This window comes from Streptomyces sp. NBC_00252 (genome assembly GCF_036187565.1).
Lineage (GTDB): Bacteria > Actinomycetota > Actinomycetes > Streptomycetales > Streptomycetaceae > Streptomyces.
Genome location: NZ_CP108087.1, coordinates 7,835,299 through 8,296,671, shown reverse-complemented (window position 1 = coordinate 8,296,671; position 461,373 = coordinate 7,835,299). Strand labels below are relative to the sequence as shown.

Annotated in this window: 395 protein-coding genes, 8 tRNA genes, 6 pseudogenes and 1 riboswitch (1 of these 410 only partly in view); of the genes and pseudogenes, 160 read left to right on the top strand and 249 right to left on the bottom strand. The window is 70.7% G+C overall.

Annotated features, from left to right (window positions below; genetic code table 11):
• Window positions 1-1,375: the 5' portion of an amidohydrolase gene (locus OHT77_RS36880; protein ID WP_328832690.1), read on the bottom strand. The gene continues 227 nt to the left of window position 1, outside the view; the window shows 1,375 of its 1,602 coding nt (coding positions 1-1,375); it begins with the start codon at window positions 1,373-1,375; the stop codon falls past the left edge of the window.
• 47 nt (window positions 1,376-1,422) lie between these two features.
• Window positions 1,423-1,863, bottom strand: a complete 441-nt coding sequence (locus OHT77_RS36875; protein ID WP_266766881.1) for an Lrp/AsnC family transcriptional regulator — start codon at window positions 1,861-1,863, stop codon at window positions 1,423-1,425.
• Between the two features lie 269 nt (window positions 1,864-2,132).
• Between OHT77_RS36875 and OHT77_RS36870 the strand changes: the two genes are divergently transcribed.
• Window positions 2,133-2,567 carry a hypothetical protein gene (locus tag OHT77_RS36870; protein WP_266766882.1) on the top strand — a complete coding sequence of 145 codons (435 nt, stop codon included), beginning with the start codon at window positions 2,133-2,135 and terminating at the stop codon, window positions 2,565-2,567.
• A 10-nt stretch (window positions 2,568-2,577) separates the two neighbouring features.
• Here OHT77_RS36870 and OHT77_RS36865 read toward each other — a convergent pair whose 3' ends face one another.
• Window positions 2,578-3,672, bottom strand: coding sequence for a phosphotransferase family protein (locus tag OHT77_RS36865; RefSeq protein WP_328832689.1), 1,095 nt, complete (start codon window positions 3,670-3,672; stop codon window positions 2,578-2,580).
• A gap of 470 nt (window positions 3,673-4,142) precedes the next feature.
• Window positions 4,143-5,252 carry a hypothetical protein gene (locus tag OHT77_RS36860; protein ID WP_328832688.1) on the bottom strand — a complete coding sequence of 370 codons (1,110 nt, stop codon included), beginning with the start codon at window positions 5,250-5,252 and terminating at the stop codon, window positions 4,143-4,145.
• Window positions 5,253-5,393: 141 nt separating this feature from the next.
• Between OHT77_RS36860 and OHT77_RS36855 the strand changes: the two genes are divergently transcribed.
• Entirely contained in the window at window positions 5,394-5,636 is a 243-nt protein-coding gene (locus OHT77_RS36855) for a hypothetical protein (protein ID WP_328832687.1), read from the top strand.
• Window positions 5,637-5,686: 50 nt separating this feature from the next.
• Here OHT77_RS36855 and OHT77_RS36850 read toward each other — a convergent pair whose 3' ends face one another.
• The 4 genes from OHT77_RS36850 to OHT77_RS36835 form a co-directional block, all read right to left on the bottom strand.
• Window positions 5,687-6,868 (bottom strand): acyl-CoA dehydrogenase family protein, encoded by a 1,182-nt coding sequence (locus tag OHT77_RS36850; RefSeq protein ID WP_328832686.1) that lies wholly within the window; start codon window positions 6,866-6,868, stop codon window positions 5,687-5,689.
• 229 nt (window positions 6,869-7,097) lie between these two features.
• Complete coding sequence (locus OHT77_RS36845; RefSeq protein ID WP_328832685.1) at window positions 7,098-7,757, bottom strand: TetR/AcrR family transcriptional regulator; 660 nt, start codon at window positions 7,755-7,757, stop codon at window positions 7,098-7,100.
• A gap of 65 nt (window positions 7,758-7,822) precedes the next feature.
• Complete coding sequence (locus OHT77_RS36840; RefSeq protein WP_328832684.1) at window positions 7,823-7,969, bottom strand: SCO1431 family membrane protein; 147 nt, start codon at window positions 7,967-7,969, stop codon at window positions 7,823-7,825.
• A gap of 116 nt (window positions 7,970-8,085) precedes the next feature.
• Window positions 8,086-9,453: a peptidase C39 family protein gene (locus tag OHT77_RS36835; RefSeq protein WP_328832683.1), complete on the bottom strand. Its 1,368-nt coding sequence runs from the start codon at window positions 9,451-9,453 to the stop codon at window positions 8,086-8,088.
• A gap of 236 nt (window positions 9,454-9,689) precedes the next feature.
• Here OHT77_RS36835 and OHT77_RS36830 point away from each other — a divergent pair, with 236 nt between their 5' ends.
• Together OHT77_RS36830 and OHT77_RS36825 are read left to right on the top strand one after the other, a co-directional pair.
• Window positions 9,690-10,310, top strand: coding sequence for a uridine kinase family protein (locus tag OHT77_RS36830; protein WP_328832682.1), 621 nt, complete (start codon window positions 9,690-9,692; stop codon window positions 10,308-10,310).
• 433 nt (window positions 10,311-10,743) lie between these two features.
• Window positions 10,744-12,609: an AAA family ATPase gene (locus OHT77_RS36825; protein ID WP_328832681.1), complete on the top strand. Its 1,866-nt coding sequence runs from the start codon at window positions 10,744-10,746 to the stop codon at window positions 12,607-12,609.
• 117 nt (window positions 12,610-12,726) lie between these two features.
• Here OHT77_RS36825 and OHT77_RS36820 read toward each other — a convergent pair whose 3' ends face one another.
• The 10 genes from OHT77_RS36820 to OHT77_RS36775 form a co-directional block, all read right to left on the bottom strand.
• Window positions 12,727-13,797, bottom strand: a complete 1,071-nt coding sequence (locus OHT77_RS36820) for a hemolysin family protein (protein ID WP_328832680.1) — start codon at window positions 13,795-13,797, stop codon at window positions 12,727-12,729.
• Window positions 13,794-15,128 carry a hemolysin family protein gene (locus OHT77_RS36815; RefSeq protein WP_328832679.1) on the bottom strand — a complete coding sequence of 445 codons (1,335 nt, stop codon included), beginning with the start codon at window positions 15,126-15,128 and terminating at the stop codon, window positions 13,794-13,796. The genes OHT77_RS36820 and OHT77_RS36815 overlap by 4 nt, the downstream gene beginning before the upstream one ends.
• A 175-nt stretch (window positions 15,129-15,303) precedes the next feature.
• The gene (locus tag OHT77_RS36810) at window positions 15,304-15,747 is read right to left on the bottom strand and encodes a PH domain-containing protein (protein WP_328832678.1); all 444 of its coding nucleotides are present in this window, start codon (window positions 15,745-15,747) and stop codon (window positions 15,304-15,306) included.
• Window positions 15,748-15,773: 26 nt separating this feature from the next.
• Window positions 15,774-16,631, bottom strand: coding sequence for an ATP phosphoribosyltransferase (gene hisG / locus OHT77_RS36805; protein WP_328832677.1), 858 nt, complete (start codon window positions 16,629-16,631; stop codon window positions 15,774-15,776).
• A gap of 59 nt (window positions 16,632-16,690) precedes the next feature.
• Window positions 16,691-16,963, bottom strand: a complete 273-nt coding sequence (locus OHT77_RS36800) for a phosphoribosyl-ATP diphosphatase (RefSeq protein WP_018534786.1) — start codon at window positions 16,961-16,963, stop codon at window positions 16,691-16,693.
• 34 nt (window positions 16,964-16,997) lie between these two features.
• Entirely contained in the window at window positions 16,998-17,483 is a 486-nt protein-coding gene (gene ribH / locus OHT77_RS36795) for a 6,7-dimethyl-8-ribityllumazine synthase (protein WP_266766896.1), read from the bottom strand.
• Between the two features lie 50 nt (window positions 17,484-17,533).
• Window positions 17,534-18,877, bottom strand: a complete 1,344-nt coding sequence (locus OHT77_RS36790; RefSeq protein ID WP_328832676.1) for a bifunctional 3,4-dihydroxy-2-butanone-4-phosphate synthase/GTP cyclohydrolase II — start codon at window positions 18,875-18,877, stop codon at window positions 17,534-17,536.
• A complete protein-coding gene (locus OHT77_RS36785; RefSeq protein ID WP_328832675.1) occupies window positions 18,874-19,518 on the bottom strand; it encodes a nicotinamide mononucleotide transporter family protein in 645 nt (214 codons plus the stop codon). The genes OHT77_RS36790 and OHT77_RS36785 overlap by 4 nt, the downstream gene beginning before the upstream one ends.
• Window positions 19,515-20,117 (bottom strand): riboflavin synthase, encoded by a 603-nt coding sequence (locus OHT77_RS36780; protein ID WP_266766899.1) that lies wholly within the window; start codon window positions 20,115-20,117, stop codon window positions 19,515-19,517. The genes OHT77_RS36785 and OHT77_RS36780 overlap by 4 nt, the downstream gene beginning before the upstream one ends.
• Before the next feature lie 149 nt (window positions 20,118-20,266).
• A riboswitch (FMN riboswitch) is annotated at window positions 20,267-20,397 on the bottom strand.
• Window positions 20,398-20,940: 543 nt separating this feature from the next.
• On the bottom strand, window positions 20,941-22,245 hold the full coding sequence (locus tag OHT77_RS36775) for an ROK family transcriptional regulator (protein ID WP_328832674.1): 1,305 nt from the start codon (window positions 22,243-22,245) through the stop codon (window positions 20,941-20,943).
• 142 nt (window positions 22,246-22,387) lie between these two features.
• Between OHT77_RS36775 and OHT77_RS36770 the strand changes: the two genes are divergently transcribed.
• Entirely contained in the window at window positions 22,388-23,599 is a 1,212-nt protein-coding gene (locus OHT77_RS36770; RefSeq protein ID WP_328832673.1) for an MFS transporter, read from the top strand.
• Here the strand turns inward: OHT77_RS36770 and OHT77_RS36765 are convergent.
• Both OHT77_RS36765 and OHT77_RS36760 read right to left on the bottom strand, forming a co-directional pair.
• A complete protein-coding gene (locus OHT77_RS36765; protein ID WP_266766902.1) occupies window positions 23,559-24,017 on the bottom strand; it encodes an acyl-CoA thioesterase in 459 nt (152 codons plus the stop codon). The two genes, OHT77_RS36770 and OHT77_RS36765, sit on opposite strands and share 41 nt — an antisense overlap.
• Window positions 24,018-24,187: 170 nt before the next feature.
• Window positions 24,188-25,453: an alginate lyase family protein gene (locus OHT77_RS36760; protein ID WP_328832672.1), complete on the bottom strand. Its 1,266-nt coding sequence runs from the start codon at window positions 25,451-25,453 to the stop codon at window positions 24,188-24,190.
• 150 nt (window positions 25,454-25,603) lie between these two features.
• Here OHT77_RS36760 and OHT77_RS36755 point away from each other — a divergent pair, with 150 nt between their 5' ends.
• The 3 genes from OHT77_RS36755 (at window position 25,604) to OHT77_RS36745 (ending at window position 28,810) form a co-directional block, all read left to right on the top strand.
• Window positions 25,604-27,004, top strand: coding sequence for a uracil-xanthine permease family protein (locus tag OHT77_RS36755; protein WP_328832671.1), 1,401 nt, complete (start codon window positions 25,604-25,606; stop codon window positions 27,002-27,004).
• Between the two features lie 102 nt (window positions 27,005-27,106).
• Entirely contained in the window at window positions 27,107-27,793 is a 687-nt protein-coding gene (locus tag OHT77_RS36750; RefSeq protein WP_328832670.1) for a DUF5995 family protein, read from the top strand.
• Between the two features lie 87 nt (window positions 27,794-27,880).
• Window positions 27,881-28,810: an LLM class F420-dependent oxidoreductase gene (locus tag OHT77_RS36745; RefSeq protein ID WP_328832669.1), complete on the top strand. Its 930-nt coding sequence runs from the start codon at window positions 27,881-27,883 to the stop codon at window positions 28,808-28,810.
• A 7-nt stretch (window positions 28,811-28,817) separates the two neighbouring features.
• Here OHT77_RS36745 and OHT77_RS36740 read toward each other — a convergent pair whose 3' ends face one another.
• The 7 genes from OHT77_RS36740 to OHT77_RS36710 all read right to left on the bottom strand — a co-directional run bounded on the left by OHT77_RS36740 (window position 28,818) and on the right by OHT77_RS36710 (window position 37,106).
• Complete coding sequence (locus OHT77_RS36740; RefSeq protein ID WP_328832668.1) at window positions 28,818-30,530, bottom strand: flavin monoamine oxidase family protein; 1,713 nt, start codon at window positions 30,528-30,530, stop codon at window positions 28,818-28,820.
• A 59-nt stretch (window positions 30,531-30,589) separates the two neighbouring features.
• Complete coding sequence (locus OHT77_RS36735; RefSeq protein WP_328832667.1) at window positions 30,590-31,378, bottom strand: carbon-nitrogen hydrolase family protein; 789 nt, start codon at window positions 31,376-31,378, stop codon at window positions 30,590-30,592.
• Between the two features lie 281 nt (window positions 31,379-31,659).
• Entirely contained in the window at window positions 31,660-33,135 is a 1,476-nt protein-coding gene (locus tag OHT77_RS36730; RefSeq protein ID WP_328832666.1) for an HAD-IA family hydrolase, read from the bottom strand.
• Between the two features lie 31 nt (window positions 33,136-33,166).
• Window positions 33,167-34,246 carry an ABC transporter ATP-binding protein gene (locus OHT77_RS36725; RefSeq protein WP_328832665.1) on the bottom strand — a complete coding sequence of 360 codons (1,080 nt, stop codon included), beginning with the start codon at window positions 34,244-34,246 and terminating at the stop codon, window positions 33,167-33,169.
• 3 nt (window positions 34,247-34,249) lie between these two features.
• A complete protein-coding gene (locus OHT77_RS36720) occupies window positions 34,250-35,068 on the bottom strand; it encodes an ABC transporter permease (protein WP_328832664.1) in 819 nt (272 codons plus the stop codon).
• Window positions 35,053-35,952, bottom strand: coding sequence for an ABC transporter permease (locus tag OHT77_RS36715; protein ID WP_328832663.1), 900 nt, complete (start codon window positions 35,950-35,952; stop codon window positions 35,053-35,055). The genes OHT77_RS36720 and OHT77_RS36715 overlap by 16 nt, the downstream gene beginning before the upstream one ends.
• The gene (locus tag OHT77_RS36710; RefSeq protein WP_328832662.1) at window positions 35,949-37,106 is read right to left on the bottom strand and encodes an ABC transporter substrate-binding protein; all 1,158 of its coding nucleotides are present in this window, start codon (window positions 37,104-37,106) and stop codon (window positions 35,949-35,951) included. The genes OHT77_RS36715 and OHT77_RS36710 overlap by 4 nt, the downstream gene beginning before the upstream one ends.
• Window positions 37,107-37,342: 236 nt before the next feature.
• On the opposite strand from OHT77_RS36710, the gene OHT77_RS36705 reads away from it, so the two are divergent.
• Window positions 37,343-38,083, top strand: coding sequence for a GntR family transcriptional regulator (locus OHT77_RS36705; protein ID WP_266766915.1), 741 nt, complete (start codon window positions 37,343-37,345; stop codon window positions 38,081-38,083).
• Between the two features lie 95 nt (window positions 38,084-38,178).
• On the opposite strand, the gene OHT77_RS36700 is transcribed toward OHT77_RS36705, so the two are convergent.
• The 5 genes from OHT77_RS36700 to OHT77_RS36680 form a co-directional block, all read right to left on the bottom strand.
• A complete protein-coding gene (locus tag OHT77_RS36700; RefSeq protein WP_019059706.1) occupies window positions 38,179-38,631 on the bottom strand; it encodes an Lrp/AsnC family transcriptional regulator in 453 nt (150 codons plus the stop codon).
• A 10-nt stretch (window positions 38,632-38,641) separates the two neighbouring features.
• Window positions 38,642-40,117, bottom strand: coding sequence for an amino acid permease (locus OHT77_RS36695; protein ID WP_328832661.1), 1,476 nt, complete (start codon window positions 40,115-40,117; stop codon window positions 38,642-38,644).
• A gap of 224 nt (window positions 40,118-40,341) precedes the next feature.
• The gene (locus tag OHT77_RS36690; RefSeq protein ID WP_328832660.1) at window positions 40,342-40,737 is read right to left on the bottom strand and encodes a hypothetical protein; all 396 of its coding nucleotides are present in this window, start codon (window positions 40,735-40,737) and stop codon (window positions 40,342-40,344) included.
• A 15-nt stretch (window positions 40,738-40,752) separates the two neighbouring features.
• A complete protein-coding gene (locus tag OHT77_RS36685; protein WP_328832659.1) occupies window positions 40,753-41,277 on the bottom strand; it encodes a GNAT family N-acetyltransferase in 525 nt (174 codons plus the stop codon).
• A gap of 188 nt (window positions 41,278-41,465) precedes the next feature.
• Entirely contained in the window at window positions 41,466-42,908 is a 1,443-nt protein-coding gene (locus tag OHT77_RS36680; protein WP_328834445.1) for a GuaB1 family IMP dehydrogenase-related protein, read from the bottom strand.
• A gap of 205 nt (window positions 42,909-43,113) precedes the next feature.
• On the opposite strand from OHT77_RS36680, the gene OHT77_RS36675 reads away from it, so the two are divergent.
• A complete protein-coding gene (locus OHT77_RS36675; RefSeq protein WP_328832658.1) occupies window positions 43,114-44,742 on the top strand; it encodes an LPXTG cell wall anchor domain-containing protein in 1,629 nt (542 codons plus the stop codon).
• A 12-nt stretch (window positions 44,743-44,754) separates the two neighbouring features.
• Here OHT77_RS36675 and OHT77_RS36670 read toward each other — a convergent pair whose 3' ends face one another.
• From OHT77_RS36670 to rpe, 5 genes are all read right to left on the bottom strand, one after another.
• Window positions 44,755-45,369: a hypothetical protein gene (locus OHT77_RS36670; protein ID WP_328832657.1), complete on the bottom strand. Its 615-nt coding sequence runs from the start codon at window positions 45,367-45,369 to the stop codon at window positions 44,755-44,757.
• 35 nt (window positions 45,370-45,404) lie between these two features.
• The gene (locus OHT77_RS36665) at window positions 45,405-45,722 is read right to left on the bottom strand and encodes a barstar family protein (protein WP_328832656.1); all 318 of its coding nucleotides are present in this window, start codon (window positions 45,720-45,722) and stop codon (window positions 45,405-45,407) included.
• Entirely contained in the window at window positions 45,719-46,108 is a 390-nt protein-coding gene (locus OHT77_RS36660) for a ribonuclease domain-containing protein (RefSeq protein WP_328832655.1), read from the bottom strand. The genes OHT77_RS36665 and OHT77_RS36660 overlap by 4 nt, the downstream gene beginning before the upstream one ends.
• Before the next feature lie 50 nt (window positions 46,109-46,158).
• Entirely contained in the window at window positions 46,159-47,205 is a 1,047-nt protein-coding gene (locus OHT77_RS36655; RefSeq protein ID WP_328832654.1) for a sugar-binding transcriptional regulator, read from the bottom strand.
• Window positions 47,206-47,283: 78 nt separating this feature from the next.
• The gene (rpe, locus tag OHT77_RS36650; protein ID WP_328832653.1) at window positions 47,284-47,970 is read right to left on the bottom strand and encodes a ribulose-phosphate 3-epimerase; all 687 of its coding nucleotides are present in this window, start codon (window positions 47,968-47,970) and stop codon (window positions 47,284-47,286) included.
• A 292-nt stretch (window positions 47,971-48,262) separates the two neighbouring features.
• On the opposite strand from rpe, the gene OHT77_RS36645 reads away from it, so the two are divergent.
• From OHT77_RS36645 to OHT77_RS36620, 6 genes are all read left to right on the top strand, one after another.
• On the top strand, window positions 48,263-49,483 hold the full coding sequence (locus tag OHT77_RS36645; protein WP_405881759.1) for an aspartate aminotransferase family protein: 1,221 nt from the start codon (window positions 48,263-48,265) through the stop codon (window positions 49,481-49,483).
• A gap of 147 nt (window positions 49,484-49,630) precedes the next feature.
• The gene (locus tag OHT77_RS36640) at window positions 49,631-50,728 is read left to right on the top strand and encodes an SDR family oxidoreductase (protein ID WP_328832651.1); all 1,098 of its coding nucleotides are present in this window, start codon (window positions 49,631-49,633) and stop codon (window positions 50,726-50,728) included.
• Window positions 50,729-50,773: 45 nt separating this feature from the next.
• On the top strand, window positions 50,774-51,904 hold the full coding sequence (locus tag OHT77_RS36635; RefSeq protein ID WP_328832650.1) for an acyl-CoA dehydrogenase family protein: 1,131 nt from the start codon (window positions 50,774-50,776) through the stop codon (window positions 51,902-51,904).
• Between the two features lie 66 nt (window positions 51,905-51,970).
• Window positions 51,971-52,450, top strand: a complete 480-nt coding sequence (locus tag OHT77_RS36630) for a type II toxin-antitoxin system RatA family toxin (protein WP_328832649.1) — start codon at window positions 51,971-51,973, stop codon at window positions 52,448-52,450.
• A gap of 120 nt (window positions 52,451-52,570) precedes the next feature.
• Window positions 52,571-53,812 carry a cytochrome P450 family protein gene (locus tag OHT77_RS36625; RefSeq protein ID WP_328832648.1) on the top strand — a complete coding sequence of 414 codons (1,242 nt, stop codon included), beginning with the start codon at window positions 52,571-52,573 and terminating at the stop codon, window positions 53,810-53,812.
• Between the two features lie 74 nt (window positions 53,813-53,886).
• The gene (locus OHT77_RS36620) at window positions 53,887-55,059 is read left to right on the top strand and encodes an alpha-hydroxy-acid oxidizing protein (RefSeq protein WP_328832647.1); all 1,173 of its coding nucleotides are present in this window, start codon (window positions 53,887-53,889) and stop codon (window positions 55,057-55,059) included.
• Between the two features lie 8 nt (window positions 55,060-55,067).
• Here OHT77_RS36620 and OHT77_RS36615 read toward each other — a convergent pair whose 3' ends face one another.
• Together OHT77_RS36615 and fmt are read right to left on the bottom strand one after the other, a co-directional pair.
• Window positions 55,068-56,486, bottom strand: a complete 1,419-nt coding sequence (locus tag OHT77_RS36615) for an RsmB/NOP family class I SAM-dependent RNA methyltransferase (protein ID WP_328832646.1) — start codon at window positions 56,484-56,486, stop codon at window positions 55,068-55,070.
• 400 nt (window positions 56,487-56,886) lie between these two features.
• A complete protein-coding gene (gene fmt / locus OHT77_RS36610; RefSeq protein ID WP_328832645.1) occupies window positions 56,887-57,831 on the bottom strand; it encodes a methionyl-tRNA formyltransferase in 945 nt (314 codons plus the stop codon).
• A 265-nt stretch (window positions 57,832-58,096) separates the two neighbouring features.
• Between fmt and OHT77_RS36605 the strand changes: the two genes are divergently transcribed.
• The gene (locus OHT77_RS36605) at window positions 58,097-58,666 is read left to right on the top strand and encodes a hypothetical protein (protein WP_266766933.1); all 570 of its coding nucleotides are present in this window, start codon (window positions 58,097-58,099) and stop codon (window positions 58,664-58,666) included.
• Between the two features lie 312 nt (window positions 58,667-58,978).
• Here OHT77_RS36605 and OHT77_RS36600 read toward each other — a convergent pair whose 3' ends face one another.
• Together OHT77_RS36600 and OHT77_RS36595 are read right to left on the bottom strand one after the other, a co-directional pair.
• Window positions 58,979-61,123: a primosomal protein N' gene (locus OHT77_RS36600; RefSeq protein ID WP_328832644.1), complete on the bottom strand. Its 2,145-nt coding sequence runs from the start codon at window positions 61,121-61,123 to the stop codon at window positions 58,979-58,981.
• A gap of 61 nt (window positions 61,124-61,184) precedes the next feature.
• A complete protein-coding gene (locus OHT77_RS36595) occupies window positions 61,185-61,685 on the bottom strand; it encodes a TetR/AcrR family transcriptional regulator (protein WP_328832643.1) in 501 nt (166 codons plus the stop codon).
• A 98-nt stretch (window positions 61,686-61,783) separates the two neighbouring features.
• Here OHT77_RS36595 and OHT77_RS36590 point away from each other — a divergent pair, with 98 nt between their 5' ends.
• Together OHT77_RS36590 and OHT77_RS36585 are read left to right on the top strand one after the other, a co-directional pair.
• Window positions 61,784-62,680 carry an ABC transporter ATP-binding protein gene (locus tag OHT77_RS36590; RefSeq protein ID WP_328832642.1) on the top strand — a complete coding sequence of 299 codons (897 nt, stop codon included), beginning with the start codon at window positions 61,784-61,786 and terminating at the stop codon, window positions 62,678-62,680.
• Complete coding sequence (locus OHT77_RS36585; protein ID WP_328832641.1) at window positions 62,670-63,431, top strand: ABC transporter permease; 762 nt, start codon at window positions 62,670-62,672, stop codon at window positions 63,429-63,431. Before OHT77_RS36590 ends, OHT77_RS36585 begins: the two co-directional genes overlap by 11 nt.
• 165 nt (window positions 63,432-63,596) lie before the next feature.
• Here the strand turns inward: OHT77_RS36585 and metK are convergent, their stop codons facing one another.
• From metK to rpoZ, 3 genes are all read right to left on the bottom strand, one after another.
• Entirely contained in the window at window positions 63,597-64,805 is a 1,209-nt protein-coding gene (metK, locus tag OHT77_RS36580; RefSeq protein ID WP_328832640.1) for a methionine adenosyltransferase, read from the bottom strand.
• Between the two features lie 239 nt (window positions 64,806-65,044).
• Window positions 65,045-66,247 (bottom strand): bifunctional phosphopantothenoylcysteine decarboxylase/phosphopantothenate--cysteine ligase CoaBC, encoded by a 1,203-nt coding sequence (gene coaBC / locus OHT77_RS36575; protein WP_328832639.1) that lies wholly within the window; start codon window positions 66,245-66,247, stop codon window positions 65,045-65,047.
• 150 nt (window positions 66,248-66,397) lie between these two features.
• Window positions 66,398-66,670, bottom strand: coding sequence for a DNA-directed RNA polymerase subunit omega (gene rpoZ, locus OHT77_RS36570; protein WP_019059732.1), 273 nt, complete (start codon window positions 66,668-66,670; stop codon window positions 66,398-66,400).
• Window positions 66,671-66,896: 226 nt separating this feature from the next.
• On the opposite strand from rpoZ, the gene OHT77_RS36565 reads away from it, so the two are divergent.
• Genes OHT77_RS36565 through OHT77_RS36555 form a run of 3 tightly spaced genes read left to right on the top strand, consistent with a single transcriptional unit; the run spans window position 66,897 to window position 69,327 of the window.
• Window positions 66,897-67,859: a radical SAM protein gene (locus OHT77_RS36565; RefSeq protein WP_328832638.1), complete on the top strand. Its 963-nt coding sequence runs from the start codon at window positions 66,897-66,899 to the stop codon at window positions 67,857-67,859.
• Between the two features lies 1 nt (window position 67,860).
• Complete coding sequence (locus OHT77_RS36560) at window positions 67,861-68,955, top strand: pentapeptide repeat-containing protein (RefSeq protein WP_328832637.1); 1,095 nt, start codon at window positions 67,861-67,863, stop codon at window positions 68,953-68,955.
• Between the two features lie 45 nt (window positions 68,956-69,000).
• A complete protein-coding gene (locus OHT77_RS36555; protein WP_328832636.1) occupies window positions 69,001-69,327 on the top strand; it encodes a nucleotide pyrophosphohydrolase in 327 nt (108 codons plus the stop codon).
• 11 nt (window positions 69,328-69,338) lie between these two features.
• On the opposite strand, the gene OHT77_RS36550 is transcribed toward OHT77_RS36555, so the two are convergent.
• The 10 genes from OHT77_RS36550 to pyrR all read right to left on the bottom strand — a co-directional run bounded on the left by OHT77_RS36550 (window position 69,339) and on the right by pyrR (window position 80,755).
• Window positions 69,339-69,974 (bottom strand): guanylate kinase, encoded by a 636-nt coding sequence (locus tag OHT77_RS36550; RefSeq protein ID WP_328832635.1) that lies wholly within the window; start codon window positions 69,972-69,974, stop codon window positions 69,339-69,341.
• 209 nt (window positions 69,975-70,183) lie between these two features.
• Window positions 70,184-70,507 (bottom strand): integration host factor, encoded by a 324-nt coding sequence (locus OHT77_RS36545; RefSeq protein WP_019059734.1) that lies wholly within the window; start codon window positions 70,505-70,507, stop codon window positions 70,184-70,186.
• Between the two features lie 288 nt (window positions 70,508-70,795).
• Window positions 70,796-71,641 (bottom strand): orotidine-5'-phosphate decarboxylase, encoded by an 846-nt coding sequence (gene pyrF, locus OHT77_RS36540; RefSeq protein WP_328832634.1) that lies wholly within the window; start codon window positions 71,639-71,641, stop codon window positions 70,796-70,798.
• A complete protein-coding gene (locus OHT77_RS36535; protein WP_328832633.1) occupies window positions 71,638-72,744 on the bottom strand; it encodes a quinone-dependent dihydroorotate dehydrogenase in 1,107 nt (368 codons plus the stop codon). The genes pyrF and OHT77_RS36535 overlap by 4 nt, the downstream gene beginning before the upstream one ends.
• Window positions 72,745-72,797: 53 nt before the next feature.
• Window positions 72,798-76,106, bottom strand: coding sequence for a carbamoyl-phosphate synthase large subunit (carB, locus tag OHT77_RS36530; protein WP_328832632.1), 3,309 nt, complete (start codon window positions 76,104-76,106; stop codon window positions 72,798-72,800).
• Window positions 76,099-77,241: a glutamine-hydrolyzing carbamoyl-phosphate synthase small subunit gene (carA, locus tag OHT77_RS36525; protein WP_328832631.1), complete on the bottom strand. Its 1,143-nt coding sequence runs from the start codon at window positions 77,239-77,241 to the stop codon at window positions 76,099-76,101. Before carA ends, carB begins: the two co-directional genes overlap by 8 nt.
• Window positions 77,238-77,822: a PH-like domain-containing protein gene (locus tag OHT77_RS36520; RefSeq protein WP_328832630.1), complete on the bottom strand. Its 585-nt coding sequence runs from the start codon at window positions 77,820-77,822 to the stop codon at window positions 77,238-77,240. The genes carA and OHT77_RS36520 overlap by 4 nt, the downstream gene beginning before the upstream one ends.
• Window positions 77,819-79,105 (bottom strand): dihydroorotase, encoded by a 1,287-nt coding sequence (locus OHT77_RS36515; protein WP_328832629.1) that lies wholly within the window; start codon window positions 79,103-79,105, stop codon window positions 77,819-77,821. Before OHT77_RS36515 ends, OHT77_RS36520 begins: the two co-directional genes overlap by 4 nt.
• A 5-nt stretch (window positions 79,106-79,110) precedes the next feature.
• On the bottom strand, window positions 79,111-80,088 hold the full coding sequence (locus OHT77_RS36510) for an aspartate carbamoyltransferase catalytic subunit (protein WP_328832628.1): 978 nt from the start codon (window positions 80,086-80,088) through the stop codon (window positions 79,111-79,113).
• A gap of 88 nt (window positions 80,089-80,176) precedes the next feature.
• Window positions 80,177-80,755, bottom strand: a complete 579-nt coding sequence (gene pyrR / locus OHT77_RS36505; protein ID WP_266766948.1) for a bifunctional pyr operon transcriptional regulator/uracil phosphoribosyltransferase PyrR — start codon at window positions 80,753-80,755, stop codon at window positions 80,177-80,179.
• 252 nt (window positions 80,756-81,007) lie between these two features.
• On the opposite strand from pyrR, the gene bldD reads away from it, so the two are divergent.
• Entirely contained in the window at window positions 81,008-81,508 is a 501-nt protein-coding gene (gene bldD, locus OHT77_RS36500) for a transcriptional regulator BldD (RefSeq protein ID WP_328832627.1), read from the top strand.
• A 177-nt stretch (window positions 81,509-81,685) separates the two neighbouring features.
• Here bldD and nusB read toward each other — a convergent pair whose 3' ends face one another.
• From nusB to OHT77_RS36435, 13 genes are all read right to left on the bottom strand, one after another.
• On the bottom strand, window positions 81,686-82,120 hold the full coding sequence (gene nusB, locus OHT77_RS36495; protein WP_019066395.1) for a transcription antitermination factor NusB: 435 nt from the start codon (window positions 82,118-82,120) through the stop codon (window positions 81,686-81,688).
• A 2-nt stretch (window positions 82,121-82,122) separates the two neighbouring features.
• Window positions 82,123-82,689 (bottom strand): elongation factor P, encoded by a 567-nt coding sequence (gene efp / locus OHT77_RS36490; RefSeq protein WP_266766950.1) that lies wholly within the window; start codon window positions 82,687-82,689, stop codon window positions 82,123-82,125.
• Between the two features lie 61 nt (window positions 82,690-82,750).
• On the bottom strand, window positions 82,751-83,857 hold the full coding sequence (locus OHT77_RS36485) for a M24 family metallopeptidase (RefSeq protein ID WP_328832626.1): 1,107 nt from the start codon (window positions 83,855-83,857) through the stop codon (window positions 82,751-82,753).
• 358 nt (window positions 83,858-84,215) lie between these two features.
• The gene (locus OHT77_RS36480) at window positions 84,216-85,052 is read right to left on the bottom strand and encodes a Pro-rich N-terminal domain-containing protein (RefSeq protein WP_328832625.1); all 837 of its coding nucleotides are present in this window, start codon (window positions 85,050-85,052) and stop codon (window positions 84,216-84,218) included.
• Between the two features lie 216 nt (window positions 85,053-85,268).
• The gene (gene aroB, locus OHT77_RS36475; protein WP_328832624.1) at window positions 85,269-86,360 is read right to left on the bottom strand and encodes a 3-dehydroquinate synthase; all 1,092 of its coding nucleotides are present in this window, start codon (window positions 86,358-86,360) and stop codon (window positions 85,269-85,271) included.
• Entirely contained in the window at window positions 86,357-86,875 is a 519-nt protein-coding gene (locus OHT77_RS36470; RefSeq protein WP_328832623.1) for a shikimate kinase, read from the bottom strand. Before OHT77_RS36470 ends, aroB begins: the two co-directional genes overlap by 4 nt.
• Window positions 86,872-88,056: a chorismate synthase gene (gene aroC, locus OHT77_RS36465; RefSeq protein ID WP_328832622.1), complete on the bottom strand. Its 1,185-nt coding sequence runs from the start codon at window positions 88,054-88,056 to the stop codon at window positions 86,872-86,874. Before aroC ends, OHT77_RS36470 begins: the two co-directional genes overlap by 4 nt.
• 222 nt (window positions 88,057-88,278) lie before the next feature.
• Entirely contained in the window at window positions 88,279-89,118 is an 840-nt protein-coding gene (locus OHT77_RS36460) for a shikimate dehydrogenase (protein ID WP_328832621.1), read from the bottom strand.
• Window positions 89,099-90,844: an endolytic transglycosylase MltG gene (gene mltG / locus OHT77_RS36455; RefSeq protein WP_328834444.1), complete on the bottom strand. Its 1,746-nt coding sequence runs from the start codon at window positions 90,842-90,844 to the stop codon at window positions 89,099-89,101. Before mltG ends, OHT77_RS36460 begins: the two co-directional genes overlap by 20 nt.
• Window positions 90,845-90,966: 122 nt before the next feature.
• Complete coding sequence (gene ruvX / locus OHT77_RS36450; RefSeq protein WP_019059754.1) at window positions 90,967-91,431, bottom strand: Holliday junction resolvase RuvX; 465 nt, start codon at window positions 91,429-91,431, stop codon at window positions 90,967-90,969.
• 15 nt (window positions 91,432-91,446) lie between these two features.
• Complete coding sequence (alaS, locus tag OHT77_RS36445; RefSeq protein ID WP_328832620.1) at window positions 91,447-94,119, bottom strand: alanine--tRNA ligase; 2,673 nt, start codon at window positions 94,117-94,119, stop codon at window positions 91,447-91,449.
• Complete coding sequence (locus OHT77_RS36440) at window positions 94,119-94,469, bottom strand: hypothetical protein (RefSeq protein WP_266766958.1); 351 nt, start codon at window positions 94,467-94,469, stop codon at window positions 94,119-94,121. Before OHT77_RS36440 ends, alaS begins: the two co-directional genes overlap by 1 nt.
• Before the next feature lie 7 nt (window positions 94,470-94,476).
• On the bottom strand, window positions 94,477-94,923 hold the full coding sequence (locus tag OHT77_RS36435) for a DUF948 domain-containing protein (RefSeq protein ID WP_266766959.1): 447 nt from the start codon (window positions 94,921-94,923) through the stop codon (window positions 94,477-94,479).
• A 206-nt stretch (window positions 94,924-95,129) separates the two neighbouring features.
• Here OHT77_RS36435 and OHT77_RS36430 point away from each other — a divergent pair, with 206 nt between their 5' ends.
• Complete coding sequence (locus OHT77_RS36430; RefSeq protein WP_328832619.1) at window positions 95,130-97,298, top strand: ATP-binding protein; 2,169 nt, start codon at window positions 95,130-95,132, stop codon at window positions 97,296-97,298.
• Window positions 97,299-97,328: 30 nt separating this feature from the next.
• On the opposite strand, the gene rpsD is transcribed toward OHT77_RS36430, so the two are convergent.
• From rpsD to OHT77_RS36415, 3 genes are all read right to left on the bottom strand, one after another.
• Complete coding sequence (gene rpsD, locus OHT77_RS36425; RefSeq protein WP_019066381.1) at window positions 97,329-97,943, bottom strand: 30S ribosomal protein S4; 615 nt, start codon at window positions 97,941-97,943, stop codon at window positions 97,329-97,331.
• Window positions 97,944-98,259: 316 nt separating this feature from the next.
• Window positions 98,260-99,615 (bottom strand): replication-associated recombination protein A, encoded by a 1,356-nt coding sequence (locus tag OHT77_RS36420; protein ID WP_266766961.1) that lies wholly within the window; start codon window positions 99,613-99,615, stop codon window positions 98,260-98,262.
• A gap of 47 nt (window positions 99,616-99,662) precedes the next feature.
• Window positions 99,663-100,319: a vitamin K epoxide reductase family protein gene (locus tag OHT77_RS36415; protein ID WP_328832618.1), complete on the bottom strand. Its 657-nt coding sequence runs from the start codon at window positions 100,317-100,319 to the stop codon at window positions 99,663-99,665.
• A gap of 142 nt (window positions 100,320-100,461) precedes the next feature.
• Between OHT77_RS36415 and OHT77_RS36410 the strand changes: the two genes are divergently transcribed.
• The 4 genes from OHT77_RS36410 to OHT77_RS36395 are packed head-to-tail and all read left to right on the top strand — an operon-like array spanning window position 100,462 to window position 104,064.
• Window positions 100,462-101,328 (top strand): ABC transporter ATP-binding protein, encoded by an 867-nt coding sequence (locus OHT77_RS36410; protein ID WP_328832617.1) that lies wholly within the window; start codon window positions 100,462-100,464, stop codon window positions 101,326-101,328.
• Window positions 101,325-102,176, top strand: a complete 852-nt coding sequence (locus tag OHT77_RS36405; RefSeq protein ID WP_328832616.1) for an ABC transporter permease — start codon at window positions 101,325-101,327, stop codon at window positions 102,174-102,176. The genes OHT77_RS36410 and OHT77_RS36405 overlap by 4 nt, the downstream gene beginning before the upstream one ends.
• Window positions 102,173-103,444: a sensor histidine kinase gene (locus OHT77_RS36400; RefSeq protein WP_328832615.1), complete on the top strand. Its 1,272-nt coding sequence runs from the start codon at window positions 102,173-102,175 to the stop codon at window positions 103,442-103,444. Before OHT77_RS36405 ends, OHT77_RS36400 begins: the two co-directional genes overlap by 4 nt.
• Entirely contained in the window at window positions 103,441-104,064 is a 624-nt protein-coding gene (locus OHT77_RS36395; RefSeq protein ID WP_328832614.1) for a response regulator transcription factor, read from the top strand. Before OHT77_RS36400 ends, OHT77_RS36395 begins: the two co-directional genes overlap by 4 nt.
• Before the next feature lie 213 nt (window positions 104,065-104,277).
• Here the strand turns inward: OHT77_RS36395 and hisS are convergent, their stop codons facing one another.
• Together hisS and OHT77_RS36385 are read right to left on the bottom strand one after the other, a co-directional pair.
• Window positions 104,278-105,540 (bottom strand): histidine--tRNA ligase, encoded by a 1,263-nt coding sequence (gene hisS, locus OHT77_RS36390; RefSeq protein WP_328832613.1) that lies wholly within the window; start codon window positions 105,538-105,540, stop codon window positions 104,278-104,280.
• Window positions 105,541-105,550: 10 nt separating this feature from the next.
• Window positions 105,551-106,270: an MBL fold metallo-hydrolase gene (locus tag OHT77_RS36385; RefSeq protein WP_328832612.1), complete on the bottom strand. Its 720-nt coding sequence runs from the start codon at window positions 106,268-106,270 to the stop codon at window positions 105,551-105,553.
• A gap of 179 nt (window positions 106,271-106,449) precedes the next feature.
• Here OHT77_RS36385 and OHT77_RS36380 point away from each other — a divergent pair, with 179 nt between their 5' ends.
• Complete coding sequence (locus tag OHT77_RS36380; protein WP_328832611.1) at window positions 106,450-107,277, top strand: peptidylprolyl isomerase; 828 nt, start codon at window positions 106,450-106,452, stop codon at window positions 107,275-107,277.
• Between the two features lie 135 nt (window positions 107,278-107,412).
• Entirely contained in the window at window positions 107,413-108,642 is a 1,230-nt protein-coding gene (locus OHT77_RS36375) for a DUF349 domain-containing protein (RefSeq protein ID WP_328832610.1), read from the top strand.
• An 86-nt stretch (window positions 108,643-108,728) separates the two neighbouring features.
• On the opposite strand, the gene OHT77_RS36370 is transcribed toward OHT77_RS36375, so the two are convergent.
• The 15 genes from OHT77_RS36370 to pgsA all read right to left on the bottom strand — a co-directional run bounded on the left by OHT77_RS36370 (window position 108,729) and on the right by pgsA (window position 124,211).
• Window positions 108,729-111,269, bottom strand: a complete 2,541-nt coding sequence (locus OHT77_RS36370) for a RelA/SpoT family protein (RefSeq protein WP_328832609.1) — start codon at window positions 111,267-111,269, stop codon at window positions 108,729-108,731.
• Between the two features lie 243 nt (window positions 111,270-111,512).
• Entirely contained in the window at window positions 111,513-112,052 is a 540-nt protein-coding gene (locus OHT77_RS36365) for an adenine phosphoribosyltransferase (protein ID WP_266766971.1), read from the bottom strand.
• Window positions 112,049-113,173 (bottom strand): protein translocase subunit SecF, encoded by a 1,125-nt coding sequence (gene secF / locus OHT77_RS36360; RefSeq protein WP_328832608.1) that lies wholly within the window; start codon window positions 113,171-113,173, stop codon window positions 112,049-112,051. The genes OHT77_RS36365 and secF overlap by 4 nt, the downstream gene beginning before the upstream one ends.
• A 1-nt stretch (window position 113,174) precedes the next feature.
• A complete protein-coding gene (secD, locus tag OHT77_RS36355) occupies window positions 113,175-114,923 on the bottom strand; it encodes a protein translocase subunit SecD (RefSeq protein WP_328832607.1) in 1,749 nt (582 codons plus the stop codon).
• A 141-nt stretch (window positions 114,924-115,064) separates the two neighbouring features.
• Complete coding sequence (gene yajC / locus OHT77_RS36350; protein WP_328832606.1) at window positions 115,065-115,571, bottom strand: preprotein translocase subunit YajC; 507 nt, start codon at window positions 115,569-115,571, stop codon at window positions 115,065-115,067.
• A 165-nt stretch (window positions 115,572-115,736) separates the two neighbouring features.
• Window positions 115,737-116,807: a Holliday junction branch migration DNA helicase RuvB gene (ruvB, locus tag OHT77_RS36345; protein WP_266766975.1), complete on the bottom strand. Its 1,071-nt coding sequence runs from the start codon at window positions 116,805-116,807 to the stop codon at window positions 115,737-115,739.
• A 10-nt stretch (window positions 116,808-116,817) separates the two neighbouring features.
• The gene (ruvA, locus tag OHT77_RS36340; protein ID WP_328832605.1) at window positions 116,818-117,423 is read right to left on the bottom strand and encodes a Holliday junction branch migration protein RuvA; all 606 of its coding nucleotides are present in this window, start codon (window positions 117,421-117,423) and stop codon (window positions 116,818-116,820) included.
• A complete protein-coding gene (gene ruvC, locus OHT77_RS36335; RefSeq protein WP_328832604.1) occupies window positions 117,420-118,022 on the bottom strand; it encodes a crossover junction endodeoxyribonuclease RuvC in 603 nt (200 codons plus the stop codon). Before ruvC ends, ruvA begins: the two co-directional genes overlap by 4 nt.
• Window positions 118,023-118,130: 108 nt before the next feature.
• Window positions 118,131-118,883, bottom strand: coding sequence for a YebC/PmpR family DNA-binding transcriptional regulator (locus OHT77_RS36330; protein ID WP_033282259.1), 753 nt, complete (start codon window positions 118,881-118,883; stop codon window positions 118,131-118,133).
• A 51-nt stretch (window positions 118,884-118,934) separates the two neighbouring features.
• On the bottom strand, window positions 118,935-119,549 hold the full coding sequence (pdxT, locus tag OHT77_RS36325) for a pyridoxal 5'-phosphate synthase glutaminase subunit PdxT (protein WP_266766978.1): 615 nt from the start codon (window positions 119,547-119,549) through the stop codon (window positions 118,935-118,937).
• Between the two features lie 6 nt (window positions 119,550-119,555).
• The gene (gene pdxS / locus OHT77_RS36320) at window positions 119,556-120,467 is read right to left on the bottom strand and encodes a pyridoxal 5'-phosphate synthase lyase subunit PdxS (protein ID WP_200686525.1); all 912 of its coding nucleotides are present in this window, start codon (window positions 120,465-120,467) and stop codon (window positions 119,556-119,558) included.
• 203 nt (window positions 120,468-120,670) lie between these two features.
• A complete protein-coding gene (locus OHT77_RS36315) occupies window positions 120,671-121,213 on the bottom strand; it encodes a hypothetical protein (RefSeq protein ID WP_328832603.1) in 543 nt (180 codons plus the stop codon).
• Between the two features lie 198 nt (window positions 121,214-121,411).
• On the bottom strand, window positions 121,412-122,572 hold the full coding sequence (locus OHT77_RS36310; protein ID WP_328832602.1) for a glycosyltransferase family 4 protein: 1,161 nt from the start codon (window positions 122,570-122,572) through the stop codon (window positions 121,412-121,414).
• Window positions 122,569-123,480, bottom strand: coding sequence for a phosphatidylinositol mannoside acyltransferase (locus OHT77_RS36305; RefSeq protein WP_328832600.1), 912 nt, complete (start codon window positions 123,478-123,480; stop codon window positions 122,569-122,571). The genes OHT77_RS36310 and OHT77_RS36305 overlap by 4 nt, the downstream gene beginning before the upstream one ends.
• On the bottom strand, window positions 123,477-124,211 hold the full coding sequence (gene pgsA / locus OHT77_RS36300) for a phosphatidylinositol phosphate synthase (protein WP_328834443.1): 735 nt from the start codon (window positions 124,209-124,211) through the stop codon (window positions 123,477-123,479). Before pgsA ends, OHT77_RS36305 begins: the two co-directional genes overlap by 4 nt.
• Before the next feature lie 234 nt (window positions 124,212-124,445).
• On the opposite strand from pgsA, the gene OHT77_RS36295 reads away from it, so the two are divergent.
• Together OHT77_RS36295 and OHT77_RS36290 are read left to right on the top strand one after the other, a co-directional pair.
• Window positions 124,446-126,644, top strand: a complete 2,199-nt coding sequence (locus tag OHT77_RS36295) for an elongation factor G-like protein EF-G2 (protein ID WP_328832599.1) — start codon at window positions 124,446-124,448, stop codon at window positions 126,642-126,644.
• A gap of 162 nt (window positions 126,645-126,806) precedes the next feature.
• Window positions 126,807-128,474 carry a hypothetical protein gene (locus OHT77_RS36290; protein ID WP_328832598.1) on the top strand — a complete coding sequence of 556 codons (1,668 nt, stop codon included), beginning with the start codon at window positions 126,807-126,809 and terminating at the stop codon, window positions 128,472-128,474.
• A 97-nt stretch (window positions 128,475-128,571) separates the two neighbouring features.
• Here OHT77_RS36290 and OHT77_RS36285 read toward each other — a convergent pair whose 3' ends face one another.
• The gene (locus OHT77_RS36285) at window positions 128,572-129,150 is read right to left on the bottom strand and encodes an HIT family protein (RefSeq protein WP_328832597.1); all 579 of its coding nucleotides are present in this window, start codon (window positions 129,148-129,150) and stop codon (window positions 128,572-128,574) included.
• A gap of 67 nt (window positions 129,151-129,217) precedes the next feature.
• On the opposite strand from OHT77_RS36285, the gene OHT77_RS36280 reads away from it, so the two are divergent.
• Window positions 129,218-129,874 carry a potassium channel family protein gene (locus OHT77_RS36280; protein WP_328832596.1) on the top strand — a complete coding sequence of 219 codons (657 nt, stop codon included), beginning with the start codon at window positions 129,218-129,220 and terminating at the stop codon, window positions 129,872-129,874.
• 30 nt (window positions 129,875-129,904) lie between these two features.
• On the opposite strand, the gene thrS is transcribed toward OHT77_RS36280, so the two are convergent.
• The 3 genes from thrS to OHT77_RS36265 form a co-directional block, all read right to left on the bottom strand.
• A complete protein-coding gene (gene thrS / locus OHT77_RS36275; RefSeq protein ID WP_266766986.1) occupies window positions 129,905-131,881 on the bottom strand; it encodes a threonine--tRNA ligase in 1,977 nt (658 codons plus the stop codon).
• A 114-nt stretch (window positions 131,882-131,995) separates the two neighbouring features.
• On the bottom strand, window positions 131,996-133,219 hold the full coding sequence (locus OHT77_RS36270) for a hypothetical protein (protein WP_328832595.1): 1,224 nt from the start codon (window positions 133,217-133,219) through the stop codon (window positions 131,996-131,998).
• On the bottom strand, window positions 133,216-133,782 hold the full coding sequence (locus OHT77_RS36265; RefSeq protein WP_019059792.1) for a DUF4365 domain-containing protein: 567 nt from the start codon (window positions 133,780-133,782) through the stop codon (window positions 133,216-133,218). The genes OHT77_RS36270 and OHT77_RS36265 overlap by 4 nt, the downstream gene beginning before the upstream one ends.
• 182 nt (window positions 133,783-133,964) lie before the next feature.
• On the opposite strand from OHT77_RS36265, the gene OHT77_RS36260 reads away from it, so the two are divergent.
• Window positions 133,965-134,693: a 3'-5' exonuclease gene (locus tag OHT77_RS36260; protein ID WP_328832594.1), complete on the top strand. Its 729-nt coding sequence runs from the start codon at window positions 133,965-133,967 to the stop codon at window positions 134,691-134,693.
• Window positions 134,694-134,745: 52 nt separating this feature from the next.
• On the opposite strand, the gene OHT77_RS36255 is transcribed toward OHT77_RS36260, so the two are convergent.
• Together OHT77_RS36255 and OHT77_RS36250 are read right to left on the bottom strand one after the other, a co-directional pair.
• Window positions 134,746-134,817 (bottom strand) — tRNA-Val (locus OHT77_RS36255).
• Between the two features lie 53 nt (window positions 134,818-134,870).
• Complete coding sequence (locus OHT77_RS36250; RefSeq protein WP_328832593.1) at window positions 134,871-135,317, bottom strand: SRPBCC family protein; 447 nt, start codon at window positions 135,315-135,317, stop codon at window positions 134,871-134,873.
• Window positions 135,318-135,383: 66 nt separating this feature from the next.
• Here OHT77_RS36250 and OHT77_RS36245 point away from each other — a divergent pair, with 66 nt between their 5' ends.
• Window positions 135,384-137,789, top strand: coding sequence for an SCO7613 C-terminal domain-containing membrane protein (locus tag OHT77_RS36245; RefSeq protein WP_328832592.1), 2,406 nt, complete (start codon window positions 135,384-135,386; stop codon window positions 137,787-137,789).
• Between the two features lie 7 nt (window positions 137,790-137,796).
• Here OHT77_RS36245 and OHT77_RS36240 read toward each other — a convergent pair whose 3' ends face one another.
• The 7 genes from OHT77_RS36240 to OHT77_RS36210 form a co-directional block, all read right to left on the bottom strand.
• Window positions 137,797-140,532, bottom strand: a complete 2,736-nt coding sequence (locus OHT77_RS36240; protein ID WP_328832590.1) for an exo-rhamnogalacturonan lyase family protein — start codon at window positions 140,530-140,532, stop codon at window positions 137,797-137,799.
• 100 nt (window positions 140,533-140,632) lie between these two features.
• Complete coding sequence (locus tag OHT77_RS36235; RefSeq protein ID WP_328832589.1) at window positions 140,633-141,223, bottom strand: hypothetical protein; 591 nt, start codon at window positions 141,221-141,223, stop codon at window positions 140,633-140,635.
• 4 nt (window positions 141,224-141,227) lie between these two features.
• On the bottom strand, window positions 141,228-142,103 hold the full coding sequence (locus OHT77_RS36230; RefSeq protein ID WP_328832588.1) for a carbohydrate ABC transporter permease: 876 nt from the start codon (window positions 142,101-142,103) through the stop codon (window positions 141,228-141,230).
• The gene (locus tag OHT77_RS36225; protein ID WP_328832587.1) at window positions 142,100-143,068 is read right to left on the bottom strand and encodes a carbohydrate ABC transporter permease; all 969 of its coding nucleotides are present in this window, start codon (window positions 143,066-143,068) and stop codon (window positions 142,100-142,102) included. The genes OHT77_RS36230 and OHT77_RS36225 overlap by 4 nt, the downstream gene beginning before the upstream one ends.
• Window positions 143,068-144,354: an ABC transporter substrate-binding protein gene (locus tag OHT77_RS36220; RefSeq protein WP_328832586.1), complete on the bottom strand. Its 1,287-nt coding sequence runs from the start codon at window positions 144,352-144,354 to the stop codon at window positions 143,068-143,070. Before OHT77_RS36220 ends, OHT77_RS36225 begins: the two co-directional genes overlap by 1 nt.
• 345 nt (window positions 144,355-144,699) lie before the next feature.
• Window positions 144,700-144,771 (bottom strand) — tRNA-Val (locus tag OHT77_RS36215).
• Window positions 144,772-144,848: 77 nt separating this feature from the next.
• Window positions 144,849-145,313, bottom strand: a complete 465-nt coding sequence (locus OHT77_RS36210; protein WP_328832585.1) for a TIGR02611 family protein — start codon at window positions 145,311-145,313, stop codon at window positions 144,849-144,851.
• A gap of 191 nt (window positions 145,314-145,504) precedes the next feature.
• Between OHT77_RS36210 and OHT77_RS36205 the strand changes: the two genes are divergently transcribed.
• The gene (locus OHT77_RS36205; RefSeq protein WP_004002642.1) at window positions 145,505-145,918 is read left to right on the top strand and encodes an SsgA family sporulation/cell division regulator; all 414 of its coding nucleotides are present in this window, start codon (window positions 145,505-145,507) and stop codon (window positions 145,916-145,918) included.
• A gap of 275 nt (window positions 145,919-146,193) precedes the next feature.
• Window positions 146,194-146,754, top strand: a complete 561-nt coding sequence (locus OHT77_RS36200) for a CGNR zinc finger domain-containing protein (protein WP_328832584.1) — start codon at window positions 146,194-146,196, stop codon at window positions 146,752-146,754.
• 123 nt (window positions 146,755-146,877) lie between these two features.
• On the opposite strand, the gene OHT77_RS36195 is transcribed toward OHT77_RS36200, so the two are convergent.
• Together OHT77_RS36195 and OHT77_RS36190 are read right to left on the bottom strand one after the other, a co-directional pair.
• The gene (locus OHT77_RS36195) at window positions 146,878-147,030 is read right to left on the bottom strand and encodes a hypothetical protein (RefSeq protein WP_019059824.1); all 153 of its coding nucleotides are present in this window, start codon (window positions 147,028-147,030) and stop codon (window positions 146,878-146,880) included.
• A 169-nt stretch (window positions 147,031-147,199) separates the two neighbouring features.
• The gene (locus tag OHT77_RS36190) at window positions 147,200-147,643 is read right to left on the bottom strand and encodes a hypothetical protein (protein ID WP_328832583.1); all 444 of its coding nucleotides are present in this window, start codon (window positions 147,641-147,643) and stop codon (window positions 147,200-147,202) included.
• Between the two features lie 1,224 nt (window positions 147,644-148,867).
• Here OHT77_RS36190 and OHT77_RS36185 point away from each other — a divergent pair.
• Window positions 148,868-149,389: a DsbA family protein gene (locus OHT77_RS36185; protein WP_328832582.1), complete on the top strand. Its 522-nt coding sequence runs from the start codon at window positions 148,868-148,870 to the stop codon at window positions 149,387-149,389.
• Between the two features lie 31 nt (window positions 149,390-149,420).
• On the opposite strand, the gene OHT77_RS36180 is transcribed toward OHT77_RS36185, so the two are convergent.
• The 3 genes from OHT77_RS36180 to OHT77_RS36170 are packed head-to-tail and all read right to left on the bottom strand — an operon-like array spanning window position 149,421 to window position 152,157.
• A complete protein-coding gene (locus OHT77_RS36180; protein WP_328832581.1) occupies window positions 149,421-150,245 on the bottom strand; it encodes a GNAT family N-acetyltransferase in 825 nt (274 codons plus the stop codon).
• A 50-nt stretch (window positions 150,246-150,295) separates the two neighbouring features.
• Entirely contained in the window at window positions 150,296-151,117 is an 822-nt protein-coding gene (locus OHT77_RS36175) for an aminotransferase class IV (protein WP_328832580.1), read from the bottom strand.
• Window positions 151,114-152,157 (bottom strand): chorismate-binding protein, encoded by a 1,044-nt coding sequence (locus tag OHT77_RS36170; protein WP_328832579.1) that lies wholly within the window; start codon window positions 152,155-152,157, stop codon window positions 151,114-151,116. Before OHT77_RS36170 ends, OHT77_RS36175 begins: the two co-directional genes overlap by 4 nt.
• A 179-nt stretch (window positions 152,158-152,336) precedes the next feature.
• On the opposite strand from OHT77_RS36170, the gene OHT77_RS36165 reads away from it, so the two are divergent.
• The 5 genes from OHT77_RS36165 to OHT77_RS36145 all read left to right on the top strand — a co-directional run bounded on the left by OHT77_RS36165 (window position 152,337) and on the right by OHT77_RS36145 (window position 152,808).
• Window positions 152,337-152,409: transfer RNA gene (locus tag OHT77_RS36165), tRNA-Gly, on the top strand.
• Between the two features lie 40 nt (window positions 152,410-152,449).
• Window positions 152,450-152,523: transfer RNA gene (locus tag OHT77_RS36160), tRNA-Cys, on the top strand.
• A gap of 1 nt (window position 152,524) precedes the next feature.
• Window positions 152,525-152,596, top strand: a tRNA-Val gene (locus OHT77_RS36155).
• Between the two features lie 34 nt (window positions 152,597-152,630).
• Window positions 152,631-152,702: transfer RNA gene (locus tag OHT77_RS36150), tRNA-Val, on the top strand.
• 34 nt (window positions 152,703-152,736) lie between these two features.
• Window positions 152,737-152,808, top strand: a tRNA-Val gene (locus tag OHT77_RS36145).
• 52 nt (window positions 152,809-152,860) lie between these two features.
• Here the strand turns inward: OHT77_RS36145 and OHT77_RS36140 are convergent.
• From OHT77_RS36140 to OHT77_RS36125, 4 genes are all read right to left on the bottom strand, one after another.
• Window positions 152,861-153,160: a TFIIB-type zinc ribbon-containing protein gene (locus OHT77_RS36140; protein ID WP_266767004.1), complete on the bottom strand. Its 300-nt coding sequence runs from the start codon at window positions 153,158-153,160 to the stop codon at window positions 152,861-152,863.
• A gap of 80 nt (window positions 153,161-153,240) precedes the next feature.
• Window positions 153,241-154,179 (bottom strand): phosphotransferase family protein, encoded by a 939-nt coding sequence (locus OHT77_RS36135; RefSeq protein ID WP_328832578.1) that lies wholly within the window; start codon window positions 154,177-154,179, stop codon window positions 153,241-153,243.
• A 348-nt stretch (window positions 154,180-154,527) separates the two neighbouring features.
• Window positions 154,528-154,737, bottom strand: a complete 210-nt coding sequence (locus OHT77_RS36130; RefSeq protein WP_033282229.1) for a hypothetical protein — start codon at window positions 154,735-154,737, stop codon at window positions 154,528-154,530.
• A 217-nt stretch (window positions 154,738-154,954) separates the two neighbouring features.
• Window positions 154,955-155,230: a hypothetical protein gene (locus tag OHT77_RS36125; RefSeq protein ID WP_033282228.1), complete on the bottom strand. Its 276-nt coding sequence runs from the start codon at window positions 155,228-155,230 to the stop codon at window positions 154,955-154,957.
• Between the two features lie 196 nt (window positions 155,231-155,426).
• On the opposite strand from OHT77_RS36125, the gene OHT77_RS36120 reads away from it, so the two are divergent.
• Window positions 155,427-156,773 carry a serine/threonine-protein kinase gene (locus OHT77_RS36120; protein ID WP_328832577.1) on the top strand — a complete coding sequence of 449 codons (1,347 nt, stop codon included), beginning with the start codon at window positions 155,427-155,429 and terminating at the stop codon, window positions 156,771-156,773.
• Between the two features lie 227 nt (window positions 156,774-157,000).
• On the opposite strand, the gene OHT77_RS36115 is transcribed toward OHT77_RS36120, so the two are convergent.
• The 11 genes from OHT77_RS36115 to OHT77_RS36065 form a co-directional block, all read right to left on the bottom strand.
• Entirely contained in the window at window positions 157,001-157,396 is a 396-nt protein-coding gene (locus OHT77_RS36115; protein WP_328832575.1) for an NUDIX hydrolase, read from the bottom strand.
• Between the two features lie 8 nt (window positions 157,397-157,404).
• Window positions 157,405-158,223 (bottom strand): TrmH family RNA methyltransferase, encoded by an 819-nt coding sequence (locus OHT77_RS36110; protein WP_266767008.1) that lies wholly within the window; start codon window positions 158,221-158,223, stop codon window positions 157,405-157,407.
• Between the two features lie 64 nt (window positions 158,224-158,287).
• Window positions 158,288-159,520 carry a uroporphyrinogen-III C-methyltransferase gene (gene cobA, locus OHT77_RS36105; protein ID WP_328832574.1) on the bottom strand — a complete coding sequence of 411 codons (1,233 nt, stop codon included), beginning with the start codon at window positions 159,518-159,520 and terminating at the stop codon, window positions 158,288-158,290.
• Between the two features lie 143 nt (window positions 159,521-159,663).
• Window positions 159,664-163,512: a nicotinate-nucleotide--dimethylbenzimidazole phosphoribosyltransferase gene (gene cobT, locus OHT77_RS36100; protein ID WP_328832573.1), complete on the bottom strand. Its 3,849-nt coding sequence runs from the start codon at window positions 163,510-163,512 to the stop codon at window positions 159,664-159,666.
• A gap of 384 nt (window positions 163,513-163,896) precedes the next feature.
• Window positions 163,897-165,120 carry a precorrin-6y C5,15-methyltransferase (decarboxylating) subunit CbiE gene (gene cbiE / locus OHT77_RS36095; RefSeq protein ID WP_328832572.1) on the bottom strand — a complete coding sequence of 408 codons (1,224 nt, stop codon included), beginning with the start codon at window positions 165,118-165,120 and terminating at the stop codon, window positions 163,897-163,899.
• Between the two features lie 117 nt (window positions 165,121-165,237).
• Window positions 165,238-165,876 (bottom strand): GNAT family N-acetyltransferase, encoded by a 639-nt coding sequence (locus OHT77_RS36090; RefSeq protein WP_328832571.1) that lies wholly within the window; start codon window positions 165,874-165,876, stop codon window positions 165,238-165,240.
• A gap of 142 nt (window positions 165,877-166,018) precedes the next feature.
• Window positions 166,019-166,849, bottom strand: a complete 831-nt coding sequence (locus OHT77_RS36085) for a MetQ/NlpA family ABC transporter substrate-binding protein (protein WP_328832570.1) — start codon at window positions 166,847-166,849, stop codon at window positions 166,019-166,021.
• Window positions 166,850-166,869: 20 nt separating this feature from the next.
• The gene (locus OHT77_RS36080; RefSeq protein ID WP_328832569.1) at window positions 166,870-167,703 is read right to left on the bottom strand and encodes a MetQ/NlpA family ABC transporter substrate-binding protein; all 834 of its coding nucleotides are present in this window, start codon (window positions 167,701-167,703) and stop codon (window positions 166,870-166,872) included.
• Between the two features lie 85 nt (window positions 167,704-167,788).
• Window positions 167,789-168,493 (bottom strand): methionine ABC transporter permease, encoded by a 705-nt coding sequence (locus tag OHT77_RS36075; protein WP_328832568.1) that lies wholly within the window; start codon window positions 168,491-168,493, stop codon window positions 167,789-167,791.
• Window positions 168,490-169,524 carry a methionine ABC transporter ATP-binding protein gene (locus tag OHT77_RS36070; RefSeq protein WP_328832567.1) on the bottom strand — a complete coding sequence of 345 codons (1,035 nt, stop codon included), beginning with the start codon at window positions 169,522-169,524 and terminating at the stop codon, window positions 168,490-168,492. Before OHT77_RS36070 ends, OHT77_RS36075 begins: the two co-directional genes overlap by 4 nt.
• Before the next feature lie 325 nt (window positions 169,525-169,849).
• Window positions 169,850-170,500 (bottom strand): HAD family hydrolase, encoded by a 651-nt coding sequence (locus OHT77_RS36065; RefSeq protein WP_328832566.1) that lies wholly within the window; start codon window positions 170,498-170,500, stop codon window positions 169,850-169,852.
• 50 nt (window positions 170,501-170,550) lie between these two features.
• Between OHT77_RS36065 and OHT77_RS36060 the strand changes: the two genes are divergently transcribed.
• A complete protein-coding gene (locus OHT77_RS36060) occupies window positions 170,551-170,910 on the top strand; it encodes a hypothetical protein (protein ID WP_328832565.1) in 360 nt (119 codons plus the stop codon).
• 73 nt (window positions 170,911-170,983) lie between these two features.
• The gene (locus tag OHT77_RS36055; RefSeq protein WP_328834442.1) at window positions 170,984-171,370 is read left to right on the top strand and encodes a hypothetical protein; all 387 of its coding nucleotides are present in this window, start codon (window positions 170,984-170,986) and stop codon (window positions 171,368-171,370) included.
• Here the strand turns inward: OHT77_RS36055 and OHT77_RS36050 are convergent.
• The 3 genes from OHT77_RS36050 to OHT77_RS36040 all read right to left on the bottom strand — a co-directional run bounded on the left by OHT77_RS36050 (window position 171,360) and on the right by OHT77_RS36040 (window position 173,668).
• Complete coding sequence (locus OHT77_RS36050) at window positions 171,360-171,857, bottom strand: GNAT family N-acetyltransferase (RefSeq protein ID WP_328832564.1); 498 nt, start codon at window positions 171,855-171,857, stop codon at window positions 171,360-171,362. The genes OHT77_RS36055 and OHT77_RS36050 overlap by 11 nt on opposite strands.
• A gap of 46 nt (window positions 171,858-171,903) precedes the next feature.
• Window positions 171,904-172,410 (bottom strand): sigma-70 family RNA polymerase sigma factor, encoded by a 507-nt coding sequence (locus tag OHT77_RS36045; protein ID WP_266767020.1) that lies wholly within the window; start codon window positions 172,408-172,410, stop codon window positions 171,904-171,906.
• Between the two features lie 73 nt (window positions 172,411-172,483).
• A complete protein-coding gene (locus OHT77_RS36040) occupies window positions 172,484-173,668 on the bottom strand; it encodes a glycerophosphodiester phosphodiesterase (RefSeq protein WP_328832563.1) in 1,185 nt (394 codons plus the stop codon).
• A 320-nt stretch (window positions 173,669-173,988) separates the two neighbouring features.
• On the opposite strand from OHT77_RS36040, the gene OHT77_RS36035 reads away from it, so the two are divergent.
• Window positions 173,989-174,660: a lysophospholipid acyltransferase family protein gene (locus OHT77_RS36035; protein ID WP_328832562.1), complete on the top strand. Its 672-nt coding sequence runs from the start codon at window positions 173,989-173,991 to the stop codon at window positions 174,658-174,660.
• 69 nt (window positions 174,661-174,729) lie between these two features.
• On the opposite strand, the gene OHT77_RS36030 is transcribed toward OHT77_RS36035, so the two are convergent.
• The 4 genes from OHT77_RS36030 to argH form a co-directional block, all read right to left on the bottom strand.
• Window positions 174,730-176,253 carry an MFS transporter gene (locus OHT77_RS36030; RefSeq protein ID WP_328832561.1) on the bottom strand — a complete coding sequence of 508 codons (1,524 nt, stop codon included), beginning with the start codon at window positions 176,251-176,253 and terminating at the stop codon, window positions 174,730-174,732.
• Entirely contained in the window at window positions 176,250-176,816 is a 567-nt protein-coding gene (locus OHT77_RS36025) for a TetR/AcrR family transcriptional regulator (protein WP_328832560.1), read from the bottom strand. The genes OHT77_RS36030 and OHT77_RS36025 overlap by 4 nt, the downstream gene beginning before the upstream one ends.
• Window positions 176,817-176,897: 81 nt before the next feature.
• Complete coding sequence (locus OHT77_RS36020; protein ID WP_328832559.1) at window positions 176,898-177,869, bottom strand: aldo/keto reductase; 972 nt, start codon at window positions 177,867-177,869, stop codon at window positions 176,898-176,900.
• A 150-nt stretch (window positions 177,870-178,019) separates the two neighbouring features.
• Window positions 178,020-179,447 carry an argininosuccinate lyase gene (argH, locus tag OHT77_RS36015; RefSeq protein ID WP_328832558.1) on the bottom strand — a complete coding sequence of 476 codons (1,428 nt, stop codon included), beginning with the start codon at window positions 179,445-179,447 and terminating at the stop codon, window positions 178,020-178,022.
• A 247-nt stretch (window positions 179,448-179,694) separates the two neighbouring features.
• On the opposite strand from argH, the gene OHT77_RS36010 reads away from it, so the two are divergent.
• Window positions 179,695-180,561, top strand: a complete 867-nt coding sequence (locus OHT77_RS36010; RefSeq protein ID WP_328832557.1) for a hypothetical protein — start codon at window positions 179,695-179,697, stop codon at window positions 180,559-180,561.
• Window positions 180,562-180,692: 131 nt separating this feature from the next.
• Entirely contained in the window at window positions 180,693-181,397 is a 705-nt protein-coding gene (locus tag OHT77_RS36005) for a L,D-transpeptidase family protein (RefSeq protein WP_328832556.1), read from the top strand.
• A 90-nt stretch (window positions 181,398-181,487) separates the two neighbouring features.
• On the opposite strand, the gene OHT77_RS36000 is transcribed toward OHT77_RS36005, so the two are convergent.
• Together OHT77_RS36000 and OHT77_RS35995 are read right to left on the bottom strand one after the other, a co-directional pair.
• On the bottom strand, window positions 181,488-182,987 hold the full coding sequence (locus OHT77_RS36000) for a sensor histidine kinase (RefSeq protein ID WP_328832555.1): 1,500 nt from the start codon (window positions 182,985-182,987) through the stop codon (window positions 181,488-181,490).
• A complete protein-coding gene (locus OHT77_RS35995; RefSeq protein ID WP_266776240.1) occupies window positions 182,987-183,724 on the bottom strand; it encodes a response regulator transcription factor in 738 nt (245 codons plus the stop codon). Before OHT77_RS35995 ends, OHT77_RS36000 begins: the two co-directional genes overlap by 1 nt.
• A 151-nt stretch (window positions 183,725-183,875) precedes the next feature.
• Between OHT77_RS35995 and OHT77_RS35990 the strand changes: the two genes are divergently transcribed.
• The 5 genes from OHT77_RS35990 (at window position 183,876) to OHT77_RS35970 (ending at window position 188,762) form a co-directional block, all read left to right on the top strand.
• Window positions 183,876-185,228, top strand: coding sequence for a ferredoxin reductase family protein (locus OHT77_RS35990; RefSeq protein ID WP_328832554.1), 1,353 nt, complete (start codon window positions 183,876-183,878; stop codon window positions 185,226-185,228).
• 7 nt (window positions 185,229-185,235) lie between these two features.
• Window positions 185,236-185,706, top strand: coding sequence for an FMN-binding protein (locus OHT77_RS35985; RefSeq protein ID WP_328832553.1), 471 nt, complete (start codon window positions 185,236-185,238; stop codon window positions 185,704-185,706).
• 75 nt (window positions 185,707-185,781) lie between these two features.
• Window positions 185,782-187,164 carry a ferredoxin reductase family protein gene (locus tag OHT77_RS35980; protein WP_328832552.1) on the top strand — a complete coding sequence of 461 codons (1,383 nt, stop codon included), beginning with the start codon at window positions 185,782-185,784 and terminating at the stop codon, window positions 187,162-187,164.
• A 19-nt stretch (window positions 187,165-187,183) separates the two neighbouring features.
• Window positions 187,184-187,969, top strand: coding sequence for an FMN-binding protein (locus tag OHT77_RS35975; RefSeq protein ID WP_328832551.1), 786 nt, complete (start codon window positions 187,184-187,186; stop codon window positions 187,967-187,969).
• On the top strand, window positions 187,962-188,762 hold the full coding sequence (locus tag OHT77_RS35970) for an FAD:protein FMN transferase (protein WP_401327290.1): 801 nt from the start codon (window positions 187,962-187,964) through the stop codon (window positions 188,760-188,762). Before OHT77_RS35975 ends, OHT77_RS35970 begins: the two co-directional genes overlap by 8 nt.
• 73 nt (window positions 188,763-188,835) lie before the next feature.
• Here OHT77_RS35970 and OHT77_RS35965 read toward each other — a convergent pair whose 3' ends face one another.
• The 5 genes from OHT77_RS35965 to argC are packed head-to-tail and all read right to left on the bottom strand — an operon-like array spanning window position 188,836 to window position 193,714.
• Window positions 188,836-189,375 (bottom strand): arginine repressor, encoded by a 540-nt coding sequence (locus tag OHT77_RS35965; protein WP_328832550.1) that lies wholly within the window; start codon window positions 189,373-189,375, stop codon window positions 188,836-188,838.
• A gap of 19 nt (window positions 189,376-189,394) precedes the next feature.
• The gene (locus OHT77_RS35960) at window positions 189,395-190,582 is read right to left on the bottom strand and encodes an acetylornithine transaminase (protein WP_328832549.1); all 1,188 of its coding nucleotides are present in this window, start codon (window positions 190,580-190,582) and stop codon (window positions 189,395-189,397) included.
• Window positions 190,579-191,538 (bottom strand): acetylglutamate kinase, encoded by a 960-nt coding sequence (gene argB / locus OHT77_RS35955; protein ID WP_328832548.1) that lies wholly within the window; start codon window positions 191,536-191,538, stop codon window positions 190,579-190,581. Before argB ends, OHT77_RS35960 begins: the two co-directional genes overlap by 4 nt.
• Window positions 191,535-192,689, bottom strand: coding sequence for a bifunctional glutamate N-acetyltransferase/amino-acid acetyltransferase ArgJ (gene argJ / locus OHT77_RS35950; RefSeq protein ID WP_328832547.1), 1,155 nt, complete (start codon window positions 192,687-192,689; stop codon window positions 191,535-191,537). Before argJ ends, argB begins: the two co-directional genes overlap by 4 nt.
• Window positions 192,686-193,714: an N-acetyl-gamma-glutamyl-phosphate reductase gene (gene argC / locus OHT77_RS35945; RefSeq protein WP_328832546.1), complete on the bottom strand. Its 1,029-nt coding sequence runs from the start codon at window positions 193,712-193,714 to the stop codon at window positions 192,686-192,688. The genes argJ and argC overlap by 4 nt, the downstream gene beginning before the upstream one ends.
• A 353-nt stretch (window positions 193,715-194,067) precedes the next feature.
• On the opposite strand from argC, the gene OHT77_RS35940 reads away from it, so the two are divergent.
• From OHT77_RS35940 to OHT77_RS35925, 4 genes are all read left to right on the top strand, one after another.
• Window positions 194,068-194,745 (top strand): TnsA-like heteromeric transposase endonuclease subunit, encoded by a 678-nt coding sequence (locus OHT77_RS35940; RefSeq protein WP_257016903.1) that lies wholly within the window; start codon window positions 194,068-194,070, stop codon window positions 194,743-194,745.
• The gene (locus OHT77_RS35935; protein ID WP_443048169.1) at window positions 194,745-197,030 is read left to right on the top strand and encodes a transposase; all 2,286 of its coding nucleotides are present in this window, start codon (window positions 194,745-194,747) and stop codon (window positions 197,028-197,030) included. The genes OHT77_RS35940 and OHT77_RS35935 overlap by 1 nt, the downstream gene beginning before the upstream one ends.
• A gap of 173 nt (window positions 197,031-197,203) precedes the next feature.
• Window positions 197,204-198,310, top strand: a complete 1,107-nt coding sequence (locus OHT77_RS35930) for a TniB family NTP-binding protein (RefSeq protein ID WP_328832544.1) — start codon at window positions 197,204-197,206, stop codon at window positions 198,308-198,310.
• A gap of 14 nt (window positions 198,311-198,324) precedes the next feature.
• Window positions 198,325-200,154 carry a TniQ family protein gene (locus OHT77_RS35925; RefSeq protein WP_328832543.1) on the top strand — a complete coding sequence of 610 codons (1,830 nt, stop codon included), beginning with the start codon at window positions 198,325-198,327 and terminating at the stop codon, window positions 200,152-200,154.
• A gap of 60 nt (window positions 200,155-200,214) precedes the next feature.
• Here the strand turns inward: OHT77_RS35925 and OHT77_RS35920 are convergent.
• From OHT77_RS35920 to OHT77_RS35910, 3 genes and pseudogenes are all read right to left on the bottom strand, one after another.
• Window positions 200,215-200,484: pseudogene (locus tag OHT77_RS35920) on the bottom strand (transposase); the annotation flags it as partial.
• 20 nt (window positions 200,485-200,504) lie between these two features.
• The gene (locus tag OHT77_RS35915; protein WP_328832542.1) at window positions 200,505-205,199 is read right to left on the bottom strand and encodes a DEAD/DEAH box helicase; all 4,695 of its coding nucleotides are present in this window, start codon (window positions 205,197-205,199) and stop codon (window positions 200,505-200,507) included.
• A gap of 82 nt (window positions 205,200-205,281) precedes the next feature.
• A complete protein-coding gene (locus OHT77_RS35910; protein WP_328832541.1) occupies window positions 205,282-208,275 on the bottom strand; it encodes a hypothetical protein in 2,994 nt (997 codons plus the stop codon).
• Between the two features lie 206 nt (window positions 208,276-208,481).
• Between OHT77_RS35910 and OHT77_RS35905 the strand changes: the two genes are divergently transcribed.
• Together OHT77_RS35905 and OHT77_RS35900 are read left to right on the top strand one after the other, a co-directional pair.
• Window positions 208,482-209,048, top strand: coding sequence for a hypothetical protein (locus OHT77_RS35905; protein ID WP_328832540.1), 567 nt, complete (start codon window positions 208,482-208,484; stop codon window positions 209,046-209,048).
• Entirely contained in the window at window positions 209,033-210,280 is a 1,248-nt protein-coding gene (locus OHT77_RS35900) for a sigma-70 family RNA polymerase sigma factor (protein WP_328832539.1), read from the top strand. The genes OHT77_RS35905 and OHT77_RS35900 overlap by 16 nt, the downstream gene beginning before the upstream one ends.
• A 10-nt stretch (window positions 210,281-210,290) precedes the next feature.
• Here OHT77_RS35900 and OHT77_RS35895 read toward each other — a convergent pair whose 3' ends face one another.
• The gene (locus tag OHT77_RS35895; protein ID WP_328832538.1) at window positions 210,291-212,465 is read right to left on the bottom strand and encodes a UvrD-helicase domain-containing protein; all 2,175 of its coding nucleotides are present in this window, start codon (window positions 212,463-212,465) and stop codon (window positions 210,291-210,293) included.
• 128 nt (window positions 212,466-212,593) lie between these two features.
• Here OHT77_RS35895 and OHT77_RS35890 point away from each other — a divergent pair, with 128 nt between their 5' ends.
• Window positions 212,594-213,292, top strand: a complete 699-nt coding sequence (locus tag OHT77_RS35890) for a hypothetical protein (RefSeq protein ID WP_328832537.1) — start codon at window positions 212,594-212,596, stop codon at window positions 213,290-213,292.
• A 79-nt stretch (window positions 213,293-213,371) separates the two neighbouring features.
• The gene (locus tag OHT77_RS35885; RefSeq protein WP_328832536.1) at window positions 213,372-215,969 is read left to right on the top strand and encodes a GmrSD restriction endonuclease domain-containing protein; all 2,598 of its coding nucleotides are present in this window, start codon (window positions 213,372-213,374) and stop codon (window positions 215,967-215,969) included.
• Between the two features lie 101 nt (window positions 215,970-216,070).
• Here the strand turns inward: OHT77_RS35885 and OHT77_RS35880 are convergent, their stop codons facing one another.
• From OHT77_RS35880 to OHT77_RS35865, 4 genes are all read right to left on the bottom strand, one after another.
• A complete protein-coding gene (locus OHT77_RS35880; protein WP_328832535.1) occupies window positions 216,071-216,244 on the bottom strand; it encodes a hypothetical protein in 174 nt (57 codons plus the stop codon).
• A 1-nt stretch (window position 216,245) separates the two neighbouring features.
• Window positions 216,246-216,794: a hypothetical protein gene (locus OHT77_RS35875; protein WP_328832534.1), complete on the bottom strand. Its 549-nt coding sequence runs from the start codon at window positions 216,792-216,794 to the stop codon at window positions 216,246-216,248.
• The gene (locus tag OHT77_RS35870) at window positions 216,791-217,861 is read right to left on the bottom strand and encodes a ParA family protein (RefSeq protein WP_328832533.1); all 1,071 of its coding nucleotides are present in this window, start codon (window positions 217,859-217,861) and stop codon (window positions 216,791-216,793) included. Before OHT77_RS35870 ends, OHT77_RS35875 begins: the two co-directional genes overlap by 4 nt.
• 102 nt (window positions 217,862-217,963) lie before the next feature.
• Window positions 217,964-218,401, bottom strand: a complete 438-nt coding sequence (locus OHT77_RS35865) for an ATP-binding protein (protein ID WP_328832532.1) — start codon at window positions 218,399-218,401, stop codon at window positions 217,964-217,966.
• Window positions 218,402-218,592: 191 nt separating this feature from the next.
• Here OHT77_RS35865 and OHT77_RS35860 point away from each other — a divergent pair.
• Together OHT77_RS35860 and OHT77_RS35855 are read left to right on the top strand one after the other, a co-directional pair.
• A pseudogene (locus tag OHT77_RS35860) lies at window positions 218,593-219,467 on the top strand (helix-turn-helix domain-containing protein).
• Window positions 219,464-219,667: a DUF397 domain-containing protein gene (locus OHT77_RS35855; protein ID WP_328832531.1), complete on the top strand. Its 204-nt coding sequence runs from the start codon at window positions 219,464-219,466 to the stop codon at window positions 219,665-219,667. Before OHT77_RS35860 ends, OHT77_RS35855 begins: the two are co-directional and overlap by 4 nt.
• A gap of 24 nt (window positions 219,668-219,691) precedes the next feature.
• Here OHT77_RS35855 and OHT77_RS35850 read toward each other — a convergent pair whose 3' ends face one another.
• The 3 genes from OHT77_RS35850 to OHT77_RS35840 form a co-directional block, all read right to left on the bottom strand.
• Window positions 219,692-223,855: an Eco57I restriction-modification methylase domain-containing protein gene (locus OHT77_RS35850; RefSeq protein ID WP_328832530.1), complete on the bottom strand. Its 4,164-nt coding sequence runs from the start codon at window positions 223,853-223,855 to the stop codon at window positions 219,692-219,694.
• A complete protein-coding gene (locus OHT77_RS35845) occupies window positions 223,852-226,818 on the bottom strand; it encodes a helicase-related protein (protein WP_328832529.1) in 2,967 nt (988 codons plus the stop codon). Before OHT77_RS35845 ends, OHT77_RS35850 begins: the two co-directional genes overlap by 4 nt.
• 140 nt (window positions 226,819-226,958) lie before the next feature.
• On the bottom strand, window positions 226,959-232,238 hold the full coding sequence (locus OHT77_RS35840) for a DEAD/DEAH box helicase (RefSeq protein ID WP_328832528.1): 5,280 nt from the start codon (window positions 232,236-232,238) through the stop codon (window positions 226,959-226,961).
• A gap of 223 nt (window positions 232,239-232,461) precedes the next feature.
• Between OHT77_RS35840 and OHT77_RS35835 the strand changes: the two genes are divergently transcribed.
• Both OHT77_RS35835 and OHT77_RS35830 read left to right on the top strand, forming a co-directional pair.
• Window positions 232,462-233,475, top strand: a complete 1,014-nt coding sequence (locus OHT77_RS35835) for a serine/threonine-protein kinase (RefSeq protein ID WP_328832527.1) — start codon at window positions 232,462-232,464, stop codon at window positions 233,473-233,475.
• A 179-nt stretch (window positions 233,476-233,654) separates the two neighbouring features.
• A complete protein-coding gene (locus tag OHT77_RS35830; protein ID WP_328832526.1) occupies window positions 233,655-235,706 on the top strand; it encodes an N-6 DNA methylase in 2,052 nt (683 codons plus the stop codon).
• A 30-nt stretch (window positions 235,707-235,736) separates the two neighbouring features.
• On the opposite strand, the gene OHT77_RS35825 is transcribed toward OHT77_RS35830, so the two are convergent.
• Window positions 235,737-237,218, bottom strand: coding sequence for a serine/threonine-protein kinase (locus OHT77_RS35825; RefSeq protein ID WP_328832525.1), 1,482 nt, complete (start codon window positions 237,216-237,218; stop codon window positions 235,737-235,739).
• Window positions 237,219-237,400: 182 nt separating this feature from the next.
• Between OHT77_RS35825 and OHT77_RS35820 the strand changes: the two genes are divergently transcribed.
• The 4 genes from OHT77_RS35820 (at window position 237,401) to OHT77_RS35805 (ending at window position 247,294) form a co-directional block, all read left to right on the top strand.
• Entirely contained in the window at window positions 237,401-239,146 is a 1,746-nt protein-coding gene (locus OHT77_RS35820) for a PD-(D/E)XK nuclease family protein (RefSeq protein ID WP_328832524.1), read from the top strand.
• Window positions 239,139-240,407, top strand: coding sequence for a restriction endonuclease-related protein (locus OHT77_RS35815; protein ID WP_328832523.1), 1,269 nt, complete (start codon window positions 239,139-239,141; stop codon window positions 240,405-240,407). Before OHT77_RS35820 ends, OHT77_RS35815 begins: the two co-directional genes overlap by 8 nt.
• A complete protein-coding gene (locus tag OHT77_RS35810) occupies window positions 240,400-244,164 on the top strand; it encodes a hypothetical protein (RefSeq protein ID WP_328832522.1) in 3,765 nt (1,254 codons plus the stop codon). The genes OHT77_RS35815 and OHT77_RS35810 overlap by 8 nt, the downstream gene beginning before the upstream one ends.
• An 82-nt stretch (window positions 244,165-244,246) precedes the next feature.
• Window positions 244,247-247,294 (top strand): pPIWI_RE module domain-containing protein, encoded by a 3,048-nt coding sequence (locus OHT77_RS35805; RefSeq protein WP_328832521.1) that lies wholly within the window; start codon window positions 244,247-244,249, stop codon window positions 247,292-247,294.
• Between the two features lie 346 nt (window positions 247,295-247,640).
• Here the strand turns inward: OHT77_RS35805 and OHT77_RS35800 are convergent, their stop codons facing one another.
• Window positions 247,641-248,201, bottom strand: a complete 561-nt coding sequence (locus tag OHT77_RS35800) for a hypothetical protein (protein WP_328832520.1) — start codon at window positions 248,199-248,201, stop codon at window positions 247,641-247,643.
• Window positions 248,202-248,818: 617 nt separating this feature from the next.
• Between OHT77_RS35800 and OHT77_RS35795 the strand changes: the two genes are divergently transcribed.
• The 9 genes from OHT77_RS35795 (at window position 248,819) to OHT77_RS35755 (ending at window position 255,050) form a co-directional block, all read left to right on the top strand.
• Window positions 248,819-249,082 (top strand): helix-turn-helix transcriptional regulator, encoded by a 264-nt coding sequence (locus OHT77_RS35795; protein ID WP_328832519.1) that lies wholly within the window; start codon window positions 248,819-248,821, stop codon window positions 249,080-249,082.
• Window positions 249,083-249,244: 162 nt separating this feature from the next.
• Window positions 249,245-250,126: a DUF6083 domain-containing protein gene (locus OHT77_RS35790; protein WP_328832518.1), complete on the top strand. Its 882-nt coding sequence runs from the start codon at window positions 249,245-249,247 to the stop codon at window positions 250,124-250,126.
• Window positions 250,123-250,596, top strand: coding sequence for a hypothetical protein (locus OHT77_RS35785; protein ID WP_328832517.1), 474 nt, complete (start codon window positions 250,123-250,125; stop codon window positions 250,594-250,596). Before OHT77_RS35790 ends, OHT77_RS35785 begins: the two co-directional genes overlap by 4 nt.
• Before the next feature lie 78 nt (window positions 250,597-250,674).
• The gene (locus OHT77_RS35780) at window positions 250,675-252,138 is read left to right on the top strand and encodes a UvrD-helicase domain-containing protein (protein ID WP_328832516.1); all 1,464 of its coding nucleotides are present in this window, start codon (window positions 250,675-250,677) and stop codon (window positions 252,136-252,138) included.
• A gap of 377 nt (window positions 252,139-252,515) precedes the next feature.
• Complete coding sequence (locus OHT77_RS35775) at window positions 252,516-253,160, top strand: TMEM175 family protein (RefSeq protein WP_328832515.1); 645 nt, start codon at window positions 252,516-252,518, stop codon at window positions 253,158-253,160.
• A 124-nt stretch (window positions 253,161-253,284) separates the two neighbouring features.
• A complete protein-coding gene (locus OHT77_RS35770) occupies window positions 253,285-253,776 on the top strand; it encodes a MerR family transcriptional regulator (protein ID WP_328832514.1) in 492 nt (163 codons plus the stop codon).
• Window positions 253,773-254,219, top strand: coding sequence for a carboxymuconolactone decarboxylase family protein (locus tag OHT77_RS35765; RefSeq protein ID WP_328832513.1), 447 nt, complete (start codon window positions 253,773-253,775; stop codon window positions 254,217-254,219). The genes OHT77_RS35770 and OHT77_RS35765 overlap by 4 nt, the downstream gene beginning before the upstream one ends.
• Window positions 254,220-254,348: 129 nt before the next feature.
• Window positions 254,349-254,540 (top strand): hypothetical protein, encoded by a 192-nt coding sequence (locus tag OHT77_RS35760; RefSeq protein ID WP_328832512.1) that lies wholly within the window; start codon window positions 254,349-254,351, stop codon window positions 254,538-254,540.
• Window positions 254,541-254,606: 66 nt separating this feature from the next.
• Window positions 254,607-255,050, top strand: a complete 444-nt coding sequence (locus OHT77_RS35755; RefSeq protein ID WP_328832511.1) for a DUF6314 family protein — start codon at window positions 254,607-254,609, stop codon at window positions 255,048-255,050.
• A 27-nt stretch (window positions 255,051-255,077) separates the two neighbouring features.
• On the opposite strand, the gene OHT77_RS35750 is transcribed toward OHT77_RS35755, so the two are convergent.
• The 3 genes from OHT77_RS35750 to OHT77_RS35740 all read right to left on the bottom strand — a co-directional run bounded on the left by OHT77_RS35750 (window position 255,078) and on the right by OHT77_RS35740 (window position 257,757).
• Window positions 255,078-255,671 carry a histidine phosphatase family protein gene (locus OHT77_RS35750; RefSeq protein ID WP_266767045.1) on the bottom strand — a complete coding sequence of 198 codons (594 nt, stop codon included), beginning with the start codon at window positions 255,669-255,671 and terminating at the stop codon, window positions 255,078-255,080.
• A 103-nt stretch (window positions 255,672-255,774) separates the two neighbouring features.
• On the bottom strand, window positions 255,775-256,212 hold the full coding sequence (locus OHT77_RS35745) for a GNAT family N-acetyltransferase (protein WP_266767046.1): 438 nt from the start codon (window positions 256,210-256,212) through the stop codon (window positions 255,775-255,777).
• Window positions 256,213-256,293: 81 nt separating this feature from the next.
• A complete protein-coding gene (locus tag OHT77_RS35740; protein WP_328832510.1) occupies window positions 256,294-257,757 on the bottom strand; it encodes an aminotransferase-like domain-containing protein in 1,464 nt (487 codons plus the stop codon).
• Here OHT77_RS35740 and OHT77_RS35735 point away from each other — a divergent pair.
• On the top strand, window positions 257,756-258,697 hold the full coding sequence (locus OHT77_RS35735) for a DMT family transporter (protein WP_328832509.1): 942 nt from the start codon (window positions 257,756-257,758) through the stop codon (window positions 258,695-258,697). The genes OHT77_RS35740 and OHT77_RS35735 overlap by 2 nt on opposite strands.
• Window positions 258,698-258,740: 43 nt before the next feature.
• Here the strand turns inward: OHT77_RS35735 and OHT77_RS35730 are convergent, their stop codons facing one another.
• The gene (locus OHT77_RS35730; RefSeq protein WP_328832508.1) at window positions 258,741-259,985 is read right to left on the bottom strand and encodes a glycoside hydrolase family 10 protein; all 1,245 of its coding nucleotides are present in this window, start codon (window positions 259,983-259,985) and stop codon (window positions 258,741-258,743) included.
• 171 nt (window positions 259,986-260,156) lie between these two features.
• On the opposite strand from OHT77_RS35730, the gene OHT77_RS35725 reads away from it, so the two are divergent.
• Window positions 260,157-261,032 (top strand): 3-hydroxybutyryl-CoA dehydrogenase, encoded by an 876-nt coding sequence (locus OHT77_RS35725; RefSeq protein ID WP_328832507.1) that lies wholly within the window; start codon window positions 260,157-260,159, stop codon window positions 261,030-261,032.
• A 220-nt stretch (window positions 261,033-261,252) separates the two neighbouring features.
• Window positions 261,253-261,510: a hypothetical protein gene (locus OHT77_RS35720; RefSeq protein WP_266767051.1), complete on the top strand. Its 258-nt coding sequence runs from the start codon at window positions 261,253-261,255 to the stop codon at window positions 261,508-261,510.
• 83 nt (window positions 261,511-261,593) lie between these two features.
• Here OHT77_RS35720 and OHT77_RS35715 read toward each other — a convergent pair.
• The 10 genes and pseudogenes from OHT77_RS35715 to infC all read right to left on the bottom strand — a co-directional run.
• A pseudogene (locus OHT77_RS35715) lies at window positions 261,594-262,136 on the bottom strand (NUDIX hydrolase); the annotation flags it as partial.
• A 70-nt stretch (window positions 262,137-262,206) separates the two neighbouring features.
• Window positions 262,207-263,547 carry a transcriptional regulator gene (locus OHT77_RS35710; RefSeq protein ID WP_328832506.1) on the bottom strand — a complete coding sequence of 447 codons (1,341 nt, stop codon included), beginning with the start codon at window positions 263,545-263,547 and terminating at the stop codon, window positions 262,207-262,209.
• Window positions 263,548-263,746: 199 nt separating this feature from the next.
• Window positions 263,747-264,900 (bottom strand): annotated as a pseudogene (locus OHT77_RS35705) (PP2C family protein-serine/threonine phosphatase).
• Between the two features lie 269 nt (window positions 264,901-265,169).
• Entirely contained in the window at window positions 265,170-267,674 is a 2,505-nt protein-coding gene (pheT, locus tag OHT77_RS35700) for a phenylalanine--tRNA ligase subunit beta (RefSeq protein WP_328832505.1), read from the bottom strand.
• Window positions 267,674-268,801 (bottom strand): phenylalanine--tRNA ligase subunit alpha, encoded by a 1,128-nt coding sequence (gene pheS / locus OHT77_RS35695; protein ID WP_266767055.1) that lies wholly within the window; start codon window positions 268,799-268,801, stop codon window positions 267,674-267,676. The genes pheT and pheS overlap by 1 nt, the downstream gene beginning before the upstream one ends.
• A 166-nt stretch (window positions 268,802-268,967) precedes the next feature.
• Window positions 268,968-270,095, bottom strand: a complete 1,128-nt coding sequence (locus OHT77_RS35690) for a sensor histidine kinase (protein WP_266767056.1) — start codon at window positions 270,093-270,095, stop codon at window positions 268,968-268,970.
• A gap of 56 nt (window positions 270,096-270,151) precedes the next feature.
• Window positions 270,152-271,000, bottom strand: a complete 849-nt coding sequence (locus OHT77_RS35685; RefSeq protein WP_328832504.1) for a TrmH family RNA methyltransferase — start codon at window positions 270,998-271,000, stop codon at window positions 270,152-270,154.
• A 176-nt stretch (window positions 271,001-271,176) separates the two neighbouring features.
• Entirely contained in the window at window positions 271,177-271,560 is a 384-nt protein-coding gene (gene rplT / locus OHT77_RS35680) for a 50S ribosomal protein L20 (RefSeq protein WP_019066261.1), read from the bottom strand.
• A 102-nt stretch (window positions 271,561-271,662) separates the two neighbouring features.
• Window positions 271,663-271,857 carry a 50S ribosomal protein L35 gene (gene rpmI / locus OHT77_RS35675; protein WP_019065473.1) on the bottom strand — a complete coding sequence of 65 codons (195 nt, stop codon included), beginning with the start codon at window positions 271,855-271,857 and terminating at the stop codon, window positions 271,663-271,665.
• A gap of 107 nt (window positions 271,858-271,964) precedes the next feature.
• Window positions 271,965-272,660: a translation initiation factor IF-3 gene (infC, locus tag OHT77_RS35670; protein WP_328834440.1), complete on the bottom strand. Its 696-nt coding sequence runs from the start codon at window positions 272,658-272,660 to the stop codon at window positions 271,965-271,967.
• A gap of 364 nt (window positions 272,661-273,024) precedes the next feature.
• Between infC and OHT77_RS35665 the strand changes: the two genes are divergently transcribed.
• Window positions 273,025-273,396 carry a DUF1844 domain-containing protein gene (locus tag OHT77_RS35665; protein ID WP_328832503.1) on the top strand — a complete coding sequence of 124 codons (372 nt, stop codon included), beginning with the start codon at window positions 273,025-273,027 and terminating at the stop codon, window positions 273,394-273,396.
• A 35-nt stretch (window positions 273,397-273,431) separates the two neighbouring features.
• Here OHT77_RS35665 and OHT77_RS35660 read toward each other — a convergent pair whose 3' ends face one another.
• Window positions 273,432-274,166, bottom strand: a complete 735-nt coding sequence (locus tag OHT77_RS35660) for an SseB family protein (RefSeq protein ID WP_328832502.1) — start codon at window positions 274,164-274,166, stop codon at window positions 273,432-273,434.
• A gap of 150 nt (window positions 274,167-274,316) precedes the next feature.
• Between OHT77_RS35660 and OHT77_RS35655 the strand changes: the two genes are divergently transcribed.
• Window positions 274,317-275,318 (top strand): serine hydrolase, encoded by a 1,002-nt coding sequence (locus tag OHT77_RS35655; RefSeq protein WP_328832501.1) that lies wholly within the window; start codon window positions 274,317-274,319, stop codon window positions 275,316-275,318.
• A gap of 18 nt (window positions 275,319-275,336) precedes the next feature.
• Here the strand turns inward: OHT77_RS35655 and mycP are convergent, their stop codons facing one another.
• Together mycP and OHT77_RS35645 are read right to left on the bottom strand one after the other, a co-directional pair.
• Window positions 275,337-276,512 (bottom strand): type VII secretion-associated serine protease mycosin, encoded by a 1,176-nt coding sequence (gene mycP / locus OHT77_RS35650; protein ID WP_328832500.1) that lies wholly within the window; start codon window positions 276,510-276,512, stop codon window positions 275,337-275,339.
• Window positions 276,509-277,348: a hypothetical protein gene (locus OHT77_RS35645; protein ID WP_328832499.1), complete on the bottom strand. Its 840-nt coding sequence runs from the start codon at window positions 277,346-277,348 to the stop codon at window positions 276,509-276,511. Before OHT77_RS35645 ends, mycP begins: the two co-directional genes overlap by 4 nt.
• A gap of 3,945 nt (window positions 277,349-281,293) precedes the next feature.
• On the opposite strand from OHT77_RS35645, the gene OHT77_RS35640 reads away from it, so the two are divergent.
• On the top strand, window positions 281,294-282,496 hold the full coding sequence (locus OHT77_RS35640) for an amino acid deaminase/aldolase (protein ID WP_328832498.1): 1,203 nt from the start codon (window positions 281,294-281,296) through the stop codon (window positions 282,494-282,496).
• 31 nt (window positions 282,497-282,527) lie between these two features.
• Here OHT77_RS35640 and OHT77_RS35635 read toward each other — a convergent pair whose 3' ends face one another.
• From OHT77_RS35635 to OHT77_RS35620, 4 genes are read right to left on the bottom strand one after another with little or no spacing between them, the layout of a single operon-like run.
• A complete protein-coding gene (locus OHT77_RS35635; protein WP_328832497.1) occupies window positions 282,528-283,760 on the bottom strand; it encodes a haloacid dehalogenase-like hydrolase in 1,233 nt (410 codons plus the stop codon).
• Window positions 283,761-283,786: 26 nt separating this feature from the next.
• Window positions 283,787-284,572 (bottom strand): 3-oxoacyl-ACP reductase, encoded by a 786-nt coding sequence (locus OHT77_RS35630; protein WP_328832496.1) that lies wholly within the window; start codon window positions 284,570-284,572, stop codon window positions 283,787-283,789.
• Window positions 284,569-285,948 (bottom strand): aldehyde dehydrogenase family protein, encoded by a 1,380-nt coding sequence (locus OHT77_RS35625; protein ID WP_328832495.1) that lies wholly within the window; start codon window positions 285,946-285,948, stop codon window positions 284,569-284,571. Before OHT77_RS35625 ends, OHT77_RS35630 begins: the two co-directional genes overlap by 4 nt.
• Before the next feature lie 40 nt (window positions 285,949-285,988).
• Window positions 285,989-287,353, bottom strand: coding sequence for a glutamine synthetase family protein (locus OHT77_RS35620; protein ID WP_328832494.1), 1,365 nt, complete (start codon window positions 287,351-287,353; stop codon window positions 285,989-285,991).
• A gap of 85 nt (window positions 287,354-287,438) precedes the next feature.
• Between OHT77_RS35620 and OHT77_RS35615 the strand changes: the two genes are divergently transcribed.
• Together OHT77_RS35615 and OHT77_RS35610 are read left to right on the top strand one after the other, a co-directional pair.
• Complete coding sequence (locus tag OHT77_RS35615) at window positions 287,439-288,173, top strand: FadR/GntR family transcriptional regulator (protein WP_328832493.1); 735 nt, start codon at window positions 287,439-287,441, stop codon at window positions 288,171-288,173.
• 71 nt (window positions 288,174-288,244) lie between these two features.
• Complete coding sequence (locus OHT77_RS35610) at window positions 288,245-288,937, top strand: gamma-glutamyl-gamma-aminobutyrate hydrolase family protein (RefSeq protein WP_328832492.1); 693 nt, start codon at window positions 288,245-288,247, stop codon at window positions 288,935-288,937.
• Here OHT77_RS35610 and OHT77_RS35605 read toward each other — a convergent pair.
• Window positions 288,934-289,857: a LysR family transcriptional regulator gene (locus OHT77_RS35605; RefSeq protein ID WP_328832491.1), complete on the bottom strand. Its 924-nt coding sequence runs from the start codon at window positions 289,855-289,857 to the stop codon at window positions 288,934-288,936. The two genes, OHT77_RS35610 and OHT77_RS35605, sit on opposite strands and share 4 nt — an antisense overlap.
• Before the next feature lie 70 nt (window positions 289,858-289,927).
• Between OHT77_RS35605 and OHT77_RS35600 the strand changes: the two genes are divergently transcribed.
• Complete coding sequence (locus tag OHT77_RS35600) at window positions 289,928-291,037, top strand: TDT family transporter (RefSeq protein ID WP_328832490.1); 1,110 nt, start codon at window positions 289,928-289,930, stop codon at window positions 291,035-291,037.
• Here the strand turns inward: OHT77_RS35600 and OHT77_RS35595 are convergent.
• The 4 genes from OHT77_RS35595 to OHT77_RS35580 form a co-directional block, all read right to left on the bottom strand.
• The gene (locus tag OHT77_RS35595; RefSeq protein ID WP_328832489.1) at window positions 290,964-291,683 is read right to left on the bottom strand and encodes a helical backbone metal receptor; all 720 of its coding nucleotides are present in this window, start codon (window positions 291,681-291,683) and stop codon (window positions 290,964-290,966) included. The genes OHT77_RS35600 and OHT77_RS35595 overlap by 74 nt on opposite strands.
• A complete protein-coding gene (locus OHT77_RS35590; protein WP_266767073.1) occupies window positions 291,683-292,246 on the bottom strand; it encodes a helix-turn-helix domain-containing protein in 564 nt (187 codons plus the stop codon). Before OHT77_RS35590 ends, OHT77_RS35595 begins: the two co-directional genes overlap by 1 nt.
• Window positions 292,247-292,656: 410 nt before the next feature.
• On the bottom strand, window positions 292,657-294,468 hold the full coding sequence (locus OHT77_RS35585) for an ABC transporter permease/substrate binding protein (RefSeq protein WP_328832488.1): 1,812 nt from the start codon (window positions 294,466-294,468) through the stop codon (window positions 292,657-292,659).
• Entirely contained in the window at window positions 294,461-295,510 is a 1,050-nt protein-coding gene (locus tag OHT77_RS35580) for a quaternary amine ABC transporter ATP-binding protein (protein WP_328832487.1), read from the bottom strand. Before OHT77_RS35580 ends, OHT77_RS35585 begins: the two co-directional genes overlap by 8 nt.
• Window positions 295,511-295,744: 234 nt before the next feature.
• On the opposite strand from OHT77_RS35580, the gene OHT77_RS35575 reads away from it, so the two are divergent.
• The 4 genes from OHT77_RS35575 (at window position 295,745) to OHT77_RS35560 (ending at window position 300,817) form a co-directional block, all read left to right on the top strand.
• Entirely contained in the window at window positions 295,745-296,674 is a 930-nt protein-coding gene (locus OHT77_RS35575) for a 5'-3' exonuclease (RefSeq protein WP_328834439.1), read from the top strand.
• A gap of 89 nt (window positions 296,675-296,763) precedes the next feature.
• The gene (locus OHT77_RS35570; RefSeq protein ID WP_328832486.1) at window positions 296,764-297,609 is read left to right on the top strand and encodes a siderophore-interacting protein; all 846 of its coding nucleotides are present in this window, start codon (window positions 296,764-296,766) and stop codon (window positions 297,607-297,609) included.
• Window positions 297,610-298,292: 683 nt separating this feature from the next.
• On the top strand, window positions 298,293-299,843 hold the full coding sequence (locus OHT77_RS35565; RefSeq protein WP_328832485.1) for an amino acid permease: 1,551 nt from the start codon (window positions 298,293-298,295) through the stop codon (window positions 299,841-299,843).
• Window positions 299,844-299,866: 23 nt separating this feature from the next.
• Entirely contained in the window at window positions 299,867-300,817 is a 951-nt protein-coding gene (locus OHT77_RS35560) for a pseudouridine synthase (protein ID WP_328832484.1), read from the top strand.
• Window positions 300,818-300,853: 36 nt separating this feature from the next.
• On the opposite strand, the gene OHT77_RS35555 is transcribed toward OHT77_RS35560, so the two are convergent.
• The 6 genes from OHT77_RS35555 to OHT77_RS35530 all read right to left on the bottom strand — a co-directional run bounded on the left by OHT77_RS35555 (window position 300,854) and on the right by OHT77_RS35530 (window position 306,318).
• The gene (locus tag OHT77_RS35555) at window positions 300,854-302,341 is read right to left on the bottom strand and encodes a cytochrome P450 (RefSeq protein ID WP_328834438.1); all 1,488 of its coding nucleotides are present in this window, start codon (window positions 302,339-302,341) and stop codon (window positions 300,854-300,856) included.
• Window positions 302,342-302,394: 53 nt separating this feature from the next.
• Window positions 302,395-303,015 (bottom strand): GTP-binding protein, encoded by a 621-nt coding sequence (locus tag OHT77_RS35550; protein WP_266767079.1) that lies wholly within the window; start codon window positions 303,013-303,015, stop codon window positions 302,395-302,397.
• The gene (locus tag OHT77_RS35545; protein ID WP_266767080.1) at window positions 302,996-303,400 is read right to left on the bottom strand and encodes a DUF742 domain-containing protein; all 405 of its coding nucleotides are present in this window, start codon (window positions 303,398-303,400) and stop codon (window positions 302,996-302,998) included. The genes OHT77_RS35550 and OHT77_RS35545 overlap by 20 nt, the downstream gene beginning before the upstream one ends.
• Complete coding sequence (locus tag OHT77_RS35540; RefSeq protein ID WP_019066134.1) at window positions 303,397-303,804, bottom strand: roadblock/LC7 domain-containing protein; 408 nt, start codon at window positions 303,802-303,804, stop codon at window positions 303,397-303,399. The genes OHT77_RS35545 and OHT77_RS35540 overlap by 4 nt, the downstream gene beginning before the upstream one ends.
• Entirely contained in the window at window positions 303,801-305,387 is a 1,587-nt protein-coding gene (locus OHT77_RS35535) for a sensor histidine kinase (protein WP_328832483.1), read from the bottom strand. The genes OHT77_RS35540 and OHT77_RS35535 overlap by 4 nt, the downstream gene beginning before the upstream one ends.
• A 295-nt stretch (window positions 305,388-305,682) precedes the next feature.
• Window positions 305,683-306,318, bottom strand: a complete 636-nt coding sequence (locus OHT77_RS35530; protein ID WP_328832482.1) for a TetR/AcrR family transcriptional regulator — start codon at window positions 306,316-306,318, stop codon at window positions 305,683-305,685.
• Window positions 306,319-306,504: 186 nt separating this feature from the next.
• Here OHT77_RS35530 and OHT77_RS35525 point away from each other — a divergent pair, with 186 nt between their 5' ends.
• The 4 genes from OHT77_RS35525 to atzF all read left to right on the top strand — a co-directional run bounded on the left by OHT77_RS35525 (window position 306,505) and on the right by atzF (window position 313,215).
• Complete coding sequence (locus OHT77_RS35525) at window positions 306,505-307,329, top strand: urea amidolyase associated protein UAAP1 (protein ID WP_328832481.1); 825 nt, start codon at window positions 306,505-306,507, stop codon at window positions 307,327-307,329.
• Complete coding sequence (locus OHT77_RS35520) at window positions 307,326-307,943, top strand: urea amidolyase associated protein UAAP2 (protein WP_328832480.1); 618 nt, start codon at window positions 307,326-307,328, stop codon at window positions 307,941-307,943. Before OHT77_RS35525 ends, OHT77_RS35520 begins: the two co-directional genes overlap by 4 nt.
• The gene (locus OHT77_RS35515) at window positions 307,940-311,449 is read left to right on the top strand and encodes a 5-oxoprolinase/urea amidolyase family protein (protein ID WP_328832479.1); all 3,510 of its coding nucleotides are present in this window, start codon (window positions 307,940-307,942) and stop codon (window positions 311,447-311,449) included. The genes OHT77_RS35520 and OHT77_RS35515 overlap by 4 nt, the downstream gene beginning before the upstream one ends.
• Window positions 311,450-311,562: 113 nt before the next feature.
• Window positions 311,563-313,215 (top strand): allophanate hydrolase, encoded by a 1,653-nt coding sequence (gene atzF, locus OHT77_RS35510; protein ID WP_328832478.1) that lies wholly within the window; start codon window positions 311,563-311,565, stop codon window positions 313,213-313,215.
• Between the two features lie 97 nt (window positions 313,216-313,312).
• On the opposite strand, the gene OHT77_RS35505 is transcribed toward atzF, so the two are convergent.
• The 11 genes from OHT77_RS35505 to OHT77_RS35455 form a co-directional block, all read right to left on the bottom strand.
• Window positions 313,313-316,177, bottom strand: coding sequence for a DEAD/DEAH box helicase (locus tag OHT77_RS35505; protein ID WP_328832477.1), 2,865 nt, complete (start codon window positions 316,175-316,177; stop codon window positions 313,313-313,315).
• A gap of 141 nt (window positions 316,178-316,318) precedes the next feature.
• A complete protein-coding gene (gene tatC, locus OHT77_RS35500) occupies window positions 316,319-317,281 on the bottom strand; it encodes a twin-arginine translocase subunit TatC (protein ID WP_328832476.1) in 963 nt (320 codons plus the stop codon).
• A gap of 48 nt (window positions 317,282-317,329) precedes the next feature.
• Window positions 317,330-317,611, bottom strand: coding sequence for a Sec-independent protein translocase subunit TatA (tatA, locus tag OHT77_RS35495; RefSeq protein ID WP_328832475.1), 282 nt, complete (start codon window positions 317,609-317,611; stop codon window positions 317,330-317,332).
• A gap of 259 nt (window positions 317,612-317,870) precedes the next feature.
• Window positions 317,871-318,065, bottom strand: coding sequence for a hypothetical protein (locus OHT77_RS35490; protein ID WP_328832474.1), 195 nt, complete (start codon window positions 318,063-318,065; stop codon window positions 317,871-317,873).
• Between the two features lie 19 nt (window positions 318,066-318,084).
• On the bottom strand, window positions 318,085-318,399 hold the full coding sequence (locus OHT77_RS35485; RefSeq protein WP_328834437.1) for a hypothetical protein: 315 nt from the start codon (window positions 318,397-318,399) through the stop codon (window positions 318,085-318,087).
• 144 nt (window positions 318,400-318,543) lie between these two features.
• Window positions 318,544-319,560, bottom strand: a complete 1,017-nt coding sequence (locus tag OHT77_RS35480) for a helix-turn-helix transcriptional regulator (protein ID WP_328832473.1) — start codon at window positions 319,558-319,560, stop codon at window positions 318,544-318,546.
• 19 nt (window positions 319,561-319,579) lie between these two features.
• Window positions 319,580-320,533 (bottom strand): helix-turn-helix transcriptional regulator, encoded by a 954-nt coding sequence (locus OHT77_RS35475; protein WP_328832472.1) that lies wholly within the window; start codon window positions 320,531-320,533, stop codon window positions 319,580-319,582.
• 131 nt (window positions 320,534-320,664) lie between these two features.
• Window positions 320,665-321,036, bottom strand: coding sequence for an FKBP-type peptidyl-prolyl cis-trans isomerase (locus OHT77_RS35470; RefSeq protein ID WP_266767093.1), 372 nt, complete (start codon window positions 321,034-321,036; stop codon window positions 320,665-320,667).
• Window positions 321,037-321,130: 94 nt separating this feature from the next.
• Window positions 321,131-322,144 (bottom strand): FKBP-type peptidyl-prolyl cis-trans isomerase, encoded by a 1,014-nt coding sequence (locus OHT77_RS35465; RefSeq protein ID WP_328832470.1) that lies wholly within the window; start codon window positions 322,142-322,144, stop codon window positions 321,131-321,133.
• 142 nt (window positions 322,145-322,286) lie between these two features.
• Window positions 322,287-323,648 (bottom strand): Pup--protein ligase, encoded by a 1,362-nt coding sequence (gene pafA / locus OHT77_RS35460; RefSeq protein WP_171143128.1) that lies wholly within the window; start codon window positions 323,646-323,648, stop codon window positions 322,287-322,289.
• Window positions 323,649-323,657: 9 nt separating this feature from the next.
• Window positions 323,658-324,911 carry an MFS transporter gene (locus OHT77_RS35455; RefSeq protein ID WP_328832469.1) on the bottom strand — a complete coding sequence of 418 codons (1,254 nt, stop codon included), beginning with the start codon at window positions 324,909-324,911 and terminating at the stop codon, window positions 323,658-323,660.
• A gap of 124 nt (window positions 324,912-325,035) precedes the next feature.
• On the opposite strand from OHT77_RS35455, the gene OHT77_RS35450 reads away from it, so the two are divergent.
• Window positions 325,036-326,052 (top strand): LacI family DNA-binding transcriptional regulator, encoded by a 1,017-nt coding sequence (locus tag OHT77_RS35450; RefSeq protein ID WP_328832468.1) that lies wholly within the window; start codon window positions 325,036-325,038, stop codon window positions 326,050-326,052.
• A 79-nt stretch (window positions 326,053-326,131) separates the two neighbouring features.
• Here OHT77_RS35450 and prcA read toward each other — a convergent pair whose 3' ends face one another.
• The 6 genes and pseudogenes from prcA to arc form a co-directional block, all read right to left on the bottom strand.
• Window positions 326,132-326,878 (bottom strand): proteasome subunit alpha, encoded by a 747-nt coding sequence (gene prcA, locus OHT77_RS35445; protein WP_328832467.1) that lies wholly within the window; start codon window positions 326,876-326,878, stop codon window positions 326,132-326,134.
• A 69-nt stretch (window positions 326,879-326,947) separates the two neighbouring features.
• A complete protein-coding gene (gene prcB, locus OHT77_RS35440) occupies window positions 326,948-327,793 on the bottom strand; it encodes a proteasome subunit beta (RefSeq protein ID WP_328832466.1) in 846 nt (281 codons plus the stop codon).
• A pseudogene (locus tag OHT77_RS35435) lies at window positions 327,745-327,936 on the bottom strand (endonuclease VII domain-containing protein); the annotation flags it as partial. The gene prcB and the pseudogene OHT77_RS35435, both read right to left, overlap by 49 nt.
• A gap of 173 nt (window positions 327,937-328,109) precedes the next feature.
• Window positions 328,110-328,328, bottom strand: a complete 219-nt coding sequence (locus OHT77_RS35430; RefSeq protein WP_200680184.1) for a ubiquitin-like protein Pup — start codon at window positions 328,326-328,328, stop codon at window positions 328,110-328,112.
• 155 nt (window positions 328,329-328,483) lie between these two features.
• Complete coding sequence (gene dop, locus OHT77_RS35425) at window positions 328,484-329,995, bottom strand: depupylase/deamidase Dop (protein WP_352112369.1); 1,512 nt, start codon at window positions 329,993-329,995, stop codon at window positions 328,484-328,486.
• 244 nt (window positions 329,996-330,239) lie between these two features.
• Window positions 330,240-332,006 (bottom strand): proteasome ATPase, encoded by a 1,767-nt coding sequence (gene arc / locus OHT77_RS35420; protein ID WP_328832465.1) that lies wholly within the window; start codon window positions 332,004-332,006, stop codon window positions 330,240-330,242.
• 387 nt (window positions 332,007-332,393) lie between these two features.
• Here arc and OHT77_RS35415 point away from each other — a divergent pair, with 387 nt between their 5' ends.
• Window positions 332,394-332,699, top strand: a complete 306-nt coding sequence (locus tag OHT77_RS35415; protein WP_033283728.1) for a ferredoxin — start codon at window positions 332,394-332,396, stop codon at window positions 332,697-332,699.
• Between the two features lie 13 nt (window positions 332,700-332,712).
• Here the strand turns inward: OHT77_RS35415 and OHT77_RS35410 are convergent, their stop codons facing one another.
• The 3 genes from OHT77_RS35410 to OHT77_RS35400 all read right to left on the bottom strand — a co-directional run bounded on the left by OHT77_RS35410 (window position 332,713) and on the right by OHT77_RS35400 (window position 336,133).
• The gene (locus tag OHT77_RS35410; RefSeq protein ID WP_328832464.1) at window positions 332,713-333,297 is read right to left on the bottom strand and encodes a hypothetical protein; all 585 of its coding nucleotides are present in this window, start codon (window positions 333,295-333,297) and stop codon (window positions 332,713-332,715) included.
• A gap of 230 nt (window positions 333,298-333,527) precedes the next feature.
• Window positions 333,528-334,433, bottom strand: coding sequence for a tRNA (adenine-N1)-methyltransferase (locus tag OHT77_RS35405; protein ID WP_266767102.1), 906 nt, complete (start codon window positions 334,431-334,433; stop codon window positions 333,528-333,530).
• A 50-nt stretch (window positions 334,434-334,483) separates the two neighbouring features.
• Window positions 334,484-336,133, bottom strand: coding sequence for a site-2 protease family protein (locus OHT77_RS35400; protein ID WP_328832463.1), 1,650 nt, complete (start codon window positions 336,131-336,133; stop codon window positions 334,484-334,486).
• A 175-nt stretch (window positions 336,134-336,308) separates the two neighbouring features.
• Here OHT77_RS35400 and OHT77_RS35395 point away from each other — a divergent pair, with 175 nt between their 5' ends.
• Together OHT77_RS35395 and OHT77_RS35390 are read left to right on the top strand one after the other, a co-directional pair.
• On the top strand, window positions 336,309-337,439 hold the full coding sequence (locus tag OHT77_RS35395; RefSeq protein ID WP_328832462.1) for a RecB family exonuclease: 1,131 nt from the start codon (window positions 336,309-336,311) through the stop codon (window positions 337,437-337,439).
• A gap of 581 nt (window positions 337,440-338,020) precedes the next feature.
• Entirely contained in the window at window positions 338,021-338,692 is a 672-nt protein-coding gene (locus OHT77_RS35390) for a response regulator (protein ID WP_261702934.1), read from the top strand.
• A 219-nt stretch (window positions 338,693-338,911) separates the two neighbouring features.
• Here OHT77_RS35390 and OHT77_RS35385 read toward each other — a convergent pair whose 3' ends face one another.
• From OHT77_RS35385 to metH, 3 genes are all read right to left on the bottom strand, one after another.
• Complete coding sequence (locus OHT77_RS35385) at window positions 338,912-340,516, bottom strand: ABC transporter substrate-binding protein (RefSeq protein WP_328832460.1); 1,605 nt, start codon at window positions 340,514-340,516, stop codon at window positions 338,912-338,914.
• Between the two features lie 427 nt (window positions 340,517-340,943).
• Window positions 340,944-341,639, bottom strand: coding sequence for an HAD family hydrolase (locus OHT77_RS35380; RefSeq protein ID WP_328832459.1), 696 nt, complete (start codon window positions 341,637-341,639; stop codon window positions 340,944-340,946).
• A gap of 166 nt (window positions 341,640-341,805) precedes the next feature.
• Entirely contained in the window at window positions 341,806-345,321 is a 3,516-nt protein-coding gene (gene metH / locus OHT77_RS35375) for a methionine synthase (protein ID WP_328832458.1), read from the bottom strand.
• A 360-nt stretch (window positions 345,322-345,681) separates the two neighbouring features.
• On the opposite strand from metH, the gene OHT77_RS35370 reads away from it, so the two are divergent.
• The 10 genes from OHT77_RS35370 (at window position 345,682) to OHT77_RS35325 (ending at window position 355,909) form a co-directional block, all read left to right on the top strand.
• Window positions 345,682-346,446, top strand: coding sequence for an IclR family transcriptional regulator (locus OHT77_RS35370; RefSeq protein WP_266767108.1), 765 nt, complete (start codon window positions 345,682-345,684; stop codon window positions 346,444-346,446).
• Between the two features lie 379 nt (window positions 346,447-346,825).
• The gene (locus OHT77_RS35365) at window positions 346,826-347,605 is read left to right on the top strand and encodes an MIP/aquaporin family protein (protein ID WP_328832457.1); all 780 of its coding nucleotides are present in this window, start codon (window positions 346,826-346,828) and stop codon (window positions 347,603-347,605) included.
• A gap of 83 nt (window positions 347,606-347,688) precedes the next feature.
• Window positions 347,689-349,227, top strand: a complete 1,539-nt coding sequence (gene glpK, locus OHT77_RS35360) for a glycerol kinase GlpK (protein ID WP_328832456.1) — start codon at window positions 347,689-347,691, stop codon at window positions 349,225-349,227.
• A 9-nt stretch (window positions 349,228-349,236) separates the two neighbouring features.
• Window positions 349,237-350,853: a glycerol-3-phosphate dehydrogenase/oxidase gene (locus tag OHT77_RS35355; RefSeq protein ID WP_328832454.1), complete on the top strand. Its 1,617-nt coding sequence runs from the start codon at window positions 349,237-349,239 to the stop codon at window positions 350,851-350,853.
• A gap of 127 nt (window positions 350,854-350,980) precedes the next feature.
• Entirely contained in the window at window positions 350,981-351,541 is a 561-nt protein-coding gene (locus OHT77_RS35350; RefSeq protein ID WP_328832453.1) for an SMI1/KNR4 family protein, read from the top strand.
• A 154-nt stretch (window positions 351,542-351,695) separates the two neighbouring features.
• Window positions 351,696-351,914 (top strand): hypothetical protein, encoded by a 219-nt coding sequence (locus tag OHT77_RS45095; protein WP_443048168.1) that lies wholly within the window; start codon window positions 351,696-351,698, stop codon window positions 351,912-351,914.
• Window positions 351,911-352,663, top strand: coding sequence for a phosphorylase family protein (locus OHT77_RS35340; RefSeq protein WP_328832452.1), 753 nt, complete (start codon window positions 351,911-351,913; stop codon window positions 352,661-352,663). Before OHT77_RS45095 ends, OHT77_RS35340 begins: the two co-directional genes overlap by 4 nt.
• Complete coding sequence (locus tag OHT77_RS35335) at window positions 352,660-353,955, top strand: amidohydrolase (RefSeq protein ID WP_328832451.1); 1,296 nt, start codon at window positions 352,660-352,662, stop codon at window positions 353,953-353,955. The genes OHT77_RS35340 and OHT77_RS35335 overlap by 4 nt, the downstream gene beginning before the upstream one ends.
• 85 nt (window positions 353,956-354,040) lie before the next feature.
• Window positions 354,041-354,712 (top strand): FadR/GntR family transcriptional regulator, encoded by a 672-nt coding sequence (locus OHT77_RS35330; protein WP_266767124.1) that lies wholly within the window; start codon window positions 354,041-354,043, stop codon window positions 354,710-354,712.
• 198 nt (window positions 354,713-354,910) lie between these two features.
• Window positions 354,911-355,909, top strand: coding sequence for a PAC2 family protein (locus OHT77_RS35325; RefSeq protein ID WP_328832450.1), 999 nt, complete (start codon window positions 354,911-354,913; stop codon window positions 355,907-355,909).
• 78 nt (window positions 355,910-355,987) lie between these two features.
• Here the strand turns inward: OHT77_RS35325 and mshC are convergent, their stop codons facing one another.
• The 4 genes from mshC to OHT77_RS35305 all read right to left on the bottom strand — a co-directional run bounded on the left by mshC (window position 355,988) and on the right by OHT77_RS35305 (window position 359,447).
• On the bottom strand, window positions 355,988-357,217 hold the full coding sequence (mshC, locus tag OHT77_RS35320; protein WP_328832449.1) for a cysteine--1-D-myo-inosityl 2-amino-2-deoxy-alpha-D-glucopyranoside ligase: 1,230 nt from the start codon (window positions 357,215-357,217) through the stop codon (window positions 355,988-355,990).
• A gap of 95 nt (window positions 357,218-357,312) precedes the next feature.
• Window positions 357,313-358,131: an SCO1664 family protein gene (locus OHT77_RS35315; RefSeq protein ID WP_328832448.1), complete on the bottom strand. Its 819-nt coding sequence runs from the start codon at window positions 358,129-358,131 to the stop codon at window positions 357,313-357,315.
• Window positions 358,095-358,685 (bottom strand): DUF3090 domain-containing protein, encoded by a 591-nt coding sequence (locus tag OHT77_RS35310; RefSeq protein WP_033283700.1) that lies wholly within the window; start codon window positions 358,683-358,685, stop codon window positions 358,095-358,097. The genes OHT77_RS35315 and OHT77_RS35310 overlap by 37 nt, the downstream gene beginning before the upstream one ends.
• Before the next feature lie 75 nt (window positions 358,686-358,760).
• Entirely contained in the window at window positions 358,761-359,447 is a 687-nt protein-coding gene (locus OHT77_RS35305) for a histidine phosphatase family protein (protein ID WP_328832447.1), read from the bottom strand.
• Between the two features lie 62 nt (window positions 359,448-359,509).
• Between OHT77_RS35305 and corA the strand changes: the two genes are divergently transcribed.
• Window positions 359,510-360,508, top strand: a complete 999-nt coding sequence (corA, locus tag OHT77_RS35300) for a magnesium/cobalt transporter CorA (protein ID WP_328832446.1) — start codon at window positions 359,510-359,512, stop codon at window positions 360,506-360,508.
• Between the two features lie 13 nt (window positions 360,509-360,521).
• Here the strand turns inward: corA and OHT77_RS35295 are convergent, their stop codons facing one another.
• Together OHT77_RS35295 and OHT77_RS35290 are read right to left on the bottom strand one after the other, a co-directional pair.
• The gene (locus OHT77_RS35295) at window positions 360,522-361,310 is read right to left on the bottom strand and encodes a ferritin-like domain-containing protein (RefSeq protein WP_328832445.1); all 789 of its coding nucleotides are present in this window, start codon (window positions 361,308-361,310) and stop codon (window positions 360,522-360,524) included.
• A 236-nt stretch (window positions 361,311-361,546) separates the two neighbouring features.
• Entirely contained in the window at window positions 361,547-362,602 is a 1,056-nt protein-coding gene (locus tag OHT77_RS35290) for an LLM class F420-dependent oxidoreductase (RefSeq protein WP_328832443.1), read from the bottom strand.
• A 186-nt stretch (window positions 362,603-362,788) separates the two neighbouring features.
• On the opposite strand from OHT77_RS35290, the gene OHT77_RS35285 reads away from it, so the two are divergent.
• Window positions 362,789-363,772, top strand: coding sequence for an aldo/keto reductase (locus OHT77_RS35285; RefSeq protein WP_266767132.1), 984 nt, complete (start codon window positions 362,789-362,791; stop codon window positions 363,770-363,772).
• A complete protein-coding gene (locus OHT77_RS35280) occupies window positions 363,769-366,144 on the top strand; it encodes a helix-hairpin-helix domain-containing protein (protein ID WP_328832442.1) in 2,376 nt (791 codons plus the stop codon). The genes OHT77_RS35285 and OHT77_RS35280 overlap by 4 nt, the downstream gene beginning before the upstream one ends.
• A gap of 92 nt (window positions 366,145-366,236) precedes the next feature.
• Here the strand turns inward: OHT77_RS35280 and OHT77_RS35275 are convergent, their stop codons facing one another.
• The gene (locus OHT77_RS35275) at window positions 366,237-366,962 is read right to left on the bottom strand and encodes a hypothetical protein (RefSeq protein ID WP_266767134.1); all 726 of its coding nucleotides are present in this window, start codon (window positions 366,960-366,962) and stop codon (window positions 366,237-366,239) included.
• 47 nt (window positions 366,963-367,009) lie between these two features.
• Here OHT77_RS35275 and OHT77_RS35270 point away from each other — a divergent pair, with 47 nt between their 5' ends.
• Window positions 367,010-367,198, top strand: a complete 189-nt coding sequence (locus OHT77_RS35270) for a DUF5703 family protein (protein ID WP_005485166.1) — start codon at window positions 367,010-367,012, stop codon at window positions 367,196-367,198.
• Window positions 367,199-367,273: 75 nt separating this feature from the next.
• Here OHT77_RS35270 and OHT77_RS35265 read toward each other — a convergent pair whose 3' ends face one another.
• The 3 genes from OHT77_RS35265 to OHT77_RS35255 all read right to left on the bottom strand — a co-directional run bounded on the left by OHT77_RS35265 (window position 367,274) and on the right by OHT77_RS35255 (window position 370,170).
• The gene (locus tag OHT77_RS35265; RefSeq protein ID WP_328832441.1) at window positions 367,274-368,320 is read right to left on the bottom strand and encodes a chaplin; all 1,047 of its coding nucleotides are present in this window, start codon (window positions 368,318-368,320) and stop codon (window positions 367,274-367,276) included.
• A gap of 131 nt (window positions 368,321-368,451) precedes the next feature.
• Window positions 368,452-368,685 carry a chaplin ChpH gene (gene chpH / locus OHT77_RS35260; RefSeq protein WP_266767135.1) on the bottom strand — a complete coding sequence of 78 codons (234 nt, stop codon included), beginning with the start codon at window positions 368,683-368,685 and terminating at the stop codon, window positions 368,452-368,454.
• A gap of 159 nt (window positions 368,686-368,844) precedes the next feature.
• Window positions 368,845-370,170 carry a M20/M25/M40 family metallo-hydrolase gene (locus OHT77_RS35255; RefSeq protein ID WP_328832439.1) on the bottom strand — a complete coding sequence of 442 codons (1,326 nt, stop codon included), beginning with the start codon at window positions 370,168-370,170 and terminating at the stop codon, window positions 368,845-368,847.
• Between the two features lie 209 nt (window positions 370,171-370,379).
• On the opposite strand from OHT77_RS35255, the gene OHT77_RS35250 reads away from it, so the two are divergent.
• The 4 genes from OHT77_RS35250 to OHT77_RS35235 all read left to right on the top strand — a co-directional run bounded on the left by OHT77_RS35250 (window position 370,380) and on the right by OHT77_RS35235 (window position 376,473).
• Window positions 370,380-370,464, top strand: a tRNA-Leu gene (locus tag OHT77_RS35250).
• A 279-nt stretch (window positions 370,465-370,743) separates the two neighbouring features.
• The gene (locus OHT77_RS35245) at window positions 370,744-374,607 is read left to right on the top strand and encodes a Pls/PosA family non-ribosomal peptide synthetase (RefSeq protein ID WP_328832438.1); all 3,864 of its coding nucleotides are present in this window, start codon (window positions 370,744-370,746) and stop codon (window positions 374,605-374,607) included.
• A gap of 80 nt (window positions 374,608-374,687) precedes the next feature.
• Entirely contained in the window at window positions 374,688-376,031 is a 1,344-nt protein-coding gene (locus OHT77_RS35240; RefSeq protein ID WP_328832437.1) for a M1 family metallopeptidase, read from the top strand.
• 61 nt (window positions 376,032-376,092) lie between these two features.
• Entirely contained in the window at window positions 376,093-376,473 is a 381-nt protein-coding gene (locus OHT77_RS35235) for a YchJ family protein (RefSeq protein ID WP_328832436.1), read from the top strand.
• Window positions 376,474-376,496: 23 nt separating this feature from the next.
• Here the strand turns inward: OHT77_RS35235 and OHT77_RS35230 are convergent, their stop codons facing one another.
• Entirely contained in the window at window positions 376,497-377,198 is a 702-nt protein-coding gene (locus tag OHT77_RS35230; protein WP_266767140.1) for a FadR/GntR family transcriptional regulator, read from the bottom strand.
• 130 nt (window positions 377,199-377,328) lie between these two features.
• On the opposite strand from OHT77_RS35230, the gene OHT77_RS35225 reads away from it, so the two are divergent.
• Genes OHT77_RS35225 through OHT77_RS35210 form a run of 4 tightly spaced genes read left to right on the top strand, consistent with a single transcriptional unit; the run spans window position 377,329 to window position 381,101 of the window.
• Entirely contained in the window at window positions 377,329-377,847 is a 519-nt protein-coding gene (locus tag OHT77_RS35225; protein WP_328832435.1) for a gluconokinase, read from the top strand.
• Window positions 377,848-377,891: 44 nt separating this feature from the next.
• The gene (locus tag OHT77_RS35220; RefSeq protein WP_328832434.1) at window positions 377,892-379,289 is read left to right on the top strand and encodes a GntT/GntP/DsdX family permease; all 1,398 of its coding nucleotides are present in this window, start codon (window positions 377,892-377,894) and stop codon (window positions 379,287-379,289) included.
• A 10-nt stretch (window positions 379,290-379,299) separates the two neighbouring features.
• Window positions 379,300-380,058: an SDR family oxidoreductase gene (locus OHT77_RS35215; RefSeq protein WP_266767143.1), complete on the top strand. Its 759-nt coding sequence runs from the start codon at window positions 379,300-379,302 to the stop codon at window positions 380,056-380,058.
• A 17-nt stretch (window positions 380,059-380,075) separates the two neighbouring features.
• Window positions 380,076-381,101, top strand: a complete 1,026-nt coding sequence (locus OHT77_RS35210; protein WP_328832433.1) for an L-idonate 5-dehydrogenase — start codon at window positions 380,076-380,078, stop codon at window positions 381,099-381,101.
• Window positions 381,102-381,135: 34 nt separating this feature from the next.
• On the opposite strand, the gene OHT77_RS35205 is transcribed toward OHT77_RS35210, so the two are convergent.
• The 4 genes from OHT77_RS35205 to OHT77_RS35190 all read right to left on the bottom strand — a co-directional run bounded on the left by OHT77_RS35205 (window position 381,136) and on the right by OHT77_RS35190 (window position 385,211).
• A complete protein-coding gene (locus OHT77_RS35205) occupies window positions 381,136-381,771 on the bottom strand; it encodes a cytochrome b/b6 domain-containing protein (RefSeq protein ID WP_266767145.1) in 636 nt (211 codons plus the stop codon).
• Window positions 381,755-382,504, bottom strand: coding sequence for a molybdopterin-dependent oxidoreductase (locus OHT77_RS35200; RefSeq protein ID WP_328832431.1), 750 nt, complete (start codon window positions 382,502-382,504; stop codon window positions 381,755-381,757). The genes OHT77_RS35205 and OHT77_RS35200 overlap by 17 nt, the downstream gene beginning before the upstream one ends.
• A gap of 114 nt (window positions 382,505-382,618) precedes the next feature.
• Complete coding sequence (locus tag OHT77_RS35195; RefSeq protein WP_328832430.1) at window positions 382,619-384,166, bottom strand: APC family permease; 1,548 nt, start codon at window positions 384,164-384,166, stop codon at window positions 382,619-382,621.
• A 100-nt stretch (window positions 384,167-384,266) separates the two neighbouring features.
• Window positions 384,267-385,211 (bottom strand): hypothetical protein, encoded by a 945-nt coding sequence (locus OHT77_RS35190; RefSeq protein ID WP_328832429.1) that lies wholly within the window; start codon window positions 385,209-385,211, stop codon window positions 384,267-384,269.
• Window positions 385,212-385,621: 410 nt separating this feature from the next.
• On the opposite strand from OHT77_RS35190, the gene OHT77_RS35185 reads away from it, so the two are divergent.
• The 7 genes from OHT77_RS35185 (at window position 385,622) to OHT77_RS35155 (ending at window position 390,930) form a co-directional block, all read left to right on the top strand.
• Window positions 385,622-386,515: a DMT family transporter gene (locus tag OHT77_RS35185; protein ID WP_328832428.1), complete on the top strand. Its 894-nt coding sequence runs from the start codon at window positions 385,622-385,624 to the stop codon at window positions 386,513-386,515.
• A 44-nt stretch (window positions 386,516-386,559) separates the two neighbouring features.
• The gene (locus OHT77_RS35180) at window positions 386,560-387,081 is read left to right on the top strand and encodes an NUDIX hydrolase (protein WP_328832427.1); all 522 of its coding nucleotides are present in this window, start codon (window positions 386,560-386,562) and stop codon (window positions 387,079-387,081) included.
• A gap of 10 nt (window positions 387,082-387,091) precedes the next feature.
• The gene (locus OHT77_RS35175; protein ID WP_328832426.1) at window positions 387,092-387,484 is read left to right on the top strand and encodes a YidH family protein; all 393 of its coding nucleotides are present in this window, start codon (window positions 387,092-387,094) and stop codon (window positions 387,482-387,484) included.
• Window positions 387,481-387,804 carry a DUF202 domain-containing protein gene (locus OHT77_RS35170; RefSeq protein ID WP_328832425.1) on the top strand — a complete coding sequence of 108 codons (324 nt, stop codon included), beginning with the start codon at window positions 387,481-387,483 and terminating at the stop codon, window positions 387,802-387,804. Before OHT77_RS35175 ends, OHT77_RS35170 begins: the two co-directional genes overlap by 4 nt.
• A 400-nt stretch (window positions 387,805-388,204) precedes the next feature.
• Window positions 388,205-388,501, top strand: a complete 297-nt coding sequence (locus OHT77_RS35165) for a hypothetical protein (RefSeq protein ID WP_328832424.1) — start codon at window positions 388,205-388,207, stop codon at window positions 388,499-388,501.
• A gap of 185 nt (window positions 388,502-388,686) precedes the next feature.
• Window positions 388,687-389,709, top strand: coding sequence for a phosphotransferase family protein (locus OHT77_RS35160; protein WP_328832423.1), 1,023 nt, complete (start codon window positions 388,687-388,689; stop codon window positions 389,707-389,709).
• Between the two features lie 6 nt (window positions 389,710-389,715).
• Window positions 389,716-390,930, top strand: coding sequence for an acyl-CoA dehydrogenase family protein (locus tag OHT77_RS35155; RefSeq protein ID WP_328832422.1), 1,215 nt, complete (start codon window positions 389,716-389,718; stop codon window positions 390,928-390,930).
• A gap of 121 nt (window positions 390,931-391,051) precedes the next feature.
• On the opposite strand, the gene OHT77_RS35150 is transcribed toward OHT77_RS35155, so the two are convergent.
• Genes OHT77_RS35150 through OHT77_RS35140 form a run of 3 tightly spaced genes read right to left on the bottom strand, consistent with a single transcriptional unit; the run spans window position 391,052 to window position 394,100 of the window.
• Complete coding sequence (locus OHT77_RS35150) at window positions 391,052-391,645, bottom strand: TetR/AcrR family transcriptional regulator (protein ID WP_266767156.1); 594 nt, start codon at window positions 391,643-391,645, stop codon at window positions 391,052-391,054.
• 26 nt (window positions 391,646-391,671) lie between these two features.
• The gene (locus tag OHT77_RS35145; protein ID WP_328832421.1) at window positions 391,672-393,339 is read right to left on the bottom strand and encodes a class I adenylate-forming enzyme family protein; all 1,668 of its coding nucleotides are present in this window, start codon (window positions 393,337-393,339) and stop codon (window positions 391,672-391,674) included.
• On the bottom strand, window positions 393,336-394,100 hold the full coding sequence (locus OHT77_RS35140) for an SDR family oxidoreductase (RefSeq protein ID WP_328832420.1): 765 nt from the start codon (window positions 394,098-394,100) through the stop codon (window positions 393,336-393,338). The genes OHT77_RS35145 and OHT77_RS35140 overlap by 4 nt, the downstream gene beginning before the upstream one ends.
• Before the next feature lie 156 nt (window positions 394,101-394,256).
• Between OHT77_RS35140 and OHT77_RS35135 the strand changes: the two genes are divergently transcribed.
• Together OHT77_RS35135 and OHT77_RS35130 are read left to right on the top strand one after the other, a co-directional pair.
• Window positions 394,257-395,477, top strand: coding sequence for an exo-beta-N-acetylmuramidase NamZ family protein (locus OHT77_RS35135; protein WP_328832419.1), 1,221 nt, complete (start codon window positions 394,257-394,259; stop codon window positions 395,475-395,477).
• Window positions 395,478-395,558: 81 nt separating this feature from the next.
• Window positions 395,559-396,923: a serine-threonine protein kinase gene (locus OHT77_RS35130; RefSeq protein ID WP_328832418.1), complete on the top strand. Its 1,365-nt coding sequence runs from the start codon at window positions 395,559-395,561 to the stop codon at window positions 396,921-396,923.
• On the opposite strand, the gene OHT77_RS35125 is transcribed toward OHT77_RS35130, so the two are convergent.
• Window positions 396,912-399,710 (bottom strand): penicillin acylase family protein, encoded by a 2,799-nt coding sequence (locus tag OHT77_RS35125; protein ID WP_328832416.1) that lies wholly within the window; start codon window positions 399,708-399,710, stop codon window positions 396,912-396,914. The two genes, OHT77_RS35130 and OHT77_RS35125, sit on opposite strands and share 12 nt — an antisense overlap.
• A 244-nt stretch (window positions 399,711-399,954) precedes the next feature.
• Here OHT77_RS35125 and OHT77_RS35120 point away from each other — a divergent pair, with 244 nt between their 5' ends.
• Entirely contained in the window at window positions 399,955-400,557 is a 603-nt protein-coding gene (locus OHT77_RS35120) for a hypothetical protein (protein WP_266767162.1), read from the top strand.
• A gap of 168 nt (window positions 400,558-400,725) precedes the next feature.
• Here the strand turns inward: OHT77_RS35120 and OHT77_RS35115 are convergent, their stop codons facing one another.
• Entirely contained in the window at window positions 400,726-401,529 is an 804-nt protein-coding gene (locus tag OHT77_RS35115) for a G1 family glutamic endopeptidase (RefSeq protein WP_328832415.1), read from the bottom strand.
• 359 nt (window positions 401,530-401,888) lie between these two features.
• Here OHT77_RS35115 and OHT77_RS35110 point away from each other — a divergent pair, with 359 nt between their 5' ends.
• Both OHT77_RS35110 and OHT77_RS35105 read left to right on the top strand, forming a co-directional pair.
• Window positions 401,889-402,830 (top strand): hypothetical protein, encoded by a 942-nt coding sequence (locus OHT77_RS35110; RefSeq protein ID WP_328832414.1) that lies wholly within the window; start codon window positions 401,889-401,891, stop codon window positions 402,828-402,830.
• Between the two features lie 50 nt (window positions 402,831-402,880).
• Window positions 402,881-403,609, top strand: coding sequence for a 3-keto-5-aminohexanoate cleavage protein (locus OHT77_RS35105; RefSeq protein WP_328832413.1), 729 nt, complete (start codon window positions 402,881-402,883; stop codon window positions 403,607-403,609).
• Here the strand turns inward: OHT77_RS35105 and OHT77_RS35100 are convergent.
• The gene (locus tag OHT77_RS35100; protein ID WP_328832411.1) at window positions 403,579-404,292 is read right to left on the bottom strand and encodes a hypothetical protein; all 714 of its coding nucleotides are present in this window, start codon (window positions 404,290-404,292) and stop codon (window positions 403,579-403,581) included. The two genes, OHT77_RS35105 and OHT77_RS35100, sit on opposite strands and share 31 nt — an antisense overlap.
• Window positions 404,293-404,392: 100 nt before the next feature.
• On the opposite strand from OHT77_RS35100, the gene OHT77_RS35095 reads away from it, so the two are divergent.
• The gene (locus OHT77_RS35095; RefSeq protein ID WP_328832410.1) at window positions 404,393-405,478 is read left to right on the top strand and encodes an RNA ligase (ATP); all 1,086 of its coding nucleotides are present in this window, start codon (window positions 404,393-404,395) and stop codon (window positions 405,476-405,478) included.
• Window positions 405,479-405,530: 52 nt separating this feature from the next.
• On the opposite strand, the gene soxR is transcribed toward OHT77_RS35095, so the two are convergent.
• On the bottom strand, window positions 405,531-406,043 hold the full coding sequence (soxR, locus tag OHT77_RS35090) for a redox-sensitive transcriptional activator SoxR (RefSeq protein WP_328832409.1): 513 nt from the start codon (window positions 406,041-406,043) through the stop codon (window positions 405,531-405,533).
• 125 nt (window positions 406,044-406,168) lie between these two features.
• On the opposite strand from soxR, the gene OHT77_RS35085 reads away from it, so the two are divergent.
• A complete protein-coding gene (locus tag OHT77_RS35085; RefSeq protein ID WP_328832408.1) occupies window positions 406,169-406,630 on the top strand; it encodes a MaoC family dehydratase in 462 nt (153 codons plus the stop codon).
• A 27-nt stretch (window positions 406,631-406,657) separates the two neighbouring features.
• On the opposite strand, the gene OHT77_RS35080 is transcribed toward OHT77_RS35085, so the two are convergent.
• The 3 genes from OHT77_RS35080 to OHT77_RS35070 all read right to left on the bottom strand — a co-directional run bounded on the left by OHT77_RS35080 (window position 406,658) and on the right by OHT77_RS35070 (window position 408,851).
• Window positions 406,658-407,281: a TetR/AcrR family transcriptional regulator gene (locus OHT77_RS35080; protein ID WP_043681459.1), complete on the bottom strand. Its 624-nt coding sequence runs from the start codon at window positions 407,279-407,281 to the stop codon at window positions 406,658-406,660.
• 73 nt (window positions 407,282-407,354) lie between these two features.
• Complete coding sequence (locus tag OHT77_RS35075) at window positions 407,355-407,600, bottom strand: YiaA/YiaB family inner membrane protein (protein ID WP_266767169.1); 246 nt, start codon at window positions 407,598-407,600, stop codon at window positions 407,355-407,357.
• 99 nt (window positions 407,601-407,699) lie between these two features.
• Window positions 407,700-408,851: an acyl-CoA dehydrogenase family protein gene (locus OHT77_RS35070; protein ID WP_328832407.1), complete on the bottom strand. Its 1,152-nt coding sequence runs from the start codon at window positions 408,849-408,851 to the stop codon at window positions 407,700-407,702.
• 93 nt (window positions 408,852-408,944) lie between these two features.
• Here OHT77_RS35070 and OHT77_RS35065 point away from each other — a divergent pair, with 93 nt between their 5' ends.
• Both OHT77_RS35065 and OHT77_RS35060 read left to right on the top strand, forming a co-directional pair.
• Window positions 408,945-409,586, top strand: a complete 642-nt coding sequence (locus OHT77_RS35065; RefSeq protein WP_266767171.1) for a TetR/AcrR family transcriptional regulator — start codon at window positions 408,945-408,947, stop codon at window positions 409,584-409,586.
• Window positions 409,587-409,813: 227 nt separating this feature from the next.
• The gene (locus tag OHT77_RS35060; protein WP_328832406.1) at window positions 409,814-410,782 is read left to right on the top strand and encodes a DMT family transporter; all 969 of its coding nucleotides are present in this window, start codon (window positions 409,814-409,816) and stop codon (window positions 410,780-410,782) included.
• 33 nt (window positions 410,783-410,815) lie between these two features.
• On the opposite strand, the gene OHT77_RS35055 is transcribed toward OHT77_RS35060, so the two are convergent.
• The 9 genes from OHT77_RS35055 to OHT77_RS35015 form a co-directional block, all read right to left on the bottom strand.
• Entirely contained in the window at window positions 410,816-411,898 is a 1,083-nt protein-coding gene (locus OHT77_RS35055; RefSeq protein WP_328832405.1) for a Zn-dependent alcohol dehydrogenase, read from the bottom strand.
• A 19-nt stretch (window positions 411,899-411,917) separates the two neighbouring features.
• Window positions 411,918-413,306: an aldehyde dehydrogenase family protein gene (locus OHT77_RS35050; protein ID WP_328832404.1), complete on the bottom strand. Its 1,389-nt coding sequence runs from the start codon at window positions 413,304-413,306 to the stop codon at window positions 411,918-411,920.
• Between the two features lie 111 nt (window positions 413,307-413,417).
• On the bottom strand, window positions 413,418-413,870 hold the full coding sequence (locus tag OHT77_RS35045) for a DUF3574 domain-containing protein (protein WP_328832403.1): 453 nt from the start codon (window positions 413,868-413,870) through the stop codon (window positions 413,418-413,420).
• Between the two features lie 20 nt (window positions 413,871-413,890).
• Window positions 413,891-415,225 (bottom strand): ABC transporter ATP-binding protein, encoded by a 1,335-nt coding sequence (locus OHT77_RS35040; protein ID WP_328832402.1) that lies wholly within the window; start codon window positions 415,223-415,225, stop codon window positions 413,891-413,893.
• Between the two features lie 191 nt (window positions 415,226-415,416).
• Entirely contained in the window at window positions 415,417-416,640 is a 1,224-nt protein-coding gene (locus OHT77_RS35035) for an MFS transporter (RefSeq protein ID WP_328832401.1), read from the bottom strand.
• Between the two features lie 23 nt (window positions 416,641-416,663).
• Entirely contained in the window at window positions 416,664-418,100 is a 1,437-nt protein-coding gene (locus OHT77_RS35030) for a CitMHS family transporter (RefSeq protein WP_328832400.1), read from the bottom strand.
• Between the two features lie 122 nt (window positions 418,101-418,222).
• Window positions 418,223-420,463 carry a molybdopterin oxidoreductase family protein gene (locus OHT77_RS35025; protein ID WP_328832399.1) on the bottom strand — a complete coding sequence of 747 codons (2,241 nt, stop codon included), beginning with the start codon at window positions 420,461-420,463 and terminating at the stop codon, window positions 418,223-418,225.
• Between the two features lie 118 nt (window positions 420,464-420,581).
• Window positions 420,582-421,199 (bottom strand): TetR/AcrR family transcriptional regulator, encoded by a 618-nt coding sequence (locus OHT77_RS35020; RefSeq protein WP_266767180.1) that lies wholly within the window; start codon window positions 421,197-421,199, stop codon window positions 420,582-420,584.
• Window positions 421,200-421,263: 64 nt separating this feature from the next.
• Window positions 421,264-421,827, bottom strand: coding sequence for a hypothetical protein (locus tag OHT77_RS35015; RefSeq protein WP_328832398.1), 564 nt, complete (start codon window positions 421,825-421,827; stop codon window positions 421,264-421,266).
• Between the two features lie 161 nt (window positions 421,828-421,988).
• On the opposite strand from OHT77_RS35015, the gene hmgA reads away from it, so the two are divergent.
• The 4 genes from hmgA to OHT77_RS34995 all read left to right on the top strand — a co-directional run bounded on the left by hmgA (window position 421,989) and on the right by OHT77_RS34995 (window position 426,577).
• Window positions 421,989-423,305, top strand: coding sequence for a homogentisate 1,2-dioxygenase (gene hmgA / locus OHT77_RS35010; RefSeq protein ID WP_328832397.1), 1,317 nt, complete (start codon window positions 421,989-421,991; stop codon window positions 423,303-423,305).
• Between the two features lie 26 nt (window positions 423,306-423,331).
• Entirely contained in the window at window positions 423,332-424,078 is a 747-nt protein-coding gene (locus OHT77_RS35005) for a GntR family transcriptional regulator (protein ID WP_266767183.1), read from the top strand.
• Between the two features lie 115 nt (window positions 424,079-424,193).
• Window positions 424,194-425,360, top strand: a complete 1,167-nt coding sequence (locus tag OHT77_RS35000; protein ID WP_328832396.1) for a type ISP restriction/modification enzyme — start codon at window positions 424,194-424,196, stop codon at window positions 425,358-425,360.
• A gap of 20 nt (window positions 425,361-425,380) precedes the next feature.
• A complete protein-coding gene (locus OHT77_RS34995) occupies window positions 425,381-426,577 on the top strand; it encodes a CaiB/BaiF CoA transferase family protein (protein WP_328832395.1) in 1,197 nt (398 codons plus the stop codon).
• Between the two features lie 42 nt (window positions 426,578-426,619).
• Here OHT77_RS34995 and OHT77_RS34990 read toward each other — a convergent pair whose 3' ends face one another.
• From OHT77_RS34990 to OHT77_RS34980, 3 genes are all read right to left on the bottom strand, one after another.
• Complete coding sequence (locus OHT77_RS34990; RefSeq protein WP_033286328.1) at window positions 426,620-426,886, bottom strand: hypothetical protein; 267 nt, start codon at window positions 426,884-426,886, stop codon at window positions 426,620-426,622.
• A 126-nt stretch (window positions 426,887-427,012) separates the two neighbouring features.
• Entirely contained in the window at window positions 427,013-427,852 is an 840-nt protein-coding gene (locus OHT77_RS34985; RefSeq protein WP_328832394.1) for an anti-sigma factor, read from the bottom strand.
• A complete protein-coding gene (locus tag OHT77_RS34980; protein ID WP_328832393.1) occupies window positions 427,849-428,391 on the bottom strand; it encodes a sigma-70 family RNA polymerase sigma factor in 543 nt (180 codons plus the stop codon). Before OHT77_RS34980 ends, OHT77_RS34985 begins: the two co-directional genes overlap by 4 nt.
• Before the next feature lie 229 nt (window positions 428,392-428,620).
• Here OHT77_RS34980 and OHT77_RS34975 point away from each other — a divergent pair, with 229 nt between their 5' ends.
• From OHT77_RS34975 to OHT77_RS34960, 4 genes are all read left to right on the top strand, one after another.
• A complete protein-coding gene (locus tag OHT77_RS34975; protein ID WP_328832392.1) occupies window positions 428,621-430,162 on the top strand; it encodes a DUF4331 domain-containing protein in 1,542 nt (513 codons plus the stop codon).
• A gap of 122 nt (window positions 430,163-430,284) precedes the next feature.
• Window positions 430,285-432,000, top strand: a complete 1,716-nt coding sequence (locus OHT77_RS34970; RefSeq protein WP_328832391.1) for a tetratricopeptide repeat protein — start codon at window positions 430,285-430,287, stop codon at window positions 431,998-432,000.
• A complete protein-coding gene (locus OHT77_RS34965; protein WP_328832390.1) occupies window positions 431,997-433,694 on the top strand; it encodes an urease accessory protein UreH domain-containing protein in 1,698 nt (565 codons plus the stop codon). Before OHT77_RS34970 ends, OHT77_RS34965 begins: the two co-directional genes overlap by 4 nt.
• Before the next feature lie 45 nt (window positions 433,695-433,739).
• A complete protein-coding gene (locus OHT77_RS34960; RefSeq protein WP_328832389.1) occupies window positions 433,740-435,350 on the top strand; it encodes a serine/threonine-protein kinase in 1,611 nt (536 codons plus the stop codon).
• A 22-nt stretch (window positions 435,351-435,372) separates the two neighbouring features.
• Here OHT77_RS34960 and OHT77_RS34955 read toward each other — a convergent pair whose 3' ends face one another.
• On the bottom strand, window positions 435,373-436,179 hold the full coding sequence (locus OHT77_RS34955) for an SGNH/GDSL hydrolase family protein (RefSeq protein WP_328832388.1): 807 nt from the start codon (window positions 436,177-436,179) through the stop codon (window positions 435,373-435,375).
• Between the two features lie 139 nt (window positions 436,180-436,318).
• On the opposite strand from OHT77_RS34955, the gene OHT77_RS34950 reads away from it, so the two are divergent.
• The 5 genes from OHT77_RS34950 to OHT77_RS34930 all read left to right on the top strand — a co-directional run bounded on the left by OHT77_RS34950 (window position 436,319) and on the right by OHT77_RS34930 (window position 443,655).
• On the top strand, window positions 436,319-436,813 hold the full coding sequence (locus OHT77_RS34950; protein WP_328832387.1) for a hypothetical protein: 495 nt from the start codon (window positions 436,319-436,321) through the stop codon (window positions 436,811-436,813).
• A gap of 369 nt (window positions 436,814-437,182) precedes the next feature.
• Window positions 437,183-438,001, top strand: coding sequence for a glycosyltransferase family 2 protein (locus tag OHT77_RS34945; RefSeq protein WP_328832386.1), 819 nt, complete (start codon window positions 437,183-437,185; stop codon window positions 437,999-438,001).
• Complete coding sequence (locus OHT77_RS34940) at window positions 437,998-439,047, top strand: glycosyltransferase family 2 protein (RefSeq protein ID WP_328832385.1); 1,050 nt, start codon at window positions 437,998-438,000, stop codon at window positions 439,045-439,047. The genes OHT77_RS34945 and OHT77_RS34940 overlap by 4 nt, the downstream gene beginning before the upstream one ends.
• Window positions 439,044-439,844, top strand: coding sequence for a polysaccharide deacetylase family protein (locus tag OHT77_RS34935; RefSeq protein ID WP_328832384.1), 801 nt, complete (start codon window positions 439,044-439,046; stop codon window positions 439,842-439,844). Before OHT77_RS34940 ends, OHT77_RS34935 begins: the two co-directional genes overlap by 4 nt.
• Window positions 439,837-443,655, top strand: coding sequence for a lipopolysaccharide biosynthesis protein (locus tag OHT77_RS34930; RefSeq protein ID WP_328832383.1), 3,819 nt, complete (start codon window positions 439,837-439,839; stop codon window positions 443,653-443,655). Before OHT77_RS34935 ends, OHT77_RS34930 begins: the two co-directional genes overlap by 8 nt.
• A gap of 44 nt (window positions 443,656-443,699) precedes the next feature.
• Here the strand turns inward: OHT77_RS34930 and OHT77_RS34925 are convergent, their stop codons facing one another.
• On the bottom strand, window positions 443,700-445,115 hold the full coding sequence (locus tag OHT77_RS34925) for a GH39 family glycosyl hydrolase (RefSeq protein ID WP_328832382.1): 1,416 nt from the start codon (window positions 445,113-445,115) through the stop codon (window positions 443,700-443,702).
• A 238-nt stretch (window positions 445,116-445,353) separates the two neighbouring features.
• Here OHT77_RS34925 and OHT77_RS34920 point away from each other — a divergent pair, with 238 nt between their 5' ends.
• Window positions 445,354-446,448, top strand: a complete 1,095-nt coding sequence (locus OHT77_RS34920; protein ID WP_328832381.1) for a DUF5925 domain-containing protein — start codon at window positions 445,354-445,356, stop codon at window positions 446,446-446,448.
• Window positions 446,449-446,499: 51 nt separating this feature from the next.
• On the opposite strand, the gene OHT77_RS34915 is transcribed toward OHT77_RS34920, so the two are convergent.
• On the bottom strand, window positions 446,500-446,871 hold the full coding sequence (locus OHT77_RS34915) for a GntR family transcriptional regulator (RefSeq protein WP_328832380.1): 372 nt from the start codon (window positions 446,869-446,871) through the stop codon (window positions 446,500-446,502).
• Window positions 446,872-446,976: 105 nt separating this feature from the next.
• Between OHT77_RS34915 and OHT77_RS34910 the strand changes: the two genes are divergently transcribed.
• Both OHT77_RS34910 and OHT77_RS34905 read left to right on the top strand, forming a co-directional pair.
• On the top strand, window positions 446,977-447,906 hold the full coding sequence (locus tag OHT77_RS34910; RefSeq protein ID WP_328832379.1) for a GNAT family N-acetyltransferase: 930 nt from the start codon (window positions 446,977-446,979) through the stop codon (window positions 447,904-447,906).
• Window positions 447,887-448,387, top strand: coding sequence for a DUF402 domain-containing protein (locus OHT77_RS34905; RefSeq protein WP_328832378.1), 501 nt, complete (start codon window positions 447,887-447,889; stop codon window positions 448,385-448,387). The genes OHT77_RS34910 and OHT77_RS34905 overlap by 20 nt, the downstream gene beginning before the upstream one ends.
• A 7-nt stretch (window positions 448,388-448,394) precedes the next feature.
• Here the strand turns inward: OHT77_RS34905 and OHT77_RS34900 are convergent, their stop codons facing one another.
• Window positions 448,395-449,003: a class I SAM-dependent methyltransferase gene (locus OHT77_RS34900; protein ID WP_328832377.1), complete on the bottom strand. Its 609-nt coding sequence runs from the start codon at window positions 449,001-449,003 to the stop codon at window positions 448,395-448,397.
• 135 nt (window positions 449,004-449,138) lie between these two features.
• Here OHT77_RS34900 and OHT77_RS34895 point away from each other — a divergent pair, with 135 nt between their 5' ends.
• Window positions 449,139-449,273 (top strand): hypothetical protein, encoded by a 135-nt coding sequence (locus OHT77_RS34895; protein WP_266767203.1) that lies wholly within the window; start codon window positions 449,139-449,141, stop codon window positions 449,271-449,273.
• Between the two features lie 11 nt (window positions 449,274-449,284).
• On the opposite strand, the pseudogene OHT77_RS34890 reads toward OHT77_RS34895, so the two are convergent.
• Window positions 449,285-449,569: pseudogene (locus OHT77_RS34890) on the bottom strand (GNAT family N-acetyltransferase); the annotation flags it as partial.
• A gap of 189 nt (window positions 449,570-449,758) precedes the next feature.
• Between OHT77_RS34890 and OHT77_RS34885 the strand changes: the two are divergent.
• On the top strand, window positions 449,759-450,796 hold the full coding sequence (locus OHT77_RS34885) for a lytic polysaccharide monooxygenase auxiliary activity family 9 protein (RefSeq protein WP_328832376.1): 1,038 nt from the start codon (window positions 449,759-449,761) through the stop codon (window positions 450,794-450,796).
• Between the two features lie 67 nt (window positions 450,797-450,863).
• Here the strand turns inward: OHT77_RS34885 and OHT77_RS34880 are convergent, their stop codons facing one another.
• Together OHT77_RS34880 and OHT77_RS34875 are read right to left on the bottom strand one after the other, a co-directional pair.
• Entirely contained in the window at window positions 450,864-451,724 is an 861-nt protein-coding gene (locus OHT77_RS34880; protein WP_328832375.1) for an esterase/lipase family protein, read from the bottom strand.
• Window positions 451,725-451,870: 146 nt separating this feature from the next.
• Window positions 451,871-452,314, bottom strand: coding sequence for a MarR family winged helix-turn-helix transcriptional regulator (locus OHT77_RS34875; RefSeq protein ID WP_328832374.1), 444 nt, complete (start codon window positions 452,312-452,314; stop codon window positions 451,871-451,873).
• Between the two features lie 95 nt (window positions 452,315-452,409).
• Between OHT77_RS34875 and OHT77_RS34870 the strand changes: the two genes are divergently transcribed.
• Both OHT77_RS34870 and OHT77_RS34865 read left to right on the top strand, forming a co-directional pair.
• A complete protein-coding gene (locus tag OHT77_RS34870) occupies window positions 452,410-452,784 on the top strand; it encodes a cupin domain-containing protein (RefSeq protein ID WP_328834435.1) in 375 nt (124 codons plus the stop codon).
• Window positions 452,785-452,971: 187 nt separating this feature from the next.
• The gene (locus OHT77_RS34865; RefSeq protein WP_328832373.1) at window positions 452,972-453,175 is read left to right on the top strand and encodes a hypothetical protein; all 204 of its coding nucleotides are present in this window, start codon (window positions 452,972-452,974) and stop codon (window positions 453,173-453,175) included.
• A gap of 28 nt (window positions 453,176-453,203) precedes the next feature.
• Here OHT77_RS34865 and OHT77_RS34860 read toward each other — a convergent pair whose 3' ends face one another.
• Window positions 453,204-454,184 (bottom strand): DNA polymerase Y family protein, encoded by a 981-nt coding sequence (locus tag OHT77_RS34860; protein WP_328832372.1) that lies wholly within the window; start codon window positions 454,182-454,184, stop codon window positions 453,204-453,206.
• Window positions 454,181-457,633: a DNA polymerase III subunit alpha gene (locus tag OHT77_RS34855; RefSeq protein ID WP_328832371.1), complete on the bottom strand. Its 3,453-nt coding sequence runs from the start codon at window positions 457,631-457,633 to the stop codon at window positions 454,181-454,183. Before OHT77_RS34855 ends, OHT77_RS34860 begins: the two co-directional genes overlap by 4 nt.
• Before the next feature lie 278 nt (window positions 457,634-457,911).
• Here OHT77_RS34855 and OHT77_RS34850 point away from each other — a divergent pair, with 278 nt between their 5' ends.
• Window positions 457,912-458,994 carry a DUF3533 domain-containing protein gene (locus OHT77_RS34850; RefSeq protein ID WP_328832370.1) on the top strand — a complete coding sequence of 361 codons (1,083 nt, stop codon included), beginning with the start codon at window positions 457,912-457,914 and terminating at the stop codon, window positions 458,992-458,994.
• Window positions 458,991-460,190: an AAA family ATPase gene (locus OHT77_RS34845; RefSeq protein ID WP_328832369.1), complete on the top strand. Its 1,200-nt coding sequence runs from the start codon at window positions 458,991-458,993 to the stop codon at window positions 460,188-460,190. The genes OHT77_RS34850 and OHT77_RS34845 overlap by 4 nt, the downstream gene beginning before the upstream one ends.
• 78 nt (window positions 460,191-460,268) lie before the next feature.
• Here the strand turns inward: OHT77_RS34845 and OHT77_RS34840 are convergent, their stop codons facing one another.
• On the bottom strand, window positions 460,269-461,351 hold the full coding sequence (locus OHT77_RS34840) for a S1 family peptidase (protein WP_328832368.1): 1,083 nt from the start codon (window positions 461,349-461,351) through the stop codon (window positions 460,269-460,271).
• Window positions 461,352-461,373: the final 22 nt, after the last annotated feature.

Genomic DNA, 461,373 nt, shown 5'->3' with positions numbered 1-461,373 from the left:
CTACGGCTCGCCAGCCGCCCCGCGTATGCGCGGTGAACGCGGCCCGGACCGAGACGCGATGTTCAGCCGTCCGGTGGAACGCGGCGGCGCGGACCGTGCCCCACGGGTCGATCGGGGTGACCGGGCTGTCGGAGCCGAAGGCGAGCGGCACCCCGGCCCGCAGCAGGGCCGCGAAGGGGTTCAGGGCACGCGCCCGCTCCACGCCGAGCCGCTGGGCGTACATGCCGTCCTCGCCGCCCCACAGCGCGTCGAAGGCGGGCTGCACGGAAGCCGTCAGCCCCAGCTCGGCGAAGGCGGCGATCGTCTCCGGGGTGAGCATCTCGGCATGTTCCACGCGATGACGGGCGGCGCGGACGCGGGGCAGGCCGACCTTCTCGGCGGCGGCCCGGATGCCCTCGACCACGGCGGTCACCGCGGCGTCCCCGATGGCGTGGAAGCCCGCCTGGAGCCCCGCCTCGGTACAGGCGACGACATGCGCGGCGACGGCGTCCACGTCGAGGTAGGCGATGCCCCCGTGCCCGGCGTCGGCGTACGGCTGCTCCAGACACGCGGTGTGCGACCCGAGCGCCCCGTCCACGAAGAGGTCCCCCGCCGCTCCTACGGCGCCCAGCTCCCGCGCCTTCTCGACGTCCTGCTCGGCCCAGTAGCCGACGACGCGCGGGCCCAACTCCTCGGCGGCGAGCTTCAGCAGGCCGGTGAAGTCGTCCTCGGAGGAGATGTCCGGGCCCGCGCACTCGTGGACCGAGCCGACGCCCAGGGAGGCCGCGCGGGCGAGGGCGGTGCGCTGGGCCTCGATGCGCTGTGCCGGCGTGATGGCGGCGAGCGCGGTGGAGCGGACGGCGTGGTGGGCGTCGGCGGTGAGGGGGCCGTCGGGTGCGTCGAGGCCGGGGACGAGGTCGAGCAGGGCGGAGGTGACGACCGCGGAGTGGACGTCGATGCGGGAGAGGTAGAGCGGGCGTCCGCCGGTCGCCGTGTCGAGTTCGGCGCGGGTCGGCGGCCGGCCACCGGGCCAGCGGGCGGCGTCCCAGCCGTGGCCGAGCAGGACGCGGTCGGCCGGGCGGGCGGCGGCGAAGTCCCGGACCAGGGACAGGGCCGCCTCCAGGGACGGCGCGTCGGACAGGTCGAGGCCGGTGAGCGCGAGGCCGGTGGCCGTGGTGTGGACGTGTGCGTCGGTGAACGCCGGGGTGACAAGACCGCCGTCCAGGTCGACCACCTCGTCGACGCCGTCGGCGAACGCGTCGGCGGCGCCCTCGGAGCCGACCCAGGCGACCTGGCCGCGCTCCACGACCATCGCGGTCGCGAAGGGATCGGCGGGACTGTGGACTTCGCCGCGGCGGAGCAGGACGGTCGACGGCTCGGGGGTGCGCTCACTCATGGGGAACAGTCTCGCGCCTCACCGGCACCGCCCCGAACCCAGGTCGGTCAGATGCGGGGCGGACGCGCCTCGTACGGCGTCGACAGCACCACCGTGGTCCGCGTCGAGACGCCCGCCAGGCCGCGCAGCCTGGCCAGCAGTTCCTCCAGTTCGTGCGGGGTGGCGACCCGCACCTTGAGGATGTAGTTCTCGTCGCCCGCGACGCTGTGGCAGGCCTCGATCTCGGGGACGTCGGAGAGCCGGTCCGCGATGTCGTCGGGGGCGCTGGGGTCGAACGGTTTCACCGAGATGAAGGCGGTCATGGGCAGCCCCACCGCCTCCGGGTCGACGACCGCCGCGTATCCGCGGATGACGCCCCGCTGCTCCAGCCGCCGCACCCGCTGGTGCACGGCCGACGTGGACAGGCCCGTGGCCTTGCCCAGGTCTGTGTAGCTCATCCGCCCGTCCTTGACGAGCAGCTGCACGATTTGTCGGTCCAGCTCCTCCATGACGCAAGAACCTACAGTGCGTCTGATCTCCACCGATACCTCAGCGGCGCAGGTCATACCCGGTTCGTGATGTGACCGGGAGGGGCCGGTGAGACGGCTGGGGACAAAACCGCCGCACCGGGCACCTGCGGGCGGCATGTGACGAACGCCACAGGTCTTGAGCGGTCTCCGTGATGGTCTCGTGATTACCGCGGAGACGGGACGGGAAGTGCTTGCTGTGGTCGAGGCCGCAGCGCCTTCACGGCCCAGCCCAGTAGGGGGAGAAACCCATGCAGAGTCTCAAGCGCCCTGGACGCACCGCGCCCAAGCGGCCGCAACTCGTTGTCGAGCCCGAGCCGGAGGGCGTCGAAGCGGACGGCTTCGACTCCGACGACCTCGATGTGTACGACACCTTCGAGATGTACCGGGTGATCTGCCCGGACTGCGTGCAGCCCATCGCGCTCCTCGCCGACGAGGAGGTCCTGCCGGAGCACGCGCTGTGTGCCTCGCCGTGGAACCCGTTCGGGCTGACGGTCTGCGCCGGTACGGGCCGTGAGGCGGCCGACGCCCGCTCCGCCGACGAGTCCGCTGAGCCCCAGGAGCAGGACACCGCACTGCTGTTGACGCTCCCTCAGGGCCTCGACTGGCGGACGCAGCCCTTCTCGCACGTCGGCGGTCCCAGCTCGCGCCCGATGCGCGTGCCGGAGCTGCGCCGCGCCGCCTGAGCGCGCTCGCTCAACCCCAGTAGCTGCCCTGCACCATGGCTCGCAGGCTGTCGTGGTGCAGGATCAGTGTGTCCGGGTCCGCCGGGACGGCCGCCTCGCCGAAGTGCACCTGCCGGTAGGCGATACGGAGCATCACGATCGCGTGCCGCAGGGCCGCGTACAGGGTGTAGAACTCCATGTCGCGCGGGGTGTGACCGGTGAGTTCGGCGTACCGCGCCTCCACCCGGTCCCGGCGGAAGAACTCCGGCAGCCCCGGCTGGCCGAAGGCGACCGTCAGGTCCTGGAAGAAGCGGTGCAGGTACACGGTCCAGCCGAGGTCCACCTCGCGCGGGGCCAGGGCCGCCATCTCCCAGTCGAGGACGGCGACGGGGTCGAACCCGTCGTAGACGACGTTCCCGATGCGGGCGTCGCCCCAGTTGAGGACCGGTTCGGCGGGGTCGGCCGGCCAGAGGTCGGTGAGCCGGTCGAAGGCGCTCTCCATGAGGGGTGAGCGGGCGAGGCCGTCAACCACCCATGCGTAGTACGCCCGTTGGGATGCGACGTGACGCGTCAGGGCGTCGCCATCACCCGGAAGAGTGAGGAACTCGGCCTCGGTCACCGGGACTTGATCGTGCAGGCGAGCGATGAGCGCGACGGAAGCTGCCTCCAGGTGTTCCCGCTCCGCGCCGGTCGCCGCGTGCAGCCAATTGCCCTCGTACGTATAGGGCATGACGTCCGGCGGCACCCGCCCCTCGGCACGCTCCATGACGAAGAACGGCGCGCCCAGCGGTCCCGGGTCCTCCTCCAGCCACCGCACGCCCGGCACCGGCAGCTCGGTCCGCTCGGCGACCAGCCGCATGGTCCGGAACTGGCGCGGGATGTCGTAGACCGGGAACACGGTGTACGCCGCCGGGTCGGCAGCGAGCCTCAACGCGCAGGCACGGAGCGGGGGTTCAGGATGCTCGATGTCGAACAACAGGGTCTCACTGGACATACCGTTCGACCCGGGAATCCTGACGTCGACAGCCTTGGCACCGGGCAGCCGCGCACCGAGCCAGACGGTGAGCCGATGGGCGAGCTCCTCGGGGTCGCGGGTGGTGGTGCGGGGGCGAGGTGCTGTCGCCATGTCCTCTCAACTCCCTTGCGTCGCAGCCGAAATGCCGCTTCGGCTCCCATGCGTTCCTGCCGGACATGCAGCCCGGGCTCATTGCACTGCCGCCGGATACGCAGCCCTGACTCCCTCGTGCTGCCCCCCGGGAAAGAGTCCTGGCTCCCTTGCATTGCTGCCGCGATGCCATCTCGACCCCGCTCCGACGCTGCCTCGTTGCCACCTCGGCCCCCTTCCGGCACCCCCGAGAAGCCGCCCCGACCCCCTCGCGCTGGCGCCGGAGACGCAGCCCCGACTCCCCGGCGCTGCCGCCGAGACAGATCCCTCATCCCCTTTGCCTTGCCGCCGCGACGCCACCTCTCCCCCTCCCGGCGCTCCCTCCTTGCCACCCCGGCTCACTTCCGGCACCCCCGAGATGCCGCCTCGGCTCCCTCCCACGCCGCCGAGGTACCACCCCGGAACCCGTGCCGCGCCGCCGTGAAGCCCCCTCAACTTCCCTGCGGCGCAACCGAGTCGAAGCCGGTGAAGCCGCTCGGGTCGTGGCGGCCGAAGGTGCCGTGTTCGAAGATGCCGTGGCCCGGGCGGCCGTCGAGGCGGAAGCGGGCGGCGTGGTCGGTGACCCCGTAGGCGGCCAGGGGCGTGGGCCGGGTGAGGTCGTAGGTACGGGTGTCGGACCAGGCGCGGCCGCGCCACGTGCCGTGCTGCCAGTCGTCCGCGGGTGGGTAGCCGGCGCCGATCGCCAACGGTGAAGAGGTCAGGATCTCGACCTCGAGTTCCTGGGGTTTGCGGGTGTCGCCGAGGTGGATGACGGCGCGCTCGGGGTGACGGGTGCCGGGGCGGTAGGTGATCTCGGCCTGGGGCCAGCCCAGTTGGCGGTCGCGGTGGCCCGGGCGGACGACGGTCGCGTCGTTCAGGGTGCGGTAGCCGTCGGCGTCCTCCTGGACGACGACCATGAGGAACCGGTCCTCGAAGCGGACCGGGCACCAGATCCAGTGGAAGCCCTCGGTCGGGTGGTCCTCAGCGAGCCGGCCGCCCTCCTCCCCGGGGATCGGCCGCACCCCCCAACTCCGGTCCCGCGTACCGGTCCAGCCGCCCGGGGAGACCCGGAACTCCTCGTCACCGGCGCGGATCACGCCCTCGACCCCGCCCGCCTGCACGAACCGGCGCCCTTCGAGGGTGAGCCGGTCGCCCCGGTACTGGACATGGTGGGGTTCCCAGAGCGCGGGGAACTCGGCGGTCCAAGTGAGGTCGTACGAGAGGGAGTTGTCCTCGCAGCGCAGGCGGAGGCGGCGCAGGGGTTCCTCGACCTCGATGCGCAGGGGACCGACCGCGAGGTGCATGCGGTCGTCGCCGAGGGCGTCGGAGGCGCGGACCGCGTGGAGGGTGTCGCCGGTGCGGAGGGTGGCGTAGGCGTCGATCACCCCGACGTTGGGGTAGACGCCGAGGCCGAGGATGAGCAGGGCGCGGCCCTCGTGGTCGAGGACGTGGAAGATGCAGCGGTCGTAGGCGTTCCGGTCGCCGGTCGCTACATGCTTCATCGACAGGGGCACCTGATGCACGGGGTACTCGTCGAGAGGCACGGGACGGTCGTCTGCCACGGCTAACCTCCCCTGGGGACAGTGGAGGTGACGGTACGTCAGGTTTCGTGCGGTAGCCAGACCCGGGAGCCGTACGCCGGTGAACGCACGCTCGATTACAGGCACCGGTGACCTGTCAACGCGCCTTTACGTTGCCTTGGTATGACCGTCACCTATGCGCCGACCGGACATCAGCGCCGTAGCTACGTCCCCGTACCGGCAGAATCGGTTCCGCCCGCGCCGCCGCAGCCCCAGGACCCGCCCATCTACCGTGATCTGATGCGCAGTTGGGCCGACCGGGGCCGCACCCTGCCGGGGCGCCACGACCCGGAGTGGGCGCGGCTGGCGGCGGCGCCGACGGGGTCCGCCCGGTGGATCAGGGCGGAGGGGATCAACGGCGCGTGAGCGGCGGCGGGCCCCTCCCCCGCGTAGGCCTGATGTCGCGGCCTCGGGCGTCAGCCGACCCGGTGGGCCTCCGGACCGGCCAAGTGGCGGGCGATGACCATCCGTTGGATCTGGTTGGTGCCCTCGACGATCTGCAGGACCTTGGCCTCGCGCATGAAGCGCTCGACCGGGAAGTCAGCGGTGTAGCCGTAGCCGCCGAGGACCTGGACGGCGTCGATGGTGGCCTTCATCGCGGTGTCGGTGCAGTGGAGTTTGGCCATGGCCGCCTGCTTGGCGAACGGGCGGCCCGCGTCGCGCAGCCGGGCCGCCGCGAGGTAGAGCGCGCGGCCCGCCTCGATCTGGGTGGCCATGTCGGCGAGCATGAAGCGCAGGCCCTGGAAGTCGGAGATCGGGCGGCCGAACTGCTGCCGGCCGGTCGCGTAGGCCAGCGCCTCGTCGAGTGCCGCCTGGGCCAGGCCGATGGCGCAGGCCGCGATGCCGAGGCGGCCGGAGTCCAGTGCGGACAGGGCGATCGCGAAGCCCTGCCCCTCCTCGCCGATGCGGCGCTCGTCGGGGACGCGGACGCCGTCGAAGTGGACCTGGGCGGTGGGCGAGCCCTTCATGCCCATCTTCTTCTCCGGGGCCGCGCCACTGAGGTCGGCCGCGTCGCCGGGCACCAGGAAGGCGCTGATCCCGTGGGGGCCGTCCTCGCCGGTGCGGGCCATGACCGTGTAGAAGTCGGCGATGCCGCCGTGCGTGATCCAGGCCTTGGTGCCGTCGATCACCCACTCGTCGCCATCCCGCACCGCCTTCGTACGCAGGGAGGCCGCGTCGGATCCGGAGGACGGTTCGGAGAGGCAGTAGGCGCCGAGCAGGCCGCCGCCGAGCATCGCGGGCAGGTGCTCGACCTGCTGCTGCTTGGTGCCGTAGTTGGCCAGCGCGTGGCAGGAGAGCGAGTGCACGCTGACGCCGAGGCCGACGGTGAGCCGGGCCGCGGCGAGCTCTTCGAGGACCTGGAGGTAGACCTCGTACGGCTGGTCGCCACCGCCGTATTCGGAGTCGTACGGGAGGCCGAGCAGTCCCGACCGGGAGAGCAGGGTGAAGATCTCGCGCGGGAAGTGTCCGGCGTCCTCTTCCTCGGCCGCCCTCGGGGCGATCTCTCGCTGCGCGATGTCGCGGGCCAGCGAGATCAGATCCCGGGCCTCGTCCGTGGGCAGTTGCCGGTCCACCGGCTGCGGGGCGCGGTCGGGCATGGCGACGCTCTCCTCCCTGTCGGGCACGGCGGCGGGCGTCGCCTTGGGTCGAGGCGGCTCCGCCGGGTATCGCGCGGGTACGGCCGCTGCTCCCGCTTCCGGGTCTCGGAAGCGGCTGACCAGCGGCTCTGCGCTGTGAGTATGCCCGATCGGAGGTCTCGCGTCACCAGTTAACGACCGCTCACTTCAAGAATAACCCGGTCGTCCGGAACACCGCAGGAGCGCCGTTTCAGCCGTCCCGGCGGGCGGGCTTCGGCGTCGGGTACGCGGGGTCCAGTTCCTCGATGGCGCGCAGGGTGCCGCCCAGGGTCTTCACGAGGAGTTCGCGCATCGTCTCGCGGGAGAGGTCGGAGGTGCTGATCCATTCCAGGGTCGCGCCCTCGACGCTGCACACCCAGCCGAAGAGGGCCATGCGGGCGATCCGGGAGATGTCGGTGCGGCCGTAGGCGCCGTCGGCGATGGTCGCGACGATCGCCGCGCGCACCCCGTCGCGGATGGCGTGCACCTCGGTGTCGAAACCGACGCCGCCGCTCACGATGGTGCGGTACGCGGCCTGGTTGTGCTCGGCCCAGCGCAGATAGCTGTCCATCGTCCGCTGTACGCGGTCGAGTTGGGGCAGTTCGAGACCGCTCGCCGCGAAGGTCACCAGGTCGGCGACGGAGTCGTTGATGATCGCCAGGTAGTAGCCGCGCTTGGACTGGAAGTAGTAGTAGATCAGCCCTTTGGCGACATGGGCCTGCCGTGCGATGTCGTCCATGGACAGCGCGTCGTAGGACGTGTCGGCGAACAACTTCCGGCCGATGGTGATGAGTTCGGCGCGGCGCGCCAGGGAGCGCTCGGTACCGCGCGCCCGAGGACGTCCGACGTCACGCTGCTCGCTGATTTCCAATTTCGACTCTGGCTCTCCAACTGGGCTTGGTCAACCGCAGTATGGCAGGTCGCGTATGGATCAGGTCACAGCAGGCCGATTTGGGTCACGAGCATCGCGATCACCACGACGAGGGTCCAGCCCATGACGTGCTCGGCGATCTTCGGGCCGTCGCTCCTGGGGCCGCCGGTGCGGGTACGGGTGCGGGCGGCGCTGGCTGAGTGTGCGGTCATGGTGGCTCGCAGAGGTCGGATGTGCGATGGACTCCCCCGTTTCGTCCACCTTGCCATCCCTGTCGGCTTTTGCGCCGGAGACCTTGGTCACAGGGACCTCGGTCTCCGGCGCGGGGTCAGCGGACGCCCACCGCCGCGAGGGCCTTGCGCTGGCGGGGGGTCGGCTCCGCCGGGAAGTACAGGTAGCAGACGCCGCCGGTGCCGGAGGAGAGGTTGCCGGATGCGTTGTACCGCTTGGTACGCAGCCAGATGTTCTCCCACTCGCGCCGGTTGTAGACGCGGCGGACGGAGGGATCGGTGGGCGAGTTGGGGTCGTTGGCGATCACGTCCCCGTCCGCCGTGAACCCGATCACGGTCATCAGGTGGCCGGAGGTGCCGTAGCCCGCGCCGGTCAGTTCCGTGGCCAGGAACGACTGGGACGTTATGGCCGGGATGCCCGCCGCGATCAGCGTCTCCAGGTCACCGAGCGAGCCGAGCCGGGTGACCACGCCCTGGAGGCCCTTGTACGTCGCGGCGTAGGCGGCGTTGAACGGCCAGTTGCCGCAGCCCTCGTACTGGTAGTCGTAGGTGAAGCGGGCCGCGTTGCAGACCTGCGGGTCGGCGAACGACGGGTCCACCCAGGCGAGTTGCTCCGGGGTGAGGCGGCCGCCCCAGTACTCGATGATCATCTGCGAGGAGGTGGGGCTGCACCAGGCCTCGCCGCCGTTGTCGTACTCGGGGTACTGGCCGACGTGAAGCTCCTGCGAGTAGCGCGGGACGATCAACTCCTGCGCCAGGCCCGGAGTCGAGGCCGGGACGGTGAAGCGGTCCGGGATGTCCGAGCCCATCGCCCCGAGCCGCCACACCACCGGGGTGAGCTTGGTGCCGGGCTTGCGGTAGAGGGTCAGGCGGAGCTGGTACGACGCGAGGCGCAGGCCCGTCGTCGCGTCGTCGATCGAGAAGGTGTCCGTCCAGATCGTGGACTTGCCGTCCGTCTGGTCGTCGACCGAGGTCCGCTTGATGTCGTCGTCGCCGGCCGCCCAGCGGCCCATCACGTACCAGGGCGTGTCCGTGCCGTCCGAGTACGTGCCGTGCAGCTCGACCTGGATCCAGGTGCCGGCCGGGGTGTGCGCGTTCCAGGACGCGATGGTCTCCGTCGCCGGGACGGAGAGCTTGTGGACGGGGGACGTCCAGGTCGCGTACTCCCAGGCCGCCGTCTTCTGGGTGTGCGGGTCCGTGTAGTCGACGCTGCCGAGGGCGGCGGCGATGGCGAGCCCCGGGCGGGAGCCCGCGACGGCGCGGGTGCCCCGGGCGGTGCCGCCGCGCCAGTCGGTGTACGAGGTCCAGGCGTGGTTGTCGACCAGGCGCGACGGCGCGCCGTCGGAGTCGGCGGCGTCGGTGACGCGCGCGGTCGCGGCGGCCGCCGGGCCCGTGCCGCTCACCACGGCGGCGGCGACCGCGGCGGCCAGGACGGTTCTGCGGGACGGCTGTTCGGCTCTGCTCATGGGCGGAAGACCCCCGGGTGTTCCGAGTCGGGACTGATCCATTCGGGACAGTTCCAATGGACGACTGTGCGCCCACTATGGACACACAGGGCACCCCGCTGCCAGCACTTCGAACCTCGCCACACCAACCAATATTGGTATCGACCAGTGGTATGACCTGGGGTGGGAGTCACCCCTCCCTAGACTGGCCCGGCGACCTGCGGCATCACCCGCCCCACGACCTCCCGGGACCAGCCATGCACGACCTCGCCCAACGCCTGGGCCTCCTGCTCCCGTCCTGCGGCCCGGTCCGGCTCGTCGGCGTCGACGGACACGCGGGGTCCGGGAAGTCCACCTTCGCCGGACGCCTCGCCGAGGCCCTGGGCGGCGCCCCCGTCCTGCACCTGGACGACCTCGCCAGCCACGACGAACTGTTCGGCTGGACCGACCGCCTGCTGAGCCAGGTGATCACCCCGCTCGGCCGCGGCGAGACCGCGCACTACGCCCCCTACGACTGGCACGCCCGCCGCTTCACGACGCCCCGCGCGCTGCCGCCCGCGCCGGTGGTCCTCGTCGAGGGCGTCGGCGCCGGGCGCCGCGCGGTGCGCCCGTTCCTCGCGGGGCTGCTGTGGATGGAGCTGCCCCGTGAGGAGGCCTGGACGCGGGGGCGGGTGAGGGACGGGGCGGAGCAGCGGGACTTCTGGGACGGGTGGGTCGAGGCGGAGCGAGAACACTTCGCCAAAGACCCTTCGCGCCCCCATGCGGACTTCCTGGTACGGCAGTTGAGCATGGGGTACGAGGTGCTCAGCGGGCCTTCCGGGACGGTTGGACCGGACCGCGAGGTGACCCACGGTGACGGACCGCCCGCAGTGTGCTGAACTTGTGAAGACCCTTCCGGTCGAACTTGCTTGAGTGCCTCAACTCGGCTTGACCCAGGGGCCGTACAGGTCTTACGTTCTGAATGTGCGGCCGTTCGGAGCCGCCCAGAGTCGCGAAGCCCCCGGTTGTTCCCCCGTGATCGGGGGCTTCGTTCTGCTCCCAGCCCGTTTTCCGGCCGCTACGAGCCGTGATTTGCTCACCCTGGGTCACCGTCCTGAGTGCGCCCCATCTGCTCCCACCTCGTCAAACGGCCTGTGCGGCACCCTTAGATGGGCGACTGCCCCGCAGGTACGATGCCCAGGGTGCGACCATCGGACGGCTGTTTCGCGCACCACGGCAACTCCCGTCCGCGGCACAGCGGTTCGACCCAGAATGCCGACGGGCGCCGGCCCGGCGGCGAACCAACGGGGGCACGGTTTGTGGGGGGACGTGATGGACTTCGGCACGCAGGGCCCCGAGGCCCCGGCCGACCTCGCGTGGCTGCGAGGCGTGGACGCCTACACCATGGGCGCTTATCCGCAGGCGGAGGAGGAGTTCCGCACCGCGGTACGGATGGATCCCGGGATGGCCGACGGCTGGCTCGGACTGCACGCGCTGCGCGTCGACACGACGACCGCGCTGCTGCGGATGTACCGGCACCGGGAACGCTTCGGGGAACAGCGCACCAGGCACCGCCGTACGCTCAACTCCTGGTACTGGCTCGGCTGGTGGGTCCAGCCCGTGCTGGAAAGCCCGCGTGATCTGCTGCTCGCGCACGCCTCGCACTGGCTGGACGGCCGTCATGTGCCGGAGCTGGACCGGGCGTTGGCCGGACTGCCGCCCGTGGACACCGACCACCAGGTCCGCTTCCTGCACGCGTGCCGTGCCTATCTGGTCAAGGACTGGGAGCAGCTGGTCCGGCACACCGACCCGCTGATCAACGACCAACTCCTGGGCATCGAGGCCGGGTTGTTCGGCGGGATGGCCCGGGTCCGGCTGGAGATGTACGGCCAGGCCGAACCGCTCCTTTCCTCCGCGCTGATGCGCTGCCGCAGCGAACAGCCCCAGCGCAAGGAGCTGCGGTACTGGCTGGCGCGGGCCCACGAGGGAACCGGGCGCAGCGCCGCCGCGCTCCCCCTGTACCGGGCGGTGCACCGCGTCGACCCGGCGTTCATGGACACCTCGGCGCGGCTCGCCGCGATCACCGACTCCGACGGGTACGACGGCTCCGAGGACATGACCGACCTCGCCGCGATCACGCTGTCCGGTGGGCAGGACGCGCTGGAGGGTCCCGACGGGCTCGATCCGCTGTTCGGCGCGGAGGGGCGGGACCTGAAACTGTCGGAGCCCGGGCTGCCGCCGACCGGGCCGCTGCCCTCCGCGGGCGACTCGGTGCGCGAGAAGACCTCGGTGCCGGTGCCGCCGCTGCCGACCGGGCCCACCGATCCCGTCCTGCTGGAGGAGGCGCTCAACGAACTGGAGCGCATGGTGGGGCTGGAGCCGGTGAAGCGCCAAGTCAAGGCGCTGTCCGCCCAGTTGAACATGGCGCGACTGCGGGCGGGGCAGGGGCTGCCGGTTCAGCCGCCGAAACGGCACTTCGTCTTCTCGGGGCCGTCGGGTACCGGCAAGACCACCGTGGCGCGCATTCTCGGGCGGGTCTTCTACGCCCTCGGGCTGCTCGGCGGGGACCATCTCGTCGAGGCGCAGCGGGCCGACCTGGTGGGTGAGTACCTCGGTCAAACGGCCGTGAAGGCCAACGAGTTGATCGATTCCGCGATCGGTGGCGTCCTCTTCGTCGACGAGGCCTACTCGCTCTCCAACTCCGGGTACGGCAAGGGTGACGCGTACGGCGACGAGGCCTTGCAGGTGCTGTTGAAGCGGGCCGAGGACAATCGCGATCACCTCGTGGTGATCCTTGCCGGGTATCCCGAGGGGATGGACCGGCTGCTCGCCGCGAACCCCGGGTTGTCGTCCCGGTTCACGACCCGCGTCGACTTTCCCTCGTACCGGCCGCTTGAACTCACGTCCATCGGTGAGGTGTTGGCGGCGGAGAACGGGGACATCTGGGACGAGGAGGCGCTCGACGAGTTGCGGTCGATCGCCGGGCATGTCGTTGACCAGGGGTGGATCGACGAGCTCGGGAACGGGCGGTTCCTGCGGACGCTGTACGAGAAGAGCTGTGCGTATCGGGATCTGCGGCTGTCGGTGTATCCCGGGATGTTGTCTCGGGATGATCTGTCGACGTTGCGGTTGCCGGATTTGATGCAGGCGTATGGCGAGGTGTTGTCGGGGCGGGGGCCGGGGGCTGCGGGGATGTGAACCGCGGTGCGCCAGAGCTCGGTTGGGTCTCGTCGGTGCGCGGCTGCGGGCGCGTCGTGGCTTGTCGCGCAGTTCCCCGCGCCCCTGGAAAAGCAGCCGGGGTGCGGGGAACCTGTGCTAACTCGCCAGCGCTTGTTTTACTTCCGTCGTTCTTGGCTGGGCCGGTATGTCTCGGTGGGCCGGGTCGTTGACCTCGCCCACCAGGAGTTCGAGGACGTCCTCCATGGCCACCAGGCCCAGTACCTTGCCGGAGGCGTCGGCGACCTGGGCGAGGTGGGTGGCTGCTCGGCGCATGACCGTGAGGGCGTCGTCCAGGGGGAGTTCGGCCCGCAGGGTCGTCATGGGGCGCCAGATCTGCTGCGGCACCGCCCGCTCGGAGTCCTCCAGGTCCAGGACGTCCTTGACGTGGAGGTAGCCCATGAAGGCGCCGGTCTCCGTGGCGACGGGGAAGCGGGAGTAGCCGGTGCGGGCGGTGAGGGCGACGATCTCGCCGGGGGTGACCGACGGGCTGACCGTGACCAGGCCCTCGCGGCGCAGGAGGACGTCCGTGACCGGGCGTGAGCCCAACTCCAGGGCGTCTTCCAGGCGTTCCTGCTCCTCGGGGTCGAGGAGGCCGGCCTGACCCGAGTCCTCCACCAGGCGGTTGAGCTGTTCGCTGGTGAAGACGGCCTCGACCTCGTCCTTGGGCTCGACGTGGAAGAGCCGCAGGATGCCCTGGGCGACGGCGCCGAGGGCCACGGTGATCGGCTTGCAGACACGGGCGAAGGCGACCAGGCCCGGGCTGAGCCACATCGCGGCCTTCTCCGGCGCGGCCATCGCGAGGTTCTTCGGGACCATCTCGCCGATGACGAGGTGGAAGAAGACCACGGCCGCCAGGGCGAGGATGTAGCCGAGGGGGTGGATCATGCCCTCGGGCAGGTGCATCCACTCGAAGACCGGCTCCAGGACGTGCGCGACCGTCGGCTCGGCGACCGCGCCGAGCGTCAACGAGCAGACGGTGATGCCGAACTGGGCCGCCGCCATCATCTGCGGCAGCCGCTCCAGGCCGTAGAGGACCTGGCGGGCGCGGGCCGTGCCGAGGGGTTCGATCTGGCTGCGGCGGACGGAGACGAGGGCGAACTCGGCGCCGACGAAGAAGCCGTTGGCGAGCACCAGCAGGACCGCGAAGAGGAGTTGGAGGACGGTCATCGGGCGGCCTCCATGACGTTGACCGCGGGCACCGTGCGGACCAGGCGGACGCGCTCGGCGCGATAGTGGCCCACCTGGCGGACCGAGAGGCGCCAGCCGGGGAGTTCGGCCTTGTCGCCGGGGGCCGGGATGCGGCCGAGGAGGTCGGCGACCAGACCGGCCACCGTCTCGTACGGGCCCTCGGGCACGTCGAGGCCTATGCGCTGGAGGATGTCGACCCGGCAGCTGCCGTCGGCGTCCCAGGCGGGCTTGCCGTCCTCGGGCGGGGCGGCGGCGAGTTCGGGGACGTCCAGGCCGTCGTGCTCGTCGCGGACCTCGCCGACGAGTTCCTCGACGATGTCCTCCAGGGTGACCACCCCGGCCGTACCGCCGTACTCGTCGACGACGACGGCGATCGGCTGTTCCCTGCGCAGCCGGCCCAGCAGGGGCTGGACGGGCAGGGTCTCGGGGACCAGCAGCGGGGACTTGGCGATGGTGGTGACCGAGGTGCGCAGCCGGTCGTGCGCGGGCACGGCCAGCGCGTCCTTGAGGTGGACCATGCCCACGATCTCGTCGATCTTCTCGCGGTAGACGGGGAAGCGGGACAGACCGGTGGCGCGGGTGAGGTTGACCACGTCCTCGGCCGTCGCCGACGACTGCAGCGCGCTGACCTTCACGCGCGGGGTCATGACGTGCTGCGCGGTCAACTCGCCCAGCGACAGGGTCCGTACGAAGAGATCGGCGGTGTCCTGCTCCAGCGTGCCGGCCTGCGCCGAGTGCCGGGCCAGGGAGACGAGTTCGCCGGGGGTGCGGGCCGAGGCCAGCTCCTCGGCGGGCTCGACGCCGAGCGCGCGGACCAGCTTGTTGGCGACGGTGTTCAGGGCGGAGATCACCGGGCGGAACAGCTTCGCGAAGGCGTGCTGCGGGGCGGCGACGAAGCGCGCGACCTGGAGCGGCCGGGACACCGCCCAGTTCTTGGGCACGAGTTCGCCGATCACCATCTGCACGGCGGAGGCCAGCAGCATGCCGACGACCACGGCGACGCCGGAGACGGCGCCCTCGGGGATGCCGATCGCGCTGAACGGGCCGTGCAGCAGCTCCGCGAGGGCCGGTTCGGCGAGCATGCCGACGACCAGGGAGGTGATGGTGATGCCGAGCTGGGTGCCGGAGAGCTGGAAGGACAGCTCCTTGAGCGACTCGACGACCGTGGCGGCCCGTCGGTCGCCCTCGGCGGCGGCCTTCTCGGCCTCGGGACGCTCCACGGTGACGAGCCCGAACTCGGCGGCCACGAAGAAGCCGTTGGCGAGAATCAGCAGGATCGCCGCTCCGAGGAGCAACAAGGGGATGGTCATGCCGCCGCCTCGATATGTCGGGAGGGGGCGGCGCAGGTACTACAGGACGATCCGTCCATCGCTGGAGGGAGTCACTCCTCGGGTAGCAGGGGGCCTCGGGGAAACAGGGGGGAATGCCGGTGGCGGAGGCACGAGGAAAACGCCACCGACAACAGATTAATCAAGACATGGCCATCTACGGCAGATCCCCCAGCGACCGGTCCTCGGCGAGGGCCCGCAGAGTGCGCGCGTCGGCGATGGCCCGCGCCTTGGCGATACCGGGCTGAATGCCGAGGACGGGCAGGCTGGTGCCGTCGCTGAGGTTGAGGAACACCCAGGGATCGCCGGGGCGCAGATTCACCTGGAGGATCTCGGCCCAGGCGAGCCGGCGCCTGCTGACGATGTTCACGACGGTGACACCGGTCTCGTCGGCGACGACCTTCACCCGGGCGAGCAGGGCCAGCACGGCGAAGAGAAGGGCACCGGTGAGGACGAAGCTGAGCTTCTCCCCCGGGGTGAGCTGCTCCAGGAGCATCGCGACGGTCGTGATGACGACGAAGATCGCGAGGCCGGCGGTGAGCAGCACGGCACGGGTGCGGCCCGGCCGGAACGTGACCGGCAGGACGGGGAGTTCGGACATGGTCGGCGTGATCCTCGGCGTGTTCCTCAGAGACGGCAGGCGTGGATGGCCGTCGTCAGGATGGCCCGGGCGCCGATGTCGTACAGGTCGTCCATGATCCGCTGCGCCTCCTTGGCGGGGACCATCGCGCGGACGGCGACCCAGCCCTCGTTGTGCAGCGGGGAGACGGTCGGGGACTCCAGGCCGGGGGTGAGCGCGACGGCCTTCTCCAGCTGCTCGACCCGGCAGTCGTAGTCCATCATCACGTACGTCCGGGCGACCAGGACGCCCTGGAGGCGGCGCAGGAACTGCTGGACCTTGGGCTCGGTGGTGTCGTCGGTCGGGGCGTCCTTGCGGCGGATGACGACCGCCTCGGACTTCATGATGGGGTCGCCGAAGACCTCCAGGCCCGCGTTGCGCAGGCTGGTGCCGGTCTCGACGACGTCCGCGATGACCTCGGCGACGCCCAGTTCGATGGCGGTCTCCACGGCTCCGTCGAGGTGGACGACGGAGGCGTCGATGCCGCTGTCCGCGAGGTGTTTGGCGACGATGCCCTCGTACGAGGTGGCGACCGTCTTGCCCGTGAGGTCCGCCATGCTGCTCGCGGCGCCGGGCTTGGAGGCGAAGCGGAAGGTGGAGCGGGCGAAGCCGAGCGGGAGGATCTCCTCGGCGCTCGCGGCGGAGTCGATCAGCAGGTCGCGGCCGGTGATGCCGATGTCGAGGCGGCCGGAGGAGACGTAGATCGCGATGTCGCGGGGGCGGAGGTAGAAGAACTCCACCTCGTTGACCGGGTCGACGATCCGCAGTTCCTTGGACTCCCGGCGCTGCTGGTAGCCGGCCTCATGCAGCATGTCCGCCGCAGGTCCTGACAGGGAACCCTTGTTGGGGACGGCGATGCGCAGCATGAGGTCGGCTTCCTTCGCGTGAAAAGGGGTGAACTGCCCGAAACGGTTCTAAGAGGGTTTTACAGGTGGGCGTAGACGTCGTCCAGCGAGATTCCGCGGGCGACCATCATCACCTGGACGTGGTAGAGCAGCTGCGAGATCTCCTCGGCGGCCGCCTCCTTGCCCTCGTACTCTGCGGCCATCCAGACCTCTGCGGCCTCTTCGACGACCTTCTTGCCGATGGCATGGACGCCCTTGCCGACCAGCTCTGCGGTGCGGGAAGTGGCGGGGTCGCCGGTGGCGGCCTTCTGCTGGAGCTCGGTGAAGAGCTCCTCGAACGTCTTATTGGACATGGTGCTGCCCACCCTATTGCAAACAATCGTGGGCTTAACGCCACGGTTCAGATACTGAGCGGAGCGTGGCCGCCGTCGCCACCGCGGCCGTCACCGCCTCGTGCCCCTTGTCCTCATTCGAGCCCTCCAGTCCGGCCCGGTCCAGGGCCTGCGCCTCGGTGTCGCAGGTCAGCACGCCCATGCCGACCGGGACGCCGGTCTCCACCGAGACCTGGGTGAGGCCCTGGACGACGCCCTGGCACACGTACTCGAAGTGCGGGGTGCCGCCGCGGATCACGACGCCGAGGGCGACGATCGCGTCGTAGCCCCGGCCCGCCAGCACCTTTGCCACGACCGGGAGTTCCCAGCTGCCGGGGACCCTGAGGAGGGTCGGCTCGTCGATCCCCAGGTCGTGCAGGGCGCGCAGGGCGCCGTCCACGAGACCGTCCATCACCTTTTCGTGCCACTGCGCCGCGATGACGGCGACCCGCAGGTCTCCGACGTTGCGTACGGACAGTTCGGGTGCGCCCTTGCCGCTCACGTTCTCTTGTCTCCTAGAAGTGCGTCACGCGTGGAAGTGCGATTGCGCGGTTACTGGTTGCCGCAGGTGGACACGGGGGCCGCGTCCAGCCAGGGGAGGTCGTGCCCCATCCGGTCCCGCTTGGTGCGCAGGTAGCGGAGGTTGTGCTCGCCCGCCTGTACGGGCATCGGCTCCCGGCCGGTGACCTTGAGGCCGTGCCGGACGAGCGCGTCGGTCTTGTCGGGGTTGTTGGTCATCAGGCGCAGGCTGCGGACCCCGAGGTCCTCCAGGATCTGCGCGCCGGCGCCGTAGTCCCGGGCGTCGGCGGGCAGGCCGAGTTCCAGGTTGGCGTCGAGGGTGTCGCGGCCGCGCTCCTGGAGCTCGTAGGCCCGGAGCTTGGACAGGAGGCCGATGCCGCGTCCCTCGTGGCCGCGGAGGTAGACCACCACTCCCCTGCCCTCCTCCTGGATGCGCTCAAGGGAGGCCTCCAGCTGGGGGCCGCAGTCGCAGCGCAGGGAGTGGAAGACGTCACCGGTGAGGCACTCGGAGTGGACGCGGACGAGGACGTCCTCGCCGTCGCCGATCTCGCCGTGGACCAAGGCGACGTGCTCGACTCCGTCGACGGTCGATCGGTAGCCGTACGCCGTGAACTCGCCGTGGCGGGTGGGGAGTTGGACCTCGGCCTCGCGGCGGACGGTGGGTTCGGCGGTCTGCCGGTAGGCGATCAGGTCCTCGATGGAGATGATCGTGAGGCCGTGCTTGCGGGCGAAGGGGATCAGTTCGGGGAGGCGGAGCATACGGCCGTCCTCGCCCGCGATCTCGACGATCGCGCCGGCCGGGCGCAGGCCCGCGAGGCGGGCGAGGTCGACGGCGGCCTCGGTGTGGCCGTTGCGGACCAGCACGCCGCCGGTACGGGCGCGCAGCGGGAAGATGTGGCCGGGGCGGACGAGGTCGTCGGCCTGGGCGCTGCCGCTCGCGAGGACCTGAAGGGTGGTCGCGCGGTCGGAGGCCGAGATGCCGGTGGTCACACCGTGAACAGGCGAGGCGTCCACGGAGACTGTGAACGCGGTTTTCATCGACTCGGTGTTGTCCTCGACCATCTGCGGGAGCCGGAGCCTGTCCAGCTCGTCGCCCTCCATGGGCGCGCAGATCAGACCCCGGCACTCGCTCATCATGAACGCGATGATCTCGGGGGTCGCCTTCTCGGCGGCGATGACGAGGTCGCCCTCGTTCTCGCGGTCCTCGTCGTCCACGACCACGACCGGGCGGCCCGCCGCGATGTCGGCGATGGCCTGTTCAACGGGGTCGAGCGAAAAGTCTTCGAAACCGTCGGTGCTGTACAGGATCGGCGGGATCGAGGGGGGGACGCGAAGCGTCTCGTTCAGGGCGGTGGTGGGTGACGGGCGGGCTGTCATGCCGGCGCTCCTTCCAGGACGGGCTGCGGGGCCTTGCGGGAGCGCAGCCACCAGTCGCGCATGCCCCACAGGACGAGTGCGCCGTAGATGACGTAGACGAAGCCGGAGAACGCGAAGCCGTTGGCGAAGTTGAGGGGGACGCCGACGAGGTCGACGAGGAGCCAGGCGAACCAGAACTCGACCATGCCGCGGGCCTGCGCGTACATCGCGACGACGGTGCCGACGAAGATGTAGGCGTCGGGCCACGGGTCCCAGGAGAGGGACGGGTACGCCTTGAAGAGGGCGGCCACGGCCACGGTCCCGACGGCGGCGGAGCCGGCCAGGATCGCGCGCTCGCGCCAGGTGGCGAAGCGGGGGGTGATGTGGCCGTCGGCGGAGCCGTCCTTGCCGCGGTTCCACTGCCACCAGCCGTAGCCGGCGACGACCATGACGACGATCTGCTTGCCCGCGCTGCCGGAGAGGTGCGCGGTGGCGAACGCGGCGAAGAGGATCAGGCCGGAGACGAACTGCGTGGGCCAGCTCCAGATCGACCGCCGCCAGCCGAAGGCGAGGCCTATCAGACCGATGACGTTGCCGATCATGTCCGACCACTTGATGTGCTGGCCGAACAGGACGAAGGCCTCGGAGTTGAGCCAGTTCACGGGGTCACCTCGCGTGAACCCATCAGCCGCTCCACGTACTTGGCGATGACGTCGACCTCGAGGTTGACCGGGTCGCCGGGCTGCTTGTGGCCCAGCGTGGTCAGGCCGAGGGTGGTCGGGATGAGGCTGACGGTGAAGTAGTCCGGGCCCGCGTCGACGACGGTGAGGCTGATGCCGTCGACGGTGATGGAGCCCTTCTCGACGACATAGCGCGTGAGGTCGGCCGGGAGCGAGATCTTGACGATCTCCCAGTTCTCGGACGGCTTGCGCTCGATGATCTCGCCGGTGCCGTCGACGTGCCCCTGCACGATGTGGCCGCCGAGGCGGGCGCCGAGGGCCATGGGGCGTTCGAGGTTGACACGGGAGCCGACGGCGAGGACGCCGAGGCTGGAGCGGTTCAGGGTCTCGGCCATGACGTCGGCGGTGAACTCGTCACCCTCGAACTCCACGACGGTGAGACAGACGCCGTTCACGGCGATGGAGTCGCCGTGCTTCGCGCCCTCGGTGACGATGGGGCCGCGCAGACGAAAGCGGGAGGCGTCGTCGAGATTCTCGACGGCGGTGACCTCACCCAGCTCTTCGACGATTCCGGTGAACACTTCCCGGGTCCTCCTGCCTCATAGGGCACGGACTCCGGGGCCTGTCGAAGACGACAGAATGAAACGGACGAGAACACCGGGAACGACGCCGGACAGAACCCGTCCACGCAGGACGAGCCAATACGGCGGCGCGCACGAATGCCCGCCCGCCGCGCACTGCCTCCCATCCGGACTTTAACCGTCGGTCCAGGAATTCCACCTGGTCAACCGGCCGCTGGAAGCGGACGGGTCGCGGACTGTAACCGCCGGCTCGGACTTTCACCGACCCCGGAGTGCGCTGCTTCTGGTACACGGCCAGTGTGCCACGCCTGACAAGGGTCCATACAGGTGAAGGGTGTGGGCTGGCTCACAGACGGTGCCGCTGGACTTCTCAACCGGCCCCTACCTGCTGGATCATATGGTCTAGTCCTTTTCGGATCTCCGAGGGGACACCCCTGGACCGGTCCGGCGGTGGTGACGACGGCCCTTGCCCACCGCCGGGCCACTCAGCGCGCGTGCCGTCCGGCGGTCAAGGGATCAGTGACGGCTCCGGACGCGCGAGCAGATGGTCGGTATGTGGCTGTCAGAGCCCGAGTGCGCGTGAGTTCGTGGCTGGGCGCGCAGTTCCCCGCGCCCCTGGGTCGGGCACCTTGCCAGGGTGGGCACGTTGCGGGCCAGGACGCAGGCCGGGCGCGGGGTTGAGGGTTCGATTCGGGTGACCGCCAAAGGGCCGAGCGGGCACGGAATTTGAAGGGCGGGCGAGCAACTCCCCCTGGGGTCGTCCCGTACGGCCGCCCAGCGCGGGTGACCGCCCGCCGCCTTGCAGGGCACGACCCCCGGCGGGTTACCCGAACAGTTCGTCCTGGGCTCCGTCCTGGGCGGTCAGCTGGGCGCCGCGCAGGACTGCGGCGCCGCCCAGGACGCTGGGGCGGACCTCCGCGGGGAGCGGGGACATGCGGGTGATGCGTTCGGCCACGCGTACGGCGAGTTCGTCGCCGCCGGCCTGGCCGACCTCGCCGCCGAGGACCACGCATCCGGGGTCCAGCAGCGCGACGACGGAGGCGACGCCGAGGGCGAGCCGGTCGGCGAGGGCGTCGAGGAAGCGGGCAGCCAGGTCACCTCCGTCACCAGCCCCAGCCCCAGCATCGACTCCGACGTCACCCGCGTCACCGGCCCCAGCATCGACTCCGACGTCACCCGCGTCACCGGCCCCAGCACCGACGCCGACGTCACCCCCAGCCCCGCCACCGCTCACCTCCCCCACAGCCCACCGCACCACCCCGGCCGCCCCAGCCCCCTCGCCCGCGCGGCCCAACACCCCGCATTCCCGGGCGAGTTCGAGCACAGCCGCCGCCCCGGCCAGGGAGTGGAAACCCCCCTCGCAGTCCGTCGCCGAAGGGAATCCCCTCGTCCCAGGCACCGGCAGGAAGCCGATCTCGCCCGCACCCCCTGACGCGCCCCGGCGCAACGCCCCGTCCAGGACCACCGCCGCGCCGATGCCCATCCCGAGCCAGAACAGCACGAACGTGTCGCGGTCGCGGGCCGCGCCGTCGCGTTGCTCGGCGAGGGCCGCGAGGTTGGTCTCGTTCTCCACGACGATGTGGGTGCCCGGAAGGCGTTCGTGGAGGGCGGCGACGAGGCGGCGGTGCCAGGCGGGCAGGCCGGTGGTGTCGCGGAGTTCGCCCGTGGCCGGGTCGATGAGGCCGGGGGCGCCGACGCCGACGGTGTGGAGGTGTTCCGCGCCCGCCTCCTTCGCGGCCCGCTCGACCAGCGCGACGGCCTGCTCGACCGCGGGACCGGTGCCCGACGCCCCGTCGATCGGCACGGACGCCTCCGCGAGCACCCGCCCGACCAGGTCGGAGACGACGACGGAGACGCCCTCGAGGCGGACATCCAGCGCGGCGAGGTACGCGCGGTCGGCGACGATGCCGTACAACCGGGCGTTGGGACCGCGCCGTTGCTCGCCGGACTCGCCGACCATCTGGATCAGCCCGGAGGCGGTGAGGCGTTCGACGAGGTCGGCGACGGTGGGCCGGGACAGTCCGGTCAGCTGCTTCAACTGCCCCGCCGTCAGCGGGCCTTCCTGCTGCAGCAGCCGCAGGGCGAGCCGGTCGTTGATGGCCCGGGCGGTGCTCGGGGATGCGGGCATGCCGGGAATCCTCCCAGATCGAGGCGGTGCGACGGGCGTCCGGTAATTCTCTATCTATCAGGCAGGGTTCCTGATAGTTTACGCGGCGCATGTGGGGATCAGAACAGTCGAGCGGGACACGACCAGCTGGAGGGGCCGGACGATGAGCGAAGTGGTCTACGACCGACACGAGGTGAAGCGTGCCCGGTACGCCGTTGCCGCCGTCTTCGCCGTGCACGGCGCGGTCACCGGCTCGTTCGCGACCCGGGTGCCGTGGATCCAGGACCACGCGCACGTCGCCGCGGGCTGGCTCGGATTCGCCCTCGCCTTCGGCGCGTTCGGCGCGTCCTGCTCGATGCCGCTGGCCGGCTGGATCACCCACCGCTTCGGCAGCCGTGCGGCGGTGCGCGGGCTGATCGCCATGTGGACCATGTCCCTGGTCCTGCCGTCGCTGGCGCCGAACCTGGTCACCCTGTGCCTGGCGATGTTCACGTACGGCGCGAGCGCGGGCATGGCCGACGTCGCCATGAACGCGCTCGGTGTCGAGATCGAGCGCCTCCTCGACAAGTCGATCATGTCGAGTCTGCACGGCATGTGGAGCGCGGGCGCCCTGATCGGTTCGGCGGGCGGCACGCTCGCCGCGCATCTCGGCTCGGACGCGCGCGTGCACCACTTCGTCGCGGCCCTGATCCTCACCGCGCTCGGCGTCGGCGCCTGCCACTGGGTGCTCGACATCCCCCCGGGTGTCGCCGAGGAGGCCCCGCCCCGGTTCACGCTGCCGCCGAAGTCCGCGCTGCTCATCGGCGCGGTTGGCTTCTGCGCGGTGTTCGCGGAGGGGGCGAGCCTGGACTGGTCGGCGGTGTTCCTGCATGACCAGTTGGGCACGTCGGCCGGTCTCGCGGCGGCCTCGACGACGGGCTTCATGCTGACGATGGCGGTGGCCCGGCTGGTGGGCGACGCGGTGGTGAACCGCTTCGGGTCGGTGCGTACGGTCCGTGCGGGCGGGCTGCTGGCCGTGGGCGGCGGGCTGCTGATCGTCCTCGCGGACAACCCGGCGCTGGCCATGGGCGGCTTCGCGCTGCTCGGCCTCGGCATCGCCGTGGTCGTCCCGCTGTGCTTCGCGGCGGCGGGCCGCAGCGGCCCGAACCCGAGCCAGGCCATCGCGGGCGTCGCGACGATCACCTACACCTCGGGGCTGATCGCGCCGAGCCTGATCGGCGGGGTGGCGCAGGCCACGGGCCTGGTCGTGTCGTTCTGCCTGGTCACGGTGTTGGCGGGTGGCCTCGCGGTCTTCGCGGGCGTGCTGCGCGCCGGCGACCGGGACCGCCCGAAGGTCAGTCCGCCGAGCGCAGCAGTGTCCGGCCCACGGTCCTGAACGCCTCGCTCCAGGGCGCGGGGCGCAGCGTCCCCGCGTCCAGCCGGACCAGCACCCGGGTCCCGGTGGCGTACGTCGTCGTCCCGTCCGCCGAGCAGAACCGGAAGCCGTACGTCAGCCCGGTGGTGCCGAGCCGGTCCAGCCAGAGGTGCACGGCGTACGGGCCCGACCTGGTGACCGGCGCGTCGTAGCTGATCAGCAGTTCCTTCACCACGTTGCAGGCGTCCCCGGCGGTCGCCCAGTCGCCGTCGAAGCGGATCCCGTGCTCCTGCCACAGCTCGGTCCAGGCGCGCTCGACGAGCAGCGGGTAGCGGGCGTTGTGCAGCATGCCGAGCGCGTCGAGGTCGTCGAAGTGGACGGCGACCGGGACGAGCCGGCCGTGGGACACGGCGGTGGCGGGCGGGCTTTCGACGGTCACGGCGGGACTCCCGAGCGGTGCTGGTGGGGCGGTGGAGACTGTGGGGACCGCCCCATTCTAAGCGACCGCTCAGGAGCCCCTGTCAGGAAGGCCCTGGTCAGACGGGCCCACGGGGTGGGTCTACGAGGTGGATCTACGGGGTGTGCCCGCGGGTGGCCTACGGCGGCGGGTCAACCGGCGATCGAGTCCAGCTGCTCGGCCGCCGGGCGCAGCGCCCACAGGTCACCCCCGGGCGGCGCCTCCAGCTTCGGTACGGCCGCCTTCGCCCGGGCGTCGCCCGCGTCGGCCGCCGCGTGGACGACGTCGCTCGCCGCGTACCGGTAGAACTCCAGCTCCGGGTGCGGCCACGCGGCGGCCCCGGTCGCGGCGGGCAGCAGATAGTCGACCGCCTTCAACAGGCCCTGTCCGTCAGGGCCTTGATAGGTCCACAGGTTCACGCCGACATGCCGTCCGATGGCGGCGAGCCGGGTGTACGCGACCAGGTCGAAGGTCGAGTAGTGCCAACTCCGGGTCCGCGCCAGCTCCTGCGGCTGACTGCCGTCGCCCGCGATCTGCGGGTCGATGCGCTTGGCGCGCGCGTCCAGCACGGTCCGCCGGGCCAGTGCCGTGTCACCGGTCGCGTAGGCGAGGGCGGCCAACTCCATGTCGTAGAAGGTGCCGTGGTTGTTGGCGGCGGCGCCCTCCTCCTTGCCGAAGGCGCTGTTCTTGAGCCAGCCGAGGAAGGCGGAGTTCCAACCGGCCATCGCCGTACGGTCGTTCCGCGTCCAGCCGGGGGCGCCGGTGCCGAGGATCGCGATGGCGTCGACGACGCTGGTGTACGACTGGGAGAAGTCGATGATGCCGATGGCGCGGCCGTCGTACTTGCAGGGGATGAACTGGGCGTGGTCCAGGTTGGGGTTCATCTTCGTGGCCGGGTCGAGGAACCAGGTGCGCAGGACCTGGTCGGCCTTGTGGGCGTAGCGCCTGTCGCCGGTGTAGTACCAGGCGAGCGCGAGGTCGTAGGTCGAGTCGAAGACCTTCTCCACGTCCTGGCGGTCGGTCCCGGTGTCGACCTCGGGGTTGCGCTGTCCGTCGCGCTGGACGTACGGGCAGCCCCAGGGGTTGTCGGCGGTCGGGGTGGTCGTGGGCCACCAGTACGGGGCCTGGCTCAGGTAGTCGTGAACATCCCCTCCGGGGGCGGGCTTCGGCTTGTCCACGACCGTCCAGGGGCCCTGGTCCAGCCAGTTGTCGGCGCGGGCAGTCAACTGCTTGAGCGCGCGCCGGAGTTGGGGATCGCCCCGGTCCAGGCGGAGCTTGGTCTGCTGGAGGCGGGTGCCGTCGAGGACGGCGGTCCTCGGGGCGGCCGGCGCCGTGTGCGCGGAGGCGGAGGGGGCGAACAGGGCTGTCAGTGTCGCCGCGGCCACCAGCAGAACACTCAGTCGGGGTCTTCTACTCACCGATCAACTCCGATCAGATATGTGAATGCAGTTCATGAGTGGAACCGTGCGAGCGTAGAACCCCGAGGTACCCGTGACAATGGTCCGGACCGTCTTCAGATAGACAGAATTCAGCTGGCGAATTCCGCTACAGAGAAAGCGAACCCCACCATGGACCTCGGCGTGCGCTGGAAGCTGCACGGTGACGGGCGGACGCCCGCGCCCGGAGCGGTTGTCCGCCCGGACGAACGGCTGTCCTGGCCGCGCACGATCGGGCTCGGCGCCCAGCACGTGGTGGCGATGTTCGGCGCGTCCTTCGTGGCCCCGGTCCTCATGGGTCTCGACCCCAACCTCGCGATCATGATGTCCGGCGTCGCGACCGTGATCTTCCTGCTCGCGACCCGGGGCCGGGTGCCCAGCTACCTCGGCTGTTCCCTCTCCTTCGTGGGCGTGGCCGCCGTGATCCGCGCGCAGGGCGGCACCAGCGCGACCGTCACCGGCGCGGTGTTCGTCGTCGGCGTCGTGCTGTTCCTGGTCGGGGTCGCCGTGCAGCGGTTCGGGGCGCGCATCATCCACGCCGCGATGCCGCCGATCGTCACCGGCGCGGTGGTCATGCTGATCGGCTTCAACCTCGCCCCGGTCACCGCCGCCACGTACTGGCCGCAGGACCAGTGGACGGCGCTGCTGGTCATGGCGTTCACCGGTCTGGCCGTCGTCTGTCTGCGTGGTTTCTGGTCCCGCGTCGCGATCTTCCTCGGCCTGGTCTTCGGCTACGGCATCTCCTGGGCCTTCGACCGGATCTTCGGCCGCATCCACTCGATGAGCGCGAGCGGCGAGGTCACCGACCACTGGCGCCTCGACCTCTCCGCCGTCGGCAAGGCCGACTGGGTCGGGCTGCCGTCCTTCCACGGACCGACGTTCCAGTGGTCGGCGATCCTGGTCGCGCTGCCGGTGGTGATCGCGCTGGTCGCCGAGAACGCCGGACACGTCAAGGCGGTCGGCGAGATGACCGGCGACCCGCTGGACGACAAGCTCGGCACCGCGATCTCCGCGGACGGTGTCGCGTCGATGCTCTCGACCGCCGTCGGCGGCCCGCCCAACACCACCTACTCCGAGAACATCGGCGTGATGGCCGCGACCCGCGTCTACTCCACCGCCGCCTACTGGGCCGCCGCCTGCTTCGCCCTCCTCTTCGGCCTCTGCCCCAAGTTCGGCGCGATCGTCGCCGCGATCCCGGGCGGCGTCCTCGGCGGGATCACCGTCATCCTCTACGGCATGATCGGCCTGCTCGGCGCGCAGATCTGGCTCAACTCCGGTGTGGATCTGCGCAATCCGCTGAACCTGGTGCCTGCCGCGGCGGGCATCATCATCGGAGTCGGCGGTGTCTCGATCAAGTTCAGCGACAACTTCACCCTCAGCGGCATCGCGCTCGGCACGCTCGTCGTCATCACCGGCTACCACGCCCTGCGCTACCTCGCGCCCGCCCATCTCAAGTCGGATCAACCACTGTTGGACGAGGGAACGTCGTCGTACGACTCCCCCGACGGCCCGGGTCGACGCGCCCAGTCGTAGGCGCACCGGCCGCACCCCGGAACCACTCCCCCGTTCCCCCGTTCTGGGGAAGTGTCGGGCCCGGCGGCATCCGGGCCGTCCCGGGACTGGGACGCTGCCCTCATGGGGCAATTGGCACACATCACCACACCCGTGGACATCGTCGTCTCCCGGCTCCGCGCGCTCGACGAGGAACTGCCCGCGCGGGACGGGGTCGCGGTGTTCAACCGCGTCTACCTCGCCGTCACGCAGGCGGTCGACCGGAGCGTCGAGGCCGGACGGTTCGCCGACGCGCGGGCCGCGGTCGCGCTGGACGTACGGTTCGCGGAGCGGTACCTCGCGGCCGTGGACGCGGCGGCCAACGGGCGCCGCCCGCCCGCCTGTTGGCGCCCGCTCTTCCAGCTCCGCCGCCATCCGGGCGTACGGCCGCTGCAGTTCGCCCTGTCCGGGATCAACGCGCACATCGGCCACGATCTCGCCCTCGCCGTCGTGGACGCCTGTCGCACGCTGGACTGCGAACCGGCGGAGCTGGAGGACGAGTTCGACCGGGTGGGCGATCTCCTCGTGTCGCTGGAGGAGCGCATCCGCGAGGAGCTGATGCCGGGGCCCGACCTGTTCCAGATCGCCGATCCGCTCACGCATCTGCTCGGCTCGTGGAGCCTGGAGCGCGCCCGGGAGGCGACCTGGACGGCGGCGCGTGCCCTGTGGGCGCTGCGCGGACTCCCCGACGTGGCCGAGGAGTTCACCGAACGGCTGGACGCGGCGGTGGGACTCGCGGGACGCATGCTGCTCACGCCACTGCGGGACTGATCCGGACAGCTTCCGCCGTGGACGGTCAACTCCCGTGTGAACGTTGTACGTTCATATACCACTGACCTCGGCGAAGGAGCACAGGGCATGACGACACCCCTCGGGCTCGGCCTCCCCCAGCTGCACTGGTACGACATCGGCAAGGACGTGCCCGACGTGGCCCGTGCCGCCGAAGAGATCGGTTACGAGAGCCTGTGGGTGTTCGAGCGCGCCCTGTTCCCCGAGCCCGCCACTCAGGGCCTTTACGGCATGGAGGGCGTCCCCTGGCCCGACCACTACCGCGGTGTGGCCGAGCCGCTGGTCACGCTCACGCTCGCCGCCACCGCCACCGAGCGGGCCCGCCTCGGCACCAGCGTGCTGGTGGCGCCGCTGCACGTGCCGTTCCAACTGGCCAAGGCCCTCGCCACGTTGGACGCGGCGAGCGGCGGCCGGGTGGTCGCGGGCCTCGGCACGGGCTGGTCGGTCGACGAGTACGCGGCCGCGTCGGCACGGCCGTTCGCGGAGCGCGGTCAGGCCCTGGACGAGCTGATCGAGGTGTGCCGCGCCGTGTGGGGCCCCGACCCGGTGTCGTACGACGGCCGGCTGACGAAGATCGCGTCGGCCGTGGTCGGCCCCAAGCCCGCCCGGCCCATCCCCGTCCTGCTCGCGGCGATGGGCAAGAAGGCCCGGCGCCGGCTGGTCGACCACGCCGACGGCTGGATTCCGGTCGGCATGGGCACCGAGGCGCTCGCCGCGCAGTGGCGTGAGCTGAGGGAGCTGGCCGCCGAGCGCGGACGCACGGCACCGATCCGGACGGTCCTGCGCACCAATCTGACCTACACCGCCAAGCCCTTCGAGGGCCCTGGCCGCAGGCCCTTCCAGGGCAGCGTCGACCAGATGGTCGAGGACCTCGCCACACACGCCGAGGTCGGCCTCGACGAGATCCTCGTGGACCTCCAGACCGGGACCCGGGACGCCCGGGAACTCAAGGACGTCGCCGCGGAGCTGTACGAGAAGGCACGCGCGGCCGGGATCTGAACTCCCCTCAGTCCTCGGGGAGTTCGACCGGCGCGATCTCGTCGTAGACGTCCCCGGGGCCCGGGTTCGTCGGGTCGGTCGTGCCGCCCAGCTGGTGCATGACGCCCCAGACCGCGTTCAGCGCGGTCTGGACGGCGCCCTCGGCCCAGCCGGCCGTCCAGGAGATGTCGTCGCCCGCGAGGAAGACGCCCCGCTTGTCCGCGGGCAGCCGGTCCTGCATGAAGTGGGTGAACAGGCGCCGCTGGTAGCGGTAGTGGCCGGGCAGGTTGGCCTTGAACGCGCCCATGAAATAAGGCTCGTTCTCCCAGGAGACGGTCACCGGGCTGCCGATGACGTGCTTCCTGATGTCGACCTTCGGGTAGATCTCGCCGAGCGACTTCAGCATGACCTCCATCCGCTCGTTGGCGGACAGCGGCAGCCACTTGAGGCTGTCGTCGCACCACGTGTACGAGAGGCAGATGACGGCGGGCTTGTCCGGGCCGTCGTCGAGGAGGTAGGTCCCGCGCGTCATACGGTCGGTGAGGGTCATCGACATGACGTCCCGGCCGGTCGGATTTCCCCTGTCGTCGACGGCCTTGTCGAGCCAGAACGGCCGGTCGACCGGCACGAAGAGCTTGCTGGACTCCATGTAGTGGGTGCGCTCGATGGCGGTCCAGTGGTCGATCGGGAAGAGCGAGTCGTCGCAGGCGATCTTCGAGAGCAGCATCCAGGACTGGGCGGTGAAGATCGCCGCCTGGTAGGTGCGGATGTCGCCGCTCGCGTCCGTCACGGTGATGCCGTTGCCCGCGGTGCGGTGCAGCCGGGTCACGGCCGGGCGGGGTTCGCCGTTCACGTGCAGGGACGCGAGCGAGGTGCCGTAGGGCCAGTGGACGATCTTCTGCGGCTCGCGGTCCCAGAGGCGGAGCGGGAGTTGCTGGGAGCCGCCGACGATGCCGCGGTGGTGGTCGTCGGCCTCGGTGTAGACGACGCGCAGGATCTCCAGGATGGAGTTCGGGAAGTCGGTGTCCCAGCCGCCCGTGCCGAAGCCGACCTGGCCGAAGATCTCACGGTGCCGGAAGGACTTGAAGGACTCGGAGTCGCAGAGGAAGCCGTAGAAGGTCTGGTTGTCGAGCTTCTCGACGAGCTTCGACCAGATCTCACGGATGCGCGGGACGTCGCGTTCGCGCATGGCGCGGTTCATGTCGGAGAAGTCGGCGCCCTCTTCGAGGCAGGCGTTCCAGGCGTGCATCACGTCGCGGTAGACCTGCGGGAGGTCGTCGACGGTGGTCGCGTAGTGGGACTCGCCCTTGAGGTCGACGACGGTCGAAGGGGTCGCCTCCGCAAGGGGGTTGGGGAACGGCCGGGTCTCGAGTCCCACCAGGTCGATGTAGTGCTGGAGGGCGGTCGAGGAGGGCGGGAAGCGCATCGCGCCCATCTCGGCGGTGAGGGAGGGGTCGCACCCGTCGAAGCCGACGGTGCGCAGCCGGCCGCCGATCTGGTCGGCCTCGTAGACGACGGGCTTGAGGCCCATCTTCATCAGCTCGTAGGCGGCCACGATGCCGGACAACCCGCCGCCGATCACGGCGACTTCGGTGCCGTGCTCGGTCGCGGGTATCTGGCCGAGGCCCGCCGGGTGGGCGAGGAAGTCGTCGTACGCGTACGGGAAGTCCGGCCCGAACATGGTGATCGGCGGCTGTCGCTCGTCGGCGTGCTGGACGGCGTTGGGCACCGTGGACGTCATGGGGTACGGACTCCTAGCGGAACAGGAACAAGTACAAGTGCAGGGAAGGCAGGGGGGCTTCAGGACAGGGAGCCGTAGAGGCCGGGGCGACGGTCCGTCAGGTACGGGTTCGCCGCACGGGATTCGGCGAGGAACCCGGGGTCCAGGTCGGCGAGGAGGAGTTCCTCGCCGCGGCCCGCGCGGGTGCGGGCGACTCCGTCGGGTCCGGCCAGCGTGGAGAGGCCGAAGAACTCGAACTCCCCTTCCTGGCCGATGCGGTTGACGTACGCCACGTACAGCTGGTTCTCCCAGGCCCGCACGGGGACCAGGGACTCGGCGACGAACTCGAACGGGTGCATGTTCGCCGTCGGGACGAGGAGCAGGTCGGTGCCTGCGAGGGCGTGGGCGCGGACGGGCTCCGGGAACTCGACGTCGTAGCAGATCATCAGGCCGACGGTCAGACCGTCCAACTCGGCCTGGACGACCGGCTGTTCGCCCGGGGTGAAGTGGGCGCGCTCGAAGTCGCCGAAGAGGTGGGTCTTGCGGTAGTTGGCGAGACGGGTGCCGTCGGCGGAGATGAGCTGGGCCGAGTTGTACACGGACTCGCCGTCGCGCTCGGGGTAGCCGTAGGCGATGGCGATGCCGTGGCGGCCGGCGATCTCCGCGACGGTGTCGGCGGAGTCGCCGTCGGCGGGCTCGGCGAGGCGGTCGACGTCGTCGCCGATCGCGTACCCGGTGAGGAACATCTCCGGCGCGGCGAGCAGCCCGGCACCGTCAGCCGCGGCGCGGCCCGCCGCCTCGTCGAGGACCTTGAGGTTCTCGACGACGGAGCCGGGGCGGCCGGAGCTCTGGAGCAGGGCGGTGCGCATGTGTGTCCCTCACCGGTACGAAAAGGTCGAAGAGCCACCTATCGGGGCCCACCTAGACGGTACGGCCGGGGGCTGGGCCGGACAAGAAGGAGCCGTTGCGCGCCGGTGAGCGGTTTGTTGCGTGCGGGTGGGGTGGAGCGGCGATTCGTTGCGTGCCTGGTGAGCACGGCCGCCCCCGGAGTGGGCTCCGCCTTGGAGGTCAGTGCCCCGAAGGGGCGCGGGGAACTGCGCGCCCAGCCCCCACGGACCCGCACCCGAAGCACGCCCCTCCCGCCCCGCACTCAGCGAACGGGCACCGCGAACACCGTAAGAACAGCCGCGTGGTCGGAAGGCCAGCAGTTGCCCGCCACATCCGGCCATGCGCTGGGCGCCCCCACCACGAACGTCCGGGAGTCCAGCACACTCAGCCCCCGATGCAGGACGTAGTCGATCCGATCCTGCGGCTCAAGCCGCCCGCTCCCGTCCTCGTGCACAGGATGAATCGGCGACCAGGTGTACCCGGGCTCCGCAACGGGGTCCGGATGCACCTCCCGGTACGAGTCGCGAAACCCCGCCTCCGCCGCGGCCTTCGTCACCGGCCACTCCACATCCGCCCAGTCCAGATGCGAAGGGCAGTTGAAATCACCCACCAGCACGACAGGCACCGCGACGTCGCCCACCTCTGCGATCCGCCCGAGGGCATCCCGCATCTGGGCGAGCCGAACCCCCTCGTGGGCGATCAGATCCGCGGCCGGAAGCCCGTCGAAGGCCGACTCGTACGGCCCGTAGGGCGTGTAGTCGAGGTGACAGGTCCACACGTCGACCTCACGCGCCTCCCCCACGGCGATCCGCACCCCTGCCGCGCCGTAGAACCCGACGTCCGGGTCACCGAAACGGGCTGTGATCGGGTGGCGGCTGATGACGCCCAGGTTCTCGCCCGCCCGGTGGTGGTACCAGCCCAGCGCCTCGGCGAGTTCCTCCACCGCCGTACCACCGGTCTCCTGGAGGCCGACGACATCCGCGCCGGTCTCCGCGATGGCCTTCAGCTGCTTGGCGCGGTGATCGTCGACCTTGCTGCCGCCGAGCCACAGATTCCAGCTCAACACGCGTAGTTCGTCCGGCTGTTGGTCCGTCACCATCGCGCGCAGGGCGGCCGGGGTGACCCCGACGAGACTGTCGCGTACGGTCCGGCCGGGCGCCGCGTCGATCGGGGCGAGGGACGGCACCGCGAGGACCGCACAGCCGGCCGCCTCGGCGGAACTGACGCCGGTCTGGGTGTCCTCGACGGCCACGCAGGCCGCCGGGTCGACACCGAGGGCGCGGCAGGCGGCGAGGTAGGGGTCGGGCGCGGGCTTGGTGGGCCCGGTGTCGTCGGCGGTGACGGAGACCGCGAAGCGGCTCGCGCCGAGGGCGTCGAGGACGGTGTCGGCGACCGCGCGGGGGGAGGCGGTGACGAGCGCCGTGGGGACGCCGTCGCGGGCGAGGGCGTCGAGCAGGTCGAGCGCGCCGGGGCGGGGCACGATGCCGGTGCGGACGCGGGTGGCGAACTCCCGGTGCAGCGCGGCCGCGAGGTCCGCCGCCGGGACGCCGGTGGCCCGGGCGAGCCAGTCGGCGGTGTGCTCGACCGGGCGGCCGAGCACCTCCGGCTGGTCCGCGTCCGTCAGGGTCCTGCCCGCGACCTGCTCCACCGCCTCCCACCACAGCCGCTCGGTGTCGACGAGCGTTCCGTCCATGTCGAACAGGACGGCCTGGAGCGGGAGTTGGGTGTGGGGGGTCACGTTTCTCTCTTTCACTACGGGCGCTTGGGCCCTACGGGTTGATGCGGTCCGCCACGAGGACCGGCCGTTCCGGCAGCGACACGCGTACGGCGACTCCGGCACCCAGGGTGGTCGCCTCGTGCGTGGGCAGGTCGGCCTTGACCTCGGTGTCGTCGCCGAGCCGTACGGTGACGCGAACGACCGCGCCCAGGAAGGCGGTTGCCACGACGCGTGCGTCACCGGTCTCGTCCGCGCGCACGTCGATCGCCTCGGGGCGTACGAGCACGTCCACGTCGGGTCCCGCCGGTGCCTCGCCGTCGACCGGGAGCCGCTGGCCGAGGACCTCGACCGCGCCGTCGGTGAGCCGGCCCGGAAGGCGGCTCATGGTGCCGACGAACTCGGCGACGAACGGGGTCGCGGGACGGCCGTACAACTCGGCCGGGGCGGCGCACTGTTCGAGCCGTCCGGCGCGCATGACGGCGACCCGGTCGGCTATGGACAGGGCCTCTTCCTGATCGTGTGTCACGAAGAGCGTGGTGATGCCGAGTTCCTGCTGGAGGCGGCGGATCTCCTCGCGCAGGGACAGCCGGACCTTGGCGTCGAGGGCCGACAGCGGCTCGTCCAGGAGCAGCACGCGCGGGCGCAGGGCGAGCGCGCGGGCCAGCGCGACGCGCTGCTGCTGGCCGCCGGAGAGCTGGTGCGGGAAGCGCTCACCCTTGTCGCCGAGCCCGACGAGGTCGAGCAACTCGGCCGCGCGGGAACGCCGTTCGGCCGCACGGACCTTGCGCATGCGCAGGCCGAAGGCGACGTTGTCGAGCGCGTTGAGATGCGGGAAGAGGCTGTACGACTGGAAGACCATCCCGGCGTCGCGACGGTGCGCGGGCACGTCGGTGACGTCCTTGCCGTCGACCAACACCTCACCGGAGGTGGGGTGTTCGAAGCCGGCGAGCATGCGCAGGGCGGTGGTCTTGCCGCAGCCGGAGGGGCCGAGCAGGGCCAGGAACTCGCCGGGGCGGACGGTCAGGTCGAGTCCGTCGAGGGCGACCGTGGCGCCGAACTCCCGGCGCAGGCCCCGGAATTCGACGGTGGCGGCCTGGTCCGTGGTGGTCTTCTCAAGCGTGGTGGCGGTCATGGTTCATCCCCGGGACGAAGCGGTTTTGTCGCGCCCGCCGACACCGGCGAGCGTGAGGAGGAGTGCCCAGGTGACGACCAGGCTGAGCACGGAGACGGCGACGGAGAGCTGGGCGTTGGACCCGCCGACGCTGTAGATCCACACGGCGAAGGGCTGGAAGCCCAGGAGCTGGGCCACGGTGAACTCGCCGAGGACCAGGGCCAGCGTGAGGAAGGAGGCGTTGAGCAACGCGCCGCGCAGATTGGGCAGTACGGTCCGCACGAGGGCCTGCGGCCAGTTCGCGCCGCAGCTGCGGGCGGCCTCGACGAGGGTCTTCACGTCGATGGCGCGCAGCCCGGAGTCCAGCGCCCGGTACACGAACGGCAGCGCCATCACGACGTAGGCGAGGACGAGGACGAACGGGAAGCTCGGGTTCTGGATCGCGACGAAGGTCTCGAACAGCGGGGTGCGCGAGAGGTAGTCGGGGCCCCACTTGAGGACCGTCGCGATCCCGGCGACGAACGCGATCGGCGGCACCACCAGCGGCAGCGAGCAGATCACCTCGACGACCGGGCGCAGCCGGGGCGCTCCGAGCCGTAGCGCGACCATGGCCGGGACCATCAGGAGCAGCACGACGGCGATGGTGGCGGCGGCGAGTTCCAGCGAGAGGACCAGGCTGGAGGTGAAGCCGGCGGTGGAGACGATCTGGGTGTAGGCGTCGAAGGTGACGCCCTCGCCGGGCACGTCGATGGTGAAGACCACGGACGCGGCGAGCGGGACCAGGAAGTACAGGGCGGCGAGGCCGAGGACGACCCACCGCCAGAGGTTCAGGCGTCCAGCCATCGCGCGCTCCGTCGTTGCAGGGGCAGGTACACGGCCATGACCACGCCCGCGACCAGGACCATGTCGAGGCTGAGGGCGAGGGCCACGTTCTCCTGGCCGACCAGCACATTGCCGGAGATGGCGTCGGCGATCTGCAGGGTGACCAGCGGGATCGAACTGCCCACCATGGCCGCGGCGGTGGCGTACGCGGCGAACGCGCTGCCGAAGAGGAGGACGAACCCGCCGAGCAGCGAGGGCAGCAGCACCGGCAGGGCGACGTGCCGCCAGTACTGCACGCCGGTGGCGCCATTGTTCTGGGCGGCCTCGCGCCACTGGGTGCGCAGGCCCTCCAGGGCGGGGGTGATGGTGAGGACCATCAGCGGGATGAGGAAGTACAGGTAGACGAGGACCAGGCCGGAGAAGCTGTAGAGGTCCCAGCCCTTGTCCTTGAGGCCCAAGTGGGTCGTCAGCACACCGGCGTTGCCGAGGGTGGCGACGAACGCGAAGGCCAGCGGGACCCCGCCGAAGTTGGCGAGGACGCCGGAGGCGGTGAGGACGGCCTCGCGCAGCGCGCGGAAGCGGGAGGTGACGACGACCTGCGCGAGCGGCAGCCCGAGCAGGGTGCCGAGGGCGGCCGAGAGCGCGGACAGCTTGACGCTGCCGATGAGCGCGGTGAGGTAGGCGCCCTTCAGGGACTCGGTGAGGTTGGCGGTGCTGTACGAAGTGGCGCCCGTCGCCTGGTTCTTGACGGTGAAGGCGCCGTTCAGCATCGCGACGGCGGGCACGCCGAAGGCGACCGCGACGAACACGAGCAGCGGGACCACGGCGATCCAGCCGGGAACGCGGCGCCGCCGCTTCACGGAAGCGGCGGCGCCCACGTCGGCCCGCGTGAGCGTGGCCGTCATCCGGAGACGGCCTTCGCCCAGCCCTGCGCGATGACCGTCTTGGCCTTGCTCTGCTGGTCCTCGGTCGGGAAGGACGGCGTGCCGGTGACCTGCGGGAGCTTGGCGGCGGCGGTCTTGTCGAGCGTGCCGGCCGACTCCATGGAGGTCATCAGCGCCGGACGCGCGTATCCCTTGAGCCACAGGTTCTGGCCCTCGGCGCTGTACAGGTACTCCTGCCACAGGCGGGCGGCCGCCGGGTGCGGGGCGTCCTTGTTGATGGCCTGGGAGTAGTACTGCGCGTACTGGCCGTCGCTCGGGATGGAGACCTTCCAGTCGACGCCCTTGGACTTGAACTCGTCGGCGTAACCGGCGTTGAGGTAGTCCCAGTCGATGGAGATGGGCGTCTCGCCCTTCTCGACGGTGGCCGGGGTGGACTCGACGGGCGTGTAGTTGCCGTTCTTCTTCAGCTTGCCGAAGAAGTCGAGGCCGGGCTGGATGTCGTCGAAGGAGCCCTTGTTGGCGAGCGCCGCCGCGTACACGCCGCCGAAGGCCGAACCCGACTTGGTGGGGTTGCCGTTGAGGGCGACCTGTCCCTTGTACTGCGGCTTCAGCAGGTCCGCGAAGGTGGTCGGGCAGGTCTTGACGCGCTTGGCGTCGCAGCCGATGGAGATGTAGCCACCGTAGTCGTTGAACCACTGGCCCTTCGGGTCCTTCTGGCCCTCGGGGATCTGGTCGAACGAGGCGACCTTGTACGGCGCGAGCAGGCCCTGCTGGGCGGCGCTCAGCGCGAAGGAGGAGCCAAGGTCGAGGACGTCGGGCGCACGGTCCTGGCCCTTGCGGGAGGTGACGGCGTTGATCTCGTCCTGGCTGGAGCCGTCCGGGTTCTCGTCCGTGATCTTGATGCCGTACTTCTTGGTGAAACCGTCGATGAGGGCACCGTAGTTGGCCCAGTCGCGGGGCAGCGCGATGGCGTGCAGCGTGCCCTCCTTCTTGGCCGCCTTCACCAGGGCGTCCATGCCGCCGAAGTCGGCGACGGAGGTGGCGGTGGCGGCGTTCTTGCCGTCGGCGGTCGACGACGCGTTGTCGGGAGCGGCGCCGCAGGCACTCAGGGCCAGCGCGGCGACGACGGCGAGGGAACCACCCAGGACGGCGTTTCTCGGCGGGGACACGGTCACGGTCTCTCCAGGGGTGCGCACGAGGGTTTTGAGCAGAACGGAGAAAAGCAGAGAACTTGTCGGCAGAACTTGTCTGAACAAGTTGGCCTCAGTACGCCCGGTGATGGTGTCTTGTTCGTAAACATTGGCGAAACCGTGACCCCCCATTCCCTGCACACTCCTGGCTGACACGGATTACCAGGAGAACTCGACTACGCTGCTCACGCTGTGCACAGCTGCCGACTCAGAGGGGAAGCATGACGGCGCGACACGAGGAGATCGCCGACGAGCTGCGGAAGGCCATCGACCGCGAGGAGTACACAGTCGGCAGCCTGCTGCCCGCGGAGACGGACCTCGCCGCGCAGTACGGCGTCTCGCGCGGCACGGTGCGCCAGGCCGTCGCGGCCCTCACCGCCGAGGGTCTGATCGGCTCCCGGCAGGGTGCCCGCCGGGTGGTCCTGGCCAGCCGGCGCAGCCAGAGCTTCGCGGAACTGCGCAGCTTCGCCGAGTGGGCCCGCGCGATGGAGCGCGAGGCGACCGGGCACGTGGTCGCGCAGGAGTACCGTCCGGCCACCGCCGAGGACGCCGTACGCCTCCAACTCGCCGCGGGCACACCGGTGTTGCACGTCCTCCGCGTCCGCGGTCTGGACGGCGAGCCGGTCCTCCTGGAGCGGACGGTGTACGCCGACTGGATCTCCCCGGCCGTCGAGGCGATCGAGCCGGAGTGCCCGTCGGTGACCCAACGCCTGTACGACGACACGGGGTTGGTCTTCGCCTACGGCGAGCACGTCATCGACGCGGTCGCGGCGGGGGCGCAGGACGCGGAGTTGCTGGGCATCCGCCGGACCAGCCCGCTGCTCCGGGTCCGTCGGGTGACAACCACCCGCGAGGGACGTCCGGTCGAGTGGTCCGACGACCGCTATCGGTCGGACGCGGTGAGCTTCAGTGTGCACAACTCGATAGGGAACAACGCGCTGGCGCGGAAGACGGCGGAGTGAGCGCGGGGGTGGAGTGAGTCAGGGGTCGGGGTGATCCCTGAGCCTCAACCGGCCCCCACGCAGAACTCGTTGCCCTCGGGGCCCGCCCCGAATGCCTACGTCGGTGAGCCCGACGAGAAGCGGCGGAGCAGCGGGGAGAGGACCAGGACCGACTTGGTGCGCTCCACGAAGGGCTCCCCGGCGATGCGCTCCAGGACCCGTTCGAAGTGGCGCATGTCGGCGGCGAAGACCTGGACGACCGCGTCCGCGTCGCCGGTGACGGTGGACGCGGCGACGACCTCCTGGTAGCGCTCCAGACCGCGCCGGATGGTGTCCGGGGAGGTGTTGTGGCGGCAGTAGATCTCGACGAACCCCTCGGTCTCCCAGCCGAGCGCCGACGGGTCCACCCGTACGGTGAAGCCGGTGATGGCGCCGGTGGCCCGCAGCCGGTCCACGCGCCGCTTCACGGCGGGCGCGGACAGGCCGACGAGCTGCCCGATGTCCGCGAAGGAGCGGCGGGCGTCCTCGGCGAGGGCGTGCACGATGCGTTCGTCGAGTTCGTTCAGCACGGTGGATCGATCACTTCTCGGGCGGTGCGGGTGTTGCCAGTCGGGAACGGCGGTGGCCGTACACGAAGTAGAACACGAGCCCGACGGCCATCCAGACCCCGAAGACCACCCAGGTGACGGACGAGAGGCTGCCCATCATCCACACGCACAGCGCGAAGCCCACGGCGGGCAGGAGCGGGGACAGCGGTACGCGGAAGGTGCGGGACATGTCCGGGCGGGTCCGGCGCAGCACCACGACGGCGACGTTGACCAGTGCGAACGCGAAGAGCGTGCCGATGCTGGTCGCGTCCGCGAGCTGGCCGAGCGGGATCGCCGCCGCGAGGACGCCGCAGAACAGGGACACGATGACGGTGTTCGCGCGGGGCGCCCCCGTCTTCGGGTGGACCTTGCCGAACACCCTGGGCACGAGGCCGTCCCGGGACATCGCGAAGAGGATGCGGGTCTGGCCGTAGAGCACGGTCAGGACGACGCTCGCGATGGCGATGACCGCGCAGGCGGCGAGGAGGGTGCCCCAGAAGGACTGGCCGGTGACGTCGCGCATGATCTGGGCGAGGGCGGCCTCGGAGTCGTTGAAACGGCGCCAGGGCTTCGCGCCGACGGCGACGGCCGCGACGAGGACGTACAGCGCGGTCACGATGACGAGGGACAGCATGATCGCGCGGGGCAGGTCGCGCTGCGCGTTCTTCGCCTCCTCGCCGGCCGTGGAGGCGGCGTCGAAGCCGATGTACGAGAAGAAGAGCGTCGCCCCGGCCGCGCTGACACCGGCCATGCCGAGCGGCATGAAGTGGTCGTAGTTGCCGGACTTGAAGCCCTGGATGCCGATCGCGCAGAACAGCACCAGCGCGGCGATCTTCACGCACACCATGACCGTGTTGGCGCGCGCGGACTCCTTGGCGCCGCCGAGCAGGAAGGCCATCGCGAGGAGTACGACGATCAGCGCCGGGAGGTTGAAGACGCCGCCGTCGCCGGGCGGGGCGGACAGCGCGTCGGGGATGGTGACCCCGATCGTGCCGTCGAGGAGTTCGTTCAGGTACTCGCCCCAGCCGACGGCGACGGCGGCGACCGAGACGCCGTACTCCAGGATCAGACACCAGCCGCAGATCCAGGCGATCAGCTCGCCGAGCGTGGCGTAGGCGTACGAGTACGAGGAACCGGCGACCGGGATGGTGCCCGCGAGCTCGGCGTACGAGAGGGCCGAGAACAGGGCGGTGAGGCCGGCGATCACGAAGGAGAGGGTGACGGCGGGGCCGGCCTTGGGGACGGCTTCGCCGAGGACGACGAAGATGCCGGTGCCGAGGGTGGCGCCGATGCTGATCATCGTCAGCTGCCAGAGCCCGAGGGAGCGGCGGAGGGAGCCGCCCTCACCCTGGCCGCCCTCGGCGACCAGGCGTTCCACGGGCTTGCGGCGCATCAGACGCGCGCCGAGCCCCGGGGACGGCTCGGCGGTCCGACTGCGGTCGTGCGGGGGTGCGCCTTGGTCGAGCACGCGGATGGCTCCTTGTCGCTGCCGGTCACGGCGACAGGGACCGACGGCACGGAGAGGCCGCCGAGCGGAGGTCCTGCCGCGCGCTGGGTACAGCGCTCGACCTTACGAGGCCACGCGTCCTGACCGTAATGCGGCATCCTTGCGCGCCGCCGCAAGATCGTTGCGTTCGTGGGGCGGGGGTGCGGATTCGTTGCGCGGTGGGGGTGGAGCGTTCCGGGGCGGGGTCAGCTCTCGTCCGGCTCCCCCGCCAGCGCGCGTGCCGCCGCCAGGTCGTCCTCGTCGAAGCCGATGCGTCCCGGCCGGCCGAAGACCTCCGCCTGGGCGTCGATCCAGCGGGTGTGCGCCTCCCAGGCGGCCTGCTTGGTCATGCCGAGGGCGGCGCCGATCTGGGTCCAGGAGGCGCCGGCCTCGCGGGCCGCGCGGACGGTGAGCTGACGGCCGTAGGCGGCCTTGCGGGCGACGACCTCGCTCAGGGCGAGCAGTTCGAGCGTCTCGGTGCGGTCGAGGGCCTCGGTGTCGCTGCCGAAGCCGGCGAGGGACTCGCGGGTGCGGAGGGCGTCGAGGCGGGCGACCGCGGTGAGGAGGGTGTGCTCGGGTTCGATGCTCTGCGGTGTCGTCATGGGGGCAGCGTCGCGTCAGGACGGCTTGACGTCAAGATGGCCTGACGGCAGCTCCTTGGTGAGGAAGGTGCAGGGGTCGACGCACTCGCGGGTGACTCCGTCGTGGTCCACGTACGACCACCGGTCCACGTAGTCCGTCAGGGGCCGGTAGCCCAGCCGGGCGTACAGGTGGGCGGCCCGCGGGTTGTCGGCCGCGACGCCCAGACCGAGCGCCGTACGGCCATGCTCGCGGGCCAGTTCCTCGGCGCGGCGGATCAGCGCGCCGCCGATCCCGCGCGAGCGCAGCTCTGGGGGCCACACGCCGAGACCGTTCAGCTCCGGGCAGCCGGGCAGCGCGGCCCGCACCTCCGGGTCCGCGCAGCCGCCCCAGATCACCTCCCCGTGCCCCACGGGCCGACCGTCCAGCCAGGCGACGAGATACACGCCCCCGCCCGCCTCCTGACGCGCGAAACGCCGGGCATGCGACGAGTCGACCCCCGGCGAGCCGACGCACTCGTCGAGCAGCGCAACGTCGGCGGCCCGGCACACGGCGATCTCCATGCGGCCGACGGTAGCTTCCGGGGCACGCCGACGGCCCCTGAATTCCCGGGCGCCGGGGCAACAGGGGCCGCAGGAGGGCGAGTTAGGCAACTCCCGCCCAGGCAAGGCGACTTGGCCCACAACTGCTGACCGCCGCAGCGGACATCCCGTCCGCCAGGACAACAGGGGCCGTGGCAAAGCCAGTCGGGTCAGCTCCAGCTTGCGTGCAGGGGCTTGCCCTCCGCGTAGCCGGCCGCGCTCTGGATGCCGACGATCGCGCGTTCGGCGAACTCCTCGAGGGAGCCCGCGCCGGCGTAGGTGCAGGAGGAGCGGACGCCCGCGATGATCGAGTCGATCAGGTCCTCGACGCCCGGGCGGGCCGGGTCGAGGTACATGCGGGAGGTGGAGATGCCCTCCTCGAACAGCGCCTTGCGGGCGCGGTCGTAGGCCGACTCGTCCGACGTGCGGTTGCGGACGGCGCGGGCGGACGCCATGCCGAACGACTCCTTGTAGAGGCGGCCGTTGGCGTCCTGCTGGAGGTCGCCCGGCGACTCGTACGTGCCCGCGAACCACGAGCCGATCATCACGTTCGACGCACCGGCGGCGAGCGCCATCGCGACATCGCGCGGGTGGCGGACACCCCCGTCGGCCCACACGTGCTTGCCGTACTTCTTCGCCTCGGCGGCACACTCCATGACGGCCGAGAACTGCGGCCGGCCGACGCCGGTCATCATGCGGGTGGTGCACATCGCGCCGGGGCCCACGCCGACCTTGATGATGTCGGCGCCCGCCTCGATGAGGTCCTTGACGCCCTCGGCGGCGACGATGTTGCCGGCCACGATCGGCACCTGCGGGTCGAGGGCGCGGACCTGCCGGATCGCGCTGATCATCGACTCCTGGTGACCGTGCGCGGTGTCGATGACGAGCGTGTCCACGCCCGCGTCGAGCAGCTGCTTGGCCTTCTGCACGAAGTCGCCGTTGATGCCGACGGCCGCCGCGATGCGCAGCTTGCCGTCCGCGTCGACGGCCGGCGCGTACAGCGTGGCGCGCAGGGCGCCCTTGCGGGTGAGGATGCCGGCGAGCTTGCCGTCCTTGTCGACGGCGGGCGCGTAACGCCGGTTGGCGCCGTCCAGCTTGTTGAACGCCTCGCGCGGGTCGATGTCCGCGTCGAGCAGCAGCAGGTCGCGGGACATGACCTCGCCGAGCTGCGTGAAGCGGTCCACACCGGTGAGGTCGGCGTCGGTGACGACACCGACCGGGCGCTGGGCCCCGTCCACGACGACCCCGGCGTTGTGCGCGCGCTTGGGCAGCAGGGCCAGCGCGTCGGCGACGGTCTGGTGCGGGGCGAGCCGGATCGGGGTGTCCAGGACGAGGTGGCGGCTCTTCACCCAGGACACGACGTCGGTGACGACCTCGATCGGGATGTCCTGCGGGATGACCACGATCCCGCCGCGCCGGGCCACGGTCTCGGCCATGCGGCGCCCGGCGATGGCGGTCATGTTGGCGACGACCAGCGGGATGGTGGTGCCCGTGCCGTCCGGGGAGCTGAGGTCCACGCCCTGACGCGATCCGACCGCGCTGCGGCGCGGCACCATGAAGACGTCGTCGTACGTCAGGTCGTACGGGGGCTGGATGTCGTTGAGGAAACGCACGTGCTGCACATCCCAGTCGATCAGAGGTGGTCCCCGGACAGGTCAGCCAGGGGGAAGAGCACGTACTTCATTGTCCCATGTCGGGCGGAATGCCATGCCTCGGATCATCGTCCAGGCAGGTCGAGGGCGCCTCTGGAGGAAGGTCCAAACGAACCTGTGATTCATGTGTGGGCAACCTTCGGGACACCTCGCGCATCGAACGGGCATGACTTCCCTCCGCACGGTGCTCGGGGCGGCGCTCACCGCCGTGGTGCTCGCCCTCGCGCCCGGATCCGCCGCCCTGGCCGCCAGTCCCTCCCCCTCGCCGACGCAGGCCCACGCCGTGATCGAGGCGGATGCACAGCTCAACGTGGGGACGGCCGCGCAGCCGGTCCACGTGGGCTGGCAGTTCTACGACGGCGGCGCGAACGTTCCCGTGCCCACGCACCAGACGCTGGTCATCGACGCCCGCGGCCTGGCGGGCGTCGCGGCCGTCACCGCGGACGACCCGAGGTGCACGGCCGCGGGGCAGGTGGTCACCTGCGTCGACGAGGACGAGTCCCAGCCGCCGTACGTCGACTTCTCCGTGCGGGCGGACCCGGGCGCCGCCCTCGGTGCCACCGGCACCCTGAAGTACACCGTCTCCGCCGAGCACGGCACCGGCGCCACCGCGCAGGCGAAGGTGGTCGTCGGCGTCCCGGAGCTGACCGTCGGCAAGGTGCCGGACGTGACGCACGCCAGGATCGGGTCCCGGATCGAGCTTCCGCTCCGGCTGCGCAACACCGGCAACCTCGCCACCGACCGGCGCATCATGCTGCGCTGGGAGGAGGTGGGCGGGCTGGCCTTCGACCGGAAGTTCTCCAACTGCACCTACGGCGACGGCGACGACCCCGTCGAACCCGGCAGCCAGGCATCCGTGACCTGCGTCTTCACCGCCCCGGTGGCCGCCGGCGCCACCGTCGAACTGAGCAGCCCGCTGACCGCCACGGTCGGCACCCACGTCCTCACCGCCGTGACCGACTACTCGGCCGAACTGCTGAAGCCCGGTGTGGACCCGGGTGGCGGCGCCGACCGGGGCACCGGTCCTGAGCTGACCCTGGTGCCCGCGTCCGGGTCGGGGGACGGTTTCGAGAGCGGTGCCACGGGCCGGTTCCGGGTCTCGGCCGACAGCTCGGCGGATCTCGCGGCCACCGCCGCGGTGACGCCCCGCCGTACGGGCGGCGAGTGGACGCTGACCCTCAACGCCGTGAACCACGGCCCGGCCTCCGCGTACGGCGTCGGCAACAAGGCCGTCGCCCTCGTCGACGTCGTCCTGCCCAAGGGCACGGTCGCGACCGGCAACGCCTTCGAGGAGGGGGAGGACACGCCCTACGGCGAGTGCTTCCTCTGGGCGGGCAACGGCAGGACGGCACCCTTCGCGGCGGGACACCGGCACTACGTGTGCCCGGTGCCGCGCGGTGTCGCCGCCGGGCACAGCCAGCTGTTCGTGCTGTGGGTGAAGGCCGCCAAGGACTACACCGGCGCCAAGGGCACGGCGACCGTGCTCCCCGGCCCGGCCGGCATCCCGCTGCACGACCCGGACTCCGCCAACGACAGCGCCACCTTCGCCTTCACCGCGTCGACCGCGTCACCGACGCCGAGCCCGTCCGCGTCCTCGCCCACGTCGGGCACGTCCCCCACCCCGGGAGCGGCGGGCGGTACGTCGGTCACACCGACCGCGACGACCGTGCCCGGCGGGGCGCTGCCGCACACGGGCTCGGGCCCGATGGCACTCGTCGCCACCGCGGCGGCCGGAGCCGTGGCGCTGGGCTCGGCGGCCCTGCTCGTCGCCCGCCGCAGGCGCAACTCCCGTTGACGCGAAGGCAGTTCAGTACAGGAAACGATGCAGGGGGGCCGACTCGGTCAGCAGCATCGTGAGCCGGTGGGCGAGGCGCTGCCACGCCTCGTCCTGTCCGTAGCTGAGTCTCACGTCCTCGCCGCCGCCCGCCTCGATCGCCGCGAAGAGCGTGGCGGTGTCGGCGTCGGGCGTGAGGTCCACCAGGGACAGCACCCGCGCCAGCGCGCCGACCAGGCCGACGGCGGTCTTCTCGGGGGTCAGGACGGTGGTGCGGACGGTGGCGACGACGCCTGAGGGGTCGGGCAGGTCCGGCGGCGCCACGAGGAGTCCGGACAGCTCGCGCAGCAGCGCGTACAACAAGTCCGTGTCCCCGGTGGGCAGTTCGACGAGGCGCAGGCCTTCGTGCTCCCAACGGCCGTTCGGCGTCCATACCTTGGGACCCCGGGCCACCGCCTCGGCGAGCGTCTCCCGCACCCGCCGGAAGGCCACGAGCCCGTCCGCGAAGAGCGCGTGGTCACCGCCCGCTCCGCCCACGGACTCGGCCAGGGGCGCCAGCAAGTGCTCTTCCACCCGGTCGCACTGCGCTTCGAGGTCCGGGTCCACGACCACGAGCCGGACCGACGTGCGCTGCTCCTGTTGCTCCATACCGAACACTCTGCCAGCCGCCTCGGACAATCGGGCTAGCGCCCGCCCCCGCCCAGCGCGAGCACGACGGACAGCGCCGGTGTCGCGTCGACCGCTCCCCCGAAGACGTCGACGGCGGTCGCCCACTCGTCGGGCCGTGTGGCGGCGTACGACTGCCAGTTCCTTACGACGACCAGGAGGCCCCGCTCGACGGCCGCCTCGGGCCACACGGTGTGGTCGCCGAGGCTGTCCGCGAGGGCGTCCCAGTTCCGGCCGAACCAGTCGGGCAGCTGGAGTGCCTGTACGCAGCGGTCCATCAGGCCGGCCTTGTCCGTGACCCCGTCGAGGTCCAGCGTGACCGCGAACTCCGTCATCTCAGTACCGTCCTGAACGACTTGTAGTGATCATCGGTGTAGTAGATCTTGCCGTCCTGCCCGGTGACAATGCGCCGGGCCCCGCGGTCCCGCGAGCCCGGCGTCCTGACGGTGTACTCGTGGTAGAAACCGCGCTTCTGCCGGGGCAGCAGCTTCTCGTAGTTCCCGAAGACGACCCCGTCCTTGGCGTACGGGAACGGCCCGCCCCGGTCGATGAGGGCGACGGTCCGCCGTGCCTCGGCGGGGAGTTGGGAGAGTTTGACGGTGCCGGTGCCGGTGCCGGTGGCGGTGGTGCCGGCACCGGTGGTGGCCGTGGAGGAACAGCCGACCGGCAACAGGACGGCCAGAAGGACGAGAAGCACCCGGGAGACGAACCGCAGCAGCATGCGCCCGATGCTGCCACGGCCGTCCCGGTACGACGTGGTGTCGCGGCCCGTCAGATCCCGTCGGGGTCCGTCCGGCTGAGCGCCGACTTCGGCGGCGACCCGGCCGTCATCAGGTAGTCCGCCGCGGCCGTGTCCGTCACCAGGCTGGTGACGAGCCCGGACCGCAGCACAGCGTCGATCGCCGCGGCCTTCCGCTGCCCGCCCGCGATCGCGACGACCTCGGGGATACGGCGCAGCTGGTCCGCCTTGACGGTGATGCAGCGCTCGCCCAGGTCCCGGCCGACCCGGCGGCCCTCGGTGTCGAAGAGGTGCGCGGACGTCTCGGCGGCTACACCGAGGGACGAGTAGTGCGCCCGCTCCTCGTCGCTGAGCATGTCGTAGACCGTCGAGATGCCCGGCTCCCAGGAGCCGATGGAGACGCAGGCGACCGTGACCTTGTCGAAGTACTCGAAGGCCCGGGCGATCCCCGTCTGGTGGCGCAGCGCCTCGGCGGTGGCCGCGTCCGGCAGCAGCATCGGGGCGTAGATGGGGTGGGCGTCGCCGCCCGACACCTGCGCGGCCCGCCGTACCGCCTCGACCGAGCCGCGCTCGGCGGTCCCGGCGTCGTACACGCCCGTCAGCTGGACCACCGTGCAGGGCGGCAGCCGGTCGAGGGCCGCCGCCATGTGGATGGTGGACCGGCCCCAGGCCAGGCCGAGCACATCGCCCTCGGTGACCAGCTCGCCGAGCAGGTCGGCCGCGACCTCCCCGAGGTTCTCGGGGTCGGGCGACTCCTCGCTGACCTCGGCCGGGGACTCGACCACGACGGCGTGCCTCAGGCCGTACCGGGCACGCAGCGCGTCCGAGCGCTCCGCGTCCAGTTCGGCCGGTACTCGGATCTCGATGCGTACGAGATCCCGTTCGAGAGCGGTCTCCAGGACCCGGGCCACCTTGAAGCGGCTGACGCCGAACTCCTCCGCGATCTGGATCTTGGACTTGCCCTCGAGGTAGAAGCGGCGGGCCATGGCCGCCGCCTGCACCAGCTCTGCGGGTCCCATCCGCATGGCTGACCGGCCCGCCGACATACCCGACACGGCGATCTCCTCACTGCTGTTCACACTCTGGATTCGCCGTTCATCCTTGCAGATCCGGCGCACTTGATCAGCCTTGATGGCCGCCGTTCACATACCTGCCGCTCAGTGGTCGCACGCCCAGGATGCCTTGCCGATGGCCCCCTCCGCCTGCGTGCGCAATGCACGTACCGCCGCGGCCGGGTCGGATGCCCCGTAGACCGCCGAACCGGCCACGAACACATCGGCGCCCGCGTCCGCGCAGCGCTCGATCGTCGAGGCCGAAACTCCTCCGTCGACCTGCAGCCACAGCTCGAGTCCGTGCTTCTTGATCAGCTCACGGGTGCGGCGGATCTTCGGCAGCATGATGTCGAGGAACGACTGGCCACCGAAGCCCGGCTCCACGGTCATGATCAGCAGCATGTCGAGTTCGGGCAGCAGATCCTCGTACGGCTCGATCGGCGTCGCGGGCTTCAGCGCCATGGACGCGCGCGCTCCCTTGGCGCGAATCTCACGGGCCAGCCGGACCGGCGCGGCGGCCGCCTCGACGTGGAAGGTGACGGAGGAGGCACCCGCCTCGACGTACTGCGGGGCCCAGCGATCGGCGTCCTCGATCATCAGATGGCAGTCCAGCGGGGTGTCCGTCGCCCGCGCCAGTGACTCTACGACCGGTACGCCGAGGGTCAGGTTCGGGACGAAGTGGTTGTCCATGACGTCGACGTGGAGCCAGTCCGCGCCGGACACTGCGTCGGCTTCGTCGGCTAGGCGGGCGAAGTCTGCGGACAGGATGCTGGGGTTGATCTGGACGGCCATGCCCCAAGCCTGCCATGCCCTCCGGGGGTTGGCCGCATCGGTCCGTTGTGGGTGGGGTTCCTTTTCGAGTGCGGGTCCGCTGTGGATGGGTGGCCTTTCGGGTGCGGGTCCACTGTGGCTGGGCGCGCAGTTCCCCGCGCCCCTTTCGGGGCGCTGTTCGTGGGCGGGGTGGGAACTGTGGCGTTCCGGTCAGTGGACCGGGGCGTGACCCGGGGTTCGGGGGGAGTCCATGCTCGGCGGCACGTCACGCGTCGTCACGGGGGAATGCGCAGTGGGTCGGACAGAGACAGAGTTGGTCGCGTTGCATGCCCGGCATCTCAGCAGCGGGCGTGGGCGGCTGGCGGCGATGTTCGGGGGTGTCGTCGAGGGGGCGGCGGAGGGCGCGGAGATCACCTCCACCGAGGGGAGGACGTATCTCAACTGCGGGGGCTACGGCGTCTTCTTCGTCGGGGCCGGGCATCCCCGGGTCGTCGCGGCGGTACGGCGGCAGGCAGGGCGGCTGGCGTTGTCCAGCCGGCTGTTCCTGGACCCCGTGTCCGGGCACGCTGCCGAGGCGCTGGCCGGGGTCGCGCCGGACGGGCTCGACCGGGTGCACTTCTCCGGCTCGGGGACCGAGGCCGTGGAGGCCGCCGTGAAACTGGCCCGTGCGCACGGCAGGCGGCGGCTGATCTCGATGCGGGACGGCTATCACGGCAAGACGCTGGGCGCGCTCTCCCTCACCGCGAACCCGCTCTACCAGGATCCGTTCCGGCCGCTGCTGCCGGACGTGCGGCACGTGCCGTTCGGTGACACCGACGCGCTGGCCGCCGCGCTGAGCGACGGTGACGCGGACGCCTGTGTGGTGGTGGAGCCGGTGCAGAGCGAGGCCGGGGTGATCGTGCCCCGGCCCGGGTATCTGGCGGCGGTGGCCGCGCTGTGCCGGGCACATCGGGCCTTCCTGGTGGTGGACGAGGTGATGACCGGACTGGGGCGGCTCGGCTCCTGGTGGGGCTGTGCCGCCGAGGGCGTACGGCCCGATGTCCTCGTGACCGGCAAGGCGCTGTCCGGCGGGGTGATGCCGGTGGCCGCCACGCTCGCCACCCAGGAGGTGTTCGAGCCCTTCGACACCGACCCCTTCCTGCACACCTCCACCTACTCCGGCGCACCGATCACGATGGCCGCCGTCAGCGCGACCGTCGAGGTGATCCGGGACGAGGGCCTGGTGGAACGCGCCGCCGCCATCGGCGCCCGGCTGCTGCCCGCGCTCCGGGCCGTCGCCGCCGCACACGCACCCGGGCTGGTCCGCGAGGTGCGCGGTGCCGGGCTGCTGATCGGGATCGAGCTGGCGGACGCGGGGGCGGCCGGGGAGTTCCTGCTGGAGATGGTCGACCGGGGTGTGGTCGTCAACCACTCCCTCAACGCCCACCCGGTCGTCCGCCTGACCCCGCCCGCCGTGCTCTCCCCCGCGCAGGAGACCCGGCTGCTGGAGGCCGTCGAGGGCGCGCTGTCCGCGATGGCGAAGTCCCTTTCCTGAATGCGACGTCCGCGAGGGCGAAGCCCCTTTCCTGACATGCGACGTCCGTGAAGCGAAGTCCCGTGCCCGACAAGCGACTTGGGACCTACGACGACCCGCCCTCCGTGATCCGACCCGCCCGCGAACGCTTCCGAAAGGCTGCCCACCATGCCGACGCACCCCGTCGACCCGACTCGCTCCACGCACCCGGCGCACCCGCCCCACCCGCGCCCGAAGACCGTCCTGCTCACCGGCGCCGGCGGCGTCCTGGGTACCGCCCTGCTGCCGTATCTGCGGCACCATCGGGTCGTAGCGTTGACGCACCGCAGGAATCCCTCCCCCGTCGACGAGGTCCTGCCCGGTGACATCACGCGGCCCCGGCTGGGGCTGGACGTCCCCGCGTACCGGCGGCTGCTCGCGCGGACCGACGTGGTGGTGCACGCCGCCGGGATGGTCGCCTTCGGTTCCGGCCGGGCCTCGATGCACACGGTGAACGTCGAGGGGGCCGGACGCGTGGCCCGGTTCGCGGCCGAGGCCGGGGCCCCGCTGATCCACGTCAGCACCGCGTACGTGGCCCGCCACCGGGAGATCATCGCCGCCGGGGGCAACCGCGCCGAGCGCGCGGGCAACAGTCCCGCGGACTACGTCACCTCCAAGATGGCCGGCGAGGAGGCCGTCGCCGCGGCGGGCGGCAGCGTGACGGTCGTCCGCCCGTCGATCATCATCGGCGACTCCGTCACCGGGGAGATCGCCGAACCCCAGGGCCTGCACACCTTCGCCCAGCAGGTGCTCCGCAACCGCCTGCCCTTCGTGCCGAGCGACCCCGCGAGCTACGTCGACTTCGTGCCGCAGGACGTGGTGGCGCGGGCGATCGTGGCGCTGCTGGACGCGGGTGCGCGGCCCGCCGAGTACTGGCTCAGCGGCGGGGCGCACGCGCTGACCTGCGACCGGTTGGTCCAGGTGATCGTCGAGGAGGCGGCGGACGCGGGGCTGACGGTCCGGCCGCTGCGGGTGCTGGCGCCCGATGTCGTGGAACGGCTGGTCCGCCCGGCGTTCTTCGACGTGGTGCCCGAGTGGGCGCAGACCCGGCTGGACCGACTGCTGGACATGTCGTCGGTGCTCTTCAACGAGAAGCCGCTGCCCAGCTCCCTCGCCGACCTCCCGGGTCTGGAGGCGGCGGCGGACACCCCGGCCAACGAGGACGCCTGGCGAGCCTCCGTACGGCGCCTGATCACCGACCGGCTCGGCGCCCGGGCGTCGGCGTGAACGCCCGGGACGACAGCGGTTCCGCACATCGAGAAGGAGACGGCGATGAACTTTCTTGAACCCGAGCGCGCGGTGCTGGACCGGTTCCTGCCCGGCCTCGACAAGCGGCTCGCCGCACTGCCGCAGCCGGAACGGGAGCGTCCGGGCGGTCCCGCGCTGCCCCTCTTCAAGGCCGCGGGCGGCCCCGCGCTGCTGGTCCCGGCGGAACACCAGGGGCTCGGGATCAGCGCCGAGGACGCGGTGTCCTTGCAGCGTGCGGTCGGCGCGCGGAGCCCCTCGCTCGCCGTGGCGACCACCATGCACCATCTGTCGGTGGCCGGGCTGGTCCAGGCGTACGAGGTCGCGCAGGGCATGGAGTGGATGCTGCTGGAGGCCGTGGCGGACCAACGGCTGCTGGTCGCCTCGGGGTTCGCCGAGGGCCGGCCGGGACAGTCGATCCTCGACTCCTCCATCAAGGCCCACCGGGACGGCGACGACGTGGTCCTCAACGGCGCCAAGAAGCCGTGCAGCCTGTCGGCGTCGATGGACCTGCTGAGCGTGTCGGTCGCGCTCGACGACGGCAAGGGCCCGGAGCTCGCCGTGGCCGTGGTGCCCGCCGCCACCCCCGGCATCTCCGTGCACCCGTTCTGGGGCAGCTTCGTCCTGGCCGGCGCGGAGAGCGACGAGGTCCGGCTGCGGGACGTGCGCGTACCGCCGGACCTGGTGATCCGCACCGGGCTCGGTGAGGACCGTACGTTGGACCCGATCCAGACGGTCGGCTTCGTGTGGTTCGAACTGCTCATGTCCGCCGCGTACTTGGGGATGGCCAGCGCACTCGCCGAGCGCGTGCTGCTCGCGCGGCGGGCGAGCGCCGCCGAACGGGCCGCGATCCTGGTCGAGTTGGAGTCCGCCATGGGCGGCATCCGGGGCGCCGCCGCCGTGGTGGACACGGGCCGGACGCTCGGCCAGGACGACCTGCTGCGCGCCCTGGTCTGCCGCTTCTCGACGCAGGACACCATCGACCGCGTGGTCCCGCGCTGCCTGGAGGCGTTGGGCGGCATGGAGTACGTCTCCACCGACGACACCGCGTATCTCGCCGCGTGCTCGGCCGCGCTCAAGTTCCATCCGCCGTCGCGCAGATGGGCCGCGGAGGGCATGTGCGCCGCGTTCGCGGGCGGCCCGCTGGTCCTGGGCTGAGCACGGCGCCCGGACCGTCAGAACCGACACCAGGACGTCAGAACCGACACCTGAGGGGAAACCCGCATGACCTGCCACGTACGCATCGAGGCGATCGTCCCGGACGGCGACGCCACCCATGTCTTCGACCGCGTCCAGGACTACGAGCGCTACACCGAGCACACCGCCACGGTCCGCTCAGTCACCGTGACGCCCGACGGTCCCGACACCGTCCAGTCCGCCTGGGAGGTGCACTTCCGCAGCGGCCTGCTCCGCTGGACCGAACGCGACGTCATGGACCCCGTCGCCCGCCGCATCACCTTCGACCAACTCACCGGCGACTTCGCGAGTTTCGCGGGCACCTGGGACATCACCCAGACCGGCACCGACGTCAGCGTCCTGTTCACCTGCGAGTTCGACCTCGGCATCCCGAGCCTGGAGCCGATCATCAACCCGGTCGCGATGCGCGCCCTGGACGAGAGCATGGGGCTGATCCTGCGGGGCCTGCTGGGCGAGGGGATACGACTCACCGGAAGCCGACGCGATACGGCCGCGGCGATGCCGTGACGGCAGGCGGGTTCCGGAGTCCGCTACTGACCCACCCCGCCCTCAACTGCCGTACAGCCACGCCTTTTTGACGGCACCGCACGAAACCACACCACCCACCCCACGCACCGAGGAGCCCTCGTGCCCAAGCGCCGAACCGTCGTGCTCGACCCCTACGGCCGCGCCGTCCCCGAGGAGGCCGCACGGCTGCGCGCCCTCGGACCCCTCGTCCCGGTGGAACTCCCCGGCGGTGTCCCCGCCTGGGCCGTCACCCGGTACGAGTTGCTGAAGTCGCTGATGCTGGACCCGCGCGTCAGCCGGGACGCCCGCCGCCACTGGGCCCTGTACGACAAGGCCGTGGGCGAACCGGGGTGGGCCTGGCTCTACAGCTGGACCAGCATCGTCAACATGCTCAGCACCTACGGCGAGGACCACACCCGGTTACGCAAACTCGTCGCCCCGAGCTTCACCCGGCACCGTACGGAGGCGATGCTCCCCCGGGTGCGGGAGATCACCGCGGGTCTGCTCGACGCGATGGCGGAGGTCCCGGCGGGCCAAGTCGTCGATCTGCGGGCGGAGTTCGCGCATCCGCTGCCGATGCGGATGATCTCCGATCTGTTCGGTGTGCCGGAGCGGATGCGGGCCGCCGTCGCGGGGCTCATCGAGGGAATCATGGACACGACCGGTACTCCTGAGCACGCGGCGGAGGTCTTCGAGCAGATCGTGACGGTGCTCCCGGCGCTGATCGCGGAGAAGAGCGAGCACCCCGGCGACGACCTGACGACCGAGCTGATCACGGTCCGGGACGAGGGCGACCGGCTCTCCGAGGAGGAGTTGATCCACACGCTGCTCCTGGTCATCGGCGCGGGGTTCGAGACGACGGTCAATCTGATCGGCAACGCCGTGCACGCCCTGCTCCGCCACCCCGACCAGCTGAAGCAGGTGCTCGCCGGACAGGTGACCTGGGACCAGGTGATCCAGGAAACGCTGCGCTGGGCCCCGTCGATCGCCAACGTGCCGCTGCGGTACGCCGTTTCCGACATCACGACGGCCGACGGTACGACGATCCGCGCCGGGGAGGCCATCCTGACGACCATCGCCGCGGCGGGGCACGACCCGGAGCGCTTCGGCCCCGACGCCCATCTGTTCGACGCGGCCAGGAACGCGGACGGCCATCTCGCCCTGGGCATCGGCGTGCACCGCTGCATCGGTGCCCCGCTGGCCCGGATGGAGACGCTCACCGCGCTGCCCGCCCTCTTCGCGCGCTTCCCGGGGATCGCCCTCGCGGTGGAGGACGACGAGCTGGAGCAGGTCCCGTCGTTCATCGCGCAGGGCTGGCGCGAGCTGCCCGTGCGACTCACCCCCGCAACACCCTCCGGCTGACCCGGGGTGCGAGAATCCTGCAGTTCACCGGCTTCGGCAGCGGGCAGGACACCTCAGCGGAGAGGGAGATGGCAATGGGCACGGGACAGCCGTTCGGCTCCTACCAGAACGAGATCTACCTGAACGGGCTCGGCGGCATCGTGCCGTCCTACCCCATGGCCTTCGAGGAGTTGGAGGACCGGGCGAGCTCCGCGCTGCCGCCCTCCGTGTGGTCGTACGTCGCGGGCGGGGCCGGTGACGAACGCACCCAGCGGGCCAACGTCACCGCCTTCGACCGCTGGGGCCTGGTCCCCCGCATGTTCGTCGGCGCGGCCGAACGCGACCTGTCCGTCGACCTGTTCGGGATGCGGCTGCCCTCCCCGGTGTTCATGGCCCCGATCGGCGTCATCGGCCTGTGCGCCCAGGACGGCCACGGCGACCTGGCGACCGCGAGGGCCGCCGCGCGCACCGGAGTTCCGATGGTCGCCTCCACGCTGACGGTCGACCCGCTGGAGGAGGTGGCCGGCGAGTTCGGGGACACCCCGGGCCTCTTCCAGCTCTACACCCCCACCGACAGGGACCTCGCCGCGAGCCTCGTCCACCGCGCGGAACAGGCGGGCTACAAGGGCATCGTGGTCACCCTGGACACCTGGGTCACCGGCTGGCGCCCGCGCGACCTCTCCACCGCCAACTTCCCCCAGCTGCGCGGCCATTGCCTCGCCAACTACACCAGTGACCCGGTCTTCCGCGCCCGCCTGGCCCGCACCCCGGAGGAGGACCCGCAGTCCGCGGTCCTGCTCTGGACCCAGCTCTTCGGCAACCCCCTCACCTGGGACGACCTCCCCTGGCTACGGTCCCTCACCGACCTCCCGCTGATCGTGAAGGGCATCTGCCACCCGGAGGACGTCCGCCGCGCGAAGGACGGAGGCGTGGACGGCGTCTACTGCTCCACCCACGGCGGCCGCCAGGCCAACGGCGGCCTCCCCGCCCTGGACGCGCTCCCGGCCGTGGTCGACGCGGCCGACGGTCTGCCAGTCCTGTTCGACTCGGGCGTCCGCAGCGGCGCCGACATCGTCAAGGCGATCGCCCTGGGCGCCACCGCCGTAGGAATCGGCCGCCCGTACGCCTACGGCCTCGCCCTCGGCGGCACGGACGGCATCGTCCACGTACTCCGCTCACTCCTCGCGGAGACCGACCTGATCATGGCCGTGGACGGCTACCCGACCCTGGCCGACCTCACGAGGGAAGCGCTCAGCCGCGTCGCCTGACCCGTGGGTCACCCGGTCCGGCGGATGAGCGCGAGGTACATCGCGTCGGTCCCGTGGAGGTGCGGCCACAGCTGTACGTCGGGACCCTCGCCGAGCGCCGGGACATCGGGCAACAGCGGGCGGGCGTCGATCAGTTCGGTCTGCGGGAACTGCTTGAGGACGTCCTCCACGACGGCGCGGGTCTCGGCGAGATGGGGCGAGCAGGTCGCGTAGCCGACGACCCCGCCGACCCGCACGGACTCGAGCGCGGTACGCAGCAGATCACGCTGCAGCGGCGCGAACCCTTCCAGATCCTGCGGCCGACGACGCCAACGGGCCTCGGGGCGACGGCGCAGCGCGCCGAGTCCGGTGCAGGGCACGTCCATCAGCACCCGGTCGAAGGTGCCGGGCCGCCACGGCGGCCGGGTCCCGTCGGCGGCGATGACCTGGTACGGCCCCGGGTTCCCGGCGAGCGCCTTGGCCACCAGCCCCGCCCGGTGCGGCTGCTTCTCGGAGGCGAGCAGCACGGCACCGCGCTCGGCGGCAAGGGCAGCGAGCAGCGCGGCCTTGCCGCCGGGGCCGGCACACCCGTCGAGCCAGTACCCGTCGCTTCCCTCCAACGGCGCGTTGGCCAGCGCGAGGGCGACCAGCTGACTGCCCTCGTCCTGCACCCCCGCCCGCCCCTCCTTCACGGCGGCGACGGCTCCGGGCTCGCCGCCCTCGCTGAGTCGCACGGCGTACGGGGACCAGCGCCCCGGCACCGCGGCCTCCTCCTGGAGCAGTTCCTCGGTGGTGGACCGGCCGGGCCGGGCGACCAGGGTCACCTCGGGCCGTTCGTTGTCGGCCTCCAACAAGTCCTCGATACCGGCACGCCCGCCGCCGAGCGAGTCCCACAGCGCGGAGACGACCCAGCGCGGGTGCGAGTGCACGATGGCGAGGTTGTCCTCGGGGTCGTCGTCGTAGGGCGGCGCGACCTTCTCGATCCAGGTGTCGAGGTCGTCGTGGGCGACCTTCCGCAGCACGGCGTTGACGAACTTGGCCCGCCCGTCCCCGAGCACGACCCGGGCGAGCTCGACGGACGCGGACACGGCAGCGTGCGTCGGGATCCGCGTCCCGAGCAACTGGTGCACCCCGAGGCTCAGTACGTCCAGCACCGGCGGGTCGACCTCGCGGAGCGGCCGGTCGACACACGCGGCGATGATCGCGTCGTACGTCCCCTGCCGCCGCAGCGTCCCATAGACCAGCTCGGTGGCCAGCGCCGCGTCCCGCGCGTCGAAGTCCCCCTTCTCCCGCGCCTTCCGCAACAGCGGCGGCAACACGAGATTCGCGTACGCGTCCCGCTCGTCCACGGCCCGCAACGCCTCAAAGGCGAGAAACCGCACAGGATCCTTCTGCGGCCGACGGTAGGGCCTGCCGGTCTTACGGGGTCGCGGGGACTGCTCACTCACGAAAAAGGTGCTCCGGATTTCTGCCGAGATGTGGGTTCAGGGTACGTCGGGGTGAGGAATTCTTCGGGTCCCGGGGTGCCGCAGCTCCAGGCTTGCCGAGGTCCCAGGACGCCGGAGACACCATGGATCGCGAGGTTCCTGAGGCGCCCTGGATCCGAAGGCGCCGTGCATCCGAGGACTGCCTCAGCTCCCGGTTCGCCGGGAACGGGGACTACCGGGGAACCGGGGCCGCCCCGGGTCCCGGAGTGCCAGGGCCCGCCGCCCCGGACGTACCCGCGTGCCCGGCATCCTGGGGAACCAAAGGCCCCGAGCAACCCGGAAGGCACCAGGCGTCCCACGGGCCCCCGAATTCCCGCAAGCCCCACAACCACCCAGGCCCCCGGCAACCCCAGGCGAACCCCTAAGCCGCCCCGCCCGCCCCCACGCTCTCCCCCGCCCCGATCCGCGCCCCCCGCGCCCAGTCCGCCGCGCGCATCGGCTTCTTGCCCTGAGCCTGGACCCACAGGAGCTCGACGGCGTACGAACCGGTGCCCACGTAGACGTTGTTCTTGCCGACGGCCAGCTCACCGGGCGCGAGGTCGGTCCGGTCGGGCACAGGCACGGCCTGGATGAGCTTGAGGCGTTCGCCACGGAACACGGTCCAGGCGCCGGGGGCGGGCGTGCAGCCGCGCACCACCCGGTCCACCCGGAGGGCAGGTGCCGTCCAATCCACCTGCGCGTCCTCGACGTTGATCTTGGGCGCGAGGGTGATGCCGTCGTTCGGCTGCGGTACGGCCTTGAGGGTGCCGTCCTCGATGCCGTCCATCGTCGCGGCGAGCAGGCCCGAGCCGGCGAACGCGAGCCGGGTGAGCAGGTCGCCGCTGGTGTCGGTGGGGCGGATCTCCTCGGTGACGGTGCCGTAGACCGGCCCGGAGTCGAGGCCTTCCTCGATGAGGAAGGTGGAGGCTCCGGTGATCTCGTCGCCGGACATGATGGAGTGCTGCACAGGCGCGGCACCCCGCCAGGCGGGCAGCAGCGAGAAGTGCAGGTTGACCCAGCCATGGGTGGGGATGTCGAGGGCGACCCGGGGCAGCAGGGCACCGTAGGCGACGACGGGACAGCAGTCGGGGGCGATCTCCCGCAGCCGCTCCAGGAACTCCGGATCGCGCGGCCTGCCGGGCTTCAGCACCTCGATGCCCGCCTCCTCGGCCCGCTCGGCGACGGGACTCGCGACCAGCCTGCGCCCACGCCCGGCCGGCGCGTCGGGCCGCGTGACGACGGCGGCCACCTCGTGCCGCCCGGAGGCGATCAGGGCGTCCAGGGCGGGAACGGCGACCTCGGGGGTACCGGCGAAGACGAGCTTCATGGGAGGGTTCGGGCCTCTCGGGCGGAGGTGGGCGGGCAGCGCACCAGTCTATGGCGCGCCCCGGCACCGGCGCCCGGCGGCTCACATCCGTCAACTCGCCGACACCCGCAGCGCACACCGGTCCGGCGGGGGCGTACGCATATGCCCCTACGCCCCCTTCGCGTGACCAGCGGAGCGCACAGGCGTTGGTCAAGAAAGAGTTGACCTCCTTGGGCCGCATTCGCGCGGCCCGATCCTTTTCAACGCCGGTTCGAGAGGCTTGTTCATGGCCGACCACGCAACCCACGACGCCCAGGCTCGGGCCAGCCTGCACTTGCTGGTGCGGGACATCGAGCGGGTCCGCCGGCAGGTGGACGCACTGCGCACGCTCACCGCCCAGCTGGGCAACGTCTACCGTCCGCGCCGCTCGGGCCCCTCCACGGGCTTCGTCGTCTACGGACGCGCTCCCGCCCCGACGGTCCGTCTCGCGCAGGAGTTGCGGGACAGTGTCGAGACCCTGGTCACGGCCGCCGTGGACTTCGACCGCTCACTCGGCTTCTCGTGGGACGCGGTGGGCTCGGCCCTCGGGGTCACCAAGCAGGCCGTGCACCGCCGCTACGGCGCCCGCCGCGCCGCGACCCAGGCCGCGGCCGACGCCGAGCGCACGACGGAGGCGGCGACGACCCGCCCGGTGGGCGTCAACACGGGCCTCCCCACCATGCCCGCGCTGCCGACCATGCCGACCCTCCCCACGGTCCCGGCGGCCCGCTCCATGCCGACCCAGCCCACGGCAGGCAGCCCCACCCTCCGCGACGAGGCCAGGCCCACAGCCTTCCCGGGCCCCCGAAACGGCTGACCCCACCCACCCCACCCTTCACCAACTCCCCCTGCCTCCCGGCCAAAACCCGGGAGGCAGCGCCATGCGCCCCCGAGGCACGGGTTGCGTTAACCGGCGAAAGCCCATCTTCGACAACCAGCGAGCCCCACACCCACCGGCGAACAGCCGACCGCCAACGCCGAGAACCCCCTACGCCGAGGCCCTCTCACCCACCAGCGAACGCCCGGCCGCCGACGGCGAGAACCCCGACGGCAAACGCCCACCTCTCAACAAACGCTGAACGGGCGGTGCGTGGGTGGGAGACCCCCCGAGGCCGAAGGCCGAGATCCCTCACCCGATATCCGGCGGATCAACCCGCACCCGCACCACATCCCCCCCACCCCGAGCCATGCGAGCAGCCTGCGCCGCCTTCAACGCCGCAGCCAACGCCCCCCCACTCCCCGGCCGCACCCGAATCAACGCCCGCTCCCACCGCTCCCCCACCGGAGGCCCCCCCACCCGCCGAGCCCCACCCCCCGCAACCGGCACCGAAACAGGCCCCAACACCTCAGCATCAGCAGGCAGTTCGACAGCGGCGAGAAACTCCGCCACAGCCTCCGCACCCCCCGCCACCGCAGCCATCCGGGACACCGGCGGAAACCCCAACTCCCCCCGCTCGGCAAGCTCCCGCACCGCATGCCCCACGGGATCCCACCGCACAAGCGCCTGCACAGGCCGCAGCGTGGGTTCCGCCACCACGACCACAGTCCCCCCGACGCCCTGAGGCCGCACCAGCGCCCCCGCCGCGATCCACCGCCGCAACGCATCCTCCCCGGCCCGCAGATCAGGCCGCCCGAGCATCGCCCACCCGTCGAGCAGCAACGCCGCCGCATACCCCCCGTCGGCAACCGGCTCGGCCCCCGGCGTACTCACCACCAACGCGGGCGTCCCCGGCACGGTGTCGAGCACCTGCTCCCGCCCGGACGTCCGCACCGGCACCGCGGGAAACGCCCGCCCCAACTCCTCCGCGGTCCGCCGCGCCCCCACGATCTGCGCCCGCAACCGGAACCCCCCGCACTCGGGACAGTGCCAGGAGGTCTCCTCGACCCCGCACCACCCACAGCGCAGCACGCCCGCGTCCTGCCCCTCCAACGGCCCCGCACAATGCCGACACCGCGCGGCGGCCCGACACTGCGCGCACGCCATCCGCGGCACATACCCCCGCCGAGGCACCTGCACCAGCACGGGCCCGTGCTTCAGCCCCTCCCGCACGGCCTGCCACGCCAACGTGGGCAATCGCGCGGCCCGAGCGGCCTCGTCCCGCGCCAAGTCCCCGTCCCCCACGGTCCGTACGAGCGGCGCGGCCAACCGCACCTGGTCCCGCGACGCGACCAACGGCCGGGCCCACCCGCTCTCCACGAGCTGCGCGGCCTCGACGGTGCAGCTCCAACTCCCCAGCAGGAAACCGCACTTGTCCTGAGCGGCCCGCAGCAACAGGACCTCCCGCGCATGCGGCTGCGGCGCGTGCGGCTCGCTGTGGCTGCCGTCCCCGTCGTCCCAGATCACCACGAGCCCCAGATCCTGGACCGGCGCGAACATCGCGGCCCGGGTCCCGACGACCGCCCGCACGGCCCCCCGCCGTACGGCCAGCCACTGCCGATACCGCTTCTCAGGCCCGGCATCGGCGGTGAGCACCGCGTGCCGCCCCTCCCCCAGCAGAGCGGTCAGCGCGGCATCGACTCTCCCGGCGGCCCGCCCGTCCGGTACGACGACCAGCGCCCCCCGCCCCGAGGCGAGCGTCGCGGCGACGGCCCGGGCGATCTCCTCGCTCCACTCAGGCCCGGGCAGCGCGTTCCACACAGCCCGCGGCGCACCTCCCGAGGCCAGCGCCTCCAGGAACCCGGCCCCCCGCTCGTACCGCGCCCAGGACCCCGCCTCGGGCACCTCGGGCGGCGGCAACGGCGCGGGCGACGCCTTCTGCTCGGCCCGGGCACTGCGCGGCGGCACGGCGAGCTGCAGCACATCGGCAAGGCTCCCGGCGTACCGATCGGCGACGGCCCGCGCCAGCCCCAGCAACTCCGCGCTCAGCACCGGCTCGGGCGACACCACCTGAGCCAGCGCGGCGAGTGGCCCGGAGTAGTCGGACTCGGCCAGCCGCTCGATGAGGAACCCGTCGATCAGCCCCCCGCCCTCACGCCGCCCGTCCCGCACCCGATGCCGTCCGGCCCCGAACCTGACCCGCACCCGCACCCCGGGCTGCGCGTCGGCGTCGAGCTCCTCGGGCACGGCGTAGTCGAAGTACCGGTCGAGATGCAGCACGCCTTTGTCGACCAGCACCCGCGCGACCGGCAGGTCCCCGGCCAGCGCGGCCCCCCGCCAGGTCCGCGGCTTCGCCTTGGGCCGCTTCGCCTGCCGCACACTCTCCCGAATCAGCGCAAGCTGCTCAGGCGGCGCACCCTCCGCCCCACCGTCCCGTTCCCCATCAGCGCTGCTCACCCTTGCATTCTTACCAAACGCGACTGACAACGCCCGAAGGCCGCCGCCCGCACATGATCTTCTAGGCTCCGGCGAGGGCCTGGACGATGAGTTCCTCCGCGAAGGCCATGTCCTCGTCCGGGTCGCCGTCCCGGAACCGCCCGCCGGCCTCGGATGCGGCGAACCCGAGCATGAACGTGGACAGCAGCCGCTCGGCCCGCGGAATCCGCTCCTCCGGGAGACCGGCGGCGCGCAGGGCGTCGTAGACCGCGTTGCGAGGTCCGACGGCCTCCGGGGTGACCGCCGGGCGCTGGAAGAGCAGCAGGAACAGGTCGGGGTGGCGGCGGGCCGTGGCGCGCATGCTGTGGGCGAGCAGGCGCAGTTGCTCGCGCCAGTCGGCTCCGGGGCCGGGCACCTCGATCTCCAGCAGCAGCCGTTCCACGAGGCCGTCGAGGAGTCCCTGTTTGTCGCCGACGTGCCGGTAGAGAGTCATCGGGTTCACGTCGAGTTCCTGCGCGACGGCCCGCATCGTGACGGCCGGCAGCCCTTTTCGGGTCGCCAACTCCCATGTCACGTCGAGCACTTGATCACGACTGATCCGCCGTGGCGTCACTTGACATCCTCCCTCGAAGCTACGTATACACAGTATACGTATACGTTGTATATATCGAGGGAGCAGCCATGCTGACCGTCACCGGCCTGCGCAAACGATGGGGTCCCGTCCAGGCCCTCGACGGCTTCGACCTGCGGATCGAGCCCGGCGAGATCTGCGGCCTGATCGGCCACAACGGCGCGGGCAAAACCACCTTCGCCCGCATAGTCGCGGGCCTGGAACGCCTCGACGCAGGCACGGTCGTAGCGGCCGGGGCGAACCTCGCCACCGCCCCACGCTCCGCCCGCCGCCTGATCGGCCTGGCCCCCCAGGAACTGGCCCTCTACCCGACCGCCACCCTCCGCGAGAACCTCCGCCTCTACGGCGGCCTCGCGGGCCTGCGCCGCGCCGAACTCCGCGCCGAACTCGCCGCCGTAGCCGAGGCGTTGGCCCTCACCGACGTACTCGACCGCCCGATCGCGACCCTCTCCGGCGGCCAGCAGCGCCGCGCCCAGGCGGCCACGGTCCTCCTCCCCCGCCCCCGCGTCCTGCTCCTCGACGAACCCACCGTCGGCGCCGACCCCACGACCCGGGAAGCGCTGCTACGACTCGTCAGGACCCGCGCCGACGAAGGCGCCGCGATCTGCTACACCACGCACTACCTACCGGAGTTGGAGCACCTGGACGCCACCCTCGCGGTCGCCGCGTCCGGCCGGGTGATCGCCCGCGGCCACCGCGCCGACCTCCTGGACGGCCTCCCCGGCGAGGTCACCGTGACCTTCACCGGTGCCGTACCCGACCACCTGGCCCGGCCCTCGACTCCCCCTGGGGAACTGCGCTTCAGCGCCACCGACCCGGCACAGGCCCTCGCCCGGCTCCTCCGCGACCTCGGCCCCGACACGGCCAAGGTCCGCACGGCCGCCATCCGCGAACCGTCCCTCGACGACCTCTACCGCAGCCTCGCGGAGACCCACGATGCGGCCTGAACCGGCGACAGCCGGGCCCACCCCGGCCCGCCACACCTGGGTCATGACCCGCCACACCCTCGTCCTGCTCCTCCGCGACCCGGGCACCCCACTCGCGTACACCGTCATGTCCCTGGTGCTCCTGAGCGTCCTCCACCCGGTCTACGACCGCCTGGCGACCCCCGGCACCTCGGGCATCGTGCAGGCCGCTCCGGGCATCGCCGTGATGTTCACCCTGCTCGCCTTGGACGTCGCCGGCCAGCTCCTGCTCTCCGAACGCACCTGGCACACCTGGGACCGCCTGCGCTCGAGCCCGGCGTCCCCCTCGACCATCCTGGCCGGCAAGGCCCTGCCGCTGATCGCACTGTTCCTGACCCAGCAGGCCGTCCTGTTCCTCTTCGCGACGGCGCTCCTCGGCTTCCCTCTCACCGCAGGCACCTGGCGCCTCCCCCTGATGGCCCTGCTCTGGGCAACCTGCGTCACCGCCTGCGGCCTGGCCCTCGGCGTCCACGCCCGCAGCCAGGGCCAGTTGGCCGCCGCCTCCGACATCGGCGCCCTCACCATCACCTGCCTCAGCGGCTGCCTGGTCCCCCTCACCGTCCTCCCCCACTGGGTCTCCACCGTGGCCCCCGCCACCCCCGGCTACTGGGCCCTCCACGGCTTCCAGGCAGCAGTCACCGGCAACACCGCCGCCTACACCCACGCGACGGCCGTCATCACGGCCATCACAGCGACCGCCTTCCTGATCTCGGCCCGCGCCATCCGCCGATGACCCGCCCGAGCTTGAGTCCGACTCCGGCCAAAACCACTGGGTGTCTGGTCGACCCGTACCTGTTCGCGGAACGCCTGATCAACCTCGCCCCCGCCCACGGCAACACCGAGGCCCGGCTCCCCCAAAGGGAAACCGGGCCTCGCGAAGCCTGTGTGCAGCGCGGAACTACAGCCCCGCGGCCTTCCGCAGGGCGTCCACGCGGTCGGTGCGCTCCCACGTGAAGTCGGGGATCTCACGGCCGAAGTGGCCGTACGCGGCGGTCTGGGCGTAGATCGGGCGCAGCAGGTCCAGGTCGCGGATGATCGCGGCCGGGCGCAGGTCGAAGACCTCGTCGATGGCCTTCTCGATCCGGTCCGTGTCGACCTTGGCCGTGCCGAACGTCTCGACGAACAGGCCCACCGGCTCGGCCTTGCCGATCGCGTACGCGACCTGCACCTCGCACCGCGAGGCGAGGCCCGCGGCGACGACGTTCTTGGCGACCCAGCGCATCGCGTACGCCGCCGAACGGTCCACCTTGGAGGGGTCCTTGCCCGAGAACGCGCCGCCGCCGTGACGGGCCATCCCGCCGTACGTGTCGATGATGATCTTCCGGCCGGTCAGGCCCGCGTCGCCCATCGGCCCGCCGATCTCGAAACGGCCGGTCGGGTTCACGAGCAGGCGGTAGCCGTCGGTGTCGAGCTTGATGCCCTCCTCCACCAGCGCCTTCAGCTCGGCCTCCACCACGAACTCGCGGATGTCGGGAGCGAGCAGCGACTCCAGGTCGATGTCGGAGGCGTGCTGCGAGGACACCACCACCGTGTCCAGGCGGACGGCCTTGTCGCCGTCGTACTCGATGGTGACCTGCGTCTTGCCGTCCGGGCGCAGGTAGGGGATGGTGCCGTTCTTGCGGACCTCGGAGAGGCGCTTCGACAGGCGGTGCGCCAGGAAGATCGGCAGCGGCATCAGCGTCGGCGTCTCGTCCGTCGCGTAGCCGAACATCAGGCCCTGGTCGCCCGCACCCTGCTTGTCGAGCTCGTCCTCGTCGCCCTCGACACGCTTCTCGTACGCCGTGTCGACACCCTGCGCGATGTCCGGGGACTGCGCGCCGATCGACACCGACACACCGCAGGAGGCGCCGTCGAAGCCCTTCTTGGAGGAGTCGTAGCCGATCTCCAGGATCTTGTCGCGGACGAGCTGCGCGATGGGCGCGTAGGTCTTGGTGGTGACCTCGCCGGCCACGTGCACCAGGCCGGTCGTGATCAGCGTCTCGACGGCGACCCGGGAACTCGGGTCCTCCCGCAGAAGCGCATCGAGAATGGTGTCGCTGATCTGGTCAGCGATCTTGTCGGGGTGACCTTCGGTCACGGACTCCGAGGTGAACAGGCGACGGGACACAACGCTCCCTGAGGTTGCAGCGGCTGCTGGCTGATCATTGGCGGACGGGACGGGAGCTGCGCCCGACGTCGTCCGAGAACAGTTTATCGGTCGCGGTCGACAGACGGTCCCCCTGTCTCGCCTCTCGGGAAACGCTGTGACCTGCGGCACGCGCATTTTGCCGAATGGCGTGTGCCGTTGGCCAGAGCCGCCACGCACCAATGTCAGGTTTCGGCGAATCGACAAGTGGCTGAAACAAATCAGCTGAGCCGCTGTGCCACCAGGTCCCACACCGTCTCGGCCAGGGCTTCCTTCGGACCGTGGGGGACGGCGGTCTCACTGCCGTCGGCACCCAGCACCACCGCCTCGTTCTCCTCGGAGCCGAACGTCTTGCGCTCTCCCACCTCGTTCACCACGAGGAGATCGCACCCCTTGCGTGCCAGTTTGGTACGGCCGTTGGCGAGGACGTCGTCCGTCTCGGCGGCGAATCCGACGACGACCTGTCCGGCGCGGGCCCGGTCGGCGGAGATCTCCGCGAGGATGTCCGGATTCCGCACCAGGACGATGGGGTCGGGTTCCTTGTCGTCCTTCTTCTTGATCTTCCCCGCCGCGTACTCCGCGGGGCGGAAGTCCGCGACCGCCGCCGCCATGACGACCGCGTCCGCGTCCGCGGCGGCCTTCAGCACCGCCTCCCGCAGCTGTACGGCGGTCCCGACCGGGACGACGTCGACTCCCGCCGGGTCCGGCAGGCCGGTGTTCGCCGCGATCAGGGTGACCCGGGCGCCCCGGGCGGCGGCGGTGCGCGCGAGGGCGTAGCCCTGCTTGCCGGAGGAGCGGTTGCCGAGGAAGCGGACCGGGTCCAGGGGCTCGCGGGTGCCGCCCGCGCTGACGACGACGTGCCGGCCCTTGAGGTCGGGCTCGGTGACGCCCCGTGCGAGCACCCGGCGGCAGACCTCGAAGATCTCGGTGGGGTCGGGCAGCCGGCCCTTGCCGGTGTCGACGCCGGTCAGCCGGCCGACGGCGGGCTCGATCACGACGGCGCCGCGGCGGCGCAGTGTCGCCACGTTCTCCTGGGTGGCCGGGTGTTCCCACATCTCCGTGTGCGTGGCGGGCGCGAAGACGACCGGACAGCGGGCGGTGAGGAGGGTGTTGGTGAGGAGGTCGTCGGCGAGGCCGTGGGCCGCTTTCGCGAGCATGTCCGCCGTGGCCGGGGCCACGACCACCAGGTCGGCGCTCTGGCCGATGCGCACGTGCGGGACCTCGTGGACGTCGTCCCACACCTCCGTCGAGACGGGGTGCCCGGAGAGCGCGGACCAGGTGGCCGCGCCGACGAAGTGCAGGGCGGACGCGGTGGGGACGACGCGGACATCGTGGCCCGACTCCGTCAGTCTGCGCAGCAGCTCACAGGCCTTGTACGCGGCGATGCCACCGCTGACCCCCAGAACGACCTTGGGCTTGTCCACCGTCTCTCCCCGAGTTCGGAAACGTGCGTGCGACTCGTGCGACCCGTACGACTCCATGACACACCACAGGCCCGGCAGTCGCGCTGCCGGGCCTGTGGATAAAGCTGCTGCGGTCTGCAGATACGACTATCCGCACACTCCGCACATGTGTCAGGTCGCGGGGCCCTCGACGGCCTCGGAGGTCAGCAGACCCGCGTTGATCTCGCGCAGGGCGATGGAGAGCGGCTTCTCGTGGACGTGCGTGTCGACGAGCGGACCGACGTACTCGAGGAGGCCCTCGCCGAGCTGCGAGTAGTACGCGTTGATCTGACGGGCGCGCTTGGCGGCGTAGATCACGAGGCTGTACTTCGAGTCGGTGGCCTCGAGGAGCTCGTCGATCGGAGGGTTGATGATGCCCTCGGGAGCGGTGATGGAAGAGGACACGCTCTGCCTTCCGAAAGATGGGGTGATCAGTGAAGATCACACAACGTCCATCCAAGGCTAGCAGCTTACGCATCGCAACCTCGACCCACGTGTGAACACAGGCTGACGCAACTACTCCTGAGCCCTCTACGAGCCGGCCGACGGTGACAGGCATCGTGGCCATCTCAGGGCGAACTCCCTAACATCAGTCAAGACGCCATCGGGGCATCGGGGGACGGGGAACACCATGGAGCAATCGGGCATACGCGTGGTCGACCTGATGATCACGGGAGTCTGCAACCTGAACTGCCCCTTCTGCTATGGACCCGATCCGAACGATCCCGTGTCCCTCACGGAGGATCAAGCGACGGTCCTGATTGACTTTCTCCGGGATCACGGGGTTGAGGGTGTTGTCATAGCGGGCGGCGAGCCCACCCTGAGCCCGATCCTGGACCACACCGTTCAGCACCTGGTGGCCAGCGACATGTGGGTGGCCCTGCAGACGAATGCCACGCGGCCACACCGACTCGCGAACCTGTTGCACAACCTGAACTGGATAGCCCTGCCTCTGGACAGCGTCAGTGACAGGGCTGGGCTTGCGATGCGTACCGCGAAGAATCACCACCGGAACTTCATGCGGTTCGCTCAGAGTTCACAGATGCAGCAGGCGCGGGAGAACGGAACCGCTTTGAAGATCGGGACAGTGGTGACTCGGGAGAACATCGACGAAATCGGCCGCATAGGCGAATCGATTCAATCGATAATGCCAGATGTCTGGAAGCTGTACGAATTCCGCTCTCGGGGTGCCGGACGGATCAACGCCACAGCGCTGGAACTGCCTCAGACGACGTTCCTTCAAGTTGCCGAAGAGGCACAGAATAGGTTCCCGGACCTGGAGATAGTGATATCGCCTGCGGAAGTATCTCTCAATGCCTATCTCATCATCAATCCCGACTCCACGCTACTGATACCTCAGCGGGATTCATACCTTTCTTTCGGGAGACTCGTCATCGACGATTGCACCACCAGAGAAGATGTCTGGGCGAGCGCCGCCCGCGCATTGAGTGTAGGCAAACTGAGCCGCAACGTGGCAGCTTCGTTCCCCGAGAAGAACCCCTGGGCCAGCGGTATCGACGAGGTAGACCGGGGACTGGACGTCGCAGTCGAAGGCATCACCCCCACGACAGTTTTTGATCGGGATGGTCGCTGAGATGGCGGGCAACAACGGAAGGGCGCCCAGTGCCGGGCGGCGGGCGGACCGCAGACATCACCTACTGGGACGCTTCCACCAAGCCTCAACGAGAACCGCGGCATACGCCGACCTGGATCTCGACGGAACGAGCTTGGCGGCTAAATGCCTCATTGGCCTTGAGTTCCGGGACTGCGACCTCAGGGGAGTCGACTTTACCGGGTCAGATCTCAGCTACGCGCGATTCATAAACTGCGATCTGTACTTGGCTAAATTCGACGAATCAATACTCTACGCGACATGGCTGGTCGATTCTAATCTAACGAAGGCTTCATTCAAGGGAACGTTCCTCGCCGGCGTCCGAATGAAATCCGTCGACATCACTCATACGGAATTTGACCAGGCGATTCCGATCGGACGGGTAAGGAAACCCACGAAGACCAGGCCGGATTACCAGGCGCCACCCACGTACCGTCTTGTCCGCGTAGGTGAGGACATAGGTGATGCTAAGACTCTTGAAAAGAATCACGACGGTATTCACTGCGTAGGTTTTTCGCGCGCCATTCGCTTCTTCGACGATCCGCCCGAGGAACGCTGGCGGCGCTGGCGACGACGCGAAGAGGTCGCCAAAATCCTCAAAATACTGCAGCTGGACAACGGTTACTACGAGCGCGCCCTGAAGTATTACTACTTGGAGCGGAAGTTCCGTCGCCGGTCAATCCCCTGGAAACTCAAGACAGCCCCGAGGCGGATAGCCGACTTTTTTCTTGGCGAGTTGCTATGGGCATACGGAACTAGCATCACAAGGCCGTTCGCGGCTTATAGCCTCGCAACGGTGCTGACGACTGTCGCCTTGCTCCTGATTCCCGACCTCGACAGCAGCAGTGGACTCGTACCCAGCGACTGTCCAGGACGGACATGTCATCCACTGCAGGGTCTCACAAGCTCCGGTGACCTACTCAGCGCGGCATACTACCTCATGTCAACCACATTCGGAAACAACAGTTTTGAACCAGCGGGAATCGCCCGGATCATATTCATCATCTACAATCTCTTCTCTCTAATTCTTCTCTCGCTGCTCTTTTCGAGCGCTTCTCGACGCCTCGCAAATATCTAACCCGCCGCATGTCGGCGAAGTGCAAATACGCGAAGGAGAGAATTCGTGAAAGAGGTAAGCCTACAAGCACTTTCGTTCCGCGCCATCGAGATTCGTAATCTCTACAACGAAAGAAACCAACGAGAGATTGGAAAGCCGTGGGCCACCGAGGATCTCATGCTCGGGTTCGTGGTCGACGTGGGAGATCTCGCCAGAACGGTCATGGCCCAGGAGGGCTTGCGTGAGATGAAGAACGCCGATGCAACGCTTCGGCACGAACTAGCGGACTGCCTGTGGTCGCTGCTCGTGATCGCCGACGAATACAGGATCCCGTTGCACGAGATCTTCCCCGAGCAGATGGACCGACTCGAGAAGAAAATCCTCGAAACCTGACGACTTCTTCGCTACGCGTTTTCGGTCTTGAGGGTGGGGTCAAGTTCCTTGCGCAGCTCAAGCATGCGCCGGGCGCCGAAGGTCCTCAGGAGTTCACCCTTGACCACAGTGGTGAGGTTCTCCAGGAACTCTTCCCGCACATCGTTCACGAGGACGTACTGATACATCCACGCCCAAGTAGCCTGCTGGGTGCGGATACGCAGGCGATTCTCCACCTCCGCGCCCTGGCCACGCTGGACGATTCTGGCCCGAAGTTCTTCCTCGGTGTTCGTCGTGATGAACAGACCGACAATTCTGCGGCCAGTAATGGCACTGAGCCTGACAAATCCTGCCGGATCCAGCTCCACCACCTGCGGTGCCGGGTCATCCGCGTCGAGAAGGGCCCTGGGTGAGCCATAGTAGCTGTCCGAGTACGTACGGGTGTACTCGAAGATCTCTCCGCTTTCATGCAGCTTGAAGAAGTCTCCTTCGGCTACGAAGTTGTAGTCGACCCCGTCACGCTCTTCCGTGCGAGGCGCGCGTGTCGTGTAGGTCGACACACGGCGCATGCCCTCAAAGTCAGCAAGCCAGCGAAGCGCTGTCCCTTTTCCGGATCCGCTTGGACCTGAAATTACGAACAGAAGTGGCCTTGCGTCCAGTTGTGACATGTGAACCTCACCGAGTCAGCCTTGTTGCTGAGGTGATCCTACCTGCGCGCCAAGAGGCTACACAGCCAGGCCCACCAGCCTCACAGGGGCAGAGTTCGGCTGAGTCCAACACTGTCTCCGCTGTCTCCCTGGATTGCCCGCCGACCAACTCGGAGGCAGAGAGCCAACGCCTCAGCGGCCCCGACGCTCGCCGGGACCGCTGAGTCGAGTCAGGAACCAGTGCTGCCGAACTCACGCTCCAGGGAGGCGATCTGGTTGGAACCAAGGCCACGGACACGGCGGCTCTCGGAGATACCGAGTCGCTCCATGATCTGCTTGGCGCGGACCTTGCCCACGCCGGGCAGGGACTCAAGCAGGGCGGAGACCTTCATCTTGCCGATGACGTCGTTCTCCTGGCCCTGCTTGATGACGTCATGCAGGGAGGCGCCGGAGTGCTTGAGTCGATTCTTGACCTCGGCCCGCTCCCGGCGAGCCGCGGCGGCCTTTTCGAGCGCGGCTGCGCGCTGTTCAGGGGTAAGGGGCGGAAGAGCCACGCCTACGTCACCTCGGATGTCGAACTGTCGGATACGGACCGGTGAGGAACCTAGTCGCCCCACACCTGGGGAGCTACGAGCAACACGCTGCCCGTTGACTCTGCTCGGAGACTAGCGGCCAGGGACGCCAGAGTCAGCGAGAACAGAGGAAAAGTCCTGGTCAGCCTGCGCCAGGCCCGACATTTCCGACATAACGCCCCTGATTTGAGGATGTATTCAGACTCAAGTCGCTCCGGAGCCGCTCGTCGGGCCACTCATCGGAGGACTCGATCGACCCGTTCGAACACCTCAGACGGTCGCAAAGGCGACGCGGATCTCCTCCGCGAAGCGTTCCGAGGCCTCCTGGAGCGCCCCCGCATCGGGACCGTGACGTAGAACACCCCGGCTCACGTTCGGAACGACATTGCGCAGCACCGACCCGAAGACGCCGGGAAGATCGGCCGGCGTGGCCCCCTGCGCCCCGATGCCGGGCGCGAGGATCGGACCGTTCACGGCGAGGTCGTACGACGACAGGTCACCCAGGGTCGCGCCGACGACGGCGCCGAAGGAGCCCAGCGGGGTCTCCCCCGCGTTCTCGGCGGCCAGGTGGGCCAGCATGGTCGCTCCGATGTTCCGGCCGTCGGCGCGGACCGCGTGCTGCACCTCGCCGCCCTCCGGGTTGGAGGTCAGCGCGAGCACGAAGAGACCGGCGCCGCTCTCCCGCGCCAGGTCGATCGCCGGGGCGAGCGAGCCGTAGCCGAGGTACGGGGAGACCGTCAGGGCGTCGGAGAAGAGCGGGGAGTCCTTCCGGAGGAAGGACTCGGCGTAGGCGGCCATGGTGGAGCCGATGTCGCCGCGCTTGGCGTCCATCACGACCAGCGCGCCGGCCGCCCGCGCCTCCTCGACGGACTTCTCCAGGACGGCGATCCCGCGCGAGCCGAAGCGTTCGAAGAAGGCGCTCTGGGGCTTGAGGACGGCGACCCGGTCGGCGAGCGCCTCGACGACCGTGCGGCTGAACCGCTCAAGACCGGCGACGTCGTCGTTCAGGCCCCACTCGGTGAGCAGCGAGGCGTGCGGGTCGATGCCGACGCAGAGCGGGCCGCGCTCGTCCATGGCCCGGCGCAGGCGGGCGCCGAAGGGTTCCAGGGGGCTCATACCGGCTTCCTCACGTCGGCGCCGACCGCGTCGGCGAGGGTGGCGTACGGGCTCGTGCGCAGGCGTGCGGCGAGGCCCTTGTGGATCGCGCGGCCCCAGAAGGGGCCTTCGTAGATGAAGGCGCTGTAGCCCTGCACCAGGGTGGCGCCGGCGAGGACGCGCTGCCAGACGTCCTCGGCGTTCTCGATGCCGCCGACGCCCACGAGGGTGATGCGGTCGCCCACGCGCGCGTAGAGGCGGCGCAGTACCTCCAGGGAGCGGGACTTCAGGGGCGCTCCCGACAGTCCGCCGGTCTCCTTGACGAGTTCGGGTTCGGATGTCAGACCGAGGCCCTCGCGCGCGATGGTGGTGTTCGTGGCGATGATGCCGTCGAGGCCGAGTTCGACGGCGAGGTCGGCGACCGCGTCCACGTCCTCGTCGGCGAGGTCGGGGGCGATCTTCACCAGGAGCGGCACGCGGCGGTCGGTCACCGCGCGGTCGGCGGCCTCGCGGACGGCGCTGAGCAGCGGGCGCAGCGCCTCGGTCGCCTGGAGGTTGCGCAGTCCGGGCGTGTTGGGCGACGACACGTTGACGACGAGGTAGTCGGCGTGCCGGGCGAGCCGCTCGGTCGACTTCACGTAGTCGCCGACGGCCTCCTCCTCGGGGACGACCTTGGTCTTGCCGATGTTGACGCCGACGACGGTCCTGAAGACCGCCTCACGGGCCTCCAGGCGGGCCGCCACGGCCGCGGAGCCCTCGTTGTTGAAGCCCATGCGGTTGATCAGCGCCCGATCCGGCACGAGGCGGAACAGCCGCTTCTTGGGGTTGCCGGGCTGCGGCTCCCCGGTGACCGTGCCGATCTCGACGTGGTCGAAGCCGAGCATCGACATGCCGTCGATCGCGACCGCGTTCTTGTCGAAGCCCGCCGCGAGCCCGAACGGGCCGTGCATGCGCAGCCCGAACGCCTCGGTGCGCAGCTCCTCGTACCGGGGCGCGAGGGCGGCCGCGACGAAGGTCCGCAGCACGGGGACGCGGGCCGCGAGGCGGATCCAGCGGAAGGCGAGGTGATGGGCCTGCTCGGGGTCCATCCGTTTGAAGACGAGATTGAAGAAGATCTTGTACATGGTGTCCTCATGGAGGAGGGGGACACCGTTTCCGGTGTCCCCCTCTCCGGCTGCTAGTCGCGGGCCGCGGTCAGGTGTTCGGCGTGTTCCTGGAGTGAACGCACGCCCACGTCACCGTGGTTGAGGGCGTCGATGCCCTGGACGGCGGCGGCGAGCGCCTGGACCGTCGTCAGGCACGGCACGGACCGCGCCACGGCCGCCGTACGGATCTCGTAGCCGTCGAGGCGGCCGCCGGTGCCGTAGGGCGTGTTGACGATGAGGTCGACCTCGCCGTCGTGGATGAGCTGGACGATGGTCTTCTCGCCGTTCGGGCCGACGCCCTCGGACTGCTTGCGGACGACCGTCGCGTTCAGGCCGTTGCGCTTGAGGACCTCGGCGGTGCCGGAGGTGGCGAGCAACTCGAAGCCGTGGGCGACCAGTTCACGCGCCGGGAAGATCATCGAGCGCTTGTCGCGGTTGGCGACGGAGATGAACGCGCGGCCCTTGGTGGGCAGCGGGCCGTAGGCGCCCGCCTGGGACTTGGCGTACGCCGTGCCGAAGACGGAGTCGATGCCCATGACCTCGCCGGTGGAGCGCATCTCCGGGCCCAGCACGGTGTCGACGCCGCGCCCGTGGATGTCGCGGAAGCGCGACCACGGCATGACGGCCTCCTTGACGGAGATCGGCGCGTCCAGCGGGAGTTCGCCGCCGTCGCCGTGGGCCGGGAGCAGCCCCTCGGCGCGGAGTTCGGCGACGGTCGCGCCCAGCGAGATGCGGGCGGCGGCCTTCGCGAGCGGCACCGCGGTCGCCTTCGAGGTGAAGGGGACCGTGCGGGACGCGCGCGGGTTGGCCTCCAGGACGTAGAGGATGTCGCCGGCCATCGCGAACTGGATGTTGATCAGGCCGCGGACGCCGACGCCCTTGGCGATGGCTTCGGTCGAGGTGCGCAGGCGCTTGATGTCGAAGCCGCCCAGGGTGATCGGGGGCAGGGCGCACGCCGAGTCGCCGGAGTGGATGCCGGCCTCCTCGATGTGTTCCATGACGCCGCCGAGGTACAACTCGTGGCCGTCGTAGAGCGCGTCGACGTCGATCTCGATGGCGTCGTCCAGGAAGCGGTCGACCAGGACCGGCCGCGAGGGGCTGATCTCGGTGGACTCCGCGATGTACGACTCCAGGCGGGTCTCGTCGTAGACGATCTCCATGCCGCGTCCGCCGAGGACGTAGGAGGGGCGGACGAGGACCGGGTAGCCGATCTCGTCGGCGATGGCCTTGGCGCCGACGAAGGTGGTCGCGGTGCCGTGCTTGGGGGCCGGGAGGCCCGCCTCCGCGAGGACCTGGCCGAAGGCGCCGCGGTCCTCGGCGGCGTGGATCGCCTCCGGGGAGGTGCCGACGACCGGGACGCCGTTGTCCTTGAGGGCCTGCGCGAGGCCCAGCGGGGTCTGGCCGCCGAGCTGGACGATGACGCCCGCGACGGGGCCCGCCTGCTGCTCGGCGTGGACGATCTCCAGGACGTCCTCGAGCGTGAGCGGCTCGAAGTACAGCCGGTCGGAGGTGTCGTAGTCCGTGGAGACGGTCTCGGGGTTGCAGTTGACCATCACGGTCTCGTAGCCCGCGTCGCTGAGCGCGAAGGAGGCGTGGACGCAGGAGTAGTCGAACTCGATGCCCTGGCCGATGCGGTTGGGGCCCGACCCCAGGATGATGACCGCGGGCTTCTCGCGCGGGGCGACCTCGCTCTCCTCGTCGTAGGACGAGTAGAAGTACGGGGTCTTCGCGGCGAACTCGGCGGCGCAGGTGTCGACCGTCTTGTAGACCGGGCGGATGCCGAGCGCGTGCCGGACCTCGCGGACGACGTCCTCGCGCAGGCCGCGGATCTCGCCGACCTGCTGGTCGGAGAAGCCGTGCCGCTTGGCCTCGGCGAGCAGCTCCGGGTCCAGCTTGTCGGCGGCGGCCAGCTCGTCCGCGATCTCCTTGATGAGGAAGAGCTGGTCGACGAACCAGGGGTCGATCTTCGTGTATTCGAAGACCTCCTCCTGGGTGGCGCCCGCGCGGATGGCCTGCATGACGGTGTTGATCCGCCCGTCGGTGGGCCGTACGGCCTCCTCCAAAAGCTGGATCTTGTCGCCGGGCTCGCCGACGAAGGTGAACTGGCTGCCCTTCTTCTCCAGGGAGCGCAGCGCCTTCTGGAAGGCCTCGGTGAAGTTTCGGCCGATGGCCATGGCCTCGCCGACCGACTTCATGGTGGTCGTCAGGGTCGAGTCGGCCGACGGGAACTTCTCGAAGGCGAAACGGGGTGCCTTGACGACGACGTAGTCGAGGGTCGGCTCGAAGGAGGCCGGGGTCTCGCGCGTGATGTCGTTCGGGATCTCGTCGAGCGTGTAGCCGACGGCCAGCTTGGCGGCGATCTTGGCGATCGGGAAGCCGGTCGCCTTGGAGGCGAGCGCCGAGGAGCGCGACACGCGCGGGTTCATCTCGATGACGATGACGCGGCCGTCGACCGGGTCGATCGCGAACTGGATGTTGCAGCCGCCGGTGTCGACGCCGACCTCGCGGATGATCGCGATGCCGACGTCCCGCAGGGTCTGGTACTCGCGGTCGGTCAGTGTCATCGCCGGGGCGACGGTGATCGAGTCGCCGGTGTGCACGCCCATGGGGTCGAAGTTCTCGATGGAGCAGACGACCACGACGTTGTCGTTCTTGTCGCGCATCAGCTCCAGCTCGTACTCCTTCCAGCCGAGGATGGACTCCTCCAGGAGGACCTCGGTGGTCGGCGAGAGCGTGAGGCCCTGGCCGGCGATGCGGCGCAGTTCCTCCTCGTCGTGCGCGAAGCCGGAGCCGGCGCCGCCCATGGTGAACGAGGGGCGGACGACCACCGGGTAGCCGCCGAGCGTGTCCACGCCGGCGAGCACGTCCTCCATGGAGTGGCAGATGACCGAGCGGGCGGACTCGCCGTGCCCGATCTTCTGGCGGACGGCCTCGACGACGCCCTTGAAGAGGTCGCGGTCCTCGCCCTTGTTGATGGCCTCCACGTTGGCGCCGATCAGCTCGACGCCGTACTTCTCCAGGGTGCCCGCCTCGTGCAGCGCGATGGCGGTGTTGAGCGCCGTCTGACCGCCCAGGGTGGGCAGCAGGGCGTCCGGCCGCTCCTTGGCGATGATCTTCTCGACGAAGTCCGGGGTGATCGGCTCAACGTAGGTGGCGTCGGCGATCTCCGGGTCGGTCATGATCGTCGCCGGGTTGGAGTTGACCAGGATGACGCGGATGCCCTCGGCACGCAGGATGCGGCAGGCCTGGGTGCCGGAGTAGTCGAACTCGGCGGCCTGGCCGATGACGATCGGACCGGAGCCGATGACCAGGACGGACTGGATATCGGAGCGCTTAGGCACGCTGGCCCTCCATCAGAGATACGAAGCGGTCGAACAGGTAGGCGGCGTCGTGCGGGCCGGCTGCCGCTTCGGGGTGGTACTGGACGCTGAACGCCGGCCGGTCCAGAAGCCGCAGCCCCTCGACGACCTGGTCGTTCAGGCAGACGTGGGAGACCTCGGCGCGGCCGTAGGGGGTGTCGGAGACCTGGTCGAGGGGCGCGTCGACGGCGAAGCCGTGGTTGTGCGCGGTGACCTCGACCTTGCCCGTCGTACGGTCCTGGACGGGCTGGTTGATGCCCCGGTGGCCGTACTTCAGCTTGTACGTGCCGAAGCCGAGGGCGCGGCCCAGGATCTGGTTGCCGAAGCAGATGCCGAAGAGCGGGGTGCCGCGCTCCAGGACGGCCTGCATGACGGCGACCGGGTGGTCGGCGGTGGCGGGGTCGCCGGGGCCGTTCGAGAAGAACACCCCGTCGGGCCGTACCGCGTACACGTCCTCGACGGTCGCGGTGGCCGGCAGGACGTGCACCTCGATGCCGCGCTCGGCCATGCGGTGCGGGGTCATGCCCTTGATGCCCAGGTCGACGGCGGCGACGGTGTATTTCTTCTCGCCGATCGCGGGGACGACGTAGGTCTCCTTGGTGGCGACCTCGGCGGAGAGGTCGGCGCCCGTCATCTCGGGGGCCTCGCGCACCTCGGCGAGCATGGTGTCGTCGTCGGGCAGGGCGGAACCGGAGAAGATGCCGACGCGCATCGCGCCGCGCTCGCGCAGATGGCGGGTCAACGCGCGCGTGTCGATGCCGGAGATCCCGACGACGCCCTGGTTGCGCAGCTCCTCGTCGAGGGAGCGGCGGGAGCGCCAGTTGGACGGCACGCGCGCGGGGTCGCGCACCACGTAACCCGCGACCCAGATGCGCTGCGACTCGGGGTCCTCGTCGTTCACACCGGTGTTGCCGACGTGCGGGGCGGTCATCACGACGACCTGGCGGTGGTACGACGGGTCGGTCAGGGTCTCCTGGTAGCCGGTCATGCCGGTGGAGAACACGGCCTCGCCGAAGGTCACCCCCACGGACCCGTAGGCACGGCCGCGGAAGATCCGGCCGTCCTCCAGGACGAGTACGGCGGGAACCTTGTCGGCTCCCCTGGTGGAGGTGGTCATCGTGCGCCTTCCGTGTCGGTCGTCTCGAGACTCTTGTTGATCATGCTGTTCAGGGTGTCGACCCACTCCGCGTGCTCGGCCGCGTGGTCCGAGCGGAACCCGGAGTCGATCAGCCGGTCGCCGTGCGCCCACGTCACGACCAGGAGGCCGCCCTCGCTGAGGACCTTCCCGGCGATGCCCTTGCCGAGCAGGGCCTCGCGCAGCGCCCCGGCCGGGATGAAGAAGTCGGTGGCTCCGGGTCGTACGACATCCAGGCCGGCCTCCGTCAGGGTCAGCTCGACCCGGCTGCGGGTGCCCAGGCCGTGCGCCACGATGCGGTCGAGCCACTGCCCGGCGGTGGTGGAGCCGTGGTAGCGGCCGCTCATCGTCAGTTTCACCTCGCCGGGCTCTTCCGGCGACGTGGGCAGCTCGGGCAGGTCTCCCTGGAGCGTGCCGCGCCACTTCCAGCCCTCGCGCATCAGCCAGTAGACGAGCGCGATGAACAGGGCGAGGCCGACGAGCCAGCCGATGCGGGCGGCCCAGTCGGTCACCGGGGCGGACTTCTCGCCGGCCGCGAGGTGGGTCAGTTCCAGAGGTGTCACGTGAGCTTCCCGTCGACGAGCGTGGCCTTGCCCCGGAGCCAGGTGTGCGTCACACGGCCCGGCAGCTCACGCCCCTCGTACGGGGTGTTGCGGCTGCGCGACGCGAAGCCCGCGGGGTCCACCGACCCACGGTATTCCGTGTCGACGAGCGTGAGGTTGGCGGGCTCACCAGCCGAGACGGGACGGCCGTGCCCGTGTGCCTGCCCGATCTCGGCGGGCTTGGCGGACATGCGCTCGGCGACCCCGGCCCAGGTGAGGAGCCCGGTGTCCACCATGGTCTCCTGCACCACTGACAACGCGGTCTCCAGGCCGACCATCCCCATGGCGGCGGCGGCCCACTCGCAGTCCTTGTCCTCGTGCGGGTGCGGGGCGTGGTCGGTGGCGACGATGTCGATCGTGCCGTCGGCGAGCGCCTCGCGCAGGGCCAGGACGTCCCGTTCGGTGCGCAGCGGCGGGTTGACCTTGAAGACGGGGTTGTAGGAGCGCACCAGCTCATCCGTGAGGAGGAGGTGGTGCGGGGTGACCTCGGCGGTCACGTCGATGCCCCGGGACTTGGCCCAGCGGACGATCTCGACGGACCCGGCGGTCGACAGGTGGCAGATGTGGACGCGGGAGCCGACGTGCTCGGCGAGCAGGACGTCCCGGGCGATGATCGACTCCTCGGCCACCGCGGGCCAGCCCCCGAGCCCCAGCTCGGCGGAGACGACGCCCTCGTTCATCTGGGCGCCCTCGGTCAGCCGCGGCTCCTGCGCGTGCTGGGCGACGACTCCCCCGAAGGCCTTCACGTACTCCAGGGCGCGGCGCATGATCACCGCGTCGTCGACGCACTTGCCGTCGTCGGAGAAGACGGTGACCCCGGCGGCCGACTCGTGCATGGCGCCGAGTTCGGCGAGCTTCTTGCCCTCCAGGCCGACGGTGACGGCCCCGATGGGCTGCACGTCGCAGTAGCCGTGCTCCTGGCCGAGCCGGTAGACCTGCTCGACGACGCCGGCGGTGTCGGCGACCGGGAAGGTGTTGGCCATGGCGAACACGGCCGTGTAACCGCCGCTGGCGGCCGCGCGGGTGCCGGTCAGGACGGTCTCGGAGTCCTCGCGGCCGGGCTCGCGGAGGTGGGTGTGCAGGTCGACGAGACCGGGCAGCAGCACCTTGCCTTCGGCCTCGACGACCTCGGCGCCCTCGGCGCTCAGCCCGACGCCCACGTCGGCGATGGTGTCCCCGTCGATCAGCACGTCCTGCGGCTCGCCGCCGAGGATTTTCGCACCACGGATCAGGATCTTGCTCATGTGACTTACTTCTCCTCGATACGGGCGTGGCTGACGGCGGGTTCGTTGCCGCCCAGAAGCAGATAGAGCACGGCCATCCGGATGGACACTCCGTTTGCGACCTGCTCGACGACGGTGCAGCGGTCCGAGTCGGCGACCTCGGCGGTGATCTCCATGCCCCGGACCATCGGCCCCGGGTGCATCACGATGGCGTGCTCGGGCATCTTCGCCATCCGCTCGCCGTCCAGGCCGTAGCGCCGCGAGTACTCGCGCTCGGTCGGGAAGAACGCCGCGTTCATGCGCTCGCGCTGCACGCGCAGCAGCATCACCGCGTCGGACTTGGAGAGCGTGCTGTCGAGGTCGTACGACACCTCGCAGGGCCAGGACTCGACGCCGACCGGCACCAGGGTCGGCGGCGCGACGAGGGTGACCTCGGCGCCGAGGGTGTGCAGCAGGTCCACGTTCGAGCGGGCGACCCGGCTGTGCAGGATGTCGCCGACGAGCGTGATCCGCTTGCCTTCTAGGTCCCGCCCGATCCCGGTGTCCCGGCCGACGAGCCGGCGCCGCATGGTGAACGCGTCGAGCAGCGCCTGCGTCGGGTGCTGGTGGGTGCCGTCGCCGGCGTTGATGACGGCCGCGTCGATCCACCCGGAGGTGGCGAGCCGGTACGGCGCACCGGAGGCCCCGTGCCGGATGACGACCGCGTCGACGCCCATGGCCTCCAGGGTCTGCGCGGTGTCCTTCAGCGACTCGCCCTTGGAGACGCTCGACCCCTTGGCGGTGAAGTTGATGACGTCGGCGGAGAGGCGCTTCTCGGCGGCCTCGAAGGAGATACGCGTCCGCGTGGAGTCCTCGAAGAAGAGGTTCACGACGGTACGGCCGCGCAGGGTCGGCAGTTTCTTGATCGGCCGGTCGGCGACCCTGGCCATCTCCTCGGCGGTGTCGAGGATCAGGACGGCGTCGTCGCGGGTGAGGTCGGCGGCCGAGATGAGATGACGCTGCATCTGTCAGGCTCCGTAAGGCAGTTCAGGTTTGGGGAGAATCCGGGCGCACGTGGGCACGGTCGTACGGACAGGGCCGTACGCGCGCGTGCTACTGCTGTTCGCCCGAGGAGGTCCGCTTGGCGCCGAGCAGCACGGTGTCGCGACCGTCCTCCTCGGCGAGCTGGACCTTGACCGTCTCCCGCAGCGACGTGGGGAGGTTCTTGCCGACGTAGTCGGCGCGGATGGGCAGTTCGCGGTGGCCTCTGTCGACCAGGACCGCGAGCTGCACCGCGCGGGGGCGCCCGATGTCGTTCAGGGCGTCGAGGGCGGCGCGGATGGTGCGGCCGGAGAAGAGCACGTCGTCGACGAGGACGACCAGGCGGCCGTCGATGCCGTCACCGGGGATGTCGGTGCGGGCCAGCGCGCGCGGCGGGTGCATGCGCAGGTCGTCGCGGTACATGGTGATGTCGAGGGAGCCGACCGGGATCTTGCGGTCGGTGATCTCCTCGAGCTTGACGGCGAGCCGCTGGGCGAGGAAGACGCCCCGGGTCGGAATGCCGAGGAGCACCACGTCGTCGGCGCCCTTGGCGCGCTCGACGATCTCGTGGGCGATGCGGGTCAGGACCCGCGCGATGTCGGGGGCTTCGAGAACCGGCCGGGCATCGGACTCGTACTGCTGGGTGTCCATAAGAAACGGACCTCCTTCTCCGCCTCACGGGACGGACCTTAAAGGACGTCGGATTTGCGCCATCCACGGTAGCAGGCCGGGGTGACGTCCCTGATCACCCCTATGGAGTAATCGGCCGGGGCTGCCGTGGAAGAGCCGGTGCGGACCATTCGGCTTGACGCGGAAGCGTAACGCTGCGTAACCTCACAGTGAGTTACCAGCCGCGCGGCGCGGAAACACTGCAGCCGCGTCGACACAGTGTCCGGGAGCTATATGTCCAGCGAATACGCCAAACAGCTCGGGGCCAAGCTCCGGGCCATCCGCACCCAGCAGGGCCTTTCCCTCCACGGTGTCGAGGAGAAGTCCCAGGGACGCTGGAAGGCGGTCGTGGTCGGGTCGTACGAGCGCGGCGACCGTGCCGTCACCGTGCAGCGCCTCGCCGAGCTGGCGGACTTCTACGGGGTTCCGGTGCAGGAGCTGCTGCCGGGCACCACGCCGGGCGGGGCCGCCGAGCCGCCGCCGAAGCTGGTCCTCGACCTGGAGCGACTGGCCCACGTGCCCGCCGAGAAGGCCGGCCCGCTGCAGCGCTACGTGGCGACGATCCAGTCCCAGCGCGGTGACTACAACGGCAAGGTGCTCTCGATCCGCCAGGACGACCTGCGCACACTCGCCGTCATCTACGACCAGTCGCCCTCGGTCCTCACCGAGCAGCTGATCAGCTGGGGCGTGCTGGACGCGGACGCGCGTCGCGCGGTCTCCCACGAGGAGGGCTGAGCCCTTCCCCTGCTTGAGCAGAAACGTGCCGCCGGGGTGGCCGGAACTTCACGGTTCCGGCCACCCCGGCGGCTTTCTGCGGGCCTCAGGGGCCTCATGGGTACGGGAACGCCGAAGGGCCCGCAGCGACACCGCTGCGGGCCCTTCGGCGTTTCGCTCGCGTACTCGCGTCCTGCCTTACGCCTCGTCCCGGCGCAGCGAGGGCTTCAGGTCCTTGAAACGGCCCAGCAGGCCGTTGACGAACGAGGGCGACTCGTCCGTGGAGAACTCCTTGGCCAGCTGCACCATCTCGTCGAGGACCACGGCGTCCGGCGTCTCGTCGGCCCAGATCAGCTCGTAGGCGCCGAGGCGCAGGATGTTGCGGTCCACCACAGGCATGCGGTCGAGCGTCCAGCCGACCGAGTACTGCGCGATCAGCTCGTCGATACGGCGCGCGTGCTGCGCGTACCCCTCGACCAGCTCCATCGTGTACTCGCTGACGGGCGGCTGCCGGGTGTCGTCCCGGGAGAGCCGGATCCAGTCCGCGAGGACGGTCTGGACGCCGACACCGCGCTGGTCGCCCTCGAAGAGGATCTGGAAGGCGCGCTTGCGGGCCGTATTGCGGGCAGCCACGGTTAGCTGTTCACCCGGCCGAGGTAGTCGCTGGAGCGGGTGTCGACCTTGATCTTCTCACCGGTGGTGATGAAGAGCGGGACCTGGATCTGGTGGCCGGTCTCCAGGGTGGCGGGCTTGGTGCCACCGGTGGAGCGGTCGCCCTGGACGCCGGGCTCGGTCTCCTGGACGACCAGCTCGACGGCGGCCGGCAGCTCGACGAAGAGCACCTCGCCCTCGTGCTGGGCGACCGTGGCGGTGAAGCCCTCGATCAGGAAGTTGGCGGCGTCGCCGACGGCCTTGCGGTCGACCATGAGCTGGTCGTAGGTCTCCATGTCCATGAAGACGAAGTACTCGCCGTCCATGTACGAGAACTGCATGTCGCGCTTGTCGACAGTGGCCGTCTCGACCTTGACGCCGGCGTTGAACGTCTTGTCGACGACCTTGCCGGAGAGCACGTTCTTGAGCTTGGTGCGCACGAAGGCAGGGCCCTTGCCGGGCTTGACGTGCTGGAACTCGACGACGGACCAGAGCTGGCCCCCGTCGAGCTTGAGCACCAGGCCGTTCTTGAGGTCGTTCGTGGAAGCCACGGTTGCGGAATCTCCTGGACTGACGTGGACGACCCCGGGACACGCGCACAGCTCGGAAAAGCTAGAGCGCGAGCAGCTCCTTGGTCGTGATGGTGAGTAGCTCGGGTCCGCCGTCCGCCTCAGGGCGTACGACGAGCGTGTCATCGATCCGGACACCGCCCCGGCCCGGGAGGTGGACCCCCGGTTCGACGGTGACCGGCACGCAAGCGTCCAGTTTACCCATGGCCGCGGGGGCCAACTGCGGGTCCTCGTCGATTTCGAGTCCGACACCGTGGCCGGTGAGGGGTGAGAGGCCCCCGGAATGCCCCGCCGAGTCCAGCACCTGACGGGCCGCGCGGTCGACATCGCGGTAGGCGGCGCCGGGGGTCAGGGACTCCCTCGCGGCGCGCTGGGCGGCGAAGACGAGGTCGTAGAGATCGATCTGCCAGTCGGCGGGCGAGGTCCCGATGACGAAGGTGCGGCCGATCTCGCAGCGGTAGCCGCGGTAGTCGGCGCCGAGGCAGACGGAGAGGAAATCTCCTTCCTCGACCCGGCGGTCGGTCGGCCGGTGGCCGCGTCTGCCCGCGTGCGGGCCGGTGGCGACGGAGGTCGCGAAGGCGGGGCCGTCGGCGCCGTGGTCGACGAGCCGCCGTTCCAGTTCGAGGGCGAGGTGGCGTTCGGTGCGGCCGACGAGGATCGACTCCAGCAGCTCGCCGAGGGCCTGGTCGGCGATCTCGGCGCCGATGCGCAGACAGGAGATCTCCTCCTCGTCCTTGACGACCCGCAGCTGTTCGACCGCGCCGCCGATGTCGGTGAGGCGGAGCGTGGGGGCGACCGAGAGGAGGGCTCTGTGGCGGGCCACGGTGAGGTGGTGTTCTTCTACGGCCATGGATTCCGCGCCCTGAGCCGCCGCGAGGTCTGCCGCCGCCACGGCCGGGTCGGCGCCGGGGGCCGCGAGTTCGTGGATGCGGAGGGATTCGTCGGGGCGGTTCTCCGCGGGGCGGTCTTCCGGGGGGCCGGTGCTGACGAGGAGGTCCTCGCGCTTGCCCAGGAGCAGGACGGTGCCCTGCGGGGTCGGGCCCGCCAGGTAGCGCACGTTGGCCGGGCGGGTGACCAGGGTGGACTGGCTGCCTGCGGCTTGCGCTCGTTCTCTCAGCCTGGCTCGGCGGGCTGCGTAGACCTCTGACATGAGATGAGCGTAGGAGCGGTGGCTGGATTGTGCCGGGTGGGAGGGTGCCGTTCGGGGGACGGGGGGTGCTGTCGGGTTGGGTGGCGGGTGCGCGTCCGGTGGGGGCTGGGCGCGCAGTTCGAGGGTTGAGTGCCGGGTGCGCCCCGGTGGGGGCTGGTCGCGCAGTTCGAGGGTTGAGTGCCGGGTGCGCCCCGGTGGGGGCTGGTCGCGCAGTTCCCCGCGCCCCTTGGGGGGTGACAGCACCCTTGGCTACCAGTTCGGGGGGCCGGGTGGGTTTGAGGGTTGTGTGCCGGGTGCGCCCCGGTGGGGGCTGGGCGCGCAGTTCCTCGCGCCCCTTGGGGGGTGGCAGCGCCCTTGGCTACCAGGGTGGGGGGCTCGCTATGGAGCGGGCCAGGACGTCGTTCAGGATCTGGGCTGTTTGTGGGACGTCCATTTGGGAGTTGTCGATGATGGGGAGGCCCGAGCCGTACCAGCCGGCCATGCGGCCGTGGATGCGGGCGACCTCCTCGTCGGTGAGGCGGCGGTTGCCGGAGCGCTCGGCGTTGCGTTCCAGGACGATTTCCAGGCCGGGGAGGAGGACGACCGGGAGGAGGCCGGGGCCCACGTGTCGTTTCCAGCCACCGAGGCCGACGACCGGGCGGTCGGGGAAGACCGCGTCGTCGAGGATGCAGGAGATGCCGTTGGCGAGGAAGTTGCGGGCGGCGAAGCCGCAGGTGCGGCGCGCCAGGCGGTACTGGGCCTCGGAGTGGTCGTTCCAGCCGGACTGCGGGTCGGCGAAGCCCGAGCGGACCCATTCACGGACGTCGTCGAGGCTGATGTGGGCCGTGGGGACCCGGCGGTGTTCCGCCCAGTACTTCGCGACGCTCGTCTTGCCCGCGCCGGCGGGGCCGATGAGCAGCACCGCGAGGGTCGTCGAGGTCGGGTCGGCCGCGGCCTGAGCCGGTGGCGTGCTGGGCATGGGCACGGGGCCGCCCGGCGGGAGCTGGATGTGGCCGGTGGTGTCCGGGGCGTGCCGCGGGACCGCGTGCGGCAGCGGCGGGGTGGGCGCGAAGCCCGGCGCCGATGGCGGGGGCGGCACGGGGGCCGGGCCCGGATGGGGCGGCCCCGACTGCTGTCCGGCCGGGGACCAACCGGTGGTCGGTCCCTGCCCCGGCTGGTGGGGCGGCGGCAGCGGAGACCCCACTGCGTCCTGCATCCGGTGCCACTCCGTCTCGTCTTTTCCGGCTCGATCGCCTCGGGGCGCTGAAGCCGGTGCCGGCTCACTCGCAGAAGGCAATGGGCGCTGGCAGCGGGCCCGAACCCGCTCCCTACCGAACGGTACCTTCCCCGGCCGCCATTTGGTGAACGGCCGGGGAGGGGCCGAAGTGCCCGCCCGCGCAAGGCGATTCGGGCGGAAGGGTCAGGCGGGTACTTACTCGCCCACTTCGCCGTACGCGGCGAGGAGAACGGCCGGGTCGGGGCCCTCGAGGACCGTCGGCTTGGCGAGGCCGTCGAGGACGATGAACCGCAGCAGGTCGCCGCGGGACTTCTTGTCGACCTTCATGTTCTCCAGCAGCTTGGGCCACTGGTCGTACCGGTAGCTCAGCGGCAGCCCGACCGATTCGAGGACCGTACGGTGCCGGTCCGCCGTCGCGTCGTCCAACCGGCCCGCGAGACGGCCCAGTTCGGCCGCGAAGTGCATGCCTACGGCCACTGCGGCGCCGTGCCGCCACTTGTACCGCTCGTTCTTCTCGATGGCGTGCGCGAGGGTGTGGCCGTAGTTCAGGATCTCGCGCAGGCCCGACTCCTTGAGGTCGGCGGAGACGACCTCGGCCTTGACCTTGATGGAGCGTTCGATGAGTTCCGCGGTGTGCGGTCCTGCCGGGGTGCGGGCGGCCTCCGGGTCGGACTCGATGAGTTCGAGGATCACCGGGTCGGCGATGAAACCGGCCTTGATGATCTCGGCGAGCCCGGAGACGTAGTCGTTGACCGGGAGGGAGTCCAGCGCGGCGAGGTCGCAGAGGACGCCGGCCGGCGGGTGGAAGGAGCCGACCAGGTTCTTGCCCTCGGCGGTGTTGATGCCGGTCTTGCCGCCGACGGCCGCGTCGACCATGGCGAGCACGGTCGTCGGTACGGCGATCCAGCGGACCCCGCGCAGCCAGGTCGCGGCGACGAACCCGGCCAGGTCGGTGGTGGAGCCGCCGCCGACGCCGACGATGACGTCGGAGCGGGTGAAGCCGGACTGACCCAGCGCCTTCCAGCAGTAGGCGGCGACCTCGGCGGTCTTGGCCTCCTCCGCGTTCGGCACCTGGATGGCGACGGCCTCGAAGCCCTGCCCGGCCAGGTCGGCACGGAGCGCCTCACCCGTCTCGTCCAGCGCCTCGGGGTGGATGATGGCGACCCGCTTGGCCCGGTCGCCGACCAACCCGCCCAGTTCGCCCAGGAGTTGACGGCCCACCAGGACCTCGTACGGGTCGCTGCCCGCCGTGCCGCCGACCTGGATCCGCGTCACTGACTCGCTCATGCTTCCTTCAACTCCAGTGCGTCCAGGACGGCTTGGGTGACGTCCTCGGGGGTGCGGCCGTCCGTGGGTACGACGGCCTGCGCGACCTCGGCGTACAAGTGACGCCTGGCTTCCATCAGTTCGCGCCACTGCTTGCGGGGGTTGATCGCGAGCAGCGGGCGGGCCGCGTTGAGGCCGGTGCGCTTGACCGCTTCGTCCACGTCCATGGAGAGGTAGACGACCCGGTGTCCGGTGAGCAGCGCGCGGGTGTCCTCGTCGAGGATCGAGCCGCCGCCGAGCGCGAGGACGCCGTCGTGCCCGGCGAGTGCCTGGTGCACGGCGCGCTTCTCGATCGCGCGGAAGACAGGCTCGCCCTCGTCGACGAAGATCTCGGCGATGGTGCGGCCCTCGGTGGCCACGATGTCGTCGTCGGTGTCCCGGTAGGCGACGCCGAGCCGCTCGGCGAGCTGCTGCCCGACGGTGGACTTGCCGACGCCCATGGGACCGACCAGGACGACCAGCGGGGTCGCGGTCACCGGATGGCCAGGTTCTCGAGGTACGAGCGGACGTTGCGGCGTGTCTCGGGCACCGAGTCGCCGCCGAACTTCTCCGCGACGGCGTCCGCGAGGACCAGCGCGACCATCGCCTCGGCGACGATGCCCGCGGCCGGGACCGCGGAGACGTCGGAGCGCTGGTGGTGGGCCTGCGTGGCCTCGCCGGTGACCACGTCGACGGTCTGCAGGGCGCGCGGCACCGTCGCGATGGGCTTCATCGCGGCACGTACGCGCAGCAGTTCGCCGGTGCTCAGCCCGCCCTCGGTGCCACCGGAGCGGCCCGACACCCGGCGGATGCCCTCATCGGTGTTGACGATCTCGTCGTGCGCCTGCGAACCGGGCACCCGCGCCAGCTCGAAGCCGTCGCCGATCTCGACGCCCTTGATCGCCTGGATGCCCATGAGGGCACCGGCGAGACGGGCGTCCAGCTTGCGGTCCCAGTGCACGTGCGAGCCGAGGCCCACGGGGACGCCGTAGGCCAGGATCTCGACCACGCCGCCGAGGGTGTCGCCGTCCTTGTGGGCCTGGTCGATCTCCGCGACCATCGCCTTCGACGCGTCCGCGTCCAGGCAGCGCACGGGGTCAGCGTCCAGCTTCTCGACGTCGTCCGGCGTGGGCAGGACGCCCTGCGGGGCCTTCGCGGAGGCCAGTTCGACGACGTGCGAGACGATCTCGATGCCGGCCGTCTCCTTGAGGTACGACCGGGCGACGGCGCCGAGCGCGACCCGGGCCGCGGTCTCCCGCGCGGAGGCGCGCTCCAGGATCGGGCGGGCCTCGTCGAAGCCGTACTTCTGCATGCCGGCGAGGTCGGCGTGGCCGGGGCGCGGGCGGGTCAGCGGGGCGTTGCGGGCGAGTCCGGCGAGGATCTCCGGGTCGACCGGGTCGGCCGCCATGACCTGCTCCCACTTGGGCCACTCGGTGTTGCCGACCATGATGGCCACCGGTGAACCGAGGGTGAGGCCGTGCCGGACGCCGCCGAGGAAGGTGACCTCGTCGCGCTCGAACTTCATGCGCGCGCCGCGTCCATAGCCGAGCCGGCGCCGGGCCAGGTGGTCCGCCACCATGTCCGTGGTGATCGGCACGCCGGCGGGAAGCCCCTCCAGCGTCGCCACGAGTGCGGGACCGTGGGACTCCCCCGCGGTCAGCCAGCGCAACCTGCTCAACGGTGCTCCTCATGCTCGCGCCCTGGTACTGCCCTGCGTACGCACGTCCTCGCGTACGACGACGGCGAACCCGGGTGCGCGGCCCTGGCCCGCCGCCCCCGATCCTCCCACGTCCGGGGCGCGGACCTGGTCGACGGTCCAGAGAACGGACGCCGGACGCCTGACCCGGGCAGGCGTCAGAGGTCAGGCAGGGTGGTGCTCCACCCGCCCCGCCGGATCGCCTCAGCGATCAGCCAGTGCCTTCTCCCCCGCCCGCCGCATCACGTCCACCGGCGCCGACGGACAGCCCGTCATCTGCTCCACCTGGAGCACCGCCTGGTGGACCAGCAGGTCGAGGCCGCTGACGACCGCGCCGCCGTAGGCCGACCAGCGGGCCGCGAGGTCGGTGGGCCAGGGGTCGTAGAGGACGTCGAAGAGGGTGGTGGGGCGTTCCGGTACGGCGGCGGAGAGGGTGTCCGTGGTGCCGGCGGGGGTGGTCGCGACGACCAGGGGGGCGTGCAGGCCCTCGGCCGCGTCGGCCCAGTCCGCGGTGCGTACGTCCACGTCCAGCCGCTCGCCCCACTCGCGCATCTCGGCAGCGCGGGCGGCGCTGCGGACATAGGCGACGACCTCGCCGGTGCAGACGCGGGCGAGGGCGGCGAGGGCGGAGGAGGCGGTGGCGCCGGCGCCGAGGATGGCGGCGGAGTCGACCTGTTCGATGCCGTGTTCGCGCAGGGCGGCGACCATGCCGGGGATGTCGGTGTTGTCGCCGACGCGGCGGCCGTCCTCGGTGAACACGACGGTGTTGACCGCGTCCACGGACGAGGCCGTCTCGCTGATCTCGTCCAGCAGGGGTATGACGGCCCGCTTCAGAGGCATCGTCAGCGACAAGCCCGCCCACTCCGGGCCCAGGTCCGCGAAGAACCCGGGCAGCGCCGCCTCGTCCACGTCGAAGCGGTCGTACGACCAGCCGTCCAGCCCCAGCTCCCCGTAGGCCGCGCGATGCAGCACCGGAGAGAGGGAGTGGGCGATGGGGGAACCGAGCACGGCGGCCCGGCGGGCGTCAGTTGCCCGAGGTGGCATTGAACTTTTCCTTGAGTGACTGGAATTCGGCGTACGTCTTGGCGAATTCGGTCTTGTTCTCACCGTCGGTCGCCACGAAGTAGATCCAGCCGTCATGCGTCGGATTCAGCGCGGCGGCGAGCGCCTCGTCGCCGGGGTTGTCGATGGGACCGGGCGGAAGGCCCTTTTGCGTGTAGGTGTTGTACGGGTCCTTGTTGCTGTTGATCTCGGACTCGCTGATGTGGATGTTGCTCTGGCCCTTCAGGTAATTGAAGGTCGAGTCGAACTGCAGGTACCGGTTTGTCTCGGTGTTCGTGGTCTTGAGGCGGTTGTAGACCACTTCGGCCATCTTGCGGAAGTCGTCGTGCGTCTTTCCTTCGGCCTGGACGAGGCTCGCGACCGTGATGACCTGCAGCGGGTCTTCCAGATTGAGCGCCTTGGCTTTCGCCTCGAGGTCGATCGCACCGTATTTGTCGGTGGCCTCGGAGACCATCTGTTTGAGGATCGTCTCGGGTTTCATGCCCTTTGCGGCGCCGTAGGTGCCGGGGTAGAGGAAGCCCTCCAGCGGGTCCTTGATCTCGCTGTTGCTGTTCGCCCAACTGGGCAGTCCGAACGACTTCCAGTCCTTCTTCGCGACGGCCTTGGTGGTGCCGCCGGGAACCTGGAGTTTCTTGTCGATCGACGCGTAGATCTTGGCGTTCCGCCAGCCCGTGGGGACGATCAGGTTGTCCTGGCTCTTGGGGTCGAGCATCAGCTTGACGGCGCTCGCGGCGGACATTTCCTTCCTGAGCAGAAAGACGCCGGCCTGGATCTTCTTGCCGTCGGGATTCTGCGACTGGGCAGCCACGAACGCGTCGACGCTCTTCACGACGCCCTTTTTCTTCAGCTCCTGGCCGATGGTGTAGCCGCCCGCCCCCTTGGGGATGGAGACACTCACCGTACCGGTGCCGTCGCCCGCGTAGTCCGGCGCCGAGCCGAAACGGTTCTGGTAGAACTGCCAGCCGAGATAGCCGACTCCGGCCAGACCGCCGCCGAACACCAGGACGACGACCAGGCAGGCGCAGCCGTTGCGGCGCTTCCGCTCCTTGCCGCCTTTGTCCTTGCCTTTGCCGCCCTTGCCCCGCCGGTCACCGCGGCCGCGGCCGTCGTCCGGATCGTCGGCGTCGTCGTCATCGTCGCCCGCGAAGAATGCGTGTTCGCCCTGATCGGGTCCCGGGTCCCAGTCGGTCTTCTCCGGTTCCGGCTCGGTGCGCCGCCTGCCCGGCGGCTCCGGCGGGGGGAACGCGTCGGGCGTGCCGTAGAAATCGGGCTGTTGTTCGCCGTAGGCGGCGGCCTGCTGGGCGTACTGGTCGTTGGGGTCCGCGGCGTACGGGACCTGGGCGGGCGCACCGGTGCCGTCCCAGCCGCCCTGCTGATATTGCTGCTGCTGACCGGCGTACTGCTGATGACCCTGATCGGCGTACTGCTGCTGGTCCGCCCACTGTTGCTGGCCGGGGTACTGCTGGGGGTGGCCCTGTTCGTCGTAGACCGGGTACTGCTGCTGCGCGTGACCGTAGTCGGCCTGCTGGCCGTGGCCCCAGTCGCCGTACTGCGGCTGCTGCGGCTGGTCCGGGTAGTGCTGCGGCTGGCCGCCGTAGGAGGACGGCTGGCCGACCTGGGCCTGCTGTCCTTCCCATCCGACGTCCCCGAACAACGGGTCCTCCGGATGCCACGGTTCGGAGCCTGGGCCCCGGCCATACTCAGTCATCGATCCCCTAGAGCCGCGAGGCGGCGGTCGCGGCGCTTGCGGCTCCGGCTCCCGTCCCGCCTCTTGCTGTGCCATGGCTGTTCGAACACCATCGCATCGCGCGGAACGTTACCGTATCGCGATCAGATGACCACTTCGACGCCCTCGCCGGGTGCTTTACCTGACACCCGTTCGGATTCCAAGGCCTGCTGCAGAATGATGACAGCTGCCGCTTGATCGATGACCGATCGGCCCTTCTTCGACTTCACCCCCGAGGCGCGCAGTCCCTGACTGGCCGTCACCGTGGTCATCCGTTCGTCCAACAACCTGACCGGTACCGGTGCGATGCCCTTGGCCAGCTCCTGCGCGAAGGCCCTGACCTTGACGGCGGCCGGGCCCTCGCCCCCCTTGAGGGAGCGAGGGAGGCCGACGACGACTTCGATCGGTTCGTACTCCTCGGCGAGTTGCTTCAGCCGGCGGTGCGCCGCCGGGATGTCGCGGCCGGGGACCGTCTCGACGGGAGTCGCGAGGATCCCGTCGGGGTCGCACGAGGCGACCCCGATCCGGGCATCCCCGACGTCGATCGCGAGTCGACGTCCTCTTCGCATGTTCGCGGCCGTTTCTTACTTGGCCGTGTCGGCGACGAGGCGCTCGACGGCGTCGACGGCCTCACCGACGGCGGCCGGGTTCTGGCCACCGCCCTGGGCCACGTCCGGCTTGCCGCCACCGCCGCCGCCGAGGGTCTTGGCGGCCGCGCGGACCAGGTCGCCGGCCTTGAGACCGCGCTCGCGGGCGGCCTCGTTGGTGGCGATGACCGTCAGCGGCTTGCCGTTGTTGACCGTGAAGAGGGCTACGACGGCGGCGCGTCCGCCCTGGATCCGGCCGCGCACGTCGAGGACCAGCTTGCGCAGGTCGTCGGCGCTGGTGCCGTCCGGGACCTGGCCGGTGACGATCGCGATGCCGTGCACGTCCTTGGCGGACTCGACGAGACCGGCCGCGGCCTGGAGCACCTTCTCGGCGCGGAACTTCTCGATCTCCTTCTCGGCGTCCTTCAGCTTGCCGAGCATCGCGGAGACCTTCTCCGGCAGCTCCTCCGGGCGCCCCTTGATCAGCTCCTGGAGCTGGGCGACGACCGTGTGCTCCCGGGCGAGGAAGTTGTAGGCGTCGACACCGACGAGCGCTTCGATACGGCGCACTCCGGAGCCGATCGACGACTCGCCGAGCAGCTTGACCAGGCCGAGCTGGGAGGTGTTGTGGACGTGGGTGCCGCCGCACAGCTCCTTGGAGAAGTCGCCGATGGTGACGACGCGGACCCGCTCGCCGTACTTCTCGCCGAACTCGGCGATGGCGCCCTGCTTCTTGGCCTCGTCGAGGCTGAGGATCTCGGCGTGCACGTCCAGGTCGCGGGCGAGCACCTCGTTGATCTTCTGCTCGACGTCGGTCATCACGGCGGTGGGAACCGCGGAGGGCGATCCGAAGTCGAAGCGGAAACGGCCCGGCTGGTTCTCGGAACCGGCCTGCGCGGCCGTCGGACCGAGGGCGTCACGCAGCGCCTGGTGAGTGAGGTGGGTGGCGGAGTGCGCGCGGGCGATGGCGGTACGGCGGCGGATGTCGATCGCGGCCTCGGCCTTGGCGCCGACGGTGACCTCGCCGAACTGGACGACGCCCTTGTGGACGTAGACCCCGGGGACCGGCTTCTGGCAGTCGCGGACCTCGATGACGGCACCGGACTCGACCTTGATGCGGCCGGTGTCGCCGATCTGGCCGCCGCCCTCGGCGTAGAAGGGGGTGCGGTCGAGGACGATCTCGACCTCGTCGCCCTCGGTCGCGGCCGGGGAGGAGACGCCGTCGACGAGGATGCCGACGATGGTGGACTCGCCCTGGGTGTCCGAGTAGCCGATGAAGTCGGTCTCGCCGGCCTTGTCGGCGATCTCGCGGTAGGCACCCACGCCCGCGTGGCCGGTCTTCTTGGCCTGCGCGTCGGCCTTGGCCTGGTCGCGCTGCTGCTTCATCAGGCGGCGGAAGCCGTCCTCGTCCACGGACAGGCCCTGTTCGGCGGCCATTTCGAGGGTGAGGTCGATCGGGAAGCCCCAGGTGTCGTGGAGCAGGAACGCCTTGTCGCCGGCGAGGACCTTGCCGCCCGACTGCTTGGTGTCGGCGATCGCGTTGTCGAGGATGTTGGTGCCGGCCTTCAGCGTCTTGACGAAGGCGGCCTCCTCGGCGAGGGCGACGGTCTCGATGCGCTGGCGGTCGGTGACGAGCTCGGGGTACTGCTGGCCCATCATCGCGATGACCGTGTCGATGAGGTCCTTGACGACCAGACCCGTGGCACCGAGCAGGCGCATGTTGCGGATGGCGCGGCGCATGATGCGGCGCAGGACGTAACCACGGCCCTCGTTGCCGGGGGTCACGCCGTCGCCGATGAGCATCACGGACGTGCGCATGTGGTCGGTGACCACGCGCAGGGAGACGTCGGACTCGTGCGAATCGCCGTACTCGACGCCGGTCAGCTCGGTGGCCTTCTTGATGACGGCCATCGAGGTGTCGATCTCGTACATGTTCTGCACGCCCTGCAGGATCATCGCGAGGCGCTCGAGGCCGAGGCCCGTGTCGATGTTCTTGCTGGGCAGCTCGCCGAGGATCTCGAAGTCCTCCTTGCCGATGCCCTCGCCGCGCTCGTACTGCATGAAGACGAGGTTCCAGATCTCCACGTACCGCTCGTCGTTGACGGCCGGGCCGCCCTCGACGCCGAACTCGGGGCCGCGGTCGTAGTTGATCTCGGAGCACGGGCCGCAGGGACCCGGGACGCCCATCGACCAGTAGTTGTCCTTCTTGCCGAGGCGCTGGATGCGCTCGGAGGGGACACCGATCTTGTCGCGCCAGATCGTCTCGGCCTCGTCGTCGTCGAGGTAGACGGTGATCCACAGGCGCTCGGGGTCGAGGCCGTAACCACCCTTGTCCTGGGGCGAGGTGAGCAGCTCCCAGGCGTAGGTGATCGCGCCTTCCTTGAAGTAGTCGCCGAACGAGAAGTTGCCGCACATCTGGAAGAACGTGCCGTGGCGGGTGGTCTTGCCGACCTCTTCGATGTCCGGCGTGCGCACGCACTTCTGCACGCTGGTGGCGCGCGGCCACGGCGGCTTGACCTCACCGAGGAAGTACGGCTTGAAGGGGACCATGCCGGCGGGGACCAGGAGCAGAGTCGGGTCGTCCGCGATGAGCGACGCCGAGGGGACGACGGTGTGGCCGCGCTCCTCGTAGAAGCTCAGCCAGCGGCGGCGGATTTCAGCCGACTCCATCAGTGGTCCTCATTCCGGTTGTACGAGTACGTCGTCCTGTCGACGGACTTCGGGTCAGTGCGGTTCTCGATCGCGGGGTACCGCCGGGCGGCGGGGAGTTCGGGGTCGACCGGGGCGTTGATCCCCAGTGCGTCGCCGAGTTCGGCCTCGCGCTGGGCCATGCCCGCGCGGACGTCGAGCGCGAAGTGGACCGCGCTGTCCTTGAGCTTGTGGCCCGCTTCGAGCGCCTTGTTGGCCGCGGAGACGGCGAGGTGCTCGGGGGTCAGCTGCTTCAGCTTGCGATTGACCTTGGTGGTCGCCCAGACACCGGCGGCTACGCCCGTGCCGAACCAGAACGTACGGCGGAACATCGCTCGGTCAGTCCTTCTTCCGGGTGCGCTTGCCCCGCCGTCCGGCCGGGACGGTACGGCCCACGATCACCGTGCGCCGGGAGGTGCCGGCGGGTGCGGGGACGTCCTCGCGACGGCCGCCCAGGGCCCGGCGGACGCCGTAGCCGAAGGCCGCGACCTTGACGAGCGGGCCGCCGAAGGTGGAGGCGACGGTGGTGGACAGTGCGGAGGCGTTCGACGTGACCTCCTGGACGTCGGTGGCGATCGCGTCGACCCGGTCGATCTGGGTCTGCGCGGAGCGCACCGCCGCGGAGGCGTCCGCCAGCAGCGGCACCGCCTGATCGGTCACGTCCGCGACCAGCTTGGTGGTCGCCTTGAGCGTCTGGGCCACCCTCACCAGTGCGACGGCGAGGAAGGAGACCAGGATCGCCCAGAAGACGGCCACCAGGATCCCGGCCACCTCTCCACCGGACACCTGACACCCGCTCTCATAAACACCTGTTGATGACTCGTCCCGAGCCTATCGCGCCGGAGGCGACGCCCCGTGAACACCTGTGGATAACCGCTGCCGAGCCTATCGCGCCGGGGGCGGCGCTCCGTACCGCATTACCGCCCCGCGCACACCGGAGTTGAGCGAAGCGATTGTACGGACTGAACACGGTTCAGTACGCTCCGTGTTCCATGCGAGCTTCCCAGGGCGGCGACGCCACCGCGGACGGCAATCTGCCCCTCGAACCCGACCGGTTCGTGGGCCGCTCGGCCGAACTCACCGAACTGGCACGGGCGCTCGACGCCTCGCGCCTGGTCACGGTGACCGGGCCGGGCGGGGTCGGCAAGTCCCGGCTCGCGGCCCACGCGGCAGCCCGGTCCGCTCCCCCGGACGGCGTCTGGCGGGTGGAGCTGGCACCGGTGCGCGACCCGGAACTCGTGGACTTCGCGGTCGTGGAGGCGCTGGGGCTGACGGACCACACCGCGCGGCTGCCGCGTGAGGCGCTGCTCGGGCATCTGGCGGACCGTCAACTCCTGTTGGTGCTGGACGGGTTCGAGCACCTGGTGGAGGTGTGTGCCGAGCTGGTGGCCGAGTTGCTCGGGCGGGTGCCGGGGCTGCGGGTGCTCGCGGTGGGGCGGCGGCCGCTGGAACTGGCCGGTGAACGGATCGTCGCGGTGGCGCCGCTCGGCGAGGACGAGGCGCTGGAGCTGTTCGCCGACCGGGCCGCGCAGCAGGGCGTGGTCCTCGGGGACGAGCCGGGCGTACGGGAACTGTGCAGGCGGCTCGACGGGATTCCCCTTGCGGTCGAGCTGGCGGCGGGGCGGCTGCGGGCGCTGACACCCGGGGAGCTGCTCGCGCGGTTCGACGACCGGTTCCGGCTGCTGGCCGGCGGGCGCCGGGACGCGCTGCCCCGGCACCAGGCGTTGCGCACGGCGATCGGCTGGAGCCACGAGCTGTGCACGCCCGAGGAACGGCTGCTGTGGGCACGCCTCTCGGTGTTCGCCGGGCGCTTCGACCTGGAGGCCGCCGAGTACGTGTGCGGCGGCGACGGCCTGACCTCGGACGGCGTCCTCGACGTGCTCTCCGAGCTCCTCGCCCAGTCCGTGGTGGTCCGCGACGAGACACCGACGGGCGTCCGCTACCGCATGCTCGACACGATCCGGGCCTACGGCGCCGACTGGCTGGAGGCGACCGGGGACGCGCCCCGGCTGCGGCGCAGACACCGCGACTGGTACCTGGGCCTGGCCACCTGGTGCGAGCTGGACTGGTTCTCGCCGCGCCAGGGCGAGGTCGCCGCGCGCGTCGAGGCGGAGCTGCCGAATCTGCGCGCGGCCCTGGAGTACTGCCTGACCGAGCCGGACGAGACGCACCTGGGCCAGTACCTCGCGGGCTCCCTCTGGTTCTACTGGGCGGGCTGCGGACGCCTCGCGGAGGGCCGGCACTGGCTGGAGCAGGCGGTGCAGCTGGACGCGGAGGACACGGCCAACGACCAGTCACGGCTGAAGGCCCTCTGGGTGCTCGGCTATGTGGCGATCCTCCAGGGCGACACCGTGCCCGCGCTGGCCGCCCTCCAGGAGTGCCGCGAGGAGGCCGACCACGCCGCGAACCCCACGGCGGTGGCCTACGCCGAACACCGCACCGGCTGCCTCGCCCTGGTCACCGACGACATGGCGCGCGCGGAGACCCTGCTGCGCTCGGCCCTGGACCGCTACCAGCAGATCGGCGAGCTCAACAGCAACGTCCTGATGGGCCAGGTCGAACTGGCCATGACCCGCGCCTTCCAGGGCGACCTGGCGGACGCGGTGAAGCTGTGCGAGGACGTCCGCCGGGTCTGCGAGGACCACGGCGAGCGCTGGACCCGCGCCTACGCGCTGTACGTCCTGGCCTACGTCGCCTGGAGCGACGGCGAACTCGTCCTGGCCCGCGACCTGTTGGCGGACTGTCTGGGCAGCGCCCACGGCTTCCGCGACCTGCTGGGCTCGGTGCTCGCGGTCGAACTGCTGGCCCTCGTCACCGTGGCGGAGGGCGACGCCGCCGAGGCCGCGCTGCTCCAGGGAGCCGCCGCCGGGATGTGGCCCTCGGTCGGGCTGCCGCTGTTCGGCTCGGCGTACTACAACGCGCCGCACGAGCTGTGCGAGGCGATGGCCCGGGAACGCCTCGGCGACGAGCGCTACGACGAGTGCGTACGGGAAGGTGCGCGGCTCGGCCGGGAGGCGGCCGTGGCCCGGGCGCTCGGGCAGCAGCGGTCGCCCGGCATCCCGCAGTCGCCGCGCGTACCGCCGCGCCGGACGGCGGCGATCGTGGACATGCGAAAGCCCGCCGCCTCCCCCACCTGGAAGGGCGGGGAGCCGACGGGCTGACGTGGAGCTGGTGCTACGTCCGTGAGGTGATCAGCGGGCGTAGTACTCGACGACGAGCTGCTCGTCGCAGATCACCGGGATCTCCTTGCGGTTCGGCTCGCGGTCCAGGCGGAACGCCAGGGCGCCGAGGTTCACCTGGAGGTAGCGCGGGGTCTCGCCGTCGGGGGCGAAGCCACCGGCGCGGGAGACCTCGAACAGGGTCTTGCTGCGGCTGCGCTCGCGGACCATGACGACGTCGTCGGGCTTGACGCGGAAGGACGGCTTGTCGACCTTCTGGCCGTTGACCTCGATGTGGCCGTGGACGACCATCTGGCGGGCCTGGTAGATCGTGCGGGCGATGCCCGAGCGAAGGACCAGCGCGTCGAGACGACGCTCCAGCTCGATGATCAGGGCCTCACCGGTCTTGCCCTGGACCTTGGAGGCACGCTCGTAGGCGCGGACGAGCTGGCGCTCGGACACGTCGTACTGCGCGCGCAGACGCTGCTTCTCCAGCAGACGGACCTTGTAGTCCGAGTTCTGCTTGCGGCCACGACCGTGCTCACCCGGCGGGTAGGGACGGGCCTCGAAGTACTTGACGGCCTTCGGGGTCAGCGCGATGCCGAGGGCACGCGACTTCTTGACCTTGGGGCGGGACTGGTTCGCCACGATGTCTCTTTCCTGGTTATCGGCTTGTCAGGGTGGTGAGAGAGGTCGCATCCGCAGCCGGGGGAAACCCTCCGGGACCCTTGCGGGACCTGGTGGGCAGCCGCTCCCCTGAACTGGGCACATACGTGCAGCACGCGAGTGGCCCACCGACCGATCCCGCCTTGCGACGAGTGGTGGTGGGCTGCCCGCGACACCATTCGAACGGTGCGCGACGCTCCTGGAGCCGGTCTGAGAACTGGGTCCCCTGACTGACTCCGGCTGACCGTCCCGTTCTGACTGCACGGGACACAGCGCTTCGAGGGATTCTACAGGGTGCTCAGGACCGCTTACGACCAAGGTGCTGCCTGGTCCACTCCACCGCGTCCGCGTACCGCGCCTCCGCCCCGTGGCGGGTCGGCTCGTAGTACTCGCGGTCCTTCAGCTCCTCCGGGGCGTACTGCTGCTCGGCGATGCCCTCCGGCAGGTCGTGCGGGTAGACGTACCCCTGCGCGTGCCCGAGCTTGGCCGCGCCCTTGTAGTGCCCGTCCCGCAGATGCATGGGCACCGGGCCCGCGTGCCCCTTGCGTACGTCCTCCATGGCGGCGCCGATCGCGGTGGTCGCCGCGTTCGACTTGGGCGCCAGGGCGAGGGCGATGGTGGCGTGGCTGAGGGTGAGCGCGGCCTCCGGGAAGCCGATCATCGCCACGGCCTGGGCGGCGGCGACCGCGATCGGCAGCGCGTTCGGATCCGCCAGGCCGATGTCCTCGCTCGCGGAGATCATCAGGCGGCGGGCGATGAAGCGGGGGTCCTCGCCCGCCTCGATCATGCGGGCCAGGTAGTGCAGGGCCGCGTCGACGTCGGAGCCGCGGATGGACTTGATGAGGGCGCTGGCCACGTCGTAGTGCTGGTCGCCGTCGCGGTCGTACTTCACCGCCGCGCGGTCGACGGTCTCCTCCAGGGTCTGGAGGGTGATGTCCGGCTCGCCCTTGTCGAGGGCGGCTCCTGCGGCGGCCTCCAGGGCGGTGAGCGCGCGGCGGGCGTCGCCGCCGGCGATGCGCAGCAGGTGGTTCTCGCTGTCCTCGGGGAGGGTGACCGCGTTCTTCAGGCCGCGGTCCTCGCTCAGGGCGCGGCGGAGCAGGGCGCGCAGGTCGTCGTCCGTGAGGGGTTCGAGGGTGAGGAGGAGGGAGCGGGACAGGAGGGGGGAGATCACCGAGAAGTACGGGTTCTCCGTGGTCGCCGCGATCAGGGTCACCCAGCGGTTCTCGACGGCCGGGAGCAGGGAGTCCTGCTGGGCCTTGCTGAAGCGGTGGATCTCGTCCAGGAAGAGGACGGTCTCCTTGCCGAAGCCTCCGGTGGCGCGGCGGGCGCCGTCGATGACCGCGCGGACCTCCTTGACGCCCGCGGTGATGGCGGACAGCTCCACGAACCGCTTGTTGGTCGCCTTCGAGACGACGTAAGCGAGGGTCGTCTTGCCGGTGCCGGGCGGGCCCCAGAGGATCACCGAGGAGGGTCCGGCGGGGCCGCCCGCGCCCTCGCCGACCAGTCTGCGCAGGGGCGAGCCCGGCTTCAGCAGGTGCTGCTGGCCCACCACCTCGTCGAGGGTGCGCGGGCGCATCCGCACCGCCAGGGGACTGCTGGACGGGTCCTTCTCCTGGCGTTCTTCCGCGGCGGCGGTGAATAGGTCGGGCTCCACGTCCAAAACCCTATGTCACGCCACTGACAATGCCGTCGGGGCCGGGGTCAGGCCCAGAGCTGGGTGCCCCAGCGGGTCAGGATCAGCATGGCGATGATGCCGACGTGGGTGACCGGGAGGACCCAGGTGAACTCGCCCAGGAAGTTCTTCACCGGGCGCGGGGCCTTCAGGAAGTCGTTGCGGATGTTGAACGACGTGACGTACCAGAACATCGTGATCGTGGCGACCCAGGCCAGCGAGCACCACAGGCACAGCGCGTTGATCCGGTACAGCGACTGGAACTGCAGCCAGGTGCAGAAGCCCACCCCGAAGAGGGTGCCGAAGTTGAAGGTCAGCCAGTACCAGCGGGGGAACCTGACCCGGGTCAGCAGGGTCATGCCGACGCAGATGACGATGCCGTAGCAGACCAGGCCGAGCATCGGGTTGGGGAAGCCGAAGGCCGCGGCCTGCTTGCTCTCCATGACGCTGCCGCAGGAGACGATCGGGTTGATGCTGCAGCTCGGGGTGAAGGTCTTCCCGGCTACCTTGCCCTCGAGGATCTTGAACTTGTCGATCGTGATGACCCAGGCGGCGAGCAGTCCGGCCGCTCCGGTGATCACCATCAGCACGGCGAAGGCGCGGCTGCTGCCCACCGTGCGCGGCTCGCCGGCCGTGTGCTCCGGCTCGGAGTCGGTGGAGACGTCCTTCACTGTCGTCTTGCTCATCACGCCGATCCGTCACTTGAGAGTTGGACCTTCTTCGGGCACGGCCATTGTGCCGCACGCACACCCGTGTCCACCGTTCGGTGGACATAAGGAAGGCCGCACGGTCGTCCCTGAGCGCTCGATTCCGGACGATGCTCGTGGCATGACAAAACAGGCGAACGAACTCGCAGTGGATGTGCGGGGGCTGCGCAAGCAGTACGGGGACGTGACCGCCGTCGACGGAATCGACCTGGAGATCCGCACGGGAGAGGTGTTCGGCCTGCTCGGACCCAATGGAGCGGGCAAGAGCACCACGGTCGAGATCCTCCAGGGCAACCGCGGCCGGGACGCCGGCGAGGTCTCGGTGCTCGGCTCGGACCCTGCGACGGGCACACGCGCGTGGCGTTCGCGGGTCGGAATCGTCTGGCAGGACGAATCCGCACCCGCCGAGTTGACGGTCGGCGAGACCGTGCGGCATTTCGCCCGCTACTACCCGCGTCCGCGCGACCCGGAGGAGGTCATCGGACTGGTCGGTCTCGACGCCAAGGCGGACAGCCGTATCAAGGCGCTGTCCGGCGGCCAGCGGAGGCGTCTCGACGTGGCCCTCGGGGTCATAGGCGGCAGCGATCTCCTCCTCCTGGATGAGCCGACGACCGGGTTCGACCCGGCCGCCCGGCGCCAGTTCTGGGAGCTGATCCGCAAGCTCGCCGACGAGGGCACCACGATCCTCCTCACCACGCACTACCTGGAGGAGGCGGAGAACCTCGCCGACCGCCTGGCGATCGTCGCCAAGGGCCGTGTGGTCGCGGAGGGCGAACCGGCCGCCCTGCGCGAGCGCCACGGCACCGGGGCGACCGTCGAGTGGACCGAGCCGGACGGCACCCCGCGCGCGGAGCACACGGAGACTCCTACCAAGGTCGTAGCCGAACTCATGCGCCGCTTCGACGGAGAGATCCCCGGCCTGCTGGTGAGCCGGCCCACCCTGGAGGACGTCTACCTCCGGCTGACCGGACAGGAAGACGCGCGATGACCACGACCACGACCGCCGTACGGACCGGAGCAAAGGCCTCCGGGCAACGGCTGCCCAACGCCTGGGGGTTGGGCCTGCGACGCGGGGGCCTCGAACTCAAGCAGTTCTTCCGCCAGCGCGACCAGGTCGTCTTCACCTTCGCCTTCCCGGTCGTCTTCCTCTTCCTGTTCGCGTCGATCTTCAGCGACGACGTCCGGGGCGCGGGCGTGACCGCCTCCCAGCTCTACGTCCCGGCGATGATGGCCGCCGGCATCATGTCGACGAGTTTCCAGTCCCTCGGCATCTCGATCGCGATCGAACGCGACGAGAAGGTGCTGCGCCGGCTGCGCGGCACCCCGATGCCACCGGCCGCGTACTTCCTCGGCAAGATCTGGCTGGTTCTGGTCACGGGCCTGATGGAGACCGCGATCCTCCTCCTCGTCGGCACCACCCTCTACGACGTGGACCTGCCCTCGTCCGCGACGAAGTGGCTGGACTTCGGCTGGATCTTCGTCCTCGGTCTCACGGCGTGCGCGCTGCTCGGCATCGCGATCAGCTCGGTCCCGAAGTCCGGCAAGAGCGCGACCTCCGTGGTCGTCCTGCCCTTCCTGGTCCTGCAGTTCATCTCCGGGGTGTACATCTCCATCGACACCATCCCGGACTGGATGCTCAACATCGGCGCCCTGTTCCCGCTGAAGTGGATGTGCCAGGGGCTGCGCGGGGTGTTCCTGCCCTCGTCGGCGCAGGTGCTGGAACAGGCCGGGTGTTGGGAGTTCGGGAAGATCGCGCTGGTGCTCGGGGCGTGGTGCGTCGGAGGATTGCTGCTGTGCCTGCTGACCTTCCGGTGGAAGAACCGGCGCGACGGATGAAGGCTCCGCACGGGCCGTCGGGCTCGTACACCTGGGACCGCTCCTTCCGGCTCTGGGACACGTACTTCGCCCTGATCTGGCTGGCCACCCTGGTGTTCGTGCTCGGCACGAGCCATCCGGGGTGGCCGGTGCGCGTCACGGCGGCCGGCCTCCTCGTCCCACTGATCCCGCTCTACGTCCGGATCGGGCGCCCGGTCCTCCAGGGCGACCCGCCGGACGAGCGCCGGGCGGTCGGCTACCTCGTCGCGGAGATGGCGCTGTTCCTGCCCTCGGCGGTCCTCGTCGGCGAGACCCGGCTGCTGGCCTTCGCGCTCGTCCCGCCCTGCTTCATGGTGCTGCGGCTGCGCTGGGCGCTGATCGCGGTGACCGTCATCAACATCGTGCCCGTGATCGGCTGGACGCTGCTGTGGTGGCCCAGCGCGCAGGACGTGTTCTTCAACTCGGTCTTCGCGGTGGTCACCCTCGTCTTCTCGATGGCGCTGGGCACCTGGATCATCCGTGTCATCGAACAGAGCCAGGAGCGCGCCGCGTTGATAGCCGAACTGGACGCCAGCCGCCACGAGGTCTCCCGGCTCTCCTCGGCGCACGGCGCGCTCGCCGAACGGGAGCGCATGGCCCGCGAGATCCACGACACCCTCGCCCAGGGCTTCACCAGCCTGCTGATGCTGGTCCAGGCCGTGGAGGCGGAGCTGGACGACGATCTCCCGCAGGCTCGCCGCCACTTGGCCCTGATGGACGAGACGGCCCGCCAGAACCTCGCCGAGGCCCGCGCCCTGGTCACCGGCGGCACCCCGGCCGACCTCGCGGACGCCTCCCTCCCCGACGCCCTGCGCCGGCTCGCCGCCCGCCATGACGCGGCCTTCCAAGTCACCGGCCCGGTACGCGCGTTGCCCGCAGGACCCGAGGTGGTGGCCCTGCGCTCCTGCCAGGAGGCGCTCGCCAACGCCCGCAAGCACGCGGGGAGTTCGGTCGCGGTGAGCCTCGCGCTGGCGTACGCCGACGACCAACTTACCGTGTCCGTACGGGACGACGGGTGCGGCTTCGATCCCGGTGCGGTGTCCGGCGGTTACGGACTGGCGGGGCTGCGGACCCGGGCGGCCGAGGTGGGTGGGACGGCGGTGGTGCGGAGTGCGGCGGGCGAGGGGACGACGGTGACGGTCCGGTTGCCGATATCGCCCGCGGCGCCCGTAGCACCCGTAGCACCCGTGTCATCTGTACCGCCTGCGTCGCCTGCGTCGCCTGTGTCGCCCTCAAGGAGTCCCCGATGATCCGGATCATCCTGGCCGACGACCATCCCGTCGTACGGGAGGGCCTGCGCGCCATGCTCAGTGCCGAGCCGGATCTCGATGTCGTCGCCGACGCGTCCAGTGGGCCTCAGGCGGAGGCGCTCGCGGCCGAACTCCGGCCCGACATCGTGCTGATGGACCTGCGGATGCCGGGGGGTGGGGGTGTCGACTCCATCGTGCGGATGAGTGCGGCGGGGTTGCCCTGCCGCGTCATCGTGCTCACGACGTACGAGACCGACCGGGACATCCTGCGGGCCGTGGAGGCGGGGGCGGCGGGTTATCTGCTGAAGGATCTGCCTCGGGGTGAACTCGCCGACGCGGTACGGGCCGCTGCGCGGGGCGAGACCGTGCTGGCGCCGTCCGTCGCGGCGCGGCTGGTCGACCAGTTGCGGACCAGGCCCGATCGGCCTCGGTTGTCCGTGCGGGAGGTCGCGGTGTTGCGGTTGGTGGCGGAGGGGTGCACCAACGCCGAGATCGGGCGGCGGCTGTACATCGGGGAGTCCACCGTGAAGACCCATCTGCTGCGGGTCTTCGGGAAGTTGGGGGTGGATGACCGGACGGCGGCGGTGACGAGTGCGATGCGGTACGGGTTGCTGGACTGAGGATTCCCGCCCCCACCGCCCCTACCCGTCCCATCCTTCTGGGGCTCCGCCCCAGACCCCGCTCCTCAAACGCCGGAGAGGCTGAAATTCAGCCCCCCTTCAGCCCGTCCGGCGTTTGAGGACGAGGCCCTTTCGGGGCCGATGCGGGGGTCTGGGGGCGGCAGCCCCCAGGGACGGGACGGTAGGGGCGGCGGGGGCGAAAAAAGCCGGTCCTCAGCCGAGCTTCGACTCCAGTTCCGCCACGATCTCGTTCACGCCGACCGCCGACTGCTCCCCGGACTCCATGTCCTTGAGCTGGACGACGCCCTCGGCGAGGTCGCGCTCGCCGGCGACGATGGTGTAGCGCGCCCCGCTGCGGTTGGCGTTCTTCATCGCGCCCTTGAGCCCCTTGGAGCCGTAGGAGAAGTCCGCCGCGATACCGAGCTTGCGGAGTTCGGTGACCTTGGCGAAGAGCACCCGGCGGGCCTCCTCGCCGAGGGGGACGGCGAACACACTGGTGGACGCTGGGAGTTGGAGCTCGACACCTTCCGCCTCGAGGGCGAGGACCGTACGGTCGACGCCCAGCGCCCAGCCCACGGAGGGCAGCGCGGGCCCGCCGATCATCTCGGAGAGGCCGTCGTAGCGCCCGCCGCCGCCCACCGCGGACTGGGACCCCAGACCGTCGTGGACGAACTCGAAGGTCGTACGGGTGTAGTAGTCCAGGCCGCGGACGAGCTTCGGGTCGTCCTCGAAGGAGACACCCGCGGCCGTGATCAGCTCGCGGACCTCCTCGTGGTACGCCTTGCACGCGTCGCAGAGGTAGTCGCGGAGCAGCGGCGCGTCCGCCAACTGCTTCTGGACATCGGGGCGTTTGTCGTCGAGGACGCGGAGCGGGTTGATGTCCGCGCGGCGCAGGGTCTCCTCGTCGAGGTCGAGGCCCCGGAGGAAGGTCTGCAGCGCCTCCCGGTAGACCGGACGGCACTCCTTGTCGCCCAGGCTGTTGAGGAGGATGCGGAAGTTCCGCAGCCCCAGGGAGCGGTACGCCTGGTCCGCCAGGATGATCAGCTCGGCGTCCAGCGCCGGGTCCTCGGCACCGATCGCCTCGGCGCCGACCTGGGAGAAGTGGCGGTAACGGCCCTTCTGGGGGCGCTCGTAGCGGTAGTACGAGCCGGAGTACCAGAGCTTGACCGGGAGGTTGCCCAGCTTGTGCAGGTTGGCCTCGAGTGCCGCGCGCAGTACGGAAGCCGTGCCTTCCGGGCGCAGGGCGAGTTGGTCGCCGCCTTTGGTCTCGAAGGCGTACATCTCCTTGGTCACGATGTCGGTGGACTCACCCACACCGCGCGCGAACAGCTCGACGTTCTCGAAGCCGGGGGTCTCGATGTAGCCGTAGCCGGAGTTCCGCAGCGGAGTGGCGATGGCCTCGCGCACGGCGAGGTACTTGGCCGACTCCGGCGGAATCAGGTCGTACGTGCCCTTGGGGGCCTGAAAGGTGCTCACGAAAATCTCGTCACATTCCTCGTCGGGGAGCCTTCACATCAGCGCCGTGCTCCCGGCGGCCTACGGCCACCTCTCGCAGGTACGGGTTGGTGGCGCGCTCCTGGCCGATGGTCGTCTGGGGGCCGTGGCCGGACAGCACCACGGTCGAGTCGTCGAGCGGCAGGCACACGCGGGCCAGCGAGTCGAGGATCTCGGCGTGGGAGCCGCCGGGCAGGTCGGTGCGTCCGATGGAGCCGGCGAAGAGCAGATCCCCGGAGAAGAACACGGACGGGATCTCCGTGTTCTCGGGCATCTGGAAGGTCACCGACCCCTTCGTATGGCCCGGCGCGTGCGCGACCGAGAACTCCAGTCCCGCCAGCTCCAGCCGCGCTCCGTCGGTCAGCTCCTTGACGTCGTCCGGCTCCCCCACGGTCAGCTCGCCCATCAGCGGCATCCCGATCGAGCGGCCGAGCGCCTTCTCGGGGTCGCTCATCATGAACCGGTCCTCGGGGTGGATCCAGGCGGGCACGTCGTGCGCGCCGCACACCGGGACGACCGAGGCCACATGGTCGATGTGGCCATGGGTGAGGACGACCGCGACGGGCTTGAGCCGATGCTTTCTGAGCGCTTCCTCGACTCCCTGGGCGGCCTGATGGCCAGGGTCGATGATCACGCACTCCTCACCGGCGGCGGGGGCGACGAGATAACAGTTCGTCCCCCAGGCCCCGGCGGGGAACCCGGCAATGAGCACGATCGTCCTTCGTTGTGTCGATACGGGAGGGGATAAGGATCCCTGCCTCGGTGGTCAGAGCCTACCGGCGCTGCCGAATCCTCAGCGAACCCATATACGGTACGGGGCACACGCAGGCGGTCGGCTCATAAGACGCACGCGTCCCAGTCGGCGTACGAGACGCATGAGGAGAGAATCCGGTGGTCACCCAGGAACAGCGGAAGCGGCAGCTCGCGCGGGAGAAGTTCTTGCGGCAGCAGCAGCGGCGTACGTCCGCTCGACGCAAGGCGCGCATGCGCAACTCGGTGATCGCGTCGGTGCTCGGCGTGATCGTGATCGGCAGTGTCGTGCTGTACACGACCAATGTCATGAAGGGCAACGACGACAAGTCGAACGCGAGCGCGGACGTCACGCCCACGCCCAGCGCCTCGGCGACGAAGAAGGCCCCGGACCCGTGCGCGAAGCCGGCCGCCGGCAAGATCAAGACCGAGACCTGGAAGAAGGAGCCGGCGGTCACGATCGACAAGTCGGCCAAGTACACGATGAAGCTCGCGACGACCTGCGGTGACATCGACATCGCGCTCAAGACGTCGGCCGCGCCGCACACCGTGAACTCGTTCAGCTTCCTGGCCGGCAAGGGCTTCTTCGACCACACGAAGTGCCACCGCCTCACCACCAACGGCATCTACGTGCTGCAGTGCGGCGACCCCACGGGCGCGGGCAGCGGCGGCCCCGGCTACACGATCCCGGACGAGAACCTGAAGGACACCAGTCTCAAGGGCGGGGTCTACCCGGCGGGCACGGTGGCGATGGCGAACACCGGTCAGAAGCACACCGGCGGCAGCCAGTTCTTCCTGGTCTACAAGGACAGCCAGCTTCCGGCCAGCTACACGCCGTTCGGTACCATCTCGGCCTCCGGCATGAAGGTGCTGCAGAAGATCGCGGCGGCCGGTGAGAGCACGGGCGCGGGCGACGGCGCACCGAACGCGACGGTCGTGATCAACAAGGCGACCGTCACCCGATCCTGACCGTCAACAGCCAAATTTCGGTCGCGCGGGATGCGGACAGGCAACCCGCCGGTCGCCTATGTTGGCCGTGACGAAACTGTGGACGATGCCCGGGGGCACAGAGGCCCTGTGCAGGCATCATGTGGAGGAGGCGCTGTGAGCAGCGACCCGTGGGGCCGCGTCGACGAGACGGGGACCGTGTACGTGCGTACGGCCGACGGCGAGCAGGTCGTCGGTTCCTGGCAGGCCGGCTCCCCTGAGGAGGCGCTGGCCTACTTCGAGCGCAAGTACGAAGGCCTGGTTGTCGAGATCGGCCTCCTCGAGAAGCGTGTGAAGACCACCGATCTGTCGGCGAAGGACGCGCAGGCCGCCGTCGACCATCTGCGCGAGCAGGTCGACGCCCATCACGCGGTGGGCGACCTGGCGGCGCTGGGCGTCCGGCTGGACAAGCTGGTGGAGACCGTCGAGGCGCGCCGCGAGGAGCGCAAGCAGCAGCGCGCCAAGCAGTCCGACGAGGCCCGGCACTCCAAGGAGGCGCTGGTCGTCGAGGCGGAGGAGCTGGCGCAGTCCGACCAGTGGCGGGCGGCCGGTGAGCGGCTGCGGGCGCTGGTGGACACCTGGAAGGGTCTGCCGCGCCTGGACCGCAAGTCGGACGACGAGCTGTGGCACCGCTTCTCGCATGCCCGGTCGGCCTTCTCCAAGCGCCGCAAGGCGCACTTCGCGTCGCTCGACGCGCAGCGCGAGGACGCCCGCAAGACCAAGGAGAAGCTGGTCGCCGAGGCCGAGGGTCTGTCGGCCTCGACGGACTGGGGTCCCACGGCCGCGCGCTACCGCGAGCTGATGGCCGACTGGAAGGCGGCGGGCCGCGCCCAGCGCGAGCACGAGGACGATCTGTGGAACCGCTTCCGCGGCGCCCAGGACGTCTTCTTCGCCGCCCGCAGCTCGGTCTTCGCCGAGCGGGACGCCGAGCAGACGGAGAACCTGAAGCTCAAGGAGGAGCTGGCCGAGGAGGCCGAGAAGCTCCTGCCGGTGACCGATCTGAAGGCGGCCCGCGCGGCCTTCCGTTCGATCAACGAGCGCTGGGAGGCCATCGGCCATGTGCCGCGTGACTCCCGCCCGAAGGTCGAGGGCCGGATGCACACGATCGAGCGGGCCCTCCAGGAGTCCGAGGAGGCCGAGTGGCGCCGGACGAACCCGGAGGCACGCGCGCGTGCCGAGGGTCTCACCGGTCAGCTCCAGGCCGCCGTGGACAAGCTCACGGGCCAGATCGAGCAGGCCCGCGCCCAGGGCAACACCTCCCGCGCCGACAAGCTCCAGCGCGAGCTCGAGGGTCGCCAGGCCCTGCTGGAGCAGGCGCTGAAGGGCCTGCAGGAGTTCGGCGGCTGACCCGTCCGCACACCTACTCAGCACGCATACGAAGAGGGGCTCCCGTACATCACGTACGGGAGCCCCTCTTCGTGGAAGCCGTATGCCTACGTCTTGTTGCGCGCCGACGTCACCCGGTACACGTCGTAGACGCCCTCCACTCCCCTGACCGCCTTCAGGACGTGGCCCAGGTGCTTGGGGTCGCCCATCTCGAAGGTGAAGCGGGAGGTGGCGACGCGGTCGCGGGAGGTCTGGACGGCCGCGGAGAGGATGTTGACGTGCTGGTCGGACAGGACGCGGGTGACGTCCGAGAGGAGCCGGGAGCGGTCCAGGGCCTCGACCTGGATGGCGACCAGGAAGACCGAGGACTGGGTGGGCGCCCACTCGACCTCGAGGATGCGTTCGGGTTCGCGGGACAGTGACTCCACGTTGACGCAGTCGCTGCGGTGAACCGATACGCCGCTGCCCCGGGTGACGAACCCGATGATGGGGTCGCCGGGGACGGGCGTACAACAGCGGGCCAGTTTGACCCACACGTCGTCGACGCCCTTGACGACGACACCGGGGTCGGCGTTCGACCGGCGCTTGCGCCCGCGGCCGTGCGCCGGCGGCACGCTCTCGTCGATCTCCTCGGTGGCCGCCTCCTCGCCGCCGAGCGCCTGCACCAGTTTCTGTACGACGTTCTGCGCGGCGACATGGCCCTCGCCGATCGCCGCGTACAGCGAGGAGATGTCCGGGTAGCGCATCTCGTGCGCGAGCGTGACGAGGGAGTCGCCGGTGAGGATGCGCTGGATCGGCAGGTTCTGTTTGCGCATCGCGCGGGCGATGGCGTCCTTGCCCTGCTCGATCGCCTCGTCGCGGCGCTCCTTGGAGAACCACGCTCTGATCTTGTTGCGGGCGCGCGGCGACTTCACGAAGCCGAGCCAGTCGCGGGAGGGGCCCGCGCCGGGCGCCTTGGAGGTGAAGACCTCGACCAGGTCGCCGTTGTCCAGGGTGGATTCGAGCGGTACGAGCCGCCCGTTGACCCGTGCTCCTATGGTCCGGTGGCCGACCTCGGTGTGCACCGCGTACGAGAAGTCGACCGGGGTGGCGCCCGCGGGCAGCGCTATCACGTCGCCCTTGGGCGTGAAGACGAAGACCTCGTTGCGGGACAGGTCGAAGCGCAGGGACTCCAGGAACTCGCCCGGGTCCTCGGTCTCCTTCTGCCAGTCGAGCAACTGGCGCAGCCACGCCATGTCGTTGAGGTGGTCGTCCTTGCCGGTGGTCCGGGGCGTCTCCGCGCGGACCTTGGAGGTACCGGCGACGGCCTCCTGCTTGTACTTCCAGTGCGCGGCGATGCCGTACTCGGCACGGCGGTGCATGTCGAAGGTACGGATCTGCAGCTCAACGGGCTTGCCGTTGGGGCCGATCACGGTCGTGTGCAGCGACTGGTACATGTTGAACTTGGGCATCGCGATGTAGTCCTTGAACCGGCCGGGGACCGGGTTCCATCGCGCGTGCACGGTGCCGAGTGCCGCGTAGCAGTCGCGGACGGTGTCCACGAGGACGCGGATGCCGACCAGGTCGTAGATCTCCGCGAAATCGCGACCGCGGACGATCATCTTCTGGTAGACGCTGTAGTAGTGCTTCGGGCGGCCGGTGACGGTCGCCTTGATGCGGGCGGCGCGCAGGTCGGTCTGGACCTCGTCGGTCACTATGGCCAGGTACTCGTCACGCTTCGGTGCCCGCTCGGCCACCAGCCGGACGATCTCGTCGTACATCTTGGGGTAGAGGATCGCGAAGGCGAGGTCCTCCAGTTCCCACTTGATGGTGTTCATGCCCAGGCGGTGGGCGAGCGGCGCGTAGATCTCGAGGGTCTCGCGCGCCTTCTTCTCCTGCTTCTCGCGCTTGAGGTAGCGCATGGTGCGCATGTTGTGCAGGCGGTCGGCGAGCTTGATGACCAGGACGCGCGGGTCCTTGGCCATGGCCACGACCATCTTGCGCACGGTCTCGGCCTGCGCGGCCTCGCCGAACTTGACCTTGTCGAGCTTGGTGACGCCGTCGACGAGGAGCGCGACGGAGTCGCCGAAGTCGCGGCGGAGTTGGTCGAGGCCGTACTCGGTGTCCTCGACGGTGTCGTGCAGCAGGCCCGCCATCAGCGTGGCCGGGTCCATGCCCAGCTCGGCGAGGATCGTCGTCACGGCGAGCGGGTGCGTGATGTACGGGTCGCCGCTCTTGCGCTTCTGGCCGCGGTGCCAGCGCTCGGCGACCTGGTAGGCGCTCTCGACCTGGCGGAGGGTGGCCGTCTCGATCTTCGGGTCGTTGCTGCGCACTATCCGCAGCAGGGGCTCCAGGACCGGGTTGTACGGGTTGGAGCGCTGGACGCCGAGACGGGCGAGGCGGGCGCGGACGCGGTTGGAGGAGCCGCCGCCGGTGCGGGCGGGCTGGCCTGCCGTGGGCCGGGGCGCGGGGGTGGCAGCGGGGCGCTCGACCTGGGCGGGCTTGGGGCGCGAGGGCTCGGCCGCCTTGTCGGCGGGCGCCGACCGGTCGTGCTCCGCCGCCGGGCGGGGTTCGCTCGGTGCGGCGCTCGCGCTCGTGGCGGGCTCCGCCGCGGGGCCCGGGGTGGGCTCGGGCTTGGCGGCGGTCAGGGGCTGGGCCTCGTCTGCCAAGAGGACTCCTCGTGCGCGATCCGGGTCCCCCGGTCAGGCTCCGGAGTGCCCATGGTAGCGATCCCGGACCCCGGGCTCGCCTTCAGCCCGATGTGAGGGCCGTCTACCGGTGCAACACGAGAGGCGGGCACCGGATTCCTCCGGGCCCGCCTCCGCGGTGTCCTACGGGTGTCCCAGGGCTTTCCTGCGGCCTTCCTGCGGCCGTCCTGCGGATGTCCCGGGATTCTTTTTTCCCGCCGGCGCTCAGAGCTGGAGCAGCGCCTCCAGAGGAGCTCCTTGCAGGGTCGGCTCCAGCCGGGCCCGGCCGTTCAGGAAACCCAGCTCCATGAGGACGGCGACGCCCGCGATCTCGGCGCCCGCCCTGCGGATCAGCTGCAGGGAGGCCTCGGCGGTGCCGCCGGTGGCCAGGACGTCGTCGACGACCAGGACGCGGTCACCGGCGCTCAGGTCCTCGGCGTGCACCTCGATCTCGGCGGAGCCGTACTCCAGGTCGTACGCCTGGCTGAGGGTCGCTCCGGGGAGCTTGCCCGCCTTGCGCACGGGGATGAAGCCGACGCCCGCGCGGATGGCCACCGGAGCCCCCAGGATGAACCCGCGGGCCTCCAGGCCTACGACCTTCGTGGCGCCGGTGCTCACGACGACCTCGGCGAGGGCGTCCGTGAGCGCCGTGAACGCGGCCGGGTCCGCCAGGAGCGGGGTGATGTCCTTGAACACCACACCCGGCTCCGGGTAGTCGGCCACATCGCGGATACGGCTGAGCAGCAGCTCCTGGATGTCGGTCATCGGCGCTTCCCCGAGGGGCGGCCGCGGCCGCGGTTGCGGGACGCCGGCTGGGTGCGCGGGCCGACGACGGCTGCCGCGTCCTCGGGCTCGTCGTCGTAGTCGTCGTCCGAGCGGGCGGTGACCTCGGGCTCGACCGGCTCGCCCTGCGCGGCGGCCTGAGCGCGCTTGGCGAGGACGCGCTTCTTGAGCGCCTTCATCTGCGGCTCGGCCTCCTTGAGGTCGGCGACGAGCGGCGTGGCGATGAAGATCGAGGAGTACGCACCGGCCGCGAGGCCGACGAACAGCGACAGCGAGATGTCGTTGAGGACACCCGCGCCGAGGAAGCCGCCGCCGATGAACAGCAGCGCCGCGACCGGGAGCAGCGCGACGACCGTGGTGTTGATGGAACGCACCAGGGTGCCGTTGATCGAGCGGTTGGCGATGTCGCTGTAGGTCCAGCGGGTCTGCTTGGTGATGTCCTTTGTCTGCTCCTTGAGGCTGTCGAAGACGACGACCGTGTCGTAGAGCGAGTAACCGAGGATGGTCAGCAGACCGATCACCGTGCCGGGCGTGACCTCGAAGCCCACGAGGGCGTAGATCCCGATGGTGATGGTGATGTCGTGGATCAGGGCGACGAGCGCGGCCAGGGCCATGCGCCACTCGAAGGCGATCGCCAGGTAGATCACGACCAGCACCATGAAGATCGCCAGGCCTTCCCAGGCCTTGTTGGCGACCTGGTCACCCCAGCTGGGGCCGACCAGGTCGGCGGCGATGCTCTCGGAGCTGGTGCCGAGGTCCTTGGCCAGCTTCGTCTTGATGCTGTCGGACTTGTCGGTGTCGATGCCCGCGATCTGGATGCGGAGGCTGCCGTCGCCGAGCTTCTGGACGACCGCGTCGTGGCCGGAGGCGTCCTCGGCGTACTTCTCGGCCTGGCTGACCGAGGCGCTCATGTTCTTCGGCGTGGTGAAGGCGGCGCCGCCCTGGAACTCGATGCCCATGTTCAGGCCGCGCACCGTCAGGCCGAGGATGGCCGTGATGGTGATCAGGATCGAGATGCCGTACCAGATCTTGCGATTGCCGACGAAGTCGTACCCGACCTCGCCACGGTGCAGTCGGGCGCCGAGGTTGCCGAGTTTCGACATCTCACGCCTCCTTCGGGTCGACGGGGGCGGAGGGACGGCGGGTGCGGCGCAGGGGCGGCTTGGCGCCGAGTGCCTTCGGGTCCAGGCCGGAGTACTTGTGGCCGTTCGAGAAGAACTTGCGGCGGGCGAGGATCGTCATCAGCGGCTTGGTGAAGAGGAAGACGACGACGACGTCGAGCACGGTGGTCAGGCCGAGGGTGAACGCGAAGCCCTGGACCTTGCCGACGGTGACGATGAACAGCACCGCGGCGGCGAGGAACGACACGAAGTCGGAGACCAGGATGGTGCGCCGGGCGCGCGGCCAGGCCCGCTCGACGGCGGGACGCAGCGAGCGGCCCTCGCGGATCTCGTCCCGGATGCGTTCGAAGAACACGATGAACGAGTCCGCGGTGATACCGATCGCGACGATCGCACCGCAGACCGCCGGGAGGTTCAGCGCGAAGCCGATGCCCGGGCCGAGCAGCGCCATGATCACGTACGTGAGGATCGCGGAGACCAGCAGCGAGGGGATCGCGATGACCGACAGGCCGCGGTAGAAGATCAGCAGGTAGATGACGACCAGCGCGAGGCCGATCGCGCCCGCGATCAGACCGGCGTGCAGCTGCTCACCGCCGAGGGCCGCGGTCACCGTGGTGACGCTGTCCTCCTTGAAGGTCAGCGGCAGGGCGCCGTAGGACAGCATGTTGGCGAGGCTCTGGGCCTCTTCCTGGGTGAAGCTGCCGGAGATCTCCGCGTTGCCGCCCGTGATGGACGAGCTGACGTACGGGCTGGAGACGACCTGGCCGTCGAGGACGATGCCGAACTCGTTCTGCGGCTGGGTGTTCTTCGCCAGCTCGCCGGTGATCGACGCGAACTTGTCGGAACCCTTCCCCGTGAAGTCCATGGTGACCTGCCAGCCGGCGGCGGTCGTCGTGTTGTAGACGGCCTGCGCCTTCTTGACGTCCGTGCCGTCCACGGCGGCGGGACCGAGCAGGTACTTGTACCAGACGCCGGAGACCTTGCCGCAGGCGACGGTCGCTTCCTTGGCGGTGGCGTCCTTGCCCGCGGTGTTCTGGACCGCCTTCTTGGAGCAGTCGAGCGCGGTGTACTGGGCTTCCAGCTTGGTGGCGGCCGCGCTGGCGGCGCTGGAGCTGTTCGCCGACGGGGTGGCGCTGGGGCTCGCGGAGGAGGAGGCGTCGGCCTTCAGCGCGTCGCTGGCGGCGCGGCCCTGAGAGGTGGCGGTGGCCGTCGGGGTCGCGGAGCTCGACGAGGAACCGGTCGCCTTGGGCTTGGCCGAGCTCGATGAGCTGCCGGACGCACTGCTGGACGCGCTCGGCGAGGGGCTCGCCGTCGCGGCGCCTGCGGACGCCTCCGTGGCCAGGACCGGACGGAAGTACAGCTTGGCCGTGGTACCGACCTGCTGGCGCGCTTCCTCCGAGTTCGTGCCCTTGGGGATGTTGACGATGATGTTCCTGCTGCCCTGCGTCTGGACCTCGGCCTCCGAGACACCAAGACCATTGACACGGCGGTTCATGATGTCGACCGCGGTGTCCATGTTGGTCTTGTTGATCGCGGATTCCTGGCCCTTCTCCGGGACGGCCCGGAGGGTGATGCTCGTGCCGCCGGCCAGGTCGATGCCGAGACGCGGAGTGTCGTGCCCGGATGCGAACATGCCACCGGTGAGCGCCACGATGGCGATCAGGATGAGGGCCAGCGAGCGCCCCGGCTTGCTCTGGGCGCTCGCGCTACGGCCCCTCTTAGGTGCTGCCACCTTCTCGTACTCCCTCTCGGGCCGCTCGGCGCCGGGTCAGCGCGGCTGCGGCCATGACATGGTGTCGGGATCCCGTGCGAGCGACGCACGTGCCCGGGTGCGCGGGGCACGAGCGGGTCGCGCCGCGCTCCCGGGACGTTACTACTTCGCGTCGGAGTCGCCGTCGGTCTTCTTCGGCTCTTCTTCCGTCTTCGCCTCTGCGGCCTCGGCCGGCTCCTCGGTGGCGTCGGCCGGCTCGACGGCCGCGTCCTTCTTGCCGAGGTCGATGGGCTTGTCGTCGGAAGAGTCGGCGGCGGGCTCGTCGGTCTCGGTGAGGGAGGAGGCGTCGTCCGGGACGATGTTGGCGTCGTCCTTCAGGTCGTGCTCGACGCCGTGGACGATGCGGTTGTACTCGTCGTCGCTGAGGACGGCGCCGATCGCGTTCTTCGCGAAGAGAAGCTCGACGCCCGGGCCGGCGTCGAGAAGGACCGTCTCCTCGTTGACCTCCTTGACCGTCGCGTACACGCCCCCGATCGTGCGGACGCCGGTGCCGGGCTGCATGTCATTACGCATCGACGCGGCCGCCTGCTGCTTGCGCTTGGCAGAGCGGGTCATCAGGAACATGGCCCCGATGAGCACGATGAAGGGGAGGAGGGTCACGATATTCACGGGACGGAATTTCCTTCGCACGACCGCGGCGGTGAGCGGCCTGGTGGATGGGGGTGGTCGGCGCCGCCCACAAAGGCGGCATCGGCGGAGTCTAAGCGAGTCCACGCTGATGGAACAACGCTCAGCATGGCACCGGGGTTCCTGACCCGGCCAGTGCCCCCGCCGTCACGCCCCGAACAGGTCCCCTTGTCCGTTTCCCCCGGTTGACGCGCGGGGCGGGGTGAGGCCGAGATGCGCCCACGCGGCCGGAGTGGCGACGCGTCCGCGCGGGGTGCGGGCCAGCAGTCCCTCCCGTACGAGGAAGGGTTCGGCGACCTCTTCGACGGTCTCGCGCTCCTCCCCCACGGCGACGGCGAGCGTGGACAGGCCGACCGGTCCGCCGCCGAACAGCTTGAGCAGGGCTTCGAGGACACCGCGGTCGAGCCGGTCGAGGCCGCGGCCGTCGACCTCGTAGACCTTGAGGGCGGCCCCGGCGATGTCCTGGGTGATGAAGCCGTCGGCCTTGACCTGCGCGTAGTCACGGACGCGGCGCAGCAGCCGGTTGGCGATGCGGGGGGTGCCGCGGGAGCGGCCGGCGATCTCGGCGGCGCCGGCCGGGTCGATCTCCACGTCGAGGAGGTTGGCCGAGCGGTGGATGACGCGCTCCAGCTCGGCCGGTTCGTAGAACTCCATGTGCGCGGTGAAGCCGAAGCGGTCGCGCAGCGGGGGCGGCAGCAGTCCCGCGCGCGTGGTGGCGCCGACCAGGGTGAACGGGGGCAGCTCCAGCGGGATCGCGGTGGCGCCGGGGCCCTTGCCGACGATGACGTCGACGCGGAAGTCCTCCATCGCCATGTAGAGCATCTCTTCGGCGGGCCGGGACATGCGGTGGATCTCGTCGAGGAAGAGCACCTCGCCCTCCTGGAGGGAGGAGAGGATCGCGGCGAGGTCGCCGGCGTGCTGGATGGCGGGGCCGCTGGTGATGCGGATGGGGGCGCCCATCTCGGCCGCGATGATCATCGACAGGGTGGTCTTGCCGAGGCCGGGGGCACCGGAGAGCAGCACGTGGTCGGCGGTGGCGCCACGCGCGCGTGCGGCGCGCAGCACCAGGTCGAGCTGTTCGCGGACCTTCTCCTGGCCGATGAACTCGCCCAGGTCCTTGGGGCGCAGGGCGGCCTCGACGGCCTGGTCCTCGCGGTCGGCGACCGAGCCCACCAGCCGCTCGGCGGCGGTCTCGTCGGTCGTGTCGTCCCAGTTCACTGACGGTCTCCTAGCGGGCGCGGTTCAGGGTCTGCAGGGCGGCCTTGAGCAACTGCCCCACCTGCGGCGCCCCTTCGGCGGCCTCGGCCTGCGGTGCCACGGCGGACACGGCCTCGTCGGCCTCGCGGGTCGCGTACCCGAGGCCGATGAGGGCGGCGTGCAGCTGGTCGCGCCAGCCGCTGGTGACCGGGGCGCCGACCGCGGGGGCGCCGACCGGTGCGCCGAGCCGGTCCTTGAACTCCAGCAGCAGCTTCTGGGCGCCCTTCTTGCCGATGCCCGGCACGGCCATCAGCGCCTTCTCGTCCCCCGAGGCGACGGCCCGGCGCAGCGCGTCCGGGGTGTGCACGGCGAGCATGGCCTGCGCGAGCCGGGGGCCGACGCCGGTCGCGGTCTGGAGCAGCTCGAAGATCTGGCGTTCGTCGTCGTCGACGAAGCCGTACAGCGTGAGCGAGTCCTCGCGGACGACCAGGGAGGTGGCGAGCTTGGCGGGCTTGCCGAGGCGGAGCGTGGACAGCGTGTTCGGCGTGCACTGGACGGCCATGCCGACACCGCCGACCTCGAGCACCGCGGTGTCGGGGGCGAGTGCGGCGACCGTGCCGCTGACGAAGGCGATCATGCGGTACGGCCTTTCGGGGCTTGCCGGGTGTTCGGGGCGTGCGGGGTCTTCAGCGTGCCGGCCGCGTGCTGGGCGATGGCCTGCTGCAGGCGGTTCTGGGCGACCGCCTGCTGGAGGCGGTTGGTCGCCGGGCCCCGCCAGATGTGACAGATCGCCAGCGCGAGGGCGTCGGCCGCGTCGGCGGGCTTGGGGGGTGCGTCGAGCCGGAGCAGGCGGGTCACCATGGCGCCGACCTGGGCTTTGTCGGCACGGCCGCTGCCGGTGACGGCGGCCTTGACCTCGCTGGGGGTGTGCAGGGCGACCGGGATGCCGCGGCGGGCGGCGCACAGCATCGCGACGGCGCTGGCCTGGGCGGTGCCCATCACCGTACGGACGTTGTGCTGGCTGAACACCCGCTCCACGGCGACGAATTCGGGCCGGTGTTCGTCGAGCCACGCTTCGATGCCCTGCTCGATGGCGACCAGGCGCAGGCCCAACTCGGCGTCCGCCGGGGTCCGTACGACGCCGACGCCGACCATGGTGAGTGGTCGGCCCGCGACGCCGTCGACGACGCCGACACCGCATCGCGTCAGTCCGGGGTCCACCCCGAGTACTCGCACGCCAACCCCCCTCGTTCGATTGCCTGTTTGTGCAGGCTATCGGGTGTCACTGACAAAGCGACGGGCCGACGGGGTGTGTCCCGTCGGCCCGTTCGGCTTGTCGGCTGCTCAGGCGTCGACCTTCTCCATGACCTCGTCGCTGACGTCGAAGTTGGCGAAGACGTTCTGCACGTCGTCGCTGTCCTCCAGGGCGTCGATCAGCTTGAAGATCTTGCGGGCGCCGTCCTCGTCGAGCTCGACCTGCATGGTCGGGACGAAGTTGGCGTCGGCGGAGTCGTAGTCGATGCCGGCGTCCTGGAGCGCGGTGCGGACCGCGACCAGGTCGGTGGCCTCGGAGATGACCTCGAAGGTGTCACCCAGGTCGTTGACCTCTTCGGCACCGGCGTCGAGCACGGCACCGAGGACGTCGTCCTCGCCCAGCTCGCCCTTGGGGACGATGACGACGCCCTTGCGGTTGAAGAGGTACGACACGGAACCGGGGTCGGCCATGTTCCCGCCGTTGCGGGTCATGGCGACGCGGACGTCCGAGGCGGCGCGGTTGCGGTTGTCGGTGAGGCACTCGATGAGCACCGCGACACCGTTGGGGCCGTAACCCTCGTACATGATCGTCTCGTAGTCGGCGCCACCGGCCTCGAGACCGGCACCGCGCTTGACCGCGGAGTCGATGTTCTTGTTCGGGACCGAGCTCTTCTTGGCCTTCTGGATGGCGTCGAACAGCGTCGGGTTGCCGGACACATCGGCGCCACCGGTACGGGCCGCGACCTCGATGTTCTTGATCATCTTCGCGAAGAGCTTGCCGCGCTTGGCATCGATCACGGCCTTCTTGTGCTTCGTCGTAGCCCATTTAGAGTGGCCGGACATCTGCCTGTCTCCTTCGCGTAACCCAACTCTTTACGAACCCCAGAGATCCTACTAGGACCCCGGAGCCAGGTTCGCGCGCACCATGTCGACGAACAGGGAGTGCACGCGGTGGTCGCCGGTCAGTTCCGGGTGGAACGACGTGGCGAGCGCGTTGCCCTGGCGGACCGCGACGATGTGGCCCTCGTGTTCGGCGAGGACCTCGGTCTCGGCCCCGACGGACTCGACCCAGGGGGCGCGGATGAAGACGCCCTCCACAGGATCGCCCTCTATGCCCCGGACGTCGACAGCTGCTTCGAAGGATTCGTTCTGCCGTCCGAAGGCGTTGCGGCGCACGATCATGTCGATGCCGCCGATCGTCTCCTGGCCCGAGCGCGGGTCGAGGATCTTGTCGGCGAGCATGATCAGGCCGGCGCAGGTGCCGTAGACGGGCATGCCTGCACGCACGCGCGTGCGCAGCGGGTCCATCACTCCGAAGAGGACGGCCAGCTTGGAGATGGTGGTCGACTCACCCCCGGGGATGACGAGACCGTCCACCTCGGCGAGTTCCTCGGGGCGCCTGACCTGCCTGGCCACGGCGTCGGCCGCGGCCAGGGCGATCAGGTGCTCCCGTACGTCGCCCTGGAGAGCGAGGACGCCGATGACAGGGGCTGAAGAAACATCCGCCATGGGTGGTTACCAGCCGCGGTTGGCGTAGCGCTCGGTCTCGGGGAGGGTGTCGCAGTTGATGCCGACCATGGCCTCGCCGAGGTTGCGGGACGCGTCCGCGATGATCTTCGGGTCGTCGTAGAAGGTGGTCGCCTTCACGATGGCGGCGGCGCGCTTGGCCGGGTCGCCGGACTTGAAGATGCCGGAGCCGACGAAGACGCCCTCGGCGCCGAGCTGGCGCATCAGGGCCGCGTCGGCGGGGGTGGCGACACCGCCGGCGGAGAACAGCACGACCGGGAGCTTGCCGAGCTCGGCGACCTCGCGGACGATCTCGTACGGCGCGCGCAGCTCCTTGGCGGCGGCGTACAGCTCGTTGTTGTCGAAGCCGCGCAGCTTGGCGATCTCGTTCTTGATCTGGCGGAGGTGGCGGACCGCCTCGACGACGTTGCCGGTGCCGGCCTCGCCCTTGGAGCGGATCATCGCGGCGCCCTCGGCGATGCGGCGCAGGGCCTCGCCCAGGTTGGTGGCACCACAGACGAAGGGGGTCGTGAAGGCCCACTTGTCGGAGTGGTTGACCTCGTCGGCCGGGGTGAGGACCTCGGACTCGTCGATGTAGTCGACGCCGAGGGACTGCAGGACCTGGGCCTCGACGAAGTGGCCGATACGGGACTTGGCCATGACCGGGATGGAGACCGCCTCGATGATCTCCTCGATCATCGTCGGGTCGGACATCCGGGCCACGCCGCCGTCCTTGCGGATGTCGGCGGGGACCCGCTCCAGGGCCATGACGGCCACGGCGCCGGCGTCCTCGGCGATCTTCGCCTGCTCGGCGTTGACCACGTCCATGATCACCCCGCCCTTGAGCTGCTCGGCCATCCCGCGCTTCACGCGCGCGGTGCCGGTCTCGGGGGTCTGGGCGGAGCTGGGGGTGCTGGACACGGGGTGACCTCACTCGGTGAAAGAGGGTTTCTGCAGTACCGAGGAAACGTGAGAGGTGCAGGCCACAGCAAGGGCCAATGAACACCCGGTGGATCGTTTTCGAACCGGTGTGCCTTGTGGGTGCGTTCTAAGGCGTGCTCCAGGGCGGTCTTCCACGGCGTGCTCTACGACGGTCTTCCACGGCTGTGCCGCGCCGTTCTGTTCTACGCCGCCCGGTCCACCAGCGCCGCCGGGGGCTCGTCGTCCATCTCGAAGGCCATCGGGAAGGGCGCGTGCCCGGCCAGCCGGAACCAGCGGACCTTGCGGTGCCGCCGCAGGGCGCGGGCCGCGCGTACGGCGTCGTTGTGGAAGCGGCGGGCCATGGGCACCCGCCGTACCGCCTCGGTGAGTTCGTGGGCGGCCGCCTCTCCCCCGGGGGCCTCGCGGACGCCCTCCACCTGCGGGGCCTCTCCGAAGACGGCACGCAGGGCCTGGCTCAACTCGCTCTCGGCGACCTCCCGTTGCTCCTCCTCGGCCTGCCGGGCGGCGTGCGCGGCTTCGTAGAGGACGATCGAGGCGGCCGGGTCGAGGACGCCGGAGGTGGCCAGTTCCTGGGTCACCGAGGCGCGGCGCAGCAGTTGGGCGTCCAGTGCGGCGCGGGCCGCGTCGATCCGGGCGTGCAGCCGGTCGAGCCGTCCCGCGGTCCAGCTCAGGTACAGGCCGATCGCTACGACGGCCACGAGGATCCAGATCAGGGTTGCGGTCACGGGCGGCAACGCTACCGGGCCGTTCCACTTGGGTTGACCGGGATTCGTGCGGGGTGTTGGTGTGGGCGTTGTGGGGGCTGCGCCCCCACGCCCCCGCTTCGGCCTTCGGCCTCGTCCTCAAACGCCGGACGGGCTGAGTGTGTCCGGCGTTGGCTGGGAGGAACCGCCCCTCACATAACCGCCGAAACCCCGCGACTCTCAGTCCCGCGCCAGTCCGAACCTCGCCCGCAACCCCGTCCGTTCGTCCGTCGCCACCGCTGCCGCGCCCGCCGTCACCGTCTCGTACACCGACAGGATGTCCGCGCCGACCGTCGACCAGTCGAAGCGTCGTACGTGGGCGCTCCCGCTCTGCCGCAGCTCGGCCAGGCGGTCGGGGTCGCCGAGGAGACGTACCGCCGCCTCCGCCAGGGCGTCGGCGTCCTCGTTGGTGAAGAGTTCGCCGGCGCCGCCCTGGTCGAGGACCTGGGCGAAGGCGGGGAGGTCGGAGGCGAGAACCGGGGCGCCTGCGGACATGGCCTCCACGAGGATGATGCCGAAGCTCTCGCCGCCGGTGTTGGGGGCCACGTAGAGGTCGATGCTGCGGAGGAAGCGGGCCTTGTCCTCGTCGCTGATCATGCCGAGGAACTCGACGCGGGAGCGCAGGTCCTCGGGGAGGGACTCGACGGCCTCCTCCTCGTCGCCCCGGCCGGCGACCAGGAGTCTGGCCCGCGGGTGTTCGGCGAGGATCTTCGGCAGGGCCTTCATGAGGACCGGGAGGCCCTTGCGGGGTTCGTCGATGCGGCCGATGAAGCCGATGGTCCCGCCCTGCCATTCGGGCTTGGGTTCGGCGCGGGCGAAGAAGTCGACGTCGACGCCGTTCGGGATGACGACCGCGTCGCCGCCGAGGTGTTCGACGAGGGTGCGCCGGGCGTACTCGCTCACGGCGATCCGCGCGCTGATCTTCTCCAGCGCGGCCTGGAGGATCGCGTACGCGGCGATCATCGCCCGGGAGCGCGGGTTGGAGGTGTGGAAGGTGGCGACGATCGGGCCCTGTGCCGCCCAGCAGGCGAGGAGGCCGAGGGACGGCGAGGTCGGTTCGTGGATGTGGATGACGTCGAACTCGCCGTCGTGCAGCCAGCGTCGCACCCGGGCGGCGGACAGGAAGCCGAAGTTCAGGCGGGCCACCGAGCCGTTGTACGGCACCGGGACGGCACGGCCGGCCGAGACGACGTAGGGCGGCAGCGGGGTGTCGTCGTCGGCCGGGGCCAGGACGGAGACCTCGTGGCCGAGCCGGATGAAGTACTCGGCGAGGTCTCTGATGTGGAACTGGACGCCGCCGGGGACGTCCCAGGAGTAGGGGCAGACGATGCCGATCCTCACGAGGGCCCCTTGCTGGGATCGAGGTCCGCGAGCCACAAGCGCTGGAGCATGTGCCAGTCCTCCGGGTGGTCGGCGATGCCGGTGGCGAAGGCGTCTGCCAGCGCCTGTGTCATGACAGACGTCTTCTCGGCCCGGTCGCCTGACTCGGGCACCTCGACCGGCGGGTGGACCCGGCCCTGCATGACCGGTGAGTCGTCGTACCAGAGCGTGACGGGGAGCAGGAGCGCGCCCGTCTGCTGGGCGAGGAGGGCCGGTCCGGCGGGCATCCGGGTGGCCTCGCCGAAGAACGTGACCTCGACTCCGGAGGCGGACAGGTCGCGTTCGGCGACCAGGCAGACCAGGCCGCCGTCCCGCAGGCGCCGGGCGAGGGTGCCGAAGGCGGTGCCGCCGCTGTGCGGGAGGACCTCCATGCCGAGGCCCTCGCGGTAGGCGACGAAGCGGTCGTAGAGCGTCTCGGGCTTGAGGCGTTCGGCCACCGTGGTGAACGGGGTCTCCAGGGCGGTGGTGACCCAGGCGCCCGCGAGGTCCCAGTTGGCCAGGTGGGGCAGCGCGAGGACGACACCGCGGCCGGAGGCGATGCCGTCGGTGAGGTGGTGCAGGCCCTTGGGGTCGAAGCCGGTGCGGATCCGCTCGGCGCTCCAGGCGGGGAGCCGGAAGGACTCCATCCAGTAGCGCAGGTACGACCGCATGCCCGCGCGCGAGAGCTCGGCGAGCCGCTCGGGGCTCGCGTCGGGCACCACGCGCGCGTAGTTGCTCTCCAGCCGCTGGACGCCCTTGCCGCGGCGCTTCCAGGCGAGGTCGGCGATGGTGCGGCCGAGCCGGACGGCGACCGGCTCGGGGAGTTTCTTGACGGTGCTCCAGCCGACGCCGTAGAGCGTGTCCGTCAGCCGCTCCTGGGCACTGCTCACGGGGTGGCCCCGCTGCTGTGCTGCGCGGCCTCCTGAGCGGCGGCGGCGTCGGCCTCGGCGGCCTCACGGCGGACCGTGACGACGCGCTGGATCAGCGTGACCAGGCTGCCCACGGCGACGATCCACAGCGCGATCGGCAGCAGCCACTGGATGCCGGGGACGCCGAACTTGTGGAGTCCGGCGAGGCCGCACGCGACGAGTGAGATGACGAGCCGCTCGGCGCGCTCGACCAGGCCGTTGACGGCGACCGGCAGGCCGATCGCCTCGCCGCGCGCCTTGGTGTACGACACCACCTGGCCGCTGGCCAGGCAGAAGATCGAGACCGCGCACAGGGCGATGTTGTCGCCGCCGCCCGCGTACCAGAGGGCCAGGCCGCCGAAGACCGCGCTGTCCGCGACCCGGTCGAGCGTGGAGTCGAGGAAGGCGCCCCAGCGGCTGGAGCGGCCCAGCTGGCGGGCCATGTTGCCGTCAACGAGGTCGGAGAACACGAACAGCGTGATCACGACCGTGCCCCAGAAGAACTCGCCCATGGGGTAGAAGACCAGCGCGCCCGCGACCACTCCGGCGGTGCCGAGGAGGGTGACCATGTCGGGGCTGACGCCCCGGCGGATCAGAAACGCGGCGAACGGCGTGAGGACACGCGTGAAGAATGCACGCGCGTACTTGTTCAGCATGGCCTTCCCGAGGGTCGGTGTCGCCGCGCGGCCCCTGCTGGCCACCGGCTGGCCCATCGTAGCCACGCGCGCGCGTGGGCGACGGCCGGGCACCCGTGCGGCCCCTGTTTTGAGTGGCCGCGGCACGACTCGATGCCCTCGGTGCCGACGGCCGGATCGCGTCCGCTGTATGGACGCACCGTGACGGGAGTGGAAAGCTCGAAGCACCGCGGGCGTCATCGGAGCCGCCACCGCACGCGGCTGCGTGTGTCCGCGCCCACAGTGACCTCACCGTGTACGGGAGGCAAGGCCATGGGCGACAAGGCGAACGCACACCCCGGAGCCGCCGGCAGGGCTACAGCGGCCGACCACCCCGCGTCCGTACGGAATGTGGTGCTGGTCGGCCACTCCGGATCGGGCAAGACGACTCTGGTGGAGGCCCTCGCGCTGACCGCGGGGGCGGTGAACCGGGCGGGCCGCGTGGAGGACGGCGGCACCGTCTCCGACTACGACGAAATCGAGCACCGGCAGCAGCGCTCGGTGCAGCTCTCCCTGGTGCCCGTCGACTGGGACGGGTACAAGGTCAACCTTCTCGACACCCCTGGGTACGCCGATTTCGTCGGCGAGTTGAGGGCCGGTCTGCGCGCGGCGGACGCGGCCCTCTTCGTCGTCTCGGCCTCCGACGGGGTGGACGGGTCGACCCGCATGGTGTGGGAGGAGTGCGCGGCGGTGGGCATGCCGCGCGCCATCGTCATCACGCATCTGGAGTCCGCGCGCGCGGACTTCGAGAGCATGACCCGCACCTGCGCGGAGGCCTTCGGCGCGGACGACCCCGACGCCGTGCTCCCCCTGTACCTGCCGCTGCACGGCGCGCCGGGGCCGGACGGGCACGCGCCCGTGACCGGTCTTGTGGGGCTGCTGTCGCAGAAGCTGTTCGACTACGCGTCCGGGGAGCGCAAGGAGTCCGAGCCCGGTCCCGACCAGCTGCCCGGGATCGAGGAGGCCCGCAACCGGCTCATCGAGGGGATCATCGCGGAGAGCGAGGACGAGACCCTCATGGACCGCTATCTCGGCGGCGAGGAGATCGACGTCAAGACGCTCATCGGGGACCTGGAGCGGGCCGTGGCGCGCGGGGTCTTCTTTCCCGTCCTGGCGGCCGCTCCCGCCGCCGAGGGCTCCCGGCAGGGGCTGGGCACGGTCGAGCTGCTGGAGCTGATCACAGGCGGTTTCCCGACCCCGCTGGAGCGCGCGGCGCCCGGGGTCACCACGGTCGACGGCAGGGCGCGGGAGCTCAAGCCGTGCGACCCGAACGGTCCGCTGGTCGCCGAGGTCGTGAAGACCGCCTCCGACCCGTACGTCGGCCGGGTCTCCCTGGTGCGCGTGTTCTCCGGGACGCTGCGGCCGGACGAGACGGTCCACGTCTCCGGGCACGGGCTCGCCGACCGGGGCCACGAGGACCATGACGTCGACGAACGCGTCGGCGCCCTGTCCGCGCCCTTCGGCAAGCAGCAGCGGGCGCTCACGCACTGCATCGCGGGCGACCTCGCGTGCGTGGCGAAGCTGGGCCGCGCGGAGACCGGGGACACGCTCTCGGCCAAGGACGACCCGCTCCTCATGGAGCCCTGGGAGATGCCCGACCCGCTGCTGCCGCTCGCCATCCAGGCGCACAGCAAGGCGGACGAGGACAAGCTCTCGCAGGGCCTGAGCAGGCTCGTCGCCGAGGACCCCACCATGCGCCTGGAGCAGAACCAGGACACCCACCAGGTCGTCCTGTGGTGCCTCGGCGAGGCCCACGCGGACGTCGCCCTGGAACGGCTGCGCAGCCGCTACGGCGTCCAGGTCGACCTCGTCGCGCACAAGGTCTCCCTGCGGGAGACGTTCGCCGCGAAGGCGCAGGGACGCGGCCGGCACGTCAAACAGTCCGGCGGGCACGGCCAGTTCGCGATCTGCGAGATCGAGGTCGAGCCGCTGCCGGGCGGCACGGGCATCGAGTTCGTGGACAAGGTCATCGGGGGCGCGGTGCCCCGGCAGTTCATCCCGTCGGTGGAGAAGGGCGTGAGGGCCCAGGCCGCGAGGGGAGTCGCGGCGGGGCATCCCCTCCTCGACGTACGGATCACGCTCCTTGACGGCAAGGCGCACTCGGTGGACTCCTCGGACGCCGCGTTCCAGACGGCCGGCGCGCTGGCCCTGCGGGAGGCCGCGGCCGACGCGAAGATCCATCTCCTGGAACCGGTGGCCGAGGTGACCGTCCTGGTAGGCGACGACTACGTGGGCGCGGTGATGAGCGACCTCTCCGGGCGGCGCGGCCGGGTCCTCGGCACCGAGCAGACGACCGGCGGGCGCACCCTGATCCGCGCGGAGGTCCCGGAGATAGAGATCGGCCGCTACGCCGTCGACCTCCGCTCGCTCTCGCACGGCACCGCCCGCTTCAACCGCGCCTACGCCCGCCACGAACCGATGCCCCAGCAGATCGCCGAACGGATCCGCGAAGAGGCGGGCGACGCCCCGTAGTTGGCCCGTTGTTCGACGATCTTCGGTGCCGGCGGGCGGCTTTCGGCCGTCCGCCGACGAATGTCAGTGGCTGCCGATACGCTGATGACCTGATCAACAGGTGTGCGGAGCACGGAAGTCGGGAAAGCCGCAGAAGCGGGGCAGCGGCGATCGGGGGCGGGAATGACCGTTGACAGCGGTTACGCGGACATCTTCGGACCACAGGTGCCGCGAACCGGCGACGAGGGGCAGACGGCGACCTTCGCGCTGGCCTCGGCGGCCTACCGGGACAACCCGGTGGCCGACATCAAGAAGGCCGACAACGAATGGCACCAGACGGCCGTCAACGCGGGCCGCAAGTGGGCGACGATCTTCCGCCCGAACCTCGGAGAGGCCTTCTCCGGAGCCGTCGTCTCCCGCATGCTCGGCCCCGGCCGCAAACCGCTGATCCAGTCCTTCGGCACCGAACCGCAGGCGGTCGTCGAGCACGCCCTGGCCGCGAACAACATCCGCCGGGCCCGGGACAACCGCCTGTCCATGATCATGGTGCTGTGCGGGGTGCTGTTCCTGCCCGGACTCATCGTCTGGCTGCTGGTCTTCCAGCTGCGCAGCCTGATCGACAAGCGCACGCAGACCAACAAGCGAGCGGGCGCGATCGCCACCACCCTCCTCGTCGCCGTGGGCGCGGTCGCCGTGATCGTCCTGATCAAGATGCCGTTCCACGGCTTCTGGTCCTGGTACGCACGCGCGTGCGTCGTCCTCCCGGTCGTCGGCTGGCTGTGGGCCAAGCAGGTCTGCGAGAGCACCGCGAAGGACCTGCGCGAGCGCTGGGGCAGCCTGCTCTCCGGGAGCAGCGTCGGCGCGAAGGTCCCCGAGGCGGTGCCGACCAGCCCCGGCGAGACCCAGGCCGAGCAGCTCCGCCAGTCCCTGGCCAAGCTCAGCGCCGAGCAGCAGTCGAACTCGATCTTCTACGCCGGCCCCAAGGGCATCCTCGGCATGGGCACCCGGTGGGGCAGCTGGCAGCTCGCCGAGGACCTGATCGCGCGGGACGCCGACCGGGAGATCCACCCCTTCCGCAGCTGGGACGTCATCCGGAACATCCATGACGACCTGCGCATGCTGGAGCGGAACACGATCAACACCGGCGGCTTCCCGAAGGCGTCCATACGCCACTGGGTCGTCACGCCGATCGGTGAGGGCGCGAAGGCGGTGTCCCGGCCCGAGGGCACGGACGTGGACGCGTACCAGGTCAAGACGCACGCGATCCAGGACATCTGCAACAAGCAGCAGTTCGGCGCGGGCGACCGGCACTACCTGGGGGTCCAATGGACGCTCTGGGAGGGCCAGTTGGTCATCACGATGATGATCACGGTCACCGTGCTGCACAAGACCCTGCGCATCGAGATCACCGGCCATGCCCTGGGCCCGGTGAACTCGCTGTTCACGGGCAAGCCCGAGGCCCCGACGAAGAGCGTCCAGAAGACGTTCAAGCCGTGGGAGAACCGCAGCGTCAAGCTCCCCCTCGTTCCCGCCGACGAGGTGGTCCGCCTCGCGGTCCGCGCCCCGATCACCTGGTACCCGCCGCTGCTGAACTGGCTCGGCGGTTCCATATCCCTGCCCGAGCCGTTCGGCCTGCGGCACGCCTGGGCCGACCAGCCCTGGCGCCACCGCTTCATGGCCGACGACGCGCTGCGCGCCGCGACCCCGGTCCTGCGCGTGGTCCACGCCGCGGCGATCCGCGTCCTCGACGAGAACGGCGTGGACACGGAGAAGTTCGGCAACCGCTCGGCTTTCCTCAGCGGCAACGTCCAGGACGCGTCACCCAGGAAAGCCGACCTCTACGACGCGTAAGCCTCCGGCGGCTGAGCGGGTCGCGTGCGGGTCCGCCGGACCGGCCTCTGGGGGCTGCGCCCCCAGACCCCCGCTGTCGGCCTGGACGGCCTCGTCCTCAAACGCCGGACGGGCTGGATGATGTCGGCCATGCCTCGGCCAGCATCTTCCGTGTGTCCGCGAGCAGTTGGGGCAGCACCTTCGTGTGGCCGACCACCGGCATGAAGTTCGTGTCGCCGCCCCAGCGCGGGACGATGTGCTGGTGGAGATGGGCGGCGATGCCCGCGCCCGCGACGCTGCCCTGGTTCATGCCGATGTTGAAGCCGTGCGCGCCGGAGGCGGTCCGCAGGGCCGTCATCGCCTGCTTGGTGAGGGCCGCGAGCTCCACGGTCTCCGCGTCCGTCAGGTCGGTGTAGTCCGCGACGTGACGGTAGGGCACGACCATCAGATGGCCGCCGTTGTACGGGTACAGATTCAGCACCCCGTACACCAGCTCACCGCGCCTGACGATGAGCCCATCCTCGTCCGATTTGGCCGGAATCGAGCAGAAGGGGCAACCGTCGTCCGCACCGGGTCCGGTCGGCTTGTTCTCGCCCTGGATGTAGGCCATCCGGTGGGGCGTCCAGAGGCGTTGGAACGCGTCCGGCGTGCCCACTCCGATCTGCTGCTCCGGCTCACTCGTCATGCAAGGAAGCATATGGCTTCGCCCGTTCGCGGCGTGTCGCCGGGGTTGCGCGAAACCTCTCCCGCGCCAAGCTGGGCCGATGGACGACGACAGCCGCAAGGCCCGCTGGGAGCAGCGCACGGAGATCCCCCTCGCCGTGGCGTCCCTGGTCTTCCTCGCCGCGTACGCCGTGCGCATCCTGGCCCACGACCTGCCCGCCGACTGGCAGGACGTCTGCCTCGCCGTGCTCTTCGCCTCGTGGGCGCTCTTCGCCGTCGACTACGCCGTCCGCTGGCGGCTGAGCGGCGAGCGGCTGCGCTTCGTCCGCATCCACTGGCTGGACACCCTCGTCCTGCTCCTGCCCCTGCTGCGCCCGCTGCGCATCGTCAGGTTCTACGAGACCGTCCAGCGCCGCCACGGCCGGCCCCGCCTCGCCCTGCACGCGCGCGTGATCGTCTACGCCGGCCTGTCCACCCTCCTGCTGGGCTTCGCCGGCGCCCTCTCCGTCTACCACGAGGAACACGCGGCCCCGGGCGCGACGATGACGACGTTCGGCGACGCCGTGTGGTGGACCTGCGCCACCTTCGCGACCGTCGGCTACGGCGACATCGCCCCCGTCACCCCGCTCGGCCGCCTGATCGCCGTAGGCATGATGGCCATCGGTCTGGCCCTGCTCGGGGCGGTCACCGGGACCTTCGCGTCCTGGCTGCTCCAGGTCTTCGCCCGGGAGGACGACGAGAGGCCCCCGGGGTTGTGACAACCCCGGGGGCCTCTCGAAGCAGCTGACTCAGACCTGGACCCGGTCCGCCACGACCTGCTCGATCTTCGCGATGGCCTCGTCGAACGCGATGCCGTTCTCCTGCGAGCCGTCGCGGTAACGGAAGGACACCGTCCCGGCGTTCATGTCCTCGTCGCCGACGATGACCATGAACGGGACCTTCTGCTTCTGCGCGTTGCGGATCTTCTTCTGCATCCGGTCCGAGGACGAGTCGACCTCGACGCGCAGCCCCTTCTTCTTCGCCGCCACGGCGAACTTCTCCAGGTACTCGACGTGCCCGTCCCCGATCGGGATACCGACCGCCTGCACCGGCGCGAGCCACGCCGGGAACGCGCCCGCGTAGTGCTCGAGGAGCACCGCGAAGAAGCGCTCGATGGAACCGAACAGCGCACGGTGGATCATGACCGGCCGCTGCTTGGAACCGTCGGGACCCGTGTACTCCAGGTCGAAGCGCTCCGGCAGGTTGAAGTCCAGCTGCACAGTGGACATCTGCCAGGTCCGGCCGATCGCGTCCTTCGTCTGGACGGAGATCTTCGGGCCGTAGAACGCGGCGCCGCCCGGGTCGGGGACGAGCGGCAGCCCCTGCTTCTCGGCCACCTGCCGCAGCGTCTCGGTGGCCTCTTCCCAGACCTCGTCCGAGCCGACGAACTTCTCCGGGTCCTTGGTCGACAGCTCCAGGTAGAAGTCCGTCAGGCCGTAGTCCCGCAGCAGGTTGAGGACGAAGGTGAGCGTCTTGTCGAGCTCGTCGGCCATCTGCTCGCGCGTGCAGTAGATGTGCGCGTCGTCCTGCGTGAAGCCGCGCGCCCGGGTCAGACCGTGCACGACGCCGGACTTCTCGTACCGGTACACGGTCCCGAACTCGAAGAGGCGCAGCGGCAGTTCACGGTACGAGCGGCCGCGCGCGTCGAAGATCAGGTTGTGCATCGGGCAGTTCATGGGCTTGAGGTAGTAGTCCACGCCCTCGTCGAGCTGCATGGGCGGGTACATGCCGTCGGCGTACCAGTCCAGGTGCCCGGACGTCTCGAAGAGCTTCCCCTTCGTCGCGTGCGGGGTGTAGACGAACTCGTAGCCCTCCTCCTCGTGGCGGCGGCGCGAGTAGTCCTCCATGACCCGGCGGACAACACCGCCCTTGGGGTGGAAGACGGCGAGGCCGGAGCCGATCTGGTCCGGGATGGAGAACAGGTCCAGCTCGTTGCCCAGCTTGCGGTGGTCGCGCTTCTCGGCCTCGATCAGGAAGTCGAGGTGCGCCTTCAGCTCCTCCTTGGAGGGCCAGGCGGTGCCGTAGATGCGCTGGAGCATGGGGTTCTTCTCGCTGCCGCGCCAGTAGGCGGCCGCGTTGCGCATCAGCTTGAACGCCGGGATGTTGCGCGTGGTGGGCAGGTGCGGGCCTCGGCAGAGGTCCTTCCAGCACAGGTCGCCGGTCTTGGCGTCGAGGTTGTCGTAGATCGTCAGCTCGCCGCCGCCGACCTCGACGTCCGCGCCGTCGTCGGTCGACGCGGAGCCCTTGATGCCGATGAGTTCGAGCTTGTACGGCTCGTCCGCCAGCTCCGCGCGGGCGTCCTCGTCGGTCACGACGCGCCGCGAGAACCGCTGGCCGCGCTTCTGGATCTCCTGCATCTTCTTCTCGATGGCCTTGAGATCCTCGGGCGTGAACGGCCGCTCGACGTCGAAGTCGTAGTAGAAACCGTCCTTGACCGGCGGGCCGATGCCCAGCTTGGCCTCGGGGAACAGCTCCTGCACGGCCTGCGCCATGACGTGCGCGGTGGAGTGGCGCAGGATGTTGAGGCCGTCGGTGGAGGAGATCTCGACGCCCTCGACCTCGTCCCCCTCGGAGACGACGTAGGCGAGGTCCTTGAGCTCTCCGGCCACGCGCGCGGCGATGATCGAGCGCTCGCCGGCGAAGAGCTCGGCGGCCGTCGTGCCCGTCGTCACCGTGCGCTCTTCCCGCTCGGAATCGCGTTGGATGATCACACGGACGTCTGACACCGGTCTCTCCTGACTGCAGGGTGGATGCGGCGCCATACCGTGAGCGCGCGCAATAGGGGATCGTACCGACCCTAAGGGGCCCACCGCGAAACGGTCGCCCCCGCTCCCCCTCCCTCAGTCCTCCCCGCTGCACGCCTCCTCGAAGAAGTCGAGATTCTCCTGGAGGGACTTCATCAGCCGGTCCCGCTCCGCCTCGTCCACCTGCACGGGTAAGACCCCGGAGGCGCCGGTCAGCCGACGGAACCCGCCCCGGCTCTCCAGCCGCCCGTGCACCCGCACCGGCAGCCCGACGAGATGGGCGTGCCCGGCTATCCGGTACGACTCCTCGTCCAGCGTCATCCGGACGTGCCCGACCTCGGCCCCTGCGATCACCTGCATCCGTACGGTGCCCTCGCCGCGCGGTCCCGACCGGCGCATCCGCACCACGGTGCCGGTGACCCGGACGGGCATGGCGGGTTCCTCGCGCAGATAGCGGGCCCCGGCGGCGCGCAGCACGGGCAGGTCGCCGGGCGAGAACTCGACGGCCTCGGCGGGCGCGGCACAGCCCTCGGGGACACCCGCGCCGGGCGCCCACTCGACGGCGATCCGGGCACCCTCCGTACCGCGCACGAGCGCGACGACGGCTTCGGTCAGCTCCCGGCTCACGCCCGCCTCCACGGCCCCGTCGAAGGCGTCCATGCCACCCGTGGCCCGCTCGTAGTCGATGGCCTCCCGGGTCGCGTACAGGGCCTGGTGGAGGCGTACGGCGAGGGCGCGGCCGGTCTCGACCGGGACGAACGCGGTGAGGTGACGGCCGCCGGGCGCGGAGCCGACGAGGACGTGTTCGAGGGACGCGGCGGCGGGGCGGCGGTGGCGGGCGCCGTAGTAGCCGGCACGCGCGCGTGTGGCGAGTGCGGCGGCGAGCAGCATCTGCCGTGCGGCGGCGCGGAGTTGCTCCTCCACGGTCCAGGACGCGGCGCCCGCGGGGCCGGTCGGGATGTCCCGCCACCAGCGGATCTCGTCGCTCGGCACGGCGAGGCCGACGAGGACCTCGCGGGCGGAGGGGGTGTTGCTGCGGGCGAGTGCGTCGAGCGCCTCGCCGAGGAGGTCGTCGCTGTCGGGGAAGGCCCGGCTCTCGGGGACCAGGAGGCTGGTGCCGGAGCCGCCGGGCCCGGGTGGGGTCCAGCGGCCGTACCGTCCGGGCGCTCCCCCGCGCCGCTGCCAGCCGTGCCGGCGCAGCAGGGCGCCGAGGACGGCGGGGTCGACCCGGTCGGGCTCCGGGGGCTGTTCCCAGGAGGTGGGGTCCACGGGGTGCGGCCGTACCGTCCGCAGGTGTTCCTCGACCGAGCGGTGCCTCATGGCCTGCCTCCCGTCCCGACCCGCGTCATGATCTCGCACAGCGCCCGGTCGTCGAAGATGCGCGAGGTCGGTATCCGCACGGTGGTCCGGGTCCTGCCGGTGATCGCGTGGCCGGCCAGGTTGACCCAGTAGCAGCAGTGCCGCAGATCGAGCCGGTCGTGGCTGGCGCGCAGCCAGTCGTCCTGGGAACGCGGGACGAGCATCACGACGAGGATCTTGTGCACCGATACCGGTGTGCGGGCGAGCTTGCGCAGGTGGTCGTTGTCGAGCGTGAAGGAGAAGGAACGTCCCGGCGGATTCGGCGGGATCTGGTAAGTGCACTTGAGCTGCACTTTTATCGTGACCTCGTCGTCCACCGTGTGCCCGGGCGAGCCGTGGCTGACGTGCCAGTCGATGCCGTTGTCCGGGAACGGCTGGGACAGCGAGCAGCCGGCCGCGGCGGCGACGGCGTGCAGATAGCCCACCTGCAGTGTCTCCATGCAGGCGGTGGTGGCGAGCGATCCGCGCTGGGGTGCCGTCCGTTCGGGCAGCAGCCCGCCCCGCTCGGGCTGCGCTATCACCATGGCCAACAGCCTTCCGAGTTCAGGTGAAGTGTGGTGCTGAATGCCTGCTCCGGGTCGCTGAACTGCAAAGACCCGCACTCCTGTTGTGTCCTTCCGGCGTACGGCGCAAACAGCCCGGGTATCACCAAACAGGCAGAAGACGGTGCGTCAGCTGCCGTGGGTGAACGAGGAGTTGTGTACGTATGACGTGCTGGTACGAGGGCCCGTTGGCCGCGTTCGACACGGAGACCACGGGCGTGGATGTGGAGACCGACCGGATCGTGTCGGCCGCCGTCGTCGTCCAGGACGCCCCCGGTACCCGCCCGCGGGCGGTCCGGTGGCTGGTCAACCCGGGGGTGCCGGTGCCCGCCGGGGCGACGGCGATCCATGGACTGACGGATGAGCATCTTCAGCGCAACGGCCGCTGGCCGGCGCCGGTGATGCACGAGATAGCCGACGAGCTGGCCGAACAGGCCGCGATGGGGCGGCCGTTGGTGGTGATGAACGCGCCGTTCGACCTGACCCTGCTGGACCGCGAGCTGCGCCGCCATCGCGCGACCTCGCTGGAACACTGGTTCCGGACGACGCCGCTGCGGGTGCTGGACCCCCGGGTCCTGGACAAGCACCTGGACCGCTACCGCAAGGGCCGCCGCACCCTGACCGACCTGTGCGCGCACTACGGCGTCGAGTTGGAGGGCGCGCACGACGCGGGAGCGGACGCGCTGGCCTCCCTGGAGGTGATACGAGCCCTGGGCCGCCGCTTCGCGACGCGCCTGGAGCGGCTGTCCCCCGCCGAACTGCACACCCTGCAGTCGACCTGGCACGCGGCCCAGGCACGCGGCCTCCAGGCGTGGTTCGCGCGCAGCGGCACCCCGGAGTCGGTGGACCAGTCGTGGCCCCTGCGCCCGGACCTGACGGCGGAGGCCGCCTAACCGCCTGGGCAGCAAAAAAGCCGGTCCGCTGTGGCGGACCGGCCTTTCCCGGTGGGCGATACTGGGTTCGAACCAGTGACCTCTTCGGTGTGAACGAAGCGCTCTCCCACTGAGCTAATCGCCCGGGAACGCACCGAACAATACAGGCCCCCGCCGGTTTCCTTCAAACCGCTTCGCTCAGGCCGCTTCCAGGTACGCGAGCAGCCCGCGCCGGCCGGCCCGCATCATCAGCGCGTGGTTGAACCGGAACACCGGCCGTCCCACCGCGGCGAACCGCCTGAGCGACTGCCGGTTCAGGTCGACCTCCTGGTCGTAGCGGGCCCGCGTGCCGGCCCCCTCGGCGGTGAGCGTCCAGCGCGCCCAGCCCTCCAGGTCACCGGTCATCGCGATCTCCAGCACCCCGGCGACGGGATCGCGCCGCACTTCGCGCGCGGTGAAGGTCAGCACGTACGGCAGGCTCGCGCGGATGCTGATGACGCCGGACGTGTCGTCGATCGGGTCGACCCCGCGCACCTGCGGCCACCAGCGCGGATAATCCTCGGCCCGCTCCAGCAGCGGGTACACGACGGCGGGCGGCACGGGCAGGTCCCACCGGGCGCGGAAGCGGTAGTGCGTCCAGTCCATGCCGGGAGTCTGCCCACCCGGACGCCTCTCTCCCGATTCCTGAGTACGTTGTGAGTACGCACGCTCATGTCCTACGGCGTGACGGCCAGCACACTCCGAGACATGACGCACATCCCGCCGCCGGCCGTCGAGTTGCGGATCCTGGACGCCGAGCTGTACCAACTGGACGCCCGCCGCACGCAGTTGCTGCACCGGCGGGCCTGGCTGCTGACGGTGCTTCAGCCGGGGCCGCCCGCCCCCGTGATGCCGCCGCCCCCTGCCCTGCCGCGCCCGGAGACCACCGCGCCGGGCGTGCAGAACGTGCTGCTCGTGCTCGGCGGCATCCTGCTCACCCTCGCCGCCATCGCGTTCACGCTGGTCAGTTGGGGAAGCATGGGCATCACGGGCCGCGCGCTCGTGCTCGCCACGGTGACCCTGGCGACTCTCGGCGCACCCGTCGCCCTCCTGCGTCGTGGTCTGCGCTCCACCGCCGAGTCGCTCGCGGGCCTCGGCCTCGCCCTGACCGTGCTCGACGCCTACGCGCTGCACGAGGTCGCGTTCCCGGCAGCCGACGGCGTGACGTTCGCGGCAGCGGCGGCGACCGTCCTGACCGCGCTGTGGACGGCGTACGGCCTCGGACTCCCGGCGCTCCCCGGCGGGAAGACGCCCTCACCGACCCTTCTCCTCCCCCTCCCCGCCGCGCTCGCGATCGCCCAACTTCCCTTGCTCCTCTGGGCGATCGCGGCCGGCGGGGGCCCGCACACGATCACGGCGGCACTGCTGCTGACCGCCGTGCTCGACATGGTTCTCGCACTCCGCGTCTCCTCCAAGGCGGTTCGCCTCGTCGCCACCGTCGGCGCGTTCACCATGGCTGCCTGGGGTTTGCTGGCGGCAGGTCAACTCTCCCTGGACGCAACCGGTCCGGGCGCCGCCGCCCGCGCGGCGGCGCTCTTCGCCCTCGCGGCGGCGGGCGCGTTCGGCGCCACCTGGCTCGCCTCGGACGTACGGCTCCGGACGGGTACGGCGGCGGCGGGCGGCCTGTTCATGGTCGTCGCGGTCGGCGGCATGCTGCGCGCGACGCTGCCCGCCGACTGGACGGTTCCGGGTTATCTGGCGTGCGGCATCGCCCTGTTGGCGCTCGTCCGGGGCCGGCTCCCCGAGCCCGTGCGCCACGGCCTCGGCTTGGCCTCCGCCGCCGTCCAGGCGAGCGCGGTGCTGTGGGCGCTGCCGGTCACCACGGTCACCCTGTTCGGCCCGGTCGCCTGGCTGACCCGCGTCTGGTCGGGCACCCCGGCCGACGCCCGTGACGCAGTGACGACGGAGGCCTTCTGGCCGGCCCATACGGCCGCAACTCCCCTGATTCTGGCGACGGTTGCGGCGGTACTGATCTCGACGCTCCGCACCACCGAATGGCGCCCCCGCGCACTGACAGCCGCCCTCACCCTGACCTGGGCAACAGCACTCACCATCCCTACAGCACTCCAACTGCCTTACAGCATCGGCCTGTTGATCCAGGGCCTCACGATCATCGCCCTGCTCGCCCTCGCACACCGCACCGCCACACTCCTCGCCCTGGCCACCTCCCTCAGCCTCACGGCGGTCTCCCTGGCCACGGAACCGGCCACGCTCGCCGTACTGGCGTCCCTGACCGCCGTGTTCGCACTGGCCGCCTGGCGCGGCCGCCTCGCACCCGCCTCCGCCGCGGCGTCCCTCGCCTACGCAACCGCCCTCGCCTGCGCCACAGGGGCCGCCCTCGACTGGCAGCCGGAGCACATCGCACTGCTGGTGCTGGCCGTTCCGGTGGCCGCCGCGCTGCTCGCCGCACGGATCGGCGACCCGTCCACCACCCTGGCCGTCGAGATCACGGGCACGGTCGCGGCAGTGACCGCGATCAGCCTCTCCGCCCGCGAACTGCCCATGTTCGCGCTGGTGTTGGCCCTGTGCGGAGTGATCGCGACGGGCACGGCGCTACGGCCCGATCGACGCGCTGTCGGCTACCTGGCCGCCGCCCTGTTCGTCCTGGCGATGTGGGTGCGGCTGTCCGTGTGGAACGTCGGCAGCCCCGAGGCGTACACGCTGCCGGTGACCGTCCCGGCGCTGCTGGTGGGCGCGTTGCGCAGGCGCCGCGATCCGAACGTCTCCTCTTGGACGGCCTACGGCCCCGGGCTCGCCGCGACGCTCGTCCCGAGCCTCCTCACGGCCTGGTCCGACGCGCACTGGAGCCGCCCGCTGCTGCTGGGCACGGCCGCGCTGGCCGTCACCCTGCTCGGCGCGCGACACCGCCTCCAGGCACCGCTCGCCCTCGGCGGCGGCACCCTCGTCCTGGACGCGCTGCACGAACTAGCCCCGTATCTCGCCCAGGTGGTCGGCACCCTTCCGCGCTGGGCACCACCCGCCCTCGCCGGGCTCCTGCTGCTCGCACTCGGCGCGACGTACGAGCAGCGGATCCGGGACGCCCGGCGGGTACGGGAGGTGCTGGGGCGGATGAACTAGCCCTGGGCTAGGGCATCTTGTCGCCGAGCAGGGCCAGGTTCTCGATGGCGGCGAGGCCGTAGAGCGCCGTGTCGTTCGAGGACACCCACGCGGCCTCGCCGCCCGGGACGAGGGTGACGGGGCCGGTCAGCGGCTCCGTCTTCCACGGCGAGGACTCCGTATAGCCGTCCGAGCCGTAGAACTTCGTCCACGCGCGCTTGGCGAGGGTCGCGTCGTCGAGTTGGACCGCGGCGTAGGCGTCGAGGCGTGAGTGGCCCTGGAAGAGCAGCAGGGTGCCGAAGTTGGCGCCGTAGCGGGCCGCCTGTTCGGTCTTCGAGGCATTGAAGTAGCGGCAGTAATCCATGTACACCTCCTTGAACTTGGGCATGTCGACCAGGTGAATCAGCTCCGCGCACAGCTCGTTGAGGCCGAAGACGGCCGAGAGGTGCGAGACGGAGACGACGGGCGCGGTGGCCACGGCGAATTTGCCGGTGTCGAGGTCGTAGAGACCGCTGCCCTGCACAAATCCGTTGGGCTGGGCGGCGATCGTCTCCATCGTCGACAGGACGCGCGCCTTGGCCTTCTCCCACTTGGGGCCCTTGCGTTCCCACTCGGTCAGCCACGCCGAGACCAGGCCGCTCCAGTCGGTACCGAAGCCGATCGACAGGGCGTGCCGGTCGGGGGTGTACGGCTCGGTGCGGATCTTGCGGATGGGGTCGAGGACGAGGAAGGTCTCGTCGGAGTCGACGTTGGCGGCCATGAGGTCGCCGACGCGTTCGTCGGCGGTGAGGAAGTAGTAGTAGCGCCGGTAGGTGGTGTTGGCGATGCGCTGCTGCTTGGCGCTGTCGGCGTAGTGCTGGACGCCGTGCCGGGTGCCGAGGCCCGCCCATTCGCCGAGGTGGTAGACGTCGACCTCGCCGGTGTGCCGGGTGAGCGCCTCGGCGAAGCGGAAGATGTCCGCGCGGCCCGAGCGGATGTACGCGAACCAGAGCCAGATGTCCGGCGACAGCTCGGAGTTGTCCCAGGCGTAGCCGCCGATGTCGTACCGCCACTGGTGGCGCACGGTGTCGTACGAGTGCATGAAGTCGCCGTAGTCCCAGAAGCCGTACCAACGGCGTTGCGCCACCTGGTCCTTGTAGTAGGTGAAGAGGAAGTCGAGGTGGTCCTCGATCTTCGCCTTGGCGGTGGTGGAGCGGTCGGGTTCGGAGTAGAGGCCGGGGCCGAAGACCTTGGACTTGATCAACTGTGCGGGTGGGGCCGCGAGTTGGGGCAACACCCGTACGGCGTCCACCTGTTGGGCGAGTGCTTCCGCCGACGGGGTCGACTCGTTGGCCCAGAAGAGGAGTTCGGAGGTGCGGGCGATGCCGTACGGGGTGCCGAACTCGGGTTCGTAGTCCTCGTAGGTGATCTCCAGGCCTTCGAGCTGTTTGGCGTAGGTGTCCTGGCCCATGCCGTCGTGGTAGAAGCGCAGGTCCATCGGCTGGGCCTCGGGCGACCAGAGCCAGAGGGTGACCTCGGCCTCGTCGGTGTGGGCGTCGCGGATGTCGAGCTGCGCGGGGAACTTCTCCCAGAAGTCCCGCAGCCCGAAGGAAAATCCGCCGCTCGCCCCGCCGACGTACCCGAACCCGGAGGCGTGTCCACCGCCGCCGGCGGGGATCCAGCCGTAGCCCTTGGTGGTGCGCTTGCGGAGGGTGAAGCCGTCGGCGGAGAGCTGGGAGAGGGTGTAGTCGCCCCACTTCGGGATGTACTGCAGGCGGCTCGTGACGCGCTGGTCCCAGGTGGACGGGTCGGCGAGCTTCTGCCCTGCGTACTGGGCGGCCTGGACGGTCGCGCCCGGGTCGCGGCGCAGGCCGGTGATCCCCTGAACCGCCTCGCGCAGCAGGCCGGTTCCCTCGCCGCCGATGCGGATGTGGCGGTCGTAGGCCTGGTCGCGCATCGGCACGGTGAAGCGGACGCCGAGGCCACGGATGAAGTCGCCGCTCGCCTTGCCCGGTTCGACCGTGCCGTCGAAGGTGATCGTGTGGACCATGCGGAAGGAGTCGGCGCCCGCGTAGAAGTAGAGGCGGATCGAGAACGGCAGCCAACTCCGGCCGCCCTTGCGGTGTTTGCCGTCGATGCGGACCACCGCCCTGACCGGGCCGTCCTGTTCGACGGTGACCTCGCCGATCGTCCCGTCGAAGCGCTCGGTCTTCACCGTCCCCTGGTCCTCGTCCTCGATCTCGGGCTGCCGGATGAGCACGAGCCGGCCGTTCCTGGCGATCTCGGTGGAGCCCCGGGTGACCGACTTGATGAGGGTGGAGCCGTTCTTGCCGATCCTCGCGGTGATGACCCCGGTCGACACGTCGATGGTGCCGCCGCGCTTGTCGACGGTGACCTTCTTGCCGGGAGCGGCGGTGTCCCCGGCGGTGAGGGTGAGCTTGCCGGAGCCCGAACTCACCGCGTGCGCCGTCCACTTGAGCGAGCCGTCGGGCCAGTAGGCGATCGGCCAGGACTGCACCGGCACGGCCGCGCCCCCGGCGTCCGTCACCGCGAAGGCCTGGCCCTCCTGGTAGGTGCCCATCGGCCACGGCACGCCGACCGTCGAACCGGGTGCGGCGCCGAGCCCGCCGTCCTCCAGCCAGTCGAGCGTCACCGGGTCGCCGTCGGCCGCCGCGGTTCCGGGCGCGGCCTGGGCGTCCTTCGCTCCTAGCACCCAGCTGAACTGCGCGGCGGCTCCGGCGACAGCCGCCGCCTTGAGCAGGGACCTGCGGGGAATGGGAGACATGGCTTTCCTTTCCGTGCGGGAAACGTTCGTCATGTACAGGTGGTCAGGGGCATGACAGATCGCGGTACGGCGCTCCGGGCAGCCGCGCCGACCTCGTCCGTCAGCGGTGCCGGTACCGCTCCTCCACGGCGACGGCCGCGGCGGTGACGGCTCCGAGCACGGGCACCGCCAACGGCGCGATGAACAGGGCGGAACAGCCGACGAGGACCAGCCCGCCGACGAGCAGGAAGGAACCGGCCGGGTCGAGGACCGTACGCCGCCCGGCCGCGCCGAGCAGCGCCCGCCAGCTGTCCCCCGGCACCCAGACCGCCGCCGCGCGCAACCCGGCGACGACGGTCCCGAGCAGCGCGAACACCCCTACGGCGCCCACGAGTTGCCCACCGGGCAGCCCGGCGCGCACGGCCTGGACGTCCACCCAGACGGCGGCCGCCGCGCCCCACCCGGCGACCCCGACGACCCACCCGCCGCGCACGGCCGTACGGAAGTCCGCGACGAACTCCCGCCAGCCGCCGCCCACATGGCCGGTACGTCGCCTCAAGTGCCGCGCCCCGGCGGCGAACGCGGCAGGGTAGGTGACAACTCCCGCCGAGGCGACGGCGATCCACACCCCGGTGAGCAGACATTCGGCGAAGACCCCGAACCGCTCGGCGAGGACCGACTCCCCGCGTGCCTTCACGCGTGCTTCGACCACCGGCTCAGCCCTTCAGTCCGGAGGTCGCCATGCCGTCGATCAGATAGCGCTGGAAGGCGAGGAAGAACAGCAGCACCGGCAGCAGCGCGACCAGTGACATGGCGATCATGCCGCCGTAGTTCGCGGCCACGCCGTCGGAGTCGCGGAACATCATCAGACCCAGCGAAACGGTGTATTTGCCGGGCTCGTTGAGGTAGATCAGCGGGCCCATGAAGTCGTTCCAGGCGTTGATGAAGGTGAAGATCGCGCTGGTGATGAGCGCGGGCCGGCACAGCGGCAGCACGATCGACCAGTAGATCCGCAGATGTCCGCAGCCGTCGAGCCGGGCGGCCTCGTCCAGTTCCTTCGGCAGGTTCCGCATGAACTGCACCATGAGGAAGACGAAGAAGGCCTCGGTCGCCAGGTACTTGCCGAGCAGCAACGGGACGTAGGTGTTGACCAGTTGGAGCTTCTGGAACATCACGTACTGCGGGATCAGCAGCACGTGGTACGGCAGCAGGAGCGTGCCGATCATCAGTGAGAAGAGCAGGTTGCGGCCCGCGAACCGGATGCGGGCGAAGGCGTAGGCCGTCAGGGAGCAGGAGACGAGGATGCCGACGACCGAACCGAGGGCGTAGAAAAGGGAGTTCTGGAAGAACGTCCAGATCGAGATGTCGGCGATGCCCTTGGCCAGGCCCTTGAAGTTGCCGAGGATCGGGTGGCCTGGGAAGAGCTGCAGACTGTTGATGACGTCCTTGCTCGGCTTGAACGAGGCGCCGATGACCCAGAGCACCGGGTAGAGGACGACGGCGAGGACGGCCAGCGCGCCGACGTGCCAGACGAGCGAGCCGGTGCGCTTGCGCCCCAGCCCCGGGGACTTCGGGGCAGTCGTAGCACTCATCGGGCGTCCTCCTCGTAGTGCACCCACTTCTTCTGCGACCAGAAGAGGACGGCCGTCACGAGCGCCACGGCGAGCAGCAGCATCCACGCCATCGCGGACGCGAAGCCCATCTGGGCGTTCTTGAAGCCCTGTTGGTAGAGGTAACAGGTGTAGACGAGCGTGGCGTCGGCCGGTCCGCACTGGGAGTTGGAGACGACGTACGCCGAGCCGAAGATCTGGAAGGAGTGGATGGTCTCCAGCAGCACGTTGAAGAACAGCACCGGGGAGATCATCGGCAGCGTGATGTTCCAGAACCGGCGGAAGGGCCCGGCCCCGTCCATCGCGGCGGCCTCGTACAGCTCCCTCGGGACCTGCTTGAGCCCGGCGAGGAAGATGACCATCGGCGCGCCGAACTGCCAGACGGTGAGCGCGACCAGGGAGTAGAGGATCCAGTCGGGGTCCCCGACCCAGCCGCCGACATGGGAGCCGAAGAGCGACTGCGTACGGTCCACGACGGCGCCGTCGGAGAACAGCGACCGCCAGACGAAGCCGATCGAGACGCTCGCGCCGATGAGCGAGGGGGCGTAGAAGGCGGCCCGGTAGAGGGCCTGGCCGCGGCGGCTCTGGGCGAGCAGCATGGCGACGCCGAGGGCGAGGAGCAGTTTCAGCGGGGTGCCGATGACGACGTACTTGGCCGTCACCTCGACGGACTTCTGCCACCGGGGGTCGTCGAACATCCGGGTGAAGTTGTCGAAGCCGATCCACTTCGGGCTGTCGAAGAGGTTGTAGTCGGTGAACGCGAAGTAGAGGGAGGCGACCATGGGACCGGCGGTCAGCAGCAGGAAGCCGGCGATCCACGGGGACATGAAGAGGTAGCCGGCGAGGTTCTCCCGGCGCCCCCGCCGCTTCAGGTCGGCGGGGGCGGTGGGGCGGGTCGGCCGGGCGTCGGGCGGAGCGTCCTTGACGAGCGTCACGGCGGTTCCCATCAGGCGGAGAAGGCGGCCTGCGCCTCGGAGAAGAACTGCTTGACCGCGTCGGCGACCTTGGTCTTGCCCAGCGCCATGTCCCCGCCGATGCGCAGGAAGGCGGACTCGGCGGTGTCGGCGCCGGACGGGTGCGGGGTGATCGTCCCGAGGACACCGGCCTTGGCGGTGTCCACCTCGTACTGGGCGATCTCCTTCTGTACGGCGTCGGTCGGCTTGAACGCGTCGTACTGGTCGGTGGTCGCCAGGATGCCCCGGTCGTAGCCCATGATCTTGCCGACCGAGGGGTCGTGGACCATGAAGTCGATGAACTGGGCGACTTCCTTGGGGTGCCTGGTGTGTGCCGAGCCGCTGAGCATCAGGGACCCGAGGTACTGGCCGGTGTCCTTGCCGTCAGTGGTGGGGATCGGGGCGAGGCCGTAGGTGCTGCTGCCCTCGGCGGAGTAGCGGACGGTGAAGTTGTCCCAGGTGAATTCCGAGGCGCCGTGCCCGGCCGAGAGAGAGGACTTGGGGGTGTCCTGGGCGACGACCTTCGGGGAGGTGACGATCCCGGCCTTCACGCGGCCGTACCCGTCCGTCCACCACTCCGTCAGATCCGACTCCTCGAAACCCAGGCCGTCCTTGGTGAAGAAGGCCTTGCCGTTCTGGCGGAGGTAGAGGTCGTACAGGTACATGATGCTGAAGTAGCCGGTGTCCCCGGGGACTTGGGTCTTGTCGTGGATCGTCTTGAGGGCCTTGAAGTACTCGTCCCAGGTCCAGCCCGCCGTGGGGTCGACGCCGGCTCTCTCGTAGACCTTCTTGTCGATGACCAGCGCCATGGTGTTCGAACCGACCGGAATTCCGAGCTGTTTGCCGTCGACCTCGCCCACCTTCGTGACGCCCGTGCGGAAGTGATCGAGGCTCAGATTCCCCGCGTCGATCTGTGATCGGAGATCGAGCAGGACGCCTCTCTTGTCGTACTTCCGAAGAAATCCGACGGCGTTCTGGAATACGTCCGGCGGATTTCCGCCCGCGGCCTGCGTCTGGAACTTCTCCCAGAAAGAGGGATAGTCCTGAAAGTCCGTCTTCACCTTGATCTTCGGATACTTCTTCTCGAAGAGCGCGATGGACTGATTGATCTTTTTCGCCCGCTCCTCGGCACCCCACCACGAGTAACGGATCGTCACCGTCCCGTCCGCGGCGGTGCCGTCGTTCCCACCGCACCCCGTCGCGGCCAGCCCCAGCGTGACCGCCGAGACCCCCGCCGCCTTGAGGACCGTACGCCTCTCCACATTCGTGCCGGTTCCCATGATGGGCCCTCCCCGTAGCATCGTTGCCACCTGCATGAATCGTTTCAAGTAAGCGCTTGCTGGCACAAGGTACGGAGGCCCTCGGGGTGCGTCAATGATTCGGACAGGAATTTCTCCCGGCCTGACCGAGGCCTACGGCGGCGCCGGCGAGCCTGTGGCGCGGGTGACCGGACGGACACCGCAGGTGAGGCGCGCGCGATCGGTCCGCCGAACAGAAAGCGGTCTGCGGCACTCAGGTGCCGGGCGGCCGAAAAACGCCTGGGCGACGGGGAGTTGACCACACGGTGTGCGGGGCACCAACGCCGACGGCCCGCCTGTGGATCACAGGCGGGCCGTCGGTCCGGGTGGGCGATACTGGGTTCGAACCAGTGACCTCTTCGGTGTGAACGAAGCGCTCTCCCACTGAGCTAATCGCCCGGGCGCACGGAGAACATTACCCCATGTCAGCGGGTGCCCCGACCAGCGCGGGAAGCCACCCGCACGCCCTCACCGGCTCACTGGTCCTTGATCTTCCAGGGCATCACGACGCCGAACTTCCACACGTAGACGCCGACCAGGGCGGCCACGATCACCAGGCCGATCGAGGTCAGGACGATGTTCCGGCGGCGCACGGCGGGGTCGAGCGCGCGCTGTGCCGCCTCGGTGACCTTGCGTTTGGTCCAGCGGAGCACCAGCTGGGCCCAGACGAACTCCGTCGCCCAGATCGCCATGCCGCCGAAGATCACGACCCAGCCGGGTCCCGGCAGCGGCAGCATGATGATGCCGGCGACCACGACCGCGAGGCCCACGACGAAGACGCCGACCTGCCAGCTCACATGCAGCGCGCGGCGCGCCTTGATGAACTCCGGCGCCTTGGAACCGAGCCCCTGCTCGTCCCGCGCCCCGTCCGCCCGCGTCTCGTCGCTCGCCCCGTCGGACGCCACGGCGACCTCACCCGGCTCGTCACTCCCCGTATTCATACGGACAAACCCTACCCGAGGGAAACCAGTCACCGGAATGGCCCCGCGGAGCGATCGAGCTCTCGGCCGGAAGAGTTACGTAAAGGCACGCAAAACACTCAGAGGGGTTTACAACGGCACCGTAGGTGGCATGTCGATTTCGCCGACGTGCGAATCCCCGAGCGCACACTGAGCGAAAGGCCCTGGCGCTTATGAACACCACGGTCAGCTGCGAGCTGCACCTGCGCCTCGTTGTGTCGAGCGAGTCATCCCTGCCTGTCCCCGCAGGCCTGCGGTACGACACGGCCGACCCCTACGCCGTGCACGCCACCTTCCACACCGGAGCCGAGGAGACCGTCGAGTGGGTGTTCGCCCGCGACCTTCTCGCGGAGGGCCTCCACCGGCCCACCGGTACCGGCGACGTCCGAGTCTGGCCATCCCGTAGTCACGGTCAGGGCGTCGTCTGCATCGCGCTGAGCTCTCCCGAGGGCGAAGCCCTGCTGGAGGCTCCCGCGCGGGCTCTGGAGTCCTTCCTCAAGCGGACGGACGCCGCCGTGCCACCCGGCACGGAGCACCGGCACTTCGACCTGGATCAGGAGCTGTCGCACATCCTGGCGGAGAGCTAGCGCGAGGTCCCACCAAGCCGCCCGGCGCCGTCCGAACTCGGGGAGACGGCTCGGGCTTAGACAACCGCATAGGGCACACACCGGCGCCGTCGCCGCGATTCGTCGCGGGGGCGGCGACGGTGCGCGTCGGCCCCGCTCGCACGACTCTCCGTGATCCCGGGAACCGCGCGGGGCACGGTCCCGTTCTCAGAGACAGGGGGCGGCCGTCCGGGAAGCCACTACCATCGGCCAGCATCGGCGGGCGCCCGCCCGACCCCCAGGCCAGGGAGCGAAACGTGCTGATCACCCACGACACCCGGTGCGCCCTCGACACCGTGGTCGATCTGGTGAACACCGCACCGGAGGACGCCGCGGCGCCGGACGGACTGCAGGATGTCGCGCTGCTCGCGGATTTCGTACGAAACCACGAGATCAGCGATGTCGGGGTGCTGTCGGAGTTCGACCTCTCCGCCGTGCGCAAGATCCGCGGGCGGTTCGCCTCGGTCTTCTCGGCCCCGGACCCCCGGGCCGCCGCCGGACTGATCAACGACCTGATCGCCGCCGCGGGCACCACGCCCCGGCTCACGGACCACGACGGTTACGACTGGCATGTCCACTACTTCGCGCCCGGCGCCTCGGTCGCCGACCATCTCGCCGCGGACTGCGGGATGGCGCTCGCGTTCTTCGTGGTCGCCGGTGAGCAGGAGCGGCTGCGTCGCTGCGAGGCTCCCGACTGCCGGCGCGCCTTCGTCGATCTCTCCCGGAACCGGTCGCGCCGCTACTGCGACAGCCGGACCTGCGGGAACCGTCTGCATGTGGCCGCGTACCGGGCACGGCGCAAGGAGGCGGCGGGCTGACACCCGACGCCGGCGTCACTCGCTTCCCGCTGCTCGGTTCTCGTTTTTGGTTCTTGGTTCCGTCTCGGTATCTCGATGAGGTCGCGGCCCCCGACGGGTGACGTCGGGGACCACGAGTACGGCTCACAGCATCAGCAGGTCGTGCAGCGAGGCCATGAGCAGCAGACACCCGATCACCGCTAGGAAGATCATCAGCGGTGGCTGGGAAAGGGCGAAAAGGCACCCGCGCGGCTCGTCCTTCGGCGGCGCGGCGTCGCTCTGTGTCGTGTCCAGCATCTCGCCGCGATGATGACGCAGCGGAGACCCGCTACGCGATCAACACGCCCGAAAAGAGAGGGAGTTCGCGGAATTCCGTGTTGTCCGTTTCGGGTTGCGTCGAGTCCTGAACGCTTACCGGCGGAGCGGGCTCACTCTGTGTCGTTTCAGTCCCGGTCCGGTCCGGGCGTCATATGCCGTGCTTCTTGAGGATCGCCTCGATGTCGCTGAAGTCGTCCCCGCTCTGCGCGCGGGGCGCCGCGGCCGGCCGGGTCGCGGGGCGCTTGGCCGGACCCAGGGAGGGCGCGGAGGCCGCCGGGGCCACCGCGTCCGGCTGCGCGGAGTCACGGGCGGCCCTGCGCTCCTTACGGGTGCCGCCGCGGCGGCGCTCCACGGCGCGGGTGCCCATGAAGAGCAGCCAGGCGCCGCCCAGGAGAACGAAGCCCGCCCAGGCCGTGGGGCTGAACGCGGTGTCGGCCACCCAGCCGACGACCCCGGTCATCACCAGGCCGACGGGCACCAGCGAGTACGCGGCGATACGGGCGGCGGAGAGAAAACGCTTCCGATACGCCGTGACGGCCGCGATGCCCAGGCCTGCCGCGGAGACGGCGGAACAGACGGTCTCGGCAATCATCCGGTCCTCCAGGCAGGTCCGTCGGGCAGATCCTCGATGAAGCACGCTCAGGTCGGGCGGGCTTCGGTTGTGCGGGTACCGGTCGGGGGCGTCTCGGTCGGTCGAGACGGTCCGGTCGGTCCGGTCGGTCCGGTCGGTCGGGGCGTCCCTGTCGGCCGACACGGTCCGGTCGGTCGGGGCGGGCCGGGCTGTCCGGCGTGTTCCGGTCGATTGGGCACGTCCCGGTCGATCGGGCGCGCTCCGGTCCGTCAGGGTGTCCCCGTCGGGCGGGCACGCCCCCAACGACCAGGAGCGTCCTGGTCAGCCGGGCCGTCCCCATCGGGCAGGCACGTCCCGGTCGGTCAAGCGCGCCCTGTTCCGTCGGAGCGTTCCCGCCGATCGAGACATCCCGGCCGACCCGGCACGTCCCGACCGGTCAGGCAAGCCCCATCCGGTCGGAGCATCCCCACGATCGAGACACCCCGGCCGGCCCGGCACATCCCGACCAGTCAGGCAAGTCCCGCTCGGTCGGAGCGTCCCCGTGATCGAGGCGTCCCAATCGGCCAGGCACACCCCGGTCGGCTGGACACGTGCCAGTCGGTCAGGCGCGCGTCCCGCTCAGCCGGGCCGTCCCTGCCGATCGAGAGGTCCCAATCGGCCAGGCACACCCCGGCCGGCTGGACACGTGCCAGTCGGTCAGGCGCGCGTCCCACTCAGCCGGAGCGTCCCCGCCGATCGAGAGGTCCCGGTCGGCCAGGCACACCCCGGCCGGCTGGACACGTGCCAGTCAGTCAGGCGCGCGTCCCACTCAGCCAGAGCGTCCCCGCCAATCAAGAGGTCCCAATCGGCCAGGCACACCCCGGCCGGCTGGACACGTGCCAGTCGGTCAGGCGCGCGTCCCACTCAGCCGGAGCGTCCCCGCCGATCGAGAAGTCCCGGTCGGGCAGGCACGTCCCGGTCGATCAGGCGCGCGTCCCGTCGGTCGGAGCGTCCCTAGCGGGCAGGTCGTGCTTCGTCTCTTCCATCCTGCACCGTCGGGTCCCCGGGAGGCCATGCCTTGGTCGGACATCAGGGACATCTCCGGGTCGCATCCTCCGCAGGTGTCGGTCGGTGGTGTACGGGTGCGGGCCGTAGGGGGTGGTCGGTGTCGTGCGTGTGAGCCCCGTCGGCGCCCGGACGGTGTCCTCCGCGTGCGCCCAGTGATCCCGGTTGGGGACGTGGTGCCGGGGCTGGGAGACTGGTCGCATGAGTGACCTCCCCTCCGTGCGCACCCCCGTCCTCGACGTCTGGTGTGAGCTCCAGTGCCCGGACTGCGACACCGCCCTGGACGACGTACGCGCCCTGCGGGCCCGCTACGGCGACCGGCTGGAGGTGCGGTTGCGGCACTTCCCGTTGGAGAAGCACAAGCACGCGTTCGCCGCGGCGCAGGCCGCCGAGGAGGCCGTGGAGCAGGGGCGGGGCTGGGACTACATCGAGGCCGTGCTCGGGCGGGTCGGGGAGCTGGACCGTAAGGGAGAACCCTTCCTGGTCGAGGTGGCCGCCGAACTCGGGCTGGACGCCGAGGAGTTCGACACCGCGCTGATCGACGGCCGGCACATCCTGATCGTCGACGCCGACCAGGCCGAGGGCAAGGCCATCGGCGTGACCGGCACCCCGACGTACGTCATCGGCGGCGAACGTCTCGACGGCGGCAAGAGCCAGGACGGACTGCGTGCCCGCATCGAGGAGATCGCCGACCGGCTGCTCGCCGAAGCCGGAGGAGAGTGAGCCGCGGGGCGGGTGAGCCGCGGGCTGAGCGTCAGAGCAGGCTCTTGTACAGGTGGTAGGTGACCGTCTCGTAGCCGAGTGACTCGTAGAGCCGCTCGGCCGGGGTGTTGCCCGCGAAGACGTTCAGCCGGATGGTCGGCAGACCTGCGGCGACGCCCTGCGCCTCGGCCAGGAGCATCAGGGTGCGGCCGTGGCCCTTGCCCCGATGGCGCGCGTCGGCCTCGACGTCGTAGACGAAGGCCTTGCCGTCGCGGGGGCCTGTCCAGAGGGTGCCCACCCGGGTGCCCTCGTGCTCCAGGACGCTGAAGAGCATGTCCGGGGTGGTGAATCCGTCGGGCAGCATTTCGGCGTTGCCCTGCAGCGCCTTGGTCCGGGCCTCGGCCTCGGGTACCCCGCGCTCGGTCCAGTCCAGGATGAAGTCCTCCGTCCCGTGGGCCAGCCACGGGCCGTACTCCTCCTGGGTCATGGGCCGGCTCCGGCTCCCCGCGGGCAGTTCGGGCGCGGTGTCGCCGAGGGGCTTCTCCATGTGGCGGTTGCGGACGACGTAGCCGAGGGTGGTCGCCATCCTGAGCGCTGTCTCCGCCGCCGCGGGCACGGACGCCTCGATCCGCCGGCAGCCCCAGCCCCGCGCCACCTCCTCGGCGGCGAGCGCGGCCACCGTGCCCCGGCCGCGCCGGCGGTCCGGCTCCTCGATGCCCAGGTCCCGGATCTGGGCCACCGCATCGCCGAAGACGGGACTCGTGCCGAGGTGTATCGCGCCGACGGGACGGCTGTTCACACACACCTGATAGCGGCGCGAACGGGTCCCGTCGGCCTCCTGCTGAAGCGGCTCGGTCGGCCGCAGGGTCGTAGTCATCAAGGGAGTTCTACCCGGACCCGACCCCCAGGTCAGCCCATTAAGGGCGCCTACGGATCAAGGTCGTCGCCCGACCGCTCCTCGAAGACGCGCATCGCCTTGGCGGTCACCGGGCCTGCCGCGCCCGGGAGTTGGCGTTCGTCGACCTGGTGGACGGCCTGGACGTCCCGCAGGGAGGACGTGAGGAATACCTCGTCGGCGTGTTCCAGGACGTCGAGCGGGAGGTCGGTCTCCTTGGCGCCGGTCCATTCGACGGTCAGGGCGCGGGTGATGCCCGCGAGACAGCCGGAGCCGACCGGCGGGGTGTGGATCTCGCCGTCGAGGACGACGAAGACGTTCGACCCCGTGCCTTCGCAGAGTTGGCCGACCGTGTTGGCGAACAGGGCCTCGGACGCGCCGTGTTGGTGGGCTCGGGCGAGGGCGACGACGTTCTCGGCGTACGACGTGGTCTTGAGGCCGGTGAGGGCGCCGCGTTCGTTGCGGGTCCAGGGGACCGTGACGACGGCCGTGGAGTCGGGGCGGCGGTTGGCCTCGCCGAGGGCGATCACGAGGGTCGGGCCGTGTTCGCCGCGGTCGGAGCCGAGCGGGCCATGGCCGCCGGTGTACGTGATGCGGAGGCGGCCGAGCGGCAGCGGGTTGGCGGCGAGGACGGCCGCGCAGCCGCGGCGGACCTCGTCCAGGTCGGGGTCGGGCAGCCCGAGGCCGCGCGCGGAGCGGGTCAGCCGGTCGAGATGACGGGTCAGCGCGAACGTCTTCCCGTCCGTCGTCTTCACCGTCTCGAAAATGCCGTCGCCCACGGTCAGCCCGTGGTCGAAGACGGAGACACGGGCGGCCTCGCTGTCCTGCAGCCCGCCGTCGAGCCAGATCTTCATGAAAGAGCCCCTCCGCTCACCTCGTACGCGCCCGACGCTACCGCGAGCAGCCGTGACGCCTTCAGCTCGGTCTCCCGCCACTCCCCCTCGGGGTCCGAACCCCAGGTGATGCCCGCGCCGGTGCCGAACCGCAGCATGCCGTCCGCGCGGTCGACCCAGAACGTCCGGATCCCTACGGCCAGTTCGCCGACGCCACGGTCCGCGTCGACCCAGCCGACGCCTCCGCAGTAGGGCCCCCGGGGCGCGGTCTCCAGGGCGTCGATGATGCGCAGGGCACTGGACTTGGGGGCTCCCGTGACACTCCCGGGCGGAAACGCGGAGGCCAGAAGTTCCGGCCACCCGGTGTGCGCGGGCAACTCGCCCCGGACCGTGGACACCAGGTGGACGAGACCCGGGTGCTTCTCCACGACACACAGGTCCGGCACGCTCACGGTCCCCGTCGCGCACACGCGGCCGAGGTCGTTGCGGACCAGGTCCACGATCATCACGTTCTCGGCGAAGTCCTTCTCCAGCAGATCCGCCTCGGTCCGCCCGGTGCCCTTGATCGGCCCCGACTCGACGACCCGCCCGGTGCGGCGCAGGAAGAGTTCGGGCGAGGCGGTGGCTATCTCCACGCCGTGGTCGGGCAGCCGGATCGTTCCTGCGTACGGCGCCGGGTTGCCGCGCGCGAGCAGGGCGGTGAGGGCGTCGACATCCGCGTCGGAGGCGACCGGTGCCGACAGGACGCGGCACAGGTTGGCCTGGTAGACCTCGCCGGCCGCTATGTGCTCCCGGATGCGGCGGACGCCCGCGGTGTAGGCGGCACGGTCGAGGGAGGAGATCCAGGCGTCGGTCGCGGGTCCTTGCCAGGCGCCGGGGACGGGGGCCGGGACCGGTTCCTCGCGTACGTCACGGAAGCGGGCGCAGGTCAGACGGCCCTCGAAGTCGGCAGCGACCGCCCAGAAGCCGGTGGACTCCAGGGCCGCGGGGTCGCGGGTGACATCGAGGAGACCGGTGGCGACACGGCCGCCGAAACGGGCGAGAGGGGCGAGGCGGAACACGCCGTCGAGTCTAAGTCGGGTGTCTCACAGGTTGCCCGGCCGTGTCCCCGCGGCTGCCCTGACCATGTGTTCCCGTAGTCGCAGGCCAGCACGCTGCACAAACGCGTTTTTGTGCTGGCCCCGGAATCCGCTAGAGTTCAACTCGTCGCCGCGACGCGCAAGCCGAGCGGAAACGACAAGCGGACGTAGCTCAGTTGGTAGAGCGCAACCTTGCCAAGGTTGAGGTCGCCAGTTCGAACCTGGTCGTCCGCTCGCAGGAAAGTGGGGGATCTTCCCGAACCCCCGCACTCCTGGTGGAGTGGCCGAGAGGCGAGGCAACGGCCTGCAAAGCCGTCTACACGGGTTCAAATCCCGTCTCCACCTCCAAGGACGATTAGCTCAGCGGGAGAGCGCTTCCCTGACACGGAAGAGGTCACTGGTTCAATCCCAGTATCGTCCACTGGTCCGCAAGGACTTGGTCCGCAAGGATCCCCGCGCGATTAGCTCAGCGGGAGAGCGCTTCCCTGACACGGAAGAGGTCACTGGTTCAATCCCAGTATCGCGCACGCACCGCCCATGATCCGCGGATCGTGGTCCCGAGGACGATTAGCTCAGCGGGAGAGCGCTTCCCTGACACGGAAGAGGTCACTGGTTCAATCCCAGTATCGTCCACACACCGAAGCCCCCGGCGCTCTCCGCGTCCGGGGGCTTCTTCGTGTGCCGGTCAGCTGGAGAACAGCATGTGGCCGAAGCTCTTGTGGCGGTGGTGGCCGCCGTGACCGCCGTAGTGGCCACCGCCGTGACCGCCGCCGTGCGGGGCGCCCCAGGCGGGCGCGGACGGGGCGGGGTAGCCCTGCGGGCCCGGGGGTGGCGGGGCGGGCTGCTGCCACTGGGACTCCACGCGGGTCAGCGCCTCCAGCTCGCCGTAGTCGAGGAAGATCCCCCGGCAGTTGCTGCACTGTTCGATCTGGACACCGTTGCGGTTGTACGTGTGCATCGGCGCATGGCACTTCGGACACTGCATGCTCGGCTCAACTCCTCGCCCGTCGGTACATCTTGGTGTTTCCCCAGGACAGACTCCGTCCGACCCCGGTCGGTTGCACCCTACTTCGCGAATCCGGGCGCCAACTCGGGTGGTACGGAACCCATTCGGTCACACGCGTCCACGACCGCCAGCTCCACCTCGTCCAGCGGGCGGTCCGCCGCGACCGCCTTGACGACGGCGAGGGCGGCGGTCTGCACGGTGAGGGTGCGGGCCGGGACGTCCAGGGCGGGCCAGGGGTCGTCGGTCGCGGGGACGGCCGGGCCGCCCGCCGTGCGGTAGGCGTTCAGGAAGCGGGCCCATTCGTCCGGCGGGAGCAGGCCGCAGGCGTACCAGGCGGCCGGGCGGGCGAGGTCCCAGGCGGGGACGCCTACGCCCATGTCGTCGACGTCGATCAGGAGCCACGGGCCGTCGGGGGCGGGGTGGCGGACCAGCTGGCCCAGGTGCAGGTCGCCGTGGCAGAGGGTGGTGGTGTCGGGCTGGGGTTCCTCTGCGCGAGCCCAGGCGGGGAGGCGTGCCCAGGCGTGCAGGACGGGGGTGGTGGCGGGGTGGGGGCCGGCCTCGCGGAGCCTGGTGATCGCCCGGAGTGCCTTCAGGGGGCCTCGCATGGGCGGGAGGGGGGTGGGGGGTGGTGTTCGGTGCAGGTGGGCCAGGAGGGTGGCTGCGGCTTCCCAGGGGGCGGCGTCCGGGTCGTCCGGGTCTACGGGGGTGCCGTAGGGCCAGCACGTCACCAGGCGGGCGTGGAGGGTGAGGGGGGTGGGGGTGAGTGGGGGCAGGAGCAGGGTGGGGAGTTTTGCGGCTGTGGTGAGGCGGGCCGTGAGGTGAGTGGGGTCTGTGTTGGGGGCGTGGGCCTTCGCGACCGTGAATTCGTGGCGGACGACTGTGCCGTCGGGGCGGTCGGTGAGGGTGGTGGTGGTTCCGCAGGGGCAGGTGGGGGTTTGGGTGTGGGCGGTGGATCTGGCGCTGGCCGCCAGGGCGGGTAGCAGGTGGTGGGTGGTCATGGGGTCCCCCGGGGTTGTGCGGGTCTCGTCGGGAGGGTACGCAATGGGGATTCGGGGGTCGGCCGGGTTGCGCGAGGGGTTCGGTGCGGGTCCGGTGGGGGCTGGTCGCGCAGTTCCCCGCGCCCCTTTGGGGCGCTCCGGCTGAGGGCGCTCTCGCTGCTGGGCCCGGGAGGGCTGTACCTGCTGGGGCGTTCCGCGCGTGCCCGGAATTGTTTTCGGGCAAAGCAAAGCCGGCGCAGCTCCCCAGCTGCGCCGGCTTTTTTTGCCGTCCGCCGCACCCCCGTCCCCACGGGGTTTCATGGGTGGATGTCCCCGCCCGGACCGCTCTTCCGGGCCTGGGGTCGCCGCTCAGCGCCCCAGCATCACTCCCACGGACGACGCTTGTGTGGCCACGGTCTCCCAGCCGTCGAAGACGACGAGGAGCAGGACCGCCAGGGGAAGTGCCATCAAGGTCGCCACCAGTGGGTGGCGACGGCCCGTGCGGCGGGTGCGGAACGCCGCGTTGTACGCCTTGCGTCCCTCTGTGCGGATCAATGCCCGCGGTGCCGTATGGGCCATGGTCCCTCTCCTGACCGTGCTCCGTTGACCAAACTCTGTTGTCTTTGCTTTGGCAGCGGCGGGTGTCTGACCTCGGGGGACGAGTGCTGCACCCGCCGCTTGACTTCAAATCTATGCGTGCGGCGGGTGCGGGTCGTCATGCCCTCGTACCGATTGGCGGGCCTCCCGGAGGATGAGCGATGACCTGCGAACTACTCCCCTGGGTGGAGACCGGGTCCTAGGTCTCGGGGTCTTCCCGGAGGGGGAGTCCGGTGTGCCCCGCTTTCTCTGAGCTGTCCTCGCGCGGGACCGGCTGCTCGACCAGGGCGAGGACCCTGGTCGCCATGAACCGGGCCGTACGCACGACGGAGCCGCTGCGGGTGACTTCGCTCACTTCCACCACCCCTCTGCGCACCGCCGTCTCCACCCGGCGGCCCGCCCTGCTCGCCACCACCTCGTACGTCCGTGTTGTGTCGCCGGCGTCCACCACTATCTCGACGCGATCACCCTTCACGCGCTCAATCCCCCTTCTGTGATGGTTGGTTGGGGTCCGAGGTGATGTGAAGTCCTGCTGCTCGCAACGCCTCTGACCACTCTTCAAGTTTCCCACCCGGCACTGACAATCCGTCGGTCCGAGAGGGCGCGGCCTTTGCGCGCGGGCGCCCGTGGAAACGTAAGCTGTCGCTCGTCACACGGACCGGGCAGCGGGGATGAACATGGCGATGATGCGCCTGAGGCGCGAGGACCCGCGCGTCGTCGGCTCGTTCAGGCTTCACAGACGGCTCGGCGCGGGCGGAATGGGTGTCGTCTATCTGGGCTCCGACCGCAAGGGACAACGGGTCGCGCTGAAGGTCATCCGGCCGGATCTGGCGGAGGACCAGGAGTTCCGTTCGCGGTTCGCGCGCGAGGTGTCGGCGGCTCGGCGGATTCGTGGTGGATGCACCGCCCGGCTGGTCGCCGCGGATCTTGACGCCGATCGGCCGTGGTTCGCCACGCAGTACGTGCCCGGGCCGTCGCTTCACGACAAGGTCGCCGACGAAGGTGCGCTCGGTGCGGCCGAGGTCGCCGCCATCGGGGCCGCCCTGTCCGAGGGGCTTGTGGCCGTGCATGAGGCCGGGGTCGTCCACCGGGATCTCAAGCCGTCGAACATCCTTCTCTCCCCCAAGGGTCCGCGGATCATCGACTTCGGTATCGCCTGGGCGACCGGGGCGTCGACGCTCACGCACGTCGGTACGGCGGTGGGTTCGCCGGGGTTCCTCGCGCCCGAGCAGGTGCGGGGGGCTGCCGTCACTCCGGCCACCGACGTGTTCTCGCTTGGGGCCACGCTCGCCTACGCCTCGACCTCCGACTCGCCCTTCGGGCACGGTAGTTCCGAGGTCATGCTGTACCGCGTGGTGCACGAGGAGGCGCAGCTGCACGGGGTGCCGGACGCGCTCGCGCCGCTGGTCCGCGCGTGCCTCGCCAAGGATCCCGAGGAGCGGCCCAGCACGCTTCAGCTGTCCTTGCGGCTCAAGGAGATCGCGGCGCGTGAGGCGCAGGGGATGGCTGATGTGCGGCCGCCTTCGCCTCGGGCTGCCGAGGCGGATCGGCCTACCGGGCGGCTTGCCGACAGTTATCCGGAGCAGCAGCGGACGCAGGGTGGGCGGCGTCCGCAGCATCCGCAGAGTGCGCAGGGGACTCCGGCGCCGCGGGGTGCGGCTCCGTCGTCCCGGGGTGGTGGTAGTCCGTCGCGTGGGGGTGGGGTGCCGTCTCGGCCGGGGCAGCCTCGGGCGACTCCTGCGGGGCGGAACACGACGCGTTCCGGTGGGGGGAGTCGGCCTGGGCCTCGTAGTGGGGCGGGGCGTTCTGGGCCGCGGACGACGGGGACCGGGCGGCGGCCTGCGAATCCGCGGCTGCTGCGGCAGCGGCTGTTCGTGTTTGTTGTGGTGACCTTGCTGGTCGCGTTGGGGATTGCGGTGGCTCAGGGGTGTTCGGGGCCGGCTCATGGGCTTGGGCCTGTGGGGCACGGGAGTGTTGTGGGGGCGGACAGTCGCGATTCGGGCGGGTCCAGCGAGTAGCGAGGGCTGATTTCGCCCCCGCCGCCCCTACCCGTCCCATCCTCCAGGGGCTGCCGCCCCTTCTCCCCCGCCTGGGGGCTCCGCCCCCAGACCCCCAACGGCCCCGAAAGGGCCTCGTCCTCAAACGCCGGACGGGCTGAGTGACGCGGGCCCCAGCCGGGACCCCTACGGGCAAGTGAGCGCCGGACAGACCGGAGTCGGGACCCCCCACTGAACAGCCGCCCCACCTACAACCCCGGCAAAACCCGCTCGAAGAACTCCCGGTCCGCCTCGAAGTGCGGGGTCATCGTCAGGAACTCCGCCGGTGTCACCCACCGCACCTCGGAGACCTCGCCCGGGTCGGGGACGATCGTGCCGTTGCCTGTTTCGGTGGCGGTCCACCAGTGGAGGCGGAAGCGGCCGTCGTCCGCCTGGGACTCCCAGACCTTGTTCAGGGGGGAGACCGCGAGGCCCACCTCCTCGTGGACCTCTCTGACCAGGGCCTCTTCCTGGCTCTCACCCGGTTCGAGTTTGCCGCTGAGCGGGGCCCAGTAGCCCGAGCGGGACGAGTCGGGGCCGCGGCGGATGACGAGGACGCGGTCCGCGCGTCGGAGTACGGCGACGATCGCCTCGCGCTGGGCCAAGCGGGCTCCTAGAGTTCGGGGCGGCCAGTGGCCACCGCGTAGAAGGCGACCGCGGCCGCGGCGCCCACGTTGAGGGAGTCGACGCCGTGGGCCATGGGGATGCGGACCCATTCGTCGGCCGCCACCAGGGCCTGGGTGGACAGGCCGTCGCCCTCCGCTCCCAGCATCAGGGCCACTCTGGCCATGCGGTGGGGAGCCGCCTCGTCCAGGCTCTTCGCCTTCTCGTCGGGGGTTAGGGCCAGGAGCGTGAAACCTGCCTCTCGGACCGACTCCAAGCCCTTGGGCCAGCTGTCCAGGCGGGCGTAGGGGACGGAGAAGACCGCGCCCATCGAGACCTTCACGCTGCGGCGGTACAGGGGGTCCGCGCAGTCCGGGGACAGCAGGACCGCGTCCATGCCCAACGCCGCCGCCGAGCGGAAGATCGCGCCGATGTTGGTGTGGTCGTTCACCGACTCCATGACCACGACCCTGCGCGTGGTCTGGAGGAGTTCGTCCGCCGTGGGGAGCGGTTTGCGTTGCATGGAGGCCAGGGCGCCTCTGTGGACGTGGTAGCCCGTGACGCGTTCGGCCAGTTCGGGGCTCACCGCGTAGACGGGTGCGGGGAGTTCGTCGATGACGTCGCGCATGACGTCGACCCACTTCGCGGAGAGCAGCATCGACCGCATCTCGTAGCCGGCGTCCTTGGCCCGTCTGATGACCTTCTCGCCCTCGGCGATGAACAGGCCCTCGGCCGGTTCGCGCTTGCGGCGCAGCTCTACGTCGGTCAGGCCCGTGTAATCACGCAGGCGCGGGTCGTCGGGATCCTCAACGGTGATGAGATCGGCCACAGGGTGATACTGCCTTGTCCTGGGTGTGGTGCCAACGGCTGGGAACGGGTTGTGTTACCCGGGGTTACGCACGTTCCTTCGGTCCTACGGTGACCACCGCTCCGATGACGATCACCGCGGGCGGCTTCACGTCCTCGGTGGTTACGGTCTCGCCGACCGTCGCCAGGGTCGCGTCCACCCGGCGCTGGGCGGCCGTCGTGCCCTCCTGGACCAGGGCGACCGGAGTGTCGGCCGGCTTGCCGTGCGCGATCAGGGTCTCGGCGATCTTGCCGATCTTGTCCACGCCCATGAGGACGACGAGGGTGCCGGTCAGCCTGGCCAGGGACGGCCAGTCGACCAGCGAACGCTCGTCGTCAGGGGCCACATGCCCGCTCACCACCGTGAACTCGTGTGCTACGCCCCGATGGGTGACCGGGATGCCCGCCGCGCCCGGTACCGAGATGGAGCTGGAGATGCCGGGCACGACCGTGCACGGGATGCCCGCCTCCGCGAGCGCCTGGATCTCCTCCATGCCACGGCCGTAGACGAAGGGGTCGCCGCCCTTGAGGCGGACCACCGACTTGCCCTGCCGGGCGTGTTCGATCAGGGCGTTGTTGATGGCCTCCTGGGCCATGTAGCGGCCGTACGGGATCTTCGCCGCGTCGATCACCTCGACGTGCGGGGGGAGTTCGGCGAGGAGGTCACGGGGGCCGAGCCGGTCGGCGATGACCACGTCGGCCTCGGCGAGGAGGCGGCGGCCGCGGACCGTGATGAGGTCCGGGTCGCCGGGGCCGCCGCCGACCAGGGCCACGCCCGGGGTCCGGGTGCGGTGGTGCGGGGCGACGAGGGTGCCGTCGCGCAGGCCCGCCACGACCGCGTCCCGGATGGCGGCGGTGTGGCGGGGGTCGCGGCCGCGTGCGTCGGTGGTGAGGACGGCGACCGTGACGCCCTCGCTGTGGCCCGTCGCCGGGGTCCACGCGGTGGCCTGGTCGGCGTCGTCGGAGCGGACGCACCAGACGCGGTGGGCCTCGGCTTCGGCGGAGGCCCGGGTGTTCGCCTCCGGGTCCGTCGTCGCGATCAGGGCGTACCAGGCGTCCGCCAAGTCGCCCTCCGCGTAAGGGCGGCGCTCCCAGGCGATCTCGCCCGCGTCCGCCATCGCCTCCACGGACGGGGTCGCCTGCGGGGACACGAGGAGGATGTCCGCGCCCGCCGCGATCAGCGCGGGCAGGCGGCGCTGGGCGACCTGACCGCCGCCGAGGACGACGACCCTGCGGCCGGTGAGGCGGAGGCCTACGGGGTAGGCGGGGTGTTCGGCCATGAGGGTGCGGCTCCTCTTGTGCGGCGGGTCTCCCCCGCGTGCTTTCACGGCATGCGGTGGCCCTGACGTGCAGATTTTAAGGGCAGGGCGTCAGTGCGGCCCAGCCGGTCCACCGGCTGGGCCGCATCGCCGACTGCGGGCGCCTACTTTTCCGTCACCCCTGCGGAGTCGAACGTCGCCACCTCGTGCATCGCCCGCGCCGTGCTCTGCACCAGCGGCAGGGCCAGCAGCGCACCCGTGCCCTCGCCGAGACGGAGGTCCAGGTCGACCAGGGGGCGCAGGCCGAGCTTGTTCAGGGCGGCCACATGGCCCGGTTCGGCGCTGCGGTGGCCCGCGATGCAGGCCGCGAGGACCTCGGGGGCGATCGCGCGGGCCACGAGAGCCGCGGCGCCGGCGCTGACGCCGTCCAGGATCACCGGCGTACGCAGGGACGCGCCGCCGAGCAACAGGCCGACCATCGCCGCGTGTTCGAAGCCGCCGACCGCGGCGAGGACGCCGATGGGGTCGGCCGGGTCCGGCTGGTGGAGGTCGATCGCGCGGCGCACGACCTCCGTCTTGCGGGCGAGGGTCTCGTCGTTGATGCCGGTGCCCCGGCCGGTGACCTCGGCGGGGTCGGTGTCCGTGAACACCGAGATCAGGGCCGCCGACGCGGTGGTGTTCGCGATGCCCATCTCACCGGTGAGCAGAGCCTTGTTGCCCGCCGCCACCAGGTCGCGGGCGGTCTCGATGCCCACCTCGATGGCCTGCTTGGCCTCCTCGCGGGACATCGCGGGACCGGTCGTCATGTCGGACGTACCGGCACGGATCTTGCGCGGCAACAGGCCGGGCGTGGCCGGGAGTTCGGACGCGACGCCGACGTCCACGACGCACACCTCGGCGCCCACCTGGCTCGCGAAGGCGTTGCACACCGCCCCGCCGCCAAGGAAGTTGGCGACCATCTGGGCCGTGACCTCCTGCGGCCAGGGCGTGACGCCCTGCGCGTGCACACCGTGGTCGCCCGCGAAGATCGCGACGGCCGCGGGCTCCGGGATCGGCGGCGGGCACTGCCGGGAGAGCCCGGACAGCTGCGCGGAGATGATCTCCAGCATGCCGAGCGAACCCGGCGGCTTCGTCATCCGCTTCTGCCGCTCCCATGCCTCGCCGAGCGCCTTCGCGTCCAGCGGGCGGATCCCGGCGACGGTCTCCGCGAGCAGGTCGTGCGGGTCCTCGCCGGGCAGCGCGCGGCGGCCGTAGGTCTCCTCGTGCACGACCCACGACAGCGGGCGGCGCTTGGACCAGCCGGCCTGCATCAGCTCGGGCTCGTCCGGGAACTCGTCGACGTAGCCGACGCAGAGGTACGCGATGACCTCCAGGTGCTCCGGCAGGCCGAGAGCGCGGACCATCTCGCGCTCGTCGAAGAAGCTGACCCAGCCGACACCGAGGCCCTCGGCGCGGGCGGCGAGCCAGAGGTTCTCGACGGCGAGCGCGGCGGAGTACGGCGCCATCTGCGGCTGGGTGTGCCGGCCGAGGGTGTGGCGGCCGCCGCGGGTCGGGTCGGCGGTGACGACGATGTTCACCGGGGTGTCGAGGATGGCCTCGATCTTCAGTTCCTTGAACTGCTTCGCCCTGCCCTTGGGCAGCGACTTGGCGTACGCCTCGCGCTGGCTCTGCGCGAGTTCGTGCATGTTCCGGCGGGTCTCGGCGGAACGGATGACCACGAAATCCCACGGCTGCGAGTGCCCGACCGACGGCGCGGTGTGCGCCGCCTCCAGCACGCGGAGCAGCACGTCGTGCGGGATCGGGTCGCTGCGGAAGCCGTTGCGGATGTCCCGGCGCTCGCGCATCACCTTCAGCACGGCCTCGCGCTCGGCGTCGTCGTAGGCGGGAGCGGCCGGTCCGGTGGACTCTCGTACGTCTTCCACTACGGCCGTGCTCTCTTCTTCCTGATCGGCGGCCCGGGTGTCCAGGTCGTCCGCGTGCTGTACGAGTTCCGGTCCGAGGTCGGCGTCCGCCTCACGGGGTGCGGGCACGGCGGCGAACGCGTCCTCCGCGCCGACGAGTTGCTCCTCCGGAGGGAGCGTGAGCGGGTGCGGCGGGGTCGGCGCGAGGTGCGGGGTGGTGGGCACCGAGCCCTCCACCGGCACGAAACGCCCCAGCGAGTCGTCGGGGTGCGGCGGCAGCCCGCCCGCCGACTGGGCGTCCGCGTCCACCGGTTGGGGCTGGACGAAGTCCACGCCCTCGGGGGCGACCGGCTGTGCCTGCGGCTCGGACGGGAGGACCAACTCCGGCTCCGGTTCCACCAGTTGCTCCGGCTCGGGCAGCGGGGCCGCCTCTGCCGCCGGTTCCGGGGCGGGGGCTTCGGCTACGACGGGCGGTGCGACCGGTACGGGTTCGGTTTCTACGACCGCTTCCGCTTCGGGCAGTTCCGCCGGGACCGGGGCGGCCTCGGCGAAGGCGGCGGGCTCGGGGGTGAAGGGGGGCTCAACCTCCGCGGGAGCGGCCTGGGTCGGGGCGGCTTCCTGGAAGTCGGCGGTGCCTTCGGCGGGGGTGACCTCGTGGACGGGCGGGGTGTCGTGCGCCTGCTCCACCACGGGGGCTTGCTCGGCTCCGAAGACCTGCTCGACCGGCGGAGCCTGCTCGGCGGCGAAGACCTGCTCGACCGGCGGAGCCTGCTCGGGAGTGACCGCGGCCTCGGAAACGAACGGCTCCTCGGCGACCGGTACGGCGTCCGAAGGGGCCTGTTCCGGCTCCGGTTCCTGTGCGGCGGCCACGACGGGCACGCTCTCGGGAACCGGACCGGCGTCCACGACCGGAGCGTCCTCGGGGACCGGACCCGCGCCGCTCACCGCCACGTCCTCGGCCACCGGAGTGACCGCGCCCTCGGCGGCGACACCGGCGTCCGGCACGAACTGCGGCTCGGCGCCCTGCTCGTAGACCTGGGCCTGTACCGGCTGCTCCGGCGGCTGACCGGCGAGCGAGGCCTGGACGCCCTCGGGCAGTTGGCCCGTCTCGTGGACCCCGGCGTTCCCGGAGGTCTCCGTGCTGACGTGGGCGAACGGCGTCGCGGGCTCCCCCGCGAACACCTGGTCCTGCACCTGCCAGGCGGTCCCGGCCTCGGGCGCCTGAGCCAGGCCCGCTCCGGTACCGGCACTGGCGGCGACGGCGGCGGCCGGACCCGGCTCGGGTGCGACGACCCCGGCGTCCAGAGCCGTGGCGATGCCACCGCCCCCCGCGACCGGCGTCTGCAGCTGAGCCGGCTGCTCCGTGGGTTCGCTGTCCGGTTCGGCAACCGGAACAACCGTTTCCGCTGTCTGCGCCCCCGCGCTCACCGGTGGCTGGACGCCCCACGGGGACGCGCCCTGCGGGGGCAGGTCGCGGAGTTGAGGTGCGTCGAAGTACTCGGGGCCGGTCGCCACCGGGCCCGGCTGCCGCACCGGCGCGCCCGCGGGGCCACGGTCGGCGAGGGAGCGGACCGGGCTCGCGGAGGTGTCGGGGAGGGGCGGGCCGAGGTGCAGCGGACGACGCGGCGGGACGGGCGCGGGCGGCGGCGGTGCGGGATGCCGGACGGCACCCAGATCGACGGAACCGCTGTCACGCCCGTCCGTCTCGTGCGGGCCGGGCTCGTGCACGACGGCTTCCTGCGGAGCGGGCTCGTGGACGGGGACCTCGTGCGCACCCGGCTCGGGTACGGCGGCCTCCGGCACGGGGGCCTCCTGCGGAACCGGCTCCTGCGCGGCAGCCTCGTACGCGACACCTTCGTACGCGACCTGCTCCGGCGCCATCTGCTCCTGCGGCGCCGGCGCGTGGACGGTCTCGACGACGGGCTCGGGAGCGGGCGGCGGGACCTCGTTGCCCCAGGCGCCCTGCGCGCCCGGCAGCAGCAGGAGGTCTTCGTCCTCGGCGGTGGTCTCGGAGAGGTAGGTGTACGCGCCGTGCGCGGGAACGCCCGGCTGTTCCACCATGCCTGCGTTCTCCGGCAGCCCCTCGGCCGGGATCTGGCCGGTGTCGGTCATGCGTACCCCTCGCCCATCGGTTAGTGCTTCTTCGACCCGCTCACCGGGAACGGCGCACCGACCGCCCCGCAGTGGAGAACGAGCGTGCCTGTCCAGCGGCACGAACGACCCGGCGTCAAAAAGCGACAAAGCCATTTAGACGACAAAGCCATTCACTGGCATTGTCGCGGCCGTTCGGCCGTCGCGACAGCTTGATCCGCGACGGTCCGCTGTGGACTGCGCCACGTTGCGCGTCCTCCGGTTACGCCGTACCACACTCACCCCAAAACGGGCGGGTTTTCCGGACATTGACGAACGAAGTGCCGGGTCACCCGAAGCGGTACAACAGTCGGCCAGCCTACCGCGCGCAGTACGACAACAGGATCACGGGGACGGTACGAGGGGTCAGGAAACGCGCTCCGGAAGGAGGCCGCTGAGCAGGAACGCGACGCTGCGTTCGGTCTCCGTCCAGGCCTTGGTGTCGAGTTCGACCGACTGCAGGAGCGCGCACTCGACGTGGTAGCCGTGCTCTGTCAGGTCGCGGCCGATCAACTCGGCCTCGTCACGGGTCGAGGCGTGCGCCACGATGCGCTGCGGGCGCCGGTCGGCGACCGCGGAGACGACCGCCACTCCCCCGCCGCCGACGCGCACCACGTCGGGTTCGGGGAGGTTCTCCAGGATGTGCGGGGCGTCGCCCTGGACGATCTGGAGGTGCACGCCGAAGCTGCGGGCGGCGGAGTCGGTGCCGGTGCAGGCCTGGGTGTCGCGGTCGACGGCGATGACGGCGGCCCCGGCGCGGGCCGCCTCGATGGCGAAGGCGCCGCTGCCGCAGCCGATGTCCCACACGAGGTCTCCGACCCGGGGGCCGAGGCGGGCGAGCTGTGCGGCCCGGAGCAGATCCGTCTCGCCTTCGCCGAGTTGGCCGCCGTAGGCCTCGGCGGGGAGGGTCCAGCCGCGGGCGACGGCGGACGGGTCGCGGCCGGCGATCCAGCCCTCGCCGGTGACGCCGGTGACGGTGGGGCCGACCGGGCCGCCCATGACGATGACGACGTTGGGGTCGCGCCAGGTGCGGTCGGCGGCCTTGTCGGAGGTGAGGACGGTGACCTGTTCGTGCTCGGTGCCGAGTTCCTCGCAGATGACGAAGGTGCGGTGGACTCCCTCCATCAGGAGGCCCAACTCGGCGGGTCCCGCGCCCGGTGAGGTGAGGACGGCGACTTTTGTGTGGGCCCGGCATACGTTCACCGCGCGTCGCAGGGTGCGCCGGTGTGCGACGACCACCTGTGCGTCGTCCCAGGGCATCCCGGCGCGGGCGAAGGCGGCGGCCACCGAGGAGACGCCGGGGACGACCTCGACCTCGAGGCCGAACTCCGGGTCGCGCAGGGTCCGTACGACGCCGAAGAAGCCGGGGTCGCCGTCGGCGAACACGACCGCGGCGCCGCGGTGTCCGGCGATCCGGCGGGCGGCGAGGGCGACGCTGCCGAGGCGGATGCGCTCGGCGCGCTCCGGTACCTCGGGGAGCGCGAGATGGTGGGGTGCGCCGGCCACGAGCGTGGCGGCGGAGAGGGCGGAGCATGCCGCGGCGGTCAGCGGAGAGCCGTCCCAGCCGATCACCGTGACGCGGTCGGCCATCGTCGTCAGTCTCCAGGGAGTTTTTTCGCAGGTCGTCGGGGAAAGCGGCCCGCACGCGGGCACCGTGAGGGTACCTGGTACGGCCGGGAGGTGCTCCCCCGCCCGTACCCGCCGGCGTCAGTTCCAGTCGGCGAGCGACGTGAAACCGTCGACGTCGGCGAGTTGTTCGGCCGTGCCCTCCAGGTCCTCCGGGAGGAGGCTCCACACGATGAAGTCGGTGCGGACGTCGCTCCAGGTGCCGTCGTCGGCGTGGACGTGCGCTATGCACGCGCCCCGCAGGACGCCCTCGCTGATGCAGCCGATCTTCTGGGCGACCTGCTGGGAGGCGGTGTTGTCGGCGGCGGTGCGCAGTTCGATGCGCTCCAACTTCTGGTCCCCGAACAGCCATTGGGCGGTGGCGAGCGCGGCCTCGGAGGCGTAGCCCTCGCCGCGCGCCCAGGGGGCGATGATGTACGACAGCTCGGTGGACCGGATGTGCCAGTTGGTCTTGGTCAACTGCACGATGCCGACGAGCCGTTGGGTGAGGAACTCGGTGACGGCGAGGTCGAGGCCGCGGCCCGAGGTGCGCTCGGTGGGCGCGAACTCGGTGATCCAACGGCGGGCCTGGGACTCGGAGTAGGGCTGCGGGACGTCGGTCCAGGAGCCGACCTGTTCGTCGTTCATCATCTCCGTCAGCGCGGGGATGTCGTCCTCGTCGAGGGGCCGCAGCACCAACCGCTCCGTGCTGATGGAGATGTTGGGGAAGGTGCTCGTCATGCGCCGCTCCGTAACCTTTGGAAAATGTTCAGGGCAACCTGAACTGCCCAGCATGCAGCATCGAAGGGCCCAGCCGCACCACGGGGTCCACCCGCGGTGAGCGAGTGGACCCCGTGCGTGGTGATACGCGGCGTACGCGCCGTCAGCCGGAAGCGGCGGGCAGGACCGAGCCCTTGTACTTCTGCGCGATGAACTTCTTGACGTCCGGGGAGACGAGCAGCTTGGCGAGCTTCTCGACCCGGGGGTCGTCCTCGTTGCCGCGCTTGACGGCCAGGAGGTTGGCGTAGGGGTTGCCCTCGGCCGACTCCAGGAGGATCGCGTCCTTCGTGGGGCTGAGCCCCGCGTCCTGGGCGTAGTTGTTGTTGATGACGGCCGCGTCCACGTCGTCGAGCGAGCGCGGCAGCTGCGCCGGGTCCAGCTCCTTGAATTTCAGGTGCCTCGGGTTGGCCGTGACGTCCGCGGGGGACGCGTCGGTGCCCGCGCCCTTCTTGAGCGTGATCAGCCCCTTGGCGGCGAGGAGTTTGAGGGCGCGGCCCTCGTTGGTGGTCTCGTTCGGCACGGCGACGGTGGCTCCGTCACCGAGCTTCGCGATGTCCTTGATCTTCTTGGAGTACACGCCCATCGGCGGCAGGTACGCGTCGACGACGGAGACCAGGTCGGTGCCCTTGGACTTGTTGAACTCGTCCAGGAAGGGCCGGTTCTGGTAGAGGTTCGCGTCGAGCGAGCCCTCCTGGAGTGCGGTGTTCGGCAGGACGTAGTCCGTGAACTCCTTGATCTCCAGCTTCAGTCCGGCCTTCTGGGCCAGGTTGTCCTTGATGTAGGCCAGGACCTCGCCGGCCGGCACAGGGGTGGCGCCGACGACGAGGGTGCCGTCCTTGCCACCGCCCTTGCCGGAGTCGGAGCCCGAACCGCAGGCCGTGAGGCCGGAGGCCAGGGCGAGTCCCGCTGCTGCGAGGGCGACGCTCTTGCGCATGTCGAGTCTCCGGGGCCGGATCAGAAGGACGGGATGACCGAGCCGGCGTACTTGTCCTCGATGAACTTCTTGACCTCGGGCGAGGTCAGCAGCTTCGCGAGCTTCTTGACGCGCGGGTCCTTCTCGTTGCCCTTCTTCACGGCGAGGAAGTTGCCGTAGGGGCTGTTCTTCGCGGACTCCAGGACGAGGGCGTCCGTGGCGGGCTTGAGACCGGCGGAGATCGCGTAGTTGCCGTTGACGACCGCCGCGTCCACGTCGTCCAGGGAGCGCGCGGTCTGGGCCGCCTCGACCTCCTTGAACTTGAGGCCCTTGGGGTTCTTGTCGATGTCCTGCGGGGTGGCCTCGCTGCCGGCGCCGGCCTTGAGGGTGATGAGCCCGTTGGCGACGAGCAGCTTGAGGGCACGGGCCTCGTTGACGGCGTCGTTCGGGACGGCGACCGTCGCGCCGCTCTTCAGGGCATCGGCGCTCTTGACCTTGTGGGAGTAGAGGCCGAGCGGCTCCAGGTGCACGGTGACGACGGGCACGATGTGGGTGCCGCGCTTCTTGTTGAAGTCGTCGAGGTAGGGCTGGTTCTGGAAGTAGTTGGCGTCCACCGAGCCGTCCTCGGTCGCCGTGTTGGGGACGATGTAGTCCTGGAACTCCTTGACCTCCAGGTCGAGTCCGGCCTTCTTCGCCAGGTTCTTCTTGACGAAGTTCAGGATCTCGGCGTGCGGGGTCGGGCTCGCGGCGACGACCAGCGGTCCGCTGTAGTCGGAGGCGGAGGAGGAGTCCTTGCCGGAGCCGCAGGCGGAGAGCGCGAAGGTGAGGGCTCCGGCGGTGAGGACGGCGGTGGTGAGCTTTGCGGTGTTACGCACGAAAAGTGCCTTTCCTGAAGGGTGTTGCGTGGTACGACCCCGCGTCGGGTGGTGCGGGGAACCTTGGGGGATGTGCCGGGGGCGCTTACGCGGCCTTCAGCAGCCGGAGCCTGGGCCCGGGCCCGGTGCGTCCGCCGCGCCGGTGCATGGAGCGGGCCGCGTAGTCGCCGGCGAACTGGATGAGGGAGATGACGACCGCGAGGATCGCCACGGTGATCCACATCAGCTGGGTCTCGAAGCGCTGGTAGCCGTAGCGGATGGCGATGTCGCCGAGGCCGCCGGCGCCGACCGTGCCGGCCATCGCGGAGTAGCCGATGAGCGCGACGATCGTGGTCGTGGTGCTGGAGATCAGCGAGGGCAGCGACTCGGGCACGAGGACCTTGCGCACGATGGTCCAGGTGTTGCCGCCCATCGACTGCACGGCCTCGACGAGCCCGCCGTCCACTTCCCGGACAGCCGTCTCGACCAGTCGCGCGAAGAAGGGGATCGCCCCGATCGCGAGCGGCACGATGGCGGCCTCGCGGCCGATGGTCGTGCCGGTGATGGTCCGGGTGAAGCCCATCAGCGCGACCATCAGGATGATGAACGGCAGCGAGCGGGCCACGTTCACGATCTGCCCGATGACCTTGTTCGCGGCGACGTTCTGGAGCAGTCCGCCGCGGTCGGTCAGGACCAGCAGGATGCCGAGCGGGAGGCCGCCGACGACGGCGATGACCGTGGACCAGCCGACCATGTACAGCGTGTCCCAACACGCCTGGGACAGCAGGGGCTGCATCTCCGACCAGGTCACTTGGCACCTTCCTTCAGCAGTACGGGCTCCTGGCCCACCACGTCGATCTGCAGGCCCTGTTCGCGCAGGAAGCCGATCGGCACGACGTTGTCCTCGTAGCGGCCGGGCAGTTCGATGCGCATGCGGCCGACCTGGAGTCCGCCGACGGTGTCGATGGCGGCGCCGAGGATCGAGATGTCGATGTTGTAGGTGCGCGAGAGCTGCGAGATGACGGGCTGGGTCGCGGCCTCGCCGTGGAAGGTGACGTCGACGACCGTGCGGTCCGCGCCGTGCGCCTCGCCGGTGACCGGGAAGAGCGCGGAGGCCAGCTGGGAGCCGGGGGTGGCGAGCAGTTCGCTGACCGTGCCGGACTCGACGATGCGGCCGTTCTCCATGAGCGCGGCCGAGTCGCACACGTTCTTGACGACGTCCATCTCGTGGGTGATGAGCAGGACGGTCAGGCCCAGCTGCCGGTTCAGGTCGCGCAGCAGCTGGAGGATCGAGCGGGTGGTCTCCGGGTCGAGTGCGCTGGTGGCCTCGTCGGAGAGCAGCACCTTGGGGTCGCCGGCCAGCGCCCGGGCGATGCCGACGCGCTGCTTCTGGCCGCCGGAGAGCTGCGCCGGGTAGGACTTCGCCTTGTCGGCGAGCCCGACGAGGTCGAGGAGTTCGAGAGCCTTGGCGGACCGGTCCTTCCCGGACCTGCCGAGGATCTCCAGCGGCAGCTCGATGTTGTCCTGCACGGTCCGCGAGGAGAGCAGGTTGAAGTGCTGGAAGACCATGCCGATACGGCTGCGCGCCTGCCGGAGGTCCCGTCCGGCGCGCGGTCCGCGCCCGGCGAGGGCGGTGAGGTCCTGTCCGGCGACGGTGACCGTGCCGGCGGTGGGCTTCTCCAGCAGGTTGACGCAGCGGATGAGCGAGGACTTGCCGGCGCCGGACTGGCCGATGACGCCGTAGACCTCGCCTTCGCGGACGTGGAGATCGACGCCGTCGAGGGCGGTGACCTCACGGCCGCGCGAGCGGTAGACCTTGGTCAGGCCCGATGTGGTGATCACTGGGGTTCCATGACTGTCGGGTACGCGGGCGTGGGTGTGCCCTGGGTACGAGGGGGGAAATGTGCGGGGGGCGGCGTCAGTCACATACGACACGGCGCGTACGGACATGCACATGCCACAACGGCTCGCTTCGGGGCGCGAGGCTCGGGGGTGGTGCGGGGGCCCTCTAGAAGGCGCACATTCGACACATACAACGAGCACCGGGCGTCAGGGTCGCCTCGGTCGCAAGGGTGCGGCTGCTCGTCGTGGTCATGGAATCAGTAAAGCAGACGTACGGTCCTGACAAAGGGCCGCTGTCCGCATGCCGGACAGCGGCGGACGCCCGTCAGGCGCGGGCGGAGATCTCCACTCCCCCGTCGCTGACCAGCGCGGACAAGGCTGACAGGTCACTCACAACAAGGTCGGCGTCGAGCTCGTGGGCCGGGTGGGTTGTGGCCAATGCCACGGTGATCATTCCGGCCGCGCGGCCCGCCTGGAGCCCCGCCGGGGCGTCCTCGAAGACGACACAGTCGGCCGGATCGACGCCGAGCTGACGAGCGGCGAGCAGGTACGGCTCGGGGTCGGGCTTGCCGCGCGTGACGTCCTCGGCGACCACGAGGGTCTTGGGGAGGATGCCGGCGTGCGCGAGCCGGGCCTCGGCGAGGCGGCGGGTGGCCGAGGTGACGACGGCCCAGCGGTCGGCGGGCAGCGCGTCGAGGAGGTCCCGGGTGCCGGGCAGCAGGGTCGCGCCGCCGTGGGGCACGTCCTCCACCTCAAGAGCCTCGATCCGGGCGACAGCGGCCGGTACGACATCGGCGGGCAGCAGGTCGGCGGCTATCGCCACGGCGGTCCGGCCGTGCAGTTCGACCCGTGCGAAGTCCTCGGCGGTGATCCCGAACTCTTCGGCCCACCGGGTCCAGCACCTGCGCACGGATTCCAGGGAGGAGACGAGCGTGCCGTCGTTGTCGAACAGGAGGGCTTGAGCATGGATCGTCATGCGCTCGACCCTACGGTCACCGGCGCTATGGCCCGTAATAGGGTCACTGCATGCTTGATGCCCTGACGCTGGTGACCGGTGTCGCCGCGCTGCTGCTCGCCGCCTGGTGCGGCTGGGCGGCCTACCGTGATCAGCCGACCAAGGACTGGCACTTCATCGGCATGGCGGTGGTCACGCTGCTGGCCACGGTCCAACTGGTGGTCGGGATCGTGCAGTTGGCGCGCGGCGAGAAGGCGGAGCAGGGCACGGCGATCTTCGTGGCGTATCTGCTGGGCGCGTTCGCGGCCGTCCCGGCGGCGGGTTTCATGTCCCTGACGGAGCGCACCCGCTGGGGTTCGATCACGGCCGCGGCCGGCGGAGTGGTCCTCGCCGTGCTGGAAGTGCGGCTCTACGACATCTGGGGAGGCTGAGGTGACGACCACGGACGAGAACGCGCAGGAGGACTCGGCGGAGCAGCCGAAGCGGCTCATCAGCGGGCCGGGCATGCTGCTCGTCTGGTTCTACGGGGTGATGGTCGTCGGCGCGGTCTCCCGCTCGGTGTACCAGATCGCCACCGAGTTCGACCGGGCCCCGCTCGCCTACTCGCTGTCGGCCGTGGCGGGTGTGGTGTACGGCTTCATCACGTACTCCCTGATCCGCGGCGGTGAGACGGCCCGCAGGGCGGCACAGGTCTGCTGCGCCGCCGAACTCGCGGGTGTGCTCATCGTCGGGACGCTGACCGTGTTCGACAGCTCGGCGTTCCCGGACGCGACGGTCTGGTCGTACTACGGCGCGGGGTACATCTTCATCCCCGTGCTGCTGCCGCTGTCCGCGCTGTACTGGCTGCGCAAGAACCGCACGACCGGCACCGCCGACACCGTCACGCCGTAGCGACGTACGCCTCGACCGGCTTCTCCAGGACGATCATCGGTACGCCGTCGTCGCCCTGGGAGGTGCCTACGGTCTCGTAGCCGACGCGGCGGTAGAGGCGGAGGTTGCCCTCGCTGCGGTGGCCGGTGTGGAGGCGGAACTTCTTGGCGCCGCGCTCCTCGGCGAGGGCCGATTCGGCCGCGCGGAGGAGGCGGGCGCCGATGCCGTGGCCCTGGAGGCGCGGGTGGACGCAGAGCTTGCCGATGGCGGCCGCGCCGTCCTCGGTCACCGTGCCGCGGACCGATCCGACCACCTCCTCGCCCAGCCGGGCGACGTAGACGCAGTCGGCGCCGACCTCGCTCTTGACCGATTCGAGACTCTGGACGAGCGGGTCGATGCGGTAGTTGCCGTACAGCGCCGCCTCGCTCTGGAAGCACAGGTACTGCAGCCTGAAGATCTGTTCTGCGTCCTGCTCGGTCGCCACCGAGATGGTCACGCTCATGCCCATGTGCGCACGCCTCCCGCTCACCTGATCGCCACTTGATTCCTCACTCCTATCCCCGTGCTTCGAGCGCCGCAACCTCCGGCGTCAGCAATCGCCGAAGACATCCCAGACATCTGGAACGTTCCGGGCCGAGACTGCCCTGTGAGATACCCAACTCCCCCGCGATCTCGCGGTAGGTGAGGTCCTTCGGCGACAGCAGCGCCCCCAGCAGCCGCGGGCACCGGCCGGGCAGCCGACTCACCGCGTCGTGCAGCGCGCGGTACCGCGCCGCCGTCAGCGCGGCCTGCTCCGGGCCGCGGTCGCTCTCGTCGACGGGATCATCGCCGTACGACTGTTCCAGGCGGGCGGTACGACGGGTGCGGCGGGCCTCCGAGCGGACCGCGCGGCGCAGCCAGCGCTGCGGGTCGACCGGTGGGCCGGAGGTGTCGAGGAGCTCCAGGAGGCGGACCCAGACGGCCTGTTCGAGGTCGCCGGGCTCCGTTCCCGAGGCATATGCCTCGGCCGAGGCCTCGGCGGCGAGCAGTGGGCGCAGGGTGGCGACGAGTTGGTGTGTCATATGCGGCACGACGCGGCCGCCCCGGCACGAGGTTGCCGGGGCGGCCGTCTGTCACTCCAACGGGGCGCGGTGCTCAGCCGTTGACGAAGTCCGCGCGGGCCAGCAGACCGGTGTCGGCGTTGTCGGTGAAGACGCCGTCGATGCCGGTGGCGAAGTACCGCTTGAAGGCGCCGAACGCGTCGCCGTAGGCGTCCGCGGCCGTGCCCTTCTGGTACTCCTTCGGCAGGAAGGGGTTCTCGTTGCGCATGGTGTAGGGGTGCAGGATCAGGCCCGCCTTGTGCGCGTCGGCGACGAGGGTCGTCTCCTTGTTCAGGCTGCCGTCCGCGTTCTTCGTGATGATCAGGTCGAGCGTCGGGCCCAGGCCGTCCGCATACGTCGCGATCTCGGCGAGACCCTTCGGCTTGACCAGGTCGTCGACCGTGCGCGGGTCGCCCTGGTCGATGAAGTCGAAGGGCCGGGTGCCCGTGCCGGACAGCAGCACGACCAGCGGGTTGCCGACCAGCTTGTTGATCCGCGCGATGCTGGTCGGCTCGAAGGACTGGATCAGGACGGGCGAGTTCCTACGGTCCTTGCCGTGCCGGCGCAGGATCGTCGAGAGCAGCTTCTCCATCTCGAAGCCGCGCTTGCGGAAGTAGGTGGGGTGCTTCATCTCGGGGTAGATCCAGACCTGCTTGCCGCGCTTGCGGGTCTGCTCGTCCTGCCACGCGAGCACCTCCTCGAAGGTGGGGATCTCCCAGCGGCCGTTGTAGAGCATGTTGTGCGGGCGGTTGACCGGGATGCGCTCGATCGCGCGCAGGGTCTTCAGCTCGGCGAGCGTGAAGTCCTCGGTGAACCAGCCGGTCGTGGAGACGCCGTCGAGCAGCTTGGTGGTCTTGCGGCTCGCGAACTCGGGGTGGTCGGCGACGTTCGTCGTGCCGCCGATCTCCGGCTCGTGCCGGCAGACCAGGTGCCCGTCCTTGGTGGGGACCAGGTCACCGGCCTCGACGATGTCGGCGCCCAGGTCGAGAGCCAGGTTGTACGAGCCGAAGGTGTGCTCCGGGCGGTAGCCGCTGGTACCGCGGTGACCGATGATCGTCGGCTTGGGCAGGTCCTTCAGACCGCCGCCACCGTGCCGGGCCGTCGTGGCCTCGGCGGCTCTCGCCGCGCCCGCCGGTCCGAGCGCGGCCACTCCCGCGCCGAGCACGGCGGCGCCGAGCAGCGCCCGTCGCCCGGTGCCGTTGGCTCGCTCGTTCGGCCCCTGCGTTCCCTGCGTGTCCATGAAACCTCCTGGCGTCGCCCCGTCGCTGCGCGCCGATCGTAGGTGCGCGCAGATGACGGGCGGGAGACCTCGGCCGGAACACGACGGTGACGCTGGATGTCGTACTGGATGGCAGGTTTGACCCGCCGTCACCAAGGAACGCGAGATGCGTCACAACATGGCGGCCCGGTTACGGGACGGTCCTGGCGCGGCACCGCAGGTAAACGTGCGTCAACACTGCGTAAGACCTCGGTGAACCCGATGTGCAATACCCCGGGCGCCGCGAGTATCGTCCTCACCTGCACAGATTTATATCGAACCCCTTGACACCGGAGGGCCCGTTGTCCCGCTTCGCGCTCATCAAGGCAGTGCTCGGACCGATCATGCGCCTGATGTTCCGCCCCCAGGTGGAGGGAATCGAGCACATCCCGGGAGACGGTCCGGTGATCCTCGCCGGCAACCACCTCACGTTCATCGACTCGATGATCCTTCCGCTGGTCTGCGACCGGCAGGTGCTGTTCATCGGCAAGGACGAGTACGTCACCGGCGAGGGGTTCAAGGGCCGTCTCATGGCCTGGTTCTTCACCGGCGTCGGGATGATCCCGGTGGACCGGGACGGGGCGAACGGCGGGGTCGCCGCGCTGATGACCGGCCGCCGCATCCTCGAAGAGGGCAAGGTCTTCGGCATCTACCCCGAGGGAACCCGCTCACCCGACGGCCGGCTCTACCGGGGCCGGACCGGCATCGCCCGCCTCACGATGATGACGGGCGCACCGGTGGTGCCGTTCGCGATGATCGGCACGGACAAGTTGCAGCCGGGCGGTGCGGGTATCCCCCGCCCGGGGAAGGTCACTGTCCGGTTCGGCGAGGCGATGGAGTTCTCCCGGTACGAGGGGATGGACCGGGACCGGTATGTGCTGCGGGCCGTGACCGACTCCGTGATGACTGAGGTCATGCGGTTGTCGGGGCAGGAGTACGTGGACATGTACGCCACCAAGGCGAAAGCCGCCTAAGGGTTCGTTGTCGGGTGCGGGTGCGTGGGGGCTGGTCGCGCAGTTCCCCGCGCCCCTGAAAACATCCCCTCAGGCGGCGTTTTCCAGGTTCTGCCCCTTGAGCATGAACCATGCTGCAACTGCCGTTGCCAGTAGGACTGTTGCGCCCACCGCCGACGCCACGCTCAGCCCGCTGACGAAGGCATCTCTCGCCGAGGTCAGCATTTCCTGGGAGGCGTGGGCGGGCATGGTTGCCGCCGCCTCCACCGCGCCGCCCAGTGACTCGTGCGCGCCGCTCGGTGTGCCTGCCGGGGCCGCGAAGCCTCGGTACACGCCCGTCACGATGGAGCCGAGTACGGCGATGCCCAGGGCCGCGCCCAGCTCGTAGGCCGTTTCCGAGACCGCCGATGCCGCGCCTGCCTGTTCCTTCGGTACGGAGGACAGGATGACGTCGGCTGTCACGGTGAAGGAGAAGCCCGCGCCGATGCCGACGACCAGGAGGGCGGCGCCGAGCACCGGGTAGGCGGTGGACTGATTCAGGGTGGTCAGTGCGGCCAGGGACAGGCCGACCGCTGCCAGGCCGCCGGCGACGATCGCCCGGACCGAGAAGCGGCGGGCCGCCCGTCCCGCGATCAGGCCGGCCGCCACCGCGCCCACTGCCGCGGGTATTTCGGCCAGGCCCGCCTCGAACGGGCCGCGCCCCTGGACCAGTTGAAGGTACTGGGAGAGGAAGAAGACCAGGCCCGACAGACCCAGGATGGTCAGCAGGTCGGCCAGGACCGCCGCGCTGAAGCCGCGGTTGCGGAACAGGCGCATGTCCAACAGGGGCGCGGGGAGCGTGAGTTGGCGGCGGACGAACCAGTACAGGGCCGCCGCGCCCAGCGCGCCCACCGCGAGTGAGGGCAGCTCGAAGCCGTGGGTCGCGGCCTCCTTGACGGCGTAGACCACTCCGATCACGCCGATCAGGGAGAGGGTGACGCTGATCAGGTCCCAGGGGCCGGGATTGGGGTTCTTGGACTCCGGGAGCGTCTTGATGCCGACGAGGACCAGGACCGCCATCACGGGCAGGTTGATGAGGAAGACCGAGCCCCACCAGAAGTGTTCGAGGAGGAAGCCGCCCGCCACGGGGCCGACTGCCGTGCCGGCGGAGGCAGTTGCGCCCCAGATGCCCACGGCGAGGCTGCGTTCGCGCGGGTCGTGGAAGAGGTTGCGGATCAGGGCGAGGGTGGCGGGCATCAGGGTCGCGCCCGCGACGCCGAGGAGCGCCCGGGCCAGGATCATCAACTCCGGTGTGGACGCGTAGGCGTTGAGGACCGAGATCGCGCCGAACGCCGTGGCGCCGATCAGCAGGATCTTCTTGCGGCCGATGCGGTCGCCGAGGCTGCCCATCGACACGAGCAGACCCGCGATGACGAAGGAGTAGACGTCGCCGATCCACAGGAGTTGGGTGCCGGACGGCTTCAGGTCCTCGCTGATGTAAGGCGTCGCGAGGCCCAGGACGGTCGCGTCCACGGCCACCAGCAGCACGGCGAGCACGAGGACGGAGAGCGCGAGCCAACGGCCCGGGCGCTTCTCCGTCTCCGACGCGACCGCCGGCCGCAGGGTGCTGGTCATGATTCCTCTCTCCGTGTTTCGTCTCTGCGTAGTGCGCCGCCGAGCAGCAGCTCGACGATCATGTGCGTGAAGTCGTTGGCCGCGACCCTGCCCTCCTGGACCGCCCAGGCGCCGGAGGCCAGCAGGCCGTACAGCGCCTCGGTGAGCCAGGCCGGGGTGAGGTCGATGCGGAACTCGCCGCTGGACTGGCCGCGCCGGAAGAGGGCGGCGATCCGCTGGTCGATCCGGTTCCAGCCCGTGTTCTGCTGCTCGCCCTCGAACAGCTGGTTCTCGCTGTAGAGGAACGCGAGCAGTCCGGCCGCGGGCTCGATCGCCCGCACCAGCCGTCGTACGGCGTCGGCGGCCGGACCCTCGTCCAGCCGGGCCGCGTCCAGCGCGGACTCGCACTCGGCGATGCCCAGCGCCTCCAGCGCGCGCACCAGCGCGTCCCGCCCGGCGAACTGCCGGTGCAGCGTGGCCCGGCTGATCCCGGCCGCTTTGGCGACCTCGTCCATGGTGGACGTGGATTTCCGGGTGAGCAGCGCGGCCGCGCTGCGGAGTACGTGGTCACGGTCGACGGCCATGAGACAACAGTAACCCATGTGAGACACATCTGTCTCATGGCGGGCATGCGTGGCTCATGGCCGGGTCGGCTCAGCCGATCGTCAGTGCCAGGGCAGCGAACCCCGCCGCGCCCAGTACGCCTGCGGGTCCTCGGCGAGCGCGTCGAGACGGGCGAGCTGGTCGTCGGTGAGGTCCACGACCGCCGCGTGCAGGTTGGAGGCCAGCTGCCCCACGGTCGCCGCGCCGGAGAGGGCCACGCCCGCCCACGGCCGGCGCAGGATCAGCGCCAGGGCGATCGCGTCCGTGTGCAGGGACGTCTCCTCGGCCACGGCCTTCAGGGCGTCCGGCGCGTACGGCTCCGCGAGCCTGCCGTTGGCCATGCCCTCCTTGACGATCACCGTGAGCCCGGCGTCGTGGGCCTCGGCGAGGGCAGGGCCCGCGGAGGTCTCCAGGGCGTTGTACGTCGACTGGACGGTACGGAAGAGGGGCTCGCCGTCGACCGTCACGGTGAGCGCGGCGCGGATCGCGTCGGCTTGCGCGGGGCCGCTGGTGGAGAAGCCGATGGTCACTCCGGTTGCCGCCAACTCGGCGAGTTCCGCGTGGAGTTGCTTGTCGGTGAGGGCCGGGCTCTCCGGGGTCACCGAGTGGATCTGGTAGAGGTCGAGGCGGTCGCCGAGCAGGTCGGCGGTCTCGGCGCGCTGGCGCTCGTAGGTCCGGACGCTGTGGTCCTTGACCTCGTGCGTCTCGGCGTCCGCCGACCAGTCCGCGGTGTAGGTGTAGCCCCACTTGCTGCCGACCACGAGGTCGTCGAGGTCGGGGTGGGCGTTCAGCCAGTCGGCGAGGAACTCCTCGGAGCGGCCGTAGGAGCGGGCCGCGTCGAAGTAGCGGACGCCCTGCGCGTAGGCGGCGTCCAGGAGCTCGTGGGTCCGGGTGCGGAGGGCTTCCACGGTGCGGTGCTCGCCGAGGTCTTCTTCCCGGCCCAGGTTGATGTAGCCGGGGCGGCCCAGCGCGGCGAGACCGAGTCCGATGTGGCTGGTGGGGGTTGTCGCTGTGGCCAGTCGGGCGAAGGGCATCGCGGGCTCCGGTTGGTCGGCTCCAGTTACGGCTTCGACCAACGTAACCCTTGATGACCTTCGCCCCGCAGCTCGGGTTGTCGCGGTGCGTTCGGCGGGTGCGGGTGCGTTGTGGCTGGTCGCGCAGTTCCCCGCGCCCCTGAAAGCGACCTAACTCTTCGCCGTCGACCAGGCGTGCTGGGTCGCCACGTCGCGCTTCACCTCTGCCAGTTGGATGGCCACCGCGCTCGGGGCCGTACCGCCCCGGGCATTGCGGGAGGCGAGGGCGCCGGGGACGTTCAGGACCGTCCGGACGTCCGGGGTCAGGTGGGGGGAGATCTTGGCGAACTGCTCGTCGGTCAGTTCGTCGAGTTCCTTGTTCTCGGCCTCGGCGACCTTGACGCACTCGCCCGCGACCTCGTGGGCGACACGGAAGGGGACGCCCTGCTTGACCAGCCACTCGGCGATGTCGGTGGCGAGGGAGAAGCCGGCCGGGGCCAGTTCCTCCATGCGGTCGCGGTGGATGGTGAGGGTGGCCATCATGCCGGTGAACGCCGGGAGCAGGACCTCGAGTTGGTCGATGGAGTCGAAGACCGGCTCCTTGTCCTCCTGGAGGTCGCGGTTGTACGCGAGGGGCAGCGCCTTGAGCGTGGCCATCAGGCCGGTCAGGTTGCCGATCAGGCGGCCCGACTTGCCACGCGCCAGCTCCGCGATGTCCGGGTTCTTCTTCTGCGGCATGATCGACGAACCCGTGGAGAACGCGTCGTGCAGGGTCACGAAGGAGAACTCCTTCGTGTTCCAGATGATGATCTCCTCGGCGATCCGGGAGAGGTTCACCCCGATCATCGCGGTGATGAAGGCGAACTCGGCGACGAAGTCACGCGAGGCCGTGCCGTCGATCGAGTTCGCGACCGAGCCGTGCTCGAAGCCGAGGTCCTTCGCCACCGCCTCCGGGTCCAGGCCGAGGGAGGAACCCGCGAGCGCTCCGGAGCCGTAGGGCGAGACGGCCGTCCGCTCGTCCCACTGCCGCAGGCGTTCCGCGTCCCGGGACAGGGACTGGACGTGCGCGAGGACGTGGTGGGCGAACAGGACCGGCTGGGCGTGCTGGAGGTGGGTGCGGCCGGGCATCGCCACGTCCGGGTGGGCCTCCGCGAGGCCGACCAGCGCGTCCTGGAGGTCGGCGATCAGGCCGCCGATCGACCGGGCGTGGTCGCGCAGGCACATCCGGAAGAGGGTGGCGACCTGGTCGTTGCGGGACCGGCCGGCGCGCAGCTTGCCGCCGAGGTCGGGGCCGAGGCGCTCCAACAGGCCGCGTTCCAGGGCCGTATGGACGTCCTCGTCGGCGATCGTGCCGACGAAGGAGCCGTCGGCGACGTCCGCTTCGAGCTGGTCGAGGCCCGCGAGCATCCGGGTCAGCTCGTCGTCGGTGAGGAGGTTCGCCTTGTGCAGCACGCGCGCGTGGGCGCGGGAACCGGCGATGTCGTAGGGCGCGAGCCGCCAGTCGAAGTGGACGGACGCGGACAGCTTCGCCAGGGCCTCGGCGGGACCGTCGGCGAAACGACCGCCCCAGAGCCGTACGTCACCGCTGTTGCTGCTCACTTGCGCTGCTCCTCTAAGGCCGTGGATGGGTCGTCGTGCTGGATTCTGCCGCGTCGCGCGTGGTCCAGCCGTGTGGTCCAGCCGCACCGTCTCGCATGCATGATTATGCAGAGTACTGCATGACTCGTCAATTTTAGGGGGCCTTGAACACCAGCAACCGCTTTCCCGTACCTCTCGCCGAACGCAGGCGCCGCGTTTCCCCCATGAGTCACCCCCCGTTATCCCCTGACCCGAGTGAGGCATTCGCATGTCCAGGGCTCTCCGCAAGTACAACAAGCGTCGCGTCGTGTTCATCGGCGGTGCCGCCGCCGTGGTGCTGTCCGGCGCGGTCATCGCCGGTTCCGCTCTCGCCGGTACGCCGGACAAGAACAGCACCGCGCAGAGCGCCCGGACGCTGGCCGACCCGGGGACGATCACCTGCCCCGACGTGAAGTCGCAGCTCCCGGCGGTCCCGGCGTCGGCGCAGGCCGAGGTCGACCGGAACCTCACCCTCCTCGACACCCAGATCGCCGAGGCCAACAAGCGCCTCGTCGACACCGTTGGACAGGGCGGGGCAAACTTCGTCCAGAACGCGATCCTCGGCCCGCTGAAGGACAAGCGCGTCTCCACCATCGACCGCATCGCCATCGCCATCGGGCGTCAGGGCACCAAGCCCACCGGGCTCGACGCGCTCGCCGCGTGCACGCTCAACTCGGCCGGTTCGACCGGGACCGGCGGGGAAACCGGCTCTACGGGGGCCACGGACACGGCGGCCCCGGGTGCCACCGCCTCCGCCACCCAGGCGGCCGGGGGCACGGACGACACCGGCGCGTCGAGCGCGGTCGGTACGATCTCGTGCCCCGACGTGAAGTCGCAGCTCCCGGCGGTGCCGGCGTCGGCACAGGCCGAGGTCGACCGCAATCTCGCCCTTCTGGACACCCAGATCGCCGAGGCCAACAAGCGGCTCGTCGACACCGTCGGACAGGGCGGAGCCAACTTCGTCCAGAACGCGATCCTCGGCCCGCTGAAGGACAAGCGCGTCTCCACCATCGACCGCATCGCCATCGCCATCGGGCGTCAGGGCACCAAGCCTTCCGGCCTCGACTCCCTGGCCGCCTGCACGCTCACCAAGTGACGTGACAGGCAGCCGTGGCCGCCCCGATGATCGCCGGCCGGGGCGGCCACGGTGGTGTCCGGGCCGCGGCGCGTTGCCTGTTCGGCCCACCTGAGCTGCCGTCAGCGCGGTCACGCTCTAGCGTCTGGGCCATGCGTCCTGGTGTTGTCGCCCTTGCGTCCGCGTCCCTGCTTCTGCTGCTCGGGGCGGTGCCCGCGCGTGCGGTGGAGCCTCCGGTGCCGGCGTCGCTCGCGGACACCGGGGGCGGCAGTCAGCTGATCCTCGCGCAGGCGCCCGGCGTCAACTCCACTGCCGGGACGCTCAGTTGGTGGGACCTGCGGGACGGGGTGTGGGTGCAGGCCGGTTCTGCCGCCGCTCGGTTCGGGGCGAAGGGGCTGGTCGAGGGTGGGGCTCGGCGGCAGGGTTCGTACACCACTCCCACCGGGTTGTACGACCTTCCGTTCGCCTTCGGGATTCAGGCCGCTCCGGGTGGGACTCGGGTCAAGTACCGGCGGGTGGGCGGGAGTTCGTGGTGGTGCGAGGACGCGGATTCCCGGGTCTACAACCGGTGGAGTGAGCCGCTCGCCGGGGACTGCCGGGCCGGTGAGTCCGAGCGGTTGAGTTCCTATCCGACGCAGTATGCGTATGGGCTTGTCATCGGGTTCAACTACGCCAAGCCTGTGAAGGGGCGGGGGGCCGGGATCTTTCTGCATGTCAACGGGCGTGGGGCTACCGCCGGTTGTGTGTCTGTGCCGGTGGATGCGATGCGGCGGATCCTGGGGTGGGTTGACCCTGGGCGGGGGCCGCATATTGCCATCGGGACGGTGAGTGGGGTTACGGCTATTACTCGGTACTGAGCTCGCTTGAGCGCCGTTGGGGTTCTGGTTGTGTGGCGGATGCTCGCCCGTTGTGGCTGGTCGCGCAGTTCCCCGCGCCCCTAAGGGCGATTAGGGTGCCGGGAGTTTCACTGTGAATGTTGTTGACCCTGGGGTGCTTTCCAGGGTTACGGCTCCCCCGTGGGCCTCTGTCACCGCCGCGACGATCGACAGGCCCAGGCCCGCTCCTCCGCCGCCGCCCTCTGTCCGGCGGCGGTCCGCTCGGGTGAAGCGTTCGAAGACTCCTGGCTGGGTCTCGGGTGGGACGCCCGGGCCGTCGTCGTGGACCAGCAGGTACGTCGCCGCGTCCGTCTTCTCCACCGTCACCGTCACCTTGGTGCCGGGCGGAGTGTGCAGGCGCGCGTTGACCAGCAGGTTGGCCAGCACCTGTTGGAGGCGGTGGGCGTCGCCGTCGACGGTGACCGGGTCCTCCGGGAGTCGGAGGTTCCAGCGGTGGTCGGGGCCCGAGGCCCTGGCGTCGGTGATCGCGTCGAGGACCAGGCGGGTGAGGTCGACGGGGTGGCGTTCGAGGGGGCGCCCCGCGTCGAGGCGGGCGAGGAGAAGCATCTCGTCGACCATGACGCCCATGCGGGCCGACTCGGCCGTGATGCGTTCCAGGGCCCGGGTGACCTTCGGCGGGACCGGGTCCGGGTGCAGGAGAGCCAGTTCGGCGTGGCCCCGGATCGACGCCACCGGGGTGCGCAGTTCGTGGCTGGCGTCGGCGGCGAAGCTCCGTAGCCGTTCCTCGCTGGCGTGCCGGTGGGTGAGCGCGTCCTCGACATGGCCGAGCATGCGGTTGAAGGCACCGGCGAGCCTGCCCACCTCGCTGCGCGGATCGGACTCGGGCGCCCTGGGCGGCAGGGTCACCTCCCCGCTGGCCAGCGGGAGTTCGCTGACCCGGGTGGCGGTGGCGGCGACGCGGCTCAGGGGCCGTAGCGACCAGCGCACCCAGAGCGCGCCCGCGAAGCCCGCGGCGAGGAGGGCCGCGCCGAAGACGATCGCGGCGACCGCCTCCAGCCGGTGGACGGCGGCTTCCACCGACTCCAGCGGAAGCCCGGTGATCATCACGTCGCCGTCCCTGCCCGCGGCGGCCAGGACGCGGTAGCCGCCGAGGGACGAGAGGCGGATGGTGCGGGCCCTGCCGCCGACCGGCACCGCGGACAGTTCCCTCCGGTCCCGCCCCGAGAGGGTCACCTTCAGGTCGGTCGTGGTGTCGTCCTTGTCGGCGGGCACGACCGCCGCGTTGGTGACAGTGCCGTCGACCAGGCGGGCGCCGAAGGTACCCGGCGCCTGTCTGCGGGTGTCGCCGCGTTCCCGGTCGTCGGCGTCGTGGTCGGTCAGCGTCTGGCCCTTGTGCTCGAGACTGGCCGGGAACTGGGTGCCGACCTCGGTCAGCTGCTGGTCGAGCCGGCCGGTGAGGAAGCCGTCCAGCTCGATCACGGCGGCCACCCCGACGGCGGCACAGCTGACCGCGAGCAGCACCACCAGGCCCGCCGTCAGACGCGCCCGCAGGGTGTGCGGGCGGGGCAGTGCGCGCAGCCATCGCCCGACGGCCCGCCGTGCCGTGGTCATCACGCCACCGGCTTGAGCACGTACCCGGCCCCGCGCACGGTGTGGATCATGGGTTCCCGGCCCGCGTCCAGTTTCTTGCGCAGGTAGGAGATGTACAGCTCGACCACATGGGCCTGGCCGCCGAAGTCGTAGGACCAGACGCGGTCGAGGATCTGGGCCTTGCTGAGGACGCGGCGCGGGTTGCGCATGAGGAAGCGGAGCAGTTCGAACTCGGTCGGGGACAGGTCGACGAGGTGTCCCGCGCGGCTGACCTCGCGGGCCTCCTCGTCCATGACCAGGTCGCCTACGACGATCCGGGGGCCCTCCTCCTGCTGGCGGGCCATACCCGCGCGGCGCAGCAGTCCGCGCAGCCGGGCGACGACCTCCTCCAGGCTGAAGGGTTTGGTGACGTAGTCGTCGCCGCCCGCGGTGATGCCGGCGATGCGGTCCTCGACCGTGTCCCGTGCGGTGAGGAAGAGGACGCAGACGTCGGGCTTGACCTCGTGCAGGGAGCGCAGCACGGCGAAGCCGTCGGTGTCGGGGAGCATCACGTCGAGGACGACGGCGTCGGGCCGCAGCTCGCGGGCCCCGGCGAGCGCGGAGGCGCCGTCGCCGGCCGCGCGGACCTCCCAGCCCTCGTAGCGCAGGGCGCCGGACAGCACCTCGGCGAGGTCGGGGTCGTCGTCGACCACGAGGACGCGCACGGGGGTGCCGTCGGGGCGGGTGAGGGCCGGTCGGCCGGAGCGGGTCGTGTTCATGGCGCTTACCAGCATCTCTCCTCGCGGCGCCCCCGGCCGCCGTGGGCCGCTCTGAGTTTCCTCTGAGAAAGCTGAGAATGCCGTCCGCTCAGAGATCCCTCAGAAGTTCGGCCCGCACAGTGGGGTGCAGGACGGGTGAAGGGACACACACATGACCACCGTGTACGAACGGCGGACGGCACCGCCCGTGGCGCCCGCCCCCCGGCGTTCGCCGGCGGGCGCGGTGCTCGGGCTGCTGTGGGCCGGGGCGGCGGCCGCGGTCGCCCTCTGGTGGGCGGACACCGGCTCGGTGGTGGGAGCGGCGGGCTGGCTGAGCGGAATCGGCCGGATGGCCGGGCTGCTGTGCGGGTATGCCTGCGCGGTTCTCGTCGGACTGATGGCGCGGGTGCCGCTGCTGGAGCGGCGGGTCGGCTCGGACCGGGTGGCCCGCTGGCATGCGATGGCCGGCCGCTACACGGTCTGCCTGCTCGTCGTGCACGTCGTGTTCATCCTGCTCGGCTACGCGGCCCAGGACCGTGCCTCGGTCGTGCACGAGACGGTCACGGTGGTCCTGGACTACCCGGACATGCTGAAGGCGACGTTCGGCGCGGTCATCCTGTTCGCGGTCGGCATCACCTCGGCCCGCGCCGCCCGCCGCAGGCTCAGCTACGAGTTCTGGTACTACGTCCATCTCCTCACGTACGCCGCCGTGTTCCTCGCCTTCTTCCACCAACTGAGCCTGGGCAACGAGTTCAACGGCCACGCCGGAGCCACCGCCGCCTGGTACGCCCTGTACCTCGGGGTCGCTGCCCTCGTCCTCTGGTACCGGATCCTCGCCCCGGTGCGGCTCAATCTGCGGCACCGGCTGCGGGTGGAGTCCGTGCACCCGGAGGCGCCGGGTGTGTACTCGGTCGTCGTCCGCGGGCGCCATGTCGAGGAACTCGGCGCGCAGGCGGGGCAGTTCTTCCGCTGGCGGTTCTTCGGCGAGGGCATGGGCTGGGCGTCGACGCCGTACTCGCTGTCGGCGCCGCCGCGCCGGGACCTGCTGCGGATCACGGTCAAGGCACTGGGTGACCACAGCGCGGCCGTGTCGCTGCTGCGGCCTGGCGCGCGGGTGTGGGCGGAGGGGCCGTACGGCTCGCTGACCGCCGAACGGCGCACCGGGCAGCGGTCGTTGCTCGTCGCGGCCGGGGTCGGGATCACGCCGTTGCGCGCGCTGTTCGAGACGCTGCCCGGTGAGGTGACGCTGCTGTACCGGGCGCGGACCGCCCAGGACCTGGCGCTGGGCGCCGAGTTGGAGGCCATCGCGCGGTGGCGCGGCGCGAAGGTGCTGTACGCGCTGAACGGACCGCAGGGGCAACGGCCCTCGCTCGGGCCGGAGTTCCTGCGTGAGGCCGTGCCCGGTCTCGCCGGGCACGACGTCTACATCTGCGGTCCGCACGCGTTCGCCCAGGACCTTTACCAGGCGCTGCGTGCCGCCGGTGTGCCGGACCGTCGTATCCACCACGAGTCGTTCGAGCTGTGAGGCCGTCGTGCATCCGTTGAGGAAGAACCGTCCGCTGCGCCGGATCGTGCTGGCGAGCGCGGTCACCGCGTCCGGCCTGGTGATGCTGCTGGCGCTGAAGCCGCACACGGCACCCGCGATAGCCGTGGCGCCCGCGCCGGCCGCGTCCAGCTCCTCCGGCGCCAACTCCGGTACGGGTTCCGGCGGTTCGACCGCCACCGGCACCAGGACCGTCACCGGCGAGACCGCGCAGACCCGTTGGGGTCCCGTGCAGGTGAAGATCACGCTGACGAACGGCAGGATCACCGATGTCAGCGCGGTCCAGTCGCCGTCGGACAATCCGCGCGACCAGGAGATCAACTCCTATGCCCTGCCGGAGTTGCGACGCGAGGTGCTCGCCGCGCAGAGCGCGAAGATCGACACCGTGTCGGGAGCCACCTACACAAGTGACGGTTACCGCCAGTCACTTCAGTCCGCACTGGACTCCGCGGGACTCTGAACGCACAGGCGCAACGGCACGTACTTCAGGGCCAAGGGACCAGCCCACCCCCCTTGCCCCGTCCACGGAGGAACCGTGACCACCACGCTCGCAGGCGGACGTGCCGCCCGCCGCCAGACGATGCGCCGCATCCGCCCGCGCCGCTCCCCAGCGACCCTGCTGCTGCTCGCCGTCTGGGCGGGCGCGGTCGGGGTGCTGTGGCTGTGGTGGCACAACACGCCGTCCATCGCCGACCAGAACGGCAAGATCCTCAACGCGGGCCGCATCACCGGCCTGTTGGCGGGCTACCTGATGGCACTCGTCGTGCTGCAGATGGCCCGGGTGCCCGCCCTGGAACGCCGGGTCGGCTCCGACCGGGTCGCCCGCTGGCACGCGATGAGCGGCCGCTACACGCTCTGCCTGGTCCTCGCGCACGTCTTCCTCATCATGTGGGGCTACGCCCTCCAGGCGGGCAAGACGCTGAGCGACATCGTCCAGCAGACCATCGACTCGGTGAACCAGCTGCCCGACATGGGCAAGGCCGCCATCGGCACCGGCCTGTTCCTGCTCATCGGCCTCTCGTCGATCGGCGGCATCCGCCGCAGGCTGCCGTACGACCTGTGGTACCACGTGCACCTGCTGACGTACGCGGCGGTGTTCTTCACCTTCTGGCACCAGATCAGCACCGGCAACGACTTCGCGCTGACGCCGATCGCCAAGACCGTCTGGTACGGGCTCTACGGCACGGTCACCGCGCTGGTGGTCTGGTACCGGATCCTCACGCCGATCCGCCTCAACATGCGGCACCGGATGCGCGTCGAGGCGGTCATCGAGGAGACGCCCGGCATCGTGTCGGTGCTGATCAGCGGGCGCAAACTGCACCGGATCGGCGCGGAGGCGGGGCAGTTCTTCCGCTGGCGGTTCCTGGCGCCGGGCATGCGCTTCAGTTCGCACCCCTACTCGCTGTCGGCGGCGCCCCGCCCGAACATGCTGCGGATCACGGTCAAGGCGATCGGCGACCACAGCGCCCGGCTGCGCGAACTGCGGCCCGGCACCAAGGTGTGGGCCGAGGGCCCCTACGGCGCGCTGACCTCGCAGCGGCGCTCCCGCGGCAAGGTGCTGCTGGTCGCGGGCGGCGTCGGCATCACGCCGATGCGCGCCCTGTTCGAGACGCTGCCCGGCGCGGCCGGTGACATCACGCTGCTCTACCGCGCCAACACCACCCAGGACCTGGCGCTGTGGGACGAGCTGGCGAAGATCGCCGACGAGCGCGGCGCCCGGCTGATGTACGCGGTGAACAGCCCCGACGGGGAACGCCCCGACATCTCGGCGGAGTCCCTGCGGCGCAAGATCACCGACATCGACGACCACGACGTCTTCATGTGCGGGCCGCCCGGCTTCGCGCAGTCGGTCTACGAAGCACTGCGCGGCGCGGGGGTCCCCGCCCGCCGCATCCATCACGAGTCGTTCGAGATGTGAGCGACGGGAGTCAGGAGCGATGAAGAAGAGCCACCCCATCCGGCGTGTTCTGCTCGCGAGCGCCGCCACCGTGTCCGGGATCGTGCTGCTGCTCTCCCTGAAGCCGGCGTCGGATCCAGCGGCGTCCGCACAGGGTGCGGCGGCCCAGGAGACCGCCGCCGCCCAGGAGTCGCCCCAGGGCGGTGCCGCGGCGGCCGGGACCTCGACGGTCACGGGCGCCGTCGCCCAGACCCAGTACGGGGTCGTCCAGGTGCGCCTGACGGTCGCGGGCGGCAAGATCACCAAGGCCGAGGCCGTCCAGGCGCCGCACGGCGGGACCAGCGACCAGAAGACCGCGCTGTCCGTGCCGAAACTCAACCAGGAGGTCGTCGCCACCCAGAGCGCGGACATCACGTCCGTGTCCGGGGCGACCTACACGAGCGGCGGCTACAAGCAGTCGCTGCAGTCGGCGATCGACAAGATGAAGACGGCCGGCGCCAACACGCCCGCCCCGTCGAAGAGTTCGGCCGCCGGAGCGGGTCAGGCCGCCCAGGCCAAGACCGTCACCGGTGATGTCGCGACGACCGAGTACGGTCCGGTCCAGGTCCGGATCACCGTCGCGAACGGCAAGATCACCAAGGCCGAGGCGATCCAGGCGCCGAAGGGCGGGACCAGCGACCAGAAGACCGCGCTGGCGATCCCCAAGCTCAACCAGGAGGCCGTGGCCGCCGGGAGCGCGACCATCGACTCCGTGTCGGGCGCGTCGTACACGAGCGGCGGTTACAAGCAGTCCCTGCAGTCGGCACTGGACAAGGCCGGTGGCTGACACGGTGACCGATCCCGCGGAGGCTCCCGCCGTGCTGCGGCACGCCGAGGAGGTCATGGGGACGGTGTTCTCCTTCGACATCCGCGGCGGGGAGCCCGACGCCGTGCGCGCCGCGCTGGAGCAGGCGATCGCCCTGCTCCACCGCGTGAACGAGGTGTTCAGCACCTACCGCGACGACAGCCAGGTCTCCCGGCTGGCCCGCGGCGAGCTGACCCTCGCGGAGTGCGACGCCGAGGTCGCCGAGGTGCTGGAGCTGGGCGCCGAGGCGGAGCGGGTCAGCGCCGGCTGGTTCAGCACGACGTACGAGGGCCGGCTCGACCCGACCGGCATCGTGAAGGGCTGGGCCGCCGAGCGCGCGGCCGGGCTGTTCACGGCGGCCGGGGTGAGCGGGGTCAGCGTCAACGGCGGCGGTGACGTCCAGATGTTCGGTACGCCGGGACCGCACCGGCCCTGGCGGGTCGGGGTCTCCGATCCGCTGCGCCCGGGCGGTCTCGCGGCCGTGATCTCGGCGGCGGGCGCCGACGAGCTGGCCGTGGCGACCTCCGGCACGGCGGAGCGCGGGGCGCACATCGTGGACCCGTCCACCGGCAAGTCCGCGGTGACCGACCTGGTCGCCGTCACCGTCGTGGCACCCCGTCTGACCTGGGCCGACTGCTGGGCCACTGCCGCGTTCGCGATGGGCTCGCGCGAGGGTCTTGCCTGGCTGGAGTCGCTGCCGGACGTCGAGGCGCTGCTCATCACGGCGGGCGACGAGGTGCGCTGCACGGGCGGACTGGCGGCCCGCCTCGGGTAGGGATCCCCCATGCGAGTCGGGGGCGCACCGGACAACTCCGGTGCGCCCCCGACTCGTTGCCCCTGCGGGTACGTCAGTGGTCGTTCTGCGCCAGCCGCAGCAGATGGTCCGCGAGGGCCTGGCCGCCGAGCGGGTCCCGGCTGATCAGCAGGAGTGTGTCGTCGCCGGCGATGGTGCCGAGGATGTCCTGCAGTTCGGCCTGGTCGATGGCCGACGCGAGGAACTGGGCGGCGCCGGGCGGGGTGCGCAGGACCACGAGGTTGGCGGAGGCCTCCGCGGAGATCAGCAGCTCGGAGGAGAGCCGCCGCATCCGCTCCTCCTTCGCCGACTCCCCCAGCGGCGCGCGCGGGGTGCGGAAGCCGCCCTCGCTCGGTACCGCGTAGATGAGGTCGCCGTCGTTGTTGCGGATCTTCACCGCGTTCAGCTCGTCCAGGTCCCGGGAGAGCGTCGCCTGGGTGACGCTCAGCCCGTCGTCGGACAGCAGCTTCGCCAACTGGCTCTGGGAGCGCACCGGTTGCCGGTTGAGGATGTCCACGATCCGGCGGTGGCGGGCGGTCCGGGTCTGCGGCACGGCCGGTCCCGCTGTGTGCTCGTGCTCCTGCGCCTGGCTCATCGTCGACTCATTCTCCGGATCATCCGTCCCCCTTGGCCACGTCCAGGACACCGGGCAGCGCCCGGAGGAACGCGTCCGCCTCGTCGTCGCCGAGGTTCAGCGGTGGCATCAGCCGTACGACATCGGGGGCGGGCGCGTTGACCAGGAAGCCCGCGTCCTGAGCCGCCTGTTGCGCCTGGGGCGCGAGCGGCTCGGTGAGCACGATACCCAGGAGGAGGCCCGCACCCCGGACATAATCGATCAACGGGTGACCCAGCGACTCGATCCCGTCCCGCAACTTCTCGCTCTGCCGCTTGACGTTCTCCAGCAACCCCTCGTTCGCGATGGTGTCGAGAACGGCGAGTCCGGCGGCGCACGCGACCGGGTTGCCGCCGAAGGTCGTGCCGTGGTGGCCAGGCTGGAGCAGGTCGGCGGCGCGTCCGAAGGCGACGGTGGCGCCGAGCGGCAGCCCGCCGCCGAGCCCCTTCGCGAGGGTCACGACATCGGGCAGCACACCCTCGTGGGCCTGGTACTCGAACCAGTGCCCGGTCCGGCCGACCCCGGTCTGCACCTCGTCCAGGACCAGCAGCGCGCCGTGCGCCGCGGTGATCGCGCGGGCCGCCTTCAGGTAGCCGGCGGGCGGTACGACCACGCCGTTCTCGCCCTGGATCGGCTCGATGATGACGAGCGCGGTGTCGTCGGTGACGGCGGCGGCCAGCGCCTGCGCGTCGCCGTAGGGCACGTGCGTGACATCGCCGGGCAGCGGCAGGAACGGCTCCTGCTTGCCGGGCTGGCCGGTGAGGGCGAGGGAGCCCATCGTCCGTCCGTGGAAGGCACCCTGCGTGGCGACCATGTGCTGACGGCCCGTCAACCGGCCGATCTTGAAGGCGCCTTCGTTGGCCTCGGCGCCCGAGTTGCAGAAGAACACCTTGCCGTCCCGGCCGAACCGCTCGAGAAGCCGTTCGGCGAGCGTGACGGGCGGTTCGGCGATGAACAGGTTGGAGACGTGGCCGAGTCGGGCGATCTGTGTGCTGACGGCCTCGACGATCGCCGGGTGCGCGTGCCCGAGGGCGTTGACCGCGATCCCGCCGACGAAGTCCGTGTACTCGTTGCCGTCGGCGTCCCACAGCTTGGCGCCCGCGCCGCGGACGAGGGGGAGCTTGGGGGTGCCGTAGTTGTTCATGAGCGACCCCTGCCAGCGCTGGGTCAGCTCCTCGTTCGCGGTCATACGGCATCCCCCTGCTTCTTGCCGGCCTTCTTGGCGGACTTCTTCTTGGCGGACTTCGCGTCGGGCAGCTCGTCCGGCACGACCATCGTGCCGATGCCCTCGTCGGTGAAGATCTCCAGCAGGATCGAGTGCTGGACCCGGCCGTCGATGACGCGGGCGGTGTTCACACCGTTGCGCACGGCGTGCAGACAGCCCTCCATCTTCGGCACCATCCCGGAGCTCAACTCCGGGAGCAGCTTCTCCAGTTGGGTGGCGGTGAGGCGGCTGATCACCTCGTCGCTGTGGGGCCAGTCCTCGTAGAGACCCTCGACGTCCGTGAGGACCATGAGAGTCTCGGCCCCCAGCGCAGCAGCGAGAGCCGCAGCAGCCGTGTCAGCATTGACGTTGTAGACATGTCCGTCGTCCTCGCTCCTCGCGATCGACGAGACGACCGGGATACGGCCGTCGGCGAGCAGTGCCTCGATCGCGCCCGTGTCGATGGCGGTGATCTCGCCCACCCGCCCGATGTCGACGAACTCCCCGTCGATCTCGGGCAGATGCTTGGTGGCGGTGATGGTGTGCGCGTCCTCGCCGGTCAACCCGACGGCGAGCGGCCCGTGTTGGTTGAGCAGCCCGACCAGCTCGCGCTGCACCTGGCCCGCGAGGACCATCCGTACGACGTCCATGGCGTCCTCGGTGGTGACGCGCAGGCCGGCCTTGAACTCGCTGACGATGCCGTGCCGGTCGAGGGCGGCGCTGATCTGCGGGCCGCCGCCGTGCACGACGACGGGCTTGAGTCCCGCGTGGTGCAGGAACACGACGTCCTGCGCGAACGCGGCCTTCAGGTCCTCGTCGACCATGGCGTTGCCGCCGAACTTGATGACGACGGTCCTGCCGTTGTGCCGGGTCAGCCAGGGCAGCGCCTCGATGAGGATCTGCGCCTTGGGCAGCGCGGTGTGCTTGCGGGTGGTGCTCATGACGAGTACGCGCTGTTCTCGTGGACGTAGTCCGCGGTGAGGTCGTTGGTCCAGATCGTCGCGGTCTCGGAGCCGGCGGCCAGGTCGGCGACGATGTGCACCTCGCGGTAGCGCATGTCGACCTTCTCGCGGTCCTCGCCGACGCCGCCGTTCTTGCAGACCCAGACACCGTTGATGGCGACGTTGAGCTGGTCCGGCTCGAAGGCGGCCTTGGTGGTGCCGATCGCGGACAACACCCGTCCCCAGTTGGGGTCTTCGCCGTGGATGGCGCACTTGAGGAGGTTGTTCCGGGCGATGGAACGACCGACTTCCACGGCCTCGTCCTCGCTGGCGGCGTTGACGACCTCGACCTTGATGTCCTTGCTCGCGCCCTCGGCGTCCCGGATGAGCTGCTGGCCCAGGTCGTCACAGACGGCACGCACGGCCTCGGCGAACTCGGCCTGTTCCGGGGTGACTTGGGAGGCGCCGGAGGCGAGCAGCAGCACGGTGTCGTTGGTGGACATGCAGCCGTCGGAGTCGACGCGGTCGAAGGTGGTGCGGGTGGCGGCCCGAAGTGCCGCGTCCAGTACGGCACTTTCGACGTCGGCGTCGGTGGTGAGGACGACGAGCATGGTGGCGAGACCGGGGGCGAGCATGCCCGCACCCTTGGCCATACCGCCGACGGTCCAGCCGTCCTTGGAGGTCACGACGGCCGTCTTGTGGACGGAGTCGGTGGTCTTGATGGCGATGGCGGCCTTCTCACCGCCGTGCGGGGAGAGTTGACCGGCGGCTGCCTCGACCCCCGGCAGCAGCTTGTCCATCGGGAGCAGCAGCCCGATGAGCCCGGTGGAAGCGACGGCGACCTCGGCGGCGTTCAGGCCCAGCGTGTCGGCGACCTTCTCGGCGGTGGCGTGCGTGTCCTGGAAGCCCTTCGGGCCCGTACAGGCGTTGGCACCACCGGAGTTGAGGACGACGGCGGAGACCTTGCCGCCCTTCAGCACCTGCTCGGACCAGAGCACCGGCGCGGCTTTGACGCGGTTGGAGGTGAAGACGCCCGCGGCGGCGAGGCGGGGCCCGGTGTTGACCACGAGGGCCAGGTCCGGGTTGCCGTTCTCCTTGATCCCGGCGGCGATGCCCGCGGCCGTGAATCCCTGTGCTGCCGTCACACTCACGGCGCGACTCCGATCGTCGTCAGCCCCGTGGACTCGTCGAGCCCGAGGGCGAGGTTCATGCTCTGGACGGCACCGCCCGCGGTGCCCTTGGTCAGGTTGTCGATGGCGCTGATCGCGATGATGCGGCCCGCGGCCTCGTCGTACGCGACCTGCACCTGAACGGCGTTGGAACCGTAGACGGACGCCGTCGCCGGCCACTGCCCCTCGGGGAGCAGGAAGACGAACGGCTCGTCGGCGAAGGCCTTCTCGTAGACGGCGCGCACGGACTCGCCGGTGACGCCGGGCTTCGCCTTGGCGCTGCACGTGGCGAGGATGCCGCGGGGCATCGGCGCGAGGGTCGGCGTGAAGGACACGGTGACGGGCTCGCCGCCCGCCGCGCCGAGGTTCTGGATGATCTCGGGGGTGTGCCGGTGGCCGCCGCCGACGCCGTACGGGGACATCGACCCCATGACCTCACTGCCGAGCAGGTGCGCCTTGGGAGCCTTGCCGGCGCCCGAGGTCCCGGACGCGGCGACGATCACGGCCTCGTTCTCGGCGAGACCTGCGGCGTACGCGGGGAAGAGCGCGAGGGAGACGGCGGTCGGGTAGCAGCCGGGCACGGCGATGCGCCTGGTCCCGGCCAACTCGGCGCGGGCGCCCGGGAGTTCGGGTAGACCGTAGGGCCAGGTGCCGGCATGCGCGGAGCCGTAGAACTTCTCCCAGTCGGCGGCGTCCTTCAGCCGGAAGTCGGCGCCCATGTCGACGACGAGGACGTCCGGGCCGAGCTGCTCGGCGACGGCGGCGGACTGTCCGTGCGGCAGCGCGAGGAAGACGACGTCGTGTCCTGCGAGGACCTCGGGGGTGGTTTCCTGGAGGACGCGACCGGCGAGCGGCAGCAGGTGCGGCTGCAGTGCGCCGAGTTTCTGTCCGGCGTTGGAGTTGCCGGTCAGAGCACCGATCTCGACCTCGGGGTGAGCCAGGAGCAGACGCAGCAGTTCCCCACCCGCGTACCCACTCGCTCCGGCCACCGCCGCACGTACCGCCATGGAACCCTCCTCTTCGATGGCATGACTATACGTTTCGCTGCACGTTTATGCAATCTGAGTGAGTGGGTATGCACACAGGCTGTGCGACGGAGAATTTTAGTTGGCACATGGAGAACGCTGGTTGGCAAATCTTGGTCCCGTCACGCTGTGTTGCGGGCAGTACCGGCGAAACGCCCCCGTCGCCGGTCGAGTGGTGCTTCTCTGGATGAGTGGGCGAGGCAGCGAGAGCGAAGATCCCGTCGGATTCAAGTCAGCTGGACCACCTTGTCACGGCGTACGACGGGCACGCCGGACTGCGGGATCGGCTGCGGCTCGGGGACGACTGGCCGCGTCGGTGGAGTTCGACGTGGCAGGTGGGCGCCGACGAGGTCTGCTGGCCGGTCCGGGACATGGCTCACGTACCGGTGATGTCGTCCCGGCCGATGCGGGGGTTCACGTGGCGGGCGAAGCAGCGGCACCGCCCCGGCCTGGAGGCGATGGCGTCAGCGGGCGGGAAGCATGGCTTCGAGTCGCTGAAGGAAGTGAGCCTGCTGGTCGCGCTGGACTTCTTGAGGGCATCGGAAGTGCTGTCGCAGCCGTTCCGGCTGGACTTCGAGCATGCGGGCGGGCATGCCTGGCACATCCCGGACTTCTTGGCCGTGATCGGCGGTGGGATGTGGTTGCTGGACGTCCGCCCGATGGAGCTGATCAAGGAAGAGGACGCGCTGAAGTTCGCGGCGGCCAGGGAAGTGGCGGTTGCCTGCGGCTGGCGGTACTCGGTGGTCGCGGGCTGGCGACCGCATGTCTGGAGCGTCCTTGACCACCTGTCCTCGCGCCGGCGGCCGGCGAGGGACCTTCTCGGCATGCGCGAGCAGCTGCTCACCGCTATCAGCGGGCAGCAGGGGCAGGCGATGACGTTCTCCGACCTGGCGGAGGCGACCAGCGTGCCTTCCGTTGGCCGGGCGAACATCGTCCGGCTGCTCTGGCACCGCGAGCTCGGCGTTGACCTGGGCAGTCCCTTGCGCCACAGCTCACTGATCTGGGCGGTGTGATGGCAGCGAGGGGGTTCTTGCAGATCGCGCCAGGTAGGCGGGTCGCGCTCAATGGCGTCGAGTGGACGGTTGACGACGTCCACGGCCAACTCGGCCGGCTCGTCCTCGTGGATGACGACGGCCGCGCGGAGACCCGCTCGTTCCGTTGGCTCATCAACCATGCTGACCTGCGGCTTCTTCCGGCAGTCGAGTCGGGGCGCCCGCCGCCGGTCGCCCGGCAGCCGAGGACCCTGGCCGACCTGACCAAGGACCAGTTAGAGCGGGCACGGCTGCGGGCTGCGCACGTACTGGAAGCCGAGACGGGGTTCCGGGAGGGCCACCCGGCTCGGGCCCTGCCGGGTGAGCCCCGGCCGGCCTACGACCCGGACCGCACGACGTTGACTCAGCGTCGGTACGCAAAGGCTGCGGAGATAGAGGCGATGCCCCGTCCGGAGGCGGTCCGGTGCGGTCTGCAGCACCTCAGCTACCGGACGCTGGTACGTCTGTCGGGACTGGCGGGCGACAGTCTTCTGCTGGCCTGTGCGGACGGGCGCTGGACACGGCGACGCGGCGGGCACCGCACCATCACGAAGGAGGTCCGGGAGGCGATCTTCGCAGTGAAGGCCGAGTGCGGCCCCCGCGCCCGCCTGAGCCAGGGTGCCAAGCACCGGTTGGTGCACCAGTACATGCATGAGCGGTTCCCGACGTTTCCCACTGAGAAGGTCCCTTCCCGGTGGACACTCGCGGCCGTCTGGAAGGAGTGGTTCGGGCCCGGCGGAGCCCGGCCGCGTTACGGGCGGACGGCGGAGGCGGCCGCGGAGGCCGGGGTCTCCGGCCGGATGGTGGTCCACCGGCCGGGCCAGGTTCTGGTGCTGGACTCGACCCCGATGCCGGTGAAGCTGCGCGAGACCGTGTTCGGCGACGCGATCACCGCGACGCTGACCCTCGCACTCGATCTCTACACGCACGGGCTGCCGGCCTTCCGGCTTACGCTCCAGTCCGACACCTCGGTCGACATCGCGATGCTGCTGCGGGACGTGATGCTGCCGCTTCCGATGCGGGACGGCTGGGGCGAGGACATGGAATGGCCCTACGCAGGGGTGCCGGCCGAGGTGATCGCCGAGTTCACCGGGCACCGGGTCGCCGCTCTGCCGTTCTTCGCCCCGGAGACGGTCACCACCGATCACGGCGGCCCCTACAAGAATCACGACCTGGTGGAAGCCGAAACGGAGATCGGCTGCCGGATCCTGCCTGCTCGCGTCCTGCGGCAGACCGACAAGTTCGCGGTCGAGCGCCAGTTCCTCACCATCCAGACCATGCTCTTCGAGCACCTGCTGGGATTCACCGGCGGTGACGTCGCGGACCGCGGGGCCGACCCGGAACGCGATGCGAGCCTCACGCTCGCGCAAGCCGAGCACATCATCGCGACCTGGATCGTCCAGATCTGGCAGAACCGTAAACTAGGCGAATACGCCCCGAGTTGGGCGCCGGGTGAAGACCACAGCCCCAACACCCTGTTCGCTGCCGCGATGGAACAGGGCGGCTTCGACCTGGACTTCCCCGAACCGAGCTTCTACTACAAGGTCCTGCGCAAACACCACGTGAAGATCCATCCTCGTCGCGGGGTGAAGATCCTCGGGCTCTGGTATCACCACCCGGTCTTCGACGAGCCGCGCTTCCAGCAGCCCTCCGCCCGGGGCGGCAAGCACGCGGGCAAGTGGGTTGTCCGCAGTGACCGGAGGGACCGCCGGCAGGTGTTCTTCCAGGACCCTGCAGACCACGAGACCTGGCACATTCTGCGCTGGAGAGGACTGCCGCCCGAAGGTGAGATCCCTGCGTTCTCGGACAAGACTGCCGACGCCCTGCTGACACGCGTGAGGGCGAACAAGATCAGGATCCATTCCGAGAGCGAGCTCCTGGAACATCTACTCGGGATCCTCGGCTCGGTCACCCCAGTCGACCAATGGCCCAGCCAGGCCAAGAGGAAGGCCGGAAAGAAGCAGCGCGTCGCCCAAGCCCGCGAGATCACCCGCGCACAGGCTGCGGCCGCTGACCGCCCCGCCGCACCCGCCATCGCGGGTGAGCCAGCTCCGGCTGAGATGCCCGCGGCCTGGGCCGAGCACGCCCGCACGATCGACCACGCGGTCGACGCCGACCGCCGTCGACGACGCGAAGAAGCCCTCGCCGACGTCAAGCCCGTGGCCCCGGCAACGCTGCACGAGGCCCTGAACCGGCGTCCCATGTTCCGGCTTCCGCCCCCCGACGACTCGGAAGCCGATACACCTGTCCAGGAGGACGACACGTGACCCGAGCCCTCTCTCACGATGGTCCGCTGGACGGTCTGCCTTCACGAACCAGGATCGCCGAGCTGATCCTGGGCAGCCGCCCGCCCCTCGACACCTACGTCGGCTGGCAGCACTACCGCACCCACTACGACCTACTCGTCCCCGCTCCGACAATCTCCCCGCAGCGGTGGTCGATGCTCCCTGAGGGCCGCAAGTACGACTACGACCTCTACCGGGAGCTGACGAACGCGAACCTCCCGCTGCAGGACACCCCCATGCACGACAAGGTCGGCAAGCTGATCCGGCGCCGGTTGAGCGGCAACACGAGGAAGAAGAACGACCCGACCCGCGCCGGCGTCATGATCAGCGGATGGGGCAACTACGGCAAGACCGCGTCTGTCTGCTCAGCCGGGGCCGTCTTCGAAAAGCAGTGGCTGGAACTCCACAGCCACCTCAACCCCCAGGCTCTGCCGGGCACCCGTGATCTCCACGCACCGGTCGTCTATGTCTCGACCCCGGTGACAGCAACCCCGAAAAGCCTTTGCACGTCGATCTTAGGCTTCTTCCGGGCCCCGACCCGCAAGTCGGCCACGCTGCCGGAACTGGTACGGCAGGTCGCCGACTCCCTTTATGACCATGGCGTCAAAGCTCTGATTCTGGACGACATCAGCCGGCTGCGGATGCACAGAGCCGACGACCAGGACGTCCTCGACCTGATGCGGGCCTTTATGAGCCTGGACGTCACTCTGATCCTGACCGGCGTCAACATCTCCGGCATCGGGCTGCTGCGTGAGGCCAAGTGGAACAAGAAGACCCGGCAATGGGAGATGCCACCGCTGGAGTCGACTCGCATCCACGGTTTGGAGGTCACCCAGACGGAACACCGCTTCGAGCTCATCGAGATCGACCGGTTCCGCTACACCACCCCGAAACAGATCGCGGCCTTCGTCAATCACCTGAAGGGAATCGAGAAGCACCTGCGGCTGATGAACGCGACGCAGGGCATGCTCACCGGCGGCGGTATGCCGGAGCACTTGATGCGTCGCACCGGCGGTGTCATCGGCCTGCTGGGACGCCTGCTCGAAGACGGCGCCCAGGAAGCCATGGAGTCCGGGAAGGAAATGATCGACGAGAGCCTGCTGAACGAGATCGTGCTCCGGCGGGACGAGCCCGAGCAGCCGCCGGACGAGCCCATCATCCCGGCCGCCCCGCGGACCGCCGTCAAGAAGGCCACGCAGGCGAAACGACCCCGGAACACCGTTTTCGATGACCCTGGCCCGTCTGCCCGCGCGGGCGCCTGACGGATGGAGCCGTGATGCATCCACTGCCCCGGAGTCTCGAACCTGCCTCAGGAGAGTCCCTTGTCAGCTACCTGCTTCGGCTAGGGCACCGCCTCAGCCTCCCGCCTCTGCAACTGATCCGTGCGGCGGGCTGGACCGATCGCGTCCAAGCTACTCACATCCCAGGCAGTCTGCTGCTGAATCTCACCGGGCCGGAGGCCCAAGGATTCGCCCGACTGACCCGCCAGACAGCCGAGGAAGTGTCGGCACTGACACTGAAACAGTGGCGAGACCGGTATCCCCCCATCGCCTGGTCATCCGTGCCCGGACCGGGACCGAAGAGGCCGGACTCATGGCTTTTCGTCGGCTCCCCGCGGTATTGCCCCTCCTGCCTGGCGGGCGACGGCACCCCGGCCCAGCAACTCCACGGCGGCCCCTGGCACAAGCTCTGGCACCTACCCTTTGTCTTCAGCTGCGTAGAACACCGGACCTATCTGGAAGCAGGCTGCCCGCACTGCGGGCAGCCGCGCGCCATATCAGGGCGCCTGATCGAGCGGGCCAACGATCACAGCCTGCACCCAGCGCAATGCCGGTGGACGATCGACACCCCAACGCAGAAACGAAAGTCCCGCGCCTGCGGCGGCAGACTCGATCAGCGAGTTACTACGGATCCCGGCCGTCAGCCACACCCGACACCGGGCATCCTTCGCTTCCAGCAGTCCCTGCTTGCCCACCTGGAACCGCCGACTCCGGCCACGGACGCATCCGAATACTTCACGGATCTCCGGCTGGCCACCGCACTGATCGGCCTTACTTGGCCAGTAGGGCAGCATCTTCTCGACACCACCCTCTCCGGGTATGTGACCGCGTACCTCCACTCCACTTCAGAGAATTTCGGCACCAGCAACGGTCTGCAGCACCATCGCTTGCGCGATGTACCGCCCCGTGACCCGATCGCCTGTGCCGGACTCCTACGCGCCGCACACTCCTTACTCGAAGCAAACGATCTGTCCGAGCACCTTTCCCAGCTCGTCCACACCCCTGGAGAGCGGCCGACACGCACGCCCTGGGTACGCATCTACGCCCGCCATGAAAACTCGTGCTCGGGGCGATTCCGAGACGCGGCCGAACCATTGACACGCACCTACCGCAAAATCGGCGGCCCACAAGGACTCCGAGCACCACTGCGGGACGACTACCGACCAGAACATATCCCGGCATACCTGGAACCGGACTGGCATGAAAGATACTTCGCACCCATTGCCGGAATCGCCCCGAAGGTCTTGCGTCGAACCGCTGCGGTCCGGCTCGTCCAGTGGGCCATAGGCGGACCCCTCGATGAGGCCGCGACTTACCTCGGCATAGCCCCGGACCGCGTGCGGTTCAGATCCAACACCGACTTCCAACGCTGGGAGCGCGTGGGACGCAACCCGGCCGAGTTCGAACGGGTCCTCCGCGAGCTCAGCACCGAACTCCGAGCACCCCACCGACCACTCATCGACTACCAGCGCCGACGTGAGGCACTCAGGGACTGGGCTCTGCCTCCTGACGAATGGGACGCCTTGGTCAGCGAGTTACCACCCATCCCCGGCCCCATTCGGCCGGCAGTCGGCGACCGCAAACGTCAGGACGCCTCCGTATTCATCTGGGTACAGGTCACACAAGGCGAGCACCTCTTCGCCCCGCGCCCCATTGAGGCCGAACAGCCTCAAGACGTCCAACGCGAATGGGCTCTTCGCCGCAACACCACCTGGTACAACCTCGTCCGGCCAGATACCTTTCGGCACTACGCCGACCTACGGAAACTCCTCGCCGAATATGCCCAACAGCTCGCCCGGGACATCGACTCGGGTGCAGGCAGATAACCAACGGTCATCCAGCCGGGTGGCCCGAGGGGATCTCACCCTCGGGCTCCACAGATCCGGGACGCCGGCCCGCGCGGCCAGGATGGCTGCCGCGGCGGCCAGCTGCGGCTTGGTGCGGGAGCCCGGGTCGCTGCGCTTCTTGGGGAAGTGGTGGGCAGGGCTGTAGGGCAGCGCGTGCAGCGGGTAGTACAGGCGCTCGTCCGCCCACAGCGTGGTGACCGTCACGATGCCGTTGTCGGTCTTGCCCAGCCGGCCCAGCCACTGCCGGCCGGTGAAGGCGGTCCTGGTGCCGTCCTTGCGGTCGCCGGAGTCGTCCACGACCAGCACTCCGTGGGCGGCGTCTCATCCCCTCAGCTCACATTGCCAGTCAGGGCATCGAGGAGTGCGATGGCCTCGCGGCGGCTCAGCAGCTCGTGGAAGCGCTCGTTGCGGAAGTTCCGCAGGCACGCGTAGCAGCTGCTCTCCGGGCCGCACTCGCAGGCCGCCACCCGGGCAAGCGCGGCAGAGACAACCGGTTCGAGCCGCTCGCCCATGGACACGGCGTTGCCCGCGCCCCCTGGAGTGGTGTCGAAGAGCAGCACCGACGGCATGCCGTCGGTGCCGGTGTGCACCGTGCCGTCGATGTCGTCGCGGCTGATCTCCAGGTGCGCGGCGGCGCCTTCGAGCAGTGCGTACAGGCCGGAGCGCAGACGAGCCGCGGTGGCGGTCAGGGCTGTGAGCGGGTCCAGATGGATCTGGAGGAAGTCGGTCTGGTATCGGTGAGCGAGGGAGACGACGCGGAGGGGGCCCGTGCACTGGGTGTCTTTCAGCAGGTGTGGGTGGCCGCCGCGCGGAGACCCGGCCTGGGCGTGCGGACGGCCCCAGCCGCACCAGTCGCAAATTTGGTATCCGGCGCCGGCCGGTCCCTCGGAGACGACCACCATCTCTCCCCGGGTGCCCGCCGACCAGAGGGTGGTGTGGCCGGAGACGAAGGTGATCTCGCCTTCCTGGAGGTCGGCGGTGTCGGTGGACATGTGGACGTCGCCGTACCAGGACCGTCGTGGCGGGGTCTGCCCCGGGCGGCGCTGTGGTCCGCGCGCGGCGACGAAACCGTAGACCGGTTCGACGTACCGGCGTTGCGCGGCCGCGGACTGCGTGCCGCAGGCGGCGCAGACGGGGTCCACGGGTTCGGTGGCCTCCCGGTAGCGGCCGCAGGCCGCGCACACGGCGTAGTGGCGGCTTACCAGTTCGCGGTCCGGCAGCCGGTAGACGCCGGCGGACGCCCACAGGTGGCCGCCCGCCACGATCTCGGCCCCCGGGGCGTACTCGTGGACGGCGGCGCTCAGGTCACGGGTGAGTTCGAGTTGCCCCGAGACGGCACCGCCCTCCTGGGGGATGCGCAGTTCGACGGTGTCCACGGGGAAGCCGTACTTGGGCAGCACGTTGCGGTTGGCGAGGACGCCGAGCAGTTCGCGTTGGGTGAGGTTGCGGATGACCTTCTCGTACATCTCCGCCTGCCGGTACTTGCGGGCACCCGCTGCCTGGTCGCGGCGTTCGCTGTACGAGGTGACGTCCTGGTCGAGGATCTGCTGTGCGGCACGCAGGAGCCGGTCCAGTTCGGCGACCCAGTCGCCGGAGTCGATGCCGATCTCTTTCTGGACCTGGTCGGGGAGAACCCGGCGCAGTGAGGCCATGACGCTGTCCGGAACGGGGGTCAACCAGTCGCGCACCGTGTGGGCGGCGATCTCGCCGGTGGTGTCGTCGGGAAGGAAGAACTCTCCCGCCTTGCGCCAGATCCGGCCCCGCTCGTCCTTCATGGCACGGAAGAAGGCGGCGAGCGCGATGGAGTGGGCGTGGCGGCGGTCGATCCGGACGTTGTCGACGGGGACGATCGGGGCCCGTACCTCCCCGGCGATCATCCGCTCGGGCTCCGCGAACCGGGCGAGGTCGTGGGGCCGCCGCTGCGCGTAGGTGAGGACCAGCGCGGCCGAGTCGGCGCGGCGGCCGGCGCGGCCGGCGCGCTGGACGTAGTTGGCGGTGGAGGGCGGCATGTTGCGCAGGACGACGGCCTGGAGTTCACCGACGTCGACGCCGAGTTCGAAGGTGGTGGAGCAGGACAGGGCGTTGACCTGCCCTCGGACGAACTCCCCCTGGATCTCGGCGGCCTTCTCCCCGGTCCACTGCGCGGTGTGCTCCTGGGCGCGCAGGGGAACGGGGTCGAAGGTCAGGTAGAGGCGCCGCAGGTGCTCGTCCGTCTCGGGCGACGGCTTGAAGTCCTCGAGGCGTCCTGTGCAGCGCAGCGTCGGGCACACACCGCGCACGGACACCGTGGTGATGCGGCGGCAGCGGTCGCAGGCGTACAGCGGATCGCTGTCCGCGGTCACCGGCCGCAACCGCAGCCAGGCGTGGTCGAGCCGGCGGACGACGCCGATCCCGGGCTGGCTTTCGGGCGGTAGCCAGCTGGCGAGGTGACCTGTTGTGAGGTCGGTCCACAGGCGGTTCAGGACATCGAGGGCGGTGGCCCGTCGTTCGCCCTGGTGGCCGAGGGCGTCGAGTACGCGTACGAGGTAGTCGACGCGTCGGTTCGAGGCGCTCGCGGCGCTGGGCAGCCAGCTGATCACCCTGCGCTTGGCCTCGGAGCCCTGGGAGCGGATCCAGATGGGCCCCTTGCGTGGGGCGAACGCCTCGTCGCCCGCGTCGACGTCCTCGGGCATGGTGAGCGCACCCTGGTTGCGCAGGGTGCGCAGGAGTTCCTGCAGCAGCAGCCATGCCTCGTCGTCCGTGAGGCCGAGTGAGGTGAGGGCGGCGGGCGGCTGCCAGAACGGCTCGCGGTCGATGTCGATCCGGAGCAGGCCGAGTCCTTCGAGTGACTGTCGGTCGTCGAGGCTGAGCACTTCCTGCATCACCCACAGAGCCACTTCGCGCTGCTTGGCCTGGCGGGAGTCGTTGCGGCGGAAGACTCCGGCGCGGTCGGCGGCGCGGATGGTGTGGGCGACGAGGTCGTCGATGTGCAGGGGCTCGTCGGGGTCGGGGCAGCCCTGCCGGACGGCCTGGGTGATCAGGCGCCGGTGCTGGATGCGGGTGTAGGAGTCCTCCAGGTAGGGCGCGAAGTACGCGGCGGCCTGTCGGCTGTCGCTGAAGAACAGCAGCTTGCGGCCCTGTCCGGGCAGTGCGGCGGCCGGGCCGTCGGTCGCCGGAGGCAGCGCCTGGTAGAGGGCGGTGCTGAGGACGGCAGCCGAAGCCTCGTTGCCCGCCTCGAACAGGCGGATCATGCCGTGACCGCGCGCTCCACAGGCGAGGCATGCGGCCTGGGTGCCCTCGTGGGTGTCGAGCTGGTGGACGCGGCGCAGTTCGGTGCCACCGCATCCGGGAGCCGTGCAGGATGCCGTGGCCGCGGGGTGCACGGCCGCGCAGCGGGTGCACAGTCTGCGTTCCTTGAGGCCACCCTTGGCGCTGTCGCTGAGTGTCTCGTCGTCCTCGTCGGCACCGGTGTCCGAGCCGTCCCCGTCGAGGAGCAGCCAGGTGTGGGGGCTGTCGGGAGACTTGCGGTGTGCGAGGCGGGCTTGTGCCCCCTTGCCGGTGAAGGTGCCGTGCAGGTGTACGGCACCGCAGCGGCGGCAAGCGCCCAGCTCGAAGGACGGGCGGGCACACCGCGCGCAGGTCTCGTGGCGGGCCAGGTCGAGGTGGGGGCCTGCCGGATCGAGGCAGGTGAAGGCGCCTTCCGTGGCGCGTGCGAAGAGGTGGTAGCGGGCGGAGAGCACGGGAGCGCCGTCGGTGTCGGTCACCTGGCTGGCGAGTTGGATGAGCGCGGTGACCGCCGCGGGTCCGACGGGGTCACCGGGGAAGACGTCGCGGGCGATCTCGTTCACGGGCCGGGGTCCGTCGGCGAGGGCCCGGCGCAGAGCCGCGGTGCCGGCCTCGGCGGCGAGGGCGGTGGCCGCGGTCGTGCCGGCGGGCAGGCCGTGCATGCGCGCGGCCGACACGATCTCCGGTTCGGGGTCGGCGGTCGTGGCCAGGCGCAGGTACTCGGTGGTCGGCAGCGGCCCCCAGTGCGGGCCGTCGGGTGTGGCGACCCGGGTCGCGGTGACCAGGTCCTGGGCGGCCGGGTCGCTCGCGTCCCAGCGGAAGGGGACGTCGAAGAGGGCCTGGGCGAAGGCGGTGACGGCAGCCGGGTTCTCCTCCGCGCCGACGGTTGCACTCGTGGCGATGGCCTGGATCTCCCGCCCCCGCCCCACACGGTCCTTCAAGCGGCGCAGCAGCATGGCGAGTTCCGCGCCGCGCGCTCCGTCGTAGACGTGGGCCTCGTCGACGACGACGAACCGCCAGGAACCCGCCTGCTCTCCCTCGAAGAGGTCCATGTCCTGGGGGCGGAGCAGCAGGTACTCCAGCATGGCGTAGTTGGTGAGGAGGATGTGGGGCGGTGTCGCGCGCATCTCGCGTCGGCTGAGCAGTTCGTTGGGCAGGCGCGGTTCGCCGGGGTTGAGCTGCTCGAAGGTGTCGGCGGCGCGCTGCGGATCATCCTTGGTGTCGCCGGTGTAGCGGCCGAAGGTGATGTGGGGGGTGTCGGCGAGCAGTCGGCGCAGTCGCTTCATCTGGTCGTTGGCCAGGGCGTTCATCGGGTAGAGCAGCAGGGCGCGGACGCCGGGTCCGAGGGTGCCGCAGGCGTGTTCGGTGGCGAGGGCGTTGAGGACGGGCAGGAGGAAGCTCTCAGTCTTGCCGGAGCCGGTGCCGGTGGCCACGACGAGGTTGTGTCCGGCGACGGCCTTGCGCAGCGCCTGTTCCTGGTGCCGGTACAGGGGACGGTCGGCGGGCAGTGCGGGGCCGGTCAGCTGCCGGAACGCGGAGTCGAGTACGCCCTCTGCGACGAGCTCGTTCAGGGTGGCGCCCGGCGCGTAGGCGGGGGTGGCCTCCAGCAGGGGCCCCTTGGTGAGCAGCGGGCTGGTGTCGATGGCGTGGGCGAGGGCCTCGGCCAGGCGGGGCTCGCGCAGGGGCAGCAGGGAACGCAGGTAGCGGCGGTAGGTGTCGCTGATCATGGTGGAGGTGGCGAGCGGGTCAAGGCTGGGCACGGGTTGGCTCCGATGTGACGGTTGGCTTCGGACGAGCGGTGGGGCGGTACCGCTGCGGGACGGGCTGGACGCGAACCGGTGGTCAGCCGGTGCTGTGCACGGCCTCTGCGGTGACCAGGCATTCCGCGAGGGCGATGTCGACGGCGGTGAGATCCGGTGCGTGGGAGGCGACGGGCGTCCACAGGTGGCGAAGCCCCCGTTCCAGACCGGCGGCACGGGCGTCACCGGCGGCGGCGAGCCTCGCGATCAGCGCGCATCCCAGAGACAGTTGAGGGACCCGCATCCAGGCTTCGCCCGGCCCGTGCAACTGGCCTGGGTCCCGTCCACGGAATGCCTGGGCCAGGTCGGGGTGTCCGTCGTCCAGGAAGATCGATACGGCGTCCAGGCCGTCGCGGAACTCCTCACGCGTGGCGTGGTACTGCAGGTCCCTGCGGGCACGGAACGCCTGCCAGGCCGCGTCGGCACGGGTGTCGGGGTCCAGAAGGCCGCGCGGGACGACACGGGCACTGCGCCATACGGCCTGTTGCTGGAGTTCGGGGAGCTGGTCGAGGGCACGGGTCTGGGCGTCGAACCGGCCGACCGTGCGGCTCGGGTCCGCGTGCCCGGCTAGCAACGCCATGGCGGCGTCGCCCAGGAACTGGCTCACTTCGCCGAGGAGTTCCTCCTCCTCCTGGTACAACTCGCCGACGTCATAGGCGAGGTCACCGGAGAGATACGGCAGCAACGGGGCCGTGAGCAGCAGCGCGCACAAGGGCGCCTGCCGCCAGACGTGACGTACTGCGGCCGGGTCCGCCACCTCCCGTATCCGCAGGGCGGCAAGACCGCTGCCCGCGAGCACGGAGGCGAGTTCGCCGGAGCGCAGCGCGCTGTCGGCCGCTCCCGTGAGGGCGGTGGGCCCGGCGTCCGCGAGGGCGCTGCGGCATTCCGCCGGTGCCGTCTCTCTGGCTCCGCACGCCTGCAGGTCACGTCCGCGGGCGGCCACGATCCACTGGTAGGGGATCGCGTCGGTGCCACGCGGCAGCTCGCCGCGTCCGGCCAGGTACTCCGAGACCCCGGCGCCGGTTCCGTGGCCGGCGGCGGAGGTCCATTGGGCCCGGCGCAGCACGAGGGTGTCACGGTCGCGGAGGCGGGGCCATCCGGGAGTGGGGGGTGTGGGGGCGCCCGCGTTCAGGTGCACGATCAGGGGGCCGAGCGACCGCCAGGCCGAGGGCAGCGGGATACGGCCGCTCTGGTCGACCGTGGCTGTCAACGGCTGCTCCCACGGGGCGAAGACCGCGTACAGGCGGGCGGTCAGTTCGCCGGGGTGGCGCAGGCCCCGCAGCAGGAGTCCGCCGCCGTCCGGTACGACGTCCTCCGCGATGGGCTGGGTTCGCACGGTCCCGACATGGATGCTCTCCCCCGCGACCAGCAGCCGTATCTCGGCTTTCACGCAGTCGCGCACGGTGTCCATCAAGGCAGCCAGTGAGTACCGGAGGTCTCCTCTGCGCGTGCGAGTGCGACGTTCCGGACGCAGCGTGTGCAGGGTCGTCCCCTCGACGACCAGTGCCAGCAAGGGGGTCACCGCCACAGCCTGTTCCGGCAGACGGACGGTCAGGGCGCTCTCCCCGGCCAGGTCCGCCGCGTCGATGTCGAGCGGCCTGATGTACCAGGTCAGAGGCCTGCCGCCGAGTTCGAGGCGGACCTCGGAGTGCGGGATGCGCACCTCGACGGCGAACTGACGGACCCCGTCGTCCAGCACCAGTCTCTTGGCGATCTCGTACGGAGAGAACGCGACGGCGTGCGCGGAGGCGGTGACCGGTCCGCCGGTGCCGAGGGTCAGCCGGGCGGGGGCCAGGCCTCCGTGCGGGGCGAGCAGACGCCACTCGGCGGTCGGTTCGGCCGTGAGGCCCTCGGCGAGGAAGGCCGCCAGTCTGCGCCTGCGCCGGGAGCCGACGCGGTGGACGAGGATCTCGTACGGTCCCAGAAGCGGGCGGGGTACGTCCTTCCAGGGGTCGAGGAGCACCCCGGGGGAGCCGGTGTGACCGGCGAGAGGCTCCTCGTGGCCGGGGCGGCGCACGTCGGCCTGCCAGAGTCGCGCGTCCGGCTCGCCGGCGCGCCGCGGGAGCCGGAGAGCGGGCGGACGGTGCCACACGGGTGCCCCGTCGTCGCCCGTGATCCAGGGCAGCGTCGCACCGCCCTCCCAGCCGAGCGGCCGTCCGGCGGCGACGTCCAGCCAGCTTCCCGGGACCGCGGCGGAGGCCCGCACCCGCGTCACCCCGGTCAGCGAAACCCTGCTCAGGGTCCAGCCGTTCCAGCCGTACGGGGTGGGCAGTTCCACGACGCCGGAGTCGGTGCCCTCGGTCTGCAGGGCGCCCGCGTGCAGGAGGCTGATCTCGGCGGCGGGCAGGGGCTCGTCCGGGGTGATGCGGTGGCCGTCGGCGTCGAAGGCCAGCAGGGCGGCATCCGGGTCCACGACGGCCGAGAGATGGGTGGTTCCCGTCGGATCCGTCGCCTCGACACGGCGCACGGGGCCAGGCAGCACCCAGTAGGGCGGCCGGACCGCGAACACCTCACCGTCGGCGGACAGTTGCCAGTCCCCCGCGTCCGGCTCGCCGGGCAGGGTCAGCAGCACGCTGCCCGCGCCGGGGCCGAGACGGAGCTCGGGGGGAGGGGCAGGCATGCGAGACGGGGCGACCGAATCGTCCACCGCGGTCGGGGCGCGCCATGTCCAGCCCAGCGAGCGGGCGGCCTCGTGCGCGGCGCGGCTCCACTCGCCGGCACTCTCCGGGGCGGCTCCGTGTGACCCCAGGTCGGGGCGCGCCGCGAGCACGCGCGCGTGTGCTTCGGCCACCAGACGCGGCAGTTCCGGACCGTCGGCCAGGGCCACGGTGTGGACCGCGCAGGCGGGCCAGCGTGTGAACACTGTGTCGCGCGGGAGGTCGGAGTGGTCCGCGAGCAGCCGGTACGCCACCAGCGCCTCCAGGACGAGCGCGGTCCGTACGGCGGCGGCCGGCTCTACTCCGCCAGCGGACGGCTCCCCCACCTCGCGCCAGGCCCGCTCGCAGTCGTCCAGCAGCTGCGTGGGATCAACCAGCATGTCCCGCCCCTCCCCGCCTCGGACGTACGCGATCTCGCCCGGGACCGACCATCGTTGTACGTTCTACCATTCCTTCACATAAGGAGCATGGGGAGTCCGCAGGTGAACGGTGCGCTCTCCACCCAGGCGTAACTGATTGTCAGTGGCGGGTGGTGCAATGCGAGAAGGCTCGTCGCACCGCTGTAGGGCACATGGGGGGCACGCTGATGACGACGGACATCGAGGTCGGGGCACAGGCCGTGCTGCATGAGGCGCTGGTGACTGCTGCGGGGCCACAGCGAGCCCTGACTCCGGTGGCCTTGCGGGGACTGCTGGTCGGCGCGGATCCCACGGTGGTGGCCGAGGTGCTGAGCCGGGTGATGGCGGAGGGGGTCGCACTGCCTCCGGCCGCGGTGGCCGCGTTCGGTCTGCAAGGCGGTTCCGCAGCCCCGACCGCGCCAGAACTTCCCGCAACCACAGAGACGTTGAGCGACACGCAGAGTGAACTCCGGGTTCCAGCGGGGCCGAAGCCGGAACCACGCAGACCGCCGCGCTTCACTCTTGAGCTGCATCAGGACAGCAGGCTGGACCTTTCCGCGTTGACCGTTCGAGCGCTCCGTCTCGACGTTTCACCCGCGTCCCGGCCGCCGCTGTGGGCCGAGAAGCCATACGAGATGCTCGTCATCCTGCGGCTGCACCTGCCAACCCGCCTTCGCCGAGCCCCCGCCTCGAGCCCACCGCCGAGGCCCCGCTGGAAGACGCCTCCCCACAGCAGCCTGTGTTCGACTCTCTGAAGCACTACCGCAAGGAGATCGGCAGGTTCCCGCTGCTCTCCCGGCAGCAGGAGGCGGAGCTGGCGAGAGCCATCGAGGCGGGAGTGCTGGCATGGGACAAGCTGGATGAGGGCGGCAGGAAGCTGGCCCCCAGGCTGCGCCGCGAACTCCAGGAGATCACGCGGCGCGGGGAACAGGCCTTCACGGAGTTCGCCGAAGCGAATCTCCGGCTGGTGATGAGCATCGCCGCCAAGTACACCGGGCGCGGTCTGGACCTCCTGGACCTGGTCCAGGAGGGCAACCTCGGGATGGTCCACGCCATCGAGATGTTCGACCACCGCAAGGGCTTCAAGTTCTCGACGTACGCCGTGCCATGGATCCGTCAGGCGGTAACGCGCGCGATAGCCGATCAGAGCCGCACCATCCGGCTCCCTGTGCACGCGCATGACACCGTCACCGCGCTCCACCGGGCCGCCCGCGACCTGGCACTGAACTCGCCCCACGACGACCTTCCCGCAGTCGCCGCGCGCGTGGGGACACCGGTGGACGAGGCACGAGCCCTGTTGTCGCGGGTTCGCACCACGGTCCCCCTGGAGGCACTGACCGAGGCGATCGGCGACGAGCTGCTGCACGAGGAGTTCGACCGTACGACGCGGGAAGCACGGAGCCTCGAAGACGAACCGGACTATCTGGGCCTGGCGTCGGACGAGGTGCTTCTCCTACTCGACCACGTGTCCCCGCGCGAGGCTCGGGTCCTCGCACTGCGCCACGGTGTGGTCGACGGCGGCCACGGCCTGACCCTCGATGCCATCGGCCGGCAGCTCGGGGTCACCAGGGAACGGGTGCGCCAGATCGAGAAGCAGGCCACCGGGGTGCTGCGCGACCTGGTCGTCGCCTATGGGATGTCCCGCTCCGTTCTCCCGGCGCGACCCGCCGAGCCGCGCCGCACCCGCCCCGCATGGGTGAAGACCGCGCCCACGGCATCAAAGTCCACGTGCCTTCCCGAGGCCGCAGCTTCTTCCGAGTCCGCTGTCCCGCTGGTTTTCACCAGCAAGCGACACCGCGTGAGCTCCTCCGGGCACATCACGGTCGAGGGCCAAGCGATCAGCGTCGGAGCCGCTCTGAGAGGGGTAACAGTCGTGGTGCTGGTGGAGGAGGAACTGCTCCGGGTCATCCACGACGGCCGCCAGCTCACCACCGCGCCCCGGCAGCGCATCGGTCCCGGTGGCAAGACCGACGGAGCGGAGGCCTGAGCCGAGGCCGTCACTTCAAGGTGCCGGTCCGCCCATCGAGGAACTCGCTGGCCCGCCCGCTGTACGACACATACAGCGCCTCCCGCGCCCGGGTACAGGCCACGAACAGCAGGCATCGCTCGGCGGCCAGGTCGGTGGTGTGCTGGATGCGGTCCACCTCGGCCGGGGTGACGGCCGGCGCGAACGGGAAGGCGGACCGGGTGACTCCGGCGACGGCGACGCACCGGTACTCCAGGCCCTTCATGCTGTGCAGCGTCGACACCCGTACCCCGACCGCGCTCTCCGGTTCCCCGTCCCGCACCCGCACCACGGGGATGCCGGCCGCGGCGAGGCGGTCGCCGAGCTTGCCCGCCAGGGTGTTGAAGCGGGCGCAGACGGCGATGTCCGAGGGGGCGACACCGGCGTCCATCCAGTCGCGCACCCGGCGCAGGACGGCGTCGGCCTCCTCGTTCTCACTCCCGTGCCCCTCGCACACGGGCTGTGCGCCGTGCAGCAGCGAGCGGTATCCGGTGAGGGTGTCGTGGGCGTCGCCGGTCAGGTCGGCGACGGGCTCGCTGTCGAGCAGGCCGCGGGCCCAGCGCAGGATCTCCTCGGTGGAGCGGTAGTTGACGCGCAGTCGTCCGCTGCGTCCCGCGACGGAGATGCCGAGGGAGCGCAGCGAGACCCGGGCGTCGTAGATCCGCTGGTGTGGGTCGCCGGTGACGAACAGGTCGTCGGGCCCGTCGGGGGCCAGGACGCGCAGCAGCCGCCACTGCGCCGGGTGCAGGTCCTGCGCCTCGTCCACGACGACATGGTCGTACGACGGTCCCGCACCCGGCTTGTCGCGCAGCAGCCGGGTGGCCTCGGCGCAGACCTGGAGCCAGGTGTGCGCCCGGTCACGGGTCAGGCCGTCCTCGAACAGGGTCACGGCCTGCCAGACGCGCCGCCGCTGGGTCTGCCCGAGCGCGCTGCCGCGTCCTCGCCGTTCGCACGCCAGGTACTCCTCCTCGCTCCGCAGGTCCTGGGCGAGGGCCACGTGCCGGTACTCCTGGGACAGGAAAGCCTCGTTCCAGGGCAGTTCGAGGCGGCGGGCCACGCGCTGCCAACGGGTGCGCTCGTCCCGGTCGCCGAGCGCGGTCCCCGGATTGCCGCGCAGTTGCCGTACGACGCGGTGGGCGACGGCGTCGACGGTGGTGACGTCGACACGGGCGAGCAGCGCCGGATCGTGGTCGAGCAGCAGGGCGAGGCTGCTCTGGAGGGAGCGGGCCAGGGCTCCGGTGTAGGTGGTGAGGAGGACGCGCGTGTCGGGTGCCCGGTCCAGGAGGTGCTTGACACGGTGCAGGGCGACGACCGTCTTTCCGGTGCCGGGGCCGCCGGTGATCTGGGCGGGTCCGGCATAGCCGGGCCGGTAGGCGATGCGCCGCTGGGTGGGGTGGAGGAAGATCCGCCAGGCGGCGAAGGGCTTGGTCAGGATGTCGGCGAGTTCGTCGGGGCCTGTGACGAGCGCGATGCGGCTGCGGGTGCGGGTGACGGCGGCGGCCAGGTCGTCCCCGGCGGTGCCCTCCCCCGCCGCGCTCTCGGCGACGGTCGTCTTCTGGCGTACGGCGACGAGGTCCCGGTAGATGTCGTCGGGGTCGAGGCCCTCGGCGAGCAGCCACAGCGCCTCGTACTGGTCCTCCGGCATCAGCGACCCGAACGCCTCCAGCTGCGCCTTGCCGGTGACGGTGCGTGCGGCGCGCAGGGTGACGTCGTCGACGCCGAGGTGCCGCAGGACGGTGTCCGACCAGGGGGCGAACAGGAGTTGGGGGGCGGCGGCGGCCTCCTGAGCGAAGAGCGGGGTGATCTGCTCCATGGCGGTCAGGTCGCGCACTTCGAGGCAGCGGGTCACGGAGTTGACCGTGTAGAGCCGTCGGCGGGCCCAGGAGTAGGCCTTGTCGTGGGGGACGACATGGACGAAGACGAAGAGGTCGCTGCCGTCGTCGGGCGCGAGCAGCACGATCCGCAGCCCGTCGTCGACGCGGATGGTCCGCATCCGCGGGTCACGCGAGCTGACCACCGACTCCAGGTGCAGCCCCTTGTCCGCGTGGAGTTGGGCCACCGTCAGCTGCTGGAACTTGGCCATCGCCTTGTGGACGCGGGCGCGGGCCGGTTTGTCCAACCGGTCGACGCCCTCCCAGAACGTGTTGGTGATCGCGATCTGCGGCATGTTCCCCACCCTTCGACAACACCGACCGACAGAGTATCTGTTGACTCAGTTTACGAAAACCTCCATGATTCGTCGCAGGAGTTGCCGCACGACACAGGGGCATCGCGAGCGCGGGGGTTGTTGGGGAGATGACACTGCTGGAACCGGATACGAACGGCCAACTCGCCTTGGAAGACGACTGCGTGGACCTCTTCGATCTGGCCGGTGACCCTCTGGACGCGGCCGTGGCCCGGCTCAAGGCGGGCGTGAAGCCGACCGCCGAGGACATCGCCCTGCTCACCGAGGCGGCCCGCACCGCGCAGCGCGCCTTCGAGGAGGTCGGCGCGGCGAACGACGTACTGGACGACGCCTCGGACCTGGGCGAGGACCTGACGACCGCACTCGCGGAGACCCTGCGGCGCCGAGACCGGGCCGAGGTCCCCGCACTGCTCGGCGCCCTGCGGGCCCAGGCGGCGCGCGTCGAACGCTCCGAGGCCGTCCGTACGATCGCCAATCGCATCCTCCGCAACGGCGGACCTGACGAGCCGACCACCCCGGACTCCGTCCCCGCCCTCACCGCCGACCTGCTGCCCCGCGTGCCGTCCGTGTACGACGGCGAGGAAGAGCCGGGCGCGAGCCTCGCCGACCTGTGGGAGCGTCAGGCACGCCTGGAGCAGGTACAGGACCGGGTGCGCGGGGAGCGGGTGGAGCACGTCGCGGCGCACCTGGTCACACTCGCGGAACAGATCGTCGACCGAGCCTTCATGGACGCTGGGTTCACGCGGGCGGCACTGGACGAGATGGACCGGGCCTACGCGCTGTGGTGTGCGTGCCTGGACGAGGGCTGAAGCGCCCCTGGCTGTCGGCGGGAAGCCCTAAAGTCCTTCCCACGCGCTACGACCGGACCGATCACCAAGGGGGGACACCGTGCAGGCGAAGGAGACGCTGTTCGCCGATCTCGTCCAGGGCAGGGCCCAGCAGTTCCAGGTGCCGCTCTATCAGCGGACGTATTCCTGGACGGAGGAGCAGCTCAGACAGCTGTGGACCGACATCCTGGAGCAGGCCGAGCTGCTGGAGTCCGGGGAGAAGGCGAGCACGCACTTCCTGGGGTCCGTGGTGCTCGCGCCGTCGCCACAGAACGAGGCGACGTTCCCCCGGTGGCTCGTCGTCGACGGTCAGCAGCGGCTGACCACGCTCTCACTCGCCCTGGCCGCGATCCGCGACCACATAGCGGACGCCGAGCCGGACGAGGCCGTGCGCATCGACGAGGAATACCTCATCAACAAGCGCAGGAACGGCAGCGATCACTTCCGGCTGCTGCCGACCCAGGCCGACCGTGCGCAGTTCGCCGCGTACGTGCGCGGGCCGCTCTCGGAACAGGCCGCCGGCGGAACCGTCGCCGCGGCCTACCGTTTCTTCCGCCGCAAGCTGGTCGAGGCCGCCGATCCGGCTGCCCCGCACGACGTGTTCCGCATCGAGCAGGCCATCACGTCCCGGCTCGCGCTGGTGGCGGTGACCGCCGAGCGTGGTGACAACGTGCACCGGATCTTCGAGTCGCTCAACAACACTGGCCTCAAGCTGAGCGAGGCCGACCTGCTGCGCAACTACCTGTTCATGCGGCTGCCCACCCGCGGTGAGCACGTGTACGAGACGTACTGGCTTCCGCTGCAGGACAGTCTGAGCAACGACGAGCTGGAACAGCTCATGTGGCTTCAGTTGGTGCTCGACGGGGACGACCGGGTCCGCCGCCAGGACCTGTACGCGGCTCAGCAGCAGCGCTTCGAGCGGGGTGAGGTCAGCGAGGCGGAGATCGAGGCCTACATCAGGGAGTTGTACCGGCGCGGCGCCCTCTTCCGTCGGCTGCTCCACCCCGAGGAGGAGGTGAACAGAGCGGTCCGCGCCCATCTGCACCGGCTGGACACCTGGCAGGCTCAGGTCACCTATCCCGCGCTGATGCTGCTGCTCGACCGGCGCGAGCGCGGGGAGCTTGACTCCAGGGACACGGCCCGCGCGATGTCGTACGTCGAGAGCTTCCTGGTACGCCGGATGATGTGCCGCGTGCCGACGAACAACCTCAACAGGATCTTCCAGGCAGTGCCCGGGCAGCTCCCGCTGGACGTGGCTGTCGCCGACGGGCTGCACCAGCTCCTCTCCGCCGAGAACCGTTTCTGGCCCGATGACGACGAGTTGCGCGAGAAGGTCCGGACGGCGCCCTTCTACAAGTTCGGCCGCGGCCACCAGCGCAAGATGGTGCTCCAGCGGTTGGAGGAGAGCTACGAGCATCCCGAACCGGTCGACTTCGCCACCGCGCAGCTCACCATCGAGCACGTCATGCCGCAGTCGCCGGGCGACGAGTGGCTCCGGATGTTGAGCGAGGACGTGGTCGACGGCGAGAGCACGAAGGACCTGCACTCCCGACTCCAGCACACGCTCGGGAACCTGACGCTCACCGCGGTCAACGCGGAGTTGTCTAATCACCCCTTCGAGCGCAAGCAGGGCCTGCTCCAGGGCAGCCACCTGGAGATGAACCGCCGCATCGCCACCACAGAACGGTGGGGCGCGGACGAGATCCGCGCCCGTGCCGACGAACTCGCCGACCGCGCGGTCGCGCTGTGGCCGGCCCCGCTGCGCGGAGTCGGCCGAGCGGAGCGGAGCCGGGACTGGAACCTGGCCCACCAGGTGCTCGCCGCGCTCCCCCACGGCACCTGGACGTCGTACGGCGATCTCGCAGCGTTCATCGGCTCCGGCGCCCAGGCCGTGGGCAACCATCTGGCCAATACGCCGGGGGTGGCCAACGCATACCGGGTGCTCACTTCCGAGGGCAAGGTCTCCGACGGCTTCCGCTGGACGCCTCAGGACGTGGGAGAAGACGTCCGCGCCCGGCTGAGCGCCGACGGCGTGCGCTTCACGGCCAACCGGGCCGCCGATCCAGCGCAGCGCCTCTCCGCCGACGACCTCGCCCTGCTGGTCGGCGGCGCCGAAGACGATCAGGCCGACGGTGAGGAGGAGGCGGCGCAGCGCATCGCCGAAAGCCAGGGTGAGCAGACGCACGCCGACCCCTTCTACCTTCAGCTCGTGGCGGAGAACTCCCCCGAGAGACGGTTCTTCCGTCAGCTCGCGGGGGACAACTCCCCCGAGACGGTGGAGGCGGTGCGCGCCCTCTTGTCCCGCTGGGAGGAACTCGGCGGCGATATCTACCACCCAGACAGTAAGTTCACCGGCGCGATCCTCACGCTGAATGAGGCGAGCGCCACGGGCAGCTGGGTCTCGCCGATGGGCCTCACCCCGGGCTGCGGGCTGGGCGGCACGGCGTACGTCGGCTCGTTCACCGATCGCACCCTCCGTGCCGAGCTCCTCAGGCGCCTCAACGAACTTGAAGGTGTCGACCTCCAGGAGAGAAAGCCGGGGCGGGGACCGGACCCCAGCTTCCGGCTGTCCGTCCTGGAGAAGGACCGCAACCGTGAGCTGCTTGTAGAGACTCTGACCTGGTTCCGGGACCGCTGGGAGAGCCGGGACAGGAACTGAGGCCGGAACTCAGGGGGCACCCAGGTCGATCGTCACGAGTCGAGCAGTGCCCCCTGGCGGTCCGCCCCTCGCCAAGGGGCGCGAGCAAAGGACGAGACCCCTTACCTCAGCCGCGCCCGCCCGCGTAACAGGCGGGCGACGGCCGGCATCTGCTGGCCGGTGGTGAACAGACCGTCGAAGAGGAGGGTGGTGCGGTCCTCGACACGGCGCACGATGCGGATGGCCTTGGCATGGGCGGCGGCCGCGAGGCGTTTGGCTCGCCGCGCCCAGCTCACCTCACGTCGACGAGTCCTCGGCCGCCGGGCCGACGGCCTCATCGTGCCGCAGAGCGGGCTGTTCCGGACGTCCCCGGAAGGCGGCTCCCTTGGCTGTCCGCGATTCGACGCGTTCCACGATGCGGTCGATGACCCGTTGCGGGTCCTTCCACTTCAGCGCCAGCCGGTCGTGGTCCATCCCGTGTTCGGAGACGATGTCCCGCAGTTGTTCGAGGCCGAGCTCGCTCAGGCTCGAACGGAGTCCCGTCTCGCCGGTTTCGGCGAGCACCGCGAACGGGTCGATCACTCCCGGAGCTCGTCGGCTACGCCTCGGGCGTTCTGCCGGCCGAGGTGCGGTCTGCGCATCGGGAGACGTCAGCGCCTTGGCCAGTGCTCGGGCGAAGCGTGTCGTGCGTGCGGCTTCAGACGCCACCACGCCGAGGACACGTGCGAGCGTCGCCGCGAGCTCCGGGTCGGAGGCGCCGAGCTTGGTCAGGGCTTCTTCGGCCTCCCGAACCTCGGCATTCAGGAGACCGTTGTCGTCGGGCCGACTGTCGCTCTGCTCGGTCACGCCTTCTCCTCGACCAGTTCGATGAACTCCTGCGTCATGCCACGGAAAGCGTCAAACCCGCCCTGGTAGCCGTACTTCTGCCGCAGGGTACCGCGACCGACGAATTCCGCCGAACCGGCGATGTCGTTCTTCTCGGGGATGAAGGTCGGCAGCACGGCGGGGAGCTTCTTGTCGCCCTGAAGTCGCCTGACGGTGTTCCAGTGGACCGTCGAATTGGCCTTGTATTTCGTGATGACGATGCCGATCTCGTTGATGGTCTCCCCCAGGTCGTCCGCGAAGGCCCGCACCCGCCGCTGGATCTGAGGGATGCCGTAGGTGGACAGGACGTCGGGAATGGTCGGGATGATGTATCCCTCGGAGATGCGCAGACCGTTCAAAGTGACGATGCCGAGGTTGGGAGGGCAGTCGACGAGCACGTAGTCATAGTCATCAATGACCTTCCGGATCGCCTTGCGCAGAAGATCGGTGGGGTTGTTGGCGTGGAAACGCCCCCTGGGCATGGACGCCAGGCGATCCTGGACGTCGATGAGATCCAGCGAAGAAGGCAGGAGGTCCACCTTCGTCACCGCATCCACCGAAGAGACATTGCGCTGGAGAGTCTTCTCCAAGTCGAACTCCAAAGGCTCATCCTCGGACCGGAGGGCATCCTTGAACAGGGTCGCCAGGGTGTACCCCTCGTCGTTGAGCTCCTCCCACTTCTCCTCCCCGATCAGGACCGTGGTCAGATTGGTCTGCGGGTCGAGATCGACCACCAGGACCCGCTTGCGGAACTCCGCGGAGAGGAACTCCGCGAGTCCGGCCGTGGTGGTGGTCTTCCCGACGCCGCCCTTCAGATTGATGGTCGAGATGACATGGGCTTTGGGTGCCATGTGCTTCTTCCTCCGTTTGAGGTAGCGCTGAATCTGACTCGCCCGGAAAACCGGGCCGCTCCGCAGGTCCGCGACGGGAACGGGGAACTGTTTGTCACGAGCGCGCCAGTTCGCTACGACCGTCCGGCCGACCCCCGCCATCTCCGCCACTTCGAACAGTCCGACGAGTTGGTCTTCCGCCTCGGGCGTGCCTGTCATGACATCCCCCCGTGAACGGCCTTCACGTTTACCCGTCAAGCGTGAAGGCCGTTCACAATCGCCGTCAATCCCCAACCTCGTTGGGCAGAAGCGCAGTTGAGTTCACGCGCCCCCCTTGAGCGCGGGTTTACGCCGGGCACACTCAGCCCACACCGTCTTGCCGCCGGGATGGTGGGGCTCGCAGCCCCAGGCGTCGGCGAGTGAGGCGACGAGGAGCAGGCCGCGCCCGGACTCGCCGTCCGCGTCACGCGTCGGTGCGGGGAGACGGTCGCCTCGGGCGTCCGTGACCTCGATCCGCAGGGTGCCGGCCGTGAGGGTCAGGGCGAGGCGGCCCCGTACGCGGCCATGCAGGGCGGCGTTCGCAGTGAGTTCCGCGATGAGGAGGGAGGCCGTGGCCGCGGCCTCGTCGCCTGCCGCGACCTCCGGGCAGTCCTGCTGGTCGGCGAGCCAGCGTTCGGCGGCGCGGCGGGCGGTGTGGGCGCCGTGTCTGCTGGTGGGGAACGTGAGGCGGAAGTGGTGGGTGGTCGCGGTCGGTTTCACCGGTGACGGTGACGGTTTGCTGGATCACCTCACCGAGAGTGACGGAGTGCTTCTACCGTGTGGAGGGTGCGGGGCGGTACGGAGGGTGACTGTCCCGGGGCGGAAGGCGGGATGTACGGGCGTACGGCCGTGACCTGGCCGGGCGTTCGACGGTTCGCCTCTGGTGCGACGGAAGTGGGCGGTGGTACGGGATGGCGGCACAGGCGGGCGGTTCGGGGGTTCCCACCGGCAGTGAGGCGGACGGGACGGACGAAGTGGCGGACCTGTTCCGGGCGCTCGGGCGGCAGATCAAGGTCGCGCGGGTACGGGCCGGGATGAGCCAGAAGGAGCTGGGCGACCGGCTCGGGTACGGGGAGGAGACCATCTCGTCCGTGGAGCGGGGGCGGCGGACCCTCAGCCTGAACTTCTGGTCGCGGTCGATGAGTTGCTGGGGTGTGGGGGGCTGCTGGCTTCGGCTGCGGAGGATGTGGAGCGGGCGCGGGCGCGGAGGAGGGTTCGGCATCCGGAGTGGTTTCGGGATTATGCGCGGTTGGAGCGGGACGCGGTTGAGATCAACTTCTACAACAACCATGACATTCCGGGCCTGCTTCAAACCGAACGGCGGACCCGTGCCCTGTACGAGATGCGCAAGCCGCTGCTGGATGAGGAGGCGATCGAGCACCGGGTGATCTCTCGGATGGGCCGTCAGGAGATCCTTACCAGTTGGCCTCCGCCCATGATCAGCGCCGTCATCGAGGAGACCGTGTTGCGGCGCCCTCTCGGCGGGCAAGAAGTCCACGAGGAACAGCTGGAGCAGTTGCTCAAACTCGGGCGACTGCGCAATGTGGAACTGCAAGTGATGCCGACCGACCGCAGCGAGCACGCGCGGATGGGCGGTGCGTTCGTGCTCCTCACACCCAAGGGGAAAGCACAGTTGGGATACACCGAGGCGCAGAACTCTAGCCGGTTGATCACGGACCCGGAGGAAGTCCGTATCCTGGCCGCACGGTACGGCAGCATCAGGGGACAAGCGCTCACCATGCGCGAGTCCCTATCCCTGATCGAGAACTTGCTGGGGGAACGATGAACACTGCGGAACCCGCGCGACTTGTTTGGTTCAAAAGCAGCTACAGCGGCAACGAGGGCGGCGAATGCCTGGAGGTCGCCGCCGACGGGACCGCCGTCCGCGTACGGGACTCCAAGGAGCGGGGCGACGGTCCGCAGCTCGCGTTCACGCAGGATGCGTGGGCCGGGTTCGTCGCGGACCTCGGGCGGGACGAGTTCTGACCCACCCGCCCGAGGCTGCGGTACTCAGGCCGCGTGACGCGGCCCCTTCCCCGGCGGCGGGTCCAGCACGGTTCGGTACTCGTCGCCGGTCACGCGGGCCTCTTCCATGCGGTCGTAGATGTCGAGGATGAGGTCCTTGGTGCGGTAACTGCCATGGGCGGCCTCTTCGTCGCTCTTGAGGCGCGAGAACGTGTCCATGACGTACTCCGCTTCATCGCGGGCCAATCCGTAGAGGTGGAAGAAGGCAGCGTCCAGCTCTGCACGCAGCAATCCGCGCCTCTCCTCATCCCACCGGAAAGGGCGTCCCTCCACGCCAATCGCTCTGGCGAAGGCCTCCATGTCACGGGCGGTGTAGGCGAGTTCAGCGACTATTGCGGCAACCCACTCTGCCACGGTCTCGTCGCTGCTCCATGGACACGGCTGATCACCCGCCTCAGGGCCGGGCACTGGGAGCTGGTACACCGTGAAGTACTTCAGATGTGTGCCGCTGAACTTCTGACGCGCCACAAAGTCGAGTACGTACGAAGACAGCGCCGACTGGAGCAACGCAGGATTACCGAAGGAAGGCAGCATCAGCAATGTGCCGTCAGGAACGGCGGTACGACGCAGGGCAGTATTGATCATGGTTCGGCGATCCGAGGTCCGACAGATATCACGCCACCCCAGCAGCCAGTCCTCGTACCATCCCTTGTCCGCCAGCTGCGTCTCAACCCCCGCCCACATGATCCGGTTCCCCTTCTTGTCCCGCTTCCCCGAATCCACGTCGAACTCCGGCACCCAATACCGAGGCAGCGGGGCGAAGTCAGGGTCGTCGTGCTGTTCCGGCGTCACGCGCGGGAGGGTGCCGACGTTGGCCTGGGCCTGGGTCTGGCCCTCGTACGTGCCCAGGCGGTGGTCGAAGTGGTGGAGCATCTTCGCCTCGTACAGCGGGAGGTACCGGCGGGTCTCCCCCGCCTCGGTCAGGGTGAAGACGTTGCCGGTCAACTGCCAGCCCTCGTCATCCAGTTCTTGCTTGCCCCGGAACAGGTGGGAGTCATTGGCCATGTCGAACATGCGCATGAACGTCAGACCCCACGGGTTGGTCCCGCCCCAGCCGTTCTCGTCCGGCTCCTTCATCAGGACCGGGACGTGGCGGTAGATCCCGAGGGTGATCTCGGCATCCCGGCGGGTGCGGAACACCGGAAGCGTGCCCGTGTTGGGGTTGACCAGCAGGATCTCCTCCGGGGGCATGGCGAACCGCCGACTGTCGAGGTCCTCCATGTACCGCGTCCCGAAGGCGAAGGACGCCTCGTCGACGCGCGTGCCGACGCCGGTGGCAGTGAGCAGGGAGAAGCGCACCCGGTGGTCCACGTCCCGGCTGAGGATGAACGCCTCGTTCTCGAAGTCCAGGAACGACGCGAGGCGCGCCGTACGCACGAGGTCCGAGAAGAACGGCGCCGTCGTCGCGTCGGTGGCGATGCCGGTCGGCAGGACCAGGCCCAGCCGCCCGGTCGGCGCGATGCCCAGGGAGGCGGCCTCGGCGAAGACGGCGTACGTGTTGACGTCGCCGCGTCCGGCCAGCGGGAAACGGTCCGAGTCGCGCAGCAGATGGCTGACGCCCTCGGAGAGGCGGCGCGCGTCGATGAACTCGGTGTGCAGCGTGCGGTCCGTCTCCTCCTCGCTTTCGGCCAGCGCGCCGATCATGCGCTCGCGGGCCGCCTTGTTCGCGGCGTTCGCGATCTTCTCGTCACGGGTGGCGAAGAACTCCTGTTCCTGGAGCTTGACCCGCTCCCACGGCGGATTCCCCAGCACACAACTGAACCCGCCCTTCCACCCGGTCCTCTCGTCCACCCCCGGCGCCCCCGCATCCGCCGGAACCCGGAACACCTCCGGGAACTCCAGGTGCCAGTGGAAGAACCGGTACTCCTCGCGCAGCCGCACGACCTCCTCCACCGTCCCGCCCGGCAGGCTCGCGCCGCCGTCCTCGGAGTGCAGCGCCAGCAGCGACTTCGTGGTCAGCGCGGGCGGCGTCGCCGTCTTCGTCTTCTTCCAGACGAACGCCGCGCACCAGGCGTCGGCCAGCTCCAGAGCCCGGATGTAGTCCGGGGAGGTGGTCAGTTCGCGGTATGCCTTGGCCTGGTTCCGGACGTCCTCCAGTTCCTGCGAGTCCGTCCCGGTGATCGCCGAGACCGTCTCGCCGAACGCCGAGTTGGACTCGGCCAGCACCTCCTCCTCCGCGAACAGGGCGTCCTGGTTCGCCCCGTGGCGCAGCGCGATCTTCCACGCGGTCCGCTCCGCCGCGTTGCGCTTCTTCAGGTCGGTGACGTGCTTCGACTCGTCGCCCTCCAGCGGCTTGAACGCGTCGTCGGGCAGGCCCTCGGCCAGCAGCTTCGGCGTCGTGCCCAGCAGCCCGTTGCCGTGTTTGATGTGGGCGTCGAGGAAGGTGAGCGGCCGGCCCGGCCTCATCGCCTCGATCCACAGCGACACCTTGGCCAGCTCCACTGCCATCTCGTTGAGGTCGACGCCGTACACGCACCGCGCGATGACGTCGCGCAGCGCGTGCCGTACGTCCTCCGCGCTCGGCTCGGGGTCGTCGGTGCGGATCTCGGCGAGGCGGCGGGCGATGCGGCGGGCGGCGGCGACCAGGAAGTGGCCGGAGCCGCAGGCGGGGTCGCACACCGTCAGGGCGAGCAGGGCGTCCTCGCGCTCCTTCTGTGTCGTACCGGACTTGACGGCCTGGTCGATGACCGGGTCGAGGGTGGAGTCGAGGAGGCAGTCGATGAGGGGAGACGGGGTGTAGTAGGAGCCGGAGGTCTTGCGGTCGTTGCCGTCCAGCTTGGCCAGGACGTACTCGTTGCCCTCGCCGAGGCGCGGCTCCAGTTCGAGCAGTGACTCGTAGACCGAGCCGAGCTCGTCGGCGCCGAGGTGGCGGTAGTCGACCTTGCGGGGGCGGCCGAGCTTGGCGTCGTACACCTCCGACAGGGCGCGTACGGCCTCATAGAGGGACTGATTGGTGAGGCTGAGGCCGTCCAAGATCGCGTCCGTGGCGGTGGGCTCGAACAGGCCGCCCAGCGCCGGGAGTCCGAGTTCGGGACGGCCGCCCGGCGTGCCGAGCCCCTCGATGACCAGCCGCAGCGCCTGCCACTGGTCGCCGTGGAGGGTGCCGGTGCGGCGGGCGACGCGGCGCAGGCGGGCTGTGGAGAAGTACTTCTCGTACGTCTCGCGGGCCTGCTCGGTGGCGTCGGGGTGCAGGAGCAGGTCGCGGTCCTCGGTGACGAAGAGGAACAGCAGGCGGTAGGCGAGGCGCAGCAGGGCCGGGTGGAGGTCGTCGCGGACGTTCTTGTCGCGGGTGGTGCGTAGGGCGTCGCGCAGGTCGGCGTTGTCGGGGTGGGTGATCAGGCCCGTGCCGATCACCGTCAGGGCCTTCTCCACGCCCTTGCGGAGTTCCTTCAGGGCGCGGGTTCCGCTGTCGATGGCCTCGGTGCGCCACTTCTCCAGCGGGCAGGTCGCGGCCGGCTCGCCCTCGGCGCGGGGCTCGAAGCGGGTGCGGTGCAGCAGGCGCCACAGGAGGACGAAGTCGTCGGAGCGGTCGCCCGCGAAGATCGCCCGGAGGTCGAACTCGATGAACGCGGCGCCAGTGAGGGAGGCGGACTCGCGCAGCAGGCGCAGCTGGCGGCCGTTGGAGAGGACGCCCCAGAGGGTGGAGTCCGCCGAGCGGTTGAGGTACTCCTGCACCATCGACTGGGGGGCCTGCTTGGCCAGTTCGGTGGTGCGCGTGTCAAGGGGGACGTTCCAGCCTGTGAGGTGGACGGGGACGTGCGCCCAGCGGTGGCTGACCTCGAAGTCCTTCTCGCCGTCGCGGGAGGGCAGGCCGGGCGCGGGGACGGGGGTGAGGGCGCCGAAGCCGAGCTGCTCGAAGAGGGGCAGCAGCCAGCGTTCGGTGGTGACGCCGACCGCGTGCACGCCGGGGTCGGCGTCGGCGCCGTCGCGGGCCAGGGCGTCCTGGTAGGCGGCCCACACGCCGCGCAGATAGCCCCAGGAACGCTCGGCGGCGTCCCGTACCGAGTCGCCCTTGGCGTACAGGCGGTAGTCGGCGGGCTTGGAGCCGGTCTGCTCCTTGCCCTCCTTGACGCGGACCAGGAGGTCGTACGGCAGGAGGCCGCCGACGGTGGCGACGGTGTCGGTGACGAGGGTCCTGGCGGTACTCATGCGCCCACTCCCTGGGGGAACGTCGGGGCCGGGCGGTAGTGGTACACGCCCAGGATGTCCGGGTCGCCCTGGGGGACGACCTTCAGGCCCGCGAGGCGGGCGCGGGAGGCGGTGCGGACCCGGCGGTGCGAGGCCTCCAGGGTGCGACCCAACTCGGCTGACTGGTCACGTAGTTCGGGCATGATCGCGGGCAGGGCGGCCAGGATCTCGGCGATGTGCTCGGTGGCGAACTTGGGGTCGGTGTTCTGCGTCGCGCGGGCTTCGAGGAGGGCCACGGCCTCGTCCTCCGGCAGCCACTCGGGCGCGTCGGGCCTGCCGCGGTAGGCGACCACGCGGGCGTCCTCGGCGAGTTGCTCGCGCACCGAGCCGTCGCGGGCGGGCAGGTTCAGCTGGAAGCGGTGGCGCACCAGCAGGAGCGTGGTGTTCCGCTCCACGGCCTTCGTACGGACGACTCCGCAGCGGCGGGCCGGGCGCTGCCACTCCGGGACCTTGCCGGCGTCGTCGAGGGCCGCGTCGAGGACGAAGCGGGCGACGGCGGCGACCACCGGGTCGGTGCGGGTGAGGGCGGCCTCGCCGCGCGGGGCACTGGGGGCGGCGTGGAAGACGACCGGGCGGGGGTGGCGGGGGCCGAGCGCGTGCGAGACGGTGTCGCGCAGGCCCTGCGGGAGGGCATCGGTGTGCGCGGTGAAGCCGCCCTGCTTCGTGGGGGCAGGCATACCGCGCAGGGCGCCCAGGGCGCGGCGGGTGAAGTCCCGTACCTCCTCGCCGGTACCGAGCGCGGCACGAACCTCGTCGACCTCGGCGGCGACCTCGTCCTTCTTGATGGTGAGCTGGGCGTAGCGGGAGCGGTAGCGCTTCTCCCGCTCGGCGGAGGACTGCCAGGCGATCTCCAGCTGCTCGGCCACCTCCTCCTGCGCGAACAGCCCCTCCTGCTCGTACGCCGACCGCTCGCCGCGCAGGATCAGGCCCTCGAACACGGCCTGCATGGCGCTCTCGGACTCCTGCGGCACGGGCACGGAGATGCCTGTGACGCGGCGGATGCGCTCGTGCTTGCGGAGCAGGACGTTGAGGACGATGCCGTCGACGGGGTTGTCGGCGCCGTACAGGGTGAGCGCCTTGACGACGTCGGTGCGCTGGCCGAAGCGGTCGACGCGGCCCTCGCGCTGCTCGTGGCGGGTCGGGTTCCAGGCGAGGTCGTAGTGGACGACGGCGTCGAAGGACTCCTGGAGGTTGACGCCCTCGGAGAGGCAGTCGGTAGCGACTAGGACGCGGCGCTCGGGCGCGGGGTTGCCCTCCTCGTCGGTGCCGGTCAGCTCGGCGATGCGGGTGACGCGCTGGTCGGGCGAGAGTTCGCCAGTCACGGAGGCGACCGCGACCGGGTGCTCGGCGCCCTTCTTGTTGAGGATTTTCTTGAGGTGGTTGGCCACGTAGTCGGCTGTCGCGATATAGCGGCAGAAGACGATGGGCCGGTAGCCCTTGTCGAGGAGGTCGGAGACGGTGGTGATCAGCTTCTTCAGCTTGGCGTCGCGGGTGGGGCCGTAGAGCTTCTTGGCCGATTCGGCCATCGCGACCAGGCGGGCCTTCTCCTCGTCGTCGGCCTCGTCGTCGATCTCCGTGCTGGTGGCCTCGGCGCCGGTGGCCGTGGGGAGGCGGGTGCCCGGTACGGCGTCCGCGGACTCGGGGGTCTCGCTGTCGGCCGGGTCGGAGACGGTGCGCTCCCCGGTGCGGTCCGCCTCGGCCGGGGTGTCCGCCTCCTCGACGCCGGCGCGGGTGTTCAGGGACTGCACGGCGGCGGCCGGGGAGGAGGACAGGGTGCGCAGCAGGGCGAGCGTGGACCACCAGCGCTGGCGCTGCTGGAGGGCGCCGTCGGCCGCGCGTACCGTCTCGCGGGCGTACGACAGGACCTCGTCGAGGAGCTTCTTGTAGTCGCGGTGCAGGGTGTAGGCGGTCTCGGCGGTGTCCCGGGAGGACGGGAAGTGCGCGCCGTCCTGGAAGTCCTCGCGGATGTCGGCGCGGCGGCGCTGCACGAAGAACTCGGCGAGCAGCCTACGGCCCGCGTCGGTGTCGAAGGGGACGGCGGCCAGACGGTCGTCGAGCAAGCCGATCAGGCGGCGGAACGGCTCCTCCTTGCCGCTGTGCGGAGTGGCCGTCACGAGGATGAGGTGACGGTCGGTCCGGTCGGCGAGGGCGCGCAGAAGCGCGTACCGCTGCTGGGAGGAGCGGGCGGACGCGCCGACCGTGGTGTCGGAGACGCAGGAGTGCGCCTCGTCGACGATCACCAGGTCGGGGCAGTTGCGCAGGAAGTCCTCCCGGTGGCGGGGGGACTTGATGAAGTCGGTGGAGACGACGTACGCGCCGTCAGGGCGGAACACCGACTGGCCGTACGGAGTCTCGCGCTCCAGACGGCCGATCGTGGACGGCAGCACGAGGCGGGCGTCGACGCCGAACTTGCCGTACAGCTCGGCCCGCCACTGCTCGGCCAGGGCCGGCGAGCACAGCACGACCAGGCCGCGGGCGTCGCCCTGTGCCAGCAACTCGGCGGCGATCAGCCCAGCCTCCACCGTCTTGCCGATGCCGACGTCGTCGGCGATCAGCAGCCGGACGGTGTCCTGGCGCAGCGCCATCAGCAGCGGGACCAGCTGGTACGGGCGGGGGTCGACGGCGATCGAGGCGAGCGACCGGAAGGGGCCCGCGCCGGAGCGGAAGCCGATGCGCAGGGCGGTGCGCAGCAGCCTGGCCGCCTGCTGATCGCCCAGGTCGGAGGGGGTGGGCGGGGCGAAGGTGGCGGGGACGACGGTCTCCAGGCCCGGCAGTACGCCCGCGATGTCGTCGTCGGCGCCGCCGAGCGGGCGCAGGACCAGCAGGTCGGGTGTGGAGTCGGGCAGCACGACCCACTCACGGCCCCGGGCGTGGACGAGGGAGCCGACAGCGTACTGCCGGGTCGGCTGGGCGGCGGTGGTCATGCGGGCCTTCCGGGGTCGGGGCGGGCAAGCGTGGGTCGGGGGCAAGAGTGGTCGGGCGTGCGAACCGGGGCGGTGACCGGAAGGCTTGCGGCGGGCCATGGGGCGGGGGTGGGCCTATGCGGTCCGCCCCCGCCCCGAGGTCAGCGGCGCGCCTCGCCGAACACCGAAGGGTAGTCGGCCACGGCCTTCGACCAGTCGTCGTCGTAGCGGATGCGGACGACCTCCCAGCCGATCTCCTTCAGCCGCTCGGCGGCCTCCTCGTCGCGCAGCGTCGTCTCGGCGTGGTCGTGGTGCGGGCCGTCGACGAAGACCGCGACGGGCCCGAAGGAGGTGTCGTAGACGAAGTCCGGCTTGGACAGGGCCGCGCTCAGCCTGACCTGCTGCTGGTCGGGCAGGCGGTGACCGTGGGTCCTGAGGTAGGCGACGAACCGCTCCTCCAGGGAGGAGTCGGCGCCCTCGATGAGCGCGTCGGCGTGCTCGTCGCGGGTGCGGCCCGCGTGGCTCGAGCCGACCTCGCCGCCCGCGAAGTCCATCAGCAACTGCTTCACCAGGTGGCGGTCGATCATCCGGTGGTGGCGCTGGTTGCCGAAGGAGAGCAGGCAGTCGTAGCAGCCCTTCTCGCACGGGTCGCCATTGCGCTTCTCGGCTCCCCGGTCGCGCCCGACCTGGTCGAAGTGCGCGATCTCCAGGGCCCGGCGGGCGGCGCGGGCGAGCGCGTCGGGCTCCGCCTGGAGGCGGCGCAGGACGCCCGCACCGCCCTCGGCGCTCTCGATGAACAGCAGCCGCTCGCGGGGACCGTCGTGCGGCGGCAGCTCCTCGGTGTCCAGCTCGGAATCCTCCAGCTGGAACTCGGCCTCGATGCCCCGCTCCAGCGCGTACTGGAGGGTGATCGCGGTGTCCTTGTCGACGGGGGCCGCGAGCTTGAGCACGAGGATGTTGCGGGTGTCCTGGACAAACGGGATGACGGGGATCTTGCGCACGACCTTCTCCGCGTCGGCGAGGCCCTCGTCCTCCACCGGGGTCTCCCGGCCGGGCGCGCTCGAGCTCGGCCTGCCGGTGGAGCCGGCCAGCCACTGGCCGGTGACCGGGTCGAGCCAGAAGCCGATGTCGCCCTTGGCGACCGAGCGGCGGTAGCCCAGGTTGGTGAGCCGGACGGTGGCGCTGTCGCCGTAGACCAGTTCGGCGAGGAGGCGGCCGGCCGCGGCCTTCGCCTCGGCGCGCAGCGAACCGTCCCGGCCGTCCTCGTGCTGCTTGAAACGGTAGGAGATCTCCACCGCGTAGCCCGTGCGCTGGCGCTCCTCCTCGTCGGAGGAGATCCGGTCGCGGCGGTGGGTGAAGACGGTGTGCAGGTGCAGCAGCCCGGTGCGGGGGTCGCCGTACGAGCTGCCACAGCCCAGGCAGGTGTCCTCGCGCCGCTCCTCGGGGGACAGGTAGCCGCAGCCCTGGCACACCTTGGCGCTCTCGGTGGTCAGTTCGCCGCTGGTGTCCGGCGGCAGCTGCACCCGGTCCACCTTGAACCGGCTGCCCTCGTGGTAGATCAGCGCGCCCGGCCCGAACTCGCGGATCGCGATGAAGCGGGACCGCTGGAGGTAGTCGCCGTCGTAGCCGCGGCTGGTGCGGCCGGTGCCGGGGATGTACGCGGCGAGCGGCAGCCGGGGGAAGGAGTAGCCGGGCAGGAAGCCCTCGGAGGCGAAGTAGCGGTACGGGTAGAAGTCGGACAGCACCGTGCGCTCGCCGCCCTGCCTGTTCTCCAGAAGGGCGATCTGGTTCTCCGCCTGGGCGCGGCGGCGGACGGCCTGGGCCTGGGAGCGGCCGGTCGCCGTGCGGTTGCGGATGTTGTCGTGCTGGATCTCCCGCTCCTCCAGGGCCTTGCGGTAGAGATTCCGCCAGCGTCCGCACTTCTCGTCGAAGCGGCCGGGGGCCTTGGCGACGGTGTCCTCCAGCCACTGCTCGTGCCACCAGGACGTCTCGCGCAGGGCGTCGACGCAGCCCGCGAGGACGGTGCGGGCCCGCACGAGGGCGCGCTGCTGGGCGGCCGGGCCGCCGATCTGCTCCCGCACCTCGGGCAGCAGCTCCAGCGAGGGGGTCTTGCCGTCGGTGTCGAGGATCTTGGTCATGGTGCGGCCGAGTTCCAGGCGGGTCTCGGCGAGCCAGATGGCGTGCACGTGCGAGGCGAGCAGGTCCTCGTTGGCCAGGTCGAGGCGGGGCGCGGCGACGGTGCCCGCGACCATCTGGTCGGAGCGGGTGAAGTAGTACTGGTCATGGCTGTTGCCGGTCGCGCAGTACGTGGTGACCAGCGCGGGCTGGCCCGAGCGGCCCGCGCGGCCCGAGCGCTGGGCGTAGTTCGCGGGGGTTGGCGGGACGTTGCGGAGGTTGACGGCGTTGAGGCTGGCGATGTCGACGCCGAGCTCCATCGTGGGCGAGCAGTACAGCAGAGGCAGAGGCAGCCCCTTGCTGAACAGCTTCTCCCGCTCTTCACGGACGTCGGGGTGGACCTGCGCGGTGTGCTCTGCGGCGTGCAGTCCGGCGAAGGTGGACGCGACCTCCTTGTAGAGACCCTTGAAGAAGGCGTTGACGCGGGGGCCCCGGCCAGTGCGGTAGGTGCGGCGCAGCCGGTCCACCGCGCCGTGCTCGTCGTCGCGGGCGTGCCAGCGGATCACCGGGTGGTGGATCTGGTAGCCGGGGTCCTCGCCACGGCCCTGGGTGATCCGGCTCAGGACACCGCCGTCGGCGAGGACCTCCAGCAGGTCGCGGATCACGTCCTGGGCGTCGTCGAGGGAGAGGTCGTGGCCCCAGCCCGGGAAGGTCTCCGGCTTGCGGACGTGGCGGCCGAAGGCGGTGCGGCCGGTGAGGTTCAGCTCGCTGCGGGTGCGCCCGGAGCGGCCGGGCCGGCCGGCGCGGGCCACCGCTACGCCGGGAGCTGGGGGCGCGGACTCCGTCTCGGCGATGGCCCAGGCATCGTTGAGCTTGGCGGACTCCTTGCCCAGTTCGTTGAACTTGGCCTCGGTGAAGTACGGGGTGTCCACAGCGCGCTGACGGCGCAGCTCGTCCATGAGGACGCGGGCCAGGTCGAGCCGCGTCGCCGGGGTCGCGGTGCGCAGCGGCCCGGCGGCGCGCTGCCAGCGCTCCTCGTCCTGGGCGATCTGGTCGAGCCCCGCGTAGTCCAGGCCCAGCAGACCGGTCTGCTCCAGGTTGGGCATGGTGATCCGCCAGCCGCGCTCCAGGTCGAGGAAGAGCCGGTACTCGGCCACCTGGGCCAGGGCGCTCAGCGTCTCCTCGGCGAGCGCCTCCACCTCGGTGGGGTTGTTGGCGTACTCGTGACGGGCCAGCCCCATGGCGGCCACGACCTCCTCGCCCAGCCGCTTCCAGCGCAGGCCCGCCTCTCCCGCCTTCAGCATGGCGCGGTAGAGGGCACCGCGCAGCTGGGTGACCATGACGAAGTCGTTGAAGTGCCCCGCCTGCAGGCTGGCGTCCTGACGGTTGTCGACGAACGTGAGCAACTTCCGGGCATCCTCGCCGAGTTCACCCGCGGGCAGACTCTTGAGGTGGCGGACGATGGAGGCGCTGACGACGGAGGTGGCGGTGGAGCGGCCCTCCTGGTCGAGCGTCATCAGCTTGGCGAAGTCGCGCTCCCTGACCTGCTCGTAGCTGACCCCGCACTCCAGGCAGAACAGGAACGGGGCGGGTACGTAGGTGGCGTACAGGCCGTCCCCGTCCTTGTTGACCGCCGTGCCGTCGGGCCTCACCCACACGGGCTGCGGGGCGCGCTTCTTGCGGCTCGCGGTGAGGACGGGCGTGCCCTTCTTCGGGTCGAGGGTGAGCCAACTGTCGGGGAAGCGGCGCTGGTCGATCGCGTCCGTGACACGCTCGGGCCACGGGTTGGAGGCCGAGAGGTAGAGGTAGCCCTGTTCGTCGTCCGCGTCCTCACGGGTGCGGAAGGCGACCGTGCCGTCGTCGCTCTGCTCGCGGGCCACGGTGAGGTACTCCTGGCCGCACTCGCGGCAGAAGGACAGTGGCAGCAGGAGCTTCTCCGGCTCTCCGGGCACCCGCTGCTGGTAGGTGCGGGTGATGTGGCGGCTCTCCGCCGGCTCCAGGGAGACGTACGCCGAGCCGCCCTTGGAGAGGAACTGGTGGAGGCGGAACGCGAACAGCGCGCGGTCGTCGGCGTCGCGGACCTGTGTGCCGGCCCGGAGGGTGGACCGGATGGCCTTGGCGCAGGCGGTGTACGGCTCGTCCTCGGGTGCGTCGCGCGGGATGTCGAAGGCGTCCCCGCGCAGGGCGCGCGCGGCGAGCTCCACGGTGGTGGGCTCGGCGCGCACCAGCAGGCGGGTGCCGTCCTCGTCGGTGGTCTCGGTGAGGCCGAAGGCGGTCTCGACCCAGCGGGCCAGCGGGTCGGCCTTGAGTGCGTCGTACTCCAGCGGCGGGTTGTTCTCCCTTACGCGGGCAGCGAGTTCGGCACGCGTGGGGGGCGTGTCGCCGGTCGCGCGGACCAGGGTCTCGCCCACCACCCGATCCGGGGAGATCTCCGTGTCGAACAACGTGGAGGCGACCTCGGCGATCTCACGGCGGCGGGCAGCGGGGGTGCCCTTGGTGGACATGGTGGCGGAGGTGCCGACGCACTGCAGGGCGGGCGACTCGCACGCCTCGCGCACACGCCGGACCAGCAGAGCGACGTCGGCGCCTTGACGGCCGCGGTAGGTATGCAGTTCGTCCAGGACGAGGAAGCGCAGGCCCTTGGCCCGGCCGATGAGCCGCTTGCGCTCCTCGGGGCGGGTGAGCATCAGCTCCAGCATCACGTAGTTGGTGAGCAGGATGTCCGGGGGGGTGTCGAGGACCGCGTCCTTCTCGGACTGCTTCTCCTGGCCGGTGTAACGGGCATATGTGACGGGCTCGTTGCCCTCGCCGTATCCGGCGGTGAGGAACTTTCTCAGCTCGCCCCGCTGGCTGTTGGCCAGCGCGTTCATCGGGTAGACGATGATCGCCTTGATGCTCGGAGGGTCTCCGGGCCGCTTCTCGCTCAGGATCCGGCTGACGATGGGCACGATGTAGCCGAGGCTCTTTCCGGAGCCGGTGCCGGTCGTCAGTACGTACGAGTCCTTCGAGTCGGCGGCCTCGATGGCGTCGCGCTGGTGCCGGTGGAAGCGGATGGGACGGATCGTCGCACCCCGCTTGTCCTTGCCGGTGCGGAAGATCCGCTTGCACTCGGGGTGGAGGAGGCCGAGGTCGTCGGCGAGGTGGTCGACGGTGCCGCCGCTAGCGAAGCTCGGGTTGAGCGAGAGCCAGGGGTCGGGCCACTGGTCGCCGTCGGCAAGGGACTTGGACACCTTCTCGCCGATCCGCGGGTCGTCGATCACCACCGATCCGGACGTGTACTCCTTGTAGTCCCGGATGAGTCGACGGTGCACCTCGAAGACGTCCACGTGATCCTCACTTGCTCCCGACGTAATCCACGCATCACCGTAGTGGGTGAGACGCACGGGACGAACCGCCCCGCCTTCACCCTATTAGAGCAACAGTATGTGAACTCAGTCAACGAATAAAGCGTCGCGCGGGCGGCATTCGAAGCACCGCCGTGTCACACTCTCCCTGACACCAGCCCGGGCAGGGCGCGGCAGGGCACGGAGGGGACGGGCCGCAGCGCGAATGGACACCGGAACACTGATCGCAGGTCGCTACCGGATCAAGCGCCTCATCGGCCGGGGCGGCATGGGAGTCGTCTGGCTCGCCCACGACGAGAACCTGGGCCGCGACGTGGCGTTGAAGACCATGAACGTCGATCCGGGACTCACCGAGGAGCAGCGCGCCCGCGACGCCGAAAGGTTCCGCCGGGAGGCGCAGGCCGTCGCGCGACTCGACCACGCGGGCCTCGCCACCGTCTACGACCTCGGCGAGGAGAACGGCACCCGCTTTCTCGTCATGCAGTACGTGATCGGGCCCCCGCTCGACGACCGGATCGCCGAGGAGGGCCCGCTCTCCATCGAGGAGACCGCGTCGATCGGCGTCCAGATCGCCTCCGTCCTGGGCTCGGTGCACGCCCGCGACGTCGTGCACCGCGACCTCAAGGGCAGCAACGTCGTGATCCGCACGGACGGCGTGGTCAAGGTCCTGGACTTCGGCGTCGCCGCCTTCCTCGACCCGGACACCACCGGCCTCACCACGACCGGCGAGCGCCCCGGCAGTCTGGAGTGCATGGCGCCGGAACAGGTGCGGGGCAAGCCGGTCGACCCCCGCACCGATCTGTACGCGCTGGGCTGTCTGCTGTACGCGATGCTGACGGGCGAGCCGGTCTTCACCCACGAGTCCGAACTGATGCTGCCCGGCATGATCCTGGAGCGGCCACCCGTACCACCCGGCAGGCTCCGCGCGGGCATCCCCTCCGAACTGGAGGACCTGGTACTCCAGTTGCTGGCCAAGGACCCCGGCGAGCGGCCCGCCCACGCCGGCGAGGTGTGGCGGCGCCTCGCCGTGTGGCTGCCCGAGCGCCGTACCCCCGAACAGGCACTCGTCCCGTGGGCCGAGGTCGACCCGCTGCGGCCCTTCACCCACCCGATGGGGCCCGAGGCCCGGCCGGTGCGGGCATGGGCGGCATCGGGCCGGAACGGCCGATCGGGGCGGACAGGGGCGACGCCCGGGCGGCACGGCCGGCCGTCGCACTGACCCTCGCGCCCCGCCGACCGGAACGCGACATACGCTCCAAAGCCCGCCATCACGCATCTGTGAACAAAGTCAATGGTCATGTACGCTGACGGATGCAGTTCGGAGGAAGGGTGGCTTGATCACACACCCGCTACCGAGGGAAAAGTCCTCCCTCCACCAGAAATGCCCTGGGAGTGTAGATGTCCACGTCGCGCGCCGTTCCGGTGACCTTGGCCGAAATCGCCCGCCTTGCGGGTGTGGGACGAGCCGCGGTGAGCAACTGGCGGCGGCGGCATCCGTCCTTCCCGGTGCGGATCGCCGGCACCGACACCAACCCTCAGTTCTCCTTGACCGACATCGAGGGCTGGCTGCGCGACAACAAGAAGTTGAAGAAGTCCGCCGAGAGGGAGTGGCTCTGGCCCGGTTTCGAGGCGCTCGGCGGGCGTGACGAGACAGGGGCCGCGATCGCCGAGGTAGGACGGCTCCTCTCCGGGCGGGTGAGCGACGAAGGCGAAGAGATCCGTGCCGACACACGGAAGCTGATCGAACGGGCCGTGGATCTCGGACAGCGTGAAGGAGGCACGGAAACGTTCGCGTTTCTGCTGCGCCGCTGGCTCGACGTCCATGTGCGCCAGATCGCCACGACCCCGCAACCGCTGGCATCCCTCATGGCACAACTCGCCCTCAGGGCGGCCAACGGCGTGGCGGGCGACAGCCCAGGCAGCTCCGGCGGCACCACGGTCATGGACCCTGCTTGCGGCCCCGGGCACCTCCTCCTGGCGGCGGCCGACGCCGTGAGGGCGTCCGGCGCCGGGGCGCTCACGCTGCTCGGCAGTGACCGGGACGCCGTCCTCGCCTCGCTGGCGGACTCCCGCTTGGCCCTCGCCGAGAACGAGGGCCACAGGGAAAAGGAGTGGGTGCAGGTCTCCGTACGGGCGGCGGACTCCCTACGCGACGACCCGTTCTCCGGCACCCCCGCCGACATCGTCCTGTGCAACCCGCCCTTCAACGAACGGGACTGGGGATACGAGGAGTTGGCCACCGACGCCCGCTGGAGCCACGGCCTTCCCCCGCGCACCGAGCCCGAACTCGCCTGGGTCCAGCACTGCCTGGCCCAGCTGCGGCCCGGCGGCGCCGCAGTACTGCTGCTGCCGCCCGCCGTCGCGGCCAGGAAGGCCGGACGCCGCATCCGCGGCTCGCTGCTGCGCACCGGGCAACTGCGGGCCGTCGTCGCGTTGCCGCCGGGCTGCGCCGCACCGCACAGCGTCTCCCTGCACCTGTGGGTGCTGCGGATGCCCGCCCACGGGGAAGGCACACCGGTGGGCGGTCGGCTGCTGGTCGCCGACGCGGCCTCGCGCTTCCCCCGGGACTCGGAGGAGAAGTGGACCCCCGACTGGGCGGCGATCAGCGCTTTCGTGCGCGAGGCCGTCGAAGAGGCGGACTCCCCACAAGCATCTGCCTACGTACGACAGGTGCCCGTCATCGAACTCCTCAACGACGAGGTCGACCTAACCCCTGGACGCCACATTGCCCCGTCCCCGGCGGACACGGCACCCCGACTGGCCGAATCCTGGCGGGAGTTCACCGGGCTCACCGCGAACGTGAACAAGTCGGCCAGGCTGCTCGCGGCGCTCGACCTCGCCACGGCCGCGGCGGACACACCGACGGCAACCACAGTCGCCGAGCTCGCCCGGGCCGGGGCGCTCACCCTGCGCGGCGGTCAGCAGCCGCCGGAGGAATCAATCCACGCCGGCCCGCCGTCCGACGACGGCATCCCCCTCCTCACCGTCCCCGATCTTCTGGTGGACGCCGAACCCCGCAGCTGGCTCGCTCCCGGCACCGCGGCGGTCGGCGAGGCCGTGATCGCCGAACCCGGGGACATCGTGGTGGTGGGCGTCGCCCGTGCCTTCTCCGCCTGGGTCCACGAAGGGCCGCCGACCGCCCTCGGCCCACAACTGCATGCCGTGCGGGTACAGCCCGAACAGCTCGACGCCTGGTTCCTCGCCGGTTCACTGCGGGCTCCCGCCAATGCCCGGCAGGCCGGCACCCACACCACGAACTCCTCCCGCATCGACGTCCGCCGGCTTCAGATCCGCCAGGTTCCCCTCGGAGAACAGCGGCGCTACGGAGAGGCGTTCCGCGAACTCACCGCCTTCGAAAGGCTGTTGCGCCGCGCAGCCGACCTCGGCACCAGCCTTGTCCGCGACCTGGGCGACGAACTGGCTGCCGGACGCCTGGCCCACCAGGCGTAGCACACCGGCTCACCCACACCAGTCGGCGCGTCACGCCTCCCTGCGCCTGGGCTCGGCCAGGCGGGCCGTGAGCTGGGCGTCGACCGCGTGGCGTACAGCCTCGACACGAGCCGCGAGTTCCGGTGGCAGTCCGGCGGCGGTGCGGCCCGCCGTGTCAACCGCCGCGATGGCCGCCTCCAGTTCCCCGAACGTGAGCCGGCACTCAGCCAGGCGCAGCCGGATCAGCGCGCGATCGGCCCGCTCGCCTGGGCCGTCCCCGTGAATGAGATCGTCGTCGACAGCCTGGTAGAGGCGGGCCGCAGCGCCGAAGTTGCCGGAGAGACGGAATCCGTCCGCAGCCCCCTGCCAAACGCGACGCACCAGAGGGCGCCGCTCACCCCACTCCTTGCGGACCCGTTCTGTCAGACCGTGCAGCCGGTCGATCGCGTCGCCCGGCTCGCCGGACGCGAACTCCGACTCGGCCTGCGCGCAGAGCTGTTCCACCACGCGGGCGTCCAGCCACTCATCGGCCGGTGCGGACGCGACAGGCAGCGTGAGAGCAACCGGGCGCGGACGAACAGCCCGATCCGGCGGCCGACGCATGGGGGCGGTGGGGTCGGGGTGGGTGCGGGGCCGGGGCTCGGGATCGCCGACCCCCGGGGCGAACGGGTCGAGGACCTCCAGGACCTCGTCAACGGCCGGGCGCTGCTCGGGCTTCTTGGCGAGCATCCGCAGTACGAGATCGTCGATCGGCTCCGGGATGCCCGCGGCGTACGTGCTCGGTGGCAGCGGCACCTCGTTGAGGTGCTTGTCGGTCAGGCCGGACTCCGGGCCGAGCGGGAAGGGGGGCCGCCCGGTGAGGAGTTCGTAGAAGATGCAGCCGAAGCAGTAGACATCCGTGCGCGTGGTGGGCTCGCGCTCCAGGAGCTGCTCCGGCGCCAGATAACCGCGGGTGCCAAGCGTCGAACCGTGCGCCGTGTAACGGGTGGCGTCGGCGTGCAGCGGCTTGGCGATGCCGAAGTCGATGAGGACGACCCACCCCTCTTCATCGATCATGATGTTTGCGGGCTTGAGGTCCCGGTGTACGACCGGGAGCGTGTGTGCGCAGGCCAACGCCCCTGCCACCTGGATGGCGACGGCAACCGCCGTGGCCAGAGGCAGGGGGCTGTGCTCGTCGAGGAACGTCCGCAGACTCACTCCGGTCACCAGGCGCATGGCGATGAAGGGGACGCCCCGGTGCGATCCGCTCCCATACAGATCGGTGATTCCCGGATGATCGAGCGTGCCCAGGAGGTTGGCCTCGCGCCGGAACCGGGCGTTCCTGACGGCGAGTTCGGCCTCACGCTCGTACGGGTCGAGGCAGTACAGGGCCTCGGAGTCGTGGCGCAGGAACTTCACCGCCACCTCCCGCCCCCCGGACACCTCTCGGGCCCGCCAGACCTGGGCCATCCCGCCCTTGCCCAGAGAGTCCTTCAACTCGTAGCGCCCGTCGACCAGATCACCCACGCCGGGCTTGTACGTATCCGCGTCCACCACTGTGCCCCTTCGCACCACTGCGCATCAGACCCACCAGCGTAGCGTGAAAGATTCTAGACATGAGCCGTCCATGGACTCAGTTCACAGATTTATGCCATGCTCTAGTGGTGCCCGGATGTCCTCGGACTCCCGTTGCTCTGGGCACCCTCCTGCCCATACCGCCTGCCACGGGGGTCACCATGCAGAACCCACCCGGCGTCGCGGGCCACGACTGGTTGATCAGGGCGAGCCCCCGGATGGCCCGGCCCGACGACGCGGCCTGTCCCACCCACCGACGCACCGCGATGCGGCCCCTGCTCGTCGCCGACCCGGCCGTGCCGTTCCGGCGGCCACCCCGCGAGGAGTTCGCATTCGGCCCGCTGTTCACCGCCCTCGACCTGCTGGAACACGAGGGATGGTCGGTGGAGCGGGTACGCGAGGAACTCCGGGGCACCCGCGGTCCCTTCCGGGGATGGGGCGGCCCGGTTCACCCCGCCCACCTGGCCTGGACCGCCCACGCCCTGGAGCGCTACGTGGCCGCCCGTACCCGCGAACAGGCAGCCGCCGTCGAGGCCGGGCTGCCTGAGACCAAGCCGGTGAAGCAGCCATGGACGTGGCGCACTCCCCGCACGGACGCTCCCGACGCCCGTGGCGCCCGGCAGTACGAGCACACCCTCTGGGGCCGCATGTACGCCTCCTCCGACGGAAAGGTGCGCGACCTGTGGCTGCCTTCCATGGGCCGGGCCAAGACCGGCCGCCCCGACGCGGAGCTCGGGGCCGTGGCGCAGGTGATGGCCTTCGGCGCGCCCACGCCTCGCCGCAAGCAACGCGCCCAGCCTCCGCCCACCGCGACCGAGAGCACCAGCCTGCCCCGATTGGTCCGCGTCTTCGACGTCGGGTGCGCCGACGGGTCCGTGGAGGAGCTGCTCTCCGAAGACCCCGCCGAGGCGAGGCAGCGTTTCAGGGACGACGCTGTGCCTGCCTTCGTCACGGCTGCCACCGAACTCGGCGTGCAGCCCGGGGAGAGCTGTGTCGACTGCAAGGCCATCGCCGGCTGCACGGATCTGAAACGCACCCCGCGGCTGTGGGGCGGGCGCCCTCCGGCTCTCGCACGCCAACGCCGCTCCGTCTCCGTCTGGGACCTGCGGCTGCACGCCGAGTGCCCCGCCCAGTACCACCTGGTGCGGCGGCTGCACCTCAACGACCTCTCAGCCGAGGACCGGGGGGCACGGCGCGGCCGAGCCGTCGACGCCTGGCTCGACGCAGAGCACGCCGAACGCCCGGTGCGCGGCTGCCGGGACCGCGAGATCCCCGAGCCGACGGCGGTGCGGGCCAGGGCCGGACTCGACGACACCTCCGCACGCGAGGCTGCCGGGATGCTCGCGGAACACCGGCTCCTGTGCCCCCTCAACGGACTTGACGCCGACGAGCAGGTGCTCGTGCAGCATCGGGTCACGGCCTACGTGCCCGAACTCGACATCGTCGTCCTCGCCGTACCCGACCTGGTGTACACCCACCGCGGCCGGTGGATCTGGCGCGAGACCAAGACGTCGGCCCGCCCGCTGTGGGAACGCGATTCCCTGCTCCACACCTATCCCCAACTTGCCCTGGGTGTACTGCTGTTCCACGCGGGCGCGCTCGGCGACGACCCGCGCCGCTCCTGGGTCGAACTGGAGCACCTACGTGAAGGCCACGGTGAGAGTCGGCTCGAACCCATCGACCCCGGTCGCGCCGAGAACGTCGACGAAGCCCGGGCCGTCATCGCCGAACTCGCCCAGCCGCTCCTGGACGACACCACCTACGAACCGAGGACCGGACGCCACTGCCACGGCTGTCAGGCCCGGACCTGGTGTCGGCCCGGCACCGCCTACGTCACCGACCATCCGCGCCCGCCGAGCCCCGACACGCAGACCTCGCCGCGAGGAGACGCCACGCCCCATGCCTGACCAACAGCTCGTACCGGACTGGCTGTCCAACCCCGATGTCGTCCTCCTGCGGGACGTGGCCACCGCCGTAGTGCACCTGGCGGCCGTCGACCGCCTCGACTCCTTCACTCTGCCCTACCCGGCCGGCGCGCAGCGGGCCCTGGATGCCCTGGTACTCCAGTGCCTGCGCAACGGCGCCAAGCCCCCGTCCGGGGTGCCCGAGATGCTGCGCTGGGCCCGCGCCCGCCCCTTGGGCAGCTGGCCCCTAGACCGACTGCCCACCGACCTGTTCGACACCGCGGACCGGCTGATCGACGAGGATTCCGGAGAACCCGCGCAGCTCTGCCACGAGCTCGCCGTGCAGGGGTATGGCGACAGCACCGGACGGCAGTACGACCGCCTGGTGATCCACGAGGCCCTGCGCGCCTGTCGGGCCGTGTCGTCACCCGAGTCGTACACGGCCTTCCGTCGCCTCCTGGTGAATCAGCCCGTCCTCACCGAGGCGGACTGGGCTGAGGTGAGCACCGACCTCTTCCTCGACCCCGTGCGCTTCCTCGTCGAGGAGATCTATGCCCCCGTCCCGCTCGGGTTCCGCCGGGACGGCGCGTACCTGTGCTGTCATCGCTGCCTGACCCTGCTCCATCCGGTGTCCGACACCGAGTGGTGGTGCGAGCGCGACCAGTGCCGGCACCAAGGTCCCCCACCGCACGGCCGGGAACTCGTCGCGTCCGAGGTGGGCGAGCTGCGTCAACTGCGGAAACCCCTGCGGCAGTTCGTCACCGGGCCCGGACGCGCCGAGGTCTTTCTGGAGGGCGAGCTACGCGCCCTGGGCCTCACCGTCGAGATGTGGCCGGGCTTCGACGCGTACGACCTTCGCATCTCATTCCCCGACGGTCACGTGTGGGCCGTCGACGTCAAGGACTGGGCACACCCCGCCTTCCTCGGACGCGCCGCCACTGCCGTCCGCCCCGAGCCCCCCTTCGACGAAGCCTGTTGGGTGGTGCCCGCATTCCGGGTGCGCGCCCGCCGTGACTACCTGGCCATGTACGCCAAGGAGCGGGGCGCGGGGGCGGGCGGTCTGCGGCTGCTGACGGACGACCAGCTGAAACGGACCGCGCGGCTACGGCTGTCCGGCGAACGCGGGCCGGACGCGTCCATCGCGCCTCTGCACACCGTGCCCCGGGCCAGGGAGCACGGCGGGGCACGCACAGCGTCGTCCCGGTCCGGAAACCAGACCGCGGCGACCGACCGCACCGGGAAGAAGGGAGCAGACCATGCGTGACCGCAGCAGCTGGTACCAGCCGGTCGTCGCCGCACTGAGGCCTTGGCCCGAAGAACACGCCGGGACCCGGCCCGCTCTGCTCTGCCAGGTCGAGCTCGCCCTGCGGCTGATGGAGACCGTGGCGCCCGGTCACGCTGCCGACGGGGCGTGGACGCTCCTCGGCGGCTACGGCCTCGCCTTCGCGCGGGCCTCGAAGCTCCCCACTGGCACCACCGAACAGGTCGCGCTGGCCGCGGCCCGGCACCTGCTCTGGCCGATGCGCCGCGGCCGGATGTGGCAGCAGAGCCTGGACGCCTACCTGGAACTGCCCGAACGACTGCGCGCGTACCGCGTCCCGGCGGCCGGGGAGCCCGCCCATCGAGTCCCCCTCAAGGTGGCGGCCGACCGCTTCACCACCTACGACGACGCGCTCGCGAACCTCCCCGGCTTCGCCACGAAGGTGCTTCCCCCGGCGGAGGCGGGCGAACACCGCTTCATGGACCGCCGCCACCGGCGCACTTCCGTCACGGTCCCCGCCGATCTCGTGCGGGACCCCTTCCCCGGCCACCCCCTCACCGCCGAACGCCCGGCCACCGCAGGCCCCCTCGACGTGCCACTCGACGAACTCGCCGACGTCGCACGGTGGATGGACGCGGAGGAGCAGCGGCGCGGGCTCAAGGCGGGGAACTGGGAGCAGCGTCTCGCCCAACTCGACCTCGACACCCGTACCCCGGACGGGACAGACTTCGAAGCGGCGTCCGCGCTGCCGCTCGACCGGCTCACCCACCTCGTCGGCATGGTCGGCGCCGGTAAGTCGACCTTGATGACCCTGCTCGCCGTCTGGGCGTACCACAACGGCCTGCGCATCACTCTCGTCGTCGGCGACGTGGCCGAACAGCTGACGCTGACCGAGCTGTTCCGCACGCTCGGCCTGAGCGCCGCGCTGGTGCAGGGGGGCACGACGCGGCTCCAGCACACCCAGCGGCTGCACCGCAGACTCGCCGCACGGGGAGAACACTCCCTACTGGCGCACACCGGACCCGTCTTCGCCCACCTCAGCACCGCCTGCCCGCTGGACGCCCTGCGCGCACTCGACACGTCCGAGCCCCTGCGCTACACCGACGCACCGTGCGGTGCCCTTCACCCCGCTCGGCGCCAGGAGACCGCCGAGGAGCCCGCGGCCGAGCGCGCGGTACGCGAGCTCGAACGAGCCCGAGGCGCCGTCGACAGGCAGGGCGCCACGGACGACAACGATACCGACGAGGAGGACCTGGGCACCCCGCACGCCTGCCCGCTGTGGAGTGTCTGCCCCCGACACTCCGCCGCGCGTGACCTCGTGGACGCGCTGATCTGGGTGGCCAACCCGGCCAGTCTCGTCCAGACGGCGGTTCCGCGTCAGCTCAACGCCGAGCGCCTGCGCTATCTGGAGCTGGCCTGCCTGCGCAGCGACATCGTCGTCGTCGACGAGGCCGACCGCGTACAGATGCAGCTCGACCAGATGTTCGCCCCGTCGGCCACGCTCGTCACCACCGGTGTCTCCGACTCCTGGCTCGACCAGCTGCAGACCCACGAGATCGCCGAACTCGCCCGGCAGGGACGGCTCCAGCTCTCCGACCAGGACGTGGAACGGTGGTCCGCCGCCCTGGACGTCGTTGGTTCTGCCGCGGACCGGCTGTACGCCATGCTCATCGACGACGGAGCGCTGCGGGACTGGGCGCAGATCGACTACTTCAGTGCGTGGACCCTCCAGGAGAAGCTGCTGCACGCCTGGTACCCGCTGACGCGAGGCCAGGCCGTCGGGCGACCGGACAGCACGAGCGAAGGGGACGTCGAAGACGAGAGCGCACTCTACGAGGACGAAGACGGGCTTGGGGCCGATGGCGACTCCCCTGTCCCCGACGCTCCCTGGGCGCAGCGACGCACGGATATTACCGGGTTCTTCGACACGTTCCGCGACGATCCGCTCGGCGGACGCGGCCCCTATGGAACCCCCGCCGACGAGCTCACCGCCCTCACCCACGACGTGCTGCACACCCTCGACGAGAAACAGACACGGCGCCGTGTCCGCACGCTCCTCGACTCCCTCCTTGTCGGAGCGCCGGGCCCGGAACAGCGCCCCATGCCCGCCGCCGAGCGAGGCAAGGAGTCTGCCCCCGAGGACGTATCACTCACCGAGGAGTGGCGTGAACTCAACGCACGGCGGCTGGAGTTCACACTCGTCCTCGCCGCCCTGCACCAACGCCTGGACCGGGTGACGTTCCTGTGGCCTCAAGTGGAGGCAGCGCTACGGCTGGACTCCGCGGCCCACGAGCTGACCCGCCGCCCGCCCCTCGACTACGCGCCACTGCTGCCCGAAGCGCCCATGGGCAACGTCCTGGGCTTCCAGTACCTGGTGGACGAACGGGCCGCCGCCCGCAACAAGGACGGGCACCGCACCGGCACCCTGCGCTTCTTCCGTTGCGCGGGCGTGGGCCGGGAACTGCTCCTGGGTCTTCACCAGCTCGGCGCCGACCCAGGCCTCGGCAAGGCAGGCCCACACGTGCTGCTGATGTCGGGCACCAGTTGGGCCGGCACCTCTACCCGGGCCCACGTCCTCGCCCCCGTCCGCGCCGTACTGAAACCGCAGCGCAAGGCTCTCGATGCTATCCGGAAGACCGTGTTCCGCACCGAGTTCCTCTACGACGCCGCAGGACAGCCGATCCGGCTCTCCGGCCAGGACCCCGACCAGCGAGAGGACGTCCTGCGCCTGATGATCGACCGGCTCGCCCGGTCCCGGAGCGACGGCAACTCCTCCCCTCTCCAGAGCGAACTCGCTCAGATCCCCGACCAGCGCCGCAAGCGTGCCCTGCTTCTGGTGGGCAGCTACGCGGAAGCCAAGGTGGCCGCCACCGCCCTGAACGAGATCCCGCGCTGGCGTGGCCGGGTACGAGTCCTGGCCGCCGACGACGCCGAACTGGAGGCCGCTGTCGACGGGACGGCGCCGACGGGGAGCCAGGCGCCGGGCACGGGATCAGGTGCGGGAGCGGTCCGGCGTGGGGACCTCGCGTCCTTCGCCGACGACCCGGACGCCGAACTGCTCGTGGCGCCCCTCCTCGCCGTGGAGCGAGGACACAACATCCTCACCGCCCCCCAACGGCCCGGCGAGGAGAAGGTGGCGGCGTTCGGAACGGTGTTCTTCCTGGTCCGCCCGCATCCCCGCCCTGACGACCTGTCCCTGGCGGTCTTCGCCATCAACGACTGGGCGACGCGGTTCGTACGCGGTCAGCTGAAGCTGCCGGACGAAGGGACGTTCAGCGACATGGTCACCCAGGCCGGGGACTTGAACGCGGCAGGCAGTGCTTTCAGGACCACCGCACGCGGCGTGTGGCGGCACGTACTGTCACGGCCCTACATCTACTCCTCGCTCTCCGATGACGAGAAGAAGTCCTTCGTCTGGGACCAACTCGTCACCATCTGGCAGGTCATCGGGCGCCTCGTCCGCGGTGGCGTACCCGCCCGCGTCGTGTTCGTCGACGCGGCCTTCGCACCGCAACTCGCCGCGGCACAGGCCCCCTTCACCGGCCAGGGCCGGCGTCCACGCCGCGCAGGCGACCCGGGGCTGCTCGTCCGACTGCGGGACGTCCTGGCACCGTACTTCGCCCAGAGCGACACCGCCACCGTCGCATACGGCGCGCGCACCGACACCGCCGATGCCGCACTCGTCAAGCTGCTCTACCGCCCGCTGTACGAAGCGCTGTGCGCCATGGGGACGTCACCCGGCCCGCGATCGGTCGACTGAAGCACACCAACCACCGCGCCGGGCAGCACTGTTGGCGGGCAACCGCACCCGCCCACGTACGGACATCGCAGGGAGAACCGACATGTACAAGAACATCCGCCGATCCGCGTACCATCTGGCCGAGGAGGGCACCCCCTGGACCGAGGACTTCCACGCGCTCCCTTTCCCCGAACACTGGCATGCCGGACTCCTCGAACTGCACAACCACGGGCGGGACGAGGGGAAGCGGCAGCCGACGCTGCCCACCCGCCGACTCGACGGCGTGCTCCAGACCCTCGCCCCCGACGTGATCGTCCGCCCCCGGCCGCGGATCCCGGTGGAACCGGGGCCGCAGGCCGCCGAGGACTTCTGGATGTACGTACCGGCCTCGGCGCCCGACCCCCTCCCCGGCCGTTCCATGCAGCAACTCCTCGACGCCTGGCTGCGTACCCTCGGTCCCAAGGGCTCCGCACAGGATCCCCGGTTCCGCTCGATGTTGCTGGCGAGCAGCACCGAGCTGAAGCAGAACCTGCCCGAGTGGCAGCCGGTCAGCGGCGTCGAACTCCTCACCACCCCGACCACCCGGAGCGGCACCGCCGCTCCGCAACCGCGCCAGTTCCAACTCGCCACCGACGCCCTGGCACGCCGCATCCTGACCCTCGACCCCTTCCCGTTCGAGGGAGGGGAGCTGCGGTTCCGGGCGCTGCCCCGCGGACCTCGCGACCAGGGCGCGGAACTCATGTCGCAGCCTCTGTGCCGGACCGTCAAACGCAAGGAGTGGTGGTTCTCCGTCCTTCTGAACATCTCCCTGCACACCACTCCGTTCGACCCCAGGCCGCGTCTCCACCTGCACTGGGGTGTACGCCGCTGGGCAACCCACCCTCGGGCCACCACCAAACGCCTCAACCTGCCCTACCGGGAGGCCACCACCGTCTACCTGCGGCCCACCATCCCCTGGCTGCCCGGCGCACCGGCCACCGAACGCTACGCACTGGCACGCCTGCGCCGCGACCGGGCCACCGACACCTTCGTCTGGTCGGAGAACGACACCGCCGGCATCCTGCGCGGACTCAGCCTCGCCGGCAACTTCCCCGACCCCGAACAGCTCCTCACCGAACCGGTCTCCTGGATCGGCGAGGGCCGCGGCGTCCGGGCCGCCGTGGTCCACAGCACCAGAATGGGCAAGCACGAGATCGGCACCGGCTTCATGCCCAACCAGCGGGCCCAGCTCACCGAATGGGCCGAGCAGGCCCTCCCTGAAACACTGGCCCGGGTACCCGACCTCACGCGCGGACGCGGCAAGGGCATCGGCGCTCCGGAGAACCGGCGGCCCAAGCCCAGGACCGACGAGGCCAAGAAGACCGAGCTGCTGCGCGAGACCCGGGCACGGCGCGTGGCACTCGCGGCACAGGCCCGGATCGCCTCCCACGGCCCGGAACAGGCCGGCCCGCCCGTGGTGGAGGCCCGGCTGCTGTGGCAGTCGCCCGAGGTACGCGGCGAGGCAGTGGAACAGTTCGCCAAGGCCCTGGGCCTCGACGGCGACGGCGGCGCCAGTGCCGCCCACGTCACGGACCGGGACTTCGACGACGCCACGCCCGGAGCACCGGTCGTTCTGGAGTGGCGGACGGCGGAGGTCACACTCCGGCTGCGCTGCCTGCCCCTCGTCGACGGACTGGGCGACCGGCTCGTGCCCGACCCGGCGGTCAAAGGCAAAGGCGCGGCGTTCGCGGCGGCCGTCGCCGAACGGCGCCGCGCCCTGCGCGCCTGGCTCCGCGCGGACGGCGCGGACCCCTCCCGCCCCGAACTCGCCCTCGTGGAAGTCGCACACCGCAGCACGTTCCGCCCAGCGTCGACGGACCCCAAGTTCGCCATCCGCCTCGGGTGCGCCGACGCGGGCCTGCTGACTCAGTTCGTCGTCACCTCGTCCACCGACCGGCAGATCGACAATGCGGAGAGCCTCGACCACCGCACGTGCAGCTCGTGGCTCGACGGACTGCGCCAGCTCGGCGTCCGCGTCCTGCCCCAGCACACCCTCGGTGACGATCTTCCGGAGTCGCTGCAATACGCGGCGGTGTGGATGGTGAAACGTCGCAAGGACGGCCCGACCCGGTTGCCCAAGCACCTGCCTGTGGCCGTCCTGGTCACCCCGCTCCCGGCCGGGGAAGGCCTCGCGGCCGTACGCGGCTGGGATGACACCGCGGGGGAATGGGTGCCCTATCCGCAGTTCCTCCTCGGTCTGGTGAAACAGGCGGAGATCGACCCCGAAGCGTTCACGGAACCCGGGACTCCAGTCGATGACGCACGTCCCGATGCCTCTAGGGTCACCGGCAAGCAGTGGCGCAGCAACCTCGCCCAACAGCGCAGGGAGACCGCGGCATTCCTCCAACGCGTGCTGCACTCCCTCCGAGGGCAACCCACCGCACTGATCACCCACGCTCAGAACAGCCGACTGCACTGGCCCTGGCTCCAGGACGGCCAGACCGAACGCGATCTGATCAAGACCGGCCACGCCCCGGCAGGACGACTGGACGACGAACTGCGCCTCGTACGCGTGCGCGGATGCGGCGGTCGCGAGAGCGCCCAGTGGTGGGGGCTGGCCGACCCGGGCAAGCCCCACGGACAGCCGGCTGGCTTCTGGGCACAGGATCCCCAGCAGCGTTACGGGGACGGGGCTTCGTCGCGGGAGCGGGTCTTCTACAGCACCACCGAACGCCCCGGCACCCATGCGATCTCCCCCGCACTCGACCGCCTCGCCACCCGGGTCAACGCGGCAGGCAACCTCACCTCGCAGGCGGGCACCAGCGCCTGGAACCCGACCCTGGTGGAGATCGCGGTACTGGGCTGCCACGAAGACGACGACTCCGCGGCCCCCGAACTGGAAAAGCCCGACGAACCCGAGGCGCTGGCCCTCGCCATGCACCAGCTCCGCCAGGCCCCGGACTACGCCGCCGCCCTGTCTCTCCCCCTCCCCCTCCACCTCGCGGGGCTGGCCCAGGCATACGTCCTCCCGACACTCGCGGACGGCGACGGGACTTCGAACGAGGACTGGGACTCGCCTGCCGGTAACCAGAGCATGGAGGACCCAGATCTCGCCGAGGCGGCCGGACTGTCCACAACGCCGGACGACGAGGCCGAGACTGTCCACGACTGACGACGGGATCGACACATATGCAGTGCCCTGACGACGAGGACACCGGTATCCACAGGACCTGTGTTCTGAGAGTCCGACGACAGCCCCTACGTGCACCCTTCTCTACTCGTGTGCCCGGTCCAGCGGAGGAATGCGGAACGCTGGGGTGACCGTGACCAGTTCGGGTCTGGCCGCGACGTCGGTCACGTCGCCATCGGTCCCCTCGCCGCCGGCGCGGTCAGGCGTTTCCCTCGCTCATCCCGTTCCAGGGTTCGAACCTGCAACCGCTTACCCGACAGCACGTCTGACGAGCCAAGTCACCCCCGTCGGCCGTTCCCGCATCTCACGGTCGGCAAGGGGTTGCCGGTCATCGCCTCGACGCTAGCGTCCAGTGCACGTCGCCTGAATCCGGGCAGATCCACCACCCTTCCAAAACGCCGTTCGCCGTCAGATGGCTGAGCACACCGTGGAACCCTTGATCGCGCAGGCCACAGTCACGGATGATCCGGTCGCACTCACTCAGTCCTTCCCCCGAGGACGGATCGCTGCGCGCCGCGAGATAGACGCCCGACAGTCGCAGCTGCGGCTCTGCCCCACCGATCCGGGCAGGGCACCCGGTGCGCAACGCCCAGTCGGCCGCGCGCCGCCGGTCGGGGCGGGCCGGTGACTGGGCGAGCAGCGTGGCGTCGCGAAGCTCCGCAGCCACCCCGGCCGCTCCGGGACCATTCACCATGCTTGCCCACCCCGCCTGTTCCAACTCACGGCAGGCCTGCACCGGATCGATACGAAGGCTGCGCAGCAGGCCCGCACGGAGTTCGACGTGCAGGTACGCGTTCATGCGCAGGGCGCACTGCAGGGCGAGGAGCCTCGCCCCGGCGGACACGTCCGCGGGCAGGGCCGCGGCCAGGTAGCTGAGGATCTCGCTCACGCGGACACGCTCCCCCGGCCCCCGGCTGGGCCGGGGACCGCGCGGCCGCACGGAAGGCGGGTGGAACGGTGCGGCCAGCACGGTGTCGGGCACGACGGCGGCCTGGGCGGTTGCCGCGGCGCAGGCGCCGCAGGCGTCGGCGAGGCGCCAGACACGGCCGCCGCGTTCGCAAGCCAGGAGCAGGCGGATGGGCCCCGCGCACCCGCGGTGACGGCGGTGCCAACGGCAGCCGCGTTCATGACACTGACAGATCCGCAGGTGAGGAGCCCTCAGATCACCGCGGGCATGCCGGGCGAGGTGAGCAAGGGCCGCCGAGCGCGCGGACTGCGCGGTGACCCGCCGACCGTCCTGGGGACAGTGCTGGCAAACGAGAACGAGCCCGCCGGTCTGGCATCGCAGTTCCACCGTCCAGGTCCGCGCCGCCTGAGGACACAGGGTGCGCAGCCTCATGTGCGTGTATCCCTCCCTTCCCGTCCGGCGCCAGCCCCACCGCGCGGTACGGCGGGACGGCCGACACCGTAGTGCAGACCCCTGCCCTCCCGCCGGTGAAGTCATCGGGAGAAACAGGGCAGAGGTCTGCACTGACAGGGCAAGCGTCTGCACCGTCGGATGGTCGGGTGACGATCTTGCCGCCCGATCCGGACCTCGACGCCCTCCGACTGGAGCTCGGGCGTCTGCGGGCTGAGCGCGGGTGGAGCTACGACGAGCTTGCCTCCCGCAGCGGTCTGAGCAGGCGCACTGTGATCGAGATCGAGCAGGGCCGCACCGTCGGCACCCTCAAGACATGGCACGCCCTCGCACACGCCCTTGACACACCGCTCGACGAGCTCTTCGCCACCCTCTGCCACGAGCACTGCCTCCCCGGCACCGACGACAGCTGATACGGGCCCGTCCAGCGCCGACGGCGATTCACTCGATCCGGCAACGCCCTATCGAATGCGCGAGCAAGCGTTCGCACTGTTGTCGCCCCGTTCTGCTCTGCCCGGGGGATCATCAGGGTCGCGTACCGCATGCGGGGCGTGTCGGCTGGCAGGTTCGTCCGCATGTGCTCCTCTCCTTCTCCTTCCGCGCGGCGCTGGGACGGCAGCCGCCCGAGCTCGCACCAGCGGCGGTCCCTGCGTATCGCCCCCGACAGTGCCAGCCGGTTGCTGCGATGCGGCCAGACCACGTCCTGCCGCGAATGCGGCAATCCGGTCGAGTGCTACCCGGGGGCCGACGACCGGCTGGTGCGGCTGCATCCGCACGAACTGCCGGTGGCCGGGGTGCCGGAGGCCTGCCGCTGGCACGTCAGCCGCGGCATCGCCCATCCCGCGGGCGACGGGAGCAGCTGGTGCCGGCTGGCACACGACCTGCTGTGCCCAGCCCGCCCGGCTCCGACGGCCGCGCCGCAGCTGTCCGGCCTGCGCCGGACTCTCGCCCTGCACACCCGCCGTCTGCTGGACACCGGAGTCCTCGCTCCACCTGCCACACTGGCAGGCGGCCCGCCGCCGGGCGAGGCGGTCTGCCGTCCGGCCAGGCCCGTCGTGCAGCTGCTGTTCGTCCGCTACCTGGCCTCCCGCCCCGTCGATGAGATCCAGTGCGTCGCCCAGACCCGGCGCCGAACCCGCTGTACGACCAAGGTCCTCGGCCCCGGCGGGTTGCACGGGGTGTGGACCCTGGTACCCGTGACCGTGCACCACGGTCAGCTCGCACTGCCGTCGGATGTCATGGCCGTCTACAGCCTGTCCGCACTGCCGTACCAGGAACAGCTGCGCTGGCGCACCCAACGGTGCCGGGACCATGCCACAGCGTCGACCGCCGGTGACCTCGCCGTCGCGGACTGGGACCCCTTCGACCCGCTCCGCCACCACGAGCACATCCACACCCGCCTGCCCACGCACGGGCGCCGCCCCGGCGGCCACGCACCCCGGCGGGTCTGGTCGTGACGCATCAGTACGCCGTCGAGATCGTCCTGACGCGGCCCGCCACCGTTCGGGAACTTCACCAGGCCCGCCACCAGGTGACGTTCGCCGCGAACGCAGAGCGCACCCGGCTGATGACGATGCAGCGCGGCAAGAGCCCGGGCCGCGCCCTGCACCGCCTGCGCCACCGCCTGGACACGGTCCTGCCGATCGACGTGCTGACCACGCACTATCCCGACCGCCAGGGCCATGTCCTGCTCAATGTCGCCCTCAGCCGCCGCGCCGACGCGCAGATCCGCGAGGAGGCGGCCGCGCTTGGCCAGCGCGCCGGGGACGTCCTAGCCGAACGAATCACGGCCTATCTCGCGCACGAGCAACTCCAGCGGCGCCACCGCCTCGAGTCGCAGATACAGCGCCTGCTCACCCACCACACCCCAGAAGAAGTTCTGGCCTGCGCCGCAGGCTGCCTTCTGCAGGTACGTCTGCCACGCTGAGCCCGCCGGCGCCTCCCCGGCCGGACGCAGCCACCCGCTGCGCCCCGTTCCGGCCGTTCCCATCCCACGGAGCCCACGTTGCCCACCCCCACCCACGAACAGGTCCACGCGGCGGACACTTTCCGCGCCGGACGGCACCTCGCACTGCAGGCCGGAGCCGGAACCGGGAAGACCAGCACCCTGTGCATGCTCGCCGCCGGCACCAAACGCCGGGGACGCTACCTGGCCTTCAACAAGGACATCGCGCAGGACGCCGCAGCCCGCTTCCCGTCCACGGTGCAGTGCCGGACCGCCCACGCCACCGCCTTCGCCGCACTCGGACACCGCTATGCCGACCGACTCAACAGCCCCCGCCAGCCAGCCTGGAAGACCGGACAGTCCCTCGGCATCCTCCGCCCCGTACGGATCGCCGACCACGAGATCAGCCAGAGAACCCTGTCCCACAACGTGCTGCGCACCGTCACCCGCTTCTGTCACTCCGCCGACAGCGCACTGGCCCAACACCACGTGCCGCGCCTACGCGGCCTCGACGCCCCGGCCGCCCATTGGCAGTTCGCCGAACTCGTGCTCCCCTTCGCCGCCAAGGCATGGGCGGACCTGCAGCGCCCCGACCACGGCATCGTCCGCTTCGAACACGACCACTACCTCAAGATGTGGGCGCTGACCAGGCCGAAGATCGAGGCCGACTTCCTCCTCCTCGACGAGGCCCAGGACACCAACCCGGTGCTGGAGCAGGTGTTCACCGCACAGCGCGACCACGCCCAGCTCGTCATGGTCGGCGACTCCGCCCAAGCCATCTACGGCTGGCGGGGTGCAACCGACGTGATGACCGGCTTCGACGCCGAACAGCTGACCCTCACCCGCTCGTTCCGCTTCGGGCCACAGATCGCCAACGAGGCCAACCGGTGGCTCGCGCTCGCCGACGCCCCTATCCGGCTGACGGGCACCACCAGCGTTCCCGCAGAGGTCAGCAGCGTCGACCACCCCGACGCCGTGCTGTGCCGCACCAACATCGGCGCCATGACAGAGGTCATGCGTCTGCTCGGCGAAGGACACCGCGTAGCCCTCACCCGGGGAGGCCAGCAACTGGCCCAACTCGCCTCTGCCGCACGCGACTTGAAGGGAGGGCGCCGCACTCATCACCCCGAGCTGGTGCTGTTCGCGTCCTGGGGCGACTTGCAGGACTACGCCGCCTACGATCCGGCCGGCTGCGACCTGCAGCCCTTCGTCGACATCGTCGACACCCACGGTCCCGACGCCATCCTCGCTGCCGTGTCCGACCTCACCGAGGAAGCACACGCCGACGTCACCGTCTCCACCGCCCACAAAGCCAAAGGCCGCGAATGGCCGACCGTCAGGATCGGCAACGACTTCCCCCAGCCGAAGGACCCCAACTCCGGCACGAGCGCGGCCGACCAGGCCCCGGAAGTAAGCGGCACGGACGCCCGTCTCGCCTACGTCGCCGTCACCCGTGCCCGCCACCAACTCGACCTCGGCGGCCTGGCATGGAACGCCACCCCTCAGGAGAACGAGAGTGGTTGACGCCGCAGACATCGAGGGGCAGCCAGTTCCCCAGCCCGTCCACGACAAGGGCGGCCGAGTGGTGGCCTAGCCAGTCGACTCGGTCATCTCGCAAGCCTTGTGCAGCACACTCAACCTCTCGCTGGTGTCGTCGCAGGTAGAGCTACCTCCAGTTACAGAGAGTCAACGACGGCAACCATGATTTGCCAACAGGGATTCTCCACCTGCTCCCGACCTGCACGTCTCAGTCCATGATTTGCCAACTAGAGTTCTCGGTCACAGGCTGCGCCGAGCGGGGTCAGGCCTCGACCACCCCCCGTACCGGACCGTAAGGGGACCCACCGGTTCGACACCACCGCCTACGGGCTCTGTCATGCCGACGCCCTACTGTCATCGGCATGACAGAGCCCTTGGTAGCGACGCGTACACCCGAGCACACCCCTGGCACAGCACGCCTGATCGCTCTGTCCGACGGGATATACGCCATCGCGATGACGCTGCTCGTCATCAATGTCGCGGTCCCCGCGGATCTGAGCGACGCCGCGTTCCACAAGGCCCTGAGCGGCACTCTGCCCAGCCTCGGCGCGTTCGCGCTCAGCTTCACGCTGATCGCCGGGTTCTGGCGGGACCATCGGCGCATCCTCACGGCGGTGCCCGTCGAGACGGGTGTGGTGACCCGGCTGACCCTGCTCGGTCTCGGCCTGGTCGCACTGCTGCCCTTCCCCACCAGCCTCCTGGCCGAGTACGCCTCGAAGCCCGACGCCGTGGCCCTCTACGCGAGCGCCATGGCCGCGATCCACTCCGTGCACGCGGCACTCCTACTGCTCACGCAACGCCAGGTGCACCCCTCGCCCGACTCCCCCGCCGCCAAGGCTCGTCTCCGCTTCACCGTCCAACTCGCTTCCAGCGTCCTGGTGTTCGTCCTGTCCATTCCCTTGGCCTACGTCAACACGGCCGCAGCGATGTGGTTCTGGATCACGATCGTCCCGGCCCATGTCGTCCTCGGCCACTACCACCGCCGGCAGGCCCGGGCCCAGGACTGACACCGGTCCTGCCGCGCGGGCGGGTTGGTCGGTGCCGCTCGGCGAGTACGGCTTCGAGGTGCTCGCCTGCCGTGCCCCAGGAGGGCTTGACCTGGAGCGCGCTCCAGGTTTTACCGTGGTGTTCATGACCAGCGGACAGCCCCTGAAGTCCCAGCCCCTCCCCCGGAACCGGAACCGGGACCTGGAGCAGCAGGTGCGGGAACCCACCCTCACCATCGCCCAGGTCTCCGAGCGCACCGGACTCTCGCACGACACGTTGCGCTACTACGAGAAGGCCGGTCTCATCGAGCGGGTCGGCCGGAGCACCGGGAACCAACGGCGGTACCAGGCGGCGGACCTGGCCTGGCTGGAGTTCCTGCTGCGGCTGCGCGAGACGGGCATGTCGATCGCCGACATGCAGCGGTTCGCGGCGCTGCGGGCGGCGGGGAACGTCTCGGTCGCCGCCCGGCTGGCGATGCTCCGTGCGCACCGCGCCGAACTGGCCGACCGCATAAGGACGTTGCGCCGCAACGCGGCCGTGCTGGACCACAAGATCGACCACTACGAACAGCTGCTCCTCGACGAACACGAACACCAACACGAGCACGAGCAGCCGGGATCGGACGAACTGACATGAGCGCGAGCACCACCCGTGAAGAGCGTTTCACCCACGGCCTGGAGGTCCTGAAGCGGGTCGACGGCGAGGCCGGGCAGCGGGTCGTCGACTCGCTCGCCGACATCAACCCCGAGTTGGGCCACCAGGTCGTCGCCTGGGCCTTCGGCGAGATCTACGACCGTCCCGGACTCGCCCCGCGCGACCGGCAGTTGGTGACGCTGGGCATGCTCACCGCACTCGGCGGCTGCGAGGCACAGCTCGACGTGCACGTGAACGCGGCACTGAACGTGGGCCTCACCCCGGAGGAGATCGTCGAGGCGCTGACGCACTCCGCCGTGTACTGCGGCATCCCGAAGGCCCTGAACGCGACCTTCGCCGCGAAGAAGGTCTTCGCCGAGCGTGGACTGCTGCCGCTGGGACAGCAGCCCACGCCGGACACCCGGACTGAAGCGCCCTCCGCCTGATCGAGACCGCGGCTCGTGACGAGTTCGTTCGACGTGTCAGACATTGGTCAGCACTCCGAACGGTGAGATAGGGAAGGGCCGTGAGCACGTCAATGGGACCCGTCTGGACGGGGACGTAAGGTCGAGGGCATGCATGCGCTGCTGCCCTACCTGGTCATGCTCGGCTTCCTGGCCGCGGTCCTCGGGTTCTTCACCTGGCTGGCCCGGCGGATCCGCCGCCGCGGCACCGCCGGGGGCGCCATGAGCGGTGCCCTCGCCTCGTACGAGGAGGCCTTCCGCGCCACGAGCCACGCCTCGCACTACGAGAGCCGCCCAGAGTGAACGCAAGGCGCCCGCCGACTCGCCCGACGGCTGGCGACGGCGGCGGCGGCGCGGGAAGGGATGACGATGGGCGAGTTCTGGCCGGTACCGGACGTGCTGGCGTATCTGTCCGGGAGCTGGCGGGTGCGGCGGTCGGTGCGGGACCTGGCGAGCGGCGACGAGGGCGACTTCTCCGGTACGACCGTCTTCAGCGCGCTGCCGGAAGGCGGCCTGCTGCACTCGGAGTCCGGCACCTTCACCTGGCGGGGCGTCCCCCGCCCCGCCGAGCGGACGCTACGGTTCCTTTCGGGCGGCGAGCCCGGTCGGGCCGACGTGCGCTTCGGCGACGGGCGCCCCTTCCACGACCTGGACCTGGCTTCGGGGCACCACGTCACCGACCACCCCTGCTCGGCGGACCTCTACCGCGGCGAGTTCGCCGTACTGGACGCCGACCACTGGCGGACGGTGTGGCGGGTGGGCGGACCGGCGAAGGACCTGGTGCTCACCACGGAGTACACGCGCGGGAGTTGAGCGGAACAGGCGTCGATCCGGTCTCCCCTACACCCGTCTCGGCTGCACTGCCGCCCCGTCGAAGCGCAGGTTCCAGCGGCCCGCGTGGCCGGTGACCGTGGTGGTCGACAGAGGGCGTACGTCGAGGTTCCAGTACGTCGACGGGGGCGCCTTCAGGGCGTAGACCAACGCGGCCCGTATGACGGAGGGTTCGGCCACGGCGACGATACGGCCGCCGTCGTCGTCGGGACGCGTGTCCAGCCAGCTGCCGACCCGGGAGATGAAGGACAGCAGCGACTCGCCGCCGTGCGGGGTGGAGCGCGGGTCGGCCAGCCACGCGTCGACCAGGGCCGGTTCCCGGGCCATCGCCTCGCCCAGGGTCAGCCCGCGCCAGCGGCCCATGTCACAGTCCCGCAGGGCGAGTTGCACCAGTGGGGTGTAACCGAGCCCGTCCCCGGTGGTCCGGCTGCGCGGGGTCGGCGAGCAGTAGCGAAGCTCCGCCGCCGCCAGCGGCAGCAGGACCGGCGCCGCGCGCTGTACCTCGTCCCATCCCGCCTGGTCCAGCGGGCGATCGTCCTCGAAGCGCTCCGCGAGCAACGGGGAGCTGCGCGCGGCCGCCACGAACGTGACCCGAAGTAGCATGCCGCGATCGTGATCCGCCGAAGTACGCAGGTCAAGAGGGGCCGGACGAGAGTTACCCACGGTGGGCGAAACTTCACGTCGAGGTCGGGACCAGGCGGACAACTCACTCGAAATACAGGGCCATCCACTGGTCGGGGCGCGCCAATGGCTTGAATCCGAGCTTCTCGTACACCCCGTGGGCGTCGTGCGTGGCGAGCAGGATCCGGCGCACCCCGAGCGGCCGCAGCTCCTCGCGTACGGCGCCGACGAACGCCGTGCCGATGCCCTTGCCGCGCACCGACGGGTCGACGTACACATCGCACAGCCACGCGAACAGCGCTTCGTCGGTGACCACGCGCGCGTACGCCACCTGCTCGCCCGAAGTGGCGTCGTACACCCCGTAGTTGCGGGAGGACGCGACCGCGCGCTCGTGCTGCTCGCGGGGCCGGTCCTTCGCCCAGTAGGCGTCGGTGGACAGCCAGTGGTAGGTGCGGTCGATGTCGACGCGGGCGGAGTCGGCGGAGAACTCGTAGCCCTCGGGGAGGCTCGGGATGTCGTTCATGGCGGGAGAATCCCAGGCCAGGCGCGGGGGTGTCGAGCGGTTTTGCCCGGGCCCGGGTGAGGGCCCGCGCGGGCCTCCGGGTCACACCAGCTCGGCCCAGGCCGCCCGGAGCCGCCGTACACCCTCCACGATCTCGCCCGTCCCGGCGACCGCCGCGAAGCTCAACCGGATGTGGGCGGCCGGGGGTTCGGCGCTGAAGTAGGGGCGGCCGGGGGTGATGGCGACGCCCGCGCGGAGGGCCGCGGCCGTCAGCGACTGCTCTCCCCCAGGGCCGAAAGCCTGGGCGGTGCCCCCGGTGCCGTCGGGGAGGCGGAGCCAGAGGTGGTAGCCGCCGGAGGGGATGTGCGGGAGGGCGAAGGCGGGGAGTTCGAGGCGCAGGGCGGTCGTCATCGTGTCCCGGCGGGTCTTCAACTCCGTTGAGATCGCCCGGAGATGGCGGGGCCAGGCCGGTGAGCCGACGAGTTCGAGGGCCGCTTCCTGGAGCGGGCGGGGGACGAAGAAGGTGTCGACGACCTGGATGGCGCGCAGCCGTTCCAGCACCGGGCCGTGCGCGGCGAGGGCGCTGACCCGGAAGCTGGGCGAGGTCGCCTTGGTCAGCGAGCCGACGTGGACGACGACGCCGTCGGGGTCGTCGGCGGCGAGCGGACGCGGCAGCGGGCCCGCGTCCTCGTGCACCAGCCGTCGTACGAAGTCGTCCTCGACAACGAACGCGCCCGCGTCCCGGGCGATGCGCAGGACCTCCGGGCGGCGGTCGGGGGCGAGGACCGCGCCGGTCGGGTTCTGGAACAGGGGCTGGCAGACGAGGACGCGGGCGCCGGTCGCACGGAACGCGTCGGCCAGCAAGGGCGGTTTCACGCCGTCCGCGTCCACCGGGACCGGCACCGGACGCAGGCCCGCCGCCCTGGCGATCGCCAGCATGCCCGGGTAGGTGGGGGATTCGACGAGGACCGGTGCGCCGGGGGGCGCGAGGGCGCGCAGTGCGGTGGTGAGCGCGGTCTGACCGCCCGCGCTGATCAGCACGTCGGCGGCCGTCATCGCGCCGCCGATACCCCGCGCGAACCACTCGCGCAGTTCCGGCAGCCCCTCGATCGGCGGCCGTCCCCAGGCGCCGGGGCGGCGGCCGGCCCGGGACAGGGCCGCGGCCATCGCGCGCTCGGGCTGCAGGGAGGGGTGCAGATAGCCGCCGTTGAACTCGATCACGCCCGGCGGCGGGGCGGCCAGTGTGGTGAGGACGCCGGACGCGTCCACCGTGCGCGGGACGAGATCGGCGGCTCCGTCCGCGCTGAGGGCGACCTCCTGCCAGGAGGTGTCCCCCGCCGCGGCGGTCGCGGCCCTGGGCGCGGCCCGGAACGCTCCGGCGCCGGGCCGGGTGACCACCAGCCCCTCGGCGGCCAGCTGCGCGAGGGCCCGCGAGACGGTCACGGGGCTCACCCGGAACCGCTCGACGAGCGCCCGACTCGACGGCAGCTTTCCACCGGGAGAGTAGCGGTTGAGTTCCTGCCGCAGGCGATCCGCCAGTTCACCGACGCTGCTACGCTCTTGCATGAGAGCACACGATAGCGCTACTGCCCCGAGCCCGATAGCGGTCAGCACCTCCCCGACGGCGACAGCGACGGTCCGCACGGCAACGGTCCGCGCGGGCACGCTCCAGGCCGCGCTCGGCGTGATCGCCTTCTCGCTCACCTTCCCCGCCACCGCCTGGGGGCTCGAGGGCTTCGGCGCCTGGTCACTGGTGGCCGTGCGCAGCGTCCTCGCCGCGGTCATCGCGGGCGGCTGCCTGCTGGCGCTGCACGTCCCCGTGCCCGGCCGCCGGCACTGGGCGGGACTCGCCGTCGTGGCCGCCGGAGTGGTGGTCGGCTTCCCGCTGCTCACCACGCTCGCGCTGGAGACCTCAACCACCGCCCACGCGGCGGTCGTTGTCGGTCTGCTGCCGCTGACGACCGCCGCCCTGTCCGCGCTGCGCACCGGCGTCCGCCCCTCGCGCACCTTCTGGACGGCCGCGCTCGCGGGCGCCGGCGCGGTCATCGCCTTCACGGTTCAGCAGAGCGGCGGCGCCGTGACCACTGCCGACCTGTATCTCCTCGCCGCGCTCCTGGTCTGCGCGGCCGGCTACACCGAGGGCGGCCGGCTGGCCCGGATCATGCCCGGCTGGCAGGTCATCGCCTGGGCACTGGTCCTGTGCCTGCCGCTGACCGTGCCCGCCGCCGCGCTCGCCCTGTCCTACGACACCCCGCACCTCACCGCGCACAGCGTGGCCGGACTGCTGTGGGTCGCCGCCGGTTCACAGTTCCTCGGACTGGTGGTCTGGTACCGGGGCATGGCCGCCATCGGCGTCCCGAAGGCGAGCCAGCTCCAGCTGGCCCAGCCGCTGCTCACCCTGGTGTGGTCGGTGCTGCTGCTCGGCGAACACCTGCCCCTGGCCGCCCCGTTGACCGCGGCGGCGGTGCTGGTGTGCATCGCCGTCACACAACGGGCGCGGAGCTGAACGGAGTTGAGGGGCTCTCACATCCCGTTTCCTGCGCGAGCGTTCAGCGTGGAGCCTTCGCCGGCGCCTGGTAGTGATCGGCGACCACACGCGCCATCGCCCCGAACGAATCCACGGCCACATCCCGCGCCGCGAAGAACACATGCCCGCCGACCTCGGGGTACTTCGCGGCGAGGGTGAGGTGCCGGGACAGTTCGGCCGGGTCCTGCCAGGCGGCGGGCTGCGCCGGGTCGCCCGCCTTGTACAGCGCCTCACCCGCGTACAACCGGGTCTTCGTGCCCCGCGCGACCTCCGCCCACCAGGGCACCAGCTTCGCGTAGTCGGCGGCGGCGAAGCCGATGTTCCAGTAGAGCTGCGGGACGATGTAGTCGATCCAGTTCTCGCGCACCCACTTACGGGTGTCCGCGCAGAGGTCGTCGTACGTCTGCACCCCCGCCCGGGTGTCGGAGCCGCGCGGGTCGGTCGCGCTGTTGCGCCACACGCCGAAGGGGCTGATCCCGAAGCGCGTGCCCGGGCGGACCCGCTCGATCCGGGCGGCGGTCTCGCGGATCAGCTTGTCGATGTTGTCGCGCCGCCAGGCGGCCCGGTCGCCGAAGCCGCCGCCGTACGCGTCGTAGGCCGCGTCGTCGTCGAAGGTCTGCCCGGCCACCGGGTACGGGTAGAAGTAGTCGTCGAAGTGGACGCCGTCCACGGGGTACTTCTTCACCGCGTCGAGGATCGCGTCCTCGACGAAGGCGCGGACCTGCGGCAGTCCGGGGTTGTAGTAGAGCTTCCCGCCGTACGCGACCACCCAGTCGGGGTGCTTGCGCGCGGGGTGCGAGGCGACGAGTTTCGTCAGGTCGGTGTTGTTGGCGACGCGGTACGGGTTGAACCAGGCGTGCAGTTGCAGCCCCCGCACATGCGCTTCCTCCACGGCCGTCTTCAGCGGGTCCCAGCCGGGTGACTTGCCCTGGGTGCCGGTGAGGTACTGGGACCAGGGCTCGTACGGTGAGGGCCACAACGCGTCGGCGGTGGGCCGTACTTGGAACATCACCGTGTTGAGGCGGTCGCGGACCGCCGTGTCGAGGTGGGCGATCAGTTCGGCACGCTGCTGTGCCGGGGTCAGGCCCGGGCGGGAGGGCCAGTCGCGGTTGGCGACCGTCGCCAGCCACACGCCCCGCATCTCGGTGAGCGCCCGCGGACGGCCCGCCGGCGCCGGTCCGCGCCCGGTGTCCGCCGCCGCGCTGCCGGTCGTGGCAAGCGTCGACAGCGCGGCCATCGCGAACGCCCGACGTGACAATCGCCCCATCTGCACACCCCCATACGCTGTGGATCCGTGCCGTCACGGATCGTCTCCGCGCCCCAGAATGCCCGACCCCGGCGATCGATCATCGATACTTGCGGGTAACGTGCACGATCGGAGCAGGCGTCGAACAACGGGGTCCTGCGACACAGTGACAGAGGCAGCGAAGGGGACGATGTGACGGGCATCCCAGCGGGAGACATTGCGCGCGTCGGAGTGGTCGGCTGCGGCCAGATGGGCGCCGGTATCGCCGAGGTGTGCGCCCGCTCCGGCCTGGACGTGAAGGTCGCCGAGACCACCGGCGAGGCGCTGGAGATCGGCCGGACCCGGCTGTTCAACTCGCTGACCAAAGCGGCCGAGCGCGGCAAGATCTCCGCCGAGGAGCTCGCGGAGACCCAGGCGCGGCTCAGCTTCACCACCGACCTCGGCGAGTTCGCCGACCGCGACCTCGTGATCGAGGCCGTCGTCGAGAACGAGCAGGTCAAGACCGAGATCTTCCAGGTGCTCGACCAGGTCGTGACCCGGCCCGACGCGATCCTGGCGTCCAACACCTCCTCGATCCCGCTGGTGAAACTCGCGGTCGCCACCTCGCGCCCCGACCAGGTCATCGGCATCCACTTCTTCAACCCGGCCCCGGTGCAGAAGCTCGTCGAGCTGATCCCCGCGCTGACCACCTCGGAGGGCACGCTCAGCCGCGCCCAGCTGTTCGCCGAGAAGGTGCTCGGCAAGCACGCGATCCGCGCCCAGGACCGCTCCGGCTTCGTGGTCAACGCGCTGCTGATCCCCTATCTCCTCTCCGCGATCCGGATGTTCGAGTCGGGCATCGCCAGCCGCGAGGACATCGACAACGGCATGGAGCTGGGCTGCGCCCACCCGATGGGCCCGCTCAAGCTGACCGACCTCGTCGGCCTGGACACGGTCGCCGCGATCGCGTTCTCGATGTACGACGAGTACAAGGAGCCGCTCTACGCCGCTCCCCCGCTGCTCCAGCGCATGGTGGACGCGGGACGCCTCGGCCGTAAGTCCGGCTCGGGGTTCTACTCCTACAGCTGAGCGGATTCCGCGCTTTCGCACTTTCGCGCGACAACTCACCGTAATACGTTGGCGGTTGCGGGCCCGGCACTCTTCGGAGCGCCGGGCCCGCGGCATTCACACACCGTGTGCGCGCCGGGCCCGCATATGCCTCTCGCACACTCTCCCCCGGTGTCCACCAGGCGAGTTGACTCTTCATGCGCATGCAAGGGATGTTCCGACTACGGAAAGGAGCGGACCCGTGACCGCCGACCCCGAGCATCCCGTGGTCCATGGAGAACTCGCAGAGTTACGCCGCCGCCTCGATGTCGCGTACGCGCGGGTCGAGGGAGGGCTCGCCCTGCTCAGTCATCGCACCGAGGAGACGGACAAGGAACTGGACGATCTGAGCGCGCGAATCGTTGCGCTTGAGCACACCAGGTGGCCGCTGCCGGCTATTGCCGCGCTGACCGCCGTGGGTGCACTTGTCGTGACTGTCTGGCAGGTGCTGGGACGTTAGCGTTCGAAGGCCGGTGGATTGGCCGCGGCCACGTCGTGGCCGGTCGCGCCGTTCCCCGCGCCCCTTCGGGGCGCTGCCGAACTCGGCGCTGTGTCCTGCCCCAGCCTGAGGTGGTGCAACAGCAGTAACGCGGCCGCCATGTTGGCGGCCGGGACCTCCCCGCGGGCGACCATGTCGGGTACGAGTTTGAGCGGTACCCACTCCCGGCGGTCCGATTCGAAGTCGTCCACGGGGTGTCCGGTGTACTCACCCTCGTCGGCCCAGTAGATGTGGTGCCGGGCGTCCGTGAGCCCGTTGGACGGTTCCACGCTCATCAGGTGGTGCAGGGGCCCCGGCCGCCAGCCGGTCTCTTCCTCCAGTTCCCTGGCGGCGGCGCGCGCGATGTCCTCGCCGTCCTCGACGACGCCGGCCGCGAGCTCCCACCCCCAGCTGTCGGTGATGAAGCGGTGCCGCCACAGCAGGAGCACCTCGTTCGCCTCGTTGACCACCGTCGCCACGGCGACCGGCCGCAGCCGTATCAGGAAGTGGTCGAGGTGTTGGCCGTCGGGCAGTTCGACATCGGCGAGATTGACGCTGAACCAGCGATTTGAGTACACAGTTTGTTCGTTCTGTTTCGTCCACTGCACGGTTCTGCCACCTTCCGTCGAGTAAGTGGCAATATCGCAGCAGGAACGGTGTTGTGGACGACAGCGCTGTCTACAGCGGTACGCGCAGCGCCCCGTCGATGAGTTCGGCCGCGTCGGACGTACCCGCGCAGTCGCTGCGCACCAGGTACTCGCGGACCGCGCGGAGTCTGTCCCGCAGCCGCTGGGACTCCATCCCCCTCGCCTGTTCGGCCATCTGCACGGCCGTGGCCACGGCTTTGTCCGCGTTTCCCTGACGCAGTTCGATCTGGCTGAGCATGGCCAGCCGGTGCACCCGGCCCCGGTCGTGCGCCGGAGTGTCGACGGCCGCCGTGGCGTGCTCCCCCGCCGCCGTCAGATCGCCGAGGCTGAGCAGCGCCTCCGCCACCTGGACGTTGACGAGGCCCGGCTGGACATAGCCGGTCTCGTCGGGTTCGTACCCGCGCCGGATGCGTTCGGCGGCCTGCTCGGCACGCCGGATGCAGGACAGGGCGCTCGTGCCGTCGCCGAGGTGTGCGTACGCCTTCGCCTGCATCGCGTACAGGTCGGAGGCGAGTGCCGGGGTGATCTGCCGGCCGGCCGCCCGCAGCGCGGCCTCCGCGAAGGCGACGGCCTGGCGGAACTCCCGCATGAACAGCGACTGGTTGACCAGCAGCGCGATGACGTACGCGCCAAGTCCCCTGTCGTTGCTGGCCTTTGCCAGCCGCAGCGCCTGGTGGAAGTAGCGCTGGGCGAGTCCGTGCGCGTCGGAGTCGTAGGCGCAGATGCCCGCGATGGCGACCAACCCGCCGGTGGCGCGGTGCAGTTGGCGGCCGGTGGCGTCGGTGTAGCTGCCGCGCAGCAGGGGCGCGGTCTCGGAGTTGAGGAAGCCGACGATGCGGGTGCGGGTCGCCACGCCGCCGGCCTTGCGGTACATCTGCTCGTAGTGGGCGCGGGCCGCGCGCAGCATCTCGATGTCGGCCATGCTCACCCGGTGCCGGCCGCCGCGTGAGACGTCCACGTCGTCCGGCGGGTTCTCCCACTCCCACACGGGCATCACCGCGGGCGTGCCGGTGACCGCGGGGGCGCCGAGGATGTGCGGGCGCTGCTGTTCGTCGGAGCGCCACAGGGCGGTGGCCCGCTCGACGAAGCCGGACAGGGAGGTGCCGTGCGGGGTGGACGGTTCGCCGGGGACGCCCAGGCCGATGTCGTCGAGGGTGACGGGTCTGTGCAGGCGGGTCGCGAGCACCTCGCAGATCAGGTCGGGGACCTGGCCCCGTGGCCGCTGGCCCTTCAACCACCGTGCCACGGCGGTGTGTTCGTACCGGAGGGCGAGACCTCGGGCCCGTCCTGCCTGGTTCACGTGGGCGGCGAGTCCCGCGTGCGAGATTCCCGCCTCGTCCAGGATCGCGTCGAGGAGTGTGTTGGGCTGCATGGGAGGCCCCCCGGGTGACTCGGTGCGGACAGAGTAGTGCGGTTCGGTTCACACCGGGTGTGAACGGAGTACGTGAATCCGGGGTGTGCGCGCGCTGTTGCGGAGAGTTCCGAACCGGTTGACTGGATTGCCTCGCAAGAGGCCGGCCGGGCCGCCGGCTCCCCCTCGTAAGTGCGGCGGCCTGGCTTTGCGGTGGCCACTAAACGCCGTTGTGCTGTGGGTAGTTCGTCGAGTGCGGGTGCGTTGTGGCCGGTCGCGCCCCCGCGGCGGAGCCGCTGATGTCACAGCCTCGCGCCCCTGGGTGGGGCAGCGCCGGCTTTCTGTCGTTGCTCAGGACGAGTATCGCCACGTCATCGGTCGGGGTGCCGCCCGCGTGGCGCAGCAACGCCGTGAAGACCCAACCCAGAACCGACTGAGGTACGGGGAGAGGGTGTTGGGCCACCGCGGCGGTCAACGCATCCCTCAGTGGGAAGAAACGGCCCCGCGCATCACGGGCGTCCTCCACTCCGTCCGTGTAGAGGAACAGGGCCTCGCCCGGAAGGAGTCGGCCGCAGCGGACGAGCGGCAGCTCCGTCGGCAGCGGGAACGGGCCGAGGGGCGGAAGGGGTTCGGCCCGCGCAAGTGGTTCGACCCGCTCCCCGCTCAACAGGTACGGCCACGGATGGCCGCAGTTCAGCCCCCGTACCTCCCCGTCCCTGCCGATCTCCAGGAGCAGGACGGTGACGAACTCCTCGGCGACCGGGCTCTCGGGGTCGAGGGCGCCGGACGCGGGGTGTTCCGCGCGGGCGCGTTCGCGGAGGTGGCGGGCGAGAGCGCGGTCCAACCGCCGTAGTACGCCCGGGAGTTCGGGTTCGTCGTGGGCGGCCTCGCGGAAACTGCCGAGGACGGCGGCGACCGTGCCGATCGCGGCGATGCCGTGGCCGCGCACGTCACCCATGACGACCCGTACCCCGTGCTCGGTGGCGATGACTTCATACAGATCGCCGCCGACCACCGCACCGCGCTCCGCGGACAGTTGGGCGGCGGCGATGTTCAGGCCGTCGAGGCGAGGCGGCAGCGGGCGCAGCAGGGCGTTCTGGGCGGCGCCGGCGATCTGCCGGATTGGCGGAGTTCCCGCAGCAGGGAGCGGCGGACCTGGACGACGAGACCGGTGCCGACCGCGAAGAACACGGCGCTGGTGACGATGCGGGCGCCCAGGCCGTTCTGCTGGGCGAGCGGGCAGGTGAGTTTGTACGTGATGGCTATGGCGCCCCAGACCGTGGGCAGCCCCAGGGCGAGCGCCCGGCGCAGCGGACGCCGGAAACGCGTCCGCGGGCGCGCCCTGCGGGGTACCCCAGCCTTGATGCGGATCATGCCTGTGGCCCCCCAAATAGGCCCCGACAGCGCAATCGGACCGACCCCGAAAGGCCGGTCCGATTCTGTCGACCACATGCCCCGATCGGGCCAGATCACCCAGACTTCTCACCCGAACGAGTGAGACACCCCAAGATGCACGCATTTATGCAGGTGAGCCTCGAAACACAGGCTCACACGCATGCCTCAAGGGGCGCGGGGAACTGCGCGCCCAGCCACGACGAACGCGCACCCGGCAAAACACAGCAGCTCCCCACCCCTGAGCCGTCTCAGCCGCGAAGCACCGCCCCAACCCGCTCCCCGGCCAACGCAACCGCCGCATCCCGAGCAGCAGACGCCTCATCCACGGTCAACGTCCGATCACCCGCCCGGAACCGCAACGCGTACGCCAGCGACTTCTTCCCCTCACCCAGCTGCGCGGCGTTCTCGTAGACGTCGAACAGCCGGATGGACTCCAGCAGTTCACCCGCCCCCTCACGCAGCACCGCCTCGACGTCCGCGTGCGGCACAGCCACATCGACGACCAGCGCGACATCCTGCGTGGCCACGGGGAACGTGGAGATCTTCGGCCCCTTGGGAACCCCCGAGGACGCCGACTCAAGGACATCCAGGTCCAGTTCCATCGCACTGGTACGCGCGGGCAGCCCCAGCGCCTTCAGCACACCCGGGTGCAACTCCCCCGCGTACCCGATGACTTGCTCGGCCCCGTCGACGGAGACGACGAGCTCCGCACAACGCCCCGGGTGCCAGGGCCCGTACTGCCCGCCCCGCACGACGAGTTCGGTCCCGGACTCCCGCGCGAGCACACGAGCCGCCTCGACCGCGTCGGCCCAGTCCGCCGGACGCCCCTTGCCCCACCAGCCGGCCTGCTCACGCGCGCCCGCGAGGACGACGGCGGCGTGCCGGGGCTGGACGGGAAGCGCCTCGGTGAGGGACGCGATCTCCTCGTCGGTGGGACGCCGGTCGACCGGCAGCCGTACCGCGATCTTCAGCTCTTCGCGCGGGTGGAAGACCAATCCCGTCTCGAACAGCGCCAGATCGTGCGAACCCCGGCCGTCGTTCCGGCGCAGCGCGCCGAGCAGGCCCGGCAGCAGCGTCGTACGGAGCGCGGGCTCCTCGTCCGAGAGCGGGTTGACCAGCCTGACGACCCTGCGGTTCGGGTCGTCGGCGGCCAGGCCGAACTGGTCGAAGACGTGCTCGCCGACGAAGGGGTAGTTCGGCGCCTCGACATAACCGGCCCCGGCCAGCGCGCGGCCGACCCGGCGGTGCAGCCGCTGGCGGTCGGTGAGGCCCCGGCCCGCGGGGGGCTTGGGGAGCGTGGAGGGCAGGTTCTCGTAGCCCTCCAGGCGGATGACCTCTTCGGCCAGGTCGTTCGGGTCCGTGAGGTCGGGGCGCCAGGACGGGACGGTGACGATCAGCTCGTCCTGCCCGTACACGTCGCAGCCGACCTCCTGGAGACGCCGTACGACGGTCTCGCGGCCGTAGGCGACACCCGCGACCTTGTCCGGGTGGTCCGCCGGGATGGTGATGCTGTGCGGGGCCGAGGGCGCGACGACCTCGGTGACGCCCGCGTCCGCGGTGCCGCCGGCGAGGAGGACCAGCAGGTCCACCGTGCGCTGGGCGGCGGCGGAGGCGGCCTGCGGGTCGACGCCGCGCTCGAAGCGCTTGGACGCCTCGGAGGCCAGCTTGTGGCGGCGGGCCGTACGCGAGATGGAGAGCGCGTCGAAGTGCGCGGCCTCCACGACGACCTCGGTGGTGGTGTCCTCGGTGTCGTCGATCTCGGTGTTGGCGCCGCCCATGACACCCGCGAGGCCGATGGGGCCGCGGTCGTCGGTGATCACCAGGTCCTCGGCGTCCAGCGTGCGCGTGACGCCGTCGAGGGTGGTGAGCTTCTCGCCCTGGGTGGCCCTGCGCACGCCGATCGGACCCTGGACGCGGGAGCGGTCATAGGCGTGCAGGGGCTGGCCGATCTCGAGCATCACGTAGTTGGTGATGTCGACGGCGAGCGAGATCGGGCGCATGCCCGCCTTCTGGAGGCGGCGCGTGAGCCAGAGCGGGGAGCGGGCCTCGGGGTCGAGGCCCGTCACCGTGCGGGCGGTGAAGCGGTCGCAGCCCATCGGGTCGGAGACCTGGACCGGGTAGCCGAAGGCGTTCGGCTGCGGGACGTCCAGGAGGGCCGGGTCGCGCAGCGGGAGGCCGTAGGCGGTGGCGGTCTCGCGGGCGACGCCGCGGATCGACAGGGCGTAGCCGCGGTCGGGCGTGACGGCGATGTCGAGGACCTCGTCGACGAGCTGGAGCAGCTCGATCGCGTCGGTGCCGACCTCGTGCTCGGGCGGCAGCACGATGATGCCGTGCGAGCCGTCGTCGCCCATGCCCAGCTCGTCGCCGGAGCAGATCATGCCGTGCGAGGTCTTGCCGTACGTCTTGCGGGCGGCGATCGCGAAGTCGCCCGGCAGGACCGCGCCGGGGAGGACCACGACGACCTTGTCGCCGACGGCGAAGTTGCGGGCGCCGCAGACGATCTCCTGGGGCTCACCGGTGCCGTTGGCCTGGCCGACGTCGACCGTGCAGAAGCGGATGGGCTTCTTGAAGCCCTCCAGCTCCTCGATGGTGAGGACCTTGCCGACGACGAGGGGGCCCTTGAGGCCTTCGCCCAGCTGCTCGACGGTCTCCACCTCGAGGCCGACGGAAATGAGCTTGGCCTGGACGTCGCGGCCGGTCTCCGTCGCCGGCAGGTCGACGTACTCCCGCAGCCAAGAAAGCGGGACGCGCATCAGATCTCCATCCCGAACGGCCGGGTGAACCGGACGTCACCCTCGACCATGTCTCGCATGTCTTCGACGTTGTGGCGGAACATCAGCATCCGCTCGATGCCGAACCCGAAGGCGAATCCGCTGTACTTCTCGGGGTCCACCCCGCAGGCCACGAGGACGCGCGGGTTGACCATGCCGCAGCCGCCCAGCTCGATCCAGCCCTCGGAGGAGCAGGTGCGGCAGGGGCGGTCGGGGTTGCCGACGGACTCGCCCTTGCAGACGTAGCAGAGCATGTCCATCTCGGCGGACGGCTCGGTGAAGGGGAAGTAGTTCGGCCGCAGCCGGGTCTTCATCTCCGAGCCGAAGAGCGACTGGACCATGTGGTCGAGGGTGCCCTTGAGGTCGGCCATGGTGAGGCCCTCGTCGATGGCGAGGAGCTCGATCTGGTGGAAGACCGGGGTGTGCGTGGCGTCCAGTTCGTCCGTGCGGTACACGCGGCCGGGGCACACGATGTAGACCGGCGGCTCGCGGTCCAGCATGGCGCGGGCCTGCACCGGAGAGGTGTGGGTGCGCAGCACGACGCCGGACTCGTCGCCCTCGGTGCCCTCGGGGCCCTGGACGAAGAAGGTGTCCTGCATCTGCCGGGCCGGGTGGTCCGGGGTGAAGTTCAGGGCGTCGAAGTTGAACCACTCCGCCTCGACCTCGGGGCCCTCGGCGATCTCGTACCCCATGGACACGAAGACGTCGGCGACGCGCTCCATGAACGTGGTGAGCGGGTGCCGGGCGCCGGCCGGGACGCGGTCGTACGGCAGGGTGACGTCCACCGCCTCCTCGACCAGGACACGGGCGTCACGCTCGGCCTCCAGCTCGCCGAGGCGAGTGGCGAGGGCCTTGTTGACGGCGCCCCGGGCCTGGCCGACGAGCTTGCCTGCCGCGGCCTTGGCCTGCGGGGGCAGCGCGCCGATCTCGCGGTTGGCGAGGGCCAGCGGGGAGGTGCCGCCGGTGTGCGCGACCTTGGCCTCCTGGAGCGCGTCGAGGTCACCGGCGGCGGCGAAGGCGGCGAGCGCCTCGTCCCGCATGCGCTCGATCTCTTCCGGTTTCAAGGCCTCGACCTCTACAGGGTCGTACGACTTATTCGGTGCCGACATCTCTTCCCGTGCTTCCGGTTGGCTGGCGGATGGTCCCCGTCCCGACTCGGCTCGGGGGACGCGTCGGCGTCCCTGAAACGGGGACGCAAAGGTGCCAAAGGCCGAGTCTAACGGGGGTGAGGCAGGTGACCGCGCCCGTGGGGCCTCGTCGGCGGCTGCGGCAGGGCTACTGCAGATACGCCGGGGTGCCCACGGGCAACGTAAATCGGAACTCGGCGCCGCCGCCGGGGGCGCGGCCGACCGTGATGGTGCCGCCGTGGGCTTCGACGATGCCCTTGACGATGTACAGGCCGAGTCCGGTGCCGCCGCGCTTGCTGCCCCGCCAGAAGCGGGTGAACACGCGGTTCATGGACTCCTCCGGGATGCCTGGGCCCTCGTCGCTCACCGTCACGGATGTGCCGGTCTCCTCGCCCTCGCGCGGGGACGCGGAGGCCGTGACGTCGATGGTGACGGTTCCCTCGCCGTGGCGCACCGCATTTTCCAGCAGGTTGCTCAGCACCTGGTCGACCTTGTCGGGGTCGGCCCACAGGTCGGGCAGCGGCTGCTCGACGCGGAGCAGGAACCGGTCGGCGGTCTGGCCGGCGGCGACGTACGCCTGGATGTGGCGGCCGACGGCGGCGCCGATGTCGACGGGCTGGCGGCGCAGCTCCAGCCGCCCGGAGTCGATGCGGGAGATGTCGAGCAGTTCGGCGATGAGCCGGGTGACGCGGTTGGCGTCGGCGTCGACGGTCTCCAGCATCAGCCGCTTCTGGTCGTCGGTGAAACGCTCCCACTTGGCGAGCAGGGTCGCGGTGAAGCCCTTGACGGAGGTGAGCGGCGAGCGCAGTTCGTGGGCGACGGTCGCGATCAGCTCGGCATGGCTGCGCTCGGTACGGCGGCGGGCCTCCGTGTCCCGGAGGGAGACGACGACCCGGCGAACAGGACCGAGGGGTTCCGCACGGACGTAACGTGCCGTGACGAGAACCTCGTGCCCGCCCGGCAACAGCAGGTTCCGCTCGGGCTGCCGCACCCGGATGGCCAACCCGCCGTAGGGATCGGTCAGTTGCCACCAGCGGCGGCCCTCCAGGTCCTCTAACGGGAGGGCCTTCTCCAGCCGCTGCCCGAGGGCGTCGGCCGCGGCGACGGAGGTGATGCGCTCGGCGGCGGCGTTGAAGCAGACGACATGCCCGTGCTCGTCGGCGATGACCAGGCCGTCGGCCAGTTCGTCGGGGTCGATGCCGAGGTCGTCGTGCCGGCCCTCGGACGGCTGGGGCACGCCCCGAGCTCCCGGCGCGCTGCTCGTGCCGACAGTCATCCCCGTACCCCACCTCTTCTCATACGGCGCAGGTGGCCCCCGAGCTGGTCACCCTACTAGCTGCCGGTGACAGAGCGGCACCCTCCGGAGGCGCGCTGTGCACGCGCCGACGCATAGAGACATACGGCGGCGGCGGTGGCCAGGTTCAGGCTTTCCGCCTTCCCGTGGATCGGAACCCGCACAACGGCGTCCGCGAGCGCCCGGGTCTCCTCCGGAAGCCCCCATGCCTCGTTCCCGAACACCCAGGCGGTGGGCCCGCCCATCGTCCCCTGGTCCAGCTCGTCGTCGAGATCGTCGGTCCCGGCCCCGTCGGCGGCGAGGATCCGCACCCCGATCCCCTTGAGCCCGGCCACGGCCTGCTCGACCGGCACCCCGACGGCGACGGGCAGATGAAAGAGGGAGCCGACGGACGCCCGTACAGCCTTCGGGTTGTAGAGATCGACAGAAGCGTCAGTCAGTACGACGGCCTCGGCCCCGGCCGCATCAGCACACCGCAGAACGGTGCCGGCGTTCCCGGGATCCCGCACATTGGCAAGCACGGCAACGAGCTTGGGCCGCGCCTTGAGAATCTCCTCGAAGGAAGTGTCGAGAAACCGACAGACCCCGACGAGCCCCTGCGGAGTGACGGTCGTAGAGATATCGGCAATGACCTGCTCATCCGCGAGATGCACACGCGCACCGGCATCACGGGCCTCGCCGACGATATCGGCGTACCGCTCAGCGGCTTCAACGGTCGCGAACAACTCAACGAGCGTGTCCTTGTACCCGGCAGCCTCCCGCACGGCCTGCGGCCCCTCGGCAAGGAACAGCCGCTCCTTGCTCCGAAAGTTCCGTCGCTCAAGCCGCCGAGCAGCGGCGACACGAGAGGAACGGGGAGAAATAAGCTCGGGACCGTGAGGGGACATTCTCTACTTCACCTTCAAATCTCAGGGCGCCCGTGCTTCTTTTAGGGGCGCGGGGAACTGCGCGACCAGCCACAGCGGACCCGCACCCGACAACGAACCGGGCCACCCCAGCAACAAAGGACCCGCAGGCAAAAAACCTGCGGGTCCTTCAAGTCACCGCTCAAGCCAGCGCAGCGTCACGCGGCCTTGGGCGCGTTCACATCGCTCGGCAGAGCCTTCTGCGCAACCTCGACCAGCGCGGCGAACGCACCGGCGTCGTTGACAGCCAGCTCGGCGAGGATCTTGCGGTCGACCTCGATGTTCGCCGCGTTCAGACCCTGGATGAAGCGGTTGTACGTGATGCCGTTGGCGCGGGCAGCGGCGTTGATGCGCTGGATCCACAGCCGACGGAAGTCGCCCTTGCGCTTCTTGCGGTCGTTGTAGTTGTAGACCAGCGAGTGGGTGACCTGCTCCTTGGCCTTGCGGTACAGGCGCGAACGCTGACCGCGGTAGCCGGAGGCGGCTTCGAGGATCGCCCGGCGCTTCTTGTGGGCGTTGACTGCCCGCTTGACGCGTGCCACTTGTTTAACTCCTTGTAGCGGGGCCGTGGTTGGACTCACACGGCCCGGAATCGATGGGGTCCCGGTCCAGACGTACGGCGCTCGATCGGAGCGCCGCGTACGTCACTTGCCGAGAAGCTTCTTGATCTTCTTGGCGTCGCCCGGGGCCATCTCGGCGTTGCCGGTGAGGCGACGCGTCACACGGGACGACTTGTGCTCGAGCAGGTGGCGCTTGCCGGCACGCTCGCGGAGCACCTTGCCGGAGCCGGTGATCTTGAAGCGCTTGCTGGCACCGCTGTGCGACTTGTTCTTCGGCATAGCGCCGTATCTCCTCGTCGGTGGCGCTCCGGTGCCCGGTCGTGAAACCGGGCACAGGTGGAGCGTCGCTCTTGTATCGGTTACTTCCCCGGACTGGCGTCCTGGGATCAGGCGTCGGCGCGAGCCTCGGCCGGGGCCTCGGCGGTCTCGGCCTCTTCGACGGTGCCCTCGTCCGCGAGGTTCTCGTCGTCGAACTCGGACTCCGCGGCGTTCTGCGACTTGCCCGGGTTGGCCTTCGCTTCCGCCTTGCGGGCGGCCTGGGCCTCGCGGGCCTCGGCCATCGCCTCGGTCTTCTTCTTGTGCGGGCCGAGCACCATGATCATGTTTCGGCCGTCCTGCTTCGGGTTCGACTCGACGAACCCGAGGTCGGCCACGTCCTCCGCGAGACGCTGCAGCAGTCGGTAGCCGAGTTCCGGCCTGGACTGCTCGCGACCACGGAACATGATCGTGATCTTGACCTTGTCGCCCTGCTTCAGGAACCGGACGACGTGACCCTTCTTGGTGTCATAGTCGTGCGGGTCGATCTTCGGCCGGAGCTTCATTTCCTTGATGACCGTGTGCGCCTGGTTCTTGCGCGCCTCACGGGCCTTCATGGCCGACTCGTACTTGAACTTCCCGTAGTCCATGAGCTTGCAGACCGGCGGACGTGCACTCGCCGCAACCTCGACCAGGTCCAGGTCGTACTCCTGCGCAAGCTCAAGGGCCTTGGCAAGCGGAACAATTCCGACCTGCTCGCCGCTCGGACCGACAAGTCGCACTTCGGGAACGCGAATCCGGTCGTTGATACGGGGCTCGGTGCTGATGGATCCTCCTCGGTTAGCACCAACACGGCCATCTGGCGGACGGCCGCGTTTGTCTTTGGTAGACAGACCTAACCGCGCCGGAACACAAAAAATGCCCCGGACGATCACAAGACGGGGCTCCAAAACACTGCCGGAGCACCGCCGCGATGATCGCGGGGCGCGCTTTCGGGCGACTCCATCGTCCGTACGGAACGATGGTGACCGCCTGACCGGGGTGACCCGCCGTCCGTGAGGACGGTCAGGTGGGAGATCGGAGCCTCCACTTGTTGGCCGGGCACCACAGTGCCTGGCCGGTCATCACACAAGGTTAGCAGCTCCCCGGGGGTGGTGCTAACCGCCGTACACCGGGGCCTATCGTGTGGGCATGAGTGACACGCCTCCCGAGTCCGGCAACGCCGACTCCCCCGACTTCGACGCCATGGCCCGCGACATCGCGGAGGTCCCGGCGGTCGAGGTGATCGTGACGGTCGCCGTCAATCTGATGAGCGCCGCCGCCGTGAAGCTCGGTCTGACCGACGAGGGCGACAAGTACAAGGACCTGGACGAGGCCCGCAAGCTGGTCACCGCCCTGGCCGGGCTGCTCGACGCGAGCGCGACCGAGATCAGCTCGTTCCACGCGGCCCCGCTGCGCGACGGCCTGAAGTCCCTCCAGCTCGCCTTCCGCGAGGCGTCTCTCGTCCGCGACGAGCCGGGCCAGGGCCCGGGCGAGAAGTACACGGGCCCCGTCTACGGCTAGTCGCTCACCCCATACGCTGGTCCACGACCGGCAGCTCACCCCGTACGTACGAACAAGGGCTCGCCCGGAGGCGTCGTCCCGGCCGGCAGTACCGCCAGGTCGAGGCCGTGCACCAGGCGGGCCCTCAGCGTCTCGTCGGCGACCAGGCGGCGGGCGACCGCGTGCAGCCCCGCGTCATGCGGTACGGCGGGCTCGAAGACCAGCGCGAGGGTGCCGTCGGCGCGGCCGGGGCCGAGGTAGGCCCGCTGGACCGCGCCCACCCCGGCGACCACGGAGCGTACGGCCGCCACGACCTCCGGGTCGGTGAGCGGGTCGGCGCTGGTGCGCCCCTCGGCGAGGGCCAGCAGCACGGGCCCCGACAGTTCGAAGGGCACCGGCCCCGCCATGTCCAGCACCACCGTGTCCGCCTTCTCGTGCAGGGCGGCCTGCAACGCCTGGTGCAGCGGTACGGCCACGGGGCGGGCCGCCGGGTCCCAGCGGGTCAGCGAGTCGGTGGACGTGAAGGCGGGCAGCGCGGTGCGGCCCCCGGCCTTGAGCGTGGGCACGGCCATGTCGCTGGTCTTCTCGCGGCGCAGTCCGTTCTCGTCCTCCTCGACCTCGCCGAGCACGGCCACCACGGGCACCAGCAGCCGGGCGCCCTTGAGTGCCTCCAGGACGGGCCCTACGGCGGTGCGGTCCTCGGCCCAGGCGGCGAGAGCAGCGCTCAGTCCGGGGTCGGCCGTGCCGTCGTCGTCGGAGTAGCCGGAGTCGGGAATGTTCTTGTTCGCCACGGTGACCGACCCTATCGGGGGGATGCTGCAGGGCTTGTGCGGGCCCGGAAACGCGGTGGACACAGGTTTCACACGTTTCTCAGACACAGTTGACAGACATCTAACTTTCGCCTCACGTCGCACACAGCCGCCGCCAGCAGCATCGCGGGCATGGAGTCTTCCAGAGCCGCCCGCCGCAACCACCGCGCGCGTCCCTCCCGACGCCGTCGGCTCCCCTACCTCGCCCTCGCCACCGTGGCGGTCGTGGGCGCTACGGCGGCGGGGACCGTGTACGTGAAGGCGCACGCTCACTCCGGCCCCGTATCCTCGGCGGCGGCGCCGTCGGCCTCGGCCTCGGCGTCCGGGAGCGGGGAGGCGACGGTGGAACCGGTGACGCAGCCGACGGTGGACCATGACGCGCTGCTGGCGAAGGCCATGAAGTCGGTGACTCCGGCCGGCGACCAGAAGGTGTCGGTGGCGGTCCTCGACGTGACCTCGGGCGAGAGCGCCGCGTACGGCGACGCCGCCTTCGACACGGCGAGCATCGTCAAGGTCGACATCCTGGCGGCCCTGCTGCTCCAGGCGCAGGACGCGGGCCGGACGCTGACCGCGACGGAGAAGTCGTACGCCACCACGATGATCCAGAACAGCGACAACGACTCCGCGACGGCGCTGTGGAACCTCATCGGCACGGCGGACGGGCTCGACGCGGCGAACAGGACGTTCGGGCTGACGGACACCACGGGTGGCGCCGGCCCGCTCTGGGGCCTGACCCAGACCACGGCGGCCGATCAACTCACCCTGCTCCAGCAGGTGTTCGGCGACGACTCGAAACTCAGCGCGGCCTCGCAGTCGTACATCCAGGGCCTGATGAAGGAGATAGAGGCCGACCAGCAGTGGGGGGTCTCCGCGGCGGCCGACGGCTCCAAGTGGGCGCTGAAGAACGGGTGGTTGGCGCGCAGCACGACCGGGCTGTGGGACGTCAACAGCATCGGGCGGGTGACGGGGACGGACGGCGACGAGTACTTGGTCGCGGTGCTGTCCAACGGCAGCACGACGCAGGCCGAGGGCATCACGCTGATCGAGGCGGCGGCGAAGGCGGGGGTCGCGGCGTTCGCCGAGAACGCGGACTCTTCTACGTCGGCATCGGCGACGGCGACGGCGACCGACTGACCACGCCCGCCTCGGAGTTCAGAAGTTCTGGTGGCTTCGGCGCCGACCCCGCCACAGGACGACGGCGACGACGAGCAGGACCCCGCCGACGCTGCCGGCGAGAGGGCCCGCCCAGTCGGAGGTGTCGCTGTCGGTCTTGGCGGCTTCCGGTCCTGACCCGAAGTACTTCTTGCCGTAGGCGACGGAGCGCAGGCTCGTCGGCTTGAGGCGGGCGGCGGCCTTGATGGCGGCGGCCGGGTCGATGAAGCCGAAGCCGCGCGAGTCGTCACGGCCGCCGACCGGGGGGTTGCGGGCGGTGTCTTCCAGGAGCTTCTTGATCTGGGCCGGGGTGAGCCCCGGGTGGGCGGCCTTGAGGAGTGCGACGGCCCCTGAGACGAAGGCGGACGCGGCGCTCGTCCCCCACCCCTCGTAGTACTTGTGGTCGGGGTCGGCGATGACGACGTTGACGCCGGGGGCGCTGACCGTGGCGTACCAGCGGCGGGTGGAGAAGGAGGCGCGGGTGCCGAAGCGGTCCACGGCGGTCGCGGCGATCACGCCCGGGTAGGCGGCCGGGTAGGAGACGTGGTCGCCCTTCTCGCCGCCGTTGCCCGCCGAGGCGACGACCGCGACGCCCTTCTTCAGGGCGTACTGCACGGCCTCGTCCTCGGCGGGCTCGGGGTGCGCGGACGCGGAGTCGTCACCGAGGGAGAGGTTGATGACGTCGGCGCCGTGGTCGGCGGCCCAACGGATGCCGTCCGCAAGGGCGTTGCCCCGGGTGGTACGGGCCTTGCCGCGCGCCGAGTCACCGTCCTCCAGGATCACGCGGACCGGGAGGATCTTGGCCTCGGGGGCGATGCCGATGACTCCGTCGGTGTCGCCGGGGCCGTGTCCGTGCCCGGCGATGATGCCGGCCATCGCGGTGCCGTGCCGGGCCCAGGAGCGGTCGCCCGGCTTGGCCCCGAAGCCGACCATGTCCTTGCCCGGCAGGACGTTGCCGGTGAGGTCGGGGTGGTCGGCCTCGACGCCGGTGTCCAGGACGGCGACAGTGATGCCCTTGCCCTTGGTGGTCTGCCAGACCTCCTGGGTGTGCATGGCGTCCAGGGCCCATTCCTGGTCACGTATGCCGTCGGCGTGCGCGACGGTGGAGGGTACGAGGGCCAGCGAGGCGGCGAGGGCCACGCTCACCAGCCCGCCCCGGCGGGACGTGACGCTCATGAGGTCTTCTTCTCCGAGGTCTGTGAGGTGTCCGAGGTCTCGGAGGTCCCCGAGGGCGAGTCGACGGTCTTGCGCAGACTCCGCTCGACCCGGTCGGCGAGCCCCTGCGCCTCGTTGCCGAGACCGGCCTGGGCGGGCGCGGTCGTCCCCCCGGACGTGACGGCTTCGTCCGCGGGCTCGGGTACGTCGACCTTACGGCCGTCCGCCCAGCCCGATACGGCGTAGACGACGACGGGGGCGTCGGTCAGCACGGAGACGGTCCACGAAGCCCGCTGCTTGTCGCCGAAGCCGGCGGCGAGGGTGCCCTTCGCGGCGTACGGGCGGGGCATGAGGTCGGTGCGGTTGGCGAGGTTCTCGTTCTTGAACCGGGTGGACAGGGCGGTCATCGCGCTGATGTCGGCCTTGGTGAAGAGGAGGCCGACGGTGGTGACGTAGCTCTGGGTGGCGTCGGTGTAGGTGGCGCGCAGCAGCCGCTGACACCCGACCGGGGCGAGGACGTCACTCAGCAGCGGGTCGAAGGCGTTCGCGCACCCGCTGTCCGGCGCCACGGCGATCCGGGTCCAGGTCCGGTCGGCCCCGCCGGGACCGGCACCCTGCCCCTGCACGGTGGGCGGGAACAGCTGGTCGACGGGCACGCTGTGCCACAACTCCCCCGCGGTGACGAAAGCGCTCACCCCACTGTCCGCCCCGTCCTCCCCGGTGAGCCAACTCCCGGTCACCGCCCCGCCGATGAGCCCGACACCGAGCACGACACAGGCGGCGACAGCGGCGGTACGCGTCCGTATCCGCACCCCGAGAGGCCGCGCCCGCACCCGCTCGTCGTATCCCTCGGGCACACCGAAGGAGACGATCGGGCGGCTGTCGTTGGGGTGGACGGGGGCGGTCCAGGAGAGGGAGGGGTCGGGGGTGGGGGTGGGATCGGTGGGGGCAACTGGGCTGCCAGGGGCAGCAGGCGACCAGGCGTGGTCGGCGGAGGGGGCAACTGGCTTGGAGGGGGCGGATGTTGACCAGGCCCGTGTTTCACCGGAGGTGGGCTCGACCGGGGTGGGGGCGGACGGTGACCAGGCGCCGGTGTCTTCGACGGTGGGGCCGGTCGGGGTGGAACTGGAGGGTGAGCGGGGGCCCGTGTCTTCGGCCGTAGGCCCGACTGGGCTGCTCCAGACGTGGTCGGCGGTGGGGCCAACTGGAGTGCTGGGCGGGGCTGGTGACCAGGCGGAGACATCGGCTCGGTCGGCGGCGGGCCCAACTGGCGTGCTGGGAGCGGTCGGCGACCAAGCGCGGGCTTCGTCGACGGTGGAGCCCTGCGTGGCGGTGCCGGGGCCGGATGCGGTGGGTCCGGTGGCGGGGGGCGCGTCGGTAGGCCGGGGGTCGGCTGGATACGGCGCGCTCGCACCGGAGGGCGACCACACACCTCGCGTGGGCGCGCCGCCGGTGGGGTCCGTGAACGATTCTCCTCGCCAGGGGGTGGCGGGCCGGGAATCGGAAGGCGGTGTTGCTGGACGGGTGGAGCTGGAAGTGGGGTGGTGCGAGTCGGAGGGCTGACCCGGGGCTTCGCCGTCGGGGCGCGACGGAGTGGCCGGGCCGCGGGAAGTCCCGGGGCGGGTGGGGACGTAGCGCGAGTCGGATGACTGACCGGGGGCATCGCCATCGGGGCGCGACGGGACGGCCAACCCCCGAGACGTCCCCGGCCGGGTCGGCACGTAGCGCTGCGCGCCGGACGACTGGCGCGGGGCTTCGCCCTCGGAGGGCGGTGGAGCGGCCGGGGTGGGAGGCGTGGACGCGGCGTCGCGAGCGGTGCCCCGGCCCGACCAGTCGGACGCTTGACCTGGGGCCTGGCCCTCGGGGCGGGGCGGGGTGGCGGGAGGCGATCCCGGGCGGCCGGGGATACGGCTCTGCCGGTCGGCCAATTGGTAGGCGGCCTCTTCATCCGAACGCGGCTGGTCGGCCGGCCTCGGAGGCATCGCCGAAGGGGCCGCATCCGCGCCCGGTCGGCCGGACGCCTGGCCTGGGACTTCGCCCTGGGGGCGGGGTGGGTTGGCGGGGCCGGGAGGTGTTACCGGGCGGCCCGGGGCTTGGCCCTGCTGGTCGGACGGCTGATACGGAGATTCGCCCGCAGGACGTGGCGAAGTCGCGGGGCCAGGAGGCGTTACCGGGCGGCCGAAGGCTTGGCCCTGCCGGTCGGACGGCTGATACGGGGATTCGCCCGCAGGACGTGGCGAAGTCGCGGGGCCAGGAGGCGTTACCGGGCGGCCGAAGGCTTGGCTCTGCCGGTCGGACGGCTGATACGGGGATTCGCCCAGAGGGTGCGGCGGGGTAGCGGGACCGGCGGGTGTTTCCGCGCGCCCCTGGACATGGCGAAGCCGGTCGGGTGACTGACCAGGGGTATTGCCCGCGGGACTCGGCGGAACGGCCGGGGCAGGAGGCATCCCCGAGCGGGTCGAGTCCTGGCGCAAATCGTCGGACGCCTGGACTGGAGCCTCGGCGGGACGGGGTGGGGCTGCGGGGCCGGGAGGCGTTACCGGGCGGCCCGGGGCTTGGCTCTGCCGGTCGGACGGCTGACCCGGAACCTCTCCCCCAGAGCGCGGCGGGGTGGCCTGCCCCGGAGGTGTCTTCGGGTGCCCCGGGACATGGCGAAGCCGGTCGGGCGACTGGCCAAGGGGCTCGTCTGCGGGGCGCGGCGGCGCAGCCGGGGCGGGAGGCATCGTCGAGGGGGTCGGGTCCTGGCTCTGCCGTGGGCCCTCGGGGGCCTCGTTCGCGGGCTCGCGGGATGTTCCCGGGCGGGTCGGGATGTAGCGCCTCGGTTCGGACGGCTGGCGCGGAGGCTCGCCCTCGGAGCGCGGGGTGGCAGCGGAGCCGGGAGACGTCGTCGAGCGGGCCGCATCCTGGTCCAGGTGATCCGGCGCTTGACCTGGTGCCCCGTTCGCAGGGCGGCCTGGGGTGTCCGGGCTCCCCGATGCAGGCGGGCGGTAAGAAGTGGACGTCTCCGGACCGGTGTCCCCTGGAGCCTCGCCACCATGTGCTGCCGTCACCGGGCGGTGTTGCGGTCGGGGCGGGACAGCCCCCGGTGTGGTTCCGCCGGGGTTCGCGCGGCGCGTGGCACCGACGGGTGCGGGCGGGGCGTCCGGGAAGCGTGCCGAGGCCGGAGGCGGGGGCGGGCTCTCCGAATCCATGGCCACGGGTGAGAAGGGCCGAAGGCCGGGAAAGCGCGGCCGGTCGTCGGAGGAACCCGGCGCGGAACCCGAACCACCGCGAGCATCGGAGCCGACCCCATCGCGAACATCAGAACCGTTGCTCTGAGCCGAACTCCGGTCCCCGGAACCGTCGTTGGAAGACACAGGGCGACCCTCGAAGCCACCACTCGGAGACACCGGGCGCCCATCAGCACCGCGCCCCGGAGACACCGCCCGCGCATCGGACCCGTCCCCCGGCAACACACCACGACCATCGGGACCGTTACCCCGGGACACCGCCCGCGCGCCAGACCCCCCGTTCTGCGGAGCCGTACGCCTCCCGTTGCCGCCGTCCCACCACCCCGAACCGGATCCGTCGCCCCCACTCCCGGCCGACGCTCCAGACTCAAACGGCTCCCGCCCAGCCCGCGAAACCTCAGAAGAACCCGAGCCGCCGACACCCACCGCCCCGGCACCCCCACCCGGCCGCGCATCCCCCGTACCCCGTCGCCCACTCGCATGGGCACCCGAAGGACGCCGCCGCTCCGACGCGTCACCGTTCGTCGACGTGCTGGGCATCCCCGGTGCGCTCCACGCATCCCACGCGCTCGAAGTGCGGGGCGTACCGGCCCTGTTCGACCCATCGGACCGATTCCCCGCGCCCCGCGCACCGGACGTCCCCGACTCACCGGAGACCGGAGTACCGCCCGGCGCCGACCCCCAAGCGGAACCGGAGACCGGACCAGAGACAGCCCCAGAACCAGCGCTCAAACCCTGCCCCGAAACGGAACCCGGTGCCAGACCCGAAGCCGGACCCGGGACCGCCCCCGAGGCGTCCCTCGAACCCGCCCTCGAAAAGAACCTGGACGCCGAACCAGCAGCCGGACCCGTACCGGCCCTCGGCTCCGCCCCGGAAACGGAATCCGAAGGCCCCTCGGTCACAGGGCCCGAATTCTCCGAGGCCCTCGCCATCCAGGAAGCTCCCGAAGGCCTCGAACCCTCCGCCGCCCCCGCGAAACCAGATCCCGGTCGGTCCAAGCCGCCCTCGCCCGTGGCCGTCGCCCCATCGGACCCGGGCCGCCCCGCCGCATCAGTCACGTCCGCCGAATCCATCTCGCCCGTCGAGTCCACCGAGGTCACCGGATCCAAGGAGCCCACCGCGTCCACCGAGGCCGCCAAGAGCACCGGGTCCAGGGAGTTCACCGGGTCCGCAGAAGCCGTCGGACTCGGCGGATCAACCGGCCCCCGCCACCCCACGCCCCCCGGCGATTCAGGTGCACGTCGCGCTCCCGTGCTCATGCACCCCCCGTTCCCTCATACCCGGGCCACTGTTCGTCCGTATGCGGGCCGTCGTACTCGCGCCCTTGCTTGTATACGGACCGGTGTCCTCCCCGCTCTCACCGGCACGCCCACGAAATCGTCCCCGGCAACGCATACCCGCCGCGGCGGACCGCCATCCCGGGCGCGGTCGTACGACCGGCGGCGTTCCTCCGTGCGTGCGCGTCACTCTACGGGTTGACGCCGCTCGGACGGGAACCAGTCCACGCCCCCGGGGCATCTGCCCGGAACGTCCCCCTACCCTGCGGTAATCCTGTCTGGCAGGCTGCGTTCATGACTGCGCGCGCCGCCGACCGGGCCCGTTACGACCGGGCCACCGCCCACCTCGACGCCCCCGTCGCGATCGTCGACCTGGACGCCTTCGATGCCAACGCGGACGATCTCGTCCGCCGGGCCGGCGGCAAGCCGGTCCGCGTCGCGAGCAAGTCCGTCCGCTGTCGAACGCTCCTGGAACGCGTCCTCGCCAGGGACGGCTTCGCGGGCCTGATGTCCTTCACGCTCGCCGAGTCGCTGTGGCTCGCCCGCTCCGGTTTCGACGACGTCCTCCTCGCCTACCCCTCCGCCGACCGCGCCGCCTTCGGCGAACTGGCCAACGACCCCAAGCTCGCCGCCGCCGTCACCGTGATGATCGACGACCCGGCGCAGCTCAAGCTGATCGACGACGCCCGCGACGGCGGACGTGAAGTCGTGCGTGTCTGCCTGGAGTTGGACACCGCGCTGCGGATGCTGGGCAGCCGTATCCGCGTCGGCGCGCTCCGCTCCCCGCTCCGCTCCCCCGCCCAACTCGCCGACATCGCCCGCACGGTGAACCGCCGCCCCGGCTTCAAGGTCGTCGGGATCATGGCCTACGAGGGTCACATCGCCGGCGTCGGCGACTCCGTGGCCGGGCGGCCGTTCCGCTCCCGCGCCATCCGGCTGATGCAGGCCACCGCGAAGCGCGAACTCGCCGAGCGCCGGGCCGAAGTGGTGCGTGCCGTCAGGGCGGTTGTGCCCGACCTGGAGTTCGTCAACGGCGGCGGCACGGGCAGTGTCCAGCACACCGCCGCCGAGGACGCGGTCACCGAGATCGCGGCCGGTTCCGGGCTGTACGTGCCGCGCCTGTTCGACAACTACACGTCGTTCACCGGCCGTCCGGCCGCCCTCTTCGCGATGCCCGTCGTACGACGCCCCGGCGTCGGCGTCGTCACCGTCCTCGGCGGCGGCTACCCCGCCTCCGGCGCCCCCGGCCCCGACCGCCTCCCGGTGCCGTACCTCCCGGAGGGTCTGCGCTACGACCCCCAGGAAGGGCCCGGCGAGGTCCAGACGCCGCTGCTGGGGTCGCCCGCCGACGATCTGCTGATCGGCGACAAGGTGTGGTTCCGGCACGCCAAGGCCGGTGAACTGTGCGAGCGGTTCGACACGTTGCACCTGATCGAGGGCGACACGGTGACCTCGACGGTCCCGACGTACCGGGGCGAGGGACACACCTTCCTGTAGCGGCCGGGAGGCCGACCGGTGCCGCCGACTGTCAGTACACCGTGTCCAGTTGGTCCGGCACCGGTGAACCGTCCCTGCGCAGAAGGGGTTTCACCGTCCCGTCCGGCGCGGTGTACGCCGTCGTCGAGCACGGGTAGGGGTCCCGTCTGCGCGGAAGCGGGTCGATGAACATCGGCGTGACCACCCAGTGTCCGTCCGCGTCGTCGTACGCCCGGCACATCAGCTCGCTCTTGTTCCGGTTGACGACGAGATGCGCTCCGGTCGCGTCCCCGACGAACGTCACGTCGGTGTCGGCGTCGCCGCCCGCGATCACCGGGCGGTGCCGCCAACTCGCCCGCTGCCAGGCCGTGTTGCCCTGGACGCCGTAGATCTCCTGGTTGATCCAGCAGCGTTTGCCGTCGATGTACGGGATCGCCTCGCCGCGGGTGGGCGGGGTGTCGCCGCAGCCCGTGTTCCAGGGGGTGATGCGGCCGTGGGTGTCGAGGAGGGAGCGGATCGCGATGGTGTGGTGGGCGTCGATGCCGACGCCCTGCGACCAGACCTCCGTGATGGGCTCGGCGCCGGCCGAGACGATGTAGACGTCGAATCCGGCGCGTTGGAGGGTGTGGATCAGGTCGCGTTGCTGGTCGTAGTAGCGGACGTAGGCCGGGACCCTGTGGGTGCCGAGGAGTTGGGTCGCGCCCAGCGGGGCCGCGAGGGCCTCGCCGCGGGCCGCCCGGGCGTAGGACGCGAGTTCGGCGGGGGTGCGGCCGGTGAAGAGCTGGGGGACCCAGGCGTACTGCGGGACCGTGCGGCGGTGGTTCCAGGTGCCGGCGAAGGCGGGGGCGCCGCTCGTCGTCGTGCCGGTCTCGCGGATCGCGGCGATCTCGTCCGTGCAGCGGGGGTGTGTGGCGGTGGGGAGGGGCGTGCCCGGCGGTCCGGCGGTGCCGCACGCCTCGGTCAGGGCCCGGTCCGCCGTGGGGGTCAGCCATTCGCTGGTGTCGGTCCAGCGGGCCGGGCGGAGCAGCTTGTCGTGTTTCAGGGCCCAGGCGAGGGTGGCGTCGGTGACGTCGTTCTTGGTGACCGTGTTGTCCCAGTCGAAGACGGCGACCGGGTGGCCGCCCCGCGTGGAGCAGATCACCTGCTGGAGGCGGTCACGGTCGTCGTCGTACCAACTGGCCTTCAGTTGGGGGCAGTTCGGGTGGGTCGTGGTCGGGGCGGGGGCGGTCGGCGCGGTCGCCAGGGCGGCGACCGCAGCCAGGGTCCACGCGAGAAGGTGTCGCATACGACGTGGACCGTACCGGTTTGTCCCTACAGAGGCGTGACGTACGCGCCCGAGATGCCGCCGTCGACCAGGAAGTCGGCGGCGTTGACGAAGGACGAGTCGTCGCTGGCCAGGAAGGCGACGGCGGCGGCGATCTCGGTCGCCTCGGCGAAGCGGCCGACCGGGATGTGCACCAGGCGGCGCGCGGCCCGCTCGGGGTCCTTCGCGAACAGCTCCCGCAGCAGCGGGGTGTTGACCGGGCCCGGGCACAGCGCGTTGACGCGGATGCCCTCGCGGGCGAACTGCACGCCCAGTTCACGGGACATGGCGAGAACACCGCCCTTGGACGCCGTGTACGAGATCTGCGAGGTGGCAGCGCCCATCCGGGCCACGAAGGACGCCGTGTTGATGATGGAGCCCCTGCCCTGGCGGCGCATGTACGGGATGGCGGCCTTGCAGCACAGGTACACGGAGGTGAGGTTGACGTCCTGGACGCGCTTCCAGGCCTCCAGGCCCGTGTCGAGGATGGAGTCGTCGTCCGGCGGCGAGATGCCCGCGTTGTTGAAGGCGATGTCGACGCTGCCGTAGGTGTCGTAGGCCGCCTTGAAGAGCGCCTCGACCTGCTCGGGGTCGGTGACGTCGACCTTGACGAACAGTCCGCCGACCTCGTCGGCCGCCGCCTTGCCGTGGGTCTCGTCGATGTCGCCGCAGACGACGTGGGCGCCCTCGGAGGCGAGCCGGCGCGCGGTGGCGAGACCGATGCCGCTGCCGGCGCCGGTGATGACGGCCGTCCGGCCGACGAGGCGGCGGCAGATGTTCTCCTGAGCAGTCACAGTGCGGGGCCCTCCGTGCTGATGAAGACGTTCTTGGTTTCGGTGAAGGCGGTGAGCGCGTCCGGGCCCAGTTCGCGGCCGATGCCGGACTGCTTGAAGCCGCCGAAGGGGGTCCAATACCGGACGCTGGAATGGGAGTTGACGGACAGGTTGCCCGCCCGGACGGCCTGCGAGACGCGCAGCGCGCGGCCGACGTCCCGGGTCCAGATGGAGCCGGAGAGGCCGTAGTCGGTGGCGTTGGCGAGCGCCACCGCCTCCGACTCGTCCTCGAAGGGGAGCACCACGGCGACGGGACCGAAGACCTCCTCGACGGCCACGCGTGCGTGCGGGTCGACGCCGGTGAGGACGGTGGGCGGGAACCAGAAGCCGGGTCCCTCGGGGGCCTTGCCCCGGATGCCGCCCAGGTCGTCCGTGACGTACGAACGGACCCTGTCCAGCTGGGACTTGGAGATCAGCGGGCCCATGTCGGTGGTCTCGTCAGCCGGGTCGCCGACCGTGACCGCCTCGATCGCGGGGGCGAGCAGCTCCAGGAAGCGGTCGTACGCGGCGCGTTGGACGAGGATGCGGGTGCGGGCGCAGCAGTCCTGGCCGGAGTTGTCGAGGAACGACATGGGGGCGGCTGCCGCCACGGCCTCGATGTCGGCGTCGGCGAAGACGATGTTGGGGCTCTTGCCGCCGAGTTCGAGGGTGACGCGCTTGAGGAGGGCCGAGCCCTTCGCCAGCACCTGCTTGCCCACGGCCGTCGACCCGGTGAACACGATCTTCGCGACGCCGGGGTGCTCGACGAGCGCGCTGCCCGTGACCGGGCCGTGGCCGGGGAGGACCTGGAAGAGGTCCTCGGGAAGGCCTGCCTCCAGGGCGAGTTCGGCCAGCCGGAGCGCGGTCAGCGGGGTCGTCTCCGCGGGTTTGAGGATGACCGCGTTGCCGGCCGCGAGGGCGGGGGCGGTGCCCCAGGCGGCGATCGGCATGGGGAAGTTCCAGGGCGCGATCACGCCCACCACGCCCAGCGGTTCGAGGATCGTGATGTCGAGGCCGCCCGCCACCGGGATCTGACGACCCGTCAGCCGCTCCACTCCCCCGGCCGCGTAGTCGAGGAGATCACGGACGTTGCCGGCCTCCCAGCGGGCGTTGCCGACCGTGTGCCCGGCCTCGCGCACCTCCAACTGGGCGAGTTCCTCGAGGTGTTCGTCGACGGCGGTCGCGAAGCGGCGCAGCAGCCGGGCCCGGTCGGCGGGCGGCAGCGCGGCCCACTTCGCCTGGGCCCGCGTGGCGCGGACGACGGCGGCGTCCACGTCGGCCGCGGTGGCGGCGGGGACGGTGGCGACGACCTCCTCGGTGGCGGGGTTGAGTACGTGCAGCGGGTGCTCGGCAGGCAAGGGTGTCCTCACAGACGGTCGTCGGCGGGCAAAGCGGTCCTCACAGACGTTCGAAGGAGCGGCGCAGCTCCCAGTCGGTGACGGCCGCGTCGAAGGCCTCCAGTTCGACGCGGGCCATGTTGCGGTAGTGCGCGACGACCTCGTCACCGAAGGCGGCCTTGGCGATCGGGCTGTTCTCCCACAGCTCGGCGGCTTCGCGGAGATTAGTGGGGACGTGCGCGTACTCGGCGCTGTAGGCGTTGCCCGCGCAGCCCTCCGGCAGCTCCAGCTTGTGCTCGATGCCGTAGAGCCCGGCCGCGACCAGGCCCGCCACCGCCAGGTGGGGGTTCACGTCCCCGCCGGGCAGGCGGTTCTCGAAGCGCATCGAGCGGCCGTGGCCGACGACCCGGAGGGCGCAGGTGCGGTTGTCGTAGCCCCAGGCGACGGCGGTGGGCGCGAACGAGCCGGGCTGGAACCGCTTGTACGAGTTGATGTTCGGGGCGTAGAGCAGCGAGAAGTCGCGGAGCGCGGCGAGCTGTCCGGCGAGGAAGTACCGCATGACCTCCGACATCCCGCCCTCGCCGGCTCCGGCCATGGCGTTGCCGCCGTCGGCGTCGGCGAGCGAGAGGTGGATGTGGCAGGAGTTGCCCTCGCGTTCGTTGTACTTCGCCATGAAGGTCAGCGAGACGCCCTCCTGCGAGGCGATCTCCTTGGCGCCGGTCTTGTAGACGGCGTGCTGGTCGCAGGTGACGAGGGCGTCGTCGTAGCGGAAGGCGATCTCGTGCTGGCCGGGGTTGCACTCGCCCTTGGCGGACTCCACGGTGAGGCCGGCGACGGCCATCTCGTTGCGGATCCGGCGGAGCAGCGGCTCGATGCGGCCGGTGCCGAGGACGGAGTAGTCGATGTTGTACTGGTTGGCCGGAGTGAGCCCGCGGTAGTTGGCGTCCCAGGCCTGTTCGTACGTGTCCTTGAACACGATGAACTCCAGCTCCGTACCGACCTGCGCGGTGAAACCGTGCTCGGCGAGGCGCTCCAGCTGGCGGCGCAGGATCTGGCGGGGTGCGGCGACCACCGGCGACCCGTCGTTCCAGGCGAGGTCGGCGATCAGCAGGGCGGTGCCGTCGTTCCAGGGCACACGGCGGAGGGTGGACAGGTCCGGGTGCATGGCGAAGTCGCCGTAACCACGTTCCCAGGAGGACATGGCGTAGCCGTCGACCGTGTTCATCTCGGTGTCGACGGCGAGGAGGTAGTTGCAGCCCTCGGTGCCGTGCGCGAGGACGTCGTCGAGAAAGAAGCGGGCGGCGAACCGCTTGCCCTGCAACCGCCCTTGCATGTCGGGGAAGGCGAGGACGACAGTGTCGATCTCACCACTGCTGACGAGGCGTTGCAGTTCCTCGACGCTCAGTGGGGGTGTGCGGTCTGCCACGGGAAAGCCTCCTTCGGCTTCTACGGTCAGCCGGAAGCCATAAGGTATTGCGGAGAACCATTGCTTGGGAAGGGGGTGCCGCCCTATGTCGCTGGAAGCGGAGGACGGCCTTGAGGACCGGTTGGCCCCGGTACTGCGGCCGGTGCGGGCGGGCAACGGGTTCGAGGAGGCGCTGGAACAGATCCTCCAGGTGGTGCGGCTCGGGCTGGTGCCGGGGGGCGAGCGGCTGCCGGCCGAGCGGGAGCTGGCCGAGCGGCTCGGGATCAGTCGGGTGACGCTGCGCGAGGTTCTGAAGGTACTGCAGGACCAGGGGCTCGTGGAGTCGCGGCGCGGACGCTACGGCGGGACCTTCGTGCTGCCGAAGTCGGACGCGGGCGGCGAGGACGAACTGCGGCGGCGGATCAGCGTGGTCGACCTGGAGGACGTGCTGCGCTTCCGCGAGGTCCTCGAGGTCGGCGCGACCGGCCTGTGCGCGACCCACGGCCTGGACGGCGAACAGGCGGGACGCCTGCGCGACGCGCTGGCCCGCACGCACGACGCCCCGCTCGCCGACTACCGCCGCCTGGACACCCTGCTGCACCTGACCCTGGCCGAGCTGTGCGGTTCGCCGACCCTGACCGCGCAGTACGCGGCGGTCCGGGCCACGGTGAACGACCTCCTCGACTGCATCCCCCTGCTCGTGCGCAACCTGGAGCACTCGCAGCGCCAGCACATCGCGCTGGTGGAGGCGGTCCTCGACGGGGACGCGGACGGGGCGCGGGAGATGATGCGGGAGCACTGCGCGGGGACGGCGGCGCTGCTCCGGGGGTTCCTCGCATGACCGCCTGACCAGCGGGGTAGTTCAATGGTTTCCGCGGAGTCCATTCAGTTCGCGTCACGTCGGAGGGGTGCATGGCGGGCAGACCGCTGATCGGCATCAGCACGTATCTGGAGGCCGGGGCCCGGTGGGGCACCTGGGAGCTGGAGGCGGCCCTGCTGCCGGCCGGCTATCCGCGCCTCGTCCAGCGCGCGGGCGGCCTCGCCGCGATGCTGCCCCCCGACTCCCCCGAGCAGGCGGCCGCGACCGTCGCCCGCCTCGACGGCCTGGTGATCGCCGGCGGCCCCGACGTCGAACCGATCCGCTACGGCGCGGAGCGCGACCCCCGCACCGGCCCGCCCGCCGCCGCCCGCGACGCCTGGGAACTCGCCCTGATCGAGGCCGCGTTGACGGCTGGCGTGCCGCTGCTGGGCATCTGCCGGGGCATGCAGCTCCTGAACGTCGCCGTGGGCGGCACCCTCGTCCAGCACATCGACGGCCACGCGGAGACCCCGGGCGTCTTCGGCCACCATCCGGTCAAGCCGGTCCCCGGCACCCTGTACGCGGCGGCGGTACCGGAGGAGACCTCGGTCCCGACGTTCCACCACCAGTGCGTGGACCGCCTGGGCGCGGGCCTGACGGTGTCGGCCTGGGCCGGGGACGGCACCCCGGAGGCCGTCGAACTCCCCTCCGCCGACTGGGTGTTGGGGGTCCAGTGGCATCCCGAGATGGGGGAGGACCTGCGCGTGATGCGGGCGTTGGTGGAAGCGGCGGCGAAAGCCCGCTAGCCCCGCGTCAGCGAGAGCAGTTCCCGCGCCGGTCCCGTCGGCCGGTGTCCCGTGGGCCACACCGCCCTCAAGTCCCGGGCGAGAGTGATCCCTTCGACCGGGATGCGCACCAGCCTGCGCATCGACAACTCCTCCCCCACGGCGAGTTCGCTCAGCACCGCGGGCCCCGCCCCGCTCACCGCCGACGCCTTGACCGCCGTGGTGGACGACAACTCGATGAGAGGACGCGCCAGGCCGCCCAGAGCCGCGTCCAGCACCTGCCGCGTCCCCGAGCCCTTCTCCCGCAGGATCAGGGGCGTCGACGCCAACTCCTGGGCCGGTACGGGGCGTTGACGGCGGGCCCACGGATGGGTCGGGGCCGTCACGACGATGAGGTGGTCGTGGGCGATCACCGTGGAGTCGAGACCGGGCGGGACGGACAGCCCCTCCACGAAGCCCAGGTCCGCCTCGTCCGACAACAGCCGTTCCACGACCGTGGTCGAGTTCCCGGCCAGCAACGAGACGGCCGTGTCCGGGCGTTGGGAGTGCAGGGCGAGGAGCCAGCCGGGGAGCAGGTACTCGGCGATGGTCATGCTGGCGGCGACCCGGAGCCGGGAGTCGCGGCGGTGCCGTAGCGCCTGGGCGCCCGCGTCGAAGGCGGCGGCGGCCTCGACGACCCGGCGGGCCCAGTCCGTGACCAGGGCGCCCGCGTCCGTCAGGCGGGAGCCGCGCGGGGAGCGGTCGACCAGGGCCACGCCCAGCTGCCGTTCCATGGAGCGGATGCGGCTGCTGGCGGCCGGCTGGGTGATCCCCAGTTCGCGGGCCGCGCCGCCGAGACTCCCGAGCCGGGCCACCGCGAGCAACAGCTCCAGCGCCCCCAGATCCGGCACCCGGTGCGCTATGGACCCCTCCCGCCGCTCATCCGCCTCACTGCTGCTCATAAATCCAGTTTATGTCCCCATAGACAGATACTCCCTGGTCGGGTGTCTCGATCGGCGAGACGGTGGACGCATGCTCACCGCCGTTCGTCATCTCGGACCCAACTGGTACGCCTCCGTCATGGGCACCGCCATCGTCGCCACCGCCGGTGCCGGGCTCCCCGTGCACCTCCCGGGACTGCGCACGGCCTGCACCGCCGTCTGGGCCCTCTCCCTCGCGATGCTGCTGGTCCTGCTCGCCGCCCGGACCCTGCACTGGACCCACCACCGCGACCAGGCCCGCGCCCACCTCCTCGACCCGGCGGTGGCCCCCTTCTACGGCTGCCTCGCGATGGCGCTGCTGGCGGTGGGTGGCGGCACCCTGGTCGTCGGCCAGGACTGGATCGGGGTCCGGGCGGCGGTCGCGCTCGACGCCGTGCTCTTCGGCGCCGGAACGCTCATCGGACTCACGGCGGCCGTCGCCGTCCCGTACCTGATGGCCGTACGGCACCGCGTGCACCCGGCGCAGGCGACCCCGGTGTGGCTGCTGCCCGTGGTCGCGCCCATGGTGTCCGCCGCGCTCGGCCCGCTCCTGGTGCCGCACCTGCCGCCCGGACAGCCCCGGGAGACACTCCTCCTCGCCTGCTTCGCCATGTTCGGACTGAGCCTGCTGGCGACCCTGCTGATGCTGCCGCTGGTCTTCGCCCGGCTCGTCACCGGCGGCCCGCTGCCCCTCGCGCTCACCCCGACGCTGTTCCTGGTCCTCGGCCCGCTGGGCCAATCCACCACCGCCGTGGGCAAGTTCGCGGACTTCGCCCCCGGTGTCGTACCGCCCGCCGACGCCCAGGGCTTCCGCCTCCTCGCCGTCCTCTACGGCGTCCCCGTGATGGGCTTCGCCCTCCTCTGGCTCTGCCTCGCCACCGCCCACGTCGTCCGCGCCCGCCGCCACGGCATGCGCTTCACGATGACCTGGTGGGCCTTCACCTTCCCGGTCGGCACCTGCGTCACCGGCGCCGAGTCCCTGTCCCACCACACGGGCCTCGCCGTCTACGACGGGCTCGCACTCGTCCTCTACGGCGTCCTGGTCGCCGCCTGGGCCACCGCGGCCGTGCAGACGGCCAGGGGCCTGTTCAGCGGCGCGCTGCTCGCAGGGCCGCGCCCAGCACCCGTGGCGCTTCGCCCAGTGACGGCCCGTACCAGGTGAGGTGTCTGCCGCTGACGAGCGCGCAGGGCAGGCCGGTGAACGCCTCCGGTCCGTCGGCTGCCGTGAAGCGGTACGGCTCGTCCGGGAGCACCACCAAGTCCGGTGCCGTGGAGCGCAGTTCGTCGAGCGTGACGCGCGGGTAGCGCTCGGCGTGCGTCGCGTACGCGTGGTCCACGCCGAGCCGGGACAGCACGTCGCCCGCGAAGGTGTCCCGGCCGAGCACCATCCAGGGACGGCGCCAGATGGGGACGACGGCGGTGATACGGCCTTCCGGTTCCGGCAGTCGGGCCCACGCCTGCTCCGCCTCGTCCAGCCAGCGCGGGCGGGACAGTGCTCCGCAGGCGTCGAGGACGCGGGCGAGTTCCGCGAAGGCCTGCGGGACCTCCCGCACTTCGGTGACCAGGACCTCGACTCCCGCTTCACGCAGGGCGGTCAGGTCCGGTTCGCGGTTCTCCTCCTCGTTGGCGATCACCAGGTCGGGCGCCAGCGCGAGGATCGGGTCGAGTTTCGGGTTCTTGGTGCCGCCGACGCGGGTGACGTCGAGGTCCGGCGGATGGCTGCACCAGTCCGTCGCGCCGACCACGACTCCCGGCAGGGACACGGCGATTGCCTCGGTGAGCGACGGGACGAGGGAGACGACGCGCATCAGCGCTGGCGGTCCTGGACCGCCTCGATGTGTTCGGCCACCGCGACGACGACCACCCGGGTGTCCGGCACGGTCGCGCGCCACCGGTGGCGGACGCCTCCGGTGAGGTACATGGTGTCGCCGCGCACGAGACGGTACGCGCGGCCCTCCGCCTCGATCTCGACGGCGCCGTCCGCGACGTACATCAACTCGTCGTTCCGGTGCTGGAATTCGCGCCCCGCGTCATGGTCGCCGGTGAACTCCGAGGCGTGCAGCTGGTGGTGACCCCGTACCAAGGAACGCATCCGGGGTGCGGCCGACTCCGGCTCCTCCGCGCGGACGACGTCGACGCTGCACGCGGGGTCGGCGGCGGCGAGGAGTTCGACGGCCGTGGTGCGCAGGGCGTCGGCCACCTTCTCCAGGGAGCTGCGGCTCGGGCGGGCCCGGTCGTTCTCCACCTGGCTCAGGAAAGGAACCGACAAGCCGCTGCGTTCGGCCACGACGGCGAGGGTCAGGGACAGCGCGCGGCGGCGCCGCCGTACGGCCGCACCCACCCGAAGGGGCTGTTCTTTGTGGTCGCCCATCGCTCCGGCTCCCTCCTTGGCTCGTCGTTCCGATGCTGTTTCTGAAGCGTCCTCTGATGAGTTCTCTGCACCCTACGCATGTTCGGCAAACCGTTTCATGCGCCTGTCACATCCACGTCACACAGCGTGCGATCGGACCTCACAGTTCTGGCCAGTGCGCGAGGGCCCGGTGACCCCCGATCCGCGCGGGAGTTCGTCTCTAGTCTTCAATGCCTGGGCGGCCGCCTGTGTTCCCGCCCCCGGTCAAGGCCCGAACGAGGGGCTTCGTAGCGCTGTGTGGTTGGCCGGATCCTTTTCGTACCGGGACAGCACGAAAAGGTGGGCCCCGCCGCACGAAGGGGGGAACGTGCGGCGGGGCCCACCTCTGGGCGGCGACCGGTGCCGTCAGGTCACCCGGCCGCCTGGCTCTGTCAGCTCTTCTGGTTCTTCGTGACCGGGGCCAACTGGTCGACGAGGCCCGGCTGCCGCTTCAGCCAGGTGCGGACGGCGTCCTGCTCCCCGCCCTTGCCGGACTTCTGGATCTGCGCCTCGAGGCCGGTGAGCTGGGCCTCGGACATCTTGAAGTCCTTGAGCCACCTGCCGACGTCGGGGTTGTCGCCGGCGAAGCCCTTGCGTGCCACGGTGTGCACGCCGTCGCCCTTGCCCCAGGCGCCCTTCGGGTCCTTGAGCTTCTTCAGCTTGTAGTCGCTGTACGCCCAGTGCGGCGACCAGAGCGTGACGAGGATCGGCTGCTGCTTGGCGTAGGCCCGCTTCAGCTCGGCCAGCATCGCCGGGGTGGAGCCGTCGACGACGTCGTAGGAGCCCTGGAGGCCGTACTCCTTGAGGACCTTGGACTTCAGGAGGCCCATCATTCCGGCGCTCGGTTCGATGCCGGTGATCTTGCCGCCGAACTCGGAGGCGTGGGCCTTGAGGTCCGCGAGGGTGTTGACGTCCTTCACGTACGACGGGACGGTCAGCTCCAGGGACGTCGAGCCGTACCAGCTGCCGAGGTCGTCGAGCTGCTTGCCGTACTTCTTCCAGTACTCGGCGTGCGTGGTGGGCAGCCAGGAGTCGGTCTGGAAGTCGACCTGGCCGGTGGCGAGGCCGGTGTAGAGCGGGCCCGCCGCGTACTGGGTGGTGGTCACCTTGTAGCCGCGCTCCTCCAGGATCTCCTTCCAGAGGAAGGTGGAGGCGATGCCCTCGTCCCACGGGATGTAGCCGATGGTGATGTTCTTGCCCTTGCCGACGTCGTCGGCGGCGGTCGCCGTCGAGTCGGACGAGGAGCCGAAGACGCCGATGCCGCTGGCCACCAGGGCGAGGACGACCACGCCGATCACGGCGAACGCGGGGCGCGGGCGGTAGTTCCACAGCTTGGCGCCGTCGGACGCGCGGGCCTTGGCGGCGGCCCTGCGGCCGAGCGGCGAGATCTGGGTGCCGAGCGCGCTGGTCATGCGGTCGAGGTAGATGGCGAGGACGACGATGCCGACGCCCGCCTCGAAGCCGAAGCCGATGTCGAGCTGGCCGATCGCCTCGTTCACGGCGCCGCCGAGGCCGCCGGTGCCGACCATGCCGGCGATGACGACCATCGACAGGCCCAGCATGATGACCTGGTTGACGCCCGCCATGATCGTCGGGAGCGCCAGCGGCAGCTGGACCCGGAACAGGGTGTCGCGCGGCGAGGTGCCGAACGCCTCGGCTGCTTCGACGAGTTCGGCGTCGACCTGGCGGATGCCCAGCTCGGTCATGCGGACGCCGGGGGCGAGCGCGAAGATCAGGGTGGCGATGACGCCGGCCGAGGTGCCGAGGCCGAAGAAGAGGATCGCCGGGATCAGCAGCACCATCGACGGCATCGTCTGGAGCAGGTCGAGAGCGGGCCGTACGACCGCGCTGACGGCCTTGGAGCGGGCCGCCCAGATGCCCAGCGGGATCGAGATCACCAGCGCGATGACGGTCGCGACGAGCACCAGGGCCAGGGTCGACATGGCCCGGTCCCACAGGTCGAGCGAGTCGATGAGCAGGAACCCGGCGAAGGCCAGGACACCCGCGACCAGTCCGCGCAGCCACCAGGCGATCACGGCCAGGATGCCCGCGAGGAGGAGGGGTTGGGGTGCGGTGAGGACCGCGTTGATGCCGTCGTACATGCCCTCGACGACCGTCTTGATCGCGTCGAAGAGCCAGGACATGTGGGCGAGGAGCCAGTCGACACCGGAGTCGACCCAGTCGCCGAGCGGGAGCCTAGGCACAGGCGGTCACCTCTTCCGCGGCGTCCCCGCCGAGGAACGCGACGAGACGTTCCTGCGGTACGACCCCCACGACCTCGTCGGCCGCGTCGACCACCGCGACCGCGTGGGTGAGGCGGGCGCTGATCGCGCACAGGTCGGTGAAGGGGGTGTCCGGCGTGGCGGTCGCGCAGTCGCAGTCCGCCTCGTGGCCGTCGACACCGGTGTCCATGACGGAGCTCGCGGTCAGCACCCGGGAGCGGTCGACGTCCTGGATGAAGGAGGCGACGTAGTCGTTGGCGGGGCGCAGCAGGATGTCCTCGGCGGTGCCGGTCTGGACGATGCGGCCGTCGCGCATGACGGCGATGCGGTCGCCCAGGCGCATGGCCTCGTTGAGGTCGTGGGTGATGAAGACGATGGTCTTCTTCAACGACTTCTGGAGTTCGAGGAGTTGGTCCTGCATGTCCCGGCGGATCAGCGGGTCGAGCGCGCTGAACGACTCGTCCATGAGGAGCAGGTCGGCGTCGGTGGCGAGCGCGCGGGCCAGGCCGACGCGCTGCTGCATGCCGCCGGACAGCTCGTCGGGCCACGAGTCCTCCCAGCCGGCCAGGCCGCACAGGGCGAGCGCCTCGCCGGCGCGCTTGAGGCGCTCGGCGCGGGGCACGCCCTGCACTTCGAGACCGTAGGCGGCGTTCTCACGGACGCTGCGGTGCGGGAAGAGCGCGAAGTGCTGGAAGACCATGCTGATCTTGCGGGCGCGGACCTCGCGGAGGTCGCGGTCGCTGAGCGCGGTGAGGTCCTGGCCGTCGAAGAGGACGCGGCCCGCGGTGGGCTCCAGGAGTCCGTTGAGCATGCGCAGGAGCGTGGACTTGCCGGAGCCGGACAGGCCCATGACGACGAAGATCTGCCCTGGCGCGACGGAGAAGGAGGCGTCGATCACGGCGGCGGTGGTGCCGTCGGCGCGCAGCTCCTCCCGGTCGGCTCCTTCACGGAGCCGTTCGACTGCCTGGTCGGGTCGTCTGCCGAACACCTTGTGCAGGTGTTCGGCTTCTAGCCTGGCTGACACGCGTACCTCTCGATCGGGGGCAGGACGTGGAGGCGACGACGAGGGGCCCGGGGGCCCCTCGGCAGTTGAACGTGCAACCGGCATCGCTCCGAGGCCGCGCCTTCCCAGGCTTTCCAGAGGCAAACACAGGAGTGGCCCAGGTCACGAACAGCCGGTGACCGCGCCTCCGGGTGCCCCGGCGCTGGTCCCTCCGGGTGACGGCAAGGGGTGGCCGTCGCGTTGTCGTGCGGCATGATGCGTGGCGTGACCGGACGACTGATGCTCCTCGACACCGCCTCGCTCTACTTCCGCGCCTACTTCGGCGTCCCGGAGTCCGTGAAGGCCCCGGACGGCACGCCGGTGAACGCCGTGCGCGGACTGCTGGAGTTCATCGACCGCCTGGTCAAGGACCACCGCCCCGACCAGCTCGTCGCCTGCATGGACGCGGACTGGCGCCCGCAGTGGCGGGTCGACCTCATCCCCACCTACAAGGCGCACCGCGTCGCCGAGGTCCGCGAGAGCGGCCCGGACGCGGAGGAGGTGCCGGACACGCTCTCCCCGCAGGTGCCGATCATCGAGGCCGTCCTCGACGCGCTCGGCATCGCGCGCGTGGGCGTCGAGCACTACGAGGCCGACGACGTGATCGGCACGTACACGGCGCACGCGAAGGGCCCGGTCGACATCGTCACCGGCGACCGCGACCTGTACCAGCTCGTCGACGACGCCCGCGGCGTCCGCGTCCTCTATCCCCTCAAGGGCGTCGGCTCGCTCCAGGTCACCGACGAGGCGTTCCTGCGCGAGAAGTACGGCGTCGACGGGCGCGGCTACGTGGATCTGGCGCTGCTGCGCGGCGACCCGAGCGACGGGCTGCCGGGCGTGCCCGGGATCGGCGAGAAGACGGCGGCGAAGCTGCTCGCCGAGTTCGGTGACGTGCCCGCGATCATGGCCGCGATCGACGATCCCAAGTCCAAGCTGACGCCCTCGCAGCGCAAGCGGCTCGACGAGTCGCGGCCGTATGTCGCGGTCGCGCCCAAGGTCGTCAGGGTCGCCGACGACGTACCGCTGCCGGACGTCGACCCGACGCTGCCGCACGCCCCGCGCGATCCGGAACTGGTGGGCGCACTGGCGGAGCGCTGGGGACTGGGCGGATCATTGCAGCGGCTGCTCGCCACGCTGGGCGCGTAAGCATTGTCATTGCCCTTTCTTTCTTGCCTTTCACAGAGAATGTAGTGCTAACTTAGGTAAGCCTAAGCATGGAAATCTGGGAGGCCGTCATGGCAGAACGTCCGGCACGGAAGCCGCGTAAGCCCCACTCCGCGCAGGTCGTCCGCACCGAACGCCTGACTCCCCACATGCAGCGCGTGGTGCTCGGTGGCGAGGGTCTGGCCGAGTTCGCGGCGGACACCTGCACCGACCATTACGTGAAGCTGCTGTTCCCGGCCGGGGGCGCGGTCTACCCCGAGCCCTTCGACGTGGAGCGCATCCGCGCCGAGTTCCCGCGCGAGCAGTGGCCGGTGACCCGCACCTACACCGTGCGCGCCTGGGACCCCGAGCACCGCGAGATGACCCTCGACTTCGTCATCCACGGTGACGAGGGCCTCGCCGGTCCCTGGGCGACCCGGGTCCAGCCGGGCGAGACGGTCCATTTCATGGGTCCCGGTGGCGCCTACGCCCCCGACGCGGACGCCGACTGGCATCTGCTCGCCGGTGACGAGAGCGCGCTGCCCGCGATCGCCCGCGCCCTGGAGTCGCTGCCCGAGGGCGCCACGGCCCACGCGTTCGTGGAGATCTCCGGCCCCGAGGAGGAGCAGAAGATCGACTCCGCCGTCGAGGTCGTCTGGCTGCACCGCGGCGACCGTCCCGTCGGCGAGCCACTCACCGAGGCCGTCCGCGCACTGGAGTTCCCCGAGGGCCGCATGCACGCCTTCGTGCACGGCGAGGCCGCCTTCGTGAAGGACCTGCGCGCCCTGCTGCGCGTGGAGCTGGCGATCCCGCGCGAGGACCTGTCGATCTCCGGGTACTGGCGCCTCGGCCACAACGAGGACGGCTGGCAGGCGTCGAAGCGGGAGTGGAACGCAAAGATCGAGGCGGAGCAGGAGGGGGCTACGGCGGCTGCGTAGCGCCTGAGCGGATTCAGGTTCCCGACGAAGGGGCGGCGCTTCAGGGCGCCGCCCCTTCGCCATGGACGGGGGCGGGTCACGCCGGGCGGTGCGCGAGGCGGGGGGTGTGCGGGCGCGGTGTTGGTGCGCGGGGCGTGGGACGCGGTGTAGGTGCGCGGGACGGGTGTTGGTGCGCGGTGTGCGGTGTGCGGTGCAGGTACGCGGTGCGCGAGACGCGGTGCAGGTGCACGGGACGCGAGACGCGGTGCAGGTGCGCGGGGCGCGAGACGCGGTGCAGGTGCGCGGGGCGCGGGGTTGGTGCGCGGGACGCGGGACGCAATAAAGGTGCGCGGGAGGGGTGTTGGTGCGCAGGGCGCGGTGTAGTTGCGCGGGGCGTGGGACGCGGTGCAGGTGCGCAGGGCGCGGGACGCGGTGTAGGTCTGCAGGACGCGGGGCGCGGTGTAGGTCTGCAGGACGCGGTGTTGGTGCGCGATGTGCAGTGCAGGTGCGCGGGACGCGGCGCAGCTGCGCGGTGTGCGGGGCAGGTGCGCGGTGTGCAGTGTGCCGGCGTGAGGACTTAGGCCCGTCGCAGACATGGTGGCGTGACGCGGCGGAAACAGCGGCTCCCTAATTTCTGTCACCCGACAGGAATTCAGCTGTCGCCGTCAGGATTCCGCCCTCCTGCGCCGAAGGCAGGTGCCGCCGTGACCACAACCGCCCCCTCCGACCTACGCCCCGATCCCCCGCACTCCCCCACCTCCGAGGACGGCTCCCTCGCGGAGTTCGGCTACCGCCAGGAACTGCACCGCAGCCTCGGCAAGTACGCGTCCTTCGCCGCCGGTTTCTCCTTCATCTCCGTACTGACGACCGTCTTCCAGTTCTTCGCCTTCGGGTACGCGTTCGGCGGCCCGGTCTTCTTCTGGGCCTGGCCGGTGGTGCTGGCCGGCCAGCTGCTGGTGGCGGCGTGCTTCGCGGAACTGGCCGCGCGGTACCCGATCTCGGGCGCGATCTACCAGTGGTCGTCCCGCCTCTCCAACGCGACCTTCGGCTGGTTCGCGGGCTGGATCATGGTGATAGGCCAGATAGTCGTGGTCGCAGCGGCGGCGCTGGCCCTGCAAATGGTCCTGCCGGCGATCTGGTCGGGCTTCCAGCTGGTGGGCGGCGACCCGGCGCCCACCTCACCGGACGGCGCGGCCAACGCGGCGGTCCTGGGCGTGATCCTGCTGGTCCTGACGACGCTGGTGAACATCCTCGACAACCGCGTGATGTCGGTGATCAACCGGGTCGGCGTGACGGCGGAGATCATCGGCGCGATCCTGATCGTCGTCCTCCTCCTGACCCACTCGAACCGCACGCCGAGCATCACCTTCCACACGACCGGCAGCCTGGAGGGCGGACTGCTCGGCGCACTGCTGGTCGGCTCGTTCACGGCGGCGTACGTGATGATCGGCTTCGACAGCGCGGGCGAGATGAGCGAGGAGACCCACAACCCCCGCCGCACCGCGCCCCGCACGATCCTGACCGCGCTCACCGCCGCGGGCCTGCTCGGCGGCCTGATCATCCTCGGCGGCCTCCTCGCCGCCCCCAGCCTGACCGACGGCCACCTGGGCGTGGACGGCCTCAGCTACGTCCTCACCAGCAGCCTCGGCGACGGCGTCGGCAAGGCCCTGCTGGCGGACGTGGTGGTGGCGATAGCCGTGGCGACGCTGGCCATCCAGACGGCGGCCTGCCGCATGCTCTTCTCGATGGCCCGGGACTCCCAACTCCCCTTCTCCGCCCGCCTGTCCAAGGTCAACCCGCGCACCGGCATGCCCACCGCCCCCGCCCTCACCGTGGGCATCCTCGCCGCCGCCCTGCTTCTCCTCAATTTCGCCTCCCCGGACGCCTTCCTCGCCATCGGCACCACCTGCATCGTGATGCTCTACCTGGCCTACGCGATGGTGACGGGCCCCCTGCTCCTGCGTCGCGTTCGCGGCGAGTTCACGGTCCAGGGCACGGACGAAACAGGCGCCCGCCTCTTCTCCCTGGGCCGCTGGGGAGTACCGGTGAACGCACTGGCTCTCGTCTACGGCCTGGTCATGACGGTCAACCTGGCCTGGCCGCGCGCTGCCGTGTACGACCCGGCGGGCGGGCACTGGTACTTCCAGTGGTTCACCGTGTTGTTCCTGGTGGTCACGCTGGCGGCCGGGCTCGGCTACCGGGCCTACCGCACCCGTACGGCGACGGCCCCGGCTCCCGAAGGGGCCCCCGCCTGACCCGACCCCTACCCTTGATCGCAATGACCCGAAAACGCCGTATCCCGCCCTCTCCCCTCCCCCAACGCGACGGAGTCGACCCGGTGCGGGTCCGGCTGCCCCCGGAGGATTCCTGGGCCACCGTGCGCGAGTATCTGGTGGCCCGGCTCTCCGGGGCGGGGGACGGGGTCGTCGAGCGGATGATGGACGACGGGCTGTTCGTCGGGGTGGACGGGGAGAGCGTGGCCGGGCTGGCGTACGAGCCCGGGATGTTCGTGTGGTTCCACCGGGAGTTGCCGGTCGAAGTGCCGGTGCCGTTCCCTGTGGACGTCGTGTACCGGGACGAGCACATCGTCGTCGCCGACAAGCCGCACTTCCTGGCGACCACCCCGCGCGGAAGCCATGTCGTCGAGACCGCGTTGGCGCGGCTGCGGCGGGAGTTGGGGATCCCGGAGCTCGGGGCCGCGCACCGGCTCGACCGACTCACCGCCGGGCTGGTGCTGTTCACCGTGCGACCGGGTGAACGGGGCGCGTACCAGGCGCTGTTCAGGGAGAAGCGGGTGCGGAAGGAGTACGAGGCGGTCGCGTCGTACGATCCCGGGCTCGTCCTTCCTACGACCGTGCGCAGCCGCATCCTCAAGGAGCGCGGGGTGATGGCCGCCCAGCAGGTCCCCGGCGAGGTCAACGCCGTCAGCCGGGTCGAGCTGGAGGAGGAGCGGGCGGACGGGCTCGCCCGGTACCGGCTGGTGCCCAGTACCGGGCAGACGCATCAACTGCGGGTCCACATGAACGCGTTGGGCGTGCCCATCCTCGGGGATCCGCTCTACCCCGTGGTCCACGACCCCGTGCCGGACGGTGACTTCCGGCGCCCGCTCCAACTGGTGGCGCGGGCACTGGAGTTCACCGATCCGGTCACGGGGGCGGAGCACCGGTTCCGGAGCGGGCGGGTGCTGGAGGCGTGGGCCTCGTACGGGGAATGGGCCACCGGACGGTGATCCGGATCAGCCGGTCCAGCCCCTCCGCGCGCGGGCTCAGTAGCCCCGCCACCACCTCAGGAACCTCTGCCACGCGCCCAGTTGGACCACCGGCTCCGGCGTCGCGGGCGCCTCCGATGGAGCCGTCACCTCGACGGGCTGCGGGATCGCCGCCGACGTGGGCTGCGGGTCGGGGGACATGCCGACGTGCCAGGTGTGGCGCGGTTGCGGGACCGCCGCGTGGCCGGGCTTCTCCGAGACGTCCTGCTGGGGCTTCGGGGCGAACTGCACCGGGAGCTCCACCAGGTGGCGGGAGGCGATGGACGCCGTCCAGCTCAACTCGTCCTCGTCGCAGTCGAGTTCGATGTCCGGCAGCCGCATCAGCAGCGCGTCCACCCCGGTGTCGGCGATGGCGCGGCCGATGTCCTGGCCGGGGCACTCGTGCGGTCCGCCGCCGAAGGCCAGGTGGGAGCGGTTGCCCATCATGTTGGCCTTGAGGTCGGGACGCACCCGGGGGTCGACGTTGCCCGGCGCCGGTGCGAAGAGCAGTCCGTCGCCCTTGCGGATGCGCTGGCCGCCCAACTCCGTGTCCTGCTTGGCGAAGTAGGCGAAGACCGTGCTGAACGGCGGCTCGTCCCACAGGGACTGTTCGACCGCCTCCGGCACCGTCATCTGCCCGCCGTTGAGCTGGGCGCGGAAGCGCGGGTCGGTGATGACCATGCGCAGCGCGTTGGCGAGCAGGTTGGTGGTGGCCTCGTAGGCGGCGAAGAGGACGAGCCGCAGGTGCTCCCTGACCTCGTCGTCGCTGAGCCCGGCCGGGTGGGTGACCAGGTGGCTGGTGAAGTCGTCCAGGGGTTCGGCCCGGCGCAGCGCGGTGAGCCGGGTCAGGGCGTCCATGACGTACTGGTGGCTGACGATGGCGGTCTCGGTGCCCTTGAGGGCGTCGCGGGCCGCCTCCACCATCTGCTCGTTGTACTCGTCGGGCATGCCGAGGATCTCGCACAGCACGGCCATCGGCAGGTGCTCGCAGAACTGGCCGACGAGTTCGGCACGCCCCTCCTGGCAGAAGGAGTTGGCGAGGATCTGCGTGTAGCGGTTGATGTGCCGGCGGATGCCGCGCGGGTCGATGGTCGACATGGCGCCGGTGACCGCGCCGCGCAGCCGCAGGTGTTCGTCGCCCTCGGCGTGCGAGGCGATGGGCTGCCAGGCGATGTGCGGCATCAGGGGGTGGTCGGGCTTGACCATGCCCTCGCGCAGCGGCGTCCAGATCCGGCTGTCCCGGCTGAACTGCGAGGGCGTCCGCACCATGTGCAGGTTCTCGGTGTGGCCGAGGACGACCCAGATCGGTACGTCGTCGTGGAGCAACACCGGCGCCACGGGCCCGTGTTCGAGGCGCAGTTTCTCGTAGAGGGCGCCCAGGTCCGCCGCCTCGGCGCCGTACAGCCGGTGCAGTCCCCCGGGCCCCTGTCCGTGTGCGGGGCAGCCGGGGGGCGGGCCGAGCCGGGGGTCGTCCGTATCGGTCAGTGCGTGGTGTTCAGGCGTCACGGTCATCGCTCCGGGAGCTGAAGTGGTTCCGGTGTCGGGGGAGTTGGGCGGGGTCAGGTCAGTGAGCCCGTCATCGCCAGGGAGTGCAGGAAGCGCATCAGGGTCATCAGGACGTCCCGGCTGGAGGCCCGGCGGCGCGCGTCGCACTCCACGATGGGGATGTCGGGCGACAGGTCGAGCGCCGTACGCAGGTCCTCCAGGGGGTAACGGGGGCCGTCCGGGAAGGAGTTGACGGCGATCACGAACGGCACCCCGCGCTCCTCGAGCCGTCCTATGACGTCGAAGCTGACTTCGAGGCGCCGGGTGTCGATCAGCACCACGGCGCCGAGCGCGCCCTCGAACAGCCCGTTCCACAGGAACCAGAAGCGTTCCTGGCCGGGGGTGCCGAAGAGGTACAGCACCAGTTGCTCGGTGATGCTGATGCGGCCGAAGTCCATCGCGACGGTGGTGGCCGTCTTGGTGTCCGAGCCGTAGTTGTCGTCGACGCCGACGCCGGCCTGCGTCATGGTCTCCTCGGTCGTCAGCGGCCTGATCTCGCTGACCGAACCGACCATGGTCGTCTTGCCGACCCCGAAGCCGCCGACGATCACGATCTTCACCGCGGCCTGGGCCGTCTGCGGGAGATGGTCCTCGGTCCGCGGACCCGTGATGGTGTCAGAGCTTTTGAAGTCCATGCATCACCGCTTCGAGGAGGGAACGGTCGGGGAGCGCCTGGCGGACGATCGGGGCGCGCGCCTGCACCAGTTCGGCCGTCAGCAGCTCGGTGAGCAGGACGGTCACCACGCTGTACGGCAGGTTGAGATAGGCCGACAGCTCGGCCACGGACAGGGGGGCGATACAGAGCCGGAGCAGGGCCGCCTGTTCCGGGGTGGCCGACTGCGGCGCGTCGGAACGCGCCACGATCAGCGTGACCAGGTCGAGTTCGGCCCGGTCGCCGTCCTCGGTCGCGCCGGTGAGCACGTAGAGGCGTTCCGGGATCTTTCCTTCGCCCTGCTTCTTGGCGGGCTCGGGCGGCGGCCCATCCTTCGGATGTCGCCGCTGGCGTTGCGGAGGAGTCATACGGTCTGCCCGTTGCGCCTCGGCGGGCTGGTCAGGTGGGCGCCGATTCTGACGACGAGGTCACGCATGCGGTTGCTCATCAGGCCGGGTTCGGCGACCACGTCGGACAGCACCGCGAGATAGGCGTTGGCGCCGGCGGCCATCAGGTAGAAGTAGCCGCCGTTGATCTCGATGATGACCATCTTCATCCGGCCGTCGCTGCCGGGGATCTCGGAGGCGACGGCGCCCGCCAGGCTCTGCAGTCCGGCGCAGGCCGCGGCGACGCGGTCGGCGGCGTCCGGGTCACCGCCGTAGCGGGCGATGCGCAGCCCGTCGGCGGAGAGGACCACGATCTGCTGGATGCCGGGCACGCCGTCGGCGAGATCCTTCAGCATCCAGTCGAAGTTGGCTCGCTGCTGGATCACTTGAGATCCCCCTCGTCGTCGGCCTCGACTCGGGCCGGCTCGGTCTTCTGGGTGAAAGCGGTCGGGTCCGGGTCACCCTTGAGGCCTTCCATGAACGCCTCGACCCACAGGCCCGGTTCGGGTTCGTCCTTCTTCTCCGGCTCGGGCTCGGGCACACCCCAGGCGGAGCGGGCCTCCCGTGCGGCGGCCTCGGCGCGCTCGGCGGCGGCCTGCTCGGCGTACCGCTGGGCGAGCGGGACCTTGACCCGGCTGCGGCGCTGCGGCAGACCGCCGGCCGTCCACTCGGTGACCTCGGGAACCTCGTCCTCCATGCTCACCGAGGCCGGGATGCGCGGGCTGGTGGGACGGCGCCGCTTGATCGTGCGCTTGGGGCCGTCGACCGCGCCGAGTTCGGCCTTGGGCATGGCGGTGGCGCCGATGCCGTGGGCGAGTCCGGGCGCGGTGCCGGGCGTGAGCATCTCGCTGGGCACGATGAGGACGGCGCGGACGCCGCCGTAGGCCGAGGCGCGCAGCGAGATCTGCATGTTGTACGTCGCGCAGAGCCGGCCGACGACCTGAAGGCCGAGGCGCGGGCTCTCGCCGAGGTCCTGGAGGTCGGTGCCGGCCTTGGCGCGCTCCAGCATGCCTTCGGCGCGGGCCCGTGACTCCTCGCTGAGGCTGACGCCGCCGTCCTCGATCTCGATGGCGACACCGGTCTGCACCTCCACGGCGGTGACGTGCACCTTGGTCTGCGGGGGCGAGTAACGCGTGGCGTTGTCGAGGAGTTCGGCCGCCGCGTGGATGACCGGCTCGACGGAGATGCCGCGGATGTTGACCTTGGCGATGGAGTGCAGCTCGATGCGCCGGTACTCCAGGATGCGGGACATGGCGCCGCGCAACACGCTGTACAGCGGCACCGGTTCGGGCCACTGGCGGCCGGGGCGGCCACCGCCGAGCACCGAGATGGAGTCGGCGAGACGGCCGATCAGCGCGGTGCCGTGGTCGATGCGCAGGAGGTCGTCGAAGACCTCGGGGTTGCGGCCGTGGTCCTCCTCCATCTCCCGGAGTTCCTTGGCCTGTTGGTGGACGATGGCCTGCACACGGCGGGCGATGCTGACGAAGGAGCGCTGCGCGGAGTCACGCATGTTCTCCTCGCGCTCCACGATCTTGAGCACGGTCATCAGCAAGTCGCGCTGCGGCTGGGGAAGTTGCCGCCATTCGGGATCGGTGTCGACGACTTGGCGAATCACCTCTCCGGGGGATTCTCCGCTGCTGAGCCGGTGGAGCGTGGCGGGGAGGATCTCCTTGCCGAGGCGCACCATCTCGTGCGTCTGGTCGGCGAGCCGCCGTTCCAGATATGCGGTGTGACGGGCGTGTTCGGCGCGCAGGTCCCGCAGGTTGCGCCCGCGTCGTACCGCTTCGGCCGCCGTCACGATCACCAGGAGTGTGGCGACGGCTCCGCACCAGCCGACGGCGATCCGGGCCGGCCCGGCCACCAGGGCGACGGCGGCCCCGGTCGCTGCGGCCATCACTATGGCAGGCGGCAACAGCACGCGCGCGTAGGGAAGTTCACGGCCACCGGGAGGCGATTGAACACTCACCATGTATGCCCTCTAAGACAGGTCGGCTGGGGGATCAGGGGTAGCTCTGGGGGGAGCTTCTGTATCTTTTGCATGTTTGGGAACAAGCGCACGAATACAGCCCAACTCGGTGCGCTGCGGGCGAGCTTAGTCCGACCGGATCATCGCTGTGTCATATTCAGCAAGCGCCTGAAAAGGGACATGGAAGGGGAGTACCCTCAACCCATTTACACGCTGTGGCTTCATTCGCACACAATGAGTGACGGCGAACGGGGGCGCGAAAATCACTCACCGTAATGAGTGAAGCTTCCGTTCCGGCTCAGACTCCGGCGATGCGCAGCGCGGCGTCGGCCGTGGCCTCGGCGAAGGCGGACACCGGCCGCTCGGGGTCGGAGCGGTGCACGAGGATGACACCCTCGATCAGCCCGAACACCAGATCCGTACGGAGTTCCAACTCGCTCTTGGCGAGCGCCCCGCCCGCGCCGGTCGCGGCGAGCAACTGCCGGTAGGCGTCCTTGAGTTCCGCCCGTACGGCATGGAAGCCGGCGAACCGTTCGGCGCGCACTTCGGGCAGCAGATACAGCCCGCCGAGGTTGTGCGGACCCCCGCACAGCAGCTCGACGTCGGTGCGGCACAGCTCCCACAGCCTGCCCTCGGCCGGGGTGGCGTCGTCCGCGAGGAGTTCGCGCGCGCAGGCCAGCGAGGGCGTGACCGTGGACTCCAGCAGGTCCGCGAGCAGCTCCTCCTTGCCGGAGACGTAGTGGTACATCGACGCCTGCCGCATGCCCGCGCGCTCGGCGACGGCCCGGGTGGTGGTCGCCGCGTAGCCGCGCGTGGTGAACAACTCGGCCGCGGCGGCGAGGAGTTCGGCGCGCGGCGTCAGCCCGCTGTCCGGCCGCTGGTCGGCCCGCGGCCTGCCGACCCTGCGGCCGCCCTGCGCACCCGGTGTCCCCATGCGTTCGATCCTCGCACACGGCCCCGCACCACGACCGGCCGCCGGACCGCCGGTGATCTTCGTGAGGGCTCGGTAACCGAGCGGCAACACCCGGGCAACCCCGGTGACCCGCCCGCCTCCTAATTTCTGTCGGGCGACAGAAATGCCGTACGACCGAGACGTCCCCCCAGCCGGAGGTCCCCCGCGATGGCGACAGCGACCACTTACGGAGCCCGCGACCACGCCCGCGCCCAGCAGGGCAGCCGGGCCGAGGCGATGCCCGTCGTCCCGGCCGGCGACTGGCCGGCCCCGCCCTGCGAGGCGGGCCACCTGGTGTGGGCCGAGACCGTCGCGGGCGGCAACTACACCCACCGCGTCCTCGCCCGGGGCACCGAACTCCGCCTGACCGACCTGCGCGGCGACGCCTGCGCCCACCTGCTCCTGTACGCGGCAGACCGCCCCTGGGAGCGGCTGAACGTCGCCGACACGGTCAAGGTCCAGTGGAACGCCTACCTCGGCGAGGGCCGGCTCCTCCTCTCCGACCAGGGCCGCGTCCTCGCCTCCCTGACCGCCGACACCTCCGGCCGCCACGACACGCTGTGCGGCACCTCCACCCTGGTCCGCAACACCGAGCGCTACGGCGACGGCACCCCGCAGTCCGACTCCCCTGCCGGCCGGGAGCTGTTCAAGCTCGCCGCCGCCAAGAACGGCCTGGAACCACGGGACCTGCCGCCCTCGCTCTCCTTCTTCCAGGGCGTCGAGGTCCGCGACGACGGCTCCCTCGGCTTCACCGGCTCGACCGGCCCCGGCGGCAGCGTGACCATGCGCGCCGAGCAGGACGTGACGGTGCTGCTCGTGAACGTCCCGCACCCGGCCGATCCGCGCGACGACTACGTCAACTCCCCGCTGGAGGTGCTGGCTTGGCGCGCCGAGGCCACCCGGCCCGGCGACCCGCTGTGGGAGGCCACCCCCGAAGGCCGCCGCGCCTTCCTCAACACCGCCGAATTCCTTGCCGCGAGGGGGCTCGTATGAAGACCGTGGAAGTACCGGCCCGCGCCGCCTGGTCCGCCGTGATCCGCACGGGCGGGACCCTCACGATCACCGACCTGCACGGCAACCAGGCCGTCGACTTCCTCGTCTACGACGCCCACGACACGGCGGTCCGCTACAGCGCCCCCGACACCATCCAGGCGCAGGGCAACCTCTTCCTGACCACCGGCAGCGTGCTGATGTCCAACGAGCACACCCCGCTGATGACGGTCACCGCCGACGAGGTCGGCCGGCACGACACGGTCGGCGGCGCCTGCTCCAAGGAGTCCAACACCCTGCGCTACGGCCATCACACGTGGTCCCAGCACGCGTGCGTGGACAACTTCCTCGCCGAGGGCGCCAAGTACGGCCTCGGAAAAAGGGACTTGGTCTCCAACATCAACTGGTACATGAACGTGCCGGTCGAGAAGGACGGCACCCTCGGCATCGTCGACGGCCTCTCCGCCCCCGGGCTCAAGCTGACCCTGCGCGCCGAACGCGACGTCCTAGTCCTGGTCTCCAACTGCCCCCAGATCAACAACCCCTGCAACGGATTCGAGCCGACGGCGGTCGAGATGACGATCGTCGAGACCGCCTCCCAAGGGGATGCCGGATGACCTTCGACACGCTGCTGATCGCCAACCGGGGCGAGATCGCCGTCCGCATCATCCGCACGGCCCGCGAACTCGGCCTGCGCACGGTCGCCGTGTACTCCGACGCCGACCGCGCCGCGCCCCACGTCCGCCTCGCCGACGAGGCGGTACGACTGGGTCCGGCCCCCGCCAAGGAGTCGTACCTGGACGCCGACCTGGTCCTCAAGGCGGCCAAGGACACGGGCGCGGGCGCGATCCACCCCGGCTACGGCTTCCTCTCCGAGGACGCGGCCTTCGCCCGCCGCTGCGAGGACGCCGGAATCGTCTTCGTGGGCCCGACTCCCGCACAGCTGGACCTGTTCGGCGCGAAACACACGGCACGCGCGGCGGCCGAGGCGGCGAGTGTCCAACTGGCCCCCGGCACAGGCCTGTTGCCGGACCTGACAGAGGCGCTCACCCAGGCCGCCCTCATCGGCTACCCCGTGATGCTCAAGGCGACCGGCGGAGGCGGCGGCATCGGCATGTCGGCCTGCCACTCCCCCGCCGAACTCACCGAGGCCTGGGACCGGGTGCAGCGGGTCGCCGCCGCCTCCTTCTCCTCCGCCGGCGTCTTCCTGGAACGCCTCGTGGAACACGCCCGCCATGTCGAGGTGCAGGTCTTCGGCGACGGCGACGGCAGGGTCGTCACCTTCGGGGACCGCGACTGCTCCCTGCAGCGCCGCAACCAGAAGGTCCTGGAGGAGGCCCCCGCACCGGACCTCCCCGACCACATCCGCACCCAACTGAGCACCTCAGCTAGCGAGTTGTGCGCCTCGGTCGGCTACCGCTCCGCCGGAACCGTCGAGTTCGTCTACGACGCCACCCGCGAGGAGGCCTACTTCCTGGAGGTCAACACGCGCCTCCAGGTGGAACATCCGGTCACCGAGGAGATCTACGGCGTCGACCTCGTCGCCTGGATGTTGCGGCTGGCCCGGGGCGAGTCCGACGTCGTCCGCGACCCGGGCACCCCGCGCGGCCACGCCGTCGAGGCCCGCGTCTACGCCGAGGACCCGTCCCGTGAACACCGGCCGAGCGCGGGCCTGTTGACCCGGGTCGAGTTCCCGGAGGACGTGCGGGTCGACGGCTGGGTGGAGACCGGCACCGAGGTGACGACGTCGTACGACCCGATGCTCGCGAAGGTCATCGCGTACGGCTCGGACCGCGCCGAAGCGCTCCGACGGCTCGGCGAGGCACTGGCCCGCACCCGCCTGGACGGCATCGAGACGAACCTCGGCATGGTCCAAGCGGCCCTGACGGAACCGGACTTCAAAGCGGCCACCCACTCCACGGCGACCCTCGCCACCGTCACGGACCCGACCCCCCGCATCGAGATCGTCTCCGGCGGCACCCTCACCACGGTCCAGGACTGGCCGGGCCGAACCGGCTACTGGCAGGTCGGCGTACCGCCGTGCGGCCCGATGGACGACCTCTCCTTCCGCCTCGGCAACCGCGCGCTCGGCAACGAGGAGGGCACCCCCGGCCTCGAATGCACGCTCCAGGGACCGACGTTGAGGTTCACCCACGGCACCACGGTGTGCGTGACGGGCGCCCCGGCACACGTGACGGTGGACGGCACGCCCATCCCCCAGTGGGAGCCGGTGACAGTACCCGCAGGTGGCGTGCTCGAGATCGACACCCCGGCCGAACACGGCCTGCGCACCTACGTGTTGATCGCGGGCGGCCTGGACGTGCCGGCCTTCCTCGGCAGCGCGAGCACCTTCACACTCGGCCGGTTCGGCGGGCACGGCGGCCGGGCGCTGCGCACCGGTGACGTCCTACCCGGCGGCACGGTCGCCGAGGGCACGCCGGTGCCGCCCGCCGACCGTCCGGTCTTCGGCGCCGTATGGGACGTGGCGGCGGCCGAAGGCCCGCACGCTGCACCGGAGTTCTTCACCGAGGACGACATCCGCGACTTCTACGCGGCCGACTGGAAGGTGCACTTCAACTCGGCACGCACAGGCGTCCGCCTGGTCGGCCCCAAGCCCCGCTGGGCCCGCACCGACGGCGGCGAGGCGGGCCTGCACCCGTCCAACATCCACGACACCCCGTACTCGGTCGGCGCCGTCGACTACACGGGCGACATGCCGGTCCTCCTCGGCCCCGACGGCCCCTCACTCGGCGGCTTCGTATGCCCGGCCACGGTCGTCAGCCAAGAGCGCTGGAAACTGGGCCAGTTCAGGCCGGGTGACACCGTCCGGTTCGTCCCGGTGAACGTCGACGGCTCGCCCCGCCCCGACATCGTGGACGGCGGCATCCTGGCGAGGGACGGAGACGTCACCTTCCGCCGCAGCGGCGACGACAACCTCCTCGTCGAATTCGGCCCCATGCAACTGGACTTGGCCCAGCGCATGCGGGTCCACGCCCTGATGGAGGCGGTGGCGGAGGCCGACTTCGAGGGCGTCACGGACCTGACCCCAGGAATCCGCTCCCTCCAGATCCAAACGGACCCCGCCCGCCTCCCCCAAGCCCAACTCCTCACCGCCGTGCGGGAGATAGCGACAGCACTCCCGCCCACGGACCAGCTGATCGTCCCCTCCCGCACGGTCCACCTCCCCCTGTCCTGGGACGACCCGGCCACCCGCGAGGCCATCGCCCGCTACATGGCCGGCGTCCGCGACGACGCCCCCTGGTGCCCCTGGAACATCGAGTTCATCCGCCGCGTCAACGGCCTCGACTCGGTCGACGACGTCTACGCCACGGTCTTCGATGCGGAGTACCTCGTACTGGGCCTGGGAGACGTCTACTTGGGCGCACCGGTGGCCACCCCGCTGGACCCCCGCCACCGCCTGGTCACCACCAAGTACAACCCGGCCCGCACGTGGACGGCCGAGAACTCGGTAGGCATCGGCGGCGCGTACCTCTGCATCTACGGCATGGAGGGCCCCGGCGGCTACCAGTTCGTGGGCAGGACGACCCAGGTCTGGTCGGGCTGGCAGCAACGCGGCGCGTTCGAACCCGGCTCACCCTGGCTGCTGCGCTGCTTCGACCGCATCAAGTGGTACCCGGTGGAACCGGACGAACTCCTCGAACTCCGCGCCGACATCACCTCCGGCCGCTTCGTCCCCCGTATCGAGGAGGGCACGTTCTCCCTCGCCGAGTACGAGGCGTTCCTCACCGAACACGCCGACTCCATCGCGGAGTTCAGGTCCCGCCAGCAGACCGCGTTCAGCGCGGAACGCGAAGCGTGGGAAGCGGCGGGCGAGTTCACGCGGGCGGAGGCGGCGGCCGTCCCCGCTCCCCCGCAGGCCGAGGTGACGGTCCCGGCCGGAGGCCGCCTGGTGGAGGCCGAATTCGCCGCGTCCGTCTGGCAGTTGAACGTGGCACCCGGCGACGAGGTGACAGCGGGCCAACCCCTGCTGGCCCTGGAGGCGATGAAGATGGAGTCCAGGGTGCACGCCCCGATGGCGGGCGTGGTGACGGAGATCCTGGCCAGGCCAGGAGACCAGGTGGAGGCGGGCACGGCGCTGGTGGTCCTGGCACCGGCGAGCTGAGTCCGAGACCTGGGCTGGGGCGAGCCGAGTCCGAGCCCTGGGCCGGGACACCGAACCCGCACGCCCCCAGGTCACCGCCCCCGTCGCCACCTGAACTACAAGGAGCACCAGAGATGTCGACCACCGTTTCCCGAGTCCAAGCCGCCTACGCCCGCATCGAGGCGGTGAACCGCCCGGAGATCTGGATCGACCTGCGCCCGCAGGCGGAGGTCGAGCAGGAGGCGCGGACACTGGATGACCGACTGACGGCAGGCGAACAACTCCCCCTCGCAGGACGCCTGTTCGCAGCCAAGGGCAACATAGACGTCCACGGCCTCCCCACAACGGCAGGCTGCCCGGCCTACGCCTACACGCCGGAGGCGGACGCCCCGGTGGTGGCCCGCCTCCGCGCGGCCGGCGCCATCGTGCTCGGCACCACGAACCTCGACCAGTTCGCCACGGGCCTGGTCGGCACCCGCTCCCCCTACGGCGCGGTCCGCAACGCCCACGACCCGGAACGGATCAGCGGCGGCTCCAGCGCGGGGTCGGCGGTCGCGGTGGCCCTGGGCATCGTCGACTTCGCCCTCGGCACCGACACGGCGGGCTCCGGCCGCGTCCCCGCCGCCTTCAACGGCATCGTCGGCCTGAAGCCCACCCGGGGCCTCGTCCCCACGGCGGGCGTGGTCCCGGCCTGCGCCTCGATCGACTGCGTGACGGTCTTCGCCCGCACCCTCCCCGAGGCCGAACAGGCCCTGTCTTTCATGACCTCCCCACCGACCCGCATCCTCCCGCCCCTCGCCCAACGCACGCCGGGCCCCTGGCGCATAGCAGTCCCCCCGCGAGACCAGCTGGGCGAGTTGGACGAGGGTTGGGCGGAGACCTACGCGGAGGCGGTCACCCGCCTCCGCGCAGCGGGCTGCGAGATCCGCACCCTGGACCTCACCCCCTTCACCGAGGCGGCGGCGATGCTCTACCAGGGGGCGTTCGTCGCCGAGCGCTACACAGCGGTGGGGGCATTTATCGACAAGGCGATGGCCTCCGGCGCCGAAGGCCTGGACCCCGCAGTCGCCGGCATCATCACCGGGGCCCGGGACATCCCGGCCCACCAGCTGTACGCGGACGAGGCACGCCTCGGCGCTCTCCGCACCCTCGCCCTCGCCGAACTGGCGGACGCTGACGCCCTGTTGCTCCCGACGACCCCGGGCCACCCCACCCTGACCGAGGTGGCGGCCGACCCCTTGGGCGCGAACGCCCGCCTGGGCCGCTTCACCAACTCGACGAACCTCTTCGACCTGGCGGCGGTGGCCGTCCCGTCCGGCGTGGTCAACGGCTTGCCCTTCGGCGTGATGCTGATCGGCCCGGCATTCACGGACGACCGCCTGGCACGCATGGCCCGCGACCTGACCCCACCGGTGCAACTAGCAGTCGTAGGAGCCCACTTGACGGGCCAGCCCCTGAACCCCCAACTCCTGTCCCTGGGAGCCCGCTTGGACCGCACGACGACAACGGCCCCGGTCTACCGCTTGCACGCCCTGCCGACAACTCCGCCCAAGCCGGGCCTGGTTCATGTCGGCGAGGGCGGAGCGGCGATAGAGACCGAGATCTGGCGCCTCCCGGCAGAGGGCCTGGGCCGCCTGCTCGCCGCACTCCCCCGCCCCATGACCCTGGGCAGCGTCCAACTCTCAGACGGCACAAGCGTCCCGGGCTTCCTCTGCGAGCCGGCGGCACTGGCCAACGCAGAGGACATAACAACCCACGGCGGCTGGCGAGGCTACCTGCGCTCTTGACTGACGCAGGGCGCACACCCCCTAGGGGCGCGGGGAACTGCGCGACCAGCCACAGCGAACCCGCACCCCACCACCAAACCGTCACCGCGACGAACCGTCACCCCACCGACGAGTACGCCACAACCCCCCGCAACAGCAACTCAACAGCCTTCCGCGCGTTCTTCGCCACGGTAGAAGCCGCCTCACCCCCACTGACCGGCGCCGCGGCAGAAATCTGCCCCAACACATCGATCACCTGCTTGCACCACCGAACGAAGTCCCCGGCCGGCATCTCGACCTCCCGAAGGACCTCGTCCAACCCCTTCCCACTGGCCCACATGTACGCGGCCCAGGCAAACCCGAGATCAGGCTCCCGCTGCCCGACCCCCTCGGTCTGAGTGATCCGGAAATCCTCCTCAAGGGCATCGAGCCGCCCCCAGATCCGCACCATCTCCCCGAGCGCGGCCTTGGCCATACCCGACGGCACCTTGGGAGTCGTCGCATCGTCACTGACCCGCGCCTCGAAGACCAACGCCGAGACGCACGCGGCCAGTTCCGCGGGAGCGAGCCCCTCCCAGACACCCTCGCGCAGGCACTCACTGGCGAGCAGATCGAGCTCGCCGTACAACCGGGCCAGCCGCTTGCCGTTCTCGGTGACCTCGTCACCGCGCAGATAGTCCAGCTCGGTGAGCAGCGCGACGATCCGGTCGAAGGTGCGGGCGATCGTGTTGGTCCGCCCCTCGATCCGCCGCTCCAGCTGTGTGGTGTCCCGCTGCAGCCGGTGATACCGCTCGGCCCACCGCGCATGGTCCTCACGGTCGCTGCACCCATGGCACGGATGCGCCCGGATCGCCGTACGCAACTGCGCGATCTCCCGGTCGTCCGCGGCCTGCGAGCGCTGCTTGCGGGCCCGCTCCGGCGGGATGTGCCCGGCCTTGGTGCGCAGCGCGGACGCGAGGTCCCGACGGGACTGCGGGGAACGGGGGTTGAAGGACTTCGGGATCCGCATCCGGTCCAACGCCTCGACGGGGACGGGGAAGTCCATCGACGCGAGCCGCTTGACCTGCCGCTCGGCGGTGAGGACCAGCGGGCGCGGCCCGTCGTGCTGCTCGAAGCCGCGATGGCCGTTGGACCGCCCGGCGGGCAGTCCCGGGTCCAACACCAGTGCCAGACCCGCGTACTTGCCGGTCGGGACATGGATGATGTCCCCCGGCTTGAGCTTCTCCAGCGCCACGGCTGCCTCGGCGCGGCGCAGTGCCACGCCCTGCCGGGCCAGCTCGGTCTCGCGGTCCTTGAGCTCGCGGCGCAGCCGCATGTAGTCGTCGAAGTCGCCGAGGTGGCAGGTCATGGAGTCCTTGTAGCCCTCCAGGCCCTCCTCGTTGCGCTGCACCTGCCGGGAGATCCCGACGACCGACCGGTCCGCCTGGAACTGCGCGAAGGACGTCTCAAGCAGCTCCCGCGACCGGTGCCGCCCGAACTGCTCGACGAGGTTGACCGCCATGTTGTACGACGGCTTGAAGCTGGAGCGCAGCGGGTACGTGCGCGTGCCGGCCAGTCCTGCGAGGTGCTCGGGGCTGATCCCGCGCTGCCACAGCACGACGGCGTGGCCCTCGATGTCGATGCCACGGCGCCCGGCCCGGCCGGTCAGCTGCGTGTACTCGCCGGGGGTGATGTCGGCGTGCTGCTCGCCGTTCCACTTGACGAGCTTCTCCAACACCACCGACCGCGCGGGCATGTTGATGCCGAGCGCCAGGGTCTCCGTGGCGAAGACGGCCTTCACGAGCCCGCGCAGGAACAGCTCCTCCACGACCTCCTTGAACGTCGGCAGCATGCCCGCGTGGTGGGCGGCGATACCGCGCTCCAGGCCTTCCAGCCACTCGTAGTACCCGAGGACATGGAGGTCCTCGGACGGGATGGACGCGGTGCGCTCCTCGACGAGCGCGCGCACCTTCTCCCGCGCCTCGTCGTCGTTGAGCCGCAGCCCGGCGTACAGACACTGCTGTACGGCGGCCTCGCAGGCGGCGCGGCTGAAGATGAACGTGATGGCGGGCAGCAGGCCTTCGTTGTCCAGCCGCTCGATGACCTCGGGACGGCCCGGGGTCCACACGCGGGAGCGCTGGCGCCGCTCGCGCTCGCGGTCGGCCTCGCGCATCGCACGGCCGCGTCTGCGGTCCTGGTACGAGGGACGCTGGGCCTCCATGCGGGCGAGGCGGGTGAGGTCGGGGTTGACGGCCTTCTTGTTGCCCTCGCCCTCCTCGAAGAGGTCGTACATCCGGCGTCCGGCGAGCACGTGCTGGAACAGCGGCACGGGCCGGTGCTCGGAGACGATCACCTCGGTGTCGCCGCGGACGGTGTCGAGCCAGTCGCCGAACTCCTCCGCGTTCGACACCGTGGCCGAGAGCGAGACCAGGGTCACCGACTCGGGGAGGTGGATGATCACCTCTTCCCAGACGGCACCCCGGAAGCGGTCGGAGAGGTAGTGCACCTCGTCCATGACCACATAGCCGAGGCCGAGGAGGGTCTGCGAACCGGCGTACAGCATGTTGCGCAGCACCTCGGTGGTCATGACGACCACCGGGGCTTCGGAGTTGACGCTGTTGTCGCCCGTGAGCAGGCCGACCTTGTCCGCGCCGTAACGGCGGCACAGGTCGGCGTACTTCTGGTTCGACAGGGCCTTGATGGGGGTCGTGTAGAAGCACTTCTTGCCCTGCTGGAGGGCGAGGTGGACGGCGAACTCGCCGACGATCGTCTTGCCGGAGCCGGTGGGCGCCGCGACCAGCACGCCCTTCCCCGCTTCGAGCGCCTGGCAGGCCTCGATCTGGAAGGGGTCGAGACCGAAGTCGTACATCTCGCGGAAGTCCGCGAGCGCGGTGGCCTGCTCGGCTGCCCGCAGGCGGGCTGCCGCGTACCGCTCGGCCGGGGAGAGGTCCTCTGTCATCGTGCTTTCGAGCGTACCGGGCGCCACTGACAACAGGACGATCATTATCCGGATCGACCCCTGTGAATCCCGGGATCCCCGCAGTTCAGGGCGTCATGACCGGTGCGCTGCCCGAGATGCGACGCACCCCCCGCCACCAGGCCTGGGCCGGTGTCGGGGGGTGCGGAGGCAGTTCTCGTACGGTGCTCAGGTCACGTCGTCGTAGCCGTTGACCCGGTCGGAGCCGGAGCCGCTCGCCTGCTCGGGCAGGGCCGCCCGGCCGGCCGAGACGGTCTCGATCTCGCCGATGTCCGAAGGGGTGAGGTCCAGGTCCGAGGCCTCGTCGTCGTCCGGTCCCTCGGCCTCGCGACGGCGCTTGCGCCGGTCGTTGAGCAGGGAGAAGACGACCGCGCCGAAGTACAGCACCCAGATCGGCCCGGCCAGCGCCAGCATGGTCAGCGGGTCGGTGCTGGGGGTGGCGACGGCGGCGAAGACGGTGATGCCGAGGATCATCGCGCGCCACCAGCCGAGCATCCGCTTGCCGGTCAGCGCACCCGTGAGGTTGAGCATGATCAGCAGCAGCGGCAGCTCGAAGGAGAGGCCGAAGACCAGCACCATGCGCGTGACCAGGTCGAGCAGGTCGTCCAGCGGCAGCAGGTTGTTGACGTCCTTCGGCGTGAAGCCGATCAGGACCTTCGCCGTGGTGGGCAGCACCCGGTAGGCGAAGTAGGCGCCGCCGAGGAACAGCGGGACGCCGGTGCCGACGAAGGAGAGCGCGTACTTCTTCTCGTTCTTGTGCAGGCCCGGGGCGATGAAGCCCCAGAGCTGGTACAGCCAGACCGGCGAGGCCAGTACGACACCGGCCATCAGGGACACCTTCAACGCCAGCGTGAACGGCGTCAGCAGACCGTTGATCGTGATCTGCGCGCACGTGTGTGTCTTGTCACCGGCCTTCTGCAGCTCCTCGAACGTCGAGGCGCAGCCGACCGAGTCCAGCACCGGCTTGGTGATGATGTTGACGATGTCGTTGTAGAAGAAGGCGGCCACGCAGGTCACCACGATGATGGCCAGCATCGCCTTCGCGAGCCGGTTGCGCAGCTCACGCAGATGGTCCGCGAGGGGCATCCGCCCCTCGGGGTCCTTCTCCTTCTTGCGGGCAGACTTAGGCAACCCACGTCCTCATCTCGTGCGGCAGGCCGAGGGGGTCCCGGCCCTGCGTCAGCGCTTGGTCGTGTCCGACGGCTCGGTGACCGGGCGCGAGCTGGTCACGTCACCGGGGGCGGCCTGGATGGTGCGCTGCACGGACTCGTCGGTGTTCGGCGGGCCGGCGGGGGTGGACGTGCTGTTGCCCTCTTCCTTCATCGCCTTGGCTTCGCTCTTGAGGATGCGCGCGGACTTGCCGAGGGAGCGGGCCATGTCCGGAAGCTTCTTCGCGCCGAACAGGAGCACGATGACGACGAGGATGAGAATGATCTCGGGAGCTCCGAGCCTTCCGAACATAAGTCTTTACCTTCTCACCGAGGCGGCTGGGGTGGGGTGCTGTCCGATCGGTCGGACATGTGTCCGACCACCGTGCTGCCAGCGATCGTAACGCTCAGGGGTAAACGTGAGGCAATCCCCGTGCGTACTCCCGGTCCGCGCTCCGGGCCTCGTTATCCGGACCGCGACCAGCAGCGTACCCGCCCCGACCGACAACGTGACAGGGCAAAGTGACGCGAAGCGCATGAGGCGCGCAACTCACACCTCGCTCACACGTGACTCACAGTGCGTCGACGGAACGGGCCGTCGCGACCGCCGCGCGCTCGAGATCCTCGGCCGCCCTGTTGATGCGCTGCGCGGCGTCCGTGACCTGCAGTCCGAGCCGCCGTACCTCCAGGAAGACCCGGACGGCGAGCACACCGAGCACGGCGAGACCCAGGAAACCCATAGCTACCGCGAACATCGCCCAGAACATGGGGCGAGCCTAGACCCTGCTAGCCGACGGACGTCAGCCGCAGGGTCCTCACTCCGCCGCCGATGAGCAGTTCGACGATCCGCTCCCCCGCGGGCTTGCGGACCGCGGCACCGCAGTCGGGGCAGGTGAACGAGTAGAAGGTGGTGCGACTGGTGGCGCCGATGGCCAGGCGCAGGGCGCTCGCCGCCAGCTCGAAACTGCCCCGGCAGTCCGGGCAGCCCGCTCTGAACATCACGGGGACCACGCTCTTCATCCCGGCGAACGCGGTGGCCACCGTCATCTCCGGAGCACCGGAAACGCCTTCGGCACCGGAGACACCCGGGACACCAGTCATCGTCGACTCGCTCACAGCCCCTGCTCCTCTTTCCTTTGGTCGTTCGCCTCCGGGGCGCCTTCAGCCGTTACCGAGAGGGCGAGCGTGCTCACCCCTTCGGGCCTCCGCGCGCCCGCCCTCTCGGTAACGGCGCGCCCCTGCGGCTCACTCCGGCCTCTCGTCAACACCACGCACTGCGTCAACCACCCCCTGCGGCCCGTCGTACGCCGCCAGTGCCTCGCGCGCTGCACGGCGGGCGCTGTCGGCGAGGTCGGTCGGGGAGACGATCCGGCCGTCGCGCCCGAGCCGCAGGGCCAGGCGTCGCAGGGACGTCGGGTCGGGGGTGCGCAACGTAATACGCAGCCCGCCGTCGGGAAGCTCATCGGCACTGTCGTGCGGGTAGTACTCCGCGACCCAGCGCCCGCCCGGGCCGACCTCGACCACGACCTCGGGGTCCTCGGCGGCGGGCTGCACCAACGCCTCGGACAGGTCCCGCAGTTCGATCTCGGGGGGCGCGGACGGCTCGTCGAGGATCTTGATCTCGGCGACCCGGTCGAGACGGAAGGTGCGGCGCGCCTCGGAGCGGCGGCACCAGGCCTCCACGTACGTGTGCCCGACGCTGACCAGGCGGATCGGGTCGATCTCGCGCTCGCTCAACTCGTCCCGGGCGGGCGAGTAGTAGCGGATCCACAGACGGCGGCGCTCCGAGATCGCCCGGTCGACGTCCGCGAAGACCCCGCCCTCGGACTCGAAGGTCACCGAGAGCCGCGCGCTGGCCCCGGCCGCCTCACCGGCCGCCGCCTCCAGCTTCGCGTTGGCCCGCAGCAGCGCCTGCCGGTCGCTCTCGCGCAGACCCGGGAGGGTCGACACGGCGCGGGCGGCCACCAGGAGCGCGGTCGCCTCGTCGGCGGCGAGCCGCAGCGGCTCGGCGACGTCGTCCGGGTTGTGCCACCAGATGCGGTCGCCGTCGGTGTCGATGTCGAGCAGGTCGCCGCCCCGGAAGCTGGTCCCGCACATGGGCAGCACATCGAGGTCGGACACCAGCTCGTCCTCGGTGATCCCGAAGGCACGGGCGACGTCCTCGATGCGTGCTCCGGGGCGCTCCTTCAGATAGGTCACCAGGGAGAGCATCCGCCGGGTCTGGTCGATGGCGTTGACGGGCCTGACCGGTTTGCCTGCCACAGTTCTCTTCCGCTCCCCCTCAGCCCTTGGCCACGGCACGCAGCCGGTCCACCACGTCGGCCCGCAGCTCGGCCGGCTCCAGGACGACCACGTCGGGGCCGAACTCCACCAGCCAGGCGTCCAGACCGTGGCCGTACGGAATCTCCAACTCGTCCCAGCCGTCCCCGAGTTCCCGAACCGCCACGGCTTTCGCCCGCAGGGGGTAACCGGAGCCCGAGCGCAGCCGGATCAGCGCGGAGCGGTCGGCGGTCTCCCCCGCCCAGCTCGCGACGGTCTCCCGCACGGTGACGACGTCGGGGATGTCCGCGGTGAACCGCCCGTTGCGCGAGCGGACCTTGCCGGTGATCCGGGAGAGCCGGAAGACGCGCTCGGCGCCCCGGTCGCGGTCCCAGCCGGCCAGGTACCAGTGGCCGCGCCAGCACTCCAGCGCCCACGGCTCGACGTTGCGGGGCTCGGGGCGGGCGGCGGTGGCCTTGCGGTACTCGAAGACCACCGGGCGGCGGTCGCGGCAGGCCAGCATCAGCGGCTCGAACGACGCCTCGTGCACCGGGATCCGCGGCTCCAGGGCGCCGTGCGGCTCGTACGGGTCGAGATCCTCGGGCATCCCGGCGGCGCGCAGCTTCTGCAGGGCGCCGCTCGCGGCACCGGCGAGCCGGGCCTGCTGCCACACCTTGGCGGCGAGGCCGAGCGCGGCGGCCTCCTCGGCGTCGAGGGTGATGGGCGGCAGGCGGTTGCTGTCGCGGCGGGCGAGATAGCCGACCTCGCCGTCCAGGTTCTCCACCGTCTCGATGACGAGCCCGAGTTCGCGCAGGTCGTCCTTGTCGCGCTCGAACATCCGGTTGAAGGAGTCGTCCGAGCCCGCCTCGAGGTAGGCCTCGATGGACTCGCGCAGCTCACGCTTGCTAAGCGGCCGCCGTGTCCCGAGCAGACACAGCGCGAGGTTCATCAGCCGCTCGGCCTTGGCAATGGCCATCGACGCCCTTCGCCTTCCTCATGTACGTACGAACGATGACCGTACCGCTCCGCGCAGGCCTGACAAAAGCCGAGGGCCCATGCCCCAGCAGGCATGGGCCCCAGATGATCGGGTCCGGTCGGAACCGGTGATCAGACGGCGATGAGGTCGACCACGAAGATCAGGGTCTCGCCCGGCTTGATCGCCGGGGTCGGGCTCTGGTTGCCGTAGGCGAGGTGCGAGGGGATGGTCAGCTGGCGGCGGCCGCCGACCTTCATGCCCTGCACGCCCTGGTCCCAGCCCTTGATGACGCGGCCGCCGCCGAGCGGGAACTTGAACGGGGTACCGCGGTTCCAGCTGGCGTCGAACTCCTCGCCGGTGCTGAAGGACACTCCCACGTAGTGGACGGTGACGTTCTGGCCCGCCACCGCGACCTCGCCGTCACCCTCCCAGAGATCCTTGATCTCCAGGTCGGCCGGGGCTTCGCCCTCCGGGAAGTCGATCTCGGGCTTCTCGATGCTCACGTCTCTAGCTCCTGCTTGTGTACGACAAGGCAACTCCGACAGTCTCGCAGACCGGCCGAATTCGTGCTCCGGCCCGGCCCCGATCCCTCAGGGGTCACATGGCGGCCAGGATGTCCACGGAGAACACCAGGGTGTCGCCCTTCTTGATGGCGCCGCCGCTCGGCGGGGTGTTGCCGTAGGCCAGGTCGGCGGGCGCCACGATCATGACGCGGCTGCCGACCTTCTTGCCGGTGATGCCCTGGGCCAGGCCCTTGACGACCGACTCCATGTCCTTGATCGCGAACTGGCTCAACCGGCCCTGGGAGTACGTCGATTCGAACTCCTTGCCGGTGCTCCAGACCACGCCCTTGAACTGGCACAGGATCGACTGCGCCTCCTTGACGACGGCTCCGTCGCTCTCCAGGACGTAGTTCGACACCAGCTTCTTCGGCGGGTCGGCCTTCGGGATCGTCACCGAGGGGGCCTTGCCGTCGGTGTTCGTGCCGACCTTGGGGAGGTCGGCGTCGGACTGCGCGACGGTCGTCCCCTTGGCGGAGCTCTTGGCGTTGAACGAGTCCTGGATGTCGATCACGAACACCAGCGTGTCGGTGCCCTTGATGCCCGCCTGCGCGTTGCCCGTCGTGCCGTAGCCCCAGGTCGGCGGTACGGCCATCTCGACGCGGCTGCCGACCTTGCGGCCCGCGAGGCCGTAGCGCCAGCCGTCGATGATGCCGCCCTGGGCGAGCTGGATCACCAACGGGGTCTTGCGGTCGTAGGAGTTGTCGAAGACCTTGGCCGTCGACCACACCTGGCCGAGGTAGTTGACCTGGACGAAGTCGTTCTCCGCGACGGCCTTGCCGCTGGCCGCGATCACCGTCTTCACCGCGAGGTTCTTCGACGGGTCGCCGCTGCCCTTGGCGACGGTGGGCTTCTCGTCGAACTTCGTGCCCGCGGTGATCCCCGGCAGCGGACCGTCCACCAGCTTCGGCGGCGGCACCGCGGAGGCCGATGAGGACGGCGAGGGCGACGGCGACGCGCTGGCCTTGCTGGAGGAGGAGTCGCTGTCACCGCACCCCGCGATCGTCACAAGTCCTGCGGGAACAGCGAGAAGTACGGAGCGTCGACGCACAGTGGGGGCCTCGTAATCGGTCGATCTTGTTGATGGCGTGCGCGCAACTCTACGGTGCGCGACGGGCCCCGTACGTGAAACGTACGGGGCCCGTGTGGCGTACCGAATATGTATCCGGACGTCGGTATCCGGATGTTTTTGCCTACATTCCGGCGATCAGTTTCTCCACCCGGTCGTCCACCGAACGGAACGGGTCCTTGCACAACACCGTGCGCTGCGCCTGGTCGTTGAGCTTGAGATGGACCCAGTCGACGGTGAAGTCCCGCCGCTGTTCCTGGGCCCTGCGGATGAAGTCACCGCGGAGCCTGGCCCGAGTGGTCTGCGGCGGAACGGACTTGCCCTCGAAGATCTTCAAGTCGTTGCAGATCCGGGCGGCTTGGCCCTTCCTCTCGAGGAGGTAGTAGAGCCCTCGGCGACGGTGGATGTCGTGGTAGGCGAGGTCGATCTGGGCGACCCGCGGGTGGGACATGGTCATGTTGTGCTTCGCCCGGTACCGCTCGATCAGCTGGTACTTCATGACCCAGTCGATCTCGGTGCCGATCCGGTCGAGGTCCTCGGCCTCGATCGAGTCCAGCACCCGGCCCCACAGTTCGAGGACCTGCTCGACGGTGCCGGTACGGATGCCGCGGCGCTCGACGAAGTCCACGGCCTTCTCGTAGTACTCGCGCTGCACCTCCAGCGCGGAGGCCTCACGGCCGCTGGCCAGACGCACCTTGCGCCGGCCCGTGATGTCGTGACTGACCTCGCGGATCGCCCGGATCGGGTTCTCCAGGGTCAGGTCGCGCATCACCGTGCCCGCCTCGATCATGCGCAGCACCAGGTCGGTGGCGCCGACCTTGAGCAGCATGGTCGTCTCGGACATGTTCGAGTCGCCCACGATGACGTGGAGACGGCGGTAGCGCTCGGCGTCCGCGTGCGGTTCGTCGCGGGTGTTGATGATGGGCCGGGAACGCGTCGTCGCCGAGGAGACGCCCTCCCAGATGTGCTCCGCGCGCTGGCTGACGCAGTACACGGCACCGCGCGGAGTCTGCAGCACCTTGCCCGCGCCGCACAGGAGCTGACGCGTGACCAGGAACGGGATGAGGATGTCCGCGAGCCGGGAGAACTCGCCGTGCCGTGCCACCAGGTAGTTCTCGTGGCAGCCGTACGAGTTGCCCGCCGAGTCGGTGTTGTTCTTGAAGAGGTAGACGTCGCCCGCGATTCCCTCCTCGTGCAGGCGTCGTTCGGCGTCCACCAGGAGTCCTTCGAGAATGCGCTCGCCGGCTTTGTCGTGGGTGACCAGTTCGGTCACGTTGTCACATTCGGGGGTCGCGTATTCCGGATGTGAGCCCACGTCGAGATAGAGCCGGGCGCCGTTTCGCAGAAAGACATTGCTGCTGCGGCCCCATGACACGACACGGCGGAAGAGGTACCGAGCCACTTCGTCGGGAGACAGACGTCGCTGTCCCCTGAACGTACACGTGACGCCGTACTCGTTCTCCAGCCCGAAAATGCGGCGGTCCATGACTGAACATTACGCCCGATCCCCTGTGCTGAAACGGGGTTCGACGGCACGGTTTGGATCATTTTCCGATGAAGCCGCAACCACCGCACCCCCGGCGGGAGCTGCGAGGACCCGTCCGGTCACCAGCAGGACCAGCAACGACACCGCCCCCGCGGCCCCCGGCACGGCGAACCCCCACAGCGCGCCACCGGCCTCCACGACCGGCCCCGCGACGCCCGTTCCGACCGACGCCCCCACGGTGAACGTCGTCACAAGCCATGAGAAAGCCTCGGTGACCGTGCCTTTCGGGGCATGCCGGTCGACCATGATGAACGCACAGGCGAGCGCGGGCGCCAGGAACACCCCGGCGAGCACGGTCAGCAGCACCATGGCGACCGCCCCCGGCATCAGCATCAACGGCAGGTAACACACCGCCAGCAGCCCCACCAGGACCCGCAGTCGCCGCTCCGGCACCCCGGTCCACTGCCGCGCCCCGTAGACGGTGCCTCCGAGAAGCGCCCCCAGGCCGATCGCGGCCATGAGCCACCCGTAGACCACGTCTCCGCCGTGCGCGTCCGCGTACGACACCGAGGCGACCGTGATCGACCCGAGCGCCATCCCGACGAACAGGAACGCGCCCAGCAGGGCCAGCAGCCCCGGCGAGCGCAGCGCGCCCAGCCAGTGCGCCTCGCGCGGGGCCGAGCGCCACGCGCGCGAGGGCGGCGACACGACCACGGAGAGGGCGCCCAGCACCCCGATGAGGTTCAGCACGAGCAGCGCCACCGGTGCCGACCACAGCGACACGAACACCGTCACGAGCAACGGCCCCACGGTGAACATGACTTCCTGGGCGACCGCGTCCATCGCGTACGCCGTGTGCACCTGTTCCTCGCGGCCCAGCACGGCCGGCCACAGCGCCCGCAGACCGCCCTCCAGGGGCGGCGCGAAGAGCCCGGCGGCCGCTACGGCCATGTAGGCGAGGGGCAGTGGATCGGTGCCCCAGAAGGCGAAGACGGCCATCGCGAGCGCCGAGAGGACCGCTGCGGGCAGCTGGATCCGCGGCTGCCCGTGGACGTCCACCAGCCGCCCCAGGAGGGGCTGTCCGACGGCGTTGGCGACGCCGTACACGGCGGCCAGCGCTCCCGCGAGGCTGTAGGTGCCGCCCTCCGCGCGGATGAACAGCACGATGGCGATCGCGGCGGTGGCGTTCGGCAACCGGCCCACCAGCGTGCCCACGAGCAGCCGGGTGGCGTGCCTCGCCCTGAGGATCTCCAGATATCCCACGGCCTCGAACCGCCCTCCCCCTCACCGTCACGCATGAGGTTTTACGTATAACGTCCGTCGTCATACGTACCATGTGCGCTGTTCGCACGTCCATACGGAGTCCCTACGAAGGAGCAGGCCGACGGTGGCAGTAGGCAGCACCCGCCCCACGAGCCGCGACGTCGCGCAGGCCGCCGGCGTCTCCCAGGCCGCCGTCTCCCTGGTGCTCGGCGACAAATGGCGCGGCCGGGTCTCCGCCACCACCGCCGAACGCGTCCGCGAGGCGGCCCGCGAGCTCGGCTACCGCCCCAACCTCGCCGCCCGCAACCTCCGCCTCGGCCGCACCCGCACGGTCCTCCTCGTCGTCCCGGCGCTGACGACGGAGTTCTTCGCCGGCGTCTACACCGGCGCCGCCCGCGTCGCCGCCGAGCACGGCTTCGGCGTCGTGCTCTACCCCTCCCCCGAAGGCATCGGCCCGGCCCGCGACCCCTTCGCCTCCGCCCAGGCCGCCCTCGACGGCGTCATCGCCTCCTCCATGGCCGCCGACGCCCTCACCGCGATCCGCGGCGACCAGCTCCCCCTGGTCATGCTCGACAGCGACCCCAGGGGCAGCCTCGGCGCCGCCACCGTCAACCTCGACATCGCCGACGGCGTCCGCCAGGTCGCCGACCACCTGCTGGCCCTGGGCCACCGCCATTTCCTGCACCTCGCCGCGGACATCCCGTCCTGGACCTTCGAGGCACGCGCGCGTGAACTCGCCGCACGGGTCGGCGCGGTGACGGGCACTTCGGTACGGACGACCCGCGCCCCCATCTCCATCGACAGCGCCCTGAAGGCGGCCGAGGCCGCGCTCGCGGACCCGGGGTCACGGGCGACGGCCGTCGTCTGCGACGACGACAAACTCGCCGCCGGCGCCTACAAGGCCGCCCGCCGCCTCGGCCTGCGCATCCCCGACGACCTCTCGGTCACCGGTCTCGACGACCTGGCCCTCGCCACCGCCCTCGACCCTGAACTCACCACCGTCCGCCTCGACGCCGAACTGTTCGGCGAACACGGCATGCGCGCACTCCTCGCCGTCCTGGACGGCCGCACACCGCACGAGGGGGACATCCCGGTGGAACTGGTCGTCCGGGGCTCCACGGCGCCCCCAGGCACCCCCTGACGCCCCTGTGGCCCCCACCAACGCCGTGCGCCCCGGCCGATGACCGGCCGGGGCGCACGAAAAGGCTGAACGAGGCCGTCTACTCGTCGTCGTCGCCGTCGGTCTCCTCCGACGACGTGTCCGCGTTCTCGCCCTCCAGAAGGCGGGACAGCTGACGGCCGACGATCCGCTTGAACTTGCGGGCCTGCGGACGCGTGCGGTCCAGGACCGCGACCTCCAGGCGCTCCGCGGGGATCTCCCGCTCACTGCCGTTCGTGTCGCGCGACAGGGCCTGCACGGCCAGTTTGAGCGCCTCCGCGAGCGTCATGCCGTCACGGTGGCGCTGGTCCAGATAGCTGCTGATCGTCTCGGCGTTGCCGCCGACCGCGACCGAGCCGTGCTCGTCCACGATCGAACCGTCGTGCGGCAACCGGTAGATCTGGTCGCCGTCCGGCGTCTCCCCGACCTCGGCGACGACCAGCTCCACCTCGTACGGCTTCTCGGCCGCGCTGGAGAAGATCGTGCCGAGCGTCTGGGCGTAGACGTTGGCGAGACCCCGGGCGGTCACATCCGCACGGTCGTAGGTGTAGCCGCGCATGTCGGCGTAGCGCACACCGCCGATCCGCAGGTTCTCGTACTCGTTGTATTTTCCGGCGGCCGCGAACCCGATCCGGTCGTAGATCTCGCTGAACTTGTGCAGCGCGCGGGACGGGTTCTCACCGACGAAGACAATGCCGTCGGCGAACTGCAGCACGACCAGGCTGCGGCCACGGGCGATGCCCTTGCGGGCGTACTCCGCCCGGTCGGCCATGGCCTGCTGGGGTGAGACATAGAACGGCGTCGACACCGGTATCCGTCCCTCTCTTTAAAGTTCCGTCGAAGTCAGTGGATCACCTTGATGAGAACGGGCCCTCGGTCAGAGCAGCGCGGCGCGCGGGCCGTCGGGCTGCTGCAGTCGCCGCTCCAGGATCGAGCGGGCGATCTCGGAGGACTCGTCGTCGGTGAGCCGGCGGAAGCCGTCCTCGGTGATCACGGTGACGATCGGGTAGATCCGGCGGGCGACGTCGGGACCACCGGTCGCCGAGTCGTCGTCGGCCGCGTCGTAGAGCGCCTGGACCACGAGGGTCGTGGCCTCGGCCTCCGTCAGGCCGTCGTGGAAGAGCTTCTTCATGGCGCCGCGCGCGAAGACCGAGCCGGAGCCGGTGGCCGCGTAGCCGTGCTCCTGGGAACGGCCGCCCGTGACGTCGTAGGAGAAGATGCGGCCTTCGCCGCGGTCCACGTCGAAGCCGGCGAAGAGGGGGACCACGGCGAGGCCCTGCATGGCCATGCCGAGGTTGGAACGGATCATCGTGGACAGTCGGTTCGCCTTGCCCTCCAGGGAGAGTTGGGCGCCTTCGACCTTCTCGAAGTGCTCCAGCTCCAACTGGAAGAGCTTGACCATCTCCACGGCGAGTCCGGCGGTGCCGGCGATGCCGACGGCCGAGTACTCGTCCGCGGGGAACACCTTCTCGATGTCCCGCTGCGCGATGACATTGCCCATGGTGGCCCGCCGGTCACCGGCGAGCACGACACCGCCGGGGAACGTGACAGCGACGATCGTCGTGCCGTGCGGGGCCTCGATGACGCCCTGGGTGGGCGGAAGCTGCCGGTTGCCCGGAAGCATCGCCGGCTGGTGGTCGGAGAGGAAGTCCATGAAGGACGACGACCCAGGCGTCAGGAAGGCAGCTGGTAGACGCCCGGTGCTACGAGTGTTGGCTTCCACGAGGATCCTTCCAAGTAGGCGGCAGCCCGACGAACAGCGTCGGGATCATCTCCCAACTTGCCGATGGCCGAATTGCAGTTGAAGCACAGTACGCCACGGACCCTACCCGTCTACTGGCAGTGATCCACATGAACGGCGGAGGCATTCCGGAGCCGCTCCGAAGGGGGCCGGCTCGCCTCGAATCGGACGCGATGGGTGCGCCCGGAAGCGAAGACTGCGTGCGGCTTGGCCTCGCCGCACCGCACGCAGCACTTCATCTTCGACTCGCCTGCCACCACGCCACCCCGTTCACCTTCGAATCGAAGGGTCGAGCGACCTACTGGCCGCCCTTCTGAACGAAGGAGCGCACGAAGTCCTCGGCGTTCTCCTCGAGGACGTCGTCGATCTCGTCCAGAACCGAGTCGACGTCGTCGCTCAGCTTCTCGTGGCGCTCCTTGAGGTCGTCTGTGGCCTGCGCTTCCTCCGCCTGCTGTTCGACCTCCTCCGTGGAGCGCGTCGCCTTCTGCTGTCCGCCGCCGGTGTCCTTGGTCGCCATAACCCTCACCCCGCTCGGTTCGACGTTCTTGATCAGACCCTACTTGCAGGGACTGACATCGGCCCCGCAGTTCCTACAACGTACGGCGGCCACCTCGATGATTCCCGGCCACCGGACATTCCACCCTGTCCGGCAGCCCGGACCCGGGGGCCCCGTCAGCCGCCCGACAGGACCCTGACCAGGTCTTCCGCCGTACGACAGCGGTCGAGGAGCTCCTTGACGTGATTACGCGTTCCGCGAAGCGGTTCGAGGGTTGGGACGCGCTGGAGCGAGTCCCGGCCCGGGAGGTCGAAGATCACGGAGTCCCAGGAGGCGGCGGCGACGTCGTCGGCGTACTGCTCCAGGCAGCGGCCGCGGAAGTACGCGCGCGTGTCCTCCGGAGGCGTCGTACGCGCCCGCTCGACCGTGTCCTCGTCCAGCAGGCGCTTGATGCGGCCGCGGGCCACCAGACGGTTGTAGAGGCCCTTCTCGGCCCGTACGTCCGCGTACTGGAGGTCGACGAGCTGCAGCCGGGCCGCGTCCCAGTCGAGGTCGTCACGGCGCCGGTAGCCCTCCATGAGCTCGCGCTTGGCGACCCAGTCCAGCTCGCCGGCGAGGCTCATCGGGTCGTTCTCCAGGCGGTTGAGCGTGTCCTCCCAGCGGATGAGGACGTCCTTGGTCTGGTCGTCCGCGTCGGAGCCGTAGCGCTCCTCGACGTACTTGCGGGCCAGCTCGAAGTACTCCATCTGGAGCTGGACCGCGGTGAGGGTCCGGCCGCTGCGGAGGGTGACCAGGCGCTTGAGGGTCGGGTCGTGGGAGACCTGGTGGAGGGTGCGGACGGGCTGGTCCACGGCCAGGTCGACGGCGATGAAGCCGTCCTCGATCATGGAGAGGACGAGGGCGGTCGTGCCGAGCTTGAGGTACGTCGAGATCTCGGAGAGGTTCGCGTCGCCGATGATCACGTGCAGGCGGCGGTACTTCTCTGCGTCCGCGTGCGGCTCGTCCCGGGTGTTGATGATCGGGCGCTTGAGGGTGGTCTCCAGACCGACCTCGACCTCGAAGTAGTCGGCGCGCTGGCTGAGCTGGAAGCCGTGCTCGTGCCCGTCCTGGCCGATGCCGACGCGGCCCGCTCCGGTGACGACCTGTCGGGAGACGAAGAAGGGCGTCAGGTGGCGCACGATGTCCGAGAAGGGGGTCTCCCGCTTCATCAGGTAGTTCTCGTGCGTGCCGTACGAGGCGCCCTTGTTGTCGGTGTTGTTCTTGTAGAGGTGGATCGGCTGCGCGCCGGGGAGTTGGGCCGCGCGCTCGGCGGCCTCCGCCATGATGCGCTCGCCGGCCTTGTCCCACAGGACGGCGTCCATGGGGTTGGTGACTTCGGGGGAGCTGTACTCCGGGTGTGCGTGGTCGACGTAGAGCCGTGCGCCGTTGGTGAGGATGACATTGGCCAGGCCGATGTCCTCGTCGGTGAGCTGGCTGGAGTCGGCGACCTCCCGGGCGAGGTCGAAGCCTCGCGCGTCCCGCAGCGGGTTCTCCTCCTCGAAGTCCCAGCGGGCCCGCCGGGCCCGGTGCATCGCCGCCGCGTAGGCGTTGACGATCTGGGACGAGGTGAGCATGGCATTGGCGTTGGGGTGGCCGGGGACGGAGATCCCGTACTCCGTCTCGATGCCCATTACTCGCCGTACGGTCATGCGGCCCTCCTTGCCCGGCAGCGCCCCCGGTCGGGGGCACCGCTCAAGTACCGCTGGCGCTCCGGTGCGTGTGCGGTGCCCGTCCCCGCACTGCGCGACTCGGCGGTACCGAAGAGCCTAGAACGGCTTTGCGCTGGTGGGGAGATCATTTGCGTCATTGGCTCGCGCGCCCCTTGTTCGGTCATGGCCTGAAAAACAGTCGGCTGCGGGTACCCGCTCAGGGCACCCGCAGCCGCCCTGTTTTTTACAGGTACTGACCGGTGTTCGCCACCGTGTCGATGGAGCGTCCGGTGTCGGCGCCCTGCTTTCCGGTGATGAGCGTACGGATGTACACGATCCGTTCGCCCTTCTTTCCGGAGATCCGGGCCCAGTCGTCGGGGTTGGTGGTGTTGGGGAGGTCCTCGTTCTCCTTGAACTCGTCCACGCAGGCCTGGAGGAGGTGGGAGACGCGGATGCCCTTCTGCTTGTGGTCGAGGAAGTCCTTGATGGCCATCTTCTTGGCGCGGCCGACGATGTTCTCGATCATGGCGCCGGAGTTGAAGTCCTTGAAGTAGAGGACTTCCTTGTCACCGTTGGCGTAGGTGACCTCCAGGAAGCGGTTCTCCTCGGATTCCGTGTACATGTGTTCCACGGCCGTCTGGATCATGCTCTGGACGGTGGTGGTCTTGTCGCCGCTGTGCTCGCCGACGTCCTCGGGGTGGAGCGGGAGGCGTTCGGTGAGGTACTTGGCGAAGATGTCCTTGGCGGCCTCGGCGTCGGGACGCTCGATCTTGATCTTCACGTCGAGACGGCCGGGGCGCAGGATGGCGGGGTCGATCATGTCCTCGCGGTTCGAGGCGCCGATCACGACCACGTTCTGCAGGCCTTCCACGCCGTCGATCTCGGCGAGCAGCTGGGGGACGATGGTGTTCTCCACGTCCGAGCTGACACCGGAACCACGGGTGCGGAAGAGGGACTCCATCTCGTCGAAGAAGACGATGACGGGGGTGCCCTCGCTGGCCTTCTCACGAGCGCGCTGGAAGACGAGGCGGATCTGCCGCTCGGTCTCTCCGACGTACTTGTTGAGGAGCTCGGGGCCCTTGATGTTGAGGAAGAAGCTCTTGCCGGTGGCCTGGCCGGTGACCTCGGCGACCTTTTTGGCCAGCGAGTTGGCGACGGCCTTGGCGATGAGCGTCTTACCGCATCCGGGAGGCCCGTACAGCAGGACGCCCTTGGGCGGCCGCAGTTCGTGCTCCTTGAAGAGGTCGGGGTAGAGGTACGGCAGTTCGACCGCGTCGCGGATCATCTCGATCTGGCCGCCCAGACCGCCGATCTGCTCGTAGCCGATGTCGGGGACCTCTTCGAGGACGAGTTCCTCGACCTCGCTCTTCGGGACGATCTCGTAGACGTAGCCGGAACGGGGTTCCAGCAGCAGGGCGTCGCCGGGGCGGATGGTGATGTCCAGCAGTGGCTCGGCGAGCCGTACCACCCGCTCCTCGTCGGTGTGCCCCACCACGAGGGCGCGTTCGCCGTCCTCGAGGATCTCCTTGAGGGTGACGATGTCGCCGACGCGCTCGTACTCCATGGCCTCGACCACGTTGAGCGCTTCGTTGAGCATTACTTCCTGGCCGCGGCGGAGCTCTTCGAGATCCACGCTTGGGCTGACGTTCACCCGGAGTTTGCGGCCGCCGGTGAAGATGTCCGCTGTGCCGTCCTCGTTGGCCACGAGGAAGACACCGAAGCCGGCCGGTGGCTGTGCGAGCCGGTCGACTTCTTCCTTGAGGGCCACGATCTGGTCGCGGGCCTCACGGAGCGTGTTGGCGAGTCGCTCGTTCTGGGCGGACACCCCGGCCAGATTGGTCTGCAGCTCGACGATCCGCTCTTCGAGAATCCTCGTGTGTCGCGGAGAGTCGGCGAGCTTACGTCGCAGGACGGCGATCTCCTGCTCAAGGTAGGCAATCTGCCCGGACGGGTCGTCGGACCCTCGTCCCGGGCGGATGCCGCGGTTCATGTCGTCGTCGTGGGCTGCCACGGTCCTCACCTCCTCCAAGGGGAGCTGGACGCTTCCAGACCCTACCTGGGTGGGTGTCGATTGAAACCCCTAGATCACAAAGACTGTCAAGGTGTGTCGTCGGTCACCCTGCGCTCTCCCTCACGCCGTGTGGATACCCACTCAACGTGATTCAGAAGCCGACTGTTCCAAGGCCGGGTTGGTCAAAACCCTTCACGGCGGACGCGAGTTGCCGTACGGGCGGGTTCCGCGCCCGGTGGAAACCGGCCAGCGGGTCCCCTGACGGAGAGTGCGCATGCGGACAGTGTCCGTCATGCGGTGGTGTGAAACCTGGGATCGCGGAGAAAGGCCGTTCCGGCGGGCGGAGGTAGGGTCGGAGGAGTTCAACACCCGGCGGAAACAGGAGACATCACCGTGCAGGACGAGGCCGCGGCCGACGGCGAGGCGCTGGAGGTCTGGATCGATCAGGACCTCTGTACCGGCGACGGGATCTGCGTCCAGTACGCCCCGGAGGTCTTCGAGCTGGACATCGACGGCCTGGCGTATGTGAAGAGCCCGGACGACGAGTTGCTCCAGGACAAGGGCGCCACCACGCGCGTGCCGCTGCCCCTGCTGGTCGATGTCGTGGACTCCGCCAAGGAGTGCCCGGGCGACTGCATCCATGTGCGCCGGGTCGCGGACCGGGTCGAGGTGTACGGGCCCGACGCGGCCTGAGGGCCCGCGAGGGTCAGACGTTCTGGGCGTTGCCCGGGGTGGAGCGGACGAACGTGCCGTTCTGCCACTGCCACTTGGCGGTCTCTTTCACGTCGGGGCAGCAACTGGGCACGTCCGCCGTCGAGTAGCCGAGCAGTGTGGTGAGCACCGCGCCGTCGCGCACGGAGAAGTCGGTGACCGTCTCGCGGGCCTTCGGGGCGACGAGGGTCGCGACCACGCGCGGCTTGGCGGCGCCGACGCCCTGGGTGAGGACGTAGACGCCGTCGGGCGGGGTGCCCATGCCGGCGTCGCAGTGGACCACGGCGACCGTTTCCGGCCTGCCGTCGCCGTCGAGGTCCCCGGAGGCCTTCTTCTGTACGACGGCCTTCACGGGGCCGCAGTCGATCGGGAAGGCGACGCCTGCGGTCGAGGGCGCGGAGACCGTGCTGCGCGCGGACTTGGACTGCGGGCCCGAGGCCTGGGCGGCGTGCGCGGAGTCGGGTTGCAGGCCGGAGGAGAGGGCCACGACGCCGGCGAGAGCCGTGGCGGTGGCGACCCAGTGGATGGGCCGGGTGGTGGTGTGTGCCAGTTCCAGTTCCGGGACGGCGGAGTGCTGCACTAGGAGTGTCTCCTGCGAAGGCTGTGCCGGTGGGGGTGGCCTGCATGGTGCCACACGTCACAGTGCGGGGGAACGGCGGGGTCGACAGTTCGTTCGCCCCGTCGCACGGGGCGGGCCGCTGGTGGCGGTACGTCAGAAGAGAGACGCCGTGGCCGGGTTCCGGAGGCATTCCGGGAACCCGGCCACGGCGTTCGTGCGTTGAGTGCGGCACAGGGCCGCCGGGGTGGGGCTCAGCGGCCGGCTGCGCCGCCGGCGGCGTTGGGGCCGTCGTAGTCGTCGCCGTAGGCGCCCTTGGCGGGGCGGCGGCGGCGCATCGGGGGCTCGACGCCGTCCGCGAGGCGGCGGGCGGTGAGGAGGAAGCCGGTGTGGCCGATCATCCGGTGGTCGGGGCGGACGGCCAGGCCCTCGACGTGCCAGTTGCGGAGCATCGTCTCCCATGCGGTCGGCTCGTTGAAGGAGCCGATCTCGCGGATGGACTCGACGGTGCGCGCGAGCTGGGTGGTGGTCGCGACGTAGCAGCAGAGGATGCCGCCGGGCACGAGGGCCTTGGAGACGGCCTCCAGGCACTCCCAGGGGGCGAGCATGTCGAGGATGACGCGGTCGACGTCCGTGTCGGACAGGTTGTCCTGGAGGTCGCCGACGGTGAGCTGCCAGGCGGGGTGCGGGCCGCCGAAGTAGCGCTCCACGTTCTGCTGGGCGATCTCGGCGAAGTCCTCGCGGCGCTCGTAGGAGTGCAGCATGCCCTGGTCGCCGATGGCACGCAGCAGGAAGCTGCTGAGCGAGCCGGAGCCGACGCCCGCCTCCACGACGCGGGCGCCGGGGAAGATGTCCGCGAAGGCCAGGATCTGCCCCGCGTCCTTGGGGTAGACCACGGCGGCACCGCGGGGCATGGACAGGACGTAGTCGGGGAGCAGGGGGCGCAGCGCGAGGTAGGCGACGTTTCCGGTGGTGCGGACAACGCTGCCCTCGGGTGCGCCGATCAGTTCGTCGTGCGGGAAGGAACCCTTGTGGGTGTGGAAATTCTTCCCGGCTTCGAGCGTGAACGTGTAGTGGCGGCCCTTGGGGTCGGTCAGCTGAACCTGGTCCCCGACCTTGAAGGGCCCGCGCCTGCGGGCGGCACCGGTCGGTTCGGACATGTGACCAGCCTACCGGCGTTTACGGGGGCCGCCGACCACGCGCGCGTGCGTCAGTTGGGGCGGGCCATGGCCTTCACGAAGGCGCGCTCGACGTCGGCTGCGGACAGGACGCCGTAGATCTCGCCGGTCTCCTCGATGACGAGGTACTCGGTGGCGGGGGTGGCGCGCAGGGCGTCGAGGAGGTCCTCCCCGGCGAGTTCGGCGGAGACGCGCATGCCGTCGGTGAGGTCCTGGGCGAGGCCGCTGACGGACACCCAGGGGCGGCGGTGTTCGGGGACGCCGACGATGGCGGCCTCGCGGACGAGGGAGAGGGGCTGGCCGTCGGTGTCGACGACGACCAGGGCGCGGGCACCGGCCGCGTTGGCGCGTCGCAGGGCCTCGGAGAGCGGGGTGTTGCTCTCGACGGGGACCGCGCGGCGGGTGAGGTTGCGGGCGCGGAGCTCCGGGAGGTGTTCGCGGAGGCGGGCCATACGGAGGCTGTTGCCGGCGCCGGTCCAGATGATCGCGGCGAGGATCGCGGCGAGCAGCGCGTCCGTGACCGTGTCCATGCCGCTGATGTCCTCGGTGTTGGTGCCGAGGGCGCCGGTCTGGGTGAGCAGCGGGAGGCCGATGAGGACGGAGACGGCGAGGGCGCGGCCGACCCAGGCGGCGGCGATGGTGCCGCTCATGGGCCTGCCGGTGATCTTCCAGACCACCGCGCGGAGCATGCGGCCGCCGTCGAGGGGCAGGCCGGGCAGGAGGTTGAAGGCGGCCACGATGAGGTTGGAGACCATCAGTCCCGCCAGCAGGACGCCGGGGACGGTGCCGGGCTCCACGGGCAGCATGGCCAGGTAGAAGATGCCCGAGAGGACCAGCGAGAGCAGCGGGCCGACGAAGGCCAGCACGAACTCCCTGCCGGGGGTCTCGGCCTCCTTCTCGATCTCGGAGACACCGCCGAAGAACTGCAGCTGGATGCGGCGGACCGGGAGCTTGAAGCGGAGCGCTGCGACGGTGTGGGCGAGTTCGTGGACCAGGACCGAGCCGTAGAAGGCGACCGCGAAGAAGAGGGCCACGAGGTAGCGGGCGGCGCCGAGTTCGGGCAGGACGCGGTCGAGCTGGCCGCCGAACACCCAGGTGATGAGCGCGGCGACGAGGAACCAGCTGGGCGCCACGTAGACGGGCACGCCGAAGGGCCGTCCCATGAGCAGGCCGCCGCCGGGCTCCTTGGGGCGCTGCGGGGGGCGTCCCTTGGCGATGCGGGTGCCGGGAGCGGTGTCGGGGCCCGTGTGTTCCGTGTGGGCGTAGGTGTGATGGGGCGCGAGGTCGTGGTCGTCGGTGTGGTCGTGGCTCTTGGGGGTGCCGTCGGGCTTCGGCTCACCGTTCAGGTGGGTGTGCGCGGGAGCGGCGGTGTGGTCCCGGGTGCCGGGGTCGGTCGAGGTGGCCTCGGGTGCCGTGACTTCGTCCGTGATCGGCTGGGACGAGAATTCCGTTTCCGTACGGTCCTCCGCGGCGGGCTCCGGTGACGTGCTCGCGTCGGCGTCGGCGTGGGCCTCGGACTGGGGGGTGACCTCGTGGTGCTGAGGGGTCGTCCCGGCCGCGGTGTCGTCCGGTGTGGGTTCGGGGGTGCCGGCGTCGGCGGCCGGGGTGGTGGCACCCGTGGCGTGCTCGGTCGGCTCGTTGGTGCCGGACCGCGGCTGCCCGCTCCCGCCGCTCTCGTCCACGGTGTCCCCTCGTTCGAAGCATCCTCCGCGCCAGCCGGGCGGAGGGGTCTCGGGTCGATGGTATGCGGCCGTCGTGGCGCGTTCCGCCCCGGCACCCCCCGCGTTTCCCCGGCTGTCGCGACCGCGTCGGCCGGGATCGGGTGACTGTCAGTGGCGGGCCGTAAGGTCTGTGGGCATGGAGACCAGTGCGGAGGGCCTCGCGGGGACAGCGGGCGACGAGGGCGCGGCGGCGGAGCGGGCCGTGGCGGTGACGGTGGAGCCGGGGACGGTGGGCGTGGTCGAGCGCGTCGCCATAGCACCGGCGTCGTTGTCGCCCTCGCGTGCGAGCGACTTCATGCAGTGCCCGTTGCTGTACCGGTTCCGGGTGATCGACCGGCTGCCGGAGAAGCCCAGCGAGGCGGCGACCCGGGGGACGCTGGTGCACTCGGTGCTCGAGCGGCTCTTCGACGCGCCGGCGGCGGAGCGTACGGCGCCGCGGGCCAAGTCGCTGATTCCCGGGCAGTGGGACCGGTTGCGGGAGTCGCGGCCGGAGGTCGTGGAGCTGTTCGCCGACGATCCGGAGGGCGAGCGGCTCGCGCGGTGGCTCGGGGAGGCGGAGCGGCTGGTCGAGCGGTGGTTCTCGCTGGAGGATCCGACGCGGCTGGAGCCGACCGAGCGGGAGATGTTCATCGAGGCCGAGCTGGACTCGGGGCTGAAGCTGCGCGGGATCATCGACCGGGTCGATGTGGCGCCGACGGGCGATGTGCGGATCGTCGACTACAAGACGGGGAAGGCGCCGCGGCCCGAGTACGCCGAGGGCGCGCTGTTCCAGATGAAGTTCTACGCGCTGGTGGTCTGGCGGCTGAAGCAGGTCGTGCCGCGGCGGCTTCAGCTGGTGTATCTGGGCAGCGGTGACGTGGTGACGTACGACCCCGTCATCGCCGACCTGGAGCGGGTCGAGCGCAAGCTGCTCGCCCTGTGGGAGGCGATCCGCCTCGCCACGGAAACCGGCGACTGGCGCCCCCGCCCGACGAAACTGTGCGGCTGGTGCGACCACCAGGCGGTGTGCCCGGAGTTCGGGGGCACTCCCCCGCCTTATCCGTTGCCGGTGCGGAGGGGTGACGAGGGGGGCGGGGTGACGGGCGCGGTTCCTGGAGAGGGGGCGGTGGCTGGCGCGGCTTCTGGTGACGAGGGAGGTGCCGGTTCCGGGGAGGGGACTGTAGCGGGCGCTGCTTCCGGGGAGGCTGCGGAGGTGCCGGGGGCTGGTTCCGGGGAGGCTGCGGAGGTGCCGGGGGCTGGTTCCGGCCAGGGCGCGGGCGCGGCGTAGAGAGTTACGGGGGGCGGGCCGGGCGGGGTTGCCGCCGAGAGGCTGGGCGGGATTGCCGCCGAGGGGCTGGGCGGGGTTGACGCCGAGGGGCTGGGCTCGGCAGACGGCGTTCCTGTGCGAAGTCCCGGGTCGGCAGCGGGCGTTGCTGTCGGGAGCGCGGGCTCGGACAACGGCGGTCCCGCCTTGGGCCGCCCGCACCGAACCGCGCCGGCTCGCCGCCGCCGTACGCGACAACGCGCACACCGGGCCGCTGCCCGCGCGCCCCGTCGGCAGCCCGGCGAACCGGGTGTCCGCCCGGGACTCGGCGTCACAAGCCGGGGACTCAGCCGGAGCGCCCGCCCAGCAACGTGCACGCCGCCCCTGGGCCCGAACGCCGCGTGCCCAGCGGGAATACCAGCCCATCAACCCGCACCCCAGCCCACCCCCGGCACCCCGCCGCATCTGGCGAACCTCCCGCCCAGCCCCCTCCACTCCGCGCAAGCCCCACCCCCGCAACCCCCCACCCCCCACCCCCCAAGCCCGGTCGAGTCGCGCAGCGTTGTGCAGGGCAGAATGGGGCCGGGCTAGCGAAGGAGATTCACGTGGCCATCCGCGTCCTACTGGTCGATGACCAGCCGCTGCTGCGAACCGGGTTCCGGATGATTCTGGAGGCGGAGCAGGATCTCGCGGTCGTCGGCGAGGCCGGAGACGGTCTGCAGGCGCTCGACCAGGTGCGGGCTCTGCAGCCCGATGTGGTGCTGATGGACATCCGTATGCCGCGGATGGACGGAGTCGAGGCGACCCGGCAGATCACCGGTCCCGGGCGGGACGGTCCGGCGAAGGTGCTGGTGCTGACCACCTTCGACCTCGACGAGTACGTGGTGGAGGCGTTGCGCGCCGGTGCCAGCGGCTTCCTGCTCAAGGACGCGCCCGCCAACGAACTCGTGCAGGCGATCCGCGTGGTGGCCGCCGGCGAGGCCATGCTCGCGCCGAGCATCACGCGGCGGCTGCTCGACAAGTACGCCGGTCATCTCCCGTCCGGTGACGAGCCGGTGCCGGACACCCTGCACACGCTGACGGACCGTGAGGTCGAGGTGCTGAAGCTGGTGGCGCGCGGTCTGTCGAACGCGGAGATCGCCGCCGACCTGTTCGTCAGCGAGACCACCGTGAAGACGCATGTGGGGCACGTCCTCACCAAGCTGGGCCTGCGCGACCGGGTGCAGGCGGCGGTGTACGCGTACGAGAGCGGGTTGGTGCGCCCCGGCGCGCAGTAGACACGGCACCGCACCGGGTACACGGCAGTACGTACGAAGAGGGCGCCCCTTCCTGACAGGGGCGCCCTCTTCGTGTGTGCGGGCCGGCCGCGCGGCCCTTGCCGACAGGCCGGTGGCCAGCCTCGCCGGGTTCGGCGGGACTGGCCACTGGTCGAGCCGGTTCAGCGCGCGTGCCGTCGGATCGTCACCTGCGGACCCGGCGGGCGGTCGGCTGCTGCGTCAGTTCCCCACGCCCCGGCCCAGCTCCCAGAGCTGAAGCGTCGAGGAGGAGTTGAGGACGTACGCGGTACCCGTCACGTCGTCGCGGGCGGCGACGTACTGCTTGCCCTGCCAGAGCGGGATCAGCGGGACGTCGGAGGCGACGATGTCCTGGATGGCCGTGAGGCTCTTCGACGCGGCGAGCCGGTCGGCCTCGCGGCGGGACTCCGGGATCAGGGTGTTCATGATCTTGGTGTTGGCGTACGGCGAGCCGAGGGTGTTGTCCTTGTCCAGGAACGGCGCGAGGTAGTTGTCGGCGTCGGGGAAGTCGGGGAACCAGCCCATCCCGTAAACGTCGTACTTGCCCTTCTGCTCGGCCGGACGGAACGTCGACCAGGCGGTGCCCTGGATGCTGACGTCGAACAGGCCGCTGGCGTTGAGCTGCTTCTGGAGCTGCTCGAACTCTTCCTTGGTGGCCGAGCCGTAGTGGTCGGTCGTGTAGTGCATGGTCAGCTTCACCGGGGTGGTGATGTTGGCCTGCTCCATCATGGTCTTGGCCTTGGTGACGCTCGGGTCGCCGTACTTGTTGAAGAACGAGTTCGAGTGACCGGTGATGGTCGCCGGGACCATCGAGTAGAGCGGCTCGGCCTCGGTGCCGTAGACCTTGGAGACGAGTTCGCCGCGGTCGATGATCTGGGCCATCGCCTCGCGTACGGCCTTCGACTTCACGGTCTCGGCGGTGGTGTTGAAGCCGAGGTAGCGGATCTCGAGGCCGGGCATCTCGACGAGGTCGACGTCGCCGTCGGTGTCGTCGCTGAGCTTCTGGATCTGCTCCGGCGTCATGGAGCGCGTCATGACGTCGATGTCACCCTTGTTGATCGCGCTGCCCATGGCGTCGGCGTCCGCGAAGGTGCGCATCTCGACCTTGTTGTTGTTCACCTTCAAGGCACCCTTGTAATTGGGGTTCTTGGTGAACGTGGCCGTGGTGATCGCGCCGTCCTTCTCGGCCACCGAGAGGGTGTACGGGCCCGAGCCGTCGACCGCGAGACCGTCGCGCAGCTTGTCCTTCTGGTAATCGTCCGGGTTCACGATGCCGGCGACGGGAGTGGACAGCTTGTACGGGAACGTCGCGTCGGCCGTCTTCAGGTGGAAGATGACCTCGCGGTCGCCCTGGGTCTCGACGGTGTCGACGGTGGACAGCAGGGCGAAGACACCGCTGTCGGCCTTGAGGCGCATCGCACGGTCGATGGAGTACTTCACGTCCGCCGCGGTGATCTTGTCGCCGTTGGCGAACTTGAGACCGTCGCGCAGGGTGCAGGCGTAGCGCTCGTTGCCGGTGTCGGTGAAGCCGCACTTCTCGGCGGCCTCGGGCACCGGGTCGCCCTCGCCCTTGGGCTGGATCATCAGGGTCTGCACGGTCTGGCGCAGGATGTTCCAGGTGCCGACGTCGTAGGCGTAGGCGGGGTCGAGCGGCGCCGGAGCGTCCTTCGTCGCCTCGAACCGGTCCGTGGTGCCGACGATGATCGCATCGTCGCTTGAACTCCCGCTGCCGGAGCCGCCACAGGCGGCGAGCACCGGCGCGAGCAGGCCGACGACGGCCGGCAGCACCAAAGTCTTGCGGTTCATGCTCGAGTTTCTCCAGAGCTGTTCGAGTCCGTGTACCCGGCATGCATGGGGTGGTGATGCCGATCACGGGGATTAGGGCGATGTTCTCGCGTTGAGATTAGTCCGGACCCGCACCGGGGTTCGCGGCCACCGTAGTTGAGTTCCCATCACGCTGCGGAACCGGCTGTGGACAGACCGAAAACCCGCCGTGGGAAGGATTAGTGCAGGGTTTCACCAATCGGGACACAAGGGTGCGCGATCGGCCTCAGAAATGGGGTGAACAGCACAGGGAGGCGACGATGTCGACCCCCCTGCGCGTGGTGAACCTCACACCCGTCAACTCGGTTGGAGTGCAACGGAATTCGGCCGGTCGATCACGGCCGAATTCCATTCCCATTGATCCCATTGGACTTTGCACGCTCGGTGAACGGTTGACGCATTTCCGTCATCAGTCGGCCATCAGTCCGCGCAGAAATGCCAGGTCGACGACTTCCAGCGAGGACACGACGGTGCGCCGGTCGGCCGGTGCGATGGGCGCCACGGACGGCACGGCCACCACCAGGCAGCCCGCCGCCTCGGCCGCCGCGACACCGGTCGCCGTGTCCTCCACGACGGCGCAGCGGGCCGGGTCGACGCCGAGACCGGCGGCAGCGAGGAGATACGGGTCGGGGTACGGCTTGGTGCGGGTGACCTCGTCGCCGGCGATCGTCAGCGTGAAGTGCTGCGGGCCCAGCAGGGTCAGGACGCGGTCGATGATGCGCCGGTGCGAGGCGGAGACGAGGGCCGTGGGGATCTCGTACTCGGCGAGCTCGGCGAGGAGTCTCGCGGCGCCCGGCATGAGCGGCAGGGTGCGCCCGATGCGGTCCTCGAAGCCGGAGTTGAGCAGGACGGACAGCTCGGCGAGGGTGATGTCGGCGCCGGTGGCCTCGATCAGGAAGCCGGCGCTGCGGGTCATCGGGCCGCCGACCACGACATGGCGCCAGGAGTCGTCGAGGGTGTGTCCGAGGGCGGCGAAGACCTCGACCTCGACGTCCCACCAGAAGCCCTCGGTGTCCACCAGGGTGCCGTCCATGTCGAGGAGTACGGCCTGGAGAGCGGAGCCTTCGGCCGTACGGGTTCCGAGCGCGGGGACCGTGCTGGTCATCCTGGCGCACCTCCTTGAGGGACGATCAGGCCGGCCGCCTCTTTTTCACAGAGAGGCGACCGGCCTGCGGTGGACCGACCAGTGTACGACTTATCCGATCAATGTGCTCGTCCGTTCCAGGGCGCCCCTAGTTCAGCGCGCCGGTCAGGTCGGCGGCCTGTGCGGATCAGCGGGCGTTGAAGTACTTCGCCTCCGGGTGGTGGATGACGATCGCGTCCGTGGACTGCTCCGGGTGCAGCTGGAACTCCTCCGAGAGGTGGACGCCGATGCGCTCCGGCTCCAGCAGGGCGGCGATCTTCGCGCGGTCCTCCAGGTCGGGGCAGGCGCCGTAGCCGAGGGAGAAGCGGGCGCCGCGGTACTTGAGGGCGAACATGTCCTCGACGTCCGCGGGGTCCTCGCCGGCGAAGCCGAGTTCGGAGCGCACGCGCGCGTGCCAGTACTCGGCGAGTGCCTCGGCCAACTGGACGGAGAGGCCGTGCAGTTCGAGGTAGTCGCGGTAGGAGTTCGACTCGAAGAGCTTGGCGGTCTCCTCGCCGATGCGGTTGCCCATGGTGACGATCTGGAAGCCGACGACGTCGGTCTCGCCGGACTCCTCCGGGCGGAAGAAGTCGGCCAGGCAGAGGCGGCGGCCACGGCGCTGGCGCGGGAACGTGAACCGGGTGCGCTCGTTGCCCTCGTCGTCCAGGATGATCAGGTCGTCGTCCTTGGAGACACAGGGGAAGTAGCCGTAGACGACGGCCGCCTCGAGGAGGTTGTCCGTCTGGAGCTTGTCCAGGAGGCCGCGGAGGCGGGGGCGGCCCTCGGTCTCGACGAGGTCCTCGTAGCTCGGGCCGTCGCCGGTGCGGGCCTGCTTGAGGCCCCACTGGCCCTTGAAGAGGGCGCCCTCGTCGAGCCAGGACGCGTACTCCTTGAGCTGGATGCCCTTGATGACCCGGGTGCCGCGGAACGGTGCCTCGGGGATCGGGTTGTCGACGGCGACGTCCGAGCGGACGTGGCCCTCCTCGGGGCGCTCCTCGACCTCCACGGCCGCGCTCGCCCGCACCCGGCGCTGCTTCAGCTCGGGCAGCTTCGCGCCGGGCACGCCCCGCTTGACGCCGATCAGGGCGTCCATCAGGCGCAGGCCCTCGAACGCGTCGCGGGCGTAGCGGACTTCGCCCTCGTAGATCTCGTGCAAGTCCTGCTCCACGTACGCCCTCGTCAGCGCGGCGCCGCCCAGGATGACCGGGTAGTCGGCGGCCATCTTGCGCTGGTTGAGCTCCTGGAGGTTCTCCTTCATGATCACCGTGGACTTGACCAGGAGGCCCGACATGCCGATGACGTCGGCGCGGTGCTCCTCGGCGGCCTCCAGGATCGCGGAGACGGGCTGCTTGATGCCGAGGTTGACGACGTTGTAGCCGTTGTTGGACAGGATGATGTCGACGAGGTTCTTGCCGATGTCGTGGACGTCGCCGCGCACCGTGGCGAGCACGATGGTGCCCTTGCCCTCGGCGTCCGACTTCTCCATGTGCGGCTCCAGATAGGCGACCGCGGTCTTCATGACCTCGGCGGACTGGAGCACGAACGGCAGCTGCATCTGGCCGGAGCCGAAGAGTTCGCCGACGACCTTCATGCCGTCCAGGAGCGTCTCGTTGACGATGTCCAGGGCGGGGCGGGTCTCCAGCGCCGAGGCCAGGTCGGCCTCCAGGCCGTTCTTCTCGCCGTCGATGATGCGCCGCTTGAGCCGCTCGTCCAGCGGGAGGGCGGCCAGCTCCTCGGCCCTGCCCGCCTTCAGGGACTTGGTGGTGGCGCCCTCGAAGAGGGCCATCAGCTTCTGGAGGGGGTCGTAGCCCTCGGCCCGGCGGTCGTAGATGAGGTCGAGGGCGGTGGTGACCTGCTCCTCGTCGAAGCGGGCGATCGGGAGGATCTTCGAGGCGTGCACGATCGCGGAGTCGAGGCCCGCCTTGACGCACTCGTCGAGGAAGACGGAGTTGAGCAGGACGCGGGCGGCCGGGTTGAGGCCGAAGGAGATGTTCGAGAGGCCCAGTGTGGTCTGGACGTCGGGGTGGCTCGCCTTGAGGCGGCGGATCGCCTCGATGGTGGCGATGCCGTCGCCGCGGGACTCCTCCTGGCCGGTGCAGATGGTGAAGGTCAGGGTGTCGATGAGGATGTCCGACTCGTGGATGCCCCAGTTCGTCGTGAGGTCCTCGATCAGCCGCTCGGCGATGGCGACCTTGTGCTCGGGCGTACGGGCCTGGCCCTGCTCGTCGATGGTCAGCGCGATGAGGGCGGCGCCGTGCTCCTGCGCCAGCTTGGTGACCTTCGCGAAGCGGGACTCGGGGCCGTCGCCGTCCTCGTAGTTGACGGAGTTGATGACCGCGCGTCCGCCGAGCTTCTCCAACCCGGCCCGGATGACCGGGACTTCGGTGGAGTCCAGGACGATCGGCAGGGTGGAGGCGGTGGCGAAGCGGCCGGCGAGCTCCTCCATGTCGGCGACGCCGTCGCGGCCGACGTAGTCCACGCAGAGGTCCAGCATGTGGGCGCCCTCGCGGATCTGGTCGCGGGCCATCTCCACGCAGTCGTCCCAGCGGCCGTCGAGCATGGCCTCGCGGAATTTCTTCGAGCCGTTGGCGTTCGTGCGCTCGCCGATCGCCATGTAGGCGGTGTCCTGGCGGAACGGGACCGTCTGATAGAGCGAGGCGGCGCCCGGCTCGGGCTGCGGGTCGCGCTCGGTGGGCGTGGCCTCGCGGACCCGCTCGACGAGCTGGCGCAGGTGCTCGGGGGTGGTGCCGCAGCAGCCGCCGACGAGGTTCAGGCCGTAGTCGCGGACGAAGTGTTCCTGCGCGTCGGCCAGGCCCTCGGGGTCGAGCGGGAAGTGGGCGCCGTCCTTGGTCAGGATGGGCAGGCCCGCGTTCGGCATGCAGAGCAGCGGGGTGCGGGAGTGGCGGGCGAGATAGCGCAGGTGCTCGCTCATCTCGGCCGGGCCTGTCGAGCAGTTCAGGCCGATCATGTCGATGCCGAGGGGTTCCAGCGCGGTGAGCGCGGCGCCGATCTCGGAGCCGAGCAGCATGGTGCCGGTGGTCTCGAAGGCCATGGAGACCAGCAGGGGTACGTCGACGCCGGTCGCCTCCATGGCGCGGCGGGCGCCCAGGATCGACGACTTGGTCTGCAGGAGGTCCTGGGTGGTCTCCACGATCAGGGCGTCGGCGCCGCCGGCGAGCAGACCCTCGGCGTTGGCCTGGAAGCCGTCGCGCAGCGTGCTGTAGCCGATGTGGCCGAGGGTGGGCAGCTTGGTGCCGGGGCCGATGGAGCCGAGGACCCAGCGCTGGCGGCCGTCGCGGGCGGTGAAGTCGTCGGCGGTCTCGCGGGCGATGCGGGCGCCGGCCTGGGAGAGTTCGTGGACGCGCTCGGGGATGTCGTACTCGGCCATCGCAGAGTGGTTCGCGCCGAAGGTGTTCGTCTCGACGCAGTCCACACCGGCGCCGAAGTACTCCTCGTGGACCGAGCGGACGATGTCGGGGCGGGTGACGTTCAGGATCTCGTTGCAGCCTTCGAGGTTCTCGAAGTCGTCGAGCGTGGGGTCCTGCGCCTGGAGCATGGTGCCCATGGCTCCGTCGGCGACCACCACGCGGGTGGCGAGTGCCTCTCGGAGCGCGGACACACGGGTCCGGCTGTCGGCAGAAGGGGTCTGTGGCGACGAGGCCATGAAGGGGCTCCCTGGAGTGCGACGGCTGTCGGCTTTGCGGCTTCCCAGGGAACCTCTCACGGAACTCCCCCGGGAGCGTGCACGTCGCCAGGGTAACGGGGCCGGGCGGAAGGATGCTCGAGGCGTCCATGAGGCGGACCTGATCGACGGTGACGCCCACCGGGGTGAACGGGACGCGGACCGGGGTGACGGGCGGGTCAACGCCGTCTAGGTTCTCGCGACAAGTGACGGAACAGAGACGTGACTGGAATCGACCGACCATTAGCGGGAGGTCGGCATCGACCGGTAGTGTTCGACATTGCCGAACGGCGGCAGCGACGTCGCGCGTCGACGGTCGAACGGGACGGAGGCAGTACGGCGATGGCACGGAACATCCAGTCGCTCGAACGGGCGGCCGCGATGCTGCGCCTGCTCGCGGGCGGCGAGCGACGGCTCGGCCTCTCGGACATCGCCTCGTCGCTCGGCCTCGCCAAGGGCACGGCCCACGGCATCCTGCGCACCCTCCAGCAGGAGGGCTTCGTCGAGCAGGACGACGCCTCCGGGCGCTATCAGCTCGGCGCCGAACTGCTGCGCCTGGGCACCACGTATCTCGACGTCCACGAACTGCGGGCCCGCGCCCTGGTGTGGACGGACGACCTGGCCCGCTCCAGCGGCGAGAGCGTGCACCTGGGAGTGCTGCACCAGCAGGGCGTCCTGATCGTGCACCACGTCTTCCGGCCCGACGACAGCCGGCAGGTCCTGGAGATCGGCGCCATGCAGCCGCTGCACTCGACGGCCCTGGGCAAGGTGCTGTCGGCCTACGACCCGGTCGCGCACAGCGAGGTCATGGAGGCCGACCGCAAGCCCTTCACCGACCGCACGGTGTCCGCCCTGGCCGACTTCGAGCACATCCTCGACGTGACACGCGCGCGTGGCTACGCGGCCGACGTCGAGGAGACCTGGGAGGGCGTCGCGTCCATCGCCGCGCCCATCCACGACCGGCGGCGCATGCCGGTCGGCGCGGTCGGGATCACCGGCGCCGTGGAGCGGCTGTGCCGGGAGGGCGAGCTGCGCCCCGAGCTGATCGCCGCGGTACGGGACTGCGCCCGCGCGGTGTCGCGGGATCTCGGCGCCGGAAGGTTCTGAACTCAGCGGATTCACAGCGGGATCTCACCGGACCGCCATGCGGACGTTCCGGTATCAGTCGTACCCTGAATGACAAAGTCGGCTAAAACGCCAAATCAGTACACACGGTGTCCACTTGATCGCCGTCCGCGTCGACCGTGAGATCGATAGCCCACAGCGATCAATAACGATCGTGTTTTCGATAACAGCACTCTTGACGCGCCCGTAACCACGGGGCAAGACTCCCGTCCATCGGTCGGCATTGTCGAACACTTACCGGCAATACGCGCTAGAGTGTGACAACGCCAAAGGCCGGCATCGCTCTCACCCCCGAGGGCGCACGAATCCCCGGCGGGACCCGGGGTTCGGCTTCCCTGGACGAAGGACAAAGGAGTCGCGGGTGTCCAGCTCCGACATCTTCATCGGCGAGACCATAGGTACCGCCGTACTCATCCTGCTCGGCGGTGGCGTCTGCGCCGCCGTCACGCTGAAGGCCTCCAAGGCCCGTGCCGCCGGCTGGCTCGCCATCGCCTTCGGGTGGGGTTTCGCCGTCATGACGGCCGTCTACATCTCGGGCCCGCTCTCCGGAGCCCACCTCAACCCGGCCGTGACCCTCGCCCTGGCGATCGAGAACGGCGGTTGGAAGAACGTCCCGATCTACTGGGCCGGGCAGCTGCTCGGCGCCATGATCGGCGCGACGCTCGTCTGGGTGGCCTACTACGGACAGTTCCAGGCCCACCTCACCGACAAGGAGATCGTCGGCGAGCCGGCGGCCAAGGCCGTCGAGGCCGAGGAGAAGGGCGCGGGCCCGGTCCTGGGCATCTTCTCCACGGGCCCGGAGATCCGGAACGTCTGGCAGAACCTCGCCACCGAGATCATCGGCACCATCGTGCTGCTCCTCGCCGTCCTCACCCAGGGCCTCAACGACAAGGGCAACGGCCTCGGCGTCCTCGGCGGGCTGATCACGGCCCTCGTCGTGGTCGCCATCGGTCTCTCCCTCGGTGGCCCGACCGGCTACGCGATCAACCCGGCCCGTGACCTCGGTCCGCGCATCGTGCACGCCCTGCTCCCCCTGCCCAACAAGGGAGGGTCCGACTGGAGCTACGCCTGGATCCCGGTCGTCGGTCCGCTGATCGGCGGCGCGATCGCTGCGGGCATCTACCACGTCGCCTTTGCTTAGAACCTGCCGAGAACCGGTATTCCGAGCACTGAAGCAGCAGTAGAACCAGTCCTCATGATCACGGAACCCCTCAGGAGCACACAGTGACCGACGCGCACACCGCCGGACCGTTCATCGCGGCCATCGACCAGGGCACGACCTCCAGCCGTTGCATCGTCTTCGACCGGGACGGCCGTATCGTCTCCGTCGACCAGAAGGAGCACGAGCAGATCTTCCCGAAGCCGGGCTGGGTCGAGCACAACGCCACCGAGATCTGGACCAACGTCCAGGAAGTCGTCGCCTCCGCCATCGAGAAGGCGGGCATCACCCGCGACGACATAAAGGCCATCGGCATCACCAACCAGCGTGAGACCACGCTGCTGTGGGACAAGAACACCGGTGAGCCCGTCCACAACGCCATCGTCTGGCAGGACACCCGCACCGACGCGCTCTGCAAGGAGCTCGGGCGCAACGTCGGCCAGGACCGCTTCCGCCGCGAGACGGGCCTCCCCCTCGCCTCGTACTTCGCCGGACCCAAGGCCCGCTGGCTGCTCGACAACGTCGACGGCCTGCGCGAGCGCGCCGAGGCGGGCGACATCCTCTTCGGCACGATGGACAGCTGGGTCATCTGGAACCTGACGGGCGGTGTGAACGGCGGCAAGCACTACACCGACGTCACCAACGCCTCCCGCACCATGCTGATGAACCTGCACACCATGCAGTGGGACGAGAAGATCGCCGAGTCCATCGGCGTCCCGCTGAACATGCTGCCGGAGATCCGCTCCTCCGCCGAGGTCTACGGCGAGGTCACCGGCGGCCGCCTCGGCGACCTGCTCGGCGGCATCCCGGTCGCCTCGGCGCTCGGCGACCAGCAGGCGGCCCTGTTCGGCCAGACCTGTTTCGCCGAGGGCGAGGCCAAGTCGACGTACGGCACCGGCACCTTCCTGCTGATGAACACCGGCGAGAAGCCCGTCAACTCCTACAACGGCCTGCTCACGACGGTCGGTTACCGCATCGGCGACCAGAAGGCGGTCTACGCCCTGGAGGGCTCCATCGCCGTCACCGGTTCGCTGGTGCAGTGGATGCGCGACCAGATGGGCCTGATCTCCACCGCCGCCGAGATCGAGACGCTCGCGCTCTCCGTCGAGGACAACGGCGGCGCCTACTTCGTGCCGGCCTTCTCCGGTCTGTTCGCCCCGTACTGGCGCTCCGACGCCCGCGGTGTGATCGCCGGTCTGACCCGGTACGTCACCAAGGCGCACCTCGCGCGCGCCGTCCTGGAGGCCACCGCCTGGCAGACCCGTGAGATCACCGACGCCATGACCAAGGACTCCGGCGTCGAGCTCGCGGCCGTCAAGGTCGACGGCGGCATGACCTCCAACAACCTGCTGATGCAGACCCTCGCCGACTTCGTGGACGCCCCCGTGGTGCGCCCGATGGTCGCCGAGACCACCTGCCTCGGTGCCGCCTACGCCGCCGGCCTGGCCGTCGGCTTCTGGACCAGCACCGACGACCTGCGCGCCAACTGGCGCCGGGCCGCCGAGTGGACCCCCAACATGGACGCGGCGAAGCGCGACCGTGAGTACAAGAGCTGGCTCAAGGCCGTCGAGCGGACCATGGGCTGGCTCGAGGACGAGGAGTAAGAACCCCACATGACCAGTCAGTCCACCCTGCAGTCCGTACCTGCCCTCGGTACGCACCCGGCCTCCGGCTCGAACCCGAGCCGGGCCGAGACCCGGGAGCAGCTCTCCAAGGCGACGTACGACCTCCTCGTCATCGGCGGCGGCATCCTGGGCATCTCCACCGCCTGGCACGCCGCGCAGTCCGGGCTGCGGGTGGCCCTGGTCGACGCCGGCGACTTCGCCGGTGCCACCTCTTCCGCCTCCTCCAAGCTGCTCCACGGCGGTCTGCGCTACCTGCAGACCGGCGCGGTGAAGCTGGTGGCGGAGAACCACTTCGAACGCCGCGCGGTCTCCCGCCAGGTGGCTCCCCACCTGGCGAACCCGCTCACGTTCTACCTGCCCGTGTACAAGGGCGGTCCGCACGGCGCGGCGAAGCTCGGGGCGGGCGTGTTCGCCTACTCCGCGCTCTCCGCGTTCGGCGACGGCGTCGGCCACCTCCTGTCCCCCGCGAAGGCGGCGCAGGACGTGCCCGAGCTGCGCACCGAGAACCTCAAGGCCGTGGCCGTGTACGGCGACGACCAGATGAACGACGCGCGCATGGCGCTGATGACGGTCCGCGCGGCCGTCGAGGCGGGCGCGGTCGTCCTCAACCACGCCGAGGTCACCGGCCTGCGCTTCACCCAGGGCCGGGTGACCGGCGCGGAGCTGCGCGACACCACCTCGGGCGACGAGTTCGGCGTGAGCGCACGCCTGGTGCTCAACGCGACCGGGCCGTGGGTCGACCACCTGCGCAAGATGGAGGACCCGAACGCGGCGCCGTCCATCCGCCTGTCGAAGGGCGCGCACCTGGTCCTGAAGCGCACGGCTCCGTGGAAGGCCGCTCTGGCGACCCCCATCGACAAGTACCGCATCACGTTCGCCCTCCCCTGGGAGGACATGCTGCTGCTCGGCACGACCGACGAGGAGTTCGAGGGCGACCCCGCGGATGTCTCGGTCACCGAGAAGGACATATCCCAGATCCTGGACGAGGCCGCGTTCTCGGTCCGCGACCAGCAGCTCTCCCGTGACCTGATCACGTACTCCTTCGCGGGCCTCCGTGTGCTGCCGGGCGGTCCCGGCGACACCGCGAAGGCCAAGCGCGAGACGGTGGTGACCGAGGGCAGGGGCGGCATGCTGTCCGTCGCGGGCGGCAAGTGGACGACGTTCCGGCACATCGGCCGTACGGTCATGCAGAAGCTGGAGGCCCTTCCCGGCCGTCCGCTGGGCGAGGACTTCGAGCCGATCTCCTCCCTCCCGAAGAAGCTCCCGCTCCCCGGCGTCGCCAACCCGCGCGCGGTCGCCCACCGCCTCCTGGTCGACAACCCGGCCCCGGGCCCGCGCATGGCCGCCGACACGGCGAAGCACCTGGCCACGCACTACGGCTCCCTGGCCTTCGACATCGCCCGACTCGCCAACGAGAACCCGGAGCTGGGCCGGCGCGTCCACCCCGACGCCCCCGAGATCTGGGCCCAGGTCGTCTACGCCCGCGACCACGAGTGGGCCGAGACCCAGGACGACGTCCTCCGCCGCCGCACCACCCTGACGATCCGCGGCCTGGCCACGGACGAGGTCCGCGAAAAGGTCCAGGACCTCCTCGACAAGAAGTAGCCGCCAGGGCTACGACACCGGTCGCCACGACGGTTTTCGCCACGACGACGTGACAAGGGGCGGTTCCCTGCCGGGGGCCGCCCCTTCCGCGCGCCCGGTTGTCAGTGCCGGGTGTTTTCATGGGCGGATGAACAACGATCAGGCCTCCGCCGAGGAACTCGCCGCGCTGCGGGCGGCGTTCGGGGTCGCCGACGGCGGGGAGTCGGCGCTCGGCTGGGACGCGGTGCGCGCGTTCGAGGCGGAGCACGGGGTGGTGCTGCCGGAGCCGTACCGGACGTACGTGGCGGAGTTGTCCGACGGGTCGTTCCAAGGGCCCCCGGAATACGGGCTGGTGGGCCTGGCCGAGTTGCCGGACGACTGGGGCGGCGCCGAGGAGGAGCGCTACCCGGGCCAGCCCTTCCCGCTCACCGCGGGCTGGCTGTGGGAAGAGGACGACGGGCCCTACGACGATCCCGACGCGGTCGTCGAGCAGGTCCTCAACCACGGCTCGATCGTGCTCGGCACCGACGGCTGCGCGATGAACTGGCACCTGGTCGTCACCGGCCCCCAGCGCGGCCACATCTGGCACATCACCGATGTGGGCGCCATGCCGTTCGGCGCGGAGTTCGGGCACACGACCTCCGCGCCGGGGTTCGCCGGCTGGGTGGCGCACTGGGCGGCGGGCAAGGAGTGGTTCGACGCGGAGTGACGCGTCCGGTGGCTTCGCGCGGGGACGCGGTGGTTCTCGGAATCGCCATGAACCTCCACGCGGTTGGTCCGACCAGCTTCCTGTTGCGTACGGTCTTCGGTGTGCAGGCACTTTCGACGGTTCGTCACTCGCGGGCCACGGCTGGATCGCGGTCGTGGCGGTGATGCTCGGCCGCCCGGCACCCGTCGGTGTGCCGCTCGCCGCGCTGCTCTTCGGTCTCGCCGAGGCCGCCGGCTTCCGTCTCCAGGGCGTCGGCCTGTCCCGACAGGCCACGGACGCCGCGCCGTACGTCGTGAACCACGTCGCCCTCTTCCTCCCGACGGCCCGCCGCCGTCGCCGTACCGCCGACTCCCCCACCGGAGCTGTCACATGACGCAGGACCTGTCGCCCATCACCCGAATACCGCGCACGGGACTTCCCGCGCACGCCGTCGTCGTCGGCGACCCGGCGCGCGCCGCCGCCGTCGCCGCGCTGCTCGACGGTGCCGAGGAGGTGTCGTACCACCGCGAATACCGGGTGTTCAGCGGGAGTTGGAAGGGCCTGCCGGTCACCGTCGCCTCGCACGGGGTGGGCGGACCGGGTGCGATCCTGCTCTTCCAGGAGCTGGCGGACGCGGGCGTGCGCACCTTCCTGCGCTTCGGCACGGCGGGCGCGATGAAGCCCGGCATCGGCGACGGCGACCTCGTCATCGCGGAGGCGGCCGTCCGCGACGACGGTGTCACCCAGCAGTTGCTGCCCCCGGAGTACCCGGCGGTCGCCGCCCCCGAGGCGGTCCTCGCCCTCCAGCGCGCGGCCCGCGCCGCCGACGCCCCGCACCACCGCGGCATCGTCTGGACCCGCGCCGCCTTCCAGCCCGGCCTCCTCCCCCTCTTCTCCTACGACGGCGCCGGGCTCGCGGCGATCGAGATGGAGCTGTCGGCGCTGCTGGTGACGGCCTCGCTGCGCGGTCTCGTCGCGGGAGGGGTGCTGGTCGTGGACGGCGCGAACGCCGACGAGCTGGTCGACGCGGAGACCACCGGCGGGTACGACCCGCACCGGGACGTCGTCGCGGCCGGTGTCGAGCGGGGCGCGGTGGTGTCGCTGGAGGCGCTGCGGCTGCTGGCGGAGGAGTACGCGGCATGACCATCGACCTGTTGGTGCACGGCGGGGACGTCCTGACCGTCGACGAGGCCGGAACGGTCGTACGGGACGGGGCGGTTGCCGTCCACGAGGGCGAGATCGTCGCCGTAGGACCGACCGCGGAAGTGACAACTCGGTTCACGGCCACGGAGTCCATTGACGCGGCGGGCTGTCTCGTCCTGCCGGGGCTGATCAACACGCACACGCATCTCGCGATGACGCTGCTGCGCGGTCGCGCCGACGACGTGACACTCCAGGGCTTCCTGGAACGGGTGTTGAAGTGGGAGGCCGAGCTGCTGGCGCCGAAGAACGTGGCGGCGGCGGTGCGGCTCGCGGTGGCCGAGAGCGTACGCGCCGGGGTGACCTCGGCGCTCGACATGTACTGGTTCCACGAGGCAGCCGAACAGGTGGCCCGCGAGGCCGGCTGGCGACTGCACACCGGCCCCACCTTCATGGACGTGCCGGAACCGCCGGACGGGATGCCGTACGAACACCGACTCGACTGGGCGCGACGGGACTTGGCGGCCCGGGGCGAGGCACGCCACGGCACCCGCCCGGTCCTGTTCGCGCACTCGACCTACACCCTCGCCCCCGATCAGCTCGTCGAGATCGCCGACCTGGCACGGGAGTTCGGGGCGCTGCTGCACATCCACGCGGCGGAGAACGCGACCGAGGTCGCCACCGTCGAGGTCAAGTACGGCAAGCGGCCTGTGGAGTTGCTCGACTCGCTGGGGCTGCTCGGCCCCGATCTGCTGCTCGCGCACGCCGTGGACCTGACCGGCCCGGAGATCGCGGCGCTGGCCCGCACCGGCACGTCCGTCGCCCACTGCCCGGTGTCCAACCTGAAGTTGGGCTGCGGCATCGCGCCGGTGCCCCGGCTGCTCAGCGCGGGCGTCACCGTCGGCCTCGGCACGGACGGCGCGGTCAGCTCCAACACGCTGGACGTGCTGGGCGCCGTACGACAGGCGGCCCTCGTCCACAAGGCGGGCGGCGACCCGACGGCCGTCGGTGCCGAACAGGCCGTACGGATGGCGACGATCGAGGGCGCGCGGGCACTGGGCCTGGGCGATCACCTGGGTTCCCTGGAGGCCGGGAAGCGGGCCGATCTGATCGTGCTGGACCTGGGGGCGCCGCATCTGCGGCCGCTGCACGACCCCTGGTCGACGCTCGCGTACGCCGCGCACTCGGCGGACGTACGGGACACCGTGGTGGACGGGCGGGTGCTGATGCGGAACCGGACACTCGGCGCGCTGGACGAGGACGCGGCGCTCGCCGAGCTCGAAGCACTTGCCTGAGCTGTGCATTTCCCTCCCGTTCAGCCCGCTGAACCCCCATAATGGGCCTGATACATCGGATGTCTGAACAACAGGGAGGCCGGCCATGGCGGTCACCGATGAGGCGATCGAGAAAATCAAGGGAATGATCGTCTCCGGCGCGCTGCGGCCCGGGGACCGGCTGCCCAAGGAGAGCGAACTCGCCGCCGAACTCGGCCTGTCCCGCAACTCCCTGCGGGAGGCCGTGCGCGCCCTGTCGCTGATCCGCATCCTGGACGTGCGACAGGGCGACGGCACCTACGTCACCAGCCTGGACCCCCAACTCCTGCTGGAGGCGCTGAGTTTCGTGGTGGACTTCCACCGCGACGACACCGTGCTGGAGTTCCTGGCCGTCCGGCGCATCCTGGAGCCGGCCGCCACGGGGATGGCGGCGCTGCGCATCAGCGAGCAGCAACTGGCCGCGCTGAGCGCCCAGTTGGACGCGCTGGGCGCGGCGCCCTCGGTGGAGGAACTGGTCGCCTGCGACCTGGAGTTCCACCGGGGCATCGTGCGCAGTTCCGGCAACTCGGTGCTCTGCTCACTGCTCGACGGACTGTCCGGGCCCACCACCCGGGCCCGGATCTGGCGCGGGCTGACGCAGGAGGACGCGGTGAGCCGGACGCTGCACGAGCACCGGGCGATCCTCGGCGCGCTGCGCGACCGCGACGCGGAGGCCGCGCGGTCGTGGGCGACGGTGCATATCGCGAGCGTGGAGCAGTGGCTGCGTTCGAGCCTGTGATCGAGTGGGGCGCTCCGTCGATCCATCGGAGGAGTGACCGGCCGGGACGGGGCTGCACAGGATGGCGATCTTGTGTGTTCGAGCCGCTCGGACGGGGCAGGCATGGGTTCACTCCCCCGTGCAAGGGGGCTGCGGGCGCCCCCGCCGGACGCCGTAAGGTTGGGGCGTACGCGAGGACGGATCGGAAGGAGGCGCTGGGTGATCGAGCTGGAGGGGGTTCCCGAGCTGATCGACCCAGTGATGGTGGCCGCGTTCGAGGGCTGGAACGACGCCGGCGACGCCGCCTCCACCGCGGTCGCGCACTTGGACAAGGAGTGGAAGGGCGAGGTCTTCGCGGCCCTGGACGCCGAGGACTACTACGACTTCCAGGTCAACCGGCCCACGGTGTGGATGGACGCCGGAGTGCGAAAGATCACATGGCCGACGACGCGCCTCTCGGTGGTCAGGGTCGGCGGCGAGAAGCCGCGTGACCTCGTGCTCGTCCGGGGCATCGAACCGTCCATGCGCTGGCGCTCGTTCTGCAACGAACTGCTGGGTTTCGCCCACGAGTTGGGCGTCGAGCTGGTGGTGATCCTGGGCGCGCTGCTCGGTGACACCCCGCACACCCGTCCGGTGCCGATCAGCGGCACCACGTCGGACTCCGACCTGGCGCAGCGGATGGACCTGGAGGAGACCAAGTACGAGGGTCCCACGGGGATCGTCGGCATCCTCCAGGAGGCGTGCACGCACGCGGGCGTCCCGGCCGTGTCGCTGTGGGCGGCGGTGCCGCACTACGTGTCGCAGCCGCCCAACCCGAAGGCGACCCTGGCGCTGCTCAACCGCCTGGAGGACCTGATCGACGTGCGCATCCCGCTGGGCGAGCTGCCCGAGGACGCGCGCGCCTGGCAGGTCGGCGTGGACCAGCTGGCCGCCGAGGACAGCGAGGTCGCCGAGTACGTGCAGACGCTGGAGGAGGCCCGCGACACCGCGGAGCTGCCGGAGGCGTCGGGCGAGGCCATCGCGCGTGAGTTCGAGCGCTACCTGCGCAGACGCGACGGCGGCCCGCAGCCCGGGGGCCATGCCACGGCGGACGGCAGCGACAGCGCGTCGTATCTCCGGGACAACCCGGGTGGCGGCCGCACGAAGCCGCAGCGGCCGGCGAAGCCGGACACGGAACCGGAGGCCGACGGGGACGACGAGGACTCCTCCGAGGAGTGAGTCCTTCGGTCAACGGCTCGCAGAACAGGGGCGGTTCCTCCCGGGTGGGAGGAACCGCCCCTGTTCTGCGAGCCGTTGCTACAGGGCCACGCCCAACAGGGCGTCCACGGCGCGGGAGACGATGCCGGGGGCGCCCTCGTCGCTGCCGCCCCGGTCCCGCTGGAGAGCCGCCCAGCGGTCGACCGCGGCGAGCGCGGCCGGGGCGTCCAGGTCGTTCGCGAGAGCTTCGCGCATCTCCTCGACGACCGTCAGCGCGGAGGGCCCGTCGGGCCGGGAGACCGCGGCACGCCAGCGGCCGAGCCGGGCGACCGCGTCCTGGAGGACCCCGTCGGTCCACTCCCAGTCGGAGCGGTAGTGGTGGGCGTGCAGGGCGAGCCGGATGGCGGCCGGGTCGACGCCCTCGCGGCGCAGCGCGGAGACGAAGACGAGGTTGCCCCGGGACTTCGACATCTTCTCGCCGTCGAGACCGACCATGCCGGCGTGGACGTAGGCCTTGGCCATGGGGAACTCGCCGGTCAGCACCTGGGCGTGCGAGGCGCCCATCTCGTGGTGCGGGAAGGCGAGGTCGGAGCCGCCGCCCTGGACGTCGAAGCCCATGCCGAGGTGGTCGAGGGCGATCGCGACGCACTCGATGTGCCAGCCGGGCCGTCCCTGGCCGAGCGTGCCGCCGTCCCAGCTCGGCTCGCCCTCGCGGGCGGCCATCCAGAGCATCGGGTCGAGCGGGTTCTTCTTGCCCGGGCGGTCCGGGTCGCCGCCGCGCTCGGCGGAGAGCAGGCGCATGGCGGCCGCGTCGAGGTTGGAGACCTTGCCGAAGTTCGGGTCGGAGCCGACGGAGAAGTAGATGTCGCCGTCGAGGTCGTAGGCGGCACCGGCGTCCCGGAGGCGCTCGACCAGCGGCACGATGCCCGGTATCGCCTCGACCGCGCCGATGTAGTGCTTCGGGGGCAGCATCCGCAGGGCGGTCATGTCCTCGCGGAAGAGCGCCGTCTCCTTCTCGGCGAGGGCCACCCAGTCGACGCCGTCGCGCACGGCGCGCTCCAGGAGCGGGTCGTCGACGTCGGTCACGTTCTGGACGTAGTGAACCTGCCGCTTGGTGTCGAGCCACACGCGCTGCACGAGGTCGAACGCGTTGTAGGTCGCCGCGTGTCCCATGTGGGTGGCGTCGTACGGCGTGATGCCACAGACGTAGATACGGGCGACGGGACCGGTGTCGGGGGTGACCAGACCGCCGGTCGCGGTGTCGTGGATCCGGAGGTCGCGGCCCTTGCCGGGCAGGGCGGGGACCTCAGAAGCGGGCCAGGCATACATGTCATGAGCGTAACCGGACGGATGATCCGTTTACGAACCGGACCAGGCCGTATGGCCGGTAAGGCGCTCTTGCGCGTCCCCGCCTCCGTGTGCAGCTACACGGGCGGCCACGGAATCGCGGGCCACTCCCCGCTCGGCTCGGGATGCTTCCCCTCCGCGAGCAGCGCGTCGACCCGCGCGCGCGTGGCGTCCAGTTCCACGTCGGTGATCAGCTCGGCGAGCTTCCCGGCCAGCGCGGCGCCGTCGCTGAGCGCCTCCCTGAGCCCCTGGAGGACGTCGACCGCCTCCGGAGTGAGCGGATCGCCCGCCCAGCCCCACAGGAGGGTGCGCAGCTTGTTCTCGGCGTTGAAGGTGACACCGTGGTCGATGCCGTAAAGGCGGCCCTCGTCGGCGGGCAGCAGATGGCCGCCCTTGCGGTCCGCGTTGTTGATGACCGCGTCGAGGACGGCGAGCCTCCGCAGCCGCTCGTCGTCGGCGTGCACCAGGAGGGCCGTCTTCCCCTCGCCGACCTCGGCGAAGGCGATGGCCTTCCAGCCCTCCCCGGGCTCCTCGGCGTCGACCAGGGCGAGCAGTTCGGATCCGGGCACGGCCTCGATCCACAGCTGGCACATGCCCTCGCCGTGCGGCCCGTCGCGCAGCACGGTGGGGGGCACGAGGCCCCAGCCGGTCGCCTCGGAGACCTCGTAGGCGGCGACCTCGCGCTGGGCGAGGGTGCCGTCCGGGAAGTCCCACAGGGGGCGCTCCCCCGCGACGGGTTTGTACACGCAGGACGCCTCGCGGCCCTCGTACGTCACGGAGCAGAACAGCACCGCGTTCGAGGCCTCGCGGATGCGTCCGCGTACTGTCAGCTCACCCTTGGCGAGCAGCTCGGCCGTGGTCACGCTCCGCGGCGGTATCCGTTCTGGCGCGGACATACGTGTCCTTCCGGGTCGAGCGGGAGGCTGCACAGCGGGCAGGGCGGACGGCCGGCGTTGACGACATCCAGGGCCCGCTTGGCGAAGGCGCGGGCCTGGGCTCCGGTGAGGCGGACCCGCAGCATCGGGGGGCCGTTCTCCTCGTCCTGGAGGAGGCGCTCCTCGGCCTCGGCGAGGTCCTCGTCGGTGTCGGCGTCGAGTTCGACGAGGGCCTGCGCCTCGACGATCATGCGCTGCTCCTCACCGTCCCAGGCGAGCGCCATGGTGCCGACGCGGAACTCCTCCTCGACGGGGGTCTCCAGCGGACGGGTGTCGGAGATCTCGGTGGGGGTGACGGCCGGGACGGCGGCGCTGCCGCCACTGCGCCGTACGACCTCGTCCAGAAGCTCGTCCATGCGCTCGGCGAGCGCGGCGACCTGCGTCTTCTCCAGGGCCACGCTGGTCACCCGAGGACCGGAGGCGGCCTGGAGGAAGAACGTACGGCGCCCGGGCAGTCCGACCGTGCCGGCTACGAAGCGGTCCGGCGGGTCGTAGAGGAACACCTGACGGGACACGTCCTGTCTCCATTGGGATCGACTGCTGACAAGTGCGGCGCTACTGCGACCGCTTCACCCTACTGCGGCCGACGATCACGGTGCGCCCGCGCCGCCCCCGACCGGGGCGTCGTCGCCCGGCGGCTCCTCGCGCGGGGCCAGGGACGCGAGATCACCCGTGTCCCCGAGCCGGACGAGAAAAGGCCTGAGACGGGTGTAACGGATCGCTGTGATGGAACACGGTTCTACGGAGATCCGCTGGAAGAGGTCGAGATGAAGCCCGAGTGCGTCCGCGACAAGGGACTTGATGATGTCGCCGTGCGAACACATGAGATAGACGGCGTCGGCGCCGTGATCGCGCTCCACGCGCGCGTTCCACTCGCGTACGGCCTCGGCCGCGCGGGTCTGCATCGCGCGCATCGACTCGCCGCCGGGGAACGCCGCCGACGAGGGGTGCGACTGGACGACCTCCATCAGGGGCTCGTCCTTGAGCTCGGCGAGCTTGCGGCCCGACCAGTCGCCGTAGTGGCACTCCCCGATCCGCTCCTCGGTGTGCAGCCGCAGGTCGGGGCGGGCGTCGAGGAGGGGCTGGAGGGTCTCCTGGCAGCGCTGGAGGGGGCTGGCGACGACCTCGGCGATCGGCAGCGCGGCGAGCCGTCCGGGGAGCGCGGCGGCCTGGGCGTTGCCGCGCTCGTCGAGGGCGACACCGGGCGTCCAGCCGGCGAGCACTCCCCCGGTGTTGGCGGTCGAACGTCCGTGCCGGACAAGGATCAACGTGGGCATGGGGCCAAGGGTAGGCGTACGCGCGGGTGCGTCTTCGGCCGGACGGCAGGAGAATACGCACCGTGATCGTGGACTACGCCATCTACCGTGACGGACGCCGGACGGAGGGCCCCGGCGACTTCTCCGACGGCCTGGACCATTGTCGTCGGGTGGGTGACGCCTTCGTGTGGATCGGTCTCTACGAGCCCACGGAGAAGGAGTTCGACCAGGTCACCCAGGAGTTCGGCCTGCACCCCCTGGCCGTCGAAGACGCCCTCAAGGCCCATCAGCGGCCCAAGATGGAGGTCTACGACGACTCGCTGTTCGTGGTCCTCAAGCCGGTCGGCTACGAGGCGGACGACGACGTCGTCACCTCCGGCGAGGTCATGGTCTTCGTGGGCGACTCCTTCGTGGTGACCGTCCGGCACGGCATGGAGGCCCCTCTGGCGGCCGTACGGCACCGCCTCGAGGAGGAGCCGGAGATGCTGCGGCACGGGCCGACGGCGGTGCTGTACTCGATCGCGGACGCGGTGGTCGACCATTACGTGGACGTGGCGGACGAGTTGCAGACCGACCTGGAGGAGCTGGAGGCGGCGGTGTTCTCGCCGACCGGCGGCGGCTCGCGGACCACGGCCTCGCGGATCTACACCTTCAAGCGGCAGATCCTGGAGTTCCGCCGGGCCACCGGGCCCCTGGCGATGCCACTCGCCCGGCTCGCGGGCGTCGGCCTCTCCGGTGACCGGGTGCCGTTCGTGAACGACAAGTCGCGGCCGTTCTTCCGTGACGTCAACGACCACCTGATGAAGGTCAACGAGTCCGTGGAGGGCCTGGACCGGCTGGTCTCGGACGTCCTGTCGGCCCACCTCGCGCAGACCAGCGTCCGGCAGAACGACGACATGCGGAAGATCTCCGGCTGGGCCGCCATGGCCGCGGTCCCCACGATGATCGCGGGGATCTACGGCATGAACTTCGACCACATGCCGGAGCTGCACTGGCTGTGGGGATACCCGGCGGTGATCCTGCTGATGGCCGCCCTGGAGGTGCTGCTGTACCGGACGTTCAAGCGGCGCGGCTGGCTGTAGGCCCTGGTTGGGCTTACGCGAACTCGGGCGCGGCGGTGGCCGGTCCGCCGAGGGCGTCACGGCGTTCCGGCATCCTCAGGGACACCATCCGCCGCCAGCCGCCGAGCCGTTCGTACGCGTACACCGCGTGGATGCCGGCGGCGAGCGCGGCCGACTTGGCGCGGGGCCAGCCGAGGACGCGTCCCATGTGGGCCATCACCGCGAGGCTGACGTCCCGGTAGATCCCGATCTCGGCCAACGCGCACTGCCGGAGCGTCCGTTGGATCGCGCGGCCGTGTCCCGCGGCGGCGAAGCGCAGCAGCTCCTCGTGGCAGTAGGCGAGATGGTTGTCCTCGTCGTTCGAGATCATCCGTACCGCGCGGCCGAGGTCGGGGTGGTCGGCGAAGTGCCTGCGCAGGAGGTCCATCTGCTCGGAGGCGCGCTGTTCGGTGACCCGGCTGTGCGCGAGGTAGGTGACGACGTCCTGGACGGTCAGGGCCGCCTCGCCCCTGAGCTTCTCGTGCGCGAGGCCGATGCCGTGCCGCTCCAGGAGCATCGTGTAGTCGGTGTCGGCGGGCACCCGGACAGGGTCGAGGCCGCGCTTCTTGAGGAGGGCGTTGAAAATGCGCCCGTGCTTGTCCTCGTCGGCGCCGTGCCGGCTGATCTTGGGGGCGAGGTGACGTTCGCTCGCCGGGACGAGCAGGGCGATGCGCCCGTTCTCCCAGCCGCCCTGGGACTCGCCGCTGGCCGCGATGGAGCAGAACAGCCGGAACGACTCGTCGTTGTCGAGGATCTCCTGGAACAGGCTCTTGGCCGAAAGCATCTGAAGGCACCTCCATGCAGGATTCCGCCACATTCCGCAAAGAACGAGTCAAATGCGGCATCAGAGGTGCTGCAACAGCAGTGTCGGACAACTCCGCCAAAAGGAGGACTACGGATGTCCCGTCGGGGGCGTAACCGCACGGGCTGCCGCGCGTTGTTCCCCGTGACGGCCGTGGCGGGGAAGACCCCCCGAGCCCCCACCACGGCCGTAGAAAACTTCCGTACGGCAGAGGCGCGTCACGCGAGGCCGGCGCGCTCCAGTGCTTCGGTTCCGGCGCGCAGGGCGGCGAGGCGCTCGTCCAGGGTCCAGCCGGCCGGGGCGAGCGTCAGGGTGGTGACACCGGCCGCCGCGTACTCCTTCATCCGGTCCGCGATGCGGTCCACGGAACCCAGCAGCGTCGTCTTGTCGATCAGGTCGTGCGGGATGGCCGCGGCGGCGCCGTCCTTGTCGCCGGACAGGTACTTGTCCTGGATCTCGGCGGCGGCCGCCTCGAAACCCATGCGCCGGGCCTGCTTGTTGTAGAAGTTCTGTTGCCGGCTGCCCATGCCGCCCACGTAGAGCGCGGTGTACGGGCGGAAGGTGTCGGCGAGCTTCTCGACGTCCTTGTCCTCGCCGAGGGCCAGCGGGAGCGTCGGGACGATGTCGAAGCCCTCCAGGGTCTTCCCCGCCTTCTCGCGCCCGGCCCGCAGATGCCGTACGGCGGTGTCCTCCAGGTGCTCGGCCGAGGGGAAGATCAGCAGCGCGCCGTCGGCGATCTCGCCGGTCTGCTCCAGGTTCTTCGGGCCGATCGCCGCGATGTAGAGCGGGATGTGCTCGCGCTCCGGGTGCACGGTCAGCTTGAGGGGCTTGCCCGGGCCGCCGGGCAGCGGCAGTGTCCAGTGCTCACCGTCGTAGGACAGGCGCTCGCGGGTCATCGCCTTGCGGACGATCTCGACGTACTCACGCGTGCGTGCCAGCGGCTTGTCGAACTTGACGCCGTACCAGCCCTCGGAGACCTGCGGGCCGGAGACACCGAGGCCCAGGCGGAAGCGGCCGCCGGAGAGGGAGTCGAGGGTCGCGGCGGTCATCGCCGTCATCGCGGGCTGGCGGGCCGGGATCTGGAAGATGGCCGAGCCGACGTCGATGCGCTCGGTCTGCGCGGCGACCCAGGTGAGCACCGTGGCCGCGTCGGAGCCGTAGGCCTCGGCGGCCCAGCACACCGCGTAGCCGAGGCGGTCGGCCTCCTGCGCCACGGCGAGGTTGTCGCCGTCCATTCCGGCACCCCAGTAGCCGAGGTTGATCCCGAGCTGCATGGCAGACCCCTTACCGATCAGTAACGTCGCTGTTGTGCCGACCCTAGCGCGCGGTGGTGCGGGCGGACAGGACGGGTGCCGGTGAGTGATCACGGAGCGTGCCGCGGGAGGGACTGTGGATCATCGTGGAAATCGGTTATCCACAGGCCACCACACCGCAGGTTCAGGCCAGTAATCTCGGCGTTCATGGAGCAGAGGCATCTCGGCCGTACCGGCCTTCGTGTGTCCCGGATCGGACTCGGCACCCTCACGTGGGGGCGCGACACCGACGAGCATGACGCCGCGGGCCTCTTGAAGGCGTTCTGGGAGGCCGGCGGCACCCTCGTCGACACGGCGGACGTGTACGGCGACGGGGAGGCCGAGTACCTGCTCGGACAGCTCATAGAGGGGCTCGTGCCGCGCCGGGACCTGGTCATCTCGACGAAGGCGGGGAGCGTACCCGACCCCGACCGCCGCTTCGACGGCTCGCGCGGCCATCTCCTGGCCGCGCTGGACGCCTCGCTGGCCCGCCTCGGCACGGACTACGTCGACGTGTGGCACATCCACGCCTTCGACCCGTTCACACCGCTCGAGGAGACCCTCCAGGCCCTCGACCTGGCGGTCAGCAGCGGGCGCGCGCGTTACGCGGGCGTCTCGAACTACTGCGGCTGGCAGCTCGCCAAGGCGGCGACCTGGCAGCTGGCGGCGCCAGGCACGCGGACGCGGCTGGCGAGCACGCAGCTGGAGTACTCGCTGCTCCAGCGGGGCGTGGAGCGCGAGGTGCTGCCGGCCGCGCTCGACCTGGGCATCGGGCTGCTGCCCTCCTCGCCGCTCGGGCGCGGGGTCCTCACCGGCAAGTACCGGCACGCGACGCCGGCCGACTCACGGGGCGCCTCGGAGCACATGGCGCCCTTCGTCGCGCCGTACCTCGACGACACGGCGACCCGCATCGTGGACGCGGTGACGACGGCCGCGGACGGGCTAGCGGTCACGCCCCTCCAGGTCGCCCTCGCCTGGGTCCGCGACCGGCCCGGGGTGGCCGCCCCGATCGTCGGCGCGCGCAACGCGCAGCAGCTCACGGCCGCATTGTCAGTGGAGGCCCTTAGTCTTCCTGACGAGATCTGCCGAGCGCTCGACGATGTGTCGGCGCCTCTGCACCGCTATCCCGATCACGACTGGAGCACGCTGTGAGCACGGACCCGGAGACCACGGAGACCTCGCCGTCCGAGGACACGGGCACGGATGCCGCGGGGGGCGCCGAGGAGGCGGGGACGGACGTGACCTCGGACGCCGGGGAAGGCGCCGACGGCACGGGTGAGGAGACGGCCGCGGAAGGTGCCGAGGGCGCTGCGGCCGAGGACACCGAGAGCACTGGTGAGGACGCGGCCGCTGAGGGCACCGCTGATGCCAAGGCCGAGGCTGCCGCGCCCGAACTGTCCGAGGCCGCCGCCGAGTTGCTGGCGCAGCGGCTGGAGCGGGAGCGGATCGAGCGGCGGAAGGCGGAGAAGGCCGGGCCCATCGCGGCCGGGACCAAGCTCAGCGGGACGGCCGCCGATCTGCTCGCGGCGGTGCGGGCCGTGGAGAGCGGCGAGAAGCCCGTGACCACCCCCTTCGCCGAGCCGGACCCCGCCCCGCGCCGGTCCGCCACACCCGAAGCGGTACGCCGCCCGCAGCCCGTGGCGGCCGACCCCGGCGCCCCCGCGACCGAGACCGTCGAGTCGGTACGGCGGGTACTGGCCGAGGGCGGCGCCCCCGAGACGCTCGCGGCGCAGGTCGCGGCGGCGCTCGGCGAAGGCGCCGACGACCAACTCCGCGAGGACCCCTGGCAGTTGCTGCGCGTCCCCGGTGTACGGCCCGAGCAGGCCGACGGGTTCGCGCGGGCGCTGCTCGGCGACGAGTGCGCGCCGGACGACGAGCGGCGGGGTCGCGCGGTCACCACCTGGCTCCTTGAGCAGGCGGCCCTGGCCGGTCATACGGCCCTGGAGGCCTCGGCGTTGACGGCCGCGCTGGCCAAGCAGGGCGTGCCCGACCCGGACGCGGCGACGCAGAGCGCCATCGCGGAGGGTGAAGTGCTGGTCTTCCAGGACGCGTTGGACGAGCCCGCGGTGCCGGTGCAGCGCACGGACGAGGAGACCGAAGAGGTCCAGGAGCGTCCGGTCCGGGTGCTGATCGGCCTGGAGCGGTACACGCTCGCCGAGGAGAGCCTGGCCGACGGCCTCGCCAAGCTGATCAACTCGGTGCCGAAGGAGGACGGTTCGGCGGCGGACTGGGAGCAGGCGGGTGCCGCCAAGGGCTCCACTGGCGAGCTGATCCGCGCGGTCGCGGGTCATGGCCTGGTGCTCCACACCGGCGGTGAGGCGTCCCTGGAGGAACCGGCGGCACTGCTCCGCGCGGCGGCGGGTTTCGGGCTGCGCGCCTGGGCCGCCGCCCACAGTCCGGTCGGGCGGGACCGGTTCGCCGCGTTGCTCGCCGGGTCCGGCGCGGGGAGCACGTCCGGCGGGCCGGGAGATCCCGCGTCCGCCGCACCCGCTGCTCCCGCGCACGACACACCGCGGGACCCGGCGACGGACGGTTCCACGCCGGACGGCCCCGGAGCGGCCGACGGCCCTCGCGCCACCACCCTCGCCGGGCTCCTGTCCGGTGCCGAGGGCCCCGGGCGGGACGCGGACGGCGCCCTGGACCTGGATCTGCTGGTCGTGCTCGACGCGCCTCAACTGGACGTGGAGACGGCCGCGCTGCTCAGCGAGTCGCTGCCGGACGGCGCCCGGCTGGTGCTGGCCGGGGACCCGGCGGTGCTGTGGTCGGCGGGGCCCGGGCGGGTCTTCGCGGATCTGCTCGCGTCGAAGGCCTGCCCCCAGGTCGTCTCCCGGCGCCCGGATCTCGGCCCCGTGGGCGAGCTGGTCTCGGGCATCGGCATCGGTGAGCTCAACCAGGTGGAGGCTCCCGGTAAGGAGGTCGTGATCGTGCCGGTGCGGGACGCCGGTGAGGCCGTGCACCGGACCGTGCAGCTCGTCGCCGACTCGGTGCCGCGCGTGATCGGCGTCCCGTCCGAGCAGACGGTGGTGATCACCCCGGGCCACGGCGGCGCGGCGGGCACCCGTGCCCTGAACGTGGCGCTGAAGGAGCGGCTCAACCCGGGCCCCGGCCGCTTCGGCGGCTTCGACCCCGGCGACCGGATCGCGTACTCCCCCACCCCGGGCCGTACGATCCCGGGCCGCGTGGTGAACGCCGACGCCGAGGGGCTGCACCTGGCGTGCGCCGGCGGACCCGTCGTCGTACCGAAGGAGCGGGTCGAGCAGGCCGTGCGGCACGGGTGGGCGCTGACCGCGCACCAGGCCGTGGGGGCGCGGTGGCCCGCGGTGGTCGTGGTGCTGCCCGGGGACGCGGCGCAGGCGCTCAGCCGCCCCTGGGTGTACACGACGTTCAGCCGGGCCGACCGGCACCTGTCCGTCGTGCACGGCGTGGACCAGGCACTGCCCCGGGCCGTCGCCGAGGTCCCGGCCAAGCCGCGGACGACCCGGCTGCCGGTGCTGCTGCGACCGCAGGTTCCCGCGGAGGCCTGAGACCGGACGGCGGCGGACGGGACACGACGACGGCGGTCACCGAGGGGTTTCCCCGGTGACCGCCGTCGTCGTGACAGGCGGGCGCCTGCGGATCAGCGGTCCGCTTCCAGCGCCTCCAGGTCCTCGTCCTCGTCGAGATCGGCGTCCAGGTCGGGATCGAGTTCGTCCTCGATCTCGTCCTCCACCTCGTCGATGTCGTCGATCTCGTCGTTGATCTCGTCGTCGAAGACCGCGCTGACGTCGAAGCGGCACACCACCCGCTGCGGATCGACGCCCTCGAAGGGGGCCTCCAGCCAGGCGCCCGGCTCGGCCGTCTCGTCGGCGGCGGTCACCCACAGCGTGGAGTCGCCCTCCTCGAGGCCGAACTCCTTGGGGCGGGAGGCGATCTCGTCCGCCTCGAACTCGTCGAAGAGGATGCCGAGCGCGCCGTGGATCGTGGCGGAGGCCTCCGTGCCCGTGCCGTCGCCGACCGCGGCCTCGACCCGCTGCGCCTGGGCCAGCAGCCGCTGCGGCTCCGCCACGGCGTAGTCACGGCGGATCAGCACGCTCACCGCATTCGGCTCCTCGGGGCCGGTGTACGGCGGCAGGGAATCGTCGGAACCGGGGATCTCGAAAGGCGTGACCTCGTCGTAACGGTCGTAGAGCAGCTCGTCGTAGACCTCGGCGGCCGCGGCGAGCTGGTTGAACGCCTCGTAGACGGCCGGGTCGTCCTCCCCCGACCGGGCTTCGACCGCGGCCAGGTGGCGGTCGAGCGCGGTCTTGACCGCCTCGGCGGCGGCGCGTACCTCGGCAGCGGTGGGCTGCGCAGCATCAGACATAGTGCAGACGCTATCCGTACCGGGGCTCTGCCCGCACAATAGATGCGATGCCGGAATACGAATTTGTCGACGTGTACGTACCGCGCGGGGTCTCCCGCAAGGACGCCACACGTCTGCTGACGGACCATGCCGAGTACGGACACTGGGAATTGGACCGACTGAGCCTGCTGCGCGACGGGAGCCGCAGGGTGCGGCTGCGCCGGCGGATCATCCGCCAGGTGCGCGCCACGTGGTGAGCTGAGCCGGGCGAAACGGAGCGGGCCCCGACAGTGCGGGGCCCCTCCGTTGCGCAGATCACATCTCTCCGGGAGCTACATCGAGGCCCGCGCCTTGCGGTACAGCACGGCGCCCGCGAGCAGCGCGCCCGCGCCGACCGGCAGGGCGAGGCCCAGCGGCAGTTCGCTGCCGGTGTGGGCGAGCTGGGCGCCGCCCGGGGACTGGACGCCGGACTGCGCGCCGGGCTGGTTCACGTGCACGGAGCCGGTCGGCGTCTGACCGCCCTTGATCGGTGAGGTGCCCGGGGTGGTGGGGTGCGTGGGCGTGCCCGGGTGGCTCGGCGTCCCGGGGTGGCCCGGCGTCCCCGGAGGGGTCGTGCCGTGACCGCCGCCCGGAGGCGTGCCGGGGTGGTGACCGCCGCCGGGGTGGTGCCCACCGCCCGGGTGGTGACCGCCGCCGGGGTGGTGCCCGCCCCCGGGGTGATGGCCTCCGCCGTGGTGACCGCCCCCGCCGGGAGGGGTCCCGTGGTGACCGCCACCGTGATGACCGCCGCCACCCGGAGGCGTCCCGTGATGGCCACCCCCGTGATGACCGCCGCCGTGGTGACCGCCCCCACCCGGAGGCGTCCCGTGGCCGCTCCCGCCGCCCGAACTCCCCCCGTTCGCACAGTCGTTGCCGGTGACCGCGATGCCGATGCCGATGACGTCGACGCTGTTGCCGCAGACGTTCACCGGGACGTCGATGGGTACCTGGACGTGGTTGCCGGACCCGACACCGGGCGAGTTCGAGGCGTGTCCGCCGGCGTGCGAGCCCCCTGTGCCGCCGTGCGCGCCGTGTCCGCCCGAGCCGCCGTGGCCTCCGGAGTCGCCGTAGCCACCGCCACTGGTCCCGCTGCCCCCGCCCTGGTTGGCGCACTTGTTGCCGACCGCCGGGTTGAGGATCCCGACGACGTTCACGGTGTTGCCGCAGACGTTGACCGGCACGTGCACCGGTACCTGCACGGTGTTGCCGGACAGCACGCCGGGCGAGTCCTTGCTGGAGCCGACGGCGCCCGAGTCGGCGTGGGCGACGCCGCCCGCGGCCGCGATCACCCCGGTCGCCGCCGCCACGGTCATCAAGCTTTTTCGTGTGACCTGTCGCATTGCTGTATTCCCCCCTGCCTTCATTCCTGACTGAATTCCTCGCGCGGTTACCCGCACAAAGACCGTCGGCCCCGGAGCGCATGGCGCGCGCTCCGGGGCCGAGGACGTGGTCACCCCTCAGAGGGGAGACGTCACTTGTTGACGCAGGCGTTGCCGAAGGCGGGGTTCAGCAGACCGATCACCGAGATCGTGTTGCCGCACACGTTCACCGGGACGTGCACGGGAACCTGGATGACGTTGCCGGAAACGACACCCGGGGAGTGCACAGCGGCACCCTGAGCGCCCGAGTCGGCGACGGCCAGACCCGCACCCGCGAGAACCAGGCCACCGGTGGCAGCCGCAGCGGCTACGACCTTCTTGATCATTATTCCTCCTTGTTGGCAAAAGCGATCTCGTGTTGCCGATCGCATCACCTGTAACGAGGAGGGAGTAATGGAGCTACGAGCTTATGAGCACATTCACCCGTCCCAGTGGATTCCGCACGCGCGGTCGAATTCCGGCGTCAACCGACGTCGACCGGTGTTTCAGGACGCGTCGATGAACCGGTCCAGCACCCGCACCCCGAACTTCAGCCCGTCCACCGGCACCTGCTCGTCGACACCGTGGAACATGCCCGCGAAGTCCAGCTCCGGCGGCAGCTTGAGCGGCGCGAAGCCGAAGCCCCGGATGCCCAGGTCGTCGAAGGACTTGGCGTCCGTACCGCCGGACAGCATGTACGGGACGGCCTTCGCGGTCGGGTCCTCGGCGAGCAGCGAGGCCTGCATGGCCTCGACGAGCGGGCCGTCGAAGGAGGTCTCCAGCGCCTTGTCCGAGTGGACGTCCTCGCGCTTCACCTTCGGGCCGAGGATCCGGTCGAGGTCGGCGAGGAACTCCTCCTCGTGGCCGGGCAGGAAGCGCCCGTCGACGTTGGCGGTGGCCTCGCCGGGGATGACGTTGACCTTGTAGCCGGCGTTCAGCTGGGTCGGGTTGGCGGTGTTGCTGAGGGTCGCGCCGATCAGCTTGGCGATGCCGCCGAGCCGGGCCAGCGTGGCCTCCATGTCCTCGGGGTCGAGCGGGGTGCCGAGCGCGTCGCCGAGTTCGTCGAGGAACGCCCGGGTCGTCTTGGTGACCCGCACCGGGAACTTGTGCCGGCCCACGCGGGCGACCGCCTCGGACAGCTCGGTGATCGCGTTGTCCCGGTGGATCATCGACCCGTGCCCGGCGGTGCCGGCCACGGTCAGTTTCATCCAGTGCATGCCCTTCTCGGCCGTCTGGATCAGATAGAGCCGCCGCTCCTCGCTCACCGTGAACGAGAACCCGCCGACCTCGCTGATGCCCTCGGTGACGCCGTCGAACAGCTCGCGGTGGTTGTCGACGAGGTGCCGCGCGCCGTACGTGCCGCCGGCCTCCTCGTCCGCGAGGAACGCGACCACGATGTCGCGCGGGGGCCTGCGCCCGCTGCGCAGCCGGTCGCGGACGACCGCCAGGGTCATCGCGTCCATGTCCTTCATGTCGACCGCGCCACGCCCCCACACACACCCGTCGGCGACCTCGCCGGAGAAGGGGTGGTGGGTCCAGTCCGCCGCGTTCGCGGGTACGACGTCCAGGTGGCCGTGGATGAGGAGCGCGGGCCGGGACGGGTCCGTGCCCTCGATCCTGGCCACCGTGGACGCGCGCCCCGGGTGCGACTCGAAGATCTTCGGTTCGAGGCCCACCTCGGCGAGCTGCTCGGCGACGTACTCGGCCGCCTTGCGCTCACCCGGGCCCGAGTGGTCGCCGTAGTTGCTGGTGTCGATCCGGATCAGCTCGCGGCAGAGGTCCACGACCTCGTCCTCACCGGTGACGCCCTTGGCCGTGTCCGTGTCGCTCACGCTGCTTCCTCCCACTGTCACTGCTGGTGGTCCTCCCTCATCCTCTCTCTCCCACACCCCGCACCCCAAGGGCGGTCCCGGCCCGTCACACGCCGTTCACGCGGGACGGCGGCCGGGCGGGGCGGCGACGGGGGGTGATCGGCCACCCCTGGAAGCCTGGTAATGTTTCCTTCGTCGCCGCGGGGGAAACCACGCGCGACAGACACCTTGTCCGGGTGGCGGAATGGCAGACGCGCTAGCTTGAGGTGCTAGTGCCCTTTATCGGGCGTGGGGGTTCAAGTCCCCCCTCGGACACACTCGACGGCGAGGGCCGCGACCAGCACAGGTCGCGGCCCTCGCCGCTTTTGTGGGGGATGTCTCCTTCGGCCTGAAGATCACCAGGTCAGAGCGTTGTCGCGCGCTCACGGAGCGCCCCCGTTCGGCCGCCCCGAGTGGCCGTCGGCAGGCCCGGAGCCTAGCGTCGTACTAAAATTTCCGGCTTGTTACGGAACGGAGCTGGAGCTGGACAACCCCAGGCATACCTGCGGGCCCGCCAGCACCCCGGAGAGGTCCGGGTTCGAGACGCGAGGACCGATGGCAGCCATACACGAGGGCAGTGCTCTCGGGCTTGACGATGAGATCCGCACACAGTTCGGCGATACGGCACGTTTCTCCGCGGCGCCCGCCGCTTCGCCCCGCACGCTGGTCGACATCCTCGACGCGTCCGTGCGCTCGTATCCCGACGAACTCGCCCTGGACGACGGCACCGTCCGCCTGACCTACCGTGCGCTGGCCACCGAGGTGGAGACCCTGCGCCGCACCCTGGCCGCGGCCGGTGTCGGCCTCGGCGACCGGGTCGGCGTGCGTGTCCCCTCCGGGACCAACGACCTGTACATCGCGATCCTCGCCGTGCTGGCCGCCGGTGCCGCCTACGTGCCCGTGGACGCCGAGGACCCGGACGAGCGGGCCGAGCTGGTGTTCGGCGAGGCCGACGTGCGGGCCGTCATCGGCGCCGAGCACGCGCTGACCGTGCTCGGGCACAGCGAGGCCCCGGCCGGGCGGCCCGGTGTCGAGCAGGACGCGTGGATCATCTTCACCTCCGGCTCCACCGGCAAGCCCAAGGGCGTCGCCGTCACCCACCGCAGTGCGGCGGCCTTCGTGGACGCCGAGGCGGCCCTGTTCCTCACCGAGGACCCCATCGGTCCGGGTGACAGGGTCATGGCGGGGCTGTCCGTCGCGTTCGACGCGTCCTGCGAGGAGATGTGGCTGGCCTGGCGCTACGGCGCCTGTCTGGTGCCGGTGCCGCGCTCGCAGGTCCGCAGCGGGGCCGACCTCGGCCCGTGGCTGGTCGACCAGGACATCAGCGTCGTGTCGACCGTGCCGACGCTGGCCTCCCTGTGGGAGCCGGAGGCGCTGAACGACGTACGCCTGCTGATCTTCGGCGGCGAGGCGTGCCCGCCCGAGCTGGTGCAGCGCCTGGTCACCGAGGGCCGTGAGGTCTGGAACACGTACGGGCCGACCGAGGCGACCGTCGTGGCCTGTGCGTCCCTGATGACCGGCGACGAGCCGATCCGTATCGGACTCCCCCTGAACGGCTGGGAGTTGGCCGTCGTCGACGAGGCCGGGGTGCCCGTACCGATGGGCGGCAGTGGGCAGTTGGTGATCGGCGGGGTCGGTCTCGCCCGCTATCTGGACCCCGAGAAGGACGCGGAGAAGTACGCGCCCCTCGAATCGCTCGGCTGGGAACGGGCGTACCGCAGCGGTGACTTGGTCAAGGCCGAGCCCGAGGGGCTGGTCTTCCTGGGCCGGGCCGACGAGCAGATCAAGCTCGGCGGGCGCCGGATCGAACTCGGCGAGGTCGACGCGGCGCTCCAGGCGCTGCCCGGTGTCGCCGGAGCGGCCGCCGCCGTGCGCACCGCGCGCAGCGGCAACCAGCTCCTGGTCGGCTATGTCGTCACCCAGGAGGGCTGGGACCAGGCCGCCGCCGTCGAGAAGCTGCGGGCCGAACTGCCCGCCGCGCTCGTGCCGTTGATCGCGCCGGTCGAGGACCTCCCGACCCGCACGTCCGGCAAGGTCGACCGCAACGCGCTGCCCTGGCCGCTCGAAGGCCTGGAGACCGGTGGCGCCAAGGAGCAGCTCTACGGCACGGAGGCCTGGCTCGCGGAGCAGTGGGCCGAGGTGCTCGGCATCCCCGTGAGCAGCGCGGCCGACGACTTCTTCGCGATCGGCGGAAGCAGCCTGGCCGCCGCGCAGTTGACCACACGGCTGCGCACCCGGTACCCGAGCGCCGCCGTTCTCGACATCTACCAGCAGCCGACGCTGCGCAAGTTGGCCCGGCACCTGGAGGACTCGGCACAGGGCGACGGCACCGCGCGGCCGGTCGCCCCGGTGCCGGCCCGCGCCAAGGTGGTCCAACTCCTCGCGCTGATCCCCCTGTTCACCCTGGTCGGCCTGCGCTGGACGGTGGCGCTGGCCGCGCTCGGCAACGTACTGAGCGGCTACGGCTGGCTACCGACCGCCTCCTGGTGGCTGGTCGCCGCGGGCGCGCTGCTGTTCTTCAGCCCGCCCGGCCGGCTCGCGATCGCCGCGGGCGGCGCGCGGCTGCTGCTGCGCGGTGTGAAGCCGGGCCGCCACGACCGCGGTGGCAGCGTCCATCTGCGGCTGTGGGCGGCGGAGCGGCTGGCCGAGTTCAGCGGGGCGACGTCCCTGACGGGCACGTGGCTGGAGCGGTACGCGCGTGCCCTCGGCGCCAAGGTCGGCCAGGACGTCGATCTGCACTCCCTCCCGCCGGTCACCGGCATGCTCAAGCTGGGCCGCGGTGCCGCGGTCGAGTCCGAGGTGGACCTGTCCGGCTACTGGCTGGACGGTGACCGGCTGGAGATCGGCCCGGTCAAGGTCGGCGCGCACGCCGTCGTCGGCACCCGCAGCATGCTGTTCCCCGGCGCCCGGGTGGGCAAGCGGGCCGAGGTGGCGCCGGGTTCGGCCGTCACCGGCACGGTCCCGACCGGCCAGCGCTGGGCGGGCGCACCCGCGGTAAAGCTCGGCAAGGCCAAGCACAACTGGCCCAAGCAGCGCCCGCAGCGGGGCACGTACTGGCGCGTGATGTACGGCGTGACGGGCTTCGCGCTGACCATGCTCCCGGTGGTCTCGGGCGCCGTGTCGCTGCTGGTGGCGAGCGCGTTCATCGCGCCCGGTGACGGACTCGGCGAGGCCCTGCGGGGTGCGGCGGTCGCGCTGGTCCCGGCGACGCTGTCCTTCGGGCTGACGTACGCGCTGCTGATCCTGATCGGGGTACGGCTGCTCAGCCTGGGCCTGCGTGAGGGTACGCACCCGACGCACAGCCGGATCGGCTGGCAGGCGTGGACCGTGACGCAGCTGATGGACCTCTCCCGCGAGACCCTGTTCCCGCTGTACGCCGGGCTCGCCACGCCGGTGTGGCTGCGGCTGCTCGGGATGCGGATCGGGCGCGGCGCCGAGGTGTCGACCGTGCTCGCGCTGCCGAGCCTGACCACGGTCGGCGAGGGCGCGTTCCTGGCCGACGACACGCTGACCGCGCCGTACGAGCTGGGTGGCGGCTGGGTGCGGATCGGGCGGGCCGAGATCGGGCGGCGGGCGTTCCTCGGGAACTCCGGGATGACCGCGCCCGGGCGGAGCGTGCCGGACGGCGGGCTCGTCGGGGTGCTGTCGGCGACGCCGAAGAAGGCGAAGAAGGGCACGTCGTACCTGGGGCTGCCGCCGGTGAAGCTGCCGCGCAGCACGAGCGGCGGCGACCAGAGCCGGACCTACGACCCGCCGGCCAGGCTGCTGTGGGCGCGCGGGCTGGTCGAGCTGTGCCGGATCGTGCCGGTGTTCTGCTCGGCCGGGCTCGCCGTGCTGACGGTGGCCGCGCTGTGTGCGCTGGGGGTGTGGGCGCCGCTGCTGTCGGGGCTCGTGCTGCTGGCCGTGGGCGCGCTGGCCGGGCTGATCTCGATCGTGGCCAAGTGGCTGCTCGTGGGTCGCCACCGCGGTGACGAGCACCCGCTGTGGAGCGGCTACGTGTGGCGCAACGAGCTGGCGGACACCTTCGTCGAGGTCGTGGCGGTGCCGTGGCTGGCCGGTTCCGTGCCGGGCACTCCGGTGCTGACGGCCTGGCTGCGCGGGCTCGGGGCGCACATCGGCAAGGGCGTCTGGGTGGAGAGCTACTGGCTGCCCGAGACTGATCTGGTGACCCTGGAGGACGCCGCCACGGTGAACCGGGGCTGTGTGCTCCAGACCCACCTCTTCCACGACCGGATCTTGCGGACGGATACTGTGGTCCTCCGTGAGGGCGCGACGCTGGGTCCTGGCGGAATCGTCCTGCCCGGCAGCGAGGTCGGGGCCCGTACCACTCTGGGGCCCGCGTCGCTCGTGATGGCGGGGGAGTCCGTCCCGGACGACACCCGCTGGCTGGGCAATCCGATCGAGTCATGGCGATCCTGAACACAGGTCACGCGGCGTCGGCTTCGGAGGGCGGTGCACGGGTACGAGATACGAGCACAGCGCAGGGAGCAGACGCAGCAGTGACCGTTCAGCAGGCGGCGGGTCCGGACCCGTATTTCCCGGCAAACGGCGATGCCCGCTACCGGGTGCACCGCTATGAGCTCGCGCTGGACTACCGTCCCGGCCCCAACCGTCTCTCCGGCACGGCGCGCATCAACGCCATAGCGGGCCGTGCGCCGCTGCCCGAATTCCAGCTGAACCTGGGCGACTTCAAGATCGGCCGGATCCGGGTGGACGGCCGCCAGCCGCACTACACGCACCGCGGCGGGCGGCTCCGGGTGCGTCCGGCGAAGCCGTTGCGGGCCGGGGCCGCGTTCACCGTGGAGATCCACTGGTCGGGCAACCCCAAGCCGGTCGCCAGTCCCTGGGGCGGGCTCGGCTGGGAGGAGCTGACCGACGGGGCGCTGGTGGCGAGCCAGCCGATCGGGGCGCCGTCCTGGTACCCGTGCAACGACCGGCCCGCGGACAAGGCGTCGTACCAGATCTCGATCACGACGCCTTCCTCGTACGCGGTGGTCGCGGGCGGCCGGCTCCTGACCCGAACCACCAAGGCTTCGACGACCACTTGGGTGTACGAGCAGTCGGCGCCGACGTCGAGCTATCTGGTCGGCCTGTCGATCGGCAAGTACCAGACGGTGCTGCTGGGCGACCCGGGTCTGGGCGGGGTCCCGCAGCACGGGCACATCCCGTCGGACCTGCTCCCCGAATTCTCGAGGGACTTCGCGCGACAGCCCGCGATGATGGAGCTGTTCCAGGACATCTTCGGGCCGTACCCGTTCGACGAGTACGCGGTCGTCGTGACGGAGGAGGAGCTCGATGTCCCCGTCGAGGCACAGGGGTTGTCGCTGTTCGGCGCCAACCACGTCGACGGGGCCCGGGGTTCGGAGCGGCTCGTCGCGCACGAGCTGGCCCACCAGTGGTTCGGCAACAGCGTGACCATCGCCGACTGGCGTCACATCTGGCTGAACGAGGGCTTCGCCAAGTACGCGGAGTGGCTGTGGTCCGAGCGCTCCGGTGGCCGCACGGCCCACCAACACGCGGCCTCCGCCCACCGGTTGCTCGCCACCCTCCCCCAGGACCTGCGCCTCGCCGACCCCGGCCGCAAGTCCATGTTCGACGACCGCCTCTACGAACGCGGCGGCGTCACCGTCCACGCGGTCCGCTGCGCGCTGGGCGACATCGCGTTCTTCCGCATGCTCCGAAGCTGGACCACCCAACACCGCAACGGCACGGTGACGACAGCGACGTTCACGTCCCACGCGTCCCGCTTCACCTCCGAGCCACTGGACCAGCTCTTCGACGCGTGGGTGTACCGGGGGGCGCTGCCCCCGATGCCTTCGGCGGAGACGGGGATCGCGGTCTGAGCGGCCGGAGGATCGTCATGCCGGTCCGGTCGGCGTACCCCGGCCCCGGCACAATATCCCCATGACCCCACCCACCACCTGCCCCTGCGGCCTCCCCCAGCCCTACGACGGCTGCTGTGGTCGCTACCACTCAGGCCGCTCCCCCGCCCCCACCGCCGAGGCCCTGATGCGCTCCCGGTACACCGCCTTCGTGCGGCTGGACGCGCCCTATCTGTTGCGCACCTGGCATCCGCGGACTCGTCCCGACGCTCCCCTCGATCTCGATCCGGGGATGCGGTGGACGGGGTTGGAGGTCGTCGGCACGACCGGTGGGTCGGCGTTCCACTCTGCGGGGACGGTGACGTTCCGGGCCTCGTACCAGGGTGGGGCGATTCATGAGCGGAGTCGGTTCGAGCGGGTCGACGGGGCGTGGGTGTATGTCGACGGGGAGTTCCTGGACTAGGGGCGGCGAACACCCCAGGGCACCTACGGGGCCAGGATGTCCAGTTCCTGGAGGGCGCCGACCGTGATCTCGCGGGTCAGGGTCTCCGCGCGCACCGCGTCGCCCTCGCGGACCGCCTCCGCAACCTGGACGTGCAGGGTGACGGCGGCCGGGTCGGGGTCCTCGAACATGACCTCGTGGTGGGTGCGGCCGGCGAGGACCTCGGTGACGACGTCGCCGAGGCGGGCGAACATCTCGTTGCCCGAGGCGGTGAGGATCACGCGGTGGAAGGCCACGTCGTGGACGAGGTACGCCTCCAGCTTGTGGCCGCGCGAGTTGGCGACCATGCCGATCGCGCACTCGGTGAGTTCCGCGCACTGCTCGGCCGTGGCGAATTTTGCAGCCAGACCGGCCGCGATCGGCTCCACCGCCGAGCGCAGGACCGTGAGTGAGCGCAGTTGCTGCGGGCGGTCCGCGCCGGCCAGGCGCCAGCGGATGACCTGGGGGTCGTAGACGTTCCACTCGGCCTTGGGGCGCACCGTGACGCCGACCCTGCGGCGGGACTCGACCAGGTGCATGGATTCGAGGACGCGGACCGCCTCGCGCATCACGGAGCGGGAGACCTCGAAGTCCTTGGCGAGCTCGTCCGTGCGCAGGACACTGCCCGGCGGGTAGGCGCCCGCGGTGATGGCGGGGCCCAGGGAGTCGAGTACGCGGCCGTGCAACCCGCGGCCCGGAGTGGTCATGCACTCAGCGTACGGGGCGCGTCACGGAACCAAAAAGTCAGACTTATATGTCACAGACTCTTGAATTCGTCGTACCTAATCGGTTTCAGTGGGTTCGACATCAGGTGTCGACGGAGACAGTGAGGCAGCCATGCGTACCCCCCATGTCGTCGTGGTGATGGGTGTGGCGGGCACCGGGAAGACCACCATCGGTCCCCTGCTCGCGGCCCGGCTCGGCGTTCCGTACGCCGAGGGCGACGACTTCCACCCGCCGGCCAACATCGCCAAGATGTCGGCCGGGCACCCGCTGACCGACGAGGACCGGTGGCCCTGGCTGGACGCCATCGGCTCCTGGGCACACGGGCGCGCGGGACTCGGCGGGGTCGTGAGCAGCTCGGCGCTGAAGCGGTCGTACCGCGACCGGCTGCGCGCCGCGGCCCCCGGGGTCGTCTTCGTGCACCTCACCGGTGACCGCGCCCTCATCGAGGACCGCATGGCGCACCGGCACGGCCACTTCATGCCGACCGCGCTGCTCGACTCGCAGTTCGCCACGCTCCAGCCGCTGGAGGCGGACGAGGCGGGCGTCGCCGTGGACGTCACCGGCAGCCCGGAGCAGATCGCCGAACGGGCCATGACCGCGCTCGAGCAGGTTCCCGAGCCGACCTCCTAGCCTTCCCCGTCACCTCAACTCCCCGTATCCGCAAGGAAACCACCGTGACCAGACTCAGCGTCGAGATGCTGGCAGCGGACCCCGTCGAGCCCATCACCTCGGCCGGACACGCTCAGCTGGGCATCGCCGTACTGGCGGGCATCGCCGTCATCGTCCTGCTCATCACCACGTTCAAGATGCACGCCTTCCTGGCGCTGACCATCGGCTCGCTCGCGCTCGGCGCGTTCGCCGGGGCGCCGCTGGACAAGGTCATCACCAGCTTCAGCACCGGGCTCGGCTCCACCGTCGCCGGTGTGGGCGTCCTGATCGCCCTGGGCGCGATCCTCGGCAAGCTGCTCGCCGACTCGGGCGGCGCGGACCAGATCGTCGACACCATCCTCGCGAAGGCGAGCCCCCGGTCGATGCCGTGGGCGATGGTCCTGATCGCCTCGGTGATCGGGCTGCCGCTGTTCTTCGAGGTCGGCATCGTGCTGCTGATCCCGGTCGTCCTGATGGTCGCCAAGCGCGGCAACTACTCCCTCATGCGCATCGGCGTCCCGGCGCTGGCCGGTCTGTCGGTCATGCACGCGCTGATCCCGCCGCACCCCGGGCCGCTGGTCGCCGTCGACGCGGTGAAGGCCAACCTCGGCCTGACCCTCGCGCTGGGCGTGCTGGTCGCGATCCCGACCGTCATCATCGCGGGCCCCCTGTTCTCGAAGGTCGCCGCCCGCTGGGTGGACGTCCAGGCGCCGGAGCGGATGCTGCCGGCCCGCCCGTCCGAGGACCTGAAGAACCGTCCCGGCTTCGGCGCGACCCTCGCCACGATCCTGCTGCCGGTCGTGCTGATGCTGTCCAAGGCCCTGGTCGACATCATCATCGACGACCCCGCGCACACCGTGCAGCGCGTCTTCGACGTGATCGGCTCACCGCTGATCGCGCTCCTCGCGGCCGTCATCGTCGGCATGTTCACGCTGGGCCGCCCGGCCGGGTTCACCAAGGACCGGCTCTCCACGACCGTCGAGAAGGGTCTGATGCCGATCGCGGGCATCCTGCTCATCGTCGGCGCGGGCGGCGGCTTCAAGCAGACCCTGATCGACTCCGGTGTCGGCCAGATGATCCTGGACATCTCGAAGGACTGGTCGATCCCGGCGCTGCTGCTGGCCTGGCTGATCGCGGTGGCGATCCGGCTCGCGACCGGTTCGGCGACGGTGGCCACCATCTCGGCGGCCGGTCTGGTCGCCCCGCTGGCCGCCGACATGTCGACCACCCACACCGCCCTGCTCGTGCTGGCGATCGGCGCGGGCTCGGTCTTCTTCAGCCATGTCAACGACGCCGGTTTCTGGCTGGTGAAGGAGTACTTCGGCCTGAGTGTCGGCCAGACCCTCAAGACCTGGTCCGTGATGGAGACGATCATCTCGGTCGTCGGCGGCGGACTGGTCCTCCTCCTCTCGCTGATCATCTAGGGGTACGGGAATGAGTCATCCTCTCTTCGACATCAGCGGCCGTACGGCCCTGGTCACCGGATCCAGCCGGGGCATCGGACTCGCCCTCGCCCAGGGCCTTCTGGAGGCCGGCTGCACGGTCGTCCTGAACGGCCGCGACGGCGAACGCCTCACCAAGGCCGCCGCCGAACTCTCCGGTGACGTCCACACGGCCGCCTTCGACGTGACCGACGGTCCGTCAGTCGCCGCCGGGATCAGGGATGTCGAGGAGAGGGTCGGCCCGCTGGACATCCTGGTGAACAACGCGGGCATGCAACTGCGCGCCCCGCTGCTGGAGTTCACCGACTCCGACTGGCACCGCATCATCGACACCAACCTCACCAGCGCGTTCCTGGTCGGCCGTGAGGCGGCCCGCCGGATGACGGAACGCGGCCACGGGAAGATCATCAACATCTGCTCGCTGCAGAGCGAGGTGGTCCGCCCCGGCATCGCGCCGTACGCGGCCACCAAGGGCGCCCTGAAGATGCTCACCAAGGGCATGTGCGCGGACTGGGGCCCGAGCGGCGTCCAGGTCAACGGCCTGGGCCCCGGCTACATCGAAACCGAACTGACCCAACCCCTGGTCCAGGACGAGGAGTTCAGCGCCTGGGTGCGCAAGCGGACCCCGGCGGGCCGCTGGGGCCGTACGGAGGACCTGGTGGGCGGGGTGCTGTTCCTGGCGTCGCCCGCGGCGGACTTCGTGAGCGGACAGATCCTGTACGTCGACGGCGGCATGACGAGCGTGCTGTAGAGAACGGGAGTCCGGACATGCTGGGTTGTGTGATTCATGGTCAGGACGACCTGCGGGTCGAGAAGTTGAAGACCCCGGCGCCCGGCCCCGGCCAGGCCCTGGTCGCCGTCCGCTACGGCGGTGTCTGCGGCTCCGACCTCCACTACTGGCGCCACGGCGGCGTCGGCGACTTCCGCCTCAGGGAACCGATGCTGCTCGGCCACGAGGTCGTCGGCACGGTCCAGTCCTACGGCCCCGGGGCCACAGGTCCCGTGCCCGGTACGGCGGTTGCGGTGCACCCGGCCACGCCGTGCGGGGTGTGCCCCGAGTGCGTGGACGACCGTCGCAACGTGTGCCGGGACACCGCGTACCTGGGCAGCGCGGCCCGCTTCCCGCACGTCCAGGGCGGTTTCGCGGCCCAAGTCACCGTCCCCGCAGCGCAGTTGAGGGCGGTCCCGGCGGGCCTGGAGCTGCGCAGGGCCGCCCTCGCCGAGCCGCTCTCCGTCGCCCTGCACGCCGTACGACGCGCCGGGGACGTGACCGGACGCCATGTGCTGGTCACCGGCGCGGGCCCGATCGGCTGCCTGGTCGTCGCGGCGGCGAAGGCGGCCGGCGCGGCCCACGTGACCGTGACCGACCTGCTCCCGGCGGCCCTCGATTACGCCACGGCGGCCGGTGCCGACACCGTCGTACGGGCCGATGATCCGGACGACTCCGGGTGGCCGTCCGAGGTGGACGTCGCCATCGAGGCGTCCGGGGTGGCGGCCGGGCTCGACACCTGTCTGCGGCTGGTGCGGCGGGGCGCGGTCGTCGTGCAGCTCGGGATGCTGCCGCCGGGGCAGAGCCCGTTCGCCGGAAACCTGGTCGTCAGCAGGGAGATCGAACTCAGGGGCGCGTTCCGTTTCGACGAGGAGTTCGACGACGCGCTGCACCTCCTCGCCGTGGAGCCCGCGTTCGACGCGTTGGTCAGTGCGGTGGTGCCGGTGCGCGAGGCGGAGTCGGCGTTCGCGCTGGCGGCCGACCGGAGCCGGTCGTGCAAGGTGCTGCTGGACTTCGAGGGCTGAGCGAGGCGACCGGCACGCCAGACCCAGAGTTCAACTAGGGCTTCCACAGAGGGTGTTCGCGCTTGGCCCACTCCCGGCTCACCGACCCGGTGCGCAGCCCCGCCCTGGCCTCCGGGTCGCCCAGGGCCATGCCGATGTGGCCGCCCAGGACGATGCCCATGGTCAGGGCGAGCCAGTCGTGGACGAAGGTCGCGCTGGTGCGCCACATGATCGGGGTGAGGTGGGTGAACCACATCATCAGGCCCGTGCCGAGCATCACCAGGGTCGCGCCGGCGATCCAGTTGGCGTAGACCTTCTGGCCGGCGTTGAACTTGCCCGCCGGGCGCGCCGAGCGGCGTTTGTCGCGCATCAGGGCGCCGCGCAGCCAGACCCGGTCGTGCGGGCCGAAGCGGTTGAGGAAGCCGAGGTTGACGCGGAAGCCGCGCGAGATCAGGCCGATCAGGACGGGGACGGGGAGCGCGACCCCGGCCAACTCGTGGATGCGGACGACGAGTTCGCGGCGGCCGACGAGTTCGGCGAACTGCGGGATGTACAGGCAGGCCGCCGTGGCCACACAGATGCCCATCAGCGCGGCCGTGGTCCGGTGCACCCAGCGTTCGGCACGGCCGAAGCGGCGGACGCGGGCCGAGGGTTCCGTCTGCGGGGCGTGGGCTTCAGTTCGTAGGGGCATCGTCGCGTCCGTTCGACTTGCCGACCCAGGCGTCGACGTCGTAGCCCCGATCCTCCCAGTAGCCGGGCTTCACATGCTCGGTGACCGTGATGCCGGAGAGCCACTTGGCGGACTTGTAGAAGTACATGGGGGCCACATAGAGGCGGACCGGGCCGCCGTGGTCGTGGCCGAGGGGTTTGTCCTGCATGCGCAGCGCGACCAGGATGTCGGAGCGCCGGGCCTGCTCGATGGTCAGGCTCTCCGAGTAGGCGCCGTCGAAGCAGGTGAAGCGCACCGCCCCGGCCGTGGCACGCACTCCCGCCGCGTCCAGGAGCCGGGACAGGCGCACCCCCTCGAAGGGGGTCCCGGGGACCCGCCAGCCGGTGACGCATTGGACGTCCTTGACCAGCCGGGTCTGCGGCAGCGCACGCAGGTCGGCGAGGGTGTACGTCGCCGGTCTGTCGACCAGGCCGTCGACGGTCAGCCGGTAGGTCTCGGCGTTCTTGTTCGGCACGGACCCGGTGACGGAGTAGTAGCGGAAGCCGCCGCCGTTCGGGAGCAGTCCGGTCAGGCCGGTGGGGTCCTCGCCGGACATCGCACCGAGGAATCCCTCCATGCCCTTCTGGAGGGCGGGCGCGGTGATGACGCCGAGGGCGCCCAGGCCGAGGGTGCCGAGGAGGACCCGGCGACCGAACGGCCGGCCCTCCGCCTTCTCCTCCTCGGGTGGAGCAGGCTCGGGTTGTTCAGGGTTCACGCACTCATTCGAACACCCGCGACCCCGGCACGGCCAGGGATCGCGGGTGCCCGTCAGACTTCCGTAACCACTTCTTACGTGCTTCGCGGAGATCCCGCCGAGGAACGGGCCGCGCTACGGCGTCTCCCCCGCCGCCTTCTCCAGCTGGAACGCCTCGTTGCCGAGTCCGATGCGGGCGTGCGCCTCGGGGTTGCGGGAGCGCAGGAACAGGCCCTGGGCCAGGCCGACGAGCACGGCGAGGCCGACGATGCCGGGCAGGATCCAGCTCAGGGAGGAGTCGGGGCCCGCGCCGACCAGGACGTCGAAGTCCTTGACCGTGTAGACGGCGATGACCACGAGCGCGATGCCCGCCAGCCCGGAGGTGACCAGCCGCCAGGCCTGCGCGCGGGCCGAGCCGCGGCGGGCGAAGAACACGATCACCGAGACGGAGGCGGCGGCCATCAGCACGATCACGCCGAGGGCGCCGATGTTGCCGAACCAGGTGAACAGGTGCAGGACCGGTTCGGTGGGATCGCCGGTCGGCTTGTCGTCGACGAGCGCGAAGACGACCACGATGACGGCGGACACGGCGGTCTGGAGCAGCGAGCCGGTGCCGGGCGCGCCGCTGGAGCCCGTCGTACGGCCGAACGCGGACGGCAGCAGGCCCTCGCGGCCCATGGCGAAGGCGTAGCGGGCGACGACGTTGTGGAAGCTGAGCATCGCCGCGAACATGCCGGTGACGAACAGGACGTGCAGCACGTCGGTAAAGGTGCCGCCGAGCCGGGACTCGGTGAGGTAGAAGAGCAGGCCCGCGCTCTGCTTCTGGGAGACGCCGACGATCTGCGAGGGGCCGGCGGCGACGGTGAGCGCCCAGCAGCTGAGCGCGAAGAAGACGGCGACACCGCCGACGGCCAGGAACATCACGCGGGGCACCAGGATGTGCGGGCGGCTGGTCTCCTCGGCGTAGACCGGGGCCTGTTCGAAGCCGAGGAAGGCGGCGATGCAGAAGCACAGGGCGGTGCCGACGCCGGCGCCGCTGAGGGTGTCCGGGTTGAAGGCGTGCAGGGACAGGCCCTGCTTGGCCGGGTCGGCGACGGCGGCGATGTCGAAGATGACGACGAGCGCGACCTCGATGACCAGCAGGACGCCGAGCACGCGCGCGTTGACGTCGATCTTCAGCCAGCCGAGCGCGCCGACGACGAGGACGGCCGCCAACGCCGGTATCCACCAGGCGACTTGGAGGTCGGCGTAGGTGGAGAACAGGCCGGAGACCTCGAAGCCGAAGATGCCGTAGATGCCGACCTGGAGGGCGTTGTACGCGACGAGCGCCACCAGGGCCGCGCTCGCGCCGGCCGTGCCGCCGAGGCCGCGGGAGATGTACGCGTAGAAGGCGCCCGCGTTGTGGACGTGCCGGCTCATCTCCGCGTAGCCGACGCTGAAGAGCACCAGGACGACACCGAGGAGGACGAAGAGCAGGGGCTGCCCCTCGATGCCCATCACCGCGAATGTGGTGGGCATGACACCTGCGACCACCATGAGGGGGGCGGTCGCCGCGAGCACGGAGAGCAGCAGGCCCCCGGTGCCGAGGCGGTCGGCGCGCAGGGCGCGTTCCTGTCCCCTGAACGTGCTGATACCGCCGCCGTCCGCGGTGGCGCTGCTCGTACTGGAACTGCCCGTCGTCATGGCGGGAACGTCCTTTCGGGTCGCTACGGGGAGGGCGTTACGAGGGCGTTGCTACGAGGTCGTTCCGTCGCTACGGGTGCGTTTCGTCGACACGATGACGTCACGACACACCGAGCGCGTGGTCGCGTGCGGTGCGGAAGGCGGTGAGGGGGTCGCGGTCCGGGTAGGACCAGGGCGCCGGGGTGGGGTGTTCTCCGATGCGGTGGAACAGGGCGGCGGCCTCGGCGCCCCGGCCCTCGCAGCACTTGGCGTGGGCGAGGAAGTTGAGGTCGACCAGACGGCGCGGGTGGCCTTCCTGCTCCCACTCCAGCCACCAGTCGAAGGCGGCCTTCATGACCTGTCGGGCCCGGCGGCCGGCCCAGTGCCCGGAGGCGGTCGGATCGGCGGGTTCGAGACCGGCGGCGGCGAGGACGCGGTAGCGCTCGGCGTGCGCGACGACCGGGAGGATCGCGAGCGGGGAGTCGGCGGGTGCCTGTTCGGCGGCCCAGTAGGCGAAGTCGTAGACCTCGTGCAGCGGGTCGAGGCCTGCGGTGGCCCGGCGTTCGGCGAGCCGGGCGACCATCAGATGGTGGGCGTGGTGGTGGTCGGCGTGCCGGTGGCGGACCTCGTCGAAGAGCTGGACGACACCTTCGTCGGTGCCGAGGGTGTGCTCCAGCAGGAGCAGTCCGAGCCATGGCGTCGGATCGTTGGGCAGCCTCGCCGACGCCGTACGGCAGGCGTCGCGGGCACGCGCGGGTTTCTCCTTGCCCGCCAGGGTGCGCTGGACGAGGGCCAGGGCGAGCAGCACGGCGGCGTCGCCGGACTCGGGTTCGGCGAGCAGCCAGTCGCGGGCCCAGGCGGCGGTGTAGGACTCCTGGGCGAGGACGGTGACGCGGTGGGCGCGGAGGTCCCAGTCGTCGCCCGTCTGGGCGAGCAGTCCGCGCGCCGCCTGCCAGCGGCCCTGGGCCAACGCGGCCCGCGCGGCGACCAGTCGACCGTCGTCGAGCGCGGCGTCGAAGGCCGCGCGCTTGTGACGGCGTCCGAGGGGTGGCGGGGGTGGGGACACCCGGGTATTCCTCACGATCCTCACGCGACGCTGCGGGACATCGGCCTGCCATCGGCCGATCACGCACAGCAAACCCTCAGCCATCACTTCGCGTCAAGTGGCGTACGCTTGTTACACCTGTCAACTACCGTGACAGGAGCGGTACTTGTGGCTGAATCCGGTACCCCGGACGGTACGCTTCCAACCGTTCACGAGGAACCGGTGTGGCGTACGCCATGGCGCTCGGGCTCCCGGCGACGGACCATGGGAGCACGGTCCCGCCGCCGCCTCCGATCGTGCCCGAGGTCGTCAGAGCATCGTGACCGGGTCGACTGTCCGCTTCCGGTACTCCCAGGGGCACGCCGGGCCCTGGGGCGCTAAAGTCGCCGCAACGCACCCCGTAGCCCGGCCCAACGATCGAGGTACGCAGCGTGTCGGTTCTGGTTCTGATGCTCGCCGTGAGTGCGGCCTGTTGCCTCGGCTTCGGGTTCGTGCTCCAGCAGAACGTGGCCCAGCAGGCACCCTTGAGCGACTTCCTCTCCCCGCGGCTGCTGCTCGACCTGATGCGGGTACCGCGCTGGCTCGGCGGCATCGGCCTGATGGTCGCGGGCATGGTGCTCGGCGCGATAGCGCTCAGCAAGGGCGAGGTCTCCCTCGTCGAACCGCTCCTCGCCACGAACCTCCTCTTCGCCCTCGCCCTCTCCCGCAAGCAGACGAGACAACCCCTGGGCCGCCAGGGCTGGGCGGGTCTGGCGCTCCTCGCGGGCGGTGTGACGACGTTCATCGTCGCGGGCGAACCCCGCAGCGGCACCGCGGTCACCGACCCGTTCCGCCACTGGCTGATCATCGGCGTCATGGTGGGCCTGGCCCTCCTCCTCACCACCTACGCCAAACGCTCCCGCCTGAGCTCGGGCCCGGTCCTCCTGGCCCTCGCGGCCGGCCTCCTCTACGGCGTCCAGGACGCGCTCACCCGCGTCAGCGGCCAGCGCTTCACCGCGGGCGGCCTCACCGAACTCCTCACGGGCTGGCAGCCTTACGGCGTGCTCGCCCTGGGGGTGACGGGCCTGGTCCTCGTACAGAGCGCGTTCGAGACGGCCCCCCTGCGCATGTCGCTGCCGGCCCTCACCGCGGCCCAGCCACTCGCCGGGATCATCTGCGGCGTCGGCTTCCTCGGCGACCGACTGCGCACCGACACCGGCGCCCTGGCCTGGGAGGCGGTGGGCCTCGCCGGAATCGTCGTAGGCATCCTGCTCCTCGGCATGCACCCCGCGATGCCGCGCGGCACGACAAGGCCGAAGCCGGCACCGGCACTGCAGCCGCACTGACCACCGGAGCGAGATCGTCGGCGCACCCCTGTTTGGATGGGGGCATGAGCGCAGCTGACGAAATCCTCGACATCGTCGACGAGCAAGACCAGGTCATCGGCCAGTCCCCCCGCGGCGAGGCCTACGCGCAGGGCCTCCGCCACCGCGCCGCCTTCATCCAGGCCCGCGACGCACAGGGCCGCGTCTTCGTACACCGCCGCACCCCCACCAAGCTCGTCTTCCCCTCCCTCTACGACATGTTCGTCGGCGGAGTGGTCGGCGCGGGCGAGTCCTACGACGACGCGGCGCTCCGCGAGGCCGAGGAGGAACTGGGCGTCTCCGGCCTGCCCCGCCCCACGTTCCTCTTCAAGTTCCTGTACGACGACGGCGCCGGGCGGACGTGGTGGTCGGCGGTGTACGAGGTGCGCTGCGAACTGCCGGTCAGCCCGCAGGTCGAGGAGGTCGCCTGGCACGACTTCCTGACCGACGACGAGATCGAACGCCGGCTGGGCGAGTGGGAGTGGGTACCGGACGGCCTGGCGGCCTACGCGAGACTGACGGCGTACCGGGAAGAAACGGCCGGATAGGGTCCTGCCCGTGATCGAATTCGTACGGAACGTCCGGCTGTGGTTCGCGCCCCAGGAGATCGGCGAGGAGGGCGGCACCCCCGACTACCGGTTCTCGCTGGCCAACGAGCGCACGTTCCTGGCCTGGCTGCGGACCGCGCTCGCGCTGATCGGCGGGGGCTTCGCGGTGGACCAGTTCCTGCCGCACCTGCGCTGGGCCTGGCGGGCGGGCCTGGCCCTGGCCCTGCTGGCGGCCGGCGTGCTCTGCGCACTGCGCGCGGTCAACCACTGGGTGCGGTGCGAGCGGGCGATGCGGCGGGGCGAGGACCTGCCGGTCTCCCGTTTCCCGGCGCTGCTGAGTGTCGCGGTGGCGATCGTGGCCCTGGCGATGGTCGTGGTCGTCCTGGCCGGCTGGGCCGGATGACCCGCCCCCCGACCCCCGACCGCGACCCCGGCCTCCAGCCCGAACGCACCCGCCTGGCCTGGCGCCGCACCACCCTCTCCAGCACGGTCGCGGCAGTCCTGGCCATGAGAGCAGCCCTCCACAACGGCGCACACCCCTCCAGCATCATCACCTGCGCCCTCTGCTGCACCCTCTGGCTGACCTTCCTGACAGTGGCCCACCAAAGAATCCGCACCCTCACAACACCCGGAATCCCCCCGACCCTGCCCCCAAGACAGGCACTGGCAGCGGTCCTGTGCACAGTGGCGGTAGCACTGTGCGCAGCGGCACTCGTGTACTGAAGCACAGCCCAACCCACACAGGCGGCCCCACGCACCGCCAGCCGCCCACGCACGGGAGCGGGTCGTGGCGGTACGGCGCAGCCCGCCGCGTACCCGGCACCAACCCCGCCGCCCCCTCTCAACAAACGCCAGGGCCCGACCGGCGGCGGGCTCGCTGTACCGCCACGACCCCGCCCCACAACGCACCAGCGCATCACCCGCACCCATAACCCCGCCCACCCCAACTCCCTCAAGGGGCGCGGGGAACTGCGCGCCCAGCCCCCACCGACCGGCACCCACACAACAACCCCAAACACCCCCCGCACCCCCAACCCCCGCGCCACGCACCCCATATAACCCCATACGCCCGATTCCCATGGCACCCTGACGGACGTCACCCCCCACTCCCGAAGGTGAGCACATGACCACCCCCCACCTGGAGCACGACGCCCACACCCACACCCACGGCCCGGACTGCGGCCACCCCGCCGTCCCCCATGACGACCACGTCGACTACGCCCACGACGGCCACCTGCACCGCGAACACGGCGGCCACTGGGACGAGTGCGAGCCCGGCACCCACGTCGCCCACCAGGAGCACACCCACCAGCACGGCCAGGACTGCGGCCACGAGAGCGTGCTGCACGGCGACCACGTCGACTACGTCCACGACGGCCACCGCCACGCCCTGCACGACGGCCACTGGGACGACCACTGAGTCCACGCCCGGCCCGAAACGGCCTGGAACCGCCCGGAAACACCGACGCACAGCTCCCCGTCGCCCAGCGCGGGGAGCTGTCGGCTTATCGTGGCCCCGGTCACGTTTCGTTCCCGCACTGGACGACATACCGACCGGTCGGCATGATGGGTGCAGACCTGCCCCTCCGTTCGTAGGAGTGATGTATGAGCCCCGACCACCCGCCCGGACTCGATCTCGACCGGCTGCGCGGCCTGCTCGACCGCGAGCAGCCCGGTCTGGTGACCGGCGCCCTGTCCGGCCGGCTGATCGAGGGCGGACGGTCGAACCTCACCTACGCGGTCACCGACGGCACCACGAAGTGGGTCGTACGGCGCCCCCCGCTCGGCCATGTGCTGGCCACCGCGCACGACATGAAGCGCGAGCACCGGGTGATCAGCGCCCTGCACCCGACGAGCGTGCCGGTGCCGAGACCCATCCTCCTCTGCGAGGACGACGAGGTGCTCGGAGCCCCGTTCTACGTCATGCAGTTCGTCGAGGGCACCCCGTACCGCACGGCAGGCGAACTGCTCCCGCTCGGCCCCGAGCGCACCCGGGGCGCGGTCCTCGAACTGGTCGACACCCTGGTCGAGTTGCACGCGGTGGACCCCGCCGAGGTGGGCCTCGCGGACTTCGGCCGCCCCGAGGGATTCCTCGACCGCCAACTCCGGCGCTGGGGCAAGCAGTTGGACGCCTCCCGCAACCGGGACCTGGCCGGCGTCGAGGAGTTGCACGCGGCCCTCGGCCACCGCCTCCCCACCTCGCCCGCACCGGCGGTCGTGCACGGCGACTACCGCCTCGACAACGTCCTGATCGGCGAGGACGACAAGATCAAGGCGATCCTCGACTGGGAGATGTCCACCCTCGGCGACCCGCTCACCGACCTGGGCCTGCTGGTGATGTACAGCATGCCGCTGGACCTGCCCAACTCCCCCATTTCCACCACGGCTTCGGCCCCCGGCCACCCCACACCGGCCGAGCTGATCGAGCGGTACGCGGCGCGCTCGGGACGCGACGTGTCGGCGGTCTCCTGGTACACGGCGTTCGCGTGGTTCAAGCTCGCCGTGATCCTGGAGGGCATCCACTACCGCTACACCCTGGGCCAGACGGTCGGCCCCGGCTTCGACCGCATCGGCGAACTGGTCCCCGTCTTCATCGAGCACGGCCTGACCACCCTTCAGGAAGGCTGACCCACCATGGACTTCGCGTACGACGCATGCACCGAGGAACTGCGCGCCAAGCTCCTGGCCTTCATGGACGAGTACGTCTATCCGGCCGAGCCCGTCGCCGAGGAGCAGCGCGCCCAGCTCGCCTCACCGTGGGACACCCCCGCCGTCGTAGGGGAGTTGAAGGCGGAGGCGCGCAGGCAGGGCCTGTGGAACCTCTTCCTGCCCGACGCCGAGTACGGCGGCGGCCTGACCAACCTCCAGTACGCGCCGCTCGCCGAAATCACCGGCCGCTCCCCGCACTTGGCGCCCACCGCGCTGAACTGCGCGGCGCCGGACACCGGCAACATGGAGGTGCTGTACCAGTTCGCGGACGAGCAGCAGAAGAAGCAGTGGCTGGAGCCGCTGTTGGCCGGTGAGATCCGCTCGGCGTTCGCGATGACGGAACCAGAAGTAGCCTCGTCCGACGCCACGAACATCACCACGCTCATCGAGCGGGACGGCGACGACTACGTCATCACGGGCCGCAAGTGGTACATCTCCGGGGCGATGAACCCCGACTGCAAGATCTTCATCGTGATGGGCAAGACGGACCCGGACGGCGCAGACCCGCGCCGCCAGCAGTCGATGGTCCTGGTCCCGCGCGACACCCCGGGCGTCACGGTGAAGCGGGCGATGCAGGTCTTCGGGTACGAGGACCACTCGCACGGCGGCCACGCCGAGGTCGTCTTCGACCACGCGCGGGTGCCGGTGACGAACCTGATCGGCGAGGAGGGCGGCGGCTTCGCCATCGCCCAGGCGCGGCTGGGCCCCGGCCGGATCCACCACTGCATGCGGCTGATCGGCATGGCCGAGCGGGCGATCGAGCTGATGTGTCAACGCGCCGTCTCCCGCGTCGCGTTCGGCAAGGCGCTGGCCCAGCAGGGCGTCGTCCACAACTGGATCGCGGACGCGCGGGTAGCCGTCGAGCAGCTGCGGCTGCTGGTCCTGAAGACGGCCTGGATGATGGACACCGTCGGCAACAAGGGTGCCCACACGGAGATCCAGGCCATCAAGATCGCCACACCCCGCACGGTCGTCGGCATCCTCGACAAGGCGATCCAGCTGCACGGCGCGGGCGGGGTGAGCCAGGACTTCCCGCTGGCCGAGCTGTACGCGAGCGCCCGCACCCTGATGCTGGCCGACGGCCCGGACGAGGTGCACCAACGGTCGCTGGCGCGCCGGGAGTTGAAGAAGTACCTGTAGGCACACACGAGTCGCGGGGCGGACCCCGCGGAGCCGAGGCTGGGGCCGCCCCCCGAGTCGTAGGCGAACGGGGGTGGGCCCACAGTCGTGGGCCCACCCCCGTTGACCGACAGCCGCGGGCCTACGGTCGCAGCGCGCGCAGCAGCAGGTCGGCCAGGTGGTCGGCGACCTCCTGCGGGGTGAGCGGGCCGCCCGGGCGGTACCACGTCGACAGGTGGTGGATCGAGCCGAAGTGGTAGTCGACGACGAGGTCCGCCGGGGTCGCCGTGGAGAAGACGCCCTCGCGCTGGCCCTCCTCGACGAGCCCGCGGAAGCGCTCGTGGTAGCGGCGGCGCTCGGCCCGCACCTGCTTGTTCTTCTCCGGGCTCAGGTGGTGCATGGACCGGAAGAAGATCGACGCGTCGTCGAGGTTGTCGATCGTCGTCACCACGACGTCCGCCGCCGCGTCCCGCAGCCGCTTCTCGACCGGCTCCTCGGCCGTCGCGAACACCTCGAGGCGCTCCTGCTGGAGGCGCAGCACGCGCGCGTACACCTCGTGCAGGAGGTCGTCCTTGGAGCCGAAGTAGTGGTACAGCGCCCCCTTGGTGACGCCCGCGGCCTCGACGATCTCCTGCACCGAGGTGCGGTCGTAGCCCTGCTCGGCGAACAGTCTGGTGGCGGCAGCGAGGAGCCGCTGCGGGACAGGGGCCCCGTCTCCGTCGGTCGTCCTGGGCACTGCCGCCACCTGCCTTTTCTGACTGTTCACGCGCTGTCGTGCGACCGGGAACGCAGTTCCCGCCGGAGGATCTTCCCACTTGCCGTCTTCGGCAGGTCGGGCAGGATCTCCACCTGGCGCGGGTATTTGTAGGCGGCCAGTCTCTCCTTGCAGTACACGGCGAGTTCATCCGGGTCGGTCTCGGCGCCCGGCCGCAGGCTGATGTACGCCTTCACGGTCTCGCCGCGATACCCGTCGGGCACCCCGACGACGGCCGCCTCGCGCACCGCCGGATGGGTGTACAGCACGTCCTCGACCTCGCGCGGCCACACCTTGAAGCCGGACGCGTTGATCATGTCCTTCTTGCGGTCGACGACGTACAGCCAGCCCTGCGGGTCCATGAACCCGATGTCGCCGGTGCGCAGTTCGCCGTCCGGGAAGGTCTCGGCGGTGGCCTCGGGGCGCCGCCAGTACCCGGGCACGACCTGCGGCCCGCGCACGACGATCTCGCCCTGCTCCCCGAAGGGCACCTCGGCGCCCTGGTCGTCGACGATCCGTACGACGGTGTCGGGCCCCGGCACGCCCACGGCGAGCGTCCCGGACGCCTGGTCGACGGGCGCCTCCAGGTCGGGCGGTACGGAGGCGCAGGGCGCGGTGCACTCGGTGAGGCCGTAGCCGTTGCGGATGTACGGCCCGAAGCCGGCCCGGAACTTCTCCACCAGCGCGGGCGGCACCGGGGCGCCGCCGGAGGAGATGTTCCGGAAGGACGCGAAGTGGTCCGGGGTGACGGCCGGGTGCGCGGCGAGCGCCATGAAGGCGGTGGACGGGCCGACCGTGTAGTGCGGCCTGTGCTCGGCGAACGCGTCGAGGACGACCCCGCCCTCGAACCGGTACACCAGCACCAGCGAGCCCCCGCTGACGAGCGAGGCGCCGAGCTGGCACACCATCCCGGTGATGTGGAACAGCGGTGCCATCGCGAAGTACACGGGGGCGTCCGGCAGTCCGAGCCCGGTGCGCTGCCGTTCGGCGTTGTACAGGATGTTGGCGTGGGTGTTGGTGGCACCCTTCGGGGCACCGCTCGTGCCCGAGGTGTAACTGATCAACGCGATGTCCGCCGGCGCCGGTTCACGCCCTTCGGGCGCCTTGTGCCCGGCCTTCGCGACGGCCACCAGGTCCTCGGCGTCGGCGGCCTGCGGGAGCCGCTCGAAGGTGAGCACGCGCGCGTCGTCCCGCGTCTGGAAATCCAGCTCGCAGGCGGTGAGCACGATCCGCACGGGGGACCCGGCGGCCGTCTCGCGCAGATACGACTCCCACGCCCGGTCGGTGCAGATCAGCGCGGCCACCTCACCGTCCCGCAGGACATGGGTGACCTCCCCCGACTTGTACATCGGGTTGACGGGCACGACGATCGCGCCCGCCTTCCAGGCGCCGAGCAGGGCGATCACGAAGTGGGGCGAGTTCTGCAGCAGCACGGCGACCCGGTCGCCCTGCTCCAGCCCGCGGGCGGCCAGATACCCGGCGACGGAGTCGCTCAGCGCGTCGACCTCGCGGTAGCTGAGCCGGCCGTCGAAGTAGGTGAGAAAGGTGCTGTCGGGCGTCTCGCCGACCACCCGGCGCAGGGCGTGCACCAGGGAGTCGTCCGGGCTGACGGGTCCCCGCTGGGCGTCGTTGAGCAGCGCCACCCACGGCTTGGCGGCATACAGGGAGTCGGTCACTCTCCGGCCTCCCACTTCTGCTGGATGTGGTTCATGGTGGTCAGCCAGCGGTCCGGCTCGGCGGCCCTGGCCTGGTAATACCCGGCGACCTCGGGGTGCGGCAGGATCAGGAAGCGCTCCTCCTCGATCCCCTTCATCAGCGCGTCGGCGACGACATCGGGCTCGATGGCCGTCGGCTGAAGCACCAGGTCACCCGCGCTGCCGGTGGCGGCCAGCATGTCGGTGCGCACCCCCTGCGGACAGATCGCGTGGACCTTGATCCCCCGGTGGCGGTACGTCAACGACAGCCACTCGGCGAAGGCGTACGCCCCGTGCTTGGTGACGCTGTACGGCGCGGCCCCGATCATGGTGAGCAGCCCGGCCGCGGACACGGTCGACACGAACCGCCCGCCGCCCCGCTCCAGCCAGCCCGGGATCAGCGCCTCGGCGGCCCGCACATGAGCCATGACGTTGACGTCCCAGGCCTGCGCCCAGACGTCCTCACCGGCGGCTTCCGACCCACCGGAGCCGACCCCGGCGTTGGCGCAGTAGATGTCGACGGTCCCACCGAGGGCGTCCCGTGCCTCACCGACGACGGCGGAGGCGTCCCCCGGCACGGCGATGGCCCCGATCTCGTCGGCGACGGCCTTGGCCCGGTCACCGTCGAGGTCGTTCACCACGACCCGGGCCCCTTCGGCGGCGAACCGCCGCGCAAGCGCGGCCCCGATGCCACCCCCAGCCCCCGTGACGACTACCCCGGCACCCTGAACGGCTTCCACCATCGGTCTCCTTCGACTGCGGCTCCACTGCCCAGCCAGACTAACCGGTCGGTATGTAACACCGGAAGGGAAAGTTTCCAGGGGCGCGGGGAACGGCGCGATCAGCCACATGCGGCCCGCACCCTACGAACCGCACGCGTCAGCCCCTACCGTGCCCGCATGCCCCTCACAAGACGAACGCTCCTGGCATCGGCACCGGCGGCAACCCTCACCCCCGCTCCCCCCAAGCCGCGCACCCTGCGCACCGGCTTCGAACAACTCGCCGCACACGACTACGCCCTCCTCGACAACCAACGGGTCGGCATCGTCACCAACCCCACCGGCATCACCAGAGACGTCCACCACATCGTCGACGTGATGCACGCCAACCCGCACGTGAACGTCACCGCGGTCTTCGGCCCGGAACACGGCTTCCGAGGCACCGCCCAGGCAGGCAACTCCGAGGGCTACTACACCGACCCGGCAACCGGACTCCCCGTCTACGACACGTACTTGAAGAGCGGCCAGCCCCTCGCCGACATCTTCCGCACCGCCGCCGTGGACACCGTCGTCTTCGACATCCAGGACGTCGGCGCCCGCTTCTATACCTACATCTGGACCCTGTACGACTGCATGGAGGCGGCCCAGCTCGCCGGCAAACGCTTCGTCGTCCTGGACCGCCCCAACCCGGTGACCGGCCGGGCCGCCCAAGGCCCGGTCCTGCACAGGGAGTTCGCCACCTTCGTGGGCAGACAGCCGATCGCCCAGGCCCACGGCATGACGGTCGCGGAGCTCGCCCGCCTGTTCAACGGGGAGTTCCTGACGAAGCCGGTCCCCCTGGAGACCGTACTGATGACGGGCTGGAGGCGTTCGGAGTTCTACGACGCCTGGTCGCTTCCCTGGGTGCCACCGAGCCCCAACATGCCGACGCCGGACACCGCGCTCGTGTACTCGGGGACGTGTCTCTTCGAGGGCACGAACCTGTCCGAGGGACGCGGCACCACCCGCCCCTTCGAACTGCTCGGTGCGGAGGGCATCGACGGGCGCTGGGCCGCCGCGGCGAATCAACTCGGCCTGCCCGGCGTGCACTTCAGGGAGGCCTACTTCGCGCCCACGTTCTCCAAGTTCGAGGGCAGGACCGTCGGCGGGGTCCAGCTCCACGTCCACGACCGGGCCGCCTACGACCCCGTCCGTACCGGCATCGCGCTGCTGGTGACCGCCAAGAAGGTCTGGAGCGGCTTCAGTTGGCGCTCGGACAACTGGATCGACAAGCTCACCGGGTCCGCGCGGGTGCGGACCGCGATCGACGCGGGCGCGGGCACCGACGAGGTGGTGGCGCAGTGGCAGGAGGAGTTGAGGGCGTTCCGACGGGTTCGAACTGAATACCTCCTCTACAAGTGAGTCGCGACGTATGGCCAATCTTCACCGGTAGCGGGACGATGCGCCCACATCGCACCACTTCGGGGAACAAGGGGGCCGGTCATGGCGGATCCGGCGATGAGCGTGAGCCCTTACTGGGAGTTGACCTTCGACGCCGACGGAGACGTCGACCAGGGAGAACGCGACCGGCTGCTGCGCGAGGTGCGGCAGCGCGGGGTGGCCGACCTGATCGTCTTCTCGCACGGGTGGAACAACCAACGCGCCGGCGCGACCCGGCTCTACAGCCGCTTCTTCGCGCCGATTCCACGCCTCGCACCCAGGGCGAAGATCGGGTACGTGGGCGTCATCTGGCCATCCATGGAGTTTCCGGACCAGCCGATTCCGGACTTCGCGCGGACCCCGGCGACCGCGGCCCGGCCGATGACGCCTCCCGCGCTCGACGCCGACACCCGGCACGCGCTCCTCGACGCCTTCCCCGGCAACGCCCCGGTGATCGACCAGATCGCCCGCATGCTGGACCAACACCCGCCGCAGGACGCGGAGTTGGAGGAGTTCGGGCGGCTGGTGCGGACGCTGGTGGAGGTGGTGCCGCCCGGCCCGCAGGCGCTGTTCGGCGCGGACACGCTGGCGGAGGGGGTGCCGCAGTGCGAGCCCCGGATGTTCGCCGCCGGCTGTACGGCCGAGGTGTGCGGGCAGTTCGCGCAGGCGCTGGACCGGCTCACGGCGCCCCCATCACCCGGCCCGGTGCGGGAGTTCGCGTTGCCGAACCCGTGGAAGGGTGCACGGGAGCTGTTGCGGCAGGCGGCGTACTACGCGATGAAGCGACGTGCGGGCACGGTCGGCGAGCGGGGGCTCGGCCCGGTGATCGGGCGGCTCGCGGCAGTGGCGCCGGAGGTGCGGGTGCATCTGGTGGGGCACAGTTTCGGCGGGCGCCTGGTGTCGTTCGCGCTGCGGGGGCTGCCGGAGGGGGTGCGCTCGGTGAAGTCGGTGACGTTGCTCCAAGGGGCCTTCTCCCACTACGCGTTCGCGGCCAGGCTGCCGGAGGACGCGCGGAGCGGGGGTGTGCTGCAGGGCCAGCAGAACCGTGTCGACGGGCCGTTGGTGTGCTGCTACTCGCACTTCGACTCGGCGCTCGGCACGCTCTACCCGCTGGCCTCGCGGATGGCGGACGACGACTGCTCGTTCGCCGCGGCCGACCTCGTCCGGGTGCTGGGCGACAAGTGGGGCGCGCTGGGCCACGACGGGGTGCGGGCGGTGCCCGGCACCCCGTCGCTGACCTTGGACGAAGCGCTCGACTCACCGCTGCCCGCGTCGGGTTGTGTGAACGTCGACGCCTGTGCGGTGGTCTGCCGCGGCGCGGCCCCGACGGGGGCGCACAGCGACATCGTGCACCCGGAACTCGCCCGGGTGGTGCTGGCGGCGGGCCGGATCGGCCGGCCCGCCGCCGCGTCGGCGTCACCGGTGTGACGTGTACTCCACCACCTGCTGGAAGGTGGGCCGGTTCTGCCAACTGATGTTGGAGTGCTTGATGCCGCCCAGGGTGCGCTGGACGATCGAGTCGGCGCACCACTGGTCACCCGCCGAGCACAGGCTGTCGCCCGGGTAGACCTGGGCCGCCGTCCGGCCGGCCGCGGTCTTCAGGGTGCTGATCAGGATGTCCCGGCAGGCGCTGAGGCTGCCGCCGCCGCAGTACTCCTGCGCGAGGCCGCTCTTCACGGTCTGTCCGAGCACCGCCCGGATGTCCTTGTCGACGTAGCTCCACCAGCCGTACTGGAAGGAGCTGCCGGCGTGGGCGCCGGTGGGGCCGTGCGCCGCCGACGGGGTCTCGTCGATGTACAGGTTGTTGGTGAAGGCCGTGTACAGGTCGCTGCCGAGGCCCGGCTGGAACTCGGCCTGCACGAGGGCGGGCCACCACGCGTCCAGGATGCGGATCGCGTCGGCGTTGGCGTAGGTCTTCGAACCGGCCGACGTCTCGGTGCGTTTTGCACCCGCCGTGACCCACGCGGACAGCTTGCTGACCGCTGCCGCCGCGGTGGTGTCGGTCACCGTGGAGCTGTTGATGACCTGGAGGAGTTTCGGCAGCACGTCCTCGGCGCGCAGGTCCTCCAGGGAGGCGTCCGACATGGCCTTCACGAGCGAGGTTCTGGTGACACCGCCCGCCGCGACGAGTTTCTTGACGCGGTCGTCGAGCAGGTTGCCGCGGTGCACCGAGCCGTCGCCCCAGGAGGCGGTGGTGTAGTCGTCGGCCTGTTTGTTGTTCCAGGAGATGTAGTAGTCCTGGTCGATGGAGTTCGGGTGCTGCGAAGCCGGCGTGTAGTCGGCGGTGTTGGTGGTCGGGTTCCAGTTCTTCCACTCGTAGGCCGACTGCGCCCACACCGGGAACTCGGCGTCGACCCCGTTCGCGCGGACCGGGTTGTCACCGCTGTTGTAGTACGCGGTGTGCTGCGAGTCGGCGTAGAACCAGTTGAACGTGAAGTTGATGTGCTGCGCGGCGGTCTGGAAGGTCTGCGGACTCTTCACGTAGTCCGGGTCGTTGAGCATCTGGAAGCCGATGATCGAATCGGCCTCGTGCATGTAGGACGAGCGCAGGGTCGTGTAGGCGACCTTTTTCCCGCCGACCGTGGCTCTGTATTCGACCGGCCCGTACTTCGTTTTCCAGACCTTCATCGTGTACGACCCCGCCGCCGTGCCGTCGGCCGTGGTGGGCGTCCAGGAGTTGGCCTGCTGGACCTCGTCCATGGCGGTGCAGGTGCCGTGGAAGAGGTAGTGGTAGTCGTCCTGGCAGAGTTCGACGGCGTAGGTGTCGATGATGTCCTGGCCGGACGTGGTCGCGCTCCACGAGTAGTCCTGGCCGCGCCCGAGTTCGACGTACATGCTCAGGCCCGCGAAGGAGGCGCCGCGGGCGCTGATACCCGGGCCCTGGATCTCCTGGAGCATGAGCAACTGCGGCGCGAAGTAACCCGTTTGGGGTCCGAAGACAGCGATCGGGTGGCCGCTCGCGGTGTATTTGCCGCTCACCACAAGGGCGTTGGACATCCCGCGCTTGGCCGAACTGAGGGTGGCGGTGGCCGCGGCCTTGGCGGCGGCGGTGGCGCTGGTGCTCGCTCCGGTGCCGGTGGCGTCGTAGACCAGTGGCTGCTGGACCACGGAGCCCGCGTCCGGCATCGCCGCGCCGACGGCGGTGGTGGGCTTGGTGGCGTAGGGGAAGCTCTCGCCGTTGTGGACGGTGACCACGGCCTCGGGGTCGTTGCGTTCGCGGAACGACTCCCAGACCTTGGTGCCCTCCTCCACCCCGTACTTGGACTGCGCGGCCATCAGCGACAGCGCGTTGTTGACCTCGCCGCCACCGCCGGAGCCGAACAGTGTGCCGATGACGGAGGCGAGGGCGACCAGGTCGGTGATCTTGAAGTGGTCGATCGTGCCGGCGTTGGTGATCGCGTCCTTGTGTCCGGTGAGGACGTACTCGCCGGGGAAGTAGCGGCCGCTGTCCGAGGCGTCGATGTAGGCGTTGATGCCGGCCAGATAGGCGTTGGCGTCGGCGAGCGCCTGCTGGCCGCGGGCGCCGTTGTTGGCCACGGCGTTGTCGATCTGGGACTGCAGATCGGCCTCGGTGTAGGGGGCGTTGCGGTAGAACTCCTGCTCAAGGCCCTGGTTGGAGGCCGCGCCGCCCGCGAAGCTGGTCAGTTCGCCGCGTCCGACGTGCCGGAAGACGTCCATCAGCCACAGCCGGTCCTCGGCGGCGGCGTACCCGGCGCCGTACTCGGTGCCGTAGCGCGTGGTGCCTGTGATGTGCGGCACACCGGTCTTCTTGTCACGGACGATCGTGACGTCGGTGCGGCCGCTCGGGTTCTCGCTCGAGGCGACCTGGTCGGAGGGGACGCCGAACGAGGCGTCGTTGAAGAAGTTGTTGATCTTCGCGTCGGTCAGCGTGGAGGCGCCGGTGGCCAGGTTGGCGTAGGGCCCGAGCTGGTCCTCGGCGTGCGCGGGCTGCACACCGAAGGCCTGGTTCAGCAGGATCTGGGCGAGGGTGGCGTTGCCGTTCTCGCCCGCCGGGAGGATGTCCGAGCACTGACCGCCGCAGTAGTCGTTCGACGCCGTCACGGCCGACGGTGTCGCGGCCGAGGCCGTCCCCTGGGCAAGAGGAGACAAAAGGGCGGCAACGAGGGCGCATACGGATGCGGTCTTCAGGAACCCGGGGAATCCGCCGGGAGTTCTCAGTCTGTCGAGCAAGTTACGCGGGGTGCGCCGTGGCATGGCAGCTCCTACCGACGGGGGGTGGTGCCGGACGTTACCGCCGGTATCCCCGAGATTGAAGATGAACATGCGTCAAGTTTTGGATCGGGGCGAGTGGCTTTATGGATCGAGGCAAGTGGCTTATGGGGGGCATCGGAAATCGGATGGAGCCAAAACGCTTGTCGATACGTCTATTCGGCGACGTCCGTTCGACGACGCCGAGGTGACCGAAGTACAGGTGCAGGTGTGACGGAGGTGCAGGGCGATGGCCGGTTTCCGGAGTCTGGCGAGACAGGTGCGAGACCCTCGGTGCGATCTGGCGCTTAGGCGCTACTCGCTGCGCAAGTGCCTTGAGCGGTTCGCCCCTTACGGGCACAGGGCGACCTGGGACCACTTGTGCTCCCGGGCAGGGTTCGGACCCGAGGACCGCTCCCCCGACCCGGCGCGGCTCGTGGCCGCACTGGACGAGCTGGAGGAAGCGCGCAAGGTCTGGCTCGCCTACGAGGTCGGATTCGCCGAGCGCCGTAAGAAGGAGAAGCACGACGGGCTCCGCCGCCCGGGCACCGTGGACGACTGGCACCGGCTGACCTGGGGCGGCTTCGGTGTCGCCTGGTGCGACGACCCACGCCTCCACCCCCATGAACCACTCGCCGAGGTGCTGCGCCGGCTGATCGCCGCGCTGGAGCGCGAACCGGGTTCCGTGTGCCCGGTCTGCGCCGGGGAGCGCCTCCAGTGGAAGTACGACCTGGCCCACGAACCCTCCTCGGGCCCGGTCTGCACGGACTGCGGAATCGTCGTACCGCGTCCGGTGCTCACGCCCGAGGCACTGGCGTACGCCAGGCGGGGACGGCTGCTGATGTCGGCGTGAGCGCTCCGCTCGAAGAACGGTGCTGAGGTGCGGGCCGGTGGGGGCTGAGCGCACAGCTCCCCGCGCCCTTTTCGGGGCGCCACCGAACCGCGTGTCGATGTGCGCGGGCAAAGACCGAGGCTGCCGACGTCAACACGTCGACAGCCTCGGAAATCACCGCGGAACGCGTCAGCTGGCCTTCCAGACGTCGGCGAAGCTGCCGCCGGAGATCGAGCCCGGCTGGGCCCGTACGGCGGAGCTGCTGCTCTTCGTCATGACGATCTCGTTCGGCGAGTAGCTGTCCAGGTTGCTGCCGTTGGCCTTGGCGCCGGTGAAGTTCACGGTGCCGAAGTTGGCGAGGCCCGCGACCGAGCCGCCGACCTCGGGGGCCTCGGCGATGACCTCGGCGGAGGCGTTCTTGAAGCCGGACGAGCCCGCGTGCGTGGTGGTCTTCGTCCAGCCCTCGGTGGAGTCGGTGAGGGTCATGGTGAAGCGCGAGCCGGAGTAGGTCACCGTCGCGGTGAACTTGTCGCCGCCCTTGACCGTGACACCGGAGTACGCGCTCTCGGAGGCGGGCAGCACCTCCCACCAGGCGCCGTAGGTCGCCCTGCCGCCGATGCAGTCGGCTTCCGTACCGGTCTGCTCCAGCGCGGAGTTGCTGTACCCGTCGAGGCCGACCCAGAACGAGGAGTACGTGGTGGCCGAGGAGCAGCTGACGCTCGGCTGGGTCCAGGACGAGGTGACCGAGGTGTACGCGCCGGTCGAACCGGTGGCCGCGTAGCCGGACCAGTTGGTGGAGGAGACGGTGGCGTTGACCTTGCCGGGCTGCGCGAGCCCGTGCAGTGCGTGACTCTCGTGGCTCGCTATGGCCTGGGTGAGCTGGGCCGGGGTGTGCGCGGCGGTCGGGGCGGCCGCGAGCGCGGGCGTCGCGAGGGCGGCGGTGAGGGCGGTGGCGCTGACGAGAACGAACCCGGCGGAAGATCTCGGGGACATGACTCTCCGTCATTCGAGGGGTGGGGTGGGGGGCTGCCGTGGCGGCAGTGCACAGCAGCTTCCGCGAGCCCTCATGTGCATGGCAAGACGGACAAGTTCCTTCAGTCTTGCGGGTATTGGCGGCGCAACACCCGGGAAATCTCACAGGTCCGTTCAAGGTTGATCAATCGCCGGGCAAGACTGACCAAACTTCAGCCCAACGCCCTTCCGCCCCACGACACCCCTGACTTGAGCTGGAGTACGTGACTTCCAGACCGGGGTACGTGCCGACGAGAGCGGAGAGTGCGGGGCGTTCGAGAACGGGGGACGCGCCGCCGACCGAGCCTGAGGTATACGCGCGCTCCGGGCCCGAGAGCGCGGTGTCCGGACCGGAGGACCTCGCGTCCGGCACCGAGGCGATGCCCTTCCATGAGGCACTGCGGGCGGCCATCGCGGCCAGCGGCCTCAGTCTGGACCGGATTCAGGACCGGCTGCTGCGTCGGGGTACCCCGGTGGCGCCGGCGACGCTCAGCTCCTGGCAGTCAGGGCGCTACCAGCCCGAGCGACAACGGTCGTTGGCGGCACTCGCCGTGCTGGAGGACGTCCTACGGCTGCCGCCCGGGGCGCTGACCGGGCTGCTGGGGCCGCCCCGGCCGCGCGGGCGCTGGCTGCCGCCGGACGGGGGTCATCCCGATCTGGCGCGGGCGTGGTCGGACCATCACGACCTCACCGCCGCCCTCGCCGCGCTGGACACCCGCTGGGACGACAGCCTGACCCGGCTCAGTTGCCACAACCGGGTGGACGTGGACGCCGACCGTCGCGTCCGCTCGATGACCAGCAGGCGGGTGCTGCGCGCCGAGGCGGACGGCGCGGACCGCTGGATCGCCGTGTACCGCCTCGACGCACCCGGCCCCGGCCCGCTCCCCCGCTTCCGGCTGGCGGCACCGGCACGGCTCGGCACGGTCGTCGAAATCCCCGAAGAGGGGCTCGTGGCGGCCGAGTTGCTCTTCGACAGCCCCTTGGCGCGCGGCGAGACCGTGATCGTCGACTACACCGTCGAGCACAGGGACCCGCGCCCCTACTCCCAGCGCGCCGAGACCACCATCCACGTCCCGATGCGCGAACACCTCCTGGAGGTCTGCTTCGCCAAGGAATGCCTCCCGCGCACGTGTTACTCCTTCCGCACGAACGGCCTCGACCACCAGCCCCGCGCCGGGCGACCCCGCGAACAACGACTCCGCGTCGACGCGTCCGGCTCGGTGCACGCCGTGGCGTTGGGGGCGGGGCCCTGCCGGGTGGGAATCCGGTGGGTGTGGGGGTGAGGAGACCCGGTCGCGGGGCGGTTGTCAGTGGCGGGTGACACCATCGGGGCATGGTGCAGGTCTGTCTCAACGGGTCCCGTGGGGCCGCCGACGGCTGGATGGTGCCGGTCTCGCCCGGGGCGCTGGCCGATGCCGCGGTGGAGGCCGTCGCGGCGGGGGCCACGGATGTCCACCTTCATCCCAAGACCCCTTGCGGGCATGACACGTTGTCGCCGAGGGTCCTCGCGGTGACGCTGGAGGCGATCCGGGCGCGGGTGCCGGTCCCGGTCGGCGTGACCACGGGCGCGTGGGCGGAGCCGGACCCGGCGGCACGGCTGGAGCGGATCCGCACCTGGACGACCCTCCCCGACCACGCCTCGGTCAACTGGCACGAGCCGGGCGCCGAGGAGGTCGCAACGGCCTTGCTGGACCGGGGCGTCGGCGTGGAGGCGGGCATCTGGTCGGGCACGGAGGGCGCCGCCCGGTTCGCCGTGTCACCACTCCGCTCGAAGGTGCTGCGGGTCCTCGCGGAGGTGACGGACCCGACCGCGGACACGGCAGAGGCGTCCGCACGGGCCCTCCTCTCCGACCTGGGCAACGCCCACGGCCCCCCGGTACTGCTCCACGGCGAGAACGGCGGCAGCTGGCCGGTGCTCCGACTCGCGGGTCAGCTGGGCCTGGCGACCCGCATCGGCCTGGAGGACACGTTGCTCCTACCGAACGGCGAACGGGCCCTGTCCAACGCGCAGTTGGTCACCGAGGGGTTGGCTCAGTACAGGGCGGCCCAGCGCTCGTCGTAGGGCAGGGCGAGGAGTCCGGCCTGTACGGCGAGGTCGGCCTCGCCCTGGGCGTGGAGGCGGGCGGCACCGGGGCCGGCCAACCAGGTGCGCAGGTCTGCCACACCGGCGTCCTCGCTGTCGTCGTACCACCAGGTGAAGGGAGAGGTGTCGGACAACAGGTCGTAGAGCCAGTTCTCGGCGCAGCGCGCGAGGTGCGCGTCCGCGACCGCGCCCGGTATCCACCCGTCCAGGAACGGCATCGCGGTCCCGGCGATCGTGGCGCAGGTCTCGAAGGTGTCGCCGATTCCGTAGGGCGGCTCGGGCAGGGTGAGGGTGTCCTGCCACCAGGCGTGCAGGAAAGCCTCGATCGCTGCGGCCTGCTCGGCAGGCCAGGAACGCCAGTCCACCCGGCTCAGGCCATGGGGGCCGTAGCCGATCGAGCTCAGGGTGCCCTCGGCCATCGCCCGCGCGGCCTGCGGCAGCAGGCGTCGCATCACGGCGGGGTGGTCGTCGAAGTGGTCGGGCACCTCGAAGAGGTAGTACCGCACCACGTCCAGCGGCACACGTGTGTACGGCGTGCGCAGAAACGCGGTCTCCTCCGGCGCGTGGCAGAATCCGCACCCCGTCTCCCCCGGACTCGCGAAGCCGTTGAAGACCGTGTCGATGTCCGCGAGGGCGGCCGTGAGCGCAGGTGACAGGGGCATGGATCCCGAAGCTAGCAGCCGCTAATTCGGTCGCTCCACCCCTTTTGGTTCAGGACAGTTGGGGGCGATGAAACCCAGTTGAGGAACCCGAGGAGTCCCGATGTCGACGCTGCGCGTCACCGCCGAAGTGCTGACCGTGCATGAGCACCCGAACGCCGATGCCCTCGAGTTGGCCCAGGTCGGGCTGTACCGGGCCGTGGTGGCCAAGGGCGCGTTCCGTACCGGTGAGACCGCCGTCTACATCCCCGAACAGGCCGTGCTGACGGTCGAGTTGATCGAGGAGCTGGGGCTCACCGGGCGCCTCGCGGGAAGCAGGTCCGACCGGGTCAGGGCGGTGCGGCTGCGCGGTGAGCTGTCGCAGGGGATCGTGTGCCGGCCGAAGGCTCTCGCCGACGTCGATCTGGCCCAGGCCGCCCTGGACGGCACCGACTTCGCCGAGCGGCTCGGCATCGTGAAGTGGGTGCCGCCGATCCCGCCCACGATGGACGGCGACGTGGAGCACGCGCCCGATCTGCTGCCCTGGGTGGACAACGAGAACATCCAGCGGTTTCCCGGGATATTCGAACCGGGCGAGGCTGTGGTCCTGACCGAGAAACTCCACGGCTCCGCTTGCCTGTTGACCTACTTCGCCGAGCACGAGGGCGGGGACGCGGCCGGTCGCGTACAGGTCTCCTCGAAGGGCTTCGGCGCCAAGTCCCTTGCCCTGAAGGAAGATCCGCGCAACCTGTACTGGCGGGCGATCCGCGGTCACGGCGTCCCCGAGGCCGCCGCCCGTCTCGCCGAACGGCTCGGCGCCCGCCGGGTCGGCATCTTCGGCGAGGTCTACGGCGCGGGCGTCCAGGACCTGACCTACGGCGCCGACGGCCGCCGCGAGACCCTCGGGTACGCGGTGTTCGACGTCTCCGCCGAGATCGACGGCGTCGTGCGGTGGCTGGACGCCGCCCAACTCGTCGACGGCGAAATGCCGTTGGTACCCCGGCTGTACGAGGGGCCGTACGACATCGAGCGGGTGCTGGAGGTCGCGAGCGGGCGGGAGACGGTGTCCGGGCGCGGGCTGCACCTGCGCGAGGGGGTCGTGATCCGTCCGGCGACGGAGCGGTACAGCGCGGTGACCGGCGGCCGGGCGATCGCCAAGGCCGTCAGCCCGGCGTATCTCACGCGGAAGGGCGGCACCGAGTACGAATGAGCACCGGCGGACTCCCTCGCACGCCTCGGGTTCCGGGCCCCGGTCCAGGGTTCTAGTCCTGGTCCGGGGCCCGGTCCTCGTCCCGGGGCGTGCGGCTCTTTCCGCGCTCCGCCCGTTCCGTCATCAGCCGTGAGCCCGCGCCCCGCTCGCCCACCACGTCGTCCGGGTTGGACAGCACGCAGGCCGACAGGGACAGACAGCCGCAGCCGATGCAGTCGGTGAGGTGGTCGCGGAGGCGGTTGAGCTGCTTGATGCGCTCGTCGAGTTCGGAACGCCAGGCCTCGGACAGGCGCGCCCAGTCCTCGCGGGTCGGGGTGCGTTCCTCGGGGAGTTCGGCGAGCGCCTCGCGGATCGTGGCCAGCGGGATGCCGACGCGCTGCGCGGCCCGCACGAACGCGACCCGGCGCAGGGTGTCGCGGGTGTACCGGCGCTGGTTGCCCGTGGTGCGGCTGCTGCTGATCAGGCCCTTGGCCTCGTAGAAGTGCAGCGCGGAGACGGCGGCTCCGCTGCGTGCGGCGAGTTGGCCGACCGTCAGCTCGTGGATCTTCATCGGGATCTGAGGCACCCGTCAGAGCCTACCCACCGCGTCACACCCGTGGTCCGTTGACAGGGACCCCGCGGCCGACCATGCTAAGCAGTTGCTTAGGTATGTGATGACGTGCTGGATGACGCGAGAGGCCGGGACAGGACATGGCAGAGCCGAGGATCTTCACCTCCGTCGACGACCTGCGGGCGGCGGTCGGTGAGCAGTTGGGGCACACCGACTGGCTGGAGATCGACCAGAAGCGGATCGACCTGTTCGCGGACGCGACGGGCGACCACCAGTGGATCCACGTGGACCCGGAGAAGGCGGCGGGCGGCCCCTTCAAGACGACCATCGCGCACGGCTACCTCACCCTGTCGCTGCTTCCGCTCTTCGGCCCGCAGCTGATCAAGGTCGAGGGCGTGCGGATGGGCGTCAACTACGGGACGAACAAGGTCCGTTTCCCCGCCCCGGTCCCGGTCGACTCCCGGCTGCGCGCCACCGCGACGATCACCGGCGTCGACGACGTACCGGGCGGTGTCCAGGTGACCGTCGCGTTCACCGTGGAGCGCGAGGGCGGCGACAAGCCGGTGTGCGTGGCCGAGTCGGTGTCGCGCTACTACCTCTGAGCGACACCGACTCCCCTGATATTGCGGCTACTTGGACCCCACCATCCGGAGCACGAGGTCGGCATAGAGCGCGCCGACCTCGTCCGGCGTCCGGGGGCCGTCGAGGCTGAACCAGCGGGCCACGTCGATGCACAGCGACAGGATCGCGAGGGTGGTGCCCTTCACGTCGGGCACGTCGAAGGAGCCGTCGGCCACCCCGTCCTCGACGATCCCGCGCACCTCGGCGTCGACCTGCCGGCGCAGCGCGAGGATCTCGGCGCGGGCGTCCGGGCCGAGCGAGTCGAGTTCGTACTGCACGACCCGCGCGGTGGTGCGCCCGCCCGCGTGCCAGCGCACGAAGGAGCTGACGGCGTCCGCGAGCCGCTCGGCGGCGCTGCCCTCGCGCCCCGCCGCCGTCCGCAGGATGTCGAGGGCCTTCTCGTGGCCGATCCTGCTGATCCGGTGGAGCAGCTCTTCCTTGGTCTTGTAGTGGATGTAGAGCGCGGCCGGGCTCATGCCCGCGCGGCCCGCGATGTCCCGGGTGGTCGTCGCGTGGTAGCCGCGCTCGGCGAAGGCCTCCACGGCGGCGATCAGCAGCCGCCGGGCCGCGTCGGGCGTGACCTCTGCCCAGGCCTGCGGGTCGCCCGCGGTCGTCTCCTCCGCCGTACTCATCGCTCGTGAACCCCTCTCGATGACAAGGGGTCCACCATACCGCCGAACCTGAGCGAGCGCTTAGTCTCCCCGCTCAGAGCTTTTCGAAGGGGTTGTAGGTGGTACGCGACGCATCCTGCCGGTCCCGGATCACCTTGGCCAGGGTGAAGGAGGACGTGACGAGATACAGGACGGCGATCGCGAGGAAGGCCCGTACCCAGGCGTCGGCGTGCAACTTGAAGATGCCGATGGCGGTCGCCGCGATGGCGACGGAGAAGGACGCGACGGCCTGGCCGTAGAAGGCGGCCGTGTTCTGCGGTTTGCCCGATGCTTCGCTCATGGGGAAAGCATCGGGCGCCACGGCTCCCCCGGCATCCGTGCGGATACTCAACTCGCGTACTCAGAAGGGGTCTTCGGCGGGAGGCGAGAGAAGTGGGCCTCAGAACGCGGAGACGCCCGTCAGCGCGCGTCCGATGAGGAGTTTCTGGATCTGGCTGGTGCCTTCGTAGAGGGTCATCACGCGGGCGTCGCGCAGCAGCTTGCCCGCCGGGTACTCGTCGATGTAGCCGTAGCCGCCGAAGACCTGGAGCGCGTTGTTGGCGGCGCGCACGGCGGCCTCCGAGGCGAAGAGCTTGGCCTTGGAGGACTCGGTGGCGAAGGGCAGGCCCCGGTCGATGAGGTCGGCGACCCGCCAGGTCAGCAAACGGGCCGCGTCCACGTCGACGGCGATGTCGCTGATCAGTTCCTGCACGAGCTGGTGCTGCGCGATGGGCTTGCCGAACTGCTCGCGCTCACCGGCGTACCGGAGCGCCACGTCGAGCGCGGCCTGGGCGATGCCGACGCAGCCCGCCGCGACCGACATCCGGCCCTTGGCCAGCGCCGACATGGCGACCGAGAAGCCCTTGCCCTCTGGGGCGAGCATCGCGGAGGCGGGCACGCGCACGTCCTCGAGGACGATCTCGGCGGTGGCCTGGCCGCGCAGGCCGAGCTTGCCGTGGATGGTGCGGCGGGTCAGGCCCGGGGTGTCGGTCGGGACGAGGAACGCGGAGACGCCCTTGTGTCCCGGGGCGTCGGTCGAGCGCGCGAAGAGGAGGACCACGTCGGCCCACGTGCCGTTCGTGATGAACATCTTGGTGCCGTTGACGACGTAGTCGTCGCCGTCGCGCACGGCGCGGGTGGTGAGGTTGCCGGCGTCGGAACCGGTGCCGGGTTCGGTGAGGCCGAAGCAGCCGACGTACTCGCCGGAGGTGAGCCCCGGCAGCCATTGGCGCTTCTGCTCCTCGTTCCCCCAGGCCGCGATCGACTTCGCGACGAGACCCAGCGAGACGGAGACGATGCCGCGCACGGAGGAGTCACCCCGGCCGAGTTCCTCGGTGACCAGGCAGTACGCGAGGTGGTCGCCGCCCGAGCCGCCGTACTCCTCGTCGACGGTCAGGCCCAGGAAGCCGACTCCGCCGAGCTTCTTGACGATCGAGCGGTCGACCTCCTCGGCCCGGTCCCAGGCGATGACGTGCGGGGCGATCTCGCGGTCCACGAAGTCCTTGGCGAGCCGCCGTACGGCCTCCTGCTCCTCGCTCAGTCCCAGGTTCATTGCGCGTCACCCCAAGTGGAAGGCCGTACATCGACTGCTGCACATTTAAATTAGCACTGCTAGTTTCACTTTCGCAGCCCTACTATGTGCGGCATGGCCCGACCGCGCAAGCCCCTTCTCAGTACCGACCGGATCGTCGAGACGGCGCGGGTGCTGGTGGACGCGGAGGGTCTCGCGGCCGTGTCCACGCGGCGGCTCGCCGCGGAACTGGGGGTGAGTGGGCCCTCGCTCTACAACCACTTCCGCACGAAGGACCAGATCCTGGAGGCGGTGGCCGACTCGGTCAGCGCGCAGGTCGATCTGTCGATGTTCTCGGACGGGCGGGACTGGCGTACGGCGTTGCACGACTGGGCTGTGTCGTACCGGTCCGCGCTCCGGGATCACCCGAACATCGTGCCCGTGCTGGCGACCGGGCCGGGGCGGCGGCCTGCTGGGCTGCGGCTCGCTGACGCGGTCTACGGGGCGATGGTCGACGCGGGGTGGCCTGCGGCTCAGGCCACGTCGATCGGGGCGTTGATGCGGTACTTCATCATGGGGTCTGCGCTGGGGTCGTTCGCCGGGGGGTTCGTCGACGACGAGAGTGCGTACGACCCTGCTGACTATCCGCATCTCGGGCAGGCTCATCTGCTTGCCGAGCAGCAGGAGAAGGTGGATGAGCGGGCGTTCGAGGTGGGGCTCGCGGCGTTGCTGGACGGGTTGGCCGGGCAGTTCGAGGAGATGCGACGGGGCGGTTAGGTTCCGTCGTCTGTCGAGTGGCGGTGGGTGGGGGCTGGTCGCGCAGTTCCCCGCGCCCCTAAAAGACGGTGCGCTGTCCGGCACTGGACGCGCTCCGAAGGGGCGCGGGGAACTGCGCGACCGGCCACGACGTACCGGCACTCGACACGTCACAGACCCCCCACCCCCGACGATCGCGTCCGATTTCCGCCAGCGGGGCGCCGCCCACCCCGTCTAGCCTCGGACGCATGACCACACCCCCGCGCCGCCCCGAACGGGCAGCGGCCGCCGCCGCTGTCGTCACCGTCGTGCTGTGGGCCTCCGCGTTCGTATCCATCCGGAGCGCGGGGTCCGCCTACTCACCGGGCGCGCTGGCACTGGGCCGGCTGGCGAGCGGAGCGTTGACGCTGGGCGTGATCTCCCTCGTCCGGCGGGCAGGGGTGCCGCCCCGGTCCGCCTGGCGCGGGATCGCGGTCTCGGGCGTGCTGTGGTTCGGGTTCTACATGGTCGTCCTGAACTGGGGCGAGCAGCAGGTCGACGCCGGTACCGCCGCCCTCGTCGTCAACATCGGGCCGATCCTCATCGCGCTGCTCGGCTCCCGGCTGCTCGGTGACGCGATGCCGCCGCGCCTGCTCGCGGGGATGGCGGTGTCGTTCGCGGGTGCGGTGACCGTGGGGCTTTCCATGTCGGGCGAGGGCGGTTCGTCCGTGCTGGGCGTGGTGCTGTGTCTGCTCGCCGCCGTCGCGTACGCCGGTGGGGTCGTCGCCCAGAAGCCGGCCCTGGCGCGGGCGAGCGCCCTCCAGGTGACGACGTTCGGGTGTCTCGTCGGCGCGGTGCTGTGCCTGCCGTTCGCCGGGCAGCTCGTCGCGCAGGCGGCTGACGCGCCCGTCTCCGCCACGCTCAACATGGTCTACCTGGGTGTCTTCCCGACCGCGCTGGCCTTCACGACCTGGGCCTACGCTCTCGCCCGGACCACCGCGAGCAAGATGGGCGCGACCACGTACGCGGTGCCCGCGCTGGTCGTCCTGATGTCGTGGCTGGTGCTCGGCGAGGTGCCGGGGCTGCTCACGCTGGGAGGCGGCGTGCTGTGCCTGGCGGGCGTGGCGGTGTCGCGGTCCCGGGCGCGGAACGCGGGGGCCGGGAGCGGTGCGGTTACGGCGGCGGCCCCGGTGGTCGCGGTCGAGCCGCCGCCCGAGGAAGCGCCCGTCGGGAAGTGACCGGCGCTCCCTGCCCTGCCCGCCCGGCTGTCCTCAGAAGATGACCAGGGCCCGTCCGCCCTTCCCCGCCACCATGTTCTCGAAGGCCCCCGGAATCCCGTCCAGCGCGATCCGTTCCGTCACCAGCGAGCCGAGGTCCAGCCGTCCGGCCCTGACGTGTTCGGCGAGCACCGGTACGTCCTTCGCCGGGTCCGAGTTGCCGTAGACGCAGCCGCTCAACGTCCGTCCCCAGTGGAAGAGTTCGAGCGCGTTGAAGGTGACCTGCTGGTCCTTGCCGCCGATGCCGACGACCGTCGTACGGCCGCCCCGACGGGTGGATTCCCAGGCGGTGCGGATGGTGACCGCGCGGCCGACGCACTCGACGGCGACGTCAACACCCTGTTTTCCGGTGAGAGTTCGGATCTCGCGGGCCGTGTTCTCGGACGCGACCACGTAGTCCGTCGCCCCTGCCGCGCGGGCCAACTCCTCCTTCTCCGAGGAGACATCGACCGCGACGATCGTCGTGGCGCCCGCGATCCGGGCCGACTGGAGGGTCGACAGGCCCACTCCGCCGACGCCGAAGACGGCGACCGTCTCGCCCTCCCGGACCTGTGCCGAGTGGTGGATCGCGCCGTAGCCGGTGAGGACCGCGCAGCCGAGGAGGGCCGCGTCCGTCAGCGGGATGCCCTCCGGGAGGGGCAGGACACAGGATGCCGCTACGACCGTTTCCTCGGCGAACGCGGCGACGTTCAGGCCGGGGTGGAGGTCGCTGCCGTCGGAGGCGCGATGGGCGTAGACGTCGGCGGCGCCGTTGAGCGCGTTGGCGCAGAGCCAGACCTCGCCCAGCGTGCAGGCGTGGCACGTGCCGCAGGACGGGGCCCAGTTGAGGATGACCGGGTCGCCGGGTGCGACATGGGTGACGCCCTCCCCCACGGACACGACCGTGCCCGCGCCCTCGTGGCCGAGGACCGCCGGGACCGGCACGCGCATGGTGCCGTTGCTGAGGGACAGGTCGGAGTGGCAGACCCCGGCGGCGGCGAGACGGATGCGGACCTGGCCGGGGCCGGGGTCCGGGAGGTCGATCTCGGCGATCTCCAACGGAGCGCCCACGGCGGGCAGTACGGCGGCGCGGACCATGTGAGGCCTCCTGAGGGGTCTAGAACTGAAGGGACTTGGTCTGGAGGTACTCGGACAGCCCGTGCGCGCCGAGTTCCCGGCCCACCCCCGACTGCTTGTAACCCCCGAACGGGGCACGGGGGTTGAAGCGCCCGCCGTTGATGTCCACCTGCCCGGTCTCCAGCCGCCGTGCGAACGCGACCGCTTCGGCCTCCTCGCCGGCCCACACGGCGCCCGCGAGGCCGTAGACCGTGCCGTTGGCGATGCGGACGGCGTCGTCCTCGTCGTCGTAGCGGAGGATCGAGAGGACCGGGCCGAAGATCTCCTCCTGGGCGATCGTCATGTCGGGGGTGACGTCGGCGAAGACGGTCGGGCTGATGAAGTAGCCCTGCTCGGCGGGGGATTCGGGGCCGCCCGCGACCAGGCGCGCGCCCTCCGCGACGCCCTTCTCGATGTAACTCCGCACCCTGGCCCGCTGTTTGGCGTTGACGACCGGGCCGATGCGGGAGCCGTACTTGGCGGCTGCCGTCGCGGCCAGTTCCACGGCCTCGTCGTACTGGTCGCGGTGGACGAGCATGCGGGTCCAAGCGCTGCAGGTCTGGCCGGAGTTGGACATCACGTTGGCGACGCCGACGTTGACGGCCTTGGCGAGGTCGGCGCTCGGGAGGATGACGTTGGCGGACTTGCCGCCCAGTTCCAGGGCGACCTTCTTGACCGCGGCACCCGCCGTCGCGCCGATCTGGCGGCCCACCGCCGTGGAGCCGGTGAAGGAGACGAGGTCGACGCCCGGGTGTTCGGCGAGGGCCTGTCCCGCGACCGGGCCGAGGCCCGTGACGAGGTTGAAGACACCCGCCGGGATGCCCGCCCCGTCGACCGCCTCGGCGAACAACTGGGCGGTGAGCGGGGTGTCCTCAGCGGGCTTCAGCACCACCGTGCAGCCTGCCGCGAGGGCCGGGGCGACCTTGGCGACGATCTGGTGGAGGGGGTAGTTCCAGGGGGTGATCGCGCCGACCACGCCGATCGGCTCCTGGTAGACGGTCGAGTTGCCGACCTTCTCCTCGAAGGCGTGGGACGCGGCGAGTTCGGCGTACGAACCCGCGACCGCGATCGGCACGCTCGCGTGGACGGCCTGCGAGAAGGCGAGCGGGGAGCCGAGTTCGGCGGTGACCGTCTCGGCGATCTCGTCCTTGCGGGCCGCCAGCACATCGCGCAGCGCCGTGAGGTGGGCGGCGCGTTCGGCGGGCGGGGTCGCGGCCCAGCCCGGGAGGGCGGCACGGGCGGCCCGTACGGCGGCGTCGACATCGGCGGCGGTACCGGCCGGGACCCGGTCGATCACCTGCTCGTCGAGCGGGTTGACCACGTCGATGGTGTCCCCGCTCGCGGCGGGGCGCCAGGCGCCGTCGATGTACATGCCGTCGTGTGCCTTCATCGTGCTGCCTCCCGGGCGTGACTACGTCGTCCGCCTCACAAACTAGCGATGTTAGTTTTCCGGCGCCAGAGACCCCGGGTCACAGACAGCCGGCCACGAACACCCGGTGGCTCAGAAATCGACCCGCGTCCGGTCGTCCACCCGGGCCACCGCCTCCTGCCCGAAGGCCTTCTCGTAGGCCCGCCGGACCTCCTCGATCCTCCGGTCGTTCGCACCCGCGGCCGACACCGGGTACAGCAGGATCAGCTCGTACGACCGCTCCTTCTCGACCCGCCCGTTCGCGTCCCGCCACTGCCCGCGCCCGTCCTGCACCGTCAGCCCGTCCGGGAAGCCGGGCGTGACCTCCTTGTCGACGAAGGCCGCGAACTGCCGCTCGGTGACGGCCGGTCCGCCGTCCGGCCGCTCGGTGCCGAAGAAGAGCTGCGTCTCGATGTACGGCGTTCCGCGCGTCGGCGCGGGAGCGGCCTCGGTGTCGAGGCTCGCGTAGGCGGTGGGGGCCGCGGCCGCCAGGAGGAGACCGGCGACGGCAAGGGCTGACCGGTTTCGGGTGAAGTGCACGTTCATGCACCCATCCGTACCGGTCGTCACTCGTCCAGGTCGGGCAGCCGCGCCGGGGCCGGGGAGATCCGGTCGCCGTGCTGGTCGAAGACGAACAGGTGGTCGATGTCGACGAGCAGCGGGACCTGCATGCCGTGCCGGAGTTCGATGTCGGGGGTGGTGCGCACGACGAGGTCGCCGGGGAGGCGGCCCTCCGGCGGTACGGGGTCGGCCACCGCCTCCACCGAGGGGTCCAGGGCCACCACGGGACCGGCCCGCAGCGCTCCCGCGCGCTCCCGCAGCCGGCCGAGGACACTGCCCTCGCGTCGGCGTCGACGGGCCGGACGGGCCGGGCGCGGGGCCTCCAACTCCGGTACGACGGCGGGCCGGGAGCCGGTGTTGAAGTGGACGAGGACCTCGTGGCCCTGGAACTCGACGTGCTCGACGAGGCCGCTGATCGCCACCTCGCCGGGGCGGGCGGCGGCGGGCTTGGCGATGCGGACGGCCTCGGAGCGCAGGCCGACGATGACCTCGCGGCCCTGCTGGACGCGGAGCAACTGGTGGTCCAGGCACAGGGGTTCCGGCAATCGGAGGTACTGCTTGCCGAGGCTGATGGTCATCGCACCGTCCAACGGGGCCCGGACCAGGCCCCGGAGGAGGTTGATGCGCGGGGTGCCGATGAAGGCGGCGACGAAGACGTTGCGGGGCAGCGCGTACACCGAGCGCGGGGTGCCGACCTGCTGGAGGACCCCGCCGCGCAGTACGGCGACCCGGTCGCCGAGCGACATGGCCTCGGCCTGGTCGTGGGTGACGTAGACCGTGGTGACGCCCAACTTGCGGGTGAGGGAGGAGATTTCGGCACGGAGGTGGTTGCGGAGTTTGGCGTCGAGGTTGGAGAGCGGCTCGTCCATGAGGAACGCGGAGGGGTGGCGGGCGATGGCGCGGCCCATGGCGACGCGCTGGCGTTCGCCGCCGGAGAGCTGGCTGGGGAAGCGTTCCAGGAGGTCCTCGATGCCCAGCATGCGGGCGGTGGCGTCGACGCGGGCGCGCGGGTCCGCGCCGGGGGTCTCGATGCGCAGCGGGAAGCCGATGTTGTCGCGGCTGGTCATGCTCGGGTAGAGGGCGAAGTTCTGGAACACCATCGCCATGTCCCGTTCGGAGGGCGCGAGTTCGTTGGCCAGCTCGCCGTCGAGCCGCAACTCGCCCTCGGTGATCTGCTCCAGGCCCGCGATCATCCTCAGCACGGTCGACTTGCCGCACCCGGACGGCCCGAGCAGTACGAGGAACTCCCCCGGCGCGATGTCCAGTGACATCCGGTCGACCACGCGGACGCCTCGCGTGTAGGCCTTGCTCACGTCGTGCAGGGAGATGGCGCGTGTCATGACGAGTGCCCCCGGGGGCTCACTTGGGCGACGGTGCTCCGCGATCCGGACACCTCGCACGGGCCGTACGAGGCTTGTGAGTCACGGAAGCTAACGGAATGTGCGCGCCGGAGGGAAGAGACCGGACGGGATCGGGCGGGTCGGTCCGGGTGGTGAGAAAACGGACGATCGCGTTCAGTCGGCGGACCGCTTCAGCGCACCCTGTTGCGCTGCTTCAGGGGGTCGCCGACTCCCTTGCCCGCCTTGGGTGTTCGCGCTGGTGAGCGCAGTGCGACGGCCGCCGAGAGCACCAGCAGCGCGCCGAGCATCACGAACGGCGCGGCCACGCCCGCGACTCCGGCGACGAGGCCCGCACCGGCGGGTGCGGCGACCTGGCCGAGACGGTTGCCGGTGAGCCGTAGGGCGAGGGCGGTGGAGCGGGCGTCGTCGGGGGCGGCCTGCACGACCGTGGTCATGGAGAGGGGCTGGCCGACGCCCAGGCAGAAGCCCAGGACCGCGAGCATCAGGCCGATGGCCCACACCGGGAGCGGCAGGGCGATGCCCGCGCACAGGACGCCCGCCAGGAGGCAGGTCGCGGTCAACAGGGCCGCCCTGCCGAGGAGTTGGAGCAGCGGGGTCAGGACAAGACGGCACGCGATGGTGGCCGCCGCGCGGATGCTGAGCAGGACGCCGATCACGGAGGGCGCGATGCCCCGGTGTTCGCCGACCACCGGGAGGTAGGCGGTGAGGATGTCGGTCGCGGAGAGCACGGAGAGGCTGATGAAGATGCCCGCGGGGACGCCCCGGGCGCCCAGGATGCTCCGCATGGGCACCGGATCTCCCTGCTCCGTACGGGACTTGACGGCCGTGCGGTCCTCGATGCGCCACAGGGAGGTGAAGGAGACGGCGGCGCCCGCGCCCGCGACGAGGAGGGCGCGGGCGCTGGTGCCGGCCATGTCGGAGCCGCCGATCAGGGCGCCCGCGGCGATGGGGCCGATGAGCTGGCCGAGGGAGGCGCCGATGGTGAAGTGGCCGAAGTTGCGGTCCTGTTCGTGCGGGGCTGACTGGCGGGCGACGAGCGACTGGGCGCCGATCACGAAGCAGAGGTGGCCGAGGCCCATCACTCCGCTCCACATGGCCATCGTCCACAGGGAGTCGGCGAGTCCGCTGAGCGCGCAGCCGCCGGCGATGAGGATCACGCCGACGGGCAGCAGGGGTGCGCAGCGGCCGTGGTCGGTGCGGCGGCCGAGCGGTACGGCGGCGAACAGCGGGAGCAGCGCGTACACGCCCGCGATGACGCCGATGGCCCGTTCGTCGGCGCCGAGCGCGAGGGCCCGGTAGGAGACGGCGGGGCGGGCCATCGACACCGCCCCCTGGGTGAAGCTGAAGGCGATGACGAGGCGGAGCAGCCAGCCGCGGTTCCTGCCGGGCGCCATGGTGAAGTCCCTTGTGCCGTGGGTCAGATGATGCCGAAGAGGATTCCTGCCCCGAGCACCACCAGTGATGTCAGGGCGGCCCACTTCACGACGAACCGGGTGTGGTCGCCGAACTCGACCTTGGCCATGCCGACCAGGACGTACACGGCGGGCACGAGCGGGCTGGACATGTGCAGGGGCTGGCCGACGAGGGAGGCGCGGGCGATCTCCAGGGTCGAGACGCCGTGGGCGTTCCCGGCCTCGGCGAGCACCGGGACGATGCCGAAGTAGAAGCCGTCGTTCGACATGAAGTACGTGAGCGGGATGCTGAGCACGCCGGTGACGAAGGCCATGTGCGGGCCCATGCCGTCGGGGATGTTGCCGACCAGCCAGGTCGCCATGTGGTCGACCATGCCGGTGCCCTGGAGGACGCCGGTGAAGACCGCGGCGGCGAAGACCATGCCGGAGACGTTGAGGACGTTCTCGGCGTGGGCGCCGAGGCGGGCCTTCTGGTCGGGCATGTGGGGGAAGTTGACGGTCAGGGCGAGGGCGGCGCCGAGCAGGAAGAGGACCGGGATCGGCAGCAACTCCATGATCATGGCGGTGAGGAGGGTGACCGTGAGGAGCGCGTTGAACCAGTACAGCTTGGGGCGCAGGGTGGGCCTGTCGGGGTCGAGTCCCTGGAACCCCTCGTCCTCGTCGGGGAGTTCGGCGTCGACGTCGGTGCCGGAGCCCGAACTGCCGTTGACCCTGGGGTCGTTGCCGACGCCCGGACCACCCGTGCGGGCGCGCTTGTCGCCGCCGGCGCCCACGAGGACCGTCTCCGACTCGGCGGGCTCCTCCACGAGCACCTCGTCCAGCGTCAGCACGCCGAGCCGCTTGCGCTCGCGGCGGCCGAGGACGTAGGAGAGGACGAGGACCGCCAGCATGCCCACGGCGAGGGCCGGGATCATCGGGACGAAGATGTCGCTGGCGCTGACCTTGAGGGCGGTCGCGGCGCGGGCGGTGGGGCCGCCCCAAGGGAGCGTGTTCATCACGCCGTTGGCCATCGCGGCGACGCCGGTCATCACGACCAGGCTCATCTTCAGGCGTTTGTACAGCGGGTACATCGCCGAGACCGTGATCATGAAGGTGGTCGAGCCGTCGCCGTCCAGGGAGACGATCGCGGCGAGGACCGCCGTGCCGACGACGATGCGCAGCGGATCCGCCTTGCAGAACTTGAGGATCCCCCGCACGATCGGGTCGAAGAGGCCCACGTCGATCATCACGCCGAAGTAGACGATCGCGAACATGAGCATCGCCGCGGTGGGCGCGAGGCTGGTGACGCCGTCGATGACGTAGTCGCCGAGCTTGGCGCCCTTTCCGACGAAGACGCAGAACAGCGCGGGTATCAGCACGAGCGCCGCGATCGGCGACATCTTCTTCAGCATGATCAGGACCAGGAAGGTCGCGATCATGGTGAAACCGAGGATGGTCAGCATGAGTGGAACACCTAACGTTCGCCTTTGAACTCCCACCAGGGACGGCGGTCCGACGACGTTAGGTCGCGCAAAGCTGCGTTAACAAGATGTTGACGCGCGAGCAATAAGCGCAAAACTCCAGGTCACAGCGGTGAGGTGAGGGCGGCGACCTCCACGGGCACGCCGTTGAGCACCGCGTTGCCCGACAGCGGGTCGAGCTGACTGCCGTCCAGCAGCTGGTTCACGTTGACGCCCGGATCGGTGGCCGCGTGGCTGAGCCGGGTGCCGGGACGGTCGTGTCCCCACCCGTGCGGGAGGCTCACGACCCCGCGCCGCAGCCCGTCGGTGATCTCGGCGGGGGCGGTCACCTCTCCCCCGGCGCCCTTGACCCGGACCGGCGCCCCGTCGACGACACCCAGCCGCTCGGCGTCGTCGGGGTGGATGTGCAGGGTGCAGCGGTTGGTGCCGCCGGTGAGGGCGGGCACGTTGTGCATCCAGCTGTTGTTGGAGCGCAGATGCCGGCGGCCGACGAGGACGAGTCCGTCGGCGCGCTCGCTCATCGCCTGCCGGAGCCGGGGCAGGTCGTCGACGATCGGCCGCGGCAGCAGTTCGACCTTGCCGCTACGGGTCTTGAGGGGCTGCGGGAGACGGGAGGCGAGCGGGCCGAGGTCGATGCCGTGCGGATGCGCGAGCAGCTGCTGAAGGGTGAGCCCGTCGGGCCGTACGCCGAAGCCGTCGCCGTACGGGCCCAGGCGCAGCATCATGTCGAGCCGCCGCTCGGGGCCGGTGTCACCGGTGAGGTGAGTGGCGACCTCACTCGCGTCACGGCCGTGGACGGGCGAGTTGGGGTCTGTGACGGCCTTCCCCAGAGTCTGGTCGATGACCATCGTGTCCACGGCGGCGGGGTCGGCGCCGTGCATGCCGCTCGCGGCGAGGATCAGCCGGGCCAGGATCTCGGTCTCGGCCATCCGGCCGGGTTCCAGGGGGATCGCGGGGCGGGTGTAGCGGACCTGGTTGCGGACGGCGAGGGTGTTGAACGCGAAGTCGTGGTGCGGACTTTGGGACGGCGGGGGCGGCGGCAGCACCACGTCGGCGTGGCGGGCGGTCTCGTTGAGGTACGGGTCGACGCTCACCATGAAGTCCAGTGAGCCGAGCGCCTTGTCGAGGCGGGCGCCGTCCGGTGCGGAGAGCACGGGGTTGGCGGCGACGGCGATCAGCGCGCGGATCGGTTCGCCCTCGGCGGTCGCGGTGTCGATCTCCTCGGCGAGCGCGGAGAGCGGCAACTCGCCCTTGGCCTCGGGGTATTGACTTACCCGCGACCGCCAGCGCCCGAGCGCGAACCCGCGGCCGGGTCCTGCCGGCCGGGGTGTCCGGTCGGTGGCGGCCTGCGGGAAGAGGGCACCGCCGGGCCGGTCGAGGTTGCCGGTGAGGATGTTGAGCACGTCGACGAGCCAGCTGGCGAGGGTGCCGTGCGGGACGGTGCAGCTGCCGATACGGCCGTAGACGGCGGCAGTTGGGGCGGCGGCGAGCTCGCGGGCGAGGGCGCGGATCTCGTCGGCGCCGACGTCGCAGGCGCCGCTCACGGCCTCCGGGGTGAAGTCCCGGACGGCGGAGCGGAGTTCATCCACGCCCTCCACATGCGGGGCCAACTCCCCCAGTTCCACGAGGTGTTCGTCGAAGAGGACGTAGGTCATCGCGGCGAGCAGCAGGGCGTCGCCGCCGGGCCGCACCGCGACATGGCGGTCGGCGAGCTTGGCGGTGCGGGTGCGGCGCGGGTCGATGACCGTGAGGGTGCCGCCGCGGGCTTTGAGGGCCTTGATCTTGCCGGGGAAGTCGGGGGCGGTGCACAGACTCCCGTTGGATTCGAGGGGGTTGGCGCCGATGAGGAGCAGATGGTCGGTGTGGTCGAGGTCCGGGACCGGGATCGCGTTGGCGTCGCCGTAGAGCAGACCGCAGGAGACGTGTTTGGGCATCTGGTCGACCGTGGACGCGGTGAAGACGCTGCGGGTGCCGAGGGCGCCGAGCAGGACGGTCGGGTAGAGGGCGCCGGCCATGGTGTGCACGTTCGGGTTGCCGAGGACGACACCGACGGCGTGCGGACCGTACCGCTCGACGACCGGGCGCAGTCCGGCCGCGACCGCGTCGAACGCCTCGCCCCAGGTGGCCTCGCGCAGCTCGCCGTCCCGGCGGACGAGCGGGGCGCGCAGCCGGTCGGGGTCACTGTCGACGGCACCGAAGGAGGCGCCCTTGGGGCAGATGAACCCCCGGCTGAACACGTCGTCGCGATCACCCCGGGCGCCGGTGACCCGGGTGCCCTCGATGGTGAGCGTCAGCCCACAGGTGGCTTCGCACAGGGGGCAGATACGCGGGGCGGTGCGGGACACGGGGCCTCCCAGGGCTTCGTCGCCTCTTGGCGGCGAGCATACCGAGCGGTATGGGGGGTGGCGAGGGGGGTGGGGGGTGCGGTCGTGAATCCGCGGGGGGTGGACGCCGGGCCGCGGTTCAGTCCAACACCCGCGCCAGATAAGCCCGCAACAGCTCCCGCGTCTCCCCGATGACCTTCTCGTCGCCCTCCGGTGCGACCCGGAACGCGAGGTGGACGAGGGCGTCGGCGGTTTCCACGGCGATCAGGAAGATGCGGCGGAGGTCGTCGTCGGGGTCGCGGGCGAGGTAGCCGGAGAGGAGGTCGGTGAGGCGGTCGGCGACGCGGCGGTTGGGTTCGGCGTGGCCCGAGCCGATGGGGATCTGGTTGCCGAAGTCGACGAGGGAGAAGCCGGGCGCGGTGCGCTTCATCGCGAGGTACTCGTCCAGGACGGCGTCCACGGCGGCCCGCCAGCCCTCGGCGCCGGTCTCCTTGAGGCGCTCGGTGACCCGCTCCGTGTACCGCTCGAGGTTGCGCTGGGCGAGGGCGTCGGCCATCGCGCGCTTGTTCCCGAAGAAGCGGTAGACCGAGCCGATGGGGACACCGGCGCGCAGGGCGACGGCCCGGGTGCTCAGCGCGTCGTAGCCGACCTCGTCGAGGAGGTCGGCGCAGGCGTCGAGGATCCTGGTCAGCCGTTCGGCGCTGCGCCGCTGCACGGGCGCACGCCGGAGCGATGTCGGGTGGGGCACGGGCTTCATGATGCCTTTCCGCCGTGATCAGGAGAAGCGCGAACCTGAGTACGGAACTGGGTGTCCCTGGCACTCATTTCTCCCCCTGCGTCGGTGTGGGGCCGGGGACCTTGCTGCCGTCGGGGGTCGCCTGGGCCGCCGATGCCGTGATGTCGGCCGTGCTCTGCACCGGTCTGCCGTGGACGGCCCACACCGTGCCGTCGTCGGCGTAGAGGCGCGCGGTGACGTGGTGGGTGCCGTGCGGGACGAGGCCGGCGGCCAGGTGGTACTCGGGGACGCGGAGGCGCGCGACGGTGCGCCCGTCCACGAGGAGACGGACGGTGCCGCGCCCGGCGACGGCCCGCGGCCGCGCGCCGGCCGGCGAGAAACGGAAGTCGTGGACGGTCAGCCGGACGTCCCAGCTGTCGTCGGCGGCGTCGGGCTCCACCTCGATGCCGACCTCGGGGGCGCCGCTCTTGCTCACCTCTCGGTAGTGCCGGCCCTGCTCGTCCGTGTTGTCGAGGACCTTGCCGACCGGCGAAGGGGACACCCCGCCGCCCTTCCCCTTTTTGGCATCACCGGAGCCGCAGCCCGCCGATCCGGCCAGCAGCAGGGCACAGACCGCGAGCGCGGTGAGAAGTGCGCGCGACCACGACATGCGGGGGAGAGTAGAACACCGGTCCGACAGCCGGATCCCCCCAGAGGTGGGTTCTTGGTCTCCGTGAGTCGGATTTTCGGCCGCTCCCCCTTCTTCCTCTTGCGCCCGCGAAACCGCAATCCTACGGTGTTGCATAGGAATCAGCTGGCTAGGGAGCAGGCATGAGCGGGGACGCGCGCAAGACGGCCGAGGGACTGACCCACCTCACGGGTTTCGGCAACGAACACAGCTCGGAGGCCGTGCCGGGCGCCCTGCCCGAGGGCCGCAACGCCCCGCAGCGCGCACCGCTCGGCCTCTACGCCGAGCAGCTCAGCGGTACGGCGTTCACCGAGCCGAGGGCGCACAACCGGCGCTCATGGCTCTACCGCATCCGCCCCTCGGCCGCGCACCCCGCGTTCACCCGCGCCGACAACGGCCGGATCCGTACGGCACCCTTCACGGAGTCGGTCCCCGACCCGAACCGCCTGCGCTGGAACCCGCTCCCCGCCCCCGCGCCCGGCACCGACTTCCTGGCCAGCCTGTGGACCCTGGGCGGCAACGGCGACGCGACCCAGCGCACCGGCATGGCCGTGCACCTCTACCACGCCGACGCCTCGATGGACCGGGTCTTCAGCGACGCGGACGGCGAGCTGCTGATCGTCCCGGAGCGCGGCGGACTGCTGCTGCGCACGGAGTTCGGGCTCCTCCATGTGGAGCCGGGACATGTGGCGTTGATCCCTCGTGGGGTGCGCTTCCGTGTGGAGCTGCTGGATGCTTCAGCCCGCGGATATGTGTGCGAGAACTATGGGGCGCCGTTCCAGCTCCCCGACCTCGGCCCGATCGGCGCCAACGGCCTCGCCAACGCACGGGACTTCCGCGCCCCGGTCGCCGCGTACGAGGACGTCGAGGGCCCGGTCGAGGTGGTGAACAAGTTCTGCGGCAACCTCTGGACCGCGACCTACGACCACTCGCCCCTCGACGTCGTCGCCTGGCACGGCAACCATGTGCCGTACGCCTATGACCTGCGCCGGTTCAATGTGCTCGGCTCCATCTCCTACGACCATCCCGACCCGTCGATCTTCACCGTGCTGACGTCTCCGTCGGACACTCCGGGCCTGGCCGGTGTGGACTTCGTGGTCTTCGCGCCGCGCTGGCTGGTGGGCGAGGACACGTTCCGGCCGCCGTACTTCCACCGGAACGTGATGAGCGAGTACATGGGCCTGATCGAGGGCGCCTACGACGCGAAGGCCGAGGGGTTCGTGCCGGGCGGCGGCTCGCTGCACAACATGATGTCGGCGCACGGCCCGGACCGGGAGACCTTCGACCGGGCGAGCGCGGCCGAACTGCGTCCGCAGAAGATCGACGACGGGCTGGCGTTCATGTTCGAGACCCGGTGGCCGGTGACCGCGACGGTCCAGGCGGCGGAGGCCGGACACCTCCAGCAGGACTACGACGGCGTGTGGCGGGGCCTGCAGCGGCACTTCCGCCCCTTGCCCTGACGATCCCCGACCGGTACGGATGGCCCGTGACCTCCTTCGCCCCGGACTCGATCGTCCTGAACCGCAAGCTGCCGCTCTGGTACCAGGTGTCGCAGTCCCTGCGCGCCTCGATACTCGGCCGCTCGCCCCGGGACCCGCTGCGGCTGCCCACGGAGGAGCAACTCGCGCTGCACTACGGCGTCAGCGTGCTCACCATGCGGCAGGCGCTGAAGGAGCTGGAGGACGAGGGGCTGATCACCCGGCACCGCCGCCGCGGCACGTTCATCGAGCCGGACGTCCAGCGGGCCACGCCGGTACGGCTGTTGGGCTCGGTGGACGCGATCGTCGCCCAGCAGTCCGGCATGACCACGGAGCTCCTGGACCACGGCAGGGCGCCGGTGCCGCCCGAACTCACCGAACACTTCCCCGATCTGCCCGAGGTGGCGACGTACCACCGCCTCCGCAGCGACGAAAAGACCGGCGAGCCCACGAACCACGCCCGCAACCACATCCGCCCCGAACTGGCCGCCCGCCTCGACCTCGACGACCTCGTCCGCTGGCCGATGACCAAGGTGCTGCGGGACGTCGTCGGCGCGGACATCAGCCGCATCACGGACACGGTGGAAGCCCGCCTCGCCGATCCGGAGACCGCCCGCCTCCTCCAGGTTCCGCTCCTCAGCCCGATCCTGCACTACACAGGCATCACCTACGACGCACAGGGCAGGGTCCTGGACGTGGCAGTCATCCATTACCGAGGCGACCGGTTCTCCTTCTCGGTCACCCTCGACGCGTGAACGCTCCCCTGGGGGGCCGTCCGTCGTCTGCGGGCCCGGTGGAGGCTGGTCGCGCAGTTCCTCGCGCCCCTTGGGGGCGCGACCTCGATCCCGGCTGTCGTAAGCAGGTCGTACGATGCCCAGCGTGACGCCCGACGACGCTCCGCTGCTCGCGGACCTGATGCCGTGGTCCGTCGCACCGATCCGGCTCGGCCGGGGGTGGCCGACGGCACCTGACGCGGCAACCCTGAAGGCCCGCTGGGACGCCCTGGTGAAGGCCGAAGTCCCCGAGCGGGAGGCGCTGTTCGAGCCGACGCGCTCACGCACCCTGCACTCGGCGGTGTCCCAGCTCCCGGGCCAGTCCAGCGGCACGGAGAAGCTGGTCCGCGCCACGGGCCCCGCCCCGGAACCGGTCCGCGTCCTGCACGCCCCCTTCGACGAGCAGTGGCTGATCCCGGACCACCGCCTCGTCGACGTGGCCCGGCCCGAGTTGTGGCGGGTGGCGGACGAGCAGCAGATCTTCGTGGTCGAGACACCGGTCGCGCCCGGCGCCTCCGGCCCGTTCCTGCTCGCGTCCTCGGTCCTCCCCCTGCTCCGCCCCGGCCGCGTCCGCCCCCTCTACCGCCGCCCCGGAGCCGGGGAACCCAACCTGGCGCCGGGCCTGTTGGACCACCTGGCCACCCACCTCGGCCACTCCCCCACCCCGGCGGACGTCCTCGCCTGGACGGTGACGACGGCCCGCCCCGGCCCCACGGTCCCCCTCACCCGCGACCCCGAACTCTGGTCACGGGGCGTCGAGTTGGGCCACCGCGTCCTGTGGCTGATGCGCCGAAACGGCGACCGCCCCAAACTCCCCGGCGGCCGCCGCCCCTACGTCCGCGCCCCACTCCCGCCGCTCCCCCTCACCCTGCACTACGACCGCGACGAGGAGACCCTCCACCTCGACGAGGGCCGCATCTCCCCCGTACCGCCCGAGTCCTGGGACTTCGAGGTGAGCGGGGTGCGGGTGCTGGAGCAGTGGTTCAACTCCCGCACGGCGGAAGCCGATCCGGGCACCCTGGCCGCGATCCGTCCGACCATCTGGCAGCAGATCTGGACGTCGGAACTGCTGGAGCTGATCACGGTGTTGGCGCTGCTGGCGGAACTGCGGCCCCAGCAGGAGGAGTTGGAGGTGACGGACCGGATCACGGCGGCGGAGCTGCGCAAGGCGGGCGTCCTGCCGGCACCGGAGTGGACCCGGCACCCCGCGTCCGTCCTCGACCACCACGAAGAAGGCCCCGAGGGCCAGTTCGCGCTGCTCTAGAGAACAAGGCGATCCCCTGCATGGAGTCCCAGCCCCTCCCCCTGACCGGCGTCACCGTCGTGGCCGTGGAACAAGCCGTGGCCGCCCCCTTCGCCACCCGTCAACTCGCCGATCTCGGCGCCCGGGTGATCAAGGTCGAGCGGATCGACGGGGGTGATTTCGCGCGCGGGTACGACAGTGCGGCGGGCGGTCTGGCCTCGCACTTCGTGTGGTGCAACCGGGGGAAGGAGTCGATCGCGCTCGATCTGAAGGATCCGCGCGGGATCGCTGTCGTACGTCGACTCATCGCCGGCGCCGACGTGTTCGTGCAGAATCTCGCGCACGGGGCCGCCGCCCGGCTCGGGCTCGACGCGGCCACCCTGTGTGCGGCGCATCCCCGGCTGGTCGCCGTGGACATCTCCGGGTACGGGCCGAGCGGGCCGTACGCCGGCAAGCGGGCCTACGACATGCTCGTGCAGTGCGAGGCCGGGCTGGTGTCGGTGACCGGGACGCCGGGGCAGCCGGTGAAGGCGGGGATTCCGGCCGCCGACATCGCGGCGGCCATGTACGCCTTCTCCGGTGTGCTCGCGGCCCTCGTGCGCCGGGGTGTGAGCGGGCGCGGTGGGCCGGTGGAGGTGTCGATGCTGGACGCGCTCGCCGAGTGGATGGGGCACCCCCTGCATCACGCGATGCACGGCGGAACTCCCCCGGCGCGCACGGGACTTGCGCACGCCGTCATCGCGCCGTACGACGCCTATCCCACCGCGGACGGCGGGAGGGTGCTGCTGTCGGTGCAGAACGACCGGGAGTGGCGGCGGCTGGCCGAACAGGTCATCGGGCGGCCGGAGTTGGGGACCGATCCCGACTTCGCCACCAACGCCGCACGGGTCGAGAACCGGGAACGCACCGACGCCCTCGTCGGCGAGGCGCTGGGTGGGCTCGGTGCCGACGAGGCCGTGGTGCTGCTGGAGCGCGCGGGCGTGGCCTGCGCGCGCCTCAGGGACGTACAACAGCTGGCGGAGCACCCGCAGTTGGCGGCCCGTGAGCGGTGGCGGGAAGTGGGGTCGCCGGTCGGGCCGTTGCGGGCGCTGCTGCCGCCGATCACCTTGCCGGGCGGAGGCGAGGCGCCGATGGGTGACGTGCCCGCGCTCGGGGAGCACACCGAGGCGCTGCTGCGTGCCGTGGGGATGGCGGACGCGGAGATCGCAGCACTGCGCCGGGACGGTGTGGCGGCCTGAACGCGGGCCCCCGGGAACTCCCCGGGGACGCCGAGGAGTTGCTCAGCGTCCGCCGAAGAGCGAACGGCGCAGTCTGCGCAGCGGCGCGAAGAGCTTGACGCGGCTCACTCGCGTGCCTGTCGCACTGCGTTCCTGCGTGGTGTCACGCGATGTCAGTTCGCGCATCAGTGAGGTCGCCTCCGCCGTCTCGCGTTGCGGGACGACGGGGCCGCCCAGCACCGAGAGATGGCGGTCGAGGCGCGAACTCGTCGCGCTGCTCCCGCACGTGATCGCAGGGACCCTTGCCCTGCTGCGCACTATCTGTTCCATGTCACTCCCCACCCGTACGAGTCCACCCGGCCCGGGCAGGGTAACCCTATCGCCCCAACCGGGCACTCGTGTATCGCGGTCACAGGATTCACCTTCCCCGTAAGGGTGTTGACGACCCCTCCTTGATTACTCTCCGAATCCGACCGATTTCAGGGCGAGTTGGACAACTGGCTGAGTTGTGGGCTGCGCTGAGCCCCCGTCGGGCTCGACGGTCACTGCGAGTGATGTTGCAGACTTGTCGAGTCCGGTGGCCACCAAGGGCGTGTCGTCCTTGAAGAGCCCGAGGGAGCGCGGTTGCACATCGGGGCGCATCAGCCACAGTTGATGCACGCGCCCGCTCGGCAGCGCGCCGTATCCGCTCAGGGTGACGACCGCGCGCCCCTCCGACGCGGAGGCGATCACGCCGATGCTCCGGCCCGCGGTGTCCGCGCCGGTGGTCGCGCGGGCGTCGGGAGCTGCGAGAACGTGGGCGATCTCACGTGCCTGCGCCTGCTCGGCGGTCAGTTTGTCCTGGGTCTGGTTGGCCTGCACGGCGAACAGCGAGGCCACGACGAGCGCGGCGGCGGCCGTCGCGGTGGCGAACGGCACGAAGAACGGCCGCCGTTGGGGCACGCGGGCGCGCGAGGCCTGCGGTTGCGCACCCCACACGTGCGCCGGCAGCCGGGGCGTGTACTCCCGCGCCCGCGGTTCCCGCACCTGCTCCCGCAGCGGCCCGGGTTCCTGCGGAGTCTGCCGTACGGCGGCCAGCACCCGGTCGCGCATGGCCGGCGGCGGCTGGGCGGCCGTGGACCAGGCCAGCCGGACCGCGTCCTCGGTCAGCGCGCGGACCTCCTCGGCGCAGCGGTCGCAGCCCCTGAGGTGTTTCTCGAACTGGCGGCGCTCACCGGCTTCGAGGGCGTCCAGGGCGTAGGGGGCCGCGAGCGAGTGGGCATCCCCCCGGCCGAACAGTCGGGCGAGGACACTCATGCGACACCTCCCAGGCAGTCGCGCAGCCGGGTGAGTCCGTCACGCATGCGGGTCTTGACCGTGCCCAGCGGCAGCGAGAGCCGCTCGGCCACTTCACGGTACGTATAGCCGTCGTAATAGGCGAGCGTCACGGACTGCCGCTGCAGCGCCGTGAGCCGGTCCAGGCAGCGGCGCACCAACTGCCGTTCCAGGCCCGCCTCCACCTCCTCGGTCACCTGGTCGAAGGCGGGGTGGTGGGAGCGGCGGGCCTCGCGCTGCTCGCGGTCGACGGCAGCGCGGGCGCTGCGCACCCGGTCGACGGCCCTGCGGTGGGCGAGGGTGAGGACCCAGGACAGGGCGCTGCCGCGGCCGGGGTCGAAGCGGGCGGCGGACCGCCACATCTCCAGCAGCACTTCCTGCGCCACTTCCTCGGACTGCGCCGGGTCGCGCACTACCCGGCGCACCAGCCCGAACACCGGCCCGGACACCAGTGCGTACAACTCTTCGAAGGCCCGCTGATCCCCTGCCGCAACCTGCACCAGGAGCTCATCAGCCGCCACCCGTCCCCCACTCTTCGACCGCACGCGGCCCATCCCCTCATCACATCCCGTCACATGAGGCATTCGCAGCGAGCGCCCCTACGGATGGGTTACGGATCAGCGCGCCCAAAACGCGGGTCAAGGGACGGATTGGAAGGCGCCAAAAAAACTTTTCGGGTTTGACCAATCCGCCCCGGCACGCGCTCCGAATCTCCGGGCGTCAGGCAAGTTGGCACTGAGGACGGACGGCATGACACCTATCTCCAGGAGCGGTGCGGGACGCAGGAAGCTCGCGGCCCTCGTATGTGGCGCGCTGGCCGCCGGGGGGCTCGCAGCCGCCGGTACGGCCGCGCTGGAACCGGGAGTGGCCGCGGCCTCCTCCCACCGGGAGGCCCCCCTCATCTCGGGCACCCCGCAGTACGACAACACGGACCTGTACGCGTTCGTCAGCCCGGACAAGCCGGACACGACGACGATCGTGGCGAACTGGATACCGTTCGAGGAGCCCGCCGGCGGCCCGAACTTCTACCAGTTCGCGGACGACGCCCAGTACGACCTGCACATCGACAACAACGGTGACGCGCTGGACGACTTCATCTTCCGCTACACCTTCAACACCCAGGTCAAGAACAAGAAGACGTTCCTCTACAACACGGGCCCGGTCACCAGCCTCACCGACCCCGACCTCAACATCACGCAGTCGTACGACGTCGAGCTGATCAAGCTGAAGAAGGGCAGGGCGGTCTACAAGACGAAGATCGCCGACGACATCCCGGCGGCCCCGTCCGACGTCGGCGACGCGTCGATGCCGGACTACGGCAAGCTGCGCTCGCAGGCGATCTACAAGACGACCAACGGCGGCGCGACCTTCGCCGGCCAGGCCGACGACCCGTTCTTCGCCGACCTGCGCGTCTTCGACCTGCTCTACGGCGGCAACCTGAGCGAGGTCGGGAACGACACCCTCAAGGGCTACAACGTCAACACGATCGCCCTCCAGGTGCCCAACGACCTGATCCGGCAGTCCAAGTCCCGCCCGACCGTGGGGATCTACTCCACGACCCAGCGCAAGAACGCCCAGGGGTACTACTCGCAGGTCTCGCGCCTGGGCAACCCGCTGGTCAACGAGGTCGTCAACCCGCAGAAGGACAAGGACAAGTTCAACGCGTCCCAGCCCAAGGACGACGCGCAGTTCCTGAAGAACGTGACCGAGCCGGAGATCCCGAAGCTCATCGAGTCGATCTACAAGATCAAGGCGCCGAGCGAGCCGCGCAACGACCTCGTCAGCGTGTTCCTCACCGGCGTCAAGGGTCTCAACACCGAGCAGCCGTACGCGAAGCCGTCGGAGATGCTGCGCCTCAACACGTCGATCCAGCCGACCGCGCACCCCAAGCGCCTCGGCGTCCTCGACGGCGACAACGCGGGCTTCCCGAACGGCCGTCGGCTCACCGACGACGTGATCGACTCCGCGCTCCAGGTCATGGAGGGTGAACTCGTCGGTTCCAAGAACGACTTGGGCGACGCGGTCGACAAGAACGACAAGGGCTTCGAGAAGTACTTCCCGTACGTCGCCGAGCCCACCTCGGGTTCGCGCGGCCCGCTCGCCAAGGGCACGGCCAGCGGCAGCGACGTCAAGAACCAGTTGGGCGACGCGCTCCAGCCGGCGGGAGCGTCCTCCGGCAGCGACAACATGATGCTGATGGTCGCCTCGGCGGCCTCGGGTGTCGCCGGAGTCCTGCTGATCGGCGCGGGCGTCGCGTGGTGGCGCCGCCGGATGAGCCATCGCCCGTACTGACCCCCACCGACTGGCGCGGCCCGCACTTCACCTTCCCCCACGGTGCGGGCCGCGCCACCCCCACGTGACAACCCCCTTCGGCACCACGGCACTTGAACCACCCCAGGCGATGGAGGAACGGCATGGCCCCGCGCGAGACCGACAACAACCCGACGGAGGCCGACCAGCCGGCGGCGGCACAGCGGGAGTGGGAACGGCTGTGGGAGGAGGGGGACGACGACGGGGCGGCGACCGCCGGGGCGGAGAGCGGGCGGCCTGCGAAGGCGGACGCGGAGCCGGAGACGGGCACGGAGCCGGGCGACGACCGGGACGCGGACGCCGACTCTTCCAAGACCGCGGACGCCGACACCGACCCTTCCAAGACCGCGGACGCCGACACCGAGTCCTCCGGGACCGCCGACGACGACTCACCCCCACCCTCGACTCCCGCACACAGCACCGCCGATGAGGTCGTCACCCCCCACCTCGACGACGAACGCATCGCCGCCGTCCGCCGGGTGGCCGCCGCGGGCCGCCGCTGGCGGAATCTCCAACTCGCGAGTTGTGCGGCTCTGTTGGCCGTCGCGATGACCGCCGGGGCCATCGCCATCGGCGCCGCGAAGGACAGCGGCGCGGCCGGTGTCGCCGTCGGATCCAGTGCCGTGTCACCGGAGTTGCTCGCCAGTGGAAGCCTGGACGCGAGCATCGCCTCGCTGCAGGCCCATCTGCGGACGCAGCCCAAGGACTTCGACGGGTGGGCGACGCTCGGCCTGGCGTATGTCGAGCAGGCCAGGACGAAGGGCGACCCGTCCCGGTACCCGCAGGCGCAGGCAGCCTTCCAGCGGTCGCTGAAGATCTCGCCGGCCAACGAGAACGCGCTGGAGGGCCGCGCCGCGCTCGCCGCCGCCCGGCACGAGTTCAAGGAGGCCCTGACCTACGCGGACCAGGTCCTCAAGGAGAACCCGTACAGCGAGCGCGCCCTGTGCTCCCGCATCGACGCGCTCGTCGAACTCGGCCGCTACGCCGACGCGTCGAAGGCCGCCGACCTCGCCGACGCCCGCAAGCCCGGCGTCCCGGTCTTCACCCGCTACGCGTACGTGCACGAGTTGCGCGGCGACGTCACCACGGCCCGCAAGGTCCTGGAACAGGCCCTCGCCGCCGCCACCTCCCCCGGAGACATCTCGTACGTCGCCGGCACGCTCGGCCAACTCGCCTGGAACCAGGGCGACTACAAGACCGCCCTGAACGACTACGGCCGCGCCCTCGCCGCCGACGAGAACTACCTCCCCGCGCTGGAGGGCCGCGCCCGCACCCAGGCCGCCCTGGGCGACCGCGCCGCGGCCATCAAGGGCATGGAGCTGGTCGTCTCCCGCTACCCGCTGCCCCAACCCCTCGTCGAACTCGGCGAGTTGTACGAGAGCCGGGGCGCCGAGGGCGACAAGGCGAAGGCCGAGGACCAGTACGCCCTGGTCGACGCCTGGATCGCGCTGGCCCGCGCCAACGGCGTCAACGCCGACCTTGACACGGCGCTCGCCGCCGCCGACCACGGGGACGTCAGGTCGGCCCTGAAGGCCGCCCGCGCCGAGTGGGCCCGCCGCCACACCGTGCACACCGCGGACGCGCTGGCCTGGGCCCTGCACGTCAACGGCCGCGACAAGGAGGCCCTCCCCTACGCCCGTCAGGCCACGGCCACGAACTACCACAACGCCTCGTTCATCTACCACCTCGGCACGATCGAGCTCGCCACCGGCCACCAGGCCGACGGCCGCGCCCACCTGGCCAAGGCCCTCAAGCTGAACCCGGGCTTCTCCCCGCTGGGCGCCGCCAAGGCCCGTAAGGCGCTGGAGGCCACCAAGTGACGCCGGTCCGCCGTCTGTTGGCCTCCGCCGCGGCCGTCCTCACCACCGCGGGCGCACTCCTCCTGGTCCCCGCGGCCGCCGCGAGCGCGCACCCCCTCGGCAACTTCACCGTCAACCGCTACGACGGTCTCGTCGTCGCCCCGGGCCGGTTGCGCGTCACGCACATCGAGGACCTCGCCGAAATCCCGGCGACCCAGGTCAAGCCGGACATCAAGCGGTTGGGCATGACCGAGTGGGCCAGGGAGCGCTGCGACAAGGCCGCCGAGGGCAGCAAGGTCACCGTCGACGGCCGTACGGTCGCCCTCACGCCCGGCACCAGCACCGCGCACCTGCGCCCCGGTCAGGCCGGGCTCAACACCCTGCGCGTGGAGTGCGGTTCGAGTGCCGCGCTGCCCAAGGGGAGCACCGTCGCTCTCGGGTTCCACAGCGCGGGGCTGACCACCGGGCCCGGCTGGCGGGAGATCACCGCGCGCGCCGACCGGATGACGCTCACCAGGTCGGACGTGGCGAAGACCTCCCTGTCGCACGAACTCACCAGCTACCCGAAGGACTTGCTGTCCTCCCCCGCCGACACCACGACCGCGTCCCTGCACGCGCGTCCCGGCGGTCCTGCGCTCGCCGACGACGGTCGGTCCGCGGCGGAACCGCCCGCCGGCTCGGTGCTGCCGCGCGGCGCCGACCGGTGGACGGAGGCCCTGAACAACCTGGTCGCCCGGCACCACCTCACGGTCGGCTTCGCCGCGCTCTCGCTGCTCATCGCCGTCGCCCTGGGCGCGATGCACGCGCTCGCGCCCGGCCACGGCAAGACCCTGATGGCCGCCACGGCAGCCGCGCGGGGCGGTCGCGCCCGCCTCAAGGACGTCCTCCCCCTCGCCGCCTCGGTCACCGTCACCCACACCCTCGGCGTCATCGCCCTGGGCCTGCTGGTCACGGCCGGCTCCGCCGCGACCCCCTCGGTGATCGCCTGGCTGGGCATCGCGAGCGGCGCACTGGTCCTCTTCGCGGGCGCCAACCTTGTTCGCCGCGCCTGGCGCAACCGTCCACGCCCGCACGCCACTTCACACGCTCACCCGCACCCGCACCCCCACCCCCACACTCACGATCACGATCACGAGACCGCCAAGGCCCCCGAACGCGCCCTGGTCCTCGTCTCCGCGCACGCCGAAGCCGGCGCCCCCCACACGGAGACCCACGCACACCCGCACCCGCACAGCCACGACGACGACCACGCCCACAGCCACGCCCACGACCACCCCCACGAGCACGGGCACGACCACGCACATCCCCACCCCCACGACCACGCCGTGGAGCACACGCACGGCGGTTTCACCCACACCCACGAGACCGCCCCGACCCTGCGCGGCACGATCCTGCTCGGCTTCGCCGGTGGGCTCGTGCCGAGCCCGTCCGCCGTGGTGGTCCTCGTGGGGGCCGCCGCGCTCGGCCAGGCGTGGTTCGGGCTGCTGCTCGTCGTCGCGTACGGCGTCGGTCTCGCCCTCACCCTCACCGCGGCCGGATTCGCCGTCGTCAAGCTGGGTACAGGGATGAACCGAGTGCTGGACCGGCGCCCCCGCTGGACCACCAGCCCCATGGCCGTACTGGTCCGCAGGACCGCGCCGTTGGCATCGGCGCTGGTCGTCGTGGGTCTCGGGGTCGGACTGGTGCTCAAGGGGGCGGCATCAGCACTCGGCTGAGTTGTGTACGGCGAGAATTCGCCCGGCTGCGAATGGGGGGAGCCCATGTCCGAAGATCCGGGCACTGAACGTGTGATCGCGGGCCGCTACCGGCTCCTGTCCCCCCTCGGCGAGGGCGGAATGGGCACGGTGTGGCGGGCCCGCGACGAGGTGCTGCAACGCGAGGTCGCCGTCAAGGAGGTGCGCGCGCCCGGCGGGCTGGCCTCCGACGACGTGGAGCGGATGTACGCCCGGCTGGAGCGCGAGGCATGGGCGGCGGCGCGGGTCGCCAACCGCAATGTGGTGACGGTGTACGACGTGGCGACGGAGGACGGCCGCCCGTGGATCGTCATGGAGCTGGTGCGGGGCGTGTCCCTGGCCGATCTCCTGGACGCCGAGGGGCCGTTGTCGCCGCAGCGGACCGCGCACATCGGTGCCGAGGTGCTCGCCGCGCTGCGGGCCGCGCACGACGCGGGGGTGCTGCACCGGGATGTGAAACCGGCCAATGTGCTGATGTCGAACGACGGCCGGGTCGTCCTGACCGACTTCGGTATCGCGATGGTCGAGGGCAGTTCGGCGCTGACCATGACCGGCGAGGTCATCGGCTCGCCCGAATTCCTCGCCCCGGAGCGGGCGTTGGGCCGCACCCCCGGTCCCGAGTCCGACCTGTGGGCGCTCGGCGTCCTGCTGTACGCGGCGGTCGAGGGGCACTCGCCGTTCCGTCAGAACACCCCGCTGAGCACCCTGCGTGCCATCGTCGACGAGGAGTTGCCGACGCCGCGGCTGGCGGGACCGCTCACGCCGGTCATCGAGGGGCTGCTGCGCAAGGACCCGGCCCAGCGGATGTCCGCGGAGCAGGCCGAGCAGGATCTGCGGCTGGTCGCGGCGGGCGGTGCGCCACGCGCGTCCACGGCGCCGACGACGCCGTACTCGCCGATGATGGCGGGTGTTCCGCAGGACACCTATCCGCGGACGCCGCCGCAGCCGATGGCCCCTGTCGGCCCCGAGGCCGACCCCTACGGGACGCGGACGGGCGCGGAGGAACCCCGGCGCAACCGCGGGGCGGCCATCGCCCTGGTCGCGGGTCTTGTCGCGCTGGCACTGGCGATCGGCGGGCTGACGTACACGCTGCTCAACCGGAACAACGACGGGAACACGGACGCGGGCAAGGGCACGAGCAGCCCCAAGAACGAGCCCTCGGGCGGGACTACGCCCAGTGCGAGCAGTGAGACCACGAAGGCGAGCGAGACGCCGAGCCCCAGCGCCAGCAAGTCGTCGTCGGCGCCGCAGTCGGTGAAGGCGACGGTGGAGGGCGCCAACACCCAGTACTCGGGCAGCTGTCCGCCGCCGAACGCGAAGGCGCCGACCTTCACGGCCAGCATCACGGTGGGGAAGGTGCCCGCGGAGGTGTCCTACCGCTGGGTGACGAAGACCGGGTCGGTCTCCGACCCCGGGTGGAAGACGCTGTCGTTCCCCGCGGGCGGCGGGAAGACCAAGCAGGACCGGGTGTTCCTCACGACGTACTCGAACAGCGGGACGTTCAAGAACGAGATCAGTGTGGAAATCCGCAGCCCGGTCCACGGGGAGTCCAACTCGGTGCCGTTCTCGGTCACTTGCCTGGCGGAGACCCCGTCGGGCGGGGCCTCCGCGTCGGACTCGGCGTCGCCCTCGGAGTGAGGCGACGCACCCTGAGCGAGGGTCAGACGGCGCCGGTCAGGACGGGCAGATAGCCGCCGGACTGGCCGGCCGCGGTCGGGTGGTACGACTCTCCGATGTCCAGCAGGTTGAGGCTGTGCAGCCAGGAGCCGCCGGAGCAGATCTCGTGGCCGGTGAACGTGGTGCGTACGTCGCCGTAGGTGAAGCCGTGGTCGGCGGCGCGCTTGGCGAGGGCGGCGTCGAGGTAGTCGGCCGCGCCGTTGATGGCGGAGCGCTTGGTCGCGGAGAGGCCGAGGCAGGTGGTGCCGAGCTTGTAGAAGCGCGGGTAGCCGAGCACGACCACGTGCGCGGCGGGGGCTTTGGCGCTGATCGTCGAGTACACCTTGTCGAGGAGGCCGGGGAGCGTCGAGTCGACGTACGCCTTCGCGGTGGCGATCCGCGAGAGGCATGAGCTGTCGGACTGCAGGACGCAGGTCGTCATGACGTCGGAGAAGCCGGCGTCGTTGCCGCCGATGCTGATGGAGACGAGGCCGGTCTTGCTGCTGAGGGTGCCGAGTTGGTTGGCGAGAACGTCACCCGTACGAGCGCCCGAGCAAGCCATGAAGTCGAACGTCGAGGGTGAGTGGGCGGCTGCCCAGAGGTAGGGGTAGGCCTTGGTGCTGCGGTCGCAGGAACCGCTGGAACTGATGTAGCTGCCCGAGCCGACCCCCGAGGAGTAGGAGTCGCCGAGGGCCACATAGCCGCCGGTGGCGGCGAGTTGGGACGCCTGCGCCGTCATCGCCCCGGTGAGGGCGAGGCCGGCGGCCAGGAGGAGCGAGGTCACGTATGCCGTAAATCGGGAACGTCTCATGGAACCTCCCTTAGCAGGATCTCTGCCACAACTGTCGTAGCAGTGACGCGCGTTGACGGGAAGTGTGCATGCCAAGGGTTTGCCGGTGGGAACAGGTGTTCACCCGTGCATCACAACCGGCACAGGTGCCCTTCGCGCCTTGACGATCCCGGTCGGGCTGCGCGACATTGAAGTCCGGCATCCGGCGCGCTGGGGGGCAAAGACGCCAATGCAGACCTTACGTATCAAGAGAACGTCCACGGACGGCCTCGAGAGGGTGCGGTCAGGACCGGGGAGGGACCTGGCACCGGTGCTCGCGGGTGCGGCGGTCGCCGTGGGGGGTACGGGCGCACTGCTCGCACTCATCGATTCGGGATCACCGCTGCGCGGTCCTTTCGCGCTGTTCTTCCTGTTCGCGGCGCCGGCTTCGGCAATTGCCGCGCTGTTGCGCGGACTTGATCCCTTCGGCCGTGTTCTCACCTCGGTGGCGGGCGCGGTGGTCGTCGACATGCTGGTGGCCCAGGGAATGCTGGCCGTGCACCGGTGGTCCGTCGACGGCGGAATCATCACGGTGGCGGTGATCAGCGGCCTGATATCGCTATCGGTATTCATGCGGCATATGCCGGGCCGCACAACGGCTGACAAAGTTGTGTAACGGTCAAACCAACAAAAACGTGAGGCCTCCTTCCAGGTCTTGCCATACAGGTTCAATCATCAATACCGTCGTACATCTCACCCGCACTGGTTCATCATCCAGCGGCTCCAGGGGAGGGCTCAGGGACCGCGATGAATCCGGGGCGGGGCGCGGTAGGGGGGTGCCGTGCTCGGTGACCGCTTTTGTGACCGAGTCGTCCGCGCGGCCGGCTTTCATGTTTTCCGGGGGTCGACCAGTTTTGCCAGCTCACCACGCGTGCACGGAGATCCGTATTCTCCGCGTCGCCCGTGAGAACCCCCCTTTCGAACCGGAGCACAGAGCCGGGCCGCCCAGGGGCGGGCGGTCCGCCGGACGAGAGGGACCAGACTCGTGAGTTCTGTTCTGCGCCCAGCGACATCGGGCGAAGATCCGTTAATGTCGGCCGAATACCGGCCCATCTCCTCTCACTTGGCGATCACACCGCCGGTGAGCGTGGTGATTCCCGCCATGAATGAGGCGGAGAATCTCCCCTACGTCTTCAAGACACTTCCCGCGTGGATACACGAAGTGGTTCTCGTGGACGGCAATTCCTCCGACAACACCGTCGAAGTGGCCCGCGAGCTGTGGCCCGGGGTCAAGGTCGTCGAACAGCAGGGCAAGGGCAAGGGGGATGCCCTGATCACCGGGTTCGAGGCCTGCAGCGGCGACATCATCGTGATGGTCGACGCGGACGGCTCGGCCGACGGGCACGAGATCGTCAGCTATGTCTCGGCCCTCGTCTCGGGCGCGGACTTCGCCAAGGGCTCCCGCTTCGCCAACGGCGGCGGCACGGACGACATGACGTTCATCCGCAAGCTCGGCAACTGGGCGCTGTGCACGATCGTCAACCGCAAGTTCGGCGCCCGCTACACCGACCTCTGCTACGGCTACAACGCGTTCTGGCGGCACTGCCTCGACAAGATCGACCTCGACTGCACCGGCTTCGAGATCGAGACGCTCATCAACATCCGGGTGGTCAAGGCCGGCCTCAAGGTGCAGGAGATCCCCAGTCACGAGTACCTCCGTATCCACGGCACGAGCAATCTGCGCGCCGTGCGGGACGGGATCCGGGTGCTCAAGGTGATCCTCAAGGAGCGCTCCAACCGGCGTGCGCTGCGCCGCCGTTCACACTCCACGATGATCGACCCGTTCCGGGGAGAGGTGTCTTGAGCGGTCCCGACATCTCTGTCGTGATCTGCGTCTACACCGAGGACCGCTGGGAGGACATCCTCGCGGCGGTCTCCTCGGTGCGCGCGCAGTCACGGCCCGCGCTGGAGACGTTGCTGGTCGTCGACCACAACCCCGCTCTCCTGGACCGGCTCACCAGGGAGTACAAGGACGTCGAGGAGAGCGGCGAGGTCCGCGTGCTGGCCAACGCGGGCCCGCGCGGTCTGTCCGCAGGCCGCAACACCGGCATCGCCGCATCCCGCGGTGAGGTCATCGCCTTCCTCGACGACGACGCCGTGGCCGAGCGCGAGTGGCTGCGGTACTTCGCCGGGGCGTACACCGATCCGAGGGTGATGGCCGTCGGCGGCCGCACGATGCCCATCTGGGCGTCCGGGCGCCGACCGGCCTGGTTCCCCGAGGAGTTCGACTGGGTGGTGGGCTGCACGTACAGGGGCCTGCCGCCGGGCCGGGTCCGGGTGCGCAACGTCCTGGGCGGCAACGCCTCGTTCCGACGTACGGCGTTCGACGCGGCCGGCGGCTTCGCGACCGGCATCGGGCGCGACGGCGACAGGCGTCCGCTGGGCGGCGAGGAGACGGAGCTCTGCATCCGGCTCACCCGGGCCAGGCCGGACGCGGTGCTGCTGATCGACGACCGGGCGGTGATCCACCACCGGGTGCCCTCGGTGCGCGAGCACTTCGGGTACTTCCGTACGCGGACGTACGCCGAAGGTCTCTCCAAGGCGCTGGTGGCCCGAAGTGTCGGCGCCGACAAGGGACTTGAGTCGGAGCGCCGGTACACGACCCGGGTCCTCCCGGCCGGAGTGGTGCGCGGGCTGCGGGACGCCGTGCTCGCCCGGCCGGGCGGCGCGGGCCGGGCGGGCGCGATCGTCGCCGGGGTGTTCGGCGCGGCGGGCGGCTATGTCGTTGGGAGCGTGCGGGCCCGGCGCGGCGGGGTCACCTTCTCGGTGGTGCGGATCGCCGGGGACGCACAGGAGCGCGGGCACGCGGACCACCGTGGGGGCGGACATGAGCACGGGGGGCGGACATGAGTGACACACCGGTGCCGATCCTGATGTACCACTCGGTCGCCACCGCGCCGAACGACGCCACCCGCGAACTGTCCGTCGCACCCGAGGCGTTCGCCGAGCAGCTGGCACTCCTCGGCGACCTGGACTTCACGCCGATCAACACGGCTGATCTGGCGGCGAGTTGGCGCTCGGGCACACCACTGCCCGAGCGCCCGGTGCTGATCACCTTCGACGACGGCTACGAGGGCGTGCACCGGCACGCCCTGCCCGCGCTGGCCCAACACGGCTTCGCTTCCACCCTGTTCGTCTCCACCGGCTGGATCCGGGGCGCCCACGACACCGGCGGCGGCCTGGACACCATGCTCGACTGGGACCAGGTGCGCGAACTCGCGGGCGCGGACGTCGAGATCGGCGGCCACAGCCACACCCACCCGCAGCTCGACCAGCTCGACGACGGCTCCCTGCGCGCGGAACTGGTCCGCTGCAGGGAGATCGTCGCCGACGAACTCGGCGCCGTGCCCGTCTCGTTCGCGTATCCCTACGGCTACTCCAGCCGCCGGGTGCGGCACGCGGTGCGGGAGGCGGGGTTCGCGCAGGCGCTCGCGGTCGGCAACGACCTCGCCCGCCGCCGCCAGGGGCCGTACGCGCTGCGGCGGGTGACGGTGCGCCGCAGTACGGATGTCGAGGAGTTCGCGCGGCTCGTCGAGGGTCGTGCGATCGCCCGCACCTTCGCCAGGGACCGTGCCCTCACCCAGGGCTACGCCATGGTCCGCAGAGCTCGACAGGTCCGCCGGAAGGCCAGCCGTTCCCGTGTCTGACACGACGACCACCACCACCCAGGCCGCACCGCCCGACACCGGGGCGCCCCAGCGGACGGGGCGCCGTCTGCGCCTGCCGGGGAGGGGCAGCTCCCCCGGCGGCAGCCCGCTGTTCCGCAACGCCTACGCCCTGATGCTCAACACCGGGATCTCCGCGGTGCTCGGGCTCGGCTACTGGCTGATCGCGGCGCACTACTACTCGGCGTCCGCGGTCGGGCAGGGCTCGGCGGCGATCGCCGCGATGAAGCTGCTCGCCGGGCTCACCGCGGTGACCCTGACGGGTGCCCTGGCCCGCTTCATCCCGGTCGCCGGACGCGCCACCGGGCGGCTCATCTTCCGTACGTACGCGGGCAGTTCGATCGTCGTCGCGTGCGGGGCCGGGATCTTCCTGCTGACCCTGAACGACTGGGGACCCTCCTACCGCTTCCTGCACGGGCCCGTCCCCGCGCTCGGCTTCGTCGTCGCCGTCATCGCCTGGAACCTGCTCACGCTGCAGGACGGGGTGCTGACCGGGCTGCGCAGCGCGCCGTGGGTGCCGGTGGGCAACACCGTGTTCTCCGCGGTGAAGCTGGCGCTGCTCGTCGGGCTGGCGTCGGTGCTCGCCACGAGCGGTGTCTTCGTGTCCTGGGTCGCCGCGATCGCGTTCTCCGTGGTGCCGCTGGGCTTGCTGGTGTTCCGGCGGCTGGTGCCCCGGCACGTCGAGGCGACCGAGGCGCACGCGAAGCCGCCGACGCTGCGGGAGATCGGGCGGTTCCTCGCCGGGGACTACACCGGCTCGCTGTTCTCGCTCGCCGTGGTCTACCTCGTGCCGGTGATCATCGCCTCGCAGGTCAGCTCCGAGGACAACGCCTACTTCTACATCACGACGACGATAGGCGGCACGGTCAACCTGCTCGCCATCAACATGGGCGCCTCGCTGACCGTCGAGGGCTCGCACGATCCGGCGCGCATCGCCGCCAACACCCGGGCCGCGCTCAAGCGGATGGCCCGGATCATGCTGCCGATCTGCGGGCTGCTGTTCATCGGGGCGCCGTACATCCTGGGTGTGTTCGGCGCGGGCTACGCGGACGCGGCGACCCCGCTGCTTCGCTGGTTCGCGGTGGGCGCGCTGCTGCGGGTCGTCATGGAGACGTACTTCGCGGTGCTGCGCGCGCAGAGCCGCACCAGTGGACTCGCCTGGCTGCAGGGCCTGTTGTGCGTCCTGGTGCTCAGTCTGACGCTGCTGCTGCTCCCCCGCATGGGCCTGACCGGCGCGGGCGTCGCCGAGATCTCCAGCCTCGCGGTGATCGTGACGATCGCCGCGCCGAAGCTGTTCCGGACGCTGCGGGCCGCGCCGGCCGCGGAGTTGCCCGAGGACGCGGCGCCCGACGGGGACCTGGCCGACCTGGGGACCCGCGAGGTCCCGGCCGCCGCCCCGCGCCGCCGCGGCCCGGCCTGGGCGCTCGACTCCGACACCCTCGCGCTCGGCATCCACGTCGACTTCGACCACCTGGAACGCCGGCCGGACGTACGGCCGGGGCCCGGGACCCCGCCCAGCGGCACCCCGATCGTGTCCGGCGACCAGCATCCGACCTGGGCGCTCGGCGTCAAGCGGCCCGGGATCGTGGGCCTGCCGGTGGAGGAGCGCGAGCCCGGCTCGGAGGCCTCGCTGAGCCCGGCCGCCCAGCCCAAGGTGGACGCGCATTCCGGGTCCGCCGTACACAAGGAGGCCCCGGAGCGGGCGAAGGACACGGAGAAGGCGGCGGAGGCCGAAGTGCCGCCGCCCGCACGACCGTTGTCCCTGCGGGAGCGGCTGGCGCCGACGCGGCCCGGTGTCGTGCTCGGCTGTCTGCTGGTGGCCGCGCTGCTGCTGTACTGGGTGCCCGCGCTGCGGCTCGGCGAGTCCGACCTGGACCGCATGGGCGGGCTCGGCCTGGTCTCCGTGCTGCCGCTGCCCACGCTGGCCGGGGCCGCGCTGCTGATCGTGGTGTTCGCCTCGCTGCTGTGGCTGGGCCGCGAGCACAGGACACTGCTGCTGATCACCCTGCTCGTGACCGTGTTCTCGTTGCACGCGCTGCCCGCGGTGATCGAGACCGAGCCGCGCTTCCCGACGGCCTGGCAGCACCTCGGGTTCATCGACTACATCGACCGCACCGGGTCGGCCGTACCCGACCTGGACGCGCGCTGGAGCTGGCCGGGCTTCTTCGCGGTGGCCGCGTTCGTCGGCAGGACGTGCGGGATCACCGACTGGTCCGAGGTCATCCGCTGGTGGCCCACCGCCATCCAACTCGCCTATCTGGCACCGATGTTCCTGCTGGTGCGGTCGCTGCGGGCGAGCTGGCGGGCGAAGTGGACCGGCATCTGGATCTTCGTGCTCAGCGGCTGGGTCGGCCAGGACTACTTCTCCCCGCAGGGCTTCACCTTCCTGCTCTACCTGGCCTTCGTGGCGATCCTGCTGGTCTGGTTCCGGGCACCGCACGTCCTGTGGACGAGGATGCGGCCCGGCGAGGCGGAGGTCGAACCCACCGACCGGCGTCAACAAGCCGTCCTGCTCCTGGTGTTGACCGGCCTGTTCGCGGCGAGCGTCCCGGCCCACCAGCTCACGCCGTTCGTGATGCTGGGCGTGCTCACGGTCCTCGTCCTGATCGGCCGCAGCGAACTCCGCGGCCTGCCCATCCTGTTCGCGGTGCTCGTCGCGGTCTGGCTCGGCTTCATGGCCGAGCCGTACTGGTCCGGTCACTTCGACGACCTCTTCGGCGGGGTCGGCGGCGTCGGCAGCAATGTCTCGACGTCCGTCTCCGGCCGTATCCAGGGCGGCAGTTCGACCCACAAGCTGGTCCTCTACACGCGCGTCCTGCTGGCCGGCGGCATCATGACCCTCGCCTGCTGGGGCTGGCTGCGCCGCCGCATCGACAAGTACCGCGAACGCTCCCTGCTGGTCCTCATGTTCGTCCCGTTCCTGGGTTTCGGCATGCAGTCCTACGGCGGCGAGATGGCGCTGCGCGTCTTCATGTTCGCGGTGCCCGGCGCGGCCCTGCTCGCGGGCCTCGCGCTCTTCCCGCGCACCGGCGCCACCGCCAGGGAGCGCGAGAAGGACCGGTCGAACCGGCTCGCCCCGCTGGCCGCGCTGCTCGCCGGTCTGCTGCTCATGGGCGGCTTCCTGGTGGCCCGTTGGGGCAACGAGGGCTTCGAGCGGGTCCGGCCCGGCGAGGTCGCGGCCATGAACTACGTGTACGCCCACGACAAGCCGACGGTACGGCTGCTGTGGCTGACCGACGACACGGTCAACGACGTGACGCCGGCGATGCCGTGGGGCGCGAAGGACATGGAGCGGGTCAACTACGTTCCCACCCTGGCCCCCGCGGACCCGGTGCTGGTGTCCGGGCTGGTCAAGGCGCTCAAGGACGCGGGCCCGAACTCGTATCTGATGCTCAACACGAGCCAGGTCGTCTCGCTCCAGCTGGACGCGGGCTACGCGACGACCTGGGAGTCCCGGCTCATCCAGAACCTGGACAACCGGCAGGAGTTGAAGAAGGTCCTCGTCAACGCCGACGCGACCGTGTACACGCTGCGCCAACAGCCGGCGGGCGCGGTCCCGAAGCCCGATCCCGGGCCGATCGGACCGCAGATCACCTGGACGCCGTGGTCGGTGGTCGGCGCGCTCGCCGCCGTCGCCCTGATCCTGATGCTGACGGCCCGCGAGGTCGTCCGGGTCGCGGTCCGGCCCGGGGTGCGTCAACTGCGGTGGCTGCAGAGCAGTTTCTGGTTCTCGCTGCCACTGCTCGCGGTGCTGCTCGCCTCGCTGGTGCAGCGGTTCCTGACGATGAAGTAACACGTTCCAGCGGGGTGCTGTGTGGTTCTACGGGGTCAAGTGGGCTAACGCGACAGCCACTTGACCCCGTAGGCCGCCATGTCGAACGTCTTGCCGTCGACCTTCGCGCTGATCTGCCGGTCCAGGGTGTTCACGACCAGGACCGTCCTGTCGGTGGCGAGGACCCGTACGTTCGGCACGTCGTCGGCGGCGACCGGCACGGTCTCGAACGTCGCGCCGGGCCCGAAGGCCGCGTCGAAGCGGGAGACCAGGTCGTACATGGGCAGTTGCCGCCCGCCGTCGGAGCCGTCGGTCGGGGTCCACAGGCAGCCCGCGCACTCCGTGCCCTTCTCCGCCTCCGGGTTCCAGTAGAAGCCGGAGGTGGCACCGCCCTTGGCCATGGCGATCATGCCGGTGGCCTGGACGGCGACGCGGTGGGTCTCGGACCAGCCCTTGCGGTCGTCGTTGCCGTCGGCGGGCTCGACGTAGTACTCGGCCCACCACAGCGGCAGATCGTGCGTCTGCTCCCGCACCCACCTGCTGACGGCGGTGAGTTTGTCGGTGGCCCCGAACTCGTTCGGCAGGAGGTCGTCGTCGTTGGTGTAGCTGGAGCCGTCGACGACCACGAAGTCCGCGCCGGCCTTGTGCTCGTTCCAGTAGTCGAAGGCGTCGATGATCCGCTGGTCCATCGCGCCCCAACTGCCCCTGAACGTACGGGAGGCGTTGGCGTCGCGCGGGTCCACGCTGTCCATCACCAGATACGGGCCGCCGACCATGATCTTCGGGTTGACCTTCTTCAGCGCCTTGTAGACCAGGTTGTACAGCTGGGTGTAACCCTCATAGTCCCAGCGCTGTTCGGAGTCGTTCCAGAAGCCCTTGAACTCGTTCCACACGATGAAGTGGGTGACGTCCGGGTACCGCTTGGCGACGGTCGCGGCGAGTGCCGCGTAGTCCGCGTAGTGGTCCGGCTTCGGTGCCGTCTCCAGCGAGGCCTGGCTCCAATTGGTGTTGTCCACACCGGACTTGCCGCCCTTCATCCAGTCCGGCGAGCAGCACAGCGTGATGACCGGGGTGCCGCCCGCCTTGCGCATGAAGTCGATACGGCGGTCCAGCGCGCCGAAGTCGTAACGCCCCTTCACCGGCTCGGGGTTGTCGGCGCCCCAGCCCATGATGGCCTGGTCCTGAGGGAGTTGCGACTTCCCGAGCAGCCCCTCGACGCGCTCGGTCGCGGTGTCACTGCCCTCGTCGGCGCTGTACTGGGTGTGGGTGAAGCCCCAGCCGACCTCGGGCCGGTCCGTGTCGGGCGGGGTCGCCGGGGTGCCGTGCACCTTGTCGCCGTCGCGCGAGGTGCCCGCGGTGCTTCCGCCGCCGGGAAGCGTGTTGACCAGGGTCACGATCAGAGCCAGTGCGGCCACACCCACGCCGAGCAGCGCGGTGAGCCGCCACCGCAGTGCCCCCGAATTCCACCCATGACGTCCCATCAAGGGCAACAGTAACGGCGGGGGGAGCAGACGGGGCAGATCCGTACGTACACAGGCTTGTAACAGGCCGGAGCCGTAACGGCGTGAGCGGGTCCGGGAAGCCCGCGGTGGGGCCGTGCCCCGAACGAGCGCGGGGCCGCCTGCGTCAGGGACTCCGCCGCGGGGCGCATCGCCGACACTCTGGGGCACACTGCGGAAAGCGGGTGCGGACGGGGTCGTCGTGCCGGATCATGGCCCCATGTCTGCGAACCCACACGACGCTCTGCCGATCCGGCTCAACGTCGACGACTCCGACTCTCCGGCCGATGTCGTCGACGCGCTGTTCCTCGGCCGATTCGCGACGGGCGAGCAGCCGTACTCGCACGCGGCGAACATCGACCGCGTCCGGTCCGGGGCGACCCTGCTCCCGCCGGGCGCCCGGGTGCTGCGCGCCGCCCGTGACGACGACCGCAGCGCGACGCTCGCCGAGGGCGACGGCTGGACCCTGCTGATCTCCCGCTGGAACCGCGGTGCCGACGTCACGGTGACGGCGACCAGCGAGGAGCTCGCGGAGAAGGTCCTCGACCAGGCGACCGACGGCGCGGCCGACGAGCCCGAACCGCAGCCGGAGAACGTGACGATGGGGTTCTGGTACGTCTCCCCCCGGCGCGGCCCGCACCGCACGACCCGGCAGATCTCGGCGGGCACGTGGGACGAGGTGCGGCCGAACTACACGGGCCCGGTGGCGGACGCGATGGACCGCCTGATGAAGACGACCCCGGAGGACATCGCGGGCCGCCTGCTGTTGCTGCACGGTCCGCCGGGCACCGGCAAGACCTCGGCGCTGCGCACGCTGGCCCGGTCCTGGCGGGACTGGTGTCAGGTGGACTGTGTGCTCGACCCGGAGCGGCTGTTCAGCGATGTCGGCTATCTGATGGACATCGCGATCGGCGAGGACGACACGACGGGCAAGGGCCGTTGGCGGCTCCTCCTGCTGGAGGACTGCGACGAGTTGATCCGCGGCGAGGCGAAGCACACGGCGGGCCAGGCGCTGTCCCGGCTCCTCAACCTCACGGACGGCCTGCTCGGCCAGGGCCGCAACGTCCTGGTCGGCGTCACCACCAACGAGGACCTCGAGCGTCTGCACCCCGCCGTCGTCCGCCCCGGCCGCTGCCTCGCCCGCATCGAGGTCGGCCCCCTCACCCGCAAGGAGTCGGTCGCCTGGCTCGGCACGGAGGAGGGCGTGGGCCGCGAGGGCGCCACCCTGGCCGAGCTGTACGCCCTGCGCCGCGGCACCCAACCGACATCGGTCCCGGACCAACGCGAGGGCGCGGACGCGGGGTTGTACCTGTAGGCACCGGTACCGCTTAGCCGGCCCCGGTCGCCCTACGCCTCGTGGCCCACCTCACCCTTCTCCGTAGGCCGCCCGCAGGGCATCCCGTACGGCCGCCGCCGCGTCCCCCTCCGCAAGCCCCAGCCGCCGCACCTTCTCCGCATACGCCTGCGCGGCCAACGACGCCTCTCGCTCGGCCGCCGAACCCGCGGCGGCGACAAACGTCCCGTTGCGCCCGCGCGTCTCGATCACCCCGTCCGCCTCCAGCGCCCGGTACGCCTTGGCGACCGTGTTCGCGGCGAGCCCGAGCGACTCGGCGAGCCCCCGGACGGTGGGCAGCCGGTACCCCACCGGCAGCACCCCCGCCCGCGCCTGCTCGGAGATCTGCGCCCGCACCTGCTCGTACGGTGCCGCACTGTCGTCGATGTGGATCTTCAAGGTCACGGCCCGATTGTCCCGCACCCACCCCGTAACGCACCCTCCGCACGAGACACACTCCCCGGAAAATAGGAGGCACTCCGGCGCGGCCCCGTCGTAGCGTGCGACCCCATGACCGTGATCGCACGTGACCTGCGCCCCGACGTACGCGCCGACCTGGACGGCTTCGTCGCGGTACGCCGGCTCGCCCTCCCCTTCATGCTGCTCAGCCCGGAGTCCGTCGCCCACGAGATCGCCCACGCCCACCCGCGGTCCGCGCTGCGCAGGCTGGTCGCGGAGGAGGACGGCGAGATCATCGGCACCGCCCAGGTGGGCATCGCCTACGACAGCCCCGAGCCCGGCCGGGGCTTCGTCAACGTGTACGTGCACCCGGAGCGGACCCACCGGGGCGCGGGCTCGCTCCTGGCCCGGACCGCGGAGGAGCACCTCGCCGCCCATGGCGCGACCGGGTTCTACGCCTGGGTGCTGGACGACCCGGCCAACCGCGCCTTCGCCGAGGGCTTCGGCTATACGGCGAGCCGCTCCGCGCACTTCCTCCGCCTGGACCTGGCGCACGGCACGCTGCCCCCGCTCGCCACCCCGCCGCCGGACGTGGAGATCCGCCCGGGCTCGGACTTCGCCGACGATCCGCGCCCCGTGTTCGAGCTGGACGCGGAGACGATGGCCGACGAACCCAGCGACATCGGCGTCGAGTTCACCGACTACGCGGACTGGCTGGAGGGGACCTGGCAACACCCCCTGTTCAGCCCGGAGTTGACGTCCGTGGTGCTGGTCGACGGACGCCCCGCGGCCTTCAGTGCCGCCCGCACGGACGACGCCAGCCGCTACGGCACGGTCATGACCGGCACCGCCCGCGCCCACCGCGGCCGGGGCCTCGCCAAGCTCGCCAAGAACGACTCCCTGCACCGCGCCCGAGCCGCCGGCTTCACCGAGGCGTTCACGGGCAACGACACCGGCAACGGTCCGATGCTCGCGATCAACAAGTGGTTCGGCTACGAGATCTGCGCCACGGAGGTGCGCCATGTCCGTGAACTCACCTGATCCCGCACGCCGGTTGGACGTCGTCCTCGTCAAGGCGGGCCGCACGAAGATCCGTTACGCGGCCGAGCTGCTCTCCGACGACGGCACCCGCCTCGCCGTGCGTGCCCCGTGGGCCGGTGACGGCGTCCGCGACTTCGGCTTCGTGCGTTTCGAGCGCGGGGACGTGTTCACCGAGTACTACTGGCGCGACCGGTGGTACGCGGTGAAGGAAGTCCGGGACAGCGCGGGCCGGTTGAAGGGCTGGTACTGCGACATCACCCGCCCCGCCGCGCTCTCCGGCACCGAACTCGTCGTCGAGGACCTCGATCTGGACCTGTGGGTCTCCGCCGACGGGTCGGACGTACGGCGGCTGGACGAGGACGAGTTCGAGGAGAGCGGGCTGGCCGGGTCGGACCCGGCGGCCGTGGCGGCGGCCGTGGCGGCACTCGACGAGTTGGAGGGGCTGGCCCGTGCGGGCGGGTTCACCGCGCTGCTGCGGTGAGTCCGGCTCAGGGCAGCGCCACCGCCGCGTACCGCTCGTCGTCCACCGGTCCGCCCCACAGCAGCGGGTCGTCCGAGAGACGCTCCACGCGCACGTGCCCCGCGTCGGGCACCAGCGGTGCCAGGAGCTCGGTGAGGCGGTCGGCGGGTATGCCGACCGGGCTGACCGTGCCCCAGCGGCCCTCGACCAGCACGAGCCGGCCGCCGGGGCGGAGCAGTCCGCGCCAGTGCCGCAGGACGCGGGCGGGGTCGGGCAGGGTCCACAGCACATGCCGTACGAGGACGACGTCGAAGCGCTGCTCGCCCACCGGGGGTGCCGCCGCGTCACCGACCAGGAACGCCGCGTCACGGCCGGCCAGCTTGGCGCGGGCGAGGTCCACCATCGCCGGGGAGAGGTCGACGCCGGTGACGTGATGTCCCTGCTCGGCCGCGAGGAGCGACAGGGTGCCGGTGCCGCAGCCGAGGTCGAGGATGTCGGCGGCGCCGACGGGCAGCCAGCCGCGCAGCCGGTCGGCCCAGGCCCGCCGGATCTCCGGGTCCCGCAGGCCGTGGTCGGGCCCGTCGTCGAAGGTGGCGGCCTCCGCGTCCCAGTCGACGTTCGCTACAGGTTCACTCATGGACCCAGCGTGACAGCCGCCACTGACAGTCCAATGGTGACAGCCGCCACAGACAGACAACCGCCGATGAGTCACCCTCCCGGGAACGGTCTACCTCGTGAGAACACGAACCCGGGTGGACACAAGGAGGCAGCCATGCGCCGCGTAACCGTGCAGAAGCCCCTGAGGAAGTCGGACACCCGCCGTGTGCGCGAGGAGCCCGACGAGCGCCCCGCGGAGCGTCCCGAGATCCGCAAGGACATCGCCCGCACCTGGTGGCCCGACGCCTGATCCCGGCCGGGTCAGCCCAGCCGCTTCCGGTAGTGGATCCGGTCGTAGGGCCCGTCCGTGCGCCGCTCGACGACCTCGTACCCGAACTTCGGGTAGATCTCCTGGTTCTCCCACATCAGCGCGTTCGTGCAGAGCCTGACCTCGCCCAGGCCGAGGGCACGCGCGCGTGCGTCCACGAACTCCAGCAGCCGCCGTCCCACCCCCGTGCCGTGCGCGTCGGGGTGGACGGCGATGCTGTCGAGGAACAGGTGATCGCCACGCTCCTCGATCACCACCAGCCCGGTCACGGGCTCCCCACCCCGTCCGTTCCCGTCATGGAACCGCCCTCCCTGAGCCCTCAGTTAGCCCTGCCTTAACACGACCATAAGGATCTCCCCTCCCCGTCTCCAGCAGGCGATTTTGCGGTTTCTAGGGGCTAGCTTCTGATCACCCCCACGGGATCCGTCCCCCGCGCCGAGCACCGTCCGAGGAGTTGGAGTTCCCCCATGCCCGCACGCCGCAAGGTCGCCGCTGTCGCCGTTCTCGGGATGGCCCCCCTCGCCCTGACCGCGCTCTCCGCGGCGCCCGCGGTGGCGCACGGTTCGATGGGGGATCCGGTCAGCAGGGTCTCGCAGTGCTACGCGGAGGGGCCGGAGAGCCCGAAGTCCGACGCGTGCAAGGCGGCCGTCGCGGCCGGTGGCACGCAGGCGCTCTACGACTGGAACGGCATCCGGATCGGCGACGCGAACGGGCAGCACCAGACGCTGATCCCGGACGGCAAGCTGTGCAGCGCGAACAACGAGGAGTTCAAGGGCCTCGACCTGGCCCGCGCCGACTGGCCGGCGACGAGCGTGAGCAGCGGCTCGTACACCTTCAAGTACCGCGTGACCGCCCCGCACAAGGGCACCTTCAAGGTGTACATCACCAACTCCGGCTACGACCCGGCGCAGCCGCTCGCCTGGTCCGACCTGGATCTGGAGCACCCGGTCGCGACGTCCACCGACCCGGTCGCGACGGGCGGTTTCTACACCTTCTCCGGCACCCTCCCGCAGCGCTCCGGCAAGCAGCTGCTGTACGCCGTCTGGCAGCGCTCGGACAGCCCGGAGGCGTTCTACTCCTGCTCGGACGTCAGCTTCGGCGGCAGCGGTACGGCCGCCGACGGCGGTGGTACGACGGGCAGTTCGAAACCGGCGTCGGCGTCGAAGCCGACCGCCCCCGCCTCTTCCGCGCCCAGCACTCCCGCGCCGTCCGCCTCCGCCCCCTCGGACGAGCAGATCGCGGCCGGTGCCGACAAGTCGACCGTCGAGCACAACGGTCACGGGGACGCGGACGCGAGCACATCGGCGGAGCCGGTCGCCGCGGCGAAGCAGGCCAACGCGCCGCAGGCGGCGGGGAGTTCGCAGGATCTCGCGGAGACCGGCGCGAACGACAGCTCGCCGTATCTCATCGTGGGCGGCGCCGCCTCCCTGGCGCTCGGCGCGGCGGCCCTGTTCGCCTCGGTACGCCGTCGCGCGACCAACGGCGGTGGCCGGCACGGCCGTTAGCGGGCCGTGCGGAGGGCGGGGCCTGTCCGGCGGCTCAGGTCGGACAGGCCCCGCGGTGTGCCTACGGTCAACTCAGCGCCGACAGGCAGGTGGTGGCACTGGCGTGCGCGGGGTCGAGGGCGTTGGCGACCTCGTGGAAGACGATCCGGTCCGTCAGCCCGAGCAGGGCGTGTTCGGACAGGTCCGCTGAACACAGGTTCTGGATCAGCACGTTGTGGACGTCGGACCCGCTCAGGAACTGACTCGTGTAGGGCGTGACGACCTCGTCGTACCGGGTCGCGATGACCGTGTAGTGGACGCCGGGGACGGTGTCGCCGCCCGCGTTCAGCTTGGCGAGGAAGGCCGAGCCCGCGACCTGGTCGGCGAGGCCGGGGGCCGCCGAGGCGATCACGTCCTCGGCGCCGGGGAAGTACGGCAGGAGTTTGGTGAGGCCGTCGAGGGTGGTGCCGTGGTTGTCGGGTGCGATGCCGACGAAGGTGTTCACCTTGGCGGCTCCGCCGAGGAACTTGAGGTAGTAGCGGGGCATCATCCCGCCCTGCGAGTGCCCGACCAGGTCGGCCTTGGCGGCGCCGGTCGCGGCGAGCACCTTGTCGACGTAGGCCTGGAGTTGCTCTGCCGACTTGTCGATGGGGCCGAGGCCGTAGACGAGCGGGACGCCGGGGAGCTGGCCGTAGTCGAGGGAGAAGACGCAGTAGCCGCGGGCTTCGAGGTACGGCGCGAGGGTCAGCCAGTTGTCGGTGGCGTTGGCGAAGGTGCCGTGGACGAGGACGACGGGGCGGGGGTGGGCGGCTGAGGGCCGGCAGCTGTAGTCGTTCCAGCCGTGGGTGGGGGCGCTCGACGCATGGGCGGCGGCGGTGGGAACGGCGGCGACCGCGGCGGTCAGCAGCAGCGCGGTCAGGGGTCTGAGCAGTCGTTTCCAGGGCAGCATCGTGTGATCTCCTTGCGGCTCAAGGGAGTTGCGACGGCCTTACGCCCTGTGACCCGGATCACAAGAATGCTGTTCACTCGTCAAGTTACGAGCGAGTAGGTGAAGTGTGAAGTTACGCGTCAGTAAAAACTTCCAGTGATAACCAGTCACCAGGTGGGCCTGAGGGGACCGTAGGGCGCGATTCGCCGCAAACGGTCACACAACACGCGCACTTCACTCTCGCCCAACAGTTCAACCCAGGGCTGCACGGCTTCCAGAGCCGCCTCCTCCGCCGCCCGCGTGCAGGCCCACCCCGACTCGGTGAGCACGACCAACCGGGCGCGGGCGTCGCCGGGGTGCGGACGCCGTTCGGCGTACCCCTTGCGCACGAGCTCGTCGACGAGCTGACTCGCCGCCTGCTTGGTGACGCCGAGATGCTCCGCGAGGTCGGTGGCCGTCGCCCCGTCCGGCGCGAGCCGCGCGAAGGCGAAGCCGTACGCCGGGCGCGCGTCGAACCCGCGGGCCACGACCCCGTCATTGATGCGCTTCGTCAGGTCACCCGCCGCGGTGAGCAGGGCGGCGGTCAGGGCGATGGCCTCGGAGTTCTCCACGGGGGCATTGAAACACCCTTGACGGATTGGTCAAGCTCCTTGACCATATGGGCATATGGTCAAGGAGCTTGACCATCTACTTCCGGAGGCAGACCATGCCCGTCATCCACCCGTCCGACGCCGTCGTCCACGAGATCCACGGCGCCCGTTTCGTCTCGTACGCCCATCCCGGCACCGGCAGCAAGGAGCTGTGCGCATGGCGGGGCGAGATCCCCGCCGGCACCAAGGCGCCCCTGCACACCGTCAGCCACGAGGAGATCCTGCACATCCTCGAAGGCGAGCTGGTGATCACCCTCGACGGCCGCACCGAGCGGGTCACCGCGGGCGACACCCTGATCATCAACCCCGGCGCGGCCTTCGGCGTGGAGAACCCCACCGACCGGACCGCGATCACCTGGGTCACCACGTCCATCGGCCTGGAGGCGGAGCTGGACGACGGGACACGCATCGTCGCCCCGTGGGCCAACTGACCCGTGCACAAGGCGTGTTGCCGCACCAAGGAACCCGGCGTCACCGCACCCCGACACCCCGGTCGCTACGACGTTCTCGTTCCGTAAGGTTTTCGGCCGCTCCCCGCGCACCGAACGGGGCGAAGCTGAGCGGGGAACACAGGCGGGTACCGCCGCTGACGTACGTGGTGCGGGGAATGGAGTGACCATGGTGGTCCGGGGTGTCGGCGGGATCATCCTCGTCGTGCTCGGCGCGGTCTGGATCGCGCAGGGGGTCGGCGCGATGAACGGCTCGGCCATGTCCGGCCACGGCCAGTACGCGGTGCTGGGCGGGGTGGTCGCGCTGGTCGGACTCTTCCTGCTGGTGCGGGCCTGGCAGATACGCAACCGCGATATCCACCAACGCCCTTGAGCGGACGGGCAGTTCGCGGGGACGGGGATCAGTCGGCCAGCGTCGCCGGGCGCACCGCCTCCTGCCCGAAGCGCCGGCGGGCCCGGTCCGCGGCGACCTCGACCGCGCGGGCGCGGACGTCCGTCGGGTCCATGGAGAGCTGGCGGTAGGCACTCGCGGCCGGTCGCAGGTCGTCGGCGCGGAGCACGAAGGCCCGCACGCGGGCGCGTTGCAGTCCGAGGGAGGTCAACAGGCCCAGGGCGGTGGCGGCGACGGCGGGTGAGTGGTCGGTGGGTTCCGGCAGGGCGCGGGTGCGCGTGGTGGACGTACGGTCGGCGTAGCGGACCGTGAGGGTGAGCCGGCCCGCGAACTTCCTTTCCCCGCGCAGGCGTTGGCCGATCCGGTCGGCAAGTCCCAGGACGGCGCGGTGGTGTTGGGCCGGGTCCAGGCAGTCCCTGCTCAGGGTCAGGTCGGCGGCCAGGTGTGCCGCCGGTTCCGCGGGGACGACCGGGCGGGGGTCGTGGCCGCGGGCGCGTTCGGTCAACAGCCGTGCCTGGCCCGCGCCGAGGAGCCGTTGCAGGGTCGCCGACGGCAGGTCGGTGAGCTGACCGATGGTGTGCAGCCCGTACCGGTGCAGCGTGTCCGCCGTGGCGCGGCCGATCCCGGGCAGCGCGGTGACCGGCCGGGGGTACAGCCAGTCGGCCGCCTGCCCGGTGGGCACCCAGGTGGTGTCCCCCGGGGCGGACGCGTCGGCGGCCATCGCCGCCAGCATGCGGTTGCCCGCGAGGCCCGCGCTGCTGTCGATGCCGTAGTGGGCCTTCAGTCTCATCTTCACCGTCTGGACCGCGTCGTAGGCGGACATGTCGAAGTACCGGAGCGCCGACGTCAGGTCCACCTGAAGGGCGTTGGGCGGGATGGCCTGGACGTGGGGCGTGATTCCGGACACCAGTTCGATTACGTCGTCGTACTGGGTCCCGGTCAGCACGGTGTGCAGGTGGAAGTGGGCGATGTGCCGCTGCCGTGTGGTCATCCCGCACTCCCCGGGCTGCGGTGGCCGAACTTCTTCAGGTCCGCCGAGCGGGTGCCCGCGGGCTGGAGGTCGGCGTAGGGGTGGAGGCGGGCGCCGGTGGTGCCGTTGGCCAAGGTGCGCTGCGGCTGGGCGGGCGTCGGGTGCGGGCGGTCGGCGCCCAGGAGGGCGAGCGCCGCCTCGGGGCCGTCGTCCCGGCGGGCGTTCGCGATCTCGTCCAGGTCCCAGGCCATGGAACCGACGACGGTACGACGGGTGCCGCGCACCTGGACCGTGCCGCGCACCAGCAGCAGCCCGCTGTGGAAGACGGTGTACGCGCAGGCCGGGTGGGAGTCCTCGAAGAACGCCAGATCCACCAGGCCGGAACCGTCCTCGAGGGTGACGAAGATGACCCGCTTGCCGCTCGCGATCGGCGGGGTCTGGGTGGAGGCCCGCACCCCGGCCACCAACACCTGCTGGCCCGCGCGCAGTTCGGCCAGATGGGCCGCGTCCGTCGCGCCGATCTCGCGGAGCAGCCGGTGGTGATGCTCCATCAGATGCCGGGAGACATCGATGCCGAGCGTGCCCAACTCGGCGCTCAGCGCCTCGCGTCCGGTCATCTCCGGCAGCCCGCTCGGCTCCGCTCCCCCAACGGCACCCGTGTCCATGGGCAGTTGACCGGCCCCCGCGGTCCGGTTGCGGGACTGCCGGTGCAGCTCGGTGATCTGGAGCAGCAGATCGCGCCGGGTGAGACGGCCGTCGTGCAGACAGGCCAACGCGCCGATCTCGGCGAGGCGTTCGGCGACCGGCCTGCTGGGACGGCCCCGCTGCCAGAAGTCCGACAGCGATCCGTACGGCTGCCCCTCCTCGATCCGCGCGCACTCCTCCTCGCTGATGCCGCGCACCCCGGCCAGTGCGAGCCGCACGCCCCACTCCTCCTTCTCGGTCATCTCCACGGTGTGCTTCACCCGGGAGCGGTTGATGTCGACGGGGAGGACCGGCACACCGCGCCGGCGGGCGTCGGAGACCAGGACGCGCTTGGGCCACATCCCGGGGTCGTGTTCGAGCAGCCCGGCCAGCAGGAACGCCGGATGGTGGGCCTTCAACCAGGCGCTCTGCAGGGCCGGTACGGCGAAGGCGACCGCGTGGGCGCGGCAGAAGCCGTAGGCCCCGAAGGCCTCGACGGTCCGCCAGACCTCGTCCCGGACGGCCGCGCTGTAGCCACGCGCGTGTGCCTTCCGGTGGAACCAGTCCTTGATCAGGGGCAGTTGGTCCTTGTCGCCGAGGGCCCGCCGGGTGACCTCCGCGAAGGCCCGGTCGCAGCCGGTCAGTACGTGCAGCGTGTCGATGATCTGCTCGTGCCAGATGGTCACGCCGTAGGTGTCGGCGAGCACGGGTTCCAGGTCCGGGTGGGCGTAGTCCGGGGTGCCGCCGTGGCGGGCGGCGATGTACCGCTCGGGCATGCCGCCGGCGACCGGGCCGGGGCGGAAGAGGCTGATGTCGGCGATGACGTCCTGCACGTCACGGGGCTGGAGCCGGGACAACAGGTCCTGCTGGCCAGGAGATTCCAGCTGGAACAGGCCCAGCGTCTGGCTCTCCTGGATGAGCTTGAAGGCGAACACGTCGTCGAGCGGCACCTGTCGGGGGTCGTCGAGGTCGACGCGGTTGCCGGTGGCGCGTTCGATCTCGGTGACGGCGTGGGCCATCGCGGACTGCATCCGTACGCCCAGGACGTCGAGTTTGATGTTGCCCAGCGCCTCGATCTCCTCCTTCGCGGCCATCGCCATCGGGTAGTCGCCCTGCGGGGTGGGCTGCACCGGCAGCCGGTCCAGGAGGGTGGCGTCGCTGATGACCACGCCGCAGGGGTGCATGGCCATGCCGTGGACCAGGGAGTCGAGGCCCTCGGCGAGTTCCCACAGCGGGCCGAACCGGTGTGCCTCGGCGGCGAGTTGGCGCAGTTCGGGCAGTTCGGCGAGGGCGCTGGTGATGTCGGAGGCGCGCAGGTGCGGGAAGCTCTTGGCTATGCGGTCGACGTCTGCGGGCGCGATGCCGAGCGCGAGGCCGGTGTCGCGCAGCGCCCTGCGCGCGCGGTAGGTCTCGGGCATCGCGGTGACCGCCACCCGCTCCTTGCCGAAGCGTTCGAAGATCGTGTCGTAGCACTCCAGGCGGCGGGCGGACTCCACGTCGATGTCGATGTCGGGCAGTGACTCCCGGCGGGTGCTCAGGAAGCGTTCGAACAGCAGGCTGTGGTCGAGCGGGTTGGCGGTGGCGATGTCCAGCGCGTGGCAGACCAGTGAGCCGGCGCCGGAGCCGCGGGCGGCGACCCGGATGCCCTTGGCCCGGATGTCGGCGACGACCTGGCCGACGGCGAGGAAGTAGGCGTCGTAGTTCCAGTGGGAGATGACGGCGAGTTCCTCCTCCAGCCGCTCGCGTGCCGCCCGGTCGCGGTCGAGGCCGCGCCGGACCAGGCCCTCCTCGGACTTCAGGCGCAGCAGCCCGGCCGCGCCGCCCGTCTCCGGTCCGGCGCCGAAGAGCGACGGTTCCGGGAAGTGCGGGACGCCGAGGCCGAGGTCGGCCGCCGGGTCGACGGCGCACACGTCCGCCGTGGCCACGGTGTCCGCCATCAGCCGGCGGGCCCGGCGGACGTCCGCTCCGGCACACTCGGCGATCATCCGTGCCACGACCGTCATCTCCCTCTCGTCCTTGAGCCAGCGCTGCCCGCTGTCCAGCCGGCGCCGGTCGACGGGGCGCAGCAGCCGGGCCGCGTCGAGGACGTCGGCGAGGCGGTGCTGGGCGGGGTCGGCGTAGCGGACGGCGTTGGAGAGCACGGCGGTGGTGCGGGTGCGGTCGGCCAGGGCGAGGGTGCGGGCGGCCAGCCGCAGGGAGCCCGGCGCGGTGCCGAAACGATTCTGCGCCACGGCCTCCAACCGCACTCCCCTCCCGAAGACCTCCTTCCAGGGCGCCAGCAGCTTCATCGCGACGTCCTCCCGGCCCACCGACAGGGCCCGCACCGGCTCCGAGAGCGGGCCCAGCAGCACGGTCAGACCGGGGCCGCCGTACTCGCGCAGCGCCTCCCACGGCACCACCGGCGGTGTGCCGGACAGGGCGCCCTCGTGCGCCGCCGACGTGATGCGGCACAGCCGCGCCCAGCCCGCCCGGTCCTGGGCGAGCAGCACGAACCGCAGCGGCGGCTCGACCACGTGCGCGCCACCGCGGGCGGGGGTGCGCGGGCGCTGTGCGGGCGGCGGGGGCGCGAGGGCCTCCACCGCCAGGTCGATGCCGAAGAGCGGCCGGACCCCGGCTCCGGCGCACGCCTGCGCGAACCGGACGGCCCCGGTGACCGTGTCCCGGTCGGTGAGCGCGAGGGCGGACATCCCCCGCTCGGCCGCCCGCTCGACGAGCTGCTCGGGATGGGAGGCGCCGTAGCGGGCGGAGTAACCGGACGCGACGTGCACGTGGGCGAAGCCCGCCATGCCGCACCTCCATCCCTCCACCCCTTTTCGGCCATCTGCCCGATATGTTCATCGTACGCTAGTTCGATTACTCTAGCCCCATCAGCCCCGGTCAGCGACCACATTCGAACACGCAAACGATTCTTTGGGGAGGTGCGCGGTGTCCGAAACAAGCGCCACTCCGTCAGCTCCCCAGCCGTGCCGGGGAGTTGGAGGGAAAAGATCTTCGAACACGTGTACGACATCCGTTCGGCCCCTTCCCGCCTGCGCGAACACCGGCCCGCCGGGACCGTGGGGACATGACAGAGACCCCCGGTACCGGTACGTCCCGTACGTCCTTTCTCGGGGAGGTGAAGGACGCGGTCAGCCTGCGGGCCACCCTCCTCGTCGTCGGTGTGGTCGCCCTTCAGCTGCTCTTCATCGCCTCCTACGTAGGGGCACTGCACAATCCGAAGCCCAGGGACGTGCCGTTCGGGGTCGTCGCCCCCGGGGTCACCGCCGAGCAGACGGTGGCCCGGCTGAACCGGCTGCCCGGCTCACCGCTCGACCCGCGCGCGGTGTCCGACGCGGCGACCGCGCGGCAGCAGATCCTGAACCGGGACATCGACGGCGCCCTCGTCATCGACCCGCGCGGCACCAAGGACACACTCCTGGTCGCCACCGGCGGCGGCACGGTCCTGGCCACCACCCTGGAGACCATCGCCTCCTCCCTGGAGAGGACCGAGCAGCGCACGGTCCGGACGGTGGACGTGGCACCGGCCTCCCGCCAGGACTTCGACGGGCTGTCGTCGTTCTACCTGGTCGTCGGCTGGTGCGTCGGCGGCTATCTGTGCGCCTCGATCCTGGCGATCAGCACCGGCGCCCGGCCCGCCAACCCGCGCCGCGCGGTGATCCGGCTGGTCGTGATGGCCCTGGTCGCGATCGTCGGCGGCCTCGGCGGCGCGGTGATCATCGGGCCGATCCTGGGCGCGCTGCCCGGCAGCGTGACGGCGCTCTGGGGGCTCGGCGCACTGGTCACGTTCGCCGTGGGGGCGGCGACCCTCGCCCTCCAGGGGGTCTTCGGTGTCGTGGGCATCGGCCTGGCGATCCTGCTCGTGGTGATCGCGGGCAACCCGAGCGCGGGCGGCGCCTTCCCGCTGCCGCTGCTGCCGCCGTTCTGGAACGCGATCGGGCCCGCGCTGCCACCGGGCGCCGGCACCTGGGTGGCGCGCTCGATCGCCTACTTCAAGGGCAACGCCGTGACCGGCCCGCTGCTGGTCCTGTCGGCCTGGGCGCTCGCCGGGATCGTGGTCACCCTGCTGGCGGCGACCCTGCGCCGCAAGCACGAGGACCTGCTGGGCCGACCGGGACTGTCAGACCCGTCTGCGACGCTGGACGGATGATCAGCACCCTCGCCGTCGAGAACTACCGCTCCCTGCGCCGCCTGATCGTCCCGCTGACGCGACTGAACGTGATCACGGGGGCGAACGGCACGGGCAAGTCGAGTCTCTACCGCTCACTGCGCCTGCTCGCCGAGTCCGCACGCGGCGGTGCCGTCGCCGCGCTCGCCCAGGAGGGCGGGCTGCCGTCGGTGCTGTGGGCGGGCCCGGAGACGATCGGCCGCGCGGTGCGCGAGGGCAGACATCCCGTGCAGGGCACGGTCCGATCGGGCCCGGTCAGTCTGCAACTAGGCTTCGCGGGCGACGAGTTCGGCTACGCGGTGGACTTCGGGCACCCGAGCCCGTCCTCGGGCGCGGGCGAGGCGCCGTCGATGTTCAACCTCGACCCGGAGATCAAGCGCGAGTCCATCTGGAGCGGCCCCGTCCTGCGCCCGGCCGCCACGCTCTCCGACCGCGCGGGAGCCGTCGTCAAGTTGCGCGGCGCGAGCGGCAGTTGGTCCCGGGCGCACGGCACCCTGCGCCCGTACGACAGCATGCTCGGCGAGCTGGCCGACCCCCAGCACGCCCCGGACGTCCTGGCGGTCCGGGAGTTCATCAGGTCCTGGCGGTTCTACGACCATGTCCGCACCGACGCGCACGCACCGGCCCGCGCCGACCGGATCGGCACCCGCACCCCCGTGCTCAGCGGTGACGGCTCCGACCTGGCCGCCGCCCTCCAGACGATCCGCGAGATCGGTGCCGCCGACGCGCTGGACGAGGCCGTGGACGCGGCCTTCCCCGGCAGCCGGGTCCAGATCGCCGACCTCGGCGGCCGCTTCCGGCTCGGCCTGCGCCAGCACGGCCTGCTGCGCCCGCTGACCGCGGCCGAGCTGTCGGACGGCACCCTGCGCTATCTCCTGTGGGCGGCGGCCCTGCTGACGCCCCGGCCGCCGTCGCTGCTGGTGTTGAACGAGCCGGAGACCAGCCTCCACCCGGACCTGATCCCCCCGCTCGCCGATCTGATCCTCACCGCCACGAAGGACACCCAGATCGTCGTGGTCACCCATGCCAGGCCGCTCGCGGACGCTCTCCAGAAGGGCGCGATACGCCACCGTCTCGACGTCAACTCCATAGAGCTGGTGAAGGAGTTCGGGCAGACGACGGTGGCGGGGCGCGAGGGCCCGCTCGACGAACCCCTGTGGTACTGGCCCAAGCGCTGAGCCCGACTCCCGTTCCCTGCGCGGAAGTCCCGCCCCCTCGCGCGCGGGGACGGGACTTCACGGTGCCGTACAGGAAGGTCAGCCGATCTGCACCCCGAACGTCGACAGCGCCTCGGTGACCGGCTGGAAGAAGGTCTCGCCGCCCGAGGTGCAGTCGCCGCTGCCGCCGGAGGTCAGGCCGATCGCCGCGTCGCCGTCGAAGAGCGAGCCGCCGCTGTCACCGGGCTCGGCGCAGACGTCGGTCTGGATCAGGCCGTTGACGATGTCGCCGTTGCCGTAGTTCACGGTGGCGTCCAGGCCGGTGACCGTGCCGGTGTGCACCTGGGTCGTCGAGCCGCTGCGGGTCACCTTCTCGCCGACGGTGGCGTCGGCGGCGTGGGTGATGGTCTGCGAGGAGCCGTTGTAGAGGTCGACCGCGCTCGGGTGGGCCACGTCCGAGGTGTACTTGACCAGGCCGAAGTCGTTGTCCGGGAAGCTGGACTGCTCGTTCGTGCCGATCTCGTCGCCGCTGGAGTCGGACCAGGTGGAGATGGCCTCGGTGCAGTGCCCGGCGGTGATGAAGTACGGCGCGCCGCCCTTGACCACGTTGAAGCCGAGCGAACAGCGGCCGCCCGAGCCGGAGATGGCGTCACCACCTGCGATGAAGGGCTTGAACTCCCCCTTGGTGCGCTGGAGTTCGGCCTTCGCGCCGAGTCCGTCGACGACCTTGCCGAGCTTGGTCCACTCGGCTTCGGAGACCGTGCGGTCGGCGGTCACGACGACCTTGTTGGTGGTGGGGTCGGTCGCCCACGAGGTGCCGGGGATGGCGGCGTCCCGCTGGAGGGTCGTGCGCGCGCCCGCCAGTTCGGCGAGGGAGTTCTCGACGATTCTCGCCCTGGCGCCGGCCGCCTCGACGGTGTCGGCCGCGTTCCGGTCGAGCACGTTGACCACGAGGCTCTTGGTCTTCGCGTCGTAGAACGTGCCGGCCGCGTCCGTACCGAGGTCCTTGCCGAGCGTCGAGGCGAGCTTTCCGGCCGCGAGGGCCGAGAGGGTGTGCGGTGCGGACGCCGGTGCGGTCTCGCTGGCGTTCGCACTCTGCAAGGTGACTCCCGCGACGACCAGTGCGGCTATGCCCGCACCCGCCACGGCCACCCGTCGCCGGGGTATGCGTCGGTGCTTCAACTCGTGTCCTCCTGTGGGGGGT

Coding starts and splice junctions, on each gene's coding strand:
- OHT77_RS36875 (WP_266766881.1), bottom strand. CDS start 1,863: ATGGAGGAGCTGGACCGACAAATCGTGCAGCTGCTCGTCAAGGACGGG.
- OHT77_RS36870 (WP_266766882.1), top strand. CDS start 2,133: ATGCAGAGTCTCAAGCGCCCTGGACGCACCGCGCCCAAGCGGCCGCAA.
- OHT77_RS36865 (WP_328832689.1), bottom strand. CDS start 3,672: ATGGCGACAGCACCTCGCCCCCGCACCACCACCCGCGACCCCGAGGAG.
- OHT77_RS36855 (WP_328832687.1), top strand. CDS start 5,394: ATGACCGTCACCTATGCGCCGACCGGACATCAGCGCCGTAGCTACGTC.
- OHT77_RS36850 (WP_328832686.1), bottom strand. CDS start 6,868: ATGCCCGACCGCGCCCCGCAGCCGGTGGACCGGCAACTGCCCACGGAC.
- OHT77_RS36840 (WP_328832684.1), bottom strand. CDS start 7,969: ATGACCGCACACTCAGCCAGCGCCGCCCGCACCCGTACCCGCACCGGC.
- OHT77_RS36835 (WP_328832683.1), bottom strand. CDS start 9,453: ATGAGCAGAGCCGAACAGCCGTCCCGCAGAACCGTCCTGGCCGCCGCG.
- OHT77_RS36830 (WP_328832682.1), top strand. CDS start 9,690: ATGCACGACCTCGCCCAACGCCTGGGCCTCCTGCTCCCGTCCTGCGGC.
- OHT77_RS36825 (WP_328832681.1), top strand. CDS start 10,744: ATGGACTTCGGCACGCAGGGCCCCGAGGCCCCGGCCGACCTCGCGTGG.
- OHT77_RS36820 (WP_328832680.1), bottom strand. CDS start 13,797: ATGACCGTCCTCCAACTCCTCTTCGCGGTCCTGCTGGTGCTCGCCAAC.
- OHT77_RS36815 (WP_328832679.1), bottom strand. CDS start 15,128: ATGACCATCCCCTTGTTGCTCCTCGGAGCGGCGATCCTGCTGATTCTC.
- OHT77_RS36810 (WP_328832678.1), bottom strand. CDS start 15,747: ATGTCCGAACTCCCCGTCCTGCCGGTCACGTTCCGGCCGGGCCGCACC.
- hisG (WP_328832677.1), bottom strand. CDS start 16,631: ATGCTGCGCATCGCCGTCCCCAACAAGGGTTCCCTGTCAGGACCTGCG.
- OHT77_RS36800 (WP_018534786.1), bottom strand. CDS start 16,963: ATGTCCAATAAGACGTTCGAGGAGCTCTTCACCGAGCTCCAGCAGAAG.
- OHT77_RS36790 (WP_328832676.1), bottom strand. CDS start 18,877: ATGACAGCCCGCCCGTCACCCACCACCGCCCTGAACGAGACGCTTCGC.
- OHT77_RS36775 (WP_328832674.1), bottom strand. CDS start 22,245: ATGCCCGCATCCCCGAGCACCGCCCGGGCCATCAACGACCGGCTCGCC.
- OHT77_RS36770 (WP_328832673.1), top strand. CDS start 22,388: ATGAGCGAAGTGGTCTACGACCGACACGAGGTGAAGCGTGCCCGGTAC.
- OHT77_RS36755 (WP_328832671.1), top strand. CDS start 25,604: ATGGACCTCGGCGTGCGCTGGAAGCTGCACGGTGACGGGCGGACGCCC.
- OHT77_RS36750 (WP_328832670.1), top strand. CDS start 27,107: ATGGGGCAATTGGCACACATCACCACACCCGTGGACATCGTCGTCTCC.
- OHT77_RS36745 (WP_328832669.1), top strand. CDS start 27,881: ATGACGACACCCCTCGGGCTCGGCCTCCCCCAGCTGCACTGGTACGAC.
- OHT77_RS36740 (WP_328832668.1), bottom strand. CDS start 30,530: ATGACGTCCACGGTGCCCAACGCCGTCCAGCACGCCGACGAGCGACAG.
- OHT77_RS36735 (WP_328832667.1), bottom strand. CDS start 31,378: ATGCGCACCGCCCTGCTCCAGAGCTCCGGCCGCCCCGGCTCCGTCGTC.
- OHT77_RS36725 (WP_328832665.1), bottom strand. CDS start 34,246: ATGACCGCCACCACGCTTGAGAAGACCACCACGGACCAGGCCGCCACC.
- OHT77_RS36720 (WP_328832664.1), bottom strand. CDS start 35,068: ATGGCTGGACGCCTGAACCTCTGGCGGTGGGTCGTCCTCGGCCTCGCC.
- OHT77_RS36715 (WP_328832663.1), bottom strand. CDS start 35,952: ATGACGGCCACGCTCACGCGGGCCGACGTGGGCGCCGCCGCTTCCGTG.
- OHT77_RS36705 (WP_266766915.1), top strand. CDS start 37,343: ATGACGGCGCGACACGAGGAGATCGCCGACGAGCTGCGGAAGGCCATC.
- OHT77_RS36690 (WP_328832660.1), bottom strand. CDS start 40,737: ATGACGACACCGCAGAGCATCGAACCCGAGCACACCCTCCTCACCGCG.
- OHT77_RS36685 (WP_328832659.1), bottom strand. CDS start 41,277: ATGGAGATCGCCGTGTGCCGGGCCGCCGACGTTGCGCTGCTCGACGAG.
- OHT77_RS36675 (WP_328832658.1), top strand. CDS start 43,114: ATGACTTCCCTCCGCACGGTGCTCGGGGCGGCGCTCACCGCCGTGGTG.
- OHT77_RS36670 (WP_328832657.1), bottom strand. CDS start 45,369: ATGGAGCAACAGGAGCAGCGCACGTCGGTCCGGCTCGTGGTCGTGGAC.
- OHT77_RS36665 (WP_328832656.1), bottom strand. CDS start 45,722: ATGACGGAGTTCGCGGTCACGCTGGACCTCGACGGGGTCACGGACAAG.
- OHT77_RS36660 (WP_328832655.1), bottom strand. CDS start 46,108: ATGCTGCTGCGGTTCGTCTCCCGGGTGCTTCTCGTCCTTCTGGCCGTC.
- rpe (WP_328832653.1), bottom strand. CDS start 47,970: ATGGCCGTCCAGATCAACCCCAGCATCCTGTCCGCAGACTTCGCCCGC.
- OHT77_RS36640 (WP_328832651.1), top strand. CDS start 49,631: ATGCCGACGCACCCCGTCGACCCGACTCGCTCCACGCACCCGGCGCAC.
- OHT77_RS36635 (WP_328832650.1), top strand. CDS start 50,774: ATGAACTTTCTTGAACCCGAGCGCGCGGTGCTGGACCGGTTCCTGCCC.
- OHT77_RS36630 (WP_328832649.1), top strand. CDS start 51,971: ATGACCTGCCACGTACGCATCGAGGCGATCGTCCCGGACGGCGACGCC.
- OHT77_RS36620 (WP_328832647.1), top strand. CDS start 53,887: ATGGGCACGGGACAGCCGTTCGGCTCCTACCAGAACGAGATCTACCTG.
- fmt (WP_328832645.1), bottom strand. CDS start 57,831: ATGAAGCTCGTCTTCGCCGGTACCCCCGAGGTCGCCGTTCCCGCCCTG.
- OHT77_RS36605 (WP_266766933.1), top strand. CDS start 58,097: ATGGCCGACCACGCAACCCACGACGCCCAGGCTCGGGCCAGCCTGCAC.
- OHT77_RS36590 (WP_328832642.1), top strand. CDS start 61,784: ATGCTGACCGTCACCGGCCTGCGCAAACGATGGGGTCCCGTCCAGGCC.
- OHT77_RS36585 (WP_328832641.1), top strand. CDS start 62,670: ATGCGGCCTGAACCGGCGACAGCCGGGCCCACCCCGGCCCGCCACACC.
- OHT77_RS36565 (WP_328832638.1), top strand. CDS start 66,897: ATGGAGCAATCGGGCATACGCGTGGTCGACCTGATGATCACGGGAGTC.
- OHT77_RS36560 (WP_328832637.1), top strand. CDS start 67,861: ATGGCGGGCAACAACGGAAGGGCGCCCAGTGCCGGGCGGCGGGCGGAC.
- OHT77_RS36550 (WP_328832635.1), bottom strand. CDS start 69,974: ATGTCACAACTGGACGCAAGGCCACTTCTGTTCGTAATTTCAGGTCCA.
- pyrF (WP_328832634.1), bottom strand. CDS start 71,641: ATGAGCCCCCTGGAACCCTTCGGCGCCCGCCTGCGCCGGGCCATGGAC.
- OHT77_RS36535 (WP_328832633.1), bottom strand. CDS start 72,744: ATGTACAAGATCTTCTTCAATCTCGTCTTCAAACGGATGGACCCCGAG.
- carA (WP_328832631.1), bottom strand. CDS start 77,241: ATGACCACCTCCACCAGGGGAGCCGACAAGGTTCCCGCCGTACTCGTC.
- OHT77_RS36515 (WP_328832629.1), bottom strand. CDS start 79,105: ATGAGCAAGATCCTGATCCGTGGTGCGAAAATCCTCGGCGGCGAGCCG.
- OHT77_RS36510 (WP_328832628.1), bottom strand. CDS start 80,088: ATGCAGCGTCATCTCATCTCGGCCGCCGACCTCACCCGCGACGACGCC.
- pyrR (WP_266766948.1), bottom strand. CDS start 80,755: ATGGACACCCAGCAGTACGAGTCCGATGCCCGGCCGGTTCTCGAAGCC.
- bldD (WP_328832627.1), top strand. CDS start 81,008: ATGTCCAGCGAATACGCCAAACAGCTCGGGGCCAAGCTCCGGGCCATC.
- OHT77_RS36485 (WP_328832626.1), bottom strand. CDS start 83,857: ATGTCAGAGGTCTACGCAGCCCGCCGAGCCAGGCTGAGAGAACGAGCG.
- OHT77_RS36480 (WP_328832625.1), bottom strand. CDS start 85,052: ATGCAGGACGCAGTGGGGTCTCCGCTGCCGCCGCCCCACCAGCCGGGG.
- aroB (WP_328832624.1), bottom strand. CDS start 86,360: ATGAGCGAGTCAGTGACGCGGATCCAGGTCGGCGGCACGGCGGGCAGC.
- OHT77_RS36460 (WP_328832621.1), bottom strand. CDS start 89,118: ATGCCACCTCGGGCAACTGACGCCCGCCGGGCCGCCGTGCTCGGTTCC.
- mltG (WP_328834444.1), bottom strand. CDS start 90,844: ATGACTGAGTATGGCCGGGGCCCAGGCTCCGAACCGTGGCATCCGGAG.
- ruvX (WP_019059754.1), bottom strand. CDS start 91,431: ATGCGAAGAGGACGTCGACTCGCGATCGACGTCGGGGATGCCCGGATC.
- alaS (WP_328832620.1), bottom strand. CDS start 94,119: ATGGAGTCGGCTGAAATCCGCCGCCGCTGGCTGAGCTTCTACGAGGAG.
- OHT77_RS36440 (WP_266766958.1), bottom strand. CDS start 94,469: ATGTTCCGCCGTACGTTCTGGTTCGGCACGGGCGTAGCCGCCGGTGTC.
- OHT77_RS36430 (WP_328832619.1), top strand. CDS start 95,130: ATGCGAGCTTCCCAGGGCGGCGACGCCACCGCGGACGGCAATCTGCCC.
- OHT77_RS36415 (WP_328832618.1), bottom strand. CDS start 100,319: ATGAGCAAGACGACAGTGAAGGACGTCTCCACCGACTCCGAGCCGGAG.
- OHT77_RS36410 (WP_328832617.1), top strand. CDS start 100,462: ATGACAAAACAGGCGAACGAACTCGCAGTGGATGTGCGGGGGCTGCGC.
- OHT77_RS36405 (WP_328832616.1), top strand. CDS start 101,325: ATGACCACGACCACGACCGCCGTACGGACCGGAGCAAAGGCCTCCGGG.
- OHT77_RS36400 (WP_328832615.1), top strand. CDS start 102,173: ATGAAGGCTCCGCACGGGCCGTCGGGCTCGTACACCTGGGACCGCTCC.
- OHT77_RS36395 (WP_328832614.1), top strand. CDS start 103,441: ATGATCCGGATCATCCTGGCCGACGACCATCCCGTCGTACGGGAGGGC.
- OHT77_RS36365 (WP_266766971.1), bottom strand. CDS start 112,052: ATGACCGACATCCAGGAGCTGCTGCTCAGCCGTATCCGCGATGTGGCC.
- secF (WP_328832608.1), bottom strand. CDS start 113,173: ATGTCGAAACTCGGCAACCTCGGCGCCCGACTGCACCGTGGCGAGGTC.
- ruvA (WP_328832605.1), bottom strand. CDS start 117,423: ATGATCGCCTTCGTCAGCGGCACGGTCGCCGCACTCGCCCCCGACACC.
- OHT77_RS36330 (WP_033282259.1), bottom strand. CDS start 118,883: ATGTCCGGCCACTCTAAATGGGCTACGACGAAGCACAAGAAGGCCGTG.
- pdxT (WP_266766978.1), bottom strand. CDS start 119,549: ATGGCGGATGTTTCTTCAGCCCCTGTCATCGGCGTCCTCGCTCTCCAG.
- pgsA (WP_328834443.1), bottom strand. CDS start 124,211: ATGGGCCAGCCGGTGGCCAGCAGGGGCCGCGCGGCGACACCGACCCTC.
- OHT77_RS36295 (WP_328832599.1), top strand. CDS start 124,446: ATGGGCGACAAGGCGAACGCACACCCCGGAGCCGCCGGCAGGGCTACA.
- OHT77_RS36290 (WP_328832598.1), top strand. CDS start 126,807: ATGACCGTTGACAGCGGTTACGCGGACATCTTCGGACCACAGGTGCCG.
- OHT77_RS36285 (WP_328832597.1), bottom strand. CDS start 129,150: ATGCTTCCTTGCATGACGAGTGAGCCGGAGCAGCAGATCGGAGTGGGC.
- OHT77_RS36280 (WP_328832596.1), top strand. CDS start 129,218: ATGGACGACGACAGCCGCAAGGCCCGCTGGGAGCAGCGCACGGAGATC.
- OHT77_RS36270 (WP_328832595.1), bottom strand. CDS start 133,219: ATGAGGCACCGCTCGGTCGAGGAACACCTGCGGACGGTACGGCCGCAC.
- OHT77_RS36265 (WP_019059792.1), bottom strand. CDS start 133,782: ATGGTGATAGCGCAGCCCGAGCGGGGCGGGCTGCTGCCCGAACGGACG.
- OHT77_RS36260 (WP_328832594.1), top strand. CDS start 133,965: ATGACGTGCTGGTACGAGGGCCCGTTGGCCGCGTTCGACACGGAGACC.
- OHT77_RS36250 (WP_328832593.1), bottom strand. CDS start 135,317: ATGGACTGGACGCACTACCGCTTCCGCGCCCGGTGGGACCTGCCCGTG.
- OHT77_RS36245 (WP_328832592.1), top strand. CDS start 135,384: ATGTCCTACGGCGTGACGGCCAGCACACTCCGAGACATGACGCACATC.
- OHT77_RS36240 (WP_328832590.1), bottom strand. CDS start 140,532: ATGTCTCCCATTCCCCGCAGGTCCCTGCTCAAGGCGGCGGCTGTCGCC.
- OHT77_RS36230 (WP_328832588.1), bottom strand. CDS start 142,103: ATGAGTGCTACGACTGCCCCGAAGTCCCCGGGGCTGGGGCGCAAGCGC.
- OHT77_RS36225 (WP_328832587.1), bottom strand. CDS start 143,068: ATGGGAACCGCCGTGACGCTCGTCAAGGACGCTCCGCCCGACGCCCGG.
- OHT77_RS36220 (WP_328832586.1), bottom strand. CDS start 144,354: ATGGGAACCGGCACGAATGTGGAGAGGCGTACGGTCCTCAAGGCGGCG.
- OHT77_RS36210 (WP_328832585.1), bottom strand. CDS start 145,313: ATGAATACGGGGAGTGACGAGCCGGGTGAGGTCGCCGTGGCGTCCGAC.
- OHT77_RS36205 (WP_004002642.1), top strand. CDS start 145,505: ATGAACACCACGGTCAGCTGCGAGCTGCACCTGCGCCTCGTTGTGTCG.
- OHT77_RS36195 (WP_019059824.1), bottom strand. CDS start 147,030: ATGCTGGACACGACACAGAGCGACGCCGCGCCGCCGAAGGACGAGCCG.
- OHT77_RS36190 (WP_328832583.1), bottom strand. CDS start 147,643: ATGATTGCCGAGACCGTCTGTTCCGCCGTCTCCGCGGCAGGCCTGGGC.
- OHT77_RS36185 (WP_328832582.1), top strand. CDS start 148,868: ATGAGTGACCTCCCCTCCGTGCGCACCCCCGTCCTCGACGTCTGGTGT.
- OHT77_RS36180 (WP_328832581.1), bottom strand. CDS start 150,245: ATGACTACGACCCTGCGGCCGACCGAGCCGCTTCAGCAGGAGGCCGAC.
- OHT77_RS36175 (WP_328832580.1), bottom strand. CDS start 151,117: ATGAAGATCTGGCTCGACGGCGGGCTGCAGGACAGCGAGGCCGCCCGT.
- OHT77_RS36140 (WP_266767004.1), bottom strand. CDS start 153,160: ATGCAGTGTCCGAAGTGCCATGCGCCGATGCACACGTACAACCGCAAC.
- OHT77_RS36135 (WP_328832578.1), bottom strand. CDS start 154,179: ATGACCACCCACCACCTGCTACCCGCCCTGGCGGCCAGCGCCAGATCC.
- OHT77_RS36130 (WP_033282229.1), bottom strand. CDS start 154,737: ATGGCCCATACGGCACCGCGGGCATTGATCCGCACAGAGGGACGCAAG.
- OHT77_RS36120 (WP_328832577.1), top strand. CDS start 155,427: ATGAACATGGCGATGATGCGCCTGAGGCGCGAGGACCCGCGCGTCGTC.
- cobA (WP_328832574.1), bottom strand. CDS start 159,520: ATGGCCGAACACCCCGCCTACCCCGTAGGCCTCCGCCTCACCGGCCGC.
- cobT (WP_328832573.1), bottom strand. CDS start 163,512: ATGACCGACACCGGCCAGATCCCGGCCGAGGGGCTGCCGGAGAACGCA.
- cbiE (WP_328832572.1), bottom strand. CDS start 165,120: ATGGCCGACCGCGTCACGGTGATCGGCTGGGACGGCTCTCCGCTGACC.
- OHT77_RS36090 (WP_328832571.1), bottom strand. CDS start 165,876: ATGACGAGCACCTTCCCCAACATCTCCATCAGCACGGAGCGGTTGGTG.
- OHT77_RS36085 (WP_328832570.1), bottom strand. CDS start 166,849: ATGCGCAAGAGCGTCGCCCTCGCAGCAGCGGGACTCGCCCTGGCCTCC.
- OHT77_RS36065 (WP_328832566.1), bottom strand. CDS start 170,500: ATGACGATCCATGCTCAAGCCCTCCTGTTCGACAACGACGGCACGCTC.
- OHT77_RS36060 (WP_328832565.1), top strand. CDS start 170,551: ATGCTTGATGCCCTGACGCTGGTGACCGGTGTCGCCGCGCTGCTGCTC.
- OHT77_RS36055 (WP_328834442.1), top strand. CDS start 170,984: ATGCTGCTCGTCTGGTTCTACGGGGTGATGGTCGTCGGCGCGGTCTCC.
- OHT77_RS36050 (WP_328832564.1), bottom strand. CDS start 171,857: ATGGGCATGAGCGTGACCATCTCGGTGGCGACCGAGCAGGACGCAGAA.
- OHT77_RS36045 (WP_266767020.1), bottom strand. CDS start 172,410: ATGACACACCAACTCGTCGCCACCCTGCGCCCACTGCTCGCCGCCGAG.
- OHT77_RS36040 (WP_328832563.1), bottom strand. CDS start 173,668: ATGGACACGCAGGGAACGCAGGGGCCGAACGAGCGAGCCAACGGCACC.
- OHT77_RS36030 (WP_328832561.1), bottom strand. CDS start 176,253: ATGACCAGCACCCTGCGGCCGGCGGTCGCGTCGGAGACGGAGAAGCGC.
- OHT77_RS36025 (WP_328832560.1), bottom strand. CDS start 176,816: ATGGCCGTCGACCGTGACCACGTACTCCGCAGCGCGGCCGCGCTGCTC.
- OHT77_RS36020 (WP_328832559.1), bottom strand. CDS start 177,869: ATGCCCTTCGCCCGACTGGCCACAGCGACAACCCCCACCAGCCACATC.
- OHT77_RS36010 (WP_328832557.1), top strand. CDS start 179,695: ATGTCCAGGGCTCTCCGCAAGTACAACAAGCGTCGCGTCGTGTTCATC.
- OHT77_RS36005 (WP_328832556.1), top strand. CDS start 180,693: ATGCGTCCTGGTGTTGTCGCCCTTGCGTCCGCGTCCCTGCTTCTGCTG.
- OHT77_RS36000 (WP_328832555.1), bottom strand. CDS start 182,987: ATGACCACGGCACGGCGGGCCGTCGGGCGATGGCTGCGCGCACTGCCC.
- OHT77_RS35995 (WP_266776240.1), bottom strand. CDS start 183,724: ATGAACACGACCCGCTCCGGCCGACCGGCCCTCACCCGCCCCGACGGC.
- OHT77_RS35990 (WP_328832554.1), top strand. CDS start 183,876: ATGACCACCGTGTACGAACGGCGGACGGCACCGCCCGTGGCGCCCGCC.
- OHT77_RS35975 (WP_328832551.1), top strand. CDS start 187,184: ATGAAGAAGAGCCACCCCATCCGGCGTGTTCTGCTCGCGAGCGCCGCC.
- OHT77_RS35965 (WP_328832550.1), bottom strand. CDS start 189,375: ATGAGCCAGGCGCAGGAGCACGAGCACACAGCGGGACCGGCCGTGCCG.
- OHT77_RS35960 (WP_328832549.1), bottom strand. CDS start 190,582: ATGACCGCGAACGAGGAGCTGACCCAGCGCTGGCAGGGGTCGCTCATG.
- argB (WP_328832548.1), bottom strand. CDS start 191,538: ATGAGCACCACCCGCAAGCACACCGCGCTGCCCAAGGCGCAGATCCTC.
- argC (WP_328832546.1), bottom strand. CDS start 193,714: ATGGCGGTACGTGCGGCGGTGGCCGGAGCGAGTGGGTACGCGGGTGGG.
- OHT77_RS35935 (WP_443048169.1), top strand. CDS start 194,745: ATGGCAGCGAGGGGGTTCTTGCAGATCGCGCCAGGTAGGCGGGTCGCG.
- OHT77_RS35930 (WP_328832544.1), top strand. CDS start 197,204: ATGCTCCCTGAGGGCCGCAAGTACGACTACGACCTCTACCGGGAGCTG.
- OHT77_RS35925 (WP_328832543.1), top strand. CDS start 198,325: ATGCATCCACTGCCCCGGAGTCTCGAACCTGCCTCAGGAGAGTCCCTT.
- OHT77_RS35910 (WP_328832541.1), bottom strand. CDS start 208,275: ATGCTGGTTGATCCCACGCAGCTGCTGGACGACTGCGAGCGGGCCTGG.
- OHT77_RS35905 (WP_328832540.1), top strand. CDS start 208,482: ATGACGACGGACATCGAGGTCGGGGCACAGGCCGTGCTGCATGAGGCG.
- OHT77_RS35895 (WP_328832538.1), bottom strand. CDS start 212,465: ATGCCGCAGATCGCGATCACCAACACGTTCTGGGAGGGCGTCGACCGG.
- OHT77_RS35890 (WP_328832537.1), top strand. CDS start 212,594: ATGACACTGCTGGAACCGGATACGAACGGCCAACTCGCCTTGGAAGAC.
- OHT77_RS35870 (WP_328832533.1), bottom strand. CDS start 217,861: ATGACAGGCACGCCCGAGGCGGAAGACCAACTCGTCGGACTGTTCGAA.
- OHT77_RS35855 (WP_328832531.1), top strand. CDS start 219,464: ATGAACACTGCGGAACCCGCGCGACTTGTTTGGTTCAAAAGCAGCTAC.
- OHT77_RS35850 (WP_328832530.1), bottom strand. CDS start 223,855: ATGAGTACCGCCAGGACCCTCGTCACCGACACCGTCGCCACCGTCGGC.
- OHT77_RS35845 (WP_328832529.1), bottom strand. CDS start 226,818: ATGACCACCGCCGCCCAGCCGACCCGGCAGTACGCTGTCGGCTCCCTC.
- OHT77_RS35835 (WP_328832527.1), top strand. CDS start 232,462: ATGGACACCGGAACACTGATCGCAGGTCGCTACCGGATCAAGCGCCTC.
- OHT77_RS35830 (WP_328832526.1), top strand. CDS start 233,655: ATGTCCACGTCGCGCGCCGTTCCGGTGACCTTGGCCGAAATCGCCCGC.
- OHT77_RS35820 (WP_328832524.1), top strand. CDS start 237,401: ATGCAGAACCCACCCGGCGTCGCGGGCCACGACTGGTTGATCAGGGCG.
- OHT77_RS35815 (WP_328832523.1), top strand. CDS start 239,139: ATGCCTGACCAACAGCTCGTACCGGACTGGCTGTCCAACCCCGATGTC.
- OHT77_RS35810 (WP_328832522.1), top strand. CDS start 240,400: ATGCGTGACCGCAGCAGCTGGTACCAGCCGGTCGTCGCCGCACTGAGG.
- OHT77_RS35805 (WP_328832521.1), top strand. CDS start 244,247: ATGTACAAGAACATCCGCCGATCCGCGTACCATCTGGCCGAGGAGGGC.
- OHT77_RS35790 (WP_328832518.1), top strand. CDS start 249,245: ATGTGCTCCTCTCCTTCTCCTTCCGCGCGGCGCTGGGACGGCAGCCGC.
- OHT77_RS35775 (WP_328832515.1), top strand. CDS start 252,516: ATGACAGAGCCCTTGGTAGCGACGCGTACACCCGAGCACACCCCTGGC.
- OHT77_RS35770 (WP_328832514.1), top strand. CDS start 253,285: ATGACCAGCGGACAGCCCCTGAAGTCCCAGCCCCTCCCCCGGAACCGG.
- OHT77_RS35765 (WP_328832513.1), top strand. CDS start 253,773: ATGAGCGCGAGCACCACCCGTGAAGAGCGTTTCACCCACGGCCTGGAG.
- OHT77_RS35760 (WP_328832512.1), top strand. CDS start 254,349: ATGCATGCGCTGCTGCCCTACCTGGTCATGCTCGGCTTCCTGGCCGCG.
- OHT77_RS35755 (WP_328832511.1), top strand. CDS start 254,607: ATGGGCGAGTTCTGGCCGGTACCGGACGTGCTGGCGTATCTGTCCGGG.
- OHT77_RS35750 (WP_266767045.1), bottom strand. CDS start 255,671: ATGCTACTTCGGGTCACGTTCGTGGCGGCCGCGCGCAGCTCCCCGTTG.
- OHT77_RS35745 (WP_266767046.1), bottom strand. CDS start 256,212: ATGAACGACATCCCGAGCCTCCCCGAGGGCTACGAGTTCTCCGCCGAC.
- OHT77_RS35735 (WP_328832509.1), top strand. CDS start 257,756: ATGAGAGCACACGATAGCGCTACTGCCCCGAGCCCGATAGCGGTCAGC.
- OHT77_RS35740 (WP_328832510.1), bottom strand. CDS start 257,757: ATGCAAGAGCGTAGCAGCGTCGGTGAACTGGCGGATCGCCTGCGGCAG.
- OHT77_RS35730 (WP_328832508.1), bottom strand. CDS start 259,985: ATGGGGCGATTGTCACGTCGGGCGTTCGCGATGGCCGCGCTGTCGACG.
- OHT77_RS35710 (WP_328832506.1), bottom strand. CDS start 263,547: ATGCAGCCCAACACACTCCTCGACGCGATCCTGGACGAGGCGGGAATC.
- pheT (WP_328832505.1), bottom strand. CDS start 267,674: ATGCGCGTCCCGCTTTCTTGGCTGCGGGAGTACGTCGACCTGCCGGCG.
- pheS (WP_266767055.1), bottom strand. CDS start 268,801: ATGTCGGCACCGAATAAGTCGTACGACCCTGTAGAGGTCGAGGCCTTG.
- OHT77_RS35690 (WP_266767056.1), bottom strand. CDS start 270,095: ATGACTGTCGGCACGAGCAGCGCGCCGGGAGCTCGGGGCGTGCCCCAG.
- OHT77_RS35685 (WP_328832504.1), bottom strand. CDS start 271,000: ATGTCCCCTCACGGTCCCGAGCTTATTTCTCCCCGTTCCTCTCGTGTC.
- rpmI (WP_019065473.1), bottom strand. CDS start 271,857: ATGCCGAAGAACAAGTCGCACAGCGGTGCCAGCAAGCGCTTCAAGATC.
- OHT77_RS35665 (WP_328832503.1), top strand. CDS start 273,025: ATGAGTGACACGCCTCCCGAGTCCGGCAACGCCGACTCCCCCGACTTC.
- OHT77_RS35655 (WP_328832501.1), top strand. CDS start 274,317: ATGGAGTCTTCCAGAGCCGCCCGCCGCAACCACCGCGCGCGTCCCTCC.
- mycP (WP_328832500.1), bottom strand. CDS start 276,512: ATGAGCGTCACGTCCCGCCGGGGCGGGCTGGTGAGCGTGGCCCTCGCC.
- OHT77_RS35640 (WP_328832498.1), top strand. CDS start 281,294: ATGACTGCGCGCGCCGCCGACCGGGCCCGTTACGACCGGGCCACCGCC.
- OHT77_RS35635 (WP_328832497.1), bottom strand. CDS start 283,760: ATGCGACACCTTCTCGCGTGGACCCTGGCTGCGGTCGCCGCCCTGGCG.
- OHT77_RS35615 (WP_328832493.1), top strand. CDS start 287,439: ATGTCGCTGGAAGCGGAGGACGGCCTTGAGGACCGGTTGGCCCCGGTA.
- OHT77_RS35610 (WP_328832492.1), top strand. CDS start 288,245: ATGGCGGGCAGACCGCTGATCGGCATCAGCACGTATCTGGAGGCCGGG.
- OHT77_RS35605 (WP_328832491.1), bottom strand. CDS start 289,857: ATGAGCAGCAGTGAGGCGGATGAGCGGCGGGAGGGGTCCATAGCGCAC.
- OHT77_RS35600 (WP_328832490.1), top strand. CDS start 289,928: ATGCTCACCGCCGTTCGTCATCTCGGACCCAACTGGTACGCCTCCGTC.
- OHT77_RS35595 (WP_328832489.1), bottom strand. CDS start 291,683: ATGCGCGTCGTCTCCCTCGTCCCGTCGCTCACCGAGGCAATCGCCGTG.
- OHT77_RS35590 (WP_266767073.1), bottom strand. CDS start 292,246: ATGGGCGACCACAAAGAACAGCCCCTTCGGGTGGGTGCGGCCGTACGG.
- OHT77_RS35575 (WP_328834439.1), top strand. CDS start 295,745: ATGCGTGGCGTGACCGGACGACTGATGCTCCTCGACACCGCCTCGCTC.
- OHT77_RS35570 (WP_328832486.1), top strand. CDS start 296,764: ATGGCAGAACGTCCGGCACGGAAGCCGCGTAAGCCCCACTCCGCGCAG.
- OHT77_RS35560 (WP_328832484.1), top strand. CDS start 299,867: ATGACCCGAAAACGCCGTATCCCGCCCTCTCCCCTCCCCCAACGCGAC.
- OHT77_RS35550 (WP_266767079.1), bottom strand. CDS start 303,015: ATGGACTTCAAAAGCTCTGACACCATCACGGGTCCGCGGACCGAGGAC.
- OHT77_RS35545 (WP_266767080.1), bottom strand. CDS start 303,400: ATGACTCCTCCGCAACGCCAGCGGCGACATCCGAAGGATGGGCCGCCG.
- OHT77_RS35535 (WP_328832483.1), bottom strand. CDS start 305,387: ATGGTGAGTGTTCAATCGCCTCCCGGTGGCCGTGAACTTCCCTACGCG.
- OHT77_RS35530 (WP_328832482.1), bottom strand. CDS start 306,318: ATGGGGACACCGGGTGCGCAGGGCGGCCGCAGGGTCGGCAGGCCGCGG.
- OHT77_RS35525 (WP_328832481.1), top strand. CDS start 306,505: ATGGCGACAGCGACCACTTACGGAGCCCGCGACCACGCCCGCGCCCAG.
- OHT77_RS35520 (WP_328832480.1), top strand. CDS start 307,326: ATGAAGACCGTGGAAGTACCGGCCCGCGCCGCCTGGTCCGCCGTGATC.
- OHT77_RS35515 (WP_328832479.1), top strand. CDS start 307,940: ATGACCTTCGACACGCTGCTGATCGCCAACCGGGGCGAGATCGCCGTC.
- atzF (WP_328832478.1), top strand. CDS start 311,563: ATGTCGACCACCGTTTCCCGAGTCCAAGCCGCCTACGCCCGCATCGAG.
- OHT77_RS35505 (WP_328832477.1), bottom strand. CDS start 316,177: ATGATCGTCCTGTTGTCAGTGGCGCCCGGTACGCTCGAAAGCACGATG.
- tatA (WP_328832475.1), bottom strand. CDS start 317,611: ATGTTCGGAAGGCTCGGAGCTCCCGAGATCATTCTCATCCTCGTCGTC.
- OHT77_RS35490 (WP_328832474.1), bottom strand. CDS start 318,065: ATGTTCTGGGCGATGTTCGCGGTAGCTATGGGTTTCCTGGGTCTCGCC.
- OHT77_RS35485 (WP_328834437.1), bottom strand. CDS start 318,399: ATGACTGGTGTCCCGGGTGTCTCCGGTGCCGAAGGCGTTTCCGGTGCT.
- OHT77_RS35475 (WP_328832472.1), bottom strand. CDS start 320,533: ATGGCCATTGCCAAGGCCGAGCGGCTGATGAACCTCGCGCTGTGTCTG.
- pafA (WP_171143128.1), bottom strand. CDS start 323,648: ATGGACCGCCGCATTTTCGGGCTGGAGAACGAGTACGGCGTCACGTGT.
- OHT77_RS35430 (WP_200680184.1), bottom strand. CDS start 328,328: ATGGCGACCAAGGACACCGGCGGCGGACAGCAGAAGGCGACGCGCTCC.
- dop (WP_352112369.1), bottom strand. CDS start 329,995: ATGACCGTACGGCGAGTAATGGGCATCGAGACGGAGTACGGGATCTCC.
- OHT77_RS35405 (WP_266767102.1), bottom strand. CDS start 334,433: ATGTCCGAACCGACCGGTGCCGCCCGCAGGCGCGGGCCCTTCAAGGTC.
- OHT77_RS35395 (WP_328832462.1), top strand. CDS start 336,309: ATGGAGACCAGTGCGGAGGGCCTCGCGGGGACAGCGGGCGACGAGGGC.
- OHT77_RS35385 (WP_328832460.1), bottom strand. CDS start 340,516: ATGAACCGCAAGACTTTGGTGCTGCCGGCCGTCGTCGGCCTGCTCGCG.
- OHT77_RS35380 (WP_328832459.1), bottom strand. CDS start 341,639: ATGACCAGCACGGTCCCCGCGCTCGGAACCCGTACGGCCGAAGGCTCC.
- metH (WP_328832458.1), bottom strand. CDS start 345,321: ATGGCCTCGTCGCCACAGACCCCTTCTGCCGACAGCCGGACCCGTGTG.
- OHT77_RS35370 (WP_266767108.1), top strand. CDS start 345,682: ATGGCACGGAACATCCAGTCGCTCGAACGGGCGGCCGCGATGCTGCGC.
- OHT77_RS35355 (WP_328832454.1), top strand. CDS start 349,237: ATGACCAGTCAGTCCACCCTGCAGTCCGTACCTGCCCTCGGTACGCAC.
- OHT77_RS35350 (WP_328832453.1), top strand. CDS start 350,981: ATGAACAACGATCAGGCCTCCGCCGAGGAACTCGCCGCGCTGCGGGCG.
- OHT77_RS35340 (WP_328832452.1), top strand. CDS start 351,911: ATGACGCAGGACCTGTCGCCCATCACCCGAATACCGCGCACGGGACTT.
- OHT77_RS35335 (WP_328832451.1), top strand. CDS start 352,660: ATGACCATCGACCTGTTGGTGCACGGCGGGGACGTCCTGACCGTCGAC.
- OHT77_RS35330 (WP_266767124.1), top strand. CDS start 354,041: ATGGCGGTCACCGATGAGGCGATCGAGAAAATCAAGGGAATGATCGTC.
- mshC (WP_328832449.1), bottom strand. CDS start 357,217: ATGTATGCCTGGCCCGCTTCTGAGGTCCCCGCCCTGCCCGGCAAGGGC.
- OHT77_RS35315 (WP_328832448.1), bottom strand. CDS start 358,131: ATGTCCGCGCCAGAACGGATACCGCCGCGGAGCGTGACCACGGCCGAG.
- OHT77_RS35305 (WP_328832447.1), bottom strand. CDS start 359,447: ATGCCCACGTTGATCCTTGTCCGGCACGGACGTTCGACCGCCAACACC.
- OHT77_RS35295 (WP_328832445.1), bottom strand. CDS start 361,310: ATGCTTTCGGCCAAGAGCCTGTTCCAGGAGATCCTCGACAACGACGAG.
- OHT77_RS35290 (WP_328832443.1), bottom strand. CDS start 362,602: ATGCAGCTCGGGATCAACCTCGGCTACTGGGGTGCCGGAATGGACGGC.
- OHT77_RS35285 (WP_266767132.1), top strand. CDS start 362,789: ATGGAGCAGAGGCATCTCGGCCGTACCGGCCTTCGTGTGTCCCGGATC.
- OHT77_RS35275 (WP_266767134.1), bottom strand. CDS start 366,962: ATGTCTGATGCTGCGCAGCCCACCGCTGCCGAGGTACGCGCCGCCGCC.
- OHT77_RS35270 (WP_005485166.1), top strand. CDS start 367,010: ATGCCGGAATACGAATTTGTCGACGTGTACGTACCGCGCGGGGTCTCC.
- OHT77_RS35265 (WP_328832441.1), bottom strand. CDS start 368,320: ATGCGACAGGTCACACGAAAAAGCTTGATGACCGTGGCGGCGGCGACC.
- chpH (WP_266767135.1), bottom strand. CDS start 368,685: ATGATCAAGAAGGTCGTAGCCGCTGCGGCTGCCACCGGTGGCCTGGTT.
- OHT77_RS35245 (WP_328832438.1), top strand. CDS start 370,744: ATGGCAGCCATACACGAGGGCAGTGCTCTCGGGCTTGACGATGAGATC.
- OHT77_RS35235 (WP_328832436.1), top strand. CDS start 376,093: ATGACCCCACCCACCACCTGCCCCTGCGGCCTCCCCCAGCCCTACGAC.
- OHT77_RS35230 (WP_266767140.1), bottom strand. CDS start 377,198: ATGACCACTCCGGGCCGCGGGTTGCACGGCCGCGTACTCGACTCCCTG.
- OHT77_RS35225 (WP_328832435.1), top strand. CDS start 377,329: ATGCGTACCCCCCATGTCGTCGTGGTGATGGGTGTGGCGGGCACCGGG.
- OHT77_RS35215 (WP_266767143.1), top strand. CDS start 379,300: ATGAGTCATCCTCTCTTCGACATCAGCGGCCGTACGGCCCTGGTCACC.
- OHT77_RS35210 (WP_328832433.1), top strand. CDS start 380,076: ATGCTGGGTTGTGTGATTCATGGTCAGGACGACCTGCGGGTCGAGAAG.
- OHT77_RS35205 (WP_266767145.1), bottom strand. CDS start 381,771: ATGCCCCTACGAACTGAAGCCCACGCCCCGCAGACGGAACCCTCGGCC.
- OHT77_RS35195 (WP_328832430.1), bottom strand. CDS start 384,166: ATGACGACGGGCAGTTCCAGTACGAGCAGCGCCACCGCGGACGGCGGC.
- OHT77_RS35180 (WP_328832427.1), top strand. CDS start 386,560: ATGAGCGCAGCTGACGAAATCCTCGACATCGTCGACGAGCAAGACCAG.
- OHT77_RS35170 (WP_328832425.1), top strand. CDS start 387,481: ATGACCCGCCCCCCGACCCCCGACCGCGACCCCGGCCTCCAGCCCGAA.
- OHT77_RS35165 (WP_328832424.1), top strand. CDS start 388,205: ATGACCACCCCCCACCTGGAGCACGACGCCCACACCCACACCCACGGC.
- OHT77_RS35160 (WP_328832423.1), top strand. CDS start 388,687: ATGAGCCCCGACCACCCGCCCGGACTCGATCTCGACCGGCTGCGCGGC.
- OHT77_RS35155 (WP_328832422.1), top strand. CDS start 389,716: ATGGACTTCGCGTACGACGCATGCACCGAGGAACTGCGCGCCAAGCTC.
- OHT77_RS35140 (WP_328832420.1), bottom strand. CDS start 394,100: ATGGTGGAAGCCGTTCAGGGTGCCGGGGTAGTCGTCACGGGGGCTGGG.
- OHT77_RS35135 (WP_328832419.1), top strand. CDS start 394,257: ATGCCCCTCACAAGACGAACGCTCCTGGCATCGGCACCGGCGGCAACC.
- OHT77_RS35130 (WP_328832418.1), top strand. CDS start 395,559: ATGGCGGATCCGGCGATGAGCGTGAGCCCTTACTGGGAGTTGACCTTC.
- OHT77_RS35125 (WP_328832416.1), bottom strand. CDS start 399,710: ATGCCACGGCGCACCCCGCGTAACTTGCTCGACAGACTGAGAACTCCC.
- OHT77_RS35120 (WP_266767162.1), top strand. CDS start 399,955: ATGGCCGGTTTCCGGAGTCTGGCGAGACAGGTGCGAGACCCTCGGTGC.
- OHT77_RS35115 (WP_328832415.1), bottom strand. CDS start 401,529: ATGTCCCCGAGATCTTCCGCCGGGTTCGTTCTCGTCAGCGCCACCGCC.
- OHT77_RS35105 (WP_328832413.1), top strand. CDS start 402,881: ATGGTGCAGGTCTGTCTCAACGGGTCCCGTGGGGCCGCCGACGGCTGG.
- OHT77_RS35100 (WP_328832411.1), bottom strand. CDS start 404,292: ATGCCCCTGTCACCTGCGCTCACGGCCGCCCTCGCGGACATCGACACG.
- OHT77_RS35095 (WP_328832410.1), top strand. CDS start 404,393: ATGTCGACGCTGCGCGTCACCGCCGAAGTGCTGACCGTGCATGAGCAC.
- OHT77_RS35085 (WP_328832408.1), top strand. CDS start 406,169: ATGGCAGAGCCGAGGATCTTCACCTCCGTCGACGACCTGCGGGCGGCG.
- OHT77_RS35080 (WP_043681459.1), bottom strand. CDS start 407,281: ATGAGTACGGCGGAGGAGACGACCGCGGGCGACCCGCAGGCCTGGGCA.
- OHT77_RS35075 (WP_266767169.1), bottom strand. CDS start 407,600: ATGAGCGAAGCATCGGGCAAACCGCAGAACACGGCCGCCTTCTACGGC.
- OHT77_RS35070 (WP_328832407.1), bottom strand. CDS start 408,851: ATGAACCTGGGACTGAGCGAGGAGCAGGAGGCCGTACGGCGGCTCGCC.
- OHT77_RS35065 (WP_266767171.1), top strand. CDS start 408,945: ATGGCCCGACCGCGCAAGCCCCTTCTCAGTACCGACCGGATCGTCGAG.
- OHT77_RS35060 (WP_328832406.1), top strand. CDS start 409,814: ATGACCACACCCCCGCGCCGCCCCGAACGGGCAGCGGCCGCCGCCGCT.
- OHT77_RS35055 (WP_328832405.1), bottom strand. CDS start 411,898: ATGGTCCGCGCCGCCGTACTGCCCGCCGTGGGCGCTCCGTTGGAGATC.
- OHT77_RS35050 (WP_328832404.1), bottom strand. CDS start 413,306: ATGAAGGCACACGACGGCATGTACATCGACGGCGCCTGGCGCCCCGCC.
- OHT77_RS35045 (WP_328832403.1), bottom strand. CDS start 413,870: ATGAACGTGCACTTCACCCGAAACCGGTCAGCCCTTGCCGTCGCCGGT.
- OHT77_RS35040 (WP_328832402.1), bottom strand. CDS start 415,225: ATGACACGCGCCATCTCCCTGCACGACGTGAGCAAGGCCTACACGCGA.
- OHT77_RS35035 (WP_328832401.1), bottom strand. CDS start 416,640: ATGGCGCCCGGCAGGAACCGCGGCTGGCTGCTCCGCCTCGTCATCGCC.
- OHT77_RS35030 (WP_328832400.1), bottom strand. CDS start 418,100: ATGCTGACCATCCTCGGTTTCACCATGATCGCGACCTTCCTGGTCCTG.
- OHT77_RS35020 (WP_266767180.1), bottom strand. CDS start 421,199: ATGAAGCCCGTGCCCCACCCGACATCGCTCCGGCGTGCGCCCGTGCAG.
- OHT77_RS35015 (WP_328832398.1), bottom strand. CDS start 421,827: ATGTCGTGGTCGCGCGCACTTCTCACCGCGCTCGCGGTCTGTGCCCTG.
- hmgA (WP_328832397.1), top strand. CDS start 421,989: ATGAGCGGGGACGCGCGCAAGACGGCCGAGGGACTGACCCACCTCACG.
- OHT77_RS35000 (WP_328832396.1), top strand. CDS start 424,194: ATGCCCAGCGTGACGCCCGACGACGCTCCGCTGCTCGCGGACCTGATG.
- OHT77_RS34995 (WP_328832395.1), top strand. CDS start 425,381: ATGGAGTCCCAGCCCCTCCCCCTGACCGGCGTCACCGTCGTGGCCGTG.
- OHT77_RS34990 (WP_033286328.1), bottom strand. CDS start 426,886: ATGGAACAGATAGTGCGCAGCAGGGCAAGGGTCCCTGCGATCACGTGC.
- OHT77_RS34985 (WP_328832394.1), bottom strand. CDS start 427,852: ATGAGTGTCCTCGCCCGACTGTTCGGCCGGGGGGATGCCCACTCGCTC.
- OHT77_RS34975 (WP_328832392.1), top strand. CDS start 428,621: ATGACACCTATCTCCAGGAGCGGTGCGGGACGCAGGAAGCTCGCGGCC.
- OHT77_RS34970 (WP_328832391.1), top strand. CDS start 430,285: ATGGCCCCGCGCGAGACCGACAACAACCCGACGGAGGCCGACCAGCCG.
- OHT77_RS34960 (WP_328832389.1), top strand. CDS start 433,740: ATGTCCGAAGATCCGGGCACTGAACGTGTGATCGCGGGCCGCTACCGG.
- OHT77_RS34955 (WP_328832388.1), bottom strand. CDS start 436,179: ATGAGACGTTCCCGATTTACGGCATACGTGACCTCGCTCCTCCTGGCC.
- OHT77_RS34935 (WP_328832384.1), top strand. CDS start 439,044: ATGAGTGACACACCGGTGCCGATCCTGATGTACCACTCGGTCGCCACC.
- OHT77_RS34925 (WP_328832382.1), bottom strand. CDS start 445,115: ATGGGACGTCATGGGTGGAATTCGGGGGCACTGCGGTGGCGGCTCACC.
- OHT77_RS34920 (WP_328832381.1), top strand. CDS start 445,354: ATGTCTGCGAACCCACACGACGCTCTGCCGATCCGGCTCAACGTCGAC.
- OHT77_RS34910 (WP_328832379.1), top strand. CDS start 446,977: ATGACCGTGATCGCACGTGACCTGCGCCCCGACGTACGCGCCGACCTG.
- OHT77_RS34905 (WP_328832378.1), top strand. CDS start 447,887: ATGTCCGTGAACTCACCTGATCCCGCACGCCGGTTGGACGTCGTCCTC.
- OHT77_RS34900 (WP_328832377.1), bottom strand. CDS start 449,003: ATGAGTGAACCTGTAGCGAACGTCGACTGGGACGCGGAGGCCGCCACC.
- OHT77_RS34895 (WP_266767203.1), top strand. CDS start 449,139: ATGCGCCGCGTAACCGTGCAGAAGCCCCTGAGGAAGTCGGACACCCGC.
- OHT77_RS34885 (WP_328832376.1), top strand. CDS start 449,759: ATGCCCGCACGCCGCAAGGTCGCCGCTGTCGCCGTTCTCGGGATGGCC.
- OHT77_RS34880 (WP_328832375.1), bottom strand. CDS start 451,724: ATGCTGCCCTGGAAACGACTGCTCAGACCCCTGACCGCGCTGCTGCTG.
- OHT77_RS34870 (WP_328834435.1), top strand. CDS start 452,410: ATGCCCGTCATCCACCCGTCCGACGCCGTCGTCCACGAGATCCACGGC.
- OHT77_RS34865 (WP_328832373.1), top strand. CDS start 452,972: ATGGTGGTCCGGGGTGTCGGCGGGATCATCCTCGTCGTGCTCGGCGCG.
- OHT77_RS34860 (WP_328832372.1), bottom strand. CDS start 454,184: ATGACCACACGGCAGCGGCACATCGCCCACTTCCACCTGCACACCGTG.
- OHT77_RS34855 (WP_328832371.1), bottom strand. CDS start 457,633: ATGGCGGGCTTCGCCCACGTGCACGTCGCGTCCGGTTACTCCGCCCGC.
- OHT77_RS34850 (WP_328832370.1), top strand. CDS start 457,912: ATGACAGAGACCCCCGGTACCGGTACGTCCCGTACGTCCTTTCTCGGG.
- OHT77_RS34845 (WP_328832369.1), top strand. CDS start 458,991: ATGATCAGCACCCTCGCCGTCGAGAACTACCGCTCCCTGCGCCGCCTG.